Below are 461,373 nucleotides of genomic sequence, written 5' to 3' on the forward strand. Positions count from 1 at the left end.
GCCAAAACGCCGGCAGCGAGCGGGATGGCGAAAATATTATAGCCAGTCGCCCACCACAGGTTCTGGACCATTTTGCGGTAGGTCTTTTTCGACAGCTCGATGAGCGCGACGACATCGTTCGGATTGCTTTTGACGAGCACGACGTCTGCCGTTTCCATTGCGACGTCCGTCCCGGCACCGATTGCGATGCCGAGGTCGGCGGTCGCCAGTGCCGGGGCATCGTTTACGCCGTCGCCGGTCATGGCGACGCGCCAGCCTTGGTCTTTAATTTTCTTAATTTGATTCGCTTTATCGTCCGGCAGCACTTCAGCATACACTTCATCGATGCCGAGTTGCGCGGCGACCCAGTTCGCGACTTTCTGGTTATCGCCTGTCAGCATGATCGAATGGATACCTTTTTCCTTCAAGGCCGCGACCGCTTGTTTCGCTGTGTCGCGCACCATGTCAGCAAGCGCGATCATGCCGGCAAGCTTGTCATCAACCAGGACGAAGACGACCGTTTTGCCTTCTTCCGACAATGCGTTGAAGACGGATTCGTCATAGGGCAAGTTTTCACCTTTGATATAACCGGGGCTCACGGCGTTAATTTTCGTGCCGTCTACTTGGCCTTGTATGCCTTTGCCGGTGATGGATTCGAAATCGGTGACTTTGCCGATCGTCAAATTCCGGTCTTTTGCCGATTGGACGATGCCCGTTGCAATCGGGTGTTCCGAGTTCTGCTCGATCGCTGCAGCGAGTTGCAACACTTGGTCCTCGCTATAGCCCTCACTCGCGATGATATCAGTGACTCCAAACTCACCTTTCGTCAGGGTTCCTGTTTTATCGAAGACGACAGCGTTCAAATTGCGCGCGCCTTCGAAATCGGCACGGTTGCGGATCAACAAGCCTTGCTTCGCTGAAATCGATGTCGAGACCGCGACGACGAGCGGAGCCGCCAGGCCGAGTGCGTGCGGGCAAGTGATGACCATGACCGTCACCATGCGTTCAATGGCGATATCAAAGGAATAGCCGAGGGCGAGCCAGGCGAAAAGGGTAACAAATCCGGCAGCAAGCGCCAAATAAAACAGCCATTTCGCAGCACGGTTCGTTAAATCCTGCGTTCTCGATTTGGATTCCTGGGCTTCTTTGACCATCGTGATGACTTGGGACAAATACGAATCTTCTCCGGTCTTCTCGACTTCCACGACGAGCGAACCCTCTTTATTGACCGAGCCGCCGATGACCGCATCGCCGTCTTCTTTTTCAATCGGGATTGATTCACCCGTCAGCATCGATTCATCGACAGCGGAACGGCCTTCGACAATGACGCCATCAACCGGGATTTTCTCGCCCGGCTTGACCAATACCCAATCCTTATTGCGGATTTCGGACAAAGGCACATCTTCGACTTGTTTATCGTCATTCAAACGGTGTGCTTCATTCGGCATCAATTTGACGAGCTGTTCGAGCGCGTTCGACGCCCCCATGATGGAGCGCATTTCGATCCAATGCCCGAGCAGCATGATGGTGACAAGCGTCGCGAGCTCCCAGTACAACTGATTGCCGTCCCAGCCGAACACGACCAGGGTGCTATAGCTATAGGCAATGGTGATCGCAAGCGCAATCAAGGTCATCATGCCTGGCGCTTTGTCTTTCAATTCAGCGATGCCGCCCACGAGAAACGGCCAGCCGCCATAGAAAAAGACGATGGACGATAAGGCGAACAACACAAGCATATCGTTGTCAAAGCGCCAATCGACGCCCATAAAATGCTGGATCATCGGCGAGATCGCGAGAATCGGGAGTGTCAAAATCAGCGAGATGAAAAACCGCTTCTTGAAATCCTCCACCATGTCTTCGTGTCCCCCGTGCCCATGATGGCCATGTCCGCCTCCATGTTCTTCCGAGTCATGCTCGTTATTTTCATGCTCTGTGTGCACATGCTCTTCCTGCACGGTCGAATCGTCTGCATGCATGCTATGATCTGCACTTGGTGAATGATCGTCTGCATGCGGTTTCGTTTCGTCATGTTTTGCCATTAGCTTTCACCTCTCGCATCGTTTTTCGGTTCTCTTGCTTTCATTATAAGCAACAAGTATCGAGAAATTATCGAGAACGGCCCAATCGCTTTTTTTGAATTTGTGCAGTTTCTATGGAATTTCCATGGAGTTCAGCACATTCCGTTTACTTCCAGTTCGAGCGGAAAATTTCCCTACAGACAACCTAAACTAATGAGGAGGTTTTTGGAATGGCTCACGAACAACATCAGCAATTGCTCGACACGCTGCACGAATGCATGGCGGCGTGCAACCATTGCTTCGACGCTTGCTTAAAGGAAGACGACGTCAAAATGGTGGCGGAATGCATCCGGCTGGACCGGGAATGCGCAGACATGTGCGCATATCTGGAACAGGCAATTACACGCAACTCGCCGTTCGTCCCACAGCTCGCGAAGGTCTGTGCGGAGATGTGCCAGGCTTGCGGCGACGAATGCCAGAAACACGCCGATATGCACGATCATTGCAAACGCTGTGCAGAAGCTTGCCATAAATGCGCCGAAGCTTGCCGTGCAATCGCATAAGACGGAGAGAGCCAGCTGGAACGTTTCCAGCTGGCTCTTTTGTGTAGTTATTCGGCTTCGTTCAACCATTTATAGCCGACGCCCCAAACGGTCAGAAAATGCTTATCGATTGGAAAGCCGGATTGGCGGATTTTCTCCCGGACGTTGCGGACATGCGAATCGATCGTGCGCCCTTCCGTTTCCGAGTCATAGCCCCAAATGAGCACAATCAAATGATCGCGCGAAAACACTTTGCCAGGGTTTTTCACTAATTGCCCGACCATGAAGAATTCTTTCGGCGTCAGTTTGATCGGCGTGCCCAAATAGCTCAGCTCAAAGCGCTCTTCATCCCACTTCAAGCCTCCCACTTCAATGATGTTTTTCGGCGCCTGCCGCCTGAGCAGCGCTTCGATGCGGGCAAGCAATTCTTCTTCATTGAACGGCTTGGTGATGTAATCATCCGCGCCGAGCTTGAGCCCTTTGACGATGTCTTCTTGCTGCTCGCGCGCTGTCAGCATGATAATCGGCACATCGGAAAAGCTGCGGATTTTCGCACATAGCTCAAAGCCACTCATTTCGGGCATCATGATGTCGAGCAGGACGATATCGAACGCCTGCGTCTCCAAATAGCGCAGCGCTTCCCTTGCGCCTTGTGCTTTTGTGCATTGGTACTGATGGGGCGTTAAATACAAGGACAGCAAATCGAGCATGCGCTGTTCGTCGTCGATCAATAAAATTTTATGCATGCCCATCCCCCCTTTTCAAAGTAATCGTCAGGGTTGTTCCGGTGTTTGGCACAGAGTCGATATGGATTTGTCCGCCGTGCGATTCGACCAATTCCTTGGCGATCGCAAGCCCGAGCCCGCTGCCGCCGTACTTGCGGGATCTGGATTTATCGACGCGGTACAAGCGGTCGAAGACGAATGGCAAATCTTCTTGCGGAATGCCCTCGCCTTGGTCAGCCACGCTGAGGAAAATGGATGTTTCGTCTTGGCGCCCTTGCAAGGTGACGATGGTGTTCGGCTCGGAATGCTTGCGCGCATTATCGAGGATATTGAGCAAGACTTGCTGGAAACGCGCCGGGTCTATCCATGCGGTGATTTCCGGTTCGCAGTCGACCGATATCGTGATGTTCTTTTCATTGAACGCCGGACGCACGAGCGCAGCGACCGAATGGCATAGCGCATCGATCGGCACCTGTTCTTTCTGGATCGAGAACTGGTTGTGGTCGAGCTGTGCCAGTTCGAATAATTGCTTGATAAGCTTCGTCAAATGGCCGGTTTCCTCGCGAATGATTGCAAGGTACTCTTCCCGCTCTTGTTCCGTCAGCCCAGGGCGGCTCGCAATATCGGCATAGCCTTTCATATAGGTGAGCGGTGTGCGCAGTTCGTGTGAGATGCTCGCGAGAAAATCGTTGCGTTCTTGCTTGAGCCGGTCCAAATCATCGGATAGATGGGTGATGGCATTGGCCAGTTCGCCCAGTTCGTCATTGCGTTCGATATGAAGCGCCACCTCGCTTTGCCCTTTGCCCAGCTTCTCTGTCGCTTCTTTCATGCGAATGAGCGGCAAGGTAATAAAGCGCGACAACAGAAAAATAGTGATGACCGTCAATAATACCGAGATCAAACCAGCGAGAAGAAATTGGTTTCTCATACGGTCGACCATTTCTTTGATATGATTCGTTTCCGCGAACATAAAGACATGGCCTGGATGCTCGCCGCCGATGGTGAGCGGGCTGTCGGTCGCGATAAAGCGCTCGTCTTGCCAATTGTCTTGGAGGATTTCGCCTTGTTCCGGCACTTGTTCGATATCGGTATGGCCGAGCACCTCGAGCATCTCCGGCTCGATCCGGTCGGAATGGGCCAATTCATTGCCGGTTTCATCCGTGATGATGACAACAAAATCCGAAGAAGATTCCATCATCGCGACGTGGGACAAGGTCGATTCGTTAAAGCTGTCTTCGAGCACTTCGCTATGGGTATTACCCCTTGCCAATAAATTCGACATTACTTCATCGACGCGTTCATTGACATAGGTGATGTAGAGCGTCGAAAACAAGAACAATTCGATGCTGACGATGAAGACGAAAAACAATAGGCCGATTTTTAATGCCAGTCGATTGAACATATACTCCCTCTTTCAGCGCATCAGCCTGAATCTTATCAGGCTTGCGCATTCATGTTGTGCTTAACTTCGAGCTACGCTTTCCTTTGTCCTGCCCCCTAGATAGAGACAAAGCTATTTCTACTGTCTAGTGTAACGGATAAGTTTCGAGTTTTTGTGCATATCCGGGGAAAACTACTTGCTTCTGTCATGAAAAACTTAATTAATTTCAAGAAAGATAAATTGTCACCGTTCCTGCACACATTATGCAGAACTTCGGGGTAGCTTAAGAATATAAGGCGTGATTCACTACTTATTTGATGGTTAGTACGCATACAACTAAGAAAAGAGGGGTAGAAGATGGTTAAAGAGAAGATGATGATGGGTGCGCTGTCGATTGTGGCTGCTTTGGCGCTAACGGCGTGCAATGCAGATCCGTCGCCGGCTGACGCGCCGGTGGATATGGACGAGCAGATGGATGATCACATGGGAGAGAACTCCGGTGACATGAACGACCAAATGGACGAGAATATGGACGACGAGGACGGCCATATGATGGATCATTCCGGCTCCGGAGAAGTTCCGGATGATTTACAGGAAGCACAAGACCCTGAATACGCTGTCGGCACTCAGGCAATCATCACAACCGATCACATGAACGGAATGAAAGATGCCGAAGCGACCATTGTCGGAGCTTACGACACCACGGTTTATGCGGTGAGTTACACGCCTGCTGGCGGCGGTGAACCGGTTGAGAACCATAAATGGGTCATTCACGAGGAATTGGAGAATGCCGGAGATGCCCCATTCGAGGAAGGCGATGAAGTCGTGCTGAATGCCGACCATATGCAAGGCATGGACGGAGTGACAGCGACGGTTGACTCTGCAGAACAGACGACCGTCTATATGATTGACTTCAATGCGACTGACAGCGGAGAGAAAGTGACCAACCACAAATGGGTCACAGAAGATGAATTAGCGCCTGTGGAGTAAAACCCAACAAAAAAATCATAAAGGAGAGAGAGATGATGAACAAATACTTGAAATTCGGGATCATGATCGGAACTTCTACTTTCATTATGTATTGGCTGATGTATTTGAATGTGTTCCAGCTCGACCATATTTTCTACAGTGAAACGCGCTTGTATATGGCGCTCATCATGGGCTCTGTCATGGCCATCGTCATGATGCTGTTCATGTGGCCGATGTACAAGAACAAGAAAGCGAATGCCGGAATCCTTGCCGGCAGTGCGCTGATTTTCGCCTTATCGCTTTATCTCGTGCGCAGCCAAGTGCTCATTGAAGATACTGGCTGGATGAAAGCGATGATCCCCCACCACTCGATCGCGATTTTGACGAGTGAACGCGCGAACATTTCGGATCCTCGCGTGAGACAGCTGGCGGATGAAATCATTGAAGCCCAGCGCAGGGAAATTGACGAGATGAAGCAATTGATCGAGGACTTGGAGAATGAAGAATAAACATAAAGAAAGGCTTGCCGAAAATCCGGCAAGCCTTTCTTTATGTGGTTGGCGTTTCGCCTTCCAATACTGCCTCTGCCAAGCCGCTTTCTTTGGATTGTTTGAAACTCACTGCCAATAGCAACACCGAGATCCCGAACATGACGGCGGTCGAGGCGATGACGACCGGCTGAACTGTCACAATTTCTGACGCAAGCCCAATGATTGCGGTCGTGACGATGATAAGCAGCGCTTCAAGCAGACTATAGACGCTGACGGTCCTGCCCATGACGTCGACAGGGATATGGTTTTGCGTGAAGGTGTGGAAACCGGTATTGGCGAAGGCGAGCGAGAACGCTAGGATGAAAAATCCGGTCGCTGCGCCGGCGAATGAACTCGAGAACGCGTAGACGAGATAACCAATCGACACCATCACCGATCCACCGCCGATCAATGCGGCGACACTCAATCTTTTCGTAAACACGGTGTTGACGATCGCCCCCGCAATGATTCCGGCTCCAGCAATACTCACGAGAAATCCATATTCGCCGTCTGTCAGGCCGAGCACCCGTTTCGAGAACGTTGCTTCCTGCGAATCGATCGCTGTGGCCATAACCGTCATGCAACTGAAGAGAAAAAATACGGACATGACGAGTGCCGCGCTCTTGCTGAAGGCGATGACGATTCTCCAGTCAGTGCGGATTATTTCCCAGGACATACGTTTAGAAAATTCCGTGGCGTCTGCTTTTTGTTCGAGCTTCGGCATGGCACTCAAAATGAGCGCAGAAATTAGGAGCGCAATTGCATTCAAGTAAATGGCTGTTATCGGTGTCCCCATCATGAACAAGAGACCAGCAACTGCCGGACCGATCAGAAAGGCGCCTGAGTCGATCAGGCTGCGGAATGCATTAAAATGCTGGCGGTTTTTCTCGGGAATGAGTTTAGTGATATACGTCATCGATGCTGGTTCAAACATCGAACCCGCCATATTGATGAGCAGCACGAATGCGTAAATGAGCCATAAAGTTGAAGCGAACGGCAGGCAAGCAATGAGCACTGCCCGCAACAGATCAAGCGTGATCATCAAATTGCGCTGGTTGACCCGGTCGGTGATGCTGCCCGACCAAAAGTTGGTCAATAGTGTCGCAGCGGGTTTGACAATGTATAGCCCCGCGACTGCAAGCGCCGAGCCGGTCATGTCGAGCACGATCAAGTTCAAGACAATCAAATAGACCCATCCACCGAAGTTGGCGATGCCAATTCCCATCAGTAACATGGCTACTTCCCGCCACTCTTTGTCTTTACCTATCTTCTTCATCTACCCCACCACTTCCCGCTTCTTTTCGGCAAAGAAAAAATCCCGCCCCCAAGACAATTGTCTTGGGGACGAGATTCCGGTCGTGGTGCCACCCCTGTTCGCCCATATGTCGCCATATGCGCCTCTTTCGGTACAGTGAATCTATACATGAGCTCTGTAACGGGAGCTCCCGCCGCATCATCCCCTCCTGGTTCCGACGCGGTGCTCAGAGGCTTGTTTCGCTGGCATCCTTTTGCCCCGTTTCACCACCCCGGAGCTCTCTAGGAAAAGGAATTGCCAGCTACTGTTCTCTTCATCGCACTGAATTTTGATTTTTACTAGATTACCATGAGCCAGAAGGATTGGTATATAACAAGTTTCTGCCCGTTTCATTAATATTCATTCAACTGTGACCCTAGAAGCAAGAAAATAAGGAATATCCGGTGTCGTGTCGAATGGCGTGACTTTGACGCGATCGCCTTCTTCTAGTTCCTCGAACGAGCTTGCAGCGCCGATGAATTCGGTATGGTCGGTTAGGAAAATCTCTTGAAAGGGTTCTTGCCGTGCATCATCGGTTTGGACGTCCAGCATAAAACTCGCCTCTGTCTTTTCCGCCACGGTACCGTGTAAACTTCCGCAACCTGTCAATAAAATCGATGAAATGATAAATAAGCCAAGCAGCTTTTTAATCGTCCCCACTCCCATCCCCGAAGGATCTATACATTTTTCACTCTTTGAAGCCATCTACCGTTTTTTTAATCGCTTTAATTACGAAATACACCAACACAATGGTGATGATCATCATTACGAGCATGGAAACCGGACCCATGATTTAGCCTCCTTCAGCTCACTGCAATTAATATGATTTTATGGAAAATATTGATAAATAAATCCTATCACACATATTCTAGGGAGAACATAGTCAATCGTGAGCAATTTTTCTCTAAAAAAATACTGGGTCTATGGAACTTTTTGGAATGATAAGTGTATAGTTAAATGAAGATCATTTCTGTGACAGCTATCTATTGAGGAGAGGATGCGAGTGAAGAAAAGATGGTTCATCGTTTTGGGTATCGTTTTGCTCTTCTTTCTTTCTTATGCTGCAACGACTTATTTCCAATATCAAATCGGCAATGAAACATTTCAACAGGATTTAACTGATTGGGTTAATAAAGGGGAAGCGGACTCAAAGAGGATTGAAATTTTAAGGTCCACCCAATTAGATAATACTTCATCCCATATCGTCCTTTTCGAACTGGATAGCGGAGAAATCGCTTTTGCGCACATGATCCAAGGATGGAATGGGAAATTCAAGATCGTCGAATCCGGATGGGGACCCGCGATTGCCTATCGCGACATCCAAACCGAAAACGGCAGCTACGGCGTCATCTATGGCGACAACTCGAACATCGAAATTGATCATATTCGCGCCGATTCCTTGGAAGTAACGTTCGGATTTGTAGCGGGAGTAACGAATGAATTGTATTTCATAAAGTATACGAAACTACCTGCTTCCATCCAGACAGCTTTTCCAATGGAACTGCGTTTTTACGACGAAAATGATACAGAGATTAAGGTAATGAAATGAGTTTGGGTCAATGGCGTTTGCCTTTTTTCAATAGAATACTCACTTTTAGGAGGAATCGATATGCCCAAAAACAACAAACCTGAAGACCAGCGCGATCGCTTGCAGTTGAAAGACCAGAAAGAACACGCAGGCAGCAATGTCAATGACTCGGCTAACCGCGCACAAAACGGCATGCCGGATACGCGAGGCATGGGCTTGAAAGAAATCGGCGGGGTCATTTTGCTGCTGGTGATTTTATTGATTGCTTATGGTTTGTATCAAGTGTTCTTCGGTTGAAGAAATGCTCTAGTTGAAGGGATTGGGGAAATTGAATAAGAAGATTTTGATCGTAGTGTTAAGCATAATGGTATTTGTGGCTTTAGTCGGCGGAACGCTTATTTTTTTGAAGAGCAACCCGCCGCTTGAAACGAATACATTGGCTTCGAACGAAAACCAGCATTCTGTGATTGTGGGATTTGGCAATAAAGGATGGGGCGATATTCAATTGACCGAAGTGGCGGTCAATGATTATGAAGAACCGACGGAAAGCAAAATCCAAATGAGCAATGCGATGCTAGGGTTCATCATCACAGATGATTTTGAATCCGTTGAAGCACAGCCGTACCGCTTCACCGAACTCGACGAGGCCACAATCAAAACCGGCACATCCCCTACCGAGACACTGGAAAAACAGAACAACGGCACCGCTTCTGAAGACGATGAAACTTACGGGCTCAGCGTGATGCATGATGAAGAAATCCATACCGTTCATATCAAATACAGTTATTTTGGCATCCCCTTATTTAAAGAAGTGAAAGTATCTTTTTGATTCGGATCTCTAAAAAACGACGCAGCTTATTGAAAAAGCTGCGTCGTTTTTACGTGTGTTTATTCAGATTGTCATGCCTATCCCTCTACCTCTAGATAGTGTGTTTCAGATTCAAGGCTCATTCCAAAGCCACCGGCGTTATGCTATGCTTGTTTTACTAACAATTAATTGGAAATGAATAAATCCAAGGATCTGTAGAGAAAATATAACTAAAAAGGGGATTTTACAATGACTTCTGTATTCCTGACTGGAGTGTTAAGTTCAATATTCACCTGGATTTTGCCGATTGCCATCATTATTGCATTGGTAGTGTTATTCAAAAAGGTAAATCGGTTAGAAAAAAAGCTCGATAAGTAGGTCGTTTAAGATTCTTCCTCATCCAAATTGAAGGTTTCCGATTTCCCATCCCATATGACTTCGACTTTAATTTTCGTATGCTCTTGAATGATCGCACAATCCACGCAGCTTCCGTTTTGCAGCGTCACTTTTCCATCATCTGTTACAGGCACATTCGTTGTTGATTGGCCTCGAATAACCGAATTCATCGAATAATCGATTGTCTCTGGTGCTGTGCCCGCTCCTATATACTCGAGCGCCCCCTCTACTTGCTGGCTGCCGCTTTGTGACTCGACTACTTTATACGTCATGCTCCAACTCTCGCTTTTTCCTGAATAAAGATATTGCTCTCCGCCAATACAGCCACTTAACAAAAAAACTGCGAATACGATCATGACCAGTTTCTTCATCGGGCTTGCCCCCTTATTCGATTGTTATTCCTCTTTCTGCTCAATCCGCCAAACGATGAACTTCACAAGCTCAGCGACAAAAAAGAAGCCGAGAACCCAGAGGAGTAGGCCGTTTACTGCCCCGTCCGCAAAGACCTTGGCAACTATATACCCGATGATGACAGCGGCGAGGAATGATAAATGGTAGGCCTTGTTTTCTTCTAAGTATTCTCTCATCAAATCCACTCCCATTCGCTGCGCATTTATTTCAATATCGGCAAGCTCGCCTTGTTTACCCAATCCATGATGAAGCGTTCCTGATGAGAGTTGATTTTCGGCAATTCGTCCGGGCTGAAGAAACGGTGCTCGTGGCTTTCTTCCCCTTCTTGCATCAACTCGCCTGAAAATTGCTGTGTGTGAAAAATGATTTGCACGCTATAGACTTGATCGCCATTTTGGTATTCGGCATAACCTTGCTCCCCTGAATAGAGGCCGAATAGCTGTAAGTTCTCTGCATGCAGGCCGGTTTCTTCAAGTGTTTCCCTGACGGCCGTCTCGAGAAAAGTTTCGCCAGGCTCCATGACTCCGCCCGGAATTCCCCACACGTCTCGGTCTTTCCGGTGCTGAAGCAAAATGTTGCCGTCCTTTTCCAGAATGATTCCGCAGCCAACCGTCATCAATAAATTCGAACCGATCAACTGGCGCATGTCTTGGATGTAATTCATTGCCATTCCCCCGTTAGTTATAGTTTCTCCTTATTGATGGTATCCCCTTTAATTTTTGAAGTTGTTGCTACCTTGCTGGTGGCAGTCTCTTTATTCATCTCCAGCATCCATCTCATGAGCATCACACGATCCACCAATTTCACTCCATTGGATGCAGCCAATTTCTTTGCCGGTTCTGTATAACCGCTATTGCTGACTACCCAGCACTCATCCACTTTGTAATGCAGTTTCGCCGTGGAAACTTCTTGTACGGCTTTCAATCCGACATTCTTTTTATAGCGCTTCGCTTGAACTGCGATTCTCCGCCCAGCTTTCGACAAAATGAGGTCTGCGCCATAATCTCCGGTAGCCGGTGTCATCTGCACGTGATAGCCTCTTTCTAAAAACAATACGCGGAGATAGTCTTCAAATTCCTTGCCTTTCATCTGATCCACTTGCAGCATGCCGGATCGCTTCAGTTTGCGGTCTTTTAAAATATTGGTGATTGATGCAAGCAAAAGTGCACCTAAACCAAATACGACCAGAAACCCTGTCAATTGAGGCTCAGCTGTAGCGATACTCCACATTAAATCCAGCCCTAATCGAAACCCACTTAAAAATCCCTCCATAAGATACCCCTCCAGTTCTTTTTAAACTCCTTTATACCTTTAAATATACCAATAAAATCCATAAATAGTAGAGAAATTTTAAATATATACTCTCAATGATCATATTTTTCATTTATACTCAATTAATCATCTTTAGAAGTGTAAAAGCAAAAAATCCTAATTCAATCTTTCAGTAAATACAAAAAGCACCACCCACGATAAAAAAGCTGAATCATCAGCGATTTTAGTACTGGTAGTGTCTTTTGGACTTCATATGAACTTCTATTTATCATTCCGGACTTTTAAACGACTTTCGTAAACTGAAGAGTATTAGCAGAATCAGCACAACTGTAAAAACCAGTGCCCAAATGTTTCCTTCACCAAATAAGCTGATGAGCACGACTTCGAAAGATGGCAGACCTAATGCGTAAAGCAACGGCAAAACAAGCAAGGTCGATGCCACACCTGACCCAAACAAAAGAATAGCTGTTTTTCTGTTAACTTCCAAAAAAACACCTCCCACAGAAAGCTTAACATAAAAATGTAAATAAACTAATTATTTTGAATAATTTTATCGGTACACAGTTATCTGCTTCGGCTACAAAACACGATCCAAAGTCTTCCCCGTCATCGGCATGATTGCATTCAAATAAGCACTCTGAAACAGACTGTCAGCACTGTCCCGATGCCGACCGGTGCCCCGAACATGATCGCCAAGACTAGGAATATAAAATAGATGGCGGTTCGGAGAGAAAATAGAGTGGTCTCCGCCAACTCTTTTACGAGAAGCGTTAGGCGGTCCACTGGAATCAGCTCGAAAAAAGAATTATTTCATTTTTCCGCTCCCGCTTCTTGCATTGGCCGCATGGTTCTTGTACACTCGATATAATTCATCATTGTTGCAAATGCAACATAAATTAAGGAGTTCTATTATGACAGAAATCCTGCGTGAAATCGGAATGATTGCCCGTGCCCTTGATTCCATCAGCAATATCGAATTTAAAGAGCTCGAGCTGACGAAAGGGCAATATCTTTACCTCGTCCGCATTTGTGAAAACCCCGGCATCATCCAGGAGCAATTGCTCGATTTGATAAAAGTCGACCGCTCCACTGCGACACGCGCGCTCCAGAAATTAGAGAGCAACGGCTTTATCGAAAAACTGGGTGACCCGGACAATAAGAAAATCAAAAAAATCTATCCGACTGAAAAAGCTCGAAAGGCTTATCCTTTCATCATTCGGGAAAACGAGCATTCCAATGCGGTGGCACTCGATGGCTTTTCGGAACAGGAGGCGTTGGAGGCCGAGCGCTATTTGCGACGCATCCGAGAGAATATCGAAGTCGATTTCGAGTCGATCAAAAAAGGCCGAAAGCGCGATTATTAAAGAGCTAAAGGAGCGAATTTTCATGGCAAGCCTACGTAAATGCACAGCAAGCGACCTTCAAGAACTGCAAGACATCAGTATTCTCACTTATAAGGAAACATTCGATGAACACAATAGCGAAGAAAACATGAACGCCTATCTTGAAGCGGCCTATAACAAGCCGAAGCTCGAGAAAGAACTCGCCACCCCTTCTTCCCATTTCTATTTCGCGATGGTCGAAGATGAAGTGGCGGGCTATTTGAAAATTAACACAGACGAAGCGCAAACCGAGCCGATGGGTGACCAGGCGCTCGAAGTGGAGCGCATCTACATCAAGAAGAAGTTCCAGAAAAACGGTGCCGGTAAAGTGTTGATGAATCAAGCGTTTGAGATGGCGGAAAAACTGGGAAAAGAAAAGATATGGCTCGGCGTATGGGAGCACAACAACAATGCCCGGGCTTTTTACGACAAGAAAGGCTTTGTCGAGACCGGCAGCCATTCGTTTTTCATGGGCGATGACGAGCAGACGGATTTGATTTTGACGAAGACTTTGTAACTTTATTGCATAAGGAGGCCTACCATGTATATCCCGAAATACTATAAAGTGAATGACCCGGAAGAGATTCGCGAGTTTATCGAAGCCCATTCATTCGGTACGATTATTACCGCTGGCAAAGGCCGACCGCTTGCGACGCATTTGCCTTTCCAACTGAAAAAAGAACAAGACGGATATGTGCTGCGCGGGCACTTTGCACGCGGCAATCCGCAATGGCATACAATTGAAGACGCGGGTGAAGTATTGGTGACGTTCCAAGGGCCGCATTCCTACATCACCTCTTCCTGGTACGAGGAAAAAGACATTCCGACATGGAATTACCAAGCAGCGCATGTGTACGGCACGGGCCGTTTGCTGTCGGAAGATGAACTGCGAGAAGATTTGGTGACCTTGCTCGAGAAGCACGAACAACATCGCGACGAGCCGGTTCTGTGGGACACCCTCCCGACCGAGCTGCTCAAAAAAGATATTAAAGGCATCGTCGGGTTCAAGATCCACATCACCGATATCCAAGCTGCATTTAAGCTAAGCCAGAATCAGTCGCCTGAAGACTATCAGCATGTCGTTGATGGCTTGCGCAAAGAGAATGACCCTTTGTCTGAAGAAGTCGCAGACGTCATGGACAAAAGGCGTCCCTAGCCATCTGACCCGTATGACTTGAAGTTCAGGCCCATTTCTTATATAACTAAAGTAATTGAATGACTAAAAAAAGTTTTCTAGGGTTCCGCAGCATAGCTGGGCTGGTCCGAGAGAAAACACACAGCCACCGCTGTGACACGGAGGGACAAAAGCCTGGGAGAAACTGTTTTCACACAGTTCTCCCGGGCTTTTTATTTTGAAACCCGCTGCTTTTGCGAGCGATGTTGAGAACGAATCCACACGAAATAACGCGACAAACTAAAAAGAACCCCTGCAGGCAGAAAGTTCTCGTTAATGGTCCGAGCTTTAGAAAATCCAGCACCCCGAGGTACGGTTCATGAGGGTTTCTCTGACTCGTTCATTCTTTTTTCAAGTTCTTTGACACGTTTGTTGTTGTTAAGTGCAGTGGTAAAGGCAATAATCGCAAAAGTAAAACCAGACATGCCGAAAATAAAGCCCATGAGTCCAAAAACTTCCATGCAATCCCTCCTCTGTTGACCTTAAGCAAGGCTTTTTTCGCTTATCTCTGGACCGATTGCATCGAAATTATAAAGAAACAAGCTTTATTCCACGGAAATGAAGATATTCATTGTACCATTTCCGGTGGTATCTGGCAGATGTCGCTTCGATACCGAAACGGCTTCACTGTCTAAAAATCCAACAATATTAAATAGGAGGAATTCCAATGAATCTTCAATGGGGAAAGCATTGGATAAAATCATGATTTTTTACAGCAAATATGTTGAAAAACTACCTCGAATAACATACTTGGATTCGTGTTACCTTCGTTTTTTTGAATTTTATTAACCTAGATGAAAAAGCGTCCACCTGCAGCGACTTCATTAGTTGATCTACTTTTTAGTTTCTTACTTTATTTAATATTAGGAGGAATTCCAATGAATCTTCAATGGGGAAAAGTATTAATCGCGGCATTATTTGAAGTGGCGTGGGTTGTGGGATTAAAGCATGCGGATTCGCTCGGCGAATGGCTGATCACGATTGTCGCAATCGCCGTCAGCTTCACTTTGCTGATCGATGCCGGAAACAAATTGCCGGTCGGCACGGTGTATGCAGTGTTCGTCGGGCTCGGGACGGCCGGGACGGTCTTGTCCGAAATCGTCTTTTTCAACGAACCTGTCAGTACCGCAAAACTGGTATTGGTCGGGATTTTACTGCTCGGTGTTATCGGCTTGAAACTCGTAACACCGGATTCAGCACCTGAAAGGAGCGAAGCGTAATGGCTTGGATTTCATTGATATTTGCAGGGCTTTTTGAAATGGTCGGTGTCGCGATGATCAACAAATGGCATCACGACCGAAAATGGCAGTCACTCGCGATGCTCCTCGGCGGCTTTATCGCGAGCTTCTTATTCTTGTCCGTTGCGATGGAAAGCTTGCCGATGGGAACGGCGTATGCCATCTGGACCGGCATCGGGGCATCGGGTGGCGCAATCATCGGCATGCTGTTTTACAACGAATCCAAAGACTGGCGGCGCATCCTGTTTATCGCGATGGTGCTCGGTTCAGCGGTCGGTTTGAAGCTTGTTTCTTAATTAATATTGGCGAAATTCCTTCATATCCCCTACTATGGAAATTAGAGATCGTTGGCAGAAACATCCTTTTTTGCCAATACACCAAGACTGGCATCATCTATTCAAAGGGAGTGGGATGGAATGGATTTCAAATATATCACGGTCGCGGGAAGCGGTGTGCTGGGTAGCCAAATCGCTTTCCAGTCTGCGTATCATGGATTCGATGTCGCGGTATACGACATCAACGATGAAGCTTTAACTCGTGCAAAAGAACGTTTCGAAGTGCTTAAAGGACATTTCAAGAAAGACTTGAAAGCGACGGATGAAGAGTTGGATGCGGCGTATAACCGCCTGTCTTTCCATACGGATTTAGGGGAAGCCGTAAAGAATGCCGATTTGCTGATTGAAGCGGTGCCTGAAGTGCTCGATATCAAAAAAGAGTTCTACACGAATTTGGCGAAAGTCGCACCGGCACAAACGGTCTTTGCGACCAATACGTCGACGATGCTGCCGAGTACGTTTGCTGAATACACAGGGCGCCCTGAGAAGTTTTTGGCGCTTCACTTCGCTAACGATATCTGGCGCAGCAATACCGCGGAAATCATGGGCCATGGCGGCACGGATGAGTCGGTCTTCAATGACGTGGTCGAGTTTTCTAAAGCGATTGGCATGGTCGCGTTGCCGCTCCAGAAAGAACAACCTGGCTATATTTTGAATACCTTGCTCGTGCCATTTTTGAACTCGGCGCAGTATTTGGTCGTCAACGGCATCGCCGATCCGCATACCGTCGACAAGACCTGGATGATCGCAACCGGTGCACCGAGAGGGCCGTTCGCAATTTTGGACGTTATCGGCATCAACACGCCGTATCACTTGTCAGTCGCCAAAGCCAATGCCGGCGACGGAGAAGCAGCAAAAGTCGCGGAATACTTGAAAACGGAATTCCTCGACAAAGGCCGCATGGGCATCCAGAACGGCAAAGGCTTCTATGATTACCCGAACCCGCGTTATATGGATAAGGATTTTTTGAAGGAATAAGATAAGAAAACCCGCAACGCCGTGTGCGAATGAGCACGTGGCGATGCGGGTTTTTCGTTTTCTCCTTGTTATTTCCGATAAGAGTTTGATATACATTTGTCATTTGCGCCCTCTTAGCCATTTAATAGAATCGGCCGGGACAAGTTCATCTCTAACGTTGCCCGTCACATTTTTCTTCACAAAGCTTTGTGGAAAGGGTAAAAAGTGTAAAAGCGACACTGAGTCCCGTCGTGTTCAGAGACTATTGGTGATTATGTCGATGCTCTGCATATAGCACAATTCCTTCATTTTCAAGAATGTCATGAAATTGTTCGATTTCCGTTTGGGTTAAATTTAGTTTAGTTAATTCTTCGCGTACCGCGTCTTTCCCGGTAAACATAGACTTGAATTTGTCTGTGATGGTTTCTGTTTCGTGCGTCTGCACTTCTTCTTGGATTTCAATGGCATTAAGAATATCCGCATTTTCTGCTAAAACATGAATATCATTTTTTGTATGCCCGTGAGATTTCAATGCTTCCACCTTTGCCTCAAGTTCCTGTTCAGTATAAGCCACTTCAAACGTATGGTTTGTCGATTTCATACTAATCAGCCTCCGGTGTATTGTCTTACTTGTGTTTACCCGTCTGCCTAAGTAGCTAAAACATGAACCACGTTTAAAGTGCCTCTTGCAAAATGAGACAAGCTAGTTAAAAAAGCCATGCATTGTCAACTCATAGCGTATTTTCCGGACAAAGCCTTCCCTCTGCCAATAGTCTATTCCATTAACTCCAAGACCTCATCTTTCGTCGGAAGCGAAGATATAGCCCCTTTTCCAGTAGTGGCCAGCGCCCCGCTCGCATTCGCAAAAGCCAGCAGTTCCTGGTGATGCTCACTTAAAATGGCTTCCAGATTGGCTGGGCCTGCATCCAGATTCAATAATTGGTACAAGAAAGCGCCAGTGAATGCATCTCCTGCCCCAGTGGTATCTTCGACTTTCACTGAATATCCCGTGGACGAGTATTTTTGATTTTGTACGTACAGATCTGCTCCCTTAGCGCCTTTCGTTAACACCACCGCCAACACCTCCCCTGTGAACAACGAGTTAATGGCTATGGACTCGTCCACTATGCCGGTGATGAACTCCAGTTCGTCGTCAGAAACTTTGACGATATGCGCCTTCGGAATAAATTCCTGAATGGCCTCCCGGCACTGCTTGGGGTTATCCCAAAGCGGCAGGCGCACATTGGGGTCAAAACTGATGATGGCACCGTGCAACTTGGCTGCACCGATCGCTTTCACGTGTGCTTTTTTCATCGGGCTGTCGACTAAATCGACCGAACCGAAATGCAGAACGTCCCCTTGCCCGAACCAGTCGGCATTCACTTCTGAGGGTTTAAGCAGTAAATCGGCGGAAGGATTCCGGTAAAACGAAAAGTCCCGTTCCCCGTCATCGCGCAGCGAAACGAAAGCCAGTCCGGTATTCGCTTCTTTTGTCCGTGGAATCTTATCGGTTTTTACTCCCACCTCGGCAAGCCGTTCCAACAGAAAATCACCAAAGGCATCTTGTCCCACTTTGGTGATCATTGAAGCCGTGCCGCCAAACTTCGCGACCGCAGCTGCCACATTGGCTGGCGCCCCTCCAGGCACTCGCGTAAAAGAATCCACATCTTTCAAGGCGATGCCTTTTTGATGGGGAATAAAATCGATTAGTACTTCGCCAATCGAGAACAAACTTCCCATTCGGCACCTCCCCCTTTTTCAACTTTCATTTCTCAGTAGTCCCACTTCACTGCTTTGAACGCTGCCTGGCCGCCGGTCGCAAAAAACCGAATTTCCTGGCTTCGGATATCCGGGAAAATCCGTGCGGTAAACACTTCTTCCCCGTCGTTCACAAAGATCTCGACGGATGATGAATCGACAAACAGATGGAACTTGTACACATCCCCGTCCATCCGGCATTTGCGTTCGGTTCCATGCTTGCTGCCAATCACTTTGCCCGATAATGCGCGGTCCATGATGACTTTCCCTTGGACTGCATCGAATTTAATCACCGTTTTTTCTTCCTCACTCGCACGGAATTCAATGCCGTATTCCAAGGCGTCCCCTCGTTCAAACTCACAAATTAGCTCATACGTGACTCCAGAGAATCCTTCAATCACTTTGTTTTCATCCAAAAGTTCCCCTTGTGCTTCGGTTTTAGCCTTGCGTAGTGATTGAAGTTCCGGAATCGGCGTTTGAATGATTTTCCCGTCCCGAAGCGATAATTCCCGAAGGATGGTCAAGCAGTTGGCCCATCCATTGATGTCGGTAGGATATTCAATTTCGGGCAGACCCATCCAGGCAACCATAAGCCGCCTGCCGCTCGGATCTTTCATTGTATGCGGTGCGTAAAAATCGAACCCTCTATCCAATTCGATAAAGCCCCCGTGAGTCAATTCCCGGCGTGCTAAATCGATTTTCTCGCCGAGCACATAACCGGCCTGGTAGATGTTTTGATAAAGATCCCCTTCTGGCTCGAGTCCTTGAGGAGAAAAAATCAAGATGCCCCGGTCTTCCATTTCAAAATAATCCGGGCATTCCCACATAAAACCGAAATTATCTAAATTGGTAGCGAGTTCTCCTTCAAACTTCCATTCCAGCAAGTCTGTCGAACTCAGTAAACAAACAGCCCCTGTCTCATCGGCTCGCTGGGCGCCGATGACCGCGTAATACCGGTCTTCCACTTTCCATAATTTCGGATCGCGGAAATGCTCGGTATACCCATCTGGCACTTTATCGAGCACGGATTTTTTCGACTTGATGATATTTCCATCATCGTCCATCTGCGCGATGCACAGGTAAGGATGTCTTACGAGATTCTCATCCCGTGTATTTCCGGTGTACAACAAGTATAATTTTCCGTCATGTTCCACAGCACTACCCGAATATGCCCCGTGGCTGTCAAAATACTCGTCCGGCTTGATCGCGATTCCGACATTCTCCCAGTTGACTAGGTCTGTCGATTTGGTGTGGTACCAATACTTCAAGCCATGAAACGGCCCGAGCGGATGCCATTGATAATATAAATGATATTCCCCGTTGTAAAAACAGAAACCGTTCGGATCGTTGAGAAGCCCAGAAACCGGTTGGATATGGAAGGTTTGCCGCCACGTACAGCTATTGACCCTTAAAATCAAATTATCTATATCTTCTTGGCTGATCTGATCGAGCCGAATGTAACTTTTCCCCCGCGGTAACTCCATTTTTGTCATTTCTCTCATTCTCCTTTTAATAAAAGCAGAATTTTATATTGTACACAGCTAAAAAAATTTCCTTGCAGCAACCCCCTTTCCATAATCGAAATCCTTGGATGGCATCAGTTAATCCACCATTTATGAAAGCGTTTTCTTAAATGGATTGTACTACCTTTAGGATATATTTTCAAAGCCTCACACTTAAAAAGTCTGATATTTCTGCTAATTTATGAAAAGATTGTGTCTGCCGTTTTATAGGGTGCCTTAGTCATCTGTCACGTCAAAATTGCTAATGCATTATCATCCATAAAAATGTAGAAACACTAACGCTAATACACTATCCAGTCGGGAGAAAGATCCTTTTCAATCGCTTCCACTACATCTAAAAACGGATGTAATTCACTTCTGAATCGGTTGTATTCACCATCAATAATATTTGAAGTTATTGTTTACGGAATACTATAACTATTCTTCGATCTAGCTGTTATATTTAATTAATAATGAATGGGAACGGGGAGAAAAAGATGCAGCCAACCACAATCATTGAAATAATCTTTATTCTAGTAGGGACTGGATTGCTGACTTTGGTAGCCTACTTTCTGAAAAAGCCATTAAAAATGCTAGTTTTATCAGCAGCAGGTCTTATTCTAATCAGTTCAATAATTTTTTATTCCGTACATCCTTTTATAGTTGAGAGCCAAACAAATAATGCCATTCAGCAATTAGATGCTCACTTAACTACTACATTTAAAGCCGACTCTTGGGAAATTTCTGATACAGACGACTACGAAATCAAGAAAGTAAAATTTTTGCATGTCATTTTTGATAACGAACCAACAATAGTCTATGAATATCAAATTACTGAATCAACTATAAAACAAGTACGTTTCTGGGGTGCTGAAACTGGAGATGATGCTGAAATTTTATTAGACAAAGGGAGAGCGCCTCAACATATTGAACAACAATAGCATCAAAGCGCCGAATGCAACCTAACTATTTTCATTCCCCTTCACTCTCTATACTCTGCTGAACTAGGCTTTAGGGAGTTTTGATTCTTTGATGTTCGAAATGCCGATAAACGGAAGGATAATCAGTCCAGCTAATTGAATCCAAGTAAGCACCCAATTTTACTTATTGTCACTCAATATTTCCATTCTTATCTTTTTATTTCCTATAGCCCATCCTACAGGCACAAAGATTATCAAACTGACCACCCACATACTCGCGGCTACCCACATCATCAATGAAAAGTCGATCGCCATATTGCCTGAATCAATCAGTGAAACGATAACAGAAAATACCAATCCGCATAGCGCACCGAAGACAAGGCCGATCAAAAGATAGAAAGAAATTTGGGAGACAATGATTTTCACAACCCCCATTGGCCTAACGCCGATTGTCCGGAGTACTGCAAACTCTTTTCGTTTCGACAGAATATTATTCAAGAGGGTGTTCAAGACACCTGCCATAACAGAAACAACAAGTATAATTAGTACCAAAATAAAGATGGCCCATCGCTGCAAGAACATGTCTGAAGCCTCTTCCAGCGAAGTTGCATGTACATTGACTGTGAGTTCTGGATACTTGCTGGCCAAGGTTTCAAGAGAATCGATGGCCTCTGATTCGTCATATGTATTCACGTAGGCTTTATTAAAGTTAGTTGAAGAAGTATTTAACGCCTTCGCTTGCCAATCAAAAAGTACTTCTCCATCATCAATTGCATCTGAAACAGCACTTACTACCATAGTCACCACGTATTCAGCGTGTTGCTTTTCATCCGAGTAGATACCAATTTTTAAGGAGTCACCCACTTGGACTTTGTACTTTTCAGCAAACAGCGGGGAAATGATCGCTGCTGATGCTAGTTCCTCTTTTCCGATTTCCGGTATGACCTTTGCACTCTCTAGCGCCTTTAGATCACCCAGCGTATAGTCAAAAGACATCGACCCGTCTTCAATGAACAACTCTGCCCCGCCAAAAGTGCTGACAGTGGCGACTTGCGCGACTTGGACTTGGTTACGTAGTTCTTCACTAAGTTTAACCGGATTAATTTCAGATTGTTGAATGCGGCTTGTAATAACCAAAGAAGTGGGAAACTGTTCATTGATATAGTCTGTATTGTTCTGCTTAATGGTACTCAGCATTACTGAACCGAAAACAGCGATAATCATGACCACGCTAATTGAAAGAATCACGAAGCTATTCTTTTTGACTTGTGGCTTTAAATTCTGAAGTGCAATTAATACATTGCGGGATGGCAGCTTCCCGGATGCTGGTATCAGCACATTCAATAACATAGTCAGCCACATGGGCAATACTAAGAAAAGACTAGCTAATAGCAAAAAACCACTCAATAAAATCAATATCGCCCTCGCGTTTTCTTCCACAGCAAGAATAACGCCAATCAGCAGCGATACAAGTGATGAAATCCATAGGATCTTGATTGCTGCCTTTCGCATTCCATGATGTTTAAAATCTAGCTCTTCATTTTCCTGGAGAATCCTTAATGGCAAAATTTTTGATGATTTGAGAACTGGGATATAAAGGAACAGTTGAATCAACAGACTAGCTATGGCCAATACGGGAATCGCCACTTCCCAGGCAAATGGCATTTGAGTCAGTGAAACGGAAAACCACTTTCCAAAACTTGGTTGCAGGAATTGATTCGCTGCATAAGCAATCGCCAACCCAAGCAATGCGCCAGCAACTGTAATCATTGTGCTTTGAATGCGGATAATCTTGGACAGTTGCTCAGTTTTCGCGCCAAGCGCTCTCATAATCGCAAACTGGTTTTTATTCTTATAGATAAACAAGTCAAAATTGGAAATGACCATGATAGCCGTAACGATCAAAATGAGCATCGAAAGGATGCCAATAAATAAGGTCAAGGAGTTCAAGTTGTTTTTTGCTGTTTCATCCTCTTCAATAATATCCACGCGCAAGTCCGGCTGGATCTTTTTTACTTCATTGGCCATTGCAATTAAGTCGGTTTCTTCTGCGGTTTTCACCATTAAAGCCGTGGTTTCGTTTTTAAGGACTGGCAGTGCTTCGTCGTGAAATAGCTTTGCTCTCTCTAATGCGAAAACCACCATATCAGGAGCAATCCCTGTTCCTTGAGCGTTCTTCAAAATTTCAGTGATTTCAAATGAATCGTTTTCAATTTCGATTTGATCGCCTACTGAAAGCTTGAGAGACCCTGCCAGATTTTCTGTGATGGCGACTGTGTCTTTCGTTAAATCTACGCTTGTTTTATACCTGCTTTTTGCAATTGGATCGTTTTCGATTCCCAGAGTGTAGACTTTTCCGCCTAGCGGCTCTACATATGTTTGGGTAACCAGCGCTTGCGAAACAGCAACTGTCGAAGGATGGTCTGATATCAGTTGCAATAATTCCTGCTCATCCTCCACGGGATTGTCATCGCTATAAACAAGGGCCATATCCATATCCCCATACATCTTTCGCAGATCATCTTGCAGGGTTTGTTTCGCATTTACGGTAAATAGCGCCATGGTCAGTACAAGAGAGACTGCTATGGCAATGCTCATAACCGAGGTGAAGACCAAAAACTTGTTTTCTCTAAATAAACGGAACGCCAATTGATTGAGTGATTTCATATAGCCGAACCTTTTAAAATACTCTGGGAGATTTCCATGATGTGTTCAAGATCCCGTTCACCGGAACATTCGTACTCATTGATGATGGCGCCGTCGTGGAAAAACAAGACACGATCTGCATAGGTAGCGACTTTGGGGTCATGCGTTACCACAAGTATGCTTTGATTGAGTTCGTCCTTCATAGAAGTCAATACTTCTAAAATTTCTTCGGATGTATTGGCATCTAAATTCCCCGTCAATTCATCTGCCAAAAGTATCGGTGGTTCGCCGATAAGAGCCCGGCCAATAGCAATGCGCTGTTGCTGTCCACCCGATAATTGGACCGGACGATGTGCTTTCCACTTTGTTAACCCCATCCGTTCCACCATACTGGCCGTTTTTCTCTCAATGGATTCTTTAGATTCGTTTTTTAAGAGCAGTGGCAATGAAATATTCTCTTCCACCGTTAAGTCTTTCAACAAGTTATAAGCTTGAAAGATAAATCCGATATTTTCCCGTCGGTAGTCCGTCGCTTTCGGTTCAGAAAAGAAACCTTCCGAATCTACACCATTCAATCGAATTTTACCGCTGGTCGGTTCATCCAATGCGCCAATAACATTGAGTAAGGTGCTTTTTCCAGATCCACTCGTCCCCATAATTGCGACAAATTCCCCAGCATACAAATTGAACGAAACATCTTTTAACGCTTCAACTTCGAACCCTCTGCCACTGTATTTCTTAACTAGATTATTAACTTCCAAAGTTATTTTTCTCATCAAAGTCAGTAGCCTCATTTGCTGTATGCGATTTTTTATAATTCTGTAAGGTCAGGTGTGTTTACGTTAAATATAAAACCCAGTCGAAGAGATGACCATGAAGTTTATTACTATATTTAGAATTCCAACCATATAAATACAATATCACAAAACAAAATATTTTCTGTAAGTATGAAGAAGAATAATGACGTCTTATTTTAATTTTCAATCTACTTCTAACTTAAGGCTTCTTACGAATTTGCACGTAAAACAGTAAAGAAAGAAATTCTAGATTCCGTCCCTTTCCTTTTCTTCACTTCAAATAGGTAAACTAATGTGTTATAAGAAAGAGCAAAGGTAAACAGGTTAAACTTTGCTCATCTTAGATTGTTTAGTGTTCCTCCGCTTTACATGCTATCTAACATCACTTAATCTCTACCTCAAAGGCTTCCGTGTCCAGCACCTCATGATAGTCAGTTTTTTCTTTCCCTTCTTTTCCAGAAATGACGAAAGGCGTTACCTTCAACGTGGAGACATCTTCTGCCAACGCTTCAAATCGGAAATAGGCATCCTTTCCTAAAGTACGCTCTTCTTGTGGTTCATAGACCTTGCCCGTCCCGTCTTCGACTAACATTCGGACATCAAACTCATAGTCCAAGTCATTATTGCTGTATAAATGGTATTTCAAGGTGCTGGAGACAGGTGACAAAACTAATTCTTCCACTAAGATGCGCTGTCCATTTTCCAATGAAAATTGTTGGTTGATGGAGATAGTCTTGCTTACTGCAAGCAACGCTTCGCCTGAGGCCCTGAATTCAAAAGTCCATTCCTCTTTGGCCCACATACTTGGAACTATCCCCTCATAAATAATTTTGATATCCAGTGGTTTGCCCATATCCAGCGCTTGGACATCCATAGAGCTGAATAAGGAATAAGTGGAATCTCCCAATTGCTGCACATCGCCACCACCATTCCCAGAAACCTCTTCCCCATTGATTAATATGGTCGGGAATGGATTGACGTTCTCTAACTTAATGTTTTCGGAAGTCGTCTCAAAAGTGCTATTGATCAATAAACGTCCCTCATCGATGATTACTTCATTTAAGGTGATAGTGCCCTGTTCATTTTCTATTGATTGTCCGAGAATCGTCTTGTAACTTTCCAATGTTTGGCCGTCTTCCATACCCAAATAATGTTCCAATAAAGGACCAAGAATCGGCATTTTCGCCAGTGCAGTGGGCTGCACTCCAATGCCCAATGAAAGTATGATTAACGCTGCGGCTGAAATAGCCCATAATTTTGAACGGATTTTTGTTGTTCGCTGTTGTATCTTCTTTTTTATACGCTTTTTCATTCTCTTTTTTTCGAAGCTAGTCAATTCTGGAATGTCGTATTCCATCGTATCCACGTCAACTTCATTCAGTATTTGATAAACGTCTTTCATTTCAACACCTCAATTCCGCGTTATTGGTTTCCGAAAATTCGTTTCAACCCTTTTAATTTTCTTCTCCCTCGGGATAACCTGTTATGGATTACCGATTTTTTCACGCTTAGTTCGTTTGCAAGACTAGTGGTATCTTTTCCGTCGATATAATAATCAATAAATAGCTGTCGATCTTCTGGTGTCAGCTGTTCTAATAGTGCTTCTGTTTCCAAACTCAATTCCGTTTTCATAACCAGCTGCCTCTCATCCACTTGGTTTGTCTCCAATTCGTAATCTCCAGGCTGCTGTTTTTCAGCCAACTTTATGTACCTTCTCTTATAATCAATCGCTTTATACTTGGAAATAGCAGCTAACCAATTCTTCAAAGAGTTGGTTTTTTCATTAAAAGAATCAATATGATCCCAAACGGCTAATAGAATGTCATCTATACATTCATCATGAACATGGCTGAATCGATACAAATGATGTGTGACGATGCTTTTAATTAATCCACCGTATTGATCAATCACAAATTGTAAAGCATCTTCATTTTTTCGTTTTAGTTCCTGCACAAGGTTTTCATGTGTGATTTTCATTCAATCTAATAACTCCTTCCAAAGGCCTTACCTATTAATTCGTTTGCCAAATCTAAAAACTATCCAAACGAAAGTGAAATATCGAATTGTAATGAATTATTTTTGTCCATACGAAAACCCTACTTCATGATAGAAGTAGAGTTCTAAGGTCTTTTTGGCGCCTATTCTTGCAAGCTTTCGTTTTCTAAAAAGTAATTCTGTAAGACCTTCTTTATTTCGCCCCGCAATTTTTTAAGTTATGTAGACTCTTATTATATCTATAATCAGCAGTACTATTATTGTAAAATCGGATTTGCCGAAAACTCGATGATTGGGAATTCCTTATTTTCCAACCCTTCATAATAATTCATGACAGCTTTTTCTTCCCTCGTTAACTCTGTCGTTGAATTTTTTATATTTTGAATAGCTGTATGATCCCGTAGATACATTCCATACCAGTCTTCCTGATCTGCATCTTCCAATTCAACGGACACTGCCCTGTATTCCTCTTGCAGCAAAGCAAAAGAATCTGCAATTGATTTCTTTGCTGCTTCTTCCCCTGAACCTTCTGTCATCAGTTTGACTGCAATTAAGCTCTTATTAGCGCCTTCAACTCTTTCCGTTTCAGTAAAGGAAGGGAGGCCATTTTCGTCCACTCCCATCTCATCATTGACTGAACTATTACAGGCGGAAAGGAACAACACAGCTATAAATGAAACAACGGTTAGGCTCTTCTTTTGAATGAACATCTATTCCCCTCCATTTCCTCTGTCTATGGCGTCTATCCCGCACAAAACCGCCCTTTTGAAGGTCGATTTCGCTGACAAGGCAAGTATCACTATCATTCCTAAAAAATAACAACAAATGCTATTGCTATCTTTTTTATCACATATCTGTTACTTTTAAGAAGAGTTATTTTTGTTCGGTTTCAGATTGAGAATAAATTTTGTTTTTCGTCTAAGGTATTTGAGCAAGGATAGTAACAAATTGTGTGGAGATCCACACCAGGAGGCAACAACTATGGAACAAGGTACAGTTAAGTGGTTTAATGCAGAAAAAGGTTTTGGTTTTATCGAGCGTGAAGCAGGAGATGACGTATTCGTACATTTCTCAGCTATCCAAAGCGACGGTTTCAAATCTTTAGACGAAGGTCAAACTGTAACATTTGATATCGAAGAAGGACAACGTGGCCTACAAGCTACAAACGTTACAAAAGCTTAATAATAGCTAAAAAAGAGATCCTATATTGTATAGGGTCTCTTTTTTTGTTTAACTTCAGGATTAGCTACTTTCACGAACAGATGAAATATAAACTAGTTTTTAAAACCTATTTTGTTTATCCTGCTTAGAAACTAGCAAAGCGAATCAATTCAAATGCTGCTTCGTCGAGAGCGTAAAATACTTAATCCCATCATAGCTATTACCACAACAAAAAGTATGAGACCGATAAAAGTATTCACAGAGATTTGAAAAAACAATCCCAAAATAAGATTTGTTAGCATCACAACGAACAGGGACCAAAATACTTGCCCATCTCTTTTCGTATAAAACGTTATAGCTCCACTCGCCAGAGACAGCGCGAGAATCCCCCATATAATTGGATGCCAGATATAAATCCCCCACTTCTTATTAGTGATATGCAGAATCGCTTAACACTCTTTTCTTTAACAATCTCTCCAGATATTTAAGTTAAGAGAGAACCAAAAATTAATACCAAGGCAATAACTACTGTGTTAATTACAGTAATCACGAAAGCACACATAGAAATAAGATTGCGCTTAATTTTGTTGAGAATAAAAAGTATCGAAAAAATCAAAGTAATGGCTGCTCCAAATAAAATGAGATAGATCAGCAAACCGGCTATATCTTCTGAAGATGCAATTGCAATAGGGTCTAGGAATATCATTAGCAAAGAAACGAGTATGCTTACCATAAGGTAGATCGTGTTCACCGTATTTTTTATCTCAATTCCCCCTCGAATTTTAGAGTTTCGTCATTATCTGAATTATACATCTTTTCCAATTAAAAACATATGATTTTCCACACTTTTAAGAGAGCCTAGACATGACCGATTTTAGAAGCGGCAATATATGTTGTTAATTGCGAATTATACTGATTATTTTCTGTTGGGCATCTTCAGCTTCCGGAACCGGCATCACCACAAACACATGATTCATCTTAGGATATACATAGGTTTGGATTTCAATTCCTTGCTCTGTTAATTTTTCGTCCAACTTCATTGCATCCGGATAGATGAGTTCATGTGTACCGATAAATTGAGTAATCTTGCCAAGTCCAGATAAATCCCCATAAATCGGACTAATCAAGGGATCCTTTAAGCTTTTATCATCAGACCAAATATTAGTGATCACGTCCATTCCCCCGACCGATAACATTGGATCCTTTTTTTCGTATTGGGGGATAAGAGGATTATCGAGGGTTAGATCGACGGCTGGGGACAGCAAAATGATATCCTTCGGTTGAGGCAAATCATCTATCTTTAACAGCTGTGCCAGCCCAAGCGCGATATTCCCACCGGCTGAATCCCCCATGATAATTAATTGCCTGGCACTCTCAACCGTCCGAAGCATCTCTTTGTACATGCTCAACAGTTTCGGATATGTATGCTTGTAATTAAAATGAGGCACTTTAGGATAAATAGGCGCGATAATCTTTGCATCCAATGACTGTGCCATCATATCCATGAGCTTCCAGTGGAAAGATAAAGGCTGGTTCGTCCACGCGCCCCCGTGCAAATACAATATCGCCTTTTGTTTCGGGGAATTCTGGTCGTTTAAGGTGAACACCTGTATGTCTTCATACATCTCTTCTTTCAATGAATTGGAAAAGCTCATATTTTCAATCACATACGGTTTGATATTTTCAGTTCCTCTTTGCTGAACGAACTTTGTCGTGTTGGCGACACTGGAAAACCCTTTCTTTGTGCCTCGCAAAACTAAGTATTTCTCGAGGATCCGACTTCTTACAGACCGTTTTCCCTCATAAGTTTGAATACCCATTTACTAGCTCCTCTCTAATGACTTACCGACTCACTAGTATTCTCTTCATTTTCTAGTTCCCGAATCTATAAATATTCAAGCTTGGCTAATTATTCTACCTCTATCAAAAAAGCATAATTTCCATCTCCTCGATTCCAGTCAGCTATTACATGATATACATATATGCCACTTTCATCAGGCGCTTTAATTCTTTCGTTATTTATTTCAATAATTTTTGAATTGTTTTCACCAAACCATTGCTCTAATCTCAGATTTTTAGGTTGATAAGCTATCGGAAATTCAATTTCAATTTCCACATTTTTAGATACGATAGATGGGGTATGTGATTCTGTCATGTCGATTGGAGAAGTATGAATGGTATCTACACAGTGAGCAAGTAAAATAGCATCCCAGCAATATGATCCTTGTGTTGTAGGAATTTCTCTCTCTCCTATTGAAATTTTTGGAGTCGGCGGTTCTAAACGAAATGGTTTAAATATAACTATTGCTGTGATTAGAATTCCAACAATTATAAACACCGACCTTTTTTTCATATATCTCGTCCCCCTTTTGTACAATAATAGACGTTTATATTTTTACAAAGTAGCAGTATTCACTTTATCTTGAAAATTTCACCATCGACAAAAGGACTTCCAAGCAGTTGGAAGTCCTTAATGCTCTTTTTAATACTTTCATCGATAATACTTACATTTCTCCACTAAATATAAAAATTAGGAAAAAAACATACAAAATGCCCAATGAAATAGATAGTAATGAAATATATTTAATGATCCCTTTTTCTTTTTTAATGAAAGCAATTAATCCAAGTATTACACCTGTGATATAAATAGCGAAACCAATAGGTATGGCAATCATCGACCACTTCCCAAAAGTTATATTGAGAGGTGGAAAAATCATATATGCTATAAAGATTCCTATGATCACTAAAAATAGTGAATACTTGCTGTATTTTCCATTCATTTTTATGTCCTCATTCCGTCGGCAAAATAACGAATATGCTTATTCTACGAATCTAAAAAGTCTTATCTTATTGTTCCATGGATACTTTCAAACATTTGTGAAAGTACCCTACCGATAAGTCGGCATATATAAACTAGCATTTTTTTGAAACTATAAACGATTTATGCCGTAAGTAATTCCAGAGGTGAATTAGAATGCTTTCATTTTTACTTATATTTTTATTAGGAATACCTTTATCTGTATTATTACATGAAATTGGCCATGCTTTAGGAGTAATCCTATTCACAAAACAGGAAGCACATGTATATCTCGGACCAGCAAACGATAAAAATAATGAGAACTTTCGAATTGGAAGAATCCATTTTCATATTATATGGGCTAATTCTGGGTTTTGTTTTGTGAAAAATGAAAGTGATTTTTCACGGTTCAGTAATATAATGTATTCTGCAGGCGGCCCTATTGTTTCTTTATTATTAGCTGGCATCTCTCATTTAGTTACAACTAGTCTAACGAATTTTAGTATTACCAATTTTTTCACAGGCGTTTTTTATGCCAACCTTTCTATGTTTATTTTTACGATTCTCCCAATAACTTATCCAAATTGGTTAAAACCTTATGCTGGGCGTTATTCTGATGGTTACCATATTTTAAAAGCGATAAAGGCTAAATGAAGCTGAATACTTATTCATAGAAGTACTAGTCGTATACAGGAAAAAGAAAGAGAAGTTGCTAAGAATAACTTCTCTTTCTTTTTGTTTAGCTGACAAAAGATGTTATATATAAACTGATTTTCCAAGATCCACTTAAAGTTAATGAAGGAGATTCAAAACCGGCTAGACTGCATTCAACTCTTTCCATTCACGAATGTCTGTGAAATGTTCAGCCAGTTGGTTCGCTTGGTCTGTTACACTTTCCGGATAATCCAGAATTTCCAATAGTTTAATGGCGTTCCTTGTTTCGGAAGGGCCTTCATGAATTTTATAATCGAACAGCACTTCACCGTTCTCGATCGACTCCCGGAAATGGTAATTGGTATACACATTCCCCGCAATTTCCGTCAATTCAATATCGTGCGAAGCAATAATGTTCATGCCTTTATTGACCGACAGCCACTCCATGATAGCTGCTGATGCGGAAATCCTCTCAATCGTATTGGTCCCTTTTAGAATCTCATCAACGAAAGAAATAACAGGTTTCTTTGCCTTGCACAACTGGATAATTCGTTTCAGTGACTTTATTTCTGCAATAAAATAACTGTCTCCATCCAGTACGTTGTCTTGGATTGCCATCGAAGTCACGATATAACTCGGTTTCATCATCCAATTTTTAGCCAATACCGTATGGATCGTTTGGGCTAAAATTGCATTGATGGCGACCGCTTTGATATAAGTCGATTTTCCGGAAGCATTAGATCCAGTAATCAATACAGTCTTGCCCAATGTAGAGGAATTCGTTACTGGCTTATCTAAAAGTGGGTGGGCCATGTCTTTAAATGACAACTCTTCTTCGTCGACAAACTGAGGCAAGGTATAAAATGAAAGTGATTTTCGATAAAAAGCGATCGCAATCGCAGCATCCAATTCGCCAATCGATTCCCATAATTGCTGATAGGCTTTCTGATGCGTGACGATTGCTTTCACGATTTGATTGTAGGAAATAAAGTCGAGTAAAAAAACAATCCGGAAGTATTCAAAGAAAACATCAAAATCGTCACCGGTATTTGTTCCAATGGATAAGACCTTGCCAAAGAAAGAAACTTTTTTCAGACCTTTCCCTTCTTTTTTTAAAATATCGCCAAACACCGAAAATCGTGGATGACGAATGGAAGTCAAACTCCTGCCTGTATTCACAATGGCAGCTACGTATGTAATAGAATGCAAATCATTTTCCAGCATCTTTTTATTGCGGTAATAGATCACAGCGTTTATAACTAGCGAGCTTGCCAAACTGGCGATTCCTACCTTTAAACTAAAGAACATCAACAGCAATGAGAAAATGGGCAAACATGCAAGAAGCATATACATGTATGCGAACTTGATTTTATGGTCGCTGAAATTGTAAAAGTAGGAGGAAGTGTCCGCATAATTGCGTTTTCCAAGACTGGATAAAATAAGAAGGACTTTTTCTCTCAATCCGTCTTCCTTCGCCATCATGGTATAAAGTTCTTCTTTGGACTGAAGGCCATCAAGCTTCGGATCAATGTCCCGTAATTGGTTGAATAAATATTCTGAGCCCACACTGGTTTGGGTGTAATTCATCTTATTAAACACCTGATCCATCCCTAAGTCGTCCCAGGTGATTTGATCGACCCCTGCAGAAAATTCTGAACGCTCTTTATTGTTTCTCCAATAGGATGACACGGATTGAACATCTTCTTTTATCGCAATATATGTTTCAGTTTCCCACTCTTGCCGGATTTTCTTAAGTTTCCGCCGATTTCGCGTTAAAAGTTGATAAGTAATGAGACAGACGACAAATAACCCCATTAATATAAAAGGACTTTCCATTTCAGCACCTCTTCCTCCTAATTTATACGGCTTTTCTTCCAGAAAGTTTCAATGAAAGAGGTAGAAATTTCCACCCTGCAAGCTTTTGTTATGCAAGAGTAGAAACCTTTCATAAAGATATATTTACAAGAATGCAAAAAAGAAGGTGCTCATCGCCAGCACCTTCTCAATTTTAGTTTTATGAACTTCTATAGATCATTAAAAACCAGCAGATTATAAGCGAGTATTCGTTACTATACTCTTTAGAATCTAGTTTATCGGTTTACGGTGTATACCAAAATAGAGTAGAAACAAATGGAATGACCACTGCCCACAATAGTACAAATGAATTCCCATACTTATATTCCTTAAAGATAAAAGCAAAAACAGCTTCTCACTTTCCAAATCGGCTGGAAAAGGGAAAAGACTTCTATAAAAGTCTTCTCTCTATCGTTACCTTCTCTTACGTGACGTCCCATCTCTTTAAAGTAGAAACGATCCGATTTTCCACTGAGTATTTGAACAACCCCAAGTGCACAGCGATTTCTTCGTGCGAGTACCCTTGAATCAACTTCATAACTAAAATATCCCGATCTAACATTTCTAATTCGCTCAACAGTTTTAAAAGTTCGAACCTATTCCTCCTTGCCAGTAGCTTCTCTTCAATATCCAGCGTGCCGCTTGTTTGTATACTCGTTCTCATTTCAAGCTGCACCTACCCTTCCTGAAGGATTAAATAGAAGCTTACTGATAAGGATCCACAGTAACTCCTAAAGCAGACGTGCGAACGAATTCCAGGTCTTGCAAAGACTGTAGACTTTTAATATCTCCTGTTACCACTGCCCCGATTACTTGAACATGGTCTGCCGTTAAACGGGGGGCCTCCCCTTTCAACAAATCATGAATACGTTTGTATTCGCCATAATATTTTCCACTTTCAAACCCTAGACCCATTTGAATCTTTTCAATGAACAATTCTTCACTCTTTAGTTGGCTTTCCTCAACTTCCTCCTCTTCAAGTTTTAGTTCGATGTTCTCAAACCCATACACCTGATCGCCGAGTTCAGGTAGGCTTACACTATTCTTTTCCTCTACGATACTTGGATGATGGTTCAGCCAGTTCAGGTCTTCCGAAGAATAAGTATCTACCCAATACCATTTCAAAGTTACGCCTTCTGGCATGCTTTCATTAACCTCCGACGGTGCATAGCCTTTGTCGAAAGACAAGGCAACTTCGGCTACGGTTTGTTCTGGATAACGTTCCAGTTCACTTAATCCATCTGCCAAATTGCTGTATTCCACCTCGGGATGATAGAAATTGAGCATTCGCTGTTTGGTATCACGATCATATGCCTTCAGTTGACCATCTTTTTCAACTTGAATTGGAGAGTGGTCCCCTGCAAATCGGCTGACACCGCCAAATAAACTGTAGGACATGACATCCTCGCTCCAATCTACTGGAATTCCTTCGATCACCTTGTACCGTTCAAATCGGATGATGCCCTCAAAAAGCCCATTCCCTTCATGCTGCATCCCCATCTCCTCGACATTGGGATCCGTTATTTGACTAAACATTTCTATATCCCGCATGGCTTTTCCCTCCTGCCATCTCATAAGTGAAAGCCAGCTAATCCCCAAAACAATTATGAATAAAACCAGAACGATAGAAGAAATAGCCGCTGTGCGAAGAAGCGTTTTTCTTCGCGCCTTGCCAATAATCTTAGTGAATGAATCATTCGATGAAGTTGAGTCGAAAAGCTGATTTAACTCTTTATCTTTTTTGTTCTCGGTCATGCCGATCAAGCTCCTTTTCATATAATTCTTTGAAAGCCTTTCTGGCTCGGAATAAATAGGTCTTTAAAGTTCCGTTATTCAAATTCAAGAGGGCCGCGATGTCAGCGTAACTTAATTCCATCTCATACTTTAATAGCAGTAGCTGCTTATGGAGGGGAGGGAGTTGATTCAGAACGAATTCAATTTCTTGTCTCATCTCGCCCTGCCGGACAAAATCTTCGGGCAAAAAGGATTCGTCCACAAACTCAAGGTTTTCAAAAGAAGTATGTATTTCCTTTTTTTGTTTCCGGCACAAATCATAATAATGATTGATAGCTACCTTGAAGAGCCAACTGTATGCTTTAGTGGAATCAATCGAATCAATGTAGAGCAACAATTTATACAAGGCTTCCTGAACAATATCTTCAGCATCCCCTGTACTCGCTCCAATTTTTATCAAGTATTTAAAAATGATGTCTGTCTTTTCGTTTAATGCCTGATACAATTCTTCCTGCGAATTCAACTAGTCCCCTCCCTTCATCTATAAGACCTTTCAGCCTTTAAAAAGTTAACACAAAAAAGGAAAGTTTTTGAAATGCATTTTTTGAAAATTTTCTTGTAATGATTACTTGTATAGACAAATGAAAAAGAAGCACCGACCTACTCGGCACTTCTTTATATTTCTATTTTGCTATTCACAGATCACCTGTGGTTTCTGACGAATCTTGATAGGTAATCTCATATTCTTTTGAAACTTCATCTTTAAAATTTTATCGATTAGTATTTTGAACGTGTCAATTTTTCCAACAATATTGGTTTCGTTGGGTTCTCTAATGAGGCCATTAAAATGCGAGTTCTGAATGTAACTTACTTAGTATTAAGTCCCATTCACATCTTAATAGAATAAATGGTATTTTACTGGTAAATGAATGATATACTTACTTGAGAGCGACCGTAGACAAAAAAAGAGGTGCTAAATTGAATAAGAAAAATTACCAGATCTTATCATCACTTTGCTTAGTAGTTGCCGTCATAGTCTGGATCCCAAATGTTGTTTTTAAAATTGCTAGCACTTTTTGGCTGGCAACTTTCGTATTAGGAATTATCGGTACCGTATTTGCTGCTTTGGGCAGAAACTATTTGCTAATGATTGGAAATATCATCATGTTCTTTAGCTTTTTTATACTTATGGCAATTGGATATCATATGAATTCATAGTTGTAATAAAAAGCACTCGCAAAATTGGTACCATTTTGCGAGTATTTTTTATTATTACGATATCGTGAAAGTAGTAAGTATATATTTGATGAATTTCCAGGAAATCTCCTTTTCTACATAAGGTTTTGAATGTAACTTAACTGCTGTTAACTTACATTCATTTCCCGCTTAAGAATGAAAGAAGCACCTATCGTCATTAATGTATCGACGATAAGTGCTCGGAATACGGAATTTACTTAAAGAAATTTAAGAAGTTTGTTGTTTATTTTTCTTTTGAATCCAGTTAATTAAATACAATACTAATACAATAACCGCAGTGATAACTAAAGAATAACCAACTGTTTTTAAAAAATAGTCGGAATCGCTCAATAGTGCTGGTGAACTCATTCCATTAACATCAGTGGTATTTATTATTCGATCTCCTAGCCAAAAGAATAGGATAAATGTGATTAAAAAAGCACCCGCTGCAACTTTCCACACTTTATCTCTCATTGTAAAACTCCTAACAACATAGACGTATATCCAAATTGTACCATATTAGAAAAATAGATAAATAGCTAATCGATTTCAAGCAAATTAACAAAAGAACTGCCCTTTTATATGGAGCTCTTTTTCCTTTATAAACAACAAACTGAATGTAACTTAATTCAAAATAAGTTACATTCGAGAAAACGTTGTTAAAAATTTTGTTTTATATTTTCTTTGATTCTTTAAACCCTTTGACGACGATATAAATTCCTATTACGAAAAAAACCAAAAACGATATTATTGTTACGTAAGCTGCAGCGAATCCACTTGAAACAATCATTCCGTAGATTCTTCCAAGAAACCAAGATAAAAGCGGTCCTATTAAAAACATCGTAGCCAAACCCCAGTTAACTAACTTTGGTTGGGTTTCCATGTATTCCTCTCCTTTTTATTTAATTCCCGTTCAGTCTAAATGTAAATTAACTGCACTTTCGTTTTATTCAGAGACGTAAGATTCTGACTCATCGGTTTTCTCAAATAATCTGGAATTTTAGCGATGTCGAGGTTATAAATAACGCCAGTACACATGAAATAATTTTTTAAAATTCCCGGCTCCACTCTTTATCTTCCAAAATCTCACCTGTTTCAGCAACATAGGACACAATAAGCTGACCATGTTGCAAAATGTCTTCATCCGTTAAGTAAGAAATGAAATCAGTGAAACGTTCCTCATCGCTCTCCATTCTTTTCCTCGGTATATCCAGTCGGACTGTGGGTTCGAGATTATAATTTTTGAAACTTCCAGGGTTGAGCGGATCGATATTTAATGCAGCTCCTATCTCATCGTCAATATATACATAAACTACAGCCGACTCTCCAAAAGCTTGACGCACGTATGGGCTCATTTCCTCTTCAAGTTCATCTGACCATTTATCAGAAACATATGTATCCACTAACTGTTCTGTCTCAGCGTCCGGATACACTAGAAATTCGATATTGCTTCGAATTTCTCGCACCTTAGCTGCGTACTCAAATTCGAAATTCCCCATATTGTCATATAACGTATCGTAGAGCTCAAAATCATCATTGAAGTTTGCTTCTAGGTATCGCCCTGCTTCTTGCCGTATCTTTTCTTCACTATCAGGATCCGGTTTCATGCTTAGGTTAAATAATATGACGAGCACCACCATACCTAGAAAAACGACGCCTAAAATCCCTAGAATAATTTTCACGGTTTTTCTCAATTCAGCCCCTCCTTCCTTTTACTTTTGAAATTTAGACTGTCATCTTTGTTTGAAGTTCTTCATCTTTCTCTATTATTTTTTCACTTTAACATATATATCCAGCAGAAAGAATTTACACATTATAGTTACCAGCCCACTCTGTTCGTAAAATACAGTTTTTCAAACATAAAGAAAGAGAAAAAGCGTTTAGCTTCTTCCCTTTCGATAATCACATAATATGTAAACTGATTAACTCTCTTAGAAAATTGACTTTATTAAATTTTGTATCGATATTGCAGGCAATAAGGAACTCCACTTTCCTGGAAGTTCTTCTTATTTAAGTCAGGCTTATTTAACCTCAGTCTTTGTTCGCTTAGTTATCACTAACTTTGTATAAACAAGGATAAATAGCAAAGTTAATAAGCCAAGAAGAACCATCCCCCCACCCCAAAATAAAGAGATAGCTATCCCTTCCCACTTTCCTACGTACATACCCCAATAATAAATTCCTGCTCCTACAAGGAGAAATATATATCCAATTAAATATCTTCTTTTTTTCAAAACACTCCAAACTATCCCAATACAAGCAACAATTAAAACAATAATTGGGCCGTACACAATTAAGCTATCTATCATTCCAGAACTCATCATAACCACGCCTCCTCTTTGTTAAGTACAAATTTTGCTTTGCATCGATCATCTCTATTTATCTGTCTCGCAACCAAAAACAATAATCTTATAGTTATCTCGAATCTGATTACCCTTTCATTTTGAATCTCTATGTTGGCTATTTCTATTAAATTCACTTAATGAAAAAGTTTTCTGACTACTATAACTTTAACATAATTTACCTTATCGCTACTTCCTATATGTAATAGTATGAATTATAATCATTCAAAAAAATATGTCTATTTAGAAAAAAAGAAGAAACTCATTCTAGATTTTCTTCACTTCCGATAAGGGGTCACATGTAAACATATTCTTCTTGTATACTTTTCTTATACGCGAGGCAAATGAAAAATATTCCAAAAAACAAGACTTTTGTTTTTTAATTACGTCTAACAAGTAGAAACCATAAATTAGGGGGCGAGATTCCTTGACTAGCGAGAGAAAAAGCGAAATCACTGAGTGGTATCAGCAGCATGGTGATTCGATATTCAGGTATATATTGCTCATGGTCCGCGACCATCAACAAGCGGAGGATTTAACACAAGAGACGTTTATTAAAGCATTCCAGCATTTTGAGAGCTTTGAACGAAAGGCAAATCCGAAAACCTGGCTGTTTCGCATTGCCCACAATCTCACCATTGATTTTATTCGAAAGCAAAAGCCCTTGGAACTATTAAAGGAACTGGTATTAATTGGAAAAAGCACAAGCACTTTTCCTGAAGGAATAGTGGAGATCAGAGAGAACTCTACAGAGCTTTATCACGCATTGAGTCAGCTAAAAGGCCCGTATCGCGAAGTTATTATTTTGAGGAAAATAAGGGAGTTTAGTATACAAGAAACCGGAGAAATTTTAAATTGGACCGAAAGCAAAGTGAAAAACACCCTTTCCCGAGCCCTTTCCGCATTGGAAAAACAGTTAAATAAGGAGGGAATTATCCATGAAAAAAACTGATGGTATCCATACCTCATTAGATAATCAGTTGAAACAATTGGATCAGGATATCATTTGGAACCAGCAACACAAAGCAAAGCTGCACTCCCAGATTTTATCGAACTTGGGTAAACAGGAATCCAAAACTCGGTTTTTCAATGGCTTTAAATTCACCTCTAGTTTAGTGCTGTGCTCGATCCTTTTAGTAGCCGGGGTTCTGTTCCTTTCACAAAATATCCTTCAAGAAGAGAGTGGTTTGTCGACAGGAAAAGGAAATAACACAGATGAAGAACCTGCTTTGGTAGGAAGCGAAGAGGTAGATACAGAAAAAAGCAAAGAAACCATTCAAGCTGTCATTGAAGAAGAATTCAACGGACCAGATGAGATGTATAAAGAAGTATGGGAAGCTGCTATGGAAGCCCAAAACAATGCGACAACTCAAGAAGAGTTTGATGCCTTACAGCAAACTCCGGTATGGCAAAATTACATGAACTACATGGCCGAGACCTATGCTGCTTATTTCACAGAAAATGGCTATGACAATTTTTTAAATGGCACACCTGCTTTTATGTACAGTGGTTTTGATGGCGAATATGACCTGACAGCGTCGGAGATTAAGATCACCCAGAACGAAAACAATCCGAAAATGTATCAATTTACTTTCCAAGTGGACTACAAAAAAGCAAACGGAGAAGTCCATCCGTATTCTTTCGAAGGTGAAGCCATTACTTCTAAAGAAGGAAAAATTGAGAAGCTACAATTTCTGGATAAAGATGACTTGCTTACAGAAATGAATGAAGAAATTTATTGACGCTGCCTTTAGGTAGCGTTTTTCTGTGTAGTTGTATTCAACTGACCTTAAACCTTCTCAATGCGTTCGTAAAATTTACTTACACCTCCCAAAAATGGGGGAAGCTTATTTAGCTTCTTCCTTACCGATAATAGATGATATGTAAACTAAATATTAGAAAAGCATTCCCTTTCTTCTCATTTACAAAAGGTATTTTACGCTCTCGTCTACGTTTTATAAAAACATTAATTAGTAAAAAGGTTAACGGTATTATTGAGACTCTTTAATTTATTTTTTGTCTCTAAAATAAAACCTGGATCGCTCTTAGTAGAGCAATCCAGGTTTTATTGATTTTTATGTATTGCCTTTCTTTTTATCCATTTTTAAAAATATAAAGTAGATCATATAAGCAACTAAAACTGCAATCATTAATAAAACAGGTGGAGTTTCTCGGTCGCTGAAAAGACTATAAATCAGAAAAGCAAAAATTAGAAGACTTAAAACATAAAGTACTTTACTCATATATACTCCTCTTCTAAAAGTTATGGAATATCCATATGATACCATACTGAAATTTCGAACTATACCCCACTCAACAAGTTTGCAAGACTCATATTCAATCGAAGTTTTAATTACAAAGCATCGAAACTTAATAACGATCTATTCCTATAAAGAGGAAAAACTTTATTTGAAGCTCCTTCTCTTGATGGGTCTTAAAATGTAAAATATACACTTCACGATTCCGTCTCTAAAACCTTACAGAATAGTCTTTTGATCTGAATGTAACTTAATTGCTAATAAGTTACATTCAAATGTTTACATAATCATTTCATAGTAAATCATTTGAGGAATTAAGTTCCTCTAGTGCGCTTTGCAAAGTGAAACGGGCGGCAATTGTCGTTTCCCTTATGAGTGCAGCATTTAGCGTTTTTATAATCAGCTTTTCATTTTCTTTATCGACCAAGTCCAAAACGCAATTAGCAACCGAACAACGCACTTGATAGGATGGGTCTTTCAAAAGATTCAAAAGAGATATCAGGCGGAATTCAGCACCCAAAAGATAGAGACCAACATAGAAACCGACTTTCGCCGTGTTGCTTGTTTCGTTCTGAAGAAAGGCTTCCAGTACAGGGACTGCTGATGCATCTCCAAGTTTGCCTAGCCCTTCTGCGGCCTCCCTACGGACTATTTCTTCCACATCGGTTAAGGCATCGATCAGATGCTGTTTCCCTCCGTTATCTCGCATCTCACCTAAGGCTTCCACCGCTGAAATACGTACGAGTTCATCGTCATCTTTCAATCGATTGACCACGGCGTTTAAAACAGCGTCTCCCGTATAACCCCACAGTGCTTCGAGCGTTTTAAACCGAATTTCTTCATCCGGATTGGCGATTAGGGGCAGCAGGGTGTTTTTGATTTTTTCGCTGATCGGTAATGTTCCCAGAGCTTCGATGGCCACCCACATAACGTGAGGATCTTCGTCTTCTAAAAAGGTGGCAATGTTCTCAATGGCATCCGGACCAGCCTGCTCGAGAAATCCCTCGATAATCATTATTTTTTGTTCGGATTTCATAACGGAACATTCCACCTCTTTCGATGTTCTCTTACAAAATTTCGGCCAAAGAGATTAACCTTTTGTCTGAATGTGAATGTAACTTAATTCACAATAAGTTACATTCACCTCTCTAAGAACAAGACTCTAAAGCCTTTACTAATTTAGCGTAACTAGTGATCATCATTAACTGGTTTCTCTGTATTTTGCTTTCGAACTTGGTATCCTACTACAATCCCCAGGATCAAATAAATTAATCCAGTAGTATCCCAATCATTTGTAAAGAAACTAATTACAAACCAAGCTGCCAGTGCCCCTAATATTGCTAAAAATAAACCTTTCATTTCATCGCCCCATTCGAATATTCCATCTCTTTTATTATTTTTAAATTTAATGTGAATTTTATTCAAATATTCGGAATTTTTATTTCTAGAAATAAAAAACTTTAGAAAAATGAATGTAACTTAAATGCACTTAAGTTACATTCATTTCTACTATTCTCAAAGTTTGAAACCTATGTATATAAGCGTAAAAAGATCCTTTGATTGATGATCTTTTGCATTTCCTTAATTTTACAATTAAACTATTGTTCTACTTCGTAATCATCGAGTAACGCAAAGTAAATTAAATACATGATTACAAAAGAGATAAATGATCCAACTAAGGATAAGTCAATTCTTGAGAAAAAATTATCGAGTAATATTTTAAATAGATACGCAGCAATAACTGCTTGGATTCCATAATTTAAAAGCATATTACCTCTTGATATAGCTACTTTCTTCTTCTTTTTATAAATTATTATTTTAGATACTAAATCTAAAATAAGTGTAATAACGTACATGACGAAAATTAAAAAAGTGAAATACGTTATATTTCCCATGAAACTATCGCCAGTGGTGACATTAATTAAATTTAATTCCTCCAACACCTCATATAAACCGTAGATGCCAAAAAAGGGCAACCCTACAAAGCCTGCTGTTATAAGTAAAATTACAACTACAACAGTAGTTACAGCTAGTATCCCTATCTTATCCCTGTTTTTACTTTTGAACTTTAACAAAAAATTCCTCCTGGTTTTCTAGATGCAGCTTTGTATCTCTTCCAAATTCACTTCCAAAATCTTCGAGTGTCTTTTCTAGGAGTGACGGTTCGCTTTCTTGCTCCCGGGAGGAGGATTCTAACGCTTCTACCTCGTTATCCTCCGACAATGGTGCAATCAATTGTTTCTGCTACGTCCATACTGCTGTTGGCATAACAATTGTTCCAGCACACCTGGGTATAGTTATGGTCGAATACCACTCCGTTTGAATCGGCAGATGACATCTTCGTAATTATAGGCATTGCCATATCTGCGTAGTTTGGAAGCTGTCCGGCGTTTTGCTCTGGTGTTTCTTCGATTACGATATTCCCTATATATTGAGCTTCATTGTCTCGATCAATAAATTCCACTGCTAATACATAATTCCCTTCGGTTTGCGGAAAATGAAATTCTCTCGAATCGTTTAGTTCAAGCTCCGTTTCTTCTCCATCTTTCCATAAGGCCGCCGTGATTGTCGGATCTGTCCAAATGTCCCCGCCGTTCTCTTCATTCTCCTTGAAATCCAAAGAAGCTGGCTGGTTTGGAGAGACTATAGTGGCCTCTTGTGATAAGCCGACTTCTTCAATGTCATTTATCGTTTCCGTTACTTCTCCACTCGACGAACTCCAACTGATATTTGCTTCTGTTAATTGCATAGGTTCGCCTCGCAAACTATCATCTGCCAGTAAATATGCTCTTGGAACACCTACATCATAATCTTCGGCGATGCAACCTATCAGTATAAGAATCATTAACAAGGCTGAAATTCGTAACACCAGTTTTTTCATATCAAGACACTCCCACTGAATGACGACGTTGAACTATGTCGTTCAATTGTGCTTTACTATCATACTGATATCTGCCCATTCATAGGCCAGTTCGGGTATTTGTTTGCCGGCGATCGTTATGTGTTTTTCATCGATGACTGTCCCGCCTAAATTTTTGTAAAAGCCGCTGGATTGATTCTCCTTGAGCACCCAAACTAGCATGGACTGAATGTCACGCCCCAGCAGTTCCTTGCTTATTGCCTGCATCAACAGTTTACCGACACCTTGCCCTTGGTAAGCTTTCAGGATATAGATGGAATACACTTCTCCGCCTATGTCCGGGTAGTCGCCGGAGCGCTCCTTGCCGCCGTCTGCAAAGCCGATGACTTCTCCGGCTTTGTTTTCTGCTACGAACGCTGTAGCATGCTGCAGGTTGCGCTCCCATTGCTTCTCTCTTTCTTCGTATTTCAGCCCATCCAAATATTCATCTGGGACAATATTGCGGTACGTGGTAATCCAACTGTCTACATGGACTTTTGCAATTCCTCGTGCGTCCGAAACTCTCGCTCTTCTAATCATCATCCACTCACCCTTTCGGCGTAAACTTCATCACGGCGTTGAACAGGTCGGAAGTCGATTCCTGGAATCCCCGCTCCTCGCTTTTGAAGCTGTCGAGTAAAGTATAGCCGAAGACGAGACCGGCGATTGTTTGTGCTGTGGTGCTGCTAAAAAGAAGCATGTCAATTTGAACATAGACTTCATCAGAAAAAGTCAGGTTTTCGATAGGCAATAAAGGCAAAATAGATAAAGCTAATACGATGAATGCCGGCACGCCGACCGCCAAGAACTTGCTCCAATCGAATCCGCCAATCCGGCTTTCTTTTCTCTCCAACATAAACTTTGGCGTGCGCAATAATAAGCCGATGATGATTGGAAAAATAACTATGTAAATCCAAAGAGGCCTTGGCTCAAATTCTGAAGCTGCCTTTTCACTCAATAGTTGTTGAAGCTGCAATCCCGCATACACAATAAATGCAATCGCGATGCTCCAGATAAAATAATAGAAAAATCGTTTCATTGCCTTTCTCCCCCTTAAATTGATTGATGAGTATATATACTGTTAAAAACGAAAAAACGTTTCGTTTTATTTATAGTCAGATGAATGCCAGCATGAAAATAAAGATGACGGAAATCGGAAAAATAATGAAAAGCCAATTCAAAGCCTGTAAAATCCATATACCGGATGGTTTCGGACCTTCCGTCTTTTGAATATAGAGAAATGAAATGAGTCCGAAAACCGTCGTCATTAATTGCATGCCGCCGCCATAATTCGGAGGCGAGGCGTCTACTAACTCTTCCAGCAGAAAAGAAAATAGCACGAGGTTGATGGCGAGCAATACAAGTGGAATCGCTAAACGAAATTGTTTCAGTATGTTCTTCATTTGATCCTCCTTAATAAAGCGATATTCAGAACCTTCTATCTCTTTAATTCCATAATTTAACTTTAACAGTTTTCTTCCAGAATCGATATACTTCTTATAGAGGTGGTTACTGATGAACCCTATTTATATATGCACAGAAGATTTCATTCCAAAAGATGAATATCCTATATTTAATTCTGACTCATATCTTACGAAGCTATATGTATCTCCGGTTAATGATGAACATTACGATATCGAGACGCAGCAGATTTTAATTCATTTCCTTATTGCCCAGAACAGATTTCCTGTTCATTTAACCATTGAACTATTCTCAGGAGTATCCGATGAACTCAAGAGCAGTTTTCAGAAACAAGGAATTAGCCATTCAATAATAAATGAACAGAATCATAAAAGTACTGCTGTGTTTCGAGCCATTCTAGAGAATCCGATCGCCCTCAGCTTTGCGCTAGCGAAAACTTTTTGGATTGCTTGTGCCAACCAGTTCTATGCTGTTTCCTATCCCGATAGCTTGAGCTATACTACGGTGCAATTGACAGGTTGGTTCGGCAGAAAAAAACAATTACCGCGCCCACACTTTAACATGCAAAATCCTTCTTCGTTAATCGTCATTTGGCATGATGGACAAGGATTCAATCTTTATACTTGTGAAGAAAAGTACTCAACACCGGGAAATCTTGCCGGCGACTTCCCATCAGATACACCGATTGAGTTTGGATAAGCTGACTCAAACAAAAACGAACCCCAACTGCGCGCCGTCTTTCTGGCACTCATTTGGGGTTCGCTGCATTTTTCTATTGTCATCCTTCAAACAAAGGACTGACTGGTTTTTCGTTGTGCACGTGCTCGATTGCTTCTGCGAGCAATGGCGCGATCGAGAGAATGGTGATTTTCGGGATGCGTTTTTCTTTCGGCACGTGAATCGTGTTAGTGACCACAAGTTCCGTCAACGCGGAGTCTTGGATGCGTTGAATGGAGTCGCCAGACAATACGGCATGCGTACAGCAAGCGTAGACTGCTTTCGCGCCATTTTCCACGAGCAGGTTCGCTGCATCGGAAATGGTCTTCGCGGTATCGACGATGTCGACGATGATGACGGCGTTTTTGCCTTTGATGTCGCCGACGATGTTCATCGTCTCGGCTTCGCCTGGCATTTTACGCTTATCGATAAAGCCAATCGGGACGTCCAAGCGATCCGCGAGTCTGCGCGCTCTGGTCAATCCGCCATTGTCTGGTGCTACGACGATGGCATCTTCGAGATTTTTATCGATGAAATGCTGGGACAGTTCGGTGATGCCCAGCAATTGGTCAACCGGGATGTTGAAGAAGCCTTGTACTTGCGGTGCGTGGAAATCCATCGTGATGACGTGATCCACTCCCGCTTTTACCAGCATGTTCGCCACGAGTTTCGCGGTGATCGGTTCACGTGAACTTGCTTTGCGGTCTTGGCGTGCGTATCCGTAATACGGAATGACCGCTGTGATGGAATCAGCCGACGCCCGCTTCAAAGCGTCGATCATGATCAATAATTCCATGACGTGCTCGTGTCCAGGCTGTGATGTCGATTGAACGACGTAAACTTCCGCCCCTCGCACGCTTTCTTCGATATGGATTTGGATTTCCCCATCGCTAAAATGGGTGATGGAGTTCTTGCCCAGCTCACAGCCGAGATGGTCCGCAATCTCCTGCGCCAGTTCCTGATTTGAATTCAATGAAAATAGCTTGAAGTTGTCTCTTAATTGATAAGCCACCGTTCAACTCCCCTTTCAGCAAATTATAGATTCTTAAATTGATAGCTGACTGTTTCCCATGAAAATTTCTGATCATGCGGCTTGTATCAGTTGATTTCATGATAGCTCTTTCTGGGTGCAAATGCCACCAAAGATGGCGAATCGTGCCCTTGTTCAAAGGCTTAGTAAAAAATCTGCCACAATATCGAGATTCCAAATTAAAAGGATCAATCCGATTAAAGAAGTTGCCATCAGCAAGCTGATCAAACGAAAAGCGGCGAGTTGCAATCTTTCCGAGAAAAATTTCTCGCTGCACCAAAACAGGAAGCTGAACAAGAACCCTAGAACGAAAAAAGGCCCATCTCCATACGAAAACACTTCTTCCAACTCTTGTTTCTCTCCATTTTTTATCGGTTTGATGGCTATGTATATATTTTGAATTGCGATGCCGCCCAGTAAGGTTGTCAGTATATAAACGGCCCATTGCGGCAAGTTCAGTCCCCCTTGTTTATCCAAATTGATGGCACATATTTTGACGGCTTTGATATTCTGTTCAACTTTCGATCAGTATAGCTGCCAACCCCTGTTCAATTCTCTCCAAAATGTCTACATATCCGATTGTTAAAAGTAGAAAAGGGACAAAGAAAACCAAAGCAATACTCAAGATTCTTAGCGTCTTGCTTATTTTCAAAAAGTCGAGGCGCTTGTGCTCGAGCAAGAAGAATATGCTCATGGGGATGAGTACCGAAAACAGCGTTAAGAAGCTTTGCAGCGTGCGAATATTGGCTTGCAACAAGCTCATTCGCAGCCAATCACTTGTTTCATACTCCTCAACATTTACGGTCACCGAACTTTTCTCCAAACTCCCTTGTGTAATTACTATCCTTTCGCTCTCCTCTTCATAACTGAACGCTCCTGGAAAGATATTCAGGTAAGCAATCAAATAGAAAGAAACACCGATCAATAAGAAGTACGCCAGTAATGTAACAGTGTCTTTTTTTCTCGAATTGTGTTGAGCCATGTGCCCTCCTATTGTTTCTGATTAGTAACCTATAATCCAATTTTGAAGATTGATTTATTGTGCAGTGCTTGAATATTCTGCTTGTTTGAAACCATTTACCCGTTATACCGTACAGTATGTTAAAGGAATTAACATTTTTTTCAAAAACCCAACTGGAGGTCCTTATGAAAAACATACTCACCGTCTTAATTACCATGCTTGTACTCGTACTTGGCAATTGGCTTGTAAGCTTTTTTACGCCACTCGGATTTTTGGACATCGCCATCCCGTTCGCTGGGCTCGCGGTCGTCATCGTATTCTTTTTCAAGTCGAAAGGCGGGATGGCCAGCCGTCATTTGGATATGTCGATTCAAGGATCGACTGGCATCCGGATGGAACAGAGCACTCCTGTCTCCGATCGCTCCTATATTTTGATCGGCTCGATTTTGTATTTGGTGCTGATGGTCGGGGTTACGTTTTTCGCCTATCGTGACTATTTCTTTAATTAAGTGCGAAGCGACCATCATTTTGTTTAAGGGGGGCGAATATGAAAAGTTTATGGACGATTTTAACAAAATTTATCTTTGGTGTGATTGGCATTATTTTAATCAGTGCTGCTCCAGCTTTATTCAACGGGACTTCTTTTTTGAATTTCCGTTCTTATGGAGAGGCTTTGCAAATGATCTTCACCGGGTTTACGACTGCTTCCGAATGGACCTTGAGCTACCGCGTTCCGGGTTCTCTTGAGACGATTCCGGTGTCCTTTGAGAAGTTTTTAAGCGGGCCTTATGTGTATTCGATGTCGATTTTCCTCATGGCACTGGCGTTAGCTTTCGTTTCAGCCTTTATTCTTTCCTTTGCCGTGTTGTTGTCGAAAGGCGCCTTGAAGCGCTCAATGTTGGAAATCATTAAGCTCCTTCAGTCTTTCCCTGACTTCGCCTACATATTCTTGATTCAAATTGGCGTCATCGCTATTTTTCAACGGACCGGGTTTTTGCTTCTTAGCTTTTACAGCTTGGGCGGCGAGGAGATTTACTTGGCGCCCGTCGTCTGTTTATCGGTCGTGCCTGCGGTATTATTTTTGAAGCTGTTCATTTTATTGTACGAAGAAGAACAGCGATACCCTTACGTGGAACTTGCACGTTCCAAAGGGCTGAGCCGTTTTGAGGTCTTGTGGAAGCATTGCACGTCCAATGTATTGAAAAGCGCATTCTATCAATCCAAATCGATTGTGTGGCTGGCGCTTTCTGCGTTATTGATCATTGAGCATTTATTCGGGGTGGAAGGCATCCTGTACTATTTGCGCAATGATTTCAGCCCGAAAGGCATTGCGTTCATCCTCTTGACAGTGTTCATCCCATTCTTCATTTTCTATGCCGTAGTGGAGTTGTGGCTTGGGAAATACGAGATTGAGCGAAATGCGGTGTTTGCCAAATTCAATTTACGCCTTTTCGACTTGAACGAAATCCGGGCTGGTTTCCGTTTGCTGTTCGCCAATCGACGGTCCACTTCGACGCGCTTGGCAACTCTCAAAAACCCGCGCATCTTGATTCCTTCAGTTATCGTGCTCGGTTTGTTCACAACGAGTGTCCTTTATGCTGTGTTCACCGGTGATGCCATCGCGCAAACGAATTATGTATACGACGAAGAGGGCAGCATTGAAAGCAGCGCGCCGCATTCACCGTCCGCTGAAAGCCTATTCGGCACCGATCCATACGGCTATTCCATCGCCCAGCAATTATTGGTCGGCATGAAATACACCATTGTCTTGAGTTTATTGATAGCCGGTTTGCGCATCGTTTTCGGCTATTTGTTCGGCGTGGTGTATACCTTTTTCTTTACCGACAAGCTGCGGCATTTCGTCAATTCAATCGCAGATGGCATGCATTTCTTGCCGCTGACTTTGGTGACTTATATTTTATTGCTGCCGGTCCTCATCAGTTACGGCCAATGGGATCTGAGTTTGACGGAGCGCTTAATTTTCCAAGTGTTGATCATGTCACTCGTCGTTTTGCCAATCACGACAAGCGCCATCGGGAATGAAATGAACGACACCTTGAAGAAAGAGTATGTCATCAGTTCGGTCTTGATGGGCGGGTCGATGAGTTGGATCCTCTCGAAGCACATCCAGCCGGAGCTATGGCCGAAACTCGTGTTGATGTGGGTGCAGCACATCATTCAAGTGCTGCAGATGTTCGTCCACCTTGGCATTTTGAATATCTTCGTCGGCGGCGCTCTTGCCCAAGCCGATTCGACGCGGCTCGTTCCGGAAATTTACGAACTATCGGGCATGATCGCCATTTCCCGGGAAGTTTTCTCCACCAATCAATTCTGGATGATCCTCCCTCCCTTGGCTGTGTTCATGATTTTGATCTATTGCTTTATCACAATCGCTGAAGGGCTTACGCAGAAACGATTGCCTGTTGTGCAGCCAGAAGTTGAAGACGTGCGTGACACGGCAAAGAGCTCAGACCCAAAGCCATCTTTTGTACGAATCCGCTATGCGGAAGTCAATAAAGAATGACCGGCTTACCTCATCGATAAAGGAGAATTGGATGCTATTTACAAAATGGACTCTCTACCAAGCGGCCGCTGTGGCAGGTCTGATTGCACTCGCTGTTGTGGCCGAATTTTATTCACTTGATATCGGGAACGCGCTTACGTCCGGTGCCATCAGTTCGATGCTGATCGTACTGACCTTCATCTTGCTGAGTACGAGCTTGATTCATTTGTTTTTCATCTTTCACAGCAAAAAAAGCGAACGTTTCCTGTCGCATCCTTTGTGGAACAAGATGAACGTGCTGTCGGGCTTGTTGCTCGCGGTTTCTGTCGTACTGTTTATAGCCGCTTCACTGATCACCTCGGTGAATGAATGGCTCACAAATTATCGCTGGAATTTATACGGGATCGTTTATTTCTTCTTGTTCCTCTATAGCCTATTCGTACTGTCAGTCGTTCACAAAGTGAAGCAAGACAGCGCGAAAGAAACGAAAATCGAAATCTCGTTCGGCGCTACTGTCGTAAGCCTATGCGTATTGCTTTTTCTTCTTTAATATCAAAAACAGCCTCCGCTCGAGACCATTCTATGGCTCGAACTGAAGGCTGTTTTATTTGGTTGTTATTTTGTATTAGCGAGGCATATATTCTTGTCACCGATTCTTGAAGCTCACTCACAACTCGAGTTTTGACTGAATAATTACTCATACCAAAGGCTTCTGACACGAGTTGGTGTAAGAGGCCTTTTAGCAAATATGGAATCCCATTTATTTGTCTTTTTTAAAATAGTCAATTGCTAATAATGCAATAGCTACTAGTGCAGTAATTATGCTCAACAAATAAAGCGATTGAGTTTGAGGCGTGAGAATACTTTGCCCATAACTTCCGGTAATTGACCTGAGAACGGCTGAAGCAATATAGGCAGCGGAAAACATAATTGCGGCAGAAATAAAAAGCCCAGTTGAGACAATGACGTATTTCATTTGATACTCCCTTTACCACTAGTTTTTCTACACGGCTGCAAAGAAGATTACACCTACTTAATACCTCTAGTTCGAGCCCACAAGAGAATTCGAACCGGAGGCTGCTTTATCTGATTGAATACAATTTTTTGGGGCCTTGCCGTTTTGGCATAATTCCAAGTTCAGCAACGAACATCATCAATAAGCAATAGAACGCAGTCAGGCTAGCGGCATTGGCTGTGCTAGCGGGTTGAGGAAATGAATAATTGTAGACAGCCAAATTGACGATCAATGCCAGGACAAATCCTACGTATGACAAGGTAAGTATGTGATTTCCAACGATTATTCGTTTATCGTTTGTCGAATCCCATGGCACCGACTTCGCGACGACAAGAGATTCTTTGATTTGCCCAAATGCTCCGTAGGCAAACGCTGCGATGATGAGAATCGGAACGAGATCGATTAACCATTCCATTTGAACACCTCCAAATTAAGAATCCTTAGTTCGTCCGTTGGGCTGCGCGGCGCATCCATTTTTGATTGTTGCTGTACAGGATGAGCACGAGCGTCAAGAGACCTGATAGCCCGAAGAAACCAGAGAATAAAGTTAGCCCGATCGTCGGTGAATTGAGCAACATCGCGCTCATCAAGAGCAAACCTACCGCCATTAGCGACAGGAAAATGATGTGCGTGGTCTTGCGGTTTCTCAATAGCCAAGCTGATAGCTGAAAGACGATGAACAAGAGTGATGCTGCCATCAATAATGGGAACAGCGGCTCGAATTTTGCCGCGTAGACGAAATGGTCGATCGCCAAAATATCATCCGCCTCGTTCACTGGCCCATTCAGCCATGTGGAAAAAACCGCCGAGTATTTCCACTCCCACGAAATATCGCGCAATTGCCCGCCTTCATACCAACTGGCAAGTGTCGAAAAGATAAATACCAAAAATGCGCCGATCAGGTAAATGATGTTTTTGAATTTCATGCAATTCCCCTTTCAAACTTTTCGTTAATGGTGTTATATGTTTTACAGTTCGATGCCAATGTTTTTTAATTGCTCTTTTAAACTCCAATGTTTCGGCTGCTCTTTTTTCATAAACCACTCTGCCCCGTTTGCTAACCATTCCGTTCTGTAGGTTTCAAATGTATAGCCTTGGTCTAAATCATCGTAGCCTGGTTGGAAAGCACAACAAGTGCAGATCAAGCTATAATCGGGAAGTCCATTTCTATAAAGTGGTCCTCGAAGACCGTCAAACCCACAAACTGAACAGACATAAAACTTCTTTTTGAACATTATTTATGCCCTCACCTTTTCGCTATCCTTTTGCAAATCAAGCAATTTTCTTACCTGTATTACTAAGATTTATTTTCTTTAATATACTAAGTCTCAGCTGGAATATCTACATAATTATGGAAATAAATAAAGTTTATATAAAAACTACGCTTGTTTTATCTCAGTCCACTCTGTATTTAACATTGAGCTTTTAGAATTTGTAAATCTCCATCAATAGGGACATATGTCCTTCCGTGTGTTTGAAATGCCGATTATCCTTATATTAACGAAAGGCGGCGAACTAGATGAAAGGAATTCTATTTGCGCTGGCGGGCGGGTTTTTCCTGACCTTCCAGAGCGTGGCGAATGCGACGATCAGTGACCAAATCGGAACTTGGCAAGCGGCGGCGATGACCCAGTTGACAGGCTTTGTGCTGGCGATCTTAATCGTTTTGGCATTGAAAGACACATCCATCAAACATTTGAAACAAGTCTCCCCTCTATATGCCTCAGGCGGCTTGCTCGCGGCGTTTATTTTGTTCAGCAATATGACCGCTGTCCATCGCATGGGCGTGACGCTGACGATCAGCATGTTCCTTATTGCACAGCTGATTGCGGCGATCGTCATCGATGGCAAAGGCTGGTTCGATATGGCGAAGAAGAATGTCGGAAAGACGCAAATTGCGGGCGTGTTATTGATGATTACCGGCATCCTTGTATTGAAATGGTGAGGAGGAAAAACCATGAAGGCAATTGATGAGTATCTTCAGCAGTATGAATTGGCAGATTTGTTCCCTGCTGGCGTCGTCGACTCGATGCAGATCGAACGGTATGCGGCTGGGCATAGATTGTTCTCACAAGGTGACACCGCGGACACCTTGTACTTGCTTGTAGAGGGCAAATTGAAGATTTCCATGTTGTCGCCAGAAGGCAAACGACTGATTTTGGCATTCAAAACGCCTTTTGATATCGTCGGCGATATCGAATACGTACAGAAATGCCCGTTCATCAATACGGTCGAAGCTGTAACGGATTTGGTATTGCTGAGGGTTCCGCATCGCGCATTAGATCATGAAATGAGCGACAATTTCCTATTTCAGCAATTTCTGTTGGAGACGATTACGCGCAAGTTCGTGACGAAAGCGCAGGAATTGAATTTCAATTTGCTGTATGCGGTCGATGTCCGTGTCGCGAGTTATTTGTTATCGATGACGCCGGATAAACCGAGGCTCGACTCCCCGTCGCTCGTCGATATGGCGGACTTGATCGGCACGAGCTATCGCCATTTGAACCGGGTGCTTCAAAAATTTGAGCAATCCGGCTGGATCAAACGCAACAACGGCAAGATCGATTTGCTCGACCGGGACGCTTTATTGAATCAGGCGGGCCATAATATATACGAATAGGAGGAACTCTCATAGTTCTCGGCATTATACTGGCTCTTTCAGGCGGCGTTTTTGTCTGCCTGCAAAATATATTCAATGCGAATGTGAAACAACACGTCAGCGTCTGGGCGACGACGGCACTCGTGTTATTTCTCGGTTTTTTCGGCTCGTTTATCGCAGGCTTTGCTGTTAATGGCACGAGCTTATTCCGCTTCGAGGCAGAGCCGTGGTTTTGGTTCAGCGGCGTACTCGGGGTCGGGGTAGTCGTTTGCGTCACGCAAGGCGTCCAGGCATTGGGCCCGAGCCGCGCGATCTCGATTGTTATGGTATCGCAAATTTTCTTCGGGTTGATGTGGGACACGGCGGGCTGGTTCGGGCTTGAGCAAGTTCCGTTCACCTGGCAATCGCTGCTTGGCGTTCTTTTGATCAGCGCAGGTATCTTATTGTTCCAACTGGGCCCTATATTGGAACAAAAGCCGTTTGTCCAAAAACAAAAAGCGCAGCATGAGGCTTGATTTTATAGTAAATTTTACTCTTCATTAAAAATTTGTCTGCAATTCCAACATCAGACTTCGTGCATATTTTTTTCAACTGCTATAATATGTATATATAATACTGCTATTTTGAAATCATACTATTTATTTCATGCATAATTTTCACTGAAGAATGATTGTGCGATTGAGGAGAAGAAGCGAATGTTCAAAAATGTTGAATTGCAAGATTTTTTGCTTGAGAGAACCAGGGGATTGACTGAACAATGGTATGAAACACTCGATAAGAGTGCGGGTGGCGTCTACGCTGAAACCGAACCACAAGCAATCGAAAAGCTGAAGCAACAGAATTATGAGTTCCACGAGCTGTTCTGTACGGCGTTCAGCAAAGAGAAGAGCGATTGCATTGAGATTTTCAATGACTGGATCGTACGCGTTGCCAATGATGAAGCGCATTTATCGACGCCGTTCAACTCGGTCATCAAAGAATTCTTCCGCACGCAAAAGCAATACTTGGAGCTGATCGAAGAATTCGCGGTATTGCAGGAAGAAACCATTTCGCATGCCCAACTGAATGCATGGAACCAAGCCGTGGTTGACACGACAAATGCCATCATTCTGGAGTTTATCAACCAAAACACGAAAGCGGCTGAGCGCCGTTTGAATGCCCAACAGGAAATGATCGTCGAAATGAGCGCACCGGTCATCTTGCTTTCGAAAGACAGTGGATTGCTTCCGCTGATTGGCGAAATCAATACATACCGTGCAAAAATCGTCTTCGAGAAAGTCCTTCAGCAATGCCATGAGAAATCGATCGAGCGACTGTTCATCGATCTTTCGGGTGTGCCGATCATCGATACGATGGTCGCCCACCAGATCTTCCAGCTGATCGAAGGCTTGAAAATCATCGGCGTGCGCACTGCACTTGCTGGCATCAGCCCTGAAATCGCCCAGACTGCGATTCAATTAGGCGTCAACTTCGGCGAGATCGATGTCTACAATAAATTGGACCAGGCTCTGCGCTATCACAAATTGGAATTTACGAAAAACTAAATTTCTCCAGAAGAAAATCCATCCGCATAGTCGTTGCGGATGGATTTTTTTGTGCTTATTGGTTTTCAGCGATGCGCTTTAATTCGGCTGCGCGCGTCGACAGGAATTTTTCCATATGGCGTTCAAGAAATAATTTATCGGCGAGTTTTCCGATGATTCCAAACGGCGCCCGGTAGACAAACCAGTCTTTCATCAGCGTGCCGCTTCCGCTTTCGATAAATTCATGCGTATGGTGAAAGGAGTGAAAAGCGCCTTTTACCATGGCATCGCTGAAGCGGTAAGGCCGCTCCATATCCGTGATTTTCGATGTGAGCTTTTGCCGGACGCCGAGATGCGTCGCTTTCCATGTCACCCAGTCGCCGAGTTCCATCAATCCACTCGTCGTGCCGGCAATGGCGCGTTCGTTGGTCTTCGAGACGGTTTCGATGTGCACGTCAATGCTTCTGGCCAAATCGAAACAGCGCTCGATCGGTGCTTCCATATACGTTTCATGATAGATCATGGGCATGTGATTCCCTCATTTCTCACGTTGGCTAACAGTCTTTCTCTTTCCTTACCCTGAACGAGCCCGTATTATTCGTTGCTTCTTTATTCGGCAAGAAGGAGATTCTTTCACTTCCCGAGAATGATTAAAGGACAGGAGGGGTTTAAGTGAATATAGAAATTCTGAAACAAAATCGCACGAGCTGGGACACGGTCGCCGAGCATTTTAACGGCGTCGATGCGCTGCCCGGCTATGGTCCATTTACGCAAAGTGAGGAGGAATTGAAGTTATTCGATTCCATTGAAGGCAAAAATGTACTCGACATCGGCTGTGGCAGCGGCCATTCCTTGCTTTACATGAACAGGCAAGGGGCTAAAGATATTTGGGGCGTCGACTTGTCCCAAAAGCAAATCGAACGGGCCACTGAAATGTTAAGTGGTTTAGATGCCCAGCTCTATTGCGCTGCGATGGAAGAAGATATTGGGCTGCCGGAAGCCTATTTCGATATTGTCTACTCGATTTATGCGATCGGCTGGACGGTGGATCTCGACCGTACGTTCGAATTGATCTATTCCTATTTACGGCCAGGCGGTTCGTTCGTCTTCAGTTGGGACCACCCGCTGTATGTGCATTTGAAAAGCGAAGATGGGCTGGTTTCACTGAACGGTTCATACCAGGAAGAAGGCAGCATGCATTATGCCAATTTTAAAGGTGAAGATGCGCCGATGACCATTCCGAAGCGCAAGTTCAGCACGTATTTGAACGCCTTGGTGAAAGCCGGTTTTTCGATCGAACAAGTGGTCGAACCGGATGTTCCGCACGACTTGAAGGATATAGAGCCGGAAGTGTCCGACCGTTATTACTCGCTCTATAAAGCACAGAAATTCCCGACGAGTTTTATCATCAAAGCAAGGAAATAAAAAAGGCCGTGTCTGCGCTTTCGCGTAAACACGGCCTTTTATCGTGTTTTTTAGTTAACGGATCCGCCCCATCACTACGGTATCGTAATAGTTTCCATCCGCTAAGCGCTTGTCCATTTTCAGCGTGCCTTCCACTTTAAAGCCGCATTTTGCATACAGCTCAATGGCTTTTTCATTTCGTTCAAGTACTTTTAAATTCATTTTCTTGATTTCTTGTGCATCCGCCCAGTGAATCGATGACTCCAACAGCTTACGGCCGATGCGATAGCCCCAGAATTTTTGGAGCACTCCGACACCGAACTCCACTTGATGTTTGGTTCGGTTCAGCGCGTTTCCTTCACATCTGGAAAACCCGGCAATCTGCCCGTCCACATCGGCTACGAGAAACAAATTCCGGCTGCTTTTTGCATCTTCTTCGATGAGCCGTTCGAATGCCGCTGCATCCAAGTAAGCTTCTCCCCGCTCGCGGTCCATATTTTCCGTCTCGCCATCGATTTGTAAACGGACTTTCTCTAGTTGCGCTGCGTCACGGATCTCTGCACTCCGTATGCAATAATCTAAGCCTTTTACTTGAAACAGCTGTTTTGCTAGTTGCATCTCATTTTCCCCTGACCTATTGGAATCGGTTATTTATATTGCGCCGTCATATCCGCAGTGAACTGTGTTTTCTTTTTTTGCCTCATTCGATAATAAACGATCGTCAATAGCACAATCAATTCCGATAACGGAATCGCAAGCCACGCGCCCGTCACGCCGAAAAACACGGGCAAGATGCTTAGCAAGATTAACAGCACAACAATTTCACGCGCTGCGGTGATCCATGTCGCCATGCGGATTTCGCCGGTTGATTGATAATAAGTCATCATGACGAAATTGGTGCCCATGAACAAATACGCAATAAAGAACAGCTGGATGCCGGAAGTCGCGAGATTCATCACGGCGTCCGGGAAATCACCGAATACGCTGGCGATGGTCGCGGCAAAGAATTGCCCGAAGAGGAAGAACAACAAACCTGCCACAAACGCCGTCCCGATCGCCAATTGCAGTGTCTTCTTGATCTTCGCCTGGTCTTTAGCCCCGCTGTAATAACTGACCAGCGGCTGGATAGCCGAACCCATCCCAAGAAATGCGAGTAACATAACGCTGTGGACGTAGTTGAGAATCGCGAATGCCGCAACGCCTTCCGTTCCTGCCAGGCGTTCAAAGACATTATTATGCGAAATGGTGAACACCGACATGCCGACTTCCGCCAAGAAGCTCGGAAAGCCGATCACTAGAATCAAGAGCAGTAATTTGCGGTTCGGCTTGAACCGGGCAAAGCGCAATTGATTGCTCTTTTTAAAGAAATGCGTACACAAGACAAGCATGCCGACAAATGCAGCGAGCAAGGTCGCAGCCGCCGCACCCTTGACACCGAAATCCAACACAAACAAGAACACATAATTCAAGCCGATGTTCAATAAGGACGTCGTGATGAGCGACACCATCGCGAGGTTCGGGCTGCCGTCATTGCGCACCATGATGCTGAGGGCATTTTCCATCGTAAAGACAAAGCCGAACAACAGCATCAAGTATAAATAATCGGAGACGTATGGATAGGTTTCCGCATTCGCCCCGAGCAGGTAAGCAAGTTCTGTCCGAAACGGAAATGCTACGAGGCCGATGATGAGCGTCACCGCAAAAATCGAGGCCATCGCGTGCGAAAAGACGATTCTCGCCTCCTCTGTCCGCTTCGCCCCCATGAGAGCAGAAAATCTCGTGGCGCCGCCGATGCCGATCCATAGCGACATCGCGACGAATAAAGTATAGACCGGTGCCGCGATGCCAACGCCGCCCAGCGCGACCGGCCCGAGGCGATTGCCGACCATGATGCCGTCCGCAACGATATTGATGGCCATCAGCAGCATGCCGATGGTCGAAGGCACCAAATAGCGGATAAATGCCTTTCCGACTGATTCGGTATCGAGACGGTGAATAGATTGTTGTGCCATATTGAATTGCCTCCTTGCTTTCTAAAACATTGAAAACTATATTTGTTTTTTTAGTTTTTTAAGTCCGAAGAAATACTGGCTTTGGTTAGCCAGCATTTTCTCTATTCGTTTTTGACGAACCCGTCCAATAATAATTCACTCATCGTTTCAACCGCTTCCTTGATGGAAATGCTTTGTTCCGAGAAGAATTGCTGATCCAAGGAAATATTGACGACGTTCAAAATCATTTTCATTAACAGGTCGATGTTCTGTTGTTTGATCAGGCCGGTTTCCATGCCTTCTTCAAGCAATTGCTTTAAGTCATCCCATTGGTTCATTTCCCGATCGACCCGCTGCCATTGTTCCGGGTAATAACGCTTTAATTGCTCCAAAACGCGCAAATCGAAAAAGTCATTATGGTTCGGAATCATGACGATGAGTTGATGGATTTTTTCCTGCAAGTCGAGGGTTTCGTCTTCTCGGATAACACGCGCACGCTGTTCGTACTCCGAAAAGGCCTGGTCGATGATCGTTTCCAGAATTTCCAGCTTGGATGAGAAGTTCTCATACAAGGTGCGCTTGCTGATGCCCAGCCGTTTTGCCAAATCATCCATCGTAAATTTGATGCCGTTGTTTCTCGTTTCTTCGATAAACGCCTGTATAATCCGATTTTTCACAGCCGAACCCCCTTGTGAAAACTAATAATACTATAATAGTTTTCATAGTTCAAGTATAAGGATTTGTTGACGTAAATAAGGATCGGCTTTGTGAGCCGACCCTTTCCAAATTATTAAAGAAGTTTATTAATCAGTCATATATTAAAAGGGGGACATCTTTTTGATACTAAAAAATCAATGACCTATCTGAGTATTTGGAGAAGTGTTCGCTCGTAAACCCTTCTGCTCAATAATGCTGCGCATTACTTTCGCAAAGATAATGTCTCCCGTAGGTCGACCTTATCTTTCCAGTGGATCAGCGAGACGACCGAGACCCCGCAAGGCGCACAGCGACTGAGGAGGCTTGGGCGCGAGCCCACGGAAAGCGAGCGATAAGCTTCGGAAAATGCGGTTTTCTAACTCTTTCTTTTACGCCAATAATTTACTGCTTTTCGTTTTCTCCAAACGGTACACTAACACCACGCCAAGCACCGCCCCGCTGATGCTCGATACGAGAAATGGTGGCATGAAGAACAAGGCGCCGACTTCGGTTCCCATCAGAACACGTGCGTAAGGTACTGCAACAAGTGATGCGATAATGCCGGTTCCGAGAATTTCACCGGCTGCTGCAAAACTGAGCCGTCCGCTGTAGCGGTAAAAGACACCAGCAAGCAAGGCACCGATCATGCCTCCCGGAAACGCGAGCAGCGAGCCGGTCCCCGTCAAGACGCGAACCGCACCGGTCAATAAAGCGATGACGACCGCAGGCCCTGGACCGAAGACGACAGCTGCGATGACATTGATGGCATGCTGCACCGGATAGGCGCGAGCGATGCCTGCCGGGAACCAGACGAATGCAGATCCTGCGACGGCGAGTGCGACGAACATCGCCATGAGCACAAGTTTTTTCGTATTCATCCGACCTGTCTCCCCGGAATCGATTGTTTGAACCGTTCGATTTGTCCTGCGACATCTTGTGCCTGTGCTATTGAAGAAATAACGGCGATGCCCGATACGCCTGCACGCCAGACCATTTCAGCGTTGCCCGGTTCGATGCCGCCGATGCCGATGACGGGTACGTGCGGATATTGAGCTTTCACTTTAATGATTTCAGCGACACCCGCCGGTAGTTTCGCATCGCTTTTTGTGCGCGTGCCAAATACCGGCCCCATTCCGAGATAGGTAGCGCCGCACGTCAGCGCTTCGTTCGCTTCTTTGACTGAATGCACTGAAACGCCAAGAGCCATCGACGCGCCGATTTGTTTTCTCACCTGTCCACAGTCCATATCGTCTTGCCCGATATGGATGCCGTCCGCTTCGATCGTGCAGGCGAGTTCAACATCGTCATTGATGAACAGCGGCACATCGTACTCACGGCATAGTCCTTTGCATTTTGCAGCGAACTCCACAAGCGCATCGCCCGTTAATGCGCCACTCCCTTTTTCGCGCAGCTGGAAATGGGTGATGCCGCCTTGAAGCGCTTCTTCAAGCAACACGAGCGGCTCTTTAGTACCGGCGTTTGTCGTACCCATTAGAAAATAAATCGCTGGATTCCCGAACAAGATGAACCACTTCCTTTTCGATAGATTCTTTGTACGCCGCATGATGCGTCGGGCCATGGCCATGGCCGATGTTAAGCGGATACGCGAGTGCTGCCTGGATAAATTCCTTGGCCGTGAAAAAGGCTTCTTCTACTGGCTTGCCTTTGCCGAGTTCAGCTGTCAATGCTGCTGAAAAAGTACAGCCTGTGCCATGCGTTTGTTCTGTTTGGAGACGCTCCGCGCGTAGCAAGATCACCATGCCTTGCTGATCTAGATAAAAGTCTTCTGCAACGTCAGGGTCACTGCTATGGCCGCCTTTGATGACCACAGCTTCCGCACCGAGCGATAAAATCGCTTCCGCCGCCTTTCTGCGTGACGCATCGTCTGTAATGTCTATGCCGCTCAATGCTTCCGCTTCCGGGATGTTCGGCGTAATGATGGCAGCGAGCGGGACGAGCATTGTCTTGATTGCTTCGACCGCTTCCTGCTGCAATAAAGAAGCACCGCCTTTTGCGATCATGACAGGATCAATAACAAGGCGCTCCCAGCCATAGCGCTTGATGCCTTGTGCCGTTTCTTCGATGATACCGGCATCAAACAGCATGCCGGTCTTGAGCGCACGGATGTCGAAATCTGTCCCGATTGCATCGAGCTGCTCTTTGACCGCTTGCCGGTCCATCGGGTAAATACCGTGAACGCCCTGCGTGTTTTGGGCGGTCACCGCCGTTACTGCAGAACAGCCGAATGCGCCGAGTTCCTGGAATGTTTTCAAATCCGCCTGTATCCCCGCTCCACCGCCTGAATCAGATCCTGCGATCGTCAATACTTGCGCTTTAGCGTCCATAAAGTGCCGCCTCCTGTCGTTTCGATAGCTCGTCCAAAAAGGCCATTTGGAAAGTTCCCGGGTTCAAGGCGATTTTCGATGCACGGCTTCCTGCATTCGCATAAATCTGCAAACCATATGCAAGCGCATCAAGCGGGGTAGATTCTTCGTCCGTTAAAAATGCCGCAAGCACCGCACTGAGCAAACAACCCATTCCAGTAACCGACGCCATCAACGGGTCTCCGCCTGTGATGTGCTCGGTCCGTTCGCCGTCTGTTACCAAATCGTTTGTGCCTGTTACCGCGACAATTATTTGATATTCATCAGCCACTTGTTTAGCGATTGTCTCCAAATCTCCTTGGCCTTCTCCAGCATCGACACCGCGCGCTTGCCAGTCGGCTCCTGCGATAGCCGCGAGTTCGCCAGCATTGCAGCGGATTAGCGTGATATCCAGTTCCGTCAGCAATCGTTTTACGGCTTGCAAACGATAAGCTGTCGCGCCGGCACCGACCGGATCCAACACAATCGGGATGCCTTTTTCCATGGCGGCGCGTCCTGCGATGAGCATGCTTTCAAAAGAGCGTTCTGTGATCGTGCCAATGTTGAGTGACAGGGCATCGGCGTGTCCTGTGAGTTCGGCCACTTCCTGTTGTTCGTCGCCCATGACCGGCGAGACGCCGAGTGCGAGCAAGCCATTTGCCTGAAAATTCGAGACGACGTGATTGGTGATGCAGTGAATCAATGGTTTTCGTGCGCGCAATTCCCTAAGCATGGTGGACACTCTCCTTTTTCGCGGGCAGTTCCCAAGTTTCCATCGTCCATGCCTGCTGCCAGAACTGCCATTCGTAATAGCTGCTTCTCATAAAGCGCGTTTTCAATTCCTTGCGCCGCTCTTCCGGCAAGCCCTCAGCTAAATGGTCCATCCGATTGATCTGTTCATTGACCAGTTCCCCGAACCATTCGGAGCCGTATGTGCCGATCCATTTCTGATAAATCGGTTCTTCCGGCGTCGCCGTCTTCAAACGTTCGCCGATTTCGTAATAAAGCCAATAACACGGAAGCAAGGCCGCGAGCACATCTGCAAGATCGCCTTCTGCGGAGCGGTACATATGCGAAACGTATGCATAGGCATGCGGCGAGGGTTCGAATAGCTTCCAATCTTCCTCAGTCACCCCAAGCAATTCCATAAACGATTCATGAAGCGCGAGTTCCGCGGCGCAAGTCTGTTCAGCGTGATGCGCAAATGACTGCGTCGTTTTCAAATCTTTCGCTTTCACTGCGCCCAGTGATTGCACTTTCGCGAAATGGGTCAGGTAATAAGCGTCTTGCATGACGTAGAATTTAAAAACATCGAGCGGTAAATCGCCTTTCGCGATGCCTTTTACAAATGGGTGTTCAAAACTGGCGTCCCATAAATCTGCACATTCCAACCGGACTTCTTTACAAAATGTCATGTCGCTCTCTCCTTTTTTGGGCAAAATAAAACACCGCTTCCCAGGTAAGGAAGCGGCGATAAAGGTCAGCTGAAGAAATTGGAGAAATGCTCACAATTCGCCCACTTCCCTACGCTGGTATAATCCAGATCAGGTTCAAAGGGTCCGGACTCTTGTCCGTCTCAGCCAACATGGCTCCCCTAGTGGAATAGCGATATTTTTTTATTGTCGGCAATAGAATACCATAGCTGGCTTCCGAATTCAAAACTTTTTGAATTTGGGATTGCAAGAGTCTAATTGTTTAATTAGAATTAGCTTGCCCGGTTCGTCTGCCAGCTATCCGCAGCCACGCTTGGTGTTGAGCTTTCGCAGTAAGCCAATGAATTGGCGAAAGGCAGTTGAGCCAATTCATTTGCGACGCATCTGCTTTTGCAGATGTGGGAGCAAGGTTGTGTGTTCATGTCCCAATCTAGTGGAGTATGCGAAGTTTGCCATCTTCTGGCTTCGCTTCACCCTTAAGCGCGTGGCTGCTTTTACAATTCATTGGAATTTCGAATGTGCAAGTAAGTGTCTTTGAAAAGTTCGTCCACTTTGGTTCTATCGCTTAGTTGGATTGGTGAGTTCGTGGTCGTGTATAGGACGGGTCAGTCATAGTCGGAATTTGTCCGGTTCAAGACTTCCCTAAAATATTGCTGCATTTCACCTTTGCCTTGGAATTTAAATGGCAACTGTAACGCTACCTCTTCACATAATTCCCTGTATTCTTGTGATTTGGTCAGCGCAGGGCCATTGTAAAGATAAATTAATTGGATAATTTTATCCTCAGGTTGCAGTGTATATGACCTTTCAATCATCTTTTCTCCGAGTTCGTATTGATCTTCTCCGTAATTTCCAGCAGCTATCAGGGCGGACAAATCAAAAAACTCGGGAAATAGTGAAATCATATAGCCAAACGTCCATAAAAATTCCCGATCATCCGGAAATGTCACCTGTCCAAAATGAGCCAGTTCAGAAAATAATTTTTCGCATTCCGTGATGCCGTGCGCATCCAAGCCATCATCTCCAAGTACACCCGCTTCCACGATTAAATACCAACAAAGAAACCCTAACCGGATGACCACTTTCAAATCTTCAGGACGCTTTTCCCATTCGATGACCATCAGCGTTAATGCTTCTGCATACTTTTCCTCTACTTCAAGAGCATCAATGGCTTCCCAGCGATAATCCATCCCCATAATTTTCCCTCGTTTCGCATAAACCAGCTTCTTTGCAGACTATCTCTGTTTGAAGCTTTTTTCCAAGTATACATCAAGCCAAGTAATTCTAACTGCTGTGAAAAGCAACCTGACTCCAGAGCCAAGTGGCTTTTAATCTGTTTTGAACCTTGTGGCACGCGCCAAAGTAACTTGTCGTGATAACAAAATAGCTCTTAATCGCTGAAATTAATCAAGAAATGCCCACATCCCCTACCTCATCGCCGGGTAGCGCAGATGGATGAGACGGTAAAGGTTTTGGACTACTGCTTTTCCTACAGCGTAAGTTGGGATGACCAAGATCATGCCGATGAGGCCGGCCAAGTTGCCCCCGATATACAACAGGAAAATGATGGTTACCGGATGCCCCGATAGTTTCTTACCCATGATATTGGGCGAGATGAGATTGCTTTCGACTTGCTGGATGATAATAATGGCGATCAGCACCCATAAGCCGAGGATTGGTTCCTGGAAGAATGCCACGACAATCGCCGGGACGGCCCCGATAATCGGCCCGACAAAAGGGCTGACATTTGCAAATGTCGCCACCAATGCCAGGATAATGGCATAATCCACACCAAGGATCAGGTACGTGATATAGCTCAGCACCCCGACGAATAAACTGACGGTCGCCTGCCCTTGAATATAGGCACTGAGGTTTTCGTCCATATCATGAAGGATTTTGGCGCCTTCAGTCCGTGAATCCTGCGGCAATAATTTGAGGAAGCTAGCCGGCAATTTATCGCCGTCTTTCAATAAAAAGAACAGGACAAACGGCACGACGATAAGTGAAGTCAAGGCGCTGACGAGCACACCGGTAAAACTCAGGATATTCGAACCGATGCCCGTCAGTGCGTTCCGGAAATTCGCGGCTATGGCGTCCGGATTCAAGCCAGGCAGAAAATCCTGTTCTTGAATATAGCTCCACCATTGACTGGATAAGGCCCTATTCGATTGATTTTGAACTTCTCTTACGATCGACGGAAAGTTTTCGGTCAAGGATTGGATCTGCCGGAAAATCAGCGGGCCAATCCATAAGGAAAAGCCGACGAGCAGCGCCAGGAAAACGAAGAAAATCACCAGAATGGCCACGACACGGGGCATCTTCCTGGATAATAGCTTGACGATTGGCCTAAAGATATAAAACAGGATTCCCCCGATGATGATAATCGGCATCAAGGTAGAAAACGCAACACCGACTGGATAAAACACAAAAGGCACACGCACTGCCAAGTTAATGATGGCAAAGATCAAAAGCGTGCTGAGCAAGAACCGAAACCATTTTGTTTTGGGCATGTTCATTCCCCTTTCGTCTGTCTGAACCATAGTTTGCGCTGGCAGCCGCTCCACTTACTGTAGATCCGAGGGTAGAAATTGTTTCCAGTTCCATCTATTCGGTTTTCATCAACATCCTTTCCCCTCTTTGAGTTCCACTTTAGTACTCGTAAAGTACAAGAGTAGAGTGTTTTTCTTCTATATAAATTGCCGCATCAAGGGCTATTTTTTTAATGGCCATCCGATAAAGCGCAAAATCTGCTCAATTTAAATTGATTGATTTCAAAAAAGAGCCTTCAACAGAAGGCCCTTTATCATTCTTCGACATATTCAATCTGATAATCCCCGTACTCATCAATCACGACGGTGTAGAGTCGCCGGTGGTCGATCGTTCCCGTTTCACCGTCTGCTTCATGGTAATTGAACACCGCGCCTGCTTCAACATACGCGCGGTTGCCTTCGATTTCCACGGAGCTGACTTCCGGGACGACTGAATCGAACACGCGGCCATCTGCTGAATACTCTTGCACGACGCTGTCTACCGCTTCAACTGCCTGGCTTCCCGGCACTAAATAGGAAGAATAATAATTCAGTTCCCCATCATTCATCGAATATGGCAGCAAGTCATAATAGGCTTCGATGAAACTCGACAACAGCGCTTCGTCAAAATAGGCATCTTTTACGGATGGTTCGACCAATTCCGACTCAGGAAGCGGATCTGGATTTGAGGCCCAGCCATCTAACATGTCCTTTTTCAAATAAAGCGGAATTGCATAGCCGATTTCGGGGTTGTCTTCAAGCATGACCGAATTGATGCCGAGCACTTTTCCAGAGCTTGCGTCCAGAAGCGGCCCACCGCTTGAGCCTTGTTTGATCAAAGCATTCATTTCATACAAATCCGTGTAGACGAAGACTTCCGAGAAATCAACTCCGGTCTCGGTAATTTCCCCTTCAGTCGCTGTATTGGCTGCATTCTCAGGACTGCCGATCGCGATGACCGGCGCCCCGACATCAACCGGTTCCGTTTCCTGCTCCAGCGGCTCTTTTCCTGCGAGGTCTTCTACACGAACGAGCGCCAAATCTTCATCGAGCGACATGCCGATCACTTTGCCAGCGAACTCTTGCCCGTCGCTATTGACGAGTGCGATAAACGTCGCGTCGCGTACAACGTGGGCATTGGTCAAAATATCCCCTCGATCGTTGTATAAAAAGCCAGACCCTTGCTCAAAATCGGTATAAATCGTATAGACATGCGTTTTGGCATTGGCAATCATGACTGCATTTTCCTGCGCTGACGTATCGACCGGTGAATCGCCCTGTTCTGTTTCTGCCTCCGGCGGCGCTTGAGTATCCGTTCCTCCACAAGCTGTGAGGACCATCGCCGCAAAGAACACCATCAGCCATTGCATCATCTGCTTTTCCATCGTCTCAACCCGCTTCCGTTATTGTGAGTTCATTATAGCAACCCCCAAATCAAAAAGAAAAGGCTTGGAACCCTTATTTCGATAAGTTTCCTCATTAAACTTTTCGTTTTCAGAAAAAAAACTGAGAGAGCATTTGCTCCCTCAGCCTTTTTAAGTTTCAGTTATCTTCTATTTCTCACTAATTGCCCTCTGTTGGTGACCACTGTGTAATTGCCGAGCTCTTTTACTTGTAGTGTAAAGCTCGAACCATTTTTGCTGCCTTTCATGACTTGCCATCTGTCGCGCTTGTCGATATGTGCCCCGAACTGGACTCTGACGCTTGCATCAGTAGCAAATCTCAACTGCACTGTATCGTCAAACTTCATGTTCAGTTCAGTACCTGAAGCATTCAATACTGCGATATCGAACTGTCCAGTCAAAGCCGGCCAGAAGCCAACTTGCTTGGCATCATCCGCCTCAAAGGAAAGTGTCATGCCTTCAGGCGTTTTTTGTGCCAATTGCTTCAAGTTATTCGGAGTCAAAGTCAAAATCATATCTTCCAGTTCCACGCGTAAATTCTTGTTGCTGTTCAGCACTTGCGTGAACGTATCTTCCGTGAAATGGATATCCAGCATCCCGTTGTCATCAAAGGCCGCTGCTTTGACAATCGCTGAGAACTTGGTGTATTCCGGTTCTGCTTGCTGCTGGCCTGGTACTTCAGGCTTGCCTAATGTAATTTGTGCCAGAAGCGGATCATGGTCGGATGCTCGTCCGTGCTGTTCCATGAACATCGAGTTGATGTGGACCATATCCAGTTCTGTACGGTCCGCCAAATTATTCGTTACAAGCAAGTGATCCAACACTTGTGTATTGCCTTGGTAATAATAAGAGAAACGGTCATCTTCCGGCACATCATTGACTTTATTTGTCAAGATGTCGCCTTGGAGAGCTTCAAGTGCCGGTGTGAATTCGAAATCGTTCATATCGCCTGTAACGACGACATTCAGTTCAGGGTTCTTCTCAAGTCCTTGTTCGATAAATCCGTTGATAGCATGCGCCAATTCAATGCGTTCAACTTCCGATTTGAATTCCGGCGGCTGGTTTTGGCCAAACAAGCCCTGGTCTCCACCTTTTGAATTCAAATGCGTTGCGATGACCACAATTTCTTCGCCTTGGAATTCAAATTGAGCCGCGAGTGGTTTACGCGTACCTGGCATCGGGATTGGCTGGACACGCCCTGGGTTCAAGGCAAGGTCGCCTGATTCTGTCCAAGAGTTGTCTTGTGTAGACGTACCTTTTGTGCCTTCAGCCAATGTCACGCGTTCCGGATTGTACAAGAAACCAACACGGATGTTTCCTCCAGGCTGCCCGCCGTCCTGATTGTATTCCGGTGCGATGTCTGTCCATGCATACGTTGGACCGCCAGCTGCTTGGATGTCTGCAATGAGGCGCTCATAAGAAGCGGTTGCATCCGAGTTGCCAGACGCAATCGGCCCATCGCTGTCTTGGACTTCGATCATCGAGATGACATCTGGTGAGTTCAAGTCATTGACGAATGATTCTGCAATGCGTTGTGCTTTTTCGTTCGTTGTATGGCTCGGGTCTGCAGAGAAGTTTTCGACGTTATAAGCCGCAACCGTCAATTTATCATCTGCATTCTCGATCCATGTTTCTTCCGGTTGTGTGCCGCCGTCTACGATTGCCGGCACTTGCGCTACTTCAGTCCAGATCTGGTAGTTGCCGAATCCGTAGCCGAGAACGCCGACCGGCATCTCTGCGAAGGTATCGCCCGCTTTTGCGACCAGGTCTTCACTTGTTTGAATCTTTATGCGTTCCGGATTGAAATCGTCTTCTTCAAGCAGGATTCCGCCTTGTTTATGGAAATCGTTGTTTGTTGCATTTTTCGATACGACAAATACTTCGCCGTAATCTTGCGGGCCGACGATTTGTGCATCAGCTACGCCAACGCGCATCAATTCAAGAGATTCCCAGAAATCGATGCCGTCTTCTTCCGGCTGGAATTCCGTCAAGCCGTCGTTGTCGATATTTTGTGTAGGCGGGAACACATCTTCGCCGATAATGATTGGTTCAGGAAGATCTGCTGTGCCTGTTTTCACGACGTCCGTCGAACGGATGCGCGTGACAGGTAAATCATTTTCTTTCATATCGGAATAGCCACTATAGAACCATTCTTCAACTGTTCCTGCGACTGATACTACATCCCCGACAGCCAAGCTGCTGGATGCAGAGGATTTATTGACGATGATCGCTTCTGATGTTGTCCAGTCGCCATCATCATCTGTATCTTGAATGACAAAATTTGCACCGTTATAGAAATGCGTAATCACACCGGTCACTTCATTGACATTGGCATTTTCATAAGTTGAGTAATGCCCTTGCCCTTGAATGTCGCGGATTTTCAAGTCCTTTGTTTTCAGGACCGTGTATTGGAATGAAAAGACATCTGATGTTTCGTCAGTAACAGCGATCGCTTTGATGACCGTATCTTGTGTCAGGACAATCGGTTTAGTATAAACCGTGCTGGCCGCAGTCGGTGTCGAACCGTCTGTTGTGTAATGAATCGCAGCATCATCCAATCCGCTCGCAAGCGTGATTTCAGTTCCTTCCGAAACAACGCCTGGGAAGATGTCTGCATACACTGCCGGCTTGTTGACGAGTTCAAAGCTTTCGAAGCCAAGTGTTTTCACTTGATACGCATCATTGAATTTCGAAGCGATTCCTGATAGGTAAATCAAGTCGCCTTCTTTGAATCGTTTCGTGAAATCTTCGAACGTTAAGCCGTTGCGGTTGTCATTGCGTACGACGACTTGCTCGCCGTTTTCCGCGACTGCCGTAAATTCGAACGTTCCGTATGTGTTAACGGATTCTAAGTTGGTGATTTCGACGCGTTCGATCGAAATGCGTTCTCCTTGAGTCTCTTCATTGACGCCTGCTGGTGAAATGACTTGCGCTTCCGGCAATTCGTTTCCAGAAGACAAGACTTCTACCGTGTTCGGCTGCAATTGAAGCTCGCCGCCATACTCGGACACAGTGCCGACCAAGCGGACGATATCGCCTGCAGTGACTGTTGCGCTGGATGTATAAACATAAATTCCAGCTGTTTCATCCTGAACGTAAAAAGCATTGCCGCCCCACAATCCTGTTTCAGTTGTCACGGTTGCTTCGACAGAAATCAAGCCCTCCGAATCGCGAGCTTCCTGGACATTCGCTACTGGAGTCGCTGTCGGCGGCTCTTCGCCTTCAGACAGGATTGTATAGGCTGTTGGAGATTTCAAACCAGCTGTAGTGAAATAGGCCTCCAATGAACCCGTAATAGTGACTTCTGCTTTAAAATTAGCCGGGTTGTCGACCAAGTTCAAGCCTGAACGAATAGAACCGGATGGCAATTGAACCGGCAAGATTTTCGTCGGGTCGGTTTCGTCGGGCGAATCCGCCAATCCTATGTTACTGGCTGTTGTGAAAGGGGCTTCCTGGTCGTAGCTTGTTTTGCTGCTGGCAGTACCAACAATAAACCCTTTCACCGTTGCCGTTCCTGTATTGTTTTCAATGGCTTGTGCCACCGAGATGGTTTCCGCTGCTTCAGCTGTCGCCATATACGGCAACGCAGCGGACAAAGCCAATAGGAGACTCAAAAAGATCTTCATGAACGCGCTTTTTGCCACTAACTTTCACTCCTCAGATAATTTATTGTCATACCAAACCATTATACTAAAAATTTGTAAGCGCTTTATTAATTATTTGTAAATTCTAACTATTTATGACCAAAATAACTATATAATTACCTTTTATTACCTATAAAATAGTCTTTACGATTTTTTAACACTCAGTTTCTCTTTTCTTCACTTTCCCACTAAGTCAGTTGTGAATTTTTCCGCAACATAATCACCCGAGAGACGTCTAAACTAAAGGTTTCGTGATAAGATAGGGAAATGGAATTGGGAGATTATTGCTCCTCTGTATAAGGAAAGAATTTGGTTTTGCGTTAAAGCGCTCAACCATTTGAAGAAAGTAGGATTTTGTTTTGGGTAGAAAACTCGCACTTACCGGTATTTTGTTTGTCATTGCGTCGTTGTTTTTGAAAGTTTCTGGGCTTCTCCGGGATATGGTTATTGCTTATCAATTTGGGGATTCCTATCAATCAGCTGCGTATTTCGCGGCATTCGCTTTGGCAAATACCTTTATTTTATTTTTCACTACCGGCATGAAGAATGCTTTTGTGCCAAGTTTCATCCATGCACAGGCGGATGGCAAAGGCCATCATCATTTTTCACAAATTATCCGTGGAACGATGGTGCTCGGATTAATCGTCTCTGTCATTGGTGCATTGGCATCGCCATTGCTATTGCCTTTGCTATTTCAATTCCCTAACCTTCAGCCCGACGTTCGAGCTGAAGCGATTGAATTGAGTGTTGCTTTAGCTATTATCTTCTTTATAGCTGTCTTCCTCGTATCGTTAAACTCGGTTTACGAGGCCTATCTCGATGCAGAAAACAAATTTTCGTTGTCGGTCATTTCACAGATCATCGTCATCGGCAGCACCATTCTCAGTACCTTGTTGTTTGCAGATGAAATCGGTGCTTACTCAATGGCGTTTGGTTATTTGGCCGGTGCGTTGTTATCGTATATTGCCAAGCGGCTCTGGTTCGTCCCTAAAGGCAGCCATAAAGTAATCGGCAAACTCGATTGGGAAGAAATCAAGCCCTTTTCGATCATTTTCATTCCGGTCGCTATTACCGTTATGGTCGGCCAAGTCAATTTGACAATCGATAATATCTTCGCCAGCTCGTTCAGCGATTCAGCGGTCAATTACGTGAACTATGCGAAGAATATCGTCCACTTCCCGCAAGCGATCATCGGTGTGACAATCGGGACGATCATCTTCCCGATTTTGTCGAAAGCCATTGCGAATGCCAATGAAAAAAGCTTCAAGCAAGGCATCGAATACGGCTTGATGCTAACGCTTTTGGTTTTACTGCCGGCTGTAGCGGGAATGATGTGGCTGATGCAAGATCTCATCACAATCGTTTACGAACGCGGTGCTTTTACAGCGGACGCGACGGCAGCCACTGCAAATGTTGGCTATCTGTATCTGGGATCGGTATTGTTCTTCAGTTTGCAGAACATCTTGAACAAAGCTTTCTATTCAAAAAAACAAGGCCATGTCATTTTGCGCATTTCCTTGTTCTCCATCGCGCTCAATGTCGCATTGAACTTCCTGTTCATCGCATGGCTTGATTCGTATCTGGCAATTCCGCTCGCTTCGTCCGTCATGGCGCTCGTTTATTTTGCGCTCAATTGGGTCGTCTTCAACCGGACACAAGGCAAGCTTGACTCCCGCTTTATCGTGAAAGACGCTGCCAAGATTTTCATGGCGACCGCTGCGATGTTACTGGTGTTATGGCTTGTATCCGGGCTTCTCGAAGATTTACATATCTATGTCCGGTTCGGCCTGACGGCGATCATTGGCGCCATTGTCTACGCCGCGGCGGCTCTTGTCTTGAAGACGGAAATCGCACGCTTCCTCATCAGCAAGCTTAGAAAATCATAAGGAGTTTTTCGGATTATGAAACAGGTATTAATGAAAAACGCTGCGCCGGTGCTTAATCCGGCGATTAAAACTTCCTTGAAACGCTTTTACAAAGCGGACAAGCCACTTACCTCTCTTGAACCGGCGGAGCGCGTGCTTGTATTTGCGCCTCATATTGACGACGAAACGATCGGCCTCGGCGGAACAATCCGCCGTTATGCCGATACTGGCGCGCACGTTACGATTGCCATCATCACCGATGGGAAAAATAGTAATGCCGCTCCGGTCGAAGCTGATGCGCTGGCAGAGACACGCAAACAGGAATTGCGGTCGATCCAAGACCTGCTTGGCTTTACGGACGTTCGTTACCTTGATTATCCCGATAGCGAGATCAAGGATGTCACTTCGAGTGAACGTTTCGGGGAGCTGATCAACGAGATCCGCCCTGATACGATTTATACGACAAGCTTGATCGATGCCCATCCTGATCATGTGTACAGCGCCCATTTGGTGGCTGATGCCCTGAAACACACGGACCATCAGCCGAAAATCGTCCGCGAATATGAGATCAATTGTCCTGTACCGCCGGAAGCGATCAATTGTATTATGGACATTACCGATCAGTTTGCGCTCAAACAACGGGCGACCGAAGCATTCAAAAGCCAAGTGATTGCATTCGATGGATTTTTGGCGCTCGCTGAGATCAAAGCTGCACAAACAAACGATGCACACGCACGCTACGTAGAAACCTTCATCGAAAACACACCGCAGCAATTTATCCAGGCAGCCGATCATTTGAAGACGCAAGACCGCCAGTATGAAAAACATTTCAAGCAAGCGAACCGCACCGTTACTTTATGGTGGGCCATCTTCAAGAACTTAAAGTTGAAAAAGGCGATTTATCAAAGCCGCTAATTATAAATGCATTTGGAGGATATTATGAACTTTTTTAAGAACGATAACGAAAAATGGTTTTGGCTCATCGCCTTGATCGCCATCATGCTAATAGGTTACTCAGAGCTAGCCATCATCGGCTATGCCCTGACACTTGTGTTGTTCGCCTTTGCGTTCATCAATCCCAAGTACGGCATCCTGCTGCTGTTCGTCTACATCCCAGTCCGTGAGTTTGTCACGCAATACAATCCCGGACTCAGCTATTTGACCGAAGCCATCGTATTCGGTGCGCTATTCCAAGTATTCTGGATGAACCGCAAAACGATCGGGAAGCTATTCCACTTCAAGAACTTCGAATACGCCTATTTCGCTTTTCTGATCATCGGTTCGGTTTCTGCACTGATCATGGGCATCAGCCCAGTTTTGATCGCCATGCAATTGCGGCAGTTCCTGCTCTTTTATCTGGTATATTATATTGTCTACCGTCTTGGCATTACCCGCAAAGACTTGGTCAACCTCGTTTGGATTTTTGTCTGGACAGCGATTTTAGTCATTATCCAAGCCATTACTGAAAAACTTTCGATCCGCAACTTGTTCTTGCCCGAATCGTGGCAAGCCATGGCTTTGTCGGCGAAAAACCGTGTGCGCATCTACGGCATGCTCGGAAATCCAAACGTGCTCGGCATTTATTTAATGTTCGCGTTCATCGCTTTCTATTATGCGAAGAATAAACTGAAGGAATTCAATCCGCGCTATATGGATATCTTGAATGTCCTTTTAGTCGGTATTTTGGTCCTGACCTATTCTCGCGGCACTTGGGGAGGATTTTTGATTGCCGCCATCGCTTTCTTGATTATGACGCGGAAATTGAGTGTGCTCATCGATTTCGTCAAGTATACGGCGATTGCCCTTGTGCTCGTAGTGCTGCCGCTGAACTTATTAACCAATTACTTTGAAAGCACAGATACAGGCACTGAGAAAGTCACCAATATCCAGCAATTCGATGTCGGCGGCGAATCAGGGTTCCGTGACCGCATCGGCAGTACGTTCAGTGAAGACACTGTTACCGGCAGCCAAAGTTCAGGGCGTCTGTACATTGTCCAAACTGGCTTTGAAGTGTTCAAGGATTACCCGATTATCGGTACCGGATTTGCCACGTTTGGTGATTCCACTACCCTTTCGAATGGATCGCCAATTTATGATGAGTACGGAATCGGACATAAGTTCTATTCCGATAACCAATATATCCAAATCATCGTCCAAACTGGCGTACTTGGCGTTATCGCTTTTGCCGCTTTCTTATTATCAATACTTTGGCGCTACGGCAAAAAGCATAAAGAAAGCTATCTGTATTCGCTGACTGCCAGCATTTTGCTCGGCGCGTACTTCATGGGCCTTGTTTACAACTTATGGGAATCCGATATTTTCGGACTTGCGTTCTTCGCCCTGCTAGCTGCAGCATCTCGTCGGGAAGATTTCGGCTTATCAGATGACGGTGAAACTTTATGATCCGCCTTTACCAGCCAGGCGACGAAATCGGCATTAACGCCCTTTATGAAAAAGTATTCGGTAAAAAGCGCTCACTTGCTGAATGGCAATGGAAATTCGAAAGTTTTCCAGAGAGTTCCACGATTGTCGTTTCCGAAGAAGACGGCTTTATCAATGGCCATGCCGCTTTCTTGAAAGTCACATCACGCCAGCAAGGAACGGAATTGCTGCTCGGCGAACGGGTCGATATTATGGTCGATCCAGATTTCCAAGGCCGCGGCATCTACAAGCAAATCGTTTCCCGCATGATTCAGGAATGTGAAACAGAAGGGCTCGATATCCTGTACGGCTTTCCTGCCGAAACAGCGAAGCAAGTGTTCATGAAAATAGCAGGCGGTAAAGACCTCGGAAATGTCCCGCGCTTTCTTGCGGTCAATAAACCAGGAGCTTTGCTTGCGTCGAAGGTCGGCAAGCTGAGAGCCATCCAATCGCCACTCGACAAAGTATTTTCTATCAGTGTTCCAAAAAAGAGCACACACCAATTACGTGAACTTGGCGACCGTCTGCCAGTAGCGGAAATGCTATATAACCGCTTTGAAAACCAGTACCCGCTTCACGCCAAACGCAACGGCGGATATATTCAGCGCCGCTTCCTCGACCATCCGACGAAAAATTACCAAGTATATACGCTGGAGCAGAATGGCTATGCCGAAGGGTATTGCGTGCTGCACGAGGAAACGAAAGCGAATGGTGTGACATTTACAACGATTGTGGATTTGTTCGGGCCGAATGATGAAGCAATCATTGCGGATCAATTGAAGGCGATTCGTCGTTTCACTAAAGCGGATGCGCTTAATTGCTGGGCCGTGCCAGATAGCCCGCGCTACCGCGCATTGAAGAAAGCCGGCTTTTTCCACATCAATAGCCCGATGCCGTTTGTCATCAAGGATTTCACTGGCACGGGTTCTTATGACGAGCTGGCTGATTGGCATTTGTCGCAGTCGGATGTTGATTCGTATTAACGTTTGCCCTTCTTCCGGGATTCCGGGAGAAGGGTTTTTTTGTGTGTTGGGGACTTGGCGTGAAGGTGTATAAGGAGATAGTAAGGGGTTAGTTGTGGAATTATTGCGAGGTTCTATTTTTTCTTCTTGGTAATATTCGCCGCCTTGCTTTGGGTTGGCCTTTGGCATTAAGCCAGGAAGAGCACCTGTCTTACTGCGTCGGCTCACCCTTGGCGCCGGCAGCTGAGTGATTTCATTGATTCGGGTGAGTTTCATCAGATCTGCTTCTATAGTTAGTTGCCGGCTAGTGGGGGAATCGCTTCCCGGGACAAGTTTTGGGAAGATAGCGAGGATTTGTTTGTGGAATTGTTGCGATGTTCTATTTGTTCTTCATGTTAATAGTCGCCGCCTTGCTTTGGGTTGGCCTTTGGCATTAAGCCAGGAAGAGCACCTGTCTTACTGCGTCGGCTCACCCTTGGCGCCGGCAGCTGAGTGATTTCATTGATCCGGGTGAGTTTCATCAGATCTGCTTCTATAGTTAGTTGCCGGCTAGTGGGGGAATCGCTTCCCAAGACAGTATATCTGGCACATGGCTGCTTACTTTTAAATTTTATGGGTGGGTCAGAATTAATTGCACATTCTTAAGATTAAGATGACTCAAGATACAAAACATGACACACTTTCATGCAAAAAAACTAGCAGGTTGAAGAATATATCTCTCATTCTAGATATAGAGACGGAGTGGAAGGGGGCTGACGCCTGTGGGACCGAGCGGGCTGGCGAGACAAACGTGCCGCGCTCTTTGGCACGTTGGCTCAACACCCGCCCCACGGCAAGCAGCCCCCTGCAACGCAGTCGAAAAGCGGAAGTTTTTCAAATCACTTCTTTTTCATTCCAAACCTCCTACCCTACGAAAAAAACCAAGCATCCTTTCTTTGCGAAGGGGTGCCTGGTTTATGATCACTCGATAAACGCTTCATATGTATCCAGTTCACCGGCTTCGATAATATGTCTGATAAAATCTTCGTAGTTGACGATGCCGAGCGCCGTGGCTTCATCAAACAGTTCCTGCACGCGTGCAGTGTGGGGGTGAATTTCTGCATTTTTAGTTGGATGCAGCTTGCCTGAATGGTTGACGATTTTGCCTGCTTCATCGAAGACTACATTCAGTTCGCCGAGATAGGTATCGTATTCGCCGGTCTGCACGACCAAGGTATCGCCGATTTGATTAGGCGGAGCGGTGGTGACGTGTGAATGGCCTCCGATAATAACGTCGATGCCTGGAACTTCTTTAGCCAATGTCCGATCATGCCCAATGCCAATATGGGTCAGCGCCACGATCTTGTCGATGCCGATCGATTCAAAATGGGCGACGGCTTGTTTGGCAGCTTCTGTATAATCCGAAAATGATACATCACCTGGTACGGTCACGACTTCCTTGTAATGCGTGATGCCGAATATGCCGATTTGTTCATCTCCAACCGTTTGCACGTAGCCTTTATTAATGCGGCCATCCACGGGTTCGTCCGTATAGCTATAGTCTGCATAAGGCTCGAGGAATTGATCTTGCGAGAAGTCGACGTTGGCTCCAAGAATCGGATATGCGGCGTGTTTAATATAAGTACTGAGCGGTCCATGGTCGACGACTCCTTCCCCGAGGTCGAATTCATGATTGCCGAGCACCATCCCGTCATAACCGAGATGGTTCATGAATACGGCATTGGCGAGCGAATCCTGCGCTTTTCGTCCGATTTCCCAAGAGGTCACATCCCCTGCCGACAGCAATAGATGATGGGGATTCGCTCTGCGGATTTCTTCAATTAACGAAGCGCGCCGTGAGATATTATCCATGACGGTATGGGTATCGTTTGTGTGAATCAAAGCCAGTTCGAACGGTTCGGGTTCCACGGGTTCATCTGGCTTGGTGTCTGTTGAAGCTGTTTCTTTTCGATCTGGCGCTTCTTCGTCCCCTATGCCTTCACTTTGGTCTTTTTGCGGCCACATTAGAAAGGCGGTGAAAGCCACCATGATCACTGCTAAAAATGTCACGATTTTCTGCATCGTTGTCACGTCCGTTTCTATAAAAGATCTCTTGAACAGTCTACTATATAAAAACGGATAAATACGAAATCTCATGGATTCTTAACCAACTCTTAATCCTTCTCTATAAATTTTTACGCAAGGGACATTGATACCCCAGAATATTTAGCTGCTTCATTCAGGGTAATTAAACTTAAAAAATTTATGCTTCAGTGCGCAAGATTTAACACAGGGGACTTCAAAATTAAAATGAACTTGAGCATTCGTTGATGGCTTTGCACTACTTTGGAATAGCGTTTTCTCTACTTCTAAGCACTGGAAATAGACAAATTACTTACTTTACGAAAGAACTTTTAAAAATAGACAGATTTTTCGATATCTTCAAATTTATTGACGTTGCTGGTAAAATTATGTACTATAAATAAGTTAAGGGAATTTGTATTATACGTTTGGAGGGTTAGAATTGTCAGCAAAAGTAATCGTTATTATTCCTGCATACAATGAAGAAGATTCTATTGAGCAAACAGTAAGAAACATTAAGGCTGCTACCAATATTGACTATATTGTCGTCAATGATGGTTCAAAGGATCGCACTCGTGAACTGCTTGATAAAAATAAATTTAACCATATAGATTTGCCAATCAATCTTGGAATTGGCGGAGCTATGCAAACTGGATATCAGTACGCCCTTGACCACAACTACGACTATGCCATTCAACTCGATGCAGATGGTCAGCACAATCCGGCTGATTTGATGAATCTTATAGATGAAATCAGAACTACGGATAACGACATGGTTATCGGTTCTAGGTTTGTTGAACAAAGTGCTTATAAGGGGACTTTATCCCGCAGAATTGGGATTTATTATTTTTATCGCTTCATTCACCTGCTTACAAAAATGAAGATTACCGATCCGACATCAGGCTACCGGATTGTTAATCGGAAAATTATCGAATCGTTCAGTAAGTATTACCCTACTGACTATCCAGAAGTGGAAGTTCTTGTGAATTTGGCCAGAAAAAACTATAAAATTAAAGAAATCAAAGTCGAAATGAATCAGCGTCAGGGAGGAAAATCTTCCATTACGCCTAAAAAATCTATCTACTATATGTTTAAAGTAACTTATATCTCGCTCGTGCGATCCGTATTTTAGGAGGGTATCCATGGTTCAAGGAATCTCAATCTTAGTGGCAATTCTGTTCTTTGCACAAGTGCTATTTTATACATCAAAAAATAAACTCCAAGACCAACAAGCGCTGATCTGGCTCATCCTTTCGTTCAGCGGGCTTTTATTAGCCCTTTTCTTGCCTGTCATGAATAATGTCGCCCAGTTTTTAGAAATTGAATATATGCCGTCTCTTATTTTTGTACTTGCTTTCCTGATCATTCTCACCATGTTAGTGTTTCAAACTACTACTATAACTAAACAACAGATACAAATAAAACAGATTGCTCAACAGCTCTCATACGCTACAAAGCACATTGATGAGCTCAGAAATGAAGGAAAAAAAGAGGACAATAAAAATGTTAGTTAACTATTTACTTATTTTACTTAATACAATGATACTCGTTTCTGGACAATTTTTATGGAAATTTGGCATGACTGGCAAGGAAGATAGCTTTACTTCAGTCGGCGCAATCATCAAATTGATGCTGTCTCCATACATCGTAACAGGACTGACCATGTACGGATTTGCGACTGTGCTTTGGCTCTTCATCTTAACCCGCGTTCCATTGAGCGTGGCCTACCCTATTCAGAGTCTGGCTTATGTCTTTGCAGTATTTGGTGCTTACTTCATCTTCAATGAACCTTTATCTATGATGAAGATCTTAGGTGTGTTAATGATTATGATTGGCGTCTCATTTATCGGTTTTTCATCAGCGCCTAACTTTGACTAGGAAGAGTGTGGAATCTGTTTATGAATACAAAAATTTTAAACTTTCTTAAATCACATTACTGGCTGATTTTCATTATCGCTGTAGGGTTCTTATTGCGTATTGGCGTAATCGTGAAATATGGCAGTGGCCTATCACTCGATAGCGATGACATGGGCTACGTAAGAAGCGCTCTTACTCTTCTTGAAACCGGCATGCTTACATATCACCGGGCAGATATGCCAACTGTTCATATCATGCCTGGCCAATCATTTTTGTTAGCATTCATTTTTCTCATCTTTGGCAAGGGAAGCTTTGGCTTCCTCATGGGGAAATTAATATTTGTGGCGATTGGAACCGTGAATATATTCATGGTCTACAAACTCGGAAAGCTTATCGGCAATAAATTTATCGGTCTCGCTTCCGCTACAATGCTCGCTATCTTCATTCCTCAGATCCTGACTGATAATTTATTTATTACGGAAACGCCATTTATGCTTGTTCTTCTTTTACTTGTCTATTACTCTGTTAAGCTTGCAAACGAACCAAGCAACTGGAAGTATTTCTTCATTTTGATGCTTTCCTATTTGGCGGTCATTATGTTCAAAGCCACATTTGCACTTTATCCGGTCCTGCTCCTGTTCTATTTTATTCTGAAAAAGTATCCATTAAAAGTTGGTGCCAAACAATTTGCGGTAGCCGCCATAATGTTATTGGTTGTTCTTGGGCCATGGTGGGCTAGAAACTATGTACAGTTCGGCGAATTTATACCGCTTACTGGCGGTGGAGGCAATCCCCTGCTCTTAGGAACCTACCAGGGATCGGGTATTCATTATGGAGAATCCTACGATGAAACAGTCGATATGATTAAAGAACAGTATCCAGTAGAATCTCAAAATGCATTCTTGTATTTAAAGATACAGGATGAAATCGCGAAAGAACGAATCAGCATTTGGTGGGAAGACGATAAGTATACTTTCTTAAGGACCTACCTGAGGACCAAGCCTATTATCCAATGGGATGCCCAATTTTATTGGATAGAAATTTACGGCTTTTCAAAATCAGTAATCAATGATATCCATGATTATATCGTTGAATGGTCCATCTTTTCCCTGATCGCCATCTTCTTTATGCGGCATCGCTGGAGAGAATACTTGCTGCTAGCGGGCATCGTGTTCTACAGCACTGCGCTCAATTCAGCCTTTTATGCGTTCCCAAGGTATAACCAGCCCTTAATGTTTATCTTGTTTATCGCAATGTCTACAGCAGTATTTGTCGCCTATCAGCTGCTTTTAAAAGTTTTCCTTTACGTCCGTCAGCGAATAAGTAAATTAAGTTCGGTTTCCGATAATTAACTTGTTTAACTAGCGGCTCTAATTATATCCACTTAAAAGAAGCGCCTTCTAAAGGCGTTTCTTTTTTTGCATTCATTTTCGCCTGCCGCGTCTTCCCTTCTCGCACTCCCATGCCAAAAATACAGCTTTTGTTTTTCAATCTACCGCTCTTTTTGAATCGCGCTTAAATTTTTCCATAGAAAAACCCGGCTAATTAAATAGCCGGGCAATCTTATTATTATTGATGAAGCTCTTTGATAACCTTAGGTGAAACAGCTCCTGTGCCACCTGTAGTGAATACTGTTCCATAGTAGTTTGCACGCGTTTCAATTCGTGGGTTGATTTCGTCTTTTTGCACAAGAAGCATAGGCGCTTCATATGCTGCAGCAAGAACGTTTCCAGTTAAAGCATCCGGGAAGTTCTGGCCGTTTGCAGCAAAGCCTTCTACAGCTCCGTCAAACAATAGTTCTGCGACTGCCGCTGAAGTCAAGTAACGGTCTGCCCCACTAACACGTCTTGCATTCGGCAATTGCTCCGCTACTGCCTCAGACACGGCACCAGTTCCTCCAATGATTGTCGAAGAGTTGTAGAACTCAAGTTCCTCTTCGATTGACGCTGGAATGCGGTCTGGGCGAGTCAATAGAATCGGTTTGTCATTCAATGCCGCATAGGCACCTGCAGACAATGCATCCGGGAAGTTGAGACCGCTGACAACTACTGCATCTGTTGCATCAGTATCAAGTTCAGAAGCGATGGCTACAGCTGTCTCGTAGCGATCTTTCCCGCCAATACGTGTAACTTCCAAATCCATCTCATCAAGAGCAGTCATGATGTCGTCTGAAACGGCACCATTGCCGCCGAGAACAACTGCCTGGGTCGCGCCAAGTCGGGCGATTTCTTCTGTGACGCCTGCTGCCAATTGATTAGAACGCGTTAAGAGAATTGGCGATTCGTACTGATCAGCAAGAGGTGCTGCTGTCAATGCATCTGCATAGGTATTGCCATTTGCGATGAATACTGTGTCTGCAGATTCCCAACCTTGTTTTGAAACGGCGATTGCTGTTTCATAACGATCTGCACCAGACAAGCGCACTTGGTTGATGCGGCGCTCTTCGTAAGGCTCTACGCCTTCATCAGCGAAGGATTGCGCATGCTCTTCGAACATTTCCCAGTCAGTGAAGCCTGGCTCTGTAACACGGCCTTCTTCGTAAGCTTTTCCAAACGAAGCAAAACCATCGCCGCCTTTAGCAGTGAATGTATTCGTTGCTACTGTATACGTTTCTTCCAAGTTTAGTTCTTCGAAGTTATTATCGCCAGTATCGACAAAGGCAGATAAGACGCGGTCGCCAACTGGCGCTTTGCCATCATAGTTGAAGAACATGCCTGATACGTGAAGGAATCCACCATTTTCTTTTGGATATTCACGGACACTATGCTCGAGTGCTTCTTTAATTTCTTGGCCAGTCACTTCCATGATTGCCAAGGCATTGCCAAATGGCAAGACTGTCAATACTTCGCCGTAAGTGATTGGGCCTTGATCGATGGAAGCACGGATGCCGCCGCCATTTTGTAATGCAATTGTCGTATCAGGATTGATCGTTTTCGCTTTTGCCAACATGCCATCTGTAATGAAGTTTCCAAGGTTCGTCTCGCTCAAGCGGATTCCGAACTCTCCTCGTGTGCCGTTCAAGAAGACATTCGCTTCAACGCCGATTTCCGTTTCTTTCAGCTCTTCCACTTCTTCTTTAAATGGAGCGAGGATTTCTACTGCTTCTGCATCTTCTGCAGCAGCTGCGACTTCATGGTGTTCACCGACAAAGTTCGTTACATTTCCAGCTTCATCAAAAGTGACATCCAATTGGCCGAGGAATTTATTGTATTCGTTCGCTTGAACGATGACTGTATCTTCCACTTGTACTGGCGGCAATAGTTTCGTATGTGTATGCCCGCCGACAATGACATCAATGCCATCCACTTCAGCTGCAAGCGTACGGTCGTTATCGACTGCCGCATTGTCATCATAGCCGATGTGCGTCAACGCGACGATTTTATTAACATCTTGCCCTTCAAACCACTCTACTGCTTCATTTGCTGCGTCGATATAATCTGTAAAAACAATATCTTCCGGGCTTGAGATGTCTGCTGTTTCAGCAGTAGTCAAACCGAAGATCCCGACTTCCTCGCCGTTCACTTCTTTCACTACGCCGCTATAGATTTGTCCGTTAGCAGCCGTTTTCGTAAACGCTTCGCCTGCTACAAGTGGTGACATGTTATCGTCGCCTGAGAAGTCAACGTTCGCTCCGACCAATGGGAAGTCTGCCCCGCCAACGAATTCAGCAAGTGAAGCGTGCCCTTCTGCACTCGAACCAAGGTCGAACTCGTGGTTGCCGAAAGTCATAGCGTCATACTGCATATAGTTCATCAACGCCAAATCCGCTTGTCCTTCAAAAGTGTTGAAATATAATGTGCCTGAGAAGACATCGCCTGCATCAAGTAATAGGTTGTTGTCGTTCTCCGCACGAAGCTGCTTGATCAAGGTTGCGCGTTTCGGCGCGTTGTCCAAGTTCGCGTGCGTGTCATTCGTGTGCATGATCGTTAATTCGAAATCGCCTTCAGCTGCCTCCGCTTTTTGCGAATCGTAAATCCCGACGATTGTTAAAGCGAGTGTCGTCGCCATTACAGAAGTGAAAATCTTTTTCGGCATTGCTACACCATCCTATCAATTTTTTTTGACGAACGTCTCTCAGGGCTGTATCTTTCTAACTATGTATGAAGACGTTTGTCCCTATTACCCATAATACTACAAAAGATTTCGAAGGTAAGTAAAATTTTGATAAATATTTCGAAAACGGTTACATTTTTTGATTGATTGAAAGAGGCTTGCTTAATTTCGCTGAACCAGTCCCCTAAAAGTAGATGAATAGAACATTCCAGTTGCCGTTACTTCGCTTAATAAATCCCTTCCATACTAGTAATGCGCATAATAAAAACGGAGCGTCCGAAGACACTCCGTTTTTATTTTTTATTTATTGTTCAAGTACTCATCCAACTGTTTCATGATGTCATTCGATACTGCTCCAGATCCACCGATGACTTTTGCGTATTCAACGCCATTTTTCTGCAAATATTCACCAAGTTCAGCTGGTACAGAATTTCCTACCAAGTAAACACCAGTGTTTTGTTTTGCTGCCAATGCGCCGCCCGCTAGAGCATCTGCAAATCCTTTACCTGTTGCTACGTAAACAGTATCTGTTGGGCTACCGAAGTATTTTGCCACTTCCAGAGAAGTTTCATAACGGTTTGAACCACGGATCCGGAAAGAATTCGGAAGTTCAGAGGCTGCTTTTTCACTTACTGCGCCCGTACCGCCAATAACTAGGGTATTTTCAACACCTAGTTTCACCAACGCAGCTTTAGTTGCGTTTGGCACAGCGTTATTGCGTGTCAATAAGATCGGCGTTCCATCTGTACCAGCATAGCTAGCTACGCTAAGAGCATCTGGGAAGTTCAAGCCGCTTACAACAATCGCTTTTTCAGAAGTACCGAACTGCTCTGCAATTTTCGCAGCCGTTTCGTAACGGTCCATACCGCTGAGTCGTTTTACATCAATGCCGTCAGATTTCAACTGCTTCACGACAGCTTCAGAAATTGCTCCAGTTCCACCAACTACGTAGACTGTTTTCGCGCCAAGGCGTTTGATTTCTTCGTATGTTTCAGCTGTCAATTTCGACGATTGTGATAGTAGAAGTGGTGCATCGTGTTTCTTCGCAAGTGGAACACCTGCTAATGCATCGGCATAGTTATTGCCTGTCGCCAAGACAACTGTATCCGCAGAATCCCAACCTTCTTTGCTCAGTTCAACTGCAGTAGCATAGCGGTTTACTCCCGAAATGCGTTCTGCACGAAGTTCAGAATCAGAGCGGTCGATCTTCACTTCTTTTTCGACTTTATTGCCAGCGCCGTCTTCAGCGACAACCATGAACGAATTCATGCCAGGAGCCAAATCGACTTTCGCTGTTACTGTTTTGCTGACTGGGTCAGCTACAGTGATTTCATCAAAGACATCCTGGTTGTAAAGAACATCTCCATCAAGCGATAATTTCACCATGCTGAAGTTATCTTTTACTGTAATGTCGAATTCCACTGACTCTTCGTCTTGGTCAACAACGCTAGGAGCGTCGATGGCAAGTGTCGGGTTCACTGTATCCACATATACTGGGCGGATGATCGAAGACGTGTTGCCATTGTAGTCTGTCGCTTCGAGCTTCACATCGTGGCGTCCAGTTTCAAGTTCGATAGTTGTGTCGAATTCAAAACCTCTTTCCGATTCAGTGAATTTAACTTCTTTGCCGTTCACTTTTAGCGTCTTCAAGTTTTCTTCCACTACATAGCCTTTAACCGGTACAGTGTTTGTTGAGTAAAGTCCAAGAGCAATTGGGCCGTTATCATCCGCGTAGATGACTGGTTTCACAGTGTCATCCGCATTTGAGATAGCATAGCCGCCGTTAAATGCATGGTCATAAACGTTAACTTGGATCAAGTCAGCTTCTGAAGCATTCAAGCCGAATTCATCAAGGTCAATAACCGTTTCATCTGCATCGAAGTAGCCTTCAGCAGGCAAACGTTTGCCATCGACGTGTACAGAGAAGAATGCAACGCCTACTCCTTCATCAGACAAGGAAACTTCCAACGTATTGTCTTCTTCGTTTACAGTAATAGAAGCTTCCGGTGCAGTTGTATCGATATAGACTGGCAATGATTTGCTCTGCCATGCTGCATCTTCGTAGTCAACTTTCGCTTTGTACTCATATTCGTACAAGCCGTCTGCTGCTACTTCACCTTTCACTTTGCCATCCCAAGCGCGTGCTTGAAGATAGCTGAGGTATGTTCCAGATCCACCGTTAAAGTAGTTCTTACGGACGTCTTTCTCGATATTGACGGTACGGACATTCTCGCCTTCTGCATTCAAGATGTTTGTTTGCAGTTCAGCCGCATTACGGAGAAGCGTGATGTTTCCGTTGATTTTATCGTTCAAGCCATCGCCGTTTGGTGACACTGGATAAACCAATTTGCCATCAACTTCTACTAGGTCGTAATAGTGTTTCTTCTTATCTTTGATTGTCGTATCATCAGCATCCTTAATTCCGAATGCATCATAGTAAGCCTGGTAGAAATGAGGCTCGTCTTTTTCATCGACTCCGAAGGAATCAATGATGTCCGGACGGTCCCATTCGCCGTAGAAGCTGATGTATGGCAAGACCAAATCAGGATTCGCCGATCCTTCTTCAGCTGTCAATTTCACGAAGCCTTCTACGAAGACATCTTCTTCAAGCGCTTTTGTGATGGCGTTGCCGTCTTTATCAAGCCCTGGCACTTTGCCTTCGCTGATATCGACTGTCACTTTCACATCGACTGTTCCGTTAGCCGGTACAGTTACTGTTTCTGGAGCCGTTACTTTTGCTCCTTCAAGAGCGCCTGACTGCAACAAGTTCGATGTGACAGCTCCATTTTCTTGGAACATATCGACTAGCACTGAAGTATCGACAGAGTATGTTGCTGCTTCATTAGATAAGTTTTCAGCTTTCAAAGTGAACGAGAAGGAATCGCCAGTGAAGTCTTTGACATTCACTTTCGCTTCGTTTGTCGCTTTTTCAGTCATGATTACCGGAGTCGTAACAGCGCCGTTCAACTGCATCATACCAGCGCCTTGGCGGCGAGGAGAAATCGTGTCGCCTGATTTGCCGTGCGTAATGTCAGCTGTGTTCAATAGCAATACTTTCGCTAGGCGAGTACGTTCTTCTAATGAAAGGTTTTTGAACTCGTCATGGTTTTTCAAGTATTGCTGGACAAGTGCCGCTCCGCCAGCAACGTGTGGAGCTGCCATTGACGTTCCGCTCATCACACCGTATTTGTCATTTTCAAGCGTCGACAGGATGTTCCCGCCTGGTGCAGACAATTCAGGTTTGAACTCAAGGTCTGGCGTTACGCCCCATGATGTGAAGTCCGTTGCACGGCCTACTTCAGGTCCAAGTTCTTTGCCCGTTTGCTCAACATCTGCTCCAAGTTCGCCATCTGCAGCAAGTGCTTTTTCAAGTTCCAATCCATCTTCTCTTGTGATCTTCATGAATGGAATATCCCAGCCGCCTTGATCTTTATAGAATACAGGGTTGTCGGTATTGTATACGATGATTCCCGCCGCACCAGCTGCAGCTGCCCATTTCGTTTTATCAGCAAAAGCATGGGCGCCGCGTTCAACGACTACCACTTTGCCAGAAACGTCAATGCCTTTGTAATCAGCAGCCGCTCCTAATGCATTTGGATTGCCTGAAAGTTCTTTCAAAGAAACGACTTCAAAATCATCGCCGTCTTCTTGGAAATCCGTCCAGTCATCGACACCGAAACCTTCTACTGAGAAATCACCGAATTCCACTTCATGCGTGAAGAGATTCACAACATTTCCTGTAGCTGCAACTTGAATTGTATCTTTGTTCAATCCTGGAGATCCGACCAAACCGTAGTCTGGGTTATCGTAATGCGGGTTATCGTAGCCGTAGCCGATGTGCCCGGAGTTGCCGGCAGATACAGCGGAAACGATTCCGTTATTTACAGCGTTTGTGATGGCTTTGTCTTCCGCACTGTCAGCGTCATAGAATGATGAAGTTGAACCTAAGCTCATGTTCAATACATCTGCGCCAAGTTTCACAGCATCGTCAATCGCTGCCAAGTAGATATCAGAGAAAGTCGATGGGAAGTTAACATCGTTCGAGAATACTTTCATGCCGAGGAGTTGGGATTCTGGTGCCACACCTTTAAGGCCGCCTGCGCTTTCGTCTCCGTTAGCGCCGACTGTTCCCGCTACGTGCATGCCGTGCATGGAAGCACCTGGGCCATCGTCTTGAATCTCAGCATTTTTATCGTAATAGTTATAAGCATAAGGAACTTTAACGTTTTGGTAAGCGCCTTTCAAACCGTCTTTTGAAATAAGTCCATCAACATCAGATTTCGTCAAATCGACTTTTGAATCGTCAGTGATGTTGAAATCTTTATGATCAGGATCAATTCCTGTATCAATTACAGCAACAACCATGCCTTCACCTTGGAATTTGCTGTCAGCCCATACTTGACGAGATTGGATGAAATCGTGGCTCGTCGTCATATCCGGCTTAGCTTCTGGTCTTTCATATTCATTTGCAATGTATACGTTCTTAACGTTCGGCAAATCTTTAATTTTCTCAACGTCGCTGAATTTCACAACACCGCTGAATCCGTTAAATGCCGTCGTGTATTCATATTGGGAGTTTAGTTCAACGCCTTCGGAAGAAATGGATTTCTTCACGCTTGAATGCGTTTTCACTAATTGAGTTTCAATCTGTTCTTTTTCTGCTTTGGCAAGTGTCTTGTACTGAACGCCTTTTGCAGATGCTACTTCAACTGCTGACTGTCCTTCAATTTCAATAATAACGCGAACTTCTTCGTTCGGGTCTAATGCATCTTTTTGGACCATGTCAGGGCTTTCCTGTTTCTTAAGTTGCTTGATTAGCTCTGCTTTTTCGTTGGAAAGAACGTTGATTGCCTGCAAATCTTGCTCGTTGGCATTCTCTTTGTCGCCAGATGTAGCACTTGCAGTCATAACCCCGTTACTCGCAACTAAACCTGCGATCATAGCAACAGATACAAACTTTTTCCAAGTCTTTGAACCGTTTTGCACAATGTAGCCTCCCCTAATGTTTTTTTCAAGGAAATTCATTCTATGTATGTTACCAAGTTATGTATGTATTTCCTCACAGATAAAATAGTAACAATAGTCATACAATTATGTCAATATGTTATTTGGATATTCTTATGAATAGAATTATTGGAATTTATTAGAAATGCCATAAGCACAAAAGATGTTTAAACGCACAATATCTTCCTAAGAATTACATGAGCTGATAGAACCTTTTCGTAAAAATAAATTTTCGAGTAACGAATTATAATAGGTCTTTGTAATTATAATTTCTGCACTTTGCTATTTATTTTTTTAAGATTCTACACGTACTAGGTATAAACAACCTTTTTTACAGATATGCTTGGGTTTAAATATATTTATAGAGAAATTAGTGGATATTTTTATCATTCACCCCATTTTTCCAGCAATTACTTGCAGTAATATTCCAACGCTTTATTTGTTCATTATGTGTGAATTTACTGCTCTTCTTTAACTTTCTCGTGAACTATAGACTAGCGAGGCAGACTATTCCCCCACTCCCCTTGTTCAACTTCATTTCATTCCACAAAAAGAACCATCCGCCAAAGGGCAGATAGTTCTTCGTTTTTATTCGTAGCTCACCAAAGCAACTACAGATTCCTGTTTGTCGTCGCCGTTAGCAACTACTGTTTTTTCCTGGATGAATCCAAGACCCGGCGCGAAGTAACGCGTCATTGTTGTTACTTGGTCGGACGATTCAGAAGCCAAAACTTGCTCGACTACCAATACATCTTCAAATGTGCCAGCTTGTGTTTCTAGTGTTTCGTCATTCGATGTGACGATCCATTCACCTTCTGTGCTGTTGGCTTCGTCGATCATGACGACTGGTGCATTCATTGGGACCAATCCTTCGATCGAAATGTCGCGCTCGCCTTCTAGCTCTGATGTTTCGATCAACATGTTCATCGATGACTCGTTCCATTCAGTCACTTCAACGGTAGCAGCTTCGCCGAATGTAATTTCTTCAAGCACTTTATTCCCTGATACTTCCAGTACTTCACGTGTCAATTTGAATTCTTCTACTTGGAAGTCCTTGACGAGTCCGAGTTCTGGCATGTACAGCTGAAGGCCTGTTGGGTCCGTCACTTCGATGGGCGCATTTTCTGTTGCTTCCACACCTGCTTCGGTTGTTTCTGTTTCAGTTGTTTCTGTTTCCGTGGTTTCGGTTTCGGTTGTTTCTGTGCCGCCTGTACCGTTGACGTTATTGTCTTCTGCAGAGTCGGTCACAGCGGTGCCGCAGCCGCCAAGCAGGACGGCTGAGAGCAAAAGCCCACTGAATTTCTTCATATATATAACCACCTTATCATTTTTGCATTGCATTGATTGTTGATTGAATGGAAGACTCTACTGCACCGCCAACGTAATACGTGCGATTGATTAATTTTTCCTTGCTGTGTCGCGTTAAAGAACTAGTTAACGCAGCAGGCATGGCATTGTTTGGCACCAAGAATAGCGGTGCATTGTAGCGTGCAGAGATAGCAGACGAAACGAGAGCATCTGGATAGTTCGTGCCCGTAGAGACAATCAAACGGTTCGAGATGAACTCATCACTAAAGTGATCGATAGTTGCAGTACCTGTTTCATAACGGTTTTTACCGGATAGACGGTGAACACCATCTGCACCAATTTCACGTTTTACCGCAGTTTCCAAAGCAGTCGGAACTGCACCAGTACCACCAATGATGACTACTTCATCGCCATAGGCAGTTTTCAAGTTATTCGGCAATTCCATGCCATCACGCACAAGGACGATCGGCCATTTTTTCACGACCGCAACACTCGCAGCAGTGAGAGCATCAGGATAGTTATTTCCTGCAGTTACAAACATGCCGTCTGCTGCTGGGAGCTTGGCGTTGATTTTGCTGTTTGTCTCATACCGATTCTTGCCGGAAAGACGTTCAACACTTAATCCCATGCCTTTTAGTTTGCTTTCAATTGATGTGGAGATAGCGCCTGTTCCGCCTACAATAGTAACTTTAGACGCTTTCAAGCGTTTCAATTCCTGCTCCACCGTTGGAGACAAATTCTCCGACGTGCTCAATAGAATCGGTGCATTATCGAAGCTGGCAGCTAACGGGCCTGCTGATAGGGCATCTGCATACTGGCGTGACGTTGCCAGTACAACTGTTTTTTGAGACTTTGTTGAGCTAAAACCATTTGGATACAACAGTTTTGAAACACCAATCGCAGTTTCAATCCGGTTTTTGCCTTTTACAATTTGTGGTGTGTATGAGTATTTTGTTTTATCTGTATTCGTGAAAATGACTTTCTGTGCCCAAACATCGAACAGTTCCGAGTTTGGCCAGTTGCGCGTATACTCGCGAGCTTCTTCTCGGTTATAGAAATGAATCATTTCTCCTTTGTCTTTTGAACGGACAATGAAGTTTTTGCGTTTGAAGTTCGACCAAACAATATCGTCTTCAAGAGTCGATTCATCAATGACCGAAGCTTTTAGCAACTTTCCGCCATGAGCGATCGCTGCTTCTTTTTGATAAAAACGCGCTACTTCCTTATCGCTGCTATCAAGTACCACATATTTCTCCGGCAGGTAGTTTGACCAGCTTACGATTCCAGTCGTGGTATGGACGACACGCGTATTCTTCCATTTTTTCGCTGCATCGATTGCCTCTTGTTCAGTAGCATATAGATTATCAGGAATATCGCCCGATGAATGATAAATGCCATAAACTAATGGGCGGTCAACCGGTTCCGGATCAGGCTTCGCTGCCCCATCCACTTTTCCGGTTTTCTTATGGATCACATAGCTTCCTGAAACAGTTTTAGAATAATTCAACGCATCAGTTTTCGATGTGTAATGTTTGATCGCTTTTCCGTTTTTATCGTTAACAACGTAAACGTTGAAGAAATCATCTACGCCTTTCGCAACATTCGCTGCGACTTTCTGCTGGAACCAGCCTTGCTTGATCATCGCTTCTTCTGTCGGGTTGGACATATAACCGACTTCGAGCAAGACAGACGGCATGTTCGCTGTACGCGTTACATAAAGGCTGTTTGCGACGATGCCGCGCCCTTCCTTAACGCCTGAATTGATGACAGCGCGGTGTGTGTTTGTTGCCAAACGGCCGCTTTCCGGTGAGTAATGGCGTTGCAGTAATGAGGGTGGATATGACGAACTCGCATATCGATTGTCGAAGTAATACGTTTCGTATCCACCGTATGTAGGTGAACTTGTGGCATTGTGGTGCACGGACATGAATACGGTATTATCATTATTCCCGCTTGCAATCATGCCGTTTGCGACTTTCATCCGCTCGACGAGATCTGTACCGGATGAAATGCGTGAAAACTGGACATCGGATGTTCTGGTCATGATAACGACAAATCCTCTTTTCTCTAGTTCGGATTTCAATCGATTTGACACTTCCATATTGGCGTGTTTTTCATAATAACCGGTTCGGTTTCCAGAATAACCTGCCGTCCCTCCGTAAATCCCTCCGTGGCCCGGGTCTAAAATAACAGTTGGCTTACCGGCTGCCGAAGCAGTTCCGGTTCCCATTCCAATGGCTAGCAGCAACAACAGCACAAACAAAAGTTTCTTTTTCAATGCTACATTCCCCTCTTTCTGACCTAATAGTACGGGGGAAAATTAGGAGAAACAAGAGAATTTTACAATATTTTCTTAAAATGATTCTTTATACAGCGTTTAAAAGTGAATTTTATTGCCTTAAAGATAAAAGACCTATTAAAATTACGTATTTCACACTTCATAAGGGCTTAAAACATGCTTTTATACCCAATATAATTCTATTGATTATGCAATAAATTTGCATTATCATTCGCTCAAATGAATTAACAAAAAAATCCAGAGAAGAGTTAACTCTCTTCTCCGGATTCCACTTCTATCTCGCCTTCATCCAAGAAATTGCTTAGCAAAGCATCAGAATGATTTAAAATTTTCAAAGCGTTTTCCTGTTTCTGTTCAATGGTTTCTTTATCCGGTTCAATCCGCTCCATAGTATCCAAGTCAAAATAACGTTCAGGATACCTGGCGTTTTGCCCGAGATACATGTGGTCGCCCGTAACATACGAACCGCCCGGCAAATAATAGCGGACTGCGAGCAAGTTATTTTCATATTGAAGCATATTGTGCCCAATCATTGGTGCTTGCGGTTCGATGCCCATCAAGTTCATGATGGTCGGCATCATATCCACTTGCCCTCCAAAATTGGAATTCACTTCTGATTCAAACAAACCGGGGGCAGCAATAACAAAGGGCAATAGAAAACGATCTTTAAAAGTATAGGGATGCCCTAATAACTCGGCCATCAATTTATTGTCGCTCACTTTCATCGGGGTCCCGTGAAGCCCGGAATGATCACCATTGATGACAATAATTGATTCCTCGTAAATACCTTCCTCTTTCAAGAAAGCAATAAATTCACCGATTGTCTCATCGACATAACGGACTGATTGCAAATAATTCCCTGTATAAGTATCTTCGTAAGATACCGGCAATTCCAGATATGCATCTTTTTCCGGTACTTTAAACGGGGTGTGGCTCGTCAGCGTCATCAAATTCGCATAAATTTTCTTGCCTTCCGACAATTGCTTTTTCACTTCTTCTTCCGCAAACTCGAACATGATCCGATCGGATGGCCCAATCCCAATTATGTCTTCATTCGGTATTTCATCCAGCGAATACGCATAATCAAAACCGAGTGCGGGGTATAAGTTTTCGCGGTTCCAATACTTCAGTTCATCTGCATGGTAAGTCGTGGTGTAATATTCCCGATCGTTAAGTAAATTGACCAGTGAAGGCAACTCTTCACCATTCAAGTAATTAACCGTTGGATCCAGTCCTTTGGTCATCAACGACGTATGAAGAAGCCATTCTGCATCTGAGGTATTGCCAGCACCGATCTGCTGGAACATCCGGTCGAAATAGAGGCTGTCTGAAAGCAAGTCGTTGATGTTCGGTGTCAGTTCTTGTCCGTCAATCGTTTGATTGATCGCGAAGTTCTGTAAGGACTCGACTTGAATGACAAATAAATGACGGTCTTCTGCAATACCAAAACGTTCGTGCTCGCTGTATGCAACAAACTCGTTGCCTTTAAGTCTTACCAACTCTCCATCAGTCAAAAGATTCATTTCGGCAGATGCGCTGTTTTGCTTGGCCACTTGAACCAATTGCGTTTGCATAAACCCGCGCTCTTTAGCAAATAAGGTCATATCTATAATGGGCTGTTGCATCGCTATAGCGGTCGTTACGATACTCAGAGCCAAAAGGGCAACCGCTACCGCCCCCATCTTCCTGCGATTTTTCATTGTCAGCTGGCGATTTAAGGAAACTATGAACAACACCACATATACGACGATATCCGCAAAAAATAGGAGATCCAATGGTGAATACAATAAACTGACGGTTTCCATTACTGAACCAGCTTGATCGCCTTGCTTTAAGTCGAAATAACTTGGCACTGTTTGAAAATAACGCTCATACCAAATGATGGAGACCATTAAAGCTGAAACAAATACATTGTAAATAAGCGATATGATAGGACTGACCCGACGAATCACAAAAAATACTATGACAGGAAGCAGCATCCAAATAGGAAAATCAATTATCAATAGCCGCAGCCAGGAAACTTCTCCATACACTTGAATGCGAAAGACTGCCAATTTAATGAGCAGGATAAACGATATGATAGTCAACACTAATAACGGATGGTTATTTTTAAGTTTCTTCAGCATGATTAGCACCTCTTGATGGATAACTTCTTAAATACTATTGTGAATATTATTACAATAGTATTGAGTTTTTGTAAAGCTATCATGCTAAATGCTTGGGTCAAATGCAATTTATAGCGCAAAATCACTAGATTTTTTTCTTTCTGTCCTTCTTGTTAAATGATTAAGACCATTGAGTTTCCTACGAACAAAATAAGCCGCACCCGCCATCGGATCATTGAAATCAAAGAACCGGAAATCCCTTGCCTATTCAAATACCAATAAATGGATTTCTCATTAATAATATTAAAACGGGGCTGTCCCAAAAGGTCATGAAAAGTGACTTTTAGGGGCAGTCCATTTTCGTCTTCTAAAGAAAAGGCTGATGTCCATTTCGACGGACGCTTTCCGCGGGCACGGCCTTAGCCTCTTCCCTCGCTTCGCTCAGTCCAGGGTCTTCGGCTCGCGCTGTTCCCGCTGGAGTCGCCGTCTCCATTCCCATCAGCCGGTTTAAAAAGAAAAAAGGATACAAAAAAATCGTCCATTTCTGTAAAATGGGAGTTACCACACCACCATTAGAGAAAGGACGATTTTTATGTGCAATCCGAAGATTACTTCCTCAAATTATAACACTGAACAAGCCGCATTTCCACTCGCTCTGGGAGAAGGAACTGGCGTTCCGCTATCCAAAAAAGCGAGTCCTACGTTCATTCCCTATAACAACCAACAAGGCTTTGCCATCTTTGATATACAAGATCTTGTGCCAGCCAACCATGTCGCCCGGGTCATCGACGAAATGGTGGAATTGATTGATGATGAGCTGTTTTTTGCGCACTATAAAGGCGGCGGAAGAAGCTCTTTCCATCCAAAGATGATGACCAAAGTTATCCTTTACGCTTATTCGAAGAAAATCTATTCTTCTCGAGGTATTGAAGAAACACTTACTGAACACATTCCGTCCATGTGGCTCGCAGCTGGCCAACAACCAGATCACCGAACGATTAACCGGTTCCGTTCGGACCACTTAAAAGCGATGATGGACTCCCTTTTTGAACAGATGATTCACCAGCTGATCGAACAGAACTACATCACTATGGAGCATTATTTTTTGGATGGCACCAAAATTGAAGCTGATGCCAATAAGTATTCATTCGTCTGGAAAAAAGCGACACAGAATTTCGAAGGCAAGTTGAAGGTAAAGATTGCCGAAACGATTCAGCATATCCATGAACTGGCCGCAGCTGAAGCGATTCCACTCAACGAACAGGTAGAAGAAGCAACGCCTGAACAGCTGGAAGAAATGGCGGAAGCCATGGAAGAACAGATTGACGCATTCACGGAAGCCCTTGATCTGGAAGACGATACCGAAAAACGAAAGCAACTCCGGTCCAAGCGCAGTGAGTGGAAAAAGCCGGTCAAAGCGATTCGCGAAGATTTCCTTCCGCGTCTGGAGAAATATAGTCAGTACCACGAGATCTTCGGTGATCGAAACAGCTTTTCGAAAACAGACCCGGATGCGACCTTTATGCGAATGAAAGATGATCACATGAAAAATGGTCAATTGAAAGCAGCTTATAATGTACAAATGGCCACAGAAAATCAGTTCATTCTTTATTATTCGATACATCAGCGACCAACGGACACGCGCTGTTTTCTTCCGCATCTGGAGAAACTAGCGGCTTCCAGCCTGCCCATGCCGAAGACGGTCATTGCCGATGCAGGCTATGGCAGTGAAGAGAATTACCTGTATGCGTTGGGCGATGAAAAAGAGCCGCATTTCGACTTTCTCATTCCATATGGAATGTATCTGAAGGAAAAATCAGCGAGTTACAAGAAGAATATCAAACACGCGAAAAATTGGACATACCTAGAGGAGGAAGATTGTTTCATCTGTCCGAATGGTCGGCGTGTCGCATTTAAAAAATACCTGAATAAAAAGAATGCCTCCGGTTACGAACAAAACTTAAAAATCTATGAATGCGAAGACTGTTCGGATTGTCCGTTAAAAGCCCTCTGCACGAAAGCAAAAGGCAACCGACAAGTCCAATGGAATCCCATTTATGAAGAAATGAAAGCGAAGGCCAAAGCAGCTCTTGAAGATGAAACGAAGACACAAATCTACGCCCAACGCAAAATTGACGTAGAAAGTGTGTTCGGTCATATCAAGGGCAATCGGTCGTTCCGCCGATTTCTCCTCCGGGGCTTAGAGAAAGTGCATACAGAGTTCGGGATTGTGGCATTGGCCCACAACCTCCTGAAAGTAGCCGGCATGCGCCGGCTACTTTCAGTGACCTCACCAATAAATGAAAAACAGACGGAGAAAAAGAAATTCTTTTTCTCCGTCTGCTTTATTTTAGGGGCTTATGGGACAGCCCCGTTTTCAGAGTGTTGAATAAGTCTAAAATCTACTGAACTTTTAAAAAAGTGATTGCGTTTTGACATTAAAAATCAGTAATCTAATCTTAGTATTTGGAGAAGCGTTTGCTCGACTCCTGTGGGACTAGCGGGTTTGAGAGACCCCGCAAGTCGCGATAGCGGCTGAGGAGGCTCGATTCCCGCCCCACGGAAAGCGAGCGATAAGCTTCGGAAAATACGACTTCTTACCTTTCTCGACAACCTGAAAACAGCCGCCCCTTTTGAGGGCGGCTGTTTTTTGCTTACTTCACGAACTTAGTGGTGTTCTCAATCGATACACCTTGATAATAGAACTTCAAAATCTGATCAGCAGATTCCCCGGCCTGCGAACGGCGGTAAGAACCCCACTGGCTCATGCCAATGCCATGCCCAAAGCCGCTTCCATCTAAGACAAAACGGTCTGCAGTTTCTGCTACCTCAAAGTCTAGGCTCTTCAAGTTAGCTCCACCAATCAAGGTACGGAATGCAGTGATGTTAGGCGTCGTACCCGCTTTATAGGTTACAGAGACGCGATGCTTCTTCAATGCAGACCCGATGTATTGATTGCTGGCAGTTTTCAAAGCAGCCGGGATAAGCATTTCGCCTCCCAAATAATAAGCCTGATCTTTCGTCACTCGGCCGATTTGTTCCATGTAAGCAACAGGCAACCGCTCCGGATCTGGATGTACCATCAAAATCGGTGAATTCGTTTTCGCTGCAAGTACCGATCCTGCAAGGGCGTCCACGTAAGAATATGCATTTCCTATCACGATATTGGTGCCATTCATCGGCAGCAATCGGTTAATTTCGACACTAGTAGCGACACGGTCCTTCCCGCTGATGCGGTCGCTTTGAATGCCACGCTCTGCCAAAGCACTCGCCACCGCTTCCGGAACTGCGCCAGTTCCCCCTATAAGAATCGCTTTTTCAGTGTTGTGTTCTTCAAGGAACGCCAATGTAGACTCCGGACTTTTTGCTCCTCTGTGGATAATAATCGGCAATTGATGTTTAGCAGCGTAGGCAGAAGCAGATAGAGCATCTGATGAATCATCATTGCCCGTCGCAAAAAGCACAGTCTGCATCTGCCCCACTTCTTTAGCTACTGCAAGTGACGTTTCCGAACGATTTTTGCCGGATAGGCGTTTTGTATTAAAGCCTTTTCCGATTAATGCCGTTTCAATTTCTTCTGAGACTGCTGATTTTCCGCCCAACAAATAAATCATGGCGCCCGGTTTCGTCTGATTGTCCAGAAACTGTTCGACAACTGGCGGCAGGCTTTGGCTTCTCGTCAACAAAACTGGCGCTCCGTGCTTATGCGCTAAAACTGTTCCGGAAAGGGCATCCGCAGGAATATCTCCACGCCCGAGAACGATAGCTGGTGCTTTTTCTTCCCCAATTGTTTCTTTGGCGATTTCAACAGCCGTTTCGTAGCGGTCTTTCCCGACTAAGGTCTTGGAAGCAGCACCCGCTTCCATGTCAAAACTTAAAGCCCCATTTTTACTGTTTCGGACGTAATAATCCATTTCTAATGTGATGGCTTCAACTTTCCCAGTGTTCGCGTAAGTTTCCGTTTGAATTTTATCGATTGAGGCAATTTTAATGGATTCAACACTTGGATCTTTTGCTTTTGCTTTTTTAAGTAAATCCATTTTGAAATTAGTGAAGGCTGCTTTGCTTTGCTCATTGACAAGCGAACCATTCAAGTTGTGTTCAGCAGTTGTCTGCCACCAAGTTGCCGGTGTCATCAAATCGGCTGTTGCCGGCAATTGGCGTTTCATCCAATCCAGTTTCCATAAAACATTATTAGTATCAAATGGATCAGGCTGAGATTTGGACAGATACGGCAATTTCCCGGACCAGTATTGCTCAGGCAATTCTGTTTGGCCCCCGTTGCTCGATGAAAAGAACGCAGTGACAAAGCCTGTCTGGCCATCAGATTTCTTATAAGTTAAAATTTGCCCTTTCGTTTCATCAACTGCTTGATTAGTGTATTTATACGCATTCATATATAGAGGAGATGACGGGTCCCAGATAAACCCTTTATACACTTGGAATTTCGTTGTGTCATCTATTTCCAATGAACTTTGGTTCATTTTGGAAAAAATATAAGATCTGGCTGTAATGGCCTGTGCTTTCAGGGATTCCATTCCACCGTTTGCTCCCCAACTTGCCGGGCTTTCAGATGGAACCACTCCTTTTAGGTAATCTTCGAACTGCAAAGAGTTGGACGGCTGCATATTGCTTGTGCCAGACATGCGGAATTCTACAGTACCCATATAAGGATAGATAGTTGATGATCCCTTTTTGTAAAGATATACATGGTTGGCCTTTGAATAGATGACCGGTTCCACCGTTACTGATGACAAACCAGTTTTTAAAGTTTTGTCGCCTTGCTTCAGTACCAGTTTCCCGCTTGAAACTTGAATGCTATAGCGAGTATTTTTTTCAAGTTTAACCGTTTTGTCTTCTTTTAACTGAGAAGAACCTTGCGGCGTAAACTCATAACCATTTGCAGCACCCAGTTGATTTACCAACTTAACTTTGACTGTAAAATCTTCAGCAGCTGCCACATTATCTGCTCCCCCCGCAAAAACACCAATAAAAAGCAAGACAGCTAAACTCTTCAACAACATTCTCACTCTATTTCCCCCTCGTTATCTGTTTCAATTCTCTTTTTTTAACAGTATATTTCAAATATTTATTAAAAGGTATATAAATTTTATATTTTTTTGTAATTTATACCAAAATTTTTTGCTCGTTACATCTTATTCAAAAATTGTATATCCAGGGCAAAAAAAAATGGCCGAAGCCATTTTTAGTCTGTATAAGAACGCACTGCAACAATTTTCTTATCCCAATGGCCCCATGAAGTATCAAGTGCCGTAACAGCGACTCCTGTGCTTGATCCAGCATGGATTATCTTTCCATCTCCAATATAAATTCCTGCATGAGTAGGCGATGTCGGAGTGCTTCTGACCAAATCCAATAAAATGATATCACCAGGTTTAGCATTTGAATAACTGACCGGCTTTCCGGATTTCTCCATCAAAGCGGTCGTCCGCGGAATAGTGATCCCTTTTTGATTGAATACATACATTAAAAATCCTGAGCAGTCGAAACCAGCTGGCGTCGTTCCGCCCCAACGGTATGGGACACCCTTGTATTTATTTGCTTCTATCAAAATTTCCTGGCGAATATCTACAGATGGTTTCACGACAGGTATAGGGGCAGGAGCTGGGTTTGGATTCAAGGCATCTTTAGATACAGCACCTGTTCCTCCAATGACAGTAAGTTTAGTGACATTTTTAGTGTTGATAACATCTTTCGTAGAGGACGGCAAAGCTGATTGACGCACCAATAGAATCGGCTTTTTTTGTTTTCCGCCCAGCGCAGATCCTGTTAAAGCATCAGCAAACTGTTGCCCGGACGCTACTAGTGAATCTTTGACTGTGTTTGGGTACAAGGTGGCCACAATGGCTGCCGCCGTTGCATATCGGTCTTTTCCTGAAATCCGCTGAACTTTTGCAGTTTGGCTAATTTTATTAAAAACATCCTTGCTGACAGCACCCTCGCCGCCAACAATTGTGACATTATTATAATTTTTAAGTGTTGCTTCAACTTCGGACGATAATTTATCTCCAGAAGTTAATAGAATCGGCTTACCAGTCTCAGCTGCATGTGATGCAATTGCTAAGGAATCCGCATAACCTGAACCACTTGCTAGAACAGCCGAACTTCCTCCGACTTCTTTAGCAATCAAAGCAGAAGTTTCAGCACGGTTTTTGCCGGAAATGCGCTTAACATTTATTCCTTTATTGCTCAAATCATTGAAAACTTTTGCCGAGATAGCCCCTTCGCCTCCAAGGATCGTAGCATTTTTTGCGCCGATTCGGCTGATTTCTGACATAACGGATGCTGGCACAGTATCTTTTTTAACTAGTAAAATCGGTGCGTTCAGCTTTTTAGCTAGTGGCGCTCCTGCAAGAGCATCTGGATAGTTATTGCCAATAACGAGCACTACATTGTCTGTACTATGGTAACCCCAGCCCTCACGTGAAACTTGAATTGCCGTCTCATAACGATCTGTTCCTGAAATTCGATCAAACTTTTCATAAACGCTTGCTTCTGAAGTGGAAGCGAAAGCAGTTATTGATAAAGCAGTTGCGGCAATCATTGTTCCAAACCATTTTGTCATTTTCATATGCTTCTTCTTCCCCCTGAGTTCTATAGTCTGTTTATCTGTATTTATTAGACATTTTTTCGTTCTGAATAATTCAGAGTTTATCACTGAATTTATGAGAGTAATATTACAATTATATTACAGGCAAAACAAAAAGCCCTTTGAGACAATGCTCAAAGGGCTTTAAAAACCGCGTCACGTATAGGCTGAACGGTATATTTCATAAAATTAACAGTTTAAAATAAACAGGAGTAATTACCTAGTTTAACTTCAATACGACCTTATAAACTCTTTGTATTTCCCGTTGTAAGTTTTCATTGGAAAAATTTTCTTTTGCGAAGCTTCGAAGCATGCTTCCCATTTCACGAGTATCCGAGTTCATTGCCTTTTCCATCACGTGTTTGAGTGCATCTGCACGCCCCGGTTCCACGATCCATCCAGTTTTTCCAGGATCGACGAGTGCCGGCACGCCTCCCACATTGGTTGCGATAACCGGCGTTGCCATATCGGCAGATTCCAACAGCACCAGCGGAAAACTCTCACTATGGGAAGTCAATAAAGATACATCCGCCGCATACAATAATTGGTCGACATCCTTCCGCGCTCCCAAAAATTGCACGCGTTCTGAAATGCCGAGTGACGCTGCCTGCTCACTTAATTTCTGGCGCAGGTCGCCTTCGCCGATGACCCACAGTTTACATGGCCGGTCGATCTGCGCGAAAGCATCAAGCAGAATATCATGCCCTTTAACCGGATGAAGACGCGCCACTATGGCAAAGACAAACTCATCTTCTCGAGTGCCGAGTGATTTTCGGATAGCCTGTTGATCAAATTCCGGCAAGGTTTCATGGAAATTAATGCCGTTGAAAACCGGAGTGATTTTCTTCGGTTCGACGCCCATTTGAACAAGCATGTCCTTGAATTTTTCCGATACGGCAAACAAATGGTCCGCGCGGCGCATCGCTCGCTGGTTCAAGATGGTAAATACTTTCGCAAGCGGCTTGGGCTGATGGAGAAAATCGAGTGTCGGATCACTATGGACTGTGATGAACCATGGCTTGCCTAGTTTTTTATAGACAGAATCAATCAAAAAATTGGCACGTGCCCCGTGGGAATGAACAATGGAAAATCCACCTTTTTTCAAGACCATCAAAATTTTTCTCGGAGCCGACCGGTCAAGACGGCTGTTTTGCTGGACGACCGTCACAGGAATCCCGGCTTTTCTCGCTTCTTCCGCAAAGGCGCCTTCTGTCAGTAATAGCAACTCTGCTTCTACAGGAGAGTTGGCCAATAGCTGCAATAAATGCTTTTTGGAGCCTCCGGTTTCGCCGCCGCTGATAACATGAAGTACTTTCATCAGTGTTTTCCGCCTTTATCGCGCACGGCTTTGATGAGGAATTGCGGAAGCGCCATTTGGCGTTTGATGCGCGTAGGCTGGCTGGCAAGACGGTAAAGCCATTCGGTTCCTGTGTTCAGGAACAGCTTCGGCGCGCGTTTGACATTGCCGCTATAGACATCGAAACTGCCGCCGACGCCCTGGAAGATGTTGGCGTCCAATTGCTCCATGTTTTCGCGAATGAACAATTCCTGCTTGGGACTGCCAAGCGCGACGAACAGGATTTGCGGTTGCGCAGCATTGATCGTTTCAATGATTTTTAACGGGTCTTTTTCATAGCCGTCAAGCGTCCCGGCAACCACTAGATTTGGATATTTCGCTTGAATATTTTGCGCGGCCAATTCCACCGTCGCTTTTTTTGCACCGTACATAAAGATGCGGTGGCCGTGTTTATTCGCGAGCTGAAGCAGCGCATCCATCATACCGATGCCTGTGACGCGCTCACGAATCGCGCCTCCACGCATGCGGGAGGCGATTTTAATGCCGACTCCGTCTGGAATCTGATATGTCGATTCGTTTAACAGCGTCCGGAGCGCCGGATCTTTTGAAGCCATCATGACTTTTTCCGGGTTAATGGCGACGATGCGCGATTTGCGCCCTGTTTCGATATCGGTTTGGATTTTATCCAGCAATTGCTGTTCGGTCTCTTTATTGACGGTGACGCCTAAAATTTCTTCTTTCATGTAGTTCGTGCCTCCATGCAAAACCGCATTTCCAAGAGCTTGAAAATGCGGCCGTGTATTTTAATTTTGTGGGTTGCCCTTGCCGTCGCCGAGACGGTAAACCGTGAATCCGGCTTGTTCATAAGTTTCACGGCTGATGGCGTTTTTCGTGTCAAAGATAGCTTTATGGCGCATCGTTCCGCCAAGCGTTTGCGGATTGTATTCTTTGAATGCTCTATGGTCAGTCAAGATGACGATCAAGTCTGCACCTTCGACTGCCTCGTCGTAGGATTGCGTCTGGAAGGGCGCTTTGTTTTCTTTGACATGCGGGTCAAAAGAAGAAATGCGCAGATTTTTCGCTTTCAGGTGTTCCAGCACTTCCATCGATGGGCTTTCGCGGATGTCGTCGATATTGCCTTTGAAGGCCAAGCCAAATACAGCAACTTTCGCATCGGCCACATCTTTTAGGATGTCGTCGATTTTATCTGCCGTGTATTGCGGCATGCCATCGTTCGTAGTACGCGATAGATGGATGATCTGTGACAGATCCTTCTCTTTTTCGACCAAGAACCATGGATCGACGGCGATGCAATGCCCACCGACACCAGGCCCTGGCAAATGGATATTGACGCGCGGGTGATGGTTGGCGAGGCGAATCGCTTCCCAAGCATCGACACCGACGTTATCGGAGATTTTCGCGATTTCATTGGCGAACGCGATGTTGACGTCGCGGTAAGTATTTTCCATGACTTTAACCATTTCAGCAGTGGTCGCATCCGTCAAGATGAATTCACCTTTAACGAATGATTCGTAATAAACTTGCGTACGTTTGGAAGATTCTTCGTTAATGCCGCCGATGATGCGATCATTTTTCACGAGCTCTTCGAACACTTTTCCTGGAATGACGCGTTCCGGGGAATGCGAAACAAATAGTTCTGTCCCGATTTCCAAATTGCTCTTCACGAGGATCGGCAACATGACATCGAGCACAGTGCGCGGAGGAACGGTTGATTCCAAGACGACCAAATCGCCTTTTTTCAAGAACGGCACAATCGATTCAGTCGCTGCACGGATGTAATCCATATTGGCTGTTTTGTCTTCCGCAATCGGAGACGGCACAGCGATGATGAACATGTCCGCTTCTGCAGGTGTTGTCGAAACCGAGAAAGTGCCTTTTTCCAATGCTTTGTTCAAGTAATCTTGAAGAAACGGTTCTTCAATGTGGATGTGCCCATCGGACAGCATGTCCACTGCTTTTTGATTGACATCCACGCCGTGAACATCATAACCATGGTTTGCGAACATGACCGCTGTCGGCAAGCCGATATATCCTAATCCCACTACACAGATTTTTTCCATTTCGTTAATTCTCCTCAATTGCCAGTAATTTTTTATCTCCCGCTCCAAAAGCGAGATCTTATATCAATAATTTTTGCTAATATCAATAGTTCATTCTACCATAGCAAAGCCTTAGGCAGAAATCGTTTTAGTGTATTTTTCATTACGGTTTCGTTACAGGACGCCCAATGGCTTAATGGGTTCCCGAAGAAAAACCTCTCCCGCAATGCGGAAGAGGCCAGAAGTTATTCGTCGTGACGATGTGCTTCTTCTCCCCAGCATTCCGTGTTTTTCAGGCCAGGTAAATTTTTTGCATAGAACACCGGATTCTTGCCGGCTTTCCTTTGTCCCATATAATCGTCGAGAACGCGGAAAGCGATCTTCCCGAGCAGAGCGATGACAATCAAGTTGATGACGGCCATCATGCCCATGAACAGGTCTGCCATGTTCCAGACAAGCTGGACTTGTGCGATTGACCCGAACATGACCATTGCCAATACGCCGAAGCGGTAAGCTGTCAGCCATAGGCTATGCGCATTGATGAATTCGATATTCGTCTCGCCGTAATAATAGTTCCCGACGATCGAGCTGAAGGCGAAGAACGTGATGGCGATTGCCAGGAAATACGGGGCCCATGCTCCGAGATGCATCTCAAGTGAAGTTTGGGTTAGCAAAATACCTTCCTGTTCACTTGTGCGGTACAAGTCCGCCAATATGATGACGAACGCAGTTGCCGAACAGATGATGATCGTGTCGAAGAACACGCCAAGGCTTTGGACTAAGCCTTGTTTTGCAGGATGCGATACGTTCGCAGAAGCTGCAGCGTTCGGCACAGATCCCATACCGGCTTCGTTCGAGAACAAGCCGCGGCGAATCCCTTGCATGATCGCAGCACCGATACCGCCCCCGACTACTTCTTCTAAACCAAATGCGTTTTGGACGATTAAGGTAAAGACTGCTGGGATTTCCGTGAAATTGAGTATGGATATGTATGCTACGACAAGTAAATAAATAACCGCCATGACCGGCACGACAATTTGCGTGACGCGCGCGATCCGGCGAACACCGCCAAAAATAACAATCGCGGATAGAACGACTAAGCTAGCACCGACAACCCAATTAGGGATGTCCAGCACATCGCTGACCGATTGTGCGATCGTGTTCGATTGCACTGAATTGAAAATAAAGCCAAATGCCAGTGTTAAGAGAATAGCAAAAATGATGCCCAGTTTCCGTGTGCCGAGTGCCTTTTCCATATAATACGCAGGGCCTCCACGGAATTGTTCACCGTCTCTGATCTTATACACTTGAGCAAGCGTACTTTCGATGAAAGCGGTCGCCATGCCAATCAAGGCAACGACCCACATCCAGAAAACGGCGCCCGGCCCGCCGATGGCAATCGCCAAAGCAACTCCGGTGATATTGCCGGTCCCGACGCGGGACGCAGTCGAAATCGTGAATGCCTGGAATGCGGAAATCCCGCCGGTTCCGTCTTTCTTTTCGGTAATGACGCGGAACATTTCGCCAAACAAGCGCACTTGCACGAAACGAGTGCGGATGGTGAAGTATAAACCAAGACCAAGCAAGAGCCCGATCAGTATGTATGTCCATAATAAGTTATTGCCTTCGTCGACGATCCACGTCAACCCGTTGAATATTGCATCCATTTCGATGACCCCTTTAAATTACTATAGTTTAAGCCTTTGATACATACCCTTAATGAGGTGCCGGGAAACCATTCCTGGCAGCTCACTGGCATGCTGTTACGCTAAGCGCAAAGTCTCAGCCAAGACGCGTGCACCAATGTCGAGCGCTTCCCGGTTAAATGTCATGTCCGGATGATGCAGGCCCGGTGTTAAATCGGCCCCGATTCCGACCATCGCCGCTTTCAACTCAGGCTGTTTGATCGTGTAGAAATGGAAATCGTCCGCGCCGGTCGTCTGGATCGGTTCAGCGAAAGCTTCCTCTCCGAGCACATTGCGAATCGCCTGGGCAGCTACCTCCATTGCTTCATGCGACACTTCGGCTGCCGGTGTGTAATCGTCCCATTTCAACTCGATTTTCACATCGTGAAGAGCGGCAATCGCACGTATGCCTTCTTCAAGTCGGACTTTCATCGTTTCCATCAAGTCATTGGACTGCGAACGCACATCCAGCGCGAATGTCGCACTTCCCGGAATGATATTCAAGCTTTCCCCGCCGGTCTGGATATTCGTCAGCTTGGCTGAATAGGATTCAAACGGCGAAAAATAAATCGTTTTCACGAATTGATGGATCGCCGCGATAACGTCGATGGCATTTTTTCCTTGATGCGGCCGTGCACCGTGTGCATCTTCCCCAACGATCTTGCCTTTCAGGAAAATTCCAGAACCGTGATGCAGCGCAGGCGTCACTTTGCCGAACGGCAGCTCTTCCTGCGGACGCAAATGGACGCCGAACAAATGCGTCACGTCCTCTAGAGCTCCCCGCTCGATCATCGCAAGCGAACCGTTGCCCTGCTCTTCAGCCGGCTGGAAAATAAAGCGGATGCGCTTGTTCAAGGATTCGTCTTTCAAACGCAGGAGCGCTCCGAGGACCATCGACATATTGGCGTCATGGCCGCAGGAATGGTTGGCTTGCACTTTGCCATTTACTTCCTGCCACAAGGCATCGATATCCGCACGGACGGCGACTACTTCTTCCCCTTCGCCAATTTCTGCGAACAGGCCCGTGACATCCTCGAATGTCCGGTACTCTACCCCGAGCTCATCCATGATCTGCGCGAGTTTTTTCGTCGTCTCAACTTCTTTAAAGCTGACTTCCGGATGCGCATGAAAATGATCAAAATAAGTTTCGGTCTGCTGTTTAAATTCCATAAAAGATCCGCTCCTTTAAATTTTTCATCTTTTTGAATTGTACCTGTCTTCTCAATTCAAAACAAACCGGATTGTAAAAGGCGGAGTCCATCCTAGTAAATCAATCCGCGCTTTCCCCAATACGCAAAATCAAGCTTGCGATAATTTCCGGAATTTCCTCGAATGCATTTTTGATATGGAGCCGTTCCGTGCGTTTATGCGGGTCTTTGCCGAATGGGCCAATATTCAAGACCGGCGCCTTGAGTTGTTGCATCGCTTGGAACGGAATGCTGTATTGGCTTCCGTACACTGGCGTGTTTTTCTCGTAGCTAATCCAGCCGCTCGCTGTGTCCTCGTAATTGACATAGCTGAGGTCGGAAATGCCATTAAAGAAATGTACTTGCTCGAGCTCTAGATCAAAACGTTCGAGCGCATCATGCGTGACGTGTGCCACACATTTCTCGATGAACGGGTCTTCGCTTGAATTGACCGCTGGGTAATAGGGCGGCGCAAACAATAAGACGATGCTTGGCGTCAACTCCTGGCAATTGAGCAGCAAGATGTCCGCTATATGGAATGATTTGTCGCGAACATCGCGTTCCGGATCCATTAAGGTATCGTGAATCAATTGGTTCAGGTAATCAAGCCCGAATTTCTCTCTCGCATACTCCACAAGTTCTTCATAACGAAGGACACGGATTTCTTCTACACGGGGTGCCATGCCGACTTTTTCGCACAAGGCACGATAATCTTTCATGCATTCCGCAGCGGATTCCTTCGCCAAGCCCTCGAAAATATCCATGATGTCTTCGGCATTTCTTTCCATCGTGAAGACATTATAGAGTGCTTTTGTCCGGTAAGGCGTCTGGACCGAATACTCTTCTTTCATATCCCCTTGCGTCAGGGTTACCGGAAGCGGTGTTTCCTCCCCGTGCACGGTCTCGGAAAACGCCGGATTCCACTCCATTTTCCGCGTCAAATACGTCGACAGATAGCTCGAAGTCATGCCGGCAAGCGGCTCACCCGCATGCGTTTCTTTTCCGTAAAACAAGGCGCTCGGCATGATTTTCCCGATCGATCCGGTGTAGATGTATTGCGATGCATCTACAGGCGATTTCGCGAACACCGGCTCGCCGTTCAAAAACAGTACATATTCCAGGCCATATTGCCGTTCGAGATCGAGCAGCTTCGACACGCCGTAGCGCATGCCTGCCGAGTTGACTTCCTCATCCGGCACCGACATCAGCACAATATTGATCGGCCAATTTTCCAAACTGGCCCGCTCGATTAACGCCATATGGATCGCAAGCCCCGACTTCATGTCCATGATGCCGCGGCCGAATAAATAATCGCCAGATGCGAGATCGGCCTGCATTTCCGGCTTGAATTCGCTTTTAATCTTTTGGAATGCTTTCTCCAGTTCTGCCGGCTGGTACGCGAGCGGTGCCAAATCTCCGTATTCGTGCACAGCAACGGTATCGAAATGGCTGAGCAGCACGACGGTGCGTGAGGCTTTTTCGTGCTTATACAAAGCCGTCAAATAACGGCGCTCCCAATTGACCTCGCCCAAGGAAACGAGTTCCGGATGGTTATGGAAATAGTCCATTTCCATTAATTTAGCTTTTAATCGTTCCGGGAATTTTACTTCCCCTTCTGTCAATCCTTGTGATTCCCAGCCGACCAATTGCTCTGTCAGCTGGCGCAATTGTTCTGGTGTGCCCCATAAACCCGTCATCGTTCATTCTCCTTTCGCTATTCTACTATAGAAAAAAACGGCTCATATGGGGAGCCGTTTTCTGCGTTTTCGAAGCAAATCCTCCGCTGCCCCTGATCCGAATATCACGCCGATGACAATAAGCACGAGGCCGATCAAATGGCCTGGCGTAATCGTTTCACCAAGAATGAGGCTTGCTGCCACGAGCGAGAACAGCGTATTCAAATTCATGAAAATGGCCGCTTTCGTCGGTCCCGCCTGGCCGATCGAGTAATTATAAAGCATATGACCGACCGCTGTACCGAGCATCCCAGAAAAGAAGAATGCCAGCCAGAACGACGATGGAACTGCCGCGAATGCGGCGATTTCTCCCGGCTCCTGAATAAGCGCGATGATGAACAACACGACCGCTCCCGTCACGAGCATGTAGCCCGTCAACAAGCGCGGATCCAGCGAACGCGCTGCATTTGCTATAACAATATAACTGAAGACTTGAGCCAAAATGGAGATGAAGACCAATATATCTCCAAGGCTCAGGCCTGATGCCGAGTCGCTTCCGACCATCACTGTCATGGCGACGCCGGCAAAACCGATAAACACACCAAGCCATTGCAGTCGGGATGGCACAATGCGCATGATTAGCGATACGAGAACTGCCGTCAGCATCGGCCCAGTCCCGAGAATCAAACCGGCATTTGTTCCGGAAGTGATTGCCAAACCTTGAGACAGAAAATAATGATGCGCCACTACGTTGAGCAGGGCTCCGAGCAATATGTATTTCCAATCGCTGCGCTTTGGCCAGCGCATCATGCCGAGCGATGCCAAAATGATCAGCACGGTCACACCTGCCAGCAAGATCCGAAACGCCGTCAGTGTGACCGGATCGACAAATTCCAATAAATATTTGACCGCTGCGAGGTTGAATCCCCACACGACCATCACCGATGTTAAGATGCCGTAAACTTTCCATGGAGTCAAAAGTGCAGCCCTTCTTTCCCTTATTCCAGATATAGCCCTTTATTTTACGCTTGTTTTTCGTTTCTGTATAGAATGGCATTGTAATCATACGCCTGCCGGTTGATCAGCAGGCTGAATGCGATAAAGGCGAGAAACGAGAAGACGACCGGCAACGTGACGGTATGGACACCGAACAAATTGCCGTTTTCGATGTTGTAGAAATGCAAGGCGATATAGCTGATGATCCCTGTCGCCATACTCGCAACAGCCCCGTATTTATTGCCCCATTTCCAATACAGCCCAAGAACGATCGGCCAGATGAACGCCGCTTCCAATCCGCCGAACGCAAATAAATTCAAGAAAATCAGTAAATCAGGCGGATCAAGCGCCAGCAAGAAGACAATCACACCAAGAATCCCCGTAACCCCGAACGACATACGTTTGATGGTCTTAAGGCTTGCATCCGGTTTGACGTAATTTAAATAGACGTCTTTGACAATAGATGAGCTGACGAGCAATAGCAGCGAATCGACCGTCGACATGATGGCGGCCATCGGAGCTGCCAGGACGATGCCCGCAACCCATGGCGGCAAAGTCTCCAGCGCAATAAGTGGAATGACTTTGTCCCCGACATCGATGCCTGGAAGGATTGGACGGGCAAACACGCCGATCAAATGCATATTGAGCATGATGAAGCCGGTGACGATGGTACCGATAATGAGCGCGCGGTGCATCGAGCGAGCGTTTTTATAAGACATTGCGCGCACCGCGATTTGCGGCAAGCCGACGACGCCGACACCGACAAGAATCCAGAACGAAGACACGTACGCGGCGCTAAGATTGCCTTCCGCTCCGTACGGCGTAACCAAATTCGGGTTTTCATTGATCAAATCCTGCATGATGTTCGAGATCCCGCCACCTGAAATGATGACGGCGATCAGCAGGATCAGCGTGCCGATGAGCATGACCGCTCCTTGCACCGCATCGGTCAAGGCGACAGCCCGGAAGCCGCCGATCGTCACGTAAACGAGAACGCTGATGGCAAACAAGAACAATGCCGATTGATAGCTGAGTCCTGTTAAAGACTCGATGAGCCGCGCGCCGCCGATCCACTGGGCCGCCATCGCGGAAAACAGGAAGATGATGATGCTAAGCGCCGATAACAAAACGACGGCTGTGCTATTGTAACGGGCTTTGAGAAAATCGATCATCGTCACCGCGTTATAGCGGCGGGCCATGATGGCGTATTTTTTCCCGAGAATCATCAGGACAAAATAACCGGTGACCACTTGTGTCATCGCCAGCAGCACCCAGCCAAAGCCCATCGTATAGGCGGTCCCTGGCCCCCCGAGAAAACTTGAGGCGCTGCCGTATGTCGCGACCATGGTCATCGCCAGGACAAAACCGCCAAGCTCACGACCCCCGAGGAAATAATCACTGATGAAGTTCGAAGAGCCGGCCAGTTTTCTGCTCGACCAATAGCCGATGAAAAAGATGATGATTAAAAAGACGATCATGGGAATGAGGACTGAATAGTTCATCGGCTTTCCTCCTGTTCTTCATCAAATGGCACATCGACAAAGAAAAACTTAACGACGACCGTAACGAGCACGACCATGACCAAGAAGCCGACGATGCAGCTGTAGAAAAACCAATCGGGCAAGCCGAATATGTACGTGTATTCTTCGACTGGCCGACTGCCAAGCCCATAGGCGAAAGCGAACCACCAGACGAAGTTGAAGAGCGCAAGGCCGAGGCCAATCCAGGCTTCCCGGTGCGCGACGCGGAAGCGCCAATCTGTTTCTTTCATGGATATCCCACTCCGATCAATGGCTGTAATGTATTGTGTCTATCGTACACCAATGGCGGCCGTAAATTAAGCGCAAAATTCGACGGCGCTTTCGCTGCGTCTATTTACACAGCAAATATTCGCGCTTTGCCTTTTTCATTGCCATCAAAAAACCCTCCGGAAATTTTCCGGAGGGTTTGCTTAGCGTGCCAATGAATATTCGATATAAGCGCGCCATTCTGTGTTCTTCGCATAGTTAAAGTCCGGTGTGCGGCTCGGGAACGGCATGAAGAGCTTGGGCCGTCCCGGATAATCGTGAAGCTGTTCTTCATTGATGGTGATGTCCCCTGCTTCCATGCCGCTTGCGAGAACGACACGGCCTTGTTGGGTGAAGGCGATTTCGACAGGAACGGTATTCGGGCGGCCGTCGATGTTCAAGGTATAGGCAGTACCCGTCGTGTCGTCGTCATCGTAAACCCAGCCGTCGCGCAAAGCAATCGCATCTTGCGCTTCGTTCAACGTGATTTCTGCGTTGACGTTGCTGCCATAAGGCATCGTGTCCTGCAAAGGTGTTTCAGGGGCGATGCGCACTTCGTAAAAGGCGATCGGGTTGTTTTGTTCGATGCGGCCGAGATTCCGGTACGCTTCGAACCACTTGGATTCTTCCGCCGGAATTTCAGAAACGCTGCGGACCGTTCCAGGAATCGCGCCTTCAATGCCTGGCGCCTGGATAAATACGCGGTCGGCTTGTTCCACTTCGTGCCATTCGTCTTCCAATAAATACGTCACGAATTCACGTTCATTATTGTAAATCTCGATGCTGAGCGGAGCGGTGTCACGGTTGATGCTCGCGACCGTCCCCTCGACCGGGCTGATGAGCGCCGGGTTTTCCTGGCTTTGGGCGAGTTGCGCTTCTACGACCGCAAGTTCAGAATCAATGGCCGCTAGACGTTGCTGGGCTTGCGCGATGCCTGAAGCATACGAGCCATCTTCAGGCACTTCCACGCCAACCGACACGTTGACGTCCATGCGCAATTCCTGTTCCATGTCTTCGCCAAGCCCTGGATAACTGGAGCTATTGTTGGAGTCTTCGGATACGCTGCTGTCTTGCGAGGCACGCGCCTGCGTCAATTCCTGCAATGTCGACTGAACTTCACTGCGTTCTGTTTGAAGCGCACTTTGTTCCGATTGCCAAATCGCTCGTTGGTCTTCCGACTCGCTTTCGTTCAAGCGTGCCAGTTCAGCGCCTGCCGTTACGGCATCGCCTTCTTTGACGAGCCATTGCTCAAGCGCTTCATCGTCCTGGACGTAGATTTCCATCGTATCCTGCGGCGCCGTCAAAGCTTCTTTCGGCAAATTTTCGGTGTATGTATGGGTATACGCCTGTTCATATTCGCTGACATACAATTGTTTTGAAATGATGCTCTTCTCACCGAACAGCAACAGGAAGTTCGAGGTCAAAAAAGCAACGATGGCAATGGATAAGCCGATAAAGAAAAAGCGGTTCATAGGATCGGCCCCCCTTGCATAAAGTCACGCAGCATTTCGTCGACCGGAATCTGGCTGAACAACGCGACGATCAATGCCGAAATCACATGGATGATGATCAGTGAAAGCAAGATGATTTTCGGCGATACACGCGAAAAGTTCTTGATGAAGCGGTATTGAATCGCGATGATCAATGATGTAAACAGAGTCAATTGGTTAAAGAAATAAATCAGGTAGCTGTTTTCCAGGAATGTTGCCGCGATCGGCCCGAATGAAAACGGCGAAAAGGCTGTCGTATAGCCATTCCAGGCGAATATGCCGAAAACCAAGCCTTTTTCCAGCACCAACAATGCCGTAACGTAAGCTTGCATGACGATCATCGCCTTCCACGGGATGCCGATGATCCGGCCGTACAGATACGCGGCTATGTACAAATGGAAGCTTAAATACAAGCCGCCCCACAGCAAGGTGCCGACAAGCGAAGTCCACCGCGCGAGTGTATAGCCGTCGAACATGCCTGCCGCGAGCAGCGGCGTCAACGATCCGGTGTTCATGCCCCAGATTTCAGGCAAGGCGAATACAATCAAGCCGAGAACAAGAATAACGGCCAGCCGCTTATTGATTTGCCTCATTTCGGTGTGTCGCAAATTATGTATGAGTTGGCCTTGGTTCAGGAAGAAATGCCAAAATTTAAAATCAGATATCATGCGTCTAAGTCCTTTCAGGCAAATGGCGTTCTGCTTAGTTTTACTTTACCAAAAAACCAGACGCTTTGAAACGAATTCCCTGCCACAATTTTCAATATTTGGTGGCTTTGAGACGAATGGCATAGGAGTGTGGTGAATTTCAAATTAGTAAAGGGCGAAGTAATGAAAAAGAAGTGATTGGAAAAGAAGTGATTGGAAAAGCTTCCGCTTTTCGACTGCGCTCCAATGGCTGCTTTCCGGGGGGCGGGTGTTGAGCCAACGTCCCGCAAAAAGCGCGGTACGTTTGTCTCGCCAGCCCGCTCGGTCCCCCAGGAGTCAGCCATTTCCGCTCCGTCTCTAATTTTAGAGTGGAAGATCGTTTTTTCAGTTCATTTAAAGTAAGGTGTGGAAATGCATTATGTTTTTAGCTCATATTACTTGGATCAAAGAGAATGTGATTTCAGTTTGCAGCATCTCGGGAAGTGATTTTCCAACTAGCCGGCAACTAGTTACAGAAGCAGATTCAACTAATCACACCTCTCTTAATGAAATCTCTCAGCCGCCCAGCGCCAAGGGTGAGCCGACGCAATAAGACAGGTGCTCTTCCTGGCTTATTGCAGGAGGCCAACCCAAAGCACGGCGGCAACTACTCAGCCGACACTTTAATAGAATATCGGAACAATTTCACAAGCAAACCCTTTCCATCTCATTGCACACTAGACTCGGGAAGCGATTTCCCCACTAGCCGACAACTAACTATAGAAGCAGATCTAACGAAACTCACCACAACCAACGAAATCTCCCAGCCGCCCAGCGCCAAGGGTGAGCCGATGCCGTAAGACAAGTGCTCTTCTTGGCTTATGGCAAGAGGCCAACCCAAAGCACGGCGGTGACTACTCAGATGACACCTAAATAGAATTACGAAACAATTTCACAAGCAAACCCTCGCTATCTTATTCCATACTAGACTCGGAAAGCGATTCCCCCACTAGACGGCAACCCCGTACAGAAGCAGATCTGATGAAACTTACCCCAATCAACGAAATCTCTTAGCCGCCCAGCGCCAAGGGTGAGCCGATGCCGTAAGACAAGTGCTCTTCTTGGCTTATGGCAAGAGGCCAACCCAAAGCACGGCGGCGTCTTCCTAGAAGACGCTCAAATAGAACATCGCAATATTTCCACATACAAACACTCGCTTACTTCACTTAATTTCACAAAATGAAAAAACCTCCGCGGCTGCGGAGGTTTCATTTATTGATCTGCGACAATCTTGTATTTCTTATGTGAAATTACGGTCATGTTGGAAGCAGCGCCGATTTCCTTGGCGTCTTCTGGTGAAATCTCGACGATCACCGAGTTGTCCATAATTTTGAAGATGGTTCCGTTGACGTCGACGCCGTTGCGAGTGAATGAAATCCATTCGCCGATTTTGCGGGCCGCTACAAATTCAGATACTTCTTTTTCATGGGGTTGAAATGCCATAGTTATCCACGCCTCTCTATAATGAAAACATTATCTATCTATTATAGCATAAATTTATGGTTATTTCATCTGTTTCAATTACTCATATAGATGACAGGCAACATAGTGCCCCGGCTCTTTTTCCTGCCATGCTGGCTTTTTCTCCGCGCAGATACTCATCGCATGCGGGCAGCGTGTCCTGAATACGCAGCCGCTTGGCGGATCGATTGGGCTTGGCAGTTCCCCTTCCAAGATGACGCGTTCACGGGCTTCTTCGATATCCGGGTCTGGGATTGGAATCGCGGACAGCAAGGCTTCCGTATAGGGATGAAGCGGCTTCTCATACAGCTGGTCAGCCGTTGTCAGTTCGACCATATGCCCTAAGTACATGACGCCGATGCGGTCTGATATATATTTGACCATGCTGAGGTCATGGGCGATGAACAAATACGTCAACCCTTTTTCCTTCTGCAGCTTTTGCAAGAGCATGACGACTTGCGCTTGGACCGATACATCGAGTGCCGAGATTGGTTCGTCCGCAATGATGAAATCCGGGTCGAGCGACAAGGCACGGGCAATGCCGATGCGCTGTCTTTGCCCACCGGAGAATTCATGCGGATAGCGGTTGGCATGATCGCGGTTCAATCCGACATCTTCCAGCAATTGATGAACGCGCGCTTGCAATTCCTTTTTATTCTTATAAAGCCCGTGGACTTGCATCGGTTCCGCGATGATTTCAAAGACGGTCGAACGCGGATTGAGCGACGCGTACGGATCCTGGAAAATCATCTGCATATTGCGTAAATAATCGAATCGGTCTTTTTCGGACATTTTATGGATATCGACGCCATCGTATTCGACTTTGCCGTCTGTCGAGCTGTATAAGCCCATGATGGTCCGGCCGGCTGTCGATTTGCCGCAGCCTGACTCTCCCACGAGCCCAAAGGTTTCGCCGCGCTTGATATCAAATGAAATACCGTCGACCGCTTTTAACGTCGTGTCTTTGCCGAGATCGAAGTGGCGCTTAAGTTCCTGTACGGACAATAAAGTTTCGTTCGTCATGTTGTTTCCTCCTGTGTAAACCTGCGGACAGCACATAATTCCTTGTCATAGACCGTGCCTTCGAGACGGTTGATTTCAATAGCTTTGCCGGATGTCGGCGAATGGATCATCATGCCATCGCCGTAATAAATGCCGACATGATGAAGTTTTCCTTGCCCTTCTTCATAAGCGAAGAATAAGAGGTCGCCAGTTTGCCAAGCAGCAGAATCGAAATGGTCGATTTCCCTTCCCTCCACAGACTGATCTCCTGCATCGCGTGATATGTAGTAACCGTTCGCTTTTAGCATATGATGGGAAAATCCGGAACAGTCATAACCGAGGCTCGACATGCCACCCCAGAGATATTGCAATCCTAAAAAGCGCTCCGCCTCATCCGCAATTGACTCACCGTTCCCGAGCGGAATCTGTTCAGGCGATGGGACAAGCTGTACGTGCTTAGCTTCTATATATGCATCGCCATCCGGCGTATGGACATGGACACGCGTTTCGTTCGCATCTTTGATCGGCAGCAAGCTGTTAAATGGAAGTTGGGCAATCGGCCGGCGGTCTGGCGTCCATAATTGCGCTTTATCGGTGGATACGCGTGCATAGCTTCGATCCGCAAATGAATCGACTTCTTTTAGATGTGCTAGCGGCAGCCATCCTGGATAGCCGCGCTCATCTTTATTGGACGGCTGCCAAGGGGCAATGATCTTCGCCCACGTGCCGTCGATTTCTTCTATTAAAACAGGCTCCCCGTAAAGCAGCTGCGTTTGAAGGCGGTTGCTTACAGTGAGGTCCTTGGTTTCCTTTTGGTTCATCGCTTCACGCCATTTATTGATGTCCGGCGTATCAGCGACGCCGTGTGCATCCACTTCCCTCACTTTATCAGGATGGGTCCAGACGCTTGTCACCGGAACGCGGCAAACCCAAGTCGTCGATTCTGTCTGTGCCATGTTATCCTCTCCGTTCACGTAAAGTTTCCAGGAACCGCTGCCGATCGATGCCAAGCCCCGGCTCATCTGAAAAGTGGATAGTCTTGCCGCTGTACTGGATGCCGCCTGGCAATAAATCCTCTTTCAGCATGAGCGGCGCATCAAAATCGAAGCGTGTAATATTCGGCTGGCTCGCCGCGAAATGGGCAGCCGCAGACAGGCCGAGTTTCGTTTCGATCATGCTCCCGGTCATGCACGGCACACCGAAAGTTTCTGCAAGCGCATTGATTTTTAATGCATGGTGGATGCCGCCTGCTTTCATCAATTTGATATTGATCAAGTCTGCTGCGCGCAATTCCAAAACACGTTTCGCATCAATTGGCGAGAAAACACTCTCGTCTGCCATGATTGGTGTCAGGGTGTGGTCGGTGACATATTTTAAGCCTTCGATATCATGGGCTGGTACCGGCTGCTCGATCAATTCGATATTGAATCCGGCGTCTTCCATCTGATTGATGATGCGCACCGCCGATTTCGGGTCCCATCCTTGATTGGCGTCTAAACGCAGTGTGACTGTATTCCCGACACGCTCCCGGATGGCCTGGATTCGCTTCAGGTCCTGTTCAGGGGTATCGATGCCGACTTTCACTTTCAGAACCGTAAATCCTTGCTGTTCATAGTCTGCTGCATCTTGTGCCATTTCTTCGGGAGCATTGACCGAAACCGTGTAATCGGTCTCGATCGATTCGCGGTAGCCGCCGAGAAACTGTGTCAAGGGCATGCCGGCTTGTTGGGAAATTAAATCATAGAGCGCCATATCAACCGCCGCTTTGGCACTGGTGTTGCCGACGAGCGTCTTGTGAAGCTTCTCGAAAAGCTGTTCCCGGCGCCTCACGTCCATCCCGATTAACCCCGCCCCAATCAAGTGGACAGCGCGTTCGATGCTATCCAAAGTATCACCCGTAATGACATGGGTCGGCGGCGCTTCCCCGAAACCAGAGCGGCCGTCTTGTGTCGTCACATGGACGATGACCGCTTCAGCCGCTTCCACGGTCCGGAGCGCTGTTTTGAACGGCTTTTTTAAAGGAACGGCTATGCGATAAGTCTCGATAGCCGCTAAAACCGGCATATCATTCGACCCCCGGCAGAATGGTCAAAGTTTTCGCGTTGGCATCAAGACGGGCTTTTACGCCGAGTGGCACGGAGAAATTCGGTTCGCAATGGCCGATCTTAAAGCCTTTGACGACCGGCACGTCCAGCTCTTTGAAATAATCATCTAGCACTTGTGCGAGTGTCCAGGATTGTTCCGGCTTTTTCGGCTCAGCGTTTTTGAAATCGCCGATGACAATTCCGGCTACTTGCTCGAACTTACGGGCTTGCTTCAGCTGATTGAGCATTTCATCCACTTGATACGGTTCTTCGCCCGTGTCTTCAATCAACAAGATCTTGTCTTTCGTGTCGATTTCAAACTTTGTCCCAAGCGTCCCGCGAATCAAGGATAGGTTGCCCCCTACTAGTTCGCCGTCTGCCATGCCGCTCGCTAAAGTTTCAAGCTCGGAGATGGTTTCGTCGTAATGCAATTCGAACGGCTGGAACATCTGGCCGAACATGCGGCCGCTGCGCTCATGGAATTCCGGCTTTCCGACGTCTGATGCCAACATCGGCCCGTGGAACGTTACCAATTCTGCATACATTCCAATTGCATTATGCAAAAATGTCACATCCGAGTAGCCCCAGAAAATCTTCGGGTTTTCTTTGATCATCGCGTAATCGATCCGGTCCGCATAACGGGCAGCGCCGTATCCTCCGCCAGCGCAAATGATGCCTTTCACTTCCGGGTCTTCGAACATTGCATGCAGATCTGCCAAGCGTTCGTCATCCGTTCCGGCGAGATAGCCGTTTTTCGCTTCGACCGATTTCCCCATTTTCACTTTTAACCCTAATTCTTCTAAGAAAGGCAAAGCCTTTTTCAAATTCTCTAAGTTCGGGGGGCTTGATGGCGAAATGATGCCCACCGTATCCCCTTTTTGCAATCGTTTTGGCATTGTGCGCATATTGCTCACTCCTCTTGTTTTCTGTTCTTCACTCATAAAACTACCAGTTTTCCTCAGTGAAAAACAGAAAAGCGCGGCGCCTGGCCGCGCTTCTGTTTTTTCATGTGCTTACAATCGATGAACGGGCGTAATCGCTTTTAGTTTTATCCAGCTTCAGCGGCCTGCCTCTCGGGTCATAAGCCAATTTCCCTGTGCGGCAAAAAACGCCGCTTCGGGAACTCGTCTTATGCCTATCGAGGGCCCGCCGGAAGCGGGTCAGCTAAGCGTTGCGACAAGACGTCGCGCACTTAGCTTAGCCTCGACTCGGCCGCTTCAGCTTTTAATTTTTATCCGCATTTTTCAGATCGATATACCCAACCGGATGGCGGAGGATGCCTTCGACGCCTTCTTTTTGCAGCTGGACTTGGTTATAGAAATGGATCGGGAAGATCGGCATTTCATCCATCAGGATTTTTTCTGCTTCGATGAGTTTTTCCCAACGAACTTCTGAATCTGTCTCTGCTTTTGCTTCCGCGATGAGCTGATCGAATTCTTCGTTGGACCATTGTGTACGGTTCATAGAAGAATCAGTGATGAAGCTTTCAAGTGCGTTGACTGGGTCAGCATAGTCATGCAGGAATGAGCTGCGCGACAATTGGTATTTGAACTCTTTTTGATCCGTCAAGAAGACACTTGCTTCGACGTTTTGAAGTTCAACGTCTACATCCAAAGCGGTCTTGAACTGGTCTTGCAAGGTTTCAGCAATGTTTTGGTGGGATTCGCTTGTTGAGTAGGAAATCGTGACTGGCGGCAATTCATCCCAGCCTTCTTCTTCCATGCCTTCTTCAAGCAATTGCTTCGCTTTGTCCGCGTCGAATTTCACCAATTCGCCCGCTTCGTCGCGGAATTCCTGGCCATTCGGGCCTTCAAATCCGTAAGAAACAAAGCCGTATGCTGGTTTTTCACCGTTTTTCGTCACGTATTGGACGATATCATCTTGATTTACCGCATAAGCGAATGCTTGGCGGACTTTTTTATTCGTGAATGGTTCTTCTTCAACATTGTAGCGGTAGAAGTACGTACCTGCCTGATCCATTACGCCAAGTTCAGGGGAATCCTGCAATTGCTCGGACATTTCGGCTGGCACACTCGATACGTCCAGTTCGCCCGCTTCATACATTTGGTATTCCGTGTTCGGGTCGTTGACCATTGCCCAGTGGACTTTATCCAAGTTCACGTTTTCAGCATCCCAGTATTCTTCGTTCTTTTCAAAGACGAAATCTTCATCATGGCTCCAAGAAGCCAATGTGAACGGCCCGTTACCGACAAAGCTATCCGCTTCTGTGTGCCAATCCGGGTTTTCTGTAGCTGTCGCTTCATGGATCGGGAAGAAGCTTGGGTTGGTGATGATGTTCAAAAATGCTTCTGTCGGCTCCGTCAATTTTACGACGAAGGTTTTGTCGTCTTCTGCAGAAATCGCAACATCTTCTACAGGACCTTCTCCGTTGTTATAGGCTTCCGCACCTTCAATAAAGTAAGCAAGGAAAGCTGCAGGAGAAGCCGTTTCCGGGTCCAGCATATGCTGCCAAGCGAAAACGAAATCGCCGGCTGTAACAGGTTCGCCGTTCGACCAATTGGCGTCTTCACGGATGTTGAATGTGTAGGTCAAACCGTCTTCAGAGACATCGATCGACCCAGCTGTCGCTTCGACCGGCTGAGATGATTCATCGAGGCGTGTCAAACCTTCCATTAAATTGTTCAAAGCGCTCCATGATACGGCGTTAAAGCCGATCGATGGGTCGAATGAAGTCGGTTCTTCCGCGTTATTCATGAACAATGTTTTCTCCCCGCCAGAATCACCGGAGCCTTCTTCGCCTGAACCGGCGCTTGTGTCTTCTCCCGCGTCTTCGCTTGCTGTACAAGCGGCGAGAACGAACACGAACATCGCCATCAGAAACAATACGAGCCATTTCTTCATGTGTTTTCCCCCTAATGTTTTCTTTTTATGTGAATGCGCAAATGCGCTTCCAGCCAAATTTATCTTGAAAAAGCCTGTTCTTCAATCAACTTTTGAGCTCGCGGATCTTGGAGCCAGCAATCCACTTTATGGGTTTCGGATAAAGCTGTCTCTTCTGGGTAGACGTTCGTGCAGACGTCCATTGAAAACGGGCAGCGCGCAGCGAATGGGCAGCCGGCCGGCGGTGCGAACAGATCAGGCGGCGTGCCGTCGATCGGCTTGAGTTCTCCACCGGCGAGGTCGAGCCGCGGCACGGAAGTCAGCAAGCCTTGCGTATACGGATGCTGCGGGGTATAGAAAATCTCGCGCTTATCGCCGGTTTCAATCACTTTGCCGGCGTACATGACCGCAATGCGATCGGCGATTTTCGCAACGACACCGAGATCGTGCGTGATCAAAATGATCGACACGCCGGTTTTTGCCTGGATTTCTTCAAACAATTCCAGAATCTGGGCTTGGATCGTTACATCGAGTGCAGTCGTTGGTTCATCGGCAATCAATAATTCCGGCTCGCAGATCAAGGCGATCGCGATGACGATGCGCTGGCGCATGCCTCCCGAGAATTGGTGAGGGTATTGCTTGAGCCGCTCATCTGGATTCGGGATGCCGACCAGCTTGAGCATGTCGATGGCGCGCTCTTTCGCTTGCGCTTTGCTCAAACTCTTGTGCTGTTTGACACCTTCTGTCAATTGCTCGCCGATCGTCAAGGTCGGGTTGAGCGCGGTCATCGGATCCTGGAAAATCATCGAGATGTCGACACCTTGGATTTTGCGCATTTCTTTCTTCGATAATTGGGTGAGATCCTGTGTTTTGAAATGAACGCCTTTGGAACTGATCTTGCCGGGCGGCTGCTGAATCAAGCCCATGATCGCATTGGATGTCACTGATTTGCCGCAGCCCGATTCTCCGACAATCGCCAAAGTTTCTCCTTTATATAAGTCAAAATTGACTCCGCGCACAGCCTGTACCGTTCCGCCATATGTATTGAAGGTCACGTGCAAGTCCTGTACGGAAAGGATACGCTCGTCTGTGACGGTCTTGCGCTTTTTCGCTTTTACAATCTTGCCGCGTTTGCCGGTATGGTCGACTGCATCGATTTCCGCCCCTTCTTCCAGGCGGGTCCGAGCCAACTCTTCAGCTATCTGCTTTCCTGTCATGTCTTCACTTCCTCATCTTCGGATCGAGTGCATCTTGCAGCCCGTCTCCAAGTACGTTAAATGCGAACATCGTCAATGAAATAAATAATGCCGGGAAGAACAATCGCCACCAGTCGCCGGTAATAATGACCGGCAAAGCGTCATTCGCCATGACACCCCAACTTGCAAACGGTGCCTGGATTCCCAGGCCGAGGAAGCTCAAAAACGCTTCAGCGAAAATGGCGCTCGGCACGGTCAAGGTCATTTGTACGATAATTGGCCCCATCGAGTTCGGGATCAAGTTCTTGCGGATGATGCGCGGCGTCTTTGCTCCGAACGATTTCGAAGCCGTGACGAATTCATAGTTTTTCACTTGCAGCACCTGCCCCCTGACAATTCGGGCCATGCCAACCCAACCGGTGATGGTGAGCGCGAGAATGATCGTCCATAAAGACGGCCCCATCACGACGAGCAGCAAGATGACCACAAGCAAATACGGTAAGCCGTAAAGGATCTCGATGATGCGCATCATGATGCCATCGGTTTTGCCGCCTTTATAGCCGGCGAATCCGCCGTAGACGATGCCGATGACAAAGTCGATCAATGCGGCCATCAAGCCGACGAATAAGGAAATGCGTGCGCCGTACCAGGTGCGGGTAAAGACGTCACGTCCTGCTTCATCGGTGCCGAACCAATGCGCCGCGCTCGGCGGCTGGTTTTGGTTCGGCAAGTCTTGTGTGGTGACAGAATGCGGCGAGAAGATAGGGCCGAATATCGCCATAACAGCGAGCAGGGCCAGGAAAATCAGGCCGAGCATCGCCAGTTTGTTTTGCTTGAGCCTGCGCCAGGCGTCTTTCCAATAAGAAAGCGATGGGCGCACGACGGCTTCTTTTTCATCCCCACTTTTATCGGAAGGGCGGAACCATTCATCACGGACCTGCGTCATCACACATCACCTTCTTTCTTGTGGAGCTTGATGCGCGGATCCAATATGCCGTAGACGATGTCGACCAGAAACAGCATGAAAATCAAGAACGCACTATAGAATACCGTAGTTCCCATGATGACCGGATAATCGCGGTTATTGATCGAATCGACAAAGTATTTGCCCATTCCCGGAATCGCGAAAATTTTCTCGATGACGAAAGTTCCTGTCAAAATGCCGGCGAGCAAAGTGCCCATGATCGTAACGACCGGCATCAAGGCATTGCGCAGCGCATGCCGCAAAACGATGCGCATCGGCTTGATGCCTTTGGCGCGCGCCATTTTAATGTAATCCTGCGTCAGCACTTCGAGCATGCTCGAGCGCGTCAGGCGGGCAATGATCGCCATCGGCCCGGTCGCCAGTGCCAGCACCGGCAGCACCATATGCATCGGGCTGGTCCAGGTTGCGGGCGGGAACAGATTCCAGTTGACCGCGAGCTGCTGGATCAGCACCGTTGCAAGCACAAAGTTCGGGATCGAAATCCCAATGACCGCAAAAGCCATGGCGGCGTAATCGATCATTTTATTGTGCCGCAGTGCAGCCATCGTCCCGAGAATGATTCCCGAGACGACCGCCACGAGAATGGTGATGATCCCAAGTTCGAAGGAAATCGGGAAGCCCCTCGCTAACAATTCGTTAACAGTGCGGTTCGGGTCTTTGATCGATGGCCCGAAATCGAACGTGACAATCGATTGCATATAACTCAAGTACTGAATATGTAGTGGCTGATCGAGCTTGTAGAAGCGCTCCAGATTCGCCTGCACCGTCTCGTTTGTATTGCGGTCGCTTTCAAGCGGCGAGCCTGGAACGGCGTGCATGAGGAAAAACGTCAGTGTCGCGATGATGAAAATCGTCACGAGCATCATCAAAAATCGTTTGAATATGTATTTACCCATTATTGTCTCTTCCCCCTAACAGAACTTCGCTTGCATCGCCAGTTCTGTCATGACCAGCATCGCGCGATAAGCTTCCAGTATGTTTTGTGCTTCGTAGCGGACAATCGTTGTACCTTCTTCAATGTGGGTGCCGGGCATCATCGCCGCCAGCTCCGCTTCCCCGTAATTGGTGAATTCCATGCGAAGCGTCGGCTTCTCAGGTGGCACGAGCGGCTTTACGCGATCTTTGTTTTGGATCGCTTCCTGCGTTTTCTCACGCAGCAGCCGCTGCGCTTTTTTCGGATGCAGTGTTTTGACTGCAGAACGCGTCAAGGTTTCTTTGACGGCGACAGTTGTGACATTCGGGATGAGTGCTTGCGCTTCCCTGCATGCGCAGTCATCGCCCGCTACCATCAAGACCGGTACGCCGTGGTATCCTGCGACGTACGCATTCAAGCCGAGCTCGCCGACTTCGACGCCATCAATCCACATCGACCGGACGCCGAAAATCATGGCGTGCGACATGACGCCTTTTTGCCCGGCGCGCGCATGATAGCCGGCGAAAAAAGCACCTGTGAAGCTATCGTCCAAGCCTTCGACCATTGAAAATGCTTTGACGCCGCCTGTGATGAGTTCCGCTTCTTCATGGAGGTCTTCAGCAATCAAATTGTTCATCTTGGAATGCGAGTCGTTGACGAGAAACGCTTCAGCCCCACCATCAAACGCCCCGTGGATGATGGCATTGGCGTCGCCCGTCATGAGGCGCCGCCCTCTTTCATAATTCGCTTCTTTCGAATCCACATATGTATAATCCGGAAGGGCCGTCACGCCTTCCATGTCCATCGATAAGTAAAATTTCATGCCGCATAAATCCCCTTTGTTTGTCTTATTCGGAATATTTTTGAAACTTTATATGTACTAATGTAGCAATATTGTAAGAATATTTCAATATAATTTTTTATTCGAAATAGTTTATTCTCTATACATCCAATTGAAAAAACATATTGAAAACTGATGATATCCCTCCCCCTTTACTTAATTTTCTGCATAAGCATTGCATGAGTTTTGCCATTCGTTTTTCCTGGTTTATTTTCAATTGCTACACTGTTTGATTTGCTTTTATTCGTTCCTCCTACTCTTCTTTCTTTTACCGTGCCGTTACCGTGGAATGAAGAGAAACCCTTTATTTATTTTAATTTTTAGAATATTTGGTAATTTAGTCTCATGCATTTTTTTCCAGTCCCTTATACACTGTAAATAAGTTATAAATAGTTCAACCGAACACTATAACTAGCAAACAGGGTTTCCCGATAATCAGAGAAGGAGCGGATCATCATGAATAATTTCGAAAAAGTACTGGAGATGCAATGGGGAGATCTTGCGCTGGGCGTAACGGGTTCAGCCATCGTAATGTTGGCACTCAATTACTTCATGCTCATGTAGAAAGGAGCACTATATGATTTCCGAACATACGTAAAAGCCCTTTTCCGATTAATGGAAAAGGGCTTTTGGCTTGTTTTCTTCCATATAAAAACGCCTGCTCTCACATTCCCGGGCAGGCGTTTCTTATCCATAGGCTGTTGTATGCTTCATCATAGACCTCCATCGAGTAATTGTTTTTGCTGAGACAGCAGCTTCTCAAACAGTTCCTTATCCCCCGCGGCTAATGCCTGGTCGATCATGCGGTTGAAGTTTTCCTGCTCCAGGAACTGGATTGCTTCGGTCGCTTCTTTCTTTGTTTGTTCGTTCACTTCGATCAATTCCGCCCTTTCTTCCTTCAATATGCTCTGAAGGTGTGTGTGGATATCCGAGACCAGCAGTAATTGGTAGAGCGGCAAACGGATAAAGCGGTTCCCTTTCTGGAATACAAAGACTTCGGAAAGGTTTTCTACTTGGAAGGTATTCAAGTTGACGATGATTTCCTTCCCCTCGACAGGGATGAAATGAAACACTTCATCATCTTTCAAGATCGAAAAATATTGATAAGCGAACACAAACTTGATGCGATGCCCTTCTCTCTTTGTATAAAACGGCTTCATCAATTTTACATGCAACATCTGACTCCCCTCCTTATATTTCAGAATATTCTGCTTACATAAATCATACCATAAATTGGTCGATACGAATAGAAATAAGTGTGTATAAACGATGGCATTTTCGCTTCTTTTTCCTTCTTCGTTTACTGTATTGCCACAAAGCCGTATAATAGAAGGAAATGTTTTTATTTGGGGCGATGCACATGGCTACGGTTTTATCCTTAGCAAAACAATACGAAGATACGATTCACAATTATATGGCTGCTATCGACAAGTCGCTTCATCCTACGCGTGCGCTGGATGAGGAAATGGTTCGAAAAGCAGTCTTTTTAGTGCGCCATGACGGCGTGCAGATACATTCTTTCAATGAAGAACGCCTGCTGCTTGAAGCGAGCGTGAAAGATGCCCATTCGGTAAAAGTAGTACTCAATTTTGGGAAACTTACTGCCGTTTGTGCTTGCCCACAAGAAAAAACCTGCCGTCACCGCTTGGCGGTCATTTTTTCGCTCTACCAAAAAATCGACTCGCTTTCCGAATGGGTCGCGAAATGGCGTGATAAGGAGAATGAGAAATTGTCGACACTGACGAACAAACGCTCACCCGATCAATGGGAAGCACTGATCCGCAGCACGTGGCGCGAACCAATCAATGATTACGTCACGCGCAATTATTTCTATTTTGAGCAATTATACGAAGGACGCTTAAAAAACGCCCTGTCCTTCATGCCACTCGAGCGTGAATGGAAAACTTTATATAAAACTTATGCCCACCTGATTTCATTGACAGAAGTATGGGAGACGTTCAGCGCGGGAACAAAAGAAGTGCATCACTCCTTCTTCAAAACCTGGTTTGCGGACGAATTGCACGCACTGCGTGATATGCTTGGCCAATTGCGCGGCTTGCACCGCACGTTTGAATCGGATGCTTTCTTCACTCATTTGCGTGAACTGGTCCGCGAATTTGCGGAAACGAATGACGATTCGTTTTCGGAACGCTTTGAAATCTATCAGCTGTTCTGGACCGAATTATTCATCAGCCGGCGCGAACGGCTGAGCGGGCTTGAAGAATTCCGCCGCCCGGACGAACGGGTCAAGGCATTTTTCGCTTTGTTGCTTGGAAACGAGGTGTCTCCCGGAAACATTACGCCGGGCGCTGCAGCTGACTGGGTCAAACTTGCAGTGCTAGCGGAAGAAGAAGGGCATCAACAAGGGCTCTCCGCCATCTTGATGGCCATCAAGCCGCATGTCCGGACATTCTTGTTTGACGGATTGTTTACACAGTACCGCCATCATTATGTCCGGGTGTTGAGCCGCCTGTATTCATTGATTGATCTGACGGAAGACGATTGGGAAGATTTGTTTACACAGTTCGGCCATTACGGCTTGCCTGCCTATTCCGCTTACCTCGTCGAAAAAGGCATGTACAAACAATGGGCGGAACTTCACCAATTGCACAATTCCCCATTGTATTTTGCAGAAGAATGCGGGTTAAAGGAAGTGCACAATGCCGCTCCTGATTTCGCGTTGCCGCTGTACCACCGTTATGCGTTGCAGCATCTCGAAGAACGCAGCCGGACAAGCTATAAACAAGCAGTCCGCGTATGGAAGAAAATGAAAGCTGCATGCAAGAAAAGCGGGCAACTGCCATTTTGGAATGATTATATGAATGAAATCCAACATCGCTATAAACGCTTGCGCGCACTCCAGGAAGAGATCGAGAAAGGAAAGCTGTTATGAATCAATTCCAAACCGAAGGAAGCCGTACGTATTATTTAAAAATAGAACAGTCGGATGTGTTCCGGCTTCAAGCTTATAATGACAGCGGCAACCGGATCCCTCCGGAAATCTGGTCGCCCTTCCTGTTTTTCGCCGATAAGGACAGCTTTTTCGGCATGAACGTTCAAACAGATGGCTTGGATCTGTTATTGACGCCAGCCGATTTTGTCCGTTTGTTTCAGCAGGATCCCCATCATTACGTCCAGTTTTCTGGGCGACGCCTGCAAGACGAAGCTTGGCTGAAACTTGCACGCCGCGTCGCCGACTCCTTGAACGATTCGGCCTTATGGCAGCATGTCCATGTCGAAGACGGCGTCATTTCCATCGATTCAGCATATGGCGATGCGGAAATCCGTTCGTTTTTAACGGACACGATCCAACACCAACTGCGCCAAAAAGGGCTCACTTCCGCCCAATTGCCGTACCTTTTGCATTTCGTCGAACATGCCGGCTGGGATGGGCTTGAACCCGCGAATGATTATGTGCTCGCGATGCAATTGACCGAACCGGACGATAGCGGCTTATGGGCTTTCCGGACAGCGCTGCGAACAAAACGCGGGAGCGCTTATTGGACGCCTTCGAAACGCCGTGAAAACGAAGTGATCGAAAAGGTGTTGCCTGAAAAATGGCGCGCCCATGCGCGTGACATTCAAGAACGCCAAAGCTTGATTCTCAGCTTATGCCCTTCTGTCGATCGCTATGAAGCGGACCAAATGTATATCGCCCGGTGGACCGATGCGGAAGTGTTGAACTTCCTCCGCAACGATGCCGACTTATTGCAGGCATTCGGCGTGGAAGTATCAATTCCTTCCTGGCTGCAAGCTGTTCAGGAATCGAAAGTGCGCGTTAAAGCAAACGTCACTTCCCCGGCGAAGAAAGCATCGGTCGTCGGCCTGGACCAAATCATCAGCTTCGACTGGAAGTTCTCGCTCAACGGCGTTGATTTGAGCATGCAGGATTTCGAGCAGCTGATGACGGAAAATCGCGAATTCATCCGCGTCGGCAACGAATGGGTGCGCGTCGACTCGAATCTATTGATGCAGCTGCGCCAAATGATTGAAGAAGCCGAAGACGCCGATTGGACATTGAAAGACATGCTGTTCCATAATGTGCCGGACGTCATGCTCGAAGAACCGGGCGAAGAAGACGATCCGCTTGTCGAGTTCCATTTGAATAAATCCTTGAAGATTTTACTCGACAAATTGCTCGATAAGCGCGACTTGCCGGAAACGCCATTGCCGGAGAACTTGAAAACCGAATTGCGCCCTTACCAGAAGACCGGCTTTGATTATTTAACTTTCATGCGTGAGGAAGGCTTCGGTTTGTGCCTTGCAGATGATATGGGGCTCGGCAAGACGGTGCAATTGATCGCCTACTTGCTTCATGTGCACAGTGAAAAGCCAAAACAGCCATCGCTCATCATTTGCCCGACTTCGGTCCTCGGCAACTGGCAAAAGGAATTGGAGCGTTTTGCGCCTGATTTGAAAGTGGCGACGCATTACGGCAGCAACCGCCCGAAAGGCCAGGCCTTCTTGGACTCGCTTGCAACGGAGCAGCCAGACGTCGTGCTGTCGACATACGGCATCGCTTCGTCCGACAGCGTCGAAATCCAATCGATCACTTGGACGAGCATCACGCTTGATGAAGCGCAAAATATTAAGAACATGTACACGAAACAATCGCGGACGATCCGCAAGTTCAAAGGGCAGCATCACATCGCCCTGACCGGGACGCCAATCGAGAACCGCTTGTCCGAACTATGGTCAATTTTCGATTTCATCAATAAAGGCTACCTGTACCGCATCAAGCAGTTCCAGGAAGCCTTTATGGTGCCGATTGAGCGGGATGATTCCGAACAGGCCAAAGAAAAGCTGCGGCAGCGCATACAGCCATTCTTGCTCCGCCGCACGAAAAAAGATCCCGAACTACAGCTCAATTTACCGGAAAAACTGGAGCAATTGGAATATTGCCCACTGACGCCGGAGCAAGCCGCGCTGTATGAGGGGCTTGTCCAGGATACGGTGCAGAAGATGGGGACGCTCACTGGTTTCGAGAAAAAAGGCCTCGTCCTGAAAATGCTCAGCAAGCTGAAACAGCTGTGCAATCACCCGTCCCTTTATTTGAAAGAACCGTATACGACTGCAGACGAGTTATTGCCTCGCTCCCAAAAACTCGAGCGTATCGTGACACTTGCGGGGGAAATCGCGGAACGCGGGGAGCAATGCTTGATCTTTACGCAGTACATTGGAATGGGCCATCTGCTGCAGCAGGCGCTGAATGAATTATACGGGCATGAAGTGCCGTTCTTGACTGGCCATATGCCAAAAAACCAACGTGATTCACTTGTCGCTGCATTCCAGAATGGCGAATTCCCAATCTTCATCCTATCCTTGAAAGCAGGTGGAACTGGGCTCAACTTGACGGCCGCTACGCATGTACTGCACGCGGACCGCTGGTGGAACCCAGCTGTGGAAAATCAGGCGACAGACCGTGCATACCGCATCGGGCAGACGCAATTTGTCCACGTCCATAAGTTTGTAACGATCGGGACGATCGAAGAAAAAATCGATTCACTGCTTACACAGAAGCAGTCGATGTCGGACCAGTTTATCCAATCCAGTCAATGGATGACGGACCTGTCCGATGACGAACTAAAAGAATTGTTTACGTATAGCTTCTAAAAAATCCGGCCAGGACCCCACCTGGACGGATTTTTTTCTTTTGGACAACGATCATCAATTTTTCTCGCCTGTAGCGAAGACCCGTTTCAGTTCTGACAGCTCCCGCTCTGCCTCAATCATGCGCTGATGAAGCGAAGCGGTCAGTTTGATCAATTGCTCCATATGGACTTCCAATTGGAGCTGAAGTTCTTTCGGCATTCCACTTGCCTCCTTATGCATCAACTGTTCACCTGCTCAGTTTCGGGCGGCTGAAAATCGAACTCCGCATTAGAATCCGCTTCCGTCCGTTTGGGGATGAGATCTTCTGTGGGCTTTCGTTTATCGAGGAAACGTACTTGGTCGCCGATCACTTCCGTTACATAGACGCGGGAGCCATCTTCCTTGTCGTAATGGCGTGATTGAATTCTTCCCGTAATGGCGACTTGCGAGCCTTTCATGCAGTACTTGGCGACGTTTTGGGCTGTCCGGCCCCAAGTGGAGCAAAGGACATAATCGCTTTCGATTTCACCACGCTGATTTCTGAAGTTGCGGGAAATGGCCACGACGAAGGTAGTATGTACACGCCCTTCCCCCAGCACCCGCATCGATGGGTCTTTCGTCAATCGCCCTACAATGCCTACTTGATTCATTGATTTCACCCCCTGCCGGCCAGGCCGATTCAGCTGCTGGCTCGTGGCCTGCCTGCTGTCCTGCCGGTAATGAAAGCATACTAAGACCGCCATTTCCTTGGCAATGTGGGAAATCGCGGATTTGAAAGGATTTCGGGCATCATTTGCGGAATTCCGAAAAGGGCAAAAAATTTTTTCGATCATTTCGCGGCAGGAACTATAGCATTTCTGGAATGGCAAGCCTATACGCAAAATCGCCATTTTGTTGCAATGCATTTTTTCTATAGACATTCGCCGTGTATTTCCCCGCTATGCTATACTGAAACAAAGCTTTATCTGGAGGGAATTTCATGAAAACCTTTAAAATGCTGTCGTTTGCTGTTGTAGATGGAGAACAACTTGTAGACTACCCGCTCCACGATGGCCTGATTATCAACCAGGAAAATTCCCAGCGTTCATGGGTTCTTGAACTGCTGGTGGACGAAAAGCATGAAGCTGTTTTTCTCGATATGAAACAAAACGGCAAAGTGTATGATGTCAAAGTCGTCATTTCCTACCCAGGAAATGAACCAGCCACGTTTGAAGTGATCATCCATGCCGTCAAGCCGATCGGCGGCCATGTCTCTGTGCTGATGAAAGGGACTTTGAAACGGGCGCGCCGCAAATATGCCGAAACTTTATTGTCGGAGCTATTGGAAGACGGGCTTGAAGGAGAGGAACTGCTCGAGCGTTTTGAAAGCGATATGCGGGAACGGCCCGTATTGCGCAAAGACGAAAGCAAATCCACATAACAAAACTGCCTCCCGCGGCCGAAATGGCTGTGGGAGGCAGTTTTGTTTTTCATTTTATTTTTCCTGGACTGGGCCAAGCGCGAACAAAATGTCGCATTCACAAGCGATTTCGCCGTCTACTGTCGCAATGGCATGTCCTTTGCCCATAGAACCGCGCAGACGCGTCAACTCCACTTCCAGGCGCAATTGGTCCCCTGGCGTGACTTGTCGCTTGAAACGGCAATTATCGATGCCTGTGAAGAAGGCTAGGCGGCCTTTGTTTTCTTCCATTTGAAGAACGGCAGCTGCCCCGACCTGCGCCAGCGCTTCAACAATCAAGACGCCCGGCATGACAGGGTAACCCGGAAAATGGCCGTTAAAGAAATCTTCATTAGCGGTGACGTTTTTCAGCCCGACCGCTTTTTTCCCCGCTTCGATTTCAACGATCCGATCGACCATTAAAAATGGATAACGGTGAGGCAAAATTGCCTGTACTTGTTCTGTCGTCAACATAAATTCCATTCCCTTCTACAACTCTTTCTGCCTGTCTCCAGGCTTTACCGCTTTCTGATCAAGTGACGCCGCGCATGATATCAAAGATATGCTGCCACGTTTCCCATTTAAGGGCATCACCTGCATTGCCATCTCCAATGACGCCGTAACCGATCATAGCGCCCAGTGCTGCCATAACGACGAGAAGCGCAATGACCAGAAGGATGCGCAGCCAAATCGGAAACATGCGGATTTGCACCCAACGTGTTTTTTTTTGTGGTTTGTCGGTTTGCGTGTTCGGTTTATCTGGCTGTGTCGAGCCAGCTTTTCGTGATTGTGCCATCGCTATGTCAACCTTTCCTCTTTAAATGCCCAATGCTATACAAGTTACTTCACTATCTGCCATTATACTAAAAAGCTTGGGCTGTGGAACATAAATTTAAATTTTATCTCTTTGAACGGAAAATATCCTGTTTCGCTTCGAGCATTTTCCCGGTTCCAAGCGCGACGCATTCTTTCGGATGTTCCGCAATGGCGACCGGAATGCCGAGACGCTCCGACAGAAGCCGGTCCAACCCACCTAGCAAAGCACCCCCGCCAGTCAATACCCCGCCACGGTCGATGATATCCGATGCCAATTCAGGAGGTGTTTGTTCGAGCACGACGCGGACCCCTTCTGCTACTTGCTCGACCGATCCACGCAAGGCTTCCGTAATCTCCTGCGCCTTCAACGTAATTGTGCGCGGATAACCCGTCAACATATCCCGTCCGCGTATGTCCATCGTGGCTTGTTGATCGCCGCCGAGCGACCCGAATTCGACTTTCAGTTTCTCGGCTGTCCGTTCTCCGATCAGCAATTTGTATTTCTTCTTAATGTAATGAAGGATGTCCAAGTCAAAATGATCGCCTGCCACTTTCAAGGTTACGCTTTTGACGATTTCGCCCATCGACAAAACTGCAATATCGGAAGTTCCACCGCCGATATCGATAACGAGGCTCGCATCCGCCTGATAAATATCCAGCCCAGCCCCGATAGCTGCGACTTTGGGCTCCACTTCAACATAAACTTTTCTCGCCCCCGCTTTTTCAGCCACTTCGCGGATGGCATTTTGTTCGATGCTTGTGATATTCGCCGGACAGCAGATGAGGATGCGCGGCTTCATCATAAAGCCTTTCAATTTCAGCACTTGGATAAAATGCTTGAGCATCAATTCCGTAATATCAAAATCATAGATGACGCCGTCTTTTAAAGGACGAATCACCGCAATGTGCTGTGGTGTGCGGCCCATCATCTTCTGGGCTTCCGTTCCAACGGCAATCAACTCATTGGATTTTTTATCAACTGCTACTACGGACGGCTCGTTTAAAATGATGCCTTTGCCTTTTACATAGATCAGCACATTGGCTGTTCCAAGATCGATGCCTATATCTTTCGAAAACATTACGCCGTCCCCTTCCCATATTCTGCGATGTTGATTGAATTTTAACTTTCTAACCTTACATATCCATTAGAATTGTCTAGTTAAAATCTTATCATAATCCTGCAACGGCTGACAAAATTCTCCGAAAATACTTTCAGACCGTTTTTCTACGAAAAAAGCCTGCCGCTCAGTTGTGCGGCAGGCTCTTGATCTTATGAAGTATAAGTCCTGATGAATTAAACCATTTGTTCTTCTTTTACTTCGCTTGTTTCAGTCGATACACGTTCAATGTCGGCACCTAGAGCTTCAAGCTTCAAGTGGAAATCAACATATCCGCGGTCTAAATGATAAAGTTCGTGTACGCGTGTAATTCCTTCAGCAGCCAGTCCAGCCAAGATCAATGCAGCAGCTGCACGAAGGTCTGTCGCTGAAACTTGTGCGCCTTGCAATTTAGAAGGGCCTTCCATAATGACTGAACGTCCTTCAATCTTGACGGATGCATTCATACGGCGGAATTCTTCTACGTGCATAAAGCGGTTTTCGAAAACTGTTTCAGTCAAAATGCCGCTTCCTTGGGCCGTCAACATCAATGACATCATCTGCGATTGCATATCTGTCGGGAAGCCTGGGTGTGGCATCGTTTTGATGTCGATCGAACGGAGCGGACGTGTCGCACGAATGCGCAAGCCTTCATCCGTTTCTTGGATATCGACTCCCATTTCGCCCATTTTCGAAATCAAGGCAGCCATATGTTCCGGAACGGCATTTTCAATGATGACGTCGCCTTCAGTGATGGCAGCTGCCACCATGAATGTTCCGGCTTCTACACGGTCAGGAATGATCGAGTGATTCGAACCGTGAAGAGTCTCCACGCCTTCGATGCGCATAGTGTCCGTACCTGCGCCTTTGACGTTTCCGCCCATTTCGTTGATATAATTCGCTAAGTCAACAATTTCCGGCTCTTTCGCTGCGTTTTCGATAATCGTTACCCCGTCTGCAAGCGCTGCAGCTGACATGATGTTCTCTGTCGCACCGACACTTGGGAAGTCGAGGTAGATTTTAGCACCGCGCAAACGGCCATCTGTTTTAGCTTCAACAAAACCATTTCCGAACGTGATGTTCGCTCCCATTGCTTCAAAGCCTTTTAGGTGCTGATCGATTGGACGGGATCCAATCGCGCAACCGCCTGGCAAAGCAACACGGGCAAATCCATTGCGTGCAAGTACCGGTCCCATGACCAGAATTGATGCGCGCATTTTACGGACATACTCGAACTGTGCTTCACTCGAAAGTTGTGAAGAAGCATCGATGTGCATCTCGTTTTTTTCTGGGAAATATTCGATGTCGACATTCAAGCTTCTCAATACTTCCTGAATGGTATAAACATCTGCAAGATTAGGTACTTCCGAAATGAAGCTTTTCCCTTCACTTGCAAGAAGCGCACCTGCCAATACTGGCAGTACCGCATTCTTCGCGCCTTCTACCCGTACTTTCCCTGTTAATTTCTTTCCGCCTTTAACGATGATATGATCCAAAGCATAACCCTCCATGTGTTTAATAGTCCCTAATTTATACAGCTCTCACGTATATTTTCACATTTAATAATCTCTGTAGTTTATGGTAGTAAAAAATGAAAACCTTATCCATAATACCTTGTTTTTTGATAAGAAACAAGCATTACAAAGGTTTCTTATCAAAAACTCAATATACCCCATGTTGTTCGTAAGCATAGGTATTTTTATGTCCGTAGCGAAAAAAGAAATATTACAAATTGATTACAGTTAACTGTTTCCCCACTTCAATAGAATTAAACCCCTATACAGTGAATATTTCCCGGGAAATAGTAAAACATTGCCGATTTGCCATAGGAACGGCATATATCCGCATTACCATGGCAAATCGGCCATGCTAAAATAGATATGGCAGTTGCCTAGACCATGCCGAAATTTCCAAAAAGAAGTTGGAAACGGCTGTTCCGATGACAATGCTCAAAAATATGTATAAGATTTGCGCCTGCAATACATGGTGTTTAGCTATCCATTTATCGAACATCACAGCCCGCAATGCATAAAACGAAACGCCGGTGAAAAAGATATGGCTGATGATTGAAATCAATGCCTGCTGCCCGATGTATAATTCCACTCCACACTCTCCTTTCGTCTCATATCTTATTTGTTGAAACCCCTGCTGTTAGTATAGCTGAAATTATTCCACATGGCATAAAAAATCATGAGTTTTTCGTGAAATCCTGCCCATAATCCAATGAAAAAACGGACAGAAGCGAAGCGCTTCTGTCCGTCTCTTTTTATTAAATGTTACCCTCATAAACGTTGATACGATTCGTCGCACGTTTTAACGCCAATTCCGCACGTTTGTAGTCGATCTCATCTTTTCTTGCCTGAAGAAGTGCTTCAGCACGTTTTGCAGATTCCTGCGCACGCGCCAAGTCGATCTCAGTCGCAGTTTCTGCTGATTGAGCAAGAATCGTCACTTTTTCAGGGCGGATTTCAAGGAACCCACCGCTTACAGCGACCAATTCCGTCGAGTTTTCTTTCTTTAACCGGACTGCGCCGATTCCAAGAGGAGCTACTGTCGGGATGTGACCAGGCAAAACGCCCATCTCACCGGTTGCTGTAACTGCAATCACCATAGAAACTTCTGAATCGTATACTGGGCCGTCGGGAGTGACAATATTGACTGTAATGGTCTTCATTTTTTTCCCTCCTGGTCCCTGATTTTAGACTTGTACGCCCATGCCTTTGGCTTTTTCGATAACTTCTTCGATGCGGCCGACTAGGCGGAAAGCATCTTCCGGAAGATGATCGTATTTGCCTGCAAGGATTTCCTGGAAGCCTTTGATCGTTTCCTGAACTGGAACATACGAGCCTTTTTGGCCAGTGAACTGTTCAGCAACGTGGAAGTTTTGAGACAAGAAGTTTTGGACGCGGCGTGCACGGTTAACCGTCAGCTTGTCCTCATCGCTCAATTCGTCCATACCAAGGATCGCAATGATATCCTGAAGCTCTCTGTAACGCTGCAAAGTTTCTTGAACCTGACGGGAAACACCGTAGTGTTCCGCACCGACGATTTCAGGAGACAATGCGCGGGAAGTAGAAGCAAGTGGATCCACCGCTGGGTAGATACCCATCTCAGAAAGTTTACGCTCAAGGTTAGTTGTCGCATCAAGGTGGGCAAACGTTGTTGCCGGAGCCGGATCCGTATAGTCATCGGCTGGAACATAGATTGCCTGGATCGATGTTACAGAACCAGCGCTAGTTGTCGTGATACGCTCTTGCAATTGACCCATTTCAGTCGCAAGTGTCGGCTGGTAACCAACCGCTGATGGCATACGTCCAAGAAGGGCGGATACTTCAGAACCTGCTTGCGTGAAGCGGAAGATATTATCGATGAACAAAAGAACGTCTGCACCTTGCTCATCACGGAAGTATTCAGCCATTGTTAAACCTGTCAAAGCAACACGCATACGTGCGCCAGGCGGCTCGTTCATTTGGCCGAAGACCATTGAAGTTTTCTTGATAACGCCGGACTCGCTCATCTCGTGGAACAAGTCATTTCCTTCGCGCGTACGCTCGCCAACACCAGCGAATACAGAAAGACCGCCGTGTTCTTGTGCGATGTTGTTGATCAATTCCTGGATCAAGACAGTTTTACCTACACCGGCACCACCGAAGAGGCCGATTTTACCGCCTTTGATATAAGGAGCAAGCAAGTCAACAACTTTGATACCAGTTTCAAGGATTTCAACTTCAGTGGAAAGGTGTTCGAACGTAGGAGCCGAACGGTGAATCGGGTCGCGGCGTTCTGATGCCGGGATTTCCTCACCCAAGTCGATTACTTCACCAAGTACGTTGAATACTCGGCCAAGTGTAACATCTCCGACAGGAACAGAAATTGCTCTGCCCAAATCGGTTACTGCTGAACCGCGCTGCAATCCGTCAGTGGATTCCATTGCGATGGTACGAACTGTGTCGTCGCCAAGGTGCAAAGCTACTTCAAGAGTCAAAGTAGTTTGAGCCTGATTGGGACGATCAATAGTAACGGTTAGGGCGTTGTAGATCGCTGGAAGTTGGCCATTGGAAAACTTAACGTCTACAACCGGACCCATAACCTGAAGAACGTGTCCTGTGTTCATGCTGTTCCCTCCTGTCTTACTTTTATTAAACCTATTTAAAGCTTGTCGGGCCTAAACGGCCGTCTTCGCTTTTCTTATTGTCTAGTCTCCGACGGCCAGGCCCTCGAGGTCACAAGCCACTTTGCTTGTGCGGCATAGAACACCGCTTCAGCAAACCGTCTTGTGCTTGTCGGGCCTAAACGGCCGTCTTCGCTTTTCTTTGTTTCTAGCTGCAGCGCCTAGCTCCTCGGGTCATAAGCCAACTTCCCTGTGCGGCATAGAGCGCCGCTTCGGGAAGTCGTCTTATGCCTGTCGGAGCTGAACAGGTGCTTTCGCTTTTCTTACTCTAGTGCCGCAGCTCCGCCGACGATCTCAGTGATTTCCTGAGTAATCGCAGCTTGGCGTGCACGGTTGTAGACAAGCGTCAGATCGCCGATCAATTCTGATGCGTTGTCGGTTGCGCTCTTCATTGCTGTCATGGAAGCAGCATGCTCACTTGCTTTGCCGTCCAGCAAGGCTCCAAAAATCAAGCTTTCCGCGTATTGTGGAAGAAGAACTTCCAGAATCGCTTCCGCTGATGGGTCGAACTCGTAAGAAGCAGTCGATCCTGTTGGCTGAATGTCAGTCAACGGCAGCACTTTCTTTTCGGTAACCTCCTGGGAGATGGCAGAAACATAATGGTTATAGTACATATACACTTCGTCATACGTACCTTCTGCGAACATACCAACAGCTTTGCGCGTTATTTCCTTGATATCCGCAAACGCGGGGTGGTCTGGAAGCCCGACTGAACTTTCGATGATGTTATAGCCTTTCTTCGCAAAGAAGTCACGGCCTTTCCGCCCGACGCTGAGGATAACAAATTCGTCGCTTGACGTGTGGCGCTCGTTGATTTTCGCCATGACAGTACGCAAGATGTTACTGTTATAGCCGCCAACAAGGCCACGGTCAGAAGTAATGACCAAATATGCCGTTTTCTTTACAGGGCGCGCCATCATCATAGGATTGGACACGTCGCTAGAACCGGCTGCGATCGAAGCGACCACATCCTGGATCTTTTCCATATAAGGAACGAAAGCTTTCGCGCTCGTTTCTGCTTTGTTCAATTTAGAAGCAGAAACCATCTGCATCGCTTTCGTGATTTGGCTTGTTTTCTTGGTTGACGTAATTCGTGTTTTTATATCGCGTAAAGATGCCACTGGTATTTCACCACCTTGTTATTTTTTCTTCCGATCCTGCCAGGGAGCTTATTCTGATTTTGCGAATGTGTGCTTGAATTCGTTGATTGCTGCACCGAATTCTTCGTCAGATGGCAATCCCTGAGTTGAGCGGATGGTATCCAAAACATTTGTGTGGTTAATATCCAACCAGCTAGTCAATTCAGCTTCGAAACGAGTGATATCTTGTACTGGAATATCGTCGAGGAATCCACGAGTCAATGCGTAGAAGATGACAACTTGTTTTTCAACTTTGATCGGGCTGTTCAAGTCCTGCTTGAGAACTTCAACTGTACGTTTACCGCGCTCAAGTTTTGCAGCTGTCGCTGGGTCAAGGTCGGAACCGAATTGGGAGAATGACTCCAATTCACGGTAAGCAGCCAAGTCAAGACGCAATGTACCGGCTACTTTCTTCATCGCTTTGATCTGTGCTGAACCACCTACACGGGATACAGAAAGACCTGCGTTGATCGCTGGGCGAACACCGGCGAAGAATAGATCCGATTGAAGGAAGATCTGGCCATCCGTAATCGAGATTACGTTTGTTGGGATATAAGAGGAAATATCGCCTGCTTGCGTTTCAACGAACGGCAATGCAGTGATCGATCCCGATCCGAGTGATTCGTTCAACTTCGCTGCGCGCTCAAGAAGGCGTGAGTGAAGGTAGAAAACGTCACCTGGGTAAGCTTCACGGCCCGGAGGACGACGAAGCAAGAGTGAAAGTTCACGGTAAGCGGAAGCTTGTTTTGTCAAATCATCATAGACGATCAAAACGTGCTTGCCATCGAACATGAAGTCTTCAGCCATTGTAATACCAGCGTAAGGAGCTAGGTATAGAAGTGGAGCTGGCTGTGAAGCTGACGCTGTAACAACGATCGTATAGTCAAGCGCACCGTTTTTACGGAACGTCTCAACAACGTTACGGACAGTCGACTCTTTTTGGCCGATTGCTACGTAAATACAGATCATGTCTTGGTCGCCTTGGTTCAAGATCGTATCGATCGCGACAGATGTTTTACCAGTCTGACGGTCACCGATGATCAATTCGCGCTGCCCACGGCCGATCGGCACAAGAGCATCGATTGCTTTAATACCAGTTTGAAGCGGTTCATGCACGGATTTACGTGCCATAACGCCTTGTGCTGGGCTTTCGATAGGACGTGATTTCGTCGTGTTGATCGGTCCAAGACCATCAACCGGCTGTCCTAGCGGATTTACTACGCGCCCGATAAGTTCTTCTCCTACCGGTACTTCCATAATACGGCCAGTTCGACGTACTTCATCGCCTTCTTTGATGTCTGCGAATGGCCCAAGGATGATGATACCAACGTTGTTGGCTTCCAAGTTCTGTGCCATACCCATTACACCATTAGAGAATTCTACAAGTTCTCCAGCCATGATGTTGTCGAGGCCATGAGCGCGAGCGATACCGTCACCAATCGTGATGACTGTACCGACTTCGTCAACTTTCATCTCTGATTGATAGTTTTCAATCTGTTGCTTAATCAGATTGCTGATTTCTTCAGCTTTGATGCTCATGTATGTCACCCTCTCATAATTTCATTAATTAACCGATCAATTGACGCTGCAGGCGGGCAAGTTTTGTGCTGACGCTGCTGTCGTAGATCCGGTTTCCGATTCGAAGGCGCAATCCACCAATCAATGATGGGTCGATTACGTTTTCAATCCGTAAAGAATTCTTGCCGATGCTTTTCGCGAAAGCCGTGGAAAGGGATGCTGTTTCTTCTTCCGTCAAAGGACGTGTCGAATAAACGGTTGCATCTTCAATTCCCTGCTCATCGTTCGAAAGCTTGATATAGCTTTGAGTCATGTCACTGATTTCATTCATGCGTCTGCGATCACCTAACATTTGAAGTGTATTCAAGACGTATGTGTTAACGCCTTGGAATACTTCGTTGATGAGGTTTGTGCGCTTTTCAGATGAAAGTTTCGGTGACACGATCAATTGGTAAAGTTCAGGAGTCATTTTAAACACTTTACGTACTTCACGTAGATCCTGTTCGATTTCCAAAGTCACATTGTGTTCTTTGGCTACCTGGAATAATGCCGATGCGTAGCGCTCAGCGACTTGGCTCATTGCACTTCGCCTGCCTTCGCAATCGTTTCGTTAATCAACTGACGGTTGTCTTCCTCAGAGATTTCCTTGTCCAATACTCTCGTAGCTGCCAACAAGGACAGAGCCACAACTTCTTCACGTACTGCTGCGATCGCTTTTTCGCGCTCATTAGCAATTTCTGCCACTGCGGATTCTTTCATGCGGGCAGATTCAGCACGCGCTGTCGTAATGATTTCCTCACGAGAAACTTCGCCTTGTTTCTTGGCATTTTCAACGATTTCCTGCGCCTGGTTGCGGGCATCCTTCAAAAGGTTGCGCTGCTCATCAAGCATTTGCTGTGATTCCTGACGGCTTTTCTCAGCAGTTTCGATCTCACTTGCGATCAGATCTTCACGTTGCTGCATAACGCCCATCAATGGACCCCACGCAAATTTCTTCAACAGGGCCATTAGGAGCAAAAAGATGACCAATGTTGCGATGATGTCTCCAATATTCAAAAACTCCCCGGTTGCACCGAGTACGAGGTGATCAAAAAACACGATTGTTTCACTCCCTTCAAGAGCCTAAAATACTTTTTCTTCTATTATATATACTACTTAAAATCGTTAGATGTGCTGTCGAAATCCAAAATGCATCATACAAGCATAAATGGCGAAAAACATGCCGGAGCATTCTCGCCATTTAGCTTTTTAATCATAAATTGCTTTGCCTAGATTCGCTTTTCGCGATGTCTAGACTCCAGTGCCTAGCTCTGACAGGCACTTTCGCTTTTCTTTATTAACGGTTCATTACGATGAACGCGATAACTACGGCGATGATCGGCAATGCCTCGACCAAAGCTACACCGATGAACATTGTTGTTTGAAGAACGCCGCGTGCTTCTGGCTGGCGAGCGATACCTTCAACTGTTTTTGAAACGATAAGTCCGTTACCGATACCTGCACCTAGTGCTGCTAATCCTACTGCAATTGCTGCTGCTAATAAACCCATTTTAAAATGTCCTCCTCAGGATAATTGTTTTTTTGTTTTGCCCGAAGGCAGTTTATACTCAATGGTCTTCGCTGACTTTATGCGATAAATAAACCATCGTTAACATAACGAAAATGAACGCTTGGATAGCCCCGATAAAGATCGAGAATCCTTGCCATGCCATCATCGGCAAGATTGCACCGACGAATCCGAAGATACTTGCTGAAGCGAGCCCTGCCAACAATGTAAGCAAGATCTCACCAGCGTAGATGTTACCGTAAAGACGCAGACCGAGTGTCAGCGTATTTGCGAATTCCTCAATGATTTTAAGCGGGAACAAGAACGGCATCGGTTTTAGGAAATCTGAACTGTAGCCTTTCAAGCCTTTCAGCTTAATACCATAATAATGGCTCAAGATGATAATTGTTGCAGCCAATGTCATTGTCACGACTGGATCCGCTGTTGGTGATTTCCACCAAAGGTCTCCGTTGACGACGACAGCAAATGGGAGCCCAAGCATGTTCGAAACGAAGATGAACATGATCAGCGTAATTCCAAGAACATGGAATCGTCCGCCATCCCGCCAGTCCATATTGCTTTTAATGATTCCTTTGACAAAGTCCATTACCCATTCCATGAAGTTCTGCATGCCTGTTGGCTTCAGCTTCAAGTTGCGGGTAGCGAAGAACGCGATAAGGAAAACAATAAGAGCGGCTACAAGCAGCATCATAACGTTCGATAGGTTGAACCAGATTCCGAACACCTCGAGCATTGGAGCGCCATGATCCACGATAAATTCACCTCTCTTTCCACTTTCTTTAATGGTGTTTCATGTGATAAACGATCCGCTCCACTAAAAGGAGACCATAAGGGATCATCAACCCGATTACCGCACTGACCAAGTGTATGTGCTCAGCGAACAAAATAGCGATCGCCACAACGGCTACACCTGATGCGAACCGTAATGCCGTTCCGAGAGAACGGACTTTCGAGCCTTCTTCCAACGCCCGGTCGAATTTTTCCATTCTCCGGACCAGGATCCACATATTATAAATGCCGAACAGAGATCCGACGATTAAGCCAGCGAACACTTCTGGGTAAGGAGTGACTCCCCACCCTAAAACGAACACGGCGAGGATGAAATACATCAGCCTCTTCAATCTTTTATAGATCTCTTGAAGTCCATCCATTTTTCACATGTCTCCTGATTCGAATTTTCGGACGGTCTGAAGCATCGCCCAAACCCCGGCACTAAGGCCGACGAGCAAGCAGATGATCAAAAAGAGCGGGGCGGTTCCGAATTGCTCATCAAGCCACATCCCTGTAAAGACTCCGATTAGTACGGACCCGACAAGTTGTGAGAGAATGACGGAATAAATCGCCATTGCTTGTAAGGGACTTTTTTTCGGGTGCATGATAAACCCCTCGAAATTCATAATGATTTGACATTCACGCTCATAAAAAAGAGCAGTCGCATCTGGCTTTCAATAGCACATCCATTATGTATGAAAACCCTCTCATGCAGACCCTTTGTAAGCATACAATAGGGGCAAAATCATGTCAATTACATGTAGTGAAAAACTTCACAAGCCATATTCCACCGACATATGATTGACAAATTTGTTACAAGAAATGTGTAGGCAGCCGTTTAGACCCGACAAGCACAAGACGATTTGCTGACGCGGCGCCTTTTGCCGCATAAGCAAAGTGGCTTGTGACCTCGAGGGTCTGGCTGCCGGAGCTAGACACCAAGAAAAGCGAGAGTGGCCGTTCTGGCTCGACAGGCGCAAGGCAGATTCCCGAAGCGGCGCCTTTTGCCGCACAGGGAAGTTGACTTGCGACCCGAGAGCCAGGCCGCTCGAGCTAGACACAAAGAAATGTGTAGGCAGCCGAGTGGAGGCTAAGCTAAGAACGCGACGTCCTGTCGCAACGCTTAGCTGACCTACATCCTGCGAGCCCTCCACTCCCCTCCTCCTTACAACTCGCCGAAATATTTGTGCAAAGCTGTCACGATTCGCTGAGATGCTTTTCCATCGCCGTATGGATTCGATGCTTGCGACATCGCTTCATACGCGGAGGCATCTGTCAGCAATTCCTTGCCGAGGCGGTAAATCGTTTCTTCATCAGTGCCGGCAAGTTTCAAAGTGCCGGCATCGATTCCTTCCGGGCGTTCCGTTGTATCGCGCAATACCAAAACTGGCTTGCCGAGAGACGGCGCTTCTTCCTGCACCCCGCCTGAATCAGTCAGGATGAAATAAGATTGGGCCGCAAAGTTATGGAAATCCAATACTTCGAGCGGCTCGATCAAATGGATGCGCGGATCTCGCCCGAGCACTTCATCTGCCACTTCGCGGACAGCTGGATTCATGTGGACTGGATAGACCACTTGAATATCATCATGCTCTTCAGTCAAGCGCTTGATCGCACGGAACATATTGCGCATCGGTTCGCCGAGGTTTTCGCGGCGGTGGGCGGTCAACAAGATCATGCGGTCGCTGCCGATTTTATCGAGCACCGGGTGATGGTAATTATCACGCACCGTCGTCTGCAAGGCATCGATCGCTGTATTGCCCGTAATATAGATAGTTTCTTCTTTTTTATTCTCATCACGGAGATTCTGTGCAGACTTCTCGGTCGGCGCAAAATGGATGTCCGCCATGACACCTGTCAATTGCCGGTTCATCTCTTCCGGGAAAGGAGAGTACTTGTTGTGGGTCCGAAGCCCGGCTTCTACGTGCCCGATTGAGATTTGATTGTACAAAGCGGCCAAACTTGCCGCGAATGTCGTTGTCGTATCTCCATGGACCAGTACGATATCCGGTTTCGCTTCTTTCATCACATCATCCAAACCTTGCATAGCCCGTACTGTTACATCACTCAAGGTTTGGCGGTCTTTCATGATGTTCAAGTCAAAATCGGGGGTGATGCCGAATGTTTCGAGCACTTGGTCAAGCATTTGGCGATGCTGTGCGGTCACCGTCACAAGAGGTTCGATTGTTTCTGGGTGCTTCTGCAATTCCAACACAAGAGGCGCCATTTTAATCGCTTCCGGACGTGTACCGAAAATCGTCATCACTTTCCATTTTTTCGTCACTTCTGATCAACCCGCTTTCTTATTTTGTTCCGAACAAGCGATCTCCGGCATCGCCGAGGCCAGGCACGATGTAACCTTTTTCGTTGAGCTTCTCATCGAGTGCCGCGATATAGATGTCGACATCCGGATGTGCTTTTTGCAAAGCTTCCACACCTTCTGGAGCCGCGATGATGCACATGAACTTAATTTTCGTCGCACCGCGCTTTTTCAACGAGTTGACCGCTTCAATTGCAGAGCCGCCTGTCGCAAGCATCGGATCGACGACAATCAATTCGCGTTCAGAGACATCTGAAGGCATTTTAAAGTAGTATTCCACAGGCTGTAAAGTTTCCGGATCACGGTACAAGCCGATATGGCCAACCTTTGCCGCTGGAATCAATTTCAAGACACCATCAACCATTCCAATTCCTGCGCGCAAGATCGGAACGATGCCCAATTTTTTCCCGGCCAAGACATTTGATTTGGCAACTTGCACCGGCGTTTCCACATCGATTTCCTGAAGCGGAAGCTCGCGTGTGATTTCAAAGGCCATCAAGGTTGAAATCTCATCAACCAATTCACGGAATTCTTTTGTTCCAGTCGATTTGTCGCGGATATACGTCAGTTTATGCTGAATTAACGGATGATCAAAAACGAATACTTTTCCCACAGTGTATCTCTCCTTTTTCATACATTTTCCTAAACAGTATAACAGAAAACGAAAAGATTTAGAGCTTCACCCCTGCATTAGAATTATTCAGTCAACTTCACTAGGCAAAATAAAAAACCAGGGCAATTGCCCCGGTTAGAGTAGATGTGCTTCATCAATCGGCATCGGCCGGTGGAATAAAAAGCCTTGGGCGATGGTGCAGCCCATCTCAAGCAATTGCGTCCGGTCGTCTTCAGTTTCGACGCCTTCCGCGACTGCCCGCAGCCCTAAATTATTCGCTAGCTGGATGATGGTCCGGATAACGGCACGCGCACCGTGTTCCTCCATATTGGACACAAAGGAACGGTCAATCTTGATTTCTTCGACAGGCAGCTTCTGAAGATAGCTGAGCGATGAATAGCCTGTCCCGAAATCATCGATGGATGTCGCAAAGCCATATTGTTTCAGCTGATCGAACACCGTGCCGGCTGTATCGATATCGACAACGCCGATGCGCTCAGTGATCTCCAGTTGAATCCATTTTGGATCCACGCCGAATTTTTTCGTTTCATCCACTAAATGCGGCACGAAGGAATGATGAAAGAAATGTTCTGCTGAAATGTTGATCGCCACTTGGCGCAGCTCCAGCCCTTGCTCTTGACGCTTTTCCAGCCAAGACAAGACCTGCTCGATGACGTGCTGCTCCAGCTGGCGGATCTTGCCGTTCTTCTCCGCAGCGGGAATGAAAATAGCGGGCGAAATATCCCCAAGTTCCGGCGACTTCCAACGTGCCAACGCCTCAAAGCCGAGGATCTCGCGGCTTTCGAGCGCCACTTTCGGCTGCAGGAAGACACTGATTTCTTTTCGTTTAAGCGCCACCGTCAATGCATTGGCAACTCGCAAATCGCGCATCATCAATTCGTCTTGTTCATTTTCAAAATAGCAGACCGCCTCGCCGGTGCGTTCTTTCGCTTTCGATAAAGCACTGTCAGCACAGCGGACCAGCTCTTCTGCATTCTGCTGGGCAGGCGTCACAATTGCTACCCCAACTTTGACCGTTAAGAACAAATCCATCTCGCCGATCGACACCGGCTCCCGCAGGCTGCTTAAAATATCCTCGAGAAACTCAGGCGCGCGTGTTAATGGAATGGCGCTGTAGAGTGACAGTCTCGAGTCGGAAAAGCGCGCGACCATTTTTTCGCCGGCGCCTCCTGCCAGCACAAGACGGCGGCCAAGCTCCCGGCACAGATCATTGCCTGCCCGGTGGCCGTATTGATCACTGATTTTAATGAATTCGTCTGCCGAGATGAACGCGACAAAACCTTCTTTGCCATCTTTCACTAGCTCTTTCAGTTCGGTGCGGAAATAGTGGCGATTCGGCAGCCCTGATTCCTCATCGATATAGGCAAGGCGCAAGATCTCTTCCTGTTGGCGCGAGAACTTCACTGCCAACGAAACAATCGACGCAATTTCCTCCATAAAGACCAGATCTTTGTGCGAAGGCTTATAGACTTCCGGAAAGTAAATCCCGAATGTGCCGATTGCTTCTTCCTTGCCGTTAAAAATCGGCACAGACCAAATCGCTTTGATTCCGAAACGGTCGAGAACGTCTTGCTGGCCACTTAGAAGCGCATCCTGTGCTGCGTCCTCCACAATGACCGGCTCTTGGCGAAGATATGCTGCTCCGCAAGGGCTCACATCGGCTGATACTTCTAAACCGCGCATCCCGACTGTGAATTCTTCCGGCATCGATTTCGCCGCTCCCACCTGAAAACGTTTCGCCTCGTCCACCAATAGGACGGTGCAGTGTGAATCGTCGAGGAAAAACGATTCAGCCGTTTCACAGATATTCTGCAGGAGCATTCCGAGCATATGCCCTTTTTCAATGCCTTTATACGTTTCTTTCTGCAAATCAATCAAGGTTTCTGCCCGCCGGCGGTCGCTGATATCCCGTTGCAGCATCAGGATATAACGCAATGATTTTTCCGGAAACGCCAAGGGTTGGACGGTGATTTCGTTCCAGAAAGGCGTGCCGTCTTTTCGGTAATTGACGATTTCAAAAACGCCGTGCTTAGCCGATGCAGTGGCCTCTCGAATCTTAATGCCGATATCGGCATCGGTTTTCGTCCCGTGGAGGAATTTACCGTTTTTCCCGATAACTTCCTTTTCGCTATACCCGGTCATTTCAAAAAACGCTTCATTTGCATAGGCGATTGGATGATCGGAAATTTCCGGGTTCACGACGACAAAGCTCGTGTGGAATTCAATCCCGAGACGGCGCAGCCAATCTATAATCACTTTCCGGTCTTCCTGGATTTCATATTGATGCATACGCGTCCCTCCCAGTTTTTCTCATTATGTATGGTGAAAAAAAGCCGCCAATGCATGTGGCGGCTTTATTCATTTCAATATTCATCTAAATATTCAACTGCTTATTTGTACAAAGGATGGGCAGCTGTTAATTTCGCTGTACGGTCAGCCGCTTCCTTCTTCACAGCTTCGTCTTCCGGGTTTTTCAATAGAAGCGCCATGATGGAAGCAATTTCTTTCATTTCTTCTTCTTTGAAACCGCGGGATGTGACGGCTGCTGTTCCGAGACGGATGCCGGATGTAACAAACGGGCTTTCCGGATCGAACGGGATAGTATTTTTATTGGTCGTGATGCCGACTTCGTCCAACACATGTTCCGCTACTTTGCCCGTCAAGTTAAGTGAACGGAGATCGAGCAGCAATAAGTGGTTGTCTGTGCCGCCGGAAACGATATCGACGCCTTCAGCCGTTAAGCTATCAGCCAAGACATTCGCGTTTTTGACGACCTGGTCGATGTAATCTTTGAATTCTGGCTCTTGCGCTTCGCCGAAAGCGACCGCCTTTGCCGCAATGACGTGCATTAACGGGCCGCCCTGGATGCCAGGGAAAATGATTTTGTCGATCTTTTTCGCAAACTCTTCTTTGCAAAGAATCAAGCCGCCGCGTGGGCCGCGCAATGTTTTATGGGTAGTGGAAGTAACAAAATGTGCATGAGGCACTGGGTTCGGATGGGCACCGGTTGCGACAAGCCCTGCAATATGAGCCATGTCGACCATCAAGTACGCACCGACTTCATCAGCGATTTCGCGGAATTTCGCGAAATCCAATGTGCGGGAATATGCACTTGCGCCGGCAACGATCATTTTCGGCTTATGCTCAAGAGCTGACTGGCGAACCGCTTCGTAATCGAGCAACTGCGTATCTTTATCAACGCCGTATTCGACGAAATTGTACTGCATGCCGCTGAAGTTGACTTTGCTGCCGTGTGTCAAATGTCCGCCATGGTTCAAGTTCATGCCAAGGACGGTATCGCCTTGTTCAAGCATCGCTGTGTAGACAGCCATATTCGCCTGTGAACCGGAGTGTGGCTGAACGTTTGCATGCTCTGCGCCGAAAATTTCTTTCAAGCGGTCGCGTGCGATATTTTCCACTACATCTACAAATTCACAACCGCCGTAATAGCGTTTGCCCGGATAGCCTTCTGCGTATTTATTGGTCAACACGGACCCTTGTGCATCCATAACTGCCTGGGATACAAAGTTTTCCGATGCGATCAATTCGATATTCGCTTCTTGGCGTTCTTTTTCCGCGTTCATTGCTTCATATACTGCCTGATCCTGCGCCTTAATCAATTCCATCTGTCTTTCCCTCCCGTGATTGAAGAACCTGTCGATCATAGCTCGCACGGACACCGCCGATCAATTTCGGACGTGTCGTCGCACTTGATACGATCGCTTCCCCTATTAGTTTAACAGAAGTCCGCACCGGAACGGCGACTCTTTTTAAATGCATGCCGATCATCGTCTGCCCGATGTCCACTCCGGCGTGGGCAGCAATTTCCTCGACGACGACCGGGTCACTCATATTCATGAAGGCGTAAGCACTCATCGACCCGCCGGCTTTTGCCACCGGCACTACCGATACCGGCTCCAAGCCATAGCGTTCGGCAGCTGCCCGCTCAATGGTCAGCGCGCGGTTAATATGCTCACAGCCTTGAAACACCAGAAACAATCCGTGCCGTTCCACAAACACGCGCAGCGGTTCGAACAGGCTTTCTGCAATATCAAGCCCGCCGCCTGTACCGATGCGCTCGCCGGCGACTTCAGAAGTCGAACAGCCGACGACGAATAATTGGCCTTCCTTGAATGCAATCTGTTGCTCCAATTCGCTGAGAACCTCTTCAAGCTGCAACTGCCATAAGCTTTGCATGCTTACTCCTCCTTAGTTTTCGAGTGCGCTGATTTTCTGTACGCGGTTTTGGTGGCGGCCGCCTTCAAAATCAGTCGTTAGCCATGTTTTCGCAATTTCTTGCGCGAGCCCTGGCCCGATGACACGTTCGCCCATCGCCAAGATATTCGAATCGTTGTGCTCGCGCGTCGCTTTTGCGCTGAATACATCATGTACAAGCGCGCAACGGATGCCTTTTACTTTATTGGCGGAAATCGACATGCCGATCCCTGTGCCGCAAATCAAAATCCCTTTATCAAATTCTCCGCTGGCGACACCTTCCGCTACCGGTTGTGCATAATCCGGGTAGTCGACAGAGTCGTCCGTTTGCGGTCCGAAGTCTTTGTATTCAATGCCTAGCTCGTTCAATAGATTGACAATCTCCTTGCGCAGATTATTGCCGCCGTGGTCTGATGAAATTGCTATTCTCATGATTAACCCTCTTTTCGTTTTCATTTAGCGGACAGTTCTCAAATCAGCGCCGCCGCTTTTATTTAATTCTAACATTTTTGAACAGTTCCATGTTACTTCCTCTCGCCTGCTTTCTGCAACTGAAATCTTCGTGGCCGGCAATCGAAAAAAACTGTCCCGAAGCACATGCATTTATGCTCTTGGACAGCTCTTTCCAGTTACGTGATGTCTAATTGCTTTGCCATCTTGTCGATCAATTGTTCCAGCTCTTGATAAGTCTTGCGGTAATCCGCCAAGGAACCTCCGTAAGGATCGCTGACATCGCCGCTCGAGCCTTCCGCAAATTCCTTCACCGTGTGCAGCTTTGTCGCTACTTCTGGATAGTATTGCATGAGTGCCATTTTATGCGAATAAGTCATCGTCAAGATCAGCTCCGCCCATTCCACATCGCGCGGGTCGAGCGGCTTCGAGATATGATCGAATTCGATGGACTGCTCGCTCAATACTTTCTGTGCATTGGCTGACAGCGGCGCTTGCCCCGCATAGATCCCGGCCGAGCGGGCTTCCATTCCCACGATGTTACGGGTATGCACAATCGCTTCCGCCATCGGGCTGCGGCACGTATTTCCCGTGCAGACGAATAAAATCTTCATCCAATCCCCCCTTATCCAAGCTTCTGTGTCGCCATCTTTTGCGTTCAATGAACTCTCCAGATTAGCGTGTGTCTACCTATTATTATACCGCATTTTATCGAGCTATTGTATGGATGCGGATTGGGCTGGATGGTGTAGCAGTCATTGCGGATAGCTGAACTTGAGAGTGAATTGGATTGTTCATGGATTTTTTCTTCGTGAAGCAGCTGCCTCCCGCTTTGGGCTGGCCTCCCGCAATGAGCCAAGAAGAACACTTGTCTCATCGCTCCGGCTCGCCCTTGTGCGCGGTTCGGCTTTGAGATTTCATTGGATGTTGCATGCAAGGAAATGTCGCTGTTGATTGGATTCATCCGCTGGTATCGTCGCTTAGCTGGACTTGAGAGTGAATTGGATTGTTCATTGATCTTTTCTTCGTGAAGCAGTCGCCTCCCGCTTGGGGCTGGCCTCTCGCAATGAGCCAAGAAGAACACTTGTCTCATCGCTCCGGCTCGCCCTTGTGCGCGGTTCGGCTTTTAGGTTTCATTGGATATTGCATGCGAGAAAGCCCGCCTGTTAATTGGGGGCATACGCTGATGAAGAAGCTTAATCAGACTTGCTAATTGTGAATTTACTGTAGCTATATAATTTAGACTTACGAATCAGAACAAAATTATTCACACTAAGTCCAATGCGAAATGCATTTTATTTACTTTCTAAAACTAAAGATGAAGCGGAAAGGGGCGACTCCGGGAGGATTAGCGAGACAATTGAGACCCTGCAAGCGAATATGCGAAAGGTATTGAGCGTATTCGTTTGCGAAGCTCGAACATCGTGAGAGTTGAGCAGGCGTGGTTTTGCGTAGCGACGAAGCGGCTCAATGAATGAATGAACGAGGTGAACCGAGTCCATTCATTTGCGACGCATCTGCATGCAGATCTTTTTTGCGATGCCCGAACATAGTGAGGGTTGAGCAGATGTGGGAGCAACGCTTTCCATGTGATGCCCTTTCACAGAGAAACTAGGCACCCTGGATTGAGCACTAGTGAGGGAAGCGGCTCAACACCCGCCCCATCCCCGGGCAGCTGAAAACGCGACGTCCTGTCGCATCAGCTGCATGACCTGCATCCTGCAGGCCCCAAGCGTGCCCTTTGCAGCGGAATCTCCCATTCTCCCTTAATTTTAAACACAAAAAAACCACTGGAAATTTCCCAGTGGCTTTACATACTGTCATCTAATTCATTTGCCGGATTCAGCTGAACCATTTATGGTCCGCTGCTTTTTCCAGGCGGTTCATCAGGGCAGCGTCTTCATTTTCCGGCAACACGCACGCCAGGATCAAATCAGCATCTGTTTGGTCACATCTGCGCAAGCTGTCGTATAACTTATCCACAGCAAGCGGGAAGCAATAATCCGCTGTCTCGAAATCCTCGCGGCTCAGCACAGCGATTTTTTTCTTCTTGCCGTGAATATGATCGATCGCTTTTTCGATGAGCTTGCTATTGTGCTCGATCAAATAAAGCGGGGCAGCCGGTGCATAGTGGGCATACTTCATGCCAGGTGATTTCGGTGTATTGCCTTTTGTCTCGGAAGACAAGCGGACAGTCCCGATTACTTCTTCCAATTGTTCTTTCGTCACTTGTCCAGGACGCAAGATAACTGGCGGTGCGCTCGTCATGTCGAGCACTGTCGATTCGATGCCAACTTGTGTCGGCCCACCGTCCAAAATAAGCGGAATCTTGGTGTTCATATCGAAATAGACATGCTCTGCCAAAGTCGGGCTCGGTTTTCCGCTCGTATTGGCGCTCGGCGCTGCAACTGGCTGCTTCAGGCGCTTTAATAAATTCAATGCAACCGGATGGTTCGGTACGCGAATGCCTACCGTCGGCAAGCCTGCTGTTACATTAGAAGCAAAGGTGTCCGGTTTTGCCTGCATGATCAAAGTCAGTGCCCCTGGCCAAAAAGCATCCATGCATTGCAAGGCTTTTTCAGGAACATCTTCAACATACTTTAAGGCAGTTTCTTTGGAATCCACATGAACAATCAATGGATTGTCGGTCGGGCGGCCTTTCGCTCCGAAAATTTTGTCGACAGCGGTCGCGTTCATTGCATCCGCCCCAAGGCCATAAACGGTTTCGGTCGGGAATGCGACGACCTCCCCTCCCCGGATATAATCCACAGCTTGTGTATAACTTTCATCTTTGTTCACATGTTCATCCACAAGAATTGTTTTCGTTTCCACCTAAACATCTCCAGTACAATAAGGTTTTGGCGACAATATCCACATTTTGTGGATAACACCCCTTAATATCAGGTGATTTGTGCACAAATTACTCTAAAATACAAAATACCATGCGGTCGTGTTTGTTGATATCTTTTTTGCAGTAGACACGCGCTTCAGGCAAAGCTTTTTGGAACAATTCCGTTACAGCAGCGCCTTGGCTAGTGCCAATTTCAAGCCCGATGATGCCAGGGCGGCTGATTAATTCCGGCACTTGCCCGGCCAAGGTTTCATATGCGGCTAGCCCGTTGCTGTCTGCGAACAACGCTTCATGCGGCTCGAATTCGCGAACCGTATCGGACAAGCCTGGCGCTTCATGATGAGCGATGTACGGTGGGTTGGACAGGATGATATCCCATTTTCTCCCCGCAAGCGGTGCTGCTAGGTCCCCTTTTGTGAAATGGACATCGGCGCTTAAAGTTTTAGCATTGCGTTCCGCCATAAACAAGGCTTCTTCGGAAATATCCGTCGCCATCACTTCCGCTTCCGGCAATTCGCATTTTAAGGTAATCGCAATCACTCCACTGCCTGTTCCGATATCCGCTGCCTGCACTTCTTCTGTGCCGAATAGCTCACGTTTCAACTTCAGGGTTTCTTCAATCAGCTCTTCTGTCTCAGGGCGTGGAATAAGGACGGCTGGCGATACGTGAAAAGTTCTGCCGTAAAATTGTTCAATGCCCGTCAAATGCTGGACAGGCACGCCTTCGACTAATTCTTCGACATTGGCCCAATAGGCTTCGAAATGGCGATCTTCGATTTTATCGCGCATTGCCGCGACCAAACCAGAATAATCCACTCCCAATTCATGCTGCAACAAAATGCGGGCCGGCGTTTCTTCACGGCCGTATTGTTTTAAATAGCTTGTCGCTTGCTCCAAGGCTTCATAGACGAATTCCACTGGCGTTAAGGTTTCAACTTTGTTCATTGTTTAAGCTCTCCATCCTCGTTGATTGTTCATCGATCACCAGGGCGTCAACAATTTCATCCATCTTGCCTTGCAGGATTTGATCCAGCTTTTGGATGGTCAATCCGATGCGATGGTCCGTCACACGGTTTTGCGGGAAATTGTATGTGCGGATACGCTCTGAACGGTCACCTGTACCGACAGCGGATTTACGTACGGAATCATATTCAGCTTGCGCTTCTTGCTGGAATTTTTCATAGACGCGCGCGCGCAGGACTTTCATGGCGCTCGCTTTATTCTTGATTTGTGATTTCTCGTCTTGACATGTCACCACAATATTCGTCGGCAAATGCGTCAAGCGGACTGCCGACATTGTTGTGTTGACCGACTGGCCCCCTGCACCTGATGATGCATAGGTATCAACGCGGATATCATTATCATGAATATCGACTTCGACTTCTTCCACTTCCGGCAAGCATGCAACCGTCGCTGTCGAAGTATGGATACGTCCACCGGATTCGGTTTCAGGAACGCGCTGTACGCGGTGGGCACCGTTTTCGTATTTCAACTTAGAATAAGCACCTTTACCGGTCACCATAAAGACCAATTCTTTAAAACCGCCGATTTCTGTCGGGTTGGAGTCCATGATTTGGACTTTCCATCCGTTCGCTTCAGCAAAACGGGAATACATCTTGAACAGGTCTCCTGCAAATAGAGCTGCCTCATCGCCGCCTGCTGCACCGCGGATTTCCATGATGACGTTTTTGTCATCGTTCGGATCTTTTGGAATCAATAAGACGTGAAGGCGTTCTTCCAACACTTTTGAGCGCCCTTCAAGTTCTGAGACTTCTTCTTTGACCATTTCACGCATATCGGCATCCATTTTTTCCTCAAACATGGCTTTTGAATCGGCCAATTGCGTCTGGACGTCCTTGTATTCGCGGTACGTTTCCACAGTTTCTTGCAAATCGGATTGTTCTTTGGAATAATCGCGAAGCTTGTTCGTATCGCTGACAATATCCGGGTCACTCAACATTTCGTTGAGACGGTCGTATCTGTCTTCGACAGACTGTAAACGGTCAAACATTGTTTTCACCTCTAGTTTCTTCTATATAAAGTCGATAATTCTGTGCATAGGATTTCATTGTTTACGATATTCCGCGAAATAGCTGGCTTTCCGGGGGGCTTGCACTGAACTAATTCGGGCTAGGCGCCCGAATGGATTTCAGTACTTCGCTGCTCCCCCAGGAGTCTGCGCTATTTCGCTTCATATCTTTTCTCAAGAAATACAACAAAAATTTAAGTCCATTGACTTCTCAAGGTCTGTGATTTGTTTATATAAACGCTTCTTCAAACTAATTGGTGCTTATTTTGTAACCGTAACGCCGGCCGGGACTTCGTGGTGATGGCGGCAGCGCGGCTCGTAGGCTTCGGAAGCACCGACTAGGATGATCGGGTCATCTGAACCGGCAGGCTTGCCGTCGATTAAGCGCTGTGTGCGGCTTGCGGGAGATCCACAGACTGTGCAGACAGCCTGCAATTTGGTCACTTGCTCGGCGATCGACAACAGGGATGGCATCGGACCGAACGGCACACCGCGGAAGTCCTGGTCGAGGCCTGCGACAATCACACGAAAACCGTGATCGGCCAATTTTTGTACATGATCGACGATTTCCATATCAAAGAATTGCGCTTCATCGATGGCGATGATATCAAATTCATCAGTTATATATTCTTTCATCTCGCCGGAATGCCCAATCGGCAGCGCAATAACAGTGGTTCCGTTATGGGAGACGACCGCTTCCTCGCTATAGCGGTTATCGAGTTTTGGCTTGAATACCGCGATTTTCTGCTTGGCGAATTGCGCACGGCGGATACGGCGGATCAGCTCTTCCGATTTCCCGGAAAACATGCTGCCGCAGATCACCTCAACCCATCCGGTCTGTTTCATGACGTACATAGTGGAGACCCCTTTCAAACATTTACTGTTAATATCATACCAAAAATGGTGGATATGCCTATCATTTTTCTGCTATGTAATTGATTTTTTCTGTTCATTGACGAAAAAAAATACCCATCCGGCGTTTTCGCGACGGACGGGTATAATAGTGACTTAGTTGTTGATTTCTTCTTTGAGACCGTATTTTTTGTTGAAACGGTCTACGCGGCCATCTGCAGCTGCGAATTTTTGGCGTCCAGTATAGAATGGATGACATTCTGAGCAAAGCTCAACGTTGATGTTTTCCTTTACTGAACCTGTTTCGAATGAGTTGCCGCATGAGCAAGTCACTGTTGCTGTTTTGTACTCTGGGTGAATACCTGTTTTCATAATATTTTCTCCTCCCGCCCTGAACCATCTGGAACAGAGTTTAATCTATTTTGCCTATTGCCTTACACGGCTCGTTAGGCCGTATATGCAATAGTACTGTTTTGTTTCACTTTCATAATCATATCAAAACCTAAAGGCTATTGCAAGTAATCAAATCGTCTTTCGCGGAGTGCGTGATGATTTCCCGTCTCTCGGCAATTGCCCGAAAAACTCCTCATTGGTCTTTGAGTGGCTGAGCTTTTTCATGAAGCGCTCTGTAAAGTCTGGTGAATCCGAGAAGGTTTTGCGGATAGTCCATAGTTTATCAAGTTGTTCTGGATCCATCAACAATTCTTCCTTGCGCGTGCCTGAACGGCGGATGTCGAGCGCCGGGAAAATGCGGCGTTCGGCCAAACTGCGGTCGAGATGCAGTTCCATATTGCCCGTGCCTTTGAACTCTTCGTAAATGACTTCATCCATGCGCGACCCTGTATCGACGAGCGCCGTCGCCAGGATCGTCAAGCTGCCGCCTTCTTCAATATTACGTGCCGCCCCGAAAAAGCGTTTCGGTCGGTGGAATGCGGCAGGGTCGATCCCGCCGGAAAGCGTTCGGCCGCTTGGCGGAATGACCAGATTATAAGCTCGCGCAAGACGCGTGATCGAATCCATCAAAATGACAACATCGCGCTTGTGCTCGACAAGGCGCATGGCGCGTTCGAGTACAAGCTCCGCTACTTTGACGTGGTTTTCAGGAACTTCATCGAAAGTCGAAGACACCACATCAGCATCGACCGAGCGTTCGATATCCGTTACTTCTTCCGGGCGCTCATCAATCAACAGCACAATCAGTTCTGCTTCCGGGTGATTGGTCGTCACGGCATTGGCGATTTCCTTCAAGAGCATCGTTTTGCCGGCTTTTGGCGGTGCAACAATCAGGCCACGCTGACCGAAACCGACTGGGGAGACGAGATCCATAATGCGCGTGGATAAATGTTCCGGCCCGGTTTCGAGGCGGATATGGCGATCCGGATACAGCGGCGTCAGTCCTGGAAAATGGACACGTTCTTTTGCGACTTCCGGGTCTTCGCCATTGACGGCTTCTACTTGAAGCAGCCCGAAATAGCGTTCATTTTCTTTTGGCGGGCGGACTTTTCCGGATACTTTATCACCATTTCTAAGATCGAATCGGCGGATCTGGGAAGCGGAAATATAGATGTCTTGTGAACTTGGAGAATAATTGATCGGGCGCAGGAACCCGAAACCTTCCGATTGGATGATTTCCAGGACGCCTTCCATGAAAAAGAAGCCTTCCTGTTCCGCACGGGTTTTCAAAATGGCGAAAATCAATTCTTTTTTCGTCAGTTTGCTGTAATTGTTCAGCTTGTATTCTTTTGCCAGGTTATAAAGCTCTTTGAGCGTCATATTTTCTAATGCAGAAATTGTCATCGTTGCCATCTAGTTGGACACCACACTTATCATTAGTTTCAAGATTTCTGGGGAATTGCTATTGTTCTGGAGTCAGTAAAGAAGGAGCCCGGCATAAAGCCGGACTCATTTTTGGAGTATGGAAATTAATCTTTCATGACGAGATCCGGTTTTTTCTTGAGGCTGTGGCGCCCTTCGACAAAACGGACAGTGCCGGATTTCGCACGCATGACCAAGGTATGGCTTTCTGCAAAAGAACCTTTCAGCTGAACGCCGCGAAGAAGTTCTCCGTCGGTGATCCCTGTCGCTGCAAAGATGGCATCGTCGCCTTTGACCAGGTCATCCATCATCAACACTTTATCGACTTCAAGGCCCATATCCAGGCAACGCTGTCTTTCCTCTTCATCCTGAGGAACCAGCTTGCCTTGAAATTCTCCGCCAAGGCATTTCAATCCGACTGCGGAAATAACCCCTTCCGGAGCTCCGCCTATCCCGAATAGGATGTCCACACCTGTCTGGTCGAAAGCCGTGTTGATGGCACCGGCGATATCGCCATCGGTAATCAATTTGATGCGTGCTCCCGCATCGCGGATTTCCTTAATGATCTGTGCATGGCGCGGCCGGTCAATAATTGTGGCAACAACGTCTTCGATATCCTTGTTTTTCGCTTTAGCGACGGCGCGCAAATTGTCGATGACCGGAGCGTTGATGTCAATCTTGCCGACAGCTTCAGGGCCGACTGCAATTTTTTCCATGTACATATCCGGTGCATTGAGTAAATTTCCACGATCCGCAATCGCCAGAACGGCAATCGCATTCCATCCGCCCGCAGCGACAATATTCGTGCCTTCTACAGGGTCGACCGCGACGTCCACTTCAGGACCGTCGCCTGAACCAAGTTCTTCGCCGATGTAGAGCATCGGCGCTTCGTCCATTTCGCCTTCGCCGATAACGACGGTTCCGCGCATCGGGATCGTATCGAATACGGTCCGCATCGCTTCCGTTGCCGCGTCATCCGCTTCATTTTTCAGGCCGCGGCCCATCCATTTTGAAGAGGCGATTGCTGCCGCTTCTGTAATCCGTACTAATTCCATCGAAAGACTTCGTTCCATAATTCATTTTCCTCCGTTCAATCTTTGTATATGCCATTTATATTGTAGCATATATGCAAACGCCTTTAGAGAGTCAATTCACGTCAGAACTGAGGTCGGACTTCCCGCTCGCCACGGGGTCGATCGTTTCGCGGCGAATGTCAGCGCCAAGGCCCCGCAGCTTTTCGATGATGTTCGAGTAGCCGCGTTCGATGTGATAGATCTCCCGCACTTCCGTTTCGCCTTCTGCCAGCAGCCCGGCGATAACAAGTGCCGCGCCTGCGCGCAGATCGGAGGCGACAACAGTCGCTGCATTCAACGGAGTCGGCCCGGTAACAATGGCCGCACGCCCTTCGACGCGCCCGACCGCATTCATGCGGCGCAGCTCATCGATGTGCTTGAAGCGTGCTGAATAAATGGTATCGGTAATCATCGAAGATCCGTGCGCTTGTGTCATCAAGACCGAGAACGGTTGCTGCAGATCGGTCGCAAAGCCTGGATAGACCAAAGTCTTGACGTCGATCGGCTGCAAATTTTCGGTTTTCGGAATGTGGATCGATTCTTCATCTTCCTGAACTTCCACGCCCATTTCACGGAGCTTTGCAGTCAAGGCTTCCATATGGAAAGGAATGACGTTGTCGATCGTCACGCCGTCGCCAGCAGCGGCAGCCATGATCATGAATGTGCCCGCTTCGATGCGGTCAGGAATGATCGTGTGGTTGGTGCCGTGCAATTCATCCACGCCTTCGATACGGATGACGTTGGTGCCGGCGCCTTTGATTTTCGCGCCCATATTGGTCAGGAGCGTCGCGACGTCAATGATTTCCGGCTCTTTCGCCGCATTCTCGATGACGGTCTGCCCTTTCGCACGTACGGCAGCGAGCATGATATTGATCGTTGCGCCTACGCTGACAACGTCCAAGTAGATTTTCGCGCCGCGCAATTCGTCGGCACGCAAATAAATCGCCCCGTGCTCATTGGTCACTTTTGCGCCAAGCGCTTCGAAGCCTTTAATATGCTGGTCGATTGGGCGTGGCCCAAGGAAACAACCTCCTGGAAGGCCAATTGCCGCGTGCTTGAAACGCCCAAGCATCGCGCCCATCATATAGTAGGAAGCCCGCAATTTCTTGACGTTGCCGTTTGGCAGTGGCATGTCGACCATTTCAGTCGGGTCGATTTGCATGACGCCGTCTTCGAATGTGACGGAACCTCCAATTTCTTCCAAAATACTTTTCAGTGTCCAAACATCGGAAATTTCTGGCAAACCTTCAATCGATACTGGCGAATTCGCCAAAATCGAAGCCGGAATCAAAGCCACGGCGCTGTTTTTAGCACCGTTGACTTTAATCGTTCCGGACAAGCGTTTGCCGCCTTTTATTTTATAAACGTCCATTGTATTTCTCCTTTTCCCTGTCAGCCTTATTTCACAGAGCGGGTTTCCCAATCGGCTAGGAATGCTTCGATGCCTTTATCCGTCAACGGATGCTTGAACATCATTTCAAGCACTTTCATCGGCATTGTGCCGATATGCGCGCCGTTAAGCGCTGCTTCCGTCACGTGCTGCGGATGGCGGATTGAAGCGGCGATGATTTCTGAATCGATGTCGTGGATTGCGAAAATCTCAGCAATCTGTGCAATCAAATCCATGCCGTTGTGCCCGATATCGTCAAGGCGCCCAAGGAATGGGGAAACGTAAGCTGCTCCAGCGCGTGCTGCTAGAAGCGCTTGGTTGGCGCTGAAGATCAATGTAACATTGACTTTTTTGCCTTCGCCAGCTAGAACTGCACATGCTTTCAAGCCTTCCGGAGTCATCGGCAATTTCACAGTGATGTTTGGCGCAAGTTCAGCCAGTTCACGGCCTTCTTTGATCATGCCTTCTGAATCAAGTGCAATGACTTCTCCGCTGATCGATCCGTCGACAAGGTCGGCGATTTCTTTCAGGCGGTCGTGGAACGAGACATCTTTTTCTTTTGCGACAAGTGATGGGTTTGTCGTGACGCCTGAGAGAATGCCCCAAGCGTGTGCTTCTTTAATTTCGTCGAAGTTTGCTGTATCAATGAAAAATTTCATGTATGGTTTCCTCCTGTATGTGGAAAAAGAGACGGATTCGCCTCTCTTCCCAAGTTTTTATGAATTTGCTTGTTGTGAACTTCCGAAATCGCGCATTTTGCCGATAACGGTCGCTTTAATGGCATCGCGTGCCGGCGTCAAGTATTTACGTGGATCGTAAACGTCTGCATCAGATGCCAATTTTTCACGGATGGCTTTCGATGCGGCAATTTGGCTTTCAGTGTTGACGTTGATCTTCGACGTGCCAAGTGAAACCGCACGTTGAACATCTTTTAGCGGGATGCCCGTTCCGCCGTGCAAGACAAGCGGCACATCACAAAGCTGTGAGATTTCTTCCATTTCGGCAAATCCGAGGTTCGGTTCGCCTTTATATGGCCCGTGGACAGAGCCAAGTGCTGGCGCTAGGCAATCAATGCCCGTCTGTTCGACGAGTGCTTGGCATTCTTTCGGGTCAGCGTAGATGACGCCTTCTGCAATAACATCATCTTCTTGGCCGCCAACTATGCCCAATTCCGCTTCCACGGAAACGCCTTTAGCGTGAGCATACTCAACCACTTTGCGCGTAATTTCAATATTTTCATCGAATGGATGATGCGATGCATCGATCATGACCGATGTGAAACCTGCACCAATCGCTTCTTTGCATTTTTCAAAACTGGAACCGTGATCTAAATGGATAGCGACCGGAACTGTGATATTGTAATCATGCATCAGGCCTTTCACCATATGTACGACAGTCGTGAATCCACCCATATAGCGTGCTGCACCTTCTGAGACGCCGCAGATGACCGGGGATTTTTCTTCCTCCGCCGCCTGCAGGATCGCTTGTGTAAATTCCAGGTTGTTCAGGTTAAATTGCCCGATGGCATAACCTTCCTTCTTACCTTTTATCATCATTTCTTTCATTGAAACTAATGGCATTATTATTTTTCCTCCTCAGAATAGGCACAAGCCCAATATCTTTTTCACTATATCAAAAATGGCGCTGTTTCGCCACTCAGTGCCTGTTTAATCGCCAATCAGCTCGCGGACCGCATCGCGCAATTCGAAAACATCGAAGGGTTTGGTGAAATAACGCACCACTCCCCAATTCATCGACTCTTCGATCACGCCCATTTCGCCGTAAGCCGTCATCATGATCACTTTGCAATCATGGCGCCGCTTCTTTAACCGCTTCAATAATTCAATGCCATCCATGCCCGGCATCTTCATATCCATCAGCACCATATCGGGACATGCTTCTTCCGTAAGTTCCAATGCCTCTTTCCCGCTGCCGGCAATCAAGGTCTCGTATCCTTCCCGCTCGAATACTTCTTTCAATAACAGGCGGATGCCTTGTTGATCATCTACTATTAGAATCTTTCTCACATCAGCCACTCCTTTCCACCTTTTTTTCGAAGCGCAGCACATTCTGCTATACTCGGTTTGAGGTGAACCCATTTGAAAATATTGACGACACAATTGACCGGCCTGTTCCAGCGCCTCGCCAAGGAAGAAGAAGCCGTCGAAGATACGGCACGACTTCTCGCGCAAGCGATCATTGGCGAAGGCCGCATCCATCTGGCTGCTTTCGGCGAACTAGAAGCTGTCGCAGCCAGTGCTTTGAACGGTCCCGAAACGCTCCAATCAGCGATTCGTTATGACCCGGCCGCTGAACTGTCGACAGCCGACCGGGTTTGGATACTGGCCCGGAAAGACGAAGGCGACTCCTTGGCTGATGAATTAGCCGGACGCGCCATTCCGTTTGCGATGCTGACAGCTGAAAGCCATGGCAATGAAACGGCGGATGTCTTACTCTCCATGAACATCGACAAGGGCTTGCTGCCAGGCGAAGACGGCGAGCGCATCATGATCCCCCACGGGCTCGGCGCTTTGTATATCTACCATGCAGTTAAATTGACCATTGATGAAATACTTGCAGATTGATAAGCCGCAAAAAAAAGCCTTCCCTGGAATCGGGAAGGCTTTTGCCATCTGATCGATGCCTGCCAGGAAATGAAGCGGCTTTTCACATGCTGATTACTGATTGTCCAAAGATGCGCGAACAAATTCACGGAACAATGGCTGTGGGCGGTTCGGGCGCGAGATGAATTCCGGGTGGAACTGGCAAGCGACGAACCAAGGATGGTCAGCGACTTCAATGATTTCAACCAGTCGGCCGTCCGGGCTCGTGCCTGTGAATTTGAAGCCGGCTTTTTCGAACTGCTCGCGGAACTCATTGTTGAACTCATAGCGATGGCGGTGTCTTTCGTATACGAGTTCTTCCCCGTATGCTTCATACGCTTTCGAAGTCTTATCGAGCTTCGCTGGGTATAACCCAAGGCGCAATGTGCCACCCAAATCTTCGATGTCTTTTTGTTCCGGCAACAAGTCGATGACCGGGTACAAAGTTTTCGGGTCAAGTTCAGACGAATGCGCGCCGTCCAAGTTCATGATATTGCGTGCGAACTCTACAGAAGCAAGCTGCATGCCGAGGCAAATACCGAAGAATGGCACCTTGTTTTCGCGTGCGTATTGCGTTGCCAGGACTTTCCCTTCCACACCGCGGTCGCCGAAACCACCGGGCACGAGGATGCCGTCGCAGCCTTCGAGTGTTTCCGCTACGTTTTCAGCGTTGACGTGCTCTGCATTAATCCAATCGACTTCAATATCCGAGTCGAACGCGAAACCGGCATGCTTCAAGGATTCCACGACGGAAATATAAGCATCCTGAAGTTCTACATATTTACCGACAAGGCCGATTTTTACGGACTTCTTCAAGGATTTCACTTTCTCGACAAGCCCATTCCACTCCGTCATATCCGCTTCCGGCGCTTCGATGCCGAAATGATCCAGGACGATTTGGTCCATATGCTGCTCCTGCAAGCGAAGCGGCATTTCATAAATGACATCGACATCGCGGGACTCGATGACTTCTTCGGATTTGATATCGCAGAACAACGCGATTTTGTCTTTCATGTCCTGAGGCACTGGATATTCCGTGCGCACCACGATCAGGTTTGGCTGGATGCCGAGGCTGCGCAATTCTTTTACGCTGTGTTGTGTCGGTTTCGTTTTCATTTCTTTTGCAGCGCCGAGGTAAGGGATCAAAGTACAGTGGATGTACATAACTTCTTCACGGCCAAGGTCCGAACGCATTTGGCGGATCGCTTCAAGAAATGGCAGCGATTCGATATCGCCGACCGTTCCACCGATTTCTGTGATGACCACATCGGCTTGAGCTGTTTTCGCTGCGCGCAATAGACGATCCTTGATTTCATTCGTGATATGCGGAATGACTTGGACCGTTCCACCCAAATAATCGCCGCGGCGTTCTTTTTGGATGACCGTTGAGTAGACTTTACCCGTCGTCACGTTCGAATATTTGTTCAAGTTGATGTCAATGAAGCGTTCATAATGGCCAAGATCCAAATCCGTTTCCGCGCCGTCGTCGGTCACGAAGACTTCTCCGTGTTGGTAAGGGCTCATCGTACCCGGGTCAATATTGATGTATGGGTCGAATTTCTGAATCGTCACACTCAGGCCGCGGTTTTTCAGCAAGCGCCCAAGAGAGGCTGCCGTGATCCCTTTCCCTAGTGATGAAACCACTCCACCTGTTACAAATATATACTTTGTCATGCTCTGTTTCCTCCTCGAGTAATGAAATAAAATGTGATTGTTCTACGACTTGCAGTCCCGAATCGTGTTCAGCCAGAAAAAGCTTCGGCCATCCCAAAAGGCGGATGGCACGGGTGATTTGCCGCCGAATGGCAGCACTAAAAAATAAAAAGCGCTCCTCCTGCAAAGCGTGCAGGGGGAGCGCGTTAGCTATACGAATCATCTCTCCTATTTTAAGGAGCCCAATAAAATCTTATCCTGTACAGCCGTTTCCGTCAAGGTGAAAAAAAGTTCAGACTACTTCAGCCCATCCTCTTCTTCCTCTTCATCGTCTTCTTCGTCGATGATGTTGCCGTCAAGGTCTTCTACGAGCACGCCAACATCTTCCACTTCGTCGACATCGTCGTCGTCGTCATCATCGGTCGAATCGAAATCAAGATCAACGACCGGTGCTTTGACCGCTACTTCGTCATCATCGTCATCGTCGTCGTCATCGTCTGAAGAAACATCGCCATCGTCTTCGCCGAAATCTTCGAAGTCCAGTTCGTCTTCCAACTCGAGATCCATATCGTCGAAGTCATCGTCTGTCGATTTCGATTTCTTCTTCTTACGGGCTTTGACTGTAGGTGCAGATTCTTCTTCAATCTGCTCGACCGGATACCATTCACGAAGGCCCCAGCGGTTTTCGCCAAGGATCAGGAAGCGGCCATCAATGTTCATGTCAGTGTAGTACTGTGCAAGATGCGCCTTCATTTCTTCTTCAGAGAGGCCGATCAATTGCTGCAATTCAGCGACAAGCTCTGAAAAAGTTTTCGTTTCTTTGGTTTCTTCCAAAATGGCATATGTTAAGTCGACGAACGACTCTTCTAGCAATTCTTCTTTCGTTAATTCACGGATGTTCATTCGTGCACGTCCCTTCTTGTATCGTAACTTAATCCATTATATACAAAGTCCTTGCTGTCCGCTACCGGGATTTCTTTTTTCTGCGCATAAGCTGGTCCCACCCGAAATAGAAAAAGTAGGCAGACAGGATTAAAAACGGTATCGAGCCGAGTGCTCTATTGTACAGTACAATAAGCAGCACGACCGCTGCAATGATGATGGCGTAATGGGCAGCTTTGGGCATGGTGTCATCCATCTCTTTTCTTTAGAGTTTCAACTTCTTTCATTATAACGGACTTGCATCGCCAAATCGACCGAAGTGCCGGATGATTCTACTTGTTGCTGCTAGGATGGAATGAAATACATCAGCCTCTAGATGTAGAAAATACTAAGTAGAAGAGATTCCGCTACAAGGGGACGCTTTCTGAGGGGGCCGGCTTCAGCCGCTTCCCTCGCTATCGCTCAGTCCAGGGTCTTCAGCTCGTCCTGATCCCTCCAGAGTCGCCCCTTTTCGCTCCATCTCTAGTTTGAGAGAAGAATTGAAATTTGTCTCTCAGTGAATTAAGCTTCAGCAACTTCAATCTACTTCGTAAATTCAAATTGAACAGATATAAAGCATCTCTGAAATTATCATGTCCAACTAAGCGTCGCCACCAGCGGATGAAGCTAATCAACAGCGACACTTTCTCGCATGCAAAATATAGTGAATTCTATTAGCCGAACCGCGTAAACGGGCGAGCCGGAGCAATAAGACAAGTGGTCTTCTTGGCTTATTGCAAGAGGCCAGCCCAAAGCGGGAGGCGATTGCTTTGTGAAGAAATAATCAACGAACCATTCACCTCGCTCACTCATCCAACTCACTCCACACACTCTCGTCCAGCTAAGCGGCATCCACAAGCGGATGAAACGAATGAACACAGACGCTTCTTCACACAAAAACATCAATGAAATCAATTAGCCGAACCACGCATAAGGGTGAGCCGAAGCAATAAGACAAGTGCTCTTCTTGGCTTATTGCGAGAGGCCAGCCCAAAGCGGGAGGCGGCGATTTAAAGATGAAATGAACAACGATCGACACATCTCGCTATCAAGTCCAACTAAGCGTCACCACCCGCGGATGAAGACAATTAATAGCGACACTTCCTCGCATGCAAAATATAGTGAATTCTATTAGCCGAACCGCGCATAAGGGCGAGCCGAAGCAATAAGACAAGTGCTCTTCTTGGCTTATTGCGAGAGGCCAGCCCAAAGCGGGAGGCGGCTGCTTCGTTATGAAACAATCGACGAACTATCCATTTCACTCACCTGTCCAACTCACTTCTCCACACGCCGATTCATGAATAAATCACAAAGCTGATGACACCCTGTGCTCAAAACAACGCAAAAAAATCCCCTCGCCTGTTTCCAGGCAAGGGGAGGAATCTTACATATTTCTGCGATACTGGCCGCCGACTTCGTAGAGTGCTGTGGTGATTTGGCCAAGGCTTGCGACTTTGACTGTCTCCATCAGTTCTTCGAAAATATTGCCGCCTGTTTTAGCTACTTGCTTCAAGCGTTCCAACGCCTCATCTGATGGATTGCGCTCCTGGAACGAGCGCAAGTTGTTGATTTGCGCTTCTTTTTCCTCTTCCGTCGCACGGGCGATTTCCATCGCATTGATATCATCGTCCGATTGCGGATTCGGGTTCAAGTACGTGTTGACACCGATGATCGGCAATTCGCCGGTGTGCTTCTTCATTTCGTAATGCATGGATTCTTCCTGGATCTTGCCGCGTTGGTATTGCGTTTCCATTGCGCCAAGAACACCGCCCCGGTCATCGATGCGGTCGAATTCCGTCAAGACGGCCTGCTCGACCAATTCCGTCAGTTCTTCGACGACAAACGCGCCTTGCAGCGGGTTTTCGTTTTTCGAAAGACCGTGCTCTTTTGTGATGATCATCTGGATCGCCATCGCACGGCGCACCGATTCTTCTGTCGGCGTTGTGATCGCTTCATCATAAGCGTTCGTGTGGAGTGAGTTGCAGTTATCCTGCAATGCCATGAGCGCTTGCAGAGTTGTACGGATATCGTTGAAGTCGATTTCCTGTGCGTGCAAGCTGCGCCCAGATGTTTGGACATGGTATTTCAGCTTCTGGCTGCGTTCGTTGGCGCCATATTTATCGCGCATAACAACTGCCCAGATGCGCCGGGCTACGCGTCCGATGACCGTATATTCCGGGTCGAGTCCGTTCGAGAAGAAGAACGACAAGTTCGGTGCGAAATCATCGATGTTCATGCCGCGGCTCAAATAATACTCAACGTATGTGAAGCCATTCGACAAAGTGAACGCCAATTGGGAAATCGGGTTCGCGCCTGCTTCTGCTATATGGTAGCCGGAAATCGATACAGAGTAATAATTGCGCACTTTGTGGTCGATAAAGTATTGCTGAATATCTCCCATCATGCGAAGTGCGAATTCCGTCGAGAAGATGCACGTGTTCTGCCCTTGGTCTTCTTTCAAGATATCCGCTTGAACGGTTCCGCGGACCACTTGCAATGTTGCTTCACGGACTTCTGTGAATTCTTCAACGTTCAAGGTGCGGCCGAGCTCTTCTTCGCGCTTTTTCACTTGCTGGTCGATCGCTGTGTTCATGAACATCGCCAGGATAATCGGTGCAGGCCCATTGATGGTCATCGATACGGATGTCGACGGCAAGCACAAATCAAAACCGTCATACAATTTCTTCATGTCTTCAAGCGTACAGATGGAAACCCCCGATTCGCCGACTTTCCCGTAAATATCAGGACGGTGATCTGGGTCTTCTCCATACAATGTTACCGAGTCGAAAGCGGTCGACAAGCGTTTAGCATCGTCACCCTTTGACAAATAATGGAACCTTCTATTCGTGCGTTCTGGAGTTCCTTCACCCGCGAACTGGCGCTTTGGATCTTCACCGGCGCGTTTGAACGGAAATACGCCAGCTGTATAAGGGAATGCACCCGGCACGTTTTCAGCATAGACCCAGCGCAAAATCTCGCCGTAATCTTTGAATTTCGGTAATGCCACTCTCGGAATTTTGATGCCCGACAAGCTTTTAGTCCGCAACAAAGTGCGCAGTTCCTTATCGCGCACTTTGGTGACAAGTTCATCGCCGGCATAATCGGACTGCAAGGACTCCCAGTTGTTGAGAATTCGTTTTGACTCTGCAGTCAATTCATCGCGCACGCCTGCAGCAAGTGATTCCAACGAATCGACCAGTGCATCGTTCGGCGCCTTGTTTTTGACTTCTTCTATGGCGCCTTCTAGCTGGAACAAGCGGCGGGCAAATGATGCTTGCTCCGCGCTTTTCGCGTGGTAGCCGCGCACCGTTTCCGTAATTTCCCGCAAATAATAGCGGCGATCATTTGGAATGATCAAGTTCTCTTTTTGTGTTTTAGCGAACGCCTCATAGCTCGTTTCCCAATCGGTGCCGCATTTTTCGTTGAGCGTGCCGACGAGTGCCGCGAACAAGGCATTGGTCCCTTTATCGTTGAACTGGCTGGCGATGGTGCCGTATACCGGCATATCGTCCAAGTCCTTGTCCCATAACAGGTGGCTGCGCTGGTATTGTTTCTGCACTTGGCGGCGTGCATCTTCTGAGCCTTTGCGCTCATATTTATTGATGACGATAAGGTCTGCATAATCGATCATATCGATTTTCTCGAGCTGTGTCGGGGCACCGAATTCGCTCGTCATGACGTACATCGAAGCATCGGAAATGCCCGCGATTTCAGCATCGCCTTGGCCGATTCCGCTCGTTTCCACGACGATCAAATCGAACCCTGCCGCTCTCACGACATCCAGCACATCGCCGATTGCAGCGGACAATTCAGTTCTCGACCCACGTGTGGCCAGGCTTCTCATAAAGACACGCTTATTGAATATCGCGTTCATGCGGATGCGGTCGCCAAGCAGCGCGCCGCCAGTTTTTTGTTTCGTCGGGTCGATCGACAAAATGGCGATTTTCTTGCCCGGCAATTCCGTCAAGAAGCGGCGGATCAACTCGTCCGTCAACGAGCTTTTCCCGGCTCCGCCTGTTCCGGTGATCCCTAGAACCGGCGTGTTCTTTGATTTTTCACGTACCGCTTTCATCAAATCGGTTGTGTCGAGATTTCTCGTGTGCGCTTCTTCAGCGGTTGTGATGACATTTGCCAGGGCTACTGGATTGTCAGCGGACATCTCATCAAGCGAGACATCTTCTTTCGCTGTCGAAAAATCACATTTCTCAACGATTTCCGCGATCATGCCCTGCAATCCTTTTTTACGCCCGTCTTCCGGAGAGAAGATGCCGGCGATGCCGTAATCTTCCAGCTCGCGGATTTCGCGCGGCAAAATGACCCCTCCGCCGCCGCCGTATATTTGGATATGTCCTGCTCCGCGTTCTTGAAGCAGGTCGTACATGTATTTGAAGTATTCCATATGGCCGCCTTGATAAGACGAAATGGCGATTCCTTGAACATCTTCCTGGATTGCTGCATTGACAACTTCTTCCACCGAGCGGTTGTGCCCGAGATGAATGACTTCTACACCATTTGCCTGTAAAATACGGCGCATAATATTGATCGATGCATCGTGACCGTCAAAAAGAGCGGACGCGGTCACAAACCGGATATGATGATTCGGCTGATACGTCGTGCTTTCTTGAATTGTAGCCATTATAATCAAGCCCCCTGTATCGTGATTTTTTCCCCTGCCATCCCCTGCAGCAGAAACTTCGTTTGCATTTCGATAAATTCCCCAATGGTGTACTCATCCATTGCCCAGCGCCTGAACGCCCACATTTGCCCTTGCACGAACAAATGATGGGAAGCCAGGACAATTTCTTTTTGCGACAGGGACAATTCCCCTGACGCCGCGCATTTCGATAGAAGCCGTTCAAACAAGGACGTCATTTCGAGTTCCTTGTTCAACACATAACGCAGTGCGTCTTTCGGCAGCGATTTGGACTCCTGATACATGACGACGAATTCATCTTGCATATTGTCGATTAATGTATAGTATTGCTCGAGTGCTTTCACCAGCGTCTCAAGCGATCCTTCCTCCAAATCCAGCCGATCAAGCCGAGCATTGACTTCGTCGTAAATCGAGTCGCACACGAGATAGAGTACGTCTTCTTTCGTGCGGATATATTCATATAATGTGCCGATGCTGAACCCGGCTGCTTTTGCAATTTCCCTTGTCGTCGTCCGGTGAAAGCCCTTTTCTTTAAAAAGCGTGACAGCGCCGCTGATCATTTGTTCACGGCGCTTTTCAATCAGGCTTTCGTCTTTTACGGAGGACTGAATTTCACGCTTTTTTGTCATAGGCCGACCCTCCGTTTATTTCGTGACCATACGGGAAATGACCAAACGCTGGACTTCCTGTGTGCCTTCGTAGATTTGCGTGATTTTCGCATCGCGCATGAAGCGCTCAACTGGATAATCTTTCGTATAGCCGTAGCCGCCGAAGACTTGAACCGCTTCAGTCGTCACTTTCATCGCTGTATCGCCAGCCATCAATTTCGCCATGGCGGATTCTTTGCTATAGGATAATTTGTTCGACTCGAGCCAAGCCGCTTGATACGTCAATAGACGAGACGCTTCGATGCCTGTCGCCATATCGGCCAATTTAAATGAAATACCTTGGTTCGCTGCAATCGGCTTGCCGAATTGTTCACGCTCTTTCGCGTAGTCAATCGCTGCGTCCATCGCGCCTTGAGCGATTCCGACAGCTTGTGCTGCGATGCCGTTGCGTCCGCCATCAAGCGTCTGCATGGCAATTTTAAAGCCTTGGCCAAGTTCGCCGAGAACGTTTTCTTTCGGTACGCGGCAGTTGTCGAAGATGATTTCTGTCGTTGGGCTTGAGCGGATCCCTAGTTTCTTCTCTTTCTTGCCGACCGAAAAGCCTTCGAAATCTTTCTCGACGATGAAGGCTGTTGTGCCTTTATGTTTCGATTCTGGGTCTGTCACCGCGAAGACGACATAGATATCAGCGATGCCGCCATTTGTGATGAAGATTTTTGAACCGTTCAAGATATAATGGTCGCCGTCTTCTTTGGCGCTGGTTTTCATGCTTCCTGCATCCGATCCTGCAGATGGTTCCGTCAGACCATAAGCGCCGACTTTTGTGCCTTCTGCCATCGGGCGCAAGTATTTCTGTTTCTGTTCTTCTGTTCCGAATGTATAGACCGGCCATCCGGCTAGTGACGTGTGGGCGGACAAGATAACGCCGACAGAACCATCCACACGGGACAGTTCTTCAACCGCGATGCAATACGCCAAGTAATCCGAACCGATGCCGCCGTACTCTTCCGGCCATGGAATGCCTGTCAGGCCAAGTTCCGCCATTTGATGGAAAATTTTCATATCAAAGCTTTCGTCTTCGTCGCGCTGTTCTGCTGTCGGCGCCACTTCGTTTTTCGCGAAGTCGCGGACCATTTTGCGGATCATTTTATGTTCTTCAGAAAGTTGAAAGTTCATTGTGTTGTTTCCCCCAATTATTTTAATAGTTGCTTGCTGATGACGATGCGCTGAATTTCACTTGTGCCTTCGTAAATTTCTGTGACTTTAGCGTCGCGGAACAAGCGCTCGACCGGGTAATCTTTCGTATAGCCATAGCCGCCGTAAACTTGGATGGCTTCGGTCGTGATATCCATCGCCGCTTTTGAAGCGAATAGCTTCGCCATTGACGATTCCTTATTGCACTCGATTCCTTTTGCATACATATCCGCTGCGTTGTAAACCAAAAGTTTGGCCGCTTCGACTTGAGTCGCCATATCGGCAAGTTTGAATCCGATGCCTTGTTGCTGGGCTATCGGCTTGCCGAATTGTTCGCGCTCTTTTGCATAAGCTACTGCGTAATCATATGCAGCTTCTGCGATGCCCAAAGCTTGTGCGGCAATGCCGATGCGGCCGGCGTTCAAGTTCGCCATCGCGATCGAAAATCCTTTGCCTTCTTCGCCAAGCAAGTTTTCAACTGGCACTTCCATATTCTCGAACGTCAACTGCACGGTCCGCGAACCGTGAAGCCCCATTTTTCTTTCGTCTTTCCCGACAACAAAACCTGGGAAATCTTTTTCCACGATAAAGGCAGAAATTCCACGAGGGCCAGCTTCCGGGTTGGTCGAGGCGAATACGATGTACGAATCAGCTTCGCCGCCATTGGTGATGTAAACTTTAGAGCCGTTTAGGATGTACTGTCCGTCTTTTTTAACAGCACGCGTTTTCAGCGCTGCTGCATCGGACCCGGCCGATGGCTCCGTCAAACAGAAGGCTCCCAAATACTCACCAGTCGCCAATTTGGGCACGTATTTTGCGATCTGTTCTTCCGTCCCGAAGTTGATGATCGGATTGGTGCCGACCGATGTATGAACCGATAGAATGACGCCGATGACGCCGCTTGCTTTAGACAGTTCGTGGATGGCCGTGATATAAGAAGTGAAATCCATTTCCGAGCCACCGTATTTTTCAGGCGCGGTGATGCCCATGAGTCCGAGCCCACCCATTTTCTTGATGATGTCCGTCGGGAATTCGCCTTCTTCCATGCGTTCGATAAAAGGCATGATTTCTTCTTTTGCAAAATCGCGCACCATATTGCGCATCATTAATTGTTCATCTGTAAAGTGCAGGTCCATTAAGGCTCCTCCTAAATCTTAGTTGTATTCGTAGAAACCGCGTCCGGTCTTCTTGCCGAGCCAGCCGGCTTTTACGTATTGGCGCAGGAGCGGGCTTGGACGGTATTTGCTGTCGCCGAAACCGTCGTGCAGAACTTCCATAATGTAAAGGCAGGTATCCAAGCCGATAAAATCAGCCAATTGAAGCGGCCCCATCGGATGGTTCATGCCGAGCTTCATCACTTCATCAATCGCTTCTTTCGTTGCGACGCCTTCTTGCAGCGTAAAGATCGCTTCATTGATCATCGGCATCAAAATGCGGTTCGAAACGAATCCAGGGAAGTCGTTTACTTCAACCGGTGTTTTCGATAATTTCACTGTCATGTCTTCGACTGCCTGATACACTTCATCCGTTGTCGCAAGGCCGCGGATAATTTCGACCAGCTTCATGACCGGTACCGGGTTCATGAAATGCATGCCGATGACTTGTTCCGGGCGCTTCGTCGCTGCAGCGATTTCGGTGATCGGAAGTGAAGATGTATTCGATGCGAGAATGGCATGCTTCGGCGCCACTTCATCCAAAGTCTTGAAGATCGTCGATTTGATTTCCATGTTCTCGACAGCGGCTTCGATGACGATGTCGACATCATGCGCGTCTTTTAAATCCAACGAAGATTGGATGCGGCCGAGCACTTGCGATTTCTCGTCTTCTGTCATGCGCCCTTTTTCGACATTGCGCGACAAATTTTTCGTGATGTTCGCGATGCCGCGTTCATATGCCTCTTGTTTCATATCGTTTAGTTTCACGTTAAATCCAGCTTGCGCGCAAACTTGCGCGATACCGGAGCCCATTTGGCCGGCTCCGATGACCATGACGTTTTGGATAGACATGTTTAGTTTTCCTCCTTCGGTACTTCGATCATCACTGCATCGCCTTGCCCGCCGCCAGAGCAGATCGCGGCGATTCCGATGCCGCCTCCGCGGCGTTTCAATTCATAAGCAAGCGTCAAGATAATGCGTGCGCCACTTGCCCCGATCGGATGGCCAAGTGCAACAGATCCACCGTTGACATTAACTTTCTCTTCATCAATGCCTGCAATTTTCGAGCTTGCAAGCGCTACTGCAGCAAAAGCTTCGTTAATTTCGAAAAGATCGATCTCTTCTAATGTTTTGCCGGTTTTTTTGAGTAATTCGTTGATGACGAGCCCTGGTGTTTCCGGGAAGCGATGCGGTTCGACCGCGACTTCTGTATGTCCTACGACATGAGCCAATACGGTTTTGCCGTCTTTTTTGGCGCGTTCTTCACTCATCAATACAAGTGCAGCCGCTCCGTCATTGATTCCTGGTGCATTACCAGCCGTAATGGTGCCGTCTTTTCCGAATGCTGGGCGCAGTTTCGCCAAAACTTCAGCTGTCGTGCCTTCACGCGGCGCTTCATCCTGGTCAACGGTAAGCGGGTCGCCTTTACGTTGTGGCACTTCCATCGCTGTAATTTCTTCCGCAAAATGATCACGTGCTTTGATAGCACGTTCGTGGGAACGAGCTGACCACTCGTCTTGTCTTTCACGTGTCAGTTCGAAGGTTTCTGCCGTCGAGTTGCCGTATGTGCCCATATGAACTTTGTCCGGGTGGAATGAACATGACAAGCCGTCATGGACCATGCCATCCACGACTTGTGAATCGCCCATGCGAAGGCCAAAGCGTGCTTTTGGTAAATAATAAGGCGCGTTCGACATCGATTCCATGCCGCCTGCGACGATCAATTCTTCGTCTCCCAAGCGGATGATCTGATCGGCCATCGTTACTGACCGCAAACCGGAGGCACATACTTTATTGATCGTTTCGGATTTGACATGATATGGAATGCCTGCTTTTTTAGCTGCCTGGCGGGAAGGAATTTGCCCTTGCCCTGCCTGCAGGACATTGCCCATGATAACTTCTTGTACATCTTCAGGATTTACTTGCGCCCGCTGGAGCGCTTCTTTGATCGCCGCTGCTCCCAGGTCGCTTGCCGTGAATGAACTGAGTGCACCGCCGAATTTTCCGAATGCTGTGCGTGCCCCATCAATGATGACCGTTTTTGCCATTTACAATTCCTCCTTATATTTTGGAAACGTTTTCATAAAAGCTAAAATTTTTTCAGCCCTAACGGCTGGTTTTGCTTTTCTTGGTGTCTAGCAAATTTCAGCCAGGTTCTCGGGTCCTAAACCGATCTGGCTGTGTGGCAAAAAGCGCCACTTCGCCATTCCGTCTTATGCCTGTCGAACCTAAACGGCTGATTTTGCTTTTCTTGGTTGACTGAACGCTCGCTCGACTTGATTACATAAGAAAAGGGAGTATAGCACTCCCTCACTTTTTTCTCTATGCTGTTATTCTACTCAATTTTCTGTTAGTTGGCAAATCTATTTATTGAACGACTTCCTCAACTGGCGGTGCGTCTTTTCCGAGAACTGCCATCTCGAGAAGCTCAGCGACATCGTATGTGCCGACTTGCTCTTCGACTTCTTTCGCTTTCGTTCCATCTGAAAGCATCGTCAAGCAATAAGGGCAGCCGGATGAAATCATCGTCGGGCTTACTTCAAGCGCCTGCTCGGTGCGAGCCACGTTGACGCGGTGTCCGGCGTCTTCTTCCATCCACATGAGTCCGCCACCGGCTCCACAGCACATGCCGTCTTGGCGATTGCGAACCATTTCGACAAGTTCAACGCCTTCGATCGCTTTCAGGATTTCACGCGGTGCATCGTATACATCGTTATAACGGCCGAGGTAGCAGGAATCATGGAAAGTGATTTTCTCGTTCACTGCATGCTGCGGTTTCAATTTCCCTTGCTGGACAAGGTCAAAGAGCATTTCCGTATGATGATAGACTTCTGCTTCAAAGCCAAAGTCCGGGTATTCATTTTTGAAGATATTGTAGGCATGCGGATCAATTGTAACGATTTTCGTCACGCCCGCTTTTTCGAATTCTTTAATATTGGCAGTCGCGAGCTCCTGGAACAGGAATTCGTTCCCGAGGCGACGCGGCGTATCGCCGGAGTTCTTTTCTTTATTGCCGAGAATTGCGAATTTGACGCCCGCTTCGTTCATCAAACGTGCAAAGGAAAGCGCGATTTTCTGTGAGCGGCTGTCGAATGACCCCATCGAACCGACCCAGAACAAATACTCAAACTCTTCTCCGGCTTTGCTGACTTCTTTGACCGTTGGGATCGAGATATCTGGGCGAGCATCTCTCCAGTTCTCTTTTTCTTTGCGGTTCAAGCCCCATGGATTGCCTTGCTTTTCGATGTTGGTCATCGCGCGCTGGGCATCTTTATCCATTTTCCCTTCAGTCATAACCAGGTAACGGCGGAGGTCGATGATTTTGTCGACGTGTTCGTTCATGACCGGGCATTGGTCTTCACAGTTGCGGCAAGTTGTACAAGCCCAAATTTCTTCTTCTGTGATAACGTCGCCGATCAAGCTCGGGCTGTAAAGTTCATCGATTGAGATGCCTTCAGCGCCGGCAGCCATCGCCAATTGGTTTCCTTGCGTATTGCTGAATGCCATAGCTGGCACCCATGGTTTTTTCTGAGTCATGACAGCACCCGTGTTCGTCAGGTTGTCACGTAGTTTCGTGATCAGGTCCATCGGCGATAGCATTTTGCCGGTTCCGGTGGCTGGGCACATATTCGTGCAGCGTCCGCATTCTACACAAGCGTAGAAATCGATCATTTGGGCTTGCGTGAAATCCGTGATTTTGCCGACTCCGAATGTCGGCATCGCGTCTGGATCTTCTTCGTTTTCCTCTTCCATATCCTCAAAATTGATCGGCTTCAAGCGGCCGACATGATCCAAACGGTGGAACCATGTGTTGACCGGCCCGAAAATCAAGTGAGCGTGCTTTGATTGCGGGACATAAACCAAGAATGTTAATAGGAACAATAGATGCGCCCACCACATAATGTAGAAGATAGTTACTGCAGCTGCTTCAGGAAGCCAAGCGAAGGCCGCTCCGATGACGCTTGCGACAGGTTCTGTCCGAGCCCCTTCATGACCGTGCCAGATCATGTTCATGCCGTTCCCGACAAGAACTGTCACCATCAAGCCACCGATAAAAATCAAGACAAGCCCGGATTTCCAGCCGCGCTTCAAGCGGACCAATTTTTCAATATAGCGTCTGTAGAACGCCCAGACGACAGCTACCAGAATCGTCAACGTGACGAATTCCTGGAACAATGTGAATGCCGGATACAATGGGCCAAGCGGCAAATGCGAATCAGGCGATAAGCCTTTGATGATGAAATCGATGGCACTCGCTTGCACGAGCAGGAAGCCATAGAAGAACATCACATGTATCGCGCCGCTCTTTTTATCTTTCAATAATTTCTTTTGGCCAAATACGTTGACCATTACTTTGCGAACCCGTTCATTGAAATTTTCTTCAAATTCTACTTTTTTGCCGAGCTTGATGTAATCATAGCGTGACTTCAGCAAGTAGATGAACAAGTATATGGCGTAAGCGGTTACAAGTATAAATAAAACCCAGTTAGCGATGAGCAAAAACTCCATCGTGTAGTCCCCCCTTGTTGAATGTGTAAATCCCCGATTCTACTCCAAAGTTTACGTGAACTGCGGCAGAATGTCGATACTATGTTCTAGTTTAAAAGTGAATGAGCATTCAGTCAATAGAAATCTATAGCCTTTCCGAAATATAATTTCCAATAACTGATATTCCACGCGCCCCTGCTGCTTTCCTGCACACCGAAACAATTGAGACCGCTATCTTTCGCCTGCTTTTTCCGAGAAATGCTTCTTTACACCATTCGCCAATTTCTTTTCTCCACAAAAAAACCGCCGGATAGGCGGTTCATTCAATCAATTCGCGAAAATATTTTCCGAATAGGCGCTTTGCTTCCTCTACTTTGTATTTGTTGACACCAATCAACAAACAAGTTGCAGGGCCGCCTGAATCTTCTTTGGAAATTCCTTGGGCAAGTGGCATTGGCAGGCCGAACAGTTTTGCTGCTTCCCGCTCGATCCCTCCTGATCCAATCGGCCAGATACGCTCGATTTGATCATGGTCGAGTGCGTTTTTGACGATTCGCAAATCGGCAATCCGTTCGGGATGAGTTATGACCGCTTCCCCGACAAGCGGTTCTCCGTAGATGAACCATTCGAGCTCATGCGGATCAGTGAGCTCGTGAAGCTTTCGCCCGATAATGGTTACCGCTAGCGCCGATTGCAGCGTCTCGATATTGCTTTCCGTGCTTCCTGACACCGGCGGCACCGGCATATCGAGCTCAGAAAATAATTGCGTGATCCCCGAGACATAACGCGGCCATTGAAGCTCTCCGCTGAAATTATGGAGCAAGATGGCAATCGCTTCCCCTCCAGCCGCCCATTGTTCAACCAATGCGACACGCGCGGCAAACTTCGCGGCGATTTCATCCGGAACGTGCACAATGTCGTGCGGCTTCTCCCCGATTGCCGCAGAATTATCCGTCGTGATGACCAACCCATCCACCATCAATGCGTTGCGCATCAAGCTAATCTCCTGGCAGCTTGAGTGATGAACGGGGCGACAAGTGCAGCGGCTGCGGCATTAATCGATGCGGCCAGCAGTAATCCCGGGACTGATGCATAGAAAAAGGCAGGAGATAATAGGAAATAAAACGGCACGGCCGCCAATACGCCGTTCCCGATAATGAATGCTCCCCATTTCCACCAGTTCTTGCCATTGCTATGCAGTTTCGCAAACAGCCAGACGACCGCAAACATTTCAAGCGCGATCAATAAATGAAACGGGCCGAGCGGCATCCCGCCAAACAAAGCCGATAACAGATGGCCCGCTGCGGCGACAAAACCGGCAAGTGGTGCCACGAGAAACAGCGCGGCAATAAGCGCCGGCATGGCATCAAGTGCAATTGACGCGATGCCGAGCGGAATTTTCACCATGCCGCCGATTGCGGACAAGCTGATAAAAATAGCGGCCAGGGCAATGTGCTGCGTCTTCATTGTTATTCCTCCCGCTTTTTCGAACGCCCGCCGTTCTTGAAGACTTTGGCGCTGCGCACATATTCATTGTCCGCTACATCCATTCGCGAATTGGCAACGCGTGCTGCCGCAAAAAGATAATCGGACAAACGGTTCAAATAACGCTGGATGACCGCTGGGAATTCTTCGCCGGTTTTTGCCAGGCTTACGGTCTGGCGCTCTGCGCGGCGTGTAATCGTACGTGCGATATGCAAAGTTGCTGCAGCCGGTGTGCCTCCTGGAAGAATGAAACGCTCAAGAAGCGGCGGTTCGTCCATCAATACATCGATGCGCTGTTCCAGCTGTTCAACCGATTCCTCATTCGTCTTGTATTGGGGCGTGTTGCGGACATCAGCCAAGTCGCCGCCGCAATCGAACAGCTCATTTTGGATCGTCTGCAAATCTTCCAATAAATCGGCGAACACATCGCGGTCGAGTTCTGTCATCGCTTTTCCGATAAAGGAATTCACCTCATCGATTGTCCCGTATGCTTCCACGCGCGGATCGTCTTTGTCCGTCCGCCCCCCAATTAATCCTGTCTGCCCTTTATCCCCGGTTTTCGTGTAGATATTCATCTCGACCATCTCCTTTGATTGTTTGTGGAATACCGTACCAAATGCGTGTGATGTGCTGCGCTTTGCCAAATAAATACTGATAGCTGCGGCCTGTGACATCGCGCCATTCACGCTCAAGCGGATCAATCGGCACGATGCCGCGGCTGATGTCGGTCAAAATCCAGATGCGTTCGCCGGCGCTTTCCGCAAGTTCACGGATCGCCGCTAATATGTCCTGTTCCGGGCATTGTTGTTCCAGCTGTTTGCGGATCCATTGCTCCAATCCGGCGATCACCGCCTGCTCACCCGGCTTCGGAAGTTCACCTTCGAGCCAAATGCTTACATCCAGTTTCATCTGTTCTTTTACATACTTGCGTTTGCCGTTAAAGGCTCCGCCGAATACGATACGCATGGATGCCCCTCCTTATACGCCGATTTGCTCGCCCATGTGATGGTATAACAAAACCCATGTGCTGCTTGCTGGGAAAAGAAGTGCTGTGTGTTTGCTTTGGATAAAATGTAACGAATCGGGCCCCCGTGAGTGACAACCGTAAAGTCTCCTGTTTCGGAAAAAGCTTCTATTGCCCGGTCGACCCGTTCCGCCAGTTGCGGTAAACTCTCCCCGTTCGGCGGCTGTACTGACTCAGGATCATCAATCCAATTGCGGTAGCGTTCATTACTTCGCAAGTCATCATACGTCATATTTTCCCAATCACCGAAATTCAGTTCCCTCAAATTGAAATCGGCCTTATAACAGGCATTTGGAAACAGAATATGCGCTGTCTGCCTGCAGCGCAGCAAATCGCTTCCCCATATGCATCTAATGCCATAATCCGGCTTTATTTCGAACGGCAAAATCGGTTCATCAGTCCAGCCGATATATGCTTTCCGCAGATTCCCAGCGGTCGGCGCGTGACGGATCAAACGAAGAACAAAAGCATTCCCCATAACAACAGCTCCATTCCTTCTACGTATGCCCCAAGCAAATCGCCCGTGACACCGCCGAAATTCTTGTCGCTCCATTTTTTATAAACCAATGTCGCAATGGTCGCAACAGCCGAAAAGCCGAGCGCCACTGCCCAACCACAAAATATGAATAAGGCGGCGAGCACAATCAGCGACCAGGCGAACATTGCTGACAAGATTGTTCTGCGGTCCATCAAGCGCTGGAAATAAGCCGCAAGTCCATCTGTTTTCGCTGGCTTTGCAGTAGCTGACAATATGGACAGCCCAATTCGGCTGATGACCGGCACCACGGAAAGGGCAAACAGTGAAATGGTTGAAATCAGTTCAGCAAGCAGAATGATCTTGCCGACGATTGCAAAAATCAGCACCATCGCCCCGAATGCGCCAATTCGCGGGTCTCCCAAGATTTCAAGGCGCTTCGTCTTATTCTGGTATGAAAAATAAGCATCGCCTGTGTCCGCCAGCCCGTCCAAATGCAAGCCCCCGGTTATCGCCCACAATAACGAAGCCAGCAAAAACGCAATCATTAAAGGGCCGATATCGGTGGTTTCCTGCATTAGCCAGATCACGGCTGAAGCCATTGCCCCTGCCACTAATCCGACCACAGGCAACAAGCTGTACATTGCCGTTACTTGCGGCTTTTTTATTGAAATCTCTTTATGTACCGGAATGGATGAGAAGAATTGAAACGCGAGCAGCAAGCCCCCAAGCGTTCGATTCGCCATCCGCATCACCTTCACTTTCTTCGAATTGCAAGGCCGTTCTCCATTTCGATTGCATAGTCTGCACGGCTTGCGAGCCATTGGTGAATCTTTCCGAGCCACTGCTGATAACTCTGGTCGACAAGCGGTTCATCCAGTAATTCATTGGAAACGATGGCAAAATAAGCGGCTTTTGCACGGATCGAATCGATGGTGTGTTTTAGCTCATGCCATTTCTGCTCCATGCATCCGGGCGTATCAGCACATGAACTGCCTTGCTCAAACCCTTCATAAAGTTCATTTGCCAGCCAGGTGGTGACGCAATCCCATAGTACTGCGTCATTTTGCTGAATAAGCGGCAATACTCCAGATAATTGCTGAGGCTGTTCAATTGTCCACCATCCGTCTTGTGCACGATCCTTGCGGTGGCGTGTGATGCGTTCAGCCATTTCGGGGTCACGTGCGATGCCGCTGGCAATATATACATTGCGTTCACCTTTCGCCTGCCGGACAAGCGTTTCAGCATACGCGCTTTTGCCGCTGCGCACACCTCCAGATATGAATATTAATTGTCCTGGAACCATTGGTGCATCTCCTTTCTCAACCGTTCCATTGCTGAGCCGCTTTTCATGCCGATGCGAAACCATTCGCCGTCCATTCCTTTAAATGAATAGGTATGGCGCAAGACCATCCCCGCTTCTAGCATTGCGTGGAAGAACTGTTCTGAACGCTTAGGGTCCGGCAGTTGAAAACATAGAAAGTTTGCGGCTGAAGGCACAAACGGGCAGCCCGTCATCTCAAGATAAGCTTCCATTTTTGCGCGTTCACTTGCCGCTGCAGCAATTACCTGCGCCCGATAAGACTCTTCAGAAAAACAGCGTGCCCCCGCCGCGGCCGCTAAACCGTTGACATTCCAATGGGCCGCAGCGCCTGTCAATTCACGGATGACACTGGACTTGGCAATGACGTAGCCAAGCCGAAGACCCGCAAGCGCATACATTTTGGTCATCGACCGGACGATGATGACATGAGGATAACGCTCTAGCAGCGGAATGAACGAAGCGTGTTCACCGATAAAATCAATAAACGCTTCATCGATGACCAGCTCACACTTTCCTGTGCAAAACGCGGCGATTTCTTCGAGTTCTGCCAAGTCCAGTAAGCGCCCGGTCGGATTATGCGGATTGCATAAATACAATGCAGCGCAATTGGCCACCTGTTCTTTTACGTCTTTCAGCAGCAATTTCCAATTATCTCTTACTTTCAAATTAATTTCCAATATATGGACATTTTCGGATTCCAAGGTGCTTCGGTATTCAGAAAACGCCGGTTCTATCAGCATTACCTTTTTGCCGCTGTAACGCTTGGCAAGCCAGGTAAAGACTTCCGCAGCACCATTTCCAGCAGCAAGCTGCTCTTTTTCGACGCCGTGGTATTTTGCTGCCGCCGAACGGAACGGCTCTGCTTGCGGATCTGGGTACGAACTGAGCAAATCGAAAAAATCTCCCCATCGCTCTTTTAAAAAAACGGGCGGCCCGAATGGATGAACATTTTCACTGAAATCGATCACTTCCGAAGGTTGATTATGCCCCGTTTGTTCATAGAGGCGGTGCGGGTTGGCGCCGTGTTCAGGTAATTTCAAGCAGGATTCCCCCTATCGCAATCAGCACGAAAAAACTGATCGCGGCAATATTCATTTGATTCACCGCGCTTCTAATATGGGGTGCTTCGAGTTTGAACAATGGTTCGCCCATTTTAGCGCGGATCGACCGGACGCCTCCATAGAAGTTCACGCCGCCAAGTTCGATGCCGAGCTGCACGGCCGTTGCCGCTTCCAACCAGCCGCTGTTCGGGCTCGGATGTTTCCTGGCATCGCGCAGCCAGATCGACAGACGTTGTTTCAACGGCATGCCGCTTTCGTTTCGGGTCAATAATATAATCAATAAGCCGGTCACGCGGCTCGGCACATAATTCAATACATCGTCGAATCTGGCAGAGGCGAAACCGAAATCACGGAATTCTTCATTTTTATAGCCGACCATTGAATCGCATGTATTGACCGCTTTGTAGACCCATAACCCAGGCGCACCGAACAATAGCGCCCAAAACATCGGAGCGGTAATGCCATCGCTTGTATTTTCGGAAACCGTTTCGACGACACCGCGGGTAATGTCGCTTTCTCCCAAAGCTTCCGTATCGCGCCCGACAATCCATGACAGCTTGTTGCGGGCAAGCGCAAAATCGCCTTGAACGAGCGGCGCATAAACTTCTTCTGCAGCCTGCTTCAAGCTTTTCTGCGATAAGCCGGAAGCGATCAACAGCGCTTCGACTAAAATGCCGATCGCCGGATTGAACGAATAGGCAACAGCCACGACAGCAATCGTAACTGAAGCGACAATCGCCACTACAATAAAAAGCATGACAAAGCCGTTGCGAAAAGCATATCGTGGTATATTCAGCCGTTTTTTCAACCCGTTGATCAAGGTGCCGATCCAGCGAACAGGATGCGGCCATGTCGGCGGATCTCCGATTATTCGGTCGAGCAATAGGCCGATGCCGATGGCCAACACATGGTGGATCATGCTTTTTTCGCCTCGCGGTACAGGTGGATCGCTTCCACAGTACATTCGAAGACACCCGTGCCAATGAGCTTCCCGACTTCGGTGATCGGCCCTGCATATGGCAGTGTTTGCCCTTGCTGCGTTGCGGCGACCAGACAGCTATCGGTCGAGGTGCCCGTCGCGATTGTCCCGGTCAAGGGATCGGTGACTTCTTCATGCTGCAAGGCTTTCGTTTTGGCTTCAGTCGCCGTGATCATCGCTTGTATAAAAGCTTCATCCGACAAAATGCCGTTGACCATAATCCACGTGTTGATGGTGCCGACACGCTGTTCACGCGCCACTGCCTGTGATACATCGACGCCGTTGCCGACACCCGCTGTCACCGCCACAACAATGCTTCCGAAATCGCTTGCGTATTCACGGACGATGGCGTGCTCTGTGCGGACAGCGGTCATCATCGCCACAGTATCCGTCGCCTTCAACCCGCTGTCTTCGATATAATCAACCATTTCCTCGAAACTATTGTCAATATTATAGCTGGCATCGACGCGTCGATTGAGGAAATTGCGGAACCAGCCCGAACCTGCATTGACGACGGCTGACGAAACGGTTTTCAGCGGAAGCTGGCTTTGGTAGGCGACAAATTCCGGGGTCACCAGAAAATCTGCGGCTCTCACTTGCTGCCCTGCCGGTTTTCTCCGTACACCAGGCAATAAGGTAATCTGCGGCTTCGGGAGCTCCGGATGAGGGTGATTGCTGACACGCGTCTGATAGACAGACTCTACATCATGCGTCCTGACGACTTCATGCGGCTCCCCTTTTCGGACGATGCTTCCTTCGTCCATCAACAAAAGTTCATCGCAATACATCGATGCCAAATTGATGTCATGGAAAATGGAAATGATCGTCAATTCTTTTTCAATTGCCTGTTTTTTGATGGTATCCAGCAATTCTTTCTGGTGATTGATATCGAGATGATTCGTCGGCTCGTCAAGCAACAGGACCGCTGCATTTTGCGCCAGGGCCTGTGCCACAAAGACACGCTGCTGTTCGCCTCCGGACATCTCCTCAAGCAATGTCGATTCATAGTGGCTGATGTCCATGAGCTTCATCGCTTCCTGGACTGCCGCTTCATCTTCTTCGGACCAAGACGAAAACCAGCCGCTTTGGTGCGGATACCTGCCGAGAGAAACCGTTTCACGGACGGTGTGCGAAAAAGCATGCGCGTGCAGCTGCGGCAAGACTGCCATCTTGCGGGCCAATTCTTTGGCCGGGAAATCGCCGACCGGCCTGCCATCGATCCGGACAACGCCTGCTGTCGGTTCCAATACACCGCTGATCAATTTCATCAACGTGGATTTGCCGCTGCCATTTGGCCCCAGTATACCGAGCATGCGGCCTTTTCCAACACCGAATGAGATGCGGTCGACGATTTTTTTGTCGCCGTAGCCGCCTGATAGATTTTCAATTTGCAACATTTAAAGCCCTCCTCTGCGCTGGCGGAAAAAGATGAATGCAAAAACCGGCGCCCCAATAAACGCGGTGATAACACCAATCGGCAATTCGGTCGGTGAAATAATCGTCCGCGCCACCAAGTCGCAAACAATCAGAAGCGCAGCCCCATTAATGAACGATAACGGCAAGACATGGCGGTGATCAGAGCCCCATACGAGGCGCGTCATATGCGGGACGACCAAGCCGACAAAGCCGATCGTCCCGGATACGGCAACTGCCGAGCCGGTCAGGACTGATCCGCCAATTAAAATCGCCATCTTGCTCTTTTTGACGTCTACGCCAAGATGCTGGGCACGTTCTTCCCCAAAAAGCATCGCGTTTAATTCCCGGCGGTAAAGCCATAAGACGAAGGAACCAACGAGCACAAACGGCAGCGCCATCTGGACATAAGCCCAGCCGCGCATCGACACGCTGCCAAGCAGCCAGCCGATGATTTGCCGCAGTTCTTCACCGGTCAAAGCGATCATCAAAGACATGATCGACCCTAAGAACGAACTGAAAATGATGCCCGTTAGAATGACGGTTTCCATCTTCATGGACCGGTCGACAAGCCGCGCAAAGCCCATAACGGCGAGCATCGTGATCAAGGCGCCGATCATGCTGATGACTGGCAAGGTAAACAAGCCAAGAAACGGAATCGAGATGCCGAAAAAAAGTGTCATCACAGCACCAACAGCGGCACCGGACGACACTCCCAGAGTATATGGATCAGCGAGCGGATTTTTCAGCAAGCCTTGAAAAGCTGCGCCTGCAATAGCAAGTGCCGCGCCGACCAGGCCCGCTAGAACCACACGCGGCATACGGATATTCCATAAAATATTCGCCGCTGCTTCGTCCGAAGAAGGATTCCAGATAACCGACGGTGAAATTGGCACCGTCCCGACCGTCACTCCGAGCACTACTGCCCCGCCCAACAAAATCAGGGAGACCACATAGGCGAGTGCAGATTTACTCACTGAAGGTCTCCGGATAGATCACTTCTGCCAAAGTCATCAAACCTTCTGTCAAACGCGGGCCAGGACGTGTGACGGTGTCTGGATTCAATTCATAAATGGCATCTTCCTGAACGGCTGTTACATCCGCATAACCGCTGCGCTCTTTGATCAGTTCGGCAGCATTTTCGATATAACCACCTTCTGTAGTGATGATGATTTCAGGATTTGCTGCAACAACTGCTTCAGGGTCCATGCTGATCCAACCTTCCTGGTCTCCTGCAACATTTTCCGCTTGGATTAACGTAAGCATTTCATGGATAAATGTACCCGTTCCAGCTGTATAAAGCTCCGGCTCACTGCCAATCTCTACAAATACTGATTTCGTTTCATCGACGCCTGTTGCCAGTTCTTCAACTGCTGCAACTTGCGTCTCCATTTCCTCGATTAACCCGTCTGCCGCTTCTACTGCACCTGATACTTGGCCGATGACGGAAATCGTGTCATACACTTCTTCAAACGTTTCCGCATTTTCCACCACAAAGACATTCACTCCGGCATCACGCAGCTGCTGATACCCCTCAGTTCCCATGCCGAGCCCTGATTCATGGGCCAGAACGACATCCGGCTGCAGGCTGATGATTTTCTCTACATTGAATTCCTGGCCACCGATTTTCTCAAGATCTGCTACTTCTTCCGGATAATTATCGAAATCCGAAACGCCGACCATTTTTTCGCCAAGCCCGAGTTCATAAGCGATTTCCGTATTGGAAGGAATCATGGAAACGAATGATTCCGGTTCTTCTTCGATGACCACTTCATCGCCCATTGCGTCGACTAATGTGACCGGAAATTCCGCTTCCGCTACTTCCGATGGCGGTTCAGCCGGTGTTTCTATATCTTGATCTTCGACAGGTGCCGCCCCGTCGCCGCATCCAGCCAGTACAATTGCGGCCATTCCTGCAGCCGTTCCGAATTTCCATATATTTTTCATCTCTATTCCTCCTGGTGTTTTTTATTTTTCCTATCAAGCGCTCGCTCGGGGACTCACAGGATGTGAGTCAGCTAAGCGTTGCGACAGGACGTCGCGCACTTAGCTTAGCTTCCATTCAGGCGCTTGCACATTTCTTCTTGTCCAGTTGCAGTGGCCTGCCACTCGGGTCGTAAGCCGACTGCCCTGTGCGGCTGAAAAGCGCCGCTTCGGGCATCCGTCTTACGCCTGTCGAGGCATAACAGCCGCTTCCACTTTTTTTCTTGTCTAGCTGCAGTGCCCAACTCCTCGGGTCATAAGCCACTCTGGCTGTGCGGCAAAAAGCGCCGCTTCGCCAGATCGTCTTATGCCTGTCGGGGGCCCACAGGATGTGGGTCAGCTGAGCGTTGCGACAGGATGTCGCGCATTTAGCTTAGCTTCCGCTTTTGGGCACTTTCGCTTTTCGATAAAAAAAGTCCCCTGCATAAAGGCTGCAGGGGACTTACAGGACGGGTTCGCAAAAAACAAGCGCGTCCGGCCTGTCCTCGCAAGCTTTCGGTTCGGTGTTCATGAAGGCAGGTCTCCTGGCTTGTGATCATCGCTGGCTGCGCCTTCCCAGGAATTTCCCAGTGGCTTGTTGCAGTTCGCTCTCACATACAGTGGCGGGACCGCGCCGGAATCGCACCGGCTTCCCTTTTAACTCATGTTCTTAGACATAAGCACCTTCATGATTGCTATTCAGTTGATTTGATGACTCCATTATACACCGAAAGCTCTAGTTGTCTTCTACATTTTTTCAGGAGCTTGGACGCCGACTGTCTTCAAGGCGTTTGCAAGTGTCGTCTTAACCCCTTCGATCAGGGCAAGGCGCGAACGCGTCAATTCTTCATTGCTGGCATCCAATACTTTATTGGCGTTATAGAAGCTGTGGAAGTTCGACGCCAGTTCATGGATATAAGTCGTGACGCGGTGAGGCGCACGGAGTTTCGCAGCATCTGCAACAACTTGTGGGAAATCGCCGATTTTCTTTAATACTTCGATTTCCTTTTCGTCCGTCAACAGCTCCAGGTGCTCAGTCGAAGCGGTGAAGTTCTGCTCCGCTGCCTGGCGCAAGATCGAGCAGATGCGCGCATGTGCGTACTGGGAATAATAAACCGGGTTTTCGTTGGACTGGGAAACGGCCAAATCCAAGTCGAAATCCATATGCGAATCGCCGGAGCGCATCGCAAAGAAATAACGGACAGCGTCTAGGCCGACCAATTCGACCAATTCGCGCATCGTGACGGCTTTGCCGGTACGTTTGCTCATTTTCATTTTTTCGCCGTCTTTATACAATTGCACCATTTGGATGATGCTTACTTCAAGCGTATCGCGGTCGTAGCCAAGCGCTTCGATTGCCGCTTTCATGCGCGGGATGTAGCCGTGGTGGTCAGCTCCCCAAATATTGATGAGCTTGTCGAAGCCACGCTGGATTTTGTCCTCGTGGTACGCGATATCCGGAGTCAAATACGTGTACGTGCCATCGTTTTTGATAAGCACGCGGTCTTTGTCATCACCAAATGTCGTCGAGCGGAACCACGTCGCGCCGTCTTCTTCGTAGATATGGCCATTGTCGCGCAGTTTTTTCAATGCCGCATCGATCTTGCCGTTTTCGTAAAGGGATGTTTCCGAATACCACACATCGAAATGGACACGGAAGTCCGCCAAGTCTTTCTGCAGTTTCGCAAGCTCCACTTTCAAGCCGTGCTCACGGAATGCTTTGTAGCGTTCTTGTTCTGTCATATGAAGGAATTTATCGCCGTGCTCTTCAACGAGTGCCGCAGCGATATCGATGATGTCCTGTCCACGGTAGCCGTCTTCAGGCATGCTTTCGCCTTTACCAAGCGCTTCGAAATAACGTCCTTCGATCGATAGCGCCAAATTATTGATCTGGTTTCCGGCATCGTTGATGTAATATTCACGGGACACGTCATAGCCGGCAAGATCCAGGATATTGCACATGGAATCGCCAACCGAGGAACCGCGTGCATGGCCCAAATGAAGATCGCCTGTCGGGTTCGCAGAGACGAACTCGACTTGGACGCGCTGGCTGTTGCCGGAGTTCGAGCGGCCATACTCCTCGACTTGCTCAAGTACGGTTTTGATGACATCGTTCAAATAATCTTTCTTGATGACGATATTGATGAAGCCAGGGCCTGCAATTTCGACTTTTTCGATATTCGCTGATTGTGTATTCAAGTTTTCCACGATGGCTTCTGCAATTGCACGCGGCGGCTTTTTCGCAAGGCGCGTCAATTGCATAGCTACGTTCGTCGCATAATCGCCGTTCGCTTTATCTCTCGGCGATTCCAATTGGACCTGGACCGGCTCTTCTGTGAGGCCCGCTTTTTGGACCGCTTCGGCAATCGCCTGTTTAATGTTTTGCTGCACGTGTTCTACTGCGTTCATTTGGTTCCCTCCGTAAACTGTATTTCCATTTCGTATTCGCCGGCAAAATCGTTTCCGAGCGCTAAGTCATAGCGCACTTTGAAACGGCTTTCCGTCATGATGAGTTCATGCGCTTTGGTCGTGAGCATAAACGATTCTTCCCCGTGGCGCAAATTGCCGGTCTGTTCCTTATCCAACAGGAACGGCAGGCGCATCTGCAAACCTCCGCTGCGCATCACGACGGCATCTGTTTCACCGAGTTTGACCGTTGTCCGGATATCGAGATCGTCCTGCCGCTCATCGTATTGCAGATAGCGGCGACCGTTTTTTTCGGTCAGAACGCCTTCTGAACGCAGTTCCATCACTTGATCTTCAGCCCCCGGCTGGCGGATGATTGTCGTCAATTTGATTTTCACCGATTTCTTCATGTGCATCCGCCTTTCCGATTGTTCATAACCGTTTCATTATAGCCCGAATTGGAGGATCTTTTCAATTAAGTTTCAATTTCGACATTATTCGAAAAAAGCAGCTGTGGAACTGCTAGTCTTATCCCTCGAAGAGTGTGGCGAGAAGAGAGATATTTTTATGAGTGGTTCTGAATTACAGCGCTTTGTTTTGTTTTCAAAACGAAGCTGGCTTGAGTTGTCTCAAGCCAGCTTCTTTAGTGAGCATTGTCTTCAGGAACTTTCTCTTTCAGCCCCAATTTTCCAATTAAAGGCTTGATTGTTAGGCCTTGGACAATCAAGGAAAACAGCACGACGGAAAAAGTTAACAGCAAGATGGTTTCTCTTCCTTCGAAGCTAGACGGTAGGCTGAGAGCCAAGGCAATCGATAAACTGCCCTTCAAACCGCCCCAGTTTAGTAAAATCCGTTCTTTCCTGTTGAGGCTTTTCGCCGGCATGGTGCTGATGAACAGTGCAATGATTCTCGCAATAATGACAATGGCAATCGCCAATGCAATAATGCCCCATTGCCCCATGAAATCGATATTGCGGATTTCCAGTCCCACAATCAGGAAGATTAGTGAATTAGCAATCAGGGTGATGACGTCCCAAAAGGAATTGATATTTCGTTCAGTCGTTTTCGACATCCCGATCTTCCCGCCATAATCACCAAATACGAAGCCTCCTGCTACTACAGCAATTACGCCGGACACGTGGAGATGTTCCGCGATAAAATAACTGCCGAAAAACAGCAATGCAGAGACGGCGATTTCAAACGGGTAGTCGTCATAAAATCGGATGACTTGGGAAAAGAGGAAGCCGAGCACTAAACCAACCAACACTCCGCCCACAGCAAACCTTAAAAACATCCAAACGCCGCTTCCTACGCCTGCCCATCCCATTTCTATGTAGGTAAGCAAATAAATAGAGGAAATCTGGAAGAGAACGATGGCGATTCCATCATTGAATAAAGATTCCCCTTCCATAATGGTCGATAGCTTTTGTGAAACGCCGGCAGATTTAAAGATGGACAAGACACTGATCGGATCTGTTGCACTCATCAATGCCGCAAACGTAAATGCCACGGCAATGGGCAGGCCAATTAAATAATGCGCTGCAAAGCCAATCAGGACAAAAGATAAAAATGTCCCGCCAAGCGCCATTCCGATTACTGTGTTTTTCTGTTGATAGAGGTGATGGAACGGAAGCTTGAGCGTCGCATCTCCAAGTAAAATCGGTAAAAACAGGGAAATGATGATGACTTGGAAGACTTCAGACTGGGTGATGAATGCTTCAGCCTGGTCAATTAAAGGAAATGGCAAATTGACGACACCCAATAACAAGCCAACCAATACTAAAGCGATCGTATCTGGTTGCCCGACTTTTTTCGCTATCCCCACTACCGCAATGGCGATCGCCAAGAGAATCAGTATTTGAATGAAGACTTCGTTAAAATCATGCATTTCGCAGCATCCCCCTTTTAATTTATTTCTTTACCCATTTCTCTAAAACTGATTGTGTAAACATCTTTACCTAAAAATGATGCCTTACGGATGTGCGGTTTTATTGGTAAACAAAAAAACCGGCCTGTGGTTCAACAGGCCGGTTTTTATGGGTTTAGGACTGGACAGCCGCTTCCGCTTTTCTTCTTGGCTAGCTCCAGCGCCTAGCTCCTCGGGTCGTAAGCCGACTGCCCTGTGCGGCAAAGAGCGCCGCTTCGGTCATTCGTCTTACGCCTGTCGGAGCTGAACAGGCGCTTCCGCTTTTCTTATTGTCTAGCTCCAGCGCCCAGATTCTCGGGGTCATAAGCCATTCTGGCTGTGCGGCAAAGAGCGCCGCTTCGCCAGACCGTCTTATGCCCGTCGAATCTACATGGGCGCTTCCGCTTTTCTTATTTAACCCACCCAAGGATCATTTCGCGGATGAGTTTGCTCGCTGTGTTCGCTGTTTGGTCGGAATGATCGTAAACTGGCGCGAGTTCAACGAGGTCGAAGCCGACGACGTTGACGCCTGATGCTGCGATGGCATGGATCGATGCGAGCAGTTCGCGCGATGTGATGCCACCAGCATCAACTGTTCCCGTGCCTGGAGCGTGCGCTGGATCGAGCACGTCCATATCGATCGTAATGTAAACCGGACGACCGTCGAGTGTCGGCAGTACCTGTTTCAACGGCTCGAGCACTTCGAATTTGTACAAATGCATGCCTTGCTCTTTCGCCCATTCAAATTCTTCTTTCATTCCTGAACGGATGCCGAACGAGTAGACATTTTTCGGGCCGATGTGATCGGCAATTTTACGGATCGGCGTTGAATGCGAATATTCTTCGCCTTCATAGTTTTCACGGAGATCCGTATGCGCATCAAAATGGATGATGGCAAGATCGTCGTATTTGCTGGCGACCGCTTTCATGACCGGCAGAGATACTAAATGCTCGCCGCCCATGCCCATCGGAATTTTATTGTCTTTCAATAAAGTATGGACATACTTTTCAATCTCGAGAAGGGATTTTTCCGGATTGCCGAATGGCAGTGGAATATCTCCAGCGTCGAAGAATTTCACATCTTCTAGTTCGCGGTCCAAATACGGGCTGTATTCTTCCAACCCGATAGAAACTTCACGGATTTTGTTCGGGCCGAAACGCGATCCCGGGCGGTAGCTGACGGTCCAGTCCATCGGCATGCCATAAAGGACTGCTTTCGACTCTTCATAATTCGGATGGCTTTTAATGAATACTTTTCCTGAATAAGTTTCGTCAAAACGCATCTTATTCACCCGTCAAATCTTTCACGAATTTCGGCAAAACAAATGCCGCGTTGTGCAATTCCGGCGTGTAATATTTTGTTTCAATATCGTGGAAACGCTCAGCTGGCACTTCCAGCGGGTTGTATTTTTTCGAACCGATCGTGAATGACCACAAACCGCTCGGGTAAGTCGGGATGTTCGCTAGATAAAGTTTCGTAATCGGGAAAATCTCTTTCACGTCGCTTTGGACTTGTTTGATCAAGTCCGGCGTGAACCACGGGTTGTCCGATTGCGCGACAAAAATACCGTCTTCTTTCAAGGCTTTCGAGATGCCAGCGTAGAAGCCTTTCGAGAACAAGTTTACTGCGGGCCCGACCGGTTCAGTGGAATCGACCATGATAACATCGAATTCGTTTTCCGATTCCGCGATGTGCATGAAGCCGTCGCCGACGATCACTTCAACACGCGCATCTTCGAGTCCGGATGCGATCGATGGCAAGAATTTCTTCGAATACTCGATGACTTTTCCGTCGATGTCGACAAGCGTCGCTTTCTTGACAGAAGGGTGTTTCAGGATTTCACGGATGACGCCGCCGTCTCCGCCTCCAACGACCAATACGTTCTCCGGGTTCGGATGCGTGAACAACGGGACATGTGCCACCATTTCGTGGTAGACAAATTCGTCTTTTTCAGAAGTCATGACCATGCCGTCCAAGAACAGCATATTGCCCCATTCAGCTGTTTCAGCCATTTCTAAATATTGGAAATCCGTTTGTTCTGTATGAAGCGTTTTATTGATTTTCATTGTAATGCCAAAGTTTTCGGTTTGTTTTTCGGTATACCAGAATCCTGCCATGTATAATCAAACTCCTTTATTTATCAGATTGAAATCACTTTACAAAGTATAAGTGTTTTCCGCAAAAGTGCAATACTCTTTTGCGCCACTTTTCTTTACCCGGATTACCGTGGACTATGCATGCTGAATATGGACAAGACCCACTTGGAGACTTAACCGAGCTTCTGTTTCATTGCATGCAAAAAGGCTTTCTGCAAAGGGAATCGATTCCCTGCACAGAAAACCTTTTTGGCCTGATGGGCGCGGAGAAAGTGACATGAGGCATTGGGCTTGGGTTTGTCGCAATGGCTCACAGCACTTGCCCGCTATCAGGTGTCCTAGCTTTCTAGATGAAAAGCTGTAATCTCAGTTTACTTTCTTTTCGGCTCAACTTCAACTGCCTGAAGCACCGAATTTCAGGTTTCACATTTCGTTCAAGAATCCAGCCTTATTGTGACAAATCATTGTGTAATTGTTCTAAACTGCGTTCCCACATTTCTGGGTTGTGGGTTTTCAGATAATCGGCGAGTACTTTTTTCGACGGCGCGTCCATATGGTCGACGATGATTTTCCGTTTCATCGACTTATCCATCAAATTGACGTGGTCCGCCAAGATTTTGTAGCCGCGCCGCTTCTCGCGATTAACGACCATTTCACATGCCGTGATGCCGGCATAATAAGGCCCTGCCGGATTAAAGTCGATGGTGATCCAAACGAGCCAATAATTTTTTCCGCCTGCAGAATCTTCTCGGTTGGTCGTGAATTTGATGCCGCGTTCCGTCTGGCTTCTCGCATGCATCGCACCGATATCAAGCACCGCGTCTTGTTCTTCCACATCGATAATGAGCGGCGAAACGTTCTCAAGAGACAAGGACCCGATGCCGTACCCTTTATGTCCGTCTGTCGGATCGTCCTTTATAATGGTGAATCCCAATTTCTTTTTGGGCTTTTCTTCATTTGCCATTTGTACAATTCCTCCATTCTGATATGATAATGCTAACATCCAATGAAAAGGAGCTGCATCCATTATGCCATACGTAACTGTAAAAATGCTCGAAGGCCGCACAGATGAGCAAAAACGCGCACTTGTCGAAAAGGTCACTGCCGCTGTATCCGAAACAATCGATGCCCCGCCGGAAAAGGTTGTCGTGTTCCTTGAAGACCTGAAGAAAAGCGAATACGCGGTCAACGGCAAGCTGTTGAACGACGAGTAGAGAAAAACTCCCCTCGGGGAGTTTTTTTTTTGCGCAAATGAATGGCTCATCTCACTGTATCCGTCCAGCCGCTTCCGCTCTGTCTTTAGTTTGAGAGCGGAACGTTCATTTCTCAATGAAATGTAAAAGCAACCGCGCGCTTACGGGGAAGCGAAGCAATGAGACAGGTGATTTTCCTGGCTTATTGCGAAAGCTCAGCCCCAAGCGCGGCTGCGGTTCACAACAAGTACTTCAATCAAAACACCGTTCTTTTGCACAAGCACCATTCCACTCGAAATACGCTTGATCAAAAAGGGCTCACTTCACGCAAGCTTCAATTGCTCGAGTTCGTCGAGAAAGCGATAGGCTTCTTCGATTTCAGTTGCGGTGAAGTTAAGTTTGCCTTTAACGCTATGTAATTTAGCGATCTGTTCGCCGCGCTCTAGATGGCCGAAGTATAAAAGTGTCGAGGCCAGTTCAAGGAAACGCCCGCTTTTGGCATTGAGTAAAGTAGCCGCTTCGGGATTTTTCGGAATCGAAGCGCCAACGGCATTGCGAAATTCCATGCCTTCATCCGTTACGGCGTATTTATATTGCACATAGGAACCTTTGTCTTCAAGCGCTTCCGATAAAAAGCCCATATCGCATAATTCCTCGATGCGCGCCGTCAATTCTTCCGAGTACGGCCCATAAATATGGAACTCGTATTTCTCCTTGAACGGGACATTGAGTTTTTTCATGATATAGACCATTTTCTGCAGTTTCTTTCGGCCGGTTACTCCTTCGGCCGTCGCGATAAAATCGACGATTCTTGCATGTTCTTGGAGCAACTAAACCCCTCCTTCTCTGAGCATCTCCAGGATTTGCTGCTTGATGGCTTTTTTCTTGCCATCGATGAGCAGTTCCGCTGGAAAGTACAATTTATAATCGGTTCGGCGTTTACCGGAAATGGCGTCGACAATCTGCGACAGCCTAGACAATTCCTTAATATCACCGTTTGGCATCAATAATTGGATCGGCAAGCGTTCTTCCTCTTCACCCGGCCGGTAGAAATCATAGGGCAGGTCAGAAGTCGAATCATCGATCAAGTAGTATTCGGGATCGATGCCGGCCTTCTTGAATAAAGCCGAAAGCTCACCAAGTTTTTTGTAATCCGTCCCGGGATCGAAATCGACATATTGGAAGAGGCGGCGATTGACGAAACGGTCGCACAGGTCAGCGAGTATCGGGTCGCGCTCGTTTATCCACAATTGGAAGTAAGTCATCAAGACGCCTTCATCGAGCGCCAAATAATCGGCGAGCGTGAAGCTACGGTCGAAAAAGGCGAGAAAATGGGTCGGCGGCTGCTGGAATTTATAGCCGCTTTCGCTCAATTCTTTGGCTCGCTGCAAAATCTTCCGCAAAATCACTTCCGCGCTTCTCGCGACCGGATGGAAATACACTTGCCAGTACATTTGGTAGCGGCTCATGATATAGTCTTCGACCGCGTGCATACCGCTCGATTTGATGACGACTTGGTCATCGAGCGGCCGCATGACACGCAGTATGCGTTCCATATCGAAATGGCCGTAGGAAACACCGGTGTAATACGCATCACGCTGCAAATAATCCATCCGGTCGGCATCAATCTGGCTGGAGATGAGCGAAATCACTTGTTTATTGGAATACGTTTTCGCTATGACTTCCGCTACATGGCCAGGAAAATCAGGCGATACGTTTTTCAAGATGCTGTTCACTTCGGTATCACCGGTCAAAATCGCTCGCGTGAATTCCTCGTGATCGACATTAAATACTTTTTCAAATGAATGTGAAAACGGGCCATGTCCGAGGTCGTGAAGAAGCGCTGCACACAAGACCGTCAAGCGCTCGCTTTCATCCCACTCTGGGCGGCCGTGAAACACATCGTCTGAGATGCGCCGGACGATTTCATAGACGCCAAGAGAATGGTTGAAACGGCTATGCTCCGCGCCGTGGAAGACGAGGTAGGATGTCCCGAGTTGTTTGATGCGGCGCAGCCGCTGGAACTCTTTCGAATTGACGAGGTCCCAAATCACTTGGTCGCGCACATGGATATACCGGTGAACCGGATCTTTGAACACTTTTTCTTCAGCTAATTTCTGTGTCGCGTAGCTCACGGGCACTCCTCCTCGAATCGTACTGGTTATTTTACACGAATCTTACGCTCATTCAAGCGTTCGTTCGAGCATTTTTTCATTGCGTTCAAGCACCCGTTTCAAATAAAACGAATACAAGTCAAATTCTTCTTCCTGAAGCGGCATCGGGGCCGGAGAGCCGAGCAGCGCATGCAAATCGAGCACCACTTCAGGAACGGTGATATCGTGGCCGAGCAATTCACTGAGCGACGCCATCACGTCTGGCTCGATTTCTGGGTAGCTGAACTTTGTCTCTTCTCCTTGCTTGCCCGCTTCGTAAAACTCGCGGATCACTTCCGCCCGCCCTGCGCCGCTTCCTTCGATGCACAAATACACTTGCACGGCGATGCCGCGGCGGATGCGGCGCTGGGAAATGCCGGCGAATTTCTTGCCGCCGATGCTCAGGTCGTAACTGCCCGGGCAATACGAACCGACAATTTCGTAGGCGTCGATTTCCGCTTCTGGAAACAAGGCTTCGACGAGTTCGACCATCATATCGTAGCCTTGCGGAATATCGATGGCGCCTTCTTTTTCCGACAGGACGATGGAAATGTTCAACACGCCGGAATCGAGAACAACGGCAAGGCCGCCGGAATTTCGGACGATTGCCTGGTAGCCGTTGTCTTCTAGGACCGCCATCGCTTGATCGATATGAGGCAAGCGGTGGTCTTGGATGCCAAGCACAACCGTGTCATCATGCACCCATGTTCTGACCGTCGGCGGGCTTTTCTGGGAGCCGACCAGTTCACATAACGTGTCATCCGCCGCGAACGATTCAAGCGCCGAGCGTTTGCGTGCGCTCAAGGACTGGTCCCAAAAGCGCCATTTCTTGTCTTCCATAAATAAAGCCATGCTGTCATTCTCCTCTTTTAAGTTCACTCTTTTCAGTTTACCCTTTTCGGTGCAGGCTGAAAAGGCGCTATGCCCATGTCAAATTAGTGACAGGCCCCATTCGGATAGGAACTTATATCTTTCATATGATAAACTGTGGAAGAGAGATTCACATAAAAGGAGTGTTCTACTGATGAATGAAGCAGCAATTACATTAGACGGCTGGTACGTGCTCCACGATTTCCGTTCAATGGACTGGGTCGCGTGGAAAATGCTCGACGACGACGAGCGCCAATTCGCGATCGACGAGTTCAATATGTTCATGGAAAAAGTTAACCAAGCTGACGAAAACAAAACCGGTGCCCACGCCCTTTATTCCATTATCGGCCAAAAAGCTGACCTCATGCTCATGCTTTTGCGTGAAACGATGGATGAGTTGCGCGAGCTTGAAACCGAATACAATAAATTGACGTTGATCGCCTACACAGTGCCGACGTATTCCTACGTTTCTGTCGTCGAGTTGTCGAACTACCTATCAGGCGAAAGCAATGAAGACCCTTACCAAAACCCGCATGTCCGTTCGCGTCTGTACCCAGAGCTTCAACGCTCCCAGTATATTTGCTTCTATCCAATGGATAAGCGCCGCGAAGGCAACGACAATTGGTATATGCTGCCAATGCAAGAGCGCAAAGATTTGATGCTGTCACACGGCAAAATCGGCCGCAGCTACGCAGGCAAAGTCAAACAAATCATTTCTGGCTCTGTCGGATTCGATGATTACGAGTGGGGCGTTACATTGTTTGCAGAAGACGTTCTCCAATTCAAAAAGCTTGTCTACGAAATGCGTTTTGACGAAGTATCCGCCCGCTACGGCGAATTCGGTTCATTCTACGTCGGCACGATTCTCGACAAAGAAAAAACCGTGAAGTTCCTAGAAGTATAAGTTTATGATAAGCGCCGCATCCTTTAACTAGGAGGCGGCGTTTTGCATTCCATGCCCAAATTCATGAGTGAATTTTCTGTTTTTCGCCATACTTCCCCTACCGCCACCTTCCATTTGCTGGGTATACTAAAAGAAAAACGAGGTGTTTGTATGTTCGTAATGCGCCAGACACGTTATGCAAAATGGGCTTTTGCTTTCTTGTTTCTCGTATTGATCAGCAATCTCTTAGTCTACCGCTCACCCTTTTCTTCCACTGTGATACCGGAAGATAGCTTTTGGCTCGTTGCCGGCTCTTTAGTTGATTTTGCGGTCGTCATCCCTTTATTGCTGCTGCTATCCTTCCGCTTAACTTTCAAACACTTGCTTGCAGTTATGGCCACTGGGTTGATCGCCGTGCGCTTCATCATCCCTGCACTGTATTTCGAACCCTTCGCCCCTCTATTCTACCTAGGCATCGCATTCGAACTATTCATATTGGCGGCAGAACTGGCCTTGCTCGGCCTATTGCTCATCCACATTCCAAAAATACGGCGGTCCATGAGCCAACAAGCCGGCAGCCCGCTGTTCACTTTGTTTCCTGCAGTGCATGAGAACGTCAAGCCGAATCCGCTCATCCATGTCGTCCTGTCTGAAGCACTCGCGTTTTACTATGCCTTCTTTACGTGGAAAAAACGGCCCCCAGAAGATCCAGCATCCATCACGCTCCATAAAAATACCAGTTCCATCGCATTTACCATCATGCTCATCCACGCCATCGTCATCGAGACCCTCGGTATCCATTGGTGGCTCCATGATAAATCCGCTGTACTCTCTATTGTCCTGCTCATCTTGAATGTCTATAGCGTCATTTATTTCATTGGCGATATTCAAGCCACCCGATTGAACCCCTTGACCATCAAAGATGGAAACTTGAATGTATCGTTAGGGTTGAACAAACGAATCAGTGCACCGCTCGAATCGATTGCAGCGGTGCGCTGGGGCGTAAAACCAGAGGCCGATGCGCTGGAATTTGTCGCCAAAGATTTTGAAGAACCGGAACCCCAAGTCGTAATCGATTTCAACGTGCCCCAGCAGGCGGTGCTGTTTTTTGGCAAGACGCGCCCCATCTCGCAAATCGCGTTGAAAGTGGATGATCCCGAAAAATTAAAGTCCTTATTAAACTCAGTGAAGTGAGTTCAAAAAAAACTGCCTGCATATGCCATGCAGGCAGTTTTCTTTTTTATTACAATGCCTTCGACGCGGCGATGATAAGCATAACCCAGCCCGCGATAAACGCGACGCCGCCGATTGGCGTAATCGCGCCAAGCACGCTGATGCCCGTCAAGCTCAGAACATATAGGCTGCCTGAGAAAATCACGATTCCGGCGAGCATCAAATAGCCGGCCCAGTTCAGGGAACCGAGCGGGCCGATGAGCGCTGAGCTCATCAAAATGGCGACGGCGATCAAGCCGATGGAATGGAACATTTGGTATTGCACCGCTGTCTGCCATGTATCCAAGTATTTATCCGCTACGCGGCCTTCAAGCAAATGTGCCCCGAATGCCCCGAATGCGACGGCAAGCAGTCCATTAACCGCTCCCGCTATTAAGAAAAATTTCATTTGTTTCGTCCTCTTTCCATTTAAAATTCAAAAAGCGAATCGCCGTTTGCTCCTTCTTCCTGAAGCCTTGTAGCCGCGGGAACCGACTGCGGCCGGTTTACTGTTTCCGTTGCAGCAAGCGGCATGGCGCGCGGTTTTTTGGGCGCTTGCATGCCATCTTCGAGAAGCAGGTCGCATAAGGCACGGATAGCGGCAAGGGATTCACGGATCTTTTCAGGTTCGCTTCCCCGTGCGCGAGCCGTATGCTTATCGATTTCATCTAAAATGCGTGTCGTTTCGATGCCCATGTGTCATGGCCCCTCTCGCTGTTAGTCCTATCCAGTTTACCATGTGCTAGCTGGATTCGTCAGTCCAGGCAGAAATCAATCGGTTCTTCGCCGCGTGATTGTAACAGCTTGTTCACTTTTGAGAACGGTTTACTGCCGAAAAATCCGCGATGTGCGCTGAGTGGGCTCGGATGCGGCGCTTCAATGATGTCGTGGCGTTCGGTATCGATCAGGCGCTTTTTCGTCTGTGCCGGCTTGCCCCATAAAATGAAAATGACTGGCTCTTTTCGTGCCGATACTTTGCGGATCACTTCGTCCGTAAACTGCTCCCAGCCTTTTTTCTGATGTGAATGTGCTTGCCCTTGCCTCACCGTCAGGACTGTGTTGAGCATGAGCACGCCTTGGTCAGACCATTTCGTTAAAGTCCCATCCACTGGCTTCTCACAGCCGATGTCGTCTTCGAGTTCCTTCAAGATGTTGCGCAGGCTCGGCGGATGGGCGATGCCTGGCTGAACGGAAAAACTCAAGCCATGCGCTTGATTCGGCCCGTGATAAGGGTCTTGCCCGAGGATGACCGCTTTGACATCTTGATAAGCCGTATGTTCAAAGGCATTCCAAATATTTTCTTTGACCGGATAAATGGTCTCATTAGCATACTCATTTTTTAAGAACGCTCTCAATTCCTGATAATAGTTTTTGTCGAATTCTTCCCCTAAGACTTGTTGCCAATCATTAGTGAAAATTTGTTTGGTCATTGTATCTACTCCTTCATCAAAAAACTTTTCTTACCTTTTCATTACCCGATCTTTTTTTCTCTAGTCTTGTTCATTTGCAAGCGCTTCAATTCACGCGTCCCACATGTTACGATGGGAAAAAGGAGCGAATAACATATGGCAGACTGGCGGCAAAGGGTTTCTGATATTTCCAAAACAAAAGGCGATAGTGCACCCGAAAGCGCCAAGCGCGCTGGCATGGGCTGCCTGATCGGCTTGATTGTAATAGCAGCCATTTTAACATTGGTGATGGCAGTTGGCCTATTCACGAGCGGACATTGGGTAATCGGGGGCGTCACGCTGTTATTTTCTTTCGCTTCCATTGCAACAGTACTGGCTTTAGCGTGGCCGCACAGGCCCAAACCGTTGTAAATGACGCAAAATTTCTATAAAATTAGCTCAATGACTAAATAGCCTAAAGGAGATTGACTTATGACACTCAAAAAGACACTCACCATTGCAGGATCCGATACTTCCGGCGGCGCTGGTATCCAGGCCGACTTGAAGACGTTCCAGGAACACGGCACATACGGCATGAACGCTTTGACAGTCATCGTTACGATGGACCCTAACAACCATTGGAGCCATGGCATCCACCCGATCGCGCTCGATACGCTCGATGCTCAATTGAAAACAGCATTCTCGACAGGGATCGACTCCTTGAAAACCGGCATGCTGCCGACCGTCGATATCATTGAAATGGCGGGCAAGGCCATCGAAGCATCCGGCATTACCGATGTTGTCATCGACCCGGTAATGGCATGTAAAGGCGAAGATGAAGTACTATTCCCTGAAAATGTCGATGCAATGGTTAAATACTTGCTGCCGCACGCAAAAGTCGTGACACCGAACCTTGTGGAAGCCGGCCAATTATCAGGACTCGGTACCCTTCACACGGTCGAAGATCTACAAAAAGCGGCGGAAAAGATCCACGCACACGGAACCAAATTTGTCGTCATCAAAGGCGGCAAGCAATTGAAGCACGAAAAAGCGGCCGACCTTCTATACGATGGGGAAAAACATTACCTGTTGACGGCTGAGAAAACCGATACGACTTATAATCACGGCGCCGGTTGCACATTTGCTGCGGCGATTACGGCCAACCTTGCTAACGGGCAGTCGGTCAAAGATGCAGTATACAACGCAAAAATCTTTGTCTCTACAGCGATTGCACATGGCTGGAAGCTGAACGAATACGTTGGCCCTGTCATGCACGGAGCGGCGAATAAATTTCACAAAGCTGAAGTGGATGTTGTGGAACTATAATTCAATAAAATATAAAAGGAGGGCGCACAGGCGCCCTCCTTTTATAATGCTATTTCATGTCTGGAATCCTTTGCGTTTTTTATAGGTGATTGCTCGATTGTACGGATTCATTTAGGAAGTTCTTCATTTTTCAATCGCACCATTTTCTCACGCAGCTGTTCCCGGTTCCATTCAATCAACGGATCTTCTTTTACTTGTCGGTGTATTTTTTGGACTTTGGGATTTTTCGAACGCAAATAACCTTCCATCATCAGAGATACCGAGAAAATAGCGAGCCCGATACACAATACAGGGGCAAGCGGGAGCCAGGGAGCGCTTTGCAAGTATCGAAAGCTCGAGCCGAACAGTCCCGCCCATTCGTAAGAAATTGACATCGGCGGATCGCCAAACATGGGATCATAGCTGACTTTGGTTCCTCCCAAAAACAAATTCAGCAGTCCAAGATGCGCCAGTATGATGAATGTCTCCATGACTTGCTGACCGTACAGGACAGCAATTTTTTCACGCATTTGTGGATATAGATGCTTTCGGATAATCCGAAGACGTCCCGCGCCAAGGGTTTTCGCTGCAAGGATATACTCCTTATCCCTAAGCAAAGCAGCTTCATTGGCAATCAGAACTGAGACGATCGGAACGGTCAGCAGACCCATTATGATCACTTGTACGAAAATCCGTTCCCAGAGCGTGCTCGAAAATCCATTTTCCGGCATCCACAACAACGGAGTTAACACATAAGCCGCGAACAAAGTCAGTGGAATGTAATGCATCGAGTCGGCAAAACTGGACATCAATTTGCGCTGTTTATCGAAATAAATACCGAATATATATCCGATTGGCACCGCAATTGCCATACGGACTGCGGCTATTGCTAGTGCAGCCAAGATGGTGTATTTCGCCCCGAGCATCAATTTCCCCAGCAGGTCATAGCCATATTGGTCAGTTCCCAGCGGATGCTGCCAGTTAGGAGAAATAGGGGCCGCTTCCACTGCCCGACCATCTTCCATCAAATAATGAGTTTGCGCCGGAACATCGCCCCACACCCACTCGTATACAAAACTGCCCACGAGGAAAAAACTCAAAATGAAAAAACCAAAGATAAAGTACGGTTGGCGCCACATTTATATCACCGCCTTGTTGTGCCGGCGTGATACGAAAAACCATTCCCCTAAGCTATACAAAATGAACATCGGCAGGAAAAAGCTGAAAATGGTCACCAGAAAACCGAGTGGGTGCATATTTCCACTGAGAAATAGCATGATCCCTGGAAGATTGAACATCAACTCGAGTACAAACAAGTTCGATAGCATGAACCACATCGTTCTCTTAGATTGAAAAAACACGCTAATGATTGCATTACGGAACATATGTATGAGCACGATGTAGACTTTTGAAAAGCCAAGTGCGCGGGCAAGTTCTACATACATCTGGCGCTCTTCCTCTTGAAAAGTCAGCATTGATAGGCGGTAAAGTTGAATAGTCGGCAAAACTGCCAGACACAATACAGGCAGCCAGTAAATTTGATCCTCCCCTGCCACAGCAATTTTCGAAATCAGTACCCCGGTTTCTTTAAAGAAGAAAATGACACTGAGCTGTGCCAGCATAATGATCAACAAATCCGGGACCGACTCCAGAAAATAAAGCATCATTTTTACCCGTTCCCGTATACTGTCAGACAGCAGCATAGTCACTATCGTTAAAGTCAATGACGCTATAAGGGCTACTAGCAAAGCCAAAAATAGAATTTCAAGTGAATACACGATGTAGGCGAAAATGTTTGGGAATAATGGCATCTCCTGCCCTGCACGGTAATTAAGAAACGCAATTTCTCCGATGGGCCAAAGCCCTTCCAATGTCTCGCGTATCGATTCCACGTATAATCGCCCTCGCCATTCTCCTTCTACCCAGCCCCTGACGAGAATCGGCAAACTGCCCGCCAAGACAATCCCGGCGATGGCGATAAAGAAATTAGTTAAAAATTTCACACCTTTCACCCCTTTTTGGAAAATTCTCTCTTTTTTAATTTTATCATCCATCCTTTCTGTTGCAAGCGTACTAATCGCATTCGGCAGCAGAGTTCCTTATACTATTAGAATACCGATTTAATTAGGAGGAACATCATGGAACTAGTAGAAGTCAAACAACTCCAAGCGGCGATCGACTCATTCGTCGGCAAGGATGTCTACCTTCATTTAGAAACGACAAATGGCAGCTACGCCAGCCATTTCAATGAAGGCTTTTTCAATGCCGGCGCATTTATCCGCAATGTCGTCATCAATTTCGAGCTCGGAAAAGTCGTCGGCGACAGTCCACACCGTGTCGGGCTGAAACTCCCGCAAGGCTGGGTTTACGCACAAGGCATTACCCATTTTGAAATCGATGAAGAAGGCCGTTTGCTGCTCGCCGGCCACGACGGAACTGGAAAATTGGCGGTGGCGCTGCAACTCAGCGAAACACCGTTCAGCTATTAAGGAGGAATTATAATGACCATCCCGAAAGAACGACATGTACTGGTCATCTTCCCCCACCCCGACGACGAAGCGTTCGGAGTGTCGGGAACGATTACGACCCACATCCAACAAGGAACCCCCGTTACATACGCCTGTTTGACGCTTGGCGAAATGGGCCGCAATCTTGGCAACCCGCCGTTTGCGACGCGTGAATCTTTGCCTGCTATCCGCAAGAAAGAACTGCTGGCCTCCGCCGAAGCGATGGGCTTGACGGACCTTCGCATGATGGGCCTACGCGATAAAACCCTGGAGTTCGAAGACGATGAAAAAATGGTGCGCATGATGGAAGAGCTTATTGAAGAAACCAACCCTTCCCTAATCATCACGTTCTATCCGGATTTTGCCGTGCATCCTGACCACGAAGCAACAGCGCGCGCAGTAGTTCGTGCTGTGCGCCGCATGGAAGACCGCCCGAAACTTCATTGCGTGGCGTTCGCCAACAATACACTGGATGTGCTCGGTGAGCCTGACATCGTCTACGATATCAAGCCCGTACGTGAGCATAAGATGAATTCAATGAAAGCCCATATTTCGCAAACTGCTTGGATGCTCGAGGAAATGGAGCACAAGCTGCAAAATGGCGACACCGAAACCGAAAACTGGCTGACCCTTGAACGGTTCTATGCTTACCGCTGGGACCAGGATTTCGAGTAGGATCTTGCCGAATCCCGCCTCGCACGTCGAAAAGACCTGTGAGGCGGGATTTTTTTATTCTGTAAATCACTTCTTCAGAGATTCCATCCGATACATGGCAGGTTAAACAGCGTCGTTATTCCTCTTTCCAGCCAAAGTAAACTGCTGGAGATGCTCCGCCAATATTATCCATATTCAGCAATAAGATTTTCTTTCTCAAAAATACTATTATTTTCTTCTGTTTTCAGATAATATAAACATTACTAATGACAGCGGTTCCAAAGGGGAAAGTGTTGTATAATTAGTATAATATGCGTTTATTCATACAATAAAAAGAAAAGGGGAATACTATTTTGAAAAAGTTTTCAGCTTCTACTTGGTTATTATTCCTGATTCCGTCTTTCCTGGGGATCCTGTTGTTCCTTGTTCCAGTGCCTACAACAAATGCTGACGGTGATACAGAATGGATGGTTACTATTGCAGTCTTAGCAAATTGGATGGCTGGAGAAATTACCTCTATCGTCCCGTGGATTTTGTTAATTCTTTTAACTATTGCTGCTGTAGGATCATTGTTGTACATAACAAAGAAACCAGTTACTGATGGGAATGTAGCATTTTTCAACAAATTGTTTAACGTGAATTTATTCTGGACAATGACTAGATTAGTGGCAGCTATTTTTGCATTTATGGTTCTTTTCCAAGTTGGTCCAGAAGCTATCTGGAGCGATGCAACAGGCGGTCTTTTATTAGATGGTGAGGACGGATTATTGTCCTTCTTGTTTACGATCTTTTTATTTGCTGGACTTCTACTCCCATTGTTAATGAATTTTGGGCTTCTAGAATTCTTTGGCACAATGATGGCAAAAATTATGCGCCCTCTGTTCCGACTCCCTGGTCGTTCATCAATCGATGCATTAGCATCATGGGTAGGCGATGGAACTATCGGCGTACTTTTAACTAATAAACAATATGAAGAAAATAAGTACACGCAACGAGAAGCCGCCATCATTGGAACAACTTTTTCAGTAGTATCAATTACATTCGCTATTGTTGTTATTGGCGAAATCGGTCTTGCAAATTATTTCCTTCCGTACTATGGAACTGTTATTCTTACTGGCGTAATACTTGCTCTAATTATGCCAAGGATCTACCCTCTAACTAACAAACCTACTACTTTTATAGATGGCTCTGCACAAGATTCTCAAACAGAAGATGTGCCCAAAGGTTACAATGTCGCTTCGCATGGTATCGAAAAAGCATTAGAAAAAGCAGATCGCAATCGATCAGTAGTTACCTTCTTTAAAGATGGATTTAAAAACGTTCTTGATATGTGGATTGGAGTCGCTCCTGTTGTAATGGCATTTGGAACGATCGCACTGATTCTTGCTGAGTATACTTCAACATTCACCATACTTGGAACTCCATTCGAGCCTTATTTAAACTTACTCGGAATCCCTGAAGCTGCTGAGGCTGCCCAATTGATGGTCATTGGATTTGCGGACATGTTTTTACCAGCTATTCTAGGTGCTGGCATTGAGTCTGAAATGACTCGGTTTGTTGTCGCTACTATGTCTGTTACCCAGTTAATTTATATGTCCGAAGTTGGTGGACTGCTGCTCGGTTCTAAGATTCCAGTGAATATAGTGGATTTAATTATTATCTTCCTGCTTCGTACAATTATCGCCTTGCCAATTATAGCGGGTGTTGCACATTTGTTGTTTTAACTCGATAAAAAGGCGCTTTTCCGGTTTCGGAAAAGCGCCTTTTTTATTATGCTTGCTGTAGTTTTTGCTTTAATTTTTCCAGCATGTCTGCCGTCATGGCATCCAAGTCATACTCGGTTTTGAAGTTCCATTCGTCTTTTGCGGCACTGGCATCGATACTATCCGGCCAGCTGGCTGCGATTGCCTGGCGCGCCGGGTCGACGTCATAGTTCAATTTGAAGTCCGGCATATGCTTGCGGATTGATGCCGCGATCTCTTCAGGTTCAAAGCTCATCGCCGTGACGTTGAATGCATTACGGTGAACGAGCTTGTCCGCGTCAGCTTCCATCAAGTCGACGATTGCCTGAAGCGCATCCGGCATATACATCATGTCCATGCGGGTGCCTTGTGCAATATAGGAAGTGTAGCTGCCTTTTTCGATTGCCTGGTAATAGATGTCCACAGCGTAATCGGTCGTTCCGCCACCCGGAGGTGCCACGTTGGAGATCAAGCCAGGGAAACGAAGGCCGCGGGTATCGACACCAAATTTCGTGAAGTAATAATCGCAAAGCAATTCTCCTGCTACTTTATTGACACCGTACATTGTTGTCGGCCGTTGAAGCGTGTCTTGCGGCGTGTCGTTTTTCGGTGTTGAAGGGCCGAATGCGCCGATCGAGCTTGGCGTGAAAAATTGCATATCGAGTTCACGGGCTGCTTCAAGGGCATTGACCAATCCGCCCATATTCAAGTTCCATGCAAGGAGCGGCTTTTCTTCTGCAGTCGCAGACAGTAGTGCTGCCATATGGATCATCGTATCAGCATTGAAATCACGTGCCAGATTCATCATGCGTTCTGCGTCCGTCACGTCCAAAATTTCGAAAGGCCCGTCCTGATTATCGGATGGCCGGATATCTGTTGCCAATACATTTTCCGCACCATAAGTTTCACGCAATTTGCCCACTAATTCCGAGCCGATTTGCCCTAAAGCCCCTGTCACCATGATTCGTTTCATTTTTCAAGCACTCCTTTTCTACAAAACATTTGTCCGCTCTAAAAAGACAATAATGACTTTTCAAATGCTTTCATATCAAGCTTTTCATTAGAGTTATTATAAATTGTTCTCTTTAAAAAAACAATGGCTTTTGCTTATTTTCCGCAGCCGATTAAACCTACTATACAGGTAAGCTTTATTATGCTTAAATAGAACAACAACGCCATAAGGCAATAATTTAACGAAATGGGGAACCATCAATGAAGAAGCAATGGGCATTTCTGCCGATCGGTGCAGCTGCATTATTCTTAGCAGCTTGCGGATCTTCCGATAGCACAGACAACTCAGAAAACACAGACTCAGGCAGCAGCACAGAAGGCGAAACGGACTTGCTCGCCGAAATCCAGGAAGAAGGAACTTTGGTCATCGGCACTGAAGGCACATACCCTCCTTTCACATTCCATGACGACAGCGGAGAATTGACAGGCTTTGACGTGGAAATCGCCCGTGAAGTCGCAGACCGTCTCGGTGTCGAAGCTGAATTCCTTGAAACGCAATGGGATGCAATGTTCGCAGGCCTCGATGCTGAGCGTTTTGATATGGTCGCCAACCAAGTCGGCATTAATGAAGAACGCCAGGAAAGCTACGATTTCTCAGATCCATACATCACTTCGACAGCAGTTCTCGTCGTAGCTGAAGATAATGAGGAAATCCAAAGCTTTGACGATTTGGAAGGCAAGCTCTCTGCACAATCATTGACAAGCAATTACGCCGAAACAGCTACTTCGTTTGGCGCAGAGCTTGAAGGCGTCGAAGGCTTTAACCAAGCAATCGAATTATTGGTATCAGGACGTGTCGATGCGACAGTCAATGACAATTTGACGGTCCTTGACTTCCAGAACCAACGTCCGGATGCCGGCATTAAAATCGTCGATAAATCTGACGATGCGGCGCAAAGCGCGTTATTGTTTAGAAAAGGCAACGAAACATTCGTTGAAGCAGCAAATGAGGCGCTTGCTGAAATGATCCAAGACGGCACATACGAAGAAATCTCCAATAAGTGGTTCGGCGAAAATGTACTTGAATAGTATTTTCTCAAACCCTGAACGGTTGGAGCGGCTCGGCGACATCGCCCAGTCCTCCTTCTTGCCTTTGATCGAAGCGGCTGTGCAATTCACTTTGCCGCTTTCGGTCATTTCTTTTATCATTGGGCTATTCCTGGCGGTCGTCACTGCGCTTGCCCGCATTTCCACTGTCCGGATTTTTCAATGGATTGCGCGCGTCTACGTCTCGATCATCCGTGGCACGCCACTGCTCGTCCAATTGTTTATCCTGTTTTACGGTTTGCCGACGGTTGGTGTCACGATTGATCCCTTCCCGGCTGCAGTTATCGGATTCTCCTTGAATGTCGGCGCCTATGCCTCTGAGGTCATCCGTGCAGCAATCCTATCGATCCCGAAAGGCCAATGGGAAGCAGCCGATACGATCGGCATGTCTTATTCCCAAACCTTGCGCCGCGTGATTTTGCCTCAAGCTTCACGCGTCTCGGTGCCGCCGCTATCCAATACGTTCATCAGCCTGGTCAAAGACACTTCTCTTGCTGCGTTGATCTTAGTGACAGAAATGTTCCGTGTCGCCCAGCAGATCGCTGCGACCAATTACGAGTTCCTGCTTCTTTATGGGCAGGCGGCATTGATCTACTGGATCATTTGCTTCTTGCTGTCACTCGTCCAAGGACGCTTGGAAAACCGTTTTGACCGCTATGTTTCCCGTTAAATCCAGATTGATCCAGAGATAGGAGTTTATTATGATTTCAATTAAAAATTTGCATAAAAGCTTCGGCGAGCTGGAAGTGCTGAAAGGCATCGATCTTGACGTCGAAAAAGGACAGACCATCGTCGTCATCGGCCCTTCCGGTTCAGGAAAAACTACTTTTCTCCGATGCCTCAATATTTTGGAGAAACCAAGTGATGGGACTGTTGAAATCGGCGGACTTGTCGCTGATTTCTCGAAGCCGATGTCAAAAAAACAAATTATGGCATTCCGCAAACAATCTGCAATGGTATTCCAGCATTACAACTTGTTTCCGCATATGACTGCACTTGATAATATTTTGGAAGGGCCTGTCACCGTCCAGAAAAAAGACAAAGCACAGGCGAAAGAAAAGGCATTGGCGCTACTTGACAAAGTCGGCCTGTCTGATAAAGCCGATTCTTATCCACACCAATTATCAGGCGGCCAACAGCAGCGCGTCGGCATTGCCCGTGCGCTTGCACTCGAACCAAAAGTGATGTTGTTCGACGAACCGACTTCAGCGCTTGACCCGGAACTCGTCGGAGAAGTGCTGCAAGTAATGAAAGATCTTGCATCCGAAGGGATGACCATGGTGGTCGTGACCCACGAAATGCGCTTTGCTAAAGGCGCCGCAGACGAAGTGCTGTTCATGGATGCTGGACGCGTCGTCGAACGCGGCACACCAGCTGAAGTCTTCAATCATCCGAAAGAAGAACGGACACAGCGCTTTTTGAACCTGATTCAAAACACAGACACTATTTAAAACCCCCGGCGCTTGAGCGCCGAGGGTTTTTTATATTATTCAGGAAACACCGATCATGACAGCAATCACAAGTGCGACAAGCGCAATCGCTAACCAAACGAGGACCAATTTCCAGACGAACTTCACCCATTTTTCATAAGGAATTCCAGCCACTGCTAAATATCCCATTAAAGAAGCAGATGTCGGAATGATTGAATTGGTGATGCCGTCCCCGTATTGATACGCAAGAACCGCCACTTGGCGCTCGATTGCCAATAAATCCGATAAAGGCGTCATGATCGGCATCGTTGTCGCCGCCTGCCCGCTTCCGGAAGGGATGAAGAAATTGATGACGACTTGTGTAAAGAACATGCCGATGACAGTCAATGCATTCGGCAAACCGCTGATGACGCTCGATAAGCCATGGATCATCGTATCCATGATGACTCCCTGCTCCATGATGACCAAAATCGCACGGGCAAAGCCAACGATCAATGCACCGAAGACCACCAATTTCATGCCGTCGACGAACGCATCGAACATGCGGTTAACACCGAGATTTCCGACAAGCCCGGCTGCAAAACCGATGATGACGAAGGACGCAGCAAGTTCAGTCAAATACCAGCCCCATTCGAACACTCCGTAGACATTGATGCCAAGCCCGACTGCAAGGAACACGAAAACCATCCCGTGGCGCCAGTTGAACTCACCGAGAGCCTCAGCTTGATCTTTTGTCGACGATTTCTTTGCACGCTTCTCGATTTCGTAGATGATACTCTGCGTCGGATCTTTTTTGACTTTTGCCGCATAGCGCATGACGTACCAAATTGCAAAGCTCAGGAAGAAGATATACGCCCCGAAGCGGAAGCCGATGCCCGAGAAGATTTGCAGCTCGGCAATGCCTTGTGCAATCCCGACAGTAAACGGATTGAGCATGCCCCCGATGAAGCCGGATGCTGCACCGAGCGATACCATCGCCGTCCCGGTCATGGCATCAAAACCGATGGCCCGTGCTACCGCAATTCCGATCGGCACGAAAATGATGACCTCTTCTGACATTCCGATTGTTGCCCCAAGGACTGAAAAGAGAATCATGATAATCGGGATGAGCCATTTTTCCCTTGCTTCCAGTTTATCGACCACTTTGGCGATTCCAGATTCGATCGCCCCTGTTGCGCGGATAATCCCAAACGCGCCGCCTACCAAGAAGATGTAGAAGATGATATTCGACGCTTCAGACATCCCTGTAGGAATCGCTTTGAACAATTCAAAGAAGCCGACTGGGCTCTGTTCCACTTCTGCAAAGGAATTATCGATGACGACCGTGCGATTGTCCACTTCCTCCCGTTCGTATTGACCTGCTGGAATCAAATATGAGGCAACCATCGCTGCAATCATGATCAAAAATAAAATCGCATATGTATGGGGAATCTTATCTCCGCCTTTATTAGCTTTTAGCGGTTTTGTTGTCATGCAGGATCGCCTCCTACTGTACAAGATGTGACCGTCAATTTTTTCAGCTGCTCCGGATCGACTTCAATGCCAAGCCCTGGCTTGCCGCTCAAGAGCACATGCGGATGCTCGTATTTCAAGTCGCCGATTTCTTCACTGAATAACAGCGGCCCTGTCAGTTCTGTGCTTTCGATATTGATCCGCGCCATCGCCGCGTGATATCCGGCACTTGAAGCGACCGATGATTCCACCATCGAACCGATCTGGCACAGCATGCCCGCCGCTTCTGCCGTTTTCGCCATTTGCACCGCATGGAAAATGCCGCCGCATTTCATCAATTTGATATTGATGACATCCGCTGCATCGAGACGGATGATTTCAAGCAAATCTTCCATCGACTGCACAGTTTCATCCGCCATGATCGGCACGGCTGTTTTCTGGCGGACTTCAGCCAAGCCCCGTATGTCGCCCATGCGGATCGGCTGCTCAACCCAGCTGAGTCCAGCCATTTCCAGCTGACGGATCGCCGAAACGGCTGTCCCGACCGATTTCCATCCTTGATTGACGTCGACACGGATTGGCATTTCCGGGCCTACTTCGTTCCGTACCGCTAAAATACGTTCCACGTCCAATTGTGCATTGCCTGCCCCGACTTTCAATTTCAACGATCCGTAACCCGCTTCTACGGCCTGTTTCGCTTTTTCTGCCATGATGTCAGGCGACTCGATGCTCAAGACGCGCGGATAAGACAAATGCTCTTTCGACTGCCCGCCAAGTAAATTATAGACCGGTTGTCCCGAAGCCTTTCCCATCAAGTCGTAACAAGCGATATCGACCGCGGCTTTCGCTGCCGGATTGCCTGCCAAAATTCCGTTCATTTTATGATGGATTGCTTCAATATCGAATGGGTTCATGCCAATCACAGCCGGCAGGAACAATCCCTTCAGCACTTCGTAGCTCGCCGTAAAATACTCCCCCGTCACATGTTCATCAGGCACCGCTTCCCCGTAACCGACCAAGCCGTTATCCGTTTCCAGTTCAAGAATCAAAGACGGCATATCCGGATAGGTCGCATAGGAAATGATAAATGGTTCATGCAATGGAAAGCGCACTGCATGCAATCGTGCTTGAATGATTTTCATAATGAAGCCTCCAATTGTAAGTAGTCCTGTATGATTATACTATAAAAACTTTTGCAATAGCGTAATAATTTTGATGCTTCCTGGGATACGGCGTATAATGACGTCAGTAGATGTTTAAAACTTTTGTAGGATAAAGGAGTTATTGTTGATGAACTTATTAAAACAAACCGATAGCCTGATTGATTCCTTGCAAGAGGAAATGGTGGACATCCGCCGCCATCTCCATATGCACCCGGAACTGTCCCATCAGGAAGTGGAAACCCCTGCTTACATTGCAGAGCGACTGAAAGAAATCGGAGTCGAAGTGCGCCGGGGTGTTGGCGGTCGCGGAGTCGTCGGAACGATCCGAGGCGGCAAACCCGGCAAAACGATCGCTTTCCGCGCTGACTTTGACGCGCTTCCAATCGACGATCAAAAAGAGGTTTCTTATAAATCGACGATTCCAGGCGTCATGCACGCTTGCGGTCACGATGGCCACACTGCTGGCCTTCTCGGCTTTGCGAAAGCGATGATGGCGATCAAGGAAGACCTGCCTGGAACGATTGTGCTGATCCATCAATTCGGCGAAGAGCTGTCGCCGGGCGGGGCACGCGCGATGATCGAAGACGGCTGTCTCGATGGCGTCGACCTGGTGTTCGGCGCTCATCTCCAGAGCAAAATGGAATCCGGCAAGGTTTACCTTCGCGATGGTTACCTGCAAGCTTCTGAAGATGCCATCAAAATCAATGTCTTTGGCTCTGGAACCCATGGCGCGGAACCGCATACCGGCATCGACCCCATTCTTGCTGCGAGCCATATTATGGTCGCCCTGCAATCGATTGTCAGCCGAAATGCCGATCCGTTGAAAGAACTCGTCGTGTCGATCGGCAAATTTCATGCCGGAGACGCTGACAATGTCATCCCGAGCAAAGCCGTCATGGAAGGCACAATTCGCGTGTTCGACCCGGAACTGCGCAAGCTCGCCAGCGAACGTGTGCGTTCAATCGCAGAAAACGTCGCCGCTGCGATGGGCGCGCGTGCTGAAGTGATTGTCGAGACCGGTTACGATTCACTTTGGAACCACCCCGAAGCGGCAGAAATCGTCCGTACTTCCGCACGCCCCGTCGTCGGTGAAGACAACGTCATCGATATTGCCCCCATCATGCCGGTCGAGGATTTTTCTTATTATACACAAGCAAAACCTGGCGCTTTCTTTTTCATCGGCGCAAAAATGACTGACGAAACGCTCGCCTACCCGCATCATCACGAAAACTTTGATTTCAATGAAGACGCGATGAACACGACAGCGAAAGTGTTCGCTTCCATCTATTTCAACGCCCAGCAAGCAGAAAGCGATTCTGCCGAATAATAAAGTATATCCCCCTTCATGAACGCTGGAGGGGTATTTTATTGTAAGCTAACCGAAACCAGGTATGTGCGAGCTAAGGGGAAAGTGAGCGAGATAGATTGTCCATTGTTTGTTGTTTCATCTTTTGGTAAGCGCCTCCCGCTTTGGGCTGGCCTCCCGCAATGAGCCAAGAAGAGCACTTGTCTCATTGCTTCGGCTCGCCCGTGAGCGCGGTTCGGCTAATAGATTTCAATGGATTTTTTGAGTGATGCAGTATCTCTTTTTTACATGTTCATCCGCTGTTGGATGACGCTTATTTAAACTTGTGAGTGAGACGAATGGTTTGTCGATCTTAACATCACGAAGCAGCCGCCTCCCGCTTTGGGCATTCCTCCCGCAATGAGCCAAGAAGAACGCTTGTCTCATTGCTTCGGCTCGCCCGTGAGCGCGGTTCGGCTAATAGATTTCAATGGATGTTGCGTGCGAGAAAGTATCGCTGTCGGTCGGGTGCATTCGTTGGTGGAGACGCTTAGTTGAACTCGATAGTAATAAAGATGCTTCATTGACTATTCTTCTTGTAATTATGAAGCTTTCCAAAGCTGTTTGTGCTTACTTCAAAATATAATGAATTTCATTTCCTCTCTAAAACTAGAGATGGAGCGGAAAGGGGCGAATGGATGGCGAGGGGAAGCCGAGTCCATTCATTTGCGACGCATCTGCGCAGCATATATTTTTTTGCGATGCCCGAACATAGTGAGGGTTGAGCAGATGTGGGAGCAACGGTTCTTCTACGATGCTTGAATCCAGAGAAACTAGGGCCCATAGAACTGAAAGCTAGCAAAGGAAGTGGCTCAATGCGAGCCCTTACTCGGGCAGCTGAAAACGCGACGTCCTGTCGTATCAGCTGCATGACCTGCATCCTGCAGTCCCCAAGCGTCCTCCCTGGAGCGAAATCCCCACCACTCATTATTCCTATCCAAAAACGCAAAGAAAAAACCCGCACAACTCAATGAGCTGTGCGGGTTTCGACTTACTTGATGACATTCAGTTCTTTGCCGACTTTTGCGTAGATTTCAATCGCTTCGTCAAGCATTTCTTTCGTATGTGCCGCTGTTGGCATGTTGCGAACACGGCCAGTGCCGCGTGGAACCGTCGGGAAGACGATTGATTTCGCGTAGACGCCTTCTTCGAACAAGCGTTTCGAGAACTGCTGTGTCAATTTCTCGTCGCCGATGATGCATGGTGTGATCGGTGTTGCGGAATCGCCGATATCGAAGCCAAGCTCTTTCAAGCCTTTCTTCAAATAATCACCGTTGTCCCAAAGCTTGTCGTGAAGTTCTGTCGAATCGATGATCTTTTGGACCGCGGCCGTCGTCGCTGCGACGTCTCCTGGTGTTACTGCTGTCGAGAACAAGAACGGGCGGGAGCGTACGCGCAGCCAGTCAATCAATTGCTTCTTGCCGGCTACATAGCCGCCGACAACGCCGACTGCTTTCGAGAGTGTCCCCATCTGCATATCAACTTCTTTTTCCAATCCGAAATGCTTCACAGTACCTTTCCCTTTGCCAGTAACGCCTGAACCGTGCGCGTCATCGACGTAAGTGATCAAATCGAATTCTTTTGCGATTTCCACGATTTCCGGAAGCTTCGCGATATCACCGTCCATCGAGAAGACGCCGTCTGTGATGACCATTACTTTATTGTATTGGCCGGATTCTGTTGCTTCTTTCGCTTTCGCGCGAAGATCTTCCATATCAGAGTGTTTGAACGCGATGATTTTCGCTTTCGACAAGCGGCAGCCGTCGATGATCGATGCATGGTTCAATTGATCGGACAGGATCGCATCGTTTTTGTCCATAACCGCAGAAATCGCTGCCATATTGCAATTGAAGCCGGATTGGAATGAAATCGCCGCTTCTGTTCCTTTGAACTCGGCCAATTTTTCTTCCAATTGCACGTGAAGATCAAGCGTTCCGTTGATGGTACGGACAGCGCCTGCGCCGACTCCGTATTTTTTGATCGCTTCGATCGCTACTTTCTTCAAGCCTTCATCTGTTGCAAGCCCCAAATAGTTGTTTGATGACAAGTTGATCAGGTCCTTGCCGCCGATTTTAATAATCGCTCCGTTCGGGCCTTCTACCGGATCGATTTCATTGTATAGGCCTTGGTCTTTCAATTCTGTTAAGTTTTCTTCCAAAAACGCATCTAATTTTTTCGACACAGTCCTCTTCCTTTCAAAAAACAAATTCTGACTCCATCTTATCACACCGGGATTTTTTCCAAAAGAAAAAGCAGGCCTCAGACGGCTGCTCCTCTTTATGCTAATTCAGATGCAGTTTTCATTTCTTTTTGGAATCGGTAGTAATAGACGGCTCCTAACAGCAAAATCATCCCCGATAAAATAGCTGCAAGAATCCATAATGCTTGTTCAAACGGAACATTTCCTTCAAAGCCGAAGATCGACTCCCTCAAGGCTTTGATCGCATAAGTCATTGGGGAATACGGGTGGACAGCTTGGAAAAAGCCATTCGTCAATTGAATAGGAAACGTTCCTTCACTGGCACCAAGCTGCAACACCAACAGCAAGATCCCGAGGAAATTCCCTACTTTATCGAATGCAGCGACCAAAAAAGACAAGATGAGCATCCATGTGTTCGAGATCACAAAAAGAATCAGCAGGAAAGACCCTATATTTTCAACCGGAATATCCAGGACTTTCAAGATAAACACTGCCAATAGAGCCGCTTGGAACGTTCCTTGCGCCAAGATGACCGACAGCTTACTGCCCCACCAACTAAGCAGTGTGGTCGATTCCTGGTCGCGTGTCCGGAAAGGATAAATGGTGGAAAAAGCGATCGCCCCGACATACAAACTGAGCGCAATGATATAAGGAGCAAAACTTTGGCCATAGTTTTCGACTTCCGTGACCATTTCTTTATTGACCGTCACGGGTTCACTGACGATTTGCGCATTTGCCGTTTCAAAAGCGTAAGCTGAAATTTCTTCCGACGCTGCGGACAACTCTTCACTCAAACTCGCTGATCCACTTCCCAATTCATCGATTCCTTGGCTTATCTGCTTGTTGCCTTCTGTCAATTTGGCCAGCTCTGCAGCGAGCGGTGAGGGCGATTGGCCGGCAAGGGTTTCCATGCCATCTCCTACTTGCCCTGCCGATTCTGCAAGCTGCTCCGCCCCGTCCGCTAACTCCCCTGCCCCGGATGAGGCTTCTTTATAGCCGTCATTCATGTCGTTTACCGTTTCAAATACTTTTTCGGTATATAATTCCCGGACTTCGGATGCCACTGCCGTTTCCACAGCCAAAATACTTTGATCGGCAATTGATTTTCCGGAATAGCTATAGCCTGGATTGGTCTCCACATTCAAAGCCATTTCTCTCGGCTCTTCCGTCAAAAGCGAGGATGCATTACTCGAAAAGTCCTTGGGCAATGTAATGGAAGCATAGTAATCCCCTTTGACCACGCCTGCATGTGCTTCATCACTTCCGACGAAATGCCATTCAAAATCTTCATTGCCCTTTAGCTCGTCCACAATCTCTTCACCGATTCGAATGCTTTCTCCTTCCAGTTCAGCTGCTTGGTCTTCATTGACCACCGCAACCGGAAGATCCTCCGTTTTTCCATATGGATCCCACATAGAGGTCAAGAACGAAGCGCTGTAGATAACCGGCAAAAACATAACAGCGATTAATGAGATAATCAGCATTTTTTTCGAGAAAACCGTTTTCAGTTCATGAATCATTGTTTGTCGCCATCCTTTTCCATTTTCAAGCAATTGACGATTTCATCCAATTGGCTAGTGAACTTTATGATTTCATCGCCTGTAAAGCGTTCACCCAGCAAATCATTTAGATTTTCAAAAATGACTGTCTCGCTTATCACCAATAGTTCCGCTCCCTTTTGAGTAATTGAAATGGCTTTTTTCCGTAAATCCTGATTGGTCAAGATGGCAATTAAGCCATCTTGCTCCAATTTCCTGATTCGGTTGGAGATGGCTGTTTTAAAGACCCCTTGAATATCCGCGATTTCACTTTGGGAAATGGCTGGATTTTTTTTGATGATCCGCAAAGTCTGCAATTGTTGTGGAGAATAGGCTTTTAACTCTTCATGATTAGCGAATACATCCGCTACATAGACATTCACTTCCAAAATAGCTTCACTGAATTTCGAGTAAGCCGTGAATAATTCCTGAGACATTAGTATACCCCCTGTACTTCTTTTTTATATAGTACACCTACTGTACTATATATTCAAGCATGTACTACGAATTTTGCTATCCTGGTGGAGGCAACTGAAAATTACAGCAAAAAAAAGAGCGGGCAGCTGCCCGCTCTTTCCATTACTTACTTTTTGCCATTTCCTTTTTTCTTGCCTTTGCTTTTATCTTCTTTGTACAGTACTTCGTACGTAAATTCTTTGGCTTCTTTCTGGTCTGGCGCTGCTGCATAAGAAGTGATCATTTTCAGGTTGCCTTCACGCAGCACTTGCTGCAAGTCGAGTGCTTCTTTTTCCGTCACATTGTACGGATTGACATTGAATACGCGCTGCTTGCCGTTTTTCTTCGTTTGGATGAAGGTTGTCGTAAAGTCGACGTACTCACCTTTCAATTGGCCAAGTGACTGGAACGGCTCTGTAGACGTTCCATCTGCCGTGAAATCACCCAATTGGATATCTTTGATGAACCAGCCTGCTTCATTGGAACCCCAGTCCGTCATGTTGCGGAACGATACCAATACGTCTTGCCCTGCGTAGTCAGCCAAATCGAATGTTTCAGTAGACCAGTTTGTTTTCTCTCCTGTGAAACCTGGCACGTTCTCTTTGATCGTCGGGTAGCCTTCTTCCACTACATCGGAACGCGTGTTGTCATTCTCGAGTGATTTCCACGTTTCGCCGTTATCCGTAGATACTTGGACGGCCGCGAAATCCCATTGCTCTTCGATATTGTAATAATGCTCGAAGCTCAAAGTCGGGTTGGCAGCTGGAACCGTTGCCCCGAAGATCAAGGCTTGGTCTGCTTCATCGCCATTATTCGCATGAAGCACTTGCTCAGAAGCGTCAAGCGGATTGGCGACTGTTTCCCATTGCAATGGCAGGAAATCCACGCCGTCAAACTTCATGCCGCGGACAGTGCGGTCCAAATTGAATTCCTTAAAGTCGCCGCCCCATGCTGGAACGCCTTCTTTTTCAAAAGTTTTTGCTTTCTCGAAATCCACTGTTTTGCCGCGGACGCCGTCACCGACTGGCAGTTCGCGCAAATCGATGCTATCGAATTTGTAATCCTTGCTGACCGTGTCGTCATCCAAAGTCAAAGCCGTCATGAAATCCTGGTATAGTTCAGTGAATGTTTTGTTTGTGCCGTATTCTTTCAATACTTTATCAATGCTTGCGATGCCTTGAGTGTTTCCGTCAGTAGCAATTTCACGGATGAATTCCTTACCGAACTTGTCGTACATATAAAGCGTGAACAAATAGACTTGTCCATAATCTGCGATCGTTTCAGGGCCAGTTGCCGCTGTCCCGTGCTCATCCCAGTTGACGAGCGAGTTTTCCGGGTGGTCCAAATAGAAGTTGATCGATCCTTCGCCGTGGCCGTAGCCGCCCAGGAATTCAGAGAATGTTGACATCCCTTCGTTAACCCATGTTTCTTCTGCGCCGTCGTTATCGGCTTGGATCAAATGCTGAAGCTCATGGATTGTCGTGCCGAAGAACGTGCTCTCCAGACGCGTTTCCCATGAATTGGTATCGATGGTGATGATATTGCGGTCCGTGTAGTTTTCAAGCGTCTGCCAGAAGAAGCCGGCTACGAAGAACGGGTAGGATGGGTTGTTCCAGCCTTCGTCCTGTACGTTATCGACGAGCATGATCACTTTATCCGAACCTTCGTAATACCCTTCCGGAAGGCCAACCATGCCAGGAAGCGGCGATTTTGAGCCATCAAGCGTATCTGGAGTGCCGAAAAATTCAGTCGCTACTGGGTAGATATTACTGTCGAATTCATCTTTCAATTTGTCCACTTGCGCTTGCGTGACGATGTCAGCGGGTTTCGGATTGTTTGGCCCGTACGCTAAATCATTGGCCACCCAGATTTCCACGTTATCGCCGACGCTGCGAAGTGTGAAATCCTTAAATGACAAATTGCGGTTCAAGAATTTTTTCGTACCGCCGTCATATGTGAAATGTTCGCTTGCCGCAGCATTTTCTCCACCGTCTGCTGTTTCATCATTCAATTCGCCAGCTTGATCTTTGATGCGCTGCGCTGCTTCTTTTTGGAACGATTCATCATTCGTTAACCGGTTTAATTCTTGGTCGATATCGATGCGTTCGCCGTAGCGATCTTCATCCCAAGCACCGAGTGACGGCAACTCCTCAACCGGTGCTGCGCTCGCTGCAGGGGAATAAAGGGAAAGCGCCAATGCGCTCGCTGATAGAATAGGGAACCACTTGCTTTTTTTCATGTATATGTATCTCCTTCCAGAAATATCAGAATATTTTTCTTTCTAAAGATTACCACTTCTTTCGTTCTTGCTGAATAGGGTAAACTATTTATTTCGCTACCCGAAATATAGGATATTAGATACATTAAGGGTGTGTATTCAATAGGTAAATTATATTAACATTCTGATTTGACAGTCTTTATCTTTTAATAAAATCTATAGAACTCCATTAAAAAAAAGCGGACAAATGTCCGCTTTCGCAAAAATTACGCTAAAGCTTGCTGCAAGTCTTCTATTAAATCTTCCACATCTTCAATCCCAACAGAAATGCGTACCAAGCCTTCTGTGATGCCGAGTTCTGCACGGCGGTCTTCAGGAATTGAAGCATGCGTCATCTGCGCCGGAACCGAGATTAAACTTTCTACTGCGCCTAAACTTTCCGCTAGGGTGAAGTATTTGAGCTTGGCAAGCAGCTCATCCGCTTTTTCTTTGCTGCCGACATCAAATGAAATCATCCCGCCAAAGCCGCGTGCTTGTTTTTCCATCAAAGCTTTGCCGGAATGGCTGTCGAGTCCCGGATAAATGACCGCTTCGACTGCCTCATGCCCATCTAAGAATTCTGCGATTTGCTGGGCGTTGGTGTTGGTCTCTTCCATGCGGATGCCAAGCGTTTTCAACCCGCGCATCAACAGCCACGAATCTTGCGGCCCAAGAATCGCGCCAACGGAATTCTGGACGAAATGCAATTCCTCGGCCAGTTGTGCTGTATTGACAACAACAAGTCCCGCTACGACATCGCTATGGCCACCGATATACTTCGTTGCGCTATGCAAGACAATATCTGCTCCAAGAGAAATCGGATTTTGGAAATAAGGAGTCATAAAGGTGTTATCCACGATGGTCATTAGCCCATTTCCTTTAGCAAAAGTCGCAATTGTTTCAATATCGGTCACTTTCAAGAGCGGATTGGTTGGTGTTTCGATAAAGATTGCTTTCGTATTTTCCTGAACGGCAGCTTTCACTTGTTCCAAATCACCCGTATCAACAAAGGTAAATTCAAGCCCGAAGCGATTCAGCACTTTATTTATAACACGATAAGTCCCACCGTACACATCATCCGTCAAAATGACGTGGTCGCCTGCTGAAAACAGCATCATGACAGAAGAGATGGCCGCCATGCCAGAACCGAATGCAAATCCAGCATGCCCGTATTCTACGTCTGCGATCAACTCTTCCAGCGCATGGCGCGTCGGATTGCCGGTCCGTGAATATTCGTAGCCTTTAAATTTGCCTACAGCTTCTTGCTTGTAGGTACTCACTTGGTAAATCGGTGTCGATACAGCGCCGGTCGCTTCGTCTCCGAAGATCCCGCCGTGAATCAATCTAGTTTTCGGTTTCATTGCTGTTCCTCCTCAAAAAGAGCTCCGTAAATATCTTGGCTCAAATAGCGTTCGCTTGAATCGGCAAAGACCGTGGCGATATGGCTGCCTGGTTTTGCTGATTGCGCTTCACGCAAAGCCGCAACAAATGCAGCGCCCGATGAACTGCCGACAAGAAGACCTTCCTTCTGCGCAAGCTCCCTTACGGCTGCAAACGCCTCTTTATCTGTAATCGTGTGGATGCTATCAAAATACTGCGTATCCATAAACGGCGGAATCAATTCCATGCCGATGCCTTCCGTCTTGTGCGGGCCGGATTCCCCGCCGTTTAGGATCGAGCCTTCCGGTTCTACAATGACGGTCTTGATCGCCTGGTTTTGTGTTTTCAAATAACGGGAAGTTCCCATAAACGTACCGCCCGATCCTGCACCTGCAACAAAGATATCGATCTTGCCGTCCATCTGCTCCCAAAGTTCAGGGCCAAGCGTCTGGACATAGGTATCAGGATTGGCGGCGTTTGCGAATTGCGCCGGCATGAACGCGCCTTCTTGCTCGGCAATTTCAGTCGCTTTTTCGATGGCGCCTTTGATGCCTTCAGCGGTCGGCGTATTGATCACTTCAGCACCTAATGCGCGCATGAGTGTCTGTTTTTCCATGCTGAATTTTTGCGGGACGACCAGCTTCAAGCGGTAGCCTTTGCCGATTGCTGCTATCGCGAGCCCGATGCCTGTGTTGCCGGCAGTCGGCTCGACAATCGTGCCGCCTGCTTTGAGCTCTCCGCGTTTCTCCGCGTCGGCAATCAACGCCACGCCGAGACGGTCTTTGACGCTGCCGCCCGGATTGAAAAACTCCAGTTTGGCGAATATCCGGCAGCCATTCGGAATTGTGCTATGCGTCAATTCCAGGACCGGCGTGCGGCCGATCAATTGCTGAATCTCTGTTGCGTAGTCCATGCTGATTCCCCTTATGCCGTTTCTTCTTTAAACACTTGGCGCCACTCATCTTTTTTCGCAAGCATTTCCTTAGCCAGTTCATGTGCGCCTTCTAAGCTATGGCTTGCTGCCCAGCCGCATTGCACTTCGTTGCATGCCGGCACTTCGTCTGCTGCAATGACATCCGTCAAGGTTGCTTCAAGAATGCGCAAAATGTCTTCGTAATCATCGTGGTTGATGACTGACAAATAAAAGCCGGTTTGGCAGCCCATCGGCCCGATGTCGATGATTTGCTCCGAGTGGTTGCGACTATGCTCAGCCATCATGTGCTCGAGCGAATGAAGGCCAGGCATGTCCATATGTTCTTTGTTCGGCTGCTTGAAGCGGATATCATATTTTTTGATAGTGTCTCCGTTTGATCCTGTTTTTTCACCGGCTAGGCGGACATAAGGTGCCGCTACTTTTGTATGGTCCAAGTTAAAGCTTTCAACATTCATTTTTTTCATTACAATCTCCCTTTCATCGTTTAGTTGCATCAATCAAGAATACGTACTCATTTAAGCGTGTAAATGTGACGTCAAACCCATGTTCCTGAAAAATCATTTCCAATGCAGGCACTGTCGTGTAATGTTCGCGCTTCAAGTCTTCGACAAGATTGGCGTGGCCTTCCCCTTCTTCGTAAACGATGCGCCCAAGTTTGGCTTCGGCTGATTCGAATACAGTATCGGCGAAGACGACTTTCCCGCCCGAAGGCAAAATGTCAGCATACTGCTGAATTGCTTGGGCTTTTTCTTCATCCGTCAAATGATGGAAGGCATAACTGCTGACGAAGCTGTTTGGCTTCTGGCGCAAATCAAACGCTAAAAAGTCGCCATCCATTATGTCGAGCTCAGGAAATTTTTGTGCAGCCACGCTTCGCATTGCGCCATTCGGCTCAATACCAGTTACCGTGAGCCCTTCTTGGAGAAGTGCTGCTGTCAAATTGCCTGTGCCAACGCCGAATTCCACGACTGGCCCTTTAGCTTTCTTCGCGACAGCCGTCAAAATCTCCTCGTAGTTTTCGAAAACTGCTTTATATTCCGGATCATGTCCGCTAACTGACTCATCATAAGTGTGCACCCATTCATCAAATATCTCAACAAATTCTCTTCCCATATATGCACTCCCGCTCTCTTGAATGATATGTTACACTAAACCAATAATGTTACTTGGTTTTATTTATAACATATGCCCCTGTCTAGTTCAACTGGAAGGTTTTTCTGTTGACCCACCGTACTCATATAAAAAAGCCCGGCAATCGCCGGACTTAATAACTTCACATTTTCAAAACCGGTGGTACGTCTTTTTGATGTTTTAAGATGAGCCATTTCAATAAAGATTCACATTGCACGAGTGATTTCTGTACAATCCTGCCGATCAATAGCGCACTCACGACGGTGCCGATTCCCACAGGCCCGCCAAGCATCCAGCCAAGAAGCGCAACAATCACTTCAATCGCTGTACGGATCGTGCTGACGCTGAACCCTGTTTTCTGAACCAAGATCAGCATCAAGTCATCCCGTGGGCCGGCTCCCATTTTAGGTGAGACGTACATGCCGACACCATAGCCCATCACAAAGATCCCTGCTGTAAAAATCAAGATTTGCCCAATCAGCGAATGGATATCCGGGAGAAGGAAATTGAATAAATCAATAAACAAACCAATCAGCAGCATATTAAGCCAGGTCCCGAACTGGGGCCACCTTCTGCGCACAAGAGATGTAGTACTGATCAGTGTAAACCCTGCAATGATCGACCAAGTGCCGATGGTCAGGCCGAAGTTCTCGTATAAGCCGACATGCAAGACATCCCACGGCCCGATGCCGAGACGATATCCTTTGATGGTCATCGAAATGCCCAGACCCAATAGCATCATGCCTAACAGGAAAAACAGCCACCGGTAATACATAGAAACTTTCATCCTTTATCCTTCTTTCCTCTGAACCTCGAACGACAAAGCAGCGGACAGGAAACGCTCACGGCTTCACCGTCAATTCCGCAAACTCACCCTGCGTTGCTTTCAGTAAATCTTTCGGTGCCAGTTTCAACTGTGCCCCGACTTTTCCAGCAGATACGATGATGTCGTTCAACTCGGTGGCTTGTTTGGCGACGAATGTCCTGAACGGCTTTTTCATGCCGAACGGCGAACAGCCCCCACTTACGTAACCCGTAAGCGGCAAAATCTCTTTGACCGGCACCATCTCGATTTTCTTTTCGCCGCAGGCTTTTGCAGCCCGCTTTAAATCCAGCTCATCGGCAACGGGCACAAGAAACACGTAATGCTCATTGGAAGACCCAGCTGCCACGAGCGTCTTGTAGACAGTTTCAACAGGTGCCCCGATTTTCGCCGCAACGGATACCCCATCGATTTTTCCATCATCGGTGCTGTATTGCAGCGGCTCATAATCGATTTTTTCACGGTCCAATATGCGAGCGGCATTGGTTTTTGCTGCTTTTTTCGCCACCTTGCCCCCTCCTGTCAGTCGTTTTGCTCGAGCATTTTCTTCAAGGCATCTGCCATTGCCGTGTTTTGCGGCGGCTCGTCTTGCTTCTTCAAATACTTATTAACATCTTTCTTGTTTGCTTTCGATTGTCCTGCTTTTTTGCGTTTTTCAAATGCCGATAACTTTTCACGGTGTCCGCATTTGCAGACGAACATTTTGTTGTCGCCATCGCCGACCATGTCCATGCGTTTATGGCAATTTGGACAGCGGGCATTGGTCTGCATCGAGACATTTTTCTTGAATCCGCAATCACGGTCCTGGCATACGTGCATCTTGCCGCGTTTGCCATTCACTTCAAGAAGCGGCTTGCCGCAGTCCGGGCACATTTTTCCGGTGATGTTATCGTGTTTGAATTTCTTGTCGCTGGATTTGATTTCAGCTACCGACTTTTTCGAGAACGCGACCATTTCTTTCATGAACTGCTCTTTCTTCAGCTGGCCTTTGGCGATTTTGGTCAATTGCGTTTCCCAATCCGCCGTCAATTTCGGTGACTTCAAATCTTCTGGGACGAGCTCCAATAGCTGGCGACCTTTCGACGTAATCGTCAAGTCCTTGCCTTTTTTCTCGATCAGGAAGCTATTGAATAATTTATCGATAATGTCAGCACGCGTGGCGACAGTTCCGAGGCCGCCGGTTTCACCGAGCGTCTGGATCAGCGCTTTCGATTCCCCCGCCATGAACTGGGCCGGATTCTCCATCGCCCCGAGCAAAGTTCCTTCATTGAAGAATGCAGGCGGTTTGGTTTTGCCTTCAGTCAAGGTGATGCCTTTTAATTCTACAGCCTGCCCTTGTTCAAATGGCGGCAACGTCGACTCGCCTTCTTCGTCGGCGTCGTTATAGACACGCTTCCAGCCATCGTTGCGGATTGTGTTGCCTTTTGCCTGGAATGTTTCACCCGCCACGTCGAGCGTAACGGTCGTCCGGTCGTATTCGTGCTGTGGCATGAAAACGGCCAAAAAGCGGCGGACGATCATATCATATAGTTTGTATTCCTTGTCGCTGAGCTCGTGAAGCATTGGCGTTTCTTCGGTCGGGATGATGGCGTGGTGATCCGAAACTTTCGCATCGTCGATGACGCCTTTTTGCGGAACCCCTGCACTTTTCAATGCGGTGTTCGCAAGCGAACGGTATTCACCGACTTGCACCGCTTTGATGTGCTCTTTTAACGTGCCTTTCATATCGCTCGTCAAATGCTTCGAGTCCGTACGCGGATAGGTGACGATTTTATAGCGTTCATAAAGGTTCTGCAAAGTATTGAGCGTTTCTTTTGCCGACCAGCTATAGCGTTTATACGCTTCCTTTTGCAATTCGGTCAAATCGAATAATGGAGGCGCAGGTTGTTTTTTCGGCGTAACTTTGACATCTGTCACCTTGCCTTTATTTGCCGTATCGAGCTTGGCGAATAAACGGTCGATCCGCTCTTTGTCGAAATTCTGCGTCGATTTCCCGTCCGTCCAGGTGAACGAAGCTTTATCGCTGATTGCCTGAAGGCCATAATACGGTTTCGGATGGAAGTTGCGGATGTCCTGTTCGCGCTGCGCGATCATCGCCAACGTCGGTGTCTGCACGCGTCCTGTCGACAATTGAGCATTATGCTTCACTGTCAGTGCACGCGTGGCGTTGATTCCTACCACCCAGTCGGCTTCAGCGCGGGCGACTGCCGCCTGGAATAAGCTTTCGTATGCTTTACCGTCTTTCAAGTTTTGGAAACCGTCTTTGATCGCTTTATCAGTAACCGAGGAAATCCATAGTCGTTTTACCGGCTTGTTGACTTTGGCTTGTTCCAAAATCCAACGGGCGACCAGCTCCCCTTCACGCCCTGCATCGGTCGCGATGATGACTTCTTTCACATCGCTGCGGTTCAATTGCGCTTTGACGGCATTGTATTGCTTCATGGTCTGTTTGATCGGTACCAATTTAAACGGCTCCGGAAGAATCGGCAGGCTTTCCATTTTCCATTCTTTCAAATCGTTATTGTATTGTTCCGGTTGTGCATGCGTCACCAAATGGCCAAGTGCCCACGTGACGATATATTGTTTGCCTTCTAAAAAACCGTTTCCTTTTTGAGAGCATCCAAGCACTCGCGCAATATCACGCGCAACGGACGGCTTTTCTGCAAGAACTACTGATTTCATAAGCTAAAACCCCTTTTCTACAGCGTCTAGTATAGCATCTTCTCCCCGTTCTTGTGGAGGAAGCGCATTTGATCGGCCTTATGCCTTTTTCAATTAAGTTTAGTGTTCAGGCCGAAAAAAAACCTCCCGAGGGAGGTTTTTCTTAATGGTCATCAATATCGAGTGTTTCTTTTGATAGGTGGGTGCTCATTTCTGCATATTGCACAAATACGCGGGCGAGTTCGCGCAGTCGGTCATGGACATCGTCATTGATGATGGCGTTCGTGTCATCGAAATGGCTCGTATGCGTGTAGACGTAGTTCGGCGTTACGAGGCAGCGGAAATAATCAAGAATCGGTTTCAGCTGATTCTCAATGACCAAGTGATGCTGGTACGTGCCGCCGTTCGCGACGATTGATACCGGTTTGTAGCGCATCGTCCGCGGGTGAAGCATGTCGAAGGCATTTTTCAAGACACCTGGAATCGACCCTTGGAAAATGGGCGAAGCGATGATATAGCCGTCCGCTTCTTCAAAACGTTGCACCATTTCACGCATGCTGTCGTTGTATTCCGCATTCGGGCGGCCATCAATAAATTGATGTTCATACTCGCTCATGCTCAAAATGCTCAATTCCATCTCCGGATTCTCTCGCTCGAGATAGACTTTGACCTGTTCCAATACAGCGCCGGTCTTGCGCCCAAGTATCGTTCCATCCACTAATAAAATCTTCATGATCCTGAATCCTCCTTGACTACGTATAAGCAGGCAGCGGAATCCCACTGCCTTTTCCTATTGATTGATCTGGTGCAGTGCATGCTGCAGCTATTGTTTATCATAGCAAAGACACACTCCCCGTGCGTATCGATAGGGCTTTTAATGAAAGATTTCATTCTTTAGTCTGAGAATCTTTTTTGATGCGTTTTGTTTCCAAGCGCTCCTGGATGCGGTCGGAATCACGTTCCGGCCCAGTGAAGCTAATAACGGTATCGCCTTGCTTCGGTTCCAGCACTTTATCGGACGTGAAGAACTCGATATTTCCTTGCGCCGTTTCAATGAATAACGGAATCGTATTGGCTGACCATCTCTTATTGAATTCTTCATAAGTGAAGCGCTCAGTCAATTTCGTGGAACGGATGGCGTAGCCTTGCTCTTCTTTCTCATCAAGCACGTGAATATTCCAATCTTCGGTGAAAAGGATCCGCCCGCTTAACGAGGAATGGAAATCAGCAGGATCCCCTTGGTGAAGCGCCGTCTGGAACAAATTGATGCGCCCCATTTCCGGCACGAAGTTATTGACGACAAGCGCATTGAACGAATCCGTCTCCGAAGCGACGATCATTTTCTCGTAAGGCGTCAAATCCACTTCGTATTCCGTGTGCTCAGAAAGGATATTCCCGACATAAGTCTTGATGCCGATTTGACGTGCTTTTTGCAAGCGGCCCCACGAATCATCGACGAGCAGGACGTTTTTATCCATATCGTAAAGGGCTTTCGCCATCGCAGTCGTGAACCTGCTGGCACCAATGATGATAATTCCCGGATCTTCCGATGAAGCGAGGCCCAATTTGCGGCCGATCCACGTAATGGAAAATCCATGCGCAACTACTGTAGAAAAGACGAGCGCAAAGGTCAGCGCGGTCAAAAGTTCCGCATCCTCGAACCCGGCATCCAATAAGACACTGGCGAAATAGCCGGAGACGGTCAGTGCAACAATGCCTCGAGGGGCAATCCACCCGACCAAGGCTTTTTCCTGCCAGCTCAAGTCGGTGCCGATGGTCGACAACCAGATGGACAAGGGCCGGACGATAAATAACATGACCAAGACAAATGAAATGATTGACCAATTGAAAATTTCAAACAGCACATCCATGCTGAGTGAAGCCGTCAGCATCATGAAGACACTGGAGATCAACAAGATGGACATGGTCTCTTTAAAATGCCGCATATCGTTGATGGAGGAGATGTTCATATTGGCCATGACCATCCCCATTGCGGTTACCGCAAGCAAGCCGGTTTCGTGCATCACGATATCCGAGATGACAAACGTCAACAGCACGACGCCGAACACCATCGGCGATTTAAGGAATTCCGGAATTTGGCCGCGCTCGAACATCCAGCCCATCCCGAGCCCTGCTGCTGCACCGAGTACGGTCGCGAAAAGCGCCGCGAGGAAGAACAGCCCGAATGCAGCGGCGGTAACATCCCCTTCCGCAAATAAGACGAATTGGAATGCAAACAAAGCCAATAATGCGCCGAACGGATCGACAATAATGCCTTCCCATTTCAATAACGCTGCAGGACGAGCTTTCAGTTTAGCTTGGCGAAGCAGCGGCATGATGACAGTCGGCCCTGTTACGATGAACAAGCCACCGATGACAAATGACACCGCCCACGACAGGCCGGCGACATAATGGGAAGCCAAAGTGCCTCCCGCCCAGGCAAGCAAAGCGCCGAATGTAACGATCCGCCACACCGGCTTATTGAACCCTCGGATCTCCTTGAAATTCAAGTTCAAGCTGCCTTCAAATAGGATGATGGCTACAGCAAGCGACACAAGCGGCCGGAACAAATCCCCGAAACTTTCTTCCGGGGAAATCACGGCAAATATAGGGCCGATTAACAACCCGGCAATCGACATCAACACAATCGCTGGAAGGCGGAGACGCCAGGCGATCCATTGTGACAGAACGCCGAGGAAAATAATTAACATGATATCGAACAATAAACTGTCGATGGCATCTCACTTCCTTTTTTCATTTTTTGTTATTATAAAGGAGTTGTAGTGCGCAATGAAAGCGAGAAGCCGAGCGTATCCATTTAAATTTTCTCTACTTGTGGTACAATACAGAGAAAAACTAGGGTGATTTTGTTGAACAAGCAGGAAATCGAATACGCCATCGCCGAACTGAAGAGCGATTACGTACGCCAACAGGGTGATATTGAAAAACTGGAAACGACCGGCCACACGAAAATGGTCGACAAAGCCGAAGAACGGCTTGAAAAAATGGAACAGCGTCTTGCGGAATTAAACAAAGAACTCGCGGAACTTTAACCGCGGTTTTTTTTATGGAAAGTGGAGGAACACATATATGAGTTTATTAACAGTAGAAAGCCTGAGCCACACATTCGGTGACCGTACCCTATTCAATGATATTTCTTTTCGTTTAGTCGAAGGGGAACACGTTGGGCTCGTTGGGGCAAACGGCGTCGGAAAATCGACACTGATGAATATTTTGACAGGCAAGCAAATCCATGATGAAGGAAAAGTCGAATGGCAGCCAAAGACCCATTACGGCTATTTGGACCAGCACACACAGCTGGCACCAGGCCGCACCATCCGTCAAACTTTGCAGGATGCCTTCTTGCCGCTTTATGAAAAAGAAAAAGAATTGAACGACATCGCCATGCAAATGGGCGAAGCCGATCCTGAACAACTCGAATCATTGCTCGAGCAAATGGCCGAAGTACAGGATGCACTCGATGCCGGTGATTTCTATACCTTGGATGTCAAAGTGGACGAAATCGCACGTGGGCTTGGGCTTGATGCCATCGGGCTTGAGCGCAGCGTCGAATCCCTTTCCGGCGGACAGCGGACCAAGCTTTTATTGGCCAAACTATTGCTGGAAAAACCGAAAGTGCTACTGCTGGATGAGCCGACCAACTATCTGGATGAAGAGCATATCCAGTGGCTCGTCAATTACTTGAAAAACTATCCGCATGCTTTCCTGCTCATCTCGCATGATACGGAATTCATGAGTTCAGTAACTGGGGTTATTTTCCACTTGGAATTCTCCCGCCTGAACCGCTACACCGCTTCATATGAGAAGTTCATCGAGCTTGCGGAATTGGCGAAAAAGCAGCATCTCGAAGCTTATGAAAAGCAAGAAGACATGATCAAAAAAACCGAGACATTCATCGCAAAAAACAAAGCGCGCGCTTCGACTACCGGACGCGCGAAATCCCGCCAGAAGCAATTGGACCGCATGGACCGCATCGAAAAACCTGAAATGGCGGCCAAACCGCAATTCGCCTTTAAGGAAACACGCAGCCCAAGCCGCTACGTTGTCGAAGCGGAAGCGCTCCGCATCGGCTACGACAAGCCCTTGTTGCCGCCTTTGTCATTCATGATCGAACGCGGCGAAAAAATCGCGCTCGTCGGCATGAACGGTGTCGGTAAATCGACTTTGCTCAAGACGATGCTCGGCAAGATCAAGCCGCTCGACGGAGACGTCATCCGCGGTGAATACTTGACGCCTAGCTATTTCGAACAGGAAGTCAAAGCACCGACGCACCGCCCGATCGATGAAATCTGGGATGCCTATCCTTCGATGGACCAGGGCCAAGTACGCGGCGCCCTTGCCCGCACTGGATTGAAGAGCGAACACATCGGCCGCCCGATGAACCAATTGAGCGGCGGCGAGCAAGCGAAAGTGCGTTTGTGCAAATTGATGCTGGAAGAAAGCAATTGGCTGATCTTCGATGAACCGACAAACCACTTGGACATCGATGCGAAAGCTGAACTCAAGCGTGCGATGCAAGCTTATAAAGGCACAATCGTTCTCGTCAGCCACGAACCGGATTTCTACGACGGCCTAGCCACGAAAGTATGGAACGTGGAAGACTGGATCGAAGCCGGCAAGCAAACTCAAGAGTAAACTAAACCAAAAACCCGCTGTACACATGAAATTTTGTGTGCAGCGGGTTTTTTAGTTGGATATAAACGGTTTATAAGAAAGCTCTGCGCGAATGAATAATAGAAAAAGAGAGCGAGAGTTTGATTGTGGAATCGTTCTCACATTCTATTTTTGCTTCATCTCACTATTCGCCGCCAGGCTTTGGGTTGGCCTCTTGCAATAAGCCAAGAAAACCACTTGTCTTATTGCGTCGGCTCACCCTTGGCCCTGGTCGGCCAGAAGATTTCATTGATTGGGGTGCGTTTAAATAGATCTGCTTCTTTAGGTAGTTGCCGGCTAGCGGGGAAATCACTTCCCTGGTCTAGTTTCGATTAAGATAATTAGAATTTGGTTGTGGAATCGTTCCGATGTTCTATTGGCGTTTCTTGCTGGTATTCGCCGCCCTGCTTTGTGTTGGCTCTGGCAGTAATGAATTGGCGAAAGGAAGTTGAGCCAATTCATCTGCGATGCTTGAGCGTAGCGAAAGTTGAGCAAGCCGGTTTATGACGATTGAATGCAGCTTTCACTTATCGCGTCGGCTCACCCTTGACGCTTGGCGACTTGGTGATTTCATTGTACGAAGACTGTTTAAGTAAATCTGCTTCTTTACTCCGTTACCGGCTAGTGGGGAAATCGCTTCCCGGGATGCAGCGGCTGGAAAATAGGTGCTTGAACCCAAAAGCATGCTGGTAGATTAAAGCTGCCAATTAGATCTCACGGTTCAAGAAGGAATAAGCTATCAATTTTGACATGTTTCCACATTTTCTATTGAGTGCACAAAAGAAACTTTATTCTAATATAAACATAGAGACGGAGTGGAAGGGGGCTGACGCCTGTGGGACCGCGCGGGCTGGCGAGACAATCGTGTCGCGTCCTTTGCGGCACGTTGGCTCAACACCCGCCCCACGGCAAGCAGCCCCCTGCAACGTAGTCGAAAAGCGGAAGCTTTTCCACTCACTTATTTTTATTTCTCTAGTATCCTGCTGGCCCCAAGCAGCCATTGAAGCACAGTCGAATAGCACAAGCTATTTATACTTACTATGTTTCTCATATCTTTTACTTACTTCCCTTCAATAAGTCGTCAGCTTGAAGAGCTTTTGGAAGTTGTAGATGCCGCGCTGCCAGAACGTGAACTCGTCTTGGTATTCTTCCAGGTCGAGTGTGTAGAGGGCATCTTCGTTGTTCCACAGCCGTTCGAAATACGTATCCAGTTCGCCGACCAATTCGCTATCGGTCGGCGCTTTGATGAGAATATCCGCTTCTAAATTATAATCCATCAGCGTGCGTTCGGTCATATTGGCGGAACCGCCTAGAATGACCGTTTCTTCGCCATTTTGAATCATTATAGTTTTGGTATGGAATTGCCCGACTACTGGATTGTACCAGCGGACTGCCAAAGAGTCGCTGGCTGCATCCACCATCCCGTTCACTGCCGGCCGGTTCGGCAAACCGGTCTTTTCGTTGCCAAATGCATTTTTGTTTGGATCGAGTACAAGCTGTACTTCCACGCCGCGATTCGATGCTTCCACCAAACTGTCGACTACACTACTCTCGGATAAATAGAACATGGCCATCTGGATGCTATCGCCTTCCTCTGTACTGTCCATGTGCTTTAAGAGAGCTTTCAAAATTTGCCGTTCCGTGACATATTGCACTTCATATTCACCTGATTGTTCAGGCATTTCCGCTCTCGGAAAATCTGGGCCACCTGATAATTTCGAGACCGCTTCCTCAGCTTCCAGGATATCATCGAGCACCGGCCCGCTGACTCGGAATGCCATATTGCCATGTAAACCGCTTGCATCGTGCGGATTGGCTGAACTGATGATTGCTTCCTGCTCTGAAACAACGGTCTTCCGATGATTCGCCTTGATGTTCATCATTTGCATGTAAGATGAAAGCGTCATATCCGGTGCGTCGCTAGACGTGGCATTTGCTATCCAACCGTCCCCAGGATTATCGAACCATTGAAAGATTACACGATACAAACCTGAATACAGCGGCATCGAATCGCGCAATTTGTCGAGATCGGTGATGATCACTTCCACGCCTTCAGCTTCGAGTGTTTCCAGCAGCAAGCTTTCATAGGAGCCGTATCCGATATTCAACGGGTCAGTGATGAAATAAATCGGAAAATCCGGATTTTCTTTCTTTTTCTCGATTAAATGATCTGCTAGGCGTGCCGCAATCGCTGGATACGCAGTTTCCGTGTCGTTGTAATTATCGAATAGGAACAAATCGAGCACGAGAAATTCCTCTGCTTCATCGATCAGTTCGTGAATTTCATCGAAAATCCGCAGTTCGCTTTCTAAATCTGTGCCTTCCTTATCCTGTGCATAGCTCAGGTCATAAATCATCTCTACTTGATCGGCACTATGCAAATCTCCAGCGAATGAAACGCCGACCGGCAAGGGCTTGAATGTATGCCAAATAATTACAATTATGTACATCGCAGCGAGCAATCCTATTACACCCATGATAATGCGCCGGCGCTTGCTGTAATTCTTGATTCTTCTCATTAAACTTCCGCCCCTTTGCTTCATTATAAGCGGAAGAGTCATAGAAAAATATCAGTTATTATTTTCCATATAAAAACCCCAGCCACTATTCGGCTGGGGTTAGGAAAATATTAGGCAATGACTACATATTCGCGGGTTCTTACATCTTCCATAAGCATATCTTTCAAGCGCTGTTTGCCGCGATGCAAGCGAGATTTCACTGTACCGATGGAAACTTTCATCGTCTCGGCAATTTCCACGAGTGAATATTGATGGACATAAAAGTAAACGATTGTCGTCCGGTAAATCGCGTCCAATTCCGAAATTTTATGGCGAATCATGATAGAGACATCTTGTTTTTCCAATAATTCAGCAGTTCCGGTCTCATCGGTCGGAATCAAATCCAATAGCGAAACATCGAGTCCTTCCGGCTGATTGGCGATATGCTTACTGCGGCGCACGTTCTTGCGGTAGCGGTCACGGAATGTATTCATGCAAATAGTCGTCAGCCAAGCTTTGGCATGATCGACTTGGGCGATTGATGATTCATAGCGTACTACTTTCAGCCATACTTCCTGCATCAAGTCTTCAGCTTCGGCTTTGTTGCGGGTAAGTTTCAGGCATAAGTGATAGATATAGCGGTTATATTCGGCATATAGCTCTTCCATCGTTGTTACCTCCGTCCGGTGATCTCTTATGCCCTTATTGTGCCTGAGTTTAGGCTTACGCTCTATCGTTCCCTCTTTCAGTCTCCTTACAATGTTGTAAGAAACAAAAAAGCCATCCCAGAATCTGGGACGGCTTTACTATTATGGCCTTTTGGCTGAATTTTCGCTTACGGATTCCTGCTCTTCAGGTTCAGCGATTTTCGTAATCGTCAGCCGTTCAATGCGGTTTCTGTCCATTTCGTTGACGACGACATGCAAATTCTCATAAGTGAATTCTTCGCCGACTTCCGGCACATGGCCAAGCTGCTGCATGACAAAGCCAGCAATCGTGTCATGGTCTTCCGGCACTTCGACTTCGAACATTTCATTAACATCTTCAATTTCCAGGCGGCCGTGGCAAGACAATTGGCTGTCGTTGATTTCGAAGACCAATTCGTCGTCTTCGTCGTCTGTCTCGTCTTCAATGTCCTGTCCGATCATTTCCTCGATGATGTCCTCATGTGTGACAATGCCGAGCGTTCCGCCGTATTCATCCAAAATGACGGCCATATGCTTTTTCTTCGCCATCATCAATTTGAATACTTTCTCGACACTCACCGATTGAACAACGAATAATGGATTGTCATCCATCAGTTCCGCCAAGGTCAAGTTCGGGTTCATCGACCATTCGATGAGTTTTTTGGAATAGAACAAACCGACGACATTGTCCATGCTTTCTTCGTAGACAGGATAACGTGTATACGAGGAGTCCAGGATCAAATCACGGACTTCTTCATAGGTCAGGTCGATGGAAATGCCGACCGTATCCGTGCGGTGTGTCGACATAACATCCGATACGTCTTTGTGCGGGAAATCGAGCACGCCTTTGATGCGTTCCGATTCGTCAGCTTCAAAGGTCCCTTCAGTCGACGCAATATCGACCATCGTCCGCAGCTCTTCTTTAGTCATCGTCGCTTCTTTGACGCTGCCTTTGGAGATGATGCGGATGAAGATATTGGTGAACTGGGCAAGCAGCCATGTCAATGGTTTGAAAAGCAATACTAGAAAACCGATGACCGGTGCTACGATATAAGCGATTTTATCCGCAAACGTTGCAGCAATGGTCTTCGGCAGCACTTCGCCAAAAATAATCAGGACAACCGTCAAAATGGCTGTCGCCAATCCGACCTCCCATCCTTCCGTGATGGCGATGGTCGTGACAAGTGTAGGCAGCATGATATTGGAAATATTATTACCGATCAAAATAGTCGTGATCATCCGGTCCGGCTTCGCGATCAATTTTTCGAGCTTTTGGGCTTTAACATCCCCCTGCTCCGCGCGAAGATGGACCTTCATCCTATTAACTGCCGTGAGCGCCGTTTCGCTTCCCGACAGGAAAAACGACATGATCAGAAATAATGCCAATGCTATAAACAAATTTACTTCCTCCAGTAAAATACATATAAAATTTTTTCGATCTGTTTCCGTATTATCCATAATACCACAGCAATTTTCCTCTTGTCGAAAAGGACAACTTAGCTATGCTATAATTTCCACATACTAAAAATATTGGAAAGCAGGGATTTTATGAACGCCACTCAAATCGATAAGTACTTCAAAGATCACCGCCAAGCCCATCTCGAAGAATTGAAAAGCTTTTTGCGCGTCCCATCGGTCAGCTCCCTTTCTGAACATAAAGCTGATATGCAAAAAGGTGCGGAATGGCTAGTCAAGTCCATGACAAAATCCGGGCTTGAAAACATCAGCATCGATGAAACCGACGGCCATCCCGTTGTCTACGCCGACTGGCTCCATGCTGACGGCAAACCGACCATTCTCGTTTACGGCCATTATGATGTCCAGCCAGTCGACCCGCTCCACTTATGGGAAACGCCGCCCTTTGATCCGCATGTGCGCGACAATAAATTATATGCACGCGGTGCCAGCGACGATAAAGGCCAAGTTTTCATGCATTTGAAAGCGGTGGAAGCTTTGCTTGATTTGAACGGCGAACTGCCCGTCAATATTAAATTCATCCTTGAAGGCGAAGAAGAAATCGGCAGCCCGAGCTTGCCAAAATACGTCGAAGACAATAAAGAAAAACTGTCGGCTGACATCATCGTCATTTCCGATACCGGCATGCAAGGCCCGGGACGCCCTGCAGTTTGCTACGGCTTGCGCGGGCTTGCGGGCATCCAGATCGACGTCAACGGCCCTAAAGGCGACTTGCACTCTGGCCTTTACGGCGGTGCTGTACAGAACCCACTCCACGCCATTGTGGGCATCCTTGAATCGTTCCGCGATAAAGAAGGCGTCATCCAAGTTGAGGGCTTCTACGACGATGTACGCCCCGTGTCGGATGAGGAACGCGCGGAATTCGCCGCACTTGATTTTGATTTGGAAAATGAAAAGCAGGCAATCGGCATCTCAGAAGATTTCGGCGAGAAAGGCTATTCGTTCGTCGAGCGGACATGGATCCGCCCGACACTCGAAGTCAACGGCATCACCGGTGGATTTTCCGGCGAAGGCATCAAGACCGTCTTGCCGGCTGAAGCCAGCTCGAAGATCACTTGCCGCCTCGTTCCTGACCAGGATCCGGACGACATCATTGCCAAGCTGAAAGCTCATGTTGAAGCGCATAAGCCAGCAGGTGTCACGGTCGACATTACCGAATTCGATAAAGGCAAGCCGTTCCTGACACCATACGACCACCCAGCCATCCAGGCAGCGGGCCGCTCCTATGAAAAAATCTACCAAGTGCCGACTGCCTTTACTCGCATGGGCGGTTCGATTCCGATCGTCGCCGCATTCGATGAAATTCTTGGATTCCCTGTTGTCTTGATGGGCTTCGGGCTTGCTTCAGAAAATTTCCACGCCCCGAACGAACATTTCCATTTGGAGAACTTCGATAAAGGGCTCCGCGTCATCAGTGATTACTTGTTTGAAGCATCAACACTAGGCCAATAATCTTCATAGCCTCCCCCAAGTTGGGGAGGCTATTATTTTTATGAAATTGCATTTTTTGGTTGGAGGGATACGATGGTTATTTTGTATTGGATAGGCAGTTATTTACTCGGCACTGTTTTGACTGCCTTATGGATAGGGAAATGGAAAGGTGTAGACTTGACTGCTTCAGGCAGCGGTAATCCCGGCGCCCGGAATGCCCTAGCCTTACTCGGGCGCAGAGCTTCCTTTTTGGTGTTTCTCGGCGATTTCCTGAAAGGTTCGGTCGTCGTATGGGCAGGGCTTTGGCTTGAATTCTCTTTATTGTCTGTGGCCATAGCGGGTTTGCTTTCAGTCGTTGGGCACATTTATCCGATATGGCGCAAAGGCCGGGGCGGAAAAGGGATTTCGACCTTTGCCGGTGTGGCATTTTGGCTGACACCCGATTTATTTTTAGCGATGATCGTCTTATCATTCGCTTTCTATCCGTGGCTGAAAAGCGCGACTTTATCGATGCTTGCAGGGTTCAGTGCCTTTTTCGCCGTCGCTTTCGCGTTTCAGGTGCAATCAGTTGTTTGGCCGCTGTTTGTTGCCATTATTATTATTGTAATTCGCCACAAAGCAGATATTAAAGTTTCAATGGAAACACGGTTTCCTTCAAGTAAAGCCTGAGTGGCCTATCGTTGCAGATTTTTCTTCAAGAAAGCTAGGACCATTTTATTATCCGTGTTATAGTTTTATTATTCAAAATACTCAATAGATGGGGGTTTTACGATGAAAAAACCAATTGCATGGATTATGGATACTACCGGATATGTCACAGACCAATTTAAATCGCACCCCGATGTCTATATTGTGCCGCTGAATATCCATTTTGGCTCGGAAGAATTTGTCGATGATGGCATTGACTTGTCGAACGACGAGCTCTATGCACGCATGAAAAGTTCGAAGGATTTCCCGAAAACCTCCCAGCCTTCTGCCGGAAAGTTTGCGGAACTTTATGAAAAGCTGAAAGAGGAATACGAATGTGCCGTCGCAGTCCATGCTTCGGCCAAGTTGAGCGGCACGATCGCTTCTTCCATGACCGGTGCGGAAATGACGGATTTTAAAGTCTACACCGTTGATTCACTCGCCTTGTCATATGGGCTATCCGGACTTCTTGAACGCGGGTTGGCACTTCAGGATCAAGGCCTTTCCGCTGAAGAAATCACCCAGCGGCTCGAGCAGGAAACGACAGATTTCCGCAATTTCATCCTGATCGGCAATTTGAGCCAATTGTATAAAGGCGGCCGGATGAGCGGCGCCCAGTATTATATCGGCAGTGTCTTGAAGATCAAACCAATTGTCCAAATCACCGAGAAAGGCGAGCTTGAACCGATCGACAAAGTGCGCTCCCATAAGAAAGCGCTAGCGTATTTGCTCGAGCGCGCCAAAGCGGACCACGAACAATACGGCATCAATTACTTCCAAATTATGCACGGCCATATCCCCGAACAAGCCGAAGAATTGAAAGCGGAACTTTTGAAGTTCGCGCCTGATGCGAAAGTGCTGATCGGCAACTTGAGTTCGTCGCTGGCTGTCCATGCCGGAGAAGGCACCCTAGCCTTTATGTGGAGACGTCCACCTGCCCACGTATAAGAAAACGCTAGTCTTTATGCCCATCTTGCAGCATTTTTCCGGGAAAATCCGGAGATTTCTGATACAATAAGGGCATATGAAGACAGCGAGGTGGATTCGATGCAACACGTGGAACGGGAACTTACAGAACACGTTAAATTATGTGATACCAAAGGCCAATTGAATCCTAATGCCATCGGCTACGCCAAGAAGCCGCTTGTCGAATGCAATTTGAAAGGCAATTTTCTACGCAAGAAAAAATGGAATTATTGGTGTGTATTCGGTGATGAAATTGTCTTTTCAGCCACCATCTGCCATTTGGATTATGCCGCTGTGTGCTTTGTTTATTTCCTTAATTATGAAACGCAGCGCTTTTTCGAAAAAACGGTTATGGTGCCATATTCCAGGAATTTGCGTCTATCCGACAGCGTGTTGGACAACTCACTTTTCCACAATTCGGAGATATCGGTTCATTCGATCTACGAAGATGGCAAAACACGTTTGGCAGTAACCATCCCCGATTTCGACGGGGAGAAATTACATGCCTCACTGACAATCGCCCATCCGACCGAAATGGAGTCACTGAACGTCGTCATTCCGTGGAATCGCCAGACCTTCCAATTCACCTCAAAACATCATGCCTTGCCGACAAATGGGATGGTCCAAATCGGGCCCAAGCGCTATGATTTTGACGCAATGGACAGCTTTTCCGTTTTGGACTATGGTCGGGGCGTATGGCCGCGAACAGCCGTCTGGAATTGGGGAATGGCTTCCCAGCGTTCGCTCGGGAAAGTAATCGGCTTGAATTTCGGCGGCAAATGGACGGATGGCACAGGCATGACGGAAAACGCTTTTTTCGTTAATGACCGCATGACTAAAATCAGCGAAGATGTCATTTTCCGTTATGATGCCGAAGATTTCAAAAAGCCGTGGCTGATCCACACAAAATTGACCGATGACGTCAAATTGACGTTCACTCCTTTTTACGAGCGCGTGTCAAAATCGGATGCGCGGCTCGTGAAATCGGAAATCCATCAATTGTTCGGCTATTACAACGGCTATGTCCGGTATGCAGACGGCAAGAAGCTGAAAATCCACCAATTGCTCGGTTCTACAGAAGAGCATTACGCAAAATGGTAATTAAAAACCGCCTGATGGATGTCAATCCGACATCCGCCAGGCGGTTTTCTATTTTTGTTTAGCCGTTCTCCCTATAAAGCTGCTATACCAGGGCTTGCCGATGAAAAAGACAGGCAGCAGGATTAATCCTGCGACGAGCGGCCAGCCTGCAGCGCCGGCAAATCCCAAAGTTAATGCTGCAACCATCCACATACTCAATGCAGCTAGTTTCATTTCAATTCCCCCAGCATTTTTTCCGGATAATCCGTAAAGATGCCCGAGACGCCGATCTGCTGCAATTGCTCGGCGTGGTCCAGCCGATTGACGGTATAGACATAAACCTCGCAGCCTTTTTCAATCAGTTCGGTGCCGTGGCGAAGCGCATACGGCAAAGAGAGATGGAGCCGTTTCGTTCCGACCGTCTCTGCATAAGCGGCCATATCCACTAAAATATTGGAAGCTAGAATCGCGCTTGGCAATTGATGGCGATCCACCGCCAGCTTTACGTCCAAGTGGTTGAATGAAGAGATGACAAGCCGATGCTCCATACCCTGTTCAGCCGCAAGCTTGGCCACTTTTCCCACCGCCCCCACGTACGGGAAAACGTCCGTTTTCAGTTCCACATTCAGCACATGCTGGGTGTTTTTAAATACCCTAAAAACTTCTGCCAATGTCGGCATTTCGGTTCCGGCCCATTCGCCTGCTTTCCAACTACCGGCGTCTAGTTTTTTCAGTTCGGCAAGTGCCATGTCTTTCACATAAGCTTTTCCATTTGTTGTGCGGTTCACTTTTTCATCATGGATGACGACGAGTTCACCGTCTTTCGATAAATGAACGTCCAGTTCCACGCCATGAACCGGCAATGCTGCAGCTTCCTCAAAAGCAGGCAGCGTATTTTCCGGATGCGTGCCCGAACTTCCGCGATGCGCAAAAATTTCCATAAGCCAGCCTCCTGCTTTTAAACGTCTGTCCGAATTTGCCAAAGTTCCGGGAAGAAATATTGATCCAATACTTTTTTCAAGTAGTTGACGCCCGACGATCCACCCGTCCCCTGCTTGAAACCAATGATCCGTTCAACTGTTTTCATGTGGCGGAAACGCCATTGTTGAAGCCAATCTTCAATATCGACCAATTTCTCCGCCAATTGATACAGTTCCCAATGTTCATCGACATTGCGGTAAATTTCCTTCCACGCTTCCCGGACGCTGTCGTTCGGCTCGTATACCTTACTGACATCGCGCGATAGCACGCTTTCGTCAATCTTGAATCCGCTGCGCGCCAATTTTTGGATCGCCGCATCATACAAGCCCGGGGCGTGGAACGCTTGTGTTAATTGCTCGTGCAAGACCGGGTCTTTTTCATAAACGCTCAAGACATGTTTGGTTTTGTAGCCGAGTGCGAATTCGATCATGCGGTACTGATAGGACTGAAAGCCGCTCGCATTGCCGAGGTCGTCTCGGAACTCCAAGTATTCAGCAGGCGTTAAAGTCGACAACACATCCCAGCCTTGGATGATCTGCGACTGGATGCGTGATACGCGTGCCAATTGCTTGAACGCCGGCTGCAGATCGTCGGCCTCGATATGGCGGATGGCCGCCGACAACTCATGCAAGATCAGCTTCATCCATAGTTCAGACACTTGATGGATGATGATGAAAAGCGATTCATCGTGGTGCCCGCTGACGCCGTCTTGCGCCGACAATAGCTTGTCGAGATGCAAATAATCGCCGTACGTCATGCTTTCCTTGAAATCCGTGCGGATATTCTGTTCGTTTGCAGCGGCGATGTTCTGCCCGTTTTTGTATTTATCCATTTAAATGGCCCCATTCAAGCTCAGCTTATGCTCGACTCTTCTATTGATTCCTATCGTACGATACTTTTTTGCATTTTTCATTGCTTACTCCCCATAATTTCGGGAATAGAACGGTAAACATTAAAATTGAAAGGGAGTTTTTCTATTATGGCCAATCATAAAAAAATGATCTTTCCAGTTCTTGTCATGTCCGCTACACTTGCCTTAGCGGCTTGCGGCGATGACGAGGAAGTCACGCAGCCTGTCACAGATGATGCGTCTGAAGAAACGGCAGCACCGGAAGCAGAATCGGCTGATGATGCTTCTGCAAGCGGCGGAACTGAAGTAACTACGGACGGCGAAACTTACGGATTTACTGACTTGTCTGTTGAGGTCGATATGCCCGACCAGGATGACGCCCTAGATATTAGCTACGAAGAAGAGCGTGGCCGAGCAGAAGCCGAATATGAGAACAAAATCGACGGTGTTGACCTGATGGGCGATGACGCTTTCAATGAACTGGAACAAGGCTTATCCCAGTTAAGCTTAACTCCTGACACACCGGATGATGATGTCATTAGCCAAGTTGTCGAAGCTTTCGGTATAGACCCTGGCTTCAAGAAAATCGAAATTGAAGTAGACTATGCGGACGGCTCCGATAAAAACTATGAACAAACAAATCAATAAGCGCTAAAACATAACTGTCCTGCTGAATCATCCGCCGGGCGGTTTTTTATTGCAGCGGGCGCTGCCAGTATGAAATCGTGTAGAGTTTTGAAAAGCCCGCCTTTTCATAGACCGGCCAGGCCCTGTTTTCGGTTTCGACTTCTATCAATACGCGCGCTAAATCTTTTTCGTGTGCTGCATGCCTTGCCCAGTGCAAAAAGATTTGCCCATAGCCTGAACGCTGTGCATCCGGGGAAACCGCAAGCGCCGTCAGCCACATGGCCTGATCTTCCATGCTCATTGTAGCTGTAGCTATAAGTTTTCCATTTTGGCGCATCACATAGACCTGGCGTTCCGGATCGGCAAGGTTATGCTCAAGGACCGGAAGAACCGACTCATCAAATGCCGCGCACAAAAGAACCTCTAATTCATCCAGATGCTTTTCTTCATACGGAATAACTTCCATTCCCTCAGCGAGTTCGTAAGCAGGAAGAGGATCAGCTTCAAACTGCAACTCCTGGAAAGACCGGTTATAACCAAGGCTCATCAACCAAGCATCCGTTGCTTCATTTTCAATAAAAGCTGCGAGTTCACTTTCCGCCCCGCGCTGTGCGAGAGAATGCTGCACGCCGTCAGCCAAAGCTGTCGCCAGCCCAAGGCGGCGGTAATCCGGGGAGACAAATGCAGACCATTCGTAATGGTGCACGCCGACCAGATCCGCTGCCGCCGCACAAGCCACCAGTTCCCCGCTATCGGTGTAAGCGAGCACCGCAAACCCTTTCGCAAAGGGTTTTTGCCATAATTCATTTTGCAGCAAGGTCCGGCATTGTTCCGGCTCGCCGCCAATCAACCGCTCCATTTCCCCGGCAGTCTCCGCATCCAGCGGAAACGACGCAATCGACAGGGACAATTCCATTTCCATCCCGCCTTTCTTTTTCTTTTAATCATAACCGCCCAAAGCGCTTGCCGCCACCCGCTCCCTGAAATTATGATTTTCTTCACTAGCTCTTCATTAAAAATAAAAAAGCACAAGCCGGGATCTCCTCCGGCTTCTGCTTAGGTTTCGCTATAATTTGGCATCTGCCAGCATGGTGGCATACAAGCCGCCTTTTTCCATCAATTCGTCCTGGCTGCCCGCTTCCACCAATTTGCCGAGCTCCATGACGTAGACGAAATCCGCCTTCCTTACTGTATTCAAGCGGTGGGCGATGACAAAACTCGTGCGCCCTTCCATGAGGCGTTCGAGCGCTTCCTGGATTTTCAGCTCTGTCACGGTGTCGATCGAACTTGTCGCTTCATCCAGCAGCAAAATGACTGGATCGGCGATGAGCGCCCGTGCGATCGACAAAAGTTGCTTCTGGCCTTGGCTGATCATCGAACCGTCGCCAGATAATACCGTATCATAGCCTTCCGGCAGCTTGGAGATGAATTCGTGCGCATTGGCTTGTTTCGCTGCTTCCATCACTTCCTCATCGCTCGCATCGAGTTTGCCGTAGCGGATATTGTCGCTGACAGAAGCTTCGAACAGAAACGGGTCCTGCAAAACGAAAGCGATTTGCTTGCGCAAAGTTTCACGCGGCATCGCCCCGATCGGCGTGCCGTCGATGCGGATCTCGCCTTCATCGACATCGTAAAACCTCGCCAATAGCTGCATGACAGTGGTTTTGCCGGCACCTGTTGCGCCGACGAATGCTGCCGTCTGTCCGGTCTCCACCGTAAAGCTTAAATCACGGATGGTCCATTCTTCTTCGGCGCCTTCATATTTGAAAGACACATTATCGAATTCAACTTTGCCTTCGAGACGTTTATCGGCGTTGTTTTTCGTATCGTCCGCTTCTTCTGCTTCGTCCATGATGGCAAATACGCGTTCAGCCCCGGCGATTGCCGAGAGCACCGTATTGAATTGGTTCGCTAAATCATTCAACGGCCGCGTAAACTGGCGTGAATACTCGGTAAAGATAACGATGACACCGATTGTGACCGAGCCGTTCAACGCGAGCAATCCACCGACACCCGCAACGAGCGCAAAACTGCCGTTGTTCAGGAAGTTCATCACTTTTGGGATGAACCCGGCATATGTCCAAGCCCAGAAACCGGTGCGGCGGAGGCGTTCACTTTTGACGAGGAACTCATCCATAACGCGGTCTTCCTGGGAAAAGGCTTTGACAATCTTTTGCCCCGAAATGGTTTCTTCGATCATGCCGTTCAGATCCCCGACTGCTTTTTGCTGCTCTTTATACAAACGGCCTGTGCGCTTGGTAATCCAGCGGACCGACCAGTACATGACTGGGATGATAATAAATGTCAGCAAAGTCAGGATCGGGCTGAGAAACACCATCACCACTGCCGTCCCGACCAGCGTCAAAATACTCGAGAACACTTGAATGAACGAAGTATTAAGCGTCGATGAAACATTTTCGATATCGTTGGTCACGCGGCTCATCAATTCGCCGTGCTGGCGCTTATCAAAAAACGACACCGGCAAGCGCTGCAGATGGCCAAACAGCCCCACGCGCATTTGATAGATGACTTGCTGGGCGATGCCCACCATCCAATAGTTCTGCAAATACAGAGAAACCGAATGAAGCACATACACCATGATGAGCCAGCCGATGACCAATCCCATGCCTTCGAATGCACCCGGCACGATATAGGTATCGATGATATGACCGATCAAAAACGGCCCAAGCAAAGCCATCGCGGAACTAATGAAGACAAGCGCCAAGACGACAATTAACAGCGTGCGCTGTTCGTCCACCAGCTTCCAGATCCGCAGCAAGGTGGATTTCCAGTTTTTCGCCCGCTCATTCTTTTTATCCGGTGATTTCTTCAAATCTTCTTTCGTCAATACCGGCTCATAGCCAAAAGGCCGGCGGATCGCATTAAACATATTCATCCACCTCCTCCGCTTGTTGGGACTGTGCGATTTCACGATACAACGGAGACATATCCAATAGTTCCTCGTGCGTGCCATAAGCTGATGCAACGCCGTCCTCCAACAGCAGGATGCGGTCTGCACGCATCGCCGTCCGCACTTTCTGCGTGACCAGCAGCGTCGTCGCTTGTTCTTTGTCGAGCTCAGCCCACAGCGCGGATTCGGTCTTCACATCAAGCGCGCTGGTACTGTCATCGAGAATCAAAATCGATGGTTTGCGGACCAATGCCCGTGCGATCGACAAGCGCTGCTTCTGGCCGCCGGATAAATTGACGCCTTTTTGGCCGACGCGCGTTTCATAGCCTTTCGGGAAGCGCTGGACCGTTTCGTCAATTTGGGCTTTTTCTGCGGCCTCTGTAAGTTCTAGAAGCTCCGCCTGCTCTTTGCCCCAAGCCAAGTTATTGGAAATGCTGCCGGTAAAAAGCATCGATTGCTGTGGCACGAGCCCGATCGTCTTGCGCAATTCCTGAAGGTTCCACTCACGAACGTCACGGCCGTGGACGGATACGCTTCCTTCTGTCGCTTCATAGAATCTCGGAATCAGCTGCAATAGCGAGGTCTTCCCGGATCCCGTGGCGCCCATAATGGCTAGCTTTTCACGCGGTGCCAGTTCAAAGCTGATGTTTTCAAGCACTCTTCTTGAAGTGCCTGGATACGCAAAGGAAACGTCGTCAAAACGGACGGCCCCTTCTCTAAGCGGCACAGTCGTCCCATTTACTGCCTCACCGCCATCATCCGCTAAAAGAATTTCTTCGATACGGTCAGAAGATGCTTTGCCACGCGCAAAGGCCATTATAATGAACGAGAACATTGAAAATGCACCGGTCATGCGCATTGCGTAATTGATGATGGCGACCAATTCACCGATTTGTGCGTCTCCACTTTGGATCTCAAAAGCCCCGAACCAGACAACCGCGAGTAGAGACACGTTCATGCCAAAAAGCAGAATTGGCAAAATAATTTCCATGATGCGGAATGCTTTGACCGTATCGGTCTTGAGCGCACCCGCCACTTCCGAGAAGCGGTTAGCTTCGTACTTGCCGCGCAAATATGCTTTGATCAGCCGGACCGCTTGCAGGTTTTCCTGCACCATCCGGTTGACTTTATCAAGCCGCCGCTGCACAAAGCTGAAATAGACCACGCCTTTTCTTACCATGACGTATAAAAACACCAGTAAAACCGGAAAGACAATGATCAAATAAAACGCCAGTTGCGCATTGACGACAAACGCCATGACCATGCTGCCAATGACTATCAGCGGCGCGCGCAGCATGATGCGCAAGCCCATATACAGCACTTGCTGAATCATCTGGATATCGCTTGTCAGCCGCGTGATGAGGCCTGATGCCGGAAACTTATTGAACATCGCAAGCGAGAACGACTGGACACGCTCATAGACTTGCCGCCTGACGTCAAACGAAAAGCTATGGGATACATGGGAAGCGAAATACGAATTGACAACGCCTGACATAAAGCCAATCAATGACAAGCCCATAAGCACAAGCCCCAGGCGAATGATCGTGTCCTGGTCTCCAGCCACGATCCCGTCATCGATGATGCTGGCAATGACCAATGGCTGCAGGAGCTCGACAACCAACTCCAAGAGCATCAGGAACAGCGCAACACCTATTAGGAAGGAATAGGGTTTGGTATAAGAGAAAACAGTTTTCATAATGGTGCCTCCTGAACATTTCGAAACTCGAACTTTATTTAAAACTAGTATGCCATAATTTTCAGTTATCAGGTAGAGATATCCCTTTTTTTGTCATGCAAAAAAAGGGAATGCTTTTTGCGTTTGAACACAAAAAAGGCATGCAGCATTTTGCTGCACGCCTGTGCTCAAGAGCGATCTTCGCTGATTTTTTCATTGCCCGCAAAAGATAGCCAAGTGACGAAGACCAACATGAGAAAAGCTCCCGCGATTTGCAACGGAGATAGAAAATGGCCGAACCAGACGAGCGAGATGACCATTGCCGTCAATGGCTCCATCGCAGATAAAATACTCGTCTCCACAGGCGAGATGAATCGCATACTGCTGAGGAACAGTACAAACGCCATTGTGCCGACCACAATAATCGCCATGATCACCAAAATGAGCCTCGAATCTGCCAACAGCGCCCATTCGTCCGACAAGAAAATCGGATTGATGAGCCCGAGAAAAATCCCACCGAACAACATAGACCAGCCGACCACGAGCAATACTCCCCACTCTTGCATCAGCCTAGCAGGATAAAGCGTATAGAACGTAAACGCCAAACCGACCAGCACTCCCCAGAACAGCGCTTCCCCGCTGATGACCAACGAATCCAAACGCCCGTCCGTCAATAATAAAAACAAGCCGGCGAGCGTGCCGAGCATGCCGAGCACCTGATAGACCGGCGGCCATTTGCGCAGGCGCATGGAAACAAAGACGATAACATAGACGGGAGCAAGAAATTGCATCAATGTGGCAAAGACAGCATTGCTCGTATCGATTGCTGCAACGAAACTGTATTGGACGCCGAGCATGCCAGCTACTGAAAAGATCAATAAGGGGCGGGTCCATATCTTTTGCCGGAAAATCGATGTCACTTGTACCTTTTTCATTTTTAAAAACAACAACAATACAATGCCGGCGACAATAAGTCGGATGGTCAGAAGAAATGGCACAGAGATCGGGTATACATCGAGTGTCCATTCCATAAGCGGCCCAGTAGCTCCCCAAAGCATCGCTCCTATCAATATCATGGATACTCCCTTTAAGCGTTGCATTCGCCTCCACTCCTTACACATGAAAAACCAACCCGTGACGAATTGGCTAATTCGGCTTTTTTTATCTGTTCAAACCTTTAAAATCGGGACAAATTAATCGATTCCCTCAATTTTCAATCGAATCATGCCTATTCTCTCATGAGGTGCTAAAAAAGGACAGTAGCTTTTCTGTGCTAAAATTCCTGTGTTATATTTTTGTAAAGTGGTGACGAAAGACCTTTTCTTCTTTATAATGAAAGTACAAAACAGTTAAGGAGCGTCAGTTCATGAGTGAAAAGCAGGATTTTTTGGCACAAACCGTAGCATATAACCATATTCCCTTCCCTATCATCATTTTTGATCAAGAAGGACTCATCACTTGGTTCAACGGGCACGCCGAACGCATCTTTCAACTAAATACAGAGACTGCTAAAGGCCAACCCTTTTCCTATATGAATCCAGAGCAAGCCGCTTTCCATAAACAGCCGTGGGAAATGCTGTTGGAAAGTTCGAACCCTGTTCGATTCGAAAATATGGAAATCGGCCTTGGCAGCGGCGGACAAAGCTATTCTACAGTCGTCACGAAAGCGTTCACATCGCATGGCGAGCGTTTTCTTCTGACGATCTATGAGATCGATGATAGTTTAAGCGCTGATTCGGCGGCAAGAGAATTGAGCCATCTCCGCCATGGGCTGGATGATTCATTCATGATGACTTACTTCGATCAAGAGTTTCTCATCACCTATGCGAATCCCAATTTCCTGAAACTCAGCAAATGGACCCCGAAACGCGTACTCGGCAAGCCCGTGTGGCAAATGTTCCATGACAGCGAAGAAGACATTGAATTTGTCGATTCGATTCTGGAAAGTTTGAAGAGAGGACAAGTATGGAACGGCGAAGCAAAAAAAGCGACAAAAGACGGTGAAACTTATTGGGTCGACTTAACGGCGATCCCAATGCAGTTGTCAGAGGCAGACGCGTATTATATCTTTCTTGAAAAGGACATCACGGAAACGAAACACGCCCAAAAGCATCTCGAGGAAATCGCATTTATCGACCCGATAACAGGACTTGAAAATCGCCATCGCCTTGAACAAGCTGTCGCAGAACATATAAAGGAAGGACGCCATTTCTCTTTCCTATTCCTTGATATCGACCGTTTCTATACTTTGCGCGACGTATCGGATACCGATACTGAAAATGAATTGCTTATCGAATTCACTAAGCGCTTGCGCATGTATTTCTCGGATTCATTGATCACGCGCGCCGGGCTTCATGAATTCGCGTTGATCACGCCGTTGCCGAACTGGTTTATCGAGGGTTTCCTGCCTTATTTGCAGCAGCACCCAATCTACATCGGCAGTACGGCAGTTCCCCTGACCGTCAGCGGGGCCATCACGAAATATCCGGAAGATCAGCAAAGCTTCGTCCATTTGATCAAAGCTTCCTATGCGACGATCAAGAAAGTCAAAGACCGCGGCGGCAGCGCCATTTCCACTTTGACGGCAGACGACCACGAACGCCTGAACCGGAAAGCACTCATCGAAAAACGCCTTGTCCATGCGCTGGACCGAAAAAACCTGCAATTGCTGTACCAGCCGCAAGTGAATCTCTCGACTGGCACTGTTGAAAGCGTAGAAGCGCTCGTCCGTTGGAATGATGCTGAAGTCGGCATTGTGACGCCTGATGAACTCATTCCAATCGCAGAAGAGAATGGCATGATCCATGAAATCGGCAGCTTTGTCTTGGAGACCGCCTGTGCGCAGTTGAAGGAGTGGAAAGCGAAAGGCATCAATTTGCGCATCAGCATCAACTCCTCCATCCGTGAATTCCGCGATAAGGATATGGCGAGCATGCTGATTGAGCAAATCAAGGCAAATAATTGCGATCCTCAAGCTCTGACAATCGAAATCACGGAAAAATTTGCGCTTGAAGCGGAAGCCGAACGCCCGATCATGCAGCAAATGAACCGCCTGAACCAGCAAGGCGTAAAATTTGCACTCGATGATTTTGGAACAGGCTATGCATCTTTCCGCTACATGCTGTTATTGCCGATTTCCTCGTTGAAGATCGACCAGACCATCATCCAATCGATCACGAAGCAGGAAAAAATGCAGAAAATGATTAACGGCATGATCCAGTTCGGCAAATCGCTTGATTTCCAAGTGATTGCTGAAGGGGTCGAAACGAACGAGCAGCTTGAACTGCTCCGCATAATGGATTGCAATAGTATCCAAGGTTATATCATCAGTCACCCGATGAACGCTCAGGAACTCGAGAAATGGCTAAAATAATCTTTCTTCCCCAGTCTGCGGAAATTCCGCGGTCTGGGTTTTTTTGTTCTGTTAGGATTGAAAACTTAGTATAGGAATTTTAAATTGTTGGAGTTCGCATCATATGGATATTCGCTGCCTCGCTTTGGGTTGGCCTTTAGCCGCAAGTCAGGAAGAACGCCTGTCTTGCGGCGTCGGCTCACCCTGTGCGCTCGGCAGCTTATACATTTCACTGATTGTAGGGCGTTTACGGGAATGTGCTTTTTTACGAGTTGCCGGCTAGCGGGGGAATCGCTTCCCGGGGCTGGTCTTAGCGTGGATATTTAGACATTTGGAGTTGGCATCGCATGGTTACTCGCTGCCTCGCTTTGGGTTGGCCTTTAGCCGCAAGTCAGGAAGAACGCCTGTCTTGCGGCGTCGGCTCACCCTGTGCGCTCGGCAGCTTATACATTTCACTGATTGTAGGGCGTTTACGGGAATGTGCTTTTTTACGAGTTGCCGGCTAGCGGGGGAATCGCTTCCCGGGGCTGGTCTTAGTGTGGATATTTAGACATTTGAAGTTAGCATCGCATGGCTACTCGCTGCCTTGCTTTGGGTTGGCCTTTGGCCGCAAGACAGGAAAAACACCTGTCTTGCGGCGTCGGCTCACCCTGTGCGCTCGGCAGCTTATACATTTCACTGATTGTAGGGTGTTTAAAGGAATGTGCTTTTTTACAAGTTGCCGGCTAGCGGGGGAATCGCTTCCCGGGGCTAGTGAAAGATTGAGGCGTTGTTGTCAGATCCTGCATACATTGTTCCCACAAAAAAAAGGCCACCCGTAAAGCTGGCAGCCTGTTGTTTCATTAATCATTCCTGGGTGAAGCCCATTTTTTTCTGAGTGCGTCGTGCTTGATACTTGAAATACAATTGCATGAGCACTTCCGCAAACACCAGGCCCATTGCGATGGCGCCTGAAATCATCAATGCTTGAACAGCGAAATCGACCGCTTCCATGTAATCATTTTCCACGATATTGCGCATCGCATTGTAAGCACGGCTTCCGGGAACGAGCGGGATGATGCCGGCGACACTGAAAATGATCATCGGCATTTTGAAGATTTTCGCCAAGATGTGCGCAACAATCGCGACAATAAAGGCGCCGGCGAAAGTTGCTTGAATCGGGTCATCAAACATGAGGAAATAGCTCCGGTAGAAAAGCCAGCCGCTCATCCCGACAAGTCCGCAACTGATCAGCGTCTTTCTTGGAATATTGAAAATGATGCCGAATGCGCCGGCTGCCAAAAAACTTAGAAACGCCTCCAAAGGCCAGTTCATTCGATCTCCTCCTTAAAATGACAATACGATGGCGATGCCGGCCCCGATGGCGAATGCCGTCAGAAAAGCTTCCGCACCCATCGATAGGCCCGATACAAAATGGCCTGCCATCATATCGCGTACGGCGTTGGTGATCAGCAAGCCGGGCACGAGCGGCATGACCGAACCGATGATGATCGTATCGGGATCGTTCCCGAATCCGCTATATACAACGAGCACCGCTAAAGTACCGATGGCGACCGCTCCGATGAATTCTGCGAAAAACTTGACCCTTGTTTTCACGAGCACCATTTCCACAATATAAAATCCTATTCCCCCGATGAGAAAAGCGAACGGAATGTCCGCCCAGCCACCGCCCATCAAAATCAGGAAGCAGGCACTGGCAACTGCAGCTGCGAGCACTTGCAGCCACAAAGGGAACAAGTAATGGTTTTTTTCGATTTCCGTCATTTCTTCATACGCCTGCTGTAATGTCAGCTGTCCTGCAACAAGGCGTCTCGATACAGCATTGACACGCGCCACCCGTTCTAAGTCGGTGCGGCGTCCGTGAATGCGCACGAAACGCGTCGGCAAATCATTGCTCGGGGAAAACATGATGCCCGCTGGAGTCACAAAGCAATGGGAATCCATCATATTTTGCGAAACCGCCATCCGGATCATCGTATCTTCCACCCGGTATGTCTCCGCGCCGCTTTCCATCATGACTTTTCCGGCCAACAGAAAACAATCCAACGCAAGTTCTCTTCTGACTTCCGATATTTCGGCCATCTGGTCTCCCCCCTTTTCTTCTGTACCATCATACCGCAGGCAAGGCAAAATTAAAACGCTCCGGTTACCGGAGCGTTTCATCGGCATATTTTAAGGTTTTAAAATGACTTTGGTGCATTCGTCTTCGTGATCATTGAAAATCTGATACGCTTCACTGGCTTGATCGAGCGGTACGATGTGTGAGATGATCTCACGCGGATCAAACTCGCCTTTTTCGATTTTTTCTAGGAGCATTGGCATCAAATGGATGACCGGTGCTTGCCCCATCTTCATCGTCACGTTGCGTTCGAACAAATTACCGAGTGGGAATTGATTATAGGTCAATCCATAGACGCCCGTCAATTGGATAGTCCCAAATTTACTGACGGCATCTTTCGCGATATCAATTGCGCTCAACGTTCCGCCTTGCAGCATCAGTTTCTGCTGAACAGCTTCCGCAGGCGATTTCTTGCCGTCCATTCCCACACAATCGATGACGACCCGTGCCCCGCCTTGTGTGATTTCATGGATCAACGCCCCTGTATTATCGTGCTGGCTGAAATCGATGATTTCCACGTTATTCATCTTTTTCGCTTTTTCCATCCGGTACGGCAGTTCATCTACTGCAATAACCCGTGCCGCGCCTTTCATCCAGGCAAACTTCTGGGTCATAAGCCCAATCGGCCCGCAACCGAGAACGACGACCGTGTCGCCTTCTTTGACACCTGCGTTCTCGACGCTCCACCAGGCTGTCGGCAGCACGTCTGAGAGGAACAGTACCTGCTCATCTTCGAGCTCTGATGATTCCGGAATGACCAATGGCATGAAATTAGCATATGGGACGCGTAAATATTCAGCCTGGCCGCCAGAATAATCACCATAGCGTTCCGTCAAGCCGAAATAAGCGCCTGTATCGAAATGAGGGTTGCCATTCGAATTATCGCATTGGCTTTCCATTTCGTGAGAACAATAGAAACAATGTCCGCAGCTGATATTGAATGGCAGGACGATCCGGTCGCCTTTTTTCACTTTTGTGACATCCGGTCCTACCTCTTCAACAATGCCCATCGGTTCATGGCCGATGACAGTATTCTTAGTTGTAGGCAATGCCCCTTGATAGATGTGCAAGTCTGTGCCACAAATGGCGGTGGATGTGATTTTCACGATAATGTCGTCACGCTTTTGAATTTCGGGTGCTTTTACTTCTTTGACTTGCATATCTTTTGTTCCTTGAAATGTTACTGCCTTCATATTTTTCCCTCCCGTTTATTGATATCAGAATATTTCTGTTATTCCCGTTTTCTGTCAGCCCAAACGTTCATTTTCCAATCCCATTCCACCTGGAATCAACAAAAAGCGGATCTCCCTGAAGAGATCCGCTTACAGAAAATCTATTTATTGAAGTGGCAAAGTGTTGAGTGGTTCAAAATCGGATAGACGATAACTTCTGATTTCCGTATTTGCCACTGTAAACAAGGCGTCTTTTGCATAAGCCAGGCGCTGGACCGATGTATTCCAATCTTCATAGGGCTGGTCGGACGCTTGAGTCAAATCGCCTGATAGCTCGATCCCTTCTGGCGTGATCGAGTAAATCAAAGCTCCTTCTGCCTCAAATTCGATATACTCCTCACCGTCGCCTTCATAGATCGAGACAGGAAAACCGAATAGGCTTTGCTGTTCGTGACGAAATAAAGCTTTGTGGTCGTATTGCAAGGCGGAATAAGTTCCAGGCCCGCCGATGATTTCGGTATCAGTTTCCTTGGGGTTGCCCATATCGCTGACATCGAACAGCGAAATTTTCATCCCGCCGGTCACGATGCGTGGCTCGCCGCCCCCTTTAACAGCCTCGATTTTCGTATCATAGCCAAAACCGATTAAATGATTGTCATCAAGTGGGTGCAAATAATTGGAAAATCCAGGAATTTTCAATTCACCCAACACTTCTGGATCAGCAGGGTCTGAAACATCGATCGCAAACAGCGGATCGGTCTCACGGAACGTCACCATATAGGCTTTGCTGCCGATAAAGCGAACCGAATAGATGCGTTCGTCCGGTGCCAAGTTTTCCACTGAACGACTTGCTCCAATTGTTCGTTTAAAATGAACAGGTGGTTTTTCGATTCAGAAGCTGGCGACCAGCCGACTCCTTCTGTTGTCGCCAAACGGAAATGCCCTTCGAATTCATCCATCGAAAATTGGTTCAACAAGGAACCTTTCACCCGGGCCGAAGCGATAAATTCCACCAAGGTGCCATCCAAGCCGAATTTGAAGATTTCCGTATCCGCTTGCTGTGGCACCCAAAGCGCCGTATCTTCAAACTCCCCTTCAGCCGTCTCAAACGCAGACGCCGTCAAATAGAGATGCTGCTTGTTCATATACAGCTGTTCATTGCCGCCTAAAAAGCCTTTTGTGGAAATTTCGTTTGACGCGGGCGCTTCCATGCTAACGGCGGTGATGACGCTGTAGCTCCCTTCCATTGTCCCTGGCAAGATGGTCAAGTCTTCGTAAGGCAAAGGTTCAAGGCCTCCGCCTTGCGCGGAATCGAAGAGTCTTGGCCGCAGTTCGATATCCGGCTGCTCTTCCAATATCCAATAATTCGGGAACACATTGCTGACATAATACAGGATGCCGTTTGATAGCCTCGCATTATTGAATGAGCCTTCATTGCCGAATTCTCGGATCAGCTGCGGATTTTCAGGTGAAGCTACATCATAGAGTGAGACGGCTGTAATGCCCGAATAAGGCATAAAGCTTTCCATTTCCGCATCTCCTTCAGTTTCCATGAGCGAAAAGCGGCTGGAAATGACGGCAAGCGTATCGCCGAATAAGAATAATTCCTCTGGATACGTTTCTCCGTCAAACTCCAACACTGCTGCAAGCTCCATGTTTTCGGGATCCCTGATATCAGAAATCACGACACGCGACTCGCTGACGGAATATAAATAATTACCGTCCGTTTGCACAATATCCCCTTCATCGATGCCTTCGACTTGGTTATTTGTGGACGAATGGTCGCCGCCTCCCATTCCGCCCGACTCGCCTGAAGCGCTGTCCTCCGCTTCCTCTACTCCTTCGCCGAAGCCGCGATAAAACGGGTTATCCTTTTGGAGATTCAGCAATCGCGTAAAATAAGTACGCAGTTCCTCTTCCCCGCTCAGGTTCTGGACTTCATCTTGTATCGTGAACTCGAGCCGGTTTGTCGAAAGGCTTTTCAGGAAACTGCTCGATAAGGCGGCTTTGGTGACATGAAGCGTATAGTCTCCGCTTGCGATCTCCGGAACTTCGAGCGTCCTGCCGCCATTCGCCAATTGCATATCGAGATCGAGCTTTTGGCCATCCGTGCCCGTAAGGTAAAGGGCACCTTTTTCAATCGCGTCTGCATCGAGCGGTGCTGAAAAATTTGCCCGCCAGCCGGATTCTGAAAGGGCTGTGGAGGATCCGCTGATGGCTACATTTTCCGTCAGTATAATAAAAGCTATACCTGAAAACACTAAAAGAATTGCCGCTATCCACCAGGCTCTGCTCCATTTCACGAACATCACGACCTTTCCCATGCCATTTACCCATTAGACCCCTCACGTATCCAAAAAGTTACAGCTGGTGTTCAGCCATTTGCATGAAGTTCGTTGAAAATTTCCTGGAAGCGTTCGAACGGTTTTTCTGTATGGCCGCCGCCTTGTGCAAGTGCAGGAGTTCCGCCTCCCTTGCCGTCTGTTTCTTGAAGCAAGCGTTTCAGGGTCTCTCTCATATCGGCGGAAGATTCATTGCCGCGAGCACATACTAACCGAATGCTGCCTTCTGCGTGGGCTGCAAACAACAGGCAGACAGACGGGTATTCTTCAGTCGCCAGGCGCGCCAGCTGCTGCAGTTCCTTGACTGGCCGGTCGCCAAAATTCCGGATCGCGACGCCCTCTTCCGGTGTTAACGCTTTTGCCTCTGCCGATAGCAGCTGTTTTTTCAATTCCGCTATTTCCTTGTCGGCTGCAATTTTTTCTGACAACAAAGCATCAGCAGCTTGCACCAGTTCAGGGAGCGGGGCATTCAGCTTCCCGATCAATGCATCGCTCACATCGCTCACTTTGCCAAAATGTTCGAGCGCTCGTTCTCCGCATAGGAAATAGAGCCGCATGCCGCCTTTCGCTTTTTCAGTCCCAAGAATTTTCATCAAACCGATTTCCGCGGCATTGTCAGGATGCGTGCCGCCACATGCATTCAAATCGATGCCTTCTATTTCCACCAAGCGGATGTCGCCTGTGACAGCGGGCGGCTTCCGAAGAGCCAATTGCCCAAGTTGCTGTTCATTTACAAAACGCTTGCGGATCGGCAAATGCTGGCTAATGATCCGGTTGGCTTCAAGTTCCACTTGCTGCAATGTTTTGCGGTCAATGGCCGCTTGATGCAAATCGATTGACACCCGCTCTTGACCAAGATGGAAACTGGTGGTCTGGTAGCCATGACGGTCTTCCAGTAAAGCGCTCAAAAGATGCTGGCCGGCATGTTGCTGCATATGGTCCCACCTTCTTTGCCAATCCAGCGTCGCCTTGTATTCGCCTGGATCCAGCTGTCGGTCCAAATAATGGCGAATTTCCCCATCCTGATTTTGCACATCAAGCACTGCGGCCGTTCCGATCACTCCTTGGTCTGCTGGCTGCCCGCCCCCTTCCGGATAAAAGCAGGTCTCGTTTAGAACGACATATGGCCCGCGTTCATTAGCTGACGATTCGGCCACTTGAACCGTAATTTCTTTTAAATATGGATCCTCGTAATATAATTTTTTCGTCATATGAGCACTCCTTTTCACGGAATTCCGCTGATGCGTTTACTGCCCCTCCATAAGTGGAATGGTTGAGTAACGATGAAGAATGGAGGACTTACGCATGGCCGGATTCACACATTCCGTATTATTGTATAATGCTCAGGCAGGTGCGTCCACGTTAGATGCGGTTATGAGCTTGGCTGTCCCGCAAATTGCCGCGTCTTCAAAAACACTGGAGCTGATTAAAACCGATTCCCCGGAAGAAATGGAATCAATCTGTCGTTCTGCCGCCGAACGCGCCGATGCATTATTTGTCGCAGGCGGCGACGGCACCGTCCACTTGGCTGCACACGCACTGAGCTCAATCGACAACCCGCCTCCCCTCGGCATTTTGCCGAGCGGAACGTGCAATGATTTTGCGCGCACGATGAATATTCCTTTGTACCTTGACGAGGCAGCAAAAAGCTTAAGCCAAGGTACAATGCAACAAGTCGACACTGCTACCATCAACGAAGGGACGTTCTTGAACTTCGCAGGCATCGGCTTGATCACGGATGCTTCCTTCAACATCGATCCCGACTTAAAGGAACGCTACGGCAAGCTCAGCTATTTCATGAGCGCAATGCAGACGATGCGGCAAGCAGAGTCTTTTAATGTGTCACTGGTGATTGACGGGCAAGCATATGAAGAAGAAGCTGTCGTGGTGCTAGCCATGAACGGAAAATCCATCGGCACTCATTTATTTCCGATGCAAAGCATTGACCCCGCAGATGGGCTCTTGGATGTTTTCATCATCCAAAGCTCATCATTCGCCGCCATACGCGAATGGTTTTCATTGTCAAAACCCAATCTTACTGCAGAAGACCTTGAGCACATCATCCATTTGCAGGGAAAAGAAATCGAAATCCACACAGACGCCCCGATGGATATTGATACGGACGGTGAAATCTATATGAAGACACCGGCATCGATTAGCGTCCAACCAGGAAAACTCAATTTGCTTGTGCCAAAAGAAGAAGATATTTTTACGTAAAAAAACTGCCGGATACTACTCGGCAGTTGGTTGAAGGAACGGGCTCTACGCCCGTTCTTTTTATTTTTTTTGAAAAGAAGTCGAACTTCTAGGCGTGGAATCCAGCTTTACTCGAATGGCCAGGCAGGCAGCATCCGGTTCAATTCTTTGTCTTCCCGTTTGCCGAGCACATAATCCGCCTGCATGAGCGTATGAATCTCCCGGGTTCCTTCGTAAATGACCGGCGCTTTGGAATTGCGCAGATAGCGGGCGACTGGATACTCATCGGAATAGCCGTAAGCACCATGGATTTGCACCGCGTCGTCCGCCGCTTTATTAGCAAAATTGCATGCCTGCCATTTGGCGAGAGAGGTTTCGCGCGTATTGCGCTTGCCACTGTTCTTCAATTCGCCCGCCCGGTAAACGAGCAAGCGGCTCATCTGGTAGCCCGCTTCCATATTGGCGAGCATTTGCTGCACCAGCTGATGCTCGCCGATCGGCTTGCCGAAGGTTGTGCGCGTCTTGCAATAATCCAAGCTTGCTTCCAAACAGGCCATCATCAAGCCGCATGCGCCGGCAGCGACCGTAAAACGGCCATTGTCGAGTGAAGCCATCGCTATTTTAAAGCCCTCGCCTTCTTCCCCAAGCCGGTTGCTTACCGGAATACGCACATCTTCCATGAACAATTCGCCGGTATTTCCGGCCCGTATACCGTATTTCCCTTTAATTGCCTTGGATGAAAATCCTTCACGGTCACGTTCTACGATAAAAGCACTGATTCCTTTATGCGATTTCTCTTTATCAACATAGGCGAAAACGAGGAAATGGTCTGCTTGGTCACAGAGTGAAATCCATGTTTTCTGGCCGTTCAGCACATAGTCGTTTCCGTCGCGTTTAGCGGTCGTTGAAAGCGCCGCCACGTCCGACCCGGCTCCCGGCTCTGTCAGGCCGAACGCGCCGATTTTTTCGCCTTTTGCCTGCGGCACCAAAAATTTCTGCTTTTGCTCTTCTGTGCCCCATTGCAGAAGCGATAGTGAATTCAGGCCGGTATGGACAGAAACGGCCGTGCGGAACGTGGTGTCGCCGCGCTCCAGCTCTTCGCAGACGATGGCCAGTGAATTATAATCCATGCCGCTGCCACCGTATGCTTCCGGAATGCACACGCCCATAAGCCCGAGATCGGCCAAGCGCTGCCAAATCGATCCGGGGAAATGCCCCTCTGTGTCCCAGACTTTTATATGTGGCATTATTTCATCATCGACAAACTTTCGGACGGTTTTGCGCAGCATCTCTTGCTCTTCGCTATGTTCAAAATCCATGCCGTTTCCCTCCTTGCTAGTTATGATGCGTTGCCCGCTGTACGGTTTCTTCAATGTGTACGCCGCGCCGCTTCATTTCCGCGATGTATACATCACCCGGCACCACTTGCTCGGGCGGATAGACGCCGCGTTTTTGGATGCGCCCATCCGCAATCATTTGCGCCACGACAGAGATGCTGTAGGCCGTTGCCTGCGCCATCGCCGTGACACCGGTTGACTCATCGCGAATGGTCACCATTTCATATCGGTATGTGCATTCCTCTTGCTCTTTCAACCCGGAAACCGTCACACGCAAAAGCACTGCATCTTTGTCTTCGCCCAGTTCTGTAATCGGCTCCAGCACTTTCAGCAACACTTCGCGGAGTGAAACTTCATGCCCGCCAGCAGTCACTTTTTCTTCCCGGTTCGTCAAGCCTAATTCGACAAGCAAACGGAACTTATCGGCATGCCCCCGGTAGCGAATCGTTTTGTATTCCAGCGAATCCACGTCGTGGAAGGTTTTTGTCAAGGTCGATGTGCCGCCTGAAGTATGGAATGCTTCCAGCTCATTGAACCCTTCGAACGCGATCGGCTCGATTTCCGATAGCGACTCGACCTCTTCTAATGCCCCGCCGCGAATGACATGCGACGGATCGGTGTAATGATCAAAAACGCCTTCGAGCGAGAAAACATGTTTGTATTCGAGCGGCGGTTCCGGGTGAAGCGGAATACCCCCGACATAAATGCGGATCGATTCGACCTCATCCAATTGGCTTGCCCCATAGCCGGTTAAAATATTGATCATCCCTGGCGCAACACCAAGATCCGGTATGACGGTCACGCCTTGGCTGGCCGCTTGCTCGTGCATGGCAAGCACCTTGTCCGTAGCGCCGCCGATATGCCCGCCGAGGTCGACGGAATGAACCCCGCATTCAATCGCGATTTTTGCCACTTTCTCATTGAAGGTATAGAACAACGCATTGATCACGACATCTGCCTGTGCGATGACTTGCTTTAGTTCAATATTATTACTTGCATCCATCTTGGCGATTTCAAGCCGCGGATCGTTCAATTGCTGGCGGAACGCTTGCGCTTTTTCCGTTGTCCGGTCTGCCAGAATCACTTTCTCCACCTGCTCATTACGAAGTAAATCACGCGCTGCCTGTTTCCCCATCAATCCAGCTCCGAGTACCGCAAATTTCATCTCCGCCGCCCCCTTTATGATTCGTTGTCGATCTGTGCCCGCTGCAGTTTGCCGCTGAAGTCCACATAGACGCTTTTCCATTCGGTAAAGACGTCAAGTGCTGCGACGCCTGAATCGCGGTGGCCATTGCCGGTGCCTTTTGTGCCACCGAACGGCAAATGGATTTCAGCCCCCGTCGTTCCGGCGTTGATGTAGACGATTCCTGTATCGAGGTCGCGCTGGGCTTTGAATGCCCGGTTAACATCCGCTGTGAAAATTGAGCTCGACAATCCGTAAATGACTCCGTTGTTCACTTCGATCGCTTCTTCGAAACTTGCAACTTCAATCAAGGAAATGACTGGCCCGAAAATCTCTTCCTGTGCAATGCGCATTCCTGGCGTTACACCCGCAAACAATGTCGGTGCGTAATAGTTCCCTTTATCGTAATGCCCGCCCGTTAAGATTTCGCCGCCCCTGACGAGTTCTGCACCTTCTTCTTTGCCGATTTCAATATAGGAATGGATTTTCTCGAGTGCTTTCTTATTGATGACCGGCCCGACTTTGACGGATTCATCCATGCCGTCACCTATCGTCAATTTGTCCATCTTTTCAAGCAGGCGCTGCTGCAGCTGTTCTTTGACATCCCGATGGACGATGACACGACTGCAGGCGGTGCATCGCTGGCCTGCGGTGCCGAACGCACTCCATAAAATACCGTCGACTGCTAGGTCCAAATCCGCATCGTCCATGACGATGACCGCATTTTTCCCGCCCATCTCAAGCGATACTTTCTTCAAATGGCGTCCGCCGAGTTCTGCTACTTTACGTCCTGTATCCGTCGAGCCCGTAAACGAAATGACCCGGACATCCCGGTGCTCGATCATCGCCGTCCCGACTTCTGAACCGGAACCGAAAACGATATTCGCCACACCGTCCGGCAAGCCCGCTTCCTTGAAAATCTTAGCCATTTCATAAGCCATCATCGGCGTTTCAGTCGCTGGTTTCCAGATGAATGCATTGCCCGCGACGATCGCCGGGAAAGATTTCCACGTTGCAATCGCTACCGGAAAATTCCACGGGGTGATAAGCCCGACGACACCGATCGGCGCACGGACACTCATCGCGAATTTATCCGCAAGTTCCGAAGGCGTCGTTTCGCCAAATAACCTTCTGCCTTCGCCTGCCATATAGAACGCCATGTCGATGCCTTCCTGAACTTCGCCACGGCCTTCTTCGATCACTTTCCCCATTTCTTTCGTCAACACTGCCGCGAGCTGTTCTTTCCGCTCTTTCATCAAGCGCCCGATTTCATATAAATAATCCGCGCGTTTCGGTGCCGGGACAAGTGCCCAGCCTTTCTGCGCTGCTTTGGCTGCTTTCACCGCTTCCTCTACATCTGCGGCAGTTGACCGCTGTACCGCTGCCAACTCTTCGCCTGTTGCCGGATTGACGACAGGCACAAAACTAGCACCCGCCTCCTGTTGGAATTCCCCATTTACAAAATTCGTCAGTTTCATCGAATTACCCCTTTCTACAATAAATGTAAACGCTCTCACTATTTACTCTATTCCCTACAAAACGGAAAACTCCTACATGCTTTCATAACTTCCTTCTGCAACTTTGCAAAGCCGGCCATATTCGGGCGCTTTTACAATAAAATTCCCCGGAAACGGTTGACACTGACCATTCGTCATAGTCTAATCAAGATAGAGGTGATTGAAATGTACAAAGTACAAGAAGTGGCAAAAATCGCGGGCGTTAGCGTACGGACGCTGCACCATTACGACAGCATCGATTTAATGAAACCGAGCAATAAAGGATCGAACCGATACCGCTATTACAGCGACGACGACTTGAAATTGCTGCAGCAAATCCTATTCCTTAAAGAACTCGGATTTTCATTGAAGAAAATCCAGGAAATCATAAAAAATGGCTATGATGCAGAATATGCCATGGCACGCCATATCGAATTGCTTGAACAGAAAAAATTCCGCATTGAGCAATTGATCGATAACGCACGGATGACGCAAGAGGAGTTTTCATCGGGAGAACCCCTCAGCAACGAACAGCGCTTTTCTGCGTTCTCCATCCGCCATACGCCGGATCGCATCGACTTGTACCAGAAACCTGAAATTGAAGTATCCGTCAAGGACGACCTTGAAAACATCAAGGAAGAGACTTCTGTGCTGGAAGCTTCAGAACCGGAAGCAGCAAAACCGCAGAAAGAAGCCGAGAACTTGGAAGAGATCGACCGGGAAGCGAATCGCATCTACAGCGCTGTTGCGAGCCTTATGGATTTGCCGGCCGATGCACGGGAAGTCCAGAAGGAAATGGCCGCGTATTACCATTTGCTCGACCGCTTCTATGAATGCACGCCGAACATGTTCCGCAACTTGGCCAATCTTTATGCGAACGACAGCCGCTTTTCGCGGACCATCGACCAGCATGGCGACGGTCTATCCGACTATCTGAAAGACGCGATGCACGTGCACGCGGATGCCCTGCAGCATGCATGAGCTTATCGGCCCTTGCAGCAATTGCGGCAAAGATGTCTATTGCCGTGACGGATTTTTGGACGGCGTCTATATCGACGGCGAATTGATTTGCCACGATTGTGCAGAAGAACTCGAACATTAAACCATAAAGAAAAGCCTGAACGGATAATGCCGTTCAGGCTTTTTGGGTTACTTATGATTGTGCAGTTTCTTTTAATGCATCAAGGCGCTGTTTTACTTCTTCGCCAGTCAACCCGTGTTCAAAAGCATAGCGGTTGCGTGGATGCTCGCGGCATTCATCTGAACATGAACGCATGTATTTATGCTCGTTTTCTTCTGAAGATAAAATCTTCGCGTTGCATTCAGGGTTTGCGCAGTTGACATAGCGCTCACAAGGCTCGCCCGTGAAATGGTCTTTCCCGACAACGGTATGCTCCACGCGATTGACCGGCACAGCGATGCGCTCATCAAAGACGTACAATTGGCCATCCCAAAGCTTGCCCTGGACTTCTGGGTCTTTGCCGTAGGTGACGATGCCCCCGTGAAGTTGGTTGACGTCATCAAAGCCTTCACGTTTCAGCCATCCTGAGAATTTTTCACAGCGGATGCCGCCTGTGCAATAGGTCAGGATTTTCTTGCCTTCAAACTGCTCTTTATTGTCGCGGATCCACTCCGGCAAATCACGGAAGGTTTCCACGTCAGGACGCACCGCACCGCGGAAATGGCCCAAGTCGTATTCGTAGTCGTTGCGTGCATCGATGACCACGGTATCCTGGTCTTGCATCAATTTATAAAATTCTTTTGGTTCCAAATAATTTCCGGTCAATTCGTTCGGGTCGATATCTTCTTCAAGTCCAAGGTGGACGATTTCGTTTTTCGCACGAACGTGCATTTTTTTGAAAGCATGGCCCTCTGCTTCGTCGATTTTAAAGACGATGTCCGCAAAGCGCGAATCACTCTTAAGCATCTCCATGTATTGTTCCGTTTGCTCGATCGTACCGGAGCATGTGCCATTGATTCCTTCGTCCGATACGAGGATGCGGCCTTTCAATCCCAATTCCTTACAGGCAGCCAAATGCTCGGCAGCGAACTCTTCCGGATTTTCAATTGGGGTGTATAGATAGTACAGTAAGACATTATGTGTATGATTTTGCATGAATCATACCTCCTGATTTTCGATTTGGCACATTTCCTTGATACAGGAAAAACCTAGCCTATTTTACCCCAGCGTGCTAAAAAATTCAACTTCTCGCGAATCCCTATGCACTAAATATAAATAAAACATACTAAGATTAGTAGGACGAACCAAGGCATTGGTTTGTCCTACTATTTTTTTATAGTAGAGGTGAAGCGGAGGTCGAGGCAGTTTTGGGATCTTGAATCCGTAAATAAAACGGACCTCCTTCACCCACCTTATCTGAATCAGGTTTGAGTATGTGGGATCCATTGAGATCGTGTAGAAGAAATGGGAATCGGTAAGGATCGGTGAAGCTTCCAATCAAAATGAAGGAGTGTGGGAGATGAAACATGTCATCGCTTTTGATGTCAGTATGGGGAAAAGCTATATTGTGGTCTATAACGCGCTGAAAACCTGTATCGCTGAAAAAGAAATCCAGCACACGCGCGAAGATTTTGCTGCGTTGAAGCTGCTGATTGACGACCTAACCGCAGGTTATGATGAGGTGCCACACCTGGTATTTGAATCCACCGGCGTTTATTCACGCCAACTCGAACGCTTCATGCAAGAAAACAGTTATCCGTATTATCTGATGAATCCCCTGGAAGCCAAACTGCAGAATGACCGGTTGCGGAAACATAAGACGGACCGCGCAGACGCTCATCAGCTCGCAAGCAGCCACTTCCAAAATGAACGTCGCCTGGAGACACCGTCATTAGATGTCTACCGGCAACTCAAGAAACTATCCCGGCATTACACGGATCTGGATGCGGAGCTGGCCGTCGTCAGGGGACGTCTGCACACGGAACTGCAGCTCACTTTCCCGGAACTGACTGACTTGTTCACGACAAAATCGGACCTCTTTCTTCGGTTAGTGCAGTTGTTTCCGCATCCCGACCTCGTGTTAGGGAACTCCAAAACGTTGCTTAGAAACCGGATTCTCGCCAATACTGAAAAGCGAACGTCCACTAAAAAAGCAGAAGAAAAAGCCATCCAACTGCTGGATGCCGCCAATAGTTCCTACCCTGCGGTAAAGGTCGATGACCTTGCTTGTGAGCTGGTTCGACTGTACGCTAAGCGGTTCCAGGAGCTTGTCTTTCTGAAAGAGGCGTGTATCGAGAAAATGGCCGCGCTTGCTTCTCCGTTGGACGAGTATGCCATTCTGTTAAGTATTCCAGGCATCGGAGACAATACCGCCGTTCGCTTGCTAGCTGAGATTGGCGATATCGGGCGATTTGAGAATCATAAGCAGTTGAATGCCTTTGCCGGCATCGACATTCGCCGTTACCAATCCGGTAAGTTTCTCGCAAGGGACCGCATCAATAAACGCGGAAACAAACACCTCCGCAAACTGCTTTACATTATCATTATGAACATGCTTAAACAGAAGCGCCTGTCTCAGAACCACCTGGTGGATTATTATCAGAAATTAAAAAAACAACCTTATAACAAATGTCATAAGGTTGCCGTGGTGGCCTGCATGAACAAGCTGCTCAAAACGATTCACCACTTGGTCACACACCAATTACGCTACGATTACAGGCTAAGCCCCTGTACCGTGGCACCTAAAGTTTAACACATTTTGCCCCTGCTAAAAAAAAGAAAAAGCCGGAGGTTTTTTGGCATGCCTATTTTTAGTTATGATTAATTTCCGCCTCCTAAAAGATAAGACCTCACGGAAAAACCTCTTTGAAATTGATTAAAAACTATTGACTAATCGTAAGAAAAACAGCCCCGATTTACGGGACTGTTTTCTTAGCACACCCGGTTCTTGACCGGTTTGCTGTTTGCGCAAGCTTGCAGCGCTTCTTTGTTCAGTTGCATCATCGCATAGCGCGTCTGCACCGTTGCGCTCCCGATATGCGGCGTAACCGTTAAATTATTGAGCGTTTGAAGTGGGTGGTCCAGCGGCAGCGGCTCTTGTTCGAACACATCGAGCCCCGCTCCCCAAATGGACTTATTCTTCAATGCTTCATAAAGGGCTTGTTCATCGACAATCCCGCCTCTGCCGCAATTGATGAGAATCGCAGTCTCTTTCATCAAGGATAGCTCACGTTCGCCGATCATGCCTTTCGTTTGTTCGGTAAGCGGCGCAAGGACCACAACGAAATCGGAGCGTTTCAATAAATCATCAAGCTCCGCATATTGGGCTTCTTCCAGGCTTTTGCGCGTCCGGTTATGATAGATGACTTCCATATTGAAGCCTTGCGCACGCATGCACACCGCTTCCCCGATGCGTCCCATCCCGACAATCCCAACAGTGGTGCCATGCACGTTCTGGCCGGTCAATCCCATCGGCGTCCAAGCTTGCCATTCGCCGTTTCTCACTGTCTTTTCCGCTTCGATCAAGCGGCGGGCCGTGGCCAGCATCAAAGCAAATGTTAAGTCAGCCGTTGTTTCAGTCAAAACATCCGGTGTATTCGTGACGATCACTTTATGTTCTCTCGCTGCATCGAGATCGATATTATTATAACCGACCGCCAAATTCACGACGATTTTCAAGTTCGGCGCCGATTCGAATAGCTCACGGTCGATTTCATCGCCGAGCATCGTCCACAGCGCCTTCGCTTCCTTCGCTTCTTCAAGTAATTTTTCACGAGGCGCATTGCGTTCTTCTTCCGGCCACATGCGCACTTCATAGACATCGTGCAAATCCGCTACTGCCTCTTCTGGCAATTGCTGTGTAATGAATAAAATCGGTTTCATGAAACTCCTCCACCCTTCTCCTGATTAACTTTCCTATCCATAATATTTACCGCCCTGCGCTGCGCTTTTTCTTAAACAGCCACAATCCGATAATGGCACCGGCAAAAAGCAAAGCATAGACGATATTCGAATAAATGCCCAATTGCTCCAGGATTTCTTTCCGGTTCTCCCCGACCGCCTGCCCGATATAGACGAGCACCGTATTCCAGATCAAAGTGCCGGCTGTCGTAAAAGCCAAAAATAAAACGAACTTCATATTGGACATGCCTGCTGGAATTGATATGAGGCTGCGGACAAGCGGAATCAGCCGGCCGATGAATACCGCAAACACCCCGAAGCGGTCAAACCATCGATCTGCTTTGTAGAGATCCGCTTTTTTCAGGCGCAGCCAATTGCCATGTTTATCGATAATCTGTTCCAGCCGTTCTACATCCAACAGAAGCCCAAGCCCATAGAGCATGACAGCACCGGCAACAGACCCTGCCGTTGCTGATAGGATGACTCCCCACACGGTAAGGCTTGTGGTAGTTGTCATAAATCCGCCAGCTGTCAGAACCACTTCTGACGGCACCGGCGGAAACACATTCTCCAACAAAATAAGCAAGAAAATCCCGAAATAGCCGTAATTCTCCATAATCGATGTAATCCACTGTTCCATAGGAGGCCCCCTCTAAATCCCCGGACGCCCGATGTTTCCACATGTCCGTCTATCTATATATTGACGAAACTCACTCATCTTAAACAGCAGCAAAAAAGCCGCGCTTGTTTCAGGTAGTGCACCCCAAAAGTTAGAGTTCAAATCTAACTTTTGGGGTGTTTTTATATGGCGAAATATAGCGAAGAATTTAAGTTGAAGCTAGTGAAGGAATACGCAGAAGGAAAGTTGGGGTATAGACGCTTAGCCCACAAATACGGCTTGCCAGATCCCTCTCCGATTATGCGCTGGGTTCGGGCGTATCAGGAGTTTGGCCTTAAAGCCTTGCGGAGAAAGCAGACAAAACAAGTGTATTCTGTTCAATTCAAAGTGGATGTATTACACTTTATGGAACACACAGGTGCTTCTTACCAAGACGCAGCGATCCATTTCAAGATGAACAATCCTTCACTCATTGTGAATTGGAACCGTCGAGTTCTGGAGAAAGGGGTAAAAGGCCTGGAAGCACGAGCGAAAGGACGGCCCTCCATGTCAAAAAGACCAAAACCGATCAAGAACGAAAAGCCCCTGTCTCGGGAAGCGCAATTGGAACGGGAGAATGAGCTCCTTCGTTTGGAAGTGGCGTATTTAAAAAAGTTAAAAGCTTTCCAGGAGAATCCGGATGCCTTCCTCGAAAAGCACAAGCAGCGCTGGCGTTCGAACTCCACGAAGAAGGATTCCGATTAACGGATGTGTTAAACATCGTCGATCTTCCAGATGCGACCTACCATTACCATCGCCAGCGATTCGATTGCGAAGACCCGGACCGGGAGTGGAAAACAGTGATCCGGATGCTCTTCGAGAAGCACCAAGGCCGTTACGGATACCGACGGATTCATTTGGAATTGCGAGCACAGGGATACGACATCAATCATAAGAAAGTCCAGCGTCTCATGCGAGACTTGGGATTGAACTGCGTGAAGTTCATCCGGAAATCCCGCTACAAGTCGTATAAGGGGAAAGTCGGAACCCTCGCTAAAAACCGGATGAACCGCAGGTTTTCCACACCGTATGCCCTGCAAAAACTGACAACAGATGTCACCGAGTTCAAATGCACGGGCGAACAAAAACTTTATTTAAGTCCAGTGATGGATCTCTATAACGGCGAAGTCATTGGGTTCAGTATGGCCAAACGACCGACGCTGGAATTCGTGATGGAATCACTTAACCAAGCCCTGCCAGTGATTCAGGAACAAGCGGTTTACCGGACCACCCTCCATTCCGATCAAGGGTGGCATTACCAGCACGTTGCCTGGGTGAAAGCGTTGAAAAAACAACGCATCTTCCAGAGCATGTCCCGAAAAGGGACCTGTGCCGACAATGCGGCCATGGAAAATTTCTTTGGTCTCCTAAAGCAAGAGATGTATTACGGAGAAACGTTGGTTTCGTATGAAGAGTTAAAACAGCGGATTGAACACTATATCGATTACTACAACAATGAACGCATTAAACAAAAATTGGCCGGCATGAGCCCGGTGAAATACCGAGCACATGCCAGCCAATTAGCTGCATGAACTAAACTCTAACTTTAAGGGGTCACTACCTCAGCGCAGCTTTCTTTTTAAGCGTTCATTTTACGCAATTCGACACGCCGGATTTTTCCCGATGTCGTTTTCGGGAGCTCCGTCAAAAATTCGATGACACGCGGATATTTATAAGGTGCAGTAATTCCTTTGACATGATCCTGCAATTCCTTGATCATCGCTTCATCCTGTTTGCCTCCGTCTCTCAACACGACAAACGCTTTGACAATATTGCCGCGAATTTCATCCGGCGCTGCCACGACTGCGCATTCCTGTACAGCAGGATGCTTCATGAGCGCGTCTTCCACTTCAAACGGTCCGATCGTATAGCCCGAAGAAATGATAATATCGTCGCTGCGGCCTTCAAACCAGAAATAGCCGTCTTCATCGCGTGAAGCCTGATCGCCCGTCAAGTACCAATCGCCGCGGAACGAGGCTTTCGTCCGTTCCGGGTCCCGGTAATATTCACGGAACAGCGCCGGACAGCTTTTGTGAACGGCAATATCGCCAACTTCCCCCGGTGCCGCGGGCTGTCCGCCTTCATTGATAATATCAACCGGATTGCCTGGCGTCGGTTTGCCCATGGAACCGGGTTTCATGTCCATATCTTGCAGGATGCACACAAGCAATGTATTTTCTGTCTGCCCGTAGCCATCGCGCACATTCAATTGGAACGCTTCCTGGAAAGCATCGATCACTTGGCGGTTGAGCGGCTCACCGGCAGAAACAGCACTGCGCAGGTGAGGCAATTTATAATCGTTTAAGTTTTCGACTTTTGCCATGATGCGATATTCAGTCGGCGTGCAGCACAGCACATTGACTTTTTCTTCTTTCAGGATATCCAAATATTTCAGTGCGTCGAAAGCGCCGTTATAGACGAGCGCCGTCGCCCCGAGAGTGATCGTAGAAAGGAACGGGCTCCATATCCATTTTTGCCAGCCTGGAGCTGCGGTTGCCCAAACGATGTCGCCGCTTTGCACGCCAAGCCATTCCGTCGCCGCCGTCCGGACATGAGCGTAGCCCCATCCATGGACATGCACGACCCCTTTTGGATTACCGGTCGTACCGGATGTATAGGATAGAAACGCCATATCTTCCCGGTTCGTGTCGACCGCTTCAAATTGCTCCGATTCTACAGCAGCCAATTGTTCCAGCGATTGCCATCCTTGTTCCGTTCCGCCGACAATCAATTTATTGTCCAACGCATCATAGTTCTCTTCAATGGAGTTCGTTTCAGCTGTCGTTTTGTAATGTGCGATGATCGCTTTTGCGCCGGAATGCTCCATGCGATAGCCCAAATCTTTTTTGCGCAGCATTTCAGAACATGGAATCGCGACAAGCCCCGCACGCAAGCATGCCAAATACGTAATATACGCTTCCGGAATCCGCGGCAGGATGATCAGGACACGATCTCCCTTATTGAGGCCTAGTTTCATGAAAGCTTGTGCATACTGGTTCATTTTGGAAAAAAGATCTTGATAAGAAAGTTCCGTGCGGTTATTGTCCGCATCAAACCAGCGCACCGCAATCCGCTCGGCATCATTTTTATATGCTTCCAATTCGGAAGTAATATTGTACTGTTCAGGTGCAATCAATTGTTCAACATTCATCTAATTTCCTCCTTTTCCTATTCAACTCGCAGGAATCACCAAGTAATAGACGCTTGCCAAAAACAGGAACGCCATCCCGGCGGACAAATACGCTTTTGTTGCCGTAAATCCTTGTACAGTTTGGATGATCTTCCCGCTGACCAGATACATCCACACCACACCGATGAGCAGCAAGAGATTTACCCCTAACGAACCGTCGCCAAGACCGGCTAAATGTGGTGCGCCGAGCAAGCCTGGTAGTAGCGCAACCGGAGTCACCAAGCTGATGGCGCGGTATTTCGCAGTTCCGCCTAATGCTTTGGAACCCGCCCATAACAGCGCTGCCATGCCGACTTTCGTGATAAACGCCGTCAAGATCCCAAAAATGATGAAGATACCGGGGACAAGAAAATTCTGCAATAAAGCGGAATCAAAACTGCTTATGTACGAGGCTTGCGACGCGATTGAAATCGCGCCGTAGCCTATTCCCACGATGAGCAGCAAAATCCGGCTCACCGTTTCGGTTTTTGGTAATTCCAGGAATGACCGGTAAGATGGATCATCCAGGCTTATCATTTTTCCAACCAACTTTGCCACTCCCTTTGCCATTTACATTCCCCAAGGCATTAGCGCCCAGATTGCGACTGCTGCAGAGACGACGACAGTGATGCCTGCGCCGATCGTGCTGTTATAACGGTAAGCCTTGATATCTTTCCAGCCATGGATACGCTCGATCAATTCGATATCGGCTTGTTTCGTCAATTTTCCGGAAAGCCCAGGAATACGATTGGTGATATAAGAAACCACGATCAATAAGATAAAGCTGATCGGCACCGCAAGCATTGCACCGGACAGCCCCATCCCATCGGTCACCCCGTGCCCTGTCAATACGATGCTCGGGAAAACGAATGGCGAGACGATGATATAGATGGCACCGCCGACGACAGACGCTGCAATCGCACCGAATTTATTCGCTTCTTTCCACCAGACGCCGACAATGATCAGCGGCGCATTGGTGACACCAGCCAACCCGAACGCCCACAGGATACTGACGACAAGGAAAGCGGGCGGGTTAATCGCAAGCAGGATACTCGCAATGCCTCCTGCAAAAATCGCGATAAACCCGATGCGCAAGTTCAAGCGCTGCGAGATATTCGGTTTCAATGTAGAGATGATGTCCTGTGAAATCAATGCGCCGATCGCCAGCAAGTTCCCGCTCAATGTCGAGAGGCCGGCAGAAATTGCACCGGCAATGACAAGCGCTGTCACCCATTCCGGGTTATAGACCATATTCAAAATAATCGTTAGCTTATCTGCATCTGCATCGGAAATCGTCACGCCTTGCGTAGTTGTCGCAAAGACGCCGACAAAGCCCATCGCATACGTCGCGGAGAAAACCAGCCCAAGAATGAACGCAAACCAGACCATCGCAGAGCGCGCACTCTTCAATGAAGAAGCTGTGTAGACGCGCATCGCCAAGTGAGGCAAGCCGAGTGCCCCGATCGTCAGTGCTGGGATGATGGAGAAATACCATTTCGGCGAGAATTGGTAATCAAAGAACGATGGCAATGCGTCCATCATCGCCGGAACCATGTCCGAATACAACAATGGCGGGAAATACCAGCCTGAAGCACCGATCGCTTTCATGATCGCTGCAAGCGGCACGATGAACATCAAAGCGATGATGACCATCTGAATGGCGGCGTTATTCGTTGCCCCTGCCATCCCCCCGATCGTGATGTAGCCGACGATCAAGATACCGAAGATGAACAGCCCAGTAATATATGGAATGCCGAGCAATGTCTCAAACGTAATCGCGATGCCGATCATCTGGCCGAGCGCATACATGATCGAAACCAGGATCATGAACAAGGCGGCGATGATAGACGCCGTTGTACCGTAGCGGTCACGGATGAAATGAGTCGGCGAGAACGCACCCATGCGGCGCAAACTCGTTCCGTAAATGATCGTGATCAACGGAATCGCCAAGATCAATTGAATCCATAACATAATAAAAGGAACCTGTAATTGTAAAATAAGAGCGGTAATACCTAAAAATGTTGCCAAACTCATATATGTAGCGGCCATCGCCAAGCCATTCGTGATCGCCCCGACATTCGATCCACCCACATACAATTCTTTAGCTGACTTGCTTTGGCGATTCGAAATGAAGCCGACGATGTAAAATAAGACGAATGTCGCGCCTACGACCACAAGTCCAAGTATTGGATTGTCCAGTTGCCAGTTCTGCTCCATCGCTTACACTTCCTTTGCTTCGTCGGCATTGCCGAGCGTGTCATTTTCTCTTTCGATCTCATCATCAATCCGGTTGCCGATTTTCCCTGCAACAAGCGTCAGCAAGAAAACGCCGAACCAGCCCATCAAGATAGGGACGATGTACATGACTGGAAAGCCGAATAGCATGGCGTCTACCGGAAAAATTGAAAAGATCAGACCGACATTCCCCACCAGAATAAATGCTGCCGTCATCCAAATCGTAAATTGGACTTCTTTTTTGTAAGCTTTCATGATTTTTCCCCTCCAATTTGTGTGATTTCTCTCTCCATACATCCCAGACTGAGCGTTCGCTCAGATTTTATGCATGCGATCCCCCTTCAAAAATTATTATCGTAATAACTCCCTTGATTGTAACCGCTTGCATAAATGATAGTCAACTGAATTTTTATAAAATTTAAACAATTATATTAATAACCTTTTTGACTAGTTTTCTGCTTATCGGTTCTCATAAATATGCTATTTAGCCCTTTATTGCTTTTACATAAAGCATTTTATTTTTAACCCAACCAAATTTTTCTCTATATAAATATACAATTGATTCAAAATAAAAAAGGGTTTTTCTGACAAAGTGTATGCATTTCGATGTGTAATTATTCATTTTCATCAAACGTATCTTCTGCCCCCTATACCAGGAATGCATAAAAAAACTGCGCCTTGGCATGAGCCAGGCGCAGCAGAGTTTCGCTTACATATTTGGTTTATTGTCTTCTTCTTTCATTTTCTTTTCCATTTTAGCCAATTGGTTTTTCGCAAAGTCGCGGCCGCCAATTCCGAATGCGATGGCGAATGCCACGGCAAGGCCGGCAATGATGAACAGGAAGGCCAAGTTGACAATGTTTGAAGCAAAGTTCAACTGGTCAAGTGTCATGAAAATCGCAATGATGAATATTGCGTATTTTACGATACCCCCGAACAATCTATTGCCCGAAGCGCGCGTAATGTAATTCCCGAGCATGCTGCCTCCAATGAGCCCAAGCCCAAGGATGATCAATGAGCTGATCAATAGCGGCAAGTACGCGATGATTGCATTACCAATTGAATTCAACACATCCAGCTGCAAGACATTCATGGCTTCAACCACGAAGAAGATGATGATAATCGCCTGCACGACTTTGCCGATGATCTGGGCAATGTCGAATGACGGCTCTTTGTTTTTGTCAGGACTCAGATATGAAGAGAAGCGGTTGATCCCTGTGCCGTTCAATAGGCCAATCAATAAGTCTGCGACGAATTTCGCGATGAAGACACCCGCAAGGATAAGGATGATGCCGACAAAGATATTCGGGATCATGCCCAGCACCTGGTTGAGCATCGATACGATCGGTTGTGAAATCGATTCGATGTTCAAGGTTTCAAGCGCTACCGTTACGATCGGGATGAGCACGATCACAAAGACTACATTCGCCAAAACTTTAGCGAGCGTGTTTTGGTCGCTTGGAGCCACTCGCTCGTTCGTGCCGGATTTATTGGTCATTTTATTGAACCACTTGTCGATGTTCATCGTGGCCAATAAACTCTCTACCAATTTCTTGACGAACTTCGCGATAAAGTAGCCAATCACCAAGATCAAGAGCGCCATGAACAGGTTCGGCAGGAAGGCCAGGAACTTGTCCATCATGTTCGAGATCGGCTGGGCGACATTATGCATATCGAGCGCTTGCAATACACTTGGAATAAACAGGATGAAAATCAAATAATAAAGAATTTTTCCGATAGAGTCCAGTTTGTCATCCGCGTCTTCCTTCGTTTTAGCCATATGGCCTTTGACCATGGCGTTGTCAGCACCGATTTTTTTCAGCCCTTTCGAGAAGATCGCTTTAACGATGGTAGCGACGAGCCACGCAACGACAAGCAATAATAGGGCGCCGAGAATGTTCGGGATGTAATTGATGATCGTGTTCCCGACATTCTGGAATGAATTGGTTACATCATTCAAATGTGTCATCTCCTTTACAATTTAATGGTTCATTTTTAGTATCCCCCCTTATATTTTTTCCTAAACGCAATCTGGCGGCATTCCAGCCCTAATGCCAACTTAATTTTTAAAGTGCATCGCGCTTTTTCCGAACACGGCAAAAAACCGCCGGCAGGAATCCCACCGGCGGTTACTAGTATTCGTTCATCTATTGATGATTCGGCAACAGGAAGGTCACTTTGAACAGATCACCATCCACTTCCAGTTTCATCTGCCCGCCGTGAAGATCCACGATGGACTGGGCAATAGCAAGCCCGAGCCCTGAGCCTTTGGTTTGCCGCGAGGCGTCCCCTCACTTGAAGCGTTCGAGCAATTCTTCTGTATTGTCGCCCAATTCGTAGCGCGTGACATTTTTCATCGTCATGGCCAATTCACTGGCTTGTTCTGTCAGCGTAATATAGACACGGCTTCCCGGCAATGAATACTTGGTTGCGTTCAGTATCAAATTATCAAGGAGGCGCCACCACTTCTGGCCGTCGACCGAAGCATATACCGGATGGCCCGGGGCCGCGATACGGACGTCGAGTTCCGCTTCCTGCACTGCTTCTTCATGTTCTGCCAAGGCTTGTGTGACCAGTTGTTTCATATCTAAGCGCTGCTTTGAGAGTTCTGCGTTTCCGCTAGCCATTTTTGAAACTTCAAATAAATCTTCAATGAGCACTTTCAAGCGCTCTGATTTCCGGTCGAGTATGTCGACGTATTTCCGCCGTTCTTCATTTCCTAGATCTTCATTTTTCAATAGATCCGTATAGGTGATAATCGAAGTGAGCGGCGTGCGGAGGTCATGGCTGACATTGGTGATCAGCTCGGTTTTCAGGCGCTCGCTTTTTGCACGTTCAGACACCGATGCCCTGTACCCTTCCCGCAAAACATTCAAATGTTGGGCGTGGCGGCTAAGCGGCGACTTGCCTTTCACTTTCAACTCCGCTCCCAAGCTTCCCGCAGCCAGCTGTTCAGTCCCTTTGAGCAGCCGGTTCAAATAACCAAAGCGCGTCATCAAAAACAGCAGCAACGGCAGCCCGATCAATAATGTAGCCGGCAGCCAAACAATGACTACGACCGGTTGTAATATCATGAATGCTGTTCCGGCGCCCCATAAAAACACTATTGCTAGCACCCAGGCCATCTGGAAGCCGATTGTGCGGTTGAGAAACGCATCTTTCGCCGAATAAACCTGGGAGGCGGTGAAACTTTGTTGAATCTCTTCTTTAAAGAAACTCCATTTTCCGAAATGCTGCCGTAGCCAAATTGCCTGCAATATAGTCAGCGACCAGAACAGAACTGCGAGTGCCAGTGCGATGAAGACTTCCAGGAAAGAGCTACCCCCGCCTTGCCACGGCCTTGTCAACACTGCTGCGAAATGGTTCGCAGCGGCCAAGGCGAGCATAGCCGATACGATGAACCCGCTAAGCTTCCACTCGATCGCAAGTTTCTGCCATTTGTGGTAGCTGGTTAATCCGGTATACCACGCTGTCCGGACCGGCCGCTTTTTGACTAGCCACCATGCACTGGCTGCTACTGCTGCCATCACAAAATAAAGGAAGAACTTAAGCAGTTGGAATTGGTTCATTCCACTTTGCACCGCAGCTCCTGCCAGCCCCTTTTCGGGTATTTGGATGACCCCTGAAAAGCGGTTATCGGCCAGCGTGCTGTTGGCATCATCATATGGAAAGTCGAAACTCCAATAGCCATTGCTGAAATAAAGCGGCTCTTGCGCAGAATACAGTTGTTCAAAAAAGGGCTCATCGGTGATTGTTCCTTTGGTGAATACTTCGCCGCTGTCTAAATCCTTTAATTGATAGGCATAACCCGAAGCTTGGGCTTCAAATTGCCCTTGCTGTTCTGCCAATTGCCGGAGCGATTCTTCATAATCCGCTTCGCGTTGCTCGATAATCGCTTTTTTCGCTGCTTCGTCGTCGGAAAAATTTTCACGCACAGCCGAAATTTCCTCTCCGCGCTGCTCTTCCAATTCTTCCACTAAAGAGCTGTCGCCCTCTTCTTCTGCCGCTGAAATCGCATCCGCATATTGATCCCGGACCATCTGAATCTGGTCAGTGAGGGAAATATGATCCATGCGGTATTGGTCGAGTTCCCAGGAAGCAACCGATTGATCGACAGTGGATGTTGGCGGGGCCAATTCGAACAGCAGCAGCCCGTCCGTAAACCTGGCAAAATCATAACGAAAATCTTCTGTGTCCGTATAAGCCTTGCCGAAATAACCCGATCCTTTTTCCATGACGGTCCATACGCATAAGAGCAATAAGGAAAGGCCTGCAAGCCACATCCATTTCTTCATAATTATAGGTCTCCTTTTGTTAAATGGCGGAGTGTGGCAAGCAAATCTTCCGGCGACTTAATGACAAAATCTAAAATAAAAGAAGAACAGTAGACAAGGCATATCGCAGCAACCGCAATCGCAGCGACCGACCAAAGATCATTTTTCCATTTTGTAGCCAATGCCCCACACCACCTTCACATATCTCGGATTTTTCGGATCCGCTTCGATCTTTTCCCGGATTTTACGGATATGTACAGCGACAATGTTTTCTGCATTATATGCCGGCTCCCGCCAGACCCGCTCGTAGATCTCACCGATGGAAAAGACACGACCAGGATGCTGCATCAACAACTCAGTTATATTGAATTCCGTCGGGGTCATGCGGATCTCTGCACCGTCTACAGCAACCGTTTTCGACTCTGAATCCAGCCGCAATCCGTCGATTTCTAGTGTATGGCTGGACTGTCCATAATCCCCAAGCATCACGTAACGTCTGAGTTGTGATTTCACCCGCGCCATCAATTCCATCGGATGGAAAGGCTTCGTCACATAATCGTCCGCACCGATCGACAACCCGTGGATCTTATCGGAATCCTCGCTTCTGGCACTCAGCATGATGATCGGGATATTGCGTTTTTCACGAATCTTGAATGTTGAATGGATGCCGTCAAGCTTCGGCATCATGATATCCATGATGACCAGATGCACTTGCGTCGTTTCCAGCAAATCGAGCGCTTCCTGCCCATCTGCTGCCCCTACTACCAGAAAGCCTTCATTTTTTAAATAGATGCTGATGCCTTCCCGTATTTCTTGGTCGTCATCTGCCACCATGACTGTCAGCTGTTCCACACATTCCACCTCTTTTCATTTCTGGCTTAAGTATAGAATGAAATTCTTAAGCGAAGCCCACTTAAATTCTGAAGAAATTCTTAAGCTTTGCGGTTTTTGCCGAATGCCAGCAGCGCAATGCCGCCGATCAACAATGCCACCCCGACCCAAGACTGCCCGTTTAGCGCTTCACCGACGACAGCAACTCCCAAAACAGAAGCTGTCAGCGGCTCTGCTAGCGATAAGGTGACCGCTGAGGAGGAAGGAATGCTCTTCAATCCGCTCGAGAATAATAAATAAGCAAGGCTTGTCGCGACAAGGCCCAAATAAGCAACGATCATCAAGTTTTGCGGTTCCGCTAAATAGCCGGTATCCAGGAAAAACAGGAAGGGCAATAGGCCAAGGCCGCTGAGCGAAAAGATCACAGCCACCGCGGGCACTACTTCCATCATACCTAAAACATTTTTGCTGAACATGGCATATCCCGCAAATGCCAAACCTGCCAGCAGCCCGAGCATCACGCCGAGCGGGTCGACGATATAACTATCGCGGTTCGCAAAAAGCAACATACAGCCAACGACAGACAAAATGCTTGAAAATACCCATACACGATCAGGTCTGCGCTTCAATACGAGCGCTTCCAATATGCCTGAAAAAGCTGGCGCACTGCCGATTGCTACGACCGTTCCAATTGCCACTCCTGTCAATTGCACTGCTGAAAAAAAGAACGGTTGGAACAAGGCCATGCACAATGCGGAAAGCCCGACCCAAAGCCACGGAATCCTTACGCCTTTCAGCTTTCCTGAAATCCAGACAAATACCAGAAGGCCAAAACCGCCAATTGCGAGACGGGATGCCCCGATCGTCAACGGATGGGCTTCTCCCACTAGAAAAGTCTGGGCTGTTCCTGTCGTCCCCCAAAGCATCGCCGCGAATAACACCCATATGTATGCCTTCATTTGCATCAGCTTCCCACCGCTTTCTCTCTCTAAAGTTTGAAATATATTTATAGCACCACTGTTAAAAACAGCCATGCTTGTACTAGATTATGGAAAATCTATTCACATCCTTAAACATACCACGGCACGGATGGTTTGAGATAGGGTTCAAATAGCATTATAATAGAAGAAAAGAGGAGGCGATCGCATGTATATGACAGTCCCGGAAACTGCCGTTTTTTTGTCGATGCCGGAAGAGCAAGTCAACCGTTACGTACTTGAAGGCCGGATTCGCGCAGTCCATGACGGAGAACAATACTTGATCAACACCTCCCAATTCGAAAGCCATTTCAAACAGCTGGAAGTTGCCAAACTGGAGCTGGAAGAGTGGCGCGCTACGCCGATCCCCGATGATATCGATATTAAAGACGAGGATTGACGAAACGCAAAAAAAGATCGGAGCCGCATAGGCTTCGATCTTTTTTTGATGAACGGATTTATGCTAATACATGGCTTTTGGCATTCACCGTTTTCTGCAATTGAGCCTGTACGTGATGTGCCCATTTTTCGAATTCTACCAAGAAGCCGTCATGGCCAAAATCTGTTTCAATTTTCTCCCATTTCGCATTGGGCTGATTTTCGACCCAAGGAATCATCAATTCTCCCGGATACAATAAATCGTGGCTATAGGAGATCGATAGCAGTTCGGCGGCTAATTCCACTTCTTCCACATCGTGTGTATTCATGGCTTTCAGCAAAACGAGATAGCTATTCGGGTCAAAGCGCCCTGCCAATTTGCGCCCCTGGTAATCCAAATAGGATTGAACTTCAAATTCTTCTCCGCAGCGTGCACGGCCGAAGCGGCCATTGAATAACTGGCTGCTCCGGTACGTCACCATGCCGGCCATGCGGGCGATTTCAAATCCTTTCAGCCTCGTTTCCGGATGATAATCACCTGACTGGAACTCGGGATCGTTTTCGATCGCCTGGATCCCGATATGATTGAACGCCACACCATAATCTCCGTAATATGGCGTTACGGCGAGTGTAATCGCCGTATCCAGAAACTCAGGGTACAGGCTTGCCCATTCCAAGGTTTTCATACCGCCGAGAGAACCGCCGATCACCGCTGCCAAATGGTTGATGCCTAGCAGCTCCAGAGCTTTCCGCTCCGCTCTCACCATATCCCGGATGGTCAGTTCAGGAAATGACGCGCGGTAAGGTTCACCGGTTTCCGGGTTGATCGAAAGCGGGCCGGTCGAACCGCTGCAGCCGCCGAGTACATTGAACGTGATGACTTGGAACTGCCCGGTATCCACCGCTTTTCCTGGGCCGATCAGCCCTGACCACCAGCCCGGTTGATCTGCAGTTCCCACTGCATATTGATCGCCCGTCAGCGCGTGGCAAACCAGAATCGCCGGCGCAGAACTTTCTCCGACGCGTTCATACGCCAATTCCACTTCGCGCAATAGTTGACCTGATTCAAGTTTTAGCTGGCCGATGGATACTGTCGTCATCCGATTCCCTCCTTACGCGTTCTCGAGTACTGCCGCTTGGATCGCTTGCTCCAAATCAGCGATTAAATCTTCGTGGTTTTCCAATCCTACAGACAACCGGATCAACTCTTCCGTTACGCCGCTGTTTTTCAACTCTTCTGCTGTCAATTGCTGGTGTGTTGTTGACGCCGGGTGGATAATCAATGATTTGGCATCGCCGACATTCGCCACGTGCGACCATAAATTAACGCCATCGATCACTTTGCGGCCGGCTTCCCGTCCGCCTTTGATGCCGAAGTTGACGATCGAACCATAGCTGTCTTTCAAGTATTTATCAGCAAGTGTCTTGGATGGATGTCCTTCCAATCCGAGGTAATTGACCCACTCGACTTGCGGATGGTCTTTCAAATATTCCGCGACCTTCTGTGCGTTCGTCGCGTGGCGTGGAATCCGCAGATGCAAAGTTTCAAGTCCCTGAAGCAGTGCGTGGGCGCTGTCCGCACTGAGCGATGGACCGAAATCGCGCAACAGCTGGACGCGTAATTTCGTCGCGAATGCCGCTTCCGGTACATCGATTCCGAAACGGATGCCGTGATAGGATTCATCCGGCTCCGTATAATTCGGGAAGCGCGGATTGTCCCAGTTGAAGCGTCCGGCATCGACCGCTACGCCGCCGATTGTCGTTCCGTGCCCGCCGATCCATTTCGTGGCTGAATGGATGACTACATCTGCACCAAATTCGATCGGGTTGCTGACGAAAGGCGACGCGAAGGTATTATCGATCAAAAGCGGTACGCCATTTTCGTGTGCGATATTAGCTACCCGCTCGACGTCGAACACGTTCAAACTTGGATTTCCGATAATTTCACCGAACAAGGCTTTCGTCTTGTCCGTAATCGCTGCACGGAAATTTTCAGGGTCCGTGGCATCGACGAATTTTACGTTAATGCCATAGCGCGGCAATGTGTTGGCGAATAGATTATAGGTTCCTCCATATAAATTGCTGTCGGCAACAATTTCGTCTCCCGCTTCAGCTATATTCAATACTGAGAATGCAATGGCTGCCATTCCTGATGATAAAGCTACTGCAGCAGTGCCGCCTTCAAGAAGTGCGACGCGCTGTTCGAACACATCGACTGTCGGGTTCATGATACGCGAGTAGATATTGCCCGCTTCTTTCAGGCCGAATAGGTTTTGTGCGTGTTCGGTATCTTTGAATACATAAGAAGTCGTTTTATGGACCGGTACGCCGCGAGCGCCTGTCACTGGATCCGGCTCTTGGCCGCCGTGTAATAGAAGAGTTTCTGGTTTGAAGTTTGTCATTGTCAATTCCTCCTGTTTTTGTAATAGTTTTTCGGTTTGAGGAGGACACAAAAAGACCCTCTTCAGAAAGAAGAGGGCCGTTATATACGGATTTGCCTCCTCTTATCTTTCAGCGACGCAAATGCGCGCTGTAGGATTTAGCACCTTTCCAGACATGAGCCTGTTGGTTGCCGGGCATCGTAGGGCCTATTCCCTCCGCCTCTCGTGATAAGAGTATTCAGTTATTTTTTTGCTTGTGGAAAAGTATAGAGGACAGCCCTGGCTAAAGTCAAGGATATTTTTCTAAAAATTTTAACTACTATAAGTAGCTCATCTACCGAAAAAAAATTACGTGAAAGCTGTTGACTTTTTCGCTATTTCAAAATAGAGTAGGAATCACGAATTGAATAGCTTACATCACTTTCTTATCCAGAGAAACCGAGGGACAGGCCCTATGACGTTTCGGCAGCAGATTCGCAAACCAGCGAAAACTGTGCTAATTCCTGCAAATGCTCTAGCATTTGGAAGATGAGAATGAGATGGTTTCATATTTTGAAGCCCTCTTTTTTCTTGCGCATAAGAAAAAAGAGGGCTTTTTGTTGTTATTTCAAGAAAGTGTTCGTTCGCACTCATTCGAATCGTTATTTGCAGCCACAGGAGGGACACCATGATTCAATTTGAAGCAGTCAAGAAAACTTATGTATCCGGCAAGCAGCAAGTCCATGCGCTCAATGGCATTGACTTGACCGTCGAAACCGGAGAAATTTACGGCGTCATCGGGTTCAGCGGCGCAGGAAAAAGCTCGTTGATCCGCACGGTGAATTTGCTCGAGCGCCCATCAACAGGACGCGTGCTCATCCACGGAGAAGATATTTCCACTTTAAGCGCACGCAAAATCCGCGATACAAGAAAAGACATCGGCATGATCTTCCAGCATTTCAATTTGCTGAACTCGAAAACAGTGCATCATAATATCGCGATGCCGCTACTCCTGGCAAAGACTCCGAAAGCGGAAGTCGACCGGAAAGTGGCGGAACTATTGGAATTTGTCGGGCTTGCCGACCAAGCGAAAAAATACCCGGATCAATTGTCCGGCGGGCAAAAGCAGCGAATTGGCATTGCGCGGGCACTCGCCACAAACCCGTCCATACTGCTATGCGATGAAGCAACGTCAGCGCTCGACCCGCAGACGACTCAGTCCATACTGGATCTGCTGCGCCGCATCAATCAAGAATACAATATCACCATCTTGCTCATTACACACGAAATGGGCGTCATCCGGGAAATCTGCGACAAAGTAGCCGTGCTTGAAGAAGGACGCGTCATTGAGCAAGGCAGCGTGTTTGAAGTGTTCACCAATCCTCAGCACGCGACGACAAAGCGTTTCGTCCGTTCTGTCATGAACGATGAATTGCCGGATTCGTTGCTTGAGCAGATTCGCCACAACGACGGCACACGGCCGATTTACCGTGTGCAGTTTACCGGGAATTCAGTCGGGCAGCCATTCATGTCGAGGGTGTCACGTGAATTCCAGCTCGATTTGAATGTGCTGTTCGGTAACATTACAGAACTCCAAGGCATTCCATACGGCAACTTGATTGTCGAGTTCGACGGCGCACTCGTAGAAATCGACCGGGCACTCGCCTCAATCCGAAACGACAATATCCAAGTAGAGGAGGTGCAGCAACATGCAGGTTGATCAATCGCAAATTTTAGAAGCTTTATGGGAGACCCTTTACATGACGGGTGCATCATTCGTTTTCTCGCTCTTCATCGGCTTGCCGCTTGGCATCTTGCTGGTCGTCACGAGAAAGGGCCATCTGCTTGAAAATGAAGCTGTATTTAACGTATTGAACATCGTCATCAATATCTTCCGTTCGATTCCATTCATCATCTTAATGGTCGCCATCATTCCATTGACGCGCGTCATTGTCGGCACATCGATCGGCACGGCCGCAGCCATCGTTCCATTGGTGTTTTACGCAGGGCCGTATATCGCCCGCCTCATCGAAAACTCATTGCTTGAAGTCGATAAAGGCGTCATCGAAGCAGCTCAGGCGATGGGCGCTTCTCCCGGCCAGATTATTTTCCGCTTCCTTATCCCGGAAGCGCTCAGCTCGCTTGTCCTGGCATTGACCATCGCTATCGTCGGCCTGATCGGCGCATCCGCCATGGCTGGCGCGATTGGAGGCGGCGGACTCGGCGACTTGGCCATCACTTACGGCTATCAGCGCTTCGACACATTGGTCATGCTCTTGACTGTCGCGATTCTGGTCGTCCTTGTGCAGGGCGTCCAATCGCTCGGCAACCTCATGTCCCGCAGAGTACGCCGGAGCTAAGTCCTTTTATTCACATCAATTAAATTCAATCAAGCGATTTATTCATCAGCACAATCACTCAAAAAAACCATTGGAGGATTTCATCATGAAAAAAATTACAGCTCTTTTAGCAACAGCAGGCATCGCCGCGCTTCTCGGCGCATGTGGAGACGATAGCTCAGCAGGCGAAACCACGAAAGTAACACTTGGCATCAGTGGATCGGACACGACGATTTGGGATTATGTCGGCGACAAAGCCGCTAAAGAAGGCATCGAACTCGACATCATCACCTTCTCGGATTATGTGGCCCCGAACTTGGCACTTGCTGAAGGCGAACTCGACTTGAACGCCTTCCAGACCATCTCGTATTTCGATGAATTTGTCGAAGAGCACAATGTCGACATCGTACCGATCGGCTCTACCGTCATTGCGCCGATGGGCTTGTATTCCGACAAATACGAATCCATCGAAGAACTTCCCGAAGGCGCCCAAATCGCTATGCCGAATGAAGCGACCAACATGGGCCGCGCACTCCTCTTGCTCGATGAATCCGGGCTCATCACTTTATCCGATGACGCCGGATTGACCGGAACAGCAGAAGACATTATCGACAACCCGAAAAACATTGAAGTCGTCCCGATGACTTCCGCCCATACGCCGCGCGCTATGGCTGACGTGGCTGCTTCCATCGTCAACAACGGCATCGCAGTGGATGCAGGATTGAACCCGACAGAAGACCCGATTGCCCGTGAAAGCGATACGGCAAAACCTTATATCAACCTGATAGCCGCACAAGCTGGCGAAGAAGATAACGAAGCGTATCAGCGCATCGTCGAATTGTACCAAGAAGAAGACACAGCTGAATTTGTCATCGAACACACAGAAGGCGCTCAAATCCCGACTTTCGTTTCGGTTGAAGAATTAGTTGATTACCAATAAGAAGACAGTCACTCTGCAGTTGCACGCCGTTAAAAATGAAATTCCATTCGAGGGGGACAATCACATGACCATCATTAGCGAAGCACGCGAGACGATTACGGAATCGATCGACAAGAACCGTGCTCAATATTTACGCATCAGCCATGCCATCCATGAAAACCCGGAAATCGGCAACGAAGAAGTGTTCGCGAGCGGCCTCTTGACTGGATTACTCGAAGAAGCCGGATTCCAGGTAGAAGACGGTGTCGCTGGCCACCACACCGCTTTTTACGCAGTTCGCGACAGCCACAAGCCCGGACCGACTGTCGCTTTTCTTGCTGAATACGACGCCTTGCCGGGCATCGGCCATGCGTGCGGACACAATATTATCGGCACGACCAGTGTCGCAGCAGCCATTGCGCTCAGTAAAACATTGGAATTGACTGGCGGGCGCGTCGTCGTCCTCGGCACCCCTGCCGAAGAAGGCGGACCGAATGGCAGTGCGAAAGGAAGTTTCGTCAAACACGGCCTGCTTGAAAAAATCGATGCCGCATTGATGCTTCACCCATCCGGAAACTCGGCTGTTACAGGACCTTCGCTTGCTGTCGACCCGCTGAGTTTTCATTTCTACGGCAAGCCTGCTCATGCTGCCGGGTCTCCCGAAAAGGGCATCAATGCTCTCGATGCCGTGCTGCAATTGTTTAACGGCATCAATGCCCTTCGCCAACAATTGCCGGATGATGCACGGGTACATGGCATCATCACGCACGGGGGCGACGCGCCGAATATCATCCCGGAATACGCTTCTGCCCGCTTCTACATCCGCGGCGATTCTTGGAAAAAAACAGCCGAGACGGCGAAAAAAGTGCGTGCCATCGCTGAAGGCGCTGCCCTGGCGACAGGCGCCCGTGTCGAAATCGAACGTTTCCAGAATGAAGTGAAAGATCTTGTCGTCACGCCTGAGCTAGATGAAATCCTTAAAGCCGAACTTGAAACACTGGGCGACAACGTAGCCGACTCACGTATTTCCGGGCTCGGTTCGACCGATGCCGGCAATATCAGCTATGAAGTGCCGACTGCCCACGGCTATATCAAAATCGGCCCTGAAAGCCTCATTGCCCATACCGAACAATTCCGGGAAGCCGCCCGTTCAAAAGCAGGCGACGAAGCCTTGATCAAAGGCGCAAAAGCATTGGCGCAAACAGGTTATCGTTTGCTGACTGAACACGCATTACTGGCGCAAGTCAAACAAGCCCATATCCGCTCACTCGCCGCCAAACAACAAGATTAAAAACCAGCGCCCCTGGTAGTGACCCCTTAAAGTTAGAGTTTAGTTCATGCAGCTAATTGGCTGGCATGTGCTCGGTATTTCACCGGGCTCATGCCGGCCAATTTTTGTTTAATGCGTTCATTGTTGTAGTAATCGATATAGTGTTCAATCCGCTGTTTTAACTCTTCATACGAAACCAACGTTTCTCCGTAATACATCTCTTGCTTTAGGAGACCAAAGAAATTTTCCATGGCCGCATTGTCGGCACAGGTCCCTTTTCGGGACATGCTCTGGAAGATGCGTTATTTTTTTAACGCTTTCACCCAGGCAACGTGCTGGTAATGCCACCCTTGATCGGAATGGAGGGTGGTCCGGTAAACCGCTTGTTCCTGAATCACTGGCAGGGCTTGGTTAAGTGATTCCATCACGAATTCCAGCGTCGGTCGTTTGGCCATACTGAACCCAATGACTTCGCCGTTATAGAGATCCATCACTGGACTTAAATAAAGTTTTTGTTCGCCCGTACATTTGAACTCGGTGACATCTGTTGTCAGTTTCTGCAGGGCATACGGTGTGGAAAACCTGCGGTTCATCCGGTTTTTAGCGAGGGTTCCGACTTTCCCCTTATACGACTTGTAGCGGGATTTCCGGACGAATTTCACGCAGTTCAATCCCAAGTCTCGCATGAGACGCTGGACTTTCTTATGGTTGATGTCGTATCGCTGTGCTCGCAATTCCAGATGAATCCGCCGGTATCCGTAACGGCCTTGGTGTTTCTCGAAGAGCGTCCGGATCACTGCTTTCCACTCCCGGTCCGGGTCTTCACAATCAAATCGCTGGCGATGGTAATGGTAGGTCGCTTCTGGAAGATCGACGATGTTCAGCACATCCGTTAATCGGAACCCTTCTTCGTGGAGTTCGAACGCCAGCCCTGCTTGTGCTTTTCGAGGAAGGCATCCGGATTCTCCTGGAAAGCTTTTAACTTTTTTAAATACGCTACTTCCAAACGAAGGAGCTCATTCTCCCGTTCCAATTGCGCTTCCCGAGACAGGGGCTTTTCGTTCTTGATCGGTTTTGGTTTTTTTGACATGGAGGGCCGTCCTTTCGCTCGTGCTTCCAGGCCTTTTACCCCTTTCGCCAGAACTCGACGGTTCCAATTCACAATGAGTGAAGGATTGTTCATCTTGAAATGGATCGCTGTGTCTTGGTAAGAAGCACCTGTTTGTTTCATAAAGTGTAATACATCCACTTTGAATTGAACAGAATACACTTGTTTTGTCTGCTTTCTCCGCAAGGCTTTAAGGCCAAACTCTTGATACGCCCGAACCCAGCGCATAATCGGAGAGGGATCTGGCAAGCCGTATTTGAGGGCTAAGCGTCTATACCCCAGCTTTCCTTCTGCGTATTCCTTCACTAGCTTCAACTTAAATTCTTCGCTATATTTCGCCATATAAAAACACCCCAAAAGTTAGATTTGAACTCTAACTTTTGGGGTGCACTACCCCCTGCGCTGGTTTTTAAAAAGTGTGGAAGAAGTCTGTAATCTACAACGAATCAAAAAGGCGATCAACTTTTCTACAATAGAAAATCAATGGATTATCTTAGTATTTGGAGAAGAGTTCGCTCGTAAGCCCTTCTGCTCAATAATGCTGCGCATTACTTCGCAAAGATAAGGTCTCCCGTAGATCGACCTTATCTTTCCAGTGGAGCAGCGTAAGCGACGAGACGACCGAGACCCCGCAAGGAATGAATGGGCGAAGCTTGGCTGAGCACATTCATTTGCGATGCTCGAACGCAGTGAGAGTTGAGCAACGTTTTCAGTGACGAGGAGGCTCGATTCCCGCCCCACGGAAAGCGAGCGATAAGCTTCGGAAAATACGACTTCTTACCTTTCTCGACAAGTTGAAAACCAGCGCCCCTGCGCTGGTTTTTCTATGTATTTCGAATTTCGTGTTAAAATGGAGTCATTACATACATAGGAGGCTCTACCATGATCGAAAAATTGATCGAACGCCTGATTCGCTACGCCAAAATCGATACGCAATCCGATTTTGAAAATGACGCAACTCCCTCTACACCTGGGCAATGGGATTTACTCGCTGAATTGGAAAAAGAAATGAAGAACATTGGCTTAGAGGAAGTCGAAGTGGACGATCACGGCTATTTATTCGGCACTTTGCCGGCGAACACTGAAGAACAGCGCCCTGTCATCGGCTTTCTGGCACATGTCGACACAGCCACCGACTTCACCGGAAAAGGCGTCAACCCGCAGCGCATCGAAGATTACGATGGGAAAGACATTTCATTAAACGACAAAGTGACGATGAAAACGGCTGATTTCCCGGCCTTGCAGAATTACATCGGCCATACTTTGATCACGACAGACGGTACGACTTTGCTCGGTGCCGACAACAAAGCAGGAATTGCCGAAATCATGACTGCAATGGAATATTTGATCGAACACCCTGAAATCGAGCACGGCAAAATTCGCGTTGGCTTCACGCCGGATGAGGAAATTGGCCGCGGCCCGCATAAATTCGATGTCGACCGTTTCGGCGCCGATTATGCGTACACGATGGACGGTGGACCGCTTGGCGAGCTTCAATACGAAAGCTTTAATGCCGCGAGCGCGAAATTGACAGTCCACGGGACAAGCGTCCATCCCGGTTCCGCAAAAGACAAGATGGTCAACGCCATTACGGTCGCAACGCGCTTCCAGGCTGAAATGCCATCTAATGAAGTACCTGAGAAAACGGAAGGCTATGAAGGCTTTATCCACTTGAACAATTTCAACGGTTCCGTCGAACAAGCGGTGCTTCAGTATATTGTGCGCGATTTCGATAAAGACAAATTCAAAGCGAAAAAACGCCATATGGAAAAAGTCGCGGCTGAATTGCAAGAAGAGTTCGGGAAAGAAGCAATCGAACTCGAGCTTGAAGACCAGTACTATAATATGCGCGAGAAAATCGAGCCGGTAATGGAAATCGTCGACCAGGCCGAACAAGCGATGAAAACACTGGGCCTATCACCCGACATCATCCCGGTACGCGGCGGCACGGACGGATCCCAATTATCTTATATGGGCTTGCCGACGCCGAACATCTTCACAGGCGGCGAAAACTATCACGGCAAATTCGAGTTCATCTCCGCTGAAAACATGGAAAAAGCGACTCAAGTGATTGTGGAAGTCGCAAAAATCGCAAAATAACCGGTTTCCTCTATCAATTTCCTGGGAAATCTTTTCAGCACGATTCAATACAAAAAAAGCAGCGGCACAATGCCACTGCTTTTTTTAGGTTTCATACAGTTTTAAGGTTGTGTTAACAGCGCGTCAATTTTTTGGCCTTCATCCAAATACTGTTCGAGTAGTTCTTCTAGTTTCTCTTGTTCATCAATTCCGGTCAAATCCACTCCGTACCAAGCTTGCAATTGCTCTCTCGTTAGCCGGTATTGTTCCACGCCTGCCCCTGTGTCGAAGTCAAATTGGACCCACTCGACATTGTCGATCAACGTAAACAAATACGTCGCATTATGGGCCGCTGTTTCCTTATCCGATGGTGTGGCCTCTTCCCAATCGTAAGAGGCGGTGATTCCGTAAGGCTGTTGTTTCGTCTCCAATTCAAAGCCTGTAAGATGCTCTGCACCCGGCAGCCGGTTAAGGGTGTTGAGGACGGCACTGTTATTCCCGACCGCCGCCCCTTCATACTCGAAGAGGTCTGGTTCCTCTGCTGCAAACAACGGGCTGCATGCGCTCATAACCAACAGCGCAGTGGATAGCAGCACAGCCTTAGCAAATGTTTTTCTCAATTCAAGCCCTCCTCTAAGAAAGGTTTCTATACACTGGCTCCGCTATTTCAAAATTCGATGCGGTCGATTTTTGCGCCAGTCGATTCGACGCCTTTCATGTATTTGATGCGTTTCTGGACAGCAGTTTCGTTCACTTGCTCATCGGCATGGTATGAAGAACGCACCATTGGGCCGGCCTCGCAATGCTTGAAACCTTTTGCCAATGCGATATCCTTCAATTCCTGGAACTCGTCCGGATGGTAGTAACGAACGACATCCAAATGCTTCAATGTCGGCTGCAAATATTGTCCAATCGTCATGATATCGACTTTGTGAGCCAATAAATCATCCATCGCTTCAATAATCTCTTCTTTCGTTTCTCCGAGCCCGACCATGATGCTCGATTTGGTCGGCACATGCGGCGCGATTTCCTTGACCCGCAATAGCAATTCCAGTGAACGGTCGTAAGTCGCTCTCGCACGGACCCGTTTGGTCAGGCGGCGCACTGTTTCAATATTATGGTTGAAAATATCTGGTTCGCTGCTCATCAACATATGCAGGCTTTCGTAATCGCCTTTCATATCAGACGGCAAGATTTCGACGGTGGTCTCCGGCATTTTCCGGTGGATGGCGCGGACGGTTTCCGCAAAGACTGCAGCTCCGCCATCTTTCAAATCATCGCGGGCGACTGCTGTAACGACCACATGCTTCAAGTTCATGATTTCCGTCGATTCCGCTACGCGCTCCGGCTCGCCCCAATCCAGTTCGTTCGGCAACCCCGTCTTGACGGCGCAGAACCGGCACGCTCTTGTGCACGTATCCCCCAAAATCATGAAGGTCGCGGTGCGGCGTTCACTCCAGCATTCATGGATATTCGGGCATCTCGCTTCTTCACATACAGTGTTCAAGTTTTTCTCCCGCATCAATTTCTTCAGATCATTATAAGTTTCGTTCGTGTTCAATTTCACTTTCAGCCATTCGGGTTTACGTTCACGCTGCTTTGTTTTTGTCATCGCATAAGTTCCCCTTTCTCTTCTCGTCTGTGATTCCACTCTTCGCTTGCATATTTGGCTTCGAGCACGCGCACTTGTTCCAGCAGTTCAGCTGGCGGTTCAAATTTTTCCAAACGGATGCCAAGCCCCGTTTCAAATCCATCCTTGAATGCTTTCTGCACTTCTTCTAAACTTGCCGGTTGTTGCATTAGTTCGTTGATTGCAACGGCGCGTGTTCGGAAAGCTTGGCGCGCCCTTTCCTTCACCGCTTCACTCGGGTACACGAACAATTCGAACAACTGGTTTTCATCCAACTGCAGCGGAATCGAGCCGTGCTGCAAAATGATGCCTTGTTTTCTGGTCTGCGCGCTTCCTGCCGCTTTTCGACCCTCAACAGTCAATTCATGCCAAGAAGGTTCTTCAAAGCAGACCGCTGAAGATTCTTTCGAACGCTTCTTCTCCGCAGCCAGTTGTGCTTGAATCCCTAAATTGCGGTAACCTTCAAGCAAGCCTCGAGAAATGACCAAATACGCTTCTTTTACTGATTTCGGCATGGATGGATGATGTTCCGGTATCACCACGCTGTAAGTCAATTCCTGGTCATGGAGTACGGCTTTTCCGCCAGTCTGTCTCCTGACCAGGGGGATGCCCATTTGCGCGGCTTTTTCGAGATCGATGCTGCCATTCAGTTTCTGGAAAAATCCCACTGAAATTCCGGCTGGCGCCCATCCGTAGAATCGGAGTACAGGCTTCATGCCTGTATTGCGCTGCCAGTTCATTAATGCTTCGTCCATTGCCATATTGTGGGCCGGCGTGCAAAGCCCCGACTCCATATAGCCCCATGTTTCCTCCAAAATATCTCAACTCCTCTCAGCTTATGCATGACTCCAAAGCCCATAAAAAAACACCGCTTTCCCATGGGGAAGCGGTGTATGCAGGCAAAAGGAAGCATACGCACCACTTCCCTACGCTGGCATGGTCCAGATCAGGTTCAAGGGGTCCAAGCATTCGCTCGTCTCAGCCAGTCAATTCCGGCTCCCCCAGTGGTCAGCTATGTATAGTTCTAATCGAGCTTATCATTTTTTTCAAGAAATCTCAATATACTAAATAGTTTTTCCTTTAATTTTTATCCAATTTATTCAATAATATCCAAAAAAGCTTTCCCTATGCGTTTCTGCGAATAGGGAAAGTTTTGTGATTAAATTATTGTCTTGCCATTCTGTGCCAAAGCAAAGTGAATGCTGTGTTGAAGTGTACGGAAGCATTCATAGCCTGACAGGTCTACGCCCGCTTCTGTTATCATTATGCTGGTATGCGGCGAAATGCCGGCTAGCACCGTCTTTGTGCCGATCAAATTCGCAGCAGAACCTAATTTTTCGATCAGCATCGCCGCGTGCTGATTGAAGCTCTCATTGAGTCCAGTCAAATCGAGCAGCAAGTAGCGCGCTTTGTATTTCGGTAAATTTTCAAGCGTTTTGATCAATAACTCTTCGGCACGCGCTTCATCGTAACGCCCAAGAAGCGGAACGACGACAATATCTTCCAGCACTGGAATAAGCGGAGAAGAGATTTCACTGATCATGTCATGAAGATCCGCTGTCTTTTCATCCACCAACTGTTCAAGTTCGCGGATTTTCTCCGATTCCTTGCGGCGTGCCAGCGTATGGATGTTCTTTTCAATCGTCTCGTCTGACGGGAAATAGCGAATCAGGCATTCATCATGCCCTTCGATTTGCGAGTGGACCACTTCATACCAAACGCTGCGGTCCAGAAGCGAGCTGAAGATTCCTGCATAATGGGCCGGCAAAAAACTGCCGCCAGTCTTTTTTCCTTGTGCCAGGTTGATCTGATATTCCCAGCTATTTTTCAGCGTCACTTCTAAAGTTCCGGCTGCCATATCTAAGTTGTGGATAGAGGCCACACCCCAGCCAGCTGAAGCGTATGTATTGGTGATGAGTTCAGATGCTTTCAATACTGAGATACCACCCATTTTATGAAAATACTCACCGACTACTTGGCCTTGGCGAAATCCTGTCGACTCCAAAACTACCGCTGCTGCTTCCTCACCCGAAATTTCCTCAATGGAATCAAAGAACATCTTCATAGCAGTAGAGGTCCAAAACAGAACTGCATTCTGCCCTTCAAATAGGAAGCGCCCTTGCGAAAGGTCCCACTCAAAATTCAGGCCGCCCACATTTATTTTCGCTTGTTGGGTCATTGTATAGCCATCCCCATTAATTAGTCCTACCCATTAATCATACGCCAGCCTGTTTGCACCAGCAAGCTCTAATGTTTTAAAGCACTTCAATTAAGGAATAGATAAAGAAGAACGCTAAAGGAGAGGTGCTAACCATGGCAGAAAAAGAACGTTTCAATGAAAAGGAACGCAAATCAAGCGACGGTGCTCCAATGGACAATCCTGAGCAAGTAAAAACCGATAAAGAAACGATGACAGAAATGCATGAAGAAGAAATGAACGTGGACTCCATTCCGTTGGAAGACTTAAAGCAGGACATGCAAGACGAAAAAAATCCGCGTGATACAAAAGATGATTCAGCTAGCGAGGAAAAAAACCCTGACTGACTCTACCTGTGGGCATCTCGCCCGCAGTTTCTTTGACAAATGATATTACCGCAAAGGAGAGATTTGAATGGCACAAGAGCAACTGAAACAGCAAGCATTGAAAATCTTGGAAGACAGCATGATTGGGACTTTGGCAACGATCAAAGACGAGAAGCCGCATTCCCGGTATATGACGTTTTTCAATGACGAGTTTACTTTGTATACAGCTACAAGCAAGCAGACACAAAAAGTAGATGAATTGGAGAAAAATCCAAACGCCCATATCTTGCTCGGCTACGAAGGGGAAGGCGTCGGCGATAGCTTCCTCGAAATCGAAGGTCAGATGTCGCTGCGGGATGACCGCGAAATGATCGACAAAGTGTGGAACGAACACTTGACCGGCTGGTTCGACGGCCCAGAAGACCCGAACTTGATCATCCTGGCAATTACGCCAACGCGTGTCCGTTTGATGAACCGCAAAGGCAAAGACCCCCAAACAATCGAATTATAAAAAAAGCCTCCGATAGCGGAGGCTTTTTACGTGCGCAACAGATCACGCAATCCTTCTTTATTAAATAGAAGATCTTGCAAATTATATTCATCCAATACCGACAAATAGGCATGCAACGCTTTGCCAAGAACGCCGCGCAATCCGCAGATTGGGGAAATCGGGCAAGTATTGGTCTCTGGATTGAAACATTCTACCAAGTGGAAATCTTCTTCCATTTGGCGGACGACCTTTCCGACATTGATATTCTCAGGACGGTCCGCCAATCGGATACCGCCTCCCCTGCCCCTCACCGTTTCGATAAATCCCGCTTTGCCGAGTTCAAACGTCACTTTCATCAAATGGTTTTTAGATATATGATAAGCATCGGAAATTTCCTGTATAGTTGTCAATTTGCCGTCTTCTTTTGTCCCCAAATAGATGAGTACGCGCAATGAATAATCCGTATACATCGTTAATCTCATTGGTTTCACCTTCCCTGAACGTCCATTATACGCGCCGCCATAATTTCTGAAAAGGAAACGCATCTGCAGAATCGGGGCTTTTTCAGCCCATTATTGCATGTGTGACTTTTCTGTGAAATGAAATGTGTCTAAATTTTAAAGATGTATTTTAAATATATCTTTAAAATTCCTTTCGGTTTATAGTGGGATTATAGAAAACAAAAGGAGAGATTGACTATGTTATCCGAACAAACAAGAACCATCGTCAAATCCACCGCCCCTGTATTAGCTGAACACGGAAAAACCATCACAACCGTCTTTTACAGCAATATGTTCGAAGCGCATCCGGAACTCTTAAATATCTTTAACCAAGCAAACCAAAAACAAGGCCGCCAACAAGCGGCGCTTGCCAATACGGTGTATGCAGCTGCAGTGCACATCGATAATCTCGAAGCGATCCTTCCAGCAGTTGTCCAGATCGCCAACAAACACGTCAGCCTTGGCGTTAAAGCTGAACATTACCCAATCGTCGGTGAATATTTGCTGAAAGCAATCAAAGAAGTGCTTGGCGATGCGGCAACAGATGAGGTCATCAATGCCTGGGCAGAAGCATATGGCGTCATTGCCGATGTCTTTATCAGTATCGAAAACGGCATGTACGAAAAATCCGAAACCCAGGAAAACGGCTGGAGCTTCTTCAAAGACTTCACGATTGCGCGCAAAGTGAAAGAAAGTGAAAACATCACTTCGTTCTATTTAAAACCGGCTGATGGCAACAATGTGCCAAGCTATAAAGCTGGCCAATACATCACGCTCCGCCTTGCGATCCCTGGAGAAGAGTTCCTCTTCAACCGCCAATACAGCTTGTCCCAAGCATCACGTCCCGATGAGTTCCGCATTTCCGTCAAACGCGAAGCCGATAATGACCCGAACGGCCTGGTATCCGTCTACCTGCACGAAAACATGAACGAAGGCGAGCGTCTTGAAGTTAGTGCTCCTGCAGGTGAATTTGTGCTCGACGCAAAACGCGAGACGCCTGTCGCTTTCGTCAGCGGCGGTGTCGGCATTACCCCAATGATGAGTATGTTCGAAACGGTTGCCACGCAAACACCGGAACGCCCGGTTTCCTTCCTTCATGCAGCACGCAACGAAACTTTGCATGCTTTCGACAAAGACGTCCAAAAATACGTCGCGACGATGGACAATGCCAAATACAAAACTTTGTATTCCGATGAACCGCAAGGCTATATCACGCGCGAAATCTTGGAAGACATGGTCGATGTAAGCGGCGAAGTGTACGTCTGTGGACCCGTTCCTTTCATGGAGAAAATGATCAGCGAATTGCATGCAATCGGCATGTCTGATGAGCAGATCCACTATGAATTCTTCGGCCCAGCCATCGCCCTGCAATCCGTTTAAATAGCAAAAGCCGCTTTCCGATTCAGGAAAGCGGCTTTTATGATACTTGGCAGTCCCACCCACTTCCGGTAGCATGGAGAAAAAGGGGGAATTGAGATGCACTTGCCTATGGCTGCCAAACAATCACTTCAAATGCAATCTGTCATCGTTGACCGTATTTCTGCCTATCCCTTTTCTTCCAATCCCGAAATATTGATTGAAGAGTTAAAGGATTGGTGCGGGACGGAAAACAACGGGGTCGCAGTTTCTTATTTTTTCCGCCAAATCGCGTTGTTCGTGACAGCACAATTCAGCTTAATCCATAAGCATGGAGGCTATTTCAAGACACCTCCCGAAAATCTGCGCTATGGCCGGATGCACAATTACGGCTTGCCGCTCATTTCGTTTCACGTCGATTCAGCTGACTTCGTCGAAATACCTGCCGGGCAAACAAGTGAAGCTTTCCATTATATATTGATCGGGCAAACAAGCGCACTGCTCGAGCAATTGCGCAACCATGCAAAGATCTCACCGATTACGTGCTGGGAAAACGTACTCGGTTCACTTGCCTGGTATTACGCTACTCTTCAACAGCAGCATCCACGGATAGCCGCAGAAGATATCGACTGGCTGATGGATGACCTGAATTGGGAACCGCTACGCAAATCCCAGTGGCGAAATTTCATCGGCACCACGCCGCTGGAACGGGCAGTTTCCGGGCCGATGCGGAAAACTTGCTGCTTGTATAAAGAATTATCTGCGTTCGGCACCTGCACGTTCTGCCCGCAGCCCAATTAAAAAAGCTCCGGTTAGCCCCGGAGCTTTTTGTTATTTCTCGAACACTTCGTGCAAGATCTTATCTGCACTGTTATTGATCAGGTTTTTGTGGATGCAGCTATTCGGCTTTTTGTGGAGCACTTTCGAAAACGACTGGGCATGTTCAGCTTCTCCGATGACGTGGATTTCTTCCCAGCGCCGCTCTTTTTTCAGCTTCTCGATTTTCGAGCCCATGTCTTTATAGAAGCGGTCCAAGTTTTCTTTCAGGCGATGGTCCAGTTCGTCGGTCGGGCTTCCGCCGCCGCTGCCTCCGATGACCGGGCTATTTCCGCCAGCAGCACCGCCGCCAGTCGACCCGGCGCCGCTGCGCCCTTGAATGCGCCCTGAGCTTCTGACACCTTTTTGTTCTGTCCATACTTCCAGGCCTGCATCGAATTCATAATAGACTTCTTCATTGACGATGCCGACAGAGGTATCGAGCACGCGGATGCCTTTAAAGCTCGGCAGCACAACGCCCGCATATGGATACGCTTTGTAGATATAGCGCAATTGGTCAAGCGCTGGTTTGTTTTCCCATTGGAAATCGGTTTTGACGGAAATCTGCAAATGCTTCACCCAAAACAAATCATCTTGAGTCGAAGCAAAAATAACGACACCCTTCTGGAGGTCGCCTTGATTATCCGTTATTTCCTTTTCCACTTTTTTACGCAATGCCTTGTAGGCTTTCAACTCTTCTTCATCTTTTGAGACGGTCAAGTATTCGTCGAGGCGCTTCAGCCCATTCTTCAGCTGGATCTTCCAGGCCCCGTTCTGTGCTTCACGGTCTGCGGGATTCGTATTGAGGTAGACACTCAGCACACAGCGGTCTTCACATTCGAATTGTTTCAGTTCTTGGATTTCGTCGTATAATGTCATTCACCCATCATCCTCCTTTAATCCTTACTTGTTATCTGAATACCCCAACCGCCCCTACTTAAACGGCAGCCAGCTTTTTCTTTTTCAATATTCGAACGTTTAAATTTTCCAGACTGTGGTAAACACTAACTAGCAACAAAAAATGACGAGGAGTGAATTATACATGGAAAACGTTGATAAAAAAGTAGAAGAAAAATTGAGCAATACGGACAATAAAAAGAAAGAACAGATTTTGGCTGAATTCTCGACTTTCATCGATTATTTAGGCGATAAAGTAGCGATGGGCGAGAAAATGGGCTTAAGCGAAGAACGCATCGCGCAGCTGGCATCTAAAGTAGCTGACTATCTTTCGAAAAAAGAAGATCCGAAAAATAGCGAAGAGTATCTATTGCAGCGCTTATGGCAAGTAGGCGACAAAGAAGAACAACATATGCTCGCACATATGCTAGTCAAATTGGCAAAAGAACAAGACTGATTATACAAAAAGCCTGAGCTTAACCGCTCAGGCTTTTTTATGTCCAACTATACACCCGCAACCGTTCTTTTATCATATAAACGGAACATTGCTAGATAAACAAAGCCGCTCAACACCGCAAATGTGCCGAGGATGATAAAGGTCCAGCCGAACCCGAACCAGGCGGTCATCGGGATCGAGACCGGCGCAATCATCCGGCCGATCGTATAGCGCAGGCTCGCGGCGGCGAAATACTGTCCACGCATTGATTCAGGCGCAAGTTTGGAAATGAAGCTTTGCTGCAGCCCGACGACCATCAATTCAGCGAATGTGAAGACTGCCATCGCTACGAAGAACACCCAAAACCACGAAGTCATCGGGAAAATCGCCATCGATAAGCCGAACAGCATGGCAGAGAAGAAGAACACCCATCTCTCCGGGAACTTGGTCATCCAACGCGTAATGACTACTGTCAAGAGCGCTACAATCAAGCCGTTTTGCGCCAGCAAAATACCGAAAGAAGTTTCGCCGGTCACTGACCATTCACGCCCCAGAAAATCGAGAATCGTTTGGCGATCGATTGTTTCCTTCAAATAGACCGGAATGACGAGATCCAATTGCATAAAGGTTTGCGCCCCCATGACACCCGCAATGACAAACAGCAAAAAGACACGGTCCTTCAAAATGATGCCGTAATCTTTCACTTGCGAAATCAATGCCCCTCTCCAGCCAGTCGCACCGCCTTCTTTCCATTTGTCCATAACTTCTGCCGACAAGGTCTCCACTGTATAAAGACGCAATAACAACCCAAGGAGCATCGAAATGACGGCAACTGACAACAGCAATTCGAACCGGTAGGAGAAGAACAACACCGCACCGAACAGAGGGCCAATGACGACGGCAATATTCAGGGTCGTATAGAACACCGCAAATACATCGCTCCGATATTTTTCCGGAATGACGTCCGCGATCATCGCCTGGCTTGCTGGCCAGTACAATGAGCCGCACATGCCGGCCAAAGTGAACGCTACAAAACTGAGCTCGGGCGAACTGAGCCAAGGCGAGTTTGCCACAGCGAACAGCAAGAATGCAAAGCCTTGCGCCACCGCCGCTGATACGAGCATGCGCTTGCGTCCGAAACGGTCAGCAAAATAGCCGCCAAACAAATTGGCAGCCACGGAAAACATTTGGGAGACGATCAATAAGAGGCCCGCCATCCCTTTCCCGAACTCTTCCGCAAAATATATCGCTAGAAATGGGAACACCATCCAAAAACTTGTATTCATGAAAAACTCGCCCACTAGCCGAACTTTCAGGCTGCGGTTCCAATCCCTGATCTTCATCTATAATGCCTCGCTTCTGCGTCTGTCTTTCTTAAGTTAGTTCAAGCAATTGATATTGCAGACAAATTTCCAATAGAAATTCTTTATGCTCTTTGGCAAACTGGATGCCAACTTTCTCTTCATCCAAATCCGTAATCCGGCCATTTCCGAAGACGCGGTGGCGTATATTTGCGCCCACCCGCAATTCCTCAACGGAACGGACGGCATCGGGATTATTCGGCACAGTAACTTTCGCTTTCGGGGCTTTCGGCGCGGATGGCTTAACGATTCCCTCGCGTTTCATTTTTGGCAAGGCAATACGCCGCACTTCTTCTACAAAACGCGATTCCTTGTCGTAGCTGAGCAATTCCAGATGGCGTTTCGCCCGGGTCATGCCAACATAGAACAAGCGCCTTGCTTCTTCGAGCAACGCGGGATCGTCGGCGTCTTCTTCTGTCGGCACGATCCCTTCGACTAAATCGATTAAATAAACCCGGTCAAACTCCAAGCCTTTTGAGCTGTGCATGGTGGACAAGGTCAGCATATCATCAGTTTTTTCAGTTTTTGCCTGCTTTGTCACTTCTTCCAGCTGTTTTAAGCGTTTTGCGAAATCCATCATCGTTGGAAGCGGTTCGGCGATTTGTTCCAGCGTGCTGAGGATCTGCTGCAAATAATCGAGCTTCATGCCGAATTTCTCCGCGCGGCTTTTGAGCATCTGGTCATAGCCCATATCACGTCGGATGGTCTGGATTACTTTCAAAGGCGGCATGTCTTTTAGCGCATCCATCCATTTCCGCTGTTCCGCGATGATCCGCAGCTGGTAATCCTTCATGGTGACAGCCAAAGTGATTTCTTCGAACGCATGCTGCTTCGTCGGCTGCATCCGCCCTAATTGCTTAAGCTGAGAGGCCGACCAATAGGCGTTCGTCTTCGAAGCGATCTTGGAATATAAGTCTACCCGTTCGGGGCGCAGGCTGAAACGCATGAAATTTAAGATGTCCTGGACAATCCAATGGCTGAAAAAGCGGTTGTCCGCATCTTTCATATAAAACGGTATGCCGAGGCGATCCAGTTCATCCATCAATAAAGTTGAGGAAGAGTTGTTGCGGTACAAAATCGCAACATTTCCGTATTCCTCGAGAGTGGAAAGTTCCTTTAATAAATACTTCAGCTGCGCTTCCTGCGAGGCGAGACGCCGGATAACGATCGGCCCGCCTTCTGGCCTGTCGGTAAACATATTTTTATCATGGCGCAATTTATTCGCTTTGATGAATTGATTGGCCGTACTGACGATGGTGCCCGATGAGCGGTAATTGCGCTCCATTTTCATAATATAGGCATCCGGGTACACTTGGCGGAATTTGAGCAAATAGCTCGGCTCTGCCGCCCGCCACGTATAGATGGACTGGTCGTCATCCGCTACGACGCATAGATTGCGGTGGCTCTCGACCAGCTTTTCAACGATGGCGTGCTGGACCATGGACGTGTCTTGGCTTTCATCCGTCATGACATAATCCCAGCGCTGCTGGTATTTTGACAGCAGCTTGGCGTTGGTATTTAATGCTTCAAAAGCGATCGTCAACATATCATCGAAGTCCACGAGCCTCGGTTCATGGTTCTCTTTGTACTCTTCATAGATGGTTAAAATGTCGATGGCGCTCGGGAATGGTTCGTCCAGTGTCTTCCACTTTTTCTTCGGCACCATTTTGTTTTTCACAAAGCTGATGAACGACACCAATTCTTCCAATTGATCATCGGTAATCGGCTCATCGTTTTCACGGGCGTAGATGTCTTTCAGCAGGCGTTTCTTATTGAGGCGATTCGAATCGGCCCCTTCAATCATTATATAATCATCCGTCGACAAGTATTCTCTCGTGATTTGAAAAGCTAGACTATGTATTGTCGAAAAATCCACCGGGGAAAGCCCAGGGAAAAACCGGGCGTAGCGCTCAAGCATATCAGTTGCCGATGCTTTGCTGAAGGTGATGGCTTTGATACGTTTCGGCTGGACGGCTTTTTCCTCGATTAAATAACCGATCCTCATGATCATGGTCGTGGTTTTGCCGGAGCCTGGGCAGGCGAGAAGCAATAGCGGGCCTTCTGTCTTCATGACCGCTTTTTTCTGTATTTTATTCAGCTCGACACCGAGCTCCTGTTTTTTTCTTTCAAAAAAATCACTCATAATAGACTCCTTTTGCATTGGCAATCTCTTTCATAATAGCACAAAAGCAGGCCCTTTTAAGCGGCCTGCTTTCCATTCAAATAAAATTTCGTTCCTGGGGTTTGGCAGGATCGCCTGTTTGGCGTTTGTCTTTTCTCGTTGCCAAATCTTCATGAACACGCTCTTTTTCGTCTTGTTCTTTACTCGTGCGATTCGCCCCAATTCTTCGCGGGTCAGATGATTGCAGGTCGTCTTGGTTGTGCTGTTCACTCATGCAATTCCCTTCCTTTCACTTGCCGTTTAGAATTTCACAAACACGCCCGACTTGCCCGTCTTCCAAGCGCACTTTAATGCCGTGAGGGTGCGTCGCTGAGTTCGTCAATAAATCTTTGACGACGCCTTGCGTTTTCTTGCCGGTACGCTGGTCTTTTTTCAAGATCACATTCACTTCAATCCCTGGCTTTACGTCACTTCTTTTTTTCCCGTCCATTTTCATCCCTCCAAGCTTGCTTCCATTATAATCGAATTGCCTTAGGCATACAAAAAAGCGGAGGGGACTCCCTCCGCTTTTCATCCATGCTGCTTATAGTCTATCGCGGTCTGTGCGGTCTTTACGGTCAAATTCGTCGTCCTCAACTAAATCGCCGTCTTTATGGATGTCAGCTTCTTCCTTGCGGACAGTTTCGCTGACATGCTCTGTGTCCTGCACTTTATTTTTGCCGATGGAAATCTCTTCAGAGACAACGTCTTTTTTCGTGACATCGACGCGTTCTTCAGAAACCGGTACGTGAATATCTTCACCTTCCGTATAGTTATGCGTGCCAGTTGTATCTTCCTCGTTTACTGGACGGCGCTCGACATATACTTCTTCACGTTCAACCGGTACTTCAAGTGTTTGTTCTTCCTCGACGACATGCTTGTCGACGTGGACTTCGCCCGTTTGAACGCGTTCTTTATTGACTTGCAGGCGCTCTTCATGCAAACGCAGGCGTTCTTCTTCCGAATCTGCACGGTCTAGGTCGCGGTCGATATCTTCGACTGTACGATTGCGGTTTGTCGTTTCGTCATTGAAATCCGAAGTCGCCCGGTGAGTGCCTGTTGAATCGACATCATCTGTTGTACGATCTTCTGTTCCAAGTCCGAATCCTGTTCCACGCTCTCTATCCACTCCAGCAGTTTCAGAGCCCAATGCATCGCGCTCCGTGTTGTACGCTACGTCGTTTTCTTCGTTAGTATCGACTGTCAACCCGTCGCGTGCCACTGCCGAGTTGTCGACTTTTCTCTGGCTCGTCGTGCTATCGACTGTACCTGAGCTTTCCGTGCTGTCGACGTTTCCATAGCTGGTGTTATCGTATGGCGCTTCCCCTTCGTAGTTCGCGCCGAATTCACGGTCTACGAACAAGAGGATCTTGCCGTTTTGTACATCATTGTAGTAGCGGTCTGCTTCTGCTTCGTCTACACCCATATTGGAGAAGGCTTCGCGCGTCGGTTCATTGCCGGATAGGAAGCCCATGAATTTATCCATCCAATTGCCTTCGGATGATTTATAATCCACGTCTGTGCGTCCGCGTACCATTGAAATCTGGTCTTCATTGCGGGCCATCACATACATGTCTTCTTCACGTGAACCTTGCTCTTTCATGTCTTCGATCTTTTTCAGTACTTCTGTTTCTGTGTCGAATGTTCCCATGAATTTATTGTTAGCCATTTCAAATTCCTCCATTTTTTTGAGAAGTTTTTTGATTTCTAGTCTTGAAATTACCCCTCAGGTGTGTTATTAAACATTTTCAGTTTGAAATGTGCCAAAATACTACTTTTCCACCATATTTTATCAAACTTCACGATTCCAATGGCGGTGTGCCGCGATGGCTTCGATAAAGCTGTCTGCAAAGCCTTTCATGGAATCACCTGTAACAACGCCTGGCTCGCCGGTATAACCATTGGCATCCAGCCATTTTTTGCCTTCATGCGTGGCGCCGATCGGTTTGAAATGCCCGAATGCTTCCGTTACATAATAGGCGGCATTTCGTGCGAATTTCTTGCTGATGTCCGGACCACCGACTGCATAGATGGCGTCGAACAGTACCGGGTCTGCAGTAGTGAACGTATGGTCGATTTTCACTTGCTTACCGTTTCCGGCGTCCAATTTGCCTTGCTGTTCGCTGATGATTTCGTATTGCAGGCCTTTGGATTCTAGCTGATCCAGCACTTCCATAACGTCCTTGCCGTTAAAGTCAGGTGCTATAATAACGCCAACTTTGCGCGTCTTCGCGGATTTGACGGTATTTTCCTGGCTCAAAGCCGGCGATTTTTTGCTGGTATCGGTAGTACCGGTCTGTGGAGCTTTAACGCCGATGTTGCCGGCAATTTCCTGTGCCAGCTTGAGATTGACGTTTGCATACATATCCACGACCTGTTGGCGGATATCGATGCTGTCGCATTTACCCAACTCGAAGCTGAACGCTTCGATAATATGTTGTTGTTCCGGCTCGCTCATGCTGTTCCAGAACATCGTCGCTTGCGAGAAGTGGTCTTTAAAGCTGTCGCTGCGTTTGCGAACTTTGCGGCCTTCCACTTTCTCCTGGTAATGGACATATCCTCCGTCTTCTTCGCTGACAGGTGCCGGCGTATGGTTGGTGAAGGAACTCTTCTGATATGACACTTTTCCTTTATTGATCGTCTGGCGGCCATAGCCATCGCGCTGGTTATTATGGAACGGGCAAACAGCGCGGTTAATCGGCAGCTCATGGAAATTCGGCCCGCCTAGGCGGATCAATTGCGTATCCGTGTATGAGAATAAACGGCCTTGAAGAAGTGGATCATTCGAAAAATCAATTCCCGGCACTACATGGCCTGGATGGAACGCCACTTGCTCAGTTTCCGCAAAGACGTTGTCGACATTGCGGTTCAAGGTCATCTTGCCGACGATGTGGATTGGAATCTCTTCCTGCGGCCACATTTTCGTCGCATCGAGCAAATCAAAATCGAATTTGTGCTCGTCTTCTTCCGGAACGATCTGGACGCCCAATTCATATTCTGGATAATCGCCGCTTTCAATAGCTTCATGCAAATCTGCCCGGTGGAAGTCGGGGTTCTTCCCGTTGATTTTCTGGGCTTCATCCCATACGAGAGAGTGCACGCCGAGCGTCGATTTCCAATTGAATTTCACGAAATGGGATTTCCCTTCCGCGTTGACGAAACGGAATGCGTGGACCCCGAATCCATCCATTGTACGGAAGCTTCTCGGAATGGCGCGGTCAGACATCGTCCACATGACCATATGGGCCGATTCCTGATTGTTGGCGACAAAATCCCAGAACGTATCGTGAGCTGTTGCTGCTTGCGGAATCTCGTTATGCGGCTCCGGTTTAATCGCGTGGACCAAGTCTGGGAACTTGATGGCGTCCTGGATGAAAAATACCGGAATGTTATTGCCGACCAAATCGTAATTGCCTTCTTCTGTATAGAACTTGGTCGAAAAGCCGCGTGCATCGCGTACTGTCTCTGCAGAACCGCGAGAGCCTGCTACTGTGGAAAAACGGACGAAGACCGGGGTTTTTTTGCCTTTTTTCGAAAGGAATTTTGCTTTCGTCAAATGTTCAAGCGAATCATAAGCTTCAAATTCACCGTGTGCTGCGAATCCACGTGCATGGACCACGCGCTCTGGAATGCGCTCATGGTCAAAATGGGTCATTTTTTCACGGAAATGAAAATCTTCCATCAAAGTAGGCCCGCGTTCACCCGCTTTTAAGGAAAATTCATCCTCTGATAATTTCAAGCCTTGGTTCGTCGTCAAATCTTTGCCACTGTCGTCTGAACGGAATTGTTCTAATTGTTCGTTCTTGCTGTTTTCATCAACTTTCTTCGGATCTTGTGCCATTTTTCCACTCCTCATCTTTTATGTATTGCCTAGTATTTCTGTACCCCCTCACCATAAACAGAAACAAATAAATAGAAAAATCGAAAAAAACTATGAAAAAAGGCCTTGCAGTGATGTAATTTCATTGCAAGACCCTGCTTGATTTTGGCATTTTTATTAAAAAATACTTAAATCCCATTCTTTTGAAATTTGCCGCAGCATCATTGTTCCGGCAGCGCTGTTTCCTTGCACGTCAATTGCCGGCCCGTAAACGCCGATGCCCGCTCCTGCACGGAATTCATAGGTTTGCGAATGGAGTTTCGGCGGAACGGCTGCCATGATGCCTCCTGAAACGCCGCTTTTGGCTGGAATGCCGACATGCGCCGCAAAATTCCCGGACGAATTATACATGCCGCAAGTGACCATCAATACTTTTGTCACTTGTGCGATTTCTTCGGAAAAATGCTTCACTTTCGTGATCGGGTTGTAGCCGTCGTAGGCGAGTATCAAGCCGAGAAGCGCTAAATCCTTCACTGAAACTTTAATGGAGCATTGGCTGATGTAGATATCGAGCGCTTCTTCCACTTCGAGCTCGAGGAACTTCGCTTCCTTCAAATAATAAGCGAGCGCCCGGTTGCGGTGTGAGGTAGCCCATTCCGAATCGTAGACTTCCTTGTCGATTTCGATAGGATGGCCAAGCAACTCTTCCAGAAAACCTTTCAAAAACTCAAATTTCTTTTGCGCATTCCGCCCCGGGAGCAACGATGAGATGGTAATGGCTCCCGCATTGATAAATGGGTTGAACGGCTTATTTGGCCGATGGATTTCAAACGGCACGATGGAGTTGAATGCTTCTCCTGTTGGCTCCACATCCACCCTCTCCAATACGAAGTCCAAACCATAATGGCAACTGAGCGCCACGAATGTCAGCGCTTTGGAGATACTTTGCAAAGTGAACTCGGTGTCGGTGTCCCCTGCACAATAATAATGTCCATCTTCATCGATCATGCAGATCCCAAGTTTGCCCGGGTCGACTTTGCCCAAGGCCGGTATGTACTGGGCTGTGGTGCCGAGAACGGCATGCCCTTTGTTTTCTTTCACCCAAGCTTCAAGCTGCTCGGTGATGCGCGGATTGTTTTGCACCGCCATCCCTCCTTCAGTTCGTTTTCATTAATCATGACCGAAGCATATCATGATTGTCAAAGCTTGCGGAACGGAATCGGGCGAAAGAAAAAACTCCTCCATAGTCGGAGGAGCTTTGTTCATCCTTTTTCATACCAAGCTTTCGCTGCAACCAATTCATCCATCGTCAACTGGTGGCCTTGGTTTTCCCAATGCAGATCGACTTTAGCGCCGGCTCCGCTTAGCAGCTTTTCAAGATCTTCCGATTCCTCTTTCGGGCAGATTGGGTCGTTGGTGCCGGCAGCGATGAAGACGCGCGTCCCTTCCAGATTCGGCAATTCCTTATTGCGGTCCGGTACCATTGGGTGGTGCAAGATCGCCGCTTTCAAAGAATCTTTGTACGAGAACAACAGGTTCGCGGCAATATTTGCGCCATTCGAATAGCCAAGCGCGATGACGTTATTGCGGTCAAAGCCGTATTCATCAGCTGCCTGGCCGATGAATGCATGCAGCTCTTCTGTCCGTTCACGCAAATCTTCCATGTCGAAGACGCCTTCAGATAAACGTTTGAAAAACCGCGGCATGCCGTTTTCCGACACATTCCCGCGAACACTCAGCACGCCCGCTTCCGGATCGATGTGCCCTGCTGCTGGCAATAAGTCCGTTTCTGTTCCACCTGTTCCGTGCAATAGCAGGAATGTTGGCTTGGATGCATCCGCTGGTGGGTTGTAAATATGTTTCATCATGTAAAAACCTCCTATTTATAATATCTTTAATTCGAGATAATAACATCATATCATATTGAACTTTAGCTTCCAAATCAAAAAGCCTGCGGAATATTCCACAGGCTTTGCATAAAGTGAATTAAGACAACATGTCCTGCAATTCGTCTTTCGTGAACACATAGGTTTCGTTGCAGAAATGGCATTGTGCTTCCGCTTGGCCTTCTGTCACGATAATGTCTTCAATTTCCGCAGACCCAAGGCCCTGAATCGCATTATGGATGCGTTCCCGCGAGCATTGGCATTGGAAATTCACAGGCATCGTATCAAGCGCTTTGACGTTTTCTTTGCCTAATACTTCGTCCAAGATATCTTCAGGCGTCAAACCTGCACGCACCATATTTGAGATCGTCGGGATTTCAGTCAGCCGCTGTTCAAGCTGGCTGATCACCTTTTCATCAGTCCCCGGCATCAATTGGATCATGAACCCGCCCGAAGCCAGGATAGTATTGTCGGGATTGACGATAACGCCGACGCCGACAGAGGAAGGCGTCTGTTCAGAAGTCACGATATAATGGGTGAAATCATCCCCAAGTTCACCCGAGATGATCGGCACTTGGCCGACATACGGATGCTGCAAACCGATGTCTTTGGAGACAGTCAGTGTCCCTTCTGTCCCGACTGCCCGGCGGACGTCGAGTTTGCCTTGCTCGTTCAAGTCAAAATGGGTTTGCGGGTTGGAAACATAGCCACGTACTTCGCCTTTTGCGTTGGCATCAACAAGGATGGTGCCGAGCGGGCCGCCACCATTGATTTTGATCGTCAATTTTTCTTCGCCTTTCAGCATCGCGCCGAGCATGACGCTTGCTGTCATGGAACGGCCAAGTGCTGCGGACGCTGTGGGCCATGTGTAATGGCGGCGCTGCGCCTCGTTCACCGTTTCTGTCGTGCGCGTTGCGAAGGCACGGATTTGGCCGTCGTAGGCCAAGGCTTTCACTAAATAATCGTTCATCTATTTTCTTCCTCTCTGAAATCGTTTGGGTTTACTCTTTTTATTTTAAGTCTTTGACTTTGCTTGGCGTGACATCTGCGCCGAGTGGGTCAATTACCGTCATATTCGTTACAGTTGTCTCGACTTGTCCACGGATTTCCTGGAGATATTCGCGGCGGAGCACTTGCTGCTCCCGGATTTCCGCGTAGCTCAATCCGTAGCTGCGCTCTTTTTGTGCCAATTCGTTAATGCGCGGCAAGATCTTAATCATCTGAATCGCACTCCTTTCTGTGCGGACAGGGACATATCCACTTCCTACATTTTATATTATCTCGAATTAAAAATAAATAAATGTGCCTGCATCTCCCAAAAGCACAAAAAGCCGCCAACAGTCCTCAGGAGAACTGTGGCGGCCGAAGCTCAAACAACCAGGCGGAACTGGGTGCATGTAACACCTGGCGCAACTTCGAAGGTTTCGTCTTCACGAAAGCCGAACGATTCATATAATTTACGTGCCGGGACATTTGCTGTGCCGGTACTGACAATGAACTCCGCTGCATTCTTTTGCTTGAGGAGATGGTCCACCAAGCTGCGGGCGATCCCTTGCCGAAACTGGAGCGGGTCTACCACGAGCCGGTAAATATCGATAACGCCATCTTCTTCTTTATAGGAGATGAATCCTTTCAGATAGTCGTCCTGATAGCCAAGAAAGGTCTCTCCGCTTTGCTGGATTTCGTTGATCGTCTCGGATATATGGGGGATATCATGAAACCCCATCAGTTCCGCTTCGATCCGGTAAGCGGGACGCTGGATCGACTGGATGTCGCGTGCAATTCTCTCATCTGTCTGGTCTATTTCAGTAATCATCACAAGCTCCTTTCCAACCCTAAGGCATGTTGTGCATGGATAAATTTTTTCGCGCGGGGCACGACCAGTTCTGCATCCCGGTAGCCTTGGACATACAAAGCCGCAAGTCGCTCCTGGTCCCGCTCGATGCCGCGCAGCCTGTGCAAATTGCGGGGGCGTACGATAATGGCCTCATCTTGTGCTTCGAGCGCCTCTATGTGCTCCAGCGATTCGTTATAGATGCGCTGCCGTTCCTCTAGCGCCCGCGCAAGGCCCGGATACTGCCGTGCAAATGCCGGAGCGAGACGCATAAGGGGCGTCTGGCGCTTCCGGTAGCTCTTTTCACGCGTCATCACAATGATCGGTTTGGTCACGCCATCCAACAAAGCTCGTTTGATCGGCAGCGGATCGGCCAGGCTTCCATCCATGAGCAGTCGCCCGTTGTATTCCACAGGGCGCGACATGAACGGCAGCGAACTAGATGCCCGCACGACTGTGAGCAAATCTTCCGGGGGCAGCGGCTTGCGGTAGTAGATTGCTTCTCCGCTCATGCAATCCGTGGTTCCGACAACGAATTCTTCCGCAGCTGCACCGAATCCACCGTAGTCAAACGGCACGAGGCGGTTCGGGATGTCATCGAAAATCAAGTTCATGCCGAACAGTTCCCGTTTTTTCAGAAAATTTTTCATTGAGATATAGTCAGGATGCGTGACATAATCGATCATCACCGTCCGGTTCCTGCCGCTTTGCCGGGAAAGATACGATACAGCGTTGCAAGCCCCGGCGGATACACCGATCACATAATCCGTAAACAGGCCCTCTTCCATAAACTTCTGCAGCACGCCAGCCGTATAGACGCCCCGCATGCCTCCGCCTTCCAAGATCAATCCGCTTTTCACCATGACCCTCCCCTTTGCATGAAAGTGTGATCATCCGATTTTCCGGGTCAATTCCTGTCCTTTGTTTTTCGGGGAATTGACCGCGCCAGATACTTCGTACGCTTCCAACTCTGCCGCATTGTAAGGCTTGAGGAGTTTCTGCAATAGCTCGGGATCCTGGATATTCGGATCCAGCCAAGCCTTCTCATCGCCCTTTGATAAAATCACCGGCATGCGGTCATGGATATCCGCCATCACCGCATTCGGTTGAGTCGTCAAAATCGTGCAGCTATGGATCAATTCCCCTTCTGGCGATTCCCACGACTCCCATAGCCCTGCAAATGCGAACAATTCATCGTCCTCCAAATGGATAAGCATCGGCGTTTTGCCATCCTGGCCTTTTTTCCATTCGTAAAATGCATTCGCCGGTATCAAGCAACGCTTTTTCTTGAAGGCGCTTCGAAAACTTGGTTTTTCTGCCGCCGTCTCTGCCCGGGCATTGATCATCTTGTAGCCGATTTTCTGATCTTTTGCCCATGACGGGATGAGCCCCCAACGAAATGTCCCGAGCCGATTGCGTTTGCCGTCATTGATGACCGCAGCGATCTGCTGGGAGGGCGCCACATTGTAATTCTCTTCGTAGGAAGCCCGGTCGAGCGCGGCTTCTTCTATCTCAAAACGCTCGAGCAAGGCTTCGTAATCTGCATATAACGCAAATCTTCCGCACACTGAAATCCTCTCCTTTTCTAAGTGGATTGGTTTAACTCCAATATAACAGATTTTTCAAACTTCTCTAGCAATCTGCTGTGCATTCCTTTAGGTATGCCGTTTCTGCGTACAATCCAAAAGAATGTTATAATGGAGAGACTATAAGGAAATGAGGAGGAATTGCATGGCTACTGCGCGCGAAATGAATTTGGTCAATAAGGATCTTTTGGTTGAGGAATTGGGCCTCAAGCAATTCGGCAACTCGAATGTTTTTTACAATGAGGACTTTTTTGTCCTTTCTCCGTCTGTGCAACGTTACGAAAAAGGCTTTGATGTAAGTGAATACAATCTCTCGAAATATGACCCCGAGAAACACCAAGGGTTTGTTATTGTGCGTTATATGGATACGTTCCTGATGGCTAAACTTGAAAGCTTCACCGATAAGATGATGCCTCCTGAACTGCAATTGAAGAAAAAGAACGTGAAGCCTCATTGGAAGTTTACGGTTGTCGAAAACCCGGCCTATCATCTCGTGAATACCCAAAACAAGGAATTGCGCTATCGCCTGCAAGAACCTACTCGCAAACAAATTCTTGCGTATTTCAATAAGCTTTAACGCCCAGCCCGCATTTTTCATGCGGGCTTTTTTACACCCTTTTTGCCGCTCCCACTTATTTGCCAATGAGTGATAGAATGGATGGCAGAAGCTTTGACGAAACGGAAGTGATTGTCTTCATGGAAAAACGCACATACACGGTACGCGACCGTGAATTCTGGAAAATTATTGCGAGCCTGCTGTTGGCTTCGTTATTTATTTTTGCCAATATCTATGCCGTCCAGCCTTTGCTGCCGGTATTCGTCTCGGATTTCGGAGTGTCGGTTTCAACTTCCAGCCTGTCGCTTTCCCTGACCATCATCGGATTGATTGCCGGACTGGTCATTCTCGGGTTCTTCTCTGACCGCAACGGGCGGCGCGCCTATATCATCTGGTCGCTGCTCGGCTCTGCCATCCCGTTTTTCATCCTGCCGTTTGTCGAATCGTTTACTGTGTTTCTCGCGCTGCGCTTGATCCAGGGCTTTGCGCTTGCCGGGGTTCCGGCTGCAGCGCTCGCCTATATCAGCGAAGAAATCGACCGAAAAAACATTGCCTATGCTACAGCTTTATACATATCGAGCAATGCACTCGGCGGCATGCTCGGGCGCGTCTTGACCGGATTTCTCACGGATGCGTTTTCCTGGCAATTGACGTTTTTCGCATTCGGCGCGACTGGCATCGCCTTGTTTATTGCCGTCTTTTTGCTATTGCCCCCTTCGCATCATTTTGAACCGAGCGAGCTGAGCTTTTCAAAAGATATCGAAGGTTTCCTATTCCATTTAAGAAATCCGGCACTGCTCGTTGTGTTCGGCCTCGGCGCGATTCTCCAAATCGCTTTCACCGGCGTCTGGACCTATTTGCCGTTTCACCTTGAAGCACCGCCATTCTCCATGTCGCTGCAGGCGATTTCCTATCTGTTCTTCGCCTACGGCATCGGGGTCATTGGCTCACCGCTTGCCGGGCGGGCTGCTGAAGCATTCGGCTTGAGGCGAGTGCGCATCATCGGCGTGTTCATTTTTTCCACCGGCGTGTTGATGACGCTCGGCCCTGAACTATGGATGGTGGCAGTCGGCTTATGTGTGACTTGCCTCGGGTTTTTCACGGCCCATTCACTGACCGCCGCTTCTGTCGGCCAGCAAGCCACGCATCATAAAGGCAGCGCATCAAGCTTGTATCTCGTATCGTATTATATCGGCGTGGCCGCTGGAAGTTCATTGCTCAGCCCGATCTGGACCCGCTTCGGATGGACCGTGCTGATCCTTCTTTGCGCAGTGATGCCTGCGTTTTATGTATTAATCGTTACTTGGTACAGAAAAAGAGCCGCCTCGATTGCATGAGGCGGCTCTTTTATTTTATTCCAGGAACTGTGCCGGGGTGCTCAATAAATCGATGCCCCAGACGAGCGGCAGGAAGTAGTAGACGGCCAGACCGACAAAGACAATCCCGAAGACGTTGAGGATGAATCCGGCACGGGCCATATCGATGATTTTCAAATAACCTGAACCGAAGACGACGGCATTTGGCGGTGTTGCCACCGGCAGCATGAATGCGCAGGATGCTGTCACGGCCGCCGTCACCATCAGTGCATACGGATGGATGCCAAGTGCCACTGCCAACGAAGCCATGATCGGGAACATCATCGAAGCCGTGGCGGTATTGGACGTAATTTCTGTCAGGAACAGTACGAATGCCGCAACGACAAGAACGATAATCAAGACATTGATTCCTTGCAGGCCGATCAACTGGCCGCCTACCCATTCGGAAAGGCCAGATTGGGTGAAACCTGCGGCGATTGCCAAGCCCCCGCCGAAGAGCAGCAGGATGCCCCATGGCAATTTAACGGCTGTTGCCCAGTCCAGCAAATTGTCGCCTCTGCGGTTTTTCGAGGGAATAGCGAACAAGATCAATGCTGCAATCAACCCGACCATCGCATCATTCAGTCCGGGCAAAAATTCCACTAGCAGGAACGAGCGGGTAATCCATGAAAATGCTGCTAGCAGGAAGATCGCGAAAACGATTTTTTCCTCGTAGGAAGCTTTGCCGAGCGCCGTCTTTTGTTCTTTAATGACGGCGCTGCCTCCCGGCAATTCCTTCAGTTTTAATGGGAAGGCAATCTTAATTAAATAGAACCAAGCCACAAAGATGAAAATCCACGCTACCGGCACGCCGAACAGCATCCACTCAGCAAAAGTGATTTCAATCCCATAGATTTCATTGACCGCGCCGGCAAGCAATGTATTTGGCGGCGTCCCGATTAAAGTCGCGATCCCGCCAAGTGATGCGGAATAGGCGATGCCGAGCATGAGCGCTTTGCCAAACCCAAAATTTTCCTGGGAAGTATCGATTGAGTCGTCATGTTTCAGCGCTTCCGACACCTGGTAAATGATAGCCAGCCCGATCGGTACCATCATCATGGCGGTAGCGGTGTTGGAAATCCACATCGACAGGAACCCAGTCGCCACCATGAACCCGAGAATGATCCGCTCGGTATTCGTGCCGATCAATGAAATGATGGTCAAAGCAATGCGTTTATGCAGATTCCATTTTTCCATCGTCAAGGCGATCATGAAGCCGCCCATGAACAGGAAAATCGTGTCGTTTCCATAAGCGGAAGTAGTCGCCCCCACATCCAATCCCCCCGTTAAAGGAAACAAGACAATCGGCAAAAGCGAAGTGGCGGGAATTGGAATCGCCTCGGTGATCCACCACGTCGCAATCCATATAGTACTCGCCAAAATCGCCTTCGCTTCCGGCGTCAAGCCTTCCGGGTTCACGAACAGCATCGTTAAGACGAACAGTAAAGGGCCGAGGATCAGCCCCACCAATTGCGGCTTATTATAACTTTTCTTTTTGAAGCGCTCATCGTATGTACCTGCATCTTCTGCACGGTCGCGGTCATCCGGCTGCAAAGCTGAGCCGGGCTTGGCGAAAAAGCGCAGCATGTCTTTCGCTTGATCGTGCTTCGCCCACATCCAGTTCCATGTCGTTGAAATCATTTTATCCCTCCATTTTTCAAATAATGAAAATTGTTTAATTATTCCACTTGCTTAAGTGTAGCCGTTTTCATTTTGCTGGACAAGGGCTGTGAAACGCTCTTTGCACAGAGATTTCACATTTCTTCATAGCGAGTTTATTTTCTATAGTTTCCTTAGCAACTAGAGGCTGCTCGGATAAAGCTTGAAGCCATAAAAAAGAAGCTGCCGATCAGTTCCGGCAGCTTCTCTATAGGCAGATTCAATCACTTGCTTTCCGATTCGCCGATCGGATTCCGTTCATCGCCGACGCCGGTATTGCTGTGGGCGCCTTCTTTTCTCATTTTCTCGCCATCTTCCTGCGACTCACGGTCGATTCCTTCAAACTCTTCACGTTTTCTTCGGTTATTATCCCTTGTCGGGTTGGCATCTTTGGAAAATTCGTCTCTAGGCATTATAGTTCCTCCTCTTGGACTGCTTTTTCCTCCTATTCCCTAAGGACACTGCTTGAAACGTATTACGAGAAGTTGAACAGACCATAGCCGAAATAAACCGACAGGACTGACAAGGCAGCGAACACCAGATATTCTGTGAAGCTTCCGGTTGATGTGGTAATCGGCAAGCGCACCGTTACGCGCAGGGGAAACAATAGTTTTACGCCTCTTTTCGTTGCCATGTCCAGTATGATGTGGCTGATCATTCCGACAAGAATGCCCATTGCCAAGGCTTCATTCGGCAACACTGACTGAAACAGGACAGTCATGAGCACCAAAAACAGCAGGCTGTGGGTGAAAGTCCGATGGCCAAACAATGTACTGATCAGCTTCGATAAAATCGGGAAGCTTCGGCCAATCTTACTCGACCCGTGGCAAATATCCGGTATCAACGCTCCGGCCACACCGCCGATCAATAAGATGGCGGGCTCGTAATGGGAAACTTGCGCAAATGCCAGACTGGCTGCAATGCCGCCCGTGATGTGTGTTTTTCCTGTCATAGCTGATTGCGCTCCTTTTCTTTTTGAATCACTCTTTAATTTCTATTATAACGTTTTTCGGGTATGCTGAAGACATCGAAATCAGCAAAAGGAGTCGTTTTTTATGGGAATTCACCGTTTTTTCACCTCATTAAATGATTTGGAGCGGATCATCCGGGCACCGGGCAGGTTCAAATTTGAAGAGCATAATGTTGCCGCACATTCCTGGAAAGTCAGCCAGTATGCGATGTTCTTCGCTACAATCGAAGAGCGCGAAGGCCGTCCTGTCGATTGGAAATCCCTCTATGAACGGACCATCAACCATGATTTTGCGGAAGTATTTATCGGGGACATCAAAACCCCGGTGAAATACGCATCCCCCGAACTCAAGGAAATCCTGGCGAAAGTCGAAGAAGGGATGATGGAGAAATTCATCTTAAAAGAAATTCCAGAAGAATTTCAGGAAGTGTTTTTCGACCGCATGAAAGAAGGAAAAGACGAGTCGCTCGAAGGCAGGCTGTTGGAGTTTGCCGATAAACTCGATCAATTCTACGAAGCGTTCGCGGAGCTGAAGCGCGGAAATACCGATAAGGAATTTCTGAAAATGTACCGGATTGCACTCAGCAAGATCCTCGATCTTCCACTCACTGCCAGCGTCGATTATTTCCGCGATGTCATCCTTGACGATATCATGATAGAGGATACGGCAATTGATATCCGCAAAATCACCAAGCGCGTGCTTGAAGCCCATTAATGGATTTTCTGGGCATCCCTCGCTGACTTGTGATAAATTAGAACAAACTACCTCGGAGGTGAATCCCTTATTTAAGGGAATTTATTGGACCCCATACTTTTACTGAATTTAGCTCTTCTCGTTTTACTCATTGCATTAACCGCATTTTTTGTCGGCACGGAATTTGCTGTCGTCAAAGTCCGCATGTCGCGCATCGAACAACTGATCGAGGAAGGCAATAAGCAAGCCGTCATTGTCAAAAAAGTCGTTGGCGACTTGGACTATTATTTGTCCGCTTGCCAGCTTGGCATCACGGTGACCGCCCTTGGCCTCGGATGGCTCGGGGAACCAACTGTTGAGCGCCTTCTCCATCCTCTATTCGACTGGCTGGGCGTGCCTTCAGCCGTGTCGACGATCGTCTCGTTCGCCTTTGCTTTTGCGCTGGTGACATTTTTGCACGTCGTCATCGGGGAATTGGCGCCGAAATCGCTGGCACTTCAGTTTGCGGAACGGATGACTTTGTCATTGGCCCCTGCGCTTTATATCTTCGGGAAAATCATGTATCCGTTCATTTTCGTCTTGAACGGCTCTGCCCGTTTGCTGCTTCGCATGTTCGGTGTGGAACCTGCAGGCGAGCAGCAAGCCCATTCAGAAGAAGAACTGAAGATTATCATGGCGCAAAGTTTCCAGAGCGGTGAAATCAACCAGACGGAGCTTTCCTATATGCAGAATATCTTTGCATTCGACGAGCGCAGCGCCAAAGATGTCATGATCCCGCGCACACAAATGGTCGCTTTTCCAGACGATTTGTCCACTGAGGAATTGCTCGCTGAACTTCGGGAGCACCGCTTTACGCGCTACCCGATTGCACGCGACGGCGACAAAGATGACCTGATCGGTTTCATCAATGCCAAAGAAGTGCTGACCTATTATGCAATCAACAGCAATGTCCAAATGACGGAACTCATCCATAACCTTCCGTATTTCCACGAGACGACGCCTCTGCAGATGGCGCTCGTGAAAATGCAGAAAGACCGCACCCACATTGCCCTTGTCATCGATGAATACGGCGGCACATCCGGCCTGATCACGATGGAAGATATCCTCGAAGAAATCGTTGGGGAGATCCGGGATGAGTTTGATGAAGAAGAAGAAGCTGAAATCGTGAAAGAAAGCGATACCCGCTACATAGTGAATGGCCGCGTCCTGTTGAAAGATTTGGAAGAGCGATTTAGCCTGAAATTTGCAGATAGCGACGAAATCGATACGATAGCCGGATGGATGCAGCATCAGCTCATCGAAGCCGAAGCCGGAGATTCTTTTGAAAAAGGCGGCTACCACTGGGAAATCATCGCCATGGAAAATCACCATATCCTCAAAATCGCTTTTGAGAAACTCGAAGAGCCGGAAATCAACGCGTAAACAGGGCTGCCCCCAGGCAGTCCTGTTTTTTTAGAAAAGAAGTAATTGACCATTCATCATTATTTCTTTACGATAAGAACAAATGTTCTTATTTTTTTAGAAAGGAGTGGTGGAAATGAAAAAGAATCAGCATTTGACGGTAAAAGGGGACGTATTGGACAGGGGGCAATTGAAATGGGGAGCGCTGATGCTGCCGGAACATGTCCGGATGCTGCGGGAATGGCGGGCCGATGAGCCTTCTCTCCATAAACCCCATCTCGATGAAGAAGAACTCGGATTATTGCAGGAGGAAATCGGCATAGCCCACCAGCGGCAATGTATGGCGGAACTGCGTTATTGGGACGGCGGGCTGGCAGTCGTGTCCGGAACCATCATGTCAGTCGACTTGTCCACCCAAACCGTGGAGGTGTTATCCGGAACTACAGCTGCACGCATCGATTTTGACGATCTTCTCGGCATTCGCACAATCGATTAACACGGCTTTTAAAGGCGCAAAAGCGGATAATTTCCTTTTTCAAGGTTTTTTCTTGGCGGCATCGGGCATATACTTAATAACTTTATAAAAAAATGGAGGTACAAAGTTATGAGCAAAGTGACGTCTTATGCCAAAGAACTTGGCCAAGAATTCAAGAAAGACAATGCGACGACACTTGCGGCAGCGCAGGCCTATTATTACCTATTAGCAATCGTTCCTTTATTAATTTTGCTATTGGCCATTCTGCCGTATTTGCAGCTTGACCCACAACGGGTAGTCGATTTTATTGGCAGCATCCTACCGGGCGAAGTCGCAGCTACGTTTGAAGAAAATATCATCAGCGTCGTGACTACACCATCCGGCGGTCTACTGACTTTCGGTATCCTCGGTACGCTTTGGTCAGCATCCAATGCTATGACCGCGTTTATAGACGCGACGAATCAAGCATACGATGTGGAGGAAACCCGCTCATTTTTCAAGAAAAAAGGGATGGCCATCATTTTGACGATTTTCATGCTAGTTGCTGTTATCGTCGCGCTTGTCCTACCGATTTTTGGCGGCGCCATCATCAATACGATCACCGAGTTCCTGAATTTGCCTCAACAAACAGAAATTATTTTCCAAGTACTTCGTTGGGTCATTTCCATCGCGGTTATGAGCCTTGTCTTGGCCATGTTGTACAAATTTGCACCGAATAAGCAATTTCCTTTCAAGGAGGTTATTGTAGGTGCTTTGATTGCCACGATTCTTTGGCAGCTTGTTTCTCTTGGATTCTCTTTCTATGTTTCAAACTTCGGCAACTTTTCGGCTACTTACGGGAGCCTCGGCGGTTTGATCATTTTGATTCTTTGGTTCTTCCTGACAGGTTTAATCCTCGTAGTCGGAGCTGAAATCAACGCTATCTTGCACCGCCATAGACATGCCAAGAGTGATACGGAAGAAAGCAAATTGCAAATGGCCGAATCTGGTAATACAGAGTCTTCAATGAATAAGTATTAATGCCAAAAGCCATCCGCTGTTTGACAAGCGGATGGCTTTTTCATGCGGTCTTGCCGCTTTACCCGATACCCGGACGATGCGCAAGGAAATTTCGGAACGCAAACCCTTCTACCTGAGTTTCCGAATAGCGTTTTTGCAAAGCTTCGATTAAGTTCGGGTACACCGAAGCATTTTCGAGCCTTGTGACATGATCGGAGATACCGTCAAAATCAGATCCGAGTCCAATATGGTGTTCTCCACCGAGTGCACAAAGATGATCGATATGGCGCAGCAAATCGTCAATCGTCGCCCGGCGGCTTCCGGAATTGATGAATTCTGGACAGAATACGACATCGATCAAGCCGTTGCGCGAGAACAGCGCCTCGATTTGCCCGTCGTCCAGATTGCGCGGATGATCGCATAACTTTCTTGCATTGGAATGGCTTGCGATTGGGTAATCCGCGAGTTCCATCACTTCCCAGAATCCTGCGAGCGATAAATGGGACACGTCCGTGAAAACATGATGGTCATTATTCAGCTGCACCACTTGCTTGCCGAGCAGCGTCAAGCCGCCTCCTCTAGGCTCTCCGACACCATCCGCGCAAAGATTGGCGAAATTCCATGTCAGTCCGAGCGACAGCACGCCTAGCCTATAGAGATGCCGCAATTTCGCAAGGTCGTTTCCGAAAGGGTCCGCCCCTTCAAGTGCAAGCACCGCCCCGATTTCACCCGGGCCCAGCGTATCGATATCTTCCCACCGACGGATGTGTTTCATGAGTGGCTGCCCGAGCACTTCGCTGTAGAACAAATCGACCTGCTCGAGGCAATGCTGCCATTTTTCATTGTCCGGCAGTTCCGGATGCACGAACACTGCGAAAAATTGAACTTTCACACCGCCTCGCTGCAGGCGCAGAAAATTGGTGTCGAGTTCTTCCGCATCGAGAAAGCGCAACTGCTTTCCCCGAAACAATTCGTTGCGCTTCGCTACCTGAAGCTTCAGCAGCGCGTCGCAATGTGTATCGATGATCTGCACTCACTCATCCCCTTCTTCTCTACACGCGCTGACAAAGCCTTCAAAGATGCGCAAAGACGCTGCGTCCCCTGCACGCGCCATGTTTTCCGGATGCCATTGCAGCCCAAGCGCGAAACCATGCTCTTTGCTTTCAATCGCTTCTATGACCCCGTCGCTCGCAATGCCCGACACGAGATAATGCTCCGACACTCGGCGATTCGACTGGTGATGGCGGCTATTGACCTTGAGCTTCAAAGAATCTGTCAGCCGGTGCAAGAGCGAACCTTCCGCTACCTCAACAAAATGCGAGCCATGCTCTTTCGGTGCACGCTGCTGATGTTGCAGCAAGTTACCGGCCAGCTGAGACGGCGTATCCTGATACATGTCCCCTCCGGCTGCGATATTCAAAATCTGGGCGCCTCGGCAAATCGCCAGCACCGGTTTGTTTTTCTCCATCACTTTCTCCAGCAGCTCCAGCTCGAAGCGGTCACGTGAAGGAATGATGACGCCAAGACCCGGATGCGGCTCTTCGCCGAACAATATCGGGTCAATATCCCAGCCGCCCGCAAGGAACAATCCGTCGATGTGCTCGGCGAGTTCTTCCAGTTCCGCCTGCCCTTCAATATGCGGAAGCATGATCGGCAATCCCCCCGCCCGGACAATCGCTTCTGTGTCCGCGAGCTCTACATTGTATTCATCTTTCCCCAATTCCTTTGACGCAGTAATGCCGATGATCGGTCTCATTTCCATCACTCCTAAGTTGTTTGAATACTTGATATATTCACCATACAGAAGTTTTTTCAGGATGGAAAGAACAATCCAATCTTTCCCATCAAAAAGAAACAGCCTGCGAAAGACGCGAAGCCTTCCGCCGCTGTTTCTGTCAAAACTGATTTTCTATCGCCCTTCGAAGCTCTTGCCCATCACTCAGCTTGATATTTAGCAATCGCTTCGGCAATCGCGTTTTCGATCGGCGTGACATTCGCCAGGTCATTGTTCAGGATGATCGCGAAGACCAGCCGTTCGCCGTCTTGTGTCGTCGCATAGCCTGCCAGAGAAGAAACCGAGGATAAGCTGCCGGTTTTCGCCTGGACGTTGCCTTCTGCGGCTGTGTCTTTCATGCGGTTGCGCAAGGTTCCGCCGACAAGGCGTTCAGAAGCTCCTGCGACCGGTAAGGACTCAAGGAACGTATCGAACCATGGCTCGTCCTGCGCTCCGGCCAATAACTGCGAAATCTCATTTGCAGGAATCAAATTGACGTGGGACATTCCGGAAGCATCGCGCAGATGGATGGTGTCGACATTGACGCCAAGCTTGTCAGCGGTTTCCTCCATCACTTCGAGCCCCGCTTCCCAGCTGCCTTCCCCGTTCACTACGCGGCCCATTTGTTTCGCCAACGCTTCGCCGTGCCCGTTATTGCTCAGTTTCATGAACGGGATCGATAGTTCCGCGAGCGTCATCGATTGATGCTCTAGCAACATGCGGCTATCCGACGGCGTAACACCCATCCCCGTTTGCGAGTTTCCAATCAACTCAACACCTTCCTTATCCAGTGCCTTTTCGAACAAGCTGAGCGCGTATCCGGATGGTTCATCGACTGCGATCCATTCACGCGTCCGGCTTCCCTGTTCCGGGATATTGCCTTCCACGATGATTTCATTCGTGCCGTGGTCTCTCGTGATGCTTAGCGTTTTCGGTTCGCCAGCTGCCACCGTTTGGGCGGTATTGGTGATCGTCACATAATCCGTCTCGGGCGACAAACTTACCCGCACTTCATCTCCCGCCGCCTCTCCGGCGTTCGCTTCCACGATGATCGACCCAGCGTCATAATCTTTATTCGGTGAGGCGGTCAATGCGGATACTTGGGCTCCGACATAATACACTTCATTTTTCCATGTCATGTCTTCAGACAAGCGTTCATCGTCGAACCAGCTATCGTCGCCGACCAAGTCGCCTTTCACTTTATGTATTCCTTGGACTTTCAATTCTTTTGCAAAGCGCTCGAAATCCTCCTCGAGCAATGTCGGGTCGCCTTTGCCTTTCAAGTAAAGATTGCCTTGCAGCACTTTGCCTTTCAGTTCCCCATCGGTATGCAGTTCTGTCGAGAATCGATGATCTTCTCCTAAAGTTTCAAGTGCTGCCGCCAAGGTGAACAGCTTCATATTGGATGCCGGTTTCAGTCGGATGTCGCCAAAGTGATCGTATATTTTTTCCCCACTGTCCGCTTTTCGGATACTGACGCCTGCTAGCGCGCCGTCCAAACTTTCGTCTTGCAGAATATCATTCACTTGCGCAGTTAAGGTTGCATATTCACTGTCTGCCCCTGCCATCTTCCCGTCACTTCCCATCTTCAATGGGGATGCCACGAGAGCCCCTGCCAGCACGAGCAATCCCGCGGCTCTCCATCGATTCAATTTCGCCATTTTGCTTCCTCCTCCAAGTGGTTTACAAAAAATGTACCACAAAGAAAGTAAGAATTTTCTGATACCTGAATAATCAGAACTAATGGCTTACTACTATTTTATATTAATAGTAAAAAAATCCAAATAAAATCTCTCTATTGGCTTGAATTCTTTTTCGCTAAGTTCTTTCAGCCTAGTTGCATTAAAAAACCGCACCGGCAAGAATGCCGATGCGGTTTCTTCTTCCTTATTGCTCGATCAATTCCAATTCTACAGGAATCGATGCTTCCACTTCTTCGCCATCCAAGTGCTGGATAGCCGTTTCGACAGCCATTTCACCGATCATTTCCGGTTTTTGGGCAATCGTTCCGGCAAGACGGCCTTCTTCTACTGCTGCGACTGCATCGTTTGTGGCATCAAATCCGACAACTGTGACATCTTTGCCAGAAGCTTCAATTGCTTCAAGTGCACCGAGCGCCATTTCGTCATTGTGCGCAAACACTCCGGTTACATCAGGGTTTGCTTGCAGGATATTTTCCATGACCGACAAACCTTCTGCACGGTTGAAATTTGCTGTTTGTTTAGCAACGACATCCAAGCTGTCCGCTGCAATATTATTGAAGCCTTCTCCGCGTTCACGCGCTGCAGAAGATCCTGGAACTCCTTCCAATTCAGCTACTTTCGCGCCATCGCCTACCAATGACAATAAATGTTCAGCAGCCATTTCGCCGCCGGCTACGTTATCCGAAGCAATGTGGGAAACGACTTCTCCGCCTTCCGCGCTGCGGTCTACAGTAATGACCGGGATGTCTGCATTATTAGCAGAAGTCACTGCTGAAGCGACTGCCTCAGAATCGACAGGGTTGATTAGAATCACGTCCACGCCTTGCTGGATCAAATCCTCTACATCACTTGCCTGCTTCGATGCGTCGTCTTGTGCATCAACTACAGAAAGAGTTGCGCCAAGTTCAGAAGCTTTAGCTTCTGCCCCTTCACTCAATGTCACGAAGAACGGGTTGTTCAATGTCGAAATCGAGAAACCGATTGTGTAATCGCCGCTCGCTTCTTCGCCGCCTGTTGTTTCTTCTGAATCTGAACCTGGTGCTTCCATGGAACATGCGGCCAAAACCATCATTGCCAAAAGGACGAACATTAATAGCATTTTCTTCATTTCTACCACTCCTTATGCTGTTTTTTTACGGTCTAGCAATACTGCAAGTAATATAACTGCACCCTTCACCACTTGCTGGAAGAAGGAGGACACCCCAATCAAATTCAATCCATTGTTCAAGACGCCAATGATCAGCGCACCAATTAAGGTGCCGACGATCCATCCGCGGCCGCCAGTCAAACTCGTTCCACCGAGTACAACGGCTGCGATGGCATCAAGTTCAAACATCTGGCCGGCTGTCGGCTGAGCTGAATTCAAACGCGAAGTCAAGATCAGTGACGCCAGTGCAGCAAGCGCGCCGACCAAGGAATATACATAAATCTTGATGCGGTCGGCATTGATTCCTGAGAGTACGGAAGCTTCCTCGTTGCCGCCCACTGCGTAAACACGGCGTCCGAACGTCGTTTTCTTCAAAATGAAGTAAAGGATCCCGAAACTGATGAGCATCGTCACGACTGGAATCGGGATGCCGAGGAAATAGCCTTTCCCGAGCATCTGGAAAGCCATGCTATCGCCAAGCCCTGAAATCGGCCGGCCTTCTGTGTAGACGAGCGTCAAGCCCCGGTAAATGGTCATCGTCGCAAGTGTCGCGATGAATGGTGCTACTTTCCCTTTTGCGATGATGACGCCGTTGATGGCTCCGAGAACTGCCCCGAGGAAGAGCCCCAACAGCATCGCTAAGATCGGGTCAATTCCTGAAGCCATCATGCCGGCTGTCACAGCACCCGTAAGCGCCAAGATCGATCCGACCGATAAGTCGATTCCGCCGGTCAAGATGACGAAGGTCATGCCGAATGCGATCAACGCATTGATTGACACTTGTCGGAGGACGTTCAAAATATTGCTCATGGATAGAAAACTCGGGTTAATTGCGGTAATGATGATGATGATCAAAATCAAACCGATGAACGGCGCGATTTTTTGGAACAAGCTTGTATTAGCGGACTTCAGCTTCAAGTTTCCCACCTCCTGTTGCATAATGCATAATTGTTTCCTGCGTCATTTCCTGTTTTGGCACATCTGCCGCCAGCTTGCCTTCGTGCATGACGAGCACACGGTCGGCCATGCCAATCACTTCCGGAAGTTCGGAAGAAATCATTAAGATGGCGACGCCCCGAGCGGCCAATTCGTTGATGATCGAATAAATCTCTTTCTTCGCGCCAACATCGACTCCCCGCGTCGGCTCATCGAGTATGAGCACATCCGGTTCAATGCCGAGCCATTTGGCGATGACGACTTTTTGCTGGTTGCCTCCGCTGAGCGATTTAGCCGCTTGATCAGGCCCCGATGTTCGGATGCCAAGGCGCTTTACCATCCGGTCGTACAGGCTGCGTTCTTTGTCTTTCGACAGCAAACCTTTTTTGGAAATGGATTCAAAGTTCGCCATACTGATGTTTTCTTCTACCGTAAAATCGACGATCAGCCCTTCGGATTTCCGGTCTTCGGTCACGTAGCCGATGCCGAGCTCTTTCGCTTTTTGCGGATTGTCGATTTTCGCAGGCTTGCCATCGAGTTCCACCGTTCCTGAATCCGCTTTCTTATAACCGAATAAAGACTGCGCCACTTCTGTGCGCCCTGCCCCCATGAGCCCAGCAATCGATACGATTTCCCCTTTATGGATGTCGAAGGAAATATCTTCAAAGCAATCTTTGCGCGACAAGCCTTTAACCGATAGCTTGACGTCTCCGATCGTGGAGCTTCGTTCCGGGAAACGGTCGCCGAGTTCACGGCCGACCATCAACTGGACAATTTCTTCGAAGCTGGTTTCGCTGATCTTCCGTTCACCGACGAATTCACCGTCGCGCAAAATGGTGATGCGGTCGCATAGCGAAAAGATTTCTTCCATGCGGTGAGAAATATAGACGAAAGACACGCCGCGCTTTTGAAGATCACGGATAGTCACGAATAAAGTTTCGATTTCGCGGTCCGTCAATGCTGCGGTCGGTTCGTCCATAATAATCATTTCTGCATCCATCGACAAAGCTTTGCCGATTTCCACCAATTGCTGTTGTCCGACAGACAATGTGCTTGCGGGAAGAGACGGGTCGATATCGAGCCCCAAATCTCCCAGGATTTTTTTCGTTTTGCGTTCCATGTCTTTTGTCTTCAGGATGCCTGTGCGCCCGACGGTTTCCTCGCGGCCGAGAAAGAGATTGTCCGCAATTGACAGGTGCGGCAGGATATTCAACTCTTGATGGATGACTGCGATGCCTTCCGCTTCTGCTTGCTTCGGCGAAGTGAATTCGACTTTTTTGCCTTTCACCTCTACCGTTCCGGAGTCACGTGTATAGATGCCGGACATGATTTTCATCAATGTTGATTTCCCAGCCCCGTTCTCACCCATTAAGGCGTGAATCTCACCTTTTTGAAGAGAGAAATGGACTTTTTTCAAGACGGCGTTGCCGCTGAACGACTTGCAAATATCAGTCATATTGATCATTTCGGTCATTTCGGTCACCTGCCTCATTAAAAGATGACGCCCGACTGGAGAATGACATTCGCATAAGGGCTTGCTTCCCCTGTGCGGATGATCAGTTTGGCGTTATGGCTCATCGCCTTCAATTCCTCGTGGCTCAGGTAGCGGCAATCCAATTGCTGTTGCATGCCAGCTTCCAAGCCTTTATTGTGATCGCTTATTTCCCGGGCAATATAAGCCGCTTCCGCTTCGAAATCCTCAAGCACTGCATCCAATACTGTTTCAAAAGAAGGCTCCCCGATGCGGTAGGATAAATCGACGCATGGGACATGTTCCGGTACCGGCAGCCCGCAATCGGCAATGACAAGCAGATCCGTATGCCCGAACCGTGCCAAGTGGCCGGCGATATCGCGATTGATTATGCCTTGTTTTTTCATTTTGCTGCCTCCATCCGGGAAACGACTTCCTCGTGGTTCGGCATGCCGCCTTGTGCCCCGAATTTCTCCACCGATAAGGAGGCAGCGGCGTTGGCGAAGCGGACAGCTTCCTTGAACTCGCTGCCTTCAGCTAATGCAACTGCCAAGGCACCGTTAAAAGTATCTCCCGCGCCCGTTGTATCAACCGCTTGTGTCGGAAATCCTTCGACTGTTATATGCTTGTCGCCATCGAAATAGCGGGCACCGTTTTTTCCAAGCGTCACGACCATGCGATTCGGATAGCGTTCCAGTTCAAGTTCCCAATTCGTGCCGAACAGCTCTTCCGCTTCGGTTTCATTCGGCGTCAAAAAATCCGCTTGTTTCATCGCCTCCGTAAATCCACCAGCTGGCGCTGGATTCAAAATAGCCGGCACGCCGAGTTGTTTGGCAAGCTGCAGCGTATATTCCACAACCGGAATCGGCAGTTCCAACTGCAGAATGACCATCGAACTTTTTTCGATTACCTTCTTCTGCGCATCGATATCCGATTTCGTTAGTTCGTGGTTGGCACCTGGGACGACGATAATGCGGTTGTCGCCTTCTGACAATAGGATATTGGCGATTCCGCTCGCCCCGTCCGTTTTTTTGACACCTCGTGTGTCAATCTGTTCTGTTTCCAAGCCACTTAGAAGTTGTGTACCGAATGCATCGCTGCCGACTGCCCCGACGATATGGACTTGGTCGCCGAGCCTCGCTGCTGCGACTGCCTGATTGGCGCCTTTTCCGCCAGGCACGGTCGTATATAAATTCCCTAGCACCGTTTCACCTTGCTTCGGAAAGCGTTCTGTTCCGACCACAAGGTCCATATTGATGCTGCCTACTACTGTAATCATCATTCCACACTCCTTGTTGTGCCACGTAAGACAAGCTTGACCGGAATTTCGTAGAAGCTTTCTTCCACGGGCTTATTCTCGATCCGCTTGATCAAAACGCGGGTGGCGATTGCGCCCATTTTGTAAACGTCCTGTGCAACGGTCGAGAGCCCCGGCGACAGCATCTCGCCCATTGCGATGCCATCGAATCCGACAATCTGCAAATCGTCCGGCACTTTTCTGCCGAGCAGAACAGCTGCTTTCAAAGCCCCTGCTGCCGACACATCGCTTGAAGCGAATATGCCGTCGATTCCCGGATCGTTCTGCAATTCCCGTTCAACAATCTTTTGCGAATCGGCATAATGGAACGGGCAAGTGACGATGCGGTGATCGACATGCGCTTTTCCGATCGCTTCCATAAATCCCTCATAACGGTCGTTCGCCGGGTTCAGCGCTTCCGGCCCTCTCAGGAACAGGATGTTTTGGCATCCGCGCTCGAGCAGCGCATTCGTCCCAAGCACCGCACCTTCCTTATTATTCGATGAGACGACCGGGATTTTTTCATTGATCGCCCGGTCAAGAGCTACAATCGGCAGCTTGGTATTTGCATAATGGGGTGCCTCCAGCTGGTTGGAAGTTACGATAAAGCCGGCGATGTATTTTTTCTTCAAGGTTTCGATATAATTTTTCTCTTTTTTCGGGTCTTCATCGGAGTTGCATAAAATCACCGTATAGCCGTAGCTCAATGCCACATCTTCCACAGCTCGTGCAAGTTCCGGGAAAAAGGGATTCGTGATGTCCGGTAAAATGAGCCCGATCAAATTGGAACGTTTCGTGTTCAAAGAGCGTGCGACCGGATTCAGCTCATATTCCAGTTCCTCAACTGCTTCTGTCACCGCTTTGGCCGCATCTGCACTGACATAACCGCTGCCATTCAAAAAACGTGAAACCGTCGCAACGGAAACGCCTGCTTTTTTTGCCACATCTCTGATCGTTGTCATCGCTCTTCTCCGTTCTCAGGTTTTATGTAACCGGTTACACATACTATAAAACGTCCCTTTCTTCTTGTCAACGCGATTTTTCATTTCATCCTGCTTCGAATTCCATAAAAAAATACCCCGACAATTGATATCGGGGTGAGAGAATCAATGGGCCAGCATCCGCTCGCCGCAATTTTCTTCAGTTAGGCTATAGCTGATAACATTTTTCCCTTTTTTCCTAAGCATGCGGACAGCCATATTCTTTTCCATCTCATCAGAAGCGATGATGTGGATCGGGCGGTCCGGTATTTCTTCGTAGCTACGGATGAAATAAGCGACCGGCAATTCGAATGCGCCTTCGATGGGATCTTTATAGGAAATATTATAGGCTCTCACATCCAGCAAGAGAATATCATCGTTTTCTTTCAGGTTGTCTGCACAATCGTGCTTGACCCCTTTGGCCGTGACGTAGCGTTTATAAAAACCGTTGGAGCCGGCAAGAGCCAGCAGCGCAATCGGGATGCCAATACTCATTGTTTCGATCTTCCCCTTTTGGATTGTGTTTTTTCAAAGGAAAACCGCCGAAGCCAAAGCTTAAGCGGTTATCTTCCTATTATTGTTTCACGGATGCGACTTCTTGTTGCCATTTGCTGTAGCCGCCTGTCATATTGACCAGCTTGTCGATGCCGTTCGCTTTCAGGACACTTGCTGCAATGGCAGAACGTGCACCTGCTTGGCATTGAACAATCACAGTTTTATCTGTGGCGACCTCATCCAGGCGGTTTTTCAAGGTACCGACCATGATGTGCTTGGCGTTATCGATATGGCCTTCATCAAATTCTGTCTGATTGCGGACGTCCAGCACATAGGCCTCGCCTTTTTCGACCATTTCATTCGCTTCAGCTGGTGTCACATTCTCATATGTTGCCAAGTTTTCAGCTTGCTCCATAATTTTTTCCACTGGCGCATAACCGTAGACTTCGTCGATTCCGATTGAACGCAATGCAGTCAAAGCTTCGTCGAGCACTTTGGTATCGAGAAGAAGATAGAGCGGCTTGTTGTAATCAACGACCCAACCTGCCCAGTTAGTGAAGGAATTATTGAACGGGATGTTGATCGTTCCTTGGATATGGCCTTTACTATAAGCATCTGCTGGGCGCATATCGAGTACTTGTTTGCCTTCTGCAAGCAGCGCTTCGATATCTGTGGCTGATGTGATTTCTTTTGGTTTCGGCAAGTCTTTGATCAACTGCGGCCCGACTTTATTGACCGATTTCATCACCGCGAAATAATACGGCGGTTCCGGCTGGCCTTCAAGCAAAGCTTTCTTGAAGGAAGCTTCATCATCGAATTGCATCGCCCAGTTAAAGGCTTTTTCGTAACCGACTGTCGTCGATGGCACCGCGCCGAGTGATTTACCACAAGCGGATCCGGCACCATGTGCTGGCCAAACTTGCAAATAATCCGCAAGGGCCTTGAAACGTTCGATCGATTTGAACATCGCCACAGCACCGGACTCTGAAGTCCCTTGGATGCCTGCCGCTTTTTCAAGAAGGTCCGGGCGCCCGACGTCGCCGACAAAGACGAAGTCGCCAGTGAAAATGCCCATTGGCTTGTCCGCGGATCCGCCTTTATCCGTCAATAGGAAGGAAATGCTCTCTGGGGTATGGCCTGGCGTATGCATCACGTCAAAGATTAAATTGCCGATCTTAAACTGATCGCCCTCTTTCAATAATTGATGGCTGATTCCATCCAGGTTCAGATATTTCCAATCGGCATCGCCTTCATCCGAAATATAGAGCTTTGTCCCAAAACGGTCATTCAGTTCCCGTGAACCGGACACAAAGTCAGCATGGATATGCGTTTCAAGAGCGCCAACAATATTCAGTTTCTCTTTTTTCGCCAGTTCCTCGTATGCTGTGATATCGCGCATCGGATCAACGACGACTGCTTCGCCTGTTTTTTGGCACCCTACTACATAAGATGCGTGAGCCAATTTTTCGTCGTAGAAATATCGTAATAACATGGAATCAATCTCCTTTTGGTTGGTTTCGGTTTCTTAAACCCAATATACCCCGCAGGGTATAAAATGTAAATATATATGCTTTAGTTTTTTACTGGCTTTTCTCAAGACATAAAAAAAAGCTTCAAGAGCGCAGCAACTGCGCTCTTGAAGCTTAAAGGCGTATTATTTTTTTCCGTTGAAGAAATCCGGAAGCTCGCTCACTTTCATGGGAAACTCTGCTTTGCGCTTATCGACGAAGGATTGGATGCCTTCATCCGCATCGGCATTTTGCCCGGCCCAGTGAAGGAACTTCGATTCGGCGAGATGCGACTCATGTGGATGATCCACGCCAAGCATCTTCCATAATAATTGGCGCGTAAAGCTATTGGATGTGGCGGCGGTATTTTCTGCAATGTCCCGTGCGATTTCATATGCTTTTTCAAGCGGATCTTCCGATTCATATTGCATGAGCCCCGCCTCCACCGCTTCAGCCGTCGGGATGTAGCGCCCCGTCAGTGTCCATTCGAGTGCTTTTCCGATGCCGACGATGCGCGGCAAAAACCAGCCGGAGGAAGCTTCCGGGCCAATGCCGCGGCGTCCGAAGACGAAGCCGATTTTCGCATCTTTTTTGACGATGCGGATATCCATCGGCAAAGTCATGGTCATGCCGATGCCGACTGCAGGGCCGTTGATGGCGGCAATGATCGGTTTTTTCACTTCATAAACTTGGTTGCTGACCTGCCCGCCGAGGTCCCGGTATTCTTCCGCACTTTGTTCGGAAGCGAACGTCGAGCCGCCGTCCGATAAGTCCATGCCGGCACAAAACGCCCGCCCGGCACCGGTCACGACAATGACGCGCACAGCATCGTCACCATTAACGTTTTGGTAGAAATGAAGCAGCTCGTCGTTCATTTTTTCTGTATAGGCGTTCATTTTTTCAGGGCGATTCAAGGTCAATGTCAGAATCCCGTCCGATAATTCGGTTTTAATGGTTTCGTACAAGCGCATTCACCCCTTCTTCGTATTCCCGCTCCAGCTGCTCAACAGCTTCCTTGACCGTCTCGCGCTTCGTCACCGTCGTCACGCCGTGTCCAGCCGACCAAATATCGCGCCACGCCTTGGCATTGACGAGATGGGACAAATCGACTTCTGTTTTCGGCTTTAAGGTTTTCGGATCGATGCCTTGTTTTTCAAGGCTTGGGATGAGGACATTCACCGGGACGCCGCTGAACGAATCGGTATATAAAACGTCTTCGATCGAGGAGTCGATGACCATCTGCTTGTACTCTCCCGGAGCGTTGCTTTCTTCGACCGCCAAAAAGCGCGTCCCCATATAGGCATAATCTGCGCCCATCAATAAAGCAGCTGCCACATCTTGCCCGGTGGACAAAGAACCGGACAGGATGATGGTGCCGTCAAAGAACTTTTTGACCGCCGCAATGAAAGCGAACGGATTGAGCGTGCCCCCGTGCCCGCCAGCGCCTGCGCATACAAGGATCAATCCATCGACACCGCTTTGTGCCGCTTTCTTCGCATGCTTAGCGTTTGCCACATCGGAATAAACAAGGCCGCCGTATGCGTGGACGATTTCGAGTACTTCTGCAGGCGAGCCGAGCGAAGTGATGACAATCGGCGGCTGATGCTCACGGATCAATTCCACGTCTTCGTCATAGCGCTTGTTCGAACCGCGGTGGCTGATGAAATTGACCGCCCAGGGAACATCGCCGAGCGCTTCTTTTACTTCAACAAGCCATTTCGCACATTCTTCGACGGGACGCGCATTCAATAGAGGAAACGAACCGATGACGCCGGCACGCCCTGATTCAATAACCATTTGAGGCGTCGATACGAGAAACATTGGCGCCACGATGACCGGCAGTTTAGGCATGTTCAATCACCACCGCAATTCCCTGACCGCCGCCGATGCATAGGCTCGCGACCGCGTATTTCCCACCGCGCCGCTTCAATTCATAAGCCGCTGACAGCAAGAGACGTGCACCGCTCGCGCCAACCGGATGGCCAAGCGCAATCGCCCCGCCGTTGACGTTCACTTTCGAACGATCGAGCCCAAGCTCTTTTTCCACCGCCAAATATTGCGCCGCGAACGCTTCGTTCACTTCGACCAAATCGATATCATCCATCGTCAATTCCGCTTTTTCCAGTGCACGGCGGATGGCAGGAACCGGGCCAATGCCCATGATCGTCGGATCCACTCCAGCCACATGCCAGGACACGATGCGCGCGACAGGCGATAAGCCATGCTTTTTGACTGCATCTTCCCCTGCCACAACAAGAGACGCCGCACCGTCATTGATGCCTGAAGCATTGCCCGCTGTTACGGAGCCGTCTTTCTTGAACGAAGGGCGCAGCTTCGATAAGCCCTCCGTATTGGCATCCGGTTTGATGTGTTCGTCTTTATCGACCACAACCGTGCCTTTGCGTGTTTTCACCTCGACGCCGACAATTTCTTCGTCAAACTGTCCGCCAGTTGCCGCTTTCGCTGCCCGCTGGTTTGATTCGACCGCGAATTCATCTTGGGCTTCACGGGAAATATCGTATTGCTCAGCCAGTTTCTCGGCCGTCATGCCCATGCCGCTGCCGGTATATTGGTCGGTCAGCGTCGCAAGCAGCATATCCTCAAACTGCATCGGCCCCATCTTCGCCTTGCTGAAACGCTGTGTGAAGTTCGCATAAGGCGACATCGACATATTCTCCGCACCGCCCGCCAAAACGATATTCGCTTCGCCGAGCAAAATATGCTGCGCCGCGGAAACGACTGCCTGCGCACCGGATCCGCATAGGCGGTTCAAGGTTAAGGCTGGCACTTCCTGGGGAATGCCTGCATTCAATCCGATATGGCGCGCAAGATATGCTGCATTGACGTTCGATTGGATAACATTGCCGTAAATGACGTGATCCACATCTTTCGCTTTGACATTCGCTCTTTTCAGCGCTTCGATCGCTGTCGCCGTGCCGAGCTCCGTTGCATCTGTATTCGCAAACGACCCGCCGAATGCCCCGAATGCCGTTCTTGCACCATCTACTAGATATACACGTTTCATGTCCATTTCTCCTTTTCGCGCCCAATTGAAAGGGCTTACATAATCAACAGAAAATTAAACTTCAATTTCATCGTATCGTTCAGTAAATATACTCATAAAATATTGCAGTGACCCAACATCCGGTCATACTAGTTCAAAGCTTCCCATAAGCTTTCCTGTACCGGAAGCATCTTTGATCTGCAGCTCACCGGCATTGTCCGTGGTCAGCATCCCTTCGATGACGAACGCTTCACCTGCATGTGCCATGCCGACAAAACGCACGGTGAATTTCGCCCGCTTCCTATCTGGAAACCATTCTTCTATCGCAGCTGCAGCCCAGCCCATCAATAACATGCCGTGGACGATCGGTTCCTTGAAGCCTTTGCTGCGCGCGACTTTTGGGACCGTGTGGATTTCATTGAAATCCCCTGAAGCACCTGAATAACGCACCATATCAATCGGTGCGAGTGGGTTCTTATGAATGTCCGGCAATTTCTGCGCCATGCTGTTCCCGCCTTTCGATTAAAGTGGCCCGCCCAATGCGAACCACTTCATTACCTTGATTGCGATAAATTGTTTCAATCTGGTAAAAGCGTTTGTCTTTTTTATCGAATCGGTCGGTTAGCACCGCCTTTGCTGAAATGATATCACCGCTGATGATGTCATTTACATATTCAAAACTTTGCTCGCCGTGCAGTATGTCATTCGGTTCCAACCCCCAAACCCTGAACAATTGATAGAAATCCCGTTCATTCCAGAAATCGATGACTGTTGTGTATGTAGGCGGAGCTGGGATATCCGGATACCCCGCATCCAATGCTGCTTCTTTGTTGAAATAAACTGGATTCCTTAAGCCGAGGGCCAATGCAAACTCACGGATCTTGCCAGCTTCTACGTGAAAAGGCGCGTAGTGAAATTCCTGCTCCATCCTATCCCTCCTCATTTCGGCTAGTCCGCTTCACTTCAATCAGCGAGAATATGCGCACGGTTGCTTGTTATAACACTTCGCCCCTGCGTGTCCGGTTCGCCATATCAATCAAGTTCGTGACTGCCTTATTCAAATGGCGGAAACGCTCATCTTCAATTTCACCTTTTTCCCAACGGTAATAGATTTGCTGCAAAATTCCGGCCAGCTTATAAAACCCAAACGCCAGGTAATAGTTGATATTCGACATATCGCGCCCGCTTTGCTTCGCATACTCTTCCACGAATTCCTTGCGGCTGTAGAAGCCTGGCTGGCTTGAGATGATATTGATGCCGATATCTGCATCTTCCGCTTGTCCCCAGTAAGCCAAAGTCGAACCCACATCGCTAAGTGGATCGCCGATCGTCGACAATTCCCAATCGAGGACGCCTGTTGCAAGCCCTGGGCTTTGTTCATCAATCACCATATTGTTCAATTTGAAGTCATTATGGACGATGGTCGTTTCTTCATTAACGGGAATGTTCGCTATGAGCCATTGCTCCAACTCTTCAAGCCCTTCGACATCATCGGTTTTGGAGTGGTGATAGCGTTTGATCCAGCCTTTCACTTGGCGTTCCATGAAACCTTCCGCTTTGCCCATCTCGGCGAGTCCGGCTTCTTTGTAATCGATTGCCTGCAGCTGAACCAATGTCGTAATGACATTTTTCGAAATGACCGGACCTGCTTGTTCCGGGTTCCCGTACACTTCCGGAAGTTCTTCATCGATAACAATCCCTTGTTTTTTCTCCATAACGTAAAAATGCTTGTCCATCACTTCCGGGTCTTCGCAATACACGTATGGTTCAGGCGCTAGCGGAAAAACAGGATGCACTTTTTCAAGCATCTTGAATTCGCGCTCCATATCATGCGCTTTAGGCGGAATCTCCCCAAAAGGCGGGCGTCTCAACACACCTTCCCAGTGCTCGATCTGCAGCAAGTAAGTGAGATTCGAATAGCCTTCCGAAAATTGGCGGACCTTCATCTCGCCTTCCGGCAAGTGCGGTATTGCATTTCTCAGGAAACGCTCGACTTTCTGCCAATCGACTTCCTGTGTTTTTTGCGTTTTCCGTATTGCATCACTCATAGCAATTCTCTCCAAGTCATTCGTATTTGAAAATCCTTTGCTCGACTTCTTACTGTGCTTACTAGCTCTGTACATATCTTATCGATTACGACGCAAGTCATTATTTGAAAACAAGTCACCGATCCCCCCTACTCCAGTGAATCCGCGTCATATTTTCTCGGCTTGTCGCACTTATCTCTCACACCGCTCGTAGCAAATCATATAATTACTTTTTTCGCATATTTTATTCAGCAACACTAGCCTCATTTCGCTTGTACATTTACTGCCGTAATTCATTTGCTTTCAACTGTTCACGTAACTCCATTCGTCCAACATCACGCAAGTGAACTTGGTCTGGTCCATCAACAAGACGCAAGGTTCGTGCATTTGCATAATGTTCTGCGAGTGGGAAATCTTCTGTCAGCCCTGCGCCTCCGAATACTTGCATCGCTCGATCGATGACGTTGATCGAGACGCGCGGTACGGCAATCTTGATCATGGCGATTTCCTTGCGTGCGGCTTTTGCTCCGTGTTCATCGATCTTGTGCGCGGCGTTCAAAGTCAGCAGGCGCGCCTGTTCGATTTCAATACGGCTTTCGGCGATGATTTCCTTGATGACGTCTTTTTCCGCCAATGTTGAACCGAAAGCGACGCGGCTTTCCGCTCGCCTGCACAACAATTCTAGCGCTCGTTCAGCTGCCCCGATTGCACGCATGCAGTGGTGAATACGACCTGGGCCAAGGCGGCCTTGTGCGATTTCAAACCCTCGGCCTTCCCCAAGCAGCATATTGCTTGCCGGGACGCGGACGTTTTCATAATGGACTTCTGCATGCCCTTGCGGCGCATCGTCGTAGCCGAATACGGTAAGCGGGCGGACAATCTTGACGCCTGGCGTATCGAACGGTACCAGGATCATCGACTGTTGTTTGTGCTTTTCGGCATCAGGGTCGGTTTTGCCCATGACGATTGCGATGCTGCAGCGCGGGTCCATGGCGCCCGTCGTCCACCATTTCTTGGCGTTGATAACGTATTCATCGCCGTCACGGACGATGCTGCTTTGGATATTGGTGGCGTCGGATGAAGCGACGTCCGGCTCGGTCATGGAAAAGCACGAGCGGATCTCGCCGTTCAATAAAGGCTCGAGCCATTGCTTTTTCTGCTCATCCGTGCCGTATTTCACGAATACTTCCATATTGCCTGTATCTGGCGCGTTGCAGTTGAAGATTTCTGGCGCAATAAGCGATCGACCCATGATTTCACACAGATGGGAGTATTCATAATTTGATAAGCCTGCCCCGTATTCCGGGTGATCCAGGAACAAATTCCATAAGCCTTGCTCTTTCGCTTTTTGTTTCAGCTCTTCGATCACCGGCGAGATGGTCCAGCGGTCGCTAGCACTTTCTTTATATTCTTTCACTGTCTGTTCAGCTGGATAAACGTAGCTATCCATGAATTTCAATAAGTCTTTACGCAATTGTTCTGCTTTTGGTGATAATTCCTTAAACATTTAATCGGCCCCCGGTTTCTTTTAATGTATTTTTTAATCTTTTCCACGACGCATTGCGCGGCAGGCTTTCCAATAGAACAAATCGTTCGATCAGCTTGAAGTTTATTGCTCTGTAATGAGTGCTTGTTTTCTTTATTGCATGCCGCTGTGTTTACAAGCAATTGATCGAAAACTGAATATAAATTCACAAATATCTTCACGAACAAAAATTCTCTCGTTTCTTTGGTTACCAAATACATCACTCTAGGTAGTAAGTGAAAGCACTTACATATTATTTTTAAAAAATAATATGTCTAAACATTCACTAAACTATATTCAGAAAAAGTATATCTTTTCCTTTTTTGAATTACAAGTTTACTTTTAAATTATTTTAAATATTCTCTTTATTAATTATCGCAAAAAAACTTCTGCCCATATTCGGACAGAAGTTGAATGGTTTATGGAATTTTTTACGCCAAGTCGACGTTGTGATAGACCTGCTGGACGTCTTCGAGGTCTTCGATGGCATCGACCATCTTTTCGAATTGCGCCTGGTCTTCTTCTGACAGCGGCAATTCGTTCTGCGGAAGCATCGTCAATTCAGCGACCGTGAAATCCGTTACGCCGTCCGCTTTGAACGCTTCTTGCACCAGGTGGAATTGATCCGGTTCTGCATAGACGATGACGGTGCCTTCTTCTTCGAGGATGTCACGCACATCGATATCCGCTTCCATCAATAGCTCCAGTGTATCGTCGGCCGACTTGCCTTCTACGCCGATAACCGCCGTATGGTCGAACATGTAAGCTACCGATCCACTGACACCCATATTGCCGCCGTTTTTACCGAATGCTGCGCGCACGTCGGAAGCGGTGCGATTGACGTTATTGGTCAAAGTGTCGACGATGACCATCGAGCCGTTCGGTCCGAATCCTTCGTAGCGCAGCTCGTCGTAGTTCTCTTCCGATCCGCCTTTTGCTTTTTCGACAGCGCGGTCGATGATGGCTCTTGGCACGTTATAGGTTTTGGCGCGCTCCAGCACGACTTTCAATGCCTGGTTTGATTCCGGGTCTGGTTCGCCTTGCTTGGCGGCTACATATATTTCACGGCCGAATTTTGCATAGATTCGGCTTGTGTTGGCATCTTTGGAAGCTTTTTTCTCTTTAATATTATTCCATTTGCGTCCCATTGTTATTCCTTCTTTCTCAAATTTCTTACGATGAAGAACATCATTTCATTCTATTATAATACAATACCTTCCGCTCTATCGACCTTCAGCCTTAAAAAAACCGTCTTCCATCCGCTTATTTTCTTTGCCCATACTAAAAATCGCTTTAACTCTCTCGGCTGTGAATAGCTCCAGCGGGACAGTCAAAGCGATCGAATTTTCATTCCCCGTAAGGCGTTTGCTGGTAAAAATAATTCGGTTTGACGACGTCGTTTTTATAAGGCTTATGGAAAATATGCGTCGTTGCCGGCGACACCGGCGGAATCAGCCATGCCCAATTCCCGGTGACTTTGCGCCCTTCCCGCTCTTCGATTTTCTCGAAATTCTTGAACTGCTTGGCGGCGGTATGGTGATCGACGATGGTCACGCCCGCATTCGCAAATGATTCAAGCACCGCCACGTTCAATTCGACGAGCGCTTTATCTTTCCATAGCGTCCGCTGCGAACTCGTGTTGAGCCCCATAATTTCCGCCATTGTCGGCAACAGGTCATAGCGGTCTTCATCGGCTAAATTGCGGGCGCCGATTTCCGTTCCCATATACCAGCCATTGAACGGCGCCATACCGTATTCAATGCCCCCGATTTCAAGCTTCATATCGGATATGAGCGGCACTGCATACCATTTCAGCCCGAGCTCCGCCATAGCTGGCCAGTCAGGATGTCCAATCGCCACTTCAGGCTTGGCCTCCGCTGGCAGCTCGAACCATTTGGGCTGCTTGCCGGCTTCACCGATCACTACTGGCAATAGGTCGAAATCACTGCCCGCCCCTTGCCATCCCAGCGCCTCGCATTGTTTGGTAAATGCAAGAGACGAAGAGTCGCCGACGATCCGGGCGTCCCGTTCATATCCTGCATAGCGCAATAATTGATGGTTCCAGATGCGCATCCCACTTTTGTCTGACTGCTTGAAAATTGTAATGGCCGGGCGGATTTGCCCTCCGTTGAATGCAAAGCGCAAATGGCGGACGATGGCCGAAAATACTTGTTCTTCCGTCTCCGCTTCACGTTCATCAAAAATTTCTAAAGTCTGCCAAAACAAACGCCCGATGCAGCGGTTGTTATTGCGCCACGCCATGCGCGCACCGTGTTGCAGTTCTTCCGTCGTATGTAAATAGCTGCCCGAAGACTCGATTTCCTGTTCAATTTCCTCTACACGGCGGCGGATTTCCTGTTCACCTTTTCCCAGTTCCAAATAGCAAGTTTCAATGAAATGAGCTGCCTCTTCGAATAACAGAGGGCGTTGTGCAAGCTTTTCCATAGTTTCACTCCTTTCCGTACATCGTACCACCGGAATTGGCCGGCGGTCGCCAGATTTGTGACAACTCTTTGATTTTCAGCCGCACTTTAGTACACTGTATGAAGTGAATTAAACATTTTGAAAATTAAAAGAGAGCGATGAATTCGCTCTAGGCGGACTCTTTCGGCCCACAGGATGTGGGTCATGCAGCTGGTGCTGCATGAGTCACCGCCTTCCACTCTTTTATAAAATCCATCTAAATTGATACATAATAAAAAAGCAAGGGAGCTGCGCGATATGGTGAAAGCGATTTTCTTTGATTTGGACGATACTTTATTGTGGGATCAGCAAAGCGTGAAAGAAGCATTCCGTGAAACATGTGAGTGGGCAGCGGAACAAACGAACACCGATTGCAGCGATTTGGAACAGGCGGTGCGGGAAGAAGCCCGCAAACTGTATGCGGGCTATTCGACACATGCCTTTACGCAAATGATCGGCATCAACCCGTTCGAAGGGCTGTGGGGGCGTTTCGATGATTCGGGAGACGATTTCCAACAACTTAAAGAAGTCGCCCCAGGCTATCAACAAGAGGCCTGGACGCTCGGGCTGAAACGCATCGGCATCGACGATCCTGCCTTAGGGAAACAGCTAGCCGAGTATTTCCCAGAAGCCAGAAAACGCAATCCCATTCTCTACGAAGACAGTTTGGAAGTGCTCGATCAATTGAAAGACCGTTTCGATTTATTGCTGTTGACGAATGGGTCACCGAGCCTTCAGCAGATCAAACTCGACATCACGCCGGAAATCGCGCCGTACTTCGACCATATCGTCATCTCCGGCGCTTTCGGGCGCGGCAAGCCCGATGTCTCCATCTTCGAGCACGCCTTGTCGAAGTTCGGCTATGCCCCGGAAGACGTATTGATGGTCGGCGACAATCCGCTGACGGACATCCTCGGGGCTGAGCGTGCGGGCATCCCGTCCGTCTGGCTCAACCGAGAGCAAAAAGCCCCTCATGAAACGGTTGTCGCAACTCATGAAATTAACAGCCTGAAAGAGCTATTGCCCTTGCTCAACAAGCTGGAAACCACATCTGCATAAGAAAAGCGCCCGCCCGAATGTGTCTAGAGACCAATCAGGAGGGCGCTTTATTTTTTTACAGATCGATTGCCGTAACGCTTTCGATTTCTTCGAGTTTCTTCAATCCTTCCAAATCTTCCGGATCGGCGTGCTTATCGATCGACAGCATCATGATCGCGTCGCCGCCGACATTCGAACGCCCAACCTGCATCGTCGCGATATTGATGTCTTCTGCGCCGAGCAATGTGCCGACGCGGCCGATGACGCCCGGACGGTCATTATGGCGGATGAACAACAGGTGGCCGTTCGGCAGGAAGTCGACGATATAATCATCCACTTTGACGATGCGTGCGCCTTGGCCGTTCAAAAGCGTGCCGGATGCTTTTCGCGTGCCGCTCTGCGTTTTCACTTCGACAGTGATGAGGTTAGTAAAGCCGCGGGATTCGGTCGATTTATGTTCGTTGACATGAATGCCTTTTTGGTTGGCGATATACATCGCATTGACGTCATTGACGTGTTTGCCGAGATGGCGTTTGAGCATCCCTTTGAGCATATTGCGCGTCAATGGGCCGACTTCAAGGTTCGCGAGCTCGCCAGAATAATAGACATTCACTTCATCCGCCGTTTCACCGGTCAAATCAGTGAGAAACGTACCGATGCGTTCTGCCAAATCGAAATATGGCTCGATGCGTTTCATGATTTCTTTCGGCACAGACGGCAAGTTTACAGAATTGCGGACGGTGCCATATTTGACGAAGCTGACGACATCTTGGCTGACGTCGACCGCAACGCTTTCCTGCGCTTCAAAAGTGCTCGCCCCCAAGTGAGGCGTCGCGATGATTTCCGGCAATTCCAGCAAGCGGAAATCCACCATTGGCTCTTGTTCAAACACATCGAGTGCCGCACCAGCCACTTTGCCCGATTTTACTGCGTCGTACAGCGCGCTTTCGTCGATGATGCCGCCGCGTGCGCAGTTGATGATCTGCACGCCGTCTTTCATTATCTTGAAAGCTTCCGCATCGATCAAATGCTTCGTTTCTTTCAACAGCGGCGTATGGACCGTAATAAAGTCAGCCACTTTCAAGACATCTTCCACCGAGCCGAAATCCACACCGAGTTTTTCGGCTTTTTCAGCGGTCAAAAATGGATCGTAAGCGATAATGTTCATGCGCTGTCCTTTGGCACGCGCTGCCACTTCCTGGCCAATGCGCCCGAAGCCGACAACGCCGAGCGTCTTATTTTTCAATTCGACGCCGACATAGGCTTTGCGGTCCCATTTTCCTTGCTTCAAGGAATTATAGGCTTGTGGAATTTTGCGCGCCATCCCCATCAGCATCGCCATCGTATGCTCGGCTGCTGAGTTGGTATTGCCGTCCGGTGCGTTGACGACAATAATGCCGTGCTCGGTTGCCGCTGCCAAATCGATATTATCGACACCGACGCCTGCGCGGCCGATGATTTTCAAATTGGAAGCTTTTTCGATCAATTCACGCGTCACTTGCGTTTGGCTCCGGACGAGCAATGCATCGAATCCGTCGATGCGTTCAGCAAGTTCCGCTTCAGTTAAATTCGTCTCCATGACGATATTGATGCCGTCGGCGTGGCGCAGTGGATATACGCCTTCTTCTGATAGGGGGTCGCTGATCAATACGTGAAATGTCATTACTTATCCTTCCCTTCCAAAAAGACTTGCTGCGCGGCTGCGATGCCCGCGCCAAGCGTAATATCTTGCCCAAGTTTCTTCAAGACGACTTCCGATGCGGCGAGCGCCTGCAGCACTTCCGCCGGGGAGCAATAGCCCATATGCCCGATGCGGAAGATGCTTTTCGCGAGATGCTGCTGTCCACCCGCAAATTCAATGGCAAACTCTTCTTTTAGCACTTTGCGGAATTTTTCTGCGTCAAAATCTTCCGGATGTACGGCAGTAACGGTCGGCGATGCGTCCTTGTCGCTTGTGAGCAACCGGACGTTCAGCGCCTTGAATGCAGCGCGGGTCATATCGCGCATCAAGCGGTGCCGGCGGTAAACATTTTCCAGCCCTTCTTCCTCCAATAAATTCAGCACTTGCTGCAGGCCGTAAAGGATGGAGATAGCCGGTGTAAACGGTGTCGTATCTTTCTCGATGTTGTCGCGGTGTTTAATTAAATCCAAGTAAAAACGCGGCTGCGGATTCGCTTCGATTTTTTTCCATGCCCGCTTGCTCGCTGCGATGAACGCGAGCCCTGCCGGCAGCATGAACGCTTTTTGGGAGCCGGTCACGACAATATCGACGCCCCATTTGTCCATTTCCGTCTCCGTTCCCGCTACGCATGAAACGCCGTCAACGACGATCAGCGCGTCCGATACTTGTTTCACCGTCTCCGCAAGTTCTTTAATCGGATTCAAGACACCGGTTGAGGTTTCACAGAACGTAGAGAAAATGACGCGGATGTCCGGATGCTCCCCAAGGAAATTTTTTACGGCTTCCGGATCCGCCGCTTGTCCCCATTCCACGTTGAAAACATGTGTCGTGATCCCGTAGGCTTGGCAGATTTTAGCGAACCGTTCGCCGAATGCACCGGTGACAAGCACCATTACTTCGTCGCCGGGCGCCACCGTATTGACTACTGCACTTTCCAGCGCGGAAGTTCCGCTGCCCGTCAAAATCATCACTTCTTCTTTTGTGCCAAATACTTTTTTCAATTTCGGGCGGATATCTCTGATCAATGAATACGTGCTTTCCCCGCGATGCCCGATCATCGGTTGTGCCATGGCCCGTTCTACGCTCGGTGGAATTGGTGTCGGTCCTGGAATTCGCAAAATTTGTTGGTCTGTCAGCATGATAATATCCCCTTTCGATTTGAAAAAATGTTTTTTGGAAATTTGTATACAAAAAAAGACTCTACGCCCCACATCCAAGATGCAAGGGGCGAAGAGTCTCTAGTCGCGGTACCACCCTAATTTACTGCCCAGCATACAGGCAGCCTCATTAATATCATGCGTAACGTGCATGAAGCGGATGGGCTTACTAAACTGTTCAGCACATCTATTCGGGAGTGCTGCCGAATGCCGGAACCGCTGATTCGCACCACCCATCAGCTCTCTTAAGATTCCTCTGCCCACGGCCTATCTCCGTCGCAATAGTTAATCGATATAAGTGAATTGAGTCCATCATATATACGAAAAAAACTATTGTCAATATATAAAAAATATTTAGATTTCTTTGCAAGCGTTTCCAACGCTGATTCCACTATAGGCATCGGTGCCAAAAAAATAATTTCATTCCCCGCTTGTCCTTTCAGAGAATTCCGCACTCTGAGATAATTCAATTGTGATGGCCCGCACATGCTAGTAGGCTCTAATTTGCGTATAATGAATAGAGCTTCCCTTTTCACTTGTTGTATTTTCAGGAATAATGTCTTGAAGAATGGGTAAATGGATTTTTGGGGAAGATTTTGAATGCCCTTTGAAAGGAGAACACCATTATGAAGCTGATCTCTATTATTGTGCCAGCTTTCAACGAAGAAGCGAACATCGCTTCGATGTACAAGACTTTGGTGCAAGAACTTGAGCCGCTTCCTTATCTGTATGAAATCATGTTTATCAATGACGGCAGCAGTGACGGAACTTTAGATAAAATACTCAAACTCGCCAACGAACACGAAACCGTAAAATATATTTCCCTGTCCCGTAATTTCGGGAAAGAATCCGCTATGTTTGCAGGCATGAAACGAATCAAAGGAGACGCTGTCATCCTGATGGACAGCGATATGCAGCACCCTCCCACACTCATCTGCGAAATGATCCAAGGTTATGAAGACGGCTTCCATCAAGTCGTCGCCAAACGGTCTCGCAAGGGAGATTCGAAACTGCGCAGTGCATTTTCTTCCCTATATTACAAAATAGTCAATTCCGTAACCGATGTCAGCTTCGAAGACGGCGAAGGCGATTTCCGCCTCCTGAGCCGCAAAGCCATCAATTCCATCCTGTCACTCAGTGAGAGCAATCGTTTTTCTAAGGGCATCTACTCGTGGATCGGCCTCAGCAAGAAAACCATCAGCTATGACAACGTCGCGCGCGCAGAAGGCGATTCCAAATGGTCCTTCGCAAGCCTCGTCAATTACGGCATCGACGGGATCATTTCATTCAACATGAAGCCGTTGCGCATCTGTTTTTATACTGGCTTTCTCGTCTTGTTCCTGTCCTTGCTTTATATCGCTTTTACGTTTTACCAAATCATGGTACGTGGCGTCATCGCACCCGGTTATTTCACGACCATCACGGCGATTTTGCTGCTTGGCGGCATTCAATTGATCAGCCTTGGCGTCATCGGCGAATACGTCGGGCGCATCTATAACGAAACCAAGCAGCGGCCGCATTTCTTGGTCGAGATGAGCAATGTGGATGAATACGATGAATCTTAAGCGCTTGAATACGGAGTTCACCCGCTTTGTTTTTGTTGGGGTCGTCAACACGCTCAGCTATTACTCCATCTATCTGTTTTTGCATAATGTGCTCGACTGGGTCTATATGCTTTCCCATATCATCGGATTTTTGATCAGCTTGAACATTTCGTTTTTCTTGAACACTTACGTAACGTATCGCGTCAAACCGACCTTGAGGAAGTATTTGTATTTCCCGCTGACACAAGTCGTCAATATGTCGGTTTCTACATTCTTGATTTTCATATTCGTGGAATTTCTCCACATCAACAGCAATATCGCGCCTTTTGCTGCAGTGATTTTCACCATTCCCGTGACCTTTGTCGTCTCCGGAAAAATCCTTAAAGCGCCAGCGCAATCCAAATAATCATAAAGACGGTGGCATTATGCGTTCTTTTCGTCCCTATCTTCTACTGACAGTTGCATTTTTAGCCATGGCCATCATCGGCCATGGCGTCTTTCTGTTTCAATGGACCCAAAACCAGTTCATGGCCGGTCCCAATGACGGCCTTGCCCAAATGATGCCGTTTAAGCAATTGCTTTATGACCACTACACGCAAGGCGAATTCTTCTATTCCTTCGATTTCGGCCTCGGTGCTGGCATATTCAGCGAACTATCGTATTATTTTTCGACGTCTTTCGTGTATATCTCGACACTTGTAATTGTCTATTTATTCGATTCCCTTCAATTGATCGGTGATCCCGATGTCCTGTTCTGGGCCAACGCGTCCGTTTTCATCAGCGTTGCCAGGCTGACCATCGTATTGATCGTCACTTACACCGTGTTCCGCTATATGCGCATCACGCGCTTATCGGCATTTGTCGGCGCAAGCATTTATGGGATCTCTGGCATGTACTTCCGCCATGCGGCATTTTGGGAGTTTTTTGCGGATGCATTCATCTGGCTGCCCTTGCTGATTTTCGGTGCCGAAAAAATCTTCCGCGAACAAAAACCCGGCTGGTTTATGTTCGCCGTTGCGATCGCGATGATCGATAATTTCTATTTTGCTTATATCAACTTTCTCCTGACGGGTATTTACATTGTGTTCCGCCTGTTCATTCCGCTTGAGAAGACAGAAACGAAGTGGAAGCAAGCTATTCTATGGTTCTTGATGGCCGGATCGATCGGCGCTGGCATGTCCATGGTATCGTTCATCCCTTCTGTCTATGCATTCTTGAACAATCATCGGCCGGCATTCCAGCAAGATATTCTATGGTTCGATGAAACGGAAAACATTCTGTTCATGAGCCGTTACATCCTGTTACCGGCGATGTTTATGCTATTTTTATTCATTCCATCCCTGTATAAGCTCCATCGCTTCAGGCTTTTCGCATTGCTCGGCCTCCTGGCGATGGTGCTGTATCACAGTCCGATGGCCGGCAGTATTTTCAACGGCTTTTCTGCACCTCAGCACCGCTGGGAATACTTTATGTCGTTTGTCGCTGCAGGCGCAATTGCCAGCGGCTTGGATCATTTCCATAAGCTGCGCTTGAAGGAAGTTGTCCCGGCTGCAATTTTGACCGCCCTCCTTTATGGATGGTTCGCTTGGCGAGATGAAGCGCTTGAATTTACCACGCTTTATCCGCGCCTGGCACTGGCAGGTCTCGTATTGACCTTGGCAGCCGCTTTGGCAGCGATGGCCATTCGGCAGCGATGGCAAAAACCGCTATTGTCAGTTTTGCTGCTTGCTTTGGTGTTGGCAACCGCCAATGTCTACCAAAGTGAAAAACTGCTGGACAACGCCGATATCGCGGACGTCGATGAAGCTTTAATTACCGGTGAAGATTACGACAACGAGGAAGTACGCACTTTGATCGACGAAATCCAAGAACGCGAAAAGAGCGAGATGTATCGCATCGACTGGATGGAAGGCGTGCGCAATAACACGCCGATTGTCCAGGACTTCCAAGGACTCAGCGCTTATTCCAGCATCTTGAATAAGAACTTGCTGTATTTCTATTTATACGATTTGGAGATCGACATGCAGCGGGAAAGCGTCAGCCGCTACGCAACACTCGGCAACCGCAGCAATCTACACAGTCTTTTGCAAGGCAATTATGCGATACGCGAACGGGAAGATCCGAATGTGCCATTCGGTTTCCGTAAATTTGCCGCTACCGATAATTTCATCGCTTATCAAAATCGCTACCCATTGCCTTTCGCGCGTCCTGCTTTCCAGGTATACCAAGAGTCCCAGTTAGCGGATGAGCCGCCTTTGCTGCGCGAACACGCCATGCTCAGTGGAATCGTCTTGGATGAAACGGCAGAAACCGAACCCCTTCCCGATCGCTTCCCGGGAGAAGCTGAATATGAAATCGAAGAAATAGGCGCTAACTATGAAGACGGCGTGCTAGATATTTCCGAGGAAACCGGCGGAATCGATTTGCTGCTCGATGAAGTTCCTGAAGAAGGCGATTTGTATATCTCCTTCCATTTGGAGAATACGGCCGAGGATCAGGGCTTTCCGCTAGAAATCAATGAATACCGCACGACCCGCAAGTCCAATCAATCGATTTACAAGACCTTTGTTGACGATTTGACAATCCGGGTCAAGGCTGCCGAAACAGTTGAAATCCGCATGCCCGAAGGAACATATGAGCTAACGGATATTGAAATTGTGAAAGAACCCTATACCCTTTTGAGAGAGCAAAATGCTTTAGCAGACCGCACGAGCAATTTGAAAATTGACGGCAGTCAAGTTGATGTGGCTTACGATAATCAAGATGGCGCCCCTTACCTCAATTTGTCGATTCCTTACGAAAGAGGCTGGCAGGCGACCATCAATGATGAACCGGTCGATGTGCTGAAAGCCAACTATGCGTTTTTAGCGGTTCCTCTTGAAGACGGCATGAACAAAATTGAGCTGCGCTATCGCCCGCCGTTCTTTTTGCCCTCTCTCTTCACCAGCTTGTTGGCGCTCGCCACTGGAATGTTTTGGCTGCACCGGCGCAAAAGAAATGCCGCTCGTAAACATGAGCCAAAAGACACCATGACGAATTAACGGGTTTAGCTCCCCTCCTACATGTGTAAGGTAAGGTAATACAATTTTTAGGAGGAAGGAGAGAACGCGATGAAATCATGGTTGATGCTTATGCTTTTAGGACTTTTACTGCTGCTGGCGGCATGTGGGGACGACACAACAGAACCTCCAACGGAAACAGACGGAGCCGAACCGCAAGAAGAGGAAGTGGAAGAACAGGAAGGTGAGCCACAGGATGGTTCAGGAGGCGAATCATCAGGAGCCAGCGAAGTTCAATTGCTGACGGTTGAATTCCTGAACGCAGACGGGGATGCTACCGGTACTGCTGAATTGACGGAAGAGGACAACGGCGTTATGGTCACATTGAATGTAGAAGGATTGGAACCTGGCATGCACGGTATTCATTTCCACGAAGAAGGAATGTGTGAAGCGCCTGATTTTGAATCAGCAGGCGGACATTTCAACCCGACTGGCGCAAGCCATGGACTTGATAACCCGGACGGCCCTCATGCCGGTGACCTTCAAAATATTGAAGTTGCAGATGACGGTACTTCAATGGATGAACTGACAGCAGAAGAAGTCACTTTGCAAATCGGCGAAGATAACTCATTGTTGAAAGAAGGCGGAACAGCGCTCATCATCCACGCTTCAGAAGATGACGGCCAAACCGACCCTTCCGGTGATTCCGGTGAACGCGTCGCTTGCGGCGTAGTTACAGCTGAAAACTAAGCACTAAACCAGCCAGAGAATCTTCTCTGGCTGGTTTTTTATTGTCCATTAAAAACCTGTGTAAGAATAACAGTTTTCTTCGCGTTTAGCCCGAATCGGAACGGGAATAACTACCATATATTCATATCGAGGAGGACGCTTACATGTCAAAAGATAAATACGAAAAGATCCATGACCAAATCGACCCGCAGGAGCAAGACCATCAGCCAGGGGTAGAAAGCGAAATGTCCCCGGAACCGATATATGACGACGAAAATTATAAAGGCGCAGGCAAGTTGGCAGGAAAAGTCGCGTTGATCACAGGGGGCGACAGCGGCATCGGCCGCGCCGTTGCGATCGCTTACGCTAAAGAAGGCGCAAACATCGCCATCGCCTATTTGGACGAACACGATGACGCCGATAAAACCATCGAAGCCGTGAAATCTTACGGAGCAGAAGCCCAGAAATTTGCAACGGACGTGAGCCAAGTGGAAAACTGCCACCAATTAGTCGTGGATATCATCGCTGAATTCGGGCAATTGAACATCCTTGTCAATAATGCGGGCAAGCAATTCCCAACAGAAGATTTCCTTGATATCAGTCCGGGGCAATTGCATGAAACTTTTGAGACGAATATTTACAGCATGTTTTATTTGTCCCAAGCAGCATTGCCGCATCTCTCCAAAGGAGACAGCATTATCAATACATCCTCCGTGACGGCTTATCGCGGATCACCCGCACTCATCGATTATTCGTCTACAAAAGGCGCAATCACCAGCTTTACGCGCTCACTGGCGGCCAATGTTAGCGAACAGGGCATCCGTGTCAATTCAGTAGCGCCAGGCCCGATTTGGACGCCGTTAATTCCTGCCACATTCGACGCCGAAAAATCTGGCAAGCAAGGCGAAGGCACACCGTTAGAACGCCGCGGGCAGCCAGCCGAACTTGCTCCGGCATACGTTTATCTTGCTTCCACTGATTCCACATATGTGACCGGCCAGGCAATCCATGTAAACGGCGGAGACTTCATCACTTCATAATATTCCAGACCAACAGTAAGCCGGCCACTCCATGTGGCCGGCTTTTCAAATCGTTTCTTTTACAGGCGGATAGAACCGTGTTTTCTGCAGCGCCGAGAAATGGGCTAGCGGCGCTTCCGCATTCCATTCAACCGGAAGAAATGCGGCAAGCGAATTTTTGGCAATTTCTGCATGGACCTTTTGCAGTTGCCACGGCGCATGTACAATATCCACGCGGTACAGGGCCGATTTTGGCTTTGTCCATAAACAATAACGTTCCGTCAGCCATCGCTCGAGCTCTGATGACTCCAGTATTCCGGCGCTTGGCGTGAAGCCCACCTGGAAACTCTCGCCAATAGCTGGTTTAGCGAGGCGGCTCGTAAATACATAACGCCTGTCTTTTTTCACTACTTTCATGCGGGCATACCGATAAAGAAGAAATCCTCCTGAACTCGCCGCTTTTACTGCTAGCAGGCTATCGGCATCCAAGCTGAAAAAATAGACGCCAGACCGGCCCTTATATTTTACATATGTTCTTACATTCAATTCACGGTATCTCCCGACAATGGGAAATGGCAAGGAAAAGCGCAGGCGTGTGTGATCGGCAATAAACGGAACGACGCCGACCCACGCTCGGCCTTCAAACAAATCAATTTCGAGTTCTGCCGGCACAAACGGCCGCAGTGTATTGGGCGCAATCGGCCAATGCAAAAAAACAAGATCTCGCCATGTCTGCGCCATAATCCAAGGCTGTTTCATCTATACTCCCCCTTAAAAATATTCATAATGAAACGGGACGAAGAATTTTTCTTCGTCCCTTTTCATTCATCTATCCTTTTAATTTGTCTTCAGGCAGCGTGTCATGCGACTCAAGCGGCCCTGGCTTCAACTTGGGCTTTTGCCCGAAAGCTTGTGCCTGTTCGTATTTGAACGGATGGCCGTCCGGTGCATTGCCGCTCATCCATGGTAATGATGCACTGTCTTCGCCTTCCGAGAAATTATAAAGCGTGTGGGAATATTCGGTCGCTTCCCACTCTGGAGGCACGGTAGAAGGTGTGATCACGCCCCCTTCTTTTTCTTCCAAATCGCGTATCGCTGCGATCCACTGGTTTTGATGCATCGTATCGCGAGCCAGCAGGAATGACAGTAGATCTTTTACGCCTTTGTCATCCGTCAAGCTGTACAAACGGGCCACTTGCAGGCGGCCTTGCGATTCTGCGTTGACATTGGCACGGAAGTCGGCAAGCAAATTGCCGCTTGCGATGATGTATCCGCCACTCCATGGCACCCCGGCACTGTTCTCCGGCGTTGCCCCGAGGCCTGAAACAATCGCATGGTGCGGGTTCATTCCGCCCATGATGGCTCCGATCACCGGGTCGCTCGCCGCTTTCTCTTGTTCATAAACCGGCGCGCCTTCAAGCAATTGGGCCACCATGGTGGCGAGCATTTCGATATGCCCGAGCTCTTCTGTCCCAGTGTCCATCAGCAAATCTTTGTATTTTTCGTTCCCTCTCGTATTCCACCCTTGGAACAAATACTGCATCGCTACAGACATTTCGCCGAACTGGCCGCCGATGACTTCCTGCAATTGCTTCGCAAATATCGGGTCCGGTTTATCCGGCTTGGCTTCGAATTGAAGTTCTTTTCTATTAAAAAACATTTAACTTCCTCCTCGTATTTTTCGGGTTATTTATCTTAATCTATCCGTCCTTGACTGTCTTTCTTGGTGTCTTTTGGATGTCCGCCATCATAGTCGGAATCATTTCCTCCAGCATTGAACGTTTTCTTTCGCTGTTCGTTTTTTTCGTTTCCTTGTGTTTCGCCAACTCTGCCTTCACTGCCAGGAGTGCTGTCCTGGGGTTGCCCGCCGTCGTAATCCGAGCTATTGCTCCCCGCATTGAACTGCTTATTTTCTTTATCCGGGTTCTCATGATTTTCAGGTCCTTCACGCTGGTTATGATCTGTGCCCATCGTTACGCCTCCTTGGAAAATCTGGAATTTATATTCCCTAATAATCTACCCAGCATTGAAAGGCTAAAACCAAATAAACTTTGTTTTCAGTTAATTAACCAAATAGTAATATTATCGTTTTTACAACAGATTAAAAAGCAACCTTAAAATTCCTTTTATTGTAAATACGAACGCATAAAAAAGCCTCATTCTACCTGAACGAGGCTTATCAATTATTCAATCTATTCATTAATGCTAGCTAATGCCTTCTCGATGCTCGAATAAGTTTTCAGCATATTGTCCCGTTCCAGATCGCGCACCAATTCGGTTGCCGCTTGCGGAGTAACTCCAGTGATGTACATATGGCTCCCCATAATGCGCAGTGCTTCGCAAATTTGTGTAAACCAATGGAGCGGAGATTCCTCGTCCCACGTCAATCCTGTAATATCGAGAAGCGCATGTTCAATTCGATGCTCGCTGACGTATTCGCATAGCTTCACTTTTAATGCTTCAAAACGTTGCAGGCTCATCGTTCCAACCAATGCCACTGTCGCAACGTTTGGCTGTATCGATAAAATTGGCAACATCAGTTTCTCTATTTCACTTTCATTAGCGGTAATCGCTTCTTGCTGCAAAGTTTCAATTGTAATGTCCGTCTGGGTACCGATAAAATAGAGCTTTCCTTCAACAGTCACCGGCGAAATCGCCAGGCGGTTCCAAAACGGCAGTCCATCTTTTCGGTAATTGCGCAAAATCACTGTCGCTTTCTCCTGCTTTTTAATCGCTTGCCGAATTTGGTCAACGGCTTCAGGAGCTGTTTTCGGGCCCTGCAGGAAACGGCAGTTCTGACCGAGCAGTTCTTCTTTGCCATAACCGGTCATTTCCGTAAATGTGTGATTAGCATAAATGATTGGATTGTCTTCTTGTGCAGGATCCGTGACAATGGTGCCGACTTTGCTGCCATCTAGCATGGCTTCAAGCAGCTGAATCTGTGTACCCACTTCCATTTTTTCCATATAAATTAGTTCACCTCAAATTTTTACTCATATTATTTTAGCACAGCTTTGGATGCAACCAAAACTGGGGCACCCGGAAGTTTCAGGAATCCGTCAAAGGGTAAATGTACAACAAGAGCTTTCTAAAGAAATGGAGAGGATACCCAAATGGCAAAAGTATTGGCAGTATTATCAAGCGGCTATTCAAATGAAGAGCATAATTACGTAACCGGCTGGTGGGCAGAAGAATTATTCGAGCCTTTATCGGAACTTGAAAAAGCGGGCCACTCTGTAGGGTTGGCTTCGATTGACGGCGGCAAACCGGTCGTCGATCCCTTGAGCCTCGATAAGGCTTATGATCCCGACGGCAAATATAAGAAATTATACGATTCCGGCATCGCAGATAAGACCACACCGGTCGTGGATGTCCGAGCAAGTGATTACGATGCCATCATGATTGTCGGCGGCCACGGCGCGATGTTCGACTTAGCGCATGATGAAAATCTGCATGCCGTCATCAATGTCGTTCATGAAACAGGCGGCATCGTTTCCGCTGTCTGCCACGGACCGGCTCCGCTGGCTTTCACAAAAACGAAAGATGGCAAGCCCTTATTGCAAGGGTTGAAAGTGACAGGATATCCGAATGATATGGAACCTGAGGAAGTCGACGGGCTATTGCCATTCAGCCTTGAAGACGAAATGGCCAAAATTGCGCAATACGACAAGGGCGATGGCCAAGACGAATACTTTGTTTGGGGCAGCGACCGCCTCCTGACTGGCCGCGATCCTGGTTCCTCACAAGCATTCGGCCATGAACTGGCGAAGAAACTGACCGAAATGGAAGAGCATCAACTCGACAAGCACTTGGACTAATCATGCGCTTGAAGCAATAAGCTCAACAATGATACCAACTATATGGAGGAGGAAATGGAATGGATAATAAAAACAATCAAAATGAACAAGACAGGGAACAGGAATACATGAAAACGAGTAAGCAGGAGGTGGACCACAAGACGCCACAGCATAAACAAGGTCTTGAAGAGCCGAAGAGAACAGGCTATCCGCCATTGCAGCTGGGACTGATCATTTTTGGCATCGCTGTTTTGGTAATTGTTGGATTTGCCATCGGTTTCGACTGGTTCGGCTTGTTCGGGAATTAATTGCATTGCAAGAATCACGCAAAAGCGGCGGACAGGAAATTCCTGTCCGCCGCTTTTTTTGTATGCCCTGTTAAATTTGCTCGCTCAACTGAACTTCAAATGTTTTCAATTCGCCGTTCCGGTAAGCTTTGACCGTTACAGGCCCTTCTTCCACTTCCGTATAAAGATACTGACGGAGCTCCAAGACAGAAGAAACGGTTTGGCCATTCAATTCAATGATGGTATCTTTCGCTTCGATTCCTGCTTTATCCGCGCTGGATCCTTCTTGTACCGATTGGACGACGATACCGTCTTCCACTTCACTCGGAAGATTCAATTCCGCATTTCTGATTTCTGCAGGTACTTGTTCCAACTCAAGCAATGCAACGCCTAAAGACGGACGGGAAACTTCCCCTTCTCCTTCAAGTTCTGAGATGATCGGGATTGCTGAATTGATCGGAATGGCGAGTCCAATGCCTTCTACTGCGTCCTGTGCGATTTTCATCGAGTTGATGCCGATGACTTGGCCTTGGGCATTCAATAATGCACCGCCGCTATTGCCGGGATTAATCGCGGCATCGGTTTGAAGCACTTCTGACTGCCAATCTTCCTGGCCGTCTTTATTGATATCGATCGGGATAGCGCGTTCTGTCCCCGAAATGACGCCTGTTGTCACCGACCCAGAAAATTGAAGGCCAAGCGGGTTGCCGATTGCAATGACCGGTTCTCCTGATTTAAGCACTGAGGAGTCGCCGAAGTCTGCAACTGTTTCAATCTGTGCTCCAGGGACTTTCAGGACAGCGAGGTCGGTCCATACATCCGAACCGAGCACTTCCGCCTCGAGCTCTTCGCCGTTTGCCAAGGTTACGACGACCTCTTTAGCGCCCTCCACAACGTGGTGGTTCGTGACAATGAATGCATCGTCCCCTTGTTTTTTATAGATGACGCCAGATCCTGCCCCTGCTTCTTGTGTAGACGTTTGGGCAAATGGATTATTGCCCGCTTGCAGGTTGGATACGCCGACCACAGCATCTGCCGTCGCGTCAACGGTTTCTGTGACGTCTGTCGTGACAATTGCCGATTCGCTTTGCAGTTCACTGCTTTGGACTCCGGCAGTGGCGGATTCCGTTTCACCCAAATCGGTTCCAGTGACCAGCGTGCCTACCAGCAACGCACCTGCCAATACGCCTCCGAAACTGGAAGCCATATAACGTTTCAACGGATTCTTCTGATTGTTTTGCGGTGTTGTATTGTAGTAGCCCATTATTTTTCCATCCCCTTAATGATTGTTTGTCGTTTGCCTTGTGGCTTTCGATATTCTTATCATACAAAGCAGATATGAAAAAATTATGACCAAACATGCAACAGAAATGTAAAGTTTTTGCGGTGTCCAAATGCCCAAAAGCCTACCGGAACAACCGGCAGGCTTTAAGTATTTTCATGGCTTATTTGATTGTTTATGAGGCAGGCGAATCGTGAATTTGGTTCCGCGCCCTTTTTCGCTTTCTACCGAGATTTCTCCGTCGTGCAAATTGACCAATTGGCGAACGATGGAAAGGCCGAGCCCGAACTGGCCGCTTCCACGCGACATGTCCGCTTTGTAGAAGCGCCGCCAAATCATCTCCAGTTCCTCGACTTCGATGCCGTCTCCGGTATCTTCCACTTCCAGCACAGAGACGCCCGATTCCGCACGGGCGCGAAGGAAAATGTCGCCGTTTTCGGTGAATTGGATGCTATTTTTGACGATATTCACCAGGATTTGAATCAACCGGTCCATATCCCCATAAATCATCTCACCTGGATCGGCTTCGATCAACAAGCGATCGCCTTTTTCGTTTGCTTGCAATTGCAGCTGCTCTTGGATAATTTCCAAGAGTTCGGCCGCTTCGATTTCCTCTTTCATGAGCGTCACTTGATTTGACCGGATCTTCTCATAATCCAGGTTTTCATTGACGAGGCGCATGAGCCGCTTCGTCTCATCACTTACAAGACGGATGCCTTTTTCGCGCTGCTGTTCTTCGATCATGCCGCTCTTCAAGCCTTCGATGATGCCGGCAATGGTCGTAAGTGGCGTTCTCATTTCATGCGAGACATCAGCCATGAAGCGTCGTCTGCGGTTTTCGAGCTGTTCGATTTCTTCGCTGGAACGCTGCAGCTTATCGGCCATCATATTGAAGTCATGCGCCAAATCCCCAAATTCGTCAAAATTCGATTCAGGTAAATTCACTTGGTAATGCCCTTCGCTGATCATCGACGTTGCTTTGCGCATACGCTGCAGCCGCGTCACATGGATTTTGGCCAGCAAGAGGCTGAGCAGCAAGGCGAACGGCAAAGAAATGGCGATCACTGCGACAAGCGTCCGATTCAATTCTCCCACCATTTCCCGGATGCCGCTTACAGGCGAAGCCAATAATACGCCTCCTGCAAGCGTGCTGCCTTCCACATAAGGCAACGCGACGAATGTCATCGACCGCTCAAAGCGTTCGACATCCCGGTAGACGACCAAGGTTTCGCCGCGCTCGATGACATTCCATTCCTCCGGCGTCAATTCGACCGACGGAAAATTGCCGTTAATCGGATAAAGGATCCGGCTTTGCTGATCGAAGACGATGAAATTGATGTTCTGCGCTTCAAGCACCGTTACATAGGCTTGCAAATCCGTCCCTGGGCGCGCCTGTTCCAGTTCCTGGAGAATCTGTTCGCCGTAGCGCTCCAATTCCTCCGCCTTGTCCGAATACGCCACCCGCTCACCGTAAAAAATGAATAGCGTGCTTAAAATGGCCACTGCAAACAACAAAACGCCCATATGGCTCGCGATCAATTGATAGAAATACTTAACCCGCAAGTTCTTCAAATTTATAGCCCACTCCCCACACCGTATGGAAGAGCTGGTCCCCTTCCGGAATTTTCTTGCGCAGCCGTTTGATATGGACATCTACTGTCCGTTCATCACCGTAGAACTGATAGCCCCAAACTTGTTCAAGCAATTGCTCCCGGCTGAATACTTGCTTCGGATGCTGCAGGAAAAAGACCAGCAGATCGAATTCCTTCGGCGTTAGATTGTCGATCGCTTGGCCGTCTTTGACGACTTCGCGTGTTTCTTTCCTGACATGGAAATGGGATGTGCGGATGCCGTCCCCGGCCGCTTCATCTTTTCGCGCCCTTCTGGTCACCGCTTTGATGCGCGCCATCAAGGTCAAAGGGCTGAACGGCTTCGTCACGTAATCATCTGCTCCCATTTCAAAACCGATTACTTGGTCGGATTCACTGTCTTTCGCTGTCAGCATAATGATGGGCACTTCGCTTCCCGTCTCGCGGATTTTCCGGCACAGCGCGATGCCGTCCATTCCCGGAAGCATCCAATCCAGGATCAACAGGTCGAAATCCTCTTCCTGGAATTTACGGTAGCCTTCCAGCCCATCTCCAGCGAATTCACCTTCTAGCCCTTCTTTTGAAAAAAACAATTCCAACATCGAGCTGACACTCGGGTTATCTTCTACTACTAAAATTTTCATGATTCCACCTCCAAGTTCCGCTCTCCTGTGTGTACAAAATCCAAAAAGCCGCCCTGAAAACGGGGCGGCCACATGGTTTAAGCATTCTTTTCGCGCTTTTTCAGCTTATCATAGAGGCTGCCGATCATTTCATAATCGATGGCGATATTGTTTTCGTACGCATATTTCACGCCGTAGCCAAGTGCCAGTGTCATGGAACTCGCCACTGTACCGCCGATAATCGAGCCTGCCCCTGGGACAAATTTCAAGGCCTGGCGGTAGAGTGTATGGCCGATGGTCTGCGTGGCAGTAATGACAATCATATCTTTTGCCGCTTTTTTCGTCAAAGGCTTATCGTACAGATTCGACAATTTGACGATGAGTCCGACCTGCAGCGTTGTTAGCGGCAATACGTCCGATCCTGGAATCGGTGACGCGCCGATGATTCCCGCTGAGACCCCGGCCCCCACGATCCAGCGCGTGGCGGCAGACGATTTCTCTTTCATGCTTTTCGCGAAGAGCAGGTCTTTCCCCTTCTTTTCCAGCAACAGCAAAACTTCCTTCTTCAGCAGATCCAAGTTCTCTCCAGTTTTTGAAGACACTGGGATCACTTTGTATTTATTGTTTGTGTGCCCTTTGATGAATCTAATGATCGATGGGATATCTTCTGCCGCATCGATTTTATTCAAGACGATGAGGATGTCTTTATTATGTTTTTCGATCTCGGCGAATTTTTGCTTTTCGCTATCTGAAAAGACCGTTCCGGCAGCGTTCAGGAAAAACAGCACGACATCCGATTGCTGGACGAATTCCAAAGTCTTTTTTGGGTTTTCATCATTCGGGTCATTGAGCCCGGGTGTATCCATAAACTTGATGTTCTCCAAGCCGCGGATATTATAAGGGTCCACGCTGACCGTCTCGCCAGGCATCGGGTTGGTGCTGGCAATGTCTTCACCGATGATCTTATTCACCGTCGTCGATTTCCCGGCATTGACTTCACCGATCAATGAGATCAGCAAATCCTGCTCGAGCGTATCGCTCACTTTCTTCATCTCATCTTCAAACACTTTATCCATCGCACGCATGACTTCATCTTCGAATTCCTTAACCATTGGCCCGTCTCCTCCTTCAAGATACTTATCCCTATTATAAAGGCTTCCGGCGTTCGCGACCATTTTCAGCCATCTCCCTGCACTCGCCACCAGCTCTATTTCATAGTAGCATGAAAGAAATATGCAAATTCATAAGGAGTGCCTGTCCATGTGTGAACGCCCTCGCGTCATCGGAATCGATGTCGACCCTGAAACCCGCTGCCGCCATTACCATTCGGAAAACGACCGAATTGCTATCCGCTTCCACTGCTGCGGAGAATATTTCGCTTGCTTTGCATGCCATGCTGCAGTCGGCTGCAACAACCCATCCGTCTGGCCGAAAGAGCAGTTCCATGAAAAAGCCATCCTTTGCGGGGCGTGCGGCAACGAGCTGTCCATTCGCGACTATCTCGATTGCGCTTCTTCCTGCCCGTTTTGCGCAGCTGCCTTTAATCCCGGCTGCAGTCTCCATAAGCACCTGTATTTCGAAGTTTAAAATGACTTGGGGTATAATTCCAACTAATAAAATAACCGCCCGAAAAGCTGGATTCCCACAGCTTTTCGGGCGGTTTTTGAATTGGTCATTTCACTTTCAGGCACATCGCGAATTGCTCGCCTTTTTTGCCCATTACTCTTCGGCCGGTGTCTTCAAAACCGGCTTTTTTATAGAGGTTCTGTGCAGCAATATTGCGCGCGTTAACGCCGAGCACGACTTCGTCAAAAGCTTCAAATTCCTTTTGCAGAAAAGCCGGCAACGCTTCAAGAGAGCCGGTTGCGATGCCGCGCCCTTGAAATTTCGGATTGACGGAATAGCCGCGCAAAAGCAGGGCTTTCGGATTATCGGAATAGCGTTTCCGGTCCTCAGATTCATCCAGCTCGAAAAATCCCGCTACTTCGCCGCGCGCACGGATAACAATCAGATGCTTCTCAGGATTTCCCGCATCCCGCTTGATGAGGTCCTGGGGCATCATGGTAAACTCCTGCTGGTCTGCCGGGAGATCATAGGAGACATCTGTTCTTTTGGTGTAGCAATGCAATGTCACTTCACTTTTTCTAATCACGAAAATCGTTCCCCCTAAACGAGCTATTCATTTTCTAACGTTACGACTACGACTTCGGGCAAATTGAAAACACGCAGTGGAAATCCGCTGTTCCCAAGGCCACGGCTCAACACAAGCTGTGTATCACCTGATTCGAATACGCCTTCTGTCATGCTCGGAAACCAGCCTTGCCCAGGGGCGATCAAGCCGCCAAGGCCAGGAATGCGAATCTGGCCGCCGTGTGCATGGCCCGAAAAAACGACATCGATGCCTTCGCTAGCGTAAGTCTCCAATTGTTCGGGCCGATGGGCAAGCAACAAGGTAAAGGCGTCGTTAAGCCCGGCTTCTGCGATGCTGTTGCGTGTGAATTCCTCTTCATGCAGATAGATATCCATCAACGGGTCGTCGATACCCGCAATTTGTATAGCTTCTCCGTCCTGTTCCCACATGACCGAGCGATTGCGCAGCACTTGCACACCGCGCTCTTCCAAGGCGGGAATGATTTCATCATCCAGCCGGTTCGATGATACTTCATGGTTGCCAATGACATAATACACTTCGCTCATCTCAACCAGCCCGTCGACAGCCGCCAAGCTTCTCTCTAAATCATAGCGATTGCTGTCGATTAAATCTCCAGTGATGAAAATAACATCCGGATTCGCCGCTTCGACTTTATCCAATAGGGATTGCTGTTGGTCTCCAAACTCGGCGTTGTGGAGGTCCGATACTTGGACAATGCGTTTGCCGGCAAATGCATCCGGCACTTTTTCCGATTGGACCGAATATTCGGTCGTGACAATCCAGTTATTATTGACCCAGGCGAACCCCAGCAGGAGCAATGCCACAAAAATTAATGCGATCAGTTTCTTCATATGCTATTCCTCAATTCATTGGTGTAACCCGTGCGTCCATCGTATTGGCCACTGTGCGGGCGTCTTGGTTTGGCATCATAGCTGTTCCGCTTGAACGGCCAATCCATTGCAGCAGGAAAGCTCTCTAGCGCTGCCAAATCCTGTTCTTATTCTACCAGCATTCGCCCAAAAGAAAAGCAATCAGCTAATCGCTGATCGCTTCTATACTTTCGTTTTTGCATGGTTTCTTTTCGTGAACCAAATGCCCAGTGCCGCCAGTCCTATCAGGCATGCAAGCGAGATGGCGAGTGTCCAGGTCAACGCTGCCGCACCCGGCCCGATATCCAGAAAGGACGCCGCATAATTCGGAAGCTTTAACGGCGACCATTCCCAGCGGTTGCCGAACAGGCTGTCGACAAGCTGTAAAATCAGCAAGGTGGCAAGCGTTAACCCAGCGGCCAATCCTGCATTCGGCATAGACGCACTCGCGAATAAAATCAAAGTAACGACCAGCACCATCCATAAGCTATAAGTCGCCGCAAACGCCAAGAACTCTCCGAACGGTACCGCTGAAAACAGCACCGCCGTATAATAATAACCCGCCAAAAATCCTGTCCACATGCTAATCAATGCCACGATGGAAGCCATCAGCCATTTACTGAGGAAATAGGATACATACGATAAGGGGCGTACATATAACAGAGTCGCCGTTCCATTTCTGCGCTCGCCAGCAATACTGCCCATATAAGCGAGAACGAGGACAAGCATGCCGATCAGCTGGAATTGGCCCATGACCGCCACCAGCAATTGTTCGGGTTCAGGATCCGGCAATTCGATGACGGCACCGTCTGGCAAACCGCCTGTTGCATCGAGAATCTGAGGAAGGAAATAATTCGATAAAGGTTCTGTGACGCCTAACAAAATGAAGACGACGGGAATCCAGAATATTTTATAATTGCGCAGGTTCTCACGCCATTCCTTCAATAGCAGTGTCGAAAATTGGTTCATTTTCCTGCCACCACCTTCAAGAAAATATCTTCCAGGCTGGCGGTCTGTTGTTCGACCCCAACCACGGGCAGGCTCTTGACTGACAAGAAGCGGAACACATCCTGCATGATCGGCCCTTCCGCCTTTATAGGAATAATGGCCGCTGTGCCCTGAATGGCAGCTGGCCAAGGTGATTCGCGCACAAACCTTTCCGCAGCGTTAGTGTTCTCAAAACGAATTCGAATTTGCGGATCTGCGTAACGGCTGCGTACCTGATTAAGAGAACCGTGTTCCACCAGGCGCCCATTTTGCAAAAACAATAGCTGGTCCGTCATTTCTTCGGCATCGTTCAAAATATGGGTGGAGTAAAGAATCGTCGTTTGCCCGAGCAATGACTTCAATAGCTCCATCACTTCCCTTCTTCCCGTCGGATCCAAGGAAGAAATCGGTTCGTCCAAAAGCAGCAGACTCGGCTGATGCACCATCGCCTGCGCCAATCCAAGCCGCTGCTTCATGCCTCCTGAAAAACCGCCGATTTTCTTATTGGCCACTTGACCAAGTCCGACAAACCCCAGTGTCCGTTCTGCCTGCTGGCGGGCTTTTTTGGAATCGACGCCGCTTAGCTTAGCGGCCATTTCCGTAAACTCCAAAGCCGTCAGCCAGGGAAAGAATCTCGGATATTGCGGCAAGAAGCCGATTGATAAGTTTTTCTTGCACTGGATTTCTCCTGCTGTCGCTTCCAATAACCCCGCAAGCATCGACAGCGTCGTGGTCTTTCCGGCACCATTTGGCCCGATCAATGCCGTCGCACTGCCTTCTGCAAGTTCAAAGCCCAACCCGTCAACTGCTTGTTCAGTACCGAAGCGCTTTGATAATGACCTGACTTCCAATACGTTCAATAATTCCGCCTCCCTATGACAAAGTACAGAATCGGCCCGATGATATTCAGCAAGATGATGATTGCCGCCCACATCCATTTCGGACCGTTCGGATTCGGGTTTCTGATCAAATCCACTAATGCGAATATCATCAATGCGATCTGCAAAATCAGAATAGGCAGCACTAATAGAATTGTACGTTCATCCAACATGTCCACGTTCCCCCCTGCATCTTTTTTCTCTATTGTTATTTCGGTATGGCTGTCGGCTCTCCCTGCAACAGCATAAAAAAAGACCGCAATCAGCGGTCTTTCCAGCACTCATCACATTACCATTTCAGTTTAAGCAGCACTTGCCGAAGAGCATCCCTGTGCTCTTTGTTGATCGGCCATCCGTCGATTTCCTCGAGCAATTGCTGACGGCTGCCGAAGCCTTTGACAAACCCGTTCAGCCGGGCTGCGAAAGTCGACGGCGTCAGAAGCCCCAGCTCGGGATAAAGTTCTGCCAATTGTTCAAGGGCTTTCGGATAGCGTTTTAAATAATATTTCTGATGGCGCTCCTCCGCTTCCGTAAATCCGTCGAACGGCCGGATTTCCGTTTCGACCGGCTCGTTCAGTTGCTGCTCTTTTTCTATCTTCAGTTTCTCAATGACGTACTTTTGCTCTTCGGACTGCCAAAACAGCAAGGAAATGTATTGGCGCCCTTTGTATGCGTCGCGGTTCGGGTAATGGCTGCGCCAAAATTCCCTGACGATTTCTTCAAAGCGGATTTGTTCAGGATTAAATGCCACTTGGATGGTTTCCGTATGGTCCCCCATCTGCCGGTATGTGGGATTGTCCGAAGTGCCGCCTGCATAGCCGGTCCGTGTCCGGATTACGCCAGGCAATGAACCGAACTGTGCATCCGGGCTCCAAAAGCAGCCCATCCCGAAGGTTGCGGTTTCGAGATTCATTGTGTCCGGCAAGTCCTGTTCAAGTGCTGAAATTATTGTGTTCTCCATATGAGGTTCCTCTCCTTAAGAGCCACGCTTTGTGCTTTGGGCCATTTTTCCTTATGATAGTAGCAAGGAGTCCATCAAACAAATCGAACGAAAGCAGGTGTATCTGCATGACTGCGCGTAAACAGGACATCACCGCTTATTTCCGCTCACTTGACCGGGGTTCGTTCATGGATCGCCATCAGCAAGATGCCGGGCGAGACGAAGCTTTGCCAATTGGATATGGCCAGACGATTTCACAACCTTCACTCGTTTTGGAAATGACGGTTGCCCTCGATCTCGAAGACCATCACAAAGTGTTGGAGATCGGCACAGGATCGGGTTTCCAGACAGCGCTTCTGGCAGCTTTTTCACGTGAAGTCTATACAGTCGAGAAGATTCCGCAGCTAGCTGAGAGCGCAAAAAAGCGGCTCGAAGCGAAAGGGTTCGAAAACATCTCGTTCCTGCTGGGCGATGGCAGCCTCGGCTGGTCTGAACATGCACCGTACGACCGGATCATCGTCACTGCTGCCGCCTCGGATATTCCGAAAGAATTGGTGGACCAATTAGCAAACGGCGGGCGCATGCTCATCCCTGTCGGCAATCAGTACAGCCAGGACCTTCTCGCCATCGACAAATCCAGCGATGGGAGATTGGAAAAGACAGCGCTTGAAGCGGTCCGCTTTGTCCCATTGAAAGGGAAGTATGAAAATTAGTGTATAGTAAAGTGACGAGGATTAATCGCTATCCTTTGAAGCATTACGCAAGACCGACCAGCCAAGCAAAAACAGGAAAGCGGCTGTTCCGAGCCATAACGATTCGTAGAAAACAGGGTCCCCAGTGTCCCTGACTGTATGAAGATTCAACAGCAGGCGGAATACCAGGCTGTCGAATACCAGCAACACGCCGCCTCCAATCAATGCACTGCCTGAAAAGCGCGCTGGCCAAAAGGCTTTTCGCCTGGCCAAATCGGCAGCGATCCATAGAGAAAACACCGTCAATGCCCAGCCGATGACCTGGTAAATTCCTTCCCCGGTCAAAATCGCTTGGGGGCCATTGCCTTCGTAGAAATGATGCCATTGCAGGAAAAAATGGAAAATGCTTTGCTCGAGCACTGAAAACATCCCGGCTCCGAACAATAAGCCCGCCCAAAAATTCCGTGAAGTGTGGACGCGCCGGTTTCTTGCTGTCGTAAGATCTGTCTTGCGTTCTGCCGAAACCATTCGATCCACCCCTTTTGAATTCCGTCCGTATCCGTCTTTCCATTTATACCCGCTATGCCGGCCCCTTAATCGTTATTGGCCGTTCAGTGCATTGCACGCCCAATACAATAGACATTGCCCTATCCGGCAGACCAATTACTTTACCCAAGGAGGCGATCCATTTGCAGAATTCAAAAACCATGCAAAGCGAAATCGGCGGCTATATTTCAACCGTCATCCGCGAACACTTCGGGAAAGGCCCGACATCTGTATTCGTGATCGTGAAACCACCCTTTGTCATCGTCCACCTCAGAGGTTTCCTAAGCCCGACAGAAAAGATCCTGCTCCAGAAAAACGAGTTTAGGCGCGTGATGGAAATCCGCCATTTGCTGATCGAAGAACTGAAGCCAGATATTTGCGCTGCCTTCTCCCGTGCTTCTGGCGAAAAAGTCGAATCGATTTATTCCGATTGGCATCTGGAAAACCAGACCGGCATGCTTATCGGGGTCATGGCTAGCCGGGATGCTGCAACTGAATTTGACTGGCAGTCCGACGCGACGCAAGAAGCCCTCCACGATTCAGTCGTGGAAGCCAGCCGCAAAGCCGAAAAGAAACCCGAAAGCACCGAGCTGTTCTGGTTGAATGACCGGACCTTATTGATCGAACGCACAGGCTTCTTGGTGGAGATCGAACGTGAATTGATTCGCAATGGGTTGGCCGAAGAACTGAAACAAGTGAAACGGCCTCTCGAAAAGCGCTTGCTTTTGAAAGAAACCCCGTTCCCTGAACTACTTAAACGGGATATCCGTGAGATTTTCCTCGATTGGGAATTCTCGACGGATATCAGTTACATCCTCGTGCTCCTTGAACCGAGTAGACATTCTTAAAATGAAAAAGCCGCCCAATGGTAGTGCACCCCAAAAGTTAGAGTTCAAATCTAACTTTTGGGGTGTTTTTATATGGCGAAATATAGCGAAGAATTTAAGTTGAAGCTAGTGAAGGAATACGCAGAAGGAAAGTTGGGGTATAGACGCTTAGCCCACAAATACGGCTTGCCAGATCCCTCTCCGATTATGCGCTGGGTTCGGGCGTATCAGGAGTTTGGCCTTAAAGCCTTGCGGAGAAAGCAGACAAAACAAGTGTATTCTGTTCAATTCAAAGTGGATGTATTACACTTTATGGAACACACAGGTGCTTCTTACCAAGACGCAGCGATCCATTTCAAGATGAACAATCCTTCACTCATTGTGAATTGGAACCGTCGAGTTCTGGAGAAAGGGGTAAAAGGCCTGGAAGCACGAGCGAAAGGACGGCCCTCCATGTCAAAAAGACCAAAACCGATCAAGAACGAAAAGCCCCTGTCTCGGGAAGCGCAATTGGAACGGGAGAATGAGCTCCTTCGTTTGGAAGTGGCGTATTTAAAAAAGTTAAAAGCTTTCCAGGAGAATCCGGATGCCTTCCTCGAAAAGCACAAGCAGCGCTGGCGTTCGAACTCCACGAAGAAGGATTCCGATTAACGGATGTGTTAAACATCGTCGATCTTCCAGATGCGACCTACCATTACCATCGCCAGCGATTCGATTGCGAAGACCCGGACCGGGAGTGGAAAACAGTGATCCGGATGCTCTTCGAGAAGCACCAAGGCCGTTACGGATACCGACGGATTCATTTGGAATTGCGAGCACAGGGATACGACATCAATCATAAGAAAGTCCAGCGTCTCATGCGAGACTTGGGATTGAACTGCGTGAAGTTCATCCGGAAATCCCGCTACAAGTCGTATAAGGGGAAAGTCGGAACCCTCGCTAAAAACCGGATGAACCGCAGGTTTTCCACACCGTATGCCCTGCAAAAACTGACAACAGATGTCACCGAGTTCAAATGCACGGGCGAACAAAAACTTTATTTAAGTCCAGTGATGGATCTCTATAACGGCGAAGTCATTGGGTTCAGTATGGCCAAACGACCGACGCTGGAATTCGTGATGGAATCACTTAACCAAGCCCTGCCAGTGATTCAGGAACAAGCGGTTTACCGGACCACCCTCCATTCCGATCAAGGGTGGCATTACCAGCACGTTGCCTGGGTGAAAGCGTTGAAAAAACAACGCATCTTCCAGAGCATGTCCCGAAAAGGGACCTGTGCCGACAATGCGGCCATGGAAAATTTCTTTGGTCTCCTAAAGCAAGAGATGTATTACGGAGAAACGTTGGTTTCGTATGAAGAGTTAAAACAGCGGATTGAACACTATATCGATTACTACAACAATGAACGCATTAAACAAAAATTGGCCGGCATGAGCCCGGTGAAATACCGAGCACATGCCAGCCAATTAGCTGCATGAACTAAACTCTAACTTTAAGGGGTCACTACCAATTGGCGGCTTTTTTCTCTATCCAATTTAACCGACAGTCGACTGTGCAGTTTGGCAATGCGGGCAATATTCATATTCCTTTTCTGCCAAACCCTCCACATACTCCATTTTATCGGTAAACTCCCTACGCTCTATAGGCGTTTGCAAAAAGCCGCAACTATCTCCTGCAAACTGGCTGTGATGGATTTTTTTCGTTCGATGATCTACAAAATAACCCATTTCTGCTTCCCCCCTATAAAAAAAGCCGAAAAGAGCCTCTCAAAATGAAAGGAATCTTTTCGGCTTTGCCTCCGGCGCTATGGTCCGCGGCATTTGACCTGTTATATGCAGTTATTGCTATTCAATGATTCCTATTGTACAGGAACACCTACTGTGTGGCAAAGAAATCACTCCACGTGAAACCCAGCTTCTTTAATGAGAAGGATTATCTGGCTTTCCTTGATCTTCGTTTCGTCCAGCTCCAGTTTGACTTCGCCATCTTTCACATCCACCAAAGCCCGTTCAACCCCTGGCTCATTCAGCAATAAATCCTCCAGTTCGTGAATCGGACGTTGTGATTTCGCTTCCGCTACATAGATCGTCATTTTTCTCATCATCTGCACTCCTTCCTGTATATTCCCTGGGAAATATTAAAACTTCATTGCCAATTTCCCCTCTTCCAATACGAGACTGGCATTGAATTTTTTACCGTTCTTCGATACGAAACCTTTAATGACCGGCGTTTTCCCTTTGGTGCATAAGTATTCGATATGTTTTGCCGTTAACCTTTTTTTCAAAAACACCGCCGGGAATGATTGCTTGCAGCCATTGGCATGTTCTGTACAGCCGTAGGAGCCTCTGCGGGAAACAATCGAGCCTTTTCGGCAGCGCGGGCAGATCGCAATTTCCGCTCCTTGCAAAGCAGGCATCTGGTCCGGCATGCCGTTGCTGCGCAATTGCTCCGGCACATCTTGCAGCAGCTTCTCAATGAACTTTCCGATCGTGGCGAGAAACACTTCCGAGGAGCCTTCGCCTTTGCCGATTTTCTTCAAATAGCTTTCCCATTTCGCCGTCATTGACGGGCTCGAGAGCAAATTGCCTTCAATGGCTTGGCACAGCATGCGCCCTTTTTCAGTGACTGACACAATGTTTCTTTTTACTTCGATATAATTATGGCGCTTTATCGTTTCAATGATTCCGCTGCGCGTCGCTTCCGTCCCGAGCCCTTCGACTTCCTTGAGGATTTCGCTATCGGCTACATCTTCCGCGAACTTTCCGCAAGTTTTCATCATGGCGATCAATTGCCCTTCTGTATACGGCTTTGGCGCGGTAGTCATGCCTTCAACAATGGCAATCGCTGCCGCCACTTGCTCGTGTGCCGCCAATTCAGGAAGCGGTGGGTCCTGTTTTGCTTCTTTAGTTGTTGGAAATAAAGATTTCCATCCTTTATCGAGTTCTGTCCGGCCCGTCGTATGGAACTCAAGCCCTTTGACATCAGTTACGACTTTCGTTTCGGCATAACGGTAATCCCGGTGGAACATGCCGAGCGTCGTACGCATCACTTCTTCGTATAAATTCCGTTCGTCCTGCGGCAATCCTTCGATTTTACGGGCTGTTGGCAAGCTCTTCGTCGGGATGATGGCATAATGCTCCTGCACTTTTGTGTTATCGACAAAACGCTTTTTCGGTATTTTCGATGCAATCGGGAACGGTGCATCGATAAGCTTTTGGTAACTCTCAACTTGGGCTGACAAATAGCCGAATTCCGCCGAAGTGATATGGCGGGAATCGGTCCGCGGGTAACTCACCAGTTTTTTCTCATAGAGCTTTTGCATCGCCGACAGCACTTTTTGCGGGCTGTATTTCCATTTCCTGTTCGCGGCTGCCTGCAAGCTGGATAAGGAATGCAAAGGCTGCGGGGGGATATGTTTTTCCGCCGTCTTCAATTCTTTGATATGGCCTTGCGCTTTGCCGTCCGTCAACTCATGAACAGCCAGGAGCTCTTCCGCTTTTTTGCGCTCTTTCGCTTTCAGCTTGGCTTTTCCTTTATAGCTGCCTTTCGCGGCTTTGAATTTCCCTTCGATTTCGTAAAACTTCTCCGGCTTGAACGCCTCGATTTCCTTTTGGCGCTGATAAATCAAAAATACGGTTGGCGTCTGAACCCGCCCAATCGCAAATACTTCGTGGATGCCACGTTCTTGAAGCAACAGCGAGTAAAGCCTTGAGCCGTTCATACCGACCAGCCAGTCACTGATCTGGCGCGCCCGCGCTTCTTCGTACAGGCGCAGGTCTTCCTTGTTATCGCGCAAATTGCGGAAGCCTTCGCGCACTTCATCAATTTCGAGTGAATTGATCCACAGCCGTTTGATTTGTTTGCCACGCACGCCGGTCTGCCGGTAGATGCTGTAGAAAATATTCGAGCCTTCGCGGTCTACGTCGCAGGCATTGATGACGGTATCGGTTTCTTTCAGGAGTTTTTTGATGATATTGAATTGCTTCGACTTGCCGCGGGCTACTTGGAATTGGTATTCGACCGGCAGAATCGGCAAGGAAGCGAGCGACCATTTGCCCCATTTCGGGTCGTAGGCTTTCGGCTCTTTCAATTCGACAAGATGGCCGATGCCCCAGGTAATGAACGCGCCTTCTGGAAAGATCGGATTCGGCGCCATTTCCATATAGCCTTCCCGCTTCACCGTCTTGAACGCATCGCCATACGCTTTCGCCTGGCTCGGCTTTTCGGCTACAATTACTGGTTTCATGCTGTTCTTCCTTTCCCATGCTCTTTGTTTCATTGTACTCTTTCCACTGAAAAATCCAAATGAAAGCTTATTTGTATTTCCGAAATTAACTGCTTTGTCGGGCGTGTTTTAAATGAAGATAGCGAAGGTTTGTTTGCGGAAATGTTCCTGAAGTTGTTGAGTCGGGCTTCATCTTGGTATTCGCCGCCCTGCTTTGGGGTGGCCTCTTGCCATAAGCCAAGAAGAGCACTTGTCTTATGGCGTCGGCTCACCCTTGGCGCTTGGCGGCTTGAAGATTTCATTGTACGAAGATTGATTAGATAGATCTGCTTCTATATTCAGTTGCCGGCTAGTGGGGAAATCGCTTCCCTAGTCTAGCGTAGAAATAGAAAATGAGGGTTTTCCTGTAGACATGTTGCTGAAGTGGATTCGAGCTTCACCTTGATATTCGCCGCCCTGCTTTGGGTTGGCCTCTTGCCATAAGCCAAGAAGAGCACTTGTCTTATGGCGTCGGCTCACCCTTGGCGCTTGGCGGCTTGAAAATTTCATTGTACGAAGATTGATTAGATAGATCTGCTTCTATATTCAGTTGCCGGCTAGTGGGGAAATCGCTTCCAGCGAAGCCTGAACAAAACCGCATATGCTTAATTTCAAAGTGAAAACAAAAAAAGCTTCCGGCCACTGCCGGAAGCTTTTCGCTTTTATAGAATATCAAGCCAGATTTTGATTGCTGTACCAAGAATCAACAGCGACAAGATCCATTGCAATACTTTGGTGTTCGCTTTTTGGCCCACTTTTGCACCCAATGGAGCTGCCAGGATACTGGCCACGATCATGACTGCAGCCGGACCATACAGGATCTGGTCAGTGACGATTTTACCGACCGTTGAACCGATGGATGAGATAAATGTAATCGCCAATGAAGTCGCGATTGTCATACGAGTTGGAATACGCAAGACGACCAGCATGATCGGCACCAGGATGAAGGCGCCTGCTGCACCGACAATCCCTGCCGCAATTCCGACGATGAACGCCAGGCTTGCAGCAATCCACTTATTGAATGTCACTTGATCTGCTGGAATGTCATCCAAGCCTTTTTTCGGGATGAACATCATGACGACGGCGATGGTTGCTAGGATGGCATAGACGATGTTGATAGCCGACTCAGACAAGAGAGTCGAGCCGTACCCTCCGATAAAGCTACCGACTAAAATGGCGCCGCCCATATAGGCGATAAGGGACTTATTCAAATAGCCGCTGCCTCGGTATGCCCATACCCCCGCGATTGTCGCGAAGAATACTTGAATGGCACTGATACCTGATACTTCATGTGCTGAAAATGCCGTGTATCCCAGCATGACCGGGATATATAACAGCATCGGATACTTGATGATGGATCCGCCGATTCCGACCATTCCTGAGATGAAGGAACCGACAAAGCCGATCAAGAAAATAACAATCATAAAATCAATACTCATGGAAACTCACCTTTCTGAAAAAGCCCTGTGCTTTTTCTTGCCTCTATTTAATGTCACTTCCTATTATACCCCCAGGGGTAAATTTGTGAAGTGATTTTGCTTAAAAAATGGAAACTTTACATTCCTGCAATCATTTCGGAATCCATCTGAAATATGAAAAAGTGCTTGAAATATAAGAAATTAGCCATCTTCCTTAAAAGAAAACCTGCTGATTTCTTATATTCCAAAAGCTATAGTGGATAAATCTGTTCCAGTTCACCGGTTTCCACGTGAAAAATGCACCCTGAAATTTCAACGCTTTTTCCATATTGCCGATAGACCGGATGCTGCTGCAATCGCTTCACTTGGCTGAGCACGTTCAATTTTGACAGCTCATCAAGTGTCGGCTGGCCGCCGCCAGTTTTCTCCGGCAACCCTCTCCTGATATAAGCTAGCCATTTCTGCAGTTCCGGCTCTTCATTGCCTTCCCAAGCGGCTTTTACACCTCCACAGTCTGTATGGCCTTTGACGACAAGCTTCTTGACGTTCAAATGGCAGATTGCATAATACAAACTGGCAGAGAAGCTTTCGTCTTCTTCCACGACTTGGTTGGCGATGTTGCGGTGGACGAACATATGCCCAAGCGGCATCTGCATGATAATGGAAGGGCTGACGCGCGAATCACTGCACGACAACAAGAAGTATTCAGGCGTTTGTCCTTTTTTCAGCTCGTCGAAATAGGATGGATCCTGAGCTTTGATTTTTTGGATGAACTCTTCGTTCTGCTTTTTCAGCTCTGCACTTTTCACAGCCGCTCCTCCCTGCCCTTGATTGAAGATAAAGCATCTTCAATGCTCATGTAATGGATGCTACCGCCGTATTTACGTTCCCAATCCGCTCGTTTCAGAACATCCAACACCGTATTCTTGATGCCTGCAAAGACCATTCTCACTTTGCCGGACTGGCATTGCTCCATCAGGTCTTCAAGCGCATGGATTGCGACGGCATCAATGGAATTAACGCTGGAGAAATCGAAGACGACCCATTTTGTCTCGGGCTTTTCTGCGAGCCTCTTACAAAGCTGCTCTTCCAAAAATGTCATGTTGGCGAAATAGAGTGAGGCATCTACACGAAAAATGAGAATTTCCGGATCCGTTTCGGCATCTGGATACCGATTCGTATTGCGGTACACTTTTTCTTTCGGCAAATAACCAAGTTCGGCTACGTGTGGATAAGCACTGCGGCGGATAAAGACGAGTAAGGAAAAAATCGCCCCTGCAATGATGCCCTGTTCTATACCAATCAATAATGTCGCAAGAAACGTCAACAGCCATGTCAGGCCGTCTACTTTATTCACTTTGAACAGGTATTTCAGCTCTTTTGCATCGATCAAGCTGTACACAGCGACCATGATGATCGCAGCCAACACCGCATTCGGCAAATAATAGAACAAGCCTGTAAAGAACAGCAAGGTCAGGATAATCAGCAAGGCGGTGATGATCGACGCGAGCGGTGTGCGCGCCCCTGCCTGATAGTTGACGGCAGATCTGGAGAACCCTCCCGTTACCGGATAGCCAGCAAAAAAGGAGCCCCCGACATTGGCCAATCCTAGCCCGACTAGTTCGCGGTCTGGGTCGATCTTGTATTTTTCTTTTGCTGCGATCGCCTTAGCCATCGCAATCGATTCCATATATCCGATAAACGAAATCGTTAAGGCAATCGGCACTAACGCTATCAACGCATCCATCTGAAATGCAGGCAAGGATAAGGATGGCAAACCGGCAGGCACTTCCCCGACGATTTTCACCCCTAGCCCGTTCAAATTGAAGAGATAGACAGCCAAGATGCTCAATACAACGACCACTAGCGGTCCTGGTATTTTCTTGACGTATTTTTTCATGAAAATCAGCAAAACGATACTGCCCAGACCGATGGCCAGTGTCGCAGGGTTGATTTCCCCGGCGCGCCGAATCGTCTCACCGATAATCAGGAAGACGTTTTTATCAGCTTCCAGGCTGACGCCGATCAAATGCTTCAATTGGCTGAGCCCGATAATGATGGCCGCCGCGGACGTAAACCCACTGATAACCGCATGGGACAGGAAGTTGACGATAAAGCCGAGCTTGAAGACGCCCAATAGCAGCTGGATCACCCCGATCATCAACATCAACAACAGCACTAGGGAGATGTATTCGTCCGTTCCCGGTTCCGCTAATAGCGAGACTCCTGATAGCACAAGCAAGGAGACCATCGCCACTGGCCCGACAGCGAGCTGCCTCGATGTTCCGAACAATGCGTAGATAATAAGCGGGACCGTCGAGGCGTAAAGCCCGATCACCGGCGGCAATCCAGCCAGCATCGCATATGCCATCCCCTGCGGAATGAGCATGATGGCAACGATCAAGCCAGCATTCAAGTCACCGCTCAAGTCTGATTTTTTATAGCTGCCCAGCCACTCAAGAGCCGGAATCCATTTTTTCAACACAATTTACCCCTCCTATCGAATAAGCAACGCTTTTATAGCATACCGATGCAATGAAGCATGATCGCCCATCGCAAAAGCCTATTCTGCAGGAGGGATACATCCGCATCAGCTCCCGCTATTTCGGTCATTTTTTATTGTGTGAACAATTTCAGCTAAAAAACGGGAAAAAGAAAAGGACATCATTCGATGCCCTTCACTCTTCAGCCCTTTTTGATCCAGAACTTCAGCACGTCGCCATCGACTTGCTGTTCCAAGAGTTCGTGGCCGCCTGATTTAGCCCATGCAGTCAAATCCGCTGATGCGCCTTTATCTGTAGCTTGGATTTCCAAAACTTGGCCGGAATCCATATCTTTCATTTCTTTTCTTGTTTTTACGATCGGCATTGGGCAAGCCAAGCCTTTTGCGTCTAGTACTTTATCTGCGTTCATCAAAATCTCTCCTTTAGAATGTTTTATTATAGTTACTTGCTATTGATTAAACTTAACGTACGGCGCAGCGGTTCGGGCCGATTTCCATTTCGCGCTGCATTTCTTCTTCTGGTGTGATCTTGCCCATGTTGGTCTTGCGGATATCTTCGTAAGCATTCGGCTGCGGTGGTAGGTTCTTCGTCACCATGTCGCGGAACTCCTGCTCATCTTCGATATTCAAGCCGTGATTTTCTTTGAATAAGTCGCTCAATTTTTTCGCGACACTGCCGTCTTCATTCAATTCTTCCATAATCATGAAGTGAGCCGGAAGAACGACCAATTCGTTTGCAAGCGCTTGGTAGCGGCTGTATAGAGATTCGCGCAAATCGCCAACCCAGTCTTCCGCTAGCCCTGCAAGGTCCGGGCGTCCGATAGAATCGATGAACAGGATATCACCTGTCATCAAGTATTGATCATCAACGATGAATGAAGTCGAACCGATTGTGTGTCCTGGCGAGTAGAGCGCTTCGACTTTCGAGCTTCCGAATGCCGCTTCGAAGCCGCCTTCAAGCGGTGTATAATCGAATACCACTTCTTCAGCGTCAGCTGGCGGCAAGTAGTACGTTGCGCCTGTCGCTTGTGCAATTTGGCGTCCGCCTGAGATATGGTCCGCGTGAAGGTGGGAATCGAATACGTGCTTGATCGCTGCGCCTTTTTCCTGCGCGAAGTTCAAGAAGACATCCGTCATGCGAGTCGCGTCAATGACTGCCGCTTCACCGCCAGAAATAGCCATGTAAGACAAGCAGCCTTTGCCGATGCGGACAAATTGGTAAAGTTCTCCGCCATCTTTCAAATCGCCGACTTTCACCGGCTCCAAGTGCTCGCTCCATGCTTTCATGCCGCCTGATAGATAAGCCGTTTCCACGCCTTCATCCGCAAGCATATCTGCAACCATGATGGAAGATCCTTCTTTGGCGCAGACGACCAAAATATCGCGGTCTTTCGGCAATTGATCGATGACTTCTTCAACGCCGTCCAATAAATCAAAATATGGAATGTTCAAGTACTGGATGTTGCCGCCTTCGATTTTCCAATCGGCGAATGCATCGCCGTTGCGGACATCTAGGATGAACAATGGTTCGTTATCAATTACTTTGCGGGCTACTTGCGCCGCTGTCATTGCTTTTACTGACATAAACTAATTACCTCCCGGGGTATATTTTTTCGCAAAAAATTTTTCTATTGATTAGAATGTAAGTGTCACGTCTGCATCTTTTGCAAAATCAAGGAATGTTACTGCGCCGCCGACTTCAATGCCGTCAACGAATGCGTCTTTCTCAAGGCCCATGACATCCATCGTCATTTGGCAGCCGATAAATTTAACATCGAGGTCTTGCGCCATTTCGATTAGTTCCGGAATAGCCGGTACGTTCGATTTCTTGAAGCCTTCTTCAAAATGCTCTTTGCCTTCTGGCATCGGCAATTGCTGGTTCGCTTCTTTGTGGATCAAGTTCAAGCCTTCAAATGTAAAGAAAATGGACACTTCGTGATCACTTGCTGCAGCTGCTGTTGCAATATTGAATACTTTATATGCTTCGAATAATCCGCCGTTAGAGGCGATGATTGCTGTTTTCTTGGTCATTAATGAACACACTCCTTCAAAATTTGGGGACTGGCCCGATTACTCGGTTTTGCCAGTCCAATCACGCATGCCAGGCACTACGTTATACAAAGTCTTGAAACCTTTTTTCGCCATCATGTCGCCAGCGATTCCGCTTCTGCGGCCTGAATGGCAAATGATGTAGATTTCTTCGTTCTGGTCCAATTCGTTCATGCGGTTCTCCACTTCGCCGAGCGGGATGTGCTTGACGCCAGGGATATGCGCTTCATCATATTCTTCTTGCTCGCGGACGTCCAGGATGTTCAATGAATCTCCGTTTTCAACACGGGCTTGGAATTCAGCAAGCGAGACTTCAGGGATTTCAATCGTCTCGCTCACTTCATTTACACCGTCTTTGCGCAAATAATGAAGCAAGACGTCTCCTTCTGTTTCCGTGCCGATGTATTCGTGGCCTGAGCTTTTCGCCCATGCCTGTAAGTCGGCTGTTGACCCTTTATCCGTAGCCTGGATTTCCAGCACATCGCCGGAAGCCAGGTCTTTCATCGCTTTTTTCGTCTTAACGATCGGCATTGGGCATGCAAGCCCTTTAGCGTCCAATACTTTATCTGTTTGAACCATTAATCATTCTCCTCCTTTTATGAATCCGTGCCTATGGCTGAATATTACTCGGTGTCGCCTTCCCAGTTCATCATGCCGCCGTCCATATTGATGACGTTATAGCCGCGGTCTTCAAGAAAGCGAGTCGCCTGTCCACTGCGGTTGCCCGAACGGCAGACCATGATATGCTCTTTTGATTTATCGATATCCTGCAAACGGAATTCCAACAAGCCTAATGGAATGTGCTCAGCTCCTGGAATTTTCCCTGCAGCGACTTCTTCTGTTTCGCGCACATCAATCAGCGATGCCTCGGGGTTATTTTTGATGTATTCCTGAACTTCTTGTGTAGTCATGCTTTTCATGTTAAATTCCTCCTCAAATTATCCGCGGTAACTGCTCATTCCGCCTCTGATATTTACTATATTGGTAAACCCGTTTTTCTTCAATAATTGGCTCGCTCTGCTGCTGCGCATGCCGCTTTGGCAGATGACCAGTGTTTCTTTATCTTTCGACAGCTCATTCACACGCTTCGGCAAATCATTCAATGGAATGTTCTTGAAGCCTTTAATATGGTTAGCTTTGAACTCTGCAGGCGTCCGGACATCAATATACTGCTTATCTTTCTTGCCGAGTGCAGGTTTCAGTTCGTCAGTGGACATCGTCTTGATTCCTTTAGTTGGTGCAGTAAAGCGGGAGATCGCGAAATAGGCAATAACCCCGACTGCAATCCAGAGCAACCATTCCATCTATACTTCATCCTTTCCACTTTTGGGAGTTAGATAAACAAGTTGACGTTGCCGTCTTCTGCGTCGCCAAGGTAAGCAGCAACTCCTGCATAGACGATATCATCAAGCAACTCTTCCTTCTGTAAACCTAAAAGATCCATTGTCATCGTGCAGGCAACCAATTTAATGTCCTGCTCCTGAGCCATCTCGATCAGATCCGGCAAAGGCATTGCATTGTGTTTTTTCATCACTTGCTTAATAAGTTTCGGGCCCATGCCGCCGAATTGCATATTAGAAAGACCGAGTTTATCAGCCCCGCGTGGCATCATTTTCGAGAACATTGTTTCGAGGCGGCCTTTTTTGATTGCTGGCGGATTTTCTTTGCGTAATGCGTTCAATCCCCAGAATGTATGGAAAATGGTAACTTCGTGATCGTAAGCTGCTGCCCCGTTTGCGATAATGTAAGCGGCCATTGCTTTGTCATAGTCCCCGCTGAAAAGTACGATTGTTGTCTTCTTCTGTTCTGCCATTCTGTAAATTCCTCCAATAATTACCCCTATGGGTATAATTTATTCCAAAAAAAAGAACGTTTTATAGTGGCGTCGCACTTCTTTTTAATACCCTATAGGGTATATTAAAGCATCTATTCTGCTATGTCAACAGGAAACTTCTTTTTTTATTTTATCCCGTTTTAACGGCTTTTTACGAGAAGCTCGACCGCTTCTTTTACGACATCTTCGGTACTTTCGCCTTTTTCTAAGCTATCGCGTACACAAGACTGTAGGTTTTCACTGACAATGACTCCGATCGTCCGGTCCACTGCGCTTCTTACTGCCGACAGCTGGGTCACTACATCACGGCATTCACCGTCCGCTTCGACCATTTTGATGACTCCGCGCAATTGGCCTTCAATCCGCTTGAGGCGGTTTTCAATCTTTTTATCGTATTCCATCAGACAAGCCTCCTGTTCAATATATTGAAGTTGTTATGCCCAATAATATACCCCTTAGGGTATAAAGTCAAACGAAAAACTCACTGATTATTTTTCGCTTTGCCTGAAGTTATTTTAACACGTAAAGTCCCCGCCAATACAGCGGGGACCCTTGTATAGCCGGCACTGCTTAGACCGCGCAGTTGTTCGGGCCGGTTTCCATTTCTTTTTGTTCGTCTTCGGATGGGGTGATTTTCCCCATATTCGTTTTGCGGATATCTTCATAAGCGTTCGGCTGTTCTTTCAAGTTTTCCGTTACACGCTTAATAAAACGTTCTTCACCATCAATATTCAAGCCATCGTTCTGGTCATACAAGTCACTGAGTTTTTTATGGACGCTGCCGTCTTCGTTCATTTCTTTGATGTCGGCATAATGGGCAGGCAAAACGATCAGTTCTTTCGACAAATTATCGTAGCGTCCATAAAGCGTTTCATGCAGGTCTTCTGCCCAATCCGTCGCTTTCCCTGCAAGGTCCGGACGGCCGATTGATTCGATGAATAAAATATCGCCTGTCAGCAAATATTCATCGTCGACGATAAATGAGGTGCTGCCGATCGTGTGGCCGGGCGAATAGAATGCCTTGATCTTGGCTTTCCCTACTTCCACGGTTGTGCCGTCTTCAACTGGTTCATAGCCGAATACCACTTCATCCGCATCTTCCGGAGGCAAATGGTACTGTGCGCCGAATTGTTCGGCCAGTTTTCTGCCTCCCGAAATGTGGTCGGCATGGAGATGGGTATCCAACACATGAGTGATTTTCGCTGAATGCTCTTTTGCGAAGTTTTCATACGGTTTGGTCATTCGTGCCGCATCGACTACCGCCGCTTCGCCATTCGATTCGATCAAATAAGACAGGCAACCCTTGCCCACCCGGACAAATTGATAGATCGCGCCGCCAGTCTTCAAGTCGCCGATTTTCACCGGTTCCAATTGTTCACTCCAAGAAGCCATCCCGCCTTCAATGGAAATGATGTTTTCAAATCCTTGGTCCTGCAAGTACTCCGCCGCTTTCTTCGATGTATTGCCTTTTGCGCACATTGTATAGAGCGGTTTTTCCTTCGGCAGCTTGTTGATTTCTTCGCTGCTTTCTTCTATTTTATTGAACGGAATATTATGCAACTCAACTTGGCTGCCTTCTACATGCCAATTTTCCACATCTTCTTTGCTGCGGACATCGAGAATGGCAACAGGTTCATTGTTCATTACTTTTTCTGCAATTTCTTCAGCGGATGTAAATTTGACTGTCATAAAAAAACTCCTCCATTCGTAAATTTTCGAAACTTAGGCGGTCCGGTCGATGCAGCTGATCAGGCGATTTTCGATATCTGCCGCCACTTCAGTCAATTTGCCGCCATCTTCAGCCATGCCGATCAGTGATGTCGGCTTCGGCATGCCAATCTTCGTTTCTTCACCATCTTTGTAAACAACAATTTTGCATGGCAGGAAATAGCCGACCATCAAGTTTTCAGAGAGTACCGTATTCGCTTCTTTCGGGTTGCACACTTCCAAGATCTTGTACGGGGTATCGAAGTCCTGTCCCTTTTCCTGAAGTTTTGCCGTCAAATCGAAGTTCCATAAGACGCCAAACTGCTCTTCTTTCAAGTTTTCCTCAAGTGATGCCACTGCTTCATCTACAGATTTGCTAGTCGTAACGGTATAATCAAACATTTTTTCTGCCTCCTCTTATTTAAATCGCTTCTAGAATTACCCTACCCCCTATTTTTTCAACTAAACATATGGGCTCTTTTCAGACAAAAAGCCACCCTTCTTTTGAAGGGTGGCTTTGGCAATTGTGAATGGATTCCATCACCAGATGAAAACCGCGAAAAGGATGGCAATTGCCGTGATGACAACACTTGAAAAGCTGCCAATGAGCAATTGTTCACGCTGGGAAAACGCCCCTTTTTGAAATGCCAGAAAAGTGGTCGGTGAATGGATCGGCAAGATGGTGACGCCACCGATGATCATGATCAATAAAAACGCCATTGGCAAAATCGGCAAGCCCAGCATTTCCGCAAAACTGACGATGATCGGAAAAATGACAATCATCGACGTAGAAGGCACGACAAACAAGAAGCGCAATAGGAAAATGAGACAAGCAATAAAGATAGTATTTACCCCCTGGCCCATTCCTGCGGGCAATAATTGGATCAATTGGCTCGCTAGGACGCCGGCCGTTCCGTTTTCTTCTATTAAATAGCCAAGTGAAAATGAGGCACCGAGCAATAGGAAAGTTTCCCAATCGTAATCCCGGACGAGCCGGTCATCGACAAGCCCATTCATCGGCAATGCATAATAAGCGAGCAATAGGAAAGGCGCCACTATGAGCGGAATCTGTTCCTGGTCGATGACAATCCAGCTGATGATCATAGCGAAAAATGGGATAATCACCCACCAGAAACGTTCCGGCAAGCGGGCCGCTGGAGTGAATTCCATCTGCTCCATCTGAAGCCCGGCACCGCTGCGGCGTTTGAAAAAGAACCAGACACCGAAACTGATCAATAGCAGCGACAGCCAAAGCGCAGGTGCGATGCGCACAAACCAGCCGAGCCAGGAAATTTGGATACCCCCAAAATCGCTCAGCAATTGAGCCGCTAAAATCGGAAACCCGCCGCCTGTGAAAACGATCATCGTCGAGTTCTGATTCATCATGCCGATGACATAAAAGCTGAACTGGCGAAACAGGCTTCTCTTGCCGAGCGCGAAACGATCGTTCACTTGCTCGATGATCGGCTCAAGAATGCGGAACCTGGCGACAGCTGAAGGCAGCAGGATGGGCAAAAAGACGATCAATAGCGGCAAGCCAATCAACAGCCGCTGGACTTTGCCTTTGCTCACTTTCAATAACACGCCGACAAATACTTGATCGGCTTTCGCTTTCACCAGCACCTTGGAAATCAAAGTCAGTGCCAGGATAAAATAAAGCGCATCCGACAGAAAACCGGCAAAAGCCTGCTCCGGCTCTTCCGTCAGGCGGAAAAGCAGCAGCAGGCCAAGCACCAGAAGACTCGAAGCGGCGAGCGGCATGGCGCTTACCGTCCACAAACCGATAGCGATGCCAAGCAATAGCAACGTCAGTTTCTGGTTATCCGTATAAGCATCCAATAAGCCGATCAGCCATAAAAGAGCAAAACCGGCGGCCAGCAGAAAAGCAAGAACACGCGGCACTAGCTTAGAGTTTCTCACTTTCCCACCCCTTAACGTTGTTTATATGCTAGCCTGTTGCTTCTCCATTTGAGGAATGCCGGAACCAATAGTGAAATCAATGCAACCAAGAGCAAGGATAGCGGCAGTGGAGTATCGACAAAAATGCTCAGGCTGCCGTTGGAGATTGTCATGGATTGGCGGAAAGCCTGCTCCATCATGCCTCCAAGGATAAATGCCAAGATGAATGGCGGTGCGGGGAATGAAAAGATCCGCATCGCAAACCCTAATGCACCGAATACCAGCAGCATGTATAGATCAAAGACATTGAAGCTGATTGAATAGACGCCGATCAAACTGAACATGATAACGAGGGAAATCAGCAAAGGGCGTGGAATGCTCAAGATTTTCGCCAAATATGGAATCAGCGGCAAGTTCAAGATCAACAGGAAGACGTTCCCGAGATACATGGAAGCGATGATGCCCCAGAAGATTTCCGGACGGTCAGTCATCAATAGCGGCCCTGGCTGTACGCCGAGCACAAGGAACGCACCTAACATGACAGCCGTCGTCCCCGAACCTGGAATCCCCAAGCTCAAAAGCGGAACGAACGCACCGCTTGTCGCGGCGTTATTGGAACTTTCCGGTGCTGCGAGCCCTTTGATGGACCCTTTTCCGAACTCTTCAGGATTTTTAGCGATTCGTTTTTCAAAAATATAACTGATGAAAGAAGCGATCGTTGCTCCTGCACCCGGCAAGACGCCGAGTAAAAAGCCGACGAACGACTGGCGGCTGACTGGCCCGCTCATTTCTTTCAGGTCCGCCTTGGACAACTTCAAGCTGCCCAATTTCTGATCGTCGCTCAAGCTGCGGTTTTTGCGGTTAAGGATGAGCATGCAAACTTCAGCGACCGCAAAGAGGCCAAGCGCAATGATCAAAAAGTCGAAGCCGTCGAACAGGTTGACGTTCCCGAAGGTAAAACGCTGCGTTCCTGTCTGTGGGTCGATACCGATCGTGACGACCATGAAGCCTGCGACGGCTGCGATCATCGCTTTGATCGTCGAGCCTTCAGATAGGCTGGAGATCGCGGTCAAGCCCATGAACATCAAGGCGAAATACGCTGGCGGCCCAAAGGAAATTGCCACGCTGGACAATGCCGGTGCGAGCAACATCAACAGGACAACCGAGACGGTACCTCCAACGAATGAAGAAATCGCCGCAATGGCCAGCGCTTTCCCGGCCTTTCCTTGCTGGGCCATCGGATAGCCGTCAAAAGCTGTAGCGACCGTTCCGGAAATTCCCGGGGCGTTCAACAGGATCGAAGAAGTCGATCCCCCGAATACAGCCCCGTAATAGACGCCCGCCATCATGACGAGTGCCGGTGCCGGGTCCATTCCGTATGTAATCGGAATCATGATCGCAATGGCACTGATCGGGCCTAGGCCTGGCATCATCCCGATCAAAGTACCGACGATGACGCCGATCAAAACGAACATGATCCCTTCTAGACTTAAGGCAACTTGAAAACCGGTCAATAGACCTTGAAATGCATCCATATGGAAACTCCCTCCTTAAAATGGCAAGATGCCGCGCGGCAAGACAATTCCCAGCGCGAAAACGAAAATAGCATACATAACAATCGGGAACAGAAGAGAGACCAATATATTTGTCTTCCATGCTCTATAACCCAAAAACCACGAACAGAAGAAAATGAACAATGACGTCGTGATGATAAAGCCGATCGTTTCAAACAATAGAATATAGACAAAAATCATGGCAAACACCGCCGCAATGACCCCTAGTTCTTTTTTCGGGATATCGCGCTTCGCCTTTTCGGCATCCGTTTCCACTACACGGGAAAAGAACAAGAAGACGGACAGCACCAATAACAAGATGCCCAAGCCCTTCGGAATGACATCCGCATCGATCGGTGCATATTCGTAACTGGGCAATTGAAAACTTAAATATAAATAGACGGCCGCAACAATGAAAATCAGCAGCCCCAACTTCCGGTTTATGCTTGCAAGCAAACGAAACGCCTCCTTTTGACTGAAAAGAGAGAAACCGAATGCAAAAGATCCGGTTTCACTTGTTGACTTTCTTTACTTTTGAGCTGCCTGGGCAGCTGTAATTTCTTTTATTAAGTAACTGTATTATTGGCCTAATCCGATTTCCTCGAGCAATGCGGCAATTTCTTCTTTTTCGCCTTCGAGGAATTCGCTGTATTCTTCACTGCCCATGTACATTTCGGTCCAGCCGTATTTCTCGCGGACTTCCGCAAATTCTTCGGATTCACTCAATTCCTGGAATTTGGCTTCATAAAAATCGACTGCTGCCTGGTCCATGCCTGGAGGCCCGAAGAATCCGCGCCAGTTGACGAAGCTCTCATCGATGCCCTGCTCAATCGCTGTCGGGAATTCGGAAAGCACTTCCCCTTCCATGCGCTCTTCTGCGGTCACACCCAGAACCTTGATATTGCCGGCACGCACTTGCTCGATCGTTTCGCCGACACCTGTGGAGAAGACATCTACTGAGCCGTTCAGAACTGCTGTCAAAGCGCCGCCTTCTTGATCAGAAACGTATTTGATCTTAGTCGGGTCCACGCCCGCCGCTTTGGCGATGCGGACAAATTGCATATGGTCCATGCTTCCTGGAGCGGAAGTACCGATGACCGTGATGCTTTCCGGATCGTCTTTCATCTGGTCGAATAGATCATTCAAATCTTCAAACTCGCTATCTTCGCGGACAGCGAATGCGCCGTAATCCGCAATCATATTGGCAAGCGGCGTAAAGTCTTCATGGCCGTGTTCCGATTGGCCGTTGAGCGGCACGAACATCAGTGGCGGTGAAGCGACGAACATGCTGTGGGCATCGCCTTCTTTTCCATGGACATAAGCCCATCCGATCGCCCCGCCTCCCCCTTCACGGTTGATGACGGTCATATTTTCATCGATGATTTCCGTTTCGCCGAAGACACGGGCAACTTCACGGGCTGTCGTATCCCAGCCGCCGCCTGATCCGGCCGGTGCCACCATTTCGATTGTTTTCGACGGCTCGAAGTTGCCGTCTTCCCCTGCCGTATTTGCTGCATCGTCAGATCCGCAACCCGCGAATGCTAAAGCGCTTACAGTCAAGACACTCGCAAAAATCGTTTTTTTCATTTTATTTCCCCCTCAGTTCATGTAGTTTTCTTATGAGTTGAAGTATAACTGCGAATTTTCAGAATGTAACCGTTTGCAAAATAAGCTGTATAAAGGATTTTGTGAACATTTTGTTCATAAAGTTCACAGAAAAATCGGCATTTTACTGATATTTCATTTATAGGAAACCAAAGGGAATTATGCTAGGCTAGAAATAGCATGAAACAAATCTTAAGGAGGCCTATAATGAAACGCCTACCAGGTGCAACTCCCGGCATGACGGCCATTGCGCTCGCCATCATTTTAGTTCTCAGCATCGGAAGCGCCATTGCAGCACAGAGCTATTTCAGTTATGTAGAAGTGACGGAAGCAGCCGACCGTTGCTATGAGTTAGGCGGATTTCCCGAAATCGAGAAAAGCGGTTGGCAAATGACCCATTTTGAATGCCATACCGACTGATTGCCAACAACGAAACGATAACGCAAAAAAGCAACTCCCCTAATTCAGGGAGTTGCTTTTTTTTTTTTGGAACTCTAGAGAAGTGTGTCTGCCGAAGCTTGTCACTCGCCTTCACTTCATTTAACAAAGTATTTCCGTTCCGGCCTCCCGACAATCCCATAGCCAAGCTCAGCGTAGCAATCATCCGTCGACACCAAATATTCCAGATAGCGCCTGGCGGTCGTGCGGGAAGCGCCCATCTCTTCGCCCATCTTCTCAGCCGTCACGCCTTCTTCGTATTGCTCCAACAACTTCTGCACTTTTTGCATCGTCAGCGGGTCGATGCCTTTGACTGCTGGCGCTTCTTTTTTGTCTGCCTTGACGCCAAACAGTTCATCCAAATACGCCTGGTCGATGGTTTCTTGGTTCGACAGCTTGTCCTTGTCTTTCCGGTATTTTTCGATGGTCGCAGTGAACTGGCTAAGTTCGGCAGGTTTTAAGATGATGCCTTTTACGCCCTTGCGCAGCGCCGTTTCGATATACTCCCGCTCGTTTGCTGCCGAGACGAGGATGATGTCGGTCTCCGGGCTTTCTTTCCTTAACTCATCGATCAACTCAATGCCGAGCCCGTCCGGCATGTAATTATCCAATAACACCAAATCTGGCCGCTCTTGCTTGACCGCCGCCAAGGTTTCGGCGCAGTCTTTCGCTTTTGCTGCCAGTTCCACTTGTTTAATTTTCGCTAAAAACTTCTCGTGCACTTGCGCAACACGAAAATCATCTTCTGCAATCACTACCCGCAGCATTATGCCACCTCCATCGTTTTTTTGGGGATAAAGACGCTGAATACCGTCCCGCGCTGCGGCGTTGAATCCACCTCAATCCAGCCATTCAAGTCTTCGACCGCTTGTTTGACGATCGCCAAGCCGTAGCCTCTATCCGCTTTTTCCAGTTTCGTTGAGAATCCTTGTGTGAAAAATTGGTCGAGGTTGCCGGTTTCGATTCCACGCCCGCTGTCCTGGACTTCAATGACCAAGTCGTGGCCGATATCGGTAATGAAGAAAGACACTTCTTTCCGTTCGCTCGATTCGACTTCTTCAATGGCGTTGTCGATCAAATTCCCGACAATGTGAATGACTTTGGAAATATCGACATGAGCAGGCAATTTGGCCAGTGAACTGTTTTCGTCCACCGACAGCTCGACTTTCGCTTCAGAAGCTTTCCCCATTTTGCCGAGCAGGATTGCCTGAACTTTTTTGTCTTCGATATGATTCAGCGTATGCTTTGTCTGTTTTTCGTGATGATTCGTCTCCTGCTGGATCAGCCGGACCGCTTCCTCGGTTTCCTCCAATTGCAGAAGCCCGGATATGGCATACAGCTTATTGGCATATTCATGTGTTTGCGCCCGCAGGCTTTCCGAGTATTGGCGGATTTCCGATAGAGTTTCCAAAACTTCTTGGACTTCCGTTTTTTCACGGAATGTCGAAACGGCACCGACCATTTCCCCTGCTGCCCAAATCGGCTTTTGGTTGACGATAAAAACGGTTCCGCCAATGAGGATCTCTTTGTTCTTCCATGAATTCCCCGTCGTTAAAGTTTCGCCCATCCTCAGTTCCGGCAATATATCATCAGACGGCGTGTGGAGAAAACTTTGGTCCATGGCGAGCATTTTTTCTGCGGAACTGTTCAACTCCGTGATGCGGCCGTCTTTATCGATGGCGATGACTCCTTCAATAATCGATGACAGCAACGCTTCCCGGTCCTGATACAAACGGGCGATTTCCCGCGGCTCAAGACCCAGTGTATCTTTTCGGATATTCTTCGCGAGCAGGATGCTCCCCAACACGCCGATGACAAGCGTCAACAGGGCCAACCCCATCACATCCATGATATTGCCGAAAATGATCGCTTCAATGTCTTCGATCATGTACCCCACCGAAACTACACCAATGATGCGCCCGTCACCGTCATAGATTGGCGCTTTGCCGCGCAAGCTTCTGCCCAGCGATCCGAATGCTTCGGAGACGTAGACTTTGCCTTCTTGGAGCGCACGTTCATTATCACCGCCGACCATACTTTCGCCGATTTTTTCGGGATCCGGATGTGAATAGCGGATGCTCTCCCTATTGCCGATGACTATGAACTCGGCGCCCACTTGCTTACGCAAATACTCAGCGAGCGGCTGGATTTGCAGCGCCGGCTCCTCGTCATCCATCGCTTCGACGATCGTTGGCATAGCCGAAATGCCGATCGCCGTTTCCTGCGCTCGCTGGCCGATGTTCTCTTTGATTTCCGCAATTTCCTGATAGCTCAAAATCCCGCCGAAGACTACTGTCGTCAATAGCACGAGCGAAGTCGTCAGCAGGATGATTTTGGTTTGCAGCGATAATTTTTTCATGGCACCCGTCTCCTGTATAGACCATTTTTCATTAAATGTAGTCTACCATATCCCGAAACGGCCGAAAGAGAAAATTCTTAGAATTCTCTAAAAACACCAATTTTCCAATAAAAAGCCCTGTTCTCCAAAACGGAAAATCAGGGCTTCGCTTTATGCTCTTGTAATATCGGCTTCCAGTTCCACTGCGACATTGCCTTGGATGGCGCGTGTGATCATGCAAGAAGACTCCGCTTTTTCCGCGAGTTTGTGCGCCAGCTTGAATTCCTTCTCCCCTGCCTCTGGCGACAAGACGACTTTCGGGCGGTGGATGATCTTTTTATAGGTGATGACGCCATTTTCGACTTCCACGATTCCTTCCGACTCCATCGTCAGCGATTCTTTCGCCAGCTTGCTGCGCTCCATCATCGCGGCGAGCGTGATGATATAGCAGGTCGCTGCTGCACCAAGCAGCATTTCGTCGGGATTGGTGCCGGCTCCTGGGCCGTCCATTTCGGGGGGGATCGAGATTTGTGTCTTCAGATTCCCTGTTTCGATGGTCCCGACATCATTACGGTTGCCGGGCCAGTCTGCTGTTAAATGAAAACTATGCAAAGCCATTGCTGTTTCCTCCTGTTCTATTCCCAATCTTCCATATCTTCGCTTCGCGGCATCGCTGTGATGGCTCCCGCCCGTGTTGCACAAAGAGCCCCAAGCTTATTGCCGAAGTCAGCGCAAGCAATCAGTTGTTGCTGGTTTTTTGGCATGCCGTTTAAATGGACATGGCGGATGATGCCTGCCATGAATGCATCCCCGGCCCCCGTCGTATCTACAGGCTTGACCGGCTCAACCGGTACATGGGTCGTCTCGTCTTTGAATACCGCGTGCGTGCCATGCTCCCCGTCCGTGACAAAAACGACAGGAAGCCCGTAAGCTTTGAGGCGCTCGATGCCTGCTTCCATTGAATCAGCTTCCATGAGGAACAATAATTCTTCGACTGTCAGTTTCAAAATATCCGCCTGCGGCAAAAAGCGCAGGACGGTCTGACGGCACAGCTCCTCGCTTTCCCAGCGCAGCGGCCGGATATTGACATCGTATGAACAAATTACGCCGTGAGACTTCGCCAATTCCAAAGCCTGCGCCGTCGTTTCACGCGCTTCCGGATGGAAAAGCGTTCCTGAGCAAAAATGGAACAAACTCGCAGATTCGAACGCTTTATCCGCCAGTTCGTCTGCCTTTACTTGCAAATCAGGCGTTTCATTATCATAGGAAGCAAAGACGCGGTCGTTCGTTTCCGTTAAATGAATATACACCCCGCTGATGCGCTTTTCCGGACGTTTAATTGAATGCGTCAAATCGACGCCTTCCGCCCGCAACGCCTGGCAGAAAAAGTCCGAAATCTCATCATCCCCGGTGATCGTGATGAATGCCGATGGAACGCCGAGGCGGCTGACGCCGGCAGAGACGTTGACGGTGGCGCCTCCGAGATACAGATCGAATAAATCGTTGTTTTTAGTGGATGCGATATAATCGACAAACGCGTCGCCGTAAGTCAGGACGTGCCTGTTAGCTTCCATAATCCTCTCCCTTTCTCCAAAGAACCCTTGCCCGCTACCTTATTTGCAGCGGCCTGTTGAAATTCACTTTCCCTATTATTTCAGCAGAAAACGGGCGAGGCAAGAAAAAAGCCTGAAAAGCGCGGAGCACCGGCATTTCCGCATAAAAAAGCAGCCGAAGAAAATATCTCTCCGGCTGGGTTCTCCTATTATTCAGCCATCCACTCCGGTTTTCCGAAGCCTTCGAATTGCTCATCAATGACCGTTTCAAATTCTTCCGACTCGACGATTTCGATCAAATCACCTGCCCGAGCGAGGGCTTGTCAATGCGATTTTTCAAACTTTTTGTACAATGGGACGCGGCGGTCATCAAATACCGGAATGCGGCCACGCACTTCGTCTACTTCCGAGAGATCGATATCGGTGTAGCCGATGCCTTGTTCTTGCCCCATGTCCATCCGCACTTCTCCCCACGGCGCGATGACCATCGAATGGCCGCCGAACTCATTTTTCGGGTCGCTGCCGATGCGGTTCGCAGCGATGATGAAGCACTGATTCTCGATCGCGCGCGCCTGCAATAGGATACGCCAATGATCAATGCGTGCTGCGGGCCATTCCGCGGGCACGAAGATGGCCTTCGCACCGTTCAGCACTTGCGCTCTCAGCCATTCCGGAAAGCGGATGTCGTAGCAAATAACGCCTCCGTATGTTTCTCCGGCCAGTTCGAATGTGCCGAGCGACTCGCCTTCCTCGAGATGGATATGCTCGTCCATCAAGCCAAAGCGATGCGCTTTATCATACTCCGAAACGAGCGCGCCTGTTTGGTCGACCACATACATTGTGTTATAGAAACCATCTTCTTTTTTCGTGGAGACCGAGCCCCCGACGATATGGACCTTATGCTCTTTGGCGAATCGTTTCAAGAAATCCACGGTTCGGCCATTGCTATCCGCCAGTTCGTCCAGCTGTGTTAACGCATATCCAGTGTTCCACATTTCAGGCAGGACGATGAGCTCCGCACCATTTTCTGCCGCTTCTTCCAAATAGTTTTTTACACGCTGAAAATTCATTTCGGGCTCTCCGAAAGCGATATCCATCTGCACACAAGCGATTTTCATGTTCTCTCCCCCTGTAGACAGTTTAGCTTAAACTCTATAAGATTTAAGGTAGAAGTGCAATTATTTAAAAAATGAGGAGGATTTCATGGACTTTTCAAATCGCTTACAAAATCTTCCTGATCAATTTTTCGCCCTGCTTGTTGCAAAAACGGCACAAGCAGTCGAAGAAGGACGAGATGTCATCAATTTCGGCCAGGGCAACCCGGATCAGCCCACGCCTGCGCATATAGTCAAGGCCATGCAACAAGCGGTAGCCGATCCTCAAACACATCGCTATTCGCCGTTTCGCGGCCTCAGTTCATTGAGGAAAGCCGCTGCGGATTTCTACAAAAAAGAATACGATGTCGATATCGATCCTGATTTGGAAGTCGCTATTTTGTCCGGAACGAAAATCGGTTTTATCGAATTGCCGCTTGCGCTGCTGAACCCGGGCGATTCGCTGCTGTTGCCGGATCCGGGCTATCCTGATTACCTGTCAGCCGCACCGCTTGCGGATATCGAATTTGATTTAATGAAACTGAAACAGGAAACCGGCTATCTTCCCGACTACAACGATGTGACAGCCGCCGCGAAAGCACGCGCCAAACTGATGTACTTGAACTATCCAAACAACCCGACAGGCGCGACAGCAGACATTGCGTTTTTCGATGAAACGATTCAGTTTGCCAAAGAAAACGGCATCGGGGTTGTACATGACTTTGCTTATGGCCGCATTGGCTTTGATGGTAAGAAGCCGGTCAGCTTCCTGCAATCAAAAGGCGCCAAAGATATCGGCATTGAAATGTATACCTTGTCCAAAACGTATAATATGGCCGGATGGCGCATCGGCTTTGCGGTGGGCAATGCCAAAATGATCGAAGCACTCAACCTCATCCAAGACCATTTGTTCGCCGGCGTCTTTCCGGCTGTCCAACTGGCCGCTGTAGAAGCATTAAACAGCAGTCAGCAATGCGTCGAGGAACTGAATGCACTATATGAAAAAAGACGCCAGACGCTGGTGGATGAATGCCGCCGGATCGGTTGGGAATTCGAAGCGCCGAAGGGATCATTTTTCGCCTGGTTGCCTGTCCCGGAAGGCTATACGAGCATCGAGTTCTCTGACCTGCTGCTCGACAAAGTCGACATCGCCGTGGCGCCGGGCAGTGGATTTGGCCCTGGCGGAGAAGGCTTCGTTCGCGTCGGGCTATTGGTCGATGAACAGCGCATTATAGAAGCAATCCAGCGAATCGAGAAATTGGGTATTTTCACTAAATAGGCAAAAAAAAGAAGGCATTGCGCCTTCTTTTTTTTATTTTTTATTAACTACCATTTCCATATCCCAATACAGGTCGGAACTGAAGCGGTCGTCTTGATGCACTTGGGCAGCCAGCACATTCTCGCCATCTTTGAGATGCGCCAGGGCTTCTTCGTCCAAGTAGATGCGTTCGATTCGATCTTCGCTGCCAACGTCTTCATCGCTCACCGCTTCCTGATAGTCCTCAAAACCGAACTCACCGGTCTCCGGAATATTGAAGCGCATAATTTCTTCTCCGTTCAAATACAGGATGACCGCATCATCAACACCGAATTCCACATATCCGAGGTCGCCGATTTCTTCCGCATCTTCCACTTCAAATGCGGCTCTGAAATACGTCAATGCGATTTTTTCGGTCTCATCTCCGCCGTAACCGACGAGCGTTTCCACAGGACCGAATTCCGGCCGTTCTTCATCTTCCGGAAATCCTAACGGGCCAGCGCCTTGCACCCACTCACTGTCATCGAAACCGGCTTCAATCCAGTCTTTTTTCTGGTCACTGCCATCGTCCAAATAACGCCACTCGCTGCCTGCTTCGAGCAGCGCGATTTCTTCGTGTGCCACCAATTCGAATTCAATCGCATTGCTTTCCCATACTTCATCGCCATCTTTTACTTCCGCAAATACCTCCACTTTTCCAGGATCCGCACCTTCTGCTGCCAGGACTTTCCCGTCTTTTATTTGGATATCCTCACTGCTCGTGCGGTACGTGACCGAGTCAGGCGAAATATCGTATTGCCCGCCTTCGATGTTTTCGCCTTTAAGCTTCAATTCCGTTTCCGGATAAAAAGAATTCTCTTCCGTAGCCAGCACGGTGCTGCTTGCTTCGAGCTCCACTTTTTCAAGCGCCGGCACGACCGTTTCGATGGACGGGTCTTTAATGATCTCGTATTCATCGACCAGTTCTTCCGTATCCGTTCGATAAGTCTCAAAGCGCAAACGTGTCGGCTCGACTTGGATATTCATATAAGTCGGCACGCCCCATTGTTCACGCACTGCCGAATACGGTTCGCGCTCAGTCTGCATGCCATAGAATTTACTGCCGCTCGCCGTGTTCCCTGTAATATAGACGGTGCCTTCCGGATTGACCGGCACCTCGCCATCCATCATATGATTTTTCAAGGGCTGAAAGTTCTCCATCTGATATGTTCTCACATAGGAATGGTCGTGTCCCATCAATACCGCATCAAAGCCGAGTTCGTCGATTGTCGGCACGAGCTGATCGCGCAAGTTCAGCACCACTTCACTTTGCGAATGTGCAGCGGCGCTATAGATTGAATGATGGAAAACGAGAATTTTCCATTTCCAGTCCCGCCCGGCAGTCGCTTCAGCTGTTTCCTCCATGAACTGAATATGCTCTTCCGGATTCTGGCTATTGGAATTCAAATTCATGAACAAGGTATCCCCGTAAGAGAAATAATAATCACCACCGGAGTTATCGTAATTGCCGAGTTCCAAGTTTTCATTCGGCACATTGAAATGATAGGCGTAATGATAGGTATCGTCATGGTTGCCGATGGTGGTAGCCGTTGGATAATTGCGCAGCGGCTCAGGCGCGAAATAAGCCGCGTATTCTTTTTCGGAATAGCGGGCATCGACCTGATCGCCTGCCGATAGGATGAAGCTTGAGTCCGGACTGCGGTCAATCGCTTGGCGCAAAGTTTTTCCCCAACCTCTTTGGTCTTCTGCAATATCGCCAGACGCGCCGATTTGCGGATCAGCAACCATCACAAATTCATATGACGAAGGATCTTTAGTCTGGAAATGAAAAGCTTGTGTCCAATTGCCACGCCCATCCCCTAGACGGTACATATAATCTGTTTCATTTTCGAGCTGAGTAATTACTGCTTCATGAGCAGAATAGCCATAAGTAGCATTTTTTAATGATGCTTCGACCGTTACCGCAGCGTTTTCCGGAAAATCTTCGGTCCCGGAAGATACTTTTGCGTATTGCACCTGGCCTGTACGCGTTGCGCTCGGTGAATACCACGAAAAGTTCATCTCCGACTCATCGCTCCCAGGCGCGAAGGCGATATGGGACGCAGAGTACGAATCATCCGCTTCGCTATCCAAAAAGCCCCTGTCCATAAATAACAGCGAGCTGGAAAGATGTGATTGAAAAGCCTGGCGCTGCCCTTCCATCAATTGCGCTGCACCTATCTCAAGTACGTCTTCTGCCGCTTCAGCTTGCCCCTCACCCAGCTGAAAAGCCGCAGCTCCTGCAACCATCGCCATGAGAAAAACGCGCCCTGCACCCCGCCACATCGTCTTCATTGCCCCACCCCTTCGTAAACAATTCGATCTATTATTTTTCAAATATTCAGTAATTAAATTTTATCATAATTCAATTGAACTAAAAAGAAATAAATTGTGAATATTTAGAACTATTTAAAAGGAATTGAAATTCTTTCTGTATATCCATGGCTATTCCTTAAGCAATGCTTCATCAATATATATTGAAAAGTATACCCAACCAAAAAAGCTTTTCCCGAAGAGCCCATGCTCAACAGAAAAAGCCTTTGCTGTAAACTTATCGTTCATTCCACGAACCCGAACTCCCTGAAAGGCGCAAAGCGGAATTTCACTTCACCGATCACGTCTTTTTCCTGGATGAACCCCAGTACGCGGGAATCCGTGCTATTGCCGCGATTGTCCCCAAGGACGTAATAGCAATCCGGGGGAACTGAAAATTCACTGGCCAATTGAGGCTGTGTGGTGAATTCGTCATTTCCGCCTCCATCCAGGTAAGGTTCGTCCAGCGGCTGTCCGTTCAGGATGATCTCCCCGCCCGACATCTGGATGTGGTCGCCCGGAACGCCGATGACCCGTTTGATGAATCGGCTGCCGTCCGGTGCGAAAAACACAATCGTATCGAAGTTGGTGATTGTTGTCGTTTTGCTCAGCACTAATTTATCGTTTTCATAATAACTCGGCTGCATCGAGCCGCCTTCGACGATGACCGGCTCGAACAGGAACTGGCGAACCCCAAAGATGATCAATGCCGTCAGCAGCAGCACTTTCATCCATACAAGCATTTCTTTGACCGGATCTTCGTACACTGGCTCTCCCCCGCCCCGTTTTTTCTCTAGTTTACTATAGCGCCTCACGCCTTGCACTCGGAGATTTCATACTCGATAATGAAACTGTATGAGTTGAAAGAATTATCAGATACGAGATAGTTTATTATCTTAATTCAAAAGGAGTGGGATTGATGAAAACATTATCTGCACAAGATGTCATTTACGCTTTTTCCAACACACATGAACCGAGCTTGCGTGCAGCGCCCGGCGATACCGTGAAGATCGATACCTTCGATTGCTTTAAAAACCAGCTCCAGTCGAGTGACCAGGAAGTCGCCGCCATCGACTGGGACCAGGTGAATCCCGCGACAGGGCCGATCTTCATTGAAGGTGCCGAAATCGGCGATGTGTTGAAAGTGGAGATCAAAGACCTCGAAATCGGCGAGCAAGGCGTCATGGTCACTGGACCAGACCTCGGCGTGATGGGCCACCGGATGGAAACGATGGAATCGAAAATCATCCCCATCCAAAATGGCAAAGCCATCTTCAATGAACGCCTGCAGCTGCCGCTGAATCCGATGATTGGCGTCATTGGCGTTGCCCCGGAAGGCGAACCCGTTTCCTGCGGTACGCCAGGCGCACATGGCGGCAATATGGATACGAAATTGATCACAAAAGGCGCAACGCTTTATTTCCCTGTGGCGGCTGAAGGCGCGCTGTTTGCACTCGGTGATTTCCATGCGGCGATGGGTGACGGCGAAATCAGTGTTTCGGGCATTGAAGTGCCGGGCAGCGCCACTGTCCAATTCGATGTCATCAAAGGCAGCCACCTGAAGCACCCTTTGCTTGAAAACGAAGAGGGCTTGGCATTTCTCGTCTCGGCGATGACCTTGGACGAAGCCGTTTCCACTGCGGTTGAGGAAATGATCGATCTATTGCTGCCTCAATCCAACTTATCCCTCAGCGAAATGACCATGCTCATGAGTGCAGCCGGTGAAACGCAGATCAGCCAAGTCGTCGACCCTCTTGTGACAGCCAGGTTCTTTGTTCCACACCATGTTCTGCAAGGACTAGGATTCCGTTTATTTTCTTAATATGGGAATTACAAGGAGATATCGAGCTGTTTAGACGTCTGAATCGTCAGACTTTTGAGCGACGAAAGATTTTATGTTACACTCAAGAAAAAATGTAGGTGATTAGAATGGTAGGAAGAAATGATCCGTGTCCATGTGGCAGCGGAAAGAAATATAAAAAATGTCACGGGAAACAACAGACAGTTTCCATCAATGATCTGGTGAACGAAGAACTGTTCCAAGTCAGACAGCAATTCTTCTCGGAAAACCCGAACCGTGACCAGCTAACGGATTTCCGCGCGCTCCAACAGGAATGGCAGCCGCGCTTGATGAAATCGATGGCGGAAAACGATGCACAAGCTTTTGTCATCGAAAACTTCCTGTTCATGCAAAAACCGGAACTATGGCAAAACTTCCTGTCTAAGCAGATCGAACAGACGCAGCGCCCAACAACGCAAGAAGTGTTGGAACAATGGTCAAACTTCCGTGTATTCCTTGGCCAGTTGGTCTCAGGCGATACAGAAAAAGCGGAATTGAAAGACGCCTTTACCGGCGAAACTTACGTCATGGCAGACCAGCCGCCGACGGATATGGAAGAAGATCAAGGACTTCTCGCGATTCTTCTGCCGGACGCGCGCGCAGGCGAACAAGGCATCTTGTTCTTGAACGGCTATTTGACGATTGTCGGCAAATTCGCCCCATTCTTTGAGCAACTGCAAAAGCGCATTGAAGAAAAAGGCGCTTCAGCGAACGAAGACTATCTTCGCGAGCATTATCTTGAAGTGGTCGAGCATATCGTCCAATACTCGACAGGCGCTGTTGAGGAAAGCGTCGAGCTTTCCCCAGAGCATCAATCCGTTATGGACGAATTGAAAAAACACATCGACGAAGCGGACTTCGACGAAGAAACCGTGACGAATGTGACAAGCATCCTCAACAGCTACCTGGTCAGCCAGCAGCCAACCGTCCAGAAACCGGAAGCACTTGTTGCCGGCTACTGGCGCTTCCTGCAAGACCACGAACTGATTCAAGGGCCGATGCTTTCTGCAAAAGACTTGAGTGAAAAATTCGGTGTTTCGTCCAGCACGATCTTGAAACGCTCTAAAGAGTTCGGTTCTTATTTTGAAGAACTGCTAGCTAAAAAATAATTGAGAAAAGCACCGGAATGGTAGTGCACCCCAAAAGTTAGAGTTCAAATCTAACTTTTGGGGTGTTTTTATATGGCGAAATATAGCGAAGAATTTAAGTTGAAGCTAGTGAAGGAATACGCAGAAGGAAAGTTGGGGTATAGACGCTTAGCCCACAAATACGGCTTGCCAGATCCCTCTCCGATTATGCGCTGGGTTCGGGCGTATCAGGAGTTTGGCCTTAAAGCCTTGCGGAGAAAGCAGACAAAACAAGTGTATTCTGTTCAATTCAAAGTGGATGTATTACACTTTATGGAACACACAGGTGCTTCTTACCAAGACGCAGCGCTCCATTTCAAGATGAACAATCCTTCACTCATTGTGAATTGGAACCGTCGAGTTCTGGCGAAAGGGGTAAAAGGCCTGGAAGCACGAGCGAAAGGACGGCCCTCCATGTCAAAAAGACCAAAACCGATCAAGAACGAAAAGCCCCTGTCTCGGGAAGCGCAATTGGAACGGGAGAATGAGCTCCTTCGTTTGGAAGTGGCGTATTTAAAAAAGTTAAAAGCTTTCCAGGAGAATCCGGATGCCTTCCTCGAAAAGCACAAGCAGCGCTGGCGTTCGAACTCCACGAAGAAGGATTCCGATTAACGGATGTGTTAAACATCGTCGATCTTCCAGATGCGACCTACCATTACCATCGCCAGCGATTCGATTGCGAAGACCCGGACCGGGAGTGGAAAACAGTGATCCGGATGCTCTTCGAGAAGCACCAAGGCCGTTACGGATACCGACGGATTCATTTGGAATTGCGAGCACAGGGATACGACATCAATCATAAGAAAGTCCAGCGTCTCATGCGAGACTTGGGATTGAACTGCGTGAAGTTCATCCGGAAATCCCGCTACAAGTCGTATAAGGGGAAAGTCGGAACCCTCGCTAAAAACCGGATGAACCGCAGGTTTTCCACACCGTATGCCCTGCAAAAACTGACAACAGATGTGACCGAGTTCAAATGTACGGGCGAACAAAAACTTTATTTAAGTCCAGTGATGGATCTCTATAACGGCGAAGTCATTGGGTTCAGTATGGCCAAACGACCGACGCTGGAATTCGTGATGGAATCACTTAACCAAGCCCTGCCAGTGATTCAGGAACAAGCGGTTTACCGGACCCCCCTCCATTCCGATCAAGGGTGGCATTACCAGCACGTTGCCTGGGTGAAAGCGTTGAAAAAACAACGCATCTTCCAGAGCATGTCCCGAAAAGGGACCTGTGCCGACAATGCGGCCATGGAAAATTTCTTTGGTCTCCTAAAGCAAGAGATGTATTACGGAGAAACGTTGGTTTCGTATGAAGAGTTAAAACAGCGGATTGAACACTATATCGATTACTACAACAATGAACGCATTAAACAAAAATTGGCCGGCATGAGCCCGGTGAAATACCGAGCACATGCCAGCCAATTAGCTGCATGAACTAAACTCTAACTTTAAGGGGTCACTACCAATTGCCTCCGGTGCTTTTTTATTCGCCATTTTTCCGTCTGAATGTGATCAGGATATACAATAAAATACCAGAAACCGCGAAAAACAAGTATACGCGCCAAAATGGCCCACTTAGCCAAGTCACGGAGGCAAAGCCGAACCCATTGTTCAATAGCGTAAAAAGAAACAGGATGATGCTCAGGAAAAACACTCCCATGCCTAAAAAGCGAAAAAAATTCAGGACAGCTTCCATCTTTTCATCTCACCTCAATTCTCTTACTCTCCTATTCCCGAAATCGCTTAACTTGAACAAAAACCAGGCCGTTTCTTAAATTCTATACTTATAAGGTGCCTCCTCTTTCGCTGCACTTATTTCGCAACTATCCACAAAATCCCGTTTAATAGCCGATTCTGGGGGAAAGCTGGTAATGACCGCGAAAAAACGGCAGTTATGCACACTATTTATTAAAAAACCGTGGGTTATGTGGGTAAATGTCTAAATTTACAGTCGATTTCTACCGGAAGTTGACTTATCCACATGTTGATAACCCATTCATATCATTCACATTACGGAAGGAGGAAGAGATTATGTTTGAAATAACTTGGGATAGTTTTATCCGAATCATCACTGTAGGAGTTCTGGCGTATATTGGGCTGCTGATTTTTTTAAGAACTTCAGGCAAGCGTACTTTGACGAAACTCAATGCGTTTGATTTGGTCGTCACTGTTGCTCTCGGTTCCACTTTGGCGACGATTCTGCTTAACAGCCAAATCAGCTTATGGGAAGGCTTGACTGCATTTGCCGTCCTGATCGGATTGCAGTATTTATTGACATTTACAGCTGTCCGCTTGTCGTGGTTTAACGATTTGATCAAATCCGAACCGCGCCTTTTGTTTTTGGAAGGTGAATTTCTCCAACAAGCTATGCGCAAGGAACGAGTTAAGGATATTGAAATTATGCAGGCTGTACGCAATTCAGGTGAAGGCGATCTGCAAAACGTCAAAGCTGTCATTCTTGAAACAGACGGCAGCATGTCCATCATCTCCAATAAAACAGGTTCAGCTCTTGCGAACGTCAAAGGGCATACAAAAAAGGATCCCGTATAGGATCCTTTTTTTATCTGGGCGTCTTCGCGCGTTGCTTCCGATGTTCCCTGCGTGCAGGCGCTGATTCAAAAAACAGCTTCTCCCCTTCTGTCTCAGGGTAGACCGGTGGCACCGGCGTCGGTTTTCCGTTCTCGCCGATTGCGACCAGCGTCAAAAACGATTCAGTCGTCAAACGTTCTTCTCCGGTTTCCAGATTCTTCGATTTGACGCGCACATACACTTCCATCGACGTTCTGCCAGTCGAAGTGACGTTTGCCTCCAATTCCAGTACATCGCCCACTTTCGCCGACGACAGGAAATCCACTGAGTCGATCGATGCAGTCACCACGATATGGCGGCTCGCATGTTTCATAGCCGAGATCCCGGCAATTTCATCGATATAGGCAAGCACTTTCCCGCCGAAAATCGATTCCATGTGATTGGTGTCAGGCGGCAGTACCAGCTTTGTCTGTATTGTCCGTGATTCACTCATAGGTTTCGCTTCCATATATGTTCCTCCTCTTTCTTCTTTAAGGTTATTCCCGCTGCAGAAAATTCTCAATCCACTACGGGTTTATTCTAACCGAAAAACAAAAACCGAAATTCCTCCTTATGGTAAAGTGGAAAAAAGGAGGAATCAAGTCCATGTCTGATCTTTTTCAAATTCTGAACACACCCGATTTTCAATCCAAGGATTCGCTGAAGCGGCAACTGCAGGAGCTCGGAATTGCTGCAGGCGATCATTTGATGGTCCATTCTTCACTAAAGTCGATGGGCTGGATAGCCGGAGGCGCGCAGGCAGTTGTTGAAGCCTTGATGGAAGTCATCACTCCGGAAGGCACTCTCGTTATGCCTTCACAGTCTGCCGATAATTCCGATCCCGTCTATTGGATGGCTCCACCGATTCCTGAGAATTGGCATCAGCCAACACGCGAGCAGATGCCTGCCTACGACCCGCACCTGACGAATATGCACGGGATGGGAAAAATACCTGAATGTCTCCACCGCCACCCAGCAACGATCCGCAGCCCCCATCCAACTCATTCCTTCATCGGCTGGGGGCGTCTTGCCGCTGAATGGATGGCTGAACAGCCCCTGGAGGATTCTTTCGGGCCCGCTTCGCCTCTTGGAAAAATGATGGCGCATCAGGTGAAAATTCTGCTTATCGGCACTGGATTCGATTCATGCACCGCGCTCCATTATGCCGAATTTTCACAGCCGGAACGCACCACTTCCCCGCAAGGCGCGGCGATGTACATAAACGGAGAGCGGCAATGGGCCACATACGATTGCGTCGATATGGATTCTGACCGTTTCCCAGAAATCGCCAAAGACTTTCCCGGCACTATCACTAAAGGAATTCTCGGGCAGGCTGAAACCCAGCTCACTGAAATGCGCCCGCTCGTGCAGTTCGCTAACGACTGGCTCAGGCGAAATCCAGCCCCACAGAAACAGGAAAGTTAAAAAAATAGGCTGAAGCGGCAGGCACCTGCCACTTCAGCCTATTTTGCTGTCGAAATACATCCGGTTGACGCATTCAACTAATGATTTCTCCTAATAAAGCTTCCAGTCGCTCATTGTCTTTATTAAAAGAATCCACAAATGCATTGATGATGTGGGCAGGTTCTTCAATCTTCGCCCAATCCAACCTGTAGCCGGCATTCGATGCCAGTTGGCGGGCAAATTCCCGGACCGTCCTGCCATTGCCTTCACGGAAAGGATGGAGTGCATTCAATTCCGCTAAATAATGTGCAAGTCGTACAATAAAAACATCTTTGCCTAGATCCTTCAGATAAGCCTCCTCAGCCAATTCATCGAAAAGCTGTTTCAGTTGGCCCGCCAAGTGTTTAGGATGGGCGAATGTCGAACTTCCTTTGGACGTCATTTCCTCACGAAGCTTCCCGGCAAACGGGTAGACGTCCTGCAGCAGGCAACGATGAATATCGAGGAACACCTTGAGGTCGGAGGGATCTTTCGGCTTTTTTAATTGCAGTTCCGACAAGCGGTAAAGCGCATAGACCGTTTCCAATTCCTTCAGCTTGTCTTCATCGCGGATATCGAATGCATTGACCAACACATCGGTTCCAGGGTAGCAATACAGGGGAGTATGCTGGTATTTAGACATCGAAGCGTGCTTTGATGGCCTGATGGAATTGAGCTTCCGTCCGTTCTCCGGTCAGGACAGAGCGGACAAAATTCCGGTCTTCACGGGTCACATCAAACCCTTCCGTTACAAGAGAGTGTTCGGCGCAGGAAATCGCGTGATTGGCTTGTTCATGGGATACCCGGTTAGCTAAATTCGTCACATGGATGACCACCTTTCATTCTCTTATTATAGCATTTTGGCGCCTTTTTTTCTACGATTGCCCCTCTTTAAAAATGGTTAAAATGGCTCTATAAAAGCTTTTTCACCTCACCGTTTCCTGCATTTTCTTTCGGCTGATGAACGCAAAAATCCCGGATGCCAGACATCCGGGATTTTTGCTTATTGATTTTGCAGTTCTTCGGTTTCTTCTGCCGTGAAGACCCGTGAGCGAGTCAAGAATCGTTTTCCTTCTGCGCCTTCAAGCGAAAACATCCCGCCGCGCCCAGGCACGACATCGATGATCAATTGCGTATGGCTCCAATAGTCAAACTGGCTCTTATGCATATAAAACTCGCTGTCGCCGATGACACCCATCAATACATCCTGATCGCCGACCATCAAATCCCCTTTTGGATAGCACATCGGAGAACTGCCGTCGCAGCAGCCTCCCGATTGATGAAACATCAACGGGCCGTGTTTTTCCTTCAAGGTATTGATCAGCTCCAAGGCGGCATCTGTGGCGATTACCCGTTCTGTCATGGCTAGCCCTTCTTTCTGATCAGAAGAACCCAAGCTTGTCTTCGCTGTAGCTGACGAGCATGTTCTTCGTGTTTTGGTAATGACTAAGCATCATCAAATGGTTCTCACGCCCGAAGCCGGACATTTTGTAGCCTCCGAATGCTGCGTGGGCAGGATACTGGTGGTAGCAGTTTGTCCATACACGGCCCGCTTGGATGCCGCGGCCGAAACGATAAGCTGTATTCGTGTCGCGCGTCCAGATGCCAGCCCCAAGGCCGTAAAGCGTGTCGTTGGCGATTTCCATCGCTTCTTCTTTCGTTTTGAATGTAGCGACCGCGAGTACCGGCCCGAAAATCTCTTCCTGGAAAATACGCATTTTGTTGTCGCCTTTGAAAACTGTCGGTTGAATGTAGAAACCTTCTGAAAGATCGCCTTCCAATCGGTTGCGGTCTCCGCCTGCCAAGACTTCTGCGCCTTCCTGCTTGCCGATTTCGAGATAGGATTGGATTTTCTCCAATTGCTCAGTGGATGCCTGGGCACCCATCATTGTAGCCGGATCCAGTGGGTTTCCGGTCTTGATTTGTTCTACCCGCTTGATGGCGCGCTTCATGAATTCCTCGTAAATGTCTTCCTGGATCAATGCACGGGATGGGCATGTACATACTTCGCCTTGGTTCAAGGCGAACATAACAAACCCTTCCACTGCTTTATCGAGGAACGCATCGTCTTGGTCCATGACATCCTTGAAGAAGATGTTCGGTGATTTCCCGCCCAATTCGAGCGTTACCGGAATGAGGTTTTGCGACGCATATTGCATGATCATGCGCCCAGTCGTCGTTTCACCCGTAAAGGCGATTTTGCTGATGCGCGGGCTCGATGCAAGCGGCTTGCCTGTTTCAATCCCGAATCCGTTGACAATATTGAGGACGCCTGGCGGAAGCAAATCTCCGACTAATTCAGCCCATACGAGGATGCTGACCGGTGTTTGTTCAGCCGGCTTCAAGACGACGCAGTTCCCTGCTGCAAGTGCAGGGGCCAATTTCCATACCGCCATAAGAAGCGGGAAGTTCCAAGGAATGATTTGGCCGACTACGCCGAGAGGCTCATGAAAGTGATAAGCGACCGTGTCGTTGTCGATTTGGCTGATGCCGCCTTCTTGGGCACGGATCGCGCCGGCAAAATAACGGAAATGGTCGATTGCAAGCGGCATATCAGCGTTTAAAGTCTCGCGGACCGCTTTCCCGTTGTCCCAAGTTTCTGCGACCGCCAGCATTTCCAAATTCTCTTCCATGCGGTCAGCAATCTTCAACAGAATATTGCCGCGTTCTGTCGTGGACGTTTTACCCCATGCTTCTCTCGCAGCGTGCGCAGCATCCAGCGCCGACTCGACATCTTCTGCGCTTGAACGCGCCACTTTCGTAAACACTTTGCCGTTTACAGGCGATAAGTTTTCAAAATACTGGCCATTTTTCGGCGCTTGCCATCCACCGTTTATATAATTATCATATTGCTCTTTAAAATTTACTTTTGCACCATCTGTGTTTGGAACTGCATATACCATTCTACATCTCCCCTTTTCTTGGTTTAGCCCTGCTATGTATACGCTTTCAAATTCTGGCTTGGCGCATCATTTATTTCAGGGCTCGCCTCTATATATTGTCAAATAAATCGGAAAATTGCAACTGTTAGCCTACAAATTTTTTTCTTATGAGGGTCATCTGGAGTATAATGGGACCAGACAGTGGAAATACACAACCGAAAGGATTTTTTTATGCGAATCAATAAATTCCTCAGTGAAACAGGCATCACTTCCCGCCGCGGAGCGGATAAATTCATCGAAGCCGGCCGTGTCGAAATCAACGGCCAAAAAGCGGAGCTCGGCAGCAAAGTCGAGCCAGAAGACGAAGTACGGGTCGACGGTAAAGTGATCCAGCAGCCGAATCGTGCTTATGTTTACCTGGCGCTCAATAAGCCGGTCGGCATCACCAGCACGACCGAACGCCACATTGAAGGCAATATCGTCGATTTCGTCAACCACCCTGAGCGCATCTTCCATGTAGGGCGGCTCGACAAAGATTCAGAAGGGCTCATCCTCATGACCAATGACGGCGATATCGTCAATGAAATCCTGCGGGCGGAGCACGAACATGAAAAAGAATACATCGTGACGGTTGATAAACCAATCACTGATGAATTCTTGGAGAAGATGGAAAGCGGCGTCGAGATCCTCGACACGGTGACACTCCCCGCGAAAGCTGAACGGATCGCCAAGCACGTATTCAAATTGACCTTGCAGCAAGGGCTCAACCGGCAGATCCGCCGCATGTGTACAGCGCTCGGCTACGAAGTGAAACGCCTGCAGCGCATCCGCATCATGAACATCCGCCTCGCCAATTTAAAAGCCGGCGAATGGCGCGACCTGACAGCAGAAGAAAAACAGGAACTGTTCCGCCAGCTTGATTATCAACCGAAACGCTAAGGAGGCATTTTATGCTAAGCATGAAAACGACGCCAAACCATACCGGCGTCAAGATCAGCGGAGATTATTTCGATTTGGACGAACTGAACCAAGCCATCTACAAAGTCATCGGCAAAGAAGGTGAATACCATGGCTATGAAGGGTCGCGCATGCGGATACTAGGCGTCTCATACGAAATTCGCCACGCCGCTCAAGGCGACCGCAATGTCGACTTCGTCTTCAATGGCTTGCATGAGCATACGAAAAAACAACACGGCTTTATCGCACCCGACAAGAATATTTATTTCTCGGTGGAAGTGCTATGGCCAGAGCTTTTGTATGCAGCTTATGCAATCCGTGATTTCATTCAGCTTTACGGGGACAAGCGCGGCGACTTGCTGGCCGATGCCTACGCGCCGGTGATTGCAAAATTCCAGGCACTCGTCCTCGAATGCCTGCAAGGCCATGTGCCGGCTGAAGAATATGCAGCGATCTTGGAAGCGTTCCGCAAATCGCCGCCGGTCAACGATTACGCCATCCAATATGTCGACCTGTTGAACTTGAAATACATCGGCATGACCCGGCAGCAGCGCGAAAAAAGCTTATCTGCCATCGCCATGAAACTTGCGCTCCAGGATCCGGAGTACCAGGCATTCCGCAAACAAGTGATTGATGCGGCAAGCTCCGCAAAACAGCCGATTCATGAAATCGGGATCCAGGCTGAATATCCTGAACAAGTGGAATGGTAAAAAAAAACCTCCCGGGCAGCTGCTCGGGAGGTTTTTTGCTTTGATTCGAACTGATAGCCATGCGCTACCATATGCTGCTAGTTGCCTCTGCCTTTAGCGCCGTGGTTTAGCTGGCTCAGAGACCTTTTCAAGCGCGGTTTCCGCTTCACCTGGCGTCTTGCCCCTGACGGCAATATCGCCGAGCGAGACGATGCCGATGACTTGCTCTTGCCGCACAATCGGCAACCGGCGGATTTGGTGCCTAGCCATCAACGAAGCCGCTTCCTCAACCAGCATCTCTTCCGTTCCGGTAATCAAAGTTTCTGAAAAAATTTCCGAAATGGGCGCATCCGTCTCAAGCTCTTCCGCGATGCCCCTCAGGACGATATCACGGTCTGTGACGATGCCGACAATCTTCCCTTCTTCACAAATCGGAATCGACCCGACATTAATCTCGCGCATCTTGGCCGCAATATCCTGGATCGTTACATCCGGCGGACAAGTTTCTACATCCGTTGTCATTATCTCCGCTATCTTCATGCCGTCTCCTCCTCGAATTCTTCCTATTAATAGTCTTTATCCTCTTTTGGGAGCTGAAAACGTCAATAGTAAAAAGAATAGGTATTTTCGGCCTTTTAATTTGCATCTTCTGAAGCTCTTGAGTGTTTTGGCTTCCCATCAAATTACGGCCTATGCTACACTACCGGACATTATGCGTTGGAAGGAGAATGACAATGATCAAAAAATGGTTTTTAGGCTTATCTCTTGGTACATCACTTCTCGTCTTGTCAGCATGCGGCGGTGCTGATGAATCCGCAGAAAACGAAAACGTGCAACCTGAAACTGAACAACAAGCCCCGAGCGGTGAGGAAAGTGCAGAACAACCGGAAATGCCTCAGCCTGACTTGGAAGGCATCCCTGAAGTCGTCGCACAAGTAAACGGCGAAGAAGTCAGCAAAGAGGAATTCGAAACAGCCTATACCGGCCAATTCCAGCAAGTGGCCATGCAAGCACAAATGTCCGGCCAGGAAATCGACCAGAATCAATTGAAAACTCAATTGGCGGAAAGCATGGTCGGCCAGAAGTTACTCGTTCAGGAAGCTGAAAAACAAGAATTGACCGCTTCCGATGAAAAAGTAGAACAAACTTTGGACCAGTTGGCACAACAAAATGGGCTCGAGTCAAAGGATGAATTCCTGTCTGTCTTGAGTGAACAAGGTATGGCCGAAGAAGAAGTCATGTCCCAAATTGAAACACAAGTGAAAGTGGACCAGCTAATCGCTGAATCCGCCGGAGATACCGATCCTAGCAACGAAGAATTGGAAGCAGCCTATGAACAAGTCAAAGCCCAGCAAGAACAAATGGGCGGCGAAGAACTCCCTGCTTTTGAAGAACTGAAACCGGAACTTGAAGAACAAGTTAAAATGCAAAAAGAAAATGAAGCTACCCAAACACTTGTAGCGGAACTTCGTGAAAAAGCAGACGTCACCATCAACCTTTAATATAAAAAAACCAGATCCGGCTCGGATCTGGTTTTTTTAGTGGCCGTAAGAGATAAAGGGATTGGATGCCCCATAGATCCTTACTCAACCAATTGGATGAATTGGCGCGTCCGTTCGTGCTGCGGGTTCCCGAAGAAATTCTCCGGGTCCGCGGATTCAATGATAGTCCCTTGATCGATCATGATGATGCGATCCGCCACTTCTTTGGCGAATTTCATCTCATGGGTCACGACGACCATCGTCATGCCTTCTTCAGCGAGTTGCTTCATGACCTGAAGCACTTCCCCGACAAGCTCCGGGTCGAGTGCTGAGGTCGGCTCATCGAAGAGCATCACTTTTGGCTCCATTGCAAGGGAACGGGCGATGGCGACACGCTGCTTCTGCCCGCCTGATAATTTGCTCGGGTAGACATCCGCTTTGTCACTCAAGCCGACTTTCTCCAATAGTTCAAGGCCGAGCTTTTTCGCTTTTTCCTTGTTCATTTTCTTGACCGTAAGGGGTGCTTCAATGACATTCTCAAGCACCGTCTTATGCGGGAAAAGATTGAAATGCTGGAAGACCATGCCCACTTCGGCGCGGATCTTCGTCAAATTGTCTTTTTTCGGATCGACTTTCTTGCCGTCGATCGTGATGGATCCTTCGTTGATCATCTCCAGGAAGTTAAAGCATCTGAGCAGCGTACTTTTACCGGATCCGCTGACCCCGACCAGAACAACCACCTCTTGGGGCTGGACGTGGAGATCCACGCCTTTCAACACCTCGAGATCACCAAAGGATTTGTGTATATTCTCTCCAATAATCATAATTGCTCCTCCTTAGGTTTTGTCCACATCAAGCCGGTTTTCATACCAGCGCAGCAAGTACGTGAAGATCATGACGAGCACGAGGTAATAAAGCGCTACGACAAGAAACGATTCAAACGGCTGGAATGATTGTGCCGCTTCCCGGTTGGCAAGGGAGAAAATCTCCGAAACACCGATAATATAGACAAGCGACGAATCTTTTAGCGTGATGATGAACTGGTTGCCGAGCGGTGGGATGGAACGGCGCAGCGCCTGTGGGAACACGATCCGCTGCATTGTCTGCTTGCGGTTCATCCCAAGCGACATACTCGCTTCGCGCTGGCCTGGATCTACCCCTTGGATCGCGCCTCGGAAAATTTCCGCGATGTAGGCACCGTTATGGACGCCAAGCGCAATGGCGCCGGCCCAGAAGTTCGACATCGTATAAATTTCCACGATACCGAAGTACAGGAACATGATCTGTACAATCAACGGCGTTCCGCGAATAACTGTAATGTAGATATTAGCAATCCACTGCAAAATCTTGGACCCAGAAATTTTCATTAAGGCAAATACTAGTCCGATGAGTGTCCCTAAAATGACACCAATCGCCGTCAGCTGAAGCGTAACGACTGTAGCTTCAAGGAAGCCCGGATATGTCCGCATGAATACCTCAAAGACTGTTCCAAATAATTCAAACATAGTCGAATCTCCCTTCTATTCCCAGCTGATTTTAATTGAGAATTTCGACGCCTTCAAGATCGACATCGAGGAGATCGCGTCCGAACCATTTTTCCGAAATCTCTGTGTAAGTTCCATTTTCGATGATCGTCGCCAATGCTTCATTGATCGCCGCGAGCAATTCTTCGTCTTCTGGGCGTACAGCTACTGCTGCTTGCTCAATCCATAGCGGATTACCGATCATTTCGATTTCAAGCCCGGCGTTCTGTGCTTCAAAGCCGACAACGTCTGCCGTGATAACAGCATCCAAACGCCCTTCAACTTCTAAATCCTGCAAAGCGACGACGTCACTATTGTAGTATTGGATATCATCTGTGTATTGCTGTGCTGCCGTGTCATACGTACTTTGCCCGACTACGCCGATAGTTGCGCCTTCAAGGTCTTCTTCCGACTGGATTTCCGTATTGCCTTCACGCACGAAAATCACACCGCCTGAGTAATAATATGGATCCGAGAAAGAGACCTGTTCTTCCCGCTCTTCTGTAATGGCCATCGACCCCAAGATGGCATCGAAGCGGTTTGTCGTCAATCCTTGGATGATTGTTTCCCAAGGAGTCGTCACTGGATTTGGCTCAAGGCCCATTTCCTCGGCGATGGCGTTGCCGATTTCAATATCGAAGCCGGTCAAATCGCCGCCTTCCTCATAGTTGAACGGTTTGTATAAACCGCTTGATGCGGTAGTGAACTTGCCTTCTTCCACAAGATTCAAGTCACTGCCTGCTCCTTCGCTTGATCCTTCCGAGCCGGTGGTTGAGTCATCCGATCCACAGGCTGCCAAAAGCATGCCCGCTGTTAAAATTACGCCTGTCGTTGTAAATTTTTTATTCATCTTGCTCTCCCCTTTTCGTTTATGTTTGACCAAAACGCCGGAGCGATTCGGGACGTGCCTGCAATGGGTTGTCTCATATGAAGATATCCTGGTCTGTGTAAGCCGCTTCGAGCTGCGCTAGCTTTTCTTTCACTTTCTCGTGTTCCTTAACATAGACAAAGCGCATGACAGAAGTCAATAACGCATGGACGGCCGTATAGGAATCAATATTCAAGTTCGCATTGACGGAAACAGTAAGCACGATATCAGCGCTCTCAGCAGCTGGCGAGTCTTCCTTATCGGTCAAGACGATCACTTTCGCTCCCTTACGCTTCGCTTGCTCCAAAGTATCCATCAAGATTCGCGTATACCGCGGAAATGCGAACGCAATGATCGTATCTTGCGGCCCGAGCCCCGCCATTTGACCATAATAACCGGCAGTGCCAGGCTGCATCATCGCTGTATTCCCGAGCGCGCTGCCAAGCCAGCCCCCAAACCATTCGGCTAAGCCGAAATCGAAGAAATTTCCCGTGACATAGCGCTGTTCAGACTTGCTGATGCGGTCGACCACTTGCAGTAAATTTTCTTCATTAATCGTTTGCTTAAGCTTCAGGATGCTGGTGATGTCTGCGTCGAGCAGGTTTTCAAGAAACGACTGGTCCGCAGCAGCAGGCTGTTCCTGCTGCGCATTGTCCAGCCGCTCTTCCGCCAGTTTGCGTTGGAGCGTATGCTGAAACTCTGTATAACCCTTATAACCAAGCTTCTGCGTCCACCTGATGACGGTCGACTCGCTGACATGCACACGCCTGCCCACTTCCAAAGCGGATGAAAATGCGATGAAAATCGGTTCGCGGAAAAAGAGATCTGCTATCTTTTTTTGCCCAGAACTGAAATCTTTATAAGAAGTTGACACATTTCGCAGTAAATCCTGCATATTCATTCCCCCATCGCAAGAACACGCCTAGTTGCTTATACTTAGTATATACTTTTGCAGGATTCCCTGCAATATTTTACTGAAAATTCTGCTAGCATTTATGACATTTTCCTCATAAATATACTGTTAAACCAGTATTCAGAGCAAAAATACACAAAGCAAAAAATTCATAATCCCTTGCAGCAAGCACACTGCCCTTTTCTTTCGCCTTTTCCAGCTATTGTTGTACACTATTTGTATAACTAATTTGGATGAGGTGCTGCTCGTGAAATGGGAAGATCGGATTTTTAAGCTATTCATTTTTTGGTATATCTGCGGTGTTATCTTGCTAGGTTTTGATTTATTGCCATCTTGGCTGGAATGGGCAAACGCCTTCTTCCTCATCCTTGCAGGAACACTCGGCTTCCTTTATTTATGGCGGCGCTTCGGCCCTGCAATCGGCGGGTCGATCGGCTTACTCATTTTCTTCTCGACCTTCATCGTCGAATGGGCTGGCGCAGACAGTGGCTTCTTGTTCGGTTCTTACGATTATACCGACCGCTTCGCCCCGAATGTCTTCGGCGTCCCGGTCGCAATCGGTTTCGCTTGGCTCATGGTCATGGCGACGAGCCACGTCATCGCCCGCTGGATCGTGCCAGGCGGCGGCTTTTTGTATGCAGCCACCGGAGGCATTGCAGCGGTCATCATCGACTTGATCATCGATCCGGTCGCCTATAAAGTGAAAGGCTACTGGCTATGGGAAGATACAGGTTTCTACTACGATATCCCGTGGACCAATTTCACTGGCTGGTTTATCGTAGCGTTCACCCTTCACCTCATAATCGATGCAGCATTCAAGAAGCAAGGGCTCAAAATGGCAGCAGGTCAGGCAGAAAAGCGCATGGCTCTTTTGTATGTATTGATGATCGCCTTATTCGTGATGCTCGGGCTGATCGGCGGGCTATGGCTTGCAGCCGTATTGACTTCCGTCCTCACGGCAGCGATTGTCGTCTTGGCATGGAAGAGGCGTCCGCAATGATCCAGGCAAAAAAATCCAAGCTCTTTGAACGCATGTTCGCCCTGTATTTGATGCCATCGATCCGCAGGTCTTTTTCACATCTGTATGCCAGAAACATCCGCCCGCCTAAAGGGCCGGCGTTAATTATTTCGAACCACAGCTCATGGTGGGACGGGCTGCTGTTCTTTTTTCTGAACCGGCGCGTCTGGAACTTGGATGTCCATATCATGATGCACGAACACGGGCTGAAGGAATTTCCTTTTTTCCGCCGGCTTGGCGCCTTTTCAATCGACCGCAGCAACCCGAAAGATATTTTGGCTTCGCTGCGCTATGCCGAGAATTTATTGAAACAAGGCAAAACGGTCATTCTGTTTCCACAAGGCGATGAATATCATTTGGAGACGCGCCCCCTGGAATTTCATACAGGCGTCCTGTATTTGATGGAGAAATGCCCGGAAGTTCCGCTCGTTCCCATTCGCTTTTATTATTCAATGCGCCGTGAAAAACATCCTGAAGTGTGGATCGACCAAGGCGATAGCCTAACACTTGATGACATCCCGGTGGGTTCAAGACATGATCGGACCTTGTGGCTGCAGGAGCGGGAAACTGCTGCGCTTGACCAATTGAAACAAGAAGTGCTCGAAGAAAATTACGGAGCATTCCCCGAGTTGCTAAAAAGGAGGCGCAAATCATGATCACGGCTTTGATCGTCATCCATATCGCCTTTTTCTTATGGATCGTCTTCAACCGCTTGTTCCTGCCGGTGCTGCCCAAACAGCCTGTAGTAAAAGCAGAGCCGCTGGTGTCCATTCTTGTGCCAATGCGCAACGAAGAACGCAACGTGCCGACGATCGTCCGCTCGTTAAAAGAGACCGATTGGGAAAAGGCCGAATTCATCCTTTTGAATGACCAGTCGACGGATGGCACACAAGCAGCACTCGACCGGGAAATTGCTGGCGACAAGCGCTTCACCGTATTGCAAGGTGTCGAACTGCCAGTAGGATGGATCGGCAAAGTCCATGCCTGCCATCAATTGCAGAAACACGCTTCCGGCGATTACTTATTCTTCGTCGATGCCGATGTCCGTTTCCGCAAGCAAGCGGTGCGGCAGACACTCGGCTTGATGGAAAAGCGGCGCGCTGCCCTGTTATCCGGATTCCCCGCTTTTGAAGTGCCGGTGTTCTTGAGTAAATTACTCGTGCCGATGCTTCATTTCGTCATTTTATTCCATTTGCCATTGGCGCTGGCGAATTACGCGAAATTCCCGGCAGCCACCGCGGCAAACGGCATGTGGATGGCTTTTGAACGAAAAGCCTATGAGTCGATCGGCGGGCACGAAGCCGTGCGCACGTCACTCGTCGAAGATGTACATATCGCCCGCACTTTAAAACAAGCTGGCCATAAAGTGCTGCTCGCTAATATCACCGCTTCGGTTAAATGCCGGATGTACGAAACGCCAGCCGAAGTATGGGAAGGCTTCTTGAAGAATAGCTACACCGGCATCGGGCGTTCGCCGTTAATCGCCATCCTTCTGACCTTATTTTACAGCGTCTTTTACATCTTTCCTCTATTTCTAGCCGCAGCCGGCCTCGTAACGGCCAACTGGGTTTGGCTCGCGCCATACGCGCTGACTGTTTTGCAGCGCTGGTATGTCGACATGGTAACCAATCAGCGCTGGTATTTGGCGTTCCTTATTCCACTCCAAGCGGCAGCCATGCTCGCGGTCCTGCTCACGGCCATGAAAAAATCGTTGAAAAATGAGTCTTACACATGGAAAGGCAGGCATTATTCATGAACCGACCACATATCGCCATCATCGGCGGCGGGCTTGGCGGCTTATCTGCTGCCATTACGCTCGCGAACGCCGGCATGCGCGTCAGCCTATTCGAAAAAAACAGCCATTTCGGCGGCAAACTGATGCCTGTCGAACTGGGCAGCTATCGTTTCGATTTCGGCCCCAACACAATCACCATGCCTCACATTTTCCGCCAGGTCATTGAGCAGACCGGGCGCGACCCTGAACAGTATTTCCAACTCGAAAAGCTCGCTGTCCATACACGCAATCATTTCGCGGACGGCAGCTACATCGACTTTACGGCAGACCGCGGCGAAATGATCCGCCAGCTCGAAACGCTGGATCCTTTTGCAGCCAGTAAATACGATGCGTTTTTAGCTGAAGTCGCACGCCTGTATCGTTCATCCGAACAATATTTCTTTCCGCTAAGCTTCCAGTCATTCCGGGATTATCTGTCCCCGTCACTCGGGGCGGCCATGCTGAAAGTGCGTCCACTCGAATCGATGGATCATTTTTTCAGCCGCTACTTCAAACATAAAGGCTTGCTTCAGGCAGTCGGGCGCTACGCTACTTATATCGGCTCATCACCTTATAAAGCGCCTGCCACGTTCGCGATGATCGCGCACCTTGAACTTGCGCAAGGCGTTTTTTACGCAAAAGGCGGAAACGTATCGATTGCACAGGGTTTTGCAACGGTCGCAGCGGAATGCGGCGTGGAAATGCATGCCGAAACGGCTGTCACACGCATCCTGACGGAACAAGGTGAAGCATGCGGCGTGGAGCTCGCGGACGGCGAACGGATTGTTGCCGATGCCGTCATCTTAAACGGCGATTTGTTGTCGGCATTTCCTGAGTTGGTGGATGAAACAGAGCGTCCGTCTTTCCAGGATGCGAAGCGTGATCGATTCGAGCCGTCGATTTCCGCCTTTGTCATCACGGCAGGGCTGGATGTCCGCTTACCGGAACTGAAGCATCACAATGTTTTCTTTTCAGCCGATTATCCCCGCGAGTTCCGTGAATTATTTGCCGACAAACAATACAGCGGCGAGCCGACCATCTATATCAGCAACTCATCTCATTCGGACCCATCCGTTTCGCCGCTTGGGGATAATTTGTTCATTCTCATCAATGCCCCTGCCCTTACAGCGCAAGGCGATTTGCAGATTGACCCGCAACAATACAAAGAACGGATTTACGATCTATTGGAACATTATGGAATTAAAATACGCGATCACCTGCAGGAAGAACGGATCTTCACTCCTGAATTTATCCGTGATACATTCGGGTCTCACCGCGGAGCTTTATACGGCCCGTCCTCCAATCGGCCTAAAGACGCCTTTTTGCGGCCGTCGAATGCGAGCCGCGACATTCAAGGGCTGTTTTTTGTCGGCGGAAGCGTGCACCCCGGCGGCGGCTCCCCGATGGTCACATTGAGCGGATTAAATGTGGCGCAGCGCTTGATCGAAAGCTATTCATCCTAAAACGAACAAAAAAAGCTGTTTCCATCCGTCAGTAGTGGCGGGTGGAAACAGCTTTTTTCTATTTATCATAAGCATTGCAGGATGGACTGCTTGGAATCGTCCGTTACGTAATGCTTTTCGTGAAACACTGTATATTCTTTCGAGCGGATCGTCGACAGGATTTCCCGGTAGACAAGCGCGGCCCCTTTCACTGGAACGCGGGAAGATAAAGGATAATCATTAATCGTTTCAAATGCCCGGTCGTAATGGAACTCAGCTATGCTGGCGAGCTCTTCCCAAACCTGGACGAACGATTCTGATACCGTGCCGCTTCCAAGTTCTTCCTCATCAAGGCCGTATTTCCGCATGATATCCTGAGGCAAATAAATGCGGTCCATGGCCAGGTCTTCTCCGATATCGCGGAGGATGTTAGTAATTTGCATGGCGTAGCCAAGCGAAATTGCGCCGTCTTTTAACAGGGCAGTGCGTCCTGGCGCCAGTATCGGCAACAGCATCAGCCCAACTGTGCTTGCGACATGGTAGCTATAGTCCAAAAGCTCTTCCAGCGTGCGGTAGCGGTTGATTGTCAAATCCATTTCCTGTCCTTTAATCAATCCATAAAACGCGCTGGCATCCATATCGTAGCTTTCAAACACATCTTCGAGCGCCAGCCACATCGGGTCGTCCCATTGAATTGACCCTGCTAGAAATTCGTCGAAGTCTTTTCGGAATGCCTTCAGCTCGGGTTCAGGATGGCTGCCTTCGTCGACGATATCATCGACTTTTCGGCAGAAGGCGTACACCGCCCACACGGCTTTGCGTTTTTCTTTCGGCAATAGGGAAAATGCTTTATAAAAGCTCTTTGAATTGTCGGCGATAATACGTTCGCAATAGCTATAGGCTTGCTTCAATTCCATCATGAACCGCCCCTTTCTTTCAAATCGCTGTGAATTCTGTCGGCCAGCAATTTCGCTCCTTGCATAACGATTGGTATGCCGCCGCCCGGGTGGACAGAAGCACCTACTGCATACAAATTCTCTGTGTTGTCCGGTTTGATCTGTGGGCGGAAAACGCCCGACTGCCGCAATGTCGGGCCAATTCCGAAGCTTCCTCCCTTGAACAAGCCGAACGCTTCTGCATCTTTCGGCGTGCGCACGTCCATCCACTCAATCGACTCCCGGATACCTGGAAACGATAATGTCTCCATCCGGTCCAAAATACGCCCAATCCACTGTTCATCATTTTTCCAGTCGATTTCTGTGCCTGAAGGAACCGGTACGAGTACATAAAGCACCGATTTGCCTTGGGGGGCAAGAGAATCGTCAATGACAGAAGGGTGGAAGGTGTAGAACGCCGGATTTTCCGTTTTCTGCCCTCTGACAAACACATCTTCCATATGTTCTTTGTAATCATCACCGATAAAGAATTGGTGGACATTTACGTCTTGATAAACCTTATCCAGCCCGAAGTACAGCAACACACAGCCGGAAGAAGGTGTATATTCCTTCTGCTTCTTCATCGGCGCTAATTGGTTGATTCCAGGGAAATCCCCATTATAGACAATCGCATCATAAGGCTCTAAGCCTGATTCAGTTTCAACCGCTGTCGCCCGGCCATCTTTTTTCAAGACGCGCTTAACAGTCGAGCCCAACCGAATCTCAGTGCCGCGGCTGCGCAATTCCCGCTCCATGACGGGAATGATGCTCGCATAGCCGCCTTTCACATAGTAAACTCCGTGCTGATGCTCGCTGAACGGCACGAGTGAATACATGGCCGGCGCGCGGTAAGGATCCCCACCGATATACAGCGCTTGAAGGGAATAGGCCAGCTGCAGCCGCTCGTCCCTGAAATAATTCTCCATCAATTGATGGACAGATTGCTGGGGTTTCAGTTTCATCAAATTGCGGATATTGCGGAAAGTCCAAAAATCCGCTTTGCGGACAAAATCATGTTCCAGAAAAGCAGGCTTGCCGATATCAAAGCGTTTCTGCCCTTCATCCATAAAGCGGATAAATCCCTCTTTATCTTCCGGAAACTGCTCTTCGACTTCCTGCAATTGCCGCTCGCGCCCAGGATATTTCGTATACACTTTTCCGTCTGTAAAGCGGATTGTGTAAAGCGGGTCGCATAGTAATAATTCGATGCTTTCGGGATCGATTCCTGCCTGTGCAAACAAATCGCGGAACATTTCCGGCAGCAAGACGATGGTTGGGCCCTCATCGATTCGAAAACCGTCCCGTTCCACAAACGCCATTCTGCCACCGAGCTTATGTTCTTTTTCGTAAATGGTCACCTCATAGCCGAGCTTCGTTAAATAAAGCGCGCCCATCAAGCCGCCGACGCCGCCGCCGATCATGGCTATTTTCATACATATCCCTCCACTTTCGGAAGCGGGCCGATCGGAATTCCGGATTTGCCGTCTTCTTTCAAGATGCCGTTCGTCGTGATGCGGGCAGATTCCAGAATAGTCGGCAAGCCGCTGCCGGGATGCGTTCCGCCTCCGACCAGCCAGCAATTGTCGAGCTCTTCGAATTTATTATGCGGGCGGAACACCATCATTTGCGATAATTGATGCCCTAAATTAAATGTAGCACCGCGGTATACGGAATAATCCGATTCCCAGCCGAACGGCGTCAGCATCTTCTCGACTTCAATATGCTCCCGCAGATTCTTGAAATCGGTTTTTTCTTCGATAATATCCAACACCAACTCACGGAAGGCTTCCTGTTCGTGTTCCCAGCCGATATCGCTGAAATTATTCGGCACCGGCGCCAAGATATACAGCGCCGACTTGCCGTCAGGAGCCAAAGTCGGATCCGTCACACTGGCATTTTGGATATAGATCGACGGGTCCGCTGACAAGATGCGGGATTTCGTCATTTCTTCGACATTCTTCTGGTAATCTTTCGAAAAAACGATCGTGTGGTGCGACAAATCGTATTTTTTATCGAGCCCTAAATAAAGCATGAATGTGGAACATGAATATTTCTTCTTATCGAGCTTCTTAGGGGTATATTTCTTCAAGATTCCCGGCTCCACCAGGTGGGTCATCACGTGTGCAAAGTCACCATTGATCACTACTTCGTCCGCTGCTTCGCGGCTGCCGTCGTATAGGTAGACCCCTTTCACCGTGCGGTCCTCGATCCATAATTTCTGTACGCCTTTTCCAAGATGGATGCGGCCGCCCATTTCTTTGACCGCTTTCGCCATCGCTGCCGACAATTGGTTGACGCCGCCTATTGGATGATAGATGCCGTAGGCGTGCTCCATATAGGAAAGAATGGTGAACGCTCCCGGGCATTCCCATGGCGACATGCCGAGGTATTTCGACTGGAACGCAAACGCCATCTTCAGCCGTTCGTCTTTAAAGTAACGAGATAGCACGTCGTAAAGGGTCTTGCCTACTTCAAGTTCCGGAAGTGCTTTGATCACTTTCGGCTGCATGAGGTCCGTCATGCGGTCCATTTTCGTCTGTAACAATGGGGACATGGCTTCGAGCTTCTTGCCGGTGTCTTTCATAAAGCGTGCGTAACCTTCCCCATCGCCTTTGAAGTTATCATCGATTTGCTTGCGCATTGCTTCAGGATCGCGCGTCATCACCAAGTTCTGGTCTTCAAAGCGCAGTTCGTACATCGGGTCTAGTTCGATCGCTTCCATATAATCGTGGACATTGCGTCCTGTCGTTTCAAATAATTCCTCCACCAGATGAAGCATGCTCAAAAACGTCGGTCCTGTGTCAAATGTGAAATCGCCTAATGTTAATGCAGCATTGCGCCCGCCGATGCGGTCATTTTTTTCGTAAATATCTACTTGGTATCCTTTGCTCGCTAACAGCATTCCTGCTGCTAAGCCTCCTGGCCCCGCTCCAATAATAATCATCCGTTTTGCCATTGCGTAAGCCCCCGTTTCGCCTCGTAAAAGTTATACAATATCTATACAAACAGTATATACATCTCTTCCCTAAAAGACTAATTATTTAACCTCTTTATTATGGTTGTTTTTTATTCGACGATGCGGTGAATCCAAGCGGTGTTTTCAGAGAATCACTTCTCAGATTCATTATGTGGGAAGGATGGTTTGGTTGTGGAGTTATTTGGATGCTTGGAATGAAGCTTCGTTTGGTTATTCGCCGCCCTGCTTTGGGTTGGCCTTTAGCCGTAAGCCAGGAAGAGCACCTGTCTTACGGCGTCGGCTCACCCTGGGCGTTTGGCGGCTGAGTGATTTCATTGAGTCGGGTGTGTTGAATTAGATCCGCTTCTTTACTGAGTTGCCGGCTAGTGGGGGAATCGCTTCGCGGGTGATGGTGTCTTGTAATGTATATTTAAAGCGGAAAGATATCTGGATAGTGAATGGCCTGAACGATAGTGTGAGATTTCTTTTCAGATGCCTTCCTGTGAAAAACGCCACAAAAAAACCCGGCTGAAGGATCAGCCGGGTTTTGCTTATTTTAGAATTTTAACTTTTACGTTCTTGCGTCCCCATTTAAGCGCTTGGCTTTGAGTTGGGATGAAGACGTCGATTTTCTTGCCTTTGATTGCGCCGCCTGTGTCCCCGGCGATTGCGTTGCCGTAGCCTTCCACCCATACTTTAGAACCGAGCGGGATGACTTTCGGGTCGACCGCGATGACTTTAAGTCCTGGATTCTTTTTCAGGTTAATACCGGTTCTCGTGATTCCCGAGCATCCTTTGCAAGAAGCCGTATAAGCTGTCGCTGACACAGTGAATTCTTTCACTACTGTACCTTTGCTGGAAGATGGCGTTGACGGTTTAGAAATAGTTTGTGCTGTTGTCTTTTTCAATTTTAATTTTTGCTTTGGATAAATCAAGTTGGATTTCAATCCGTTCCAGGATTTCAGGTTATTAACAGAGACTTTCGTTTGTTGGGAAATTTTATAAAGCGTATCACCGCTTTTAACTGTATAAACATTCGATGCTGCAGAAGTCGTAAGTGAAGTGCTGAGTAATAAAAGCAATGCCATTCCTAAAGCCGCCAATAATTTTTTCAAGTTTCTATCCCCTTTGTGTATCGGATAATTGCGCCTTGCGTAAATCGGTTGAAAGCTTTTCAGTAAAAATAAAATAGCACGGCAAGGTTACAATCATGTGACAGCATTAGGCATATTTGATTACAATTGCACTTTTTTTCATGACAAAAGAACCTTCACCATTAATATTCTCCGCTCAACTATAGAAAAAAGGCCCTCTCCAAAGCTTTCAAAGCTTGGAAAAGGCCTAAGATTATTTTTTTGCTTTATGGACTTTCAAGGTTTTGCCTTTGACGGTTTTGTCTTTCATCGCCTTCAAGACATTCAGCCCTTTGCCGTTCAAAATATCGATGTACGTGACCGTGTCTTGGATTTTGATGATGCCGATATCTTCCGCCGTGATGCCGGGTATACTGGTCAGCGTCCCGACAAAATCGACAGCGCGGAGCTTTTTCTTTTTGCCTCCGTTGAAATATAGCTTCATGATGTCTTGGTTGAGCGCAGCCGCTTTGTGTTTTTTCGGCTTCTGGCGGCTCTCGATCTTGTCTTCAAATGCCGGTTTCGCCAAGGCGACCTGCTCTCTCGACGGCCGTTCAGTACGCGTAATCTCAAACCCTAAATAGTCTTCCGTTTCTTTCAGGAACTTGTCTTCGAACGGTGTGACGAACGAAATCGCCTTGCCGCTCTTGCCAGCACGCCCTGTGCGTCCTGCGCGGTGGACATAGCTTTCCTTCTCGAGCGGAAAATCATAATTGATGACATGGGTGATGCCGTCGATATCAATTCCACGTGCCGCGACATCCGTCGCGACCAAATAGCGGAACTCGCCGCGGCGGAAATCATCCATGACGCCGAAACGGTCTTCCTGGGTCATGCCCCCGTGCAATTGATCGCTTGTGTAGAACAGGCGTTCAAGCCCTTCGGAGACCGCATCGACCTGGTCTTTCGTACGGCAGAAAATGATGCAGCTATCCGGGTTCTCCACTACGGTCACGTCGCGCAACAACTGGAATTTGTCTTGTTCTTTCACGATGACAAGTGAATGCTCGATACGTTCTTCCAAAGTATCGGCTGCTTGAATTCCGATATAGCGCGGAGAGCGCATGAAATCACGCTGCAGTTTTTCCAGATGCTGCGGAAATGTCGCCGAAAACAGCATCGTCGTCCGTTCTTTCGGAAGCTGCTTGATGATCGATTCGACTTGTTCGATGAAGCCCATATTGAGCATCTCATCTGCCTCATCGAGAACCAGATACTCGATTTTCTCGAGCTTTAAGGTGCCTTTTTCGATATGGTCGAGCACGCGCCCCGGCGTTCCAACGACGATATGGCATTTCTGTTTTAATTCTTCTTTTTGGTACGCAAAAGGATGCTTGCCGTAGATCGCGGCCGCTTTGATGCGCTTGAAGCGGCCGATATGGGTGATGTCTTCTTTCACTTGGTCGGCAAGTTCACGTGTTGGTGTCAACACCAGCGCCTGCGGCTTGTTTTCTTCCCAATCGACAAGTTCGCACAGCGGAATGCCAAATGCGGCTGTCTTCCCGCTGCCGGTTTGCGATTTGACGGTCAAATCGTTTTTTTCGAGAGCGGCCGGGATGACTTGCTGCTGTACCTCGGTAGGTTCTTGGTAGCCAAGGCCTTCCAGCGCTTTTACAATCGGCTCGCTGATGCCGTACTCTTTAAATTGGTTCGTGTTCATAAGTTCTCCTTCTCCGTTCATCTGTCTTATCTCTTCATTATGGCACGGATCGGGCAGTTTTGCAGTTAAGCGATTATTGGCATTATTGGTCCAGCAAGCTCACGGAGACTTTCACATCAAGCGACTGGCTACCGCCTCTATAGACGCCCTGAACCGGACTGACATCGTTATAATCGCGGCCGACGCCGACGCGGATATGGTTTTCCAGCGCTTCGACATTATTGGTCGGATCGAGCCCAACCCAGCCGATGCCCGGCACCATGAATTCCACCCACGCATGGCTGGCTGCATCGCCGACAAGTGCCGAATCTTCCCCTACGTATAAATAACCGCTGACATAGCGCGCCGGAATATTCTTGCTGCGCAAGATGCCGAGCATGACGTGCGTAATGTCCTGGCAAACGCCCTTTTTCAAACCGAAAGATTCGCTCGCTTTGGTCGTAACCGTGGTTGACTCGCCGTCATATGTGAAATGATCAAAGACATATTCGGTCACATCGATTGCGTATTGCACCGGGTTGGTCATCGCCCCAAGCTCGCGGTCGACCAGTTCCATCTGCTCCGGGGTGATGTAGGTATACGCCGTATTGCTCAAATAAGCCATATAATGCTCGGTGAATAATTGAGAATGGAAAATAACATTCATTTCCGGCGAATAATCGATGCGGTGAATGAACGGGCTTTTCTGGATGCTGACGATGGATGTCGATTTTACTTCCAGGTGCTGGTGATGTTCAGCAATGAAAAACGTCTCGACGTTATTGCCGAAAATATCAACATGTTCTTTCGTCAATGTCGCCGGCGTAATATCCGCACGGTAAGACAGAAGGCGCTGGCATTCATCCGTTCTTGGTTTCAAGCGGATGGTGTTCATGCTTTGGTCAACGATTGTTTCGTAATCAAAAATATTGGTATGCTCGATTTTGTATTTCATAGAAGTTATTCCTTTCATATCCATCCCTTGGGATTGGAACGCCATCGCCGTTTCCGCTTCGGGATCGGTCAAATAATAAGTGCTGGAGAAAACCCGGCTGATTTCGTTGCAGCCGTCTTGGAAACGGTTCAAAAAATGCATCAACTCATCCGAATCCAATGATTCGATATCCGTTTCGCTGAAGGAAGTCCGGACTTCATCGAGTTTGGCATATAACTCCCATGAATAATGAGATACTTTTCCTTCTTCAAGTTCTTCAACTGCGGCCCGTACATGGTCAAGGCAATAACGAATCGACCTCGGGAAGGTTTTATCCGAGATCAAAAAACTCAATACTTTCTTCGGCTCCATGCGCGGTGGATTGCTCTTCAAGTACGCGTTGTATCCGTTCGTCATCCTGAGAGCTGCCAGCCAGAAATAATAATCATCCGTCTTTTCTTTTCTGACGCGTTCACGCGTCCGCTCGCAGACGACATTCAAAATGCGTGCCGTCTTTTCCGCCCGCTCGAGCCATTTGGCGATTTTAATCATTTGATACGCCACACCCCTGGACATCGAGGACTCGACAATTCCCTGGGAAATAAGCGAAGTCGTTTTGATGTTTTCAAGGAATGACCTCATGTCACGGACTGAACTGTTTTTCAAATCCATATCCGCAAGCGCCAAATACGAACGGTTCCAGGTTTCCCAATAATCATCCGGAATATGGTCACGGCTGATGCGGGCATTTTCACGAACAACCATGGAACAACTGGCGACTGAATTGGAATTTTCCTGCGCCATCGCCAAATATTGCACCAGCTCCGATTCTTCATACGTCGGATTGGCCTTGATCCGGCGCATCGTTTCCGTCGAATCACAGATCTCAAAAATCAGCCGCCAATCCGAATCACGTACCAGCTCTTCATCGGCCGCTTCAATCATCTGCAGCAATTGCACGTCGAGGATGCGCGCATTGTTCTCCGCCCGCTCGACATTCCGGGACATCCAATACAATGAATTTGCAACACGGCTTAACATTTACGCATCCTCCCCTTCTTCTTTCTTTTTAAACACCCACGTGTCTTTTCCGCCGCCGCCCTGTGAAGAGTTGACAACAAGCGATCCTTCTTTCAGCGCGACACGGGATAATCCGCCAGGCAGGACATGAGTCTTTTCGCCCCTCATGACGAATACCCTCAAATCCACGTGACAAGGGTAGAACTTGTCTCCTTGGTAAGCAGGTGCGCGGGACAGCTTGATCGTCGGCTGCGCTATATATTGATGAGGCGTTTCGATAATTTTCTCCCTGAACTTTTCGATCAGCTCCTTCGAGGCGTGCGGGCCGACGAGCATGTCGTAACCACCGGATGCCCCTACGTTTTTAACGACGAGCTCTTCAAGATGCTCGAGTACCCATTCCCGATCTTCAGGCTTATCAAGCAAATACGTTTTCACATTGTCGATGACCGGTTCTTCGTCCAAATAATAGCGGATCATCTCCGGCACATACGCATAGATCGCCTTATCATCCGCGACGCCGTTGCCGACCGCATTCAAAATCGCGACATTGCCCTTTTGATAAGCTTCCATCACGCCCCGTACCCCGAGCGCAGAATCGGAACGGAATGCTTCCGGATCCAAAAAATCGTCGTCGATGCGGCGGTAGATGATATCGACGCGCTTCAGCCCACGAATTGATTTCATGTAGACGATGTTATTGCGAACGACCAGATCGCGGCCTTCGACTAAATCCATGCCCATTTGCTGGGCCAGGAAAACGTGGTCGTAATAAGCCGAATTATACATGCCGGGAGTCAATAGCACCGCAAACGGTTTGTCTTTTCTCCCTTTTGGGGCATGGTCCAAAATCGAATCGTGCAGGAAGCTCATTTGATGCTCGAGGGTCATCACCGAATGATTGACGAAAAACTCAGGGTACACTTGCCGCATAACGTAACGGTTCTGGTATACATAAGACAATCCGGACGGGTTGCGCAAATTATCTTCAAGTACGTGGTATTTGCCGTTTTCATCCCGTATTAAGTCGATTCCCGCCAAGAAGATGTGGTTGCTGAGCGGTATGTCGACATCTTTCATCTGCTTCTCATAATAATAGGGATTATCTTCAACTAGCTGACGCGGCACAATTCCCGCTTCAATAATCTTTTGATCATGGTAGACATCATCCAAAAAACGGTTCAGCGCTTCTGCACGCTGTGTCATTCCTTTTTCTACGACTTCCCATTCTTCCGGCGGGATAATGATCGGCACAAAGTCGAACGGCATTGTCCGTTCAGTTCCTACATTATTATGGTAGACAGTGAAAGTGATTCCTTGGCGGAGAAACGACAACTGTGCCGTTTCATGCTTTTCTTTTAATTCATCTTCTGAAAATCGCTTGATCACTTCATGGAAAGTCTTGTAGTGGGCTTTCGGTTTTCCATCGGGCATAAACATCTCATCAAAAAATGGACTGGTTTTATAGTCGTTAAACACGTGGCCAAACCCCCTCTGTTAGAATACCGCCAGTAACTTCCGCTGATTTTTAAAAGATATGAATTTTCTGTCTACTGGAGGGAAAGAAAAAGCCATGCCCATGCTCGGCATAGCTGTTCTTTGTTCTATTATAACCGAAGTTATTTTTTTGTTGTGTCATCGCTTGAAGATTTGTCAGAAGATGGACCAGTTTCCGGATTCTTTTTCAATGAATCCGTATAGTCGGTGCTACCGCCGAATTGGCCGCCGCTCGGTTTGTCGGACTCTGTAGAGGACCCAGTAGACGAGGACGAGCCGTTGTTCGACGAAGATGTCGTTTTACCTGTTGCAGAATCCGAGCCTTTTGTTTCGCCGACTTCATCTTGGACAGTCTTATTCGCTTGGTCGAGCGCGTCTTTTTCCTTATCCATCATTTGCTGTTGCTTCTCGATGGTCGTCTTGACTGTATCGACTGCTTTGTTAATATGAGGCTTCACTTTGTCGACCATGCCTCCCGATTGTTCGTTGAAGCGGTCCAAATTCTTTTTGATGTTTTCTTTCATATCGTTTGTATTCGTCGAAGAGCTACCGGTATTTTGCGTGTTGCCAGTTTCCGATTTTTTCTGTGTCATTGCTGCCCCGATTGCTGCTCCTACACCAAGCAATACAAGTTTGCTGAAAAATCCACCTGATTTTCTTGCCATTTTATGACCTCCTCCTCAAATTTTATAAATCTTAGTGTAGTAAGTATAGACGGAATTGCCTATTTTCAAACATCACCTCCTTAAAAAGGAAAAGGACACTCTTGTGGAAGAGTGTCCTTTACGGTGTATCTGTTAATTTTCCTTCTTCTAACAATACTTGCTTAAACGCTTTTACGACTTCCTCATCATATTGGATACCGATCAACCGCTCGATTTCGTTCATCGCGTATCCGGCCGTGAACGCAGAACGGTAAGCGCGGTCTTCTGTCATCGCATCAAAAGTATCGCAGACGCCAATTATTTTCGCCTCGATTAGGATTTCATTGCCTTTCAAGCCGAATGGATATCCTCGCCCGTTCACCCGTTCATGATGCTGCTCGACAATATCGGCAATATCTTTATAAGGGGTGTCGCGAATCATATCCGCGCCGTCCCCTGGGTGTTTTTTCACCAGGTCAAACTCTTCGTCCGTCAATTTGGAAGGCTTTTTCAATACTTCCTCAGGAATATTGATTTTGCCGATATCGTGAAGGATGGAAGCCAGGAATAAAGATTCCATATGTTCTCTCGTTAACTTTAATTTAGCAGCAGTTTTAACAGCATAATTGGCTACTCGGGCACTATGGTTGAACGTATAACGGTCCTTTTGCTCAACTCTTTCGCCAATTTTTCTTAACTCTTCGATGATTTTGCTTAAATAATGAAAGACAGGAGCAGTTGATACGGAAAAAAGTGTCACTGTTTCTATAACCCTGAAAGAAACAGGTACTTCCAATTCGTTACATGAAAAGAAGCCATCCTTGCTTAAAGTAATGATATTCCCTTCAACTTCCGCCTGAATCTCTCCTTCTAATATGTAATAGAATTCATGAGCATTGGCAACTTCACTTGGAAAAAGGATAAAGCTATTATCTTTTAGAATTGTTTGTTTTAGAAGTTCCAGACCTCCCCCTCTTCCCAATAAAGACAGAGTGGTTGTATCATTTTCAATTTTTTCCAGATATTTTCCCTTTAATATATCCAAGCCTCTCACAAATTCACTTCCCTTATATAAAAAAAATGAGAGCAAAGTTTCCTCTACCCTCATACTACTCTTTTTATTAATTATCTACAATATGCTTACCAGGAAACTACTACAATTGGGTCGATTTTAGCAGTTTTGTCTGCGAAATCTTCCTCAACCAAAACAATATCAGCTACGATTCCTGATTCAGTAGCATCTTTAATTCCTTCTAATGTAATTTCTTCAGCTTTTTTCTGCAAAGCTTTAATCAATTGCGCGATTTCTTCTTCGTAATTAGCTGTAAGTTCGGCTTGTTTCGCTTCATCTTCTTCAGAAGCCAATTGATTGATATATTCCTCGTGCAACTCAGCGGCTTTTTCTTGGTTTTTCACGATTTCCGCTTCAATTTTTGCATTTACGCTGTTGATGTCTTTGATAGCTGCCTGCACTTCCGCACTCATGCCTTCCTCAATTTCATAGTACGGAACTTCCGATACTACGAGCAACTCTTCTGCAAAAGCTCCTGTACCTAAAGATAAAATCATTAAAAATGAAAAAGCGACAGCTGCAATACTTTTCTTAAACATTACATTTCCTCCTGACATTTAGTTAAATTCGTAGGTTATGAATCCTTACTGTGACTATATGCAAGGTTAACAATAGTCCTACACTGACTAGTATATATAAACCAGGACTTTGGCACAATACGAATGTAAAAATTAACAAAAAATAAATATTTGTATTTTCTGAAAAAATATTGAATGTCTTCTTTTCTTTCGTAAAAAAAGAGTCCGCCACTATAAAGTGCGAACTCTTTCTCATTGACATTCAGTTAAGGCAATACAGTGCTGCCCATTAAATAACGGTCGCATTCCCGTGCAGCTTCACGGCCTTCGTTGATCGCCCAGACGATCAAGCTCTGGCCTCTGCGCATATCACCTGCCGCAAAGATGCCTTCGACATTCGTGCGGTAATCGCCGTATTCGGCTTTGACGCGTGAATTGGCATGCGTTTCCACATTCAATTGGTCGATCAGCAGCTGTTCAGGGCCGCTGAATCCGATAGCAATCAAGATCAGATCCGCTTTCCAAACTTTTTCCGTGCCCGGAATTTCTTCGCGGATGCGGTTGCCTTGCTCATCGATTTTCAGTTTGACGTTGACGGTATGGACTTCTTTGACGTGGCCCTTTTCATCGCCGACGAATTTCTTCGTCATGACCGCGTAGGCACGCGGGTCATCGCCGAAAGTCGCTGCGGCTTCTTTATGGCCGTATTCTATGCGGTGCACTTTCGGATACTGTGGCCAAGGGTTGCCTTTTTCGTCACGGATCGCGCCTTTTTGATCGTAGACATCGAATTGCACAAGGCTCTCGCAGCCATGGCGTACAGAAGTCGCGAGACAGTCTGTCCCCGTGTCCCCGCCGCCGATGACGATGACGTTTTTTCCTTTTGCCGAAATATAATTGCCGTCTTCCAAATCAGAATCGAGCAAGCTTTTCGTGCTGGCATGGAGGAAATCCATTGCGAAATGAACACCTTCTAAGTCACGCCCTTCGACATCGATGTTGCGGTGCACAGTCGCACCAGTCGCCATAATGACCGAATCGAAATCATCGCGCAATTTTGTTGCAGGATAGTTTTTGCCGACTTCGACATTCGTCACGAAGGTGATGCCTTCCTGCTCAAGGATTTTGACGCGGCGCATGACCATATCATAAGGCAATTTCATTTCAGGGATGCCGTACGTCAGCAGGCCGCCGATGCGGTCGCTTTTTTCGAACACCGTCACGGTATGGCCCGCTTTGTTCAATTGAGCTGCCGATGCAAGCCCGGCAGGACCCGATCCGACAACAGCTACTTTTTTACCGGTGCGGTGTTTTGGCGGTTCTGGAACGACCCAGCCTTCCGCAAATCCGCGTTCGATGATTGAGCGTTCGACCGTACGGATGGCGACAGGCGGTTCATTGATGCCGAGAACACAAGCCCCTTCACACGGAGCCGGACAAGCGACGCCCGTGAATTCAGGGAAATTATTCTTCAAATGTTCACGGTGAAGCGCTTCTTTCCACTGGCCGCGATAGACAAGATCATTCCACTCCGGAATCAGGTGATTGACCGGGCAGCCGGTCGTGCCGTTGTCGAGATCCATGCCGGTCTGGCAGGTCGGGACGCCGCAATCCATGCAGCGCGCCCCTTGCTTTTGTACTTCCTGTTCAGATAGCGGAATCGTATAATCTTTCCAGTCTTTTGTCCGCTGTGCCGGGTCGCGTTCTTTTACAGTCTGACGGTCGTATTCCATAAATCCGGTTATCTTCCCCATAGTTTCCCTCCAGTTCGCATATTTTCCAAGCTTTTCTCTATGAAAGGCAGCTATTGCCGACGCTGTTACTTGCCGGCCGAAGCCATTTTGCTTTCTTCGAATGCGGCCATTTCAGCATCGAATTTCTCCATGCCGCTATCTTGCAGCTTGCTGATGCGTTCGTTGATCTTCAAATAGGCTTTCGGAATGACGCGGACGAATTTGGCCGAAAGGATCTCCCAATGATCCAATACGCGTTTGCCGTTGAGGCTCGCTGTGTAGCGGACATGGTTTTCGACCATCTCTTTCAGTTCCGCAATTTCCTCAGGGTCTGCGAGCGGCTGCATATGCACCATTTCAGGGTTGCAGCGTGCGCTGAATGTTTCATCTTCATCAAGGACATAGGCGACACCGCCTGACATGCCGGCTGCGAAGTTCTTGCCGGTATCTCCGAGAATGACGACGCGCCCGCCGGTCATGTATTCACAGCCATGGTCGCCGACGCCTTCGACGACGATCTTGGCCCCTGAGTTGCGGACGGCGAAACGCTCGCCGGCCATGCCGTGGATATACGCTTCCCCAGCTGAAGCACCATAGAACGATACGTTGCCGATGATGATGTTCTTCTCAGGAAGGAATGTCGAATCCGCTGCCGGCTTGACGATGATCTTGCCGCCGGATAAGCCTTTTCCGACAAAGTCATTGGAGTCTCCGATCAAATTGAGCGTCATACCTTTCGGAATGAAAGCACCGAAACTTTGCCCAGCTGAACCTTGGAAGTTTAACGTAATGGTATCTTCCGGCAAGCCTTCTGCACCGTATTTGCGGGAGATGGCGCTGCCGATGATCGTGCCGGTCGCACGGTGAATATTGCGGATTGCTGTTGATACTTCAACCCGTTCGCCATTTTCGATTGCATTGCTGCAGCGCGGGAGAAGCTCCTGCACGTCAAGCGTATGCTTCAAACCATGGTCTTGCTTGATCGTCGCATAGCGGCCGACTTTTTCCGGCAGGTCCGGCTGATAAAGAAGCTGTGTTAAATCCAGCCCTTCCGCTTTCCAATGCTTGATCGCTTTATTCGTTTCGAGCACATCGGTACGGCCGATCATTTCGTTAATTGTGCGGAATCCGAGCTCCGCCATCAATTCGCGTGCTTCCATGGCGATAAAGCGCATAAAGTTTGCCACATGATCCGCTTCGCCGGTATATTTTTTGCGCAGTTCCGGGTTTTGCGTCGCAATCCCGACTGGGCATGTATCCAAATGGCAGACGCGCATCATGACGCATCCAAGTACGACGAGCGGTGCTGTCGAGAAGCCATATTCTTCTGCCCCCAGAAGCGCCGCAGTGACGACATCGCGGCCGGTCATCATTTTGCCGTCTGTTTCGACGACAATGCGGTCACGCAAGCCGTTCAACAGAAGCGTCTGATGCGTTTCTGCAAGGCCGATTTCCCATGGCAAGCCGGTATGCTTTAAGCTCGTTTTCGACGCAGCGCCTGTGCCGCCGTCGTAGCCGCTGATCAACACAAGATCTGCACGGCCTTTGGCAACGCCTGCTGCAATGGTGCCGACACCGACTGCAGATACCAACTTCACGCTGATGCGCGCATGCGGATTGGCATTTTTCAAGTTAAAGATCAATTCCGCCAAATCTTCGATCGAATAGATGTCGTGATGAGGCGGCGGTGAAATCAATTCAACGCCAGTCGTCGAACCGCGCACTTCCGCAATCCACGGATATACTTTCTTGCCTGGCAAATGCCCGCCTTCTCCAGGTTTCGCCCCTTGTGCGACTTTGATCTGGATTTCGTCAGCATTGACTAAATAATGGCTTGTGACGCCAAAGCGGCCTGAAGCAACTTGCTTGATGGCGCTTCTGCGGCTGTCGCCGTTATCATCCGGGATAAAGCGTGACACTTCTTCGCCGCCTTCTCCCGAGTTGCTGCGCCCCCCGATTTTATTCATGGCGATCGCTAATGCTTCGTGGGCCTCTTTACTGATCGAGCCGTAGGACATCGCGCCGGTTTTAAAGCGTGCGCAAATCTCTTCGACCGTTTCGACTTCTTCGATCGGAATCGGGGTGCGGTCTTTGAATTTCAATAAACCGCGCAATGATTGAAGATTGGCTTTTTCATCCGTCAACAGTTTCGAATACTTGCGGAAGGTATCGTAATTATTCGTCCGGCACGCTTGTTGAAGCGTGTGGATCGTCATTGGGTTGTATTGATGGTCTTCGCCGTTTTCACGGTACTGATACTCATCGCCGGATTCGAGCGCCGGGTTCGCCCCTTCGCGGTCGGGATAAGCGGACGCGTGGCGCAGCAGAACTTCTTTGGCGATGATATCGAGCCCAATGCCTCCAAGGCGCGAAGAGGTGCGCGTGAAATATTTATCGATAACATCCATATGAATCCCGATTGCTTCGAAAATTTGCGCCCCTCGGTAACTTTGAATGGTTGAAATGCCCATTTTAGACAATATTTTTATAATTCCATCCGTTACGGCTTGCACATAGCTCGCTTCGGCTTGTTCGGCGTTCATGCCGTGGATATCGTCTTTCGCCACCAAGTCTTCAATCGATTCGAATGCCAAATAGGGATTGATCCCTTCCGCACCATAGCCGATCAACATCGCGAAATGATGGACTTCGCGCGGTTCCGCAGACTCCAGGAGAATGCTCATGCGCGTCCGCGTGCCTTGTCGGATTAAATGGTGATGAAGCCCGGATACTGCGAGCAGTGCAGGAATCGCCGCGTGCGTGCTGTCGACGCCGCGGTCAGACAAAATGACTAGCGTTGCGCCTTTTTCGATGGCCTCGTCCGCTTCAGCAAATAATGCTTCCAAGCGCGCTTCCATCGCTTCTGCGCCGCCATCCGCTTCAAATAGAATCGGCAAGGTGACGGCCTTGAACTCCGGCAAGTTCTGCTGGCGCAGCCTTTCAAGCTCTGCATTCAGCAACACCGGTGTTTCAAGGCGGATATGGCGTGCGCTTTCCGGTTTCGGATCCACCAGATTGCCTTCTGCCCCGATGGTCGTTCGGGCTGCTGTAATGATTTGCTCGCGGATGGCGTCAATCGGCGGGTTGGTAACTTGTGCAAACAATTGCTTGAAATAGTTATATAAAAGCTGTGGTTTTTTCGACAATACCGCAAGCGGTGAGTCGTATCCCATCGAACCGACCGGATCTTTTCCGTCGGACGCCAGCGGTTTGATGATTTTCTGGACTTCTTCTTGCGTATAGCCAAATGCCAGCTGCTGCTTCAATAAGCCTTCACTGTTTGGATGCACCACTTCTTTCGGTTCCGGTAAATCCTCCAAGTCGAATAAATTGTTTTCGACCCAGTCTTTATACGGAAGCTCTGATGCAATTTGCGTTTTGATTTCATCATCCGGAATGATCTTACCGGCTTCAAGGTCGACCAATAGCATCTTCCCTGGGCGCAGGCGGTCTTTATAGATGATGTCATCCGAAAAGATATCGAGCGCCCCGACTTCAGAGCCGAGGACGATCATGCCGCTTTTCGTAATATAATAGCGCGCTGGGCGCAATCCATTGCGGTCGAGGCAGGCTGCGATCTGGCGTCCATCCGTGAACACGAGCGCCGCCGGGCCATCCCATGGCTCCATGAGCGTGCTGTGGTATTCGTAGAAATCGCGCTTTTTCTTATCGATCGATTTGTCGTTGACCCATGGCTCCGGCACCATCATCATCGCCGTATGAGCAAGCGAGCGGCCTGATAGGTGAAGGAACTCAAAGCAATTGTCAAACATCGACGAATCGCTTCCTGTCTCATCAATGACCGGCAGGACTTTTTGCAAATCTTGGTCATTGAAATAAGGAGAGTTGCAAGCGAGCTGGCGGGCTCTCATCCAATTGACGTTTCCGCGAAGCGTATTGAATTCGCCGTTATGGATGGAGTAGCGGTTCGGGTGGGAACGCTGCCAGCTCGGGAAGGTATTCGTACTGAACCGTGAGTGGACGAGTGCCAACGCCGATTTGAATTCGGGATGGTTGAGGTCAATGTAGAATGAGTCCAATTGTTCCGGAATGAGCATGCCTTTATAGACGATCGTTCCGGCAGACAAGCTGCTGAAATAGACGTCTTTAAATTCTTCTACACCGCCCATTTCCTGTTCAATGCGTTTGCGGATAATATACAAACGGCGCTCCAAATCCATGCGCGTTTCAAGCTCCGCTGATGCACCAATAAAGATTTGGCGAATGACCGGTTTGGTTTTCGCCGCGACATTACCGACAAACGAATCGTTGACCGGCACAGGGCGCCAGCCGAGTGATTCCTGGCCTTCTTCTTCGACAATGCGCTGGATGATGTCTTTTGCTTTCATGCGGAGATCATAATCCTGTGGCATGAAAATCATGCCGATGCCGTATTTTCCTTCATCCGGAAGAACGATTCCTTCTTTTTCACATTGCTTCAGGAAAAAGCGGTGTGGAATCTGCGTCAAAATGCCGGCGCCGTCCCCCGTGCTCGTATCAGATGATTGGCCGCCGCGGTGCTCCAAGTTACAGAGGATGTTCACTGCGTTCTGGACAATGCTATGAGATTTTCTGCCGTCTATATTAGCGATCATCCCAATACCGCAAGCTTCATGTTCCTGGTCGGGATGATACAGTCCTTGTGCGATCGGATACTCTTTCTTGCTCAATTAAACCGCCTCCTTTTACACGCTAATTTGTCATAATATTATGATAGTATATCATATAACTGAATATATATACAATTGCATTTTGTGAAAAATTTATCAAGTGCATGAAGATTCATCGCAAATCCTAGCATTAAAGGTGAAACCGCTTTCAAATGAGGTCTTATAGCGATTCTGCATTATTCGTTATTTGTGTATATTGATACAGTATTTTTTTCCTCCCCTTTTCTCTCAAGCCCTTTTTCCCAGTAATTAGACAATTTGGGTCGAGATCTTTTGATTGATCATTCGGAAAAGCTAGCGTCCCAAACTGATTTTTCGGTCATTCGCCCTTTAAAAATTTCCATATAAAAGAGCGCAGAAAACGAATCATTTTCTGCGCTCTTTTCGAATAGCTATAAACTTTTCTTGATTTATCCAATTTTTTATACTAGCCCATAAGGCAAAAGCTTCTGCTGAAGCAACTGAATTGCTACGAATTATTCACAGTTTCATAAATACGGATCGCTTCAAGAAAATATTCCCCGTATTTCTCCAGCTTGTTTGCGCCGACACCGCTGACTTCGAGAAAGGCATCTTCGTTTTTCGGTTTGCGCGCAACCATGTCCTGCAAGCTCTTATCTGAGAAGATGACAAACGGTGGAACTCCCGCTTCATCCGCCAATTTTTTGCGGACTGTTCGCAATTCCTCGAACAGCGGATCGTTGGTTGCAATCCGCTTCGTGACGACCACGCCTTTTCTCATGACACGGCGTTTTCCAAGCAACACATCGCGTCCGCCATCCGGGACGAAGATCGTCGGAAAGCTGCCTTGTTCGACTGCCAGCAATTCCTGCGAAATCATGAATTCGATAAGGTTCGATACTTCTTTTGAATTCATATGCTTTAACACGCCGTATGTCGACAATTGATCAAAGCGGAAATCGAGCACTTTCTTGTTGCGCGAGCCGGTCAATACTTGGGCAGTCATCGTCTTGCCGAATTTCTGGCCCATGCGGATAACGCATGACAATACTTTCTGGACATCTTCAGTCACGTCCTGGCCTTCCCGCTCATCGACGCAATTTCCGCAATGGCCACATGGGGCCGCACTTCCATCGCCGAAATAATGGACGATGAATTGCTGGAGGCAATTTTCCGTATGGCAATAATCGACCATCCCCTGAAGCTTTTTCAACTCACCCGGGATGCGCGAAGGGTCTTGCGCCTGGTCGATCAAAAAACGTTGCGTCTGGACGTCTTGCGAAGCGTAAAGGACGATGCATTCACTCGGCAGGCCATCCCGCCCCGCGCGCCCCGCTTCCTGATAATAGCTCTCCATGTTTTTCGGCAGTTGGTAATGAATCACATACCGGATATTGGATTTGTCGATGCCCATTCCGAATGCATTGGTCGCGACCATCACGGTCACTTCGTCGTTCAAAAAGCGCTCTTGCCCAAGGCGGCGTTCGTCGTCCGGCATACCCGCATGGTATTTTGCCGCCTTGACGCCGCGTTTGACAAGCGATTCATAGACCGAATCCACTGTTTTGCGCGTCGCTGCGTAAATGATTCCAGCTTCATTGTCGTTTTTCTGGACGTAATCCCGGATAAAGCGTTCGCGATCCTGTCCTTGGATGACCGAAAAGCTTAAGTTCGCCCGTTCAAATCCAGTGATGACGGTATTTTGTTCTTCGATATCCAGGATGCGGCAAATATCTTCCCGTACTTGAGGCGTCGCCGTCGCCGTCAAGGCAAGCACCGTCGGATTATCCGGGAAAATTTCCAGCATGCGGCTGATCAGCCGGTAGCTCGGCCGGAAATCATGGCCCCATTGCGAAATGCAATGCGCTTCATCGACGGCGATGAGCGGTACCTTGACGCCTTGCAGACCATCCAAAAACATTTCCGAATCGAGGCGCTCTGGCGCGATATACAATAATTTGATGATACCCATCTGCACTTCATGAAGGATTTCACGGACTTCATAGACATCGAGCGAACTATTAATAGAAGCAGCTGGAATGCCGGCTGCCTGCAATGAGTCGACTTGATCTTTCATCAGGGAGATCAGCGGCGAAACGACAATGGTTGTCCCTTCCATGGCAAGTGCAGGAATCTGGTAGCACATCGATTTCCCGCCGCCTGTCGGCATGACGCAAATCGTGTTTTGGCCATCGAAAACTTGCGTGATGGCTTGCTCCTGGCCGGTCCGGAAGCTATCATACCCGAAATGCGACTGCAGTAGTTTTCTTGCTTGTTCCAACAACTTTGAACACTCCCCATACTGTTTTACTATGAACGTAGCTTACCATATTTAGAGGGCTATTTCTTTTTTGGCATACGAAAAGCCACCCCAGAAAATCGATTGGTTTCCAGGGTGGCTGAAAAGGCCTTTTTATTCGAATCATGCCAGTGAGAATAATCTCAGGCGTATACTCTGGCTAATAGGAAGAAATACGGCCGCTTCATGCCTTTCCAATCCATCATGCCCAATAATACATCCTCATTCACTTTGCGGAAATGGTCCTGGATCGGCAATTGATCGTAAATCATCACCGCACTCGTTTTCCCGCGCCACTCCATCTTGCGGAGCCGTGCTGCACCTTTCGCGCCGCTCAACAGATTAGCGATCAGCGCGGGTGGAAACGGATGCAGCGGGAACGGTTTTCCAAAAGGGGAGTTAAACAATAAAGGGTCGACATGCTCGGTGCTGTGGAAAGCTTTGCCGTACCAGCCCGACTTTTCAAGCCAGCCGTCCAGTGGATGTCCTGACGGCAATTCGCGCCCTTTCCACGTACCGAACATTTCGTACGGGTCGACTGGCTCAAGCGCATCGAACAAGCGGCAAACTTCGCCCGCGCTGTCCGCACCGTGCTCCATCATTTCCCAAGCCCAGCGTTCCGGCTTCATGGCCCTCTTCCTTTCAGCTTAAATTTCGATCTCCCACTGTTTAGCTTCTTCTTCTTTCATCTGTTGTTCGGTCTCTTCTGGATACGCCGTGCGGAATTTGTGAGAATCCTGCGGGATGATCTCCACCATTTTATCGATCATGTCCTGCGGATCGAATTGGTCTTCCAAGCCCTTCTCCATTTCTTTCATGTCTTCAGGACGTGTAAAGTGGATTTTCTCATCGAACCATTTCCACTTGGCTTCTGCACTGCGATCGTTAAATCCTGTAGCGAAGGCTCCCGGGTTAATCGTCGCCACTTGTACGCCAAACTCTGACATTTCTTTGCGCAATGTTTTTGCAATTGCTTCGATAGCATGCTTCGTCGCTGTATACGGGCCGACGTAAGGCGTCGACATGATCCCTGCCATGGAAGATAGGAAAATAATCTTGCCTTTGCCCTTCTCGACGAATTTACGTGCGGCGATTTGAGCCGTTTCAAGCGTTTGGAAGACGTTTACTTCAAATAATTCACGGAAGTTTGCCATTGGCACTTCCCCGAGTGGGCCGCCTTCGTTGATGGCAGCATTTGCTACAAAGATATCGAAATCGTATTCAAGCATCTGTGCCAGATCCTGTGGATTTTTAATGTCCATTTTAAACGTTGTCAATTCCACCCCGGCTTCAGATGCCGCTTCACGGAGTGATGTTACTTGAGGGGCTGTTTCAACTGGCGCGATGACTTTATGGCCTTTCGCCGCCAGTCCAAGTGCCGTACCTTTTGCGAGCCCGCTTCCGGCTCCTGTAATGAAAATCGTTTTAGTCATCATTTCTCCTCCTGATTCTGTAGGTTGCTATAGTTTGTCTTCCCCATAGCAAATAGAATAAACAGGTTTAATTGAGCCACCATTCTTTACGGTCCATTTCTTCTGCAAAATGGGCATATTCAGAGAGTGTCTCCTCCAATACCTTTTCGCTCCGGGCAAGCATGCGCTCCCTCGCTTTTTTCCGTTTAAAGCGCCTCCCATAGACGGCTTGCAATTCATCGTAGGAGGATTTCAATTCACGGAAACTAGATGCCAGTTCATCATCTTCGTCGGATAACAGCGAAGCTAGCATCCCAATTTTCCCGTACAGTTCTTCGACTGTATAACGCTCGCGATCCTTGTAGAGGATGCCGGCCACAATTGACGCCGGAAGTTCCTCGTCCACTCCCCGCGCCAAATCCGTCAGCAGTTCGATCATGATGCGCCGGTTGCTCGCCAGCGACAGGACATAAAAAATATGGGGAATCTGATCAACGGGCGTTTCTTCAATATATTCATCGATTTGCCTGATCAAATCCTCCGCTTTTAAATGGTCGATGAGAATGCCCAGCCGGTATGTTTCGTACATTATGTATCTTCTCAAACCCTCACCGCCATTTCCTCAAGTCTCTCTTTCATTTTGACAGATAATTCTGTCAAAAACAATTCACCAATCGCCCTTGCTATACGAAAAAAAGCCTGCTCTCCTCATTACAGGAGAACAAGCTTTTGCTTCCGTGCAGATATCAAGTCGCCAAGCCGTAGCTTCCCATGCGGCGCTTCACTTGGATAAAGGAAGCCGCCTCGGCGAGTTCCGCTTCATTCAATGGCTGGTCATCGAGCATCACTGTATATTCGTTCAGGAAATTCGTATTTTGAAGATTAACATTGATTATGCGGTCGTTGCGGTCCAATAGGCTGTCCACAGAAATCTCAAAGAAATCGGCGAGGCGTTCCAAATGCACAACTGATACTTGTTTCTTTCCGCTTTCGTATGCCCAAACCGTACTTTTCGCAAAGCCCAAAAGGTCTGCAAGCTCTTCCGGAGAATGGCCTCTCGCTTCTCTCAAGTCTTTTATTTTTTTGCTTAACTGCTTCATAGTTGATTCCTGCTCCTTTTAATAGATTTCTAATTATTTTAAATATACTGCAACTAAACTGAATGAGCAATCATTTTATGGAAATTTTTTAAAATAGAATGAATATTTAGTGAACAGTATCTATTTAATATAATTATTGGAAATTTACAGAGCCATAAATACTATAAAAACTAAAAAATTTCATTTTATGATATTTAATCCCAATTTTCGGGCAAATAACAATGCTTGATCCGTAGATACTTTGCACCCCGCGAGCAAATCCGTAGTCAATTGCAGATCTTCAAAGCGGCTTGAACTGAAATCGGCACCTTTGAGAAAAGTTCCCGTGAAGTTGGCTTCGTTTAAATCGCTGTCGAGAAACTGCGCATTTTTCAAGTTCACTTCATAGAAGTCTGCTTGCCGCAAAACACTTTTTTCGAATGTCACGTCGCTTATATGGGAAAACCCGAAAACTGCATAATCGAGACGGCATTCTCTAAACTGTGTGTAACGGATCGTGCTTTCCGTAAAATCTGTGCCGAGCAACCGGCAATTTTCGAACTTCACCCGATGAAACACCGCGCGGCTCATATCAGCATTCGATAAATCGCAATTGATGAATACCACATCCGCAAACTCGCTGCGTTCCCATTCACCAGCCGAAAAACGGACATTTTCGAACTTCACCCGGTCAAAATGAATTCTTCCTGCCGTTAATTCCTCGGAAACAATCCGGCAATCATGGACATATCCATCATCTAATGCTTCAATAAAAGAAAAAGTTTCTAGCTCTGTGGGAAGCATCGGTTCGGTCTTCTTATTCTTTTTCATCATCATTCCTCCTGGCTCGCATATCTTCTTCTTTATCTTAACGACTATTGTAGTTTCTTGTCCCGTTCGCCGCGCGAGTTGCATTATGCCAAATCCGCTGTAAAGGAGATGCTGCATGGAAAATGTCAAAAGTACTTTTAAAGAAGTCGCCTCTGCCATTCTTCCTGTAACGATTGTCGTCGTTTTGCTTCAAGTCCTGATCATCCGCCTACCGCTCGAAGCGCTGCTGCAATTTTTGATCGGGGTCGTTTTTGTCGGAACCGGCTTTTTCCTGTTCCTGCTCGGAGTCAATGCGGGGCTGCTGCCAATCGGGGAACTGATTGGCAAAAAGCTGCCCTTGACCCGCAAGCCATGGCTGATCATCGGGACGGGCTTGGTGCTCGGACTCGCTGTCACGATTGCCGAACCGGATGTCCGTGTGTTGGCCAATCAGATTGAGAATGTTTCAGGAGGGGATATTTCACGAAACATCCTCATCTTATCCGTTTCGGTGGGCTTGGCGATTTTTGTTGCCTTGGCGATGGTCCGGACGCTGTTCAGCATCCCAATCCATTATATGCTGATCGGTGGATATACCTTTGTCTTTCTTCTTTCCTTTTTTGTCCCTGATGCATTCATCCCGATTTCTTTCGATGCGGGCGGGGTCACGACCGGCCCAATGGCAGTGCCTTTCATTTTGGCGCTGGGCATCGGCGTCGCTTCCGTCCTGCGCTCCGATAAGCCGAGCAGCGGCGAAGGCTTCGGCTTGATCGGGCTGGCATCGATCGGCCCCATCATCGCTGTCATGCTGCTGGGGGTGCTGTACCGGTGAACTTGCATATTTTTCAAGGTTTCGGTGAAGTGCTGATCGAAGTCAGCATGGCTCTCCTCCCGCTTGTCGTATTCTTTAGCGTATTCCAATTGTTCATGCTTAAATTGCCAAAAGAACGCGTGCTGCAAACCGGACTCGGCTTTGTTTTGACGTTTTTCGGATTGGCTTTTTTCCTCCAAGGCGTCCATATCGGCTTTATGCCCTTTGGCGAATTGATGGGTGCGGAACTTGGCGAGTGGCAATACCGCTGGGCCATCATCCCGATTGGGTTTGTGCTCGGCTTTGTCGCGACATTTGCTGAACCGGCTGTCCGCATCATGAATGAGGAAGTCGACCGCGAAACGGGCGGTTACATTTCCTCGCAGATTATGCTCTACACCTTATCGACAGGGGTCGGCTTATCCATCGCTTTATCGATGCTGCGGATTTTGACAGGCTGGTCAATCTGGTATTTCATCCTGCCGGGTTATATTCTCGCCCTGATCCTAATCTTTTTCTCCACGCGCACGTTCATCGCAATCGCCTTTGACTCAGGCGGCGTTGCTACCGGGCCGATGACCGTGACATTCATCGTCTCTGTGGCAGTCGGCATCGCTTCCGTCACCGAAGGGCGGGACCCGCTTGTCGATGGCTTCGGTATGATTGCCATCGTGGCATTGACGCCGATCATTTCCGTACTTGTTGTCGGTTTACTCTTTAATCGAAAGGCAGGGAATCAAAACCATGAATCTGAATCATAGACTGATGATTGCCATCGTAAAACGCGGTGCTTCGAGGGATGTCATTGCAGCGGCGAAAGAAGCTGGCGCAGATGGAGCGACAGTGCTGTATGCGGAAGGAATCGGGAGAAACGAAAAGCCCACTTTTCTCGGGCTTCCCGCTACACACGAAAAAGATGTCGTCTTTATCGCTGTTGACGGCGAAATCGAATTTGCCGTCGCAGAAGCCATCAGCCATGCCGGAAAATTAGGCAAGTCAGGTTATGGCCTCGGCTTTACTGTCCACCTCAGCAAGTTGCTGGGGGTCCCCCATCTCACCGAACGCGAAGACGACCGCAAAAAGAAGCGAGGAGTGGAAAAGATGCCAGAACCGAAAGATTTTCAATTGATTGTGACCATCGTCAATTCCGGAGATTCCGGACAAGTTGTCAAGGCAGCCGCAAAAGCCGGCGCTGAAGGCGGGACCATCCTGGAAGGGCGCGGCACCGGAGTTAATGAACAGAAAAAGTTCATGAACTTTACGATCGACCCGGAAAAAGACGTTGTCCTGACATTGGTGCCGTCCGTATTTGCAGCAAAAGTGGTTGCGAGCATCGAACAGGCAGTCGACCTCGACGCTCCAGGAAAAGGCATCGCCTTCTTGATCGACGTGGAAAACGTGTTTGGCGTCAATCATTCCTCTTTGAATCCATAAGAAAAACCGGTGAGTTCAGGACTCACCGGTTTTTCTATTTAATAGCGTTCTGCCCCGTGCACTTGATTGGTCAAAGTTTCCTCGTTCTCACCTTCAGACATTTTGTTGTAGAGCTCTTCATTATGGTCTTTCATGAGAATCCTACTTCATTTTAATGCCATCATTTCCCTCTTCCCACCCTCACTTTCAAATAAACCTATTTTCTTCCAAATAACCCCTTCGACGCAGACTCATTCTTTGCAAGAAGCGCCCTTTACTATTTGAAAATTAAACCCGCCTCTCTTGGAATAGACAAATCCCGCTGGATATGGAAAACTAGAATGGAATCGACTAATAGAAAGCAGGGCTAGAAATGAGCGTTACCTTGAAAGAGAAAGGGAGATGGGACCCTTTGAAAGTTTTTTTGAAAGTATCAGTGGCCTATATTCTCTCTCGGTTTTACCGAAATGCAAAAGGTCCGAAAATCGCCCTGGTGGGAGGAAACCTCGGAGAAAAATACGAAGATAATGCTTCCGTATTCCATAAATATGTGGTGAATAACCATGCAGAACAAGTCACGGCTTATTGGATGTATGACCCGGCGACCGACTATGCGAAGAACGGGCGTATCCCAAATGCCGTAGCGCTTGGCAGCTTCCGTAATTACTTGCTGTTTTTCCGCGCCGATTACACGTTTCATGGGCATTCCTTGCTTTATGACATCGTGCCATCCGCCGATAAATTCTTGAATTTGAATCGCCGGACGGTTATTACGCATGTCAGCCACGGCATCGAAGGCTTCAAGAAAATCCTCATCCAAAAAGAGGATGTTCCACTCCTCAAGCGGACTGATTACTTCAACTGTGCCTCGCGCTATGAATACGAGTTGAAACGCGACAAATGGAAAATCCCTGAAGAAAAACTCATCATCACCGGATTCCCCCGTTTTGACCGCTATTTGCCAAACCAGCAGCCACCAAAAGAAATGAAGCGCATCCTCATGATGATGACTTGGCGTGAATGGCTGTTTGACCTCTCAAGGGAAGAATTTCTCGAAAGCAATTACTTCCGCAGCACGATCGGCTTATTGGAGCACGAAGGAATACGAAATCTCCTGAAGTCTAATGGCATACGCCTACAAATCGCCTTGCATCCGTTCATGAAGCGATTTGAAGAGCACTTCTTTTCGCTTGCCGACCAGGATTACGGCATCGAATTTCTGGATTTCAACCACGCATCCATCGAGCGTTCGATTGAAGAAAATGATATGCTTCTGACGGATATCACAAGCGTTTCCTGGGACTTCCTGTATTTGAATAAACCGATCATTTTCTTCATGTTCGACCAACAGGAGTATACGGAAAAACGAGGATCTTATCTCGACCTTGATAAAGATTTATATGGATATAGATCCCCGACAGCAGAAGATGTCTACAACACGCTCACCTATATGGTTGAGAACAATATTACGCATAACGAATGGTATGGGAAAGCCGATGAGTACATCGACTATTTCGACCAGGACAATTGCAAACGCTTGGCACAACGCGTCATGAACGTTTGAATGTTTCACGTGGAACTCTGTTATGAGACGAAAAACCGGCAAACCTGAGATCATTTCAGGCTTGCCGGTTTTTGTAATTTAACAGATGAATAATCTTTTAAGATGACAGATTGCTCAGTTGCAGTTCTACCGGGCAATGATCCGATCCGTGTACATCTTTATGGATCGAGGCGCTCTTCATTTTCCCGATGAGACGGTTGGAAGCGATGAAGTAATCGATGCGCCAGCCAACATTTTTCTCTCGGCAATTTGAACGATAAGACCACCATGAATAATGGCCGCCTTCATCAGGATGGAAATGGCGGAATGTATCCACGAAACCGTTGCCGAGAAAATCACTGATCTTCCCGCGTTCTTCTGGCGTAAAGCCTGAATTTTTTTTATTGGCTTTCGGGTTTTTCAAATCGATTTCCTGATGCGCGACGTTTAAGTCCCCGCATAAAATGACAGGCTTTTCGAGGTCCAATTTCTGGATATGTGAAAGCAGCTGGTCTTCCCATAATAACCGGTACGCAAGGCGCAACAGCCCGTGCTGGGAATTCGGCGTATAGCTATTGACCAGATAAAATTCAGGGAACTCCAATGTGATCAGCCTGCCTTCTGTATCGTGTTCCTCGAGACCGACCCCGTAATGGACATTCAACGGACGCTGTTTGGTGAAGATGGCAGTCCCTGAATAGCCCTTCTTCTGTGCATAATTCCAATATGTATAGTAACCCGGAAGCTCCAAATCAATCTGGCCTTCCTGCAATTTAATCTCCTGAACGCATAGAATATCTGCATCCACTATCTCAAAAAAATCCATAAATCCTTTTTTCATCACAGCACGCAGGCCATTTACATTCCATGATACCAACTTCATCCCACTCACTCACTTTCTTTCATCAGTGTAGCGGAATAAAGGCCATGCCTCAAATGTGGAGGTTTCGATTTCTTTTTGCATTATATTGTAAAATTTCAGCAAATATTCAGTCAAAACTGTCTTTTTTTAGAGTCTGTCTTGTACAATAGACTTAACAAAAAAGGGGGCCTTCGGCTATGGCGAAGTTCACGAAACCGGAAAAAAGCTGGGCATTTTACGATTGGGGCAGCTCCGCATATTCCATTATCATCACAACCGCAGTATTTCCGCTTTTCTATAAAGCAGCCGCAACAGATGCCGGTGTGGAACTTGCAGATTCCACTGCTTATTTAAGCTACACCATCGCTATTTTCACGTTTATCTTGGCAATGCTCGGCCCGCTGCTCGGCACAATTGCCGATTACGAAGGAATGAAAAAGAAATTCTTCACTGTGTTTTTCTTGCTTGGCACAGTTTCAACAGCGATGCTCGCCTTCGTTCCGGAAGGACAGTGGCTGTGGCTCTTGATTTGTTATGTGTTCGCGGCGCTTGGAGCGACTGGCGCGAATCTATTCTATGATGCCTTCATTGTCGATGTCACGACTGAAAAGCGCATGAACCGCGTCTCCGCATTCGGCTATGGGCTCGGCTATATCGGTTCGACCATTCCGTTTGCGCTCGCCATCTTAATCATCCTGCTTGCCCAAAATGAAGTCCTGCCGCTATCCGTTACAAATGCCAGCCGGCTTGCCTTTTTGATCACTGCGGCTTGGTGGATCCTCTTCTCCATACCGTTATTCCGTCATGTAAAGCAAAAGCATTTCATCAAACGCGAAGCGAGCCCCGTGGCCCAAAGCTTCCGCCGGCTCAGTAAAACGATCCGGGAAATCCGGCAATACCGCGCCTTGTTCCTGTTCCTGATTGCGTACTTCTTCTATATCGACGGCGTTGGCACCATCATTTCTTTATCCACTGCCTACGGGACCGATCTTGGGTTAAGCGCCACCAGCCTGTTGATCGTTTTGTTCGCCACTCAAGTCGTGGCCGCGCCTTTTGCGATTCTCTACGGCAAGCTCGCCGATCGCTTTACCGGAAAGAAAATGCTGTATGTCGGCATTTTTGTCTATATTATCGTCTGTGTCTATGCAGTCTTCATTGAAACTATCATGGATTTCTGGATTCTTGCAATGCTGGTCGCTACTAGCCAAGGCGGCATCCAAGCCTTGAGCCGCTCTTACTTCGGCAAGCTGGTGCCCAAGCAAAATGCCAATGAGTTTTTTGGCTTCTACAATATTTTCGGCAAATTCGCAGCGATTACGGGGCCGTTGCTGGTCGGTGTCACTTCCCAGATCACCGGCAACTCCAGTTTAGGGGTTTTGAGTTTGGTCGTACTCTTTGTTATCGGCCTAGTCGTCCTCATCTTCGTTCCGGAGCCGGAGCCACATGATCCGATCGACGAAGTCGCTATTGAATAATTCAACAGATAAAAAGCCTCCCACAGCTGTGGGAGGCTTTTATTCATGATTAGTTATTCTTTTTTGCATCAGTTGGCTCGACTTTAATTTCGCCGTCTGAGTTTTTGCCGAGTGATGATTCACCGAATTCCACGACATCTACGCCGCCGGCATCTTTCTCAGCTTTCTTCACTTCTTTTTCTACTTTCTTTTCAGCCTTTTCGTGCTCTTTTTGGGCTTTTTCTTCTTTTTTCTCTTCTTTTTCTTCTGCTTTATCTTGCTGCTTTGCTTCTTTTTCAATCGCTTTTTCTTGTTTCTTCAATTCTTTTTCTTCTTTCTTCTCATCACGCTTCGTCTTCAGTTCATCAGCTTTCACTTTCGCCTGTTCGATGGAAGTGTTCACTTTTTCACTGGAATCCGAAGTTTTTGCTTTCACTTGCTCCTGCAATTCCTTACCGCTCTTAGGGGCAAGCAAGAGGCCTGCTGCAGCGCCAATCAAAGCACCTGTTACAGCGCCGGCAACGAAGCTTCCGCCGCCTCCGCCTGATTCAGAACCGTGTTCCTGTGCCATCGGTGCAGGCGACTGAATTTTGCCTTGGCGCACGAGACGCTCTTCGACTTCTTCTACAATTTCAAACAATGTGCGTCCTCTTGCTTCAACTAATGAAACGCTCATGTGGAAATCCGTCAAATCTTCTTGGTCACGGACGACCACTACGTCGTAATCTGTAGCATCTGTTTTCTTTTCAAGCATTTCTGCGCGATACCCTTTTTGTACTAATGCATCGCGTACGGATGTAAATGGATGTTCAACTGCAATTTTTACCATTCTGTGTCCACTCCTTTTTTTTGAAAACTCTATGTTAAGATGTTTTCCCCTAATCCTCCTCTCTAAACTTATCCTTTCCGAACTCCCCTATTTTTTTCAAATTTTCACGCTATGAATAGCTTAATGAATTCGCTTATTCATAATGAAGTGTTTAGGCATCACATGGATAGACGCTGCCCTGCTTGGAGTTGGCCTCTTGCTATAAGCCAGAAAGAACGTCTGTCTTATAGCATCGGCTCACCCTTGACGCTGGACAGCTTAGAGATTTCATTGGGACAAGTGGGTTTAAATGGTTGTGCTTCTTGAGTATTCATCGGCCGGTGGGGGAATCGCTTCCTGCTTCAAGATATTTAGTGAGGCATTTCACATTCACTTTGAGCATCAGTTGGATAGTCGCCGCCCTGCTTGGGGTTGGCCTCTTGCCACAAGGCAGGAAGAGCACCTGTCTTATGGCATCGGCTCACCCTTGGCGCTAGGCAGCTTAGAGATTTCGTTGGGAGACATGGATTTAAGTGCTTATGCTTCTTGAGTATTCGTCGGCCAGTGGGGAAATCACTTCCTGCTTTACGGCAGATAGTGATGCATTTGATATTCGGTTTTAGCATCAGAGAGGCCGTCGCTGTCCTGCTTGGGGTTGGCCTCTTGCTATAAGCCAGAAAGAACGTCTGTCTTATAGCATCGGCTCACCCTTGGCGCTGGACTGCTTAGAGATCTCGTTGAGACCGATGTGTTTACATGGTTCTGCTTCCCGGTTATTCATCCGGTTGCAGGGGAATCGCTTCCTGCTCCGAGGCGGATGGTAGAACTTTTCGAGCGGGAACTATGGAAATCGGTTCAGACTACATATTGTTGTTCATCTTCCTGCTTCCAGACTATTTGTTCAGTACATAAACAAAAACCCCAACCGGCGTTTGAGCCGGTCGAGGCCAATGGATTTTATACGGTTACTCCTGTGCGTTCTAGTGCCTTGATGCGTGTGCCGGTTTCTGCATCAAAGAAATGAACGTGTGCCATGTCAAAGGCGAGTGTCGCTTGATGTCCTGCTTCGATTGTAGTTGCTGCGTCGACCCGCGCGATAAATTCCTGGTCTTCGTAGACGGCGTGGAGAATCGTCTCAGCACCTGTCAGTTCGGATACGGTAATAGTCGCATCGAATTCACTAGCCGGAATTCCAGACAGGTCTTCGTTATTAACATGGATATGTTCCGGGCGGATGCCAAGCGTGATTGGCTTATTGTCATAGCCTTCTGCTTTCAACATATCCAATAGTTTTGAAGGAATCGCCATTTTTTTATTCCCTACAGCGAAAGTGCCGTCGATTAGCTGGCCTTCAAAGAAGTTCATTGCCGGTGAACCGATAAAGCCGCCGACAAAGCGATTTTCCGGGAAATCATAGACTTCTTTTGGCGTGCCTACTTGCTGAATCAATCCGTCTTTCATGACCACGATACGGGAGGCCATGGTCATCGCTTCCGTTTGGTCATGAGTGACGTAAATCGTTGTTGTTTTCAGACGGTTATGCAGCTTGGAGATTTCAGCGCGCATCTGTACGCGTAATTTCGCGTCCAAGTTCGACAAGGGCTCATCCATCAGGAAAACTTTTGCATCACGGACAATGGCACGTCCAAGGGCTACACGCTGGCGCTGCCCTCCTGAGAGCGCTTTCGGTTTTCTGTTCAGGTAGTCTTCCAATCCGAGGATCGCGGCAGCTTCATCTACACGTTGTTTAATCTCCGACTTTTTGAACTTTCTCAGTTTCAACCCAAATGCCATATTTTCATAAACAGTCATATGTGGATATAAGGCGTAGTTTTGGAATACCATTGCGATGTCGCGTTCTTTCGGCTCGACATCATTCATGCGTTTTCCGTCAATGAAGAATTCGCCTTCCGAGATTTCTTCCAGTCCTGCGATCATCCGCAACGTGGTCGATTTCCCGCACCCCGAAGGACCGACAAACACGATAAACTCCTCATCTTTTATATGTAAATTGAAATCACTGACTGCCAATGCGCCTTTGTCATAGCGTTTGCCTAATTGCTCAATTTTAATTTCTGACATTTCCCATTCTCCTCTAAAGCGTTTTCTTTCATTATAGAGAATTTGCAGTAAATTACAAATACAATCGTGCAAACGTTTGCCTAAATACATTCTACAGAGGTAATATTCCCGCACTTCGGGAGGCAACCAATTCATAAAGTCCTTTCTATCAGGCTTTTTAAAAGTTGCACAAGCTCCGTTCCAACCAATTAAACCTGCATTACTCACTCCCCATCAGATCCTGGGCCCCTCTTCCCTCAAAACAAAAAGCCCCCGAAGAATTCGGGAGCTTGCTGTCTGTCATGCAATTAGACCGTTACCGGTTTTTTCTCTTTTTTGATTTGCTTGCTGCGAAGCTGTCCGCAGGCAGCGTCGATGTCTGCGCCTTGTTCGTGACGGACACCGCAATTGATGCCTTTTTTCTTCAATGCATCATAGAATGCACTGATGGCTTCAGGCGTGCTTTGCTGGTATTGGTCGTGCTCATCGACCGAGTTGTAAGGAATCAAGTTGACGTAAGACAAATGACGCTTGTTTTCAAGCAATTTCGCCAGCTTGTTCGCTTCTTCGACATGGTCGTTGACGTCGCGCAGCATGATGTACTCGAATGTGATACGGCGATTCGATTTTTCCAGGTAATAATCGATGGAATCCATCAATTTTTCAACTGGGTAAGCTTTGTTGATTTTCATGATACGTGAACGCAATTCGTTCGTTGGGGCGTGGATGGAGATTGCCAAATTGACCTGCAAGCCTTCATCCGCATAATCGTAAATCTTCGGCACGATACCGCTTGTGGAAACCGTGATATGGCGCGCTCCGATTGCCAACCCTTTTTGAGAGTTCACAACGTGGAGGAAATCCATCAAGTTTGTGTAGTTATCGAACGGTTCACCGATTCCCATAACAACGATGTGGCTGACGCGCTCTTCTTTTTGCTCTGCATCGAAGTGCGCCTGTACTTGCATGATCTGCTCGACGATTTCGCCGGCGTTCAAGTCACGGCTCTTCTTCAACAGGCCACTCGCGCAGAAACTGCAGCCGATGTTGCAGCCGACTTGTGTCGTAACACATACCGAGTTGCCGTATTTAAAGCGCATGAGAACTGTTTCGATCAAGTTGCCATCCTGCAAACGGAAAAGGAATTTGATTGTGCCATCAGACGATTCCTGCTTGACTGCCTGGTCTAATGTACGGATCGCAAAATTGTTTTCCAAAAGCTCGATGCAATCCTTCGATAAGTTCTTCATCTCCGAGAATTCAGTGACACGTTTAATGTAAAGCCAATCCCACACTTGTTCCGCGCGGTATTTCTTTTGGCCATTTTCAACAAACCAATCTTTTAATTGTTCTATCGTCAATCCATAGATGGAATTTTTCATATTAGGACCCTCATTTCAGAATTTCACAATTGCTTATTATAATACTAAAAATCCAGGCTGGCAACAACTATTTTCGACTAAATCCTTTTATACCCGCTGTATTTCTGCATATTCCCGCTCCTAGAAGGGTACAGAATCAATACAGCAAAAAGGAGGAGAATCATCATGGCAGCAATTACGCATGTGGGACTGGCGGTGCCCGATTTAGATAAGGCAATTAAATGGTACCGAAAAGTATTCGATTTTCATATTTTGGCGGGACCGTTTGAATTTGATGCAGAAACAGAAGGCACGGAGTCGATGACCAACGATTTACAGGGGCCGGAGATTCGCAAGATGCGCAATGTCCATCTCATGTCTTCGGACGGCTTCGGAATCGAGCTATTTGAATTCCAGGACCCTTCTTTTTCTGAAAAGCCGCCGCGGCGTGCAGGATTTTTCCATATTGCCTTGGTGGTCGATGACATCGTCGAAACGATCGAACGCATTGTCCAGCATGGCGGGCGCCAGCGCAGCAAGATGTGGAATATCAATAAAGGCAAGCCCCATTATTTAGTATATACCGAAGACCCATTCGGCAACATCATTGAATTATATTCACGCAACACATCAGAAATGTATGGCAATCGTTAACCAAAAGAAACCGGACAGCCGAAATGGCTGCCCGGTTTTATTTGTTTTAGACCAATTGCTCTTTTTTCGCGAGCATTGTGCCGTTTTTGGCTAATGAGTCGTGCCACGACAAAGCTTTCTCGAGGACGTGCGGCGTCTGGCCTCCGCGTGTCAGCGCTTCTTCGTAATACTCGCGCATTTGCGGGCGGTAATCCGGATGCACGCAATTTTCGATGATGACTTCCACGCGCTGGCGCGGCGCCAGTCCGCGAAGGTCGGCATAGCCTTGTTCGGTGACAACTACATCGACGTCGTGCTCGGTATGGTCGACATGCGAGGCAAATGGCACCACGCTTGAAATCTTGCCGTCTTTTGCGGTGGATTTCGTGACGAAAATGGCAAGGCGCGCGTTGCGGGCGAAGTCCCCTGAGCCGCCAATGCCGTTCATCATTTTCGTGCCGGAGACATGCGTCGAGTTGACGTTTCCGTACATATCGAACTCAAGTGCCGTATTGATCGAGATCAAGCCGAGTCGGCGGACGACTTCCGGATGGTTCGAGATTTCCTGTGGTCGCATGATGATCTTGTCACGGTATTGGTCGAACTCGCTGAACACTTGCTTCATTTTTGGCTCGGACAAAGTGATCGAGCAGCACGAAGCGAAATCCACTTTGCCGGCATCGATCAAATCGAAGACCGCATCTTGGAGCACTTCTGAATAGACTTCCAAGTTTTTGAATTCTGAATCGATCATGCCGTGAAGCACGGCGTTTGCGACAGAGCCGATTCCGGATTGAAGCGGAGCCAGTTTTTCTGTCAGGCGGCCGGCTTCAATTTCACTGCGGAAAAAGTTCAGCAAATGGTCAGCCATAATTTTCGTATCTTCATCTGGCGCTACGATGGTCGACGGGGAATCTTCCTGATGTGTGAAGACAATGCCGCGCACGCGTTCCATATCGACCGGGATGCCTTTCGTTCCGATGCGCTGATCAACGGATGTTAATGGAATCGGGTCACGCTCGCCTTGTTTGCCGGTATCGTAAATATCGTGGATGCCTTCAAACAGTTCCGGCTGGGCTGCATTGATTTCCACAATAATGTTTTTTGCATGTTTCACAAAAACAGAAGAGTTGCCGACAGAAGTCGTCGGGATGATCATGCCGTCTTCAGTAATCGACAATGCTTCGACGATCGCGAAATCGATCGGCTCGATGACCCCTGAACGGATCCATTCCGCTGTATGGGACAAATGATGGTCAACGAAATACATATCGCCGCCGTTGATCGCTTTGCGCATGGCGGGTTCTGCTTGGAACGGCAACCGTTTGTTGACGATGCCTGCTTCCGCGAATAAGCGGTCGATGTCGGACCCGAGGGATGCACCAGTGAAGACGTTGACTTTGAAGCTTTCGCTTTCAGCGCGCTCAACTAATGCATAAGGGACCGCTTTTACATCCCCCGCTCTTGTAAATCCGCTAAGTCCGAGTGTCATGCCGTCTTGAATCCACCCAGCTGCTTCTTGCGCTGTGACTACACGATCCTGCAATTCTGCCGCTTTGATCCGCTCGAGGTTCTTTTCCATTCCATCCACACTCTCTTTCTGTTTTTTTATCTAATATATACCAATTTTTGAAGCGTTTTCATAATAGTGAACATTAATATATTGGGTTCATTTTTTAAAAAACAGATGCAAAACACCCAATTTAATTGTGTAACTATTATTAATGATAACGCGTAACGGAGCGCAACAGAGAATATCCGAATAGAAGAGTGCATACCTTGGGTCAAACAGAAAATCGGCTGTCCGAGACAGCATTTTCATGCGTTCTCAGAAGCCGAGTAGTTTGCGGAAATAGCTGGAATACGATTGGCTGACCGGCAGCCGTTCCCCATTATCCATCGCCAGTACGAATGTGGAATGGGTGTCGGGATGGATTTCTTCTATATGATGGACATTGACAATAAACGAACGGTGGCAGCGGATAAATGAATCCCTCGGCAGCAAATATTCGAATTCCTGCAGGGAGTTTTTATTCGTTCCGGAAAAGTCAGCAGCGTGGACGTGGGTTTTTCGGTCCTTCACTTCAAGATAACGCACATCAGTGAACGGAATCGGTTTCCAGCCATCCGGGCTTTTTACCGTCACGACCGATTTGCCTTCTGTATAGGCCGGGTAGATCGCCATGACACAGCCCGCGAGCACGCCGTCTTCTTCAAACGGCACCGCCATGCCATGATAAGGCACGCCAAACACTTCCCGGTTGATGAATTCCGATGCTTTTTGGCCGGTCGTCAGCGCTTTATGGGCGATGGTGCCTTCACGCACTTTATCCCCTGCCTTGATCTTCAAGTCAATGCGTTTGCTCGGGCGATAATAAGTATATTCATCCATATTAGAGACCGCTATCGAGACTTCATCGGAGAATAGCTCCCCCATCACATCCAATAGCGGGCCGGGTGTAATTTTTTCCATCGCGCGCGGGCCTCCAATAATATCTAAGTGGTATTAGTATACATGACTTTGCATGAACAGAAAAGTTAGCCACAAGGCTGCCGCATCGGTTTCTTGGAAATTATGGCGATTTCTTTAACATCGTGCCGGTGCGCTTGTATCTTGCATGCCATGACAATGCTTCATCCAGGACATGCGGCGTATGCCCCCCTTGAGCGATTGCCTCTTTAAAGTAATCCTGCAGCTGCGAATGGTAATCCGGATGGACGCAATTCGCGATAATCCGCTCCGCCCGTTCACGTGGTGCCAAGTTGCGAATATCAGCAAAGCCGTGCTCTGTGACCAACACGTCTACATCATGTTCTGTGTGGTCGACATGGGAAGCGAACGGCACAACACAAGAAATCCTCCCATTCTTGGCGGTGGATTTGGTGACGAAAATGGCGAGCTGCGCATTGCGCCCAAAATCACCCGACCCACCGATGCCGTTCATCATTTTGGTGCCGGCGATATGAGTTGAATTGACATTGCCGTATAAATCGAATTCCAACGCCGTGTTGATGGAAATAAGGCCGAGGCGCCGAATGATTTCTGGATGATTGGAAATTTCCTGCGGCCGCAGCACTAAACGATCCCGGTAGCGCCCGAGATTTTGATAAATTCTTTCCATATAAGGCTTGGATAAAGTAATCGCCGAAGCAGAAGCGAATAACGCCTTGCCAGAATCGAGCAAATCGAACACAGCATCTTGCAGCACTTCGGAATACAGTTCCAGCCCTTCAAATTCCGAATCGATCAGGCCATGCAGCACCGCATTTGCAACAGATCCGACACCTGATTGAAGCGGCGGCAGACTTTTGCTCAAGCGGCCGGCTTGCACTTCCCCACGCAGGAACTTAAGCAAGTGTCCCGCCATGATATCCGTTTCCTCATCAGGCGGCTCGATTGGCGAGGGCGAATCTGCTTGATCGGTCCAGACGATGCCTTTCACTTTCGACGGATCGATCGGGATGCCTTTTGTGCCAATACGGTCCCTGGGCGAGACGAGCGGGATCGGCTGTCTCGATCCAATCGCTTGCGGTTCGTAGCAATCGTGGAGCCCTTCAAGTTCCATCGGCTGTGCCGTATTGATTTCAATAATGAGGTTGTCCGCATGATGGGCGAATACCATCGAGTTGCCGACGGAAGTGGTCGGGATTAACAAGCCTTCCCGCGTGATGCCAAGCGCTTCAATAATGGCAAAATCCAAAGGGCCCGTCACGCCTCCGCGAACCCATTCCGCCGTTTGGGACAAATGGTGATCCACGAATTGCACCTCTCCCGAATTGATCGCAGAACGCATGACCGGATCGGATTGATACGGCGCGCGTTTTCGGACGATGCCTGCTTGTGCGAAACGCCCGTCAATTCCGGAACCGAGTGAAGCGCCTGTGTAGACATCGATTTGAAACGGCTCTTGCTCCCTGCGCTGCGCTAAGGCATTTGGTACGGCCTTGGCATCACCTGCGCGCGTGAATCCGCTGAGCCCGATCGCCATGCCGTCCGTTATCCAGGAGGCTGCCTGTTCAGCACTAACTATCCGTTCATGCAAAGCCGTTAACTTGATTCGTTCGAGTCGTTGATCCATCGCCATCCCCTTCCCCCTGTCAGTCTTGAATATTACCTTATACCCTTGAAGCTACACCGCTCAACCCGTTTCGATTTTTAACATCCGAGAAGCTTTCAGACTGCCGGAAAAGAAAATCTGTTTGCCGATTGCAAAGTGATTGACAAGCTTCAGAAGTATCCATAATATGGGGAAGTCAATATAACTGCCATATGTACATATATATAAGAAAGAAGGCACCCCCATGTCCAAAGACCAACGCAAAAAGATCTTGATTTTGATGATCAATATGTTCATCGCCATCGCCAGTTTCGGCATCATTATCCCGATTCTGCCGTCATATCTTGTTTCCATCAATCAAGGTGGCATGGCAGCCGGCCTGATGATCGCCATATTCGCTGCTGCCCAGTTCCTCTTCTCGCCGATTGCCGGTAAATGGGCAGATCAATACGGGCGCCGCATCATGATTATCTGGGGCCTTGCGGGGCTCACTTTATCGATGTTTATTTTCTATGCTTCCGACTTTATTTGGGTGCTGTATTTCTCCCGCGTCATCGGGGGAATCGGTGCGGCCATGCTTGTTCCAGCCATTTTCGCATATATCGCTGACATCACTACTTTCGAACAACGCGCTAAAGGCACAAGCCTAGTATCTGCGGCAATGTCACTGGGCATCGTTATCGGGCCCGGAATCGGTGGTTTTCTCGCCGATTACAATATAAAGCTGCCATTTCTCGTATCAGCGCTCGTATCCCTTGCAGCGGTGCTGTTTTCCGTTTTCGTGTTAAAAGACAGCGACGCCGAAAAAGCGGATCCGGATCTCGCTTTGACAATGACACAATCCGAATCAATGCTTAAAAAGATCGGCCGCTCAACTTCGGTTCCTTACTTTTTGCCGCTGGTCATCACGCTGGTCATGAGCTTTGGCTTGCTTGCCTACGAATCCGTCCTCGGGCTTTATCTCGACAATCAATTTAATTCCACTGCGAAAGACATCGCCTTTATGATCACAGCAACCGGTACAGTGAGTGTCATCGTTCAATTATTTGTCGTTGACCGCATTGTCTCGCGCTTTGGCGAGATTGGCGTCTTGATCACGTTTCTCGGCGTTGCAGCGGGCGGGTTCCTCGCATCGCTATTTGCGAGTAGTTATGTCATGTTCTTTGGGGTGTCACTGATCATCTTCCTGGCCACTTCGATTTTACGACCGGTGTTGAATACATTGATTTCAAAACTCGCAGAAGGCGAAGTCGGCTTTGCCATGGGCATGAACAATGCCTATATGAGCATCGGCAATGTCATGGGGCCTCTCCTGGCCGGCATTCTATTCGACATCAATATCATTTTCCCATTCATTCTCGGCCTGTTGTTGCTGTTGGCTACACTGGTCATCACAGCCGGCTGGCAGCGCTCAAGGTCTGCCAAGCAGGCACGCACAGTCGAACAATGATCCAAATGCTTACTGCTGGATAAGTTTGTATCACTTTTATATTCGATAAAAAGACAGGGCAGCGACTAAGCTGCCCTGTCTTTTTCCATATAAAGGGTTTACTGCAAGACTTTACACTGGGAGAAGGTGGGTTTTGTCTAGAGATTTGTTTTTTCTTGCCTTTTTCTGCTAACGGGAAAAGCCAATAGCTTTACGCTGGCGATAGATGGTTGTATAATATTTGTATAACAAAAAACTACGGAATGAAGGTCATGCTATGTACAACATCAAAGCTGCAGCCAAAATACTCGACATGCCTAAAGTGACCATCCGCTCCTGGGAGACGCGCTATAATGCCATCACGCCTGCGCGCACAGAATCGGGTCATCGCCTGTATTCCGATCAAAACTTAGAGGATTTGAAATGGCTGAAAATCCAAGTTCAGGAAAATGGCATGAAAATCAGCGAAGCTGTGAAGCAATTGCACACTTCAAGGAAACAATTCTACCACCCAGAAGTCACCGATTCACACGAACCCATTGAGTATGCAAGGCAAATTGAAGAGCTGTACCAAGCCGCTGTAGAAATAGACATTGACCGTTTTAATTATTTGCTTGATTTGAAGTTCTCGCTATTCCACCACCAAACCGTCTTCTTCCATATCATCGCGCCGCTTATGGTGCGAATCGGTGCAGAATGGGAAAATGGCCAAATCAGCGTCGCCCATGAACATATGATCACCAATATCATCCAGCAGCGCTTCAACCAGTTTTTCCGGGTCTTCCCGGTAGCGCCCCATCTCCCGAGAGTGCTGGCGCTTAGCCCGAGTGGCGAACACCACCAGCTGGGATTATTATTGTTCTCGTTGTTCCTGCGTGAAAACGGCTTCCACGTCGTCTACACGGGGCCGGACACACCGCTTGAGGGCCTAGCAGAAATGGTGGCCAAGCAGGATTTCCAGTTGGTTTGCATGTCTGTTATGACGCCAAAAAGCCGGCCAGTTGCAGAACAATACATCAAAGAACTTTCTGATGCTGTTCCCGGCCTTAACTTTTTACTGGGCGGGCAAGGCATCGATTGCGATGATGAAAAAATCAACCGCTATTGCATCGGCACCACACTCGAATCCTGGCAGCAATGGCTCGACGGATTCAAGACAGCCCATACCTTGTAATTGCACAAAAAAGCCATGCGTGAAGGAGTCCTTCGCGCATGGCTTTTTTTACTGGTTGTCAATTTCCTGGTATTGTTTCATGAACGGTCCGCTGTCCGCCACTTCCGAATGGTAAAGCGCCTTCAACGCAAAGCTTTTCTCAAGCTCCATTTCCTTCATCAATACCTTCAGCCGTTTTTTCAGTTCCGGCTCCTGGTTGACCAATTTCTCCATATTCGATTTAAAATAGCGCATCGTGATCCGCTCCTTTTCTTTTATTATAACACGGCAAAGCAAAGAAAAAGCGCATCCATCAAACGGATGCGCTTTTTCAGCCGACCACGTGAAACACGTAATTGACGAAAAATAGACAAGCAATCACATAAAGAGCCGGGGAAACTTCACGCCATTTGCCGATCGCCACTTTCAGCACCGGATACAGGATAAACCCGATCGCGATGCCGTCCGCAATACTGTACGTAAACGGAATCAGCGCAATGATCAACAATGCCGGAAAAGTTTCGCTCATGTCCTTCATGTCGAGATTCTTGATATTCTGAAGCATCAACCCGCCGATGATGATTAAAATCGGCGCAATCGCGCTGTCGGGAATGATCTTGATCAGTGGAATGAAGAACGCTGCACCCATAAACAAAAAGCCGGCCGTCAGTGAAGTCAAACCGGTGCGCCCGCCAGCAGCCATCGCTGCCGCACTTTCCACACTGGCCACAGTCGGGCTCGTGCCGAGAAATCCGGAAGCCATCGTCGAGACTGAAGTCGCCTGGAACGCGCGCGAATATTTTTCCGGACGGCCGATGAAATTCACCTGTCCGTGGACGAGGCCGATGTTTTCAAACACCAAGACCATCGTCAGGGAAAATACCGCCACCCAAAACGTTGTCGACAAAAAATTGCCGAACGACATCGCGCCGAACACCGCAAAGGCTTCTGCCGTATTGACGCCTGGCTCGCTCAATTGGCCAAGATCGATCATGCCGAAGAAATAGGCAATGACCGTTCCCAGTACAATGGTGATCAGAAAATTTCCCGGCACATTGCGGATAAATAAAATGATCGCGAGCAAAAACGTCACGATTGTCGACAGCACGAGCGGATCCGACAGCGAACCGAGCGACAGAATCGCACCGTCTCCTGGCCCGACAAGGCCGCCTTTCTCAAGGCCTAATAGCATCAGAAACAGCCCGAGCCCCACCGTGATCGCTTCTTTCAGCGAATTCGGCACGGCCTCGCTGAGCATTTTCGAAAAGCGCGTAAACGCGACAAAGACGAAAATGACACCCGAGACAAAGACGACCGCAAGCGCTTCCTGCCAGCTCAGCCCCATCGACTGGACGAGCGTATAGGAGAACAATGCGTTGATTCCCATGCCCGGAATGAGCAAGATGGGCGCATTGCCCCAAAAGCCCATCAATAATGCGCCGATGACGGAAGCAGCAATGGTGCCGATGATCGCGTACTCGATTGGCATGCCGGACTCCGATAAAATCAGCGAGTTGACGGCGATGATGTACACAACGGTAAAAAATCCGATCAAGCCGGCAGTCATTTCCCGCTTGATGGTCGTCCCGTTTTCGTTAAGACCGAAAAACCGGTCCATCCAATTTGCCATAAGACATACCTTCTATGAAATTAGCCCTCTCCCTACCCGCTCTGCCTGAAAAAATCAGGTAAGCCAAGATAGAAGTGTAATCCTAAAAAAAGACGCTGTCAAGGCTTTTTTCTTGAAAGGGGACAGGCAGTTATGCAGGCATCTGCTAGCGCTTTCAACCAATCGATTGAAAATTTAATAAAGAAAAAACCGCCTGTTCCCTGCTCATCACATTAGATGAAAAAGAGAACGGACGGTTTTTGATGTAATTGAAAATGAAGCTATTGCTTAAACGAACATCCCTGCGATTGCTGCGCTCAAAAGCGATGCAAGCATACCCGCTGCAATGGCACGCATGCCAAGGCGCGCGATTTCCGGACGGCGGCTTGGCGCCATCGCACCGAGCCCGCCGAGAAGGATGGCGAGTGAGCTGAAGTTGGCAAATCCACAAAGCGCGAAACTGACGATGATGACCGTTTTCGGAGACAGGTTCGCAATTTCCGGAGCAAATGCTGTATAAGCGACAAACTCGTTCAAGACGAGCTTCTGGCCGATATAGCTTCCGGCTTGAACCGCTTCTGCCCACGGCACACCGATCGCAAACGCAAGCGGCGCAAAGATATAGCCGAGAATGCCTTGAATGGTGATGTTTTCAGCGCCAAAGTATCCGCCGATTCCGCCAAGGACACCATTTGCCAGTGCGATGAGTGCGATAAACGCCAAAAGCATCGCCCCGACGTTCAAGGCCAGCTGGAGGCCATCTGAAGCCCCGCGTGCCGCTGCATCAACCACGTTGACGGAACGGTCGTCTTTTTCCATGACAAACTCTTTTTCTTCGATTTCTTCCTGTTCTGGGATCATGATTTTCGCCATGATCAAGCCGGCAGGCGCCGCCATGAAACTCGCAGCGAGCAAGTATTCAAGTGGGACACCGAGAAGTGCATAGCCTGCCAGTGTAGAACCCGCAACCGATGCAAGCCCGCCTGTCATGACTGCGAACAATTCCGACTTGCTCATATTCGGCAGGAACGGGCGCACGACAAGCGGCGCTTCCGTCTGGCCGACGAAGATGTTAGCCGATGCCGAAATTGATTCTGCTTTACTCGTTCCAAGCAACTTCGACAAGGCCCCGCCGAGTATGCGGATAATGAATTGCATGATGCCCAAATAATAAAGCACAGAAATTAAAGACGAGAAGAAAATGATGATCGTCAGCACTTGGAAAGCGAAGACGAACCCGAATCCCTCGGTATCCGCTGCAGGACCGAACACAAACGCGATCCCTTCACCAGCATAATTGATAATGTTTTGAACGCCTTGCGACAATTTGAGCAAGGCCTGTCTGCCAAGTTCCCATTCCAGCACCATGAACGCAAACGTAAGCTGTATGGCCAATCCGCCGAGAATCGTCCGCGGCTTGATGGATTTTTTCCCATCAGAGAACAAGAAAGCGATTCCAAGAACGACGATGATACCGAAGATGCCCCACAATAAATTCACAACTTCACCTCATTAAAAGTAGTTTTATCAGAAAATTGAACAAGTTATTATCATTCATTGTCTGTCG

The 461,373-nt window shown here is 47.8% G+C and carries 452 protein-coding genes, 3 pseudogenes, 6 riboswitches and 1 other annotated feature (1 of these 462 cut by a window edge); of the genes and pseudogenes, 119 read left to right on the forward strand and 336 right to left on the reverse strand.

Annotated elements, in window-relative coordinates; all coding sequences use genetic code 11:
• Positions 1-1,955: the 5' portion of a heavy metal translocating P-type ATPase gene (locus G3255_RS13180; protein ID WP_211655889.1), read on the reverse strand. The gene continues 97 nt to the left of window position 1, outside the view; only the first 1,955 of its 2,052 coding nucleotides appear in the window; its start codon is at positions 1,953-1,955; the stop codon falls past the left edge of the window.
• A 272-nt stretch (positions 1,956-2,227) separates the two neighbouring features.
• Here G3255_RS13180 and G3255_RS13185 point away from each other — a divergent pair, with 272 nt between their 5' ends.
• Positions 2,228-2,560, forward strand: coding sequence for a four-helix bundle copper-binding protein (locus G3255_RS13185; RefSeq protein WP_211654889.1), 333 nt, complete (start codon positions 2,228-2,230; stop codon positions 2,558-2,560).
• Between the two features lie 47 nt (positions 2,561-2,607).
• Here G3255_RS13185 and G3255_RS13190 read toward each other — a convergent pair whose 3' ends face one another.
• On the reverse strand, positions 2,608-3,285 hold the full coding sequence (locus G3255_RS13190) for a response regulator transcription factor (protein ID WP_211654890.1): 678 nt from the start codon (positions 3,283-3,285) through the stop codon (positions 2,608-2,610).
• Positions 3,278-4,666 (reverse strand): sensor histidine kinase, encoded by a 1,389-nt coding sequence (locus G3255_RS13195; RefSeq protein ID WP_211654891.1) that lies wholly within the window; start codon positions 4,664-4,666, stop codon positions 3,278-3,280. Before G3255_RS13195 ends, G3255_RS13190 begins: the two co-directional genes overlap by 8 nt.
• 336 nt (positions 4,667-5,002) lie before the next feature.
• Here G3255_RS13195 and G3255_RS13200 point away from each other — a divergent pair, with 336 nt between their 5' ends.
• Positions 5,003-5,635 (forward strand): YdhK family protein, encoded by a 633-nt coding sequence (locus G3255_RS13200; protein WP_211654892.1) that lies wholly within the window; start codon positions 5,003-5,005, stop codon positions 5,633-5,635.
• Positions 5,636-5,670: 35 nt separating this feature from the next.
• Complete coding sequence (locus G3255_RS13205; RefSeq protein ID WP_211654893.1) at positions 5,671-6,123, forward strand: DUF305 domain-containing protein; 453 nt, start codon at positions 5,671-5,673, stop codon at positions 6,121-6,123.
• A 40-nt stretch (positions 6,124-6,163) separates the two neighbouring features.
• On the opposite strand, the gene G3255_RS13210 is transcribed toward G3255_RS13205, so the two are convergent.
• Together G3255_RS13210 and G3255_RS13215 are read right to left on the reverse strand one after the other, a co-directional pair.
• Complete coding sequence (locus G3255_RS13210) at positions 6,164-7,420, reverse strand: MFS transporter (protein WP_211654894.1); 1,257 nt, start codon at positions 7,418-7,420, stop codon at positions 6,164-6,166.
• Positions 7,421-7,481: 61 nt separating this feature from the next.
• Positions 7,482-7,725, reverse strand: a binding site (T-box leader).
• A 73-nt stretch (positions 7,726-7,798) separates the two neighbouring features.
• The gene (locus G3255_RS13215; RefSeq protein ID WP_211654895.1) at positions 7,799-8,098 is read right to left on the reverse strand and encodes a hypothetical protein; all 300 of its coding nucleotides are present in this window, start codon (positions 8,096-8,098) and stop codon (positions 7,799-7,801) included.
• A 343-nt stretch (positions 8,099-8,441) separates the two neighbouring features.
• Between G3255_RS13215 and G3255_RS13220 the strand changes: the two genes are divergently transcribed.
• From G3255_RS13220 to G3255_RS13230, 3 genes are read left to right on the forward strand one after another with little or no spacing between them, the layout of a single operon-like run.
• A complete protein-coding gene (locus G3255_RS13220) occupies positions 8,442-8,987 on the forward strand; it encodes a hypothetical protein (RefSeq protein WP_211654896.1) in 546 nt (181 codons plus the stop codon).
• A gap of 60 nt (positions 8,988-9,047) precedes the next feature.
• Entirely contained in the window at positions 9,048-9,263 is a 216-nt protein-coding gene (locus tag G3255_RS13225; protein ID WP_211654897.1) for a DUF6366 family protein, read from the forward strand.
• A gap of 31 nt (positions 9,264-9,294) precedes the next feature.
• On the forward strand, positions 9,295-9,795 hold the full coding sequence (locus G3255_RS13230) for a hypothetical protein (protein WP_211654898.1): 501 nt from the start codon (positions 9,295-9,297) through the stop codon (positions 9,793-9,795).
• Positions 9,796-10,157: 362 nt separating this feature from the next.
• On the opposite strand, the gene G3255_RS13235 is transcribed toward G3255_RS13230, so the two are convergent.
• The 5 genes from G3255_RS13235 to G3255_RS13255 form a co-directional block, all read right to left on the reverse strand.
• A complete protein-coding gene (locus tag G3255_RS13235; protein WP_211654899.1) occupies positions 10,158-10,541 on the reverse strand; it encodes a hypothetical protein in 384 nt (127 codons plus the stop codon).
• 24 nt (positions 10,542-10,565) lie between these two features.
• Positions 10,566-10,757 carry a hypothetical protein gene (locus G3255_RS13240; RefSeq protein ID WP_211654900.1) on the reverse strand — a complete coding sequence of 64 codons (192 nt, stop codon included), beginning with the start codon at positions 10,755-10,757 and terminating at the stop codon, positions 10,566-10,568.
• Positions 10,758-10,783: 26 nt separating this feature from the next.
• Complete coding sequence (locus G3255_RS13245) at positions 10,784-11,245, reverse strand: NUDIX hydrolase (protein WP_211654901.1); 462 nt, start codon at positions 11,243-11,245, stop codon at positions 10,784-10,786.
• Between the two features lie 17 nt (positions 11,246-11,262).
• Positions 11,263-11,853 (reverse strand): restriction endonuclease, encoded by a 591-nt coding sequence (locus G3255_RS13250; protein WP_249222124.1) that lies wholly within the window; start codon positions 11,851-11,853, stop codon positions 11,263-11,265.
• A 268-nt stretch (positions 11,854-12,121) separates the two neighbouring features.
• Entirely contained in the window at positions 12,122-12,340 is a 219-nt protein-coding gene (locus tag G3255_RS13255; protein WP_211654902.1) for a hypothetical protein, read from the reverse strand.
• Between the two features lie 424 nt (positions 12,341-12,764).
• Between G3255_RS13255 and G3255_RS13260 the strand changes: the two genes are divergently transcribed.
• From G3255_RS13260 to G3255_RS13270, 3 genes are read left to right on the forward strand one after another with little or no spacing between them, the layout of a single operon-like run.
• Positions 12,765-13,217, forward strand: coding sequence for a MarR family winged helix-turn-helix transcriptional regulator (locus G3255_RS13260; protein ID WP_211654903.1), 453 nt, complete (start codon positions 12,765-12,767; stop codon positions 13,215-13,217).
• Between the two features lie 22 nt (positions 13,218-13,239).
• Positions 13,240-13,752: a spermidine/spermine N(1)-acetyltransferase gene (paiA, locus tag G3255_RS13265; RefSeq protein ID WP_211654904.1), complete on the forward strand. Its 513-nt coding sequence runs from the start codon at positions 13,240-13,242 to the stop codon at positions 13,750-13,752.
• Between the two features lie 24 nt (positions 13,753-13,776).
• Entirely contained in the window at positions 13,777-14,391 is a 615-nt protein-coding gene (locus tag G3255_RS13270; protein ID WP_211654905.1) for an FMN-binding negative transcriptional regulator, read from the forward strand.
• A 66-nt stretch (positions 14,392-14,457) separates the two neighbouring features.
• A riboswitch (guanidine-I (ykkC/yxkD leader) is annotated at positions 14,458-14,553 on the forward strand.
• A gap of 173 nt (positions 14,554-14,726) precedes the next feature.
• Here the strand turns inward: G3255_RS13270 and G3255_RS13275 are convergent.
• The gene (locus tag G3255_RS13275) at positions 14,727-14,870 is read right to left on the reverse strand and encodes a hypothetical protein (protein ID WP_211654906.1); all 144 of its coding nucleotides are present in this window, start codon (positions 14,868-14,870) and stop codon (positions 14,727-14,729) included.
• A gap of 417 nt (positions 14,871-15,287) precedes the next feature.
• Here G3255_RS13275 and G3255_RS13280 point away from each other — a divergent pair, with 417 nt between their 5' ends.
• The 3 genes from G3255_RS13280 (at position 15,288) to G3255_RS13290 (ending at position 16,960) form a co-directional block, all read left to right on the forward strand.
• Positions 15,288-15,629: a DMT family transporter gene (locus G3255_RS13280; RefSeq protein WP_211654907.1), complete on the forward strand. Its 342-nt coding sequence runs from the start codon at positions 15,288-15,290 to the stop codon at positions 15,627-15,629.
• Complete coding sequence (locus G3255_RS13285; RefSeq protein ID WP_211654908.1) at positions 15,629-15,943, forward strand: DMT family transporter; 315 nt, start codon at positions 15,629-15,631, stop codon at positions 15,941-15,943. Before G3255_RS13280 ends, G3255_RS13285 begins: the two co-directional genes overlap by 1 nt.
• 120 nt (positions 15,944-16,063) lie before the next feature.
• Positions 16,064-16,960: a 3-hydroxyacyl-CoA dehydrogenase gene (locus tag G3255_RS13290; protein WP_211654909.1), complete on the forward strand. Its 897-nt coding sequence runs from the start codon at positions 16,064-16,066 to the stop codon at positions 16,958-16,960.
• A gap of 241 nt (positions 16,961-17,201) precedes the next feature.
• On the opposite strand, the gene G3255_RS13295 is transcribed toward G3255_RS13290, so the two are convergent.
• The 3 genes from G3255_RS13295 to G3255_RS13305 all read right to left on the reverse strand — a co-directional run bounded on the left by G3255_RS13295 (position 17,202) and on the right by G3255_RS13305 (position 20,181).
• Positions 17,202-17,540, reverse strand: a complete 339-nt coding sequence (locus tag G3255_RS13295; RefSeq protein WP_211654910.1) for a general stress protein — start codon at positions 17,538-17,540, stop codon at positions 17,202-17,204.
• A 173-nt stretch (positions 17,541-17,713) separates the two neighbouring features.
• Positions 17,714-18,679: a carbohydrate kinase family protein gene (locus tag G3255_RS13300; protein WP_211654911.1), complete on the reverse strand. Its 966-nt coding sequence runs from the start codon at positions 18,677-18,679 to the stop codon at positions 17,714-17,716.
• A 32-nt stretch (positions 18,680-18,711) separates the two neighbouring features.
• A complete protein-coding gene (locus G3255_RS13305) occupies positions 18,712-20,181 on the reverse strand; it encodes a glycoside hydrolase family 32 protein (RefSeq protein ID WP_211655893.1) in 1,470 nt (489 codons plus the stop codon).
• Between the two features lie 515 nt (positions 20,182-20,696).
• Here G3255_RS13305 and G3255_RS13310 point away from each other — a divergent pair.
• Positions 20,697-21,140 carry a hypothetical protein gene (locus G3255_RS13310; RefSeq protein WP_211654912.1) on the forward strand — a complete coding sequence of 148 codons (444 nt, stop codon included), beginning with the start codon at positions 20,697-20,699 and terminating at the stop codon, positions 21,138-21,140.
• A gap of 159 nt (positions 21,141-21,299) precedes the next feature.
• On the opposite strand, the gene G3255_RS13315 is transcribed toward G3255_RS13310, so the two are convergent.
• From G3255_RS13315 to G3255_RS13335, 5 genes are all read right to left on the reverse strand, one after another.
• Entirely contained in the window at positions 21,300-23,786 is a 2,487-nt protein-coding gene (locus G3255_RS13315) for an FtsX-like permease family protein (protein ID WP_211654913.1), read from the reverse strand.
• Positions 23,783-24,541, reverse strand: coding sequence for an ABC transporter ATP-binding protein (locus G3255_RS13320; protein ID WP_211654914.1), 759 nt, complete (start codon positions 24,539-24,541; stop codon positions 23,783-23,785). The genes G3255_RS13315 and G3255_RS13320 overlap by 4 nt, the downstream gene beginning before the upstream one ends.
• Before the next feature lie 403 nt (positions 24,542-24,944).
• Complete coding sequence (locus G3255_RS13325) at positions 24,945-25,964, reverse strand: DUF4179 domain-containing protein (protein WP_211654915.1); 1,020 nt, start codon at positions 25,962-25,964, stop codon at positions 24,945-24,947.
• Between the two features lie 20 nt (positions 25,965-25,984).
• Entirely contained in the window at positions 25,985-26,539 is a 555-nt protein-coding gene (locus tag G3255_RS13330; RefSeq protein WP_211654916.1) for a sigma-70 family RNA polymerase sigma factor, read from the reverse strand.
• 275 nt (positions 26,540-26,814) lie between these two features.
• Positions 26,815-27,267, reverse strand: coding sequence for a hypothetical protein (locus G3255_RS13335; protein ID WP_211654917.1), 453 nt, complete (start codon positions 27,265-27,267; stop codon positions 26,815-26,817).
• Positions 27,268-27,538: 271 nt separating this feature from the next.
• Here G3255_RS13335 and G3255_RS13340 point away from each other — a divergent pair, with 271 nt between their 5' ends.
• Positions 27,539-27,739, forward strand: a complete 201-nt coding sequence (locus G3255_RS13340; RefSeq protein ID WP_058383049.1) for a cold-shock protein — start codon at positions 27,539-27,541, stop codon at positions 27,737-27,739.
• A gap of 875 nt (positions 27,740-28,614) precedes the next feature.
• On the opposite strand, the gene G3255_RS13345 is transcribed toward G3255_RS13340, so the two are convergent.
• The 3 genes from G3255_RS13345 to G3255_RS13355 all read right to left on the reverse strand — a co-directional run bounded on the left by G3255_RS13345 (position 28,615) and on the right by G3255_RS13355 (position 30,498).
• Positions 28,615-29,538, reverse strand: coding sequence for an alpha/beta hydrolase fold domain-containing protein (locus G3255_RS13345; RefSeq protein ID WP_211654918.1), 924 nt, complete (start codon positions 29,536-29,538; stop codon positions 28,615-28,617).
• Positions 29,539-29,627: 89 nt separating this feature from the next.
• Positions 29,628-30,071, reverse strand: a complete 444-nt coding sequence (locus tag G3255_RS13350) for a hypothetical protein (RefSeq protein ID WP_211654919.1) — start codon at positions 30,069-30,071, stop codon at positions 29,628-29,630.
• A 151-nt stretch (positions 30,072-30,222) separates the two neighbouring features.
• Positions 30,223-30,498, reverse strand: a complete 276-nt coding sequence (locus tag G3255_RS13355) for a hypothetical protein (protein ID WP_211654920.1) — start codon at positions 30,496-30,498, stop codon at positions 30,223-30,225.
• Positions 30,499-30,692: 194 nt separating this feature from the next.
• On the opposite strand from G3255_RS13355, the gene G3255_RS13360 reads away from it, so the two are divergent.
• A complete protein-coding gene (locus G3255_RS13360; RefSeq protein ID WP_211654921.1) occupies positions 30,693-31,169 on the forward strand; it encodes a zinc metalloprotease in 477 nt (158 codons plus the stop codon).
• Between the two features lie 162 nt (positions 31,170-31,331).
• Here G3255_RS13360 and G3255_RS13365 read toward each other — a convergent pair whose 3' ends face one another.
• The 4 genes from G3255_RS13365 to G3255_RS13380 form a co-directional block, all read right to left on the reverse strand.
• A complete protein-coding gene (locus G3255_RS13365) occupies positions 31,332-32,756 on the reverse strand; it encodes a MutS-related protein (RefSeq protein ID WP_211654922.1) in 1,425 nt (474 codons plus the stop codon).
• 691 nt (positions 32,757-33,447) lie between these two features.
• Positions 33,448-33,687, reverse strand: a complete 240-nt coding sequence (locus G3255_RS20415) for a sigma factor-like helix-turn-helix DNA-binding protein (protein ID WP_442757093.1) — start codon at positions 33,685-33,687, stop codon at positions 33,448-33,450.
• A 41-nt stretch (positions 33,688-33,728) separates the two neighbouring features.
• A complete protein-coding gene (locus G3255_RS13375; protein WP_211654924.1) occupies positions 33,729-34,778 on the reverse strand; it encodes an anti sigma factor C-terminal domain-containing protein in 1,050 nt (349 codons plus the stop codon).
• Positions 34,756-35,280 carry an RNA polymerase sigma factor gene (locus G3255_RS13380; protein ID WP_211654925.1) on the reverse strand — a complete coding sequence of 175 codons (525 nt, stop codon included), beginning with the start codon at positions 35,278-35,280 and terminating at the stop codon, positions 34,756-34,758. The genes G3255_RS13375 and G3255_RS13380 overlap by 23 nt, the downstream gene beginning before the upstream one ends.
• A gap of 455 nt (positions 35,281-35,735) precedes the next feature.
• On the opposite strand from G3255_RS13380, the gene G3255_RS13385 reads away from it, so the two are divergent.
• Positions 35,736-35,975, forward strand: coding sequence for a hypothetical protein (locus tag G3255_RS13385; RefSeq protein WP_211654926.1), 240 nt, complete (start codon positions 35,736-35,738; stop codon positions 35,973-35,975).
• A gap of 246 nt (positions 35,976-36,221) precedes the next feature.
• Here the strand turns inward: G3255_RS13385 and G3255_RS13390 are convergent, their stop codons facing one another.
• The 4 genes from G3255_RS13390 to G3255_RS13405 all read right to left on the reverse strand — a co-directional run bounded on the left by G3255_RS13390 (position 36,222) and on the right by G3255_RS13405 (position 38,317).
• Positions 36,222-36,467 (reverse strand): hypothetical protein, encoded by a 246-nt coding sequence (locus G3255_RS13390; RefSeq protein ID WP_211654927.1) that lies wholly within the window; start codon positions 36,465-36,467, stop codon positions 36,222-36,224.
• Positions 36,468-36,666: 199 nt separating this feature from the next.
• On the reverse strand, positions 36,667-36,876 hold the full coding sequence (locus G3255_RS13395) for a hypothetical protein (RefSeq protein WP_211654928.1): 210 nt from the start codon (positions 36,874-36,876) through the stop codon (positions 36,667-36,669).
• Positions 36,877-37,042: 166 nt separating this feature from the next.
• Positions 37,043-37,687: a hypothetical protein gene (locus tag G3255_RS13400; RefSeq protein ID WP_211654929.1), complete on the reverse strand. Its 645-nt coding sequence runs from the start codon at positions 37,685-37,687 to the stop codon at positions 37,043-37,045.
• A gap of 327 nt (positions 37,688-38,014) precedes the next feature.
• Positions 38,015-38,317, reverse strand: coding sequence for a hypothetical protein (locus tag G3255_RS13405; protein WP_211654930.1), 303 nt, complete (start codon positions 38,315-38,317; stop codon positions 38,015-38,017).
• A 445-nt stretch (positions 38,318-38,762) separates the two neighbouring features.
• On the opposite strand from G3255_RS13405, the gene G3255_RS13410 reads away from it, so the two are divergent.
• A complete protein-coding gene (locus tag G3255_RS13410; RefSeq protein ID WP_211654931.1) occupies positions 38,763-39,287 on the forward strand; it encodes an RNA polymerase sigma factor in 525 nt (174 codons plus the stop codon).
• Positions 39,274-40,077 (forward strand): hypothetical protein, encoded by an 804-nt coding sequence (locus tag G3255_RS13415; protein ID WP_211654932.1) that lies wholly within the window; start codon positions 39,274-39,276, stop codon positions 40,075-40,077. Before G3255_RS13410 ends, G3255_RS13415 begins: the two co-directional genes overlap by 14 nt.
• Positions 40,078-40,410: 333 nt before the next feature.
• On the opposite strand, the gene G3255_RS13420 is transcribed toward G3255_RS13415, so the two are convergent.
• From G3255_RS13420 to G3255_RS13455, 8 genes are all read right to left on the reverse strand, one after another.
• Positions 40,411-40,578: a hypothetical protein gene (locus G3255_RS13420; protein ID WP_211654933.1), complete on the reverse strand. Its 168-nt coding sequence runs from the start codon at positions 40,576-40,578 to the stop codon at positions 40,411-40,413.
• 307 nt (positions 40,579-40,885) lie between these two features.
• Positions 40,886-41,629, reverse strand: a complete 744-nt coding sequence (locus tag G3255_RS13425; RefSeq protein ID WP_211654934.1) for a HEAT repeat domain-containing protein — start codon at positions 41,627-41,629, stop codon at positions 40,886-40,888.
• A gap of 152 nt (positions 41,630-41,781) precedes the next feature.
• Positions 41,782-41,952 carry a hypothetical protein gene (locus G3255_RS13430; RefSeq protein WP_211654935.1) on the reverse strand — a complete coding sequence of 57 codons (171 nt, stop codon included), beginning with the start codon at positions 41,950-41,952 and terminating at the stop codon, positions 41,782-41,784.
• A 239-nt stretch (positions 41,953-42,191) separates the two neighbouring features.
• Positions 42,192-42,668, reverse strand: coding sequence for a hypothetical protein (locus tag G3255_RS13435; protein ID WP_211654936.1), 477 nt, complete (start codon positions 42,666-42,668; stop codon positions 42,192-42,194).
• 134 nt (positions 42,669-42,802) lie between these two features.
• Positions 42,803-43,474 carry a hypothetical protein gene (locus G3255_RS13440; protein WP_211654937.1) on the reverse strand — a complete coding sequence of 224 codons (672 nt, stop codon included), beginning with the start codon at positions 43,472-43,474 and terminating at the stop codon, positions 42,803-42,805.
• A gap of 42 nt (positions 43,475-43,516) precedes the next feature.
• Entirely contained in the window at positions 43,517-44,035 is a 519-nt protein-coding gene (locus G3255_RS13445; RefSeq protein WP_211654938.1) for a GNAT family N-acetyltransferase, read from the reverse strand.
• A 4-nt stretch (positions 44,036-44,039) separates the two neighbouring features.
• Complete coding sequence (locus G3255_RS13450; protein ID WP_211654939.1) at positions 44,040-44,531, reverse strand: hypothetical protein; 492 nt, start codon at positions 44,529-44,531, stop codon at positions 44,040-44,042.
• Positions 44,532-44,607: 76 nt separating this feature from the next.
• On the reverse strand, positions 44,608-44,895 hold the full coding sequence (locus G3255_RS13455) for a hypothetical protein (RefSeq protein ID WP_211654940.1): 288 nt from the start codon (positions 44,893-44,895) through the stop codon (positions 44,608-44,610).
• A gap of 112 nt (positions 44,896-45,007) precedes the next feature.
• On the opposite strand from G3255_RS13455, the gene G3255_RS13460 reads away from it, so the two are divergent.
• The gene (locus G3255_RS13460; protein ID WP_211654941.1) at positions 45,008-45,613 is read left to right on the forward strand and encodes a hypothetical protein; all 606 of its coding nucleotides are present in this window, start codon (positions 45,008-45,010) and stop codon (positions 45,611-45,613) included.
• Between the two features lie 79 nt (positions 45,614-45,692).
• Here the strand turns inward: G3255_RS13460 and G3255_RS13465 are convergent, their stop codons facing one another.
• The 3 genes from G3255_RS13465 to G3255_RS13475 all read right to left on the reverse strand — a co-directional run bounded on the left by G3255_RS13465 (position 45,693) and on the right by G3255_RS13475 (position 47,643).
• The gene (locus tag G3255_RS13465; protein ID WP_211654942.1) at positions 45,693-46,643 is read right to left on the reverse strand and encodes a ribose-phosphate diphosphokinase; all 951 of its coding nucleotides are present in this window, start codon (positions 46,641-46,643) and stop codon (positions 45,693-45,695) included.
• Entirely contained in the window at positions 46,552-47,106 is a 555-nt protein-coding gene (locus G3255_RS13470; protein WP_211654943.1) for a hypothetical protein, read from the reverse strand. The genes G3255_RS13465 and G3255_RS13470 overlap by 92 nt, the downstream gene beginning before the upstream one ends.
• 69 nt (positions 47,107-47,175) lie before the next feature.
• Positions 47,176-47,643 (reverse strand): hypothetical protein, encoded by a 468-nt coding sequence (locus G3255_RS13475; RefSeq protein WP_211654944.1) that lies wholly within the window; start codon positions 47,641-47,643, stop codon positions 47,176-47,178.
• A 164-nt stretch (positions 47,644-47,807) separates the two neighbouring features.
• On the opposite strand from G3255_RS13475, the gene G3255_RS13480 reads away from it, so the two are divergent.
• From G3255_RS13480 to G3255_RS13490, 3 genes are read left to right on the forward strand one after another with little or no spacing between them, the layout of a single operon-like run.
• On the forward strand, positions 47,808-48,131 hold the full coding sequence (locus G3255_RS13480; protein ID WP_211654945.1) for a hypothetical protein: 324 nt from the start codon (positions 47,808-47,810) through the stop codon (positions 48,129-48,131).
• 38 nt (positions 48,132-48,169) lie between these two features.
• Positions 48,170-50,146 carry an ABC transporter permease family protein gene (locus G3255_RS13485; protein ID WP_211654946.1) on the forward strand — a complete coding sequence of 659 codons (1,977 nt, stop codon included), beginning with the start codon at positions 48,170-48,172 and terminating at the stop codon, positions 50,144-50,146.
• A gap of 31 nt (positions 50,147-50,177) precedes the next feature.
• Positions 50,178-50,675, forward strand: coding sequence for a hypothetical protein (locus G3255_RS13490; protein WP_211654947.1), 498 nt, complete (start codon positions 50,178-50,180; stop codon positions 50,673-50,675).
• Positions 50,676-50,885: 210 nt separating this feature from the next.
• Here the strand turns inward: G3255_RS13490 and G3255_RS13495 are convergent, their stop codons facing one another.
• From G3255_RS13495 to G3255_RS13510, 4 genes are all read right to left on the reverse strand, one after another.
• Positions 50,886-51,101 (reverse strand): hypothetical protein, encoded by a 216-nt coding sequence (locus tag G3255_RS13495; protein WP_211654948.1) that lies wholly within the window; start codon positions 51,099-51,101, stop codon positions 50,886-50,888.
• Positions 51,102-51,207: 106 nt separating this feature from the next.
• Positions 51,208-51,555 (reverse strand): hypothetical protein, encoded by a 348-nt coding sequence (locus G3255_RS13500; protein ID WP_211654949.1) that lies wholly within the window; start codon positions 51,553-51,555, stop codon positions 51,208-51,210.
• 25 nt (positions 51,556-51,580) lie between these two features.
• Positions 51,581-52,066 (reverse strand): DUF4306 domain-containing protein, encoded by a 486-nt coding sequence (locus G3255_RS13505; RefSeq protein ID WP_211654950.1) that lies wholly within the window; start codon positions 52,064-52,066, stop codon positions 51,581-51,583.
• Between the two features lie 42 nt (positions 52,067-52,108).
• On the reverse strand, positions 52,109-52,375 hold the full coding sequence (locus tag G3255_RS13510) for a hypothetical protein (RefSeq protein ID WP_249222125.1): 267 nt from the start codon (positions 52,373-52,375) through the stop codon (positions 52,109-52,111).
• Between the two features lie 284 nt (positions 52,376-52,659).
• Between G3255_RS13510 and G3255_RS13515 the strand changes: the two genes are divergently transcribed.
• From G3255_RS13515 to G3255_RS13530, 4 genes are all read left to right on the forward strand, one after another.
• A complete protein-coding gene (locus tag G3255_RS13515; RefSeq protein WP_211654951.1) occupies positions 52,660-53,085 on the forward strand; it encodes a DMT family transporter in 426 nt (141 codons plus the stop codon).
• A 12-nt stretch (positions 53,086-53,097) separates the two neighbouring features.
• Positions 53,098-53,760: a Crp/Fnr family transcriptional regulator gene (locus G3255_RS13520; RefSeq protein ID WP_211654952.1), complete on the forward strand. Its 663-nt coding sequence runs from the start codon at positions 53,098-53,100 to the stop codon at positions 53,758-53,760.
• An 11-nt stretch (positions 53,761-53,771) separates the two neighbouring features.
• Positions 53,772-54,254 (forward strand): DMT family transporter, encoded by a 483-nt coding sequence (locus G3255_RS13525; RefSeq protein ID WP_211655896.1) that lies wholly within the window; start codon positions 53,772-53,774, stop codon positions 54,252-54,254.
• Between the two features lie 180 nt (positions 54,255-54,434).
• On the forward strand, positions 54,435-55,283 hold the full coding sequence (locus G3255_RS13530) for an STAS domain-containing protein (RefSeq protein WP_211654953.1): 849 nt from the start codon (positions 54,435-54,437) through the stop codon (positions 55,281-55,283).
• 55 nt (positions 55,284-55,338) lie between these two features.
• On the opposite strand, the gene G3255_RS13535 is transcribed toward G3255_RS13530, so the two are convergent.
• Entirely contained in the window at positions 55,339-55,791 is a 453-nt protein-coding gene (locus G3255_RS13535) for an SRPBCC family protein (protein ID WP_211654954.1), read from the reverse strand.
• Positions 55,792-55,934: 143 nt separating this feature from the next.
• Here G3255_RS13535 and G3255_RS13540 point away from each other — a divergent pair, with 143 nt between their 5' ends.
• Complete coding sequence (locus G3255_RS13540) at positions 55,935-56,687, forward strand: class I SAM-dependent methyltransferase (protein ID WP_211654955.1); 753 nt, start codon at positions 55,935-55,937, stop codon at positions 56,685-56,687.
• Positions 56,688-56,741: 54 nt separating this feature from the next.
• Here G3255_RS13540 and G3255_RS13545 read toward each other — a convergent pair whose 3' ends face one another.
• From G3255_RS13545 to G3255_RS13600, 12 genes are all read right to left on the reverse strand, one after another.
• Positions 56,742-57,284 (reverse strand): GNAT family N-acetyltransferase, encoded by a 543-nt coding sequence (locus G3255_RS13545; RefSeq protein ID WP_211654956.1) that lies wholly within the window; start codon positions 57,282-57,284, stop codon positions 56,742-56,744.
• Between the two features lie 29 nt (positions 57,285-57,313).
• Complete coding sequence (locus G3255_RS13550) at positions 57,314-58,678, reverse strand: MATE family efflux transporter (protein WP_211654957.1); 1,365 nt, start codon at positions 58,676-58,678, stop codon at positions 57,314-57,316.
• Positions 58,679-58,779: 101 nt separating this feature from the next.
• Complete coding sequence (locus G3255_RS13555) at positions 58,780-59,334, reverse strand: TetR/AcrR family transcriptional regulator (RefSeq protein ID WP_211654958.1); 555 nt, start codon at positions 59,332-59,334, stop codon at positions 58,780-58,782.
• Positions 59,335-59,742: 408 nt separating this feature from the next.
• Entirely contained in the window at positions 59,743-60,231 is a 489-nt protein-coding gene (gene thiW / locus G3255_RS13560) for an energy coupling factor transporter S component ThiW (RefSeq protein WP_211654959.1), read from the reverse strand.
• Positions 60,228-60,845, reverse strand: coding sequence for a thiamine phosphate synthase (gene thiE, locus G3255_RS13565; protein ID WP_249222126.1), 618 nt, complete (start codon positions 60,843-60,845; stop codon positions 60,228-60,230). The genes thiW and thiE overlap by 4 nt, the downstream gene beginning before the upstream one ends.
• Positions 60,820-61,698 (reverse strand): bifunctional hydroxymethylpyrimidine kinase/phosphomethylpyrimidine kinase, encoded by an 879-nt coding sequence (gene thiD / locus G3255_RS13570; RefSeq protein ID WP_211654960.1) that lies wholly within the window; start codon positions 61,696-61,698, stop codon positions 60,820-60,822. The genes thiE and thiD overlap by 26 nt, the downstream gene beginning before the upstream one ends.
• Positions 61,688-62,449, reverse strand: a complete 762-nt coding sequence (gene thiM / locus G3255_RS13575; RefSeq protein ID WP_211654961.1) for a hydroxyethylthiazole kinase — start codon at positions 62,447-62,449, stop codon at positions 61,688-61,690. Before thiM ends, thiD begins: the two co-directional genes overlap by 11 nt.
• On the reverse strand, positions 62,442-63,131 hold the full coding sequence (tenA, locus tag G3255_RS13580) for a thiaminase II (protein WP_211654962.1): 690 nt from the start codon (positions 63,129-63,131) through the stop codon (positions 62,442-62,444). The genes thiM and tenA overlap by 8 nt, the downstream gene beginning before the upstream one ends.
• 89 nt (positions 63,132-63,220) lie before the next feature.
• A riboswitch (TPP riboswitch) is annotated at positions 63,221-63,322 on the reverse strand.
• Positions 63,323-63,754: 432 nt separating this feature from the next.
• Entirely contained in the window at positions 63,755-64,345 is a 591-nt protein-coding gene (locus tag G3255_RS13585; protein ID WP_211654963.1) for a hypothetical protein, read from the reverse strand.
• Positions 64,346-64,576: 231 nt separating this feature from the next.
• Positions 64,577-65,659, reverse strand: a complete 1,083-nt coding sequence (locus G3255_RS13590; protein WP_211654964.1) for an AI-2E family transporter — start codon at positions 65,657-65,659, stop codon at positions 64,577-64,579.
• A 293-nt stretch (positions 65,660-65,952) separates the two neighbouring features.
• Positions 65,953-67,062, reverse strand: a complete 1,110-nt coding sequence (locus G3255_RS13595; protein ID WP_211654965.1) for a S1C family serine protease — start codon at positions 67,060-67,062, stop codon at positions 65,953-65,955.
• 161 nt (positions 67,063-67,223) lie between these two features.
• Positions 67,224-70,724: a DUF8508 domain-containing protein gene (locus G3255_RS13600; protein WP_211654966.1), complete on the reverse strand. Its 3,501-nt coding sequence runs from the start codon at positions 70,722-70,724 to the stop codon at positions 67,224-67,226.
• A 359-nt stretch (positions 70,725-71,083) separates the two neighbouring features.
• Between G3255_RS13600 and murJ the strand changes: the two genes are divergently transcribed.
• The 4 genes from murJ to G3255_RS13620 are packed head-to-tail and all read left to right on the forward strand — an operon-like array spanning position 71,084 to position 75,993.
• The gene (gene murJ, locus G3255_RS13605) at positions 71,084-72,610 is read left to right on the forward strand and encodes a murein biosynthesis integral membrane protein MurJ (protein WP_211654967.1); all 1,527 of its coding nucleotides are present in this window, start codon (positions 71,084-71,086) and stop codon (positions 72,608-72,610) included.
• Between the two features lie 15 nt (positions 72,611-72,625).
• Positions 72,626-73,504: a PIG-L deacetylase family protein gene (locus tag G3255_RS13610; protein ID WP_211654968.1), complete on the forward strand. Its 879-nt coding sequence runs from the start codon at positions 72,626-72,628 to the stop codon at positions 73,502-73,504.
• Positions 73,505-73,528: 24 nt separating this feature from the next.
• Positions 73,529-74,992 (forward strand): O-antigen ligase family protein, encoded by a 1,464-nt coding sequence (locus tag G3255_RS13615; RefSeq protein ID WP_211654969.1) that lies wholly within the window; start codon positions 73,529-73,531, stop codon positions 74,990-74,992.
• Complete coding sequence (locus G3255_RS13620; protein WP_211654970.1) at positions 74,989-75,993, forward strand: GNAT family N-acetyltransferase; 1,005 nt, start codon at positions 74,989-74,991, stop codon at positions 75,991-75,993. Before G3255_RS13615 ends, G3255_RS13620 begins: the two co-directional genes overlap by 4 nt.
• Positions 75,994-76,932: 939 nt before the next feature.
• Here G3255_RS13620 and G3255_RS13625 read toward each other — a convergent pair.
• Positions 76,933-78,033, reverse strand: coding sequence for a bifunctional metallophosphatase/5'-nucleotidase (locus tag G3255_RS13625; RefSeq protein ID WP_211654971.1), 1,101 nt, complete (start codon positions 78,031-78,033; stop codon positions 76,933-76,935).
• Positions 78,034-78,475: 442 nt separating this feature from the next.
• On the opposite strand from G3255_RS13625, the gene G3255_RS13630 reads away from it, so the two are divergent.
• From G3255_RS13630 to G3255_RS13645, 4 genes are read left to right on the forward strand one after another with little or no spacing between them, the layout of a single operon-like run.
• The gene (locus tag G3255_RS13630; protein WP_211654972.1) at positions 78,476-79,165 is read left to right on the forward strand and encodes a glycosyltransferase family 2 protein; all 690 of its coding nucleotides are present in this window, start codon (positions 78,476-78,478) and stop codon (positions 79,163-79,165) included.
• A gap of 10 nt (positions 79,166-79,175) precedes the next feature.
• Positions 79,176-79,547 (forward strand): DUF2304 domain-containing protein, encoded by a 372-nt coding sequence (locus tag G3255_RS13635; RefSeq protein ID WP_211654973.1) that lies wholly within the window; start codon positions 79,176-79,178, stop codon positions 79,545-79,547.
• The gene (locus G3255_RS13640; RefSeq protein ID WP_211654974.1) at positions 79,537-79,911 is read left to right on the forward strand and encodes an EamA family transporter; all 375 of its coding nucleotides are present in this window, start codon (positions 79,537-79,539) and stop codon (positions 79,909-79,911) included. Before G3255_RS13635 ends, G3255_RS13640 begins: the two co-directional genes overlap by 11 nt.
• A 20-nt stretch (positions 79,912-79,931) precedes the next feature.
• Positions 79,932-81,242, forward strand: coding sequence for a glycosyltransferase family 39 protein (locus tag G3255_RS13645; protein ID WP_211654975.1), 1,311 nt, complete (start codon positions 79,932-79,934; stop codon positions 81,240-81,242).
• A gap of 217 nt (positions 81,243-81,459) precedes the next feature.
• Here G3255_RS13645 and G3255_RS13650 read toward each other — a convergent pair whose 3' ends face one another.
• The 5 genes from G3255_RS13650 to G3255_RS13670 form a co-directional block, all read right to left on the reverse strand.
• The gene (locus G3255_RS13650) at positions 81,460-83,925 is read right to left on the reverse strand and encodes a cell wall-binding repeat-containing protein (protein WP_211654976.1); all 2,466 of its coding nucleotides are present in this window, start codon (positions 83,923-83,925) and stop codon (positions 81,460-81,462) included.
• 318 nt (positions 83,926-84,243) lie between these two features.
• The gene (locus G3255_RS20235; RefSeq protein ID WP_349291439.1) at positions 84,244-88,929 is read right to left on the reverse strand and encodes a cell wall-binding repeat-containing protein; all 4,686 of its coding nucleotides are present in this window, start codon (positions 88,927-88,929) and stop codon (positions 84,244-84,246) included.
• A 606-nt stretch (positions 88,930-89,535) separates the two neighbouring features.
• Positions 89,536-90,255 (reverse strand): hypothetical protein, encoded by a 720-nt coding sequence (locus G3255_RS13660; protein ID WP_211654977.1) that lies wholly within the window; start codon positions 90,253-90,255, stop codon positions 89,536-89,538.
• A 16-nt stretch (positions 90,256-90,271) separates the two neighbouring features.
• Positions 90,272-92,533 (reverse strand): cell wall-binding repeat-containing protein, encoded by a 2,262-nt coding sequence (locus G3255_RS13665; RefSeq protein ID WP_211654978.1) that lies wholly within the window; start codon positions 92,531-92,533, stop codon positions 90,272-90,274.
• A 269-nt stretch (positions 92,534-92,802) separates the two neighbouring features.
• Positions 92,803-94,680, reverse strand: coding sequence for an LTA synthase family protein (locus tag G3255_RS13670; RefSeq protein ID WP_211654979.1), 1,878 nt, complete (start codon positions 94,678-94,680; stop codon positions 92,803-92,805).
• A 571-nt stretch (positions 94,681-95,251) separates the two neighbouring features.
• Between G3255_RS13670 and G3255_RS13675 the strand changes: the two genes are divergently transcribed.
• The gene (locus G3255_RS13675; RefSeq protein WP_249222127.1) at positions 95,252-97,048 is read left to right on the forward strand and encodes an IS1182 family transposase; all 1,797 of its coding nucleotides are present in this window, start codon (positions 95,252-95,254) and stop codon (positions 97,046-97,048) included.
• A gap of 265 nt (positions 97,049-97,313) precedes the next feature.
• Here the strand turns inward: G3255_RS13675 and G3255_RS13680 are convergent, their stop codons facing one another.
• From G3255_RS13680 to G3255_RS13795, 24 genes are all read right to left on the reverse strand, one after another.
• Entirely contained in the window at positions 97,314-99,683 is a 2,370-nt protein-coding gene (locus G3255_RS13680; RefSeq protein WP_249222323.1) for a SpoIID/LytB domain-containing protein, read from the reverse strand.
• Between the two features lie 182 nt (positions 99,684-99,865).
• Entirely contained in the window at positions 99,866-101,251 is a 1,386-nt protein-coding gene (locus G3255_RS13685; RefSeq protein WP_211654981.1) for a cell wall-binding repeat-containing protein, read from the reverse strand.
• A gap of 238 nt (positions 101,252-101,489) precedes the next feature.
• On the reverse strand, positions 101,490-102,587 hold the full coding sequence (locus G3255_RS13690) for a glycosyltransferase (protein ID WP_211654982.1): 1,098 nt from the start codon (positions 102,585-102,587) through the stop codon (positions 101,490-101,492).
• Entirely contained in the window at positions 102,587-103,309 is a 723-nt protein-coding gene (locus G3255_RS13695) for a WecB/TagA/CpsF family glycosyltransferase (protein ID WP_211654983.1), read from the reverse strand. The genes G3255_RS13690 and G3255_RS13695 overlap by 1 nt, the downstream gene beginning before the upstream one ends.
• Positions 103,310-103,369: 60 nt before the next feature.
• On the reverse strand, positions 103,370-104,647 hold the full coding sequence (locus tag G3255_RS13700) for a nucleotide sugar dehydrogenase (protein ID WP_211654984.1): 1,278 nt from the start codon (positions 104,645-104,647) through the stop codon (positions 103,370-103,372).
• 224 nt (positions 104,648-104,871) lie between these two features.
• Complete coding sequence (locus G3255_RS13705; RefSeq protein ID WP_211654985.1) at positions 104,872-106,293, reverse strand: alanine/glycine:cation symporter family protein; 1,422 nt, start codon at positions 106,291-106,293, stop codon at positions 104,872-104,874.
• 96 nt (positions 106,294-106,389) lie between these two features.
• Positions 106,390-107,481 carry an amidohydrolase gene (locus G3255_RS13710; protein WP_211654986.1) on the reverse strand — a complete coding sequence of 364 codons (1,092 nt, stop codon included), beginning with the start codon at positions 107,479-107,481 and terminating at the stop codon, positions 106,390-106,392.
• A 100-nt stretch (positions 107,482-107,581) separates the two neighbouring features.
• Positions 107,582-109,195 carry a M20/M25/M40 family metallo-hydrolase gene (locus G3255_RS13715; protein ID WP_211654987.1) on the reverse strand — a complete coding sequence of 538 codons (1,614 nt, stop codon included), beginning with the start codon at positions 109,193-109,195 and terminating at the stop codon, positions 107,582-107,584.
• A 42-nt stretch (positions 109,196-109,237) separates the two neighbouring features.
• The gene (locus G3255_RS13720; protein WP_211654988.1) at positions 109,238-110,152 is read right to left on the reverse strand and encodes a DMT family transporter; all 915 of its coding nucleotides are present in this window, start codon (positions 110,150-110,152) and stop codon (positions 109,238-109,240) included.
• A 44-nt stretch (positions 110,153-110,196) separates the two neighbouring features.
• The gene (panF, locus tag G3255_RS13725) at positions 110,197-111,672 is read right to left on the reverse strand and encodes a sodium/pantothenate symporter (protein ID WP_211654989.1); all 1,476 of its coding nucleotides are present in this window, start codon (positions 111,670-111,672) and stop codon (positions 110,197-110,199) included.
• Positions 111,669-111,941 carry a YhdT family protein gene (locus G3255_RS13730; protein WP_211654990.1) on the reverse strand — a complete coding sequence of 91 codons (273 nt, stop codon included), beginning with the start codon at positions 111,939-111,941 and terminating at the stop codon, positions 111,669-111,671. The genes panF and G3255_RS13730 overlap by 4 nt, the downstream gene beginning before the upstream one ends.
• A 180-nt stretch (positions 111,942-112,121) precedes the next feature.
• Entirely contained in the window at positions 112,122-113,429 is a 1,308-nt protein-coding gene (locus G3255_RS13735; RefSeq protein WP_211654991.1) for an efflux RND transporter periplasmic adaptor subunit, read from the reverse strand.
• Positions 113,426-114,115: a hypothetical protein gene (locus G3255_RS13740; RefSeq protein WP_249222128.1), complete on the reverse strand. Its 690-nt coding sequence runs from the start codon at positions 114,113-114,115 to the stop codon at positions 113,426-113,428. The genes G3255_RS13735 and G3255_RS13740 overlap by 4 nt, the downstream gene beginning before the upstream one ends.
• Positions 114,116-115,345: 1,230 nt before the next feature.
• A complete protein-coding gene (locus tag G3255_RS13745) occupies positions 115,346-115,576 on the reverse strand; it encodes a DUF2187 family protein (protein ID WP_058382988.1) in 231 nt (76 codons plus the stop codon).
• A gap of 78 nt (positions 115,577-115,654) precedes the next feature.
• Positions 115,655-116,617 (reverse strand): ABC transporter ATP-binding protein, encoded by a 963-nt coding sequence (locus G3255_RS13750; protein WP_058382987.1) that lies wholly within the window; start codon positions 116,615-116,617, stop codon positions 115,655-115,657.
• Positions 116,614-117,552 carry a C40 family peptidase gene (locus G3255_RS13755; RefSeq protein WP_211654992.1) on the reverse strand — a complete coding sequence of 313 codons (939 nt, stop codon included), beginning with the start codon at positions 117,550-117,552 and terminating at the stop codon, positions 116,614-116,616. The genes G3255_RS13750 and G3255_RS13755 overlap by 4 nt, the downstream gene beginning before the upstream one ends.
• A gap of 1 nt (position 117,553) precedes the next feature.
• On the reverse strand, positions 117,554-118,660 hold the full coding sequence (locus G3255_RS13760) for a dipeptide epimerase (protein ID WP_211654993.1): 1,107 nt from the start codon (positions 118,658-118,660) through the stop codon (positions 117,554-117,556).
• A 1-nt stretch (position 118,661) separates the two neighbouring features.
• Entirely contained in the window at positions 118,662-119,585 is a 924-nt protein-coding gene (locus G3255_RS13765; protein ID WP_211654994.1) for a S66 peptidase family protein, read from the reverse strand.
• Between the two features lie 319 nt (positions 119,586-119,904).
• Positions 119,905-121,542, reverse strand: a complete 1,638-nt coding sequence (locus G3255_RS13770; RefSeq protein WP_211654995.1) for a peptide ABC transporter substrate-binding protein — start codon at positions 121,540-121,542, stop codon at positions 119,905-119,907.
• A gap of 59 nt (positions 121,543-121,601) precedes the next feature.
• Complete coding sequence (locus G3255_RS13775) at positions 121,602-122,738, reverse strand: ABC transporter ATP-binding protein (protein ID WP_211654996.1); 1,137 nt, start codon at positions 122,736-122,738, stop codon at positions 121,602-121,604.
• A 4-nt stretch (positions 122,739-122,742) separates the two neighbouring features.
• A complete protein-coding gene (locus G3255_RS13780) occupies positions 122,743-123,663 on the reverse strand; it encodes an ABC transporter permease (RefSeq protein ID WP_211655914.1) in 921 nt (306 codons plus the stop codon).
• On the reverse strand, positions 123,663-124,598 hold the full coding sequence (locus G3255_RS13785; protein WP_101191239.1) for an ABC transporter permease: 936 nt from the start codon (positions 124,596-124,598) through the stop codon (positions 123,663-123,665). Before G3255_RS13785 ends, G3255_RS13780 begins: the two co-directional genes overlap by 1 nt.
• Before the next feature lie 15 nt (positions 124,599-124,613).
• On the reverse strand, positions 124,614-125,438 hold the full coding sequence (gene dppA / locus G3255_RS13790; protein WP_211654997.1) for a D-aminopeptidase DppA: 825 nt from the start codon (positions 125,436-125,438) through the stop codon (positions 124,614-124,616).
• A 731-nt stretch (positions 125,439-126,169) separates the two neighbouring features.
• On the reverse strand, positions 126,170-126,634 hold the full coding sequence (locus tag G3255_RS13795; RefSeq protein WP_058382979.1) for a hypothetical protein: 465 nt from the start codon (positions 126,632-126,634) through the stop codon (positions 126,170-126,172).
• A 182-nt stretch (positions 126,635-126,816) separates the two neighbouring features.
• Here G3255_RS13795 and G3255_RS13800 point away from each other — a divergent pair, with 182 nt between their 5' ends.
• Both G3255_RS13800 and G3255_RS13805 read left to right on the forward strand, forming a co-directional pair.
• Positions 126,817-128,349, forward strand: a complete 1,533-nt coding sequence (locus G3255_RS13800) for a hypothetical protein (protein ID WP_211654998.1) — start codon at positions 126,817-126,819, stop codon at positions 128,347-128,349.
• Positions 128,346-131,069, forward strand: coding sequence for a DEAD/DEAH box helicase (locus tag G3255_RS13805; protein WP_211654999.1), 2,724 nt, complete (start codon positions 128,346-128,348; stop codon positions 131,067-131,069). The genes G3255_RS13800 and G3255_RS13805 overlap by 4 nt, the downstream gene beginning before the upstream one ends.
• A gap of 54 nt (positions 131,070-131,123) precedes the next feature.
• Here G3255_RS13805 and G3255_RS13810 read toward each other — a convergent pair whose 3' ends face one another.
• Both G3255_RS13810 and G3255_RS13815 read right to left on the reverse strand, forming a co-directional pair.
• The gene (locus tag G3255_RS13810) at positions 131,124-131,267 is read right to left on the reverse strand and encodes a hypothetical protein (protein ID WP_167358041.1); all 144 of its coding nucleotides are present in this window, start codon (positions 131,265-131,267) and stop codon (positions 131,124-131,126) included.
• Between the two features lie 20 nt (positions 131,268-131,287).
• Positions 131,288-131,698, reverse strand: coding sequence for a single-stranded DNA-binding protein (locus tag G3255_RS13815; RefSeq protein ID WP_211655000.1), 411 nt, complete (start codon positions 131,696-131,698; stop codon positions 131,288-131,290).
• Between the two features lie 329 nt (positions 131,699-132,027).
• On the opposite strand from G3255_RS13815, the gene G3255_RS13820 reads away from it, so the two are divergent.
• Complete coding sequence (locus G3255_RS13820) at positions 132,028-132,468, forward strand: YwpF family protein (protein WP_211655001.1); 441 nt, start codon at positions 132,028-132,030, stop codon at positions 132,466-132,468.
• Positions 132,469-132,522: 54 nt separating this feature from the next.
• On the opposite strand, the gene fabZ is transcribed toward G3255_RS13820, so the two are convergent.
• From fabZ to G3255_RS13985, 33 genes are all read right to left on the reverse strand, one after another.
• Positions 132,523-132,960 carry a 3-hydroxyacyl-ACP dehydratase FabZ gene (gene fabZ / locus G3255_RS13825; RefSeq protein WP_101191249.1) on the reverse strand — a complete coding sequence of 146 codons (438 nt, stop codon included), beginning with the start codon at positions 132,958-132,960 and terminating at the stop codon, positions 132,523-132,525.
• Positions 132,961-133,018: 58 nt separating this feature from the next.
• A complete protein-coding gene (locus G3255_RS13830; protein WP_211655002.1) occupies positions 133,019-133,282 on the reverse strand; it encodes a DNA-directed RNA polymerase subunit beta in 264 nt (87 codons plus the stop codon).
• A gap of 103 nt (positions 133,283-133,385) precedes the next feature.
• Positions 133,386-134,381 (reverse strand): rod shape-determining protein MreB, encoded by a 996-nt coding sequence (gene mreB, locus G3255_RS13835; protein WP_211655003.1) that lies wholly within the window; start codon positions 134,379-134,381, stop codon positions 133,386-133,388.
• A 215-nt stretch (positions 134,382-134,596) separates the two neighbouring features.
• A complete protein-coding gene (gene murA, locus G3255_RS13840) occupies positions 134,597-135,895 on the reverse strand; it encodes a UDP-N-acetylglucosamine 1-carboxyvinyltransferase (RefSeq protein WP_211655004.1) in 1,299 nt (432 codons plus the stop codon).
• A gap of 373 nt (positions 135,896-136,268) precedes the next feature.
• Positions 136,269-136,502, reverse strand: a complete 234-nt coding sequence (locus G3255_RS13845) for a DUF1146 family protein (protein WP_211655005.1) — start codon at positions 136,500-136,502, stop codon at positions 136,269-136,271.
• Positions 136,503-136,668: 166 nt separating this feature from the next.
• On the reverse strand, positions 136,669-137,073 hold the full coding sequence (locus G3255_RS13850; RefSeq protein WP_211655006.1) for a F0F1 ATP synthase subunit epsilon: 405 nt from the start codon (positions 137,071-137,073) through the stop codon (positions 136,669-136,671).
• A gap of 24 nt (positions 137,074-137,097) precedes the next feature.
• A complete protein-coding gene (gene atpD / locus G3255_RS13855) occupies positions 137,098-138,513 on the reverse strand; it encodes a F0F1 ATP synthase subunit beta (protein WP_211655007.1) in 1,416 nt (471 codons plus the stop codon).
• Between the two features lie 320 nt (positions 138,514-138,833).
• Positions 138,834-139,691 (reverse strand): ATP synthase F1 subunit gamma, encoded by an 858-nt coding sequence (gene atpG, locus G3255_RS13860; RefSeq protein ID WP_068464136.1) that lies wholly within the window; start codon positions 139,689-139,691, stop codon positions 138,834-138,836.
• Positions 139,692-139,739: 48 nt separating this feature from the next.
• Positions 139,740-141,248 (reverse strand): F0F1 ATP synthase subunit alpha, encoded by a 1,509-nt coding sequence (atpA, locus tag G3255_RS13865; protein ID WP_211655008.1) that lies wholly within the window; start codon positions 141,246-141,248, stop codon positions 139,740-139,742.
• A 28-nt stretch (positions 141,249-141,276) separates the two neighbouring features.
• A complete protein-coding gene (locus G3255_RS13870) occupies positions 141,277-141,807 on the reverse strand; it encodes a F0F1 ATP synthase subunit delta (protein ID WP_211655009.1) in 531 nt (176 codons plus the stop codon).
• A complete protein-coding gene (gene atpF, locus G3255_RS13875) occupies positions 141,804-142,325 on the reverse strand; it encodes a F0F1 ATP synthase subunit B (RefSeq protein WP_101191263.1) in 522 nt (173 codons plus the stop codon). Before atpF ends, G3255_RS13870 begins: the two co-directional genes overlap by 4 nt.
• Positions 142,326-142,563: 238 nt before the next feature.
• Complete coding sequence (gene atpE / locus G3255_RS13880) at positions 142,564-142,776, reverse strand: F0F1 ATP synthase subunit C (RefSeq protein ID WP_008433003.1); 213 nt, start codon at positions 142,774-142,776, stop codon at positions 142,564-142,566.
• Between the two features lie 58 nt (positions 142,777-142,834).
• Positions 142,835-143,545 carry a F0F1 ATP synthase subunit A gene (gene atpB / locus G3255_RS13885; protein ID WP_058382965.1) on the reverse strand — a complete coding sequence of 237 codons (711 nt, stop codon included), beginning with the start codon at positions 143,543-143,545 and terminating at the stop codon, positions 142,835-142,837.
• Between the two features lie 28 nt (positions 143,546-143,573).
• On the reverse strand, positions 143,574-143,945 hold the full coding sequence (locus G3255_RS13890) for an ATP synthase subunit I (RefSeq protein ID WP_211655010.1): 372 nt from the start codon (positions 143,943-143,945) through the stop codon (positions 143,574-143,576).
• 3 nt (positions 143,946-143,948) lie between these two features.
• Positions 143,949-144,170 carry an AtpZ/AtpI family protein gene (locus G3255_RS13895; RefSeq protein ID WP_058382963.1) on the reverse strand — a complete coding sequence of 74 codons (222 nt, stop codon included), beginning with the start codon at positions 144,168-144,170 and terminating at the stop codon, positions 143,949-143,951.
• Positions 144,171-144,730: 560 nt separating this feature from the next.
• Positions 144,731-145,849: a non-hydrolyzing UDP-N-acetylglucosamine 2-epimerase gene (wecB, locus tag G3255_RS13900; protein ID WP_349291440.1), complete on the reverse strand. Its 1,119-nt coding sequence runs from the start codon at positions 145,847-145,849 to the stop codon at positions 144,731-144,733.
• Between the two features lie 19 nt (positions 145,850-145,868).
• On the reverse strand, positions 145,869-146,498 hold the full coding sequence (gene upp / locus G3255_RS13905) for a uracil phosphoribosyltransferase (protein ID WP_058382961.1): 630 nt from the start codon (positions 146,496-146,498) through the stop codon (positions 145,869-145,871).
• Between the two features lie 135 nt (positions 146,499-146,633).
• Positions 146,634-148,808, reverse strand: coding sequence for a bifunctional diguanylate cyclase/phosphodiesterase (locus G3255_RS13910; protein WP_211655011.1), 2,175 nt, complete (start codon positions 148,806-148,808; stop codon positions 146,634-146,636).
• A gap of 101 nt (positions 148,809-148,909) precedes the next feature.
• The gene (gene glyA / locus G3255_RS13915) at positions 148,910-150,145 is read right to left on the reverse strand and encodes a serine hydroxymethyltransferase (RefSeq protein WP_211655012.1); all 1,236 of its coding nucleotides are present in this window, start codon (positions 150,143-150,145) and stop codon (positions 148,910-148,912) included.
• Positions 150,132-150,716: a TIGR01440 family protein gene (locus G3255_RS13920; protein ID WP_211655013.1), complete on the reverse strand. Its 585-nt coding sequence runs from the start codon at positions 150,714-150,716 to the stop codon at positions 150,132-150,134. Before G3255_RS13920 ends, glyA begins: the two co-directional genes overlap by 14 nt.
• A 12-nt stretch (positions 150,717-150,728) precedes the next feature.
• Complete coding sequence (gene rpiB, locus G3255_RS13925; protein WP_211655014.1) at positions 150,729-151,166, reverse strand: ribose 5-phosphate isomerase B; 438 nt, start codon at positions 151,164-151,166, stop codon at positions 150,729-150,731.
• A 197-nt stretch (positions 151,167-151,363) separates the two neighbouring features.
• Entirely contained in the window at positions 151,364-151,798 is a 435-nt protein-coding gene (locus G3255_RS13930) for a low molecular weight protein arginine phosphatase (protein WP_211655015.1), read from the reverse strand.
• A gap of 1,228 nt (positions 151,799-153,026) precedes the next feature.
• Positions 153,027-154,016 carry an L-threonylcarbamoyladenylate synthase gene (locus G3255_RS13935; protein WP_211655016.1) on the reverse strand — a complete coding sequence of 330 codons (990 nt, stop codon included), beginning with the start codon at positions 154,014-154,016 and terminating at the stop codon, positions 153,027-153,029.
• Positions 154,017-154,104: 88 nt separating this feature from the next.
• Complete coding sequence (prmC, locus tag G3255_RS13940; RefSeq protein WP_211655017.1) at positions 154,105-154,980, reverse strand: peptide chain release factor N(5)-glutamine methyltransferase; 876 nt, start codon at positions 154,978-154,980, stop codon at positions 154,105-154,107.
• On the reverse strand, positions 154,967-156,046 hold the full coding sequence (gene prfA, locus G3255_RS13945) for a peptide chain release factor 1 (protein WP_211655018.1): 1,080 nt from the start codon (positions 156,044-156,046) through the stop codon (positions 154,967-154,969). Before prfA ends, prmC begins: the two co-directional genes overlap by 14 nt.
• A 279-nt stretch (positions 156,047-156,325) precedes the next feature.
• Positions 156,326-156,919 (reverse strand): thymidine kinase, encoded by a 594-nt coding sequence (locus tag G3255_RS13950; RefSeq protein WP_211655019.1) that lies wholly within the window; start codon positions 156,917-156,919, stop codon positions 156,326-156,328.
• Between the two features lie 153 nt (positions 156,920-157,072).
• Complete coding sequence (gene rpmE, locus G3255_RS13955) at positions 157,073-157,288, reverse strand: 50S ribosomal protein L31 (protein ID WP_211655020.1); 216 nt, start codon at positions 157,286-157,288, stop codon at positions 157,073-157,075.
• A 150-nt stretch (positions 157,289-157,438) separates the two neighbouring features.
• Complete coding sequence (gene rho, locus G3255_RS13960; protein WP_211655021.1) at positions 157,439-158,722, reverse strand: transcription termination factor Rho; 1,284 nt, start codon at positions 158,720-158,722, stop codon at positions 157,439-157,441.
• A 116-nt stretch (positions 158,723-158,838) separates the two neighbouring features.
• Positions 158,839-159,804 carry a class II fructose-bisphosphatase gene (gene glpX / locus G3255_RS13965; RefSeq protein WP_211655022.1) on the reverse strand — a complete coding sequence of 322 codons (966 nt, stop codon included), beginning with the start codon at positions 159,802-159,804 and terminating at the stop codon, positions 158,839-158,841.
• Between the two features lie 73 nt (positions 159,805-159,877).
• Positions 159,878-161,176, reverse strand: a complete 1,299-nt coding sequence (gene murA, locus G3255_RS13970) for a UDP-N-acetylglucosamine 1-carboxyvinyltransferase (protein WP_211655023.1) — start codon at positions 161,174-161,176, stop codon at positions 159,878-159,880.
• Between the two features lie 26 nt (positions 161,177-161,202).
• Positions 161,203-161,853: a fructose-6-phosphate aldolase gene (gene fsa / locus G3255_RS13975; RefSeq protein ID WP_058382947.1), complete on the reverse strand. Its 651-nt coding sequence runs from the start codon at positions 161,851-161,853 to the stop codon at positions 161,203-161,205.
• A gap of 57 nt (positions 161,854-161,910) precedes the next feature.
• Positions 161,911-162,774, reverse strand: coding sequence for a class II fructose-bisphosphate aldolase (locus G3255_RS13980; protein WP_211655024.1), 864 nt, complete (start codon positions 162,772-162,774; stop codon positions 161,911-161,913).
• An 87-nt stretch (positions 162,775-162,861) separates the two neighbouring features.
• A complete protein-coding gene (locus G3255_RS13985) occupies positions 162,862-163,221 on the reverse strand; it encodes a response regulator (protein WP_349291441.1) in 360 nt (119 codons plus the stop codon).
• Positions 163,222-163,293: 72 nt separating this feature from the next.
• Between G3255_RS13985 and G3255_RS13990 the strand changes: the two genes are divergently transcribed.
• Complete coding sequence (locus G3255_RS13990; RefSeq protein WP_211655026.1) at positions 163,294-163,779, forward strand: DUF2529 family protein; 486 nt, start codon at positions 163,294-163,296, stop codon at positions 163,777-163,779.
• A gap of 93 nt (positions 163,780-163,872) precedes the next feature.
• On the opposite strand, the gene pyrG is transcribed toward G3255_RS13990, so the two are convergent.
• The 28 genes from pyrG to G3255_RS14130 form a co-directional block, all read right to left on the reverse strand.
• On the reverse strand, positions 163,873-165,471 hold the full coding sequence (pyrG, locus tag G3255_RS13995; RefSeq protein ID WP_211655027.1) for a CTP synthase: 1,599 nt from the start codon (positions 165,469-165,471) through the stop codon (positions 163,873-163,875).
• Between the two features lie 276 nt (positions 165,472-165,747).
• Positions 165,748-166,353, reverse strand: a complete 606-nt coding sequence (gene rpoE, locus G3255_RS14000) for a DNA-directed RNA polymerase subunit delta (RefSeq protein WP_211655028.1) — start codon at positions 166,351-166,353, stop codon at positions 165,748-165,750.
• 61 nt (positions 166,354-166,414) lie between these two features.
• Positions 166,415-166,576 carry a hypothetical protein gene (locus G3255_RS14005; protein WP_211655029.1) on the reverse strand — a complete coding sequence of 54 codons (162 nt, stop codon included), beginning with the start codon at positions 166,574-166,576 and terminating at the stop codon, positions 166,415-166,417.
• A gap of 1,179 nt (positions 166,577-167,755) precedes the next feature.
• Positions 167,756-171,007 (reverse strand): fused isobutyryl-CoA mutase/GTPase IcmF, encoded by a 3,252-nt coding sequence (icmF, locus tag G3255_RS14010; RefSeq protein ID WP_211655030.1) that lies wholly within the window; start codon positions 171,005-171,007, stop codon positions 167,756-167,758.
• Between the two features lie 5 nt (positions 171,008-171,012).
• Positions 171,013-171,654, reverse strand: coding sequence for a TetR/AcrR family transcriptional regulator (locus G3255_RS14015; RefSeq protein ID WP_211655031.1), 642 nt, complete (start codon positions 171,652-171,654; stop codon positions 171,013-171,015).
• Between the two features lie 15 nt (positions 171,655-171,669).
• Entirely contained in the window at positions 171,670-172,809 is a 1,140-nt protein-coding gene (locus tag G3255_RS14020) for an acyl-CoA dehydrogenase (protein ID WP_211655032.1), read from the reverse strand.
• A 17-nt stretch (positions 172,810-172,826) separates the two neighbouring features.
• Positions 172,827-173,963 (reverse strand): acyl-CoA dehydrogenase, encoded by a 1,137-nt coding sequence (locus tag G3255_RS14025; RefSeq protein WP_211655033.1) that lies wholly within the window; start codon positions 173,961-173,963, stop codon positions 172,827-172,829.
• Between the two features lie 18 nt (positions 173,964-173,981).
• Positions 173,982-174,833 carry a 3-hydroxybutyryl-CoA dehydrogenase gene (locus G3255_RS14030; RefSeq protein ID WP_211655034.1) on the reverse strand — a complete coding sequence of 284 codons (852 nt, stop codon included), beginning with the start codon at positions 174,831-174,833 and terminating at the stop codon, positions 173,982-173,984.
• A 2-nt stretch (positions 174,834-174,835) separates the two neighbouring features.
• Entirely contained in the window at positions 174,836-176,029 is a 1,194-nt protein-coding gene (locus G3255_RS14035; protein WP_211655035.1) for an acetyl-CoA C-acetyltransferase, read from the reverse strand.
• A gap of 319 nt (positions 176,030-176,348) precedes the next feature.
• Complete coding sequence (locus tag G3255_RS14040) at positions 176,349-178,490, reverse strand: (Fe-S)-binding protein (RefSeq protein WP_211655036.1); 2,142 nt, start codon at positions 178,488-178,490, stop codon at positions 176,349-176,351.
• 298 nt (positions 178,491-178,788) lie between these two features.
• Positions 178,789-179,463: an alpha-ribazole-5-phosphate synthase gene (locus G3255_RS14045; RefSeq protein ID WP_211655037.1), complete on the reverse strand. Its 675-nt coding sequence runs from the start codon at positions 179,461-179,463 to the stop codon at positions 178,789-178,791.
• On the reverse strand, positions 179,463-179,936 hold the full coding sequence (locus G3255_RS14050) for an ECF transporter S component (protein WP_211655038.1): 474 nt from the start codon (positions 179,934-179,936) through the stop codon (positions 179,463-179,465). Before G3255_RS14050 ends, G3255_RS14045 begins: the two co-directional genes overlap by 1 nt.
• 2 nt (positions 179,937-179,938) lie before the next feature.
• Entirely contained in the window at positions 179,939-180,529 is a 591-nt protein-coding gene (locus G3255_RS14055) for a cob(I)yrinic acid a,c-diamide adenosyltransferase (RefSeq protein WP_211655039.1), read from the reverse strand.
• On the reverse strand, positions 180,501-180,920 hold the full coding sequence (locus tag G3255_RS14060) for a bifunctional adenosylcobinamide kinase/adenosylcobinamide-phosphate guanylyltransferase (RefSeq protein ID WP_211655040.1): 420 nt from the start codon (positions 180,918-180,920) through the stop codon (positions 180,501-180,503). The genes G3255_RS14055 and G3255_RS14060 overlap by 29 nt, the downstream gene beginning before the upstream one ends.
• Positions 180,872-181,456, reverse strand: a complete 585-nt coding sequence (locus tag G3255_RS14065; RefSeq protein ID WP_211655041.1) for a histidine phosphatase family protein — start codon at positions 181,454-181,456, stop codon at positions 180,872-180,874. Before G3255_RS14065 ends, G3255_RS14060 begins: the two co-directional genes overlap by 49 nt.
• Complete coding sequence (gene cobS / locus G3255_RS14070; RefSeq protein ID WP_211655042.1) at positions 181,429-182,199, reverse strand: adenosylcobinamide-GDP ribazoletransferase; 771 nt, start codon at positions 182,197-182,199, stop codon at positions 181,429-181,431. The genes G3255_RS14065 and cobS overlap by 28 nt, the downstream gene beginning before the upstream one ends.
• A gap of 11 nt (positions 182,200-182,210) precedes the next feature.
• Positions 182,211-182,759: a bifunctional adenosylcobinamide kinase/adenosylcobinamide-phosphate guanylyltransferase gene (locus tag G3255_RS14075; protein WP_211655043.1), complete on the reverse strand. Its 549-nt coding sequence runs from the start codon at positions 182,757-182,759 to the stop codon at positions 182,211-182,213.
• The gene (locus G3255_RS14080) at positions 182,741-183,817 is read right to left on the reverse strand and encodes a pyridoxal phosphate-dependent aminotransferase (RefSeq protein WP_211655044.1); all 1,077 of its coding nucleotides are present in this window, start codon (positions 183,815-183,817) and stop codon (positions 182,741-182,743) included. The genes G3255_RS14075 and G3255_RS14080 overlap by 19 nt, the downstream gene beginning before the upstream one ends.
• A complete protein-coding gene (cbiB, locus tag G3255_RS14085; protein ID WP_211655045.1) occupies positions 183,804-184,757 on the reverse strand; it encodes an adenosylcobinamide-phosphate synthase CbiB in 954 nt (317 codons plus the stop codon). Before cbiB ends, G3255_RS14080 begins: the two co-directional genes overlap by 14 nt.
• Entirely contained in the window at positions 184,754-186,214 is a 1,461-nt protein-coding gene (locus tag G3255_RS14090) for an adenosylcobinamide amidohydrolase (protein ID WP_211655046.1), read from the reverse strand. Before G3255_RS14090 ends, cbiB begins: the two co-directional genes overlap by 4 nt.
• Positions 186,215-187,207 carry a FecCD family ABC transporter permease gene (locus G3255_RS14095; protein ID WP_211655047.1) on the reverse strand — a complete coding sequence of 331 codons (993 nt, stop codon included), beginning with the start codon at positions 187,205-187,207 and terminating at the stop codon, positions 186,215-186,217.
• Positions 187,200-188,177: an ABC transporter substrate-binding protein gene (locus G3255_RS14100; RefSeq protein ID WP_211655048.1), complete on the reverse strand. Its 978-nt coding sequence runs from the start codon at positions 188,175-188,177 to the stop codon at positions 187,200-187,202. Before G3255_RS14100 ends, G3255_RS14095 begins: the two co-directional genes overlap by 8 nt.
• A 533-nt stretch (positions 188,178-188,710) precedes the next feature.
• Positions 188,711-188,895: riboswitch (cobalamin riboswitch) on the reverse strand.
• A gap of 44 nt (positions 188,896-188,939) precedes the next feature.
• A complete protein-coding gene (argS, locus tag G3255_RS14105; protein WP_211655049.1) occupies positions 188,940-190,601 on the reverse strand; it encodes an arginine--tRNA ligase in 1,662 nt (553 codons plus the stop codon).
• Positions 190,598-191,008 (reverse strand): YwiB family protein, encoded by a 411-nt coding sequence (locus G3255_RS14110; RefSeq protein ID WP_058382919.1) that lies wholly within the window; start codon positions 191,006-191,008, stop codon positions 190,598-190,600. The genes argS and G3255_RS14110 overlap by 4 nt, the downstream gene beginning before the upstream one ends.
• A 233-nt stretch (positions 191,009-191,241) precedes the next feature.
• Positions 191,242-192,486 (reverse strand): cation:proton antiporter, encoded by a 1,245-nt coding sequence (locus tag G3255_RS14115; protein WP_211655050.1) that lies wholly within the window; start codon positions 192,484-192,486, stop codon positions 191,242-191,244.
• A 428-nt stretch (positions 192,487-192,914) separates the two neighbouring features.
• Entirely contained in the window at positions 192,915-193,787 is an 873-nt protein-coding gene (gene speB / locus G3255_RS14120) for an agmatinase (protein ID WP_211655051.1), read from the reverse strand.
• A 1-nt stretch (position 193,788) separates the two neighbouring features.
• Positions 193,789-194,622 carry a spermidine synthase gene (gene speE / locus G3255_RS14125; RefSeq protein ID WP_211655052.1) on the reverse strand — a complete coding sequence of 278 codons (834 nt, stop codon included), beginning with the start codon at positions 194,620-194,622 and terminating at the stop codon, positions 193,789-193,791.
• A 427-nt stretch (positions 194,623-195,049) separates the two neighbouring features.
• A complete protein-coding gene (locus G3255_RS14130; RefSeq protein ID WP_211655053.1) occupies positions 195,050-195,565 on the reverse strand; it encodes a YwhD family protein in 516 nt (171 codons plus the stop codon).
• 64 nt (positions 195,566-195,629) lie between these two features.
• Between G3255_RS14130 and thmT the strand changes: the two genes are divergently transcribed.
• Positions 195,630-195,815: a 2-hydroxymuconate tautomerase gene (gene thmT / locus G3255_RS14135; protein ID WP_211655054.1), complete on the forward strand. Its 186-nt coding sequence runs from the start codon at positions 195,630-195,632 to the stop codon at positions 195,813-195,815.
• 302 nt (positions 195,816-196,117) lie between these two features.
• On the opposite strand, the gene G3255_RS14140 is transcribed toward thmT, so the two are convergent.
• Genes G3255_RS14140 through lipL form a run of 3 tightly spaced genes read right to left on the reverse strand, consistent with a single transcriptional unit; the run spans position 196,118 to position 198,799 of the window.
• The gene (locus tag G3255_RS14140) at positions 196,118-196,624 is read right to left on the reverse strand and encodes a YwgA family protein (RefSeq protein WP_211655055.1); all 507 of its coding nucleotides are present in this window, start codon (positions 196,622-196,624) and stop codon (positions 196,118-196,120) included.
• Complete coding sequence (locus G3255_RS14145; protein WP_211655056.1) at positions 196,625-197,929, reverse strand: HD domain-containing protein; 1,305 nt, start codon at positions 197,927-197,929, stop codon at positions 196,625-196,627.
• Between the two features lie 48 nt (positions 197,930-197,977).
• Complete coding sequence (gene lipL / locus G3255_RS14150) at positions 197,978-198,799, reverse strand: octanoyl-[GcvH]:protein N-octanoyltransferase (protein WP_211655057.1); 822 nt, start codon at positions 198,797-198,799, stop codon at positions 197,978-197,980.
• Between the two features lie 172 nt (positions 198,800-198,971).
• On the opposite strand from lipL, the gene hemQ reads away from it, so the two are divergent.
• Entirely contained in the window at positions 198,972-199,721 is a 750-nt protein-coding gene (gene hemQ, locus G3255_RS14155; RefSeq protein ID WP_211655058.1) for a hydrogen peroxide-dependent heme synthase, read from the forward strand.
• Positions 199,722-199,871: 150 nt separating this feature from the next.
• On the forward strand, positions 199,872-200,894 hold the full coding sequence (locus G3255_RS14160) for a beta-carotene 15,15'-monooxygenase (protein ID WP_211655059.1): 1,023 nt from the start codon (positions 199,872-199,874) through the stop codon (positions 200,892-200,894).
• Positions 200,895-200,943: 49 nt separating this feature from the next.
• On the opposite strand, the gene G3255_RS14165 is transcribed toward G3255_RS14160, so the two are convergent.
• The 3 genes from G3255_RS14165 to G3255_RS14175 are packed head-to-tail and all read right to left on the reverse strand — an operon-like array spanning position 200,944 to position 202,342.
• Positions 200,944-201,321: a DUF423 domain-containing protein gene (locus tag G3255_RS14165; RefSeq protein ID WP_211655060.1), complete on the reverse strand. Its 378-nt coding sequence runs from the start codon at positions 201,319-201,321 to the stop codon at positions 200,944-200,946.
• Positions 201,322-201,341: 20 nt separating this feature from the next.
• A complete protein-coding gene (locus G3255_RS14170; RefSeq protein ID WP_211655061.1) occupies positions 201,342-201,608 on the reverse strand; it encodes a YwdI family protein in 267 nt (88 codons plus the stop codon).
• Positions 201,609-201,667: 59 nt separating this feature from the next.
• A complete protein-coding gene (locus G3255_RS14175) occupies positions 201,668-202,342 on the reverse strand; it encodes a uracil-DNA glycosylase (protein WP_211655062.1) in 675 nt (224 codons plus the stop codon).
• Positions 202,343-202,477: 135 nt separating this feature from the next.
• Here G3255_RS14175 and G3255_RS14180 point away from each other — a divergent pair, with 135 nt between their 5' ends.
• Positions 202,478-202,732 carry a hypothetical protein gene (locus tag G3255_RS14180; protein WP_211655063.1) on the forward strand — a complete coding sequence of 85 codons (255 nt, stop codon included), beginning with the start codon at positions 202,478-202,480 and terminating at the stop codon, positions 202,730-202,732.
• 60 nt (positions 202,733-202,792) lie between these two features.
• On the forward strand, positions 202,793-203,626 hold the full coding sequence (gene pdxK, locus G3255_RS14185) for a pyridoxine/pyridoxal/pyridoxamine kinase (RefSeq protein WP_211655064.1): 834 nt from the start codon (positions 202,793-202,795) through the stop codon (positions 203,624-203,626).
• A 107-nt stretch (positions 203,627-203,733) separates the two neighbouring features.
• Here pdxK and G3255_RS14190 read toward each other — a convergent pair whose 3' ends face one another.
• Positions 203,734-204,744 carry an ABC transporter permease gene (locus tag G3255_RS14190; RefSeq protein ID WP_211655065.1) on the reverse strand — a complete coding sequence of 337 codons (1,011 nt, stop codon included), beginning with the start codon at positions 204,742-204,744 and terminating at the stop codon, positions 203,734-203,736.
• Positions 204,745-205,608, reverse strand: coding sequence for an ABC transporter permease subunit (locus G3255_RS14195; RefSeq protein WP_349291442.1), 864 nt, complete (start codon positions 205,606-205,608; stop codon positions 204,745-204,747).
• A 135-nt stretch (positions 205,609-205,743) separates the two neighbouring features.
• Here G3255_RS14195 and G3255_RS14200 point away from each other — a divergent pair, with 135 nt between their 5' ends.
• The 3 genes from G3255_RS14200 to G3255_RS14210 all read left to right on the forward strand — a co-directional run bounded on the left by G3255_RS14200 (position 205,744) and on the right by G3255_RS14210 (position 208,490).
• Positions 205,744-206,094: a YojF family protein gene (locus tag G3255_RS14200; protein ID WP_211655066.1), complete on the forward strand. Its 351-nt coding sequence runs from the start codon at positions 205,744-205,746 to the stop codon at positions 206,092-206,094.
• Between the two features lie 12 nt (positions 206,095-206,106).
• Positions 206,107-206,787, forward strand: a complete 681-nt coding sequence (gene bshB2, locus G3255_RS14205; RefSeq protein ID WP_211655067.1) for a bacillithiol biosynthesis deacetylase BshB2 — start codon at positions 206,107-206,109, stop codon at positions 206,785-206,787.
• 332 nt (positions 206,788-207,119) lie between these two features.
• Positions 207,120-208,490 (forward strand): YjiH family protein, encoded by a 1,371-nt coding sequence (locus G3255_RS14210; protein WP_211655068.1) that lies wholly within the window; start codon positions 207,120-207,122, stop codon positions 208,488-208,490.
• Positions 208,491-208,536: 46 nt separating this feature from the next.
• On the opposite strand, the gene G3255_RS14215 is transcribed toward G3255_RS14210, so the two are convergent.
• Positions 208,537-209,481, reverse strand: a complete 945-nt coding sequence (locus tag G3255_RS14215; protein ID WP_211655069.1) for an L-threonine 3-dehydrogenase — start codon at positions 209,479-209,481, stop codon at positions 208,537-208,539.
• 239 nt (positions 209,482-209,720) lie between these two features.
• Here G3255_RS14215 and G3255_RS14220 point away from each other — a divergent pair, with 239 nt between their 5' ends.
• The 3 genes from G3255_RS14220 to G3255_RS14230 are packed head-to-tail and all read left to right on the forward strand — an operon-like array spanning position 209,721 to position 212,017.
• Complete coding sequence (locus G3255_RS14220) at positions 209,721-210,548, forward strand: amino acid ABC transporter substrate-binding protein (RefSeq protein ID WP_211655070.1); 828 nt, start codon at positions 209,721-209,723, stop codon at positions 210,546-210,548.
• On the forward strand, positions 210,535-211,236 hold the full coding sequence (locus G3255_RS14225; RefSeq protein ID WP_211655071.1) for an amino acid ABC transporter permease: 702 nt from the start codon (positions 210,535-210,537) through the stop codon (positions 211,234-211,236). The genes G3255_RS14220 and G3255_RS14225 overlap by 14 nt, the downstream gene beginning before the upstream one ends.
• 31 nt (positions 211,237-211,267) lie before the next feature.
• Entirely contained in the window at positions 211,268-212,017 is a 750-nt protein-coding gene (locus G3255_RS14230) for an amino acid ABC transporter ATP-binding protein (RefSeq protein ID WP_211655072.1), read from the forward strand.
• A gap of 39 nt (positions 212,018-212,056) precedes the next feature.
• On the opposite strand, the gene G3255_RS14235 is transcribed toward G3255_RS14230, so the two are convergent.
• Both G3255_RS14235 and G3255_RS14240 read right to left on the reverse strand, forming a co-directional pair.
• Positions 212,057-213,469: a YfcC family protein gene (locus G3255_RS14235; protein ID WP_211655073.1), complete on the reverse strand. Its 1,413-nt coding sequence runs from the start codon at positions 213,467-213,469 to the stop codon at positions 212,057-212,059.
• A complete protein-coding gene (locus G3255_RS14240; RefSeq protein ID WP_211655074.1) occupies positions 213,466-214,590 on the reverse strand; it encodes a mandelate racemase/muconate lactonizing enzyme family protein in 1,125 nt (374 codons plus the stop codon). Before G3255_RS14240 ends, G3255_RS14235 begins: the two co-directional genes overlap by 4 nt.
• 148 nt (positions 214,591-214,738) lie before the next feature.
• Between G3255_RS14240 and G3255_RS14245 the strand changes: the two genes are divergently transcribed.
• Complete coding sequence (locus G3255_RS14245; protein WP_211655075.1) at positions 214,739-215,938, forward strand: M20 metallopeptidase family protein; 1,200 nt, start codon at positions 214,739-214,741, stop codon at positions 215,936-215,938.
• A 1,009-nt stretch (positions 215,939-216,947) separates the two neighbouring features.
• Here the strand turns inward: G3255_RS14245 and G3255_RS14250 are convergent.
• The 13 genes from G3255_RS14250 to G3255_RS14310 all read right to left on the reverse strand — a co-directional run bounded on the left by G3255_RS14250 (position 216,948) and on the right by G3255_RS14310 (position 232,047).
• The gene (locus G3255_RS14250; protein ID WP_211655076.1) at positions 216,948-218,138 is read right to left on the reverse strand and encodes a glycine C-acetyltransferase; all 1,191 of its coding nucleotides are present in this window, start codon (positions 218,136-218,138) and stop codon (positions 216,948-216,950) included.
• Positions 218,139-218,233: 95 nt separating this feature from the next.
• Positions 218,234-219,676 carry a YhgE/Pip family protein gene (locus tag G3255_RS14255; protein ID WP_211655077.1) on the reverse strand — a complete coding sequence of 481 codons (1,443 nt, stop codon included), beginning with the start codon at positions 219,674-219,676 and terminating at the stop codon, positions 218,234-218,236.
• A complete protein-coding gene (locus G3255_RS14260) occupies positions 219,673-220,131 on the reverse strand; it encodes a MarR family winged helix-turn-helix transcriptional regulator (protein ID WP_211655078.1) in 459 nt (152 codons plus the stop codon). The genes G3255_RS14255 and G3255_RS14260 overlap by 4 nt, the downstream gene beginning before the upstream one ends.
• A 146-nt stretch (positions 220,132-220,277) precedes the next feature.
• Positions 220,278-222,389 carry an immune inhibitor A domain-containing protein gene (locus G3255_RS14265; RefSeq protein ID WP_211655079.1) on the reverse strand — a complete coding sequence of 704 codons (2,112 nt, stop codon included), beginning with the start codon at positions 222,387-222,389 and terminating at the stop codon, positions 220,278-220,280.
• A 245-nt stretch (positions 222,390-222,634) separates the two neighbouring features.
• Positions 222,635-223,768, reverse strand: a complete 1,134-nt coding sequence (locus tag G3255_RS14270) for a bifunctional cystathionine gamma-lyase/homocysteine desulfhydrase (RefSeq protein ID WP_211655080.1) — start codon at positions 223,766-223,768, stop codon at positions 222,635-222,637.
• Positions 223,765-224,700 carry a PLP-dependent cysteine synthase family protein gene (locus tag G3255_RS14275; protein ID WP_211655081.1) on the reverse strand — a complete coding sequence of 312 codons (936 nt, stop codon included), beginning with the start codon at positions 224,698-224,700 and terminating at the stop codon, positions 223,765-223,767. Before G3255_RS14275 ends, G3255_RS14270 begins: the two co-directional genes overlap by 4 nt.
• Positions 224,701-224,711: 11 nt before the next feature.
• Positions 224,712-225,185, reverse strand: a complete 474-nt coding sequence (locus G3255_RS14280) for an S-ribosylhomocysteine lyase (RefSeq protein WP_211655082.1) — start codon at positions 225,183-225,185, stop codon at positions 224,712-224,714.
• A 13-nt stretch (positions 225,186-225,198) separates the two neighbouring features.
• On the reverse strand, positions 225,199-225,834 hold the full coding sequence (locus tag G3255_RS14285) for a class I SAM-dependent methyltransferase (protein ID WP_211655083.1): 636 nt from the start codon (positions 225,832-225,834) through the stop codon (positions 225,199-225,201).
• Positions 225,835-225,994: 160 nt separating this feature from the next.
• Complete coding sequence (locus tag G3255_RS14290) at positions 225,995-226,639, reverse strand: YczE/YyaS/YitT family protein (RefSeq protein WP_211655084.1); 645 nt, start codon at positions 226,637-226,639, stop codon at positions 225,995-225,997.
• 55 nt (positions 226,640-226,694) lie between these two features.
• A complete protein-coding gene (gene ybaK, locus G3255_RS14295) occupies positions 226,695-227,183 on the reverse strand; it encodes a Cys-tRNA(Pro) deacylase (RefSeq protein ID WP_211655085.1) in 489 nt (162 codons plus the stop codon).
• A 14-nt stretch (positions 227,184-227,197) separates the two neighbouring features.
• On the reverse strand, positions 227,198-229,357 hold the full coding sequence (locus G3255_RS14300) for a DNA topoisomerase III (RefSeq protein WP_211655086.1): 2,160 nt from the start codon (positions 229,355-229,357) through the stop codon (positions 227,198-227,200).
• A 142-nt stretch (positions 229,358-229,499) separates the two neighbouring features.
• The gene (locus G3255_RS14305) at positions 229,500-230,069 is read right to left on the reverse strand and encodes an NADPH-dependent FMN reductase (RefSeq protein WP_211655087.1); all 570 of its coding nucleotides are present in this window, start codon (positions 230,067-230,069) and stop codon (positions 229,500-229,502) included.
• A gap of 154 nt (positions 230,070-230,223) precedes the next feature.
• On the reverse strand, positions 230,224-232,047 hold the full coding sequence (locus G3255_RS14310; protein ID WP_211655928.1) for a cation:proton antiporter: 1,824 nt from the start codon (positions 232,045-232,047) through the stop codon (positions 230,224-230,226).
• Positions 232,048-232,206: 159 nt separating this feature from the next.
• Between G3255_RS14310 and G3255_RS14315 the strand changes: the two genes are divergently transcribed.
• A complete protein-coding gene (locus G3255_RS14315) occupies positions 232,207-232,389 on the forward strand; it encodes an SE1832 family protein (protein ID WP_211655088.1) in 183 nt (60 codons plus the stop codon).
• 37 nt (positions 232,390-232,426) lie between these two features.
• On the forward strand, positions 232,427-233,992 hold the full coding sequence (locus G3255_RS14320) for an ABC-F family ATP-binding cassette domain-containing protein (protein ID WP_211655089.1): 1,566 nt from the start codon (positions 232,427-232,429) through the stop codon (positions 233,990-233,992).
• Positions 233,993-235,080: 1,088 nt separating this feature from the next.
• Here G3255_RS14320 and G3255_RS14325 read toward each other — a convergent pair.
• The 3 genes from G3255_RS14325 to G3255_RS14335 all read right to left on the reverse strand — a co-directional run bounded on the left by G3255_RS14325 (position 235,081) and on the right by G3255_RS14335 (position 238,592).
• Entirely contained in the window at positions 235,081-236,529 is a 1,449-nt protein-coding gene (locus tag G3255_RS14325) for a phospholipase D-like domain-containing protein (protein WP_249222133.1), read from the reverse strand.
• Between the two features lie 110 nt (positions 236,530-236,639).
• Positions 236,640-237,176 (reverse strand): RNA polymerase sigma factor, encoded by a 537-nt coding sequence (locus G3255_RS14330; RefSeq protein ID WP_211655090.1) that lies wholly within the window; start codon positions 237,174-237,176, stop codon positions 236,640-236,642.
• 141 nt (positions 237,177-237,317) lie between these two features.
• Positions 237,318-238,592, reverse strand: coding sequence for a hemolysin family protein (locus G3255_RS14335; protein ID WP_211655091.1), 1,275 nt, complete (start codon positions 238,590-238,592; stop codon positions 237,318-237,320).
• Positions 238,593-238,742: 150 nt separating this feature from the next.
• Here G3255_RS14335 and G3255_RS14340 point away from each other — a divergent pair, with 150 nt between their 5' ends.
• From G3255_RS14340 to G3255_RS14355, 4 genes are all read left to right on the forward strand, one after another.
• Positions 238,743-240,122, forward strand: a complete 1,380-nt coding sequence (locus G3255_RS14340; protein ID WP_211655092.1) for a dipeptidase — start codon at positions 238,743-238,745, stop codon at positions 240,120-240,122.
• 72 nt (positions 240,123-240,194) lie between these two features.
• Positions 240,195-240,770 (forward strand): glycerol-3-phosphate acyltransferase, encoded by a 576-nt coding sequence (locus tag G3255_RS14345; RefSeq protein WP_211655093.1) that lies wholly within the window; start codon positions 240,195-240,197, stop codon positions 240,768-240,770.
• Between the two features lie 102 nt (positions 240,771-240,872).
• Positions 240,873-241,736: a DegV family protein gene (locus G3255_RS14350; RefSeq protein ID WP_211655094.1), complete on the forward strand. Its 864-nt coding sequence runs from the start codon at positions 240,873-240,875 to the stop codon at positions 241,734-241,736.
• Between the two features lie 99 nt (positions 241,737-241,835).
• Positions 241,836-242,855: a DUF2804 domain-containing protein gene (locus G3255_RS14355; RefSeq protein WP_211655095.1), complete on the forward strand. Its 1,020-nt coding sequence runs from the start codon at positions 241,836-241,838 to the stop codon at positions 242,853-242,855.
• 48 nt (positions 242,856-242,903) lie between these two features.
• Here the strand turns inward: G3255_RS14355 and G3255_RS14360 are convergent, their stop codons facing one another.
• Genes G3255_RS14360 through kynA form a run of 3 tightly spaced genes read right to left on the reverse strand, consistent with a single transcriptional unit; the run spans position 242,904 to position 244,647 of the window.
• Positions 242,904-243,068: a hypothetical protein gene (locus G3255_RS14360; RefSeq protein WP_211655096.1), complete on the reverse strand. Its 165-nt coding sequence runs from the start codon at positions 243,066-243,068 to the stop codon at positions 242,904-242,906.
• A complete protein-coding gene (locus tag G3255_RS14365; RefSeq protein ID WP_211655097.1) occupies positions 243,065-243,775 on the reverse strand; it encodes a glycerophosphodiester phosphodiesterase family protein in 711 nt (236 codons plus the stop codon). Before G3255_RS14365 ends, G3255_RS14360 begins: the two co-directional genes overlap by 4 nt.
• Positions 243,776-243,792: 17 nt before the next feature.
• On the reverse strand, positions 243,793-244,647 hold the full coding sequence (gene kynA, locus G3255_RS14370; protein ID WP_211655098.1) for a tryptophan 2,3-dioxygenase: 855 nt from the start codon (positions 244,645-244,647) through the stop codon (positions 243,793-243,795).
• A 147-nt stretch (positions 244,648-244,794) separates the two neighbouring features.
• Here kynA and G3255_RS14375 point away from each other — a divergent pair, with 147 nt between their 5' ends.
• Positions 244,795-245,313, forward strand: a complete 519-nt coding sequence (locus G3255_RS14375) for a YusW family protein (RefSeq protein ID WP_211655099.1) — start codon at positions 244,795-244,797, stop codon at positions 245,311-245,313.
• 46 nt (positions 245,314-245,359) lie between these two features.
• On the opposite strand, the gene G3255_RS14380 is transcribed toward G3255_RS14375, so the two are convergent.
• The 4 genes from G3255_RS14380 to G3255_RS14395 all read right to left on the reverse strand — a co-directional run bounded on the left by G3255_RS14380 (position 245,360) and on the right by G3255_RS14395 (position 250,978).
• Positions 245,360-246,208 carry a GNAT family N-acetyltransferase gene (locus tag G3255_RS14380; RefSeq protein WP_211655100.1) on the reverse strand — a complete coding sequence of 283 codons (849 nt, stop codon included), beginning with the start codon at positions 246,206-246,208 and terminating at the stop codon, positions 245,360-245,362.
• Between the two features lie 150 nt (positions 246,209-246,358).
• Positions 246,359-248,182: an ABC transporter ATP-binding protein gene (locus G3255_RS14385; RefSeq protein ID WP_211655101.1), complete on the reverse strand. Its 1,824-nt coding sequence runs from the start codon at positions 248,180-248,182 to the stop codon at positions 246,359-246,361.
• Complete coding sequence (locus G3255_RS14390) at positions 248,175-249,899, reverse strand: ABC transporter ATP-binding protein (protein ID WP_211655102.1); 1,725 nt, start codon at positions 249,897-249,899, stop codon at positions 248,175-248,177. The genes G3255_RS14385 and G3255_RS14390 overlap by 8 nt, the downstream gene beginning before the upstream one ends.
• 167 nt (positions 249,900-250,066) lie before the next feature.
• Positions 250,067-250,978, reverse strand: a complete 912-nt coding sequence (locus G3255_RS14395; protein WP_211655103.1) for a DMT family transporter — start codon at positions 250,976-250,978, stop codon at positions 250,067-250,069.
• 266 nt (positions 250,979-251,244) lie between these two features.
• Between G3255_RS14395 and G3255_RS14400 the strand changes: the two genes are divergently transcribed.
• Complete coding sequence (locus tag G3255_RS14400) at positions 251,245-253,251, forward strand: sensor domain-containing protein (protein ID WP_211655104.1); 2,007 nt, start codon at positions 251,245-251,247, stop codon at positions 253,249-253,251.
• Between the two features lie 825 nt (positions 253,252-254,076).
• Here the strand turns inward: G3255_RS14400 and G3255_RS14405 are convergent.
• The 5 genes and pseudogenes from G3255_RS14405 to G3255_RS14425 form a co-directional block, all read right to left on the reverse strand.
• Positions 254,077-254,544 (reverse strand): threonine/serine exporter family protein, encoded by a 468-nt coding sequence (locus tag G3255_RS14405; RefSeq protein WP_058382864.1) that lies wholly within the window; start codon positions 254,542-254,544, stop codon positions 254,077-254,079.
• A gap of 12 nt (positions 254,545-254,556) precedes the next feature.
• Positions 254,557-255,312: a threonine/serine exporter family protein gene (locus G3255_RS14410; protein ID WP_121298505.1), complete on the reverse strand. Its 756-nt coding sequence runs from the start codon at positions 255,310-255,312 to the stop codon at positions 254,557-254,559.
• A gap of 90 nt (positions 255,313-255,402) precedes the next feature.
• A complete protein-coding gene (locus tag G3255_RS14415) occupies positions 255,403-256,542 on the reverse strand; it encodes a zinc-dependent alcohol dehydrogenase (RefSeq protein ID WP_211655105.1) in 1,140 nt (379 codons plus the stop codon).
• Between the two features lie 144 nt (positions 256,543-256,686).
• Positions 256,687-258,845, reverse strand: a pseudogene (locus G3255_RS14420) (beta-propeller domain-containing protein).
• 50 nt (positions 258,846-258,895) lie between these two features.
• Entirely contained in the window at positions 258,896-260,092 is a 1,197-nt protein-coding gene (locus tag G3255_RS14425) for an alanyl-tRNA editing protein (RefSeq protein WP_349291444.1), read from the reverse strand.
• 76 nt (positions 260,093-260,168) lie between these two features.
• Between G3255_RS14425 and G3255_RS14430 the strand changes: the two genes are divergently transcribed.
• Positions 260,169-261,080: a diacylglycerol/lipid kinase family protein gene (locus tag G3255_RS14430; protein ID WP_211655107.1), complete on the forward strand. Its 912-nt coding sequence runs from the start codon at positions 260,169-260,171 to the stop codon at positions 261,078-261,080.
• A gap of 107 nt (positions 261,081-261,187) precedes the next feature.
• On the opposite strand, the gene G3255_RS14435 is transcribed toward G3255_RS14430, so the two are convergent.
• From G3255_RS14435 to G3255_RS14445, 3 genes are read right to left on the reverse strand one after another with little or no spacing between them, the layout of a single operon-like run.
• The gene (locus G3255_RS14435; RefSeq protein WP_211655108.1) at positions 261,188-262,378 is read right to left on the reverse strand and encodes an acyl-CoA dehydrogenase family protein; all 1,191 of its coding nucleotides are present in this window, start codon (positions 262,376-262,378) and stop codon (positions 261,188-261,190) included.
• A gap of 16 nt (positions 262,379-262,394) precedes the next feature.
• Positions 262,395-263,561 (reverse strand): saccharopine dehydrogenase family protein, encoded by a 1,167-nt coding sequence (locus tag G3255_RS14440; protein ID WP_249222135.1) that lies wholly within the window; start codon positions 263,559-263,561, stop codon positions 262,395-262,397.
• A gap of 14 nt (positions 263,562-263,575) precedes the next feature.
• Positions 263,576-265,057: an aldehyde dehydrogenase family protein gene (locus tag G3255_RS14445; protein WP_211655110.1), complete on the reverse strand. Its 1,482-nt coding sequence runs from the start codon at positions 265,055-265,057 to the stop codon at positions 263,576-263,578.
• Positions 265,058-265,261: 204 nt separating this feature from the next.
• Between G3255_RS14445 and G3255_RS14450 the strand changes: the two genes are divergently transcribed.
• The gene (locus G3255_RS14450; RefSeq protein ID WP_211655111.1) at positions 265,262-266,056 is read left to right on the forward strand and encodes a MerR family transcriptional regulator; all 795 of its coding nucleotides are present in this window, start codon (positions 265,262-265,264) and stop codon (positions 266,054-266,056) included.
• A complete protein-coding gene (locus G3255_RS20240) occupies positions 266,049-266,177 on the forward strand; it encodes a hypothetical protein (RefSeq protein ID WP_283092923.1) in 129 nt (42 codons plus the stop codon). Before G3255_RS14450 ends, G3255_RS20240 begins: the two co-directional genes overlap by 8 nt.
• Before the next feature lie 51 nt (positions 266,178-266,228).
• Here the strand turns inward: G3255_RS20240 and trhO are convergent, their stop codons facing one another.
• Positions 266,229-267,191, reverse strand: coding sequence for an oxygen-dependent tRNA uridine(34) hydroxylase TrhO (gene trhO / locus G3255_RS14455; protein ID WP_211655112.1), 963 nt, complete (start codon positions 267,189-267,191; stop codon positions 266,229-266,231).
• 364 nt (positions 267,192-267,555) lie between these two features.
• Between trhO and G3255_RS14460 the strand changes: the two genes are divergently transcribed.
• A complete protein-coding gene (locus tag G3255_RS14460) occupies positions 267,556-268,788 on the forward strand; it encodes an IS110 family RNA-guided transposase (RefSeq protein ID WP_211654158.1) in 1,233 nt (410 codons plus the stop codon).
• Between the two features lie 179 nt (positions 268,789-268,967).
• Here the strand turns inward: G3255_RS14460 and G3255_RS14465 are convergent, their stop codons facing one another.
• On the reverse strand, positions 268,968-269,918 hold the full coding sequence (locus tag G3255_RS14465) for a 2-hydroxyacid dehydrogenase (RefSeq protein WP_211655113.1): 951 nt from the start codon (positions 269,916-269,918) through the stop codon (positions 268,968-268,970).
• A 46-nt stretch (positions 269,919-269,964) separates the two neighbouring features.
• Complete coding sequence (locus G3255_RS14470) at positions 269,965-270,576, reverse strand: DedA family protein (RefSeq protein WP_211655114.1); 612 nt, start codon at positions 270,574-270,576, stop codon at positions 269,965-269,967.
• 165 nt (positions 270,577-270,741) lie between these two features.
• On the opposite strand from G3255_RS14470, the gene G3255_RS14475 reads away from it, so the two are divergent.
• Together G3255_RS14475 and G3255_RS14480 are read left to right on the forward strand one after the other, a co-directional pair.
• The gene (locus G3255_RS14475) at positions 270,742-271,299 is read left to right on the forward strand and encodes a helix-turn-helix domain-containing protein (RefSeq protein ID WP_211655115.1); all 558 of its coding nucleotides are present in this window, start codon (positions 270,742-270,744) and stop codon (positions 271,297-271,299) included.
• The gene (locus G3255_RS14480) at positions 271,263-272,126 is read left to right on the forward strand and encodes an IS3 family transposase (RefSeq protein WP_211655846.1); all 864 of its coding nucleotides are present in this window, start codon (positions 271,263-271,265) and stop codon (positions 272,124-272,126) included. Before G3255_RS14475 ends, G3255_RS14480 begins: the two co-directional genes overlap by 37 nt.
• A 47-nt stretch (positions 272,127-272,173) precedes the next feature.
• Here G3255_RS14480 and mbcS read toward each other — a convergent pair whose 3' ends face one another.
• The 10 genes and pseudogenes from mbcS to G3255_RS14525 all read right to left on the reverse strand — a co-directional run bounded on the left by mbcS (position 272,174) and on the right by G3255_RS14525 (position 282,068).
• A complete protein-coding gene (gene mbcS, locus G3255_RS14485; protein WP_211655116.1) occupies positions 272,174-273,745 on the reverse strand; it encodes an acyl-CoA synthetase MbcS in 1,572 nt (523 codons plus the stop codon).
• A 21-nt stretch (positions 273,746-273,766) separates the two neighbouring features.
• Complete coding sequence (locus tag G3255_RS14490) at positions 273,767-274,321, reverse strand: hypothetical protein (protein WP_349291466.1); 555 nt, start codon at positions 274,319-274,321, stop codon at positions 273,767-273,769.
• Positions 274,322-274,333: 12 nt separating this feature from the next.
• Positions 274,334-275,980, reverse strand: a complete 1,647-nt coding sequence (locus G3255_RS14495) for a solute symporter family protein (RefSeq protein ID WP_211655118.1) — start codon at positions 275,978-275,980, stop codon at positions 274,334-274,336.
• Between the two features lie 3 nt (positions 275,981-275,983).
• Complete coding sequence (locus tag G3255_RS14500; protein ID WP_101191442.1) at positions 275,984-276,253, reverse strand: hypothetical protein; 270 nt, start codon at positions 276,251-276,253, stop codon at positions 275,984-275,986.
• A 454-nt stretch (positions 276,254-276,707) separates the two neighbouring features.
• Complete coding sequence (locus G3255_RS14505) at positions 276,708-277,958, reverse strand: mechanosensitive ion channel (protein ID WP_211655119.1); 1,251 nt, start codon at positions 277,956-277,958, stop codon at positions 276,708-276,710.
• A 187-nt stretch (positions 277,959-278,145) separates the two neighbouring features.
• Positions 278,146-278,271: pseudogene (locus G3255_RS20420) on the reverse strand (two-component sensor histidine kinase); the annotation flags it as partial.
• 18 nt (positions 278,272-278,289) lie between these two features.
• Positions 278,290-280,293 carry a sensor histidine kinase gene (locus G3255_RS14510; RefSeq protein WP_211655120.1) on the reverse strand — a complete coding sequence of 668 codons (2,004 nt, stop codon included), beginning with the start codon at positions 280,291-280,293 and terminating at the stop codon, positions 278,290-278,292.
• 2 nt (positions 280,294-280,295) lie between these two features.
• Positions 280,296-280,454 (reverse strand): hypothetical protein, encoded by a 159-nt coding sequence (locus G3255_RS14515; protein ID WP_157073500.1) that lies wholly within the window; start codon positions 280,452-280,454, stop codon positions 280,296-280,298.
• Positions 280,432-281,124: a response regulator transcription factor gene (locus G3255_RS14520; RefSeq protein ID WP_211655121.1), complete on the reverse strand. Its 693-nt coding sequence runs from the start codon at positions 281,122-281,124 to the stop codon at positions 280,432-280,434. The genes G3255_RS14515 and G3255_RS14520 overlap by 23 nt, the downstream gene beginning before the upstream one ends.
• 80 nt (positions 281,125-281,204) lie before the next feature.
• Positions 281,205-282,068, reverse strand: a complete 864-nt coding sequence (locus G3255_RS14525) for a DMT family transporter (protein ID WP_211655122.1) — start codon at positions 282,066-282,068, stop codon at positions 281,205-281,207.
• A gap of 181 nt (positions 282,069-282,249) precedes the next feature.
• Between G3255_RS14525 and G3255_RS14530 the strand changes: the two genes are divergently transcribed.
• Positions 282,250-282,480 carry an excisionase family DNA-binding protein gene (locus G3255_RS14530; RefSeq protein WP_211655123.1) on the forward strand — a complete coding sequence of 77 codons (231 nt, stop codon included), beginning with the start codon at positions 282,250-282,252 and terminating at the stop codon, positions 282,478-282,480.
• 58 nt (positions 282,481-282,538) lie between these two features.
• Here the strand turns inward: G3255_RS14530 and metX are convergent, their stop codons facing one another.
• Together metX and G3255_RS14540 are read right to left on the reverse strand one after the other, a co-directional pair.
• Complete coding sequence (gene metX, locus G3255_RS14535) at positions 282,539-283,558, reverse strand: homoserine O-acetyltransferase MetX (RefSeq protein ID WP_211655124.1); 1,020 nt, start codon at positions 283,556-283,558, stop codon at positions 282,539-282,541.
• A gap of 12 nt (positions 283,559-283,570) precedes the next feature.
• Positions 283,571-284,860, reverse strand: coding sequence for an O-acetylhomoserine aminocarboxypropyltransferase/cysteine synthase family protein (locus tag G3255_RS14540; RefSeq protein WP_211655125.1), 1,290 nt, complete (start codon positions 284,858-284,860; stop codon positions 283,571-283,573).
• 99 nt (positions 284,861-284,959) lie between these two features.
• A riboswitch (SAM riboswitch) is annotated at positions 284,960-285,074 on the reverse strand.
• 187 nt (positions 285,075-285,261) lie between these two features.
• Positions 285,262-285,374: riboswitch (SAM riboswitch) on the forward strand.
• Positions 285,375-285,506: 132 nt separating this feature from the next.
• Here G3255_RS14540 and G3255_RS14545 point away from each other — a divergent pair.
• The 4 genes from G3255_RS14545 (at position 285,507) to G3255_RS14560 (ending at position 289,367) form a co-directional block, all read left to right on the forward strand.
• Complete coding sequence (locus G3255_RS14545) at positions 285,507-286,538, forward strand: methionine ABC transporter ATP-binding protein (protein ID WP_211655126.1); 1,032 nt, start codon at positions 285,507-285,509, stop codon at positions 286,536-286,538.
• Positions 286,528-287,178: a methionine ABC transporter permease gene (locus tag G3255_RS14550; RefSeq protein ID WP_211655127.1), complete on the forward strand. Its 651-nt coding sequence runs from the start codon at positions 286,528-286,530 to the stop codon at positions 287,176-287,178. The genes G3255_RS14545 and G3255_RS14550 overlap by 11 nt, the downstream gene beginning before the upstream one ends.
• 85 nt (positions 287,179-287,263) lie before the next feature.
• Complete coding sequence (locus G3255_RS14555; RefSeq protein ID WP_211655128.1) at positions 287,264-288,097, forward strand: MetQ/NlpA family ABC transporter substrate-binding protein; 834 nt, start codon at positions 287,264-287,266, stop codon at positions 288,095-288,097.
• A gap of 64 nt (positions 288,098-288,161) precedes the next feature.
• Positions 288,162-289,367: a M20 family metallopeptidase gene (locus G3255_RS14560; protein ID WP_211655129.1), complete on the forward strand. Its 1,206-nt coding sequence runs from the start codon at positions 288,162-288,164 to the stop codon at positions 289,365-289,367.
• A 44-nt stretch (positions 289,368-289,411) separates the two neighbouring features.
• Here G3255_RS14560 and G3255_RS14565 read toward each other — a convergent pair whose 3' ends face one another.
• Genes G3255_RS14565 through G3255_RS14575 form a run of 3 tightly spaced genes read right to left on the reverse strand, consistent with a single transcriptional unit; the run spans position 289,412 to position 290,796 of the window.
• Positions 289,412-289,633, reverse strand: coding sequence for an IS3 family transposase (locus G3255_RS14565; RefSeq protein WP_211655130.1), 222 nt, complete (start codon positions 289,631-289,633; stop codon positions 289,412-289,414).
• Between the two features lie 15 nt (positions 289,634-289,648).
• Entirely contained in the window at positions 289,649-290,275 is a 627-nt protein-coding gene (locus tag G3255_RS14570; RefSeq protein ID WP_211655932.1) for an IS3 family transposase, read from the reverse strand.
• Positions 290,239-290,796, reverse strand: a complete 558-nt coding sequence (locus G3255_RS14575) for a helix-turn-helix domain-containing protein (RefSeq protein WP_211655131.1) — start codon at positions 290,794-290,796, stop codon at positions 290,239-290,241. Before G3255_RS14575 ends, G3255_RS14570 begins: the two co-directional genes overlap by 37 nt.
• A gap of 540 nt (positions 290,797-291,336) precedes the next feature.
• Between G3255_RS14575 and pepT the strand changes: the two genes are divergently transcribed.
• Positions 291,337-292,554, forward strand: a complete 1,218-nt coding sequence (pepT, locus tag G3255_RS14580) for a peptidase T (RefSeq protein WP_211655132.1) — start codon at positions 291,337-291,339, stop codon at positions 292,552-292,554.
• A 101-nt stretch (positions 292,555-292,655) separates the two neighbouring features.
• Here pepT and G3255_RS14585 read toward each other — a convergent pair whose 3' ends face one another.
• The 4 genes from G3255_RS14585 to G3255_RS14600 all read right to left on the reverse strand — a co-directional run bounded on the left by G3255_RS14585 (position 292,656) and on the right by G3255_RS14600 (position 296,342).
• Complete coding sequence (locus G3255_RS14585; protein WP_211655133.1) at positions 292,656-293,153, reverse strand: DUF4825 domain-containing protein; 498 nt, start codon at positions 293,151-293,153, stop codon at positions 292,656-292,658.
• A gap of 47 nt (positions 293,154-293,200) precedes the next feature.
• Complete coding sequence (lipA, locus tag G3255_RS14590; RefSeq protein WP_211655134.1) at positions 293,201-294,145, reverse strand: lipoyl synthase; 945 nt, start codon at positions 294,143-294,145, stop codon at positions 293,201-293,203.
• Complete coding sequence (lipM, locus tag G3255_RS14595; RefSeq protein ID WP_211655933.1) at positions 294,142-294,981, reverse strand: octanoyltransferase LipM; 840 nt, start codon at positions 294,979-294,981, stop codon at positions 294,142-294,144. Before lipM ends, lipA begins: the two co-directional genes overlap by 4 nt.
• Positions 294,982-295,069: 88 nt before the next feature.
• A riboswitch (TPP riboswitch) is annotated at positions 295,070-295,176 on the reverse strand.
• Between the two features lie 146 nt (positions 295,177-295,322).
• Positions 295,323-296,342 (reverse strand): STAS domain-containing protein, encoded by a 1,020-nt coding sequence (locus G3255_RS14600; protein WP_211655135.1) that lies wholly within the window; start codon positions 296,340-296,342, stop codon positions 295,323-295,325.
• A gap of 134 nt (positions 296,343-296,476) precedes the next feature.
• On the opposite strand from G3255_RS14600, the gene G3255_RS14605 reads away from it, so the two are divergent.
• Together G3255_RS14605 and G3255_RS14610 are read left to right on the forward strand one after the other, a co-directional pair.
• Positions 296,477-296,707 carry a YczO family protein gene (locus G3255_RS14605; protein WP_211655136.1) on the forward strand — a complete coding sequence of 77 codons (231 nt, stop codon included), beginning with the start codon at positions 296,477-296,479 and terminating at the stop codon, positions 296,705-296,707.
• Between the two features lie 67 nt (positions 296,708-296,774).
• Complete coding sequence (locus tag G3255_RS14610; protein ID WP_211655137.1) at positions 296,775-297,197, forward strand: pyridoxamine 5'-phosphate oxidase family protein; 423 nt, start codon at positions 296,775-296,777, stop codon at positions 297,195-297,197.
• A 26-nt stretch (positions 297,198-297,223) separates the two neighbouring features.
• On the opposite strand, the gene G3255_RS14615 is transcribed toward G3255_RS14610, so the two are convergent.
• A complete protein-coding gene (locus G3255_RS14615) occupies positions 297,224-297,658 on the reverse strand; it encodes an RrF2 family transcriptional regulator (RefSeq protein ID WP_211655138.1) in 435 nt (144 codons plus the stop codon).
• A gap of 216 nt (positions 297,659-297,874) precedes the next feature.
• Between G3255_RS14615 and hmpA the strand changes: the two genes are divergently transcribed.
• Both hmpA and G3255_RS14625 read left to right on the forward strand, forming a co-directional pair.
• On the forward strand, positions 297,875-299,056 hold the full coding sequence (gene hmpA, locus G3255_RS14620; RefSeq protein WP_211655139.1) for an NO-inducible flavohemoprotein: 1,182 nt from the start codon (positions 297,875-297,877) through the stop codon (positions 299,054-299,056).
• A 96-nt stretch (positions 299,057-299,152) separates the two neighbouring features.
• Positions 299,153-299,833, forward strand: coding sequence for a hypothetical protein (locus G3255_RS14625; RefSeq protein ID WP_211655140.1), 681 nt, complete (start codon positions 299,153-299,155; stop codon positions 299,831-299,833).
• Between the two features lie 30 nt (positions 299,834-299,863).
• Here G3255_RS14625 and G3255_RS14630 read toward each other — a convergent pair whose 3' ends face one another.
• On the reverse strand, positions 299,864-300,727 hold the full coding sequence (locus G3255_RS14630; protein WP_211655141.1) for a VLRF1 family aeRF1-type release factor: 864 nt from the start codon (positions 300,725-300,727) through the stop codon (positions 299,864-299,866).
• 163 nt (positions 300,728-300,890) lie between these two features.
• On the opposite strand from G3255_RS14630, the gene G3255_RS14635 reads away from it, so the two are divergent.
• A complete protein-coding gene (locus G3255_RS14635; protein ID WP_211655142.1) occupies positions 300,891-301,202 on the forward strand; it encodes a DUF3243 domain-containing protein in 312 nt (103 codons plus the stop codon).
• 47 nt (positions 301,203-301,249) lie between these two features.
• Here the strand turns inward: G3255_RS14635 and G3255_RS14640 are convergent, their stop codons facing one another.
• From G3255_RS14640 to G3255_RS14700, 13 genes are all read right to left on the reverse strand, one after another.
• Entirely contained in the window at positions 301,250-302,524 is a 1,275-nt protein-coding gene (locus G3255_RS14640; RefSeq protein WP_211655143.1) for an MDR family MFS transporter, read from the reverse strand.
• A gap of 31 nt (positions 302,525-302,555) precedes the next feature.
• Positions 302,556-304,685: an ATP-dependent helicase gene (locus G3255_RS14645; RefSeq protein ID WP_211655144.1), complete on the reverse strand. Its 2,130-nt coding sequence runs from the start codon at positions 304,683-304,685 to the stop codon at positions 302,556-302,558.
• Positions 304,686-304,761: 76 nt separating this feature from the next.
• Positions 304,762-304,938 (reverse strand): hypothetical protein, encoded by a 177-nt coding sequence (locus G3255_RS14650; RefSeq protein ID WP_211655145.1) that lies wholly within the window; start codon positions 304,936-304,938, stop codon positions 304,762-304,764.
• A 15-nt stretch (positions 304,939-304,953) separates the two neighbouring features.
• Entirely contained in the window at positions 304,954-305,154 is a 201-nt protein-coding gene (locus G3255_RS14655; RefSeq protein ID WP_211655146.1) for a YwbE family protein, read from the reverse strand.
• A gap of 93 nt (positions 305,155-305,247) precedes the next feature.
• Positions 305,248-306,372 (reverse strand): YsnF/AvaK domain-containing protein, encoded by a 1,125-nt coding sequence (locus tag G3255_RS14660; protein WP_211655147.1) that lies wholly within the window; start codon positions 306,370-306,372, stop codon positions 305,248-305,250.
• Between the two features lie 123 nt (positions 306,373-306,495).
• On the reverse strand, positions 306,496-308,544 hold the full coding sequence (locus G3255_RS14665) for a catalase (protein ID WP_211655148.1): 2,049 nt from the start codon (positions 308,542-308,544) through the stop codon (positions 306,496-306,498).
• A 156-nt stretch (positions 308,545-308,700) separates the two neighbouring features.
• Positions 308,701-309,672, reverse strand: coding sequence for a glutaminase (locus tag G3255_RS14670; protein ID WP_211655149.1), 972 nt, complete (start codon positions 309,670-309,672; stop codon positions 308,701-308,703).
• A 113-nt stretch (positions 309,673-309,785) separates the two neighbouring features.
• Positions 309,786-310,388: an alpha/beta hydrolase gene (locus tag G3255_RS14675; RefSeq protein WP_211655935.1), complete on the reverse strand. Its 603-nt coding sequence runs from the start codon at positions 310,386-310,388 to the stop codon at positions 309,786-309,788.
• A 121-nt stretch (positions 310,389-310,509) separates the two neighbouring features.
• A complete protein-coding gene (gene hslO / locus G3255_RS14680; protein WP_211655150.1) occupies positions 310,510-311,379 on the reverse strand; it encodes an Hsp33 family molecular chaperone HslO in 870 nt (289 codons plus the stop codon).
• A gap of 40 nt (positions 311,380-311,419) precedes the next feature.
• Positions 311,420-311,629 (reverse strand): DUF896 domain-containing protein, encoded by a 210-nt coding sequence (locus tag G3255_RS14685; protein WP_211655151.1) that lies wholly within the window; start codon positions 311,627-311,629, stop codon positions 311,420-311,422.
• A gap of 149 nt (positions 311,630-311,778) precedes the next feature.
• Positions 311,779-312,225, reverse strand: a complete 447-nt coding sequence (locus G3255_RS14690) for a GNAT family N-acetyltransferase (protein ID WP_211655152.1) — start codon at positions 312,223-312,225, stop codon at positions 311,779-311,781.
• A complete protein-coding gene (locus G3255_RS14695; protein WP_211655153.1) occupies positions 312,225-313,106 on the reverse strand; it encodes a patatin-like phospholipase family protein in 882 nt (293 codons plus the stop codon). Before G3255_RS14695 ends, G3255_RS14690 begins: the two co-directional genes overlap by 1 nt.
• Before the next feature lie 27 nt (positions 313,107-313,133).
• Complete coding sequence (locus G3255_RS14700; RefSeq protein ID WP_211655154.1) at positions 313,134-313,811, reverse strand: SOS response-associated peptidase; 678 nt, start codon at positions 313,809-313,811, stop codon at positions 313,134-313,136.
• Positions 313,812-313,974: 163 nt separating this feature from the next.
• On the opposite strand from G3255_RS14700, the gene G3255_RS14705 reads away from it, so the two are divergent.
• Both G3255_RS14705 and G3255_RS14710 read left to right on the forward strand, forming a co-directional pair.
• Positions 313,975-314,406: a hypothetical protein gene (locus G3255_RS14705; protein ID WP_058382819.1), complete on the forward strand. Its 432-nt coding sequence runs from the start codon at positions 313,975-313,977 to the stop codon at positions 314,404-314,406.
• 119 nt (positions 314,407-314,525) lie between these two features.
• Entirely contained in the window at positions 314,526-315,722 is a 1,197-nt protein-coding gene (locus G3255_RS14710) for an MFS transporter (protein WP_211655937.1), read from the forward strand.
• A 15-nt stretch (positions 315,723-315,737) separates the two neighbouring features.
• On the opposite strand, the gene G3255_RS14715 is transcribed toward G3255_RS14710, so the two are convergent.
• The 3 genes from G3255_RS14715 to G3255_RS14725 all read right to left on the reverse strand — a co-directional run bounded on the left by G3255_RS14715 (position 315,738) and on the right by G3255_RS14725 (position 318,351).
• A complete protein-coding gene (locus G3255_RS14715; RefSeq protein ID WP_211655155.1) occupies positions 315,738-317,381 on the reverse strand; it encodes an SLC13 family permease in 1,644 nt (547 codons plus the stop codon).
• Positions 317,382-317,623: 242 nt separating this feature from the next.
• Positions 317,624-317,812: a hypothetical protein gene (locus G3255_RS14720; RefSeq protein WP_211655156.1), complete on the reverse strand. Its 189-nt coding sequence runs from the start codon at positions 317,810-317,812 to the stop codon at positions 317,624-317,626.
• Positions 317,813-317,874: 62 nt separating this feature from the next.
• Entirely contained in the window at positions 317,875-318,351 is a 477-nt protein-coding gene (locus G3255_RS14725; protein WP_211655157.1) for a metal-dependent hydrolase, read from the reverse strand.
• 103 nt (positions 318,352-318,454) lie between these two features.
• Between G3255_RS14725 and G3255_RS14730 the strand changes: the two genes are divergently transcribed.
• The 4 genes from G3255_RS14730 (at position 318,455) to G3255_RS14745 (ending at position 321,959) form a co-directional block, all read left to right on the forward strand.
• Entirely contained in the window at positions 318,455-319,084 is a 630-nt protein-coding gene (locus G3255_RS14730) for a YfbR-like 5'-deoxynucleotidase (RefSeq protein WP_211655158.1), read from the forward strand.
• An 84-nt stretch (positions 319,085-319,168) separates the two neighbouring features.
• The gene (locus G3255_RS14735) at positions 319,169-320,485 is read left to right on the forward strand and encodes a hemolysin family protein (RefSeq protein WP_249222138.1); all 1,317 of its coding nucleotides are present in this window, start codon (positions 319,169-319,171) and stop codon (positions 320,483-320,485) included.
• 115 nt (positions 320,486-320,600) lie between these two features.
• Positions 320,601-320,960 carry a YolD-like family protein gene (locus tag G3255_RS14740; RefSeq protein WP_211655159.1) on the forward strand — a complete coding sequence of 120 codons (360 nt, stop codon included), beginning with the start codon at positions 320,601-320,603 and terminating at the stop codon, positions 320,958-320,960.
• Between the two features lie 108 nt (positions 320,961-321,068).
• Positions 321,069-321,959, forward strand: a complete 891-nt coding sequence (locus G3255_RS14745) for a YihY/virulence factor BrkB family protein (protein ID WP_211655160.1) — start codon at positions 321,069-321,071, stop codon at positions 321,957-321,959.
• 58 nt (positions 321,960-322,017) lie between these two features.
• Here G3255_RS14745 and G3255_RS14750 read toward each other — a convergent pair whose 3' ends face one another.
• From G3255_RS14750 to G3255_RS14845, 20 genes are all read right to left on the reverse strand, one after another.
• Positions 322,018-322,971 (reverse strand): dipeptidase, encoded by a 954-nt coding sequence (locus G3255_RS14750; protein ID WP_211655161.1) that lies wholly within the window; start codon positions 322,969-322,971, stop codon positions 322,018-322,020.
• On the reverse strand, positions 322,972-323,694 hold the full coding sequence (locus G3255_RS14755; RefSeq protein WP_211655162.1) for a gamma-glutamyl-gamma-aminobutyrate hydrolase family protein: 723 nt from the start codon (positions 323,692-323,694) through the stop codon (positions 322,972-322,974).
• A gap of 179 nt (positions 323,695-323,873) precedes the next feature.
• The gene (gene dacB / locus G3255_RS14760; protein ID WP_211655163.1) at positions 323,874-325,373 is read right to left on the reverse strand and encodes a D-alanyl-D-alanine carboxypeptidase/D-alanyl-D-alanine endopeptidase; all 1,500 of its coding nucleotides are present in this window, start codon (positions 325,371-325,373) and stop codon (positions 323,874-323,876) included.
• Between the two features lie 226 nt (positions 325,374-325,599).
• Positions 325,600-326,523, reverse strand: a complete 924-nt coding sequence (gene rbsB, locus G3255_RS14765) for a ribose ABC transporter substrate-binding protein RbsB (protein ID WP_211655164.1) — start codon at positions 326,521-326,523, stop codon at positions 325,600-325,602.
• Positions 326,524-326,535: 12 nt separating this feature from the next.
• Positions 326,536-327,480 carry an ABC transporter permease subunit gene (locus G3255_RS14770; RefSeq protein ID WP_249222139.1) on the reverse strand — a complete coding sequence of 315 codons (945 nt, stop codon included), beginning with the start codon at positions 327,478-327,480 and terminating at the stop codon, positions 326,536-326,538.
• Positions 327,461-328,963, reverse strand: coding sequence for a sugar ABC transporter ATP-binding protein (locus G3255_RS14775; protein ID WP_211655941.1), 1,503 nt, complete (start codon positions 328,961-328,963; stop codon positions 327,461-327,463). The genes G3255_RS14770 and G3255_RS14775 overlap by 20 nt, the downstream gene beginning before the upstream one ends.
• A 26-nt stretch (positions 328,964-328,989) precedes the next feature.
• Entirely contained in the window at positions 328,990-329,376 is a 387-nt protein-coding gene (gene rbsD, locus G3255_RS14780; protein ID WP_211655166.1) for a D-ribose pyranase, read from the reverse strand.
• Positions 329,373-330,248, reverse strand: coding sequence for a ribokinase (gene rbsK, locus G3255_RS14785; RefSeq protein ID WP_211655167.1), 876 nt, complete (start codon positions 330,246-330,248; stop codon positions 329,373-329,375). The genes rbsD and rbsK overlap by 4 nt, the downstream gene beginning before the upstream one ends.
• Positions 330,248-331,228, reverse strand: coding sequence for a LacI family DNA-binding transcriptional regulator (locus G3255_RS14790; protein WP_211655168.1), 981 nt, complete (start codon positions 331,226-331,228; stop codon positions 330,248-330,250). Before G3255_RS14790 ends, rbsK begins: the two co-directional genes overlap by 1 nt.
• A gap of 144 nt (positions 331,229-331,372) precedes the next feature.
• Positions 331,373-331,741: a rhodanese-like domain-containing protein gene (locus G3255_RS14795; protein ID WP_211655169.1), complete on the reverse strand. Its 369-nt coding sequence runs from the start codon at positions 331,739-331,741 to the stop codon at positions 331,373-331,375.
• Between the two features lie 79 nt (positions 331,742-331,820).
• Positions 331,821-333,233, reverse strand: a complete 1,413-nt coding sequence (locus tag G3255_RS14800) for an MBL fold metallo-hydrolase (protein ID WP_211655170.1) — start codon at positions 333,231-333,233, stop codon at positions 331,821-331,823.
• Positions 333,234-333,395: 162 nt separating this feature from the next.
• The gene (locus tag G3255_RS14805; protein ID WP_249222140.1) at positions 333,396-334,220 is read right to left on the reverse strand and encodes an enoyl-CoA hydratase-related protein; all 825 of its coding nucleotides are present in this window, start codon (positions 334,218-334,220) and stop codon (positions 333,396-333,398) included.
• The gene (locus G3255_RS14810; RefSeq protein ID WP_211655172.1) at positions 334,198-335,100 is read right to left on the reverse strand and encodes an NAD(P)H-dependent flavin oxidoreductase; all 903 of its coding nucleotides are present in this window, start codon (positions 335,098-335,100) and stop codon (positions 334,198-334,200) included. The genes G3255_RS14805 and G3255_RS14810 overlap by 23 nt, the downstream gene beginning before the upstream one ends.
• Positions 335,093-336,274, reverse strand: coding sequence for an acetyl-CoA C-acetyltransferase (locus G3255_RS14815; RefSeq protein WP_211655173.1), 1,182 nt, complete (start codon positions 336,272-336,274; stop codon positions 335,093-335,095). Before G3255_RS14815 ends, G3255_RS14810 begins: the two co-directional genes overlap by 8 nt.
• A 123-nt stretch (positions 336,275-336,397) precedes the next feature.
• Complete coding sequence (locus tag G3255_RS14820; protein WP_211655174.1) at positions 336,398-336,757, reverse strand: MaoC/PaaZ C-terminal domain-containing protein; 360 nt, start codon at positions 336,755-336,757, stop codon at positions 336,398-336,400.
• Entirely contained in the window at positions 336,729-337,181 is a 453-nt protein-coding gene (locus G3255_RS14825; RefSeq protein ID WP_211655175.1) for an FAS1-like dehydratase domain-containing protein, read from the reverse strand. The genes G3255_RS14820 and G3255_RS14825 overlap by 29 nt, the downstream gene beginning before the upstream one ends.
• Positions 337,182-337,248: 67 nt before the next feature.
• Entirely contained in the window at positions 337,249-338,301 is a 1,053-nt protein-coding gene (locus G3255_RS14830; RefSeq protein ID WP_211655176.1) for a phosphotransferase family protein, read from the reverse strand.
• 259 nt (positions 338,302-338,560) lie between these two features.
• Positions 338,561-339,787, reverse strand: coding sequence for an acyl-CoA dehydrogenase family protein (locus tag G3255_RS14835; protein ID WP_211655177.1), 1,227 nt, complete (start codon positions 339,785-339,787; stop codon positions 338,561-338,563).
• 449 nt (positions 339,788-340,236) lie between these two features.
• Complete coding sequence (locus G3255_RS14840) at positions 340,237-340,953, reverse strand: YebC/PmpR family DNA-binding transcriptional regulator (protein WP_211655178.1); 717 nt, start codon at positions 340,951-340,953, stop codon at positions 340,237-340,239.
• A gap of 199 nt (positions 340,954-341,152) precedes the next feature.
• Positions 341,153-342,250, reverse strand: coding sequence for a nitric oxide synthase oxygenase (locus G3255_RS14845; protein ID WP_211655179.1), 1,098 nt, complete (start codon positions 342,248-342,250; stop codon positions 341,153-341,155).
• A 276-nt stretch (positions 342,251-342,526) separates the two neighbouring features.
• On the opposite strand from G3255_RS14845, the gene G3255_RS14850 reads away from it, so the two are divergent.
• Positions 342,527-343,327 carry an HAD family hydrolase gene (locus G3255_RS14850; RefSeq protein ID WP_211655180.1) on the forward strand — a complete coding sequence of 267 codons (801 nt, stop codon included), beginning with the start codon at positions 342,527-342,529 and terminating at the stop codon, positions 343,325-343,327.
• 55 nt (positions 343,328-343,382) lie between these two features.
• Here G3255_RS14850 and serA read toward each other — a convergent pair whose 3' ends face one another.
• Both serA and G3255_RS14860 read right to left on the reverse strand, forming a co-directional pair.
• Positions 343,383-344,969, reverse strand: coding sequence for a phosphoglycerate dehydrogenase (gene serA / locus G3255_RS14855; RefSeq protein WP_211655181.1), 1,587 nt, complete (start codon positions 344,967-344,969; stop codon positions 343,383-343,385).
• Positions 344,969-346,126 (reverse strand): pyridoxal-phosphate-dependent aminotransferase family protein, encoded by a 1,158-nt coding sequence (locus tag G3255_RS14860; RefSeq protein WP_211655182.1) that lies wholly within the window; start codon positions 346,124-346,126, stop codon positions 344,969-344,971. The genes serA and G3255_RS14860 overlap by 1 nt, the downstream gene beginning before the upstream one ends.
• A gap of 644 nt (positions 346,127-346,770) precedes the next feature.
• Here G3255_RS14860 and G3255_RS14865 point away from each other — a divergent pair.
• From G3255_RS14865 to G3255_RS14885, 5 genes are all read left to right on the forward strand, one after another.
• Positions 346,771-347,709 carry a glycosyltransferase family 2 protein gene (locus G3255_RS14865; protein ID WP_211655183.1) on the forward strand — a complete coding sequence of 313 codons (939 nt, stop codon included), beginning with the start codon at positions 346,771-346,773 and terminating at the stop codon, positions 347,707-347,709.
• Positions 347,699-348,094: a GtrA family protein gene (locus G3255_RS14870; protein ID WP_211655943.1), complete on the forward strand. Its 396-nt coding sequence runs from the start codon at positions 347,699-347,701 to the stop codon at positions 348,092-348,094. Before G3255_RS14865 ends, G3255_RS14870 begins: the two co-directional genes overlap by 11 nt.
• 19 nt (positions 348,095-348,113) lie before the next feature.
• On the forward strand, positions 348,114-350,729 hold the full coding sequence (locus G3255_RS14875) for a YfhO family protein (protein ID WP_211655184.1): 2,616 nt from the start codon (positions 348,114-348,116) through the stop codon (positions 350,727-350,729).
• Positions 350,730-350,798: 69 nt separating this feature from the next.
• Positions 350,799-351,437, forward strand: coding sequence for a superoxide dismutase family protein (locus G3255_RS14880; RefSeq protein ID WP_211655185.1), 639 nt, complete (start codon positions 350,799-350,801; stop codon positions 351,435-351,437).
• 143 nt (positions 351,438-351,580) lie between these two features.
• Positions 351,581-352,456 (forward strand): SDR family oxidoreductase, encoded by an 876-nt coding sequence (locus tag G3255_RS14885; RefSeq protein ID WP_211655186.1) that lies wholly within the window; start codon positions 351,581-351,583, stop codon positions 352,454-352,456.
• A gap of 45 nt (positions 352,457-352,501) precedes the next feature.
• Here G3255_RS14885 and G3255_RS14890 read toward each other — a convergent pair whose 3' ends face one another.
• The 4 genes from G3255_RS14890 to ytvA form a co-directional block, all read right to left on the reverse strand.
• Positions 352,502-353,194, reverse strand: coding sequence for a YqjF family protein (locus tag G3255_RS14890; protein WP_211655187.1), 693 nt, complete (start codon positions 353,192-353,194; stop codon positions 352,502-352,504).
• Positions 353,195-353,264: 70 nt separating this feature from the next.
• Positions 353,265-354,095 carry a manganese catalase gene (locus G3255_RS14895; protein WP_211655188.1) on the reverse strand — a complete coding sequence of 277 codons (831 nt, stop codon included), beginning with the start codon at positions 354,093-354,095 and terminating at the stop codon, positions 353,265-353,267.
• Positions 354,096-354,130: 35 nt separating this feature from the next.
• The gene (locus G3255_RS14900; protein ID WP_211655189.1) at positions 354,131-354,406 is read right to left on the reverse strand and encodes a hypothetical protein; all 276 of its coding nucleotides are present in this window, start codon (positions 354,404-354,406) and stop codon (positions 354,131-354,133) included.
• A 221-nt stretch (positions 354,407-354,627) separates the two neighbouring features.
• Complete coding sequence (gene ytvA / locus G3255_RS14905; protein ID WP_211655190.1) at positions 354,628-355,401, reverse strand: YtvA family blue-light photoreceptor; 774 nt, start codon at positions 355,399-355,401, stop codon at positions 354,628-354,630.
• 147 nt (positions 355,402-355,548) lie between these two features.
• Here ytvA and G3255_RS14910 point away from each other — a divergent pair, with 147 nt between their 5' ends.
• Positions 355,549-356,253 carry a type 1 glutamine amidotransferase domain-containing protein gene (locus tag G3255_RS14910; RefSeq protein ID WP_211655191.1) on the forward strand — a complete coding sequence of 235 codons (705 nt, stop codon included), beginning with the start codon at positions 355,549-355,551 and terminating at the stop codon, positions 356,251-356,253.
• A gap of 59 nt (positions 356,254-356,312) precedes the next feature.
• Complete coding sequence (locus tag G3255_RS14915) at positions 356,313-356,540, forward strand: hypothetical protein (RefSeq protein ID WP_211655192.1); 228 nt, start codon at positions 356,313-356,315, stop codon at positions 356,538-356,540.
• Positions 356,541-356,610: 70 nt separating this feature from the next.
• Here G3255_RS14915 and G3255_RS14920 read toward each other — a convergent pair whose 3' ends face one another.
• The 4 genes from G3255_RS14920 to G3255_RS14935 all read right to left on the reverse strand — a co-directional run bounded on the left by G3255_RS14920 (position 356,611) and on the right by G3255_RS14935 (position 361,125).
• A complete protein-coding gene (locus tag G3255_RS14920; protein ID WP_211655193.1) occupies positions 356,611-357,783 on the reverse strand; it encodes a S1C family serine protease in 1,173 nt (390 codons plus the stop codon).
• Positions 357,784-357,957: 174 nt separating this feature from the next.
• A complete protein-coding gene (locus G3255_RS14925) occupies positions 357,958-359,364 on the reverse strand; it encodes an ATP-binding protein (protein ID WP_249222336.1) in 1,407 nt (468 codons plus the stop codon).
• A complete protein-coding gene (locus G3255_RS14930; protein WP_211655194.1) occupies positions 359,354-360,034 on the reverse strand; it encodes a response regulator transcription factor in 681 nt (226 codons plus the stop codon). The genes G3255_RS14925 and G3255_RS14930 overlap by 11 nt, the downstream gene beginning before the upstream one ends.
• 77 nt (positions 360,035-360,111) lie before the next feature.
• Complete coding sequence (locus G3255_RS14935; RefSeq protein ID WP_211655195.1) at positions 360,112-361,125, reverse strand: GTPase; 1,014 nt, start codon at positions 361,123-361,125, stop codon at positions 360,112-360,114.
• Between the two features lie 148 nt (positions 361,126-361,273).
• Here G3255_RS14935 and G3255_RS14940 point away from each other — a divergent pair, with 148 nt between their 5' ends.
• Positions 361,274-361,600: a CHY zinc finger protein gene (locus tag G3255_RS14940; RefSeq protein WP_211655196.1), complete on the forward strand. Its 327-nt coding sequence runs from the start codon at positions 361,274-361,276 to the stop codon at positions 361,598-361,600.
• An 85-nt stretch (positions 361,601-361,685) separates the two neighbouring features.
• Here G3255_RS14940 and G3255_RS14945 read toward each other — a convergent pair whose 3' ends face one another.
• From G3255_RS14945 to msrA, 6 genes are all read right to left on the reverse strand, one after another.
• A complete protein-coding gene (locus G3255_RS14945; RefSeq protein ID WP_211655197.1) occupies positions 361,686-362,165 on the reverse strand; it encodes a GNAT family N-acetyltransferase in 480 nt (159 codons plus the stop codon).
• Between the two features lie 23 nt (positions 362,166-362,188).
• Entirely contained in the window at positions 362,189-363,016 is an 828-nt protein-coding gene (locus G3255_RS14950) for a metallophosphoesterase (protein WP_211655198.1), read from the reverse strand.
• A 201-nt stretch (positions 363,017-363,217) separates the two neighbouring features.
• Positions 363,218-364,003 (reverse strand): ABC transporter permease, encoded by a 786-nt coding sequence (locus tag G3255_RS14955; protein ID WP_211655199.1) that lies wholly within the window; start codon positions 364,001-364,003, stop codon positions 363,218-363,220.
• Positions 364,000-364,881, reverse strand: coding sequence for an ABC transporter ATP-binding protein (locus tag G3255_RS14960; protein ID WP_211655200.1), 882 nt, complete (start codon positions 364,879-364,881; stop codon positions 364,000-364,002). The genes G3255_RS14955 and G3255_RS14960 overlap by 4 nt, the downstream gene beginning before the upstream one ends.
• Positions 364,878-365,072: a PLDc N-terminal domain-containing protein gene (locus G3255_RS14965; RefSeq protein WP_211655201.1), complete on the reverse strand. Its 195-nt coding sequence runs from the start codon at positions 365,070-365,072 to the stop codon at positions 364,878-364,880. The genes G3255_RS14960 and G3255_RS14965 overlap by 4 nt, the downstream gene beginning before the upstream one ends.
• Positions 365,073-365,188: 116 nt before the next feature.
• Positions 365,189-365,860: a peptide-methionine (S)-S-oxide reductase MsrA gene (gene msrA / locus G3255_RS14970; protein ID WP_211655202.1), complete on the reverse strand. Its 672-nt coding sequence runs from the start codon at positions 365,858-365,860 to the stop codon at positions 365,189-365,191.
• 107 nt (positions 365,861-365,967) lie between these two features.
• On the opposite strand from msrA, the gene G3255_RS14975 reads away from it, so the two are divergent.
• Positions 365,968-366,552, forward strand: coding sequence for a protein-L-isoaspartate(D-aspartate) O-methyltransferase (locus G3255_RS14975; RefSeq protein ID WP_211655203.1), 585 nt, complete (start codon positions 365,968-365,970; stop codon positions 366,550-366,552).
• Positions 366,553-366,573: 21 nt separating this feature from the next.
• Here the strand turns inward: G3255_RS14975 and G3255_RS14980 are convergent, their stop codons facing one another.
• Complete coding sequence (locus G3255_RS14980; protein WP_211655204.1) at positions 366,574-367,059, reverse strand: DUF2243 domain-containing protein; 486 nt, start codon at positions 367,057-367,059, stop codon at positions 366,574-366,576.
• A 161-nt stretch (positions 367,060-367,220) separates the two neighbouring features.
• Here G3255_RS14980 and G3255_RS14985 point away from each other — a divergent pair, with 161 nt between their 5' ends.
• From G3255_RS14985 to G3255_RS14995, 3 genes are all read left to right on the forward strand, one after another.
• Positions 367,221-367,925 carry a Na-translocating system protein MpsC family protein gene (locus tag G3255_RS14985; RefSeq protein ID WP_211655205.1) on the forward strand — a complete coding sequence of 235 codons (705 nt, stop codon included), beginning with the start codon at positions 367,221-367,223 and terminating at the stop codon, positions 367,923-367,925.
• Between the two features lie 72 nt (positions 367,926-367,997).
• A complete protein-coding gene (locus G3255_RS14990; protein ID WP_211655115.1) occupies positions 367,998-368,555 on the forward strand; it encodes a helix-turn-helix domain-containing protein in 558 nt (185 codons plus the stop codon).
• Positions 368,519-369,382 (forward strand): IS3 family transposase, encoded by an 864-nt coding sequence (locus G3255_RS14995; RefSeq protein WP_211655846.1) that lies wholly within the window; start codon positions 368,519-368,521, stop codon positions 369,380-369,382. The genes G3255_RS14990 and G3255_RS14995 overlap by 37 nt, the downstream gene beginning before the upstream one ends.
• A 57-nt stretch (positions 369,383-369,439) precedes the next feature.
• Here G3255_RS14995 and G3255_RS15000 read toward each other — a convergent pair whose 3' ends face one another.
• The 20 genes from G3255_RS15000 to G3255_RS15095 form a co-directional block, all read right to left on the reverse strand.
• A complete protein-coding gene (locus tag G3255_RS15000) occupies positions 369,440-369,631 on the reverse strand; it encodes a hypothetical protein (RefSeq protein ID WP_211655206.1) in 192 nt (63 codons plus the stop codon).
• 167 nt (positions 369,632-369,798) lie between these two features.
• Entirely contained in the window at positions 369,799-370,005 is a 207-nt protein-coding gene (locus G3255_RS15005; protein WP_211655207.1) for a heavy-metal-associated domain-containing protein, read from the reverse strand.
• Positions 370,006-370,041: 36 nt separating this feature from the next.
• Positions 370,042-372,150 carry a type IA DNA topoisomerase gene (locus G3255_RS15010; protein ID WP_211655208.1) on the reverse strand — a complete coding sequence of 703 codons (2,109 nt, stop codon included), beginning with the start codon at positions 372,148-372,150 and terminating at the stop codon, positions 370,042-370,044.
• Positions 372,151-372,830: 680 nt separating this feature from the next.
• Positions 372,831-373,607 (reverse strand): sulfite exporter TauE/SafE family protein, encoded by a 777-nt coding sequence (locus tag G3255_RS15015; protein ID WP_211655209.1) that lies wholly within the window; start codon positions 373,605-373,607, stop codon positions 372,831-372,833.
• A 230-nt stretch (positions 373,608-373,837) separates the two neighbouring features.
• Positions 373,838-374,395, reverse strand: coding sequence for a carbonic anhydrase (locus tag G3255_RS15020; RefSeq protein ID WP_211655210.1), 558 nt, complete (start codon positions 374,393-374,395; stop codon positions 373,838-373,840).
• Positions 374,392-376,071: a SulP family inorganic anion transporter gene (locus tag G3255_RS15025; protein WP_211655211.1), complete on the reverse strand. Its 1,680-nt coding sequence runs from the start codon at positions 376,069-376,071 to the stop codon at positions 374,392-374,394. The genes G3255_RS15020 and G3255_RS15025 overlap by 4 nt, the downstream gene beginning before the upstream one ends.
• A 200-nt stretch (positions 376,072-376,271) precedes the next feature.
• Positions 376,272-376,499 carry a sulfurtransferase TusA family protein gene (locus tag G3255_RS15030; RefSeq protein ID WP_068870419.1) on the reverse strand — a complete coding sequence of 76 codons (228 nt, stop codon included), beginning with the start codon at positions 376,497-376,499 and terminating at the stop codon, positions 376,272-376,274.
• A gap of 52 nt (positions 376,500-376,551) precedes the next feature.
• Positions 376,552-377,673 (reverse strand): MBL fold metallo-hydrolase, encoded by a 1,122-nt coding sequence (locus G3255_RS15035; protein ID WP_211655212.1) that lies wholly within the window; start codon positions 377,671-377,673, stop codon positions 376,552-376,554.
• Positions 377,674-377,724: 51 nt separating this feature from the next.
• Complete coding sequence (locus G3255_RS15040) at positions 377,725-378,120, reverse strand: DsrE/DsrF/DrsH-like family protein (RefSeq protein WP_211655213.1); 396 nt, start codon at positions 378,118-378,120, stop codon at positions 377,725-377,727.
• A gap of 39 nt (positions 378,121-378,159) precedes the next feature.
• Entirely contained in the window at positions 378,160-378,717 is a 558-nt protein-coding gene (locus G3255_RS15045) for a sulfurtransferase TusA family protein (protein ID WP_211655214.1), read from the reverse strand.
• Between the two features lie 44 nt (positions 378,718-378,761).
• Complete coding sequence (locus G3255_RS15050; protein WP_068487356.1) at positions 378,762-379,058, reverse strand: rhodanese-like domain-containing protein; 297 nt, start codon at positions 379,056-379,058, stop codon at positions 378,762-378,764.
• An 18-nt stretch (positions 379,059-379,076) separates the two neighbouring features.
• Entirely contained in the window at positions 379,077-379,442 is a 366-nt protein-coding gene (locus G3255_RS15055) for a rhodanese-like domain-containing protein (RefSeq protein ID WP_058382750.1), read from the reverse strand.
• 29 nt (positions 379,443-379,471) lie between these two features.
• Positions 379,472-379,951, reverse strand: a complete 480-nt coding sequence (locus G3255_RS15060) for a DsrE/DsrF/DrsH-like family protein (RefSeq protein ID WP_058382749.1) — start codon at positions 379,949-379,951, stop codon at positions 379,472-379,474.
• Positions 379,952-380,112: 161 nt separating this feature from the next.
• Positions 380,113-380,373 (reverse strand): metal-sensitive transcriptional regulator, encoded by a 261-nt coding sequence (locus tag G3255_RS15065; protein ID WP_058382748.1) that lies wholly within the window; start codon positions 380,371-380,373, stop codon positions 380,113-380,115.
• A gap of 169 nt (positions 380,374-380,542) precedes the next feature.
• A complete protein-coding gene (locus G3255_RS15070) occupies positions 380,543-381,661 on the reverse strand; it encodes an MBL fold metallo-hydrolase (protein WP_211655215.1) in 1,119 nt (372 codons plus the stop codon).
• Positions 381,662-381,694: 33 nt separating this feature from the next.
• Entirely contained in the window at positions 381,695-382,081 is a 387-nt protein-coding gene (locus tag G3255_RS15075) for a DUF302 domain-containing protein (RefSeq protein ID WP_211655216.1), read from the reverse strand.
• Positions 382,082-382,219: 138 nt separating this feature from the next.
• Positions 382,220-383,599: an SLC13 family permease gene (locus tag G3255_RS15080; protein ID WP_211655217.1), complete on the reverse strand. Its 1,380-nt coding sequence runs from the start codon at positions 383,597-383,599 to the stop codon at positions 382,220-382,222.
• 11 nt (positions 383,600-383,610) lie between these two features.
• The gene (locus G3255_RS15085) at positions 383,611-385,113 is read right to left on the reverse strand and encodes a tripartite tricarboxylate transporter permease (protein WP_211655218.1); all 1,503 of its coding nucleotides are present in this window, start codon (positions 385,111-385,113) and stop codon (positions 383,611-383,613) included.
• Between the two features lie 15 nt (positions 385,114-385,128).
• Positions 385,129-385,587 (reverse strand): tripartite tricarboxylate transporter TctB family protein, encoded by a 459-nt coding sequence (locus tag G3255_RS15090; protein WP_211655219.1) that lies wholly within the window; start codon positions 385,585-385,587, stop codon positions 385,129-385,131.
• Between the two features lie 123 nt (positions 385,588-385,710).
• Complete coding sequence (locus G3255_RS15095; RefSeq protein WP_211655220.1) at positions 385,711-386,718, reverse strand: tripartite tricarboxylate transporter substrate binding protein; 1,008 nt, start codon at positions 386,716-386,718, stop codon at positions 385,711-385,713.
• Positions 386,719-386,943: 225 nt separating this feature from the next.
• Between G3255_RS15095 and G3255_RS15100 the strand changes: the two genes are divergently transcribed.
• Complete coding sequence (locus tag G3255_RS15100) at positions 386,944-387,156, forward strand: hypothetical protein (RefSeq protein WP_211655221.1); 213 nt, start codon at positions 386,944-386,946, stop codon at positions 387,154-387,156.
• A gap of 116 nt (positions 387,157-387,272) precedes the next feature.
• Here the strand turns inward: G3255_RS15100 and G3255_RS15105 are convergent, their stop codons facing one another.
• From G3255_RS15105 to G3255_RS15125, 6 genes and pseudogenes are all read right to left on the reverse strand, one after another.
• A complete protein-coding gene (locus G3255_RS15105; protein ID WP_211655222.1) occupies positions 387,273-387,941 on the reverse strand; it encodes a response regulator in 669 nt (222 codons plus the stop codon).
• Complete coding sequence (locus G3255_RS15110) at positions 387,941-389,533, reverse strand: ATP-binding protein (protein ID WP_211655223.1); 1,593 nt, start codon at positions 389,531-389,533, stop codon at positions 387,941-387,943. Before G3255_RS15110 ends, G3255_RS15105 begins: the two co-directional genes overlap by 1 nt.
• Positions 389,534-389,683: 150 nt before the next feature.
• Complete coding sequence (locus G3255_RS15115; protein WP_211655224.1) at positions 389,684-390,130, reverse strand: OsmC family protein; 447 nt, start codon at positions 390,128-390,130, stop codon at positions 389,684-389,686.
• Between the two features lie 17 nt (positions 390,131-390,147).
• Positions 390,148-391,086, reverse strand: coding sequence for a carbohydrate kinase family protein (locus G3255_RS15120; RefSeq protein WP_211655225.1), 939 nt, complete (start codon positions 391,084-391,086; stop codon positions 390,148-390,150).
• A gap of 188 nt (positions 391,087-391,274) precedes the next feature.
• Positions 391,275-391,373, reverse strand: a pseudogene (locus tag G3255_RS20425) (MetQ/NlpA family ABC transporter substrate-binding protein); the annotation flags it as partial.
• Between the two features lie 15 nt (positions 391,374-391,388).
• Positions 391,389-392,183 (reverse strand): carbon-nitrogen family hydrolase, encoded by a 795-nt coding sequence (locus G3255_RS15125; protein ID WP_211655226.1) that lies wholly within the window; start codon positions 392,181-392,183, stop codon positions 391,389-391,391.
• 85 nt (positions 392,184-392,268) lie between these two features.
• On the opposite strand from G3255_RS15125, the gene G3255_RS15130 reads away from it, so the two are divergent.
• Positions 392,269-393,438: a pyridoxal phosphate-dependent aminotransferase gene (locus G3255_RS15130; protein ID WP_211655227.1), complete on the forward strand. Its 1,170-nt coding sequence runs from the start codon at positions 392,269-392,271 to the stop codon at positions 393,436-393,438.
• Positions 393,439-393,471: 33 nt separating this feature from the next.
• On the opposite strand, the gene G3255_RS15135 is transcribed toward G3255_RS15130, so the two are convergent.
• On the reverse strand, positions 393,472-395,751 hold the full coding sequence (locus G3255_RS15135) for a purple acid phosphatase family protein (RefSeq protein WP_211655228.1): 2,280 nt from the start codon (positions 395,749-395,751) through the stop codon (positions 393,472-393,474).
• A gap of 263 nt (positions 395,752-396,014) precedes the next feature.
• The gene (gene lepB, locus G3255_RS15140; protein WP_349291446.1) at positions 396,015-396,536 is read right to left on the reverse strand and encodes a signal peptidase I; all 522 of its coding nucleotides are present in this window, start codon (positions 396,534-396,536) and stop codon (positions 396,015-396,017) included.
• Positions 396,537-396,688: 152 nt separating this feature from the next.
• Here lepB and G3255_RS15145 point away from each other — a divergent pair, with 152 nt between their 5' ends.
• The 5 genes from G3255_RS15145 (at position 396,689) to G3255_RS15165 (ending at position 401,291) form a co-directional block, all read left to right on the forward strand.
• Complete coding sequence (locus G3255_RS15145) at positions 396,689-397,591, forward strand: acetamidase/formamidase family protein (RefSeq protein ID WP_211655229.1); 903 nt, start codon at positions 396,689-396,691, stop codon at positions 397,589-397,591.
• A 107-nt stretch (positions 397,592-397,698) separates the two neighbouring features.
• Positions 397,699-398,718, forward strand: coding sequence for an SEC-C metal-binding domain-containing protein (locus G3255_RS15150; protein ID WP_211655230.1), 1,020 nt, complete (start codon positions 397,699-397,701; stop codon positions 398,716-398,718).
• A 72-nt stretch (positions 398,719-398,790) separates the two neighbouring features.
• Positions 398,791-399,348 (forward strand): helix-turn-helix domain-containing protein, encoded by a 558-nt coding sequence (locus tag G3255_RS15155; protein ID WP_211654625.1) that lies wholly within the window; start codon positions 398,791-398,793, stop codon positions 399,346-399,348.
• On the forward strand, positions 399,312-400,175 hold the full coding sequence (locus tag G3255_RS15160; protein WP_211655950.1) for an IS3 family transposase: 864 nt from the start codon (positions 399,312-399,314) through the stop codon (positions 400,173-400,175). Before G3255_RS15155 ends, G3255_RS15160 begins: the two co-directional genes overlap by 37 nt.
• A 597-nt stretch (positions 400,176-400,772) precedes the next feature.
• Positions 400,773-401,291: a DUF421 domain-containing protein gene (locus G3255_RS15165; protein ID WP_211655231.1), complete on the forward strand. Its 519-nt coding sequence runs from the start codon at positions 400,773-400,775 to the stop codon at positions 401,289-401,291.
• Positions 401,292-401,301: 10 nt separating this feature from the next.
• On the opposite strand, the gene G3255_RS15170 is transcribed toward G3255_RS15165, so the two are convergent.
• Complete coding sequence (locus G3255_RS15170) at positions 401,302-401,778, reverse strand: acyl-CoA thioesterase (RefSeq protein ID WP_211655232.1); 477 nt, start codon at positions 401,776-401,778, stop codon at positions 401,302-401,304.
• Positions 401,779-401,915: 137 nt separating this feature from the next.
• On the opposite strand from G3255_RS15170, the gene G3255_RS15175 reads away from it, so the two are divergent.
• Positions 401,916-402,734: an AAC(3) family N-acetyltransferase gene (locus G3255_RS15175; protein ID WP_211655233.1), complete on the forward strand. Its 819-nt coding sequence runs from the start codon at positions 401,916-401,918 to the stop codon at positions 402,732-402,734.
• Positions 402,735-402,807: 73 nt separating this feature from the next.
• Here G3255_RS15175 and G3255_RS15180 read toward each other — a convergent pair whose 3' ends face one another.
• From G3255_RS15180 to adh, 4 genes are all read right to left on the reverse strand, one after another.
• The gene (locus G3255_RS15180; protein ID WP_211655234.1) at positions 402,808-403,395 is read right to left on the reverse strand and encodes a Fic/DOC family protein; all 588 of its coding nucleotides are present in this window, start codon (positions 403,393-403,395) and stop codon (positions 402,808-402,810) included.
• The gene (locus G3255_RS15185; RefSeq protein WP_211655235.1) at positions 403,388-403,576 is read right to left on the reverse strand and encodes a hypothetical protein; all 189 of its coding nucleotides are present in this window, start codon (positions 403,574-403,576) and stop codon (positions 403,388-403,390) included. The genes G3255_RS15180 and G3255_RS15185 overlap by 8 nt, the downstream gene beginning before the upstream one ends.
• A gap of 179 nt (positions 403,577-403,755) precedes the next feature.
• Positions 403,756-404,115 carry a DUF779 domain-containing protein gene (locus tag G3255_RS15190; RefSeq protein WP_211655236.1) on the reverse strand — a complete coding sequence of 120 codons (360 nt, stop codon included), beginning with the start codon at positions 404,113-404,115 and terminating at the stop codon, positions 403,756-403,758.
• A gap of 19 nt (positions 404,116-404,134) precedes the next feature.
• Positions 404,135-405,655 carry an aldehyde dehydrogenase gene (gene adh, locus G3255_RS15195; protein WP_211655237.1) on the reverse strand — a complete coding sequence of 507 codons (1,521 nt, stop codon included), beginning with the start codon at positions 405,653-405,655 and terminating at the stop codon, positions 404,135-404,137.
• A 210-nt stretch (positions 405,656-405,865) separates the two neighbouring features.
• On the opposite strand from adh, the gene rluF reads away from it, so the two are divergent.
• Positions 405,866-406,573, forward strand: coding sequence for a 23S rRNA pseudouridine(2604) synthase RluF (gene rluF / locus G3255_RS15200; RefSeq protein ID WP_211655238.1), 708 nt, complete (start codon positions 405,866-405,868; stop codon positions 406,571-406,573).
• A gap of 11 nt (positions 406,574-406,584) precedes the next feature.
• Positions 406,585-407,301, forward strand: coding sequence for a DUF6904 family protein (locus G3255_RS15205; protein WP_211655239.1), 717 nt, complete (start codon positions 406,585-406,587; stop codon positions 407,299-407,301).
• A 93-nt stretch (positions 407,302-407,394) separates the two neighbouring features.
• On the opposite strand, the gene G3255_RS15210 is transcribed toward G3255_RS15205, so the two are convergent.
• A complete protein-coding gene (locus G3255_RS15210; RefSeq protein WP_211655240.1) occupies positions 407,395-407,820 on the reverse strand; it encodes a CBS domain-containing protein in 426 nt (141 codons plus the stop codon).
• Between the two features lie 194 nt (positions 407,821-408,014).
• Between G3255_RS15210 and G3255_RS15215 the strand changes: the two genes are divergently transcribed.
• Positions 408,015-408,782, forward strand: a complete 768-nt coding sequence (locus tag G3255_RS15215) for a SurA N-terminal domain-containing protein (RefSeq protein WP_211655241.1) — start codon at positions 408,015-408,017, stop codon at positions 408,780-408,782.
• A gap of 80 nt (positions 408,783-408,862) precedes the next feature.
• On the opposite strand, the gene G3255_RS15220 is transcribed toward G3255_RS15215, so the two are convergent.
• From G3255_RS15220 to G3255_RS15235, 4 genes are all read right to left on the reverse strand, one after another.
• Positions 408,863-409,585 carry an amino acid ABC transporter ATP-binding protein gene (locus G3255_RS15220; protein WP_211655242.1) on the reverse strand — a complete coding sequence of 241 codons (723 nt, stop codon included), beginning with the start codon at positions 409,583-409,585 and terminating at the stop codon, positions 408,863-408,865.
• Between the two features lie 12 nt (positions 409,586-409,597).
• On the reverse strand, positions 409,598-410,266 hold the full coding sequence (locus G3255_RS15225; protein WP_211655243.1) for an amino acid ABC transporter permease: 669 nt from the start codon (positions 410,264-410,266) through the stop codon (positions 409,598-409,600).
• 31 nt (positions 410,267-410,297) lie between these two features.
• Positions 410,298-411,134: a transporter substrate-binding domain-containing protein gene (locus G3255_RS15230; RefSeq protein ID WP_211655244.1), complete on the reverse strand. Its 837-nt coding sequence runs from the start codon at positions 411,132-411,134 to the stop codon at positions 410,298-410,300.
• Between the two features lie 73 nt (positions 411,135-411,207).
• Complete coding sequence (locus tag G3255_RS15235) at positions 411,208-412,047, reverse strand: MurR/RpiR family transcriptional regulator (RefSeq protein ID WP_211655245.1); 840 nt, start codon at positions 412,045-412,047, stop codon at positions 411,208-411,210.
• A gap of 265 nt (positions 412,048-412,312) precedes the next feature.
• Here G3255_RS15235 and G3255_RS15240 point away from each other — a divergent pair, with 265 nt between their 5' ends.
• The 4 genes from G3255_RS15240 to G3255_RS15255 are packed head-to-tail and all read left to right on the forward strand — an operon-like array spanning position 412,313 to position 416,320.
• The gene (locus tag G3255_RS15240) at positions 412,313-413,065 is read left to right on the forward strand and encodes a carotenoid biosynthesis protein (RefSeq protein ID WP_349291447.1); all 753 of its coding nucleotides are present in this window, start codon (positions 412,313-412,315) and stop codon (positions 413,063-413,065) included.
• On the forward strand, positions 413,062-413,739 hold the full coding sequence (locus tag G3255_RS15245) for a lysophospholipid acyltransferase family protein (protein WP_211655246.1): 678 nt from the start codon (positions 413,062-413,064) through the stop codon (positions 413,737-413,739). The genes G3255_RS15240 and G3255_RS15245 overlap by 4 nt, the downstream gene beginning before the upstream one ends.
• Complete coding sequence (locus G3255_RS15250; protein ID WP_211655247.1) at positions 413,736-414,839, forward strand: glycosyltransferase family 2 protein; 1,104 nt, start codon at positions 413,736-413,738, stop codon at positions 414,837-414,839. The genes G3255_RS15245 and G3255_RS15250 overlap by 4 nt, the downstream gene beginning before the upstream one ends.
• Complete coding sequence (locus G3255_RS15255; protein WP_249222141.1) at positions 414,836-416,320, forward strand: phytoene desaturase family protein; 1,485 nt, start codon at positions 414,836-414,838, stop codon at positions 416,318-416,320. The genes G3255_RS15250 and G3255_RS15255 overlap by 4 nt, the downstream gene beginning before the upstream one ends.
• Positions 416,321-416,385: 65 nt before the next feature.
• Here the strand turns inward: G3255_RS15255 and G3255_RS15260 are convergent, their stop codons facing one another.
• From G3255_RS15260 to G3255_RS15345, 18 genes are all read right to left on the reverse strand, one after another.
• Positions 416,386-417,219 (reverse strand): phytoene/squalene synthase family protein, encoded by an 834-nt coding sequence (locus tag G3255_RS15260; RefSeq protein ID WP_349291448.1) that lies wholly within the window; start codon positions 417,217-417,219, stop codon positions 416,386-416,388.
• Positions 417,216-418,667 carry a phytoene desaturase family protein gene (locus G3255_RS15265; RefSeq protein WP_211655249.1) on the reverse strand — a complete coding sequence of 484 codons (1,452 nt, stop codon included), beginning with the start codon at positions 418,665-418,667 and terminating at the stop codon, positions 417,216-417,218. The genes G3255_RS15260 and G3255_RS15265 overlap by 4 nt, the downstream gene beginning before the upstream one ends.
• On the reverse strand, positions 418,664-420,190 hold the full coding sequence (locus G3255_RS15270) for a phytoene desaturase family protein (RefSeq protein WP_211655250.1): 1,527 nt from the start codon (positions 420,188-420,190) through the stop codon (positions 418,664-418,666). The genes G3255_RS15265 and G3255_RS15270 overlap by 4 nt, the downstream gene beginning before the upstream one ends.
• Positions 420,191-420,741: 551 nt before the next feature.
• Entirely contained in the window at positions 420,742-421,305 is a 564-nt protein-coding gene (locus G3255_RS15275; protein WP_442757081.1) for a 3D domain-containing protein, read from the reverse strand.
• A gap of 232 nt (positions 421,306-421,537) precedes the next feature.
• The gene (locus G3255_RS15280; RefSeq protein ID WP_211655251.1) at positions 421,538-422,983 is read right to left on the reverse strand and encodes a DEAD/DEAH box helicase; all 1,446 of its coding nucleotides are present in this window, start codon (positions 422,981-422,983) and stop codon (positions 421,538-421,540) included.
• A gap of 82 nt (positions 422,984-423,065) precedes the next feature.
• Positions 423,066-424,937, reverse strand: coding sequence for an alpha-E domain-containing protein (locus G3255_RS15285; protein WP_211655252.1), 1,872 nt, complete (start codon positions 424,935-424,937; stop codon positions 423,066-423,068).
• On the reverse strand, positions 424,938-426,395 hold the full coding sequence (locus G3255_RS15290; protein WP_211655253.1) for a circularly permuted type 2 ATP-grasp protein: 1,458 nt from the start codon (positions 426,393-426,395) through the stop codon (positions 424,938-424,940).
• 140 nt (positions 426,396-426,535) lie between these two features.
• A complete protein-coding gene (locus G3255_RS15295; protein WP_211655254.1) occupies positions 426,536-427,078 on the reverse strand; it encodes a hypothetical protein in 543 nt (180 codons plus the stop codon).
• A 118-nt stretch (positions 427,079-427,196) separates the two neighbouring features.
• Entirely contained in the window at positions 427,197-428,111 is a 915-nt protein-coding gene (locus G3255_RS15300; protein ID WP_211655255.1) for an HD-GYP domain-containing protein, read from the reverse strand.
• A gap of 86 nt (positions 428,112-428,197) precedes the next feature.
• On the reverse strand, positions 428,198-428,668 hold the full coding sequence (locus G3255_RS15305) for a hypothetical protein (RefSeq protein ID WP_211655256.1): 471 nt from the start codon (positions 428,666-428,668) through the stop codon (positions 428,198-428,200).
• Between the two features lie 245 nt (positions 428,669-428,913).
• Positions 428,914-430,401 carry a glutamate synthase subunit beta gene (locus tag G3255_RS15310; protein WP_211655257.1) on the reverse strand — a complete coding sequence of 496 codons (1,488 nt, stop codon included), beginning with the start codon at positions 430,399-430,401 and terminating at the stop codon, positions 428,914-428,916.
• A gap of 65 nt (positions 430,402-430,466) precedes the next feature.
• The gene (gene gltB / locus G3255_RS15315) at positions 430,467-435,050 is read right to left on the reverse strand and encodes a glutamate synthase large subunit (RefSeq protein ID WP_211655258.1); all 4,584 of its coding nucleotides are present in this window, start codon (positions 435,048-435,050) and stop codon (positions 430,467-430,469) included.
• 469 nt (positions 435,051-435,519) lie between these two features.
• The gene (gene recQ, locus G3255_RS15320; RefSeq protein ID WP_211655259.1) at positions 435,520-437,295 is read right to left on the reverse strand and encodes a DNA helicase RecQ; all 1,776 of its coding nucleotides are present in this window, start codon (positions 437,293-437,295) and stop codon (positions 435,520-435,522) included.
• A 158-nt stretch (positions 437,296-437,453) separates the two neighbouring features.
• The gene (locus G3255_RS15325) at positions 437,454-437,939 is read right to left on the reverse strand and encodes a DUF4334 domain-containing protein (protein WP_211655260.1); all 486 of its coding nucleotides are present in this window, start codon (positions 437,937-437,939) and stop codon (positions 437,454-437,456) included.
• A gap of 18 nt (positions 437,940-437,957) precedes the next feature.
• Positions 437,958-438,743: an SDR family oxidoreductase gene (locus G3255_RS15330; protein WP_211655261.1), complete on the reverse strand. Its 786-nt coding sequence runs from the start codon at positions 438,741-438,743 to the stop codon at positions 437,958-437,960.
• Between the two features lie 67 nt (positions 438,744-438,810).
• Positions 438,811-439,311 (reverse strand): hypothetical protein, encoded by a 501-nt coding sequence (locus G3255_RS15335; protein ID WP_211655262.1) that lies wholly within the window; start codon positions 439,309-439,311, stop codon positions 438,811-438,813.
• A 157-nt stretch (positions 439,312-439,468) separates the two neighbouring features.
• Entirely contained in the window at positions 439,469-439,822 is a 354-nt protein-coding gene (locus G3255_RS15340; RefSeq protein WP_211655263.1) for a helix-turn-helix domain-containing protein, read from the reverse strand.
• Positions 439,823-440,002: 180 nt separating this feature from the next.
• Positions 440,003-440,632 (reverse strand): pentapeptide repeat-containing protein, encoded by a 630-nt coding sequence (locus G3255_RS15345; RefSeq protein WP_211655264.1) that lies wholly within the window; start codon positions 440,630-440,632, stop codon positions 440,003-440,005.
• 115 nt (positions 440,633-440,747) lie between these two features.
• Between G3255_RS15345 and G3255_RS15350 the strand changes: the two genes are divergently transcribed.
• From G3255_RS15350 to G3255_RS15365, 4 genes are all read left to right on the forward strand, one after another.
• Positions 440,748-441,443, forward strand: coding sequence for a DUF1538 domain-containing protein (locus G3255_RS15350; protein WP_211655265.1), 696 nt, complete (start codon positions 440,748-440,750; stop codon positions 441,441-441,443).
• Positions 441,440-442,183, forward strand: a complete 744-nt coding sequence (locus tag G3255_RS15355) for a DUF1538 family protein (RefSeq protein WP_211655266.1) — start codon at positions 441,440-441,442, stop codon at positions 442,181-442,183. Before G3255_RS15350 ends, G3255_RS15355 begins: the two co-directional genes overlap by 4 nt.
• Positions 442,167-442,856, forward strand: coding sequence for a P-II family nitrogen regulator (locus G3255_RS15360; protein ID WP_211655267.1), 690 nt, complete (start codon positions 442,167-442,169; stop codon positions 442,854-442,856). Before G3255_RS15355 ends, G3255_RS15360 begins: the two co-directional genes overlap by 17 nt.
• A gap of 391 nt (positions 442,857-443,247) precedes the next feature.
• Positions 443,248-444,399 carry a CDP-glycerol glycerophosphotransferase family protein gene (locus G3255_RS15365; protein ID WP_249222142.1) on the forward strand — a complete coding sequence of 384 codons (1,152 nt, stop codon included), beginning with the start codon at positions 443,248-443,250 and terminating at the stop codon, positions 444,397-444,399.
• Positions 444,400-444,496: 97 nt separating this feature from the next.
• On the opposite strand, the gene G3255_RS15370 is transcribed toward G3255_RS15365, so the two are convergent.
• Complete coding sequence (locus G3255_RS15370; protein WP_211655269.1) at positions 444,497-445,261, reverse strand: exodeoxyribonuclease III; 765 nt, start codon at positions 445,259-445,261, stop codon at positions 444,497-444,499.
• 176 nt (positions 445,262-445,437) lie between these two features.
• Here G3255_RS15370 and G3255_RS15375 point away from each other — a divergent pair, with 176 nt between their 5' ends.
• Entirely contained in the window at positions 445,438-446,715 is a 1,278-nt protein-coding gene (locus G3255_RS15375) for an MFS transporter (RefSeq protein ID WP_211655270.1), read from the forward strand.
• Between the two features lie 49 nt (positions 446,716-446,764).
• Here G3255_RS15375 and G3255_RS15380 read toward each other — a convergent pair whose 3' ends face one another.
• The 3 genes from G3255_RS15380 to rlmN all read right to left on the reverse strand — a co-directional run bounded on the left by G3255_RS15380 (position 446,765) and on the right by rlmN (position 450,945).
• Positions 446,765-447,523: a YkuS family protein gene (locus G3255_RS15380; RefSeq protein ID WP_211655271.1), complete on the reverse strand. Its 759-nt coding sequence runs from the start codon at positions 447,521-447,523 to the stop codon at positions 446,765-446,767.
• 936 nt (positions 447,524-448,459) lie between these two features.
• Entirely contained in the window at positions 448,460-449,584 is a 1,125-nt protein-coding gene (locus G3255_RS15385; RefSeq protein ID WP_211655272.1) for an ABC transporter ATP-binding protein, read from the reverse strand.
• A gap of 287 nt (positions 449,585-449,871) precedes the next feature.
• A complete protein-coding gene (gene rlmN, locus G3255_RS15390) occupies positions 449,872-450,945 on the reverse strand; it encodes a dual-specificity RNA methyltransferase RlmN (protein WP_211655273.1) in 1,074 nt (357 codons plus the stop codon).
• Between the two features lie 165 nt (positions 450,946-451,110).
• Between rlmN and G3255_RS15395 the strand changes: the two genes are divergently transcribed.
• Positions 451,111-451,578 (forward strand): VOC family protein, encoded by a 468-nt coding sequence (locus G3255_RS15395; RefSeq protein ID WP_211655274.1) that lies wholly within the window; start codon positions 451,111-451,113, stop codon positions 451,576-451,578.
• Between the two features lie 46 nt (positions 451,579-451,624).
• On the opposite strand, the gene scpC (G3255_RS15400) is transcribed toward G3255_RS15395, so the two are convergent.
• The 3 genes from scpC (G3255_RS15400) to scpC (G3255_RS15410) form a co-directional block, all read right to left on the reverse strand.
• Positions 451,625-453,139 (reverse strand): succinyl-CoA:acetate CoA-transferase ScpC, encoded by a 1,515-nt coding sequence (scpC, locus tag G3255_RS15400; protein WP_211655275.1) that lies wholly within the window; start codon positions 453,137-453,139, stop codon positions 451,625-451,627.
• A 246-nt stretch (positions 453,140-453,385) separates the two neighbouring features.
• Positions 453,386-454,030 (reverse strand): LytTR family DNA-binding domain-containing protein, encoded by a 645-nt coding sequence (locus tag G3255_RS15405; protein ID WP_211655276.1) that lies wholly within the window; start codon positions 454,028-454,030, stop codon positions 453,386-453,388.
• A gap of 100 nt (positions 454,031-454,130) precedes the next feature.
• Complete coding sequence (gene scpC / locus G3255_RS15410) at positions 454,131-455,636, reverse strand: succinyl-CoA:acetate CoA-transferase ScpC (RefSeq protein WP_211655956.1); 1,506 nt, start codon at positions 455,634-455,636, stop codon at positions 454,131-454,133.
• A 223-nt stretch (positions 455,637-455,859) separates the two neighbouring features.
• On the opposite strand from scpC (G3255_RS15410), the gene G3255_RS15415 reads away from it, so the two are divergent.
• Positions 455,860-457,065 (forward strand): MFS transporter, encoded by a 1,206-nt coding sequence (locus G3255_RS15415; protein ID WP_211655277.1) that lies wholly within the window; start codon positions 455,860-455,862, stop codon positions 457,063-457,065.
• 256 nt (positions 457,066-457,321) lie between these two features.
• Complete coding sequence (locus tag G3255_RS15420) at positions 457,322-458,218, forward strand: MerR family transcriptional regulator (RefSeq protein ID WP_211655278.1); 897 nt, start codon at positions 457,322-457,324, stop codon at positions 458,216-458,218.
• 48 nt (positions 458,219-458,266) lie between these two features.
• Here G3255_RS15420 and G3255_RS15425 read toward each other — a convergent pair whose 3' ends face one another.
• From G3255_RS15425 to G3255_RS15435, 3 genes are all read right to left on the reverse strand, one after another.
• A complete protein-coding gene (locus G3255_RS15425) occupies positions 458,267-458,452 on the reverse strand; it encodes a hypothetical protein (RefSeq protein WP_068870565.1) in 186 nt (61 codons plus the stop codon).
• Positions 458,453-458,528: 76 nt separating this feature from the next.
• Positions 458,529-459,827: an NCS2 family permease gene (locus G3255_RS15430; RefSeq protein WP_211655279.1), complete on the reverse strand. Its 1,299-nt coding sequence runs from the start codon at positions 459,825-459,827 to the stop codon at positions 458,529-458,531.
• A 267-nt stretch (positions 459,828-460,094) separates the two neighbouring features.
• On the reverse strand, positions 460,095-461,306 hold the full coding sequence (locus G3255_RS15435) for a NupC/NupG family nucleoside CNT transporter (protein WP_211655280.1): 1,212 nt from the start codon (positions 461,304-461,306) through the stop codon (positions 460,095-460,097).
• Positions 461,307-461,373: the final 67 nt, after the last annotated feature.

Source organism: Planococcus sp. MSAK28401 (genome assembly GCF_018283455.1).
Classification (GTDB): Bacteria; Bacillota; Bacilli; order Bacillales_A; family Planococcaceae; genus Planococcus; species Planococcus alpniumensis.

Bases quoted from the DNA above. Each gene is read 5' to 3' on its own strand.
- dppA (WP_211654997.1), bottom strand. From the start codon at position 125,438: ATGAAATTTTACTTATCGATGGACATGGAAGGCGTGACGGCCCTTCCG.
- G3255_RS14160 (WP_211655059.1), top strand. From the start codon at position 199,872: ATGTTCGTAATGCGCCAGACACGTTATGCAAAATGGGCTTTTGCTTTC.
- G3255_RS14165 (WP_211655060.1), bottom strand. From the start codon at position 201,321: ATGAAATTTTTCTTAATAGCGGGAGCGGTTAATGGACTGCTTGCCGTC.
- G3255_RS13315 (WP_211654913.1), bottom strand. From the start codon at position 23,786: ATGAAATCACTCAATCAATTGGCGTTCCGTTTATTTAGAGAAAACAAG.
- G3255_RS14910 (WP_211655191.1), top strand. From the start codon at position 355,549: ATGGCAAAAGTATTGGCAGTATTATCAAGCGGCTATTCAAATGAAGAG.
- G3255_RS15030 (WP_068870419.1), bottom strand. From the start codon at position 376,499: ATGAACGCAGATAAAGTACTAGACGCAAAAGGCTTGGCTTGCCCAATG.
- G3255_RS14865 (WP_211655183.1), top strand. From the start codon at position 346,771: ATGAAGCTGATCTCTATTATTGTGCCAGCTTTCAACGAAGAAGCGAAC.
- G3255_RS14415 (WP_211655105.1), bottom strand. From the start codon at position 256,542: ATGAAGGCAGTAACATTTCAAGGAACAAAAGATATGCAAGTCAAAGAA.
- G3255_RS15000 (WP_211655206.1), bottom strand. From the start codon at position 369,631: ATGGGTTATTTTGTAGATCATCGAACGAAAAAAATCCATCACAGCCAG.
- G3255_RS14875 (WP_211655184.1), top strand. From the start codon at position 348,114: ATGCGTTCTTTTCGTCCCTATCTTCTACTGACAGTTGCATTTTTAGCC.
- G3255_RS14885 (WP_211655186.1), top strand. From the start codon at position 351,581: ATGTCAAAAGATAAATACGAAAAGATCCATGACCAAATCGACCCGCAG.
- paiA (WP_211654904.1), top strand. From the start codon at position 13,240: ATGGCAAGCCTACGTAAATGCACAGCAAGCGACCTTCAAGAACTGCAA.
- G3255_RS14255 (WP_211655077.1), bottom strand. From the start codon at position 219,676: ATGATTCATGAACTGAAAACGGTTTTCTCGAAAAAAATGCTGATTATC.
- G3255_RS13715 (WP_211654987.1), bottom strand. From the start codon at position 109,195: ATGACGGGTTTATGGGGCACACCAGAACAATTGCGCCAGCTGACAGAG.
- G3255_RS14345 (WP_211655093.1), top strand. From the start codon at position 240,195: ATGGTTATTTTGTATTGGATAGGCAGTTATTTACTCGGCACTGTTTTG.
- pyrG (WP_211655027.1), bottom strand. From the start codon at position 165,471: ATGACAAAGTATATATTTGTAACAGGTGGAGTGGTTTCATCACTAGGG.
- G3255_RS14285 (WP_211655083.1), bottom strand. From the start codon at position 225,834: ATGGGAAGAGAATTTGTTGAGATATTTGATGAATGGGTGCACACTTAT.
- G3255_RS14775 (WP_211655941.1), bottom strand. From the start codon at position 328,963: ATGATCAATATGACTGATATTTGCAAGTCGTTCAGCGGCAACGCCGTC.
- G3255_RS13780 (WP_211655914.1), bottom strand. From the start codon at position 123,663: ATGACGCAGGTCCGTGATGAATGGTTCCGCCCTTCCGATAAAAGTGGG.
- glpX (WP_211655022.1), bottom strand. From the start codon at position 159,804: ATGGAACGAAGTCTTTCGATGGAATTAGTACGGATTACAGAAGCGGCA.
- G3255_RS13700 (WP_211654984.1), bottom strand. From the start codon at position 104,647: ATGGAAAAAATCTGTGTAGTGGGATTAGGATATATCGGCTTGCCGACA.
- G3255_RS15255 (WP_249222141.1), top strand. From the start codon at position 414,836: ATGAACCGACCACATATCGCCATCATCGGCGGCGGGCTTGGCGGCTTA.
- hmpA (WP_211655139.1), top strand. From the start codon at position 297,875: ATGTTATCCGAACAAACAAGAACCATCGTCAAATCCACCGCCCCTGTA.
- G3255_RS13310 (WP_211654912.1), top strand. From the start codon at position 20,697: ATGCAGCCAACCACAATCATTGAAATAATCTTTATTCTAGTAGGGACT.
- G3255_RS15415 (WP_211655277.1), top strand. From the start codon at position 455,860: ATGTCCAAAGACCAACGCAAAAAGATCTTGATTTTGATGATCAATATG.
- G3255_RS15335 (WP_211655262.1), bottom strand. From the start codon at position 439,311: ATGTACGAAACATACCGGCTGGGCATTCTCATCGACCATTTAAAAGCG.
- G3255_RS14715 (WP_211655155.1), bottom strand. From the start codon at position 317,381: ATGATTTCAACGACATGGAACTGGATGTGGGCGAAGCACGATCAAGCG.
- G3255_RS14635 (WP_211655142.1), top strand. From the start codon at position 300,891: ATGGAAAACGTTGATAAAAAAGTAGAAGAAAAATTGAGCAATACGGAC.
- G3255_RS13620 (WP_211654970.1), top strand. From the start codon at position 74,989: ATGATCCGCCTTTACCAGCCAGGCGACGAAATCGGCATTAACGCCCTT.
- G3255_RS13810 (WP_167358041.1), bottom strand. From the start codon at position 131,267: ATGCCGAAAGAACTTCAGCTCCAATTGGAAGTCCATATGGAGCAATTG.
- adh (WP_211655237.1), bottom strand. From the start codon at position 405,655: ATGGTATATGCAGTTCCAAACACAGATGGTGCAAAAGTAAATTTTAAA.
- G3255_RS13445 (WP_211654938.1), bottom strand. From the start codon at position 44,035: ATGATGATTAGAAGAGCGAGAGTTTCGGACGCACGAGGAATTGCAAAA.
- G3255_RS15430 (WP_211655279.1), bottom strand. From the start codon at position 459,827: ATGGCAAATTGGATGGACCGGTTTTTCGGTCTTAACGAAAACGGGACG.
- G3255_RS15295 (WP_211655254.1), bottom strand. From the start codon at position 427,078: ATGGCAAGAAAATCAGGTGGATTTTTCAGCAAACTTGTATTGCTTGGT.
- G3255_RS13930 (WP_211655015.1), bottom strand. From the start codon at position 151,798: ATGAAGATTTTATTCGTCTGCACGGGAAATACGTGCCGCAGCCCGATG.
- G3255_RS14710 (WP_211655937.1), top strand. From the start codon at position 314,526: ATGGAAAAACGCACATACACGGTACGCGACCGTGAATTCTGGAAAATT.
- G3255_RS13920 (WP_211655013.1), bottom strand. From the start codon at position 150,716: ATGCAAAGCTTATGGCAGTTGCAGCTTGAAGAGGTTCTCAGCGAATTG.
- G3255_RS13245 (WP_211654901.1), bottom strand. From the start codon at position 11,245: ATGAATTACATCCAAGACATGCGCCAGTTGATCGGTTCGAATTTATTG.
- G3255_RS15015 (WP_211655209.1), bottom strand. From the start codon at position 373,607: ATGAGTATTGATTTTATGATTGTTATTTTCTTGATCGGCTTTGTCGGT.
- G3255_RS15105 (WP_211655222.1), bottom strand. From the start codon at position 387,941: ATGCTGCGGGTAGTGATTGCAGAAGATGATTTTCGTGTTGCGCAAGTG.
- G3255_RS14350 (WP_211655094.1), top strand. From the start codon at position 240,873: ATGAAAAAACCAATTGCATGGATTATGGATACTACCGGATATGTCACA.
- G3255_RS14290 (WP_211655084.1), bottom strand. From the start codon at position 226,639: ATGAAAGTTTCTATGTATTACCGGTGGCTGTTTTTCCTGTTAGGCATG.
- ytvA (WP_211655190.1), bottom strand. From the start codon at position 355,401: ATGGAAAAAATGGAAGTGGGTACACAGATTCAGCTGCTTGAAGCCATG.
- G3255_RS13285 (WP_211654908.1), top strand. From the start codon at position 15,629: ATGGCTTGGATTTCATTGATATTTGCAGGGCTTTTTGAAATGGTCGGT.
- G3255_RS14560 (WP_211655129.1), top strand. From the start codon at position 288,162: ATGACCATCATTAGCGAAGCACGCGAGACGATTACGGAATCGATCGAC.
- G3255_RS14375 (WP_211655099.1), top strand. From the start codon at position 244,795: ATGGCCAATCATAAAAAAATGATCTTTCCAGTTCTTGTCATGTCCGCT.
- G3255_RS15095 (WP_211655220.1), bottom strand. From the start codon at position 386,718: ATGAAAAAAACGATTTTTGCGAGTGTCTTGACTGTAAGCGCTTTAGCA.
- G3255_RS13890 (WP_211655010.1), bottom strand. From the start codon at position 143,945: ATGGATGGACTTCAAGAGATCTATAAAAGATTGAAGAGGCTGATGTAT.
- G3255_RS14685 (WP_211655151.1), bottom strand. From the start codon at position 311,629: ATGATTAAGATCTTGCCGCGCATTAACGAATTGGCACAAAAAGAGCGC.
- G3255_RS15070 (WP_211655215.1), bottom strand. From the start codon at position 381,661: ATGACAGTCAAATTTACATCCGCTGAAGAAATTGCAGAAAAAGTAATG.
- G3255_RS14800 (WP_211655170.1), bottom strand. From the start codon at position 333,233: ATGTTATTACGATATTTCTACGACGAAAAATTGGCTCACGCATCTTAT.
- G3255_RS15075 (WP_211655216.1), bottom strand. From the start codon at position 382,081: ATGTTTGATTATACCGTTACGACTAGCAAATCTGTAGATGAAGCAGTG.
- G3255_RS14225 (WP_211655071.1), top strand. From the start codon at position 210,535: ATGTACTTGAATAGTATTTTCTCAAACCCTGAACGGTTGGAGCGGCTC.
- G3255_RS14230 (WP_211655072.1), top strand. From the start codon at position 211,268: ATGATTTCAATTAAAAATTTGCATAAAAGCTTCGGCGAGCTGGAAGTG.
- G3255_RS15145 (WP_211655229.1), top strand. From the start codon at position 396,689: ATGAAAACATTATCTGCACAAGATGTCATTTACGCTTTTTCCAACACA.
- G3255_RS13610 (WP_211654968.1), top strand. From the start codon at position 72,626: ATGAAACAGGTATTAATGAAAAACGCTGCGCCGGTGCTTAATCCGGCG.
- G3255_RS13670 (WP_211654979.1), bottom strand. From the start codon at position 94,680: ATGCTGAAGAAACTTAAAAATAACCATCCGTTATTAGTGTTGACTATC.
- G3255_RS14940 (WP_211655196.1), top strand. From the start codon at position 361,274: ATGTGTGAACGCCCTCGCGTCATCGGAATCGATGTCGACCCTGAAACC.
- G3255_RS14845 (WP_211655179.1), bottom strand. From the start codon at position 342,250: ATGGAAAAGCTTGCACAACGCCCTCTGTTATTCGAAGAGGCAGCTCAT.
- G3255_RS15360 (WP_211655267.1), top strand. From the start codon at position 442,167: ATGAATCTGAATCATAGACTGATGATTGCCATCGTAAAACGCGGTGCT.
- G3255_RS15395 (WP_211655274.1), top strand. From the start codon at position 451,111: ATGGCAGCAATTACGCATGTGGGACTGGCGGTGCCCGATTTAGATAAG.
- G3255_RS14075 (WP_211655043.1), bottom strand. From the start codon at position 182,759: ATGGTTCCAGGACAATTAATATTCATATCTGGAGGTGTGCGCAGCGGC.
- G3255_RS14235 (WP_211655073.1), bottom strand. From the start codon at position 213,469: ATGACAACAAAACCGCTAAAAGCTAATAAAGGCGGAGATAAGATTCCC.
- G3255_RS15085 (WP_211655218.1), bottom strand. From the start codon at position 385,113: ATGGATGCATTTCAAGGTCTATTGACCGGTTTTCAAGTTGCCTTAAGT.
- G3255_RS14305 (WP_211655087.1), bottom strand. From the start codon at position 230,069: ATGAAGATTTTATTAGTGGATGGAACGATACTTGGGCGCAAGACCGGC.
- bshB2 (WP_211655067.1), top strand. From the start codon at position 206,107: ATGACCATCCCGAAAGAACGACATGTACTGGTCATCTTCCCCCACCCC.
- G3255_RS13800 (WP_211654998.1), top strand. From the start codon at position 126,817: ATGGCTACGGTTTTATCCTTAGCAAAACAATACGAAGATACGATTCAC.
- G3255_RS13850 (WP_211655006.1), bottom strand. From the start codon at position 137,073: ATGAAGACCATTACAGTCAATATTGTCACTCCCGACGGCCCAGTATAC.
- G3255_RS13210 (WP_211654894.1), bottom strand. From the start codon at position 7,420: ATGAAGAAGATAGGTAAAGACAAAGAGTGGCGGGAAGTAGCCATGTTA.
- G3255_RS14550 (WP_211655127.1), top strand. From the start codon at position 286,528: ATGCAGGTTGATCAATCGCAAATTTTAGAAGCTTTATGGGAGACCCTT.
- G3255_RS14795 (WP_211655169.1), bottom strand. From the start codon at position 331,741: ATGAGTATTGGCATCCCGATTGCGCTGCTGGCTCTTGCCGGCTCCAAC.
- G3255_RS14575 (WP_211655131.1), bottom strand. From the start codon at position 290,796: ATGGCGAAATATAGCGAAGAATTTAAGTTGAAGCTAGTGAAGGAATAC.
- G3255_RS14460 (WP_211654158.1), top strand. From the start codon at position 267,556: ATGAAACATGTCATCGCTTTTGATGTCAGTATGGGGAAAAGCTATATT.
- G3255_RS20415 (WP_442757093.1), bottom strand. From the start codon at position 33,687: ATGAGAACGAGTATACAAACAAGCGGCACGCTGGATATTGAAGAGAAG.
- G3255_RS13185 (WP_211654889.1), top strand. From the start codon at position 2,228: ATGGCTCACGAACAACATCAGCAATTGCTCGACACGCTGCACGAATGC.
- G3255_RS14525 (WP_211655122.1), bottom strand. From the start codon at position 282,068: ATGCAAATGAAGGCATACATATGGGTGTTATTCGCGGCGATGCTTTGG.
- hslO (WP_211655150.1), bottom strand. From the start codon at position 311,379: ATGAACGATTATTTAGTGAAAGCCTTGGCCTACGACGGCCAAATCCGT.
- G3255_RS14025 (WP_211655033.1), bottom strand. From the start codon at position 173,963: ATGGACCTGCACTTTACAGATGAACAATTAATGATGCGCAATATGGTG.
- G3255_RS14915 (WP_211655192.1), top strand. From the start codon at position 356,313: ATGGATAATAAAAACAATCAAAATGAACAAGACAGGGAACAGGAATAC.
- G3255_RS15050 (WP_068487356.1), bottom strand. From the start codon at position 379,058: ATGAAAAGCATGACTACACAAGAAGTTCAGGAATACATCAAAAATAAC.
- dacB (WP_211655163.1), bottom strand. From the start codon at position 325,373: ATGGCGAAATTGAATCGATGGAGAGCCGCGGGATTGCTCGTGCTGGCA.
- G3255_RS13405 (WP_211654930.1), bottom strand. From the start codon at position 38,317: ATGATGAGTTCTGGAATGATAGATAGCTTAATTGTGTACGGCCCAATT.
- G3255_RS14705 (WP_058382819.1), top strand. From the start codon at position 313,975: ATGGCTACTGCGCGCGAAATGAATTTGGTCAATAAGGATCTTTTGGTT.
- G3255_RS15375 (WP_211655270.1), top strand. From the start codon at position 445,438: ATGGCGAAGTTCACGAAACCGGAAAAAAGCTGGGCATTTTACGATTGG.
- G3255_RS13625 (WP_211654971.1), bottom strand. From the start codon at position 78,033: ATGCAGAAAATCGTGACATTTTTAGCAGTGATCATGGTGGCTTTCACC.
- G3255_RS14410 (WP_121298505.1), bottom strand. From the start codon at position 255,312: ATGGCCGAAATATCGGAAGTCAGAAGAGAACTTGCGTTGGATTGTTTT.
- G3255_RS14190 (WP_211655065.1), bottom strand. From the start codon at position 204,744: ATGTGGCGCCAACCGTACTTTATCTTTGGTTTTTTCATTTTGAGTTTT.
- G3255_RS13795 (WP_058382979.1), bottom strand. From the start codon at position 126,634: ATGTTGCATGTAAAATTGATGAAGCCGTTTTATACAAAGAGAGAAGGG.
- G3255_RS15175 (WP_211655233.1), top strand. From the start codon at position 401,916: ATGTCTGATCTTTTTCAAATTCTGAACACACCCGATTTTCAATCCAAG.
- G3255_RS13335 (WP_211654917.1), bottom strand. From the start codon at position 27,267: ATGTTCATTCAAAAGAAGAGCCTAACCGTTGTTTCATTTATAGCTGTG.
- G3255_RS13390 (WP_211654927.1), bottom strand. From the start codon at position 36,467: ATGAGAGATAAAGTGTGGAAAGTTGCAGCGGGTGCTTTTTTAATCACA.
- G3255_RS15150 (WP_211655230.1), top strand. From the start codon at position 397,699: ATGGTAGGAAGAAATGATCCGTGTCCATGTGGCAGCGGAAAGAAATAT.
- G3255_RS13595 (WP_211654965.1), bottom strand. From the start codon at position 67,062: ATGGAAAAGCAGATGATGCAATGGCTGATGGTGTTCTTTGCGGCGATG.
- G3255_RS14260 (WP_211655078.1), bottom strand. From the start codon at position 220,131: ATGTCTCAGGAATTATTCACGGCTTACTCGAAATTCAGTGAAGCTATT.
- G3255_RS15425 (WP_068870565.1), bottom strand. From the start codon at position 458,452: ATGCGCTATTTTAAATCGAATATGGAGAAATTGGTCAACCAGGAGCCG.
- G3255_RS15370 (WP_211655269.1), bottom strand. From the start codon at position 445,261: ATGAAGTTGGTATCATGGAATGTAAATGGCCTGCGTGCTGTGATGAAA.
- G3255_RS15205 (WP_211655239.1), top strand. From the start codon at position 406,585: ATGCTAAGCATGAAAACGACGCCAAACCATACCGGCGTCAAGATCAGC.
- G3255_RS13240 (WP_211654900.1), bottom strand. From the start codon at position 10,757: ATGAGAGAATACTTAGAAGAAAACAAGGCCTACCATTTATCATTCCTC.
- G3255_RS14030 (WP_211655034.1), bottom strand. From the start codon at position 174,833: ATGTCTATCCAAAACGTCATGGTCATCGGAGCCGGCCAAATGGGCTCC.
- G3255_RS14385 (WP_211655101.1), bottom strand. From the start codon at position 248,182: ATGTTTAATGCGATCCGCCGGCCTTTTGGCTATGAGCCGGTATTGACG.
- G3255_RS13300 (WP_211654911.1), bottom strand. From the start codon at position 18,679: ATGGGAAGTTTGTTCTCGATTGGCGAAGTACTAATCGATTTTATTCCC.
- G3255_RS15340 (WP_211655263.1), bottom strand. From the start codon at position 439,822: ATGAAGCAGTTAAGCAAAAAAATAAAAGACTTGAGAGAAGCGAGAGGC.
- G3255_RS14400 (WP_211655104.1), top strand. From the start codon at position 251,245: ATGAGTGAAAAGCAGGATTTTTTGGCACAAACCGTAGCATATAACCAT.
- rpiB (WP_211655014.1), bottom strand. From the start codon at position 151,166: ATGAGAATAGCAATTTCATCAGACCACGGCGGCAATAATCTGCGCAAG.
- G3255_RS14475 (WP_211655115.1), top strand. From the start codon at position 270,742: ATGGCGAAATATAGCGAAGAATTTAAGTTGAAGCTAGTGAAGGAATAC.
- G3255_RS14730 (WP_211655158.1), top strand. From the start codon at position 318,455: ATGGGAATTCACCGTTTTTTCACCTCATTAAATGATTTGGAGCGGATC.
- G3255_RS15040 (WP_211655213.1), bottom strand. From the start codon at position 378,120: ATGACCAAGAAAACAGCAATCATCGCCTCTAACGGCGGATTATTCGAA.
- atpE (WP_008433003.1), bottom strand. From the start codon at position 142,776: ATGGGTTTATTAGCAGCAGCAATTGCAGTAGGATTAGCAGCACTAGGT.
- G3255_RS14110 (WP_058382919.1), bottom strand. From the start codon at position 191,008: ATGAAGAAATCGGTGAAAATCAAATTGACGACAATCATCCGCCAGCCG.
- G3255_RS14240 (WP_211655074.1), bottom strand. From the start codon at position 214,590: ATGAAAATCATTCAAGCACGATTGCATGCAGTGCGCTTTCCATTGCAT.
- G3255_RS14665 (WP_211655148.1), bottom strand. From the start codon at position 308,544: ATGGCACAAGATCCGAAGAAAGTTGATGAAAACAGCAAGAACGAACAA.
- G3255_RS14035 (WP_211655035.1), bottom strand. From the start codon at position 176,029: ATGGCAAAAACGGTCATCATTGATGGGGCACGCACAGCATTCGGAAAA.
- G3255_RS14975 (WP_211655203.1), top strand. From the start codon at position 365,968: ATGACTGCGCGTAAACAGGACATCACCGCTTATTTCCGCTCACTTGAC.
- G3255_RS15350 (WP_211655265.1), top strand. From the start codon at position 440,748: ATGGAAAATGTCAAAAGTACTTTTAAAGAAGTCGCCTCTGCCATTCTT.
- G3255_RS13735 (WP_211654991.1), bottom strand. From the start codon at position 113,429: ATGAACCGCTTTTTCTTTATCGGCTTATCCATTGCCATCGTTGCTTTT.
- G3255_RS13270 (WP_211654905.1), top strand. From the start codon at position 13,777: ATGTATATCCCGAAATACTATAAAGTGAATGACCCGGAAGAGATTCGC.
- G3255_RS13515 (WP_211654951.1), top strand. From the start codon at position 52,660: ATGAAAGGAATTCTATTTGCGCTGGCGGGCGGGTTTTTCCTGACCTTC.
- G3255_RS14495 (WP_211655118.1), bottom strand. From the start codon at position 275,980: ATGGAGCAGAACTGGCAACTGGACAATCCAATACTTGGACTTGTGGTC.
- G3255_RS13420 (WP_211654933.1), bottom strand. From the start codon at position 40,578: ATGAGTAAAGTACTTTATGTTTTAAGTCTTCTAATTTTTGCTTTTCTG.
- mbcS (WP_211655116.1), bottom strand. From the start codon at position 273,745: ATGAATGTTGAACAATTGATTGCACCTGAACAGTACAATATTACTTCC.
- G3255_RS14860 (WP_211655182.1), bottom strand. From the start codon at position 346,126: ATGCTGACAGACCAACAAATTTTGCGAATTCCAGGACCGACACCAATT.
- G3255_RS14180 (WP_211655063.1), top strand. From the start codon at position 202,478: ATGGCAGACTGGCGGCAAAGGGTTTCTGATATTTCCAAAACAAAAGGC.
- G3255_RS14510 (WP_211655120.1), bottom strand. From the start codon at position 280,293: ATGAAGAAATGGATGTGGCTTGCAGGCCTTTCCTTATTGCTCTTATGC.
- G3255_RS13330 (WP_211654916.1), bottom strand. From the start codon at position 26,539: ATGAAAATCACACATGAAAACCTTGTGCAGGAACTAAAACGAAAAAAT.
- G3255_RS15055 (WP_058382750.1), bottom strand. From the start codon at position 379,442: ATGGAATGGTTGCTCTGGATTGCAGTCGGGGTTATTGCCTATTTCGCG.
- G3255_RS15190 (WP_211655236.1), bottom strand. From the start codon at position 404,115: ATGACAGAACGGGTAATCGCCACAGATGCCGCCTTGGAGCTGATCAAT.
- G3255_RS13675 (WP_249222127.1), top strand. From the start codon at position 95,252: ATGTGCAATCCGAAGATTACTTCCTCAAATTATAACACTGAACAAGCC.
- G3255_RS15115 (WP_211655224.1), bottom strand. From the start codon at position 390,130: ATGGCTTTGCATAGTTTTCATTTAACAGCAGACTGGCCCGGCAACCGT.
- G3255_RS13290 (WP_211654909.1), top strand. From the start codon at position 16,064: ATGGATTTCAAATATATCACGGTCGCGGGAAGCGGTGTGCTGGGTAGC.
- speE (WP_211655052.1), bottom strand. From the start codon at position 194,622: ATGGCAGGATTCTGGTATACCGAAAAACAAACCGAAAACTTTGGCATT.
- G3255_RS14310 (WP_211655928.1), bottom strand. From the start codon at position 232,047: ATGTTAATTATTTTCCTCGGCGTTCTGTCACAATGGATCGCCTGGCGT.
- serA (WP_211655181.1), bottom strand. From the start codon at position 344,969: ATGACATTTCACGTATTGATCAGCGACCCCCTATCAGAAGAAGGCGTA.
- argS (WP_211655049.1), bottom strand. From the start codon at position 190,601: ATGAACGCAGTAGAACACGTGCAGCAAAACATTAAACAGGCGATTGCC.
- G3255_RS15125 (WP_211655226.1), bottom strand. From the start codon at position 392,183: ATGAAAATCGCTTGTGTGCAGATGGATATCGCTTTCGGAGAGCCCGAA.
- G3255_RS13770 (WP_211654995.1), bottom strand. From the start codon at position 121,542: ATGAAGAAATGGCTCGTATTGTTTCTGATGGCGATGTTCGTGTTCGTT.
- rho (WP_211655021.1), bottom strand. From the start codon at position 158,722: ATGGCAACGATGACAATTTCTGCATTAGAAAATATGACGCTCAAAGAG.
- G3255_RS15130 (WP_211655227.1), top strand. From the start codon at position 392,269: ATGGACTTTTCAAATCGCTTACAAAATCTTCCTGATCAATTTTTCGCC.
- thiW (WP_211654959.1), bottom strand. From the start codon at position 60,231: ATGAATACGAAAAAACTTGTGCTCATGGCGATGTTCGTCGCACTCGCC.
- G3255_RS15170 (WP_211655232.1), bottom strand. From the start codon at position 401,778: ATGGAAGCGAAACCTATGAGTGAATCACGGACAATACAGACAAAGCTG.
- G3255_RS14920 (WP_211655193.1), bottom strand. From the start codon at position 357,783: ATGGGCTACTACAATACAACACCGCAAAACAATCAGAAGAATCCGTTG.
- G3255_RS14980 (WP_211655204.1), bottom strand. From the start codon at position 367,059: ATGGTTTCGGCAGAACGCAAGACAGATCTTACGACAGCAAGAAACCGG.
- G3255_RS14465 (WP_211655113.1), bottom strand. From the start codon at position 269,918: ATGAAACCGATTTTATTCATTACACAGCAATTGCCAGAAGAGGCAGTA.
- glyA (WP_211655012.1), bottom strand. From the start codon at position 150,145: ATGGAATTGATTAAGGCGCAGGATCAGGCAGTATATGAAGCAATGAAC.
- G3255_RS13305 (WP_211655893.1), bottom strand. From the start codon at position 20,181: ATGGAGTTACCGCGGGGGAAAAGTTACATTCGGCTCGATCAGATCAGC.
- G3255_RS14820 (WP_211655174.1), bottom strand. From the start codon at position 336,757: ATGGCGCAGAAATTGCCGGACATTCATAAGAACCCACTCGCACCGATT.
- G3255_RS13695 (WP_211654983.1), bottom strand. From the start codon at position 103,309: ATGAAAGAAGAAATTTTAGGCGTCACCGTCAATAAAGAGACCGAACAG.
- G3255_RS14380 (WP_211655100.1), bottom strand. From the start codon at position 246,208: ATGGAATTGTCCCTGTCGATTGCGTCGTTTCCGCTGGATGCGGAGACT.
- panF (WP_211654989.1), bottom strand. From the start codon at position 111,672: ATGAACTATTCAGTCCTCATTCCCATGATCGTCTTTTTAATCATCATC.
- G3255_RS14435 (WP_211655108.1), bottom strand. From the start codon at position 262,378: ATGGATTTTGAACATAGCGAAGAGCAAGAGATGCTGCGCAAAACCGTC.
- scpC (WP_211655956.1), bottom strand. From the start codon at position 455,636: ATGGATCAACGACTCGAACGAATCAAGTTAACGGCTTTGCATGAACGG.
- G3255_RS15065 (WP_058382748.1), bottom strand. From the start codon at position 380,373: ATGGAATACGATAAAAAGATTGAAAACCGCCTCAAGCGGATTGAAGGC.
- G3255_RS14440 (WP_249222135.1), bottom strand. From the start codon at position 263,561: ATGAAATTTGCGGTACTCGGAGCTGGATTGATGGGGAAACAGGCAGCG.
- icmF (WP_211655030.1), bottom strand. From the start codon at position 171,007: ATGGCTACAATTCAAGAAAGCACGACGTATCAGCCGAATCATCATATC.
- G3255_RS15345 (WP_211655264.1), bottom strand. From the start codon at position 440,632: ATGAAAAAGAATAAGAAGACCGAACCGATGCTTCCCACAGAGCTAGAA.
- G3255_RS14890 (WP_211655187.1), bottom strand. From the start codon at position 353,194: ATGAAACAGCCTTGGATTATGGCGCAGACATGGCGAGATCTTGTTTTT.
- G3255_RS13235 (WP_211654899.1), bottom strand. From the start codon at position 10,541: ATGAAGAAACTGGTCATGATCGTATTCGCAGTTTTTTTGTTAAGTGGC.
- G3255_RS13640 (WP_211654974.1), top strand. From the start codon at position 79,537: ATGTTAGTTAACTATTTACTTATTTTACTTAATACAATGATACTCGTT.
- G3255_RS13660 (WP_211654977.1), bottom strand. From the start codon at position 90,255: ATGAAGAAATTCAGTGGGCTTTTGCTCTCAGCCGTCCTGCTTGGCGGC.
- rluF (WP_211655238.1), top strand. From the start codon at position 405,866: ATGCGAATCAATAAATTCCTCAGTGAAACAGGCATCACTTCCCGCCGC.
- G3255_RS14200 (WP_211655066.1), top strand. From the start codon at position 205,744: ATGGAACTAGTAGAAGTCAAACAACTCCAAGCGGCGATCGACTCATTC.
- G3255_RS14740 (WP_211655159.1), top strand. From the start codon at position 320,601: ATGAAAAAGAATCAGCATTTGACGGTAAAAGGGGACGTATTGGACAGG.
- G3255_RS13450 (WP_211654939.1), bottom strand. From the start codon at position 44,531: ATGAAACGATTTTTCTATTATTTTATCTGGAGCATCGCGATTGCATTT.
- G3255_RS13680 (WP_249222323.1), bottom strand. From the start codon at position 99,683: ATGTTGTTGAAGAGTTTAGCTGTCTTGCTTTTTATTGGTGTTTTTGCG.
- G3255_RS15110 (WP_211655223.1), bottom strand. From the start codon at position 389,533: ATGAAAAAATTATCGCTGCAAACCAAAATCATCCTGCTGACGACTTCG.
- atpA (WP_211655008.1), bottom strand. From the start codon at position 141,248: ATGAGCATCAAAGCTGAAGAAATCAGCAATCTGATTAAGCAACAGATT.
- G3255_RS14045 (WP_211655037.1), bottom strand. From the start codon at position 179,463: ATGCGCAACGCATTGATGGTGGATGGGTTGGTCATCACGACGGATAAT.
- rpoE (WP_211655028.1), bottom strand. From the start codon at position 166,353: ATGAACATCCGTGAATTAACGAAAGAAGAATTGCTAGAAGAGTCGTTC.
- G3255_RS14805 (WP_249222140.1), bottom strand. From the start codon at position 334,220: ATGCGCTTGTACGAAACCATTAAAACCGAATTATCGGACGGGATTCTG.
- G3255_RS13460 (WP_211654941.1), top strand. From the start codon at position 45,008: ATGAACCCTATTTATATATGCACAGAAGATTTCATTCCAAAAGATGAA.
- G3255_RS14950 (WP_211655198.1), bottom strand. From the start codon at position 363,016: ATGAAGAAACTGATCGCATTAATTTTTGTGGCATTGCTCCTGCTGGGG.
- G3255_RS14215 (WP_211655069.1), bottom strand. From the start codon at position 209,481: ATGAAACGAATCATGGTGACAGGGGCTTTAGGGCAAATCGGCTCGGAA.
- G3255_RS13870 (WP_211655009.1), bottom strand. From the start codon at position 141,807: ATGAGCCAAGTCGCTGAGCGCTACGCATCGGCATTATTCCAGGTAGCC.
- G3255_RS13200 (WP_211654892.1), top strand. From the start codon at position 5,003: ATGGTTAAAGAGAAGATGATGATGGGTGCGCTGTCGATTGTGGCTGCT.
- G3255_RS14005 (WP_211655029.1), bottom strand. From the start codon at position 166,576: ATGCCCAAAGCTGCCCATTACGCCATCATCATTGCAGCGGTCGTGCTG.
- G3255_RS14300 (WP_211655086.1), bottom strand. From the start codon at position 229,357: ATGAAATCAGTAGTTCTTGCAGAAAAGCCGTCCGTTGCGCGTGATATT.
- G3255_RS15155 (WP_211654625.1), top strand. From the start codon at position 398,791: ATGGCGAAATATAGCGAAGAATTTAAGTTGAAGCTAGTGAAGGAATAC.
- G3255_RS14650 (WP_211655145.1), bottom strand. From the start codon at position 304,938: ATGAGTGAACAGCACAACCAAGACGACCTGCAATCATCTGACCCGCGA.
- prmC (WP_211655017.1), bottom strand. From the start codon at position 154,980: ATGAACAAAGTTGAAACCTTAACGCCAGTGGAATTCGTCTATGAAGCC.
- G3255_RS13395 (WP_211654928.1), bottom strand. From the start codon at position 36,876: ATGGAAACCCAACCAAAGTTAGTTAACTGGGGTTTGGCTACGATGTTT.
- G3255_RS13470 (WP_211654943.1), bottom strand. From the start codon at position 47,106: ATGGGCCGTTTATATACTGACAACCTTACTGGGCGGCATCGCAATTCA.
- G3255_RS13365 (WP_211654922.1), bottom strand. From the start codon at position 32,756: ATGAATTACACCCAAACCAGTGTGGGCTCAGAATATTTATTCAACCAA.
- rbsD (WP_211655166.1), bottom strand. From the start codon at position 329,376: ATGAAAAAACAAGGCATAATCAATCGCGATATCGCCGGCCACTTGGCA.
- G3255_RS14395 (WP_211655103.1), bottom strand. From the start codon at position 250,978: ATGCAACGCTTAAAGGGAGTATCCATGATATTGATAGGAGCGATGCTT.
- G3255_RS13345 (WP_211654918.1), bottom strand. From the start codon at position 29,538: ATGGGTATTCAAACTTATGAGGGAAAACGGTCTGTAAGAAGTCGGATC.
- G3255_RS13355 (WP_211654920.1), bottom strand. From the start codon at position 30,498: ATGAATGGAAAATACAGCAAGTATTCACTATTTTTAGTGATCATAGGA.
- rpmE (WP_211655020.1), bottom strand. From the start codon at position 157,288: ATGAAAACAGGTATTCACCCAGAGTACAAAACAGCAACAGTGACTTGC.
- G3255_RS13340 (WP_058383049.1), top strand. From the start codon at position 27,539: ATGGAACAAGGTACAGTTAAGTGGTTTAATGCAGAAAAAGGTTTTGGT.
- G3255_RS13750 (WP_058382987.1), bottom strand. From the start codon at position 116,617: ATGACGAACGAAACTTTATTGTCCGTACAGGAACTTAAGCGCCACTTC.
- G3255_RS15305 (WP_211655256.1), bottom strand. From the start codon at position 428,668: ATGTTTAAGAAAAGTATTGCAGCTGTCGCTTTTTCATTTTTAATGATT.
- G3255_RS15380 (WP_211655271.1), bottom strand. From the start codon at position 447,523: ATGGTAAAAATTGCAGTTGAACATCCATTTACATCCGTACGCGATGCA.
- G3255_RS14850 (WP_211655180.1), top strand. From the start codon at position 342,527: ATGGTGAAAGCGATTTTCTTTGATTTGGACGATACTTTATTGTGGGAT.
- speB (WP_211655051.1), bottom strand. From the start codon at position 193,787: ATGCGTTTTGACGAAACTTATTCAGGAAAAGTATTCATTAAAAGCCAT.
- G3255_RS13480 (WP_211654945.1), top strand. From the start codon at position 47,808: ATGAAAAACATACTCACCGTCTTAATTACCATGCTTGTACTCGTACTT.
- G3255_RS15135 (WP_211655228.1), bottom strand. From the start codon at position 395,751: ATGAAGACGATGTGGCGGGGTGCAGGGCGCGTTTTTCTCATGGCGATG.
- G3255_RS14100 (WP_211655048.1), bottom strand. From the start codon at position 188,177: ATGAAAAATATATGGAAATTCGGAACGGCTGCAGGAATGGCCGCAATT.
- G3255_RS13705 (WP_211654985.1), bottom strand. From the start codon at position 106,293: ATGGATGCAATATTCAACGGGTTGACGTGGATCGTCGACGAAGGCAAT.
- G3255_RS14470 (WP_211655114.1), bottom strand. From the start codon at position 270,576: ATGGAACAGTGGATTACATCGATTATGGAGAATTACGGCTATTTCGGG.
- G3255_RS13690 (WP_211654982.1), bottom strand. From the start codon at position 102,587: ATGAAAGTACTTCATGTTATCAGCGGCGGCGAAACCGGAGGCTCCAAA.
- G3255_RS14500 (WP_101191442.1), bottom strand. From the start codon at position 276,253: ATGAAAGCTTACAAAAAAGAAGTCCAATTTACGATTTGGATGACGGCA.
- G3255_RS14955 (WP_211655199.1), bottom strand. From the start codon at position 364,003: ATGAACCAATTTTCGACACTGCTATTGAAGGAATGGCGTGAGAACCTG.
- G3255_RS15010 (WP_211655208.1), bottom strand. From the start codon at position 372,150: ATGAAACCAGTAATTGTAGCCGAAAAGCCGAGCCAGGCGAAAGCGTAT.
- G3255_RS15385 (WP_211655272.1), bottom strand. From the start codon at position 449,584: ATGTCAGAAATTAAAATTGAGCAATTAGGCAAACGCTATGACAAAGGC.
- G3255_RS15210 (WP_211655240.1), bottom strand. From the start codon at position 407,820: ATGAAGATAGCGGAGATAATGACAACGGATGTAGAAACTTGTCCGCCG.
- atpD (WP_211655007.1), bottom strand. From the start codon at position 138,513: ATGAACACAGGACACGTTCTTCAGGTTATGGGTCCGGTTGTAGACGTT.
- prfA (WP_211655018.1), bottom strand. From the start codon at position 156,046: ATGTTTGACCGTTTACAGTCTGTCGAAGACAGATACGACCGTCTCAAC.
- G3255_RS15230 (WP_211655244.1), bottom strand. From the start codon at position 411,134: ATGAATAAAAAATTTACAACGACAGGCGTAATTTTAACAGCGGGCATG.
- G3255_RS15265 (WP_211655249.1), bottom strand. From the start codon at position 418,667: ATGAAAATAGCCATGATCGGCGGCGGCGTCGGCGGCTTGATGGGCGCG.
- G3255_RS13190 (WP_211654890.1), bottom strand. From the start codon at position 3,285: ATGCATAAAATTTTATTGATCGACGACGAACAGCGCATGCTCGATTTG.
- G3255_RS13325 (WP_211654915.1), bottom strand. From the start codon at position 25,964: ATGAAAGACGTTTATCAAATACTGAATGAAGTTGACGTGGATACGATG.
- G3255_RS13740 (WP_249222128.1), bottom strand. From the start codon at position 114,115: ATGATATCTGATTTTAAATTTTGGCATTTCTTCCTGAACCAAGGCCAA.
- G3255_RS13360 (WP_211654921.1), top strand. From the start codon at position 30,693: ATGCTTTCATTTTTACTTATATTTTTATTAGGAATACCTTTATCTGTA.
- thmT (WP_211655054.1), top strand. From the start codon at position 195,630: ATGCCATACGTAACTGTAAAAATGCTCGAAGGCCGCACAGATGAGCAA.
- trhO (WP_211655112.1), bottom strand. From the start codon at position 267,191: ATGCAAAATCATACACATAATGTCTTACTGTACTATCTATACACCCCA.
- G3255_RS14790 (WP_211655168.1), bottom strand. From the start codon at position 331,228: ATGACAACGATCAGAGATGTGGCAAAAAAAGCAGGCGTTTCCGTTGCG.
- G3255_RS13615 (WP_211654969.1), top strand. From the start codon at position 73,529: ATGAACTTTTTTAAGAACGATAACGAAAAATGGTTTTGGCTCATCGCC.
- G3255_RS15420 (WP_211655278.1), top strand. From the start codon at position 457,322: ATGTACAACATCAAAGCTGCAGCCAAAATACTCGACATGCCTAAAGTG.
- G3255_RS15225 (WP_211655243.1), bottom strand. From the start codon at position 410,266: ATGTTTGAATTATTTGGAACAGTCTTTGAGGTATTCATGCGGACATAT.
- lipA (WP_211655134.1), bottom strand. From the start codon at position 294,145: ATGACAAAAACAAAGCAGCGTGAACGTAAACCCGAATGGCTGAAAGTG.
- G3255_RS13910 (WP_211655011.1), bottom strand. From the start codon at position 148,808: ATGCATCAATATGAAATCCAGGAAGACCGGAAAGTGATTATAGATTGG.
- G3255_RS15405 (WP_211655276.1), bottom strand. From the start codon at position 454,030: ATGGAAAAAATTACACCCGGCCCGCTATTGGATGTGATGGGGGAGCTA.
- G3255_RS13510 (WP_249222125.1), bottom strand. From the start codon at position 52,375: ATGTTCAAAAAGAAGTTTTATGTCTGTTCAGTTTGTGGGTTTGACGGT.
- G3255_RS15060 (WP_058382749.1), bottom strand. From the start codon at position 379,951: ATGGCAGAACAGAAGAAGACAACAATCGTACTTTTCAGCGGGGACTAT.
- G3255_RS13550 (WP_211654957.1), bottom strand. From the start codon at position 58,678: ATGGCACAACAATCTATTCACCGTCTCGATACCGAATCAGTCGGAAAG.
- mreB (WP_211655003.1), bottom strand. From the start codon at position 134,381: ATGTTTTCGAAAGATATAGGCATCGATCTTGGAACAGCCAATGTGCTG.
- hemQ (WP_211655058.1), top strand. From the start codon at position 198,972: ATGAATGAAGCAGCAATTACATTAGACGGCTGGTACGTGCTCCACGAT.
- G3255_RS13415 (WP_211654932.1), top strand. From the start codon at position 39,274: ATGAAAAAAACTGATGGTATCCATACCTCATTAGATAATCAGTTGAAA.
- G3255_RS13455 (WP_211654940.1), bottom strand. From the start codon at position 44,895: ATGAAGAACATACTGAAACAATTTCGTTTAGCGATTCCACTTGTATTG.
- G3255_RS14675 (WP_211655935.1), bottom strand. From the start codon at position 310,388: ATGAAACATATTTACAACCCACCAGCGGATGCATCCAAGCCAACATTC.
- G3255_RS14545 (WP_211655126.1), top strand. From the start codon at position 285,507: ATGATTCAATTTGAAGCAGTCAAGAAAACTTATGTATCCGGCAAGCAG.
- G3255_RS14895 (WP_211655188.1), bottom strand. From the start codon at position 354,095: ATGTTTTTTAATAGAAAAGAACTTCAATTCGAAGCCAAGCCGGATAAA.
- G3255_RS14530 (WP_211655123.1), top strand. From the start codon at position 282,250: ATGTATATGACAGTCCCGGAAACTGCCGTTTTTTTGTCGATGCCGGAA.
- G3255_RS14065 (WP_211655041.1), bottom strand. From the start codon at position 181,456: ATGGGGAATGCTTTTGTTCTTCGTTTGATCCGTCACGCGCCGACCGCT.
- G3255_RS13495 (WP_211654948.1), bottom strand. From the start codon at position 51,101: ATGAAATACGTCATTGTCTCAACTGGGCTTTTTATTTCTGCCGCAATT.
- G3255_RS15270 (WP_211655250.1), bottom strand. From the start codon at position 420,190: ATGGCAAAACGGATGATTATTATTGGAGCGGGGCCAGGAGGCTTAGCA.
- G3255_RS15215 (WP_211655241.1), top strand. From the start codon at position 408,015: ATGATCAAAAAATGGTTTTTAGGCTTATCTCTTGGTACATCACTTCTC.
- G3255_RS15120 (WP_211655225.1), bottom strand. From the start codon at position 391,086: ATGGAAGCTAACAGGCACGTCCTGACTTACGGCGACGCGTTTGTCGAT.
- G3255_RS13590 (WP_211654964.1), bottom strand. From the start codon at position 65,659: ATGCCCAAAACAAAATGGTTTCGGTTCTTGCTCAGCACGCTTTTGATC.
- G3255_RS13350 (WP_211654919.1), bottom strand. From the start codon at position 30,071: ATGAAAAAAAGGTCGGTGTTTATAATTGTTGGAATTCTAATCACAGCA.
- G3255_RS14430 (WP_211655107.1), top strand. From the start codon at position 260,169: ATGGCCGGATTCACACATTCCGTATTATTGTATAATGCTCAGGCAGGT.
- G3255_RS14965 (WP_211655201.1), bottom strand. From the start codon at position 365,072: ATGTTGGATGAACGTACAATTCTATTAGTGCTGCCTATTCTGATTTTG.
- G3255_RS15330 (WP_211655261.1), bottom strand. From the start codon at position 438,743: ATGACTAAAACGATTTTCATTACAGGAGCCGGAAGCGGGCTCGCAAAA.
- pepT (WP_211655132.1), top strand. From the start codon at position 291,337: ATGATCGAAAAATTGATCGAACGCCTGATTCGCTACGCCAAAATCGAT.
- G3255_RS13195 (WP_211654891.1), bottom strand. From the start codon at position 4,666: ATGTTCAATCGACTGGCATTAAAAATCGGCCTATTGTTTTTCGTCTTC.
- G3255_RS13645 (WP_211654975.1), top strand. From the start codon at position 79,932: ATGAATACAAAAATTTTAAACTTTCTTAAATCACATTACTGGCTGATT.
- G3255_RS14020 (WP_211655032.1), bottom strand. From the start codon at position 172,809: ATGAACTTTCAACTTTCTGAAGAACATAAAATGATCCGCAAAATGGTC.
- G3255_RS14220 (WP_211655070.1), top strand. From the start codon at position 209,721: ATGAAGAAGCAATGGGCATTTCTGCCGATCGGTGCAGCTGCATTATTC.
- G3255_RS13895 (WP_058382963.1), bottom strand. From the start codon at position 144,170: ATGCACCCGAAAAAAAGTCCCTTACAAGCAATGGCGATTTATTCCGTC.
- G3255_RS14115 (WP_211655050.1), bottom strand. From the start codon at position 192,486: ATGCATGATTTTAACGAAGTCTTCATTCAAATACTGATTCTCTTGGCG.
- G3255_RS14170 (WP_211655061.1), bottom strand. From the start codon at position 201,608: ATGGGCATCGAAACGACACGCATTTTAGATGAAATCGATAAGCATACG.
- G3255_RS13805 (WP_211654999.1), top strand. From the start codon at position 128,346: ATGAATCAATTCCAAACCGAAGGAAGCCGTACGTATTATTTAAAAATA.
- G3255_RS14810 (WP_211655172.1), bottom strand. From the start codon at position 335,100: ATGCCTAAACTGCCGGTCATCGTGGCGCCAATGTTTCTCGTATCGACG.
- G3255_RS13280 (WP_211654907.1), top strand. From the start codon at position 15,288: ATGAATCTTCAATGGGGAAAAGTATTAATCGCGGCATTATTTGAAGTG.
- G3255_RS14825 (WP_211655175.1), bottom strand. From the start codon at position 337,181: ATGGAGCAGGAATTTCACTACGCGCCTTTTCACGTAGAAGCTGGCAAG.
- G3255_RS14340 (WP_211655092.1), top strand. From the start codon at position 238,743: ATGAACGCCACTCAAATCGATAAGTACTTCAAAGATCACCGCCAAGCC.
- G3255_RS14625 (WP_211655140.1), top strand. From the start codon at position 299,153: ATGCACTTGCCTATGGCTGCCAAACAATCACTTCAAATGCAATCTGTC.
- G3255_RS14600 (WP_211655135.1), bottom strand. From the start codon at position 296,342: ATGACCCAACAAGCGAAAATAAATGTGGGCGGCCTGAATTTTGAGTGG.
- G3255_RS15180 (WP_211655234.1), bottom strand. From the start codon at position 403,395: ATGTCTAAATACCAGCATACTCCCCTGTATTGCTACCCTGGAACCGAT.
- G3255_RS15245 (WP_211655246.1), top strand. From the start codon at position 413,062: ATGATCCAGGCAAAAAAATCCAAGCTCTTTGAACGCATGTTCGCCCTG.
- G3255_RS15285 (WP_211655252.1), bottom strand. From the start codon at position 424,937: ATGTTAAGCCGTGTTGCAAATTCATTGTATTGGATGTCCCGGAATGTC.
- G3255_RS14040 (WP_211655036.1), bottom strand. From the start codon at position 178,490: ATGGAGTTTTTGCTCATCGCTAACTGGGTTTTATTTATACTTGTAACC.
- G3255_RS14090 (WP_211655046.1), bottom strand. From the start codon at position 186,214: ATGTTGCAAATTGAAAATCTATCAGGCGGCTACGGCGACAAAAAAATC.
- G3255_RS13475 (WP_211654944.1), bottom strand. From the start codon at position 47,643: ATGGCTCAACACAATTCGAGAAAAAAAGACACTGTTACATTACTGGCG.
- G3255_RS14055 (WP_211655039.1), bottom strand. From the start codon at position 180,529: ATGAATATCTACACGAAAACCGGGGATAAAGGGCAGACAGGATTAATT.
- G3255_RS13250 (WP_249222124.1), bottom strand. From the start codon at position 11,853: ATGGAGGGATTTTTAAGTGGGTTTCGATTAGGGCTGGATTTAATGTGG.
- G3255_RS13505 (WP_211654950.1), bottom strand. From the start codon at position 52,066: ATGAAATTCAAAAACATCATTTACCTGATCGGCGCATTTTTGGTATTT.
- G3255_RS14275 (WP_211655081.1), bottom strand. From the start codon at position 224,700: ATGGACTACGCAACAGAGATTCAGCAATTGATCGGCCGCACGCCGGTC.
- G3255_RS14835 (WP_211655177.1), bottom strand. From the start codon at position 339,787: ATGTTTAAGGAATTATCACCAAAAGCAGAACAATTGCGTAAAGACTTA.
- G3255_RS14360 (WP_211655096.1), bottom strand. From the start codon at position 243,068: ATGAAACTAGCTGCATTGAGTATGTGGATGGTTGCAGCATTAACTTTG.
- G3255_RS14175 (WP_211655062.1), bottom strand. From the start codon at position 202,342: ATGACCAAACAAATTTTCACTAATGATTGGCAACAAGTCTTAGGGGAA.
- G3255_RS14280 (WP_211655082.1), bottom strand. From the start codon at position 225,185: ATGAAAAAAATGAATGTTGAAAGCTTTAACTTGGACCATACAAAAGTA.
- G3255_RS13755 (WP_211654992.1), bottom strand. From the start codon at position 117,552: ATGGCACAGACAGAATCGACGACTTGGGTTTGCCGCGTTCCGGTGACA.
- G3255_RS14555 (WP_211655128.1), top strand. From the start codon at position 287,264: ATGAAAAAAATTACAGCTCTTTTAGCAACAGCAGGCATCGCCGCGCTT.
- G3255_RS13490 (WP_211654947.1), top strand. From the start codon at position 50,178: ATGCTATTTACAAAATGGACTCTCTACCAAGCGGCCGCTGTGGCAGGT.
- G3255_RS14050 (WP_211655038.1), bottom strand. From the start codon at position 179,936: ATGAAGACGCAGCACATTGCCCTGGCCGCTATTTTTATCAGCTTGTCC.
- G3255_RS13745 (WP_058382988.1), bottom strand. From the start codon at position 115,576: ATGGCATTTCAACCCCATGAAAAAGAAGTATCTGAATTTGTAGCGGCC.
- G3255_RS15005 (WP_211655207.1), bottom strand. From the start codon at position 370,005: ATGAGAAAAATGACGATCTATGTAGCGGAAGCGAAATCACAACGTCCG.
- G3255_RS13635 (WP_211654973.1), top strand. From the start codon at position 79,176: ATGGTTCAAGGAATCTCAATCTTAGTGGCAATTCTGTTCTTTGCACAA.
- msrA (WP_211655202.1), bottom strand. From the start codon at position 365,860: ATGGAGAACACAATAATTTCAGCACTTGAACAGGACTTGCCGGACACA.
- metX (WP_211655124.1), bottom strand. From the start codon at position 283,558: ATGACGACAGTATCCATCGGCCAGCTAAAACTTGAATCAGGTCAACTA.
- G3255_RS14605 (WP_211655136.1), top strand. From the start codon at position 296,477: ATGGCAGAAAAAGAACGTTTCAATGAAAAGGAACGCAAATCAAGCGAC.
- G3255_RS14720 (WP_211655156.1), bottom strand. From the start codon at position 317,812: ATGCCTAGAGACGAATTTTCCAAAGATGCCAACCCGACAAGGGATAAT.
- G3255_RS14640 (WP_211655143.1), bottom strand. From the start codon at position 302,524: ATGAAGATCAGGGATTGGAACCGCAGCCTGAAAGTTCGGCTAGTGGGC.
- G3255_RS14660 (WP_211655147.1), bottom strand. From the start codon at position 306,372: ATGGCTAACAATAAATTCATGGGAACATTCGACACAGAAACAGAAGTA.
- G3255_RS13440 (WP_211654937.1), bottom strand. From the start codon at position 43,474: ATGAAAAAACTGGTGTTACGAATTTCAGCCTTGTTAATGATTCTTATA.
- thiM (WP_211654961.1), bottom strand. From the start codon at position 62,449: ATGCTTAGGGAATTGCGCGCACGAAAACCATTGATTCACTGCATCACC.
- G3255_RS14645 (WP_211655144.1), bottom strand. From the start codon at position 304,685: ATGAGTGATTTTTTTGAAAGAAAAAAACAGGAGCTCGGTGTCGAGCTG.
- G3255_RS14060 (WP_211655040.1), bottom strand. From the start codon at position 180,920: ATGCGTATCGTATTCGGCGGAGCCTTTAACGGCAAACGCAAGTATGTA.
- G3255_RS14725 (WP_211655157.1), bottom strand. From the start codon at position 318,351: ATGACAGGAAAAACACACATCACGGGCGGCATTGCAGCCAGTCTGGCA.
- G3255_RS13585 (WP_211654963.1), bottom strand. From the start codon at position 64,345: ATGGGGATGGATTATCGCTGGGAAGCCATTGATGCTCTTGAAGTAGAG.
- G3255_RS13530 (WP_211654953.1), top strand. From the start codon at position 54,435: ATGTTCAAAAATGTTGAATTGCAAGATTTTTTGCTTGAGAGAACCAGG.
- G3255_RS13775 (WP_211654996.1), bottom strand. From the start codon at position 122,738: ATGACAGGAAAGCAGATAGCTGAAGAGTTGGCTCGGACCCGCCTGGAA.
- G3255_RS13710 (WP_211654986.1), bottom strand. From the start codon at position 107,481: ATGGAATTTAAACAGCAGACCGAAACTTATTTTGATCATTTTCATGCG.
- G3255_RS14815 (WP_211655173.1), bottom strand. From the start codon at position 336,274: ATGAAACGTGTATATCTAGTAGATGGTGCAAGAACGGCATTCGGGGCA.
- G3255_RS14365 (WP_211655097.1), bottom strand. From the start codon at position 243,775: ATGGAAATTTTTGCGCATCGCGGAAGTTCGGGCACGCATCCGGAAAAT.
- G3255_RS13820 (WP_211655001.1), top strand. From the start codon at position 132,028: ATGAAAACCTTTAAAATGCTGTCGTTTGCTGTTGTAGATGGAGAACAA.
- G3255_RS15220 (WP_211655242.1), bottom strand. From the start codon at position 409,585: ATGATTATTGGAGAGAATATACACAAATCCTTTGGTGATCTCGAGGTG.
- G3255_RS13980 (WP_211655024.1), bottom strand. From the start codon at position 162,774: ATGCCATTAGTTTCAATGAAAGAAATGATGATAAAAGGTAAGAAGGAA.
- G3255_RS15250 (WP_211655247.1), top strand. From the start codon at position 413,736: ATGATCACGGCTTTGATCGTCATCCATATCGCCTTTTTCTTATGGATC.
- G3255_RS14880 (WP_211655185.1), top strand. From the start codon at position 350,799: ATGAAATCATGGTTGATGCTTATGCTTTTAGGACTTTTACTGCTGCTG.
- fsa (WP_058382947.1), bottom strand. From the start codon at position 161,853: ATGAAATTTTTCATTGATACAGCAAACTTCGACGAAATTAAAGAAGCA.
- G3255_RS14265 (WP_211655079.1), bottom strand. From the start codon at position 222,389: ATGAAAAAAAGCAAGTGGTTCCCTATTCTATCAGCGAGCGCATTGGCG.
- G3255_RS13830 (WP_211655002.1), bottom strand. From the start codon at position 133,282: ATGGCACAATCACGAAAAGCTGGCTCGACACAGCCAGATAAACCGAAC.
- cobS (WP_211655042.1), bottom strand. From the start codon at position 182,199: ATGGCGAATCGAACGCTTGGGGGCTTGCTGCTCGCGTTTCAATTCTTC.
- G3255_RS13685 (WP_211654981.1), bottom strand. From the start codon at position 101,251: ATGAAAATGACAAAATGGTTTGGAACAATGATTGCCGCAACTGCTTTA.
- G3255_RS13275 (WP_211654906.1), bottom strand. From the start codon at position 14,870: ATGGAAGTTTTTGGACTCATGGGCTTTATTTTCGGCATGTCTGGTTTT.
- G3255_RS13375 (WP_211654924.1), bottom strand. From the start codon at position 34,778: ATGACCGAGAACAAAAAAGATAAAGAGTTAAATCAGCTTTTCGACTCA.
- G3255_RS14320 (WP_211655089.1), top strand. From the start codon at position 232,427: ATGAGTTTATTAACAGTAGAAAGCCTGAGCCACACATTCGGTGACCGT.
- G3255_RS15235 (WP_211655245.1), bottom strand. From the start codon at position 412,047: ATGCAGGATTTACTGCGAAATGTGTCAACTTCTTATAAAGATTTCAGT.
- cbiB (WP_211655045.1), bottom strand. From the start codon at position 184,757: ATGATCCACCATGTGTTGGCCATCGGCATCGGCCTATTGCTCGACCGA.
- G3255_RS13500 (WP_211654949.1), bottom strand. From the start codon at position 51,555: ATGGAATGGTTAATCGATCTCGTTCCGATTCTCATCATCGCAGCGTTT.
- G3255_RS14670 (WP_211655149.1), bottom strand. From the start codon at position 309,672: ATGGCGGTGCAAAACAATCCGCGCATCACCGAGCAGCTTGAAGCTTGG.
- rlmN (WP_211655273.1), bottom strand. From the start codon at position 450,945: ATGAAAAATTCCATCTATGGATTGACGATAGAACAATTAAAAGATTGG.
- G3255_RS13545 (WP_211654956.1), bottom strand. From the start codon at position 57,284: ATGCAACTAGCAAAACAGCTGTTTCAAGTAAAAGGCTTAGATTATTGC.
- G3255_RS14755 (WP_211655162.1), bottom strand. From the start codon at position 323,694: ATGAGACCGATCATCGGCATTACTGCGTCAAAGGAATTGGGGAAAGAT.
- G3255_RS14445 (WP_211655110.1), bottom strand. From the start codon at position 265,057: ATGAAACTGACGAATTTTGTAAATGGGGAATTCCAACAGGAGGCGGGT.
- G3255_RS14565 (WP_211655130.1), bottom strand. From the start codon at position 289,633: ATGTCCCGAAAAGGGACCTGTGCCGACAATGCGGCCATGGAAAATTTC.
- G3255_RS13730 (WP_211654990.1), bottom strand. From the start codon at position 111,941: ATGAAAGAAACAGATTGGCGCTTCCGCGTCGCGCACCGGGAAGCCTGG.
- G3255_RS13260 (WP_211654903.1), top strand. From the start codon at position 12,765: ATGACAGAAATCCTGCGTGAAATCGGAATGATTGCCCGTGCCCTTGAT.
- G3255_RS14630 (WP_211655141.1), bottom strand. From the start codon at position 300,727: ATGACATTATACGACGAAATCCAAGAACTGAAACAATTCGAATGTGAA.
- thiE (WP_249222126.1), bottom strand. From the start codon at position 60,845: ATGGGTACGACAAACGCCGGTACTAAAGAGCCGCTCGTGTTGCTTGAA.
- G3255_RS14270 (WP_211655080.1), bottom strand. From the start codon at position 223,768: ATGAAACCGAAAACTAGATTGATTCACGGCGGGATCTTCGGAGACGAA.
- G3255_RS14330 (WP_211655090.1), bottom strand. From the start codon at position 237,176: ATGGAAGAGCTATATGCCGAATATAACCGCTATATCTATCACTTATGC.
- G3255_RS13205 (WP_211654893.1), top strand. From the start codon at position 5,671: ATGAACAAATACTTGAAATTCGGGATCATGATCGGAACTTCTACTTTC.
- G3255_RS15310 (WP_211655257.1), bottom strand. From the start codon at position 430,401: ATGGGGAAGATAACCGGATTTATGGAATACGACCGTCAGACTGTAAAA.
- G3255_RS13650 (WP_211654976.1), bottom strand. From the start codon at position 83,925: ATGCCGAAAAAGATTTTCACTTCTGTAATGGCGACGACACTCGCTTTA.
- G3255_RS13785 (WP_101191239.1), bottom strand. From the start codon at position 124,598: ATGGGTAAATACATATTCAAACGATTTTTGATGATGCTCGTGACGATT.
- G3255_RS13485 (WP_211654946.1), top strand. From the start codon at position 48,170: ATGAAAAGTTTATGGACGATTTTAACAAAATTTATCTTTGGTGTGATT.
- G3255_RS14930 (WP_211655194.1), bottom strand. From the start codon at position 360,034: ATGAAAATTTTAGTAGTAGAAGATAACCCGAGTGTCAGCTCGATGTTG.
- G3255_RS14745 (WP_211655160.1), top strand. From the start codon at position 321,069: ATGAGCAAAGTGACGTCTTATGCCAAAGAACTTGGCCAAGAATTCAAG.
- G3255_RS14870 (WP_211655943.1), top strand. From the start codon at position 347,699: ATGAATCTTAAGCGCTTGAATACGGAGTTCACCCGCTTTGTTTTTGTT.
- G3255_RS14610 (WP_211655137.1), top strand. From the start codon at position 296,775: ATGGCACAAGAGCAACTGAAACAGCAAGCATTGAAAATCTTGGAAGAC.
- G3255_RS13425 (WP_211654934.1), bottom strand. From the start codon at position 41,629: ATGAAATCCGAACAAAAAATAATGATTATCGAGGGATTTCTCGAGCAG.
- G3255_RS13535 (WP_211654954.1), bottom strand. From the start codon at position 55,791: ATGCCCATGATCTATCATGAAACGTATATGGAAGCACCGATCGAGCGC.
- G3255_RS13760 (WP_211654993.1), bottom strand. From the start codon at position 118,660: ATGCCGGTTTTAGCGGCTATCGAGACTTATCGCATAGCCGTTCCTTTA.
- G3255_RS13815 (WP_211655000.1), bottom strand. From the start codon at position 131,698: ATGAATCAAGTAGGCATTGTAGGGCGATTGACGAAAGACCCATCGATG.
- G3255_RS14900 (WP_211655189.1), bottom strand. From the start codon at position 354,406: ATGGGCACAGATCATAACCAGCGTGAAGGACCTGAAAATCATGAGAAC.
- G3255_RS15280 (WP_211655251.1), bottom strand. From the start codon at position 422,983: ATGAACACGAACCAATTTAAAGAGTACGGCATCAGCGAGCCGATTGTA.
- G3255_RS14840 (WP_211655178.1), bottom strand. From the start codon at position 340,953: ATGGGACGCAAATGGAATAATATTAAAGAGAAAAAAGCTTCCAAAGAT.
- thiD (WP_211654960.1), bottom strand. From the start codon at position 61,698: ATGGACGCTAAAGCGCAAGTATTGACGATCGCAGGATCTGATTCAGGC.
- G3255_RS14355 (WP_211655095.1), top strand. From the start codon at position 241,836: ATGCAACACGTGGAACGGGAACTTACAGAACACGTTAAATTATGTGAT.
- G3255_RS14325 (WP_249222133.1), bottom strand. From the start codon at position 236,529: ATGAGAAGAATCAAGAATTACAGCAAGCGCCGGCGCATTATCATGGGT.
- tenA (WP_211654962.1), bottom strand. From the start codon at position 63,131: ATGACATTTTGTAAAGAAGTCCGGTTGGAATGTGCAGATTTATGGGAC.
- G3255_RS13765 (WP_211654994.1), bottom strand. From the start codon at position 119,585: ATGCGCACAATGCCAAAACGATTGCAAAAAGGGGATACGGTGGGCATC.
- G3255_RS14615 (WP_211655138.1), bottom strand. From the start codon at position 297,658: ATGAGATTAACGATGTATACGGATTATTCATTGCGCGTACTCATCTAT.
- G3255_RS15035 (WP_211655212.1), bottom strand. From the start codon at position 377,673: ATGTCAGTAAAAGCAATGACAGCGGCGCAAGTAGCCCGCAAAGTAATT.
- rbsK (WP_211655167.1), bottom strand. From the start codon at position 330,248: ATGATTACAGTAGTAGGCAGCATCAATATGGACCTTGTGGTCGGAACA.
- G3255_RS14245 (WP_211655075.1), top strand. From the start codon at position 214,739: ATGAACTTATTAAAACAAACCGATAGCCTGATTGATTCCTTGCAAGAG.
- scpC (WP_211655275.1), bottom strand. From the start codon at position 453,139: ATGGAAAAGAACCTCGAGCGGATCAAAGCGGCAGAATTGCAGGATCGT.
- G3255_RS14405 (WP_058382864.1), bottom strand. From the start codon at position 254,544: ATGAACTGGCCTTTGGAGGCGTTTCTAAGTTTTTTGGCAGCCGGCGCA.
- G3255_RS14935 (WP_211655195.1), bottom strand. From the start codon at position 361,125: ATGGTTAAGGAATTCGAAGATGAAGTCATGCGTGCGATGGATAAAGTG.
- G3255_RS15100 (WP_211655221.1), top strand. From the start codon at position 386,944: ATGAAACGCCTACCAGGTGCAACTCCCGGCATGACGGCCATTGCGCTC.
- G3255_RS14690 (WP_211655152.1), bottom strand. From the start codon at position 312,225: ATGATTACTGAAATAGACCAGACAGATGAGAGAATTGCACGCGACATC.
- G3255_RS13225 (WP_211654897.1), top strand. From the start codon at position 9,048: ATGCCCAAAAACAACAAACCTGAAGACCAGCGCGATCGCTTGCAGTTG.
- G3255_RS14655 (WP_211655146.1), bottom strand. From the start codon at position 305,154: ATGGACGGGAAAAAAAGAAGTGACGTAAAGCCAGGGATTGAAGTGAAT.
- G3255_RS20240 (WP_283092923.1), top strand. From the start codon at position 266,049: ATGCATGAGCTTATCGGCCCTTGCAGCAATTGCGGCAAAGATGTCTAT.
- G3255_RS14450 (WP_211655111.1), top strand. From the start codon at position 265,262: ATGTACAAAGTACAAGAAGTGGCAAAAATCGCGGGCGTTAGCGTACGG.
- lipL (WP_211655057.1), bottom strand. From the start codon at position 198,799: ATGGCTTTATTTATGGAAGACAAGAAATGGCGCTTTTGGGACCAGTCC.
- G3255_RS14830 (WP_211655176.1), bottom strand. From the start codon at position 338,301: ATGAGTGATGCAATACGGAAAACGCAAAAAACACAGGAAGTCGATTGG.
- G3255_RS15325 (WP_211655260.1), bottom strand. From the start codon at position 437,939: ATGAAGCCGGAACGCTGGGCTTGGGAAATGATGGAGCACGGTGCGGAC.
- G3255_RS13950 (WP_211655019.1), bottom strand. From the start codon at position 156,919: ATGTACGTCATGAAACAGACCGGATGGGTTGAGGTGATCTGCGGCAGC.
- G3255_RS13320 (WP_211654914.1), bottom strand. From the start codon at position 24,541: ATGAGAAAAATAACTTTGGAAGTTAATAATCTAGTTAAGAAATACAGT.
- G3255_RS15260 (WP_349291448.1), bottom strand. From the start codon at position 417,219: ATGATGGAATTGAAGCAAGCCTATAGCTATTGCGAACGTATTATCGCC.
- G3255_RS14695 (WP_211655153.1), bottom strand. From the start codon at position 313,106: ATGGTGAAAAGCGGATTGATCTTGGAAGGCGGAGGCATGCGGGGCGTC.
- G3255_RS13520 (WP_211654952.1), top strand. From the start codon at position 53,098: ATGAAGGCAATTGATGAGTATCTTCAGCAGTATGAATTGGCAGATTTG.
- G3255_RS14990 (WP_211655115.1), top strand. From the start codon at position 367,998: ATGGCGAAATATAGCGAAGAATTTAAGTTGAAGCTAGTGAAGGAATAC.
- G3255_RS15165 (WP_211655231.1), top strand. From the start codon at position 400,773: ATGTTTGAAATAACTTGGGATAGTTTTATCCGAATCATCACTGTAGGA.
- G3255_RS13430 (WP_211654935.1), bottom strand. From the start codon at position 41,952: ATGAAAGGTTTATTTTTAGCAATATTAGGGGCACTGGCAGCTTGGTTT.
- G3255_RS13295 (WP_211654910.1), bottom strand. From the start codon at position 17,540: ATGAAATCGACAAACCATACGTTTGAAGTGGCTTATACTGAACAGGAA.
- murA (WP_211655023.1), bottom strand. From the start codon at position 161,176: ATGGACGTTTATAAAATAAAAGGCGGCAAACGCTTGTCCGGAACGATT.
- G3255_RS15045 (WP_211655214.1), bottom strand. From the start codon at position 378,717: ATGGTTCAAACAGATAAAGTATTGGACGCTAAAGGGCTTGCATGCCCA.
- kynA (WP_211655098.1), bottom strand. From the start codon at position 244,647: ATGGATAAATACAAAAACGGGCAGAACATCGCCGCTGCAAACGAACAG.
- fabZ (WP_101191249.1), bottom strand. From the start codon at position 132,960: ATGTTGACGACAGAACAAGTACAGGCAATTTTGCCTCACCGTTATCCA.
- G3255_RS14130 (WP_211655053.1), bottom strand. From the start codon at position 195,565: ATGGCAAATGAAGAAAAGCCCAAAAAGAAATTGGGATTCACCATTATA.
- G3255_RS14390 (WP_211655102.1), bottom strand. From the start codon at position 249,899: ATGAAAACTGTTTTCTCTTATACCAAACCCTATTCCTTCCTAATAGGT.
- pdxK (WP_211655064.1), top strand. From the start codon at position 202,793: ATGACACTCAAAAAGACACTCACCATTGCAGGATCCGATACTTCCGGC.
- G3255_RS14540 (WP_211655125.1), bottom strand. From the start codon at position 284,860: ATGACAAACTTCAAACCAGAAACTCTTCTATTACACGGCGGCCAAGAG.
- G3255_RS14015 (WP_211655031.1), bottom strand. From the start codon at position 171,654: ATGACAAAAAAGCGTGAAATTCAGTCCTCCGTAAAAGACGAAAGCCTG.
- rbsB (WP_211655164.1), bottom strand. From the start codon at position 326,523: ATGAAGAAAATGCTATTAATGTTCGTCCTTTTGGCAATGATGGTTTTG.